Origin of the sequence: Sorangium sp. So ce124, assembly GCF_051525235.1 — a bacterium.
GTDB lineage: Bacteria > Myxococcota_A > Polyangia > Polyangiales > Polyangiaceae > Sorangium > Sorangium atrum.
The window spans coordinates 8,793,866-9,255,238 of sequence record NZ_CP150312.1 but is presented as its reverse complement, the minus strand read 5'-3'; the positions used below and the strand labels follow the sequence as shown (position 1 = coordinate 9,255,238).

General features: G+C 71.3%; 371 protein-coding genes, 2 tRNA genes, 1 other RNA gene, 1 pseudogene and 1 riboswitch (2 of these 376 only partly in view). Of the genes and pseudogenes, 174 read left to right on the top strand and 201 right to left on the bottom strand.

Features of this window, described 5'->3' with window-relative positions; all coding sequences use genetic code 11:
- The 3 genes from WMF19_RS34720 to WMF19_RS34710 all read right to left on the bottom strand — a co-directional run.
- Positions 1–854, bottom strand: the 5' portion of a protein-coding gene (locus tag WMF19_RS34720) for a cystathionine gamma-synthase (RefSeq protein WP_437894284.1). The gene continues 337 nt to the left of window position 1, outside the view; the window shows 854 of its 1,191 coding nt (coding positions 1–854); the start codon lies at positions 852–854; the stop codon falls past the left edge of the window.
- A 61-nt stretch (positions 855–915) separates the two neighbouring features.
- On the bottom strand, positions 916–1,791 hold the full coding sequence (locus WMF19_RS34715) for a protein kinase domain-containing protein (RefSeq protein ID WP_437894283.1): 876 nt from the start codon (positions 1,789–1,791) through the stop codon (positions 916–918).
- 19 nt (positions 1,792–1,810) lie between these two features.
- Positions 1,811–2,722 carry a hypothetical protein gene (locus WMF19_RS34710; RefSeq protein ID WP_437894282.1) on the bottom strand — a complete coding sequence of 304 codons (912 nt, stop codon included), beginning with the start codon at positions 2,720–2,722 and terminating at the stop codon, positions 1,811–1,813.
- A 166-nt stretch (positions 2,723–2,888) separates the two neighbouring features.
- Here WMF19_RS34710 and WMF19_RS34705 point away from each other — a divergent pair, with 166 nt between their 5' ends.
- Positions 2,889–3,551 carry a hypothetical protein gene (locus WMF19_RS34705; protein ID WP_437894281.1) on the top strand — a complete coding sequence of 221 codons (663 nt, stop codon included), beginning with the start codon at positions 2,889–2,891 and terminating at the stop codon, positions 3,549–3,551.
- Positions 3,552–3,568: 17 nt separating this feature from the next.
- On the opposite strand, the gene WMF19_RS34700 is transcribed toward WMF19_RS34705, so the two are convergent.
- The gene (locus WMF19_RS34700) at positions 3,569–4,003 is read right to left on the bottom strand and encodes a YqaA family protein (RefSeq protein ID WP_272095105.1); all 435 of its coding nucleotides are present in this window, start codon (positions 4,001–4,003) and stop codon (positions 3,569–3,571) included.
- A 155-nt stretch (positions 4,004–4,158) separates the two neighbouring features.
- On the bottom strand, positions 4,159–4,638 hold the full coding sequence (locus WMF19_RS34695; RefSeq protein ID WP_437894280.1) for a response regulator: 480 nt from the start codon (positions 4,636–4,638) through the stop codon (positions 4,159–4,161).
- Positions 4,639–5,025: 387 nt separating this feature from the next.
- On the opposite strand from WMF19_RS34695, the gene WMF19_RS34690 reads away from it, so the two are divergent.
- The gene (locus tag WMF19_RS34690) at positions 5,026–5,307 is read left to right on the top strand and encodes a hypothetical protein (RefSeq protein ID WP_272095103.1); all 282 of its coding nucleotides are present in this window, start codon (positions 5,026–5,028) and stop codon (positions 5,305–5,307) included.
- Positions 5,308–5,385: 78 nt separating this feature from the next.
- Here WMF19_RS34690 and WMF19_RS34685 read toward each other — a convergent pair whose 3' ends face one another.
- From WMF19_RS34685 to WMF19_RS34670, 4 genes are all read right to left on the bottom strand, one after another.
- Entirely contained in the window at positions 5,386–6,579 is a 1,194-nt protein-coding gene (locus WMF19_RS34685; RefSeq protein ID WP_437894279.1) for a hypothetical protein, read from the bottom strand.
- A complete protein-coding gene (locus tag WMF19_RS34680) occupies positions 6,512–8,809 on the bottom strand; it encodes a tyrosine-type recombinase/integrase (RefSeq protein ID WP_437894278.1) in 2,298 nt (765 codons plus the stop codon). Before WMF19_RS34680 ends, WMF19_RS34685 begins: the two co-directional genes overlap by 68 nt.
- A gap of 72 nt (positions 8,810–8,881) precedes the next feature.
- Positions 8,882–9,277, bottom strand: coding sequence for a hypothetical protein (locus WMF19_RS34675; RefSeq protein ID WP_437894277.1), 396 nt, complete (start codon positions 9,275–9,277; stop codon positions 8,882–8,884).
- A gap of 325 nt (positions 9,278–9,602) precedes the next feature.
- Positions 9,603–9,830, bottom strand: coding sequence for a hypothetical protein (locus WMF19_RS34670; protein ID WP_437894276.1), 228 nt, complete (start codon positions 9,828–9,830; stop codon positions 9,603–9,605).
- A gap of 200 nt (positions 9,831–10,030) precedes the next feature.
- On the opposite strand from WMF19_RS34670, the gene WMF19_RS34665 reads away from it, so the two are divergent.
- Positions 10,031–10,867, top strand: coding sequence for an OB-fold protein (locus WMF19_RS34665; RefSeq protein WP_437894275.1), 837 nt, complete (start codon positions 10,031–10,033; stop codon positions 10,865–10,867).
- A 498-nt stretch (positions 10,868–11,365) separates the two neighbouring features.
- Here the strand turns inward: WMF19_RS34665 and WMF19_RS34660 are convergent, their stop codons facing one another.
- The 5 genes from WMF19_RS34660 to WMF19_RS34640 all read right to left on the bottom strand — a co-directional run bounded on the left by WMF19_RS34660 (position 11,366) and on the right by WMF19_RS34640 (position 17,564).
- On the bottom strand, positions 11,366–12,181 hold the full coding sequence (locus WMF19_RS34660; RefSeq protein WP_437894233.1) for an ExeA family protein: 816 nt from the start codon (positions 12,179–12,181) through the stop codon (positions 11,366–11,368).
- Positions 12,178–13,533, bottom strand: coding sequence for a DDE-type integrase/transposase/recombinase (locus WMF19_RS34655; RefSeq protein WP_437894231.1), 1,356 nt, complete (start codon positions 13,531–13,533; stop codon positions 12,178–12,180). The genes WMF19_RS34660 and WMF19_RS34655 overlap by 4 nt, the downstream gene beginning before the upstream one ends.
- Positions 13,534–13,652: 119 nt before the next feature.
- A complete protein-coding gene (locus tag WMF19_RS34650) occupies positions 13,653–14,276 on the bottom strand; it encodes a hypothetical protein (RefSeq protein ID WP_437894230.1) in 624 nt (207 codons plus the stop codon).
- 392 nt (positions 14,277–14,668) lie between these two features.
- Positions 14,669–16,171, bottom strand: coding sequence for a transposase (locus WMF19_RS34645; protein ID WP_437894274.1), 1,503 nt, complete (start codon positions 16,169–16,171; stop codon positions 14,669–14,671).
- A 331-nt stretch (positions 16,172–16,502) separates the two neighbouring features.
- Positions 16,503–17,564 (bottom strand): phospholipase D-like domain-containing protein, encoded by a 1,062-nt coding sequence (locus WMF19_RS34640; protein ID WP_437894273.1) that lies wholly within the window; start codon positions 17,562–17,564, stop codon positions 16,503–16,505.
- 958 nt (positions 17,565–18,522) lie between these two features.
- Here WMF19_RS34640 and WMF19_RS34635 point away from each other — a divergent pair.
- The 3 genes from WMF19_RS34635 (at position 18,523) to WMF19_RS34625 (ending at position 20,207) form a co-directional block, all read left to right on the top strand.
- Complete coding sequence (locus tag WMF19_RS34635; RefSeq protein WP_437894272.1) at positions 18,523–18,783, top strand: hypothetical protein; 261 nt, start codon at positions 18,523–18,525, stop codon at positions 18,781–18,783.
- Between the two features lie 77 nt (positions 18,784–18,860).
- Positions 18,861–19,451, top strand: a complete 591-nt coding sequence (locus WMF19_RS34630) for a Uma2 family endonuclease (protein WP_437894271.1) — start codon at positions 18,861–18,863, stop codon at positions 19,449–19,451.
- A gap of 168 nt (positions 19,452–19,619) precedes the next feature.
- Entirely contained in the window at positions 19,620–20,207 is a 588-nt protein-coding gene (locus tag WMF19_RS34625) for a DUF4145 domain-containing protein (RefSeq protein ID WP_437894270.1), read from the top strand.
- 203 nt (positions 20,208–20,410) lie between these two features.
- Here the strand turns inward: WMF19_RS34625 and WMF19_RS34620 are convergent, their stop codons facing one another.
- On the bottom strand, positions 20,411–20,863 hold the full coding sequence (locus tag WMF19_RS34620; protein WP_437894269.1) for a hypothetical protein: 453 nt from the start codon (positions 20,861–20,863) through the stop codon (positions 20,411–20,413).
- A gap of 726 nt (positions 20,864–21,589) precedes the next feature.
- A complete protein-coding gene (locus WMF19_RS34615; protein ID WP_437894268.1) occupies positions 21,590–22,051 on the bottom strand; it encodes a hypothetical protein in 462 nt (153 codons plus the stop codon).
- 720 nt (positions 22,052–22,771) lie between these two features.
- Here WMF19_RS34615 and WMF19_RS34610 point away from each other — a divergent pair.
- Complete coding sequence (locus WMF19_RS34610) at positions 22,772–23,017, top strand: helix-turn-helix domain-containing protein (RefSeq protein ID WP_437894266.1); 246 nt, start codon at positions 22,772–22,774, stop codon at positions 23,015–23,017.
- A gap of 48 nt (positions 23,018–23,065) precedes the next feature.
- Here WMF19_RS34610 and WMF19_RS34605 read toward each other — a convergent pair whose 3' ends face one another.
- The 11 genes from WMF19_RS34605 to WMF19_RS34555 all read right to left on the bottom strand — a co-directional run bounded on the left by WMF19_RS34605 (position 23,066) and on the right by WMF19_RS34555 (position 31,196).
- On the bottom strand, positions 23,066–23,227 hold the full coding sequence (locus WMF19_RS34605) for a hypothetical protein (RefSeq protein ID WP_437894265.1): 162 nt from the start codon (positions 23,225–23,227) through the stop codon (positions 23,066–23,068).
- A 95-nt stretch (positions 23,228–23,322) separates the two neighbouring features.
- Positions 23,323–23,574 (bottom strand): hypothetical protein, encoded by a 252-nt coding sequence (locus tag WMF19_RS34600; protein WP_437894264.1) that lies wholly within the window; start codon positions 23,572–23,574, stop codon positions 23,323–23,325.
- The gene (locus WMF19_RS34595; RefSeq protein ID WP_437894262.1) at positions 23,571–24,236 is read right to left on the bottom strand and encodes a hypothetical protein; all 666 of its coding nucleotides are present in this window, start codon (positions 24,234–24,236) and stop codon (positions 23,571–23,573) included. The genes WMF19_RS34600 and WMF19_RS34595 overlap by 4 nt, the downstream gene beginning before the upstream one ends.
- Positions 24,237–24,734: 498 nt before the next feature.
- A complete protein-coding gene (locus WMF19_RS34590) occupies positions 24,735–27,131 on the bottom strand; it encodes a bifunctional DNA primase/polymerase (RefSeq protein ID WP_437894260.1) in 2,397 nt (798 codons plus the stop codon).
- On the bottom strand, positions 27,128–27,484 hold the full coding sequence (locus tag WMF19_RS34585) for a hypothetical protein (protein WP_437894259.1): 357 nt from the start codon (positions 27,482–27,484) through the stop codon (positions 27,128–27,130). Before WMF19_RS34585 ends, WMF19_RS34590 begins: the two co-directional genes overlap by 4 nt.
- Positions 27,481–27,840, bottom strand: coding sequence for a hypothetical protein (locus WMF19_RS34580; protein WP_437894258.1), 360 nt, complete (start codon positions 27,838–27,840; stop codon positions 27,481–27,483). Before WMF19_RS34580 ends, WMF19_RS34585 begins: the two co-directional genes overlap by 4 nt.
- A 100-nt stretch (positions 27,841–27,940) precedes the next feature.
- Positions 27,941–28,132 carry a hypothetical protein gene (locus WMF19_RS34575; protein ID WP_437894257.1) on the bottom strand — a complete coding sequence of 64 codons (192 nt, stop codon included), beginning with the start codon at positions 28,130–28,132 and terminating at the stop codon, positions 27,941–27,943.
- A gap of 153 nt (positions 28,133–28,285) precedes the next feature.
- Positions 28,286–29,284: a hypothetical protein gene (locus WMF19_RS34570; protein WP_437894256.1), complete on the bottom strand. Its 999-nt coding sequence runs from the start codon at positions 29,282–29,284 to the stop codon at positions 28,286–28,288.
- Positions 29,281–29,679, bottom strand: a complete 399-nt coding sequence (locus WMF19_RS34565; protein WP_437894255.1) for a hypothetical protein — start codon at positions 29,677–29,679, stop codon at positions 29,281–29,283. The genes WMF19_RS34570 and WMF19_RS34565 overlap by 4 nt, the downstream gene beginning before the upstream one ends.
- 52 nt (positions 29,680–29,731) lie before the next feature.
- Positions 29,732–29,807: transfer RNA gene (locus WMF19_RS34560), tRNA-His, on the bottom strand.
- Between the two features lie 285 nt (positions 29,808–30,092).
- Entirely contained in the window at positions 30,093–31,196 is a 1,104-nt protein-coding gene (locus tag WMF19_RS34555; RefSeq protein WP_437894254.1) for a histone deacetylase family protein, read from the bottom strand.
- A gap of 81 nt (positions 31,197–31,277) precedes the next feature.
- Here WMF19_RS34555 and WMF19_RS34550 point away from each other — a divergent pair, with 81 nt between their 5' ends.
- Complete coding sequence (locus WMF19_RS34550; RefSeq protein WP_437324105.1) at positions 31,278–32,726, top strand: MXAN_5187 C-terminal domain-containing protein; 1,449 nt, start codon at positions 31,278–31,280, stop codon at positions 32,724–32,726.
- 82 nt (positions 32,727–32,808) lie between these two features.
- Here the strand turns inward: WMF19_RS34550 and WMF19_RS34545 are convergent, their stop codons facing one another.
- A complete protein-coding gene (locus tag WMF19_RS34545) occupies positions 32,809–33,897 on the bottom strand; it encodes a hypothetical protein (protein WP_437894253.1) in 1,089 nt (362 codons plus the stop codon).
- 187 nt (positions 33,898–34,084) lie between these two features.
- On the opposite strand from WMF19_RS34545, the gene WMF19_RS34540 reads away from it, so the two are divergent.
- The 4 genes from WMF19_RS34540 to WMF19_RS34525 all read left to right on the top strand — a co-directional run bounded on the left by WMF19_RS34540 (position 34,085) and on the right by WMF19_RS34525 (position 39,838).
- A complete protein-coding gene (locus WMF19_RS34540) occupies positions 34,085–35,071 on the top strand; it encodes a hypothetical protein (RefSeq protein WP_437894252.1) in 987 nt (328 codons plus the stop codon).
- 121 nt (positions 35,072–35,192) lie between these two features.
- Positions 35,193–37,523 carry a transglycosylase SLT domain-containing protein gene (locus tag WMF19_RS34535; protein ID WP_437894251.1) on the top strand — a complete coding sequence of 777 codons (2,331 nt, stop codon included), beginning with the start codon at positions 35,193–35,195 and terminating at the stop codon, positions 37,521–37,523.
- Between the two features lie 121 nt (positions 37,524–37,644).
- Complete coding sequence (locus WMF19_RS34530) at positions 37,645–38,961, top strand: hypothetical protein (protein WP_437894250.1); 1,317 nt, start codon at positions 37,645–37,647, stop codon at positions 38,959–38,961.
- A 178-nt stretch (positions 38,962–39,139) separates the two neighbouring features.
- Positions 39,140–39,838, top strand: coding sequence for a DUF4230 domain-containing protein (locus WMF19_RS34525; protein WP_437324100.1), 699 nt, complete (start codon positions 39,140–39,142; stop codon positions 39,836–39,838).
- Positions 39,839–39,865: 27 nt separating this feature from the next.
- Here the strand turns inward: WMF19_RS34525 and WMF19_RS34520 are convergent, their stop codons facing one another.
- From WMF19_RS34520 to WMF19_RS34510, 3 genes are all read right to left on the bottom strand, one after another.
- On the bottom strand, positions 39,866–41,026 hold the full coding sequence (locus WMF19_RS34520) for a sensor histidine kinase (protein ID WP_437894249.1): 1,161 nt from the start codon (positions 41,024–41,026) through the stop codon (positions 39,866–39,868).
- A 63-nt stretch (positions 41,027–41,089) separates the two neighbouring features.
- Entirely contained in the window at positions 41,090–41,467 is a 378-nt protein-coding gene (locus WMF19_RS34515) for a response regulator (protein ID WP_437894248.1), read from the bottom strand.
- A 350-nt stretch (positions 41,468–41,817) separates the two neighbouring features.
- Entirely contained in the window at positions 41,818–42,564 is a 747-nt protein-coding gene (locus WMF19_RS34510; RefSeq protein ID WP_437894247.1) for an outer membrane lipoprotein-sorting protein, read from the bottom strand.
- Between the two features lie 300 nt (positions 42,565–42,864).
- Between WMF19_RS34510 and WMF19_RS34505 the strand changes: the two genes are divergently transcribed.
- The gene (locus tag WMF19_RS34505) at positions 42,865–43,863 is read left to right on the top strand and encodes a MopE-related protein (protein WP_437894246.1); all 999 of its coding nucleotides are present in this window, start codon (positions 42,865–42,867) and stop codon (positions 43,861–43,863) included.
- A 114-nt stretch (positions 43,864–43,977) separates the two neighbouring features.
- Here WMF19_RS34505 and WMF19_RS34500 read toward each other — a convergent pair whose 3' ends face one another.
- From WMF19_RS34500 to WMF19_RS34475, 6 genes are all read right to left on the bottom strand, one after another.
- The gene (locus tag WMF19_RS34500) at positions 43,978–44,367 is read right to left on the bottom strand and encodes a DUF4150 domain-containing protein (protein WP_437277217.1); all 390 of its coding nucleotides are present in this window, start codon (positions 44,365–44,367) and stop codon (positions 43,978–43,980) included.
- Positions 44,368–44,376: 9 nt separating this feature from the next.
- On the bottom strand, positions 44,377–45,030 hold the full coding sequence (locus tag WMF19_RS34495; RefSeq protein ID WP_437894245.1) for a DUF3540 domain-containing protein: 654 nt from the start codon (positions 45,028–45,030) through the stop codon (positions 44,377–44,379).
- Positions 45,031–45,040: 10 nt separating this feature from the next.
- Positions 45,041–46,150: a pentapeptide repeat-containing protein gene (locus WMF19_RS34490; protein WP_437894244.1), complete on the bottom strand. Its 1,110-nt coding sequence runs from the start codon at positions 46,148–46,150 to the stop codon at positions 45,041–45,043.
- Positions 46,137–48,800, bottom strand: coding sequence for a DUF2169 family type VI secretion system accessory protein (locus WMF19_RS34485; protein WP_437894243.1), 2,664 nt, complete (start codon positions 48,798–48,800; stop codon positions 46,137–46,139). Before WMF19_RS34485 ends, WMF19_RS34490 begins: the two co-directional genes overlap by 14 nt.
- 44 nt (positions 48,801–48,844) lie before the next feature.
- Positions 48,845–51,244 (bottom strand): type VI secretion system Vgr family protein, encoded by a 2,400-nt coding sequence (locus WMF19_RS34480; RefSeq protein ID WP_437894242.1) that lies wholly within the window; start codon positions 51,242–51,244, stop codon positions 48,845–48,847.
- A 149-nt stretch (positions 51,245–51,393) separates the two neighbouring features.
- Positions 51,394–53,532 carry a DUF2169 domain-containing protein gene (locus WMF19_RS34475; protein WP_437894241.1) on the bottom strand — a complete coding sequence of 713 codons (2,139 nt, stop codon included), beginning with the start codon at positions 53,530–53,532 and terminating at the stop codon, positions 51,394–51,396.
- 560 nt (positions 53,533–54,092) lie between these two features.
- Between WMF19_RS34475 and WMF19_RS34470 the strand changes: the two genes are divergently transcribed.
- Complete coding sequence (locus WMF19_RS34470; protein WP_437894240.1) at positions 54,093–54,293, top strand: hypothetical protein; 201 nt, start codon at positions 54,093–54,095, stop codon at positions 54,291–54,293.
- 54 nt (positions 54,294–54,347) lie between these two features.
- Here WMF19_RS34470 and WMF19_RS34465 read toward each other — a convergent pair whose 3' ends face one another.
- The 10 genes from WMF19_RS34465 to WMF19_RS34420 form a co-directional block, all read right to left on the bottom strand.
- Positions 54,348–54,503 (bottom strand): hypothetical protein, encoded by a 156-nt coding sequence (locus WMF19_RS34465; RefSeq protein ID WP_437894239.1) that lies wholly within the window; start codon positions 54,501–54,503, stop codon positions 54,348–54,350.
- Between the two features lie 870 nt (positions 54,504–55,373).
- Positions 55,374–56,150, bottom strand: coding sequence for a hypothetical protein (locus WMF19_RS34460; protein ID WP_437894237.1), 777 nt, complete (start codon positions 56,148–56,150; stop codon positions 55,374–55,376).
- A gap of 149 nt (positions 56,151–56,299) precedes the next feature.
- Complete coding sequence (locus WMF19_RS34455) at positions 56,300–56,527, bottom strand: hypothetical protein (protein ID WP_437894236.1); 228 nt, start codon at positions 56,525–56,527, stop codon at positions 56,300–56,302.
- Between the two features lie 179 nt (positions 56,528–56,706).
- Positions 56,707–57,543, bottom strand: a complete 837-nt coding sequence (locus tag WMF19_RS34450; RefSeq protein WP_437894235.1) for a DUF6602 domain-containing protein — start codon at positions 57,541–57,543, stop codon at positions 56,707–56,709.
- A gap of 167 nt (positions 57,544–57,710) precedes the next feature.
- On the bottom strand, positions 57,711–58,685 hold the full coding sequence (locus WMF19_RS34445) for a hypothetical protein (protein WP_437894234.1): 975 nt from the start codon (positions 58,683–58,685) through the stop codon (positions 57,711–57,713).
- Positions 58,686–59,631: 946 nt separating this feature from the next.
- The gene (locus tag WMF19_RS34440; RefSeq protein ID WP_437894233.1) at positions 59,632–60,447 is read right to left on the bottom strand and encodes an ExeA family protein; all 816 of its coding nucleotides are present in this window, start codon (positions 60,445–60,447) and stop codon (positions 59,632–59,634) included.
- Positions 60,444–61,799, bottom strand: coding sequence for a DDE-type integrase/transposase/recombinase (locus tag WMF19_RS34435; RefSeq protein ID WP_437894231.1), 1,356 nt, complete (start codon positions 61,797–61,799; stop codon positions 60,444–60,446). The genes WMF19_RS34440 and WMF19_RS34435 overlap by 4 nt, the downstream gene beginning before the upstream one ends.
- Before the next feature lie 119 nt (positions 61,800–61,918).
- A complete protein-coding gene (locus WMF19_RS34430) occupies positions 61,919–62,542 on the bottom strand; it encodes a hypothetical protein (protein WP_437894230.1) in 624 nt (207 codons plus the stop codon).
- Positions 62,543–63,208: 666 nt separating this feature from the next.
- Positions 63,209–63,424 carry a hypothetical protein gene (locus WMF19_RS34425; RefSeq protein WP_437294012.1) on the bottom strand — a complete coding sequence of 72 codons (216 nt, stop codon included), beginning with the start codon at positions 63,422–63,424 and terminating at the stop codon, positions 63,209–63,211.
- Positions 63,425–63,427: 3 nt separating this feature from the next.
- The gene (locus WMF19_RS34420) at positions 63,428–63,961 is read right to left on the bottom strand and encodes a hypothetical protein (protein ID WP_437894229.1); all 534 of its coding nucleotides are present in this window, start codon (positions 63,959–63,961) and stop codon (positions 63,428–63,430) included.
- 1,067 nt (positions 63,962–65,028) lie between these two features.
- Between WMF19_RS34420 and WMF19_RS34415 the strand changes: the two genes are divergently transcribed.
- On the top strand, positions 65,029–65,988 hold the full coding sequence (locus WMF19_RS34415) for an ATPase (protein WP_272095068.1): 960 nt from the start codon (positions 65,029–65,031) through the stop codon (positions 65,986–65,988).
- Positions 65,989–66,015: 27 nt separating this feature from the next.
- On the opposite strand, the gene WMF19_RS34410 is transcribed toward WMF19_RS34415, so the two are convergent.
- Both WMF19_RS34410 and WMF19_RS34405 read right to left on the bottom strand, forming a co-directional pair.
- A complete protein-coding gene (locus WMF19_RS34410) occupies positions 66,016–66,387 on the bottom strand; it encodes an RNA polymerase sigma factor (RefSeq protein WP_437894228.1) in 372 nt (123 codons plus the stop codon).
- Between the two features lie 102 nt (positions 66,388–66,489).
- Positions 66,490–67,557 carry an RNA polymerase sigma factor gene (locus WMF19_RS34405; RefSeq protein WP_437894227.1) on the bottom strand — a complete coding sequence of 356 codons (1,068 nt, stop codon included), beginning with the start codon at positions 67,555–67,557 and terminating at the stop codon, positions 66,490–66,492.
- Between the two features lie 222 nt (positions 67,558–67,779).
- Between WMF19_RS34405 and WMF19_RS34400 the strand changes: the two genes are divergently transcribed.
- Genes WMF19_RS34400 through WMF19_RS34390 form a run of 3 tightly spaced genes read left to right on the top strand, consistent with a single transcriptional unit; the run spans position 67,780 to position 72,138 of the window.
- Entirely contained in the window at positions 67,780–68,883 is a 1,104-nt protein-coding gene (locus WMF19_RS34400) for a hypothetical protein (protein ID WP_437894226.1), read from the top strand.
- Positions 68,884–68,903: 20 nt separating this feature from the next.
- Positions 68,904–70,544: a hypothetical protein gene (locus WMF19_RS34395; protein WP_437901707.1), complete on the top strand. Its 1,641-nt coding sequence runs from the start codon at positions 68,904–68,906 to the stop codon at positions 70,542–70,544.
- A gap of 37 nt (positions 70,545–70,581) precedes the next feature.
- On the top strand, positions 70,582–72,138 hold the full coding sequence (locus tag WMF19_RS34390; RefSeq protein WP_437894225.1) for a hypothetical protein: 1,557 nt from the start codon (positions 70,582–70,584) through the stop codon (positions 72,136–72,138).
- A 536-nt stretch (positions 72,139–72,674) separates the two neighbouring features.
- Here the strand turns inward: WMF19_RS34390 and WMF19_RS34385 are convergent.
- The 4 genes from WMF19_RS34385 to WMF19_RS34370 all read right to left on the bottom strand — a co-directional run bounded on the left by WMF19_RS34385 (position 72,675) and on the right by WMF19_RS34370 (position 75,097).
- On the bottom strand, positions 72,675–72,821 hold the full coding sequence (locus tag WMF19_RS34385; RefSeq protein WP_272098690.1) for a hypothetical protein: 147 nt from the start codon (positions 72,819–72,821) through the stop codon (positions 72,675–72,677).
- Positions 72,822–73,257: 436 nt separating this feature from the next.
- The gene (locus WMF19_RS34380) at positions 73,258–73,800 is read right to left on the bottom strand and encodes a hypothetical protein (protein ID WP_437894224.1); all 543 of its coding nucleotides are present in this window, start codon (positions 73,798–73,800) and stop codon (positions 73,258–73,260) included.
- Positions 73,797–74,561 carry a hypothetical protein gene (locus tag WMF19_RS34375; RefSeq protein ID WP_437894223.1) on the bottom strand — a complete coding sequence of 255 codons (765 nt, stop codon included), beginning with the start codon at positions 74,559–74,561 and terminating at the stop codon, positions 73,797–73,799. Before WMF19_RS34375 ends, WMF19_RS34380 begins: the two co-directional genes overlap by 4 nt.
- On the bottom strand, positions 74,558–75,097 hold the full coding sequence (locus WMF19_RS34370; protein ID WP_437894222.1) for a hypothetical protein: 540 nt from the start codon (positions 75,095–75,097) through the stop codon (positions 74,558–74,560). Before WMF19_RS34370 ends, WMF19_RS34375 begins: the two co-directional genes overlap by 4 nt.
- 172 nt (positions 75,098–75,269) lie before the next feature.
- On the opposite strand from WMF19_RS34370, the pseudogene WMF19_RS34365 reads away from it, so the two are divergent.
- Positions 75,270–75,893, top strand: a pseudogene (locus WMF19_RS34365) (hypothetical protein); the annotation flags it as partial.
- A gap of 447 nt (positions 75,894–76,340) precedes the next feature.
- On the opposite strand, the gene WMF19_RS34360 reads toward WMF19_RS34365, so the two are convergent.
- A complete protein-coding gene (locus WMF19_RS34360) occupies positions 76,341–76,874 on the bottom strand; it encodes a hypothetical protein (protein WP_437894220.1) in 534 nt (177 codons plus the stop codon).
- Positions 76,875–77,876: 1,002 nt separating this feature from the next.
- Here WMF19_RS34360 and WMF19_RS34355 point away from each other — a divergent pair.
- Complete coding sequence (locus tag WMF19_RS34355) at positions 77,877–78,902, top strand: hypothetical protein (RefSeq protein ID WP_437894218.1); 1,026 nt, start codon at positions 77,877–77,879, stop codon at positions 78,900–78,902.
- A gap of 332 nt (positions 78,903–79,234) precedes the next feature.
- On the opposite strand, the gene WMF19_RS34350 is transcribed toward WMF19_RS34355, so the two are convergent.
- Positions 79,235–80,326, bottom strand: coding sequence for a peroxiredoxin-like family protein (locus tag WMF19_RS34350; RefSeq protein ID WP_437894217.1), 1,092 nt, complete (start codon positions 80,324–80,326; stop codon positions 79,235–79,237).
- Positions 80,327–80,414: 88 nt separating this feature from the next.
- Here WMF19_RS34350 and WMF19_RS34345 point away from each other — a divergent pair, with 88 nt between their 5' ends.
- Genes WMF19_RS34345 through WMF19_RS34335 form a run of 3 tightly spaced genes read left to right on the top strand, consistent with a single transcriptional unit; the run spans position 80,415 to position 82,454 of the window.
- Positions 80,415–81,329 (top strand): LysR substrate-binding domain-containing protein, encoded by a 915-nt coding sequence (locus WMF19_RS34345; RefSeq protein WP_437894216.1) that lies wholly within the window; start codon positions 80,415–80,417, stop codon positions 81,327–81,329.
- On the top strand, positions 81,326–81,463 hold the full coding sequence (locus WMF19_RS34340; protein ID WP_437894215.1) for a hypothetical protein: 138 nt from the start codon (positions 81,326–81,328) through the stop codon (positions 81,461–81,463). The genes WMF19_RS34345 and WMF19_RS34340 overlap by 4 nt, the downstream gene beginning before the upstream one ends.
- 46 nt (positions 81,464–81,509) lie before the next feature.
- Positions 81,510–82,454, top strand: coding sequence for an aldo/keto reductase (locus WMF19_RS34335; RefSeq protein ID WP_437894214.1), 945 nt, complete (start codon positions 81,510–81,512; stop codon positions 82,452–82,454).
- A 160-nt stretch (positions 82,455–82,614) separates the two neighbouring features.
- Here the strand turns inward: WMF19_RS34335 and WMF19_RS34330 are convergent, their stop codons facing one another.
- Positions 82,615–83,952, bottom strand: a complete 1,338-nt coding sequence (locus WMF19_RS34330) for a hypothetical protein (RefSeq protein ID WP_437894213.1) — start codon at positions 83,950–83,952, stop codon at positions 82,615–82,617.
- A 365-nt stretch (positions 83,953–84,317) separates the two neighbouring features.
- Positions 84,318–84,557 carry a hypothetical protein gene (locus tag WMF19_RS34325; protein WP_437894212.1) on the bottom strand — a complete coding sequence of 80 codons (240 nt, stop codon included), beginning with the start codon at positions 84,555–84,557 and terminating at the stop codon, positions 84,318–84,320.
- Positions 84,558–84,673: 116 nt separating this feature from the next.
- Between WMF19_RS34325 and WMF19_RS34320 the strand changes: the two genes are divergently transcribed.
- The 4 genes from WMF19_RS34320 to WMF19_RS34305 all read left to right on the top strand — a co-directional run bounded on the left by WMF19_RS34320 (position 84,674) and on the right by WMF19_RS34305 (position 86,234).
- The gene (locus tag WMF19_RS34320) at positions 84,674–84,865 is read left to right on the top strand and encodes a hypothetical protein (RefSeq protein WP_437894211.1); all 192 of its coding nucleotides are present in this window, start codon (positions 84,674–84,676) and stop codon (positions 84,863–84,865) included.
- Between the two features lie 16 nt (positions 84,866–84,881).
- Complete coding sequence (locus tag WMF19_RS34315) at positions 84,882–85,352, top strand: hypothetical protein (protein WP_437894210.1); 471 nt, start codon at positions 84,882–84,884, stop codon at positions 85,350–85,352.
- A 161-nt stretch (positions 85,353–85,513) separates the two neighbouring features.
- A tRNA-Leu gene (locus WMF19_RS34310) sits at positions 85,514–85,596 on the top strand.
- 437 nt (positions 85,597–86,033) lie between these two features.
- Complete coding sequence (locus WMF19_RS34305; protein ID WP_272095040.1) at positions 86,034–86,234, top strand: hypothetical protein; 201 nt, start codon at positions 86,034–86,036, stop codon at positions 86,232–86,234.
- A 239-nt stretch (positions 86,235–86,473) separates the two neighbouring features.
- Here WMF19_RS34305 and WMF19_RS34300 read toward each other — a convergent pair whose 3' ends face one another.
- Together WMF19_RS34300 and hutH are read right to left on the bottom strand one after the other, a co-directional pair.
- Complete coding sequence (locus WMF19_RS34300; protein ID WP_272095039.1) at positions 86,474–86,821, bottom strand: hypothetical protein; 348 nt, start codon at positions 86,819–86,821, stop codon at positions 86,474–86,476.
- Positions 86,822–86,928: 107 nt separating this feature from the next.
- Positions 86,929–88,473, bottom strand: coding sequence for a histidine ammonia-lyase (gene hutH, locus WMF19_RS34295; protein ID WP_437324062.1), 1,545 nt, complete (start codon positions 88,471–88,473; stop codon positions 86,929–86,931).
- A 237-nt stretch (positions 88,474–88,710) separates the two neighbouring features.
- On the opposite strand from hutH, the gene WMF19_RS34290 reads away from it, so the two are divergent.
- Both WMF19_RS34290 and WMF19_RS34285 read left to right on the top strand, forming a co-directional pair.
- Positions 88,711–90,456, top strand: a complete 1,746-nt coding sequence (locus tag WMF19_RS34290; protein WP_437894209.1) for a hypothetical protein — start codon at positions 88,711–88,713, stop codon at positions 90,454–90,456.
- A gap of 139 nt (positions 90,457–90,595) precedes the next feature.
- On the top strand, positions 90,596–91,585 hold the full coding sequence (locus tag WMF19_RS34285) for a D-cysteine desulfhydrase family protein (RefSeq protein WP_437324060.1): 990 nt from the start codon (positions 90,596–90,598) through the stop codon (positions 91,583–91,585).
- 15 nt (positions 91,586–91,600) lie between these two features.
- Here WMF19_RS34285 and WMF19_RS34280 read toward each other — a convergent pair whose 3' ends face one another.
- Complete coding sequence (locus tag WMF19_RS34280; protein WP_437894208.1) at positions 91,601–92,377, bottom strand: NTP transferase domain-containing protein; 777 nt, start codon at positions 92,375–92,377, stop codon at positions 91,601–91,603.
- 170 nt (positions 92,378–92,547) lie between these two features.
- On the opposite strand from WMF19_RS34280, the gene WMF19_RS34275 reads away from it, so the two are divergent.
- Entirely contained in the window at positions 92,548–93,321 is a 774-nt protein-coding gene (locus WMF19_RS34275) for an acyl-CoA desaturase (protein WP_437894207.1), read from the top strand.
- Between the two features lie 121 nt (positions 93,322–93,442).
- On the opposite strand, the gene WMF19_RS34270 is transcribed toward WMF19_RS34275, so the two are convergent.
- A complete protein-coding gene (locus WMF19_RS34270; RefSeq protein WP_437894206.1) occupies positions 93,443–94,537 on the bottom strand; it encodes a hypothetical protein in 1,095 nt (364 codons plus the stop codon).
- A gap of 128 nt (positions 94,538–94,665) precedes the next feature.
- Between WMF19_RS34270 and WMF19_RS34265 the strand changes: the two genes are divergently transcribed.
- Positions 94,666–95,583 (top strand): TIGR01777 family oxidoreductase, encoded by a 918-nt coding sequence (locus WMF19_RS34265; protein WP_437894205.1) that lies wholly within the window; start codon positions 94,666–94,668, stop codon positions 95,581–95,583.
- Between the two features lie 625 nt (positions 95,584–96,208).
- On the opposite strand, the gene WMF19_RS34260 is transcribed toward WMF19_RS34265, so the two are convergent.
- Positions 96,209–98,065, bottom strand: coding sequence for a HEAT repeat domain-containing protein (locus WMF19_RS34260; RefSeq protein ID WP_437894204.1), 1,857 nt, complete (start codon positions 98,063–98,065; stop codon positions 96,209–96,211).
- A 370-nt stretch (positions 98,066–98,435) separates the two neighbouring features.
- On the opposite strand from WMF19_RS34260, the gene WMF19_RS34255 reads away from it, so the two are divergent.
- The 4 genes from WMF19_RS34255 (at position 98,436) to WMF19_RS34240 (ending at position 102,500) form a co-directional block, all read left to right on the top strand.
- A complete protein-coding gene (locus tag WMF19_RS34255) occupies positions 98,436–99,671 on the top strand; it encodes a glycosyl hydrolase family 18 protein (protein ID WP_437894203.1) in 1,236 nt (411 codons plus the stop codon).
- Positions 99,672–99,876: 205 nt separating this feature from the next.
- The gene (locus WMF19_RS34250; protein ID WP_437324053.1) at positions 99,877–100,464 is read left to right on the top strand and encodes a thioredoxin family protein; all 588 of its coding nucleotides are present in this window, start codon (positions 99,877–99,879) and stop codon (positions 100,462–100,464) included.
- A 372-nt stretch (positions 100,465–100,836) separates the two neighbouring features.
- Positions 100,837–101,709 carry an STAS domain-containing protein gene (locus WMF19_RS34245; protein ID WP_437894202.1) on the top strand — a complete coding sequence of 291 codons (873 nt, stop codon included), beginning with the start codon at positions 100,837–100,839 and terminating at the stop codon, positions 101,707–101,709.
- A 35-nt stretch (positions 101,710–101,744) separates the two neighbouring features.
- A complete protein-coding gene (locus WMF19_RS34240; protein ID WP_437894201.1) occupies positions 101,745–102,500 on the top strand; it encodes an SAM-dependent methyltransferase in 756 nt (251 codons plus the stop codon).
- Positions 102,501–102,775: 275 nt separating this feature from the next.
- On the opposite strand, the gene WMF19_RS34235 is transcribed toward WMF19_RS34240, so the two are convergent.
- Both WMF19_RS34235 and WMF19_RS34230 read right to left on the bottom strand, forming a co-directional pair.
- A complete protein-coding gene (locus WMF19_RS34235; RefSeq protein WP_437894200.1) occupies positions 102,776–104,284 on the bottom strand; it encodes a hypothetical protein in 1,509 nt (502 codons plus the stop codon).
- 2 nt (positions 104,285–104,286) lie between these two features.
- A complete protein-coding gene (locus WMF19_RS34230; RefSeq protein WP_437894199.1) occupies positions 104,287–106,497 on the bottom strand; it encodes an SUMF1/EgtB/PvdO family nonheme iron enzyme in 2,211 nt (736 codons plus the stop codon).
- A 488-nt stretch (positions 106,498–106,985) separates the two neighbouring features.
- On the opposite strand from WMF19_RS34230, the gene WMF19_RS34225 reads away from it, so the two are divergent.
- On the top strand, positions 106,986–108,374 hold the full coding sequence (locus tag WMF19_RS34225; protein WP_437894197.1) for a porin: 1,389 nt from the start codon (positions 106,986–106,988) through the stop codon (positions 108,372–108,374).
- Positions 108,375–108,498: 124 nt separating this feature from the next.
- Here the strand turns inward: WMF19_RS34225 and WMF19_RS34220 are convergent, their stop codons facing one another.
- Positions 108,499–110,706, bottom strand: a complete 2,208-nt coding sequence (locus tag WMF19_RS34220) for a metallophosphoesterase (RefSeq protein ID WP_437894196.1) — start codon at positions 110,704–110,706, stop codon at positions 108,499–108,501.
- A gap of 255 nt (positions 110,707–110,961) precedes the next feature.
- Between WMF19_RS34220 and WMF19_RS34215 the strand changes: the two genes are divergently transcribed.
- Together WMF19_RS34215 and WMF19_RS34210 are read left to right on the top strand one after the other, a co-directional pair.
- Positions 110,962–111,861 (top strand): peptidyl-prolyl cis-trans isomerase, encoded by a 900-nt coding sequence (locus WMF19_RS34215; RefSeq protein WP_437894195.1) that lies wholly within the window; start codon positions 110,962–110,964, stop codon positions 111,859–111,861.
- Positions 111,858–112,862 carry a HupE/UreJ family protein gene (locus tag WMF19_RS34210; protein ID WP_437894194.1) on the top strand — a complete coding sequence of 335 codons (1,005 nt, stop codon included), beginning with the start codon at positions 111,858–111,860 and terminating at the stop codon, positions 112,860–112,862. The genes WMF19_RS34215 and WMF19_RS34210 overlap by 4 nt, the downstream gene beginning before the upstream one ends.
- A gap of 177 nt (positions 112,863–113,039) precedes the next feature.
- Here WMF19_RS34210 and WMF19_RS34205 read toward each other — a convergent pair whose 3' ends face one another.
- Positions 113,040–113,558: an HD domain-containing protein gene (locus WMF19_RS34205; protein ID WP_437894193.1), complete on the bottom strand. Its 519-nt coding sequence runs from the start codon at positions 113,556–113,558 to the stop codon at positions 113,040–113,042.
- Positions 113,559–113,714: 156 nt separating this feature from the next.
- On the opposite strand from WMF19_RS34205, the gene WMF19_RS34200 reads away from it, so the two are divergent.
- Entirely contained in the window at positions 113,715–114,740 is a 1,026-nt protein-coding gene (locus WMF19_RS34200) for an SMP-30/gluconolactonase/LRE family protein (RefSeq protein ID WP_437894191.1), read from the top strand.
- A 17-nt stretch (positions 114,741–114,757) separates the two neighbouring features.
- Here the strand turns inward: WMF19_RS34200 and WMF19_RS34195 are convergent, their stop codons facing one another.
- Both WMF19_RS34195 and WMF19_RS34190 read right to left on the bottom strand, forming a co-directional pair.
- On the bottom strand, positions 114,758–115,261 hold the full coding sequence (locus WMF19_RS34195; RefSeq protein ID WP_437894190.1) for an SRPBCC family protein: 504 nt from the start codon (positions 115,259–115,261) through the stop codon (positions 114,758–114,760).
- Complete coding sequence (locus WMF19_RS34190; protein WP_437894189.1) at positions 115,258–115,635, bottom strand: ArsR/SmtB family transcription factor; 378 nt, start codon at positions 115,633–115,635, stop codon at positions 115,258–115,260. Before WMF19_RS34190 ends, WMF19_RS34195 begins: the two co-directional genes overlap by 4 nt.
- 141 nt (positions 115,636–115,776) lie before the next feature.
- Here WMF19_RS34190 and WMF19_RS34185 point away from each other — a divergent pair, with 141 nt between their 5' ends.
- The 4 genes from WMF19_RS34185 (at position 115,777) to WMF19_RS34170 (ending at position 118,858) form a co-directional block, all read left to right on the top strand.
- Complete coding sequence (locus WMF19_RS34185) at positions 115,777–116,235, top strand: VOC family protein (protein ID WP_437894188.1); 459 nt, start codon at positions 115,777–115,779, stop codon at positions 116,233–116,235.
- Positions 116,236–116,274: 39 nt separating this feature from the next.
- Complete coding sequence (locus WMF19_RS34180) at positions 116,275–116,433, top strand: hypothetical protein (protein WP_437894187.1); 159 nt, start codon at positions 116,275–116,277, stop codon at positions 116,431–116,433.
- A 15-nt stretch (positions 116,434–116,448) separates the two neighbouring features.
- Positions 116,449–117,168 (top strand): 16S rRNA (guanine(527)-N(7))-methyltransferase RsmG, encoded by a 720-nt coding sequence (rsmG, locus tag WMF19_RS34175; RefSeq protein ID WP_272095015.1) that lies wholly within the window; start codon positions 116,449–116,451, stop codon positions 117,166–117,168.
- 220 nt (positions 117,169–117,388) lie between these two features.
- On the top strand, positions 117,389–118,858 hold the full coding sequence (locus WMF19_RS34170; protein WP_437894186.1) for a hypothetical protein: 1,470 nt from the start codon (positions 117,389–117,391) through the stop codon (positions 118,856–118,858).
- Positions 118,859–118,927: 69 nt separating this feature from the next.
- Here the strand turns inward: WMF19_RS34170 and WMF19_RS34165 are convergent, their stop codons facing one another.
- From WMF19_RS34165 to WMF19_RS34135, 7 genes are all read right to left on the bottom strand, one after another.
- On the bottom strand, positions 118,928–120,208 hold the full coding sequence (locus WMF19_RS34165; RefSeq protein WP_437894185.1) for a lactonase family protein: 1,281 nt from the start codon (positions 120,206–120,208) through the stop codon (positions 118,928–118,930).
- Positions 120,209–120,364: 156 nt separating this feature from the next.
- A complete protein-coding gene (locus WMF19_RS34160; RefSeq protein ID WP_437894184.1) occupies positions 120,365–121,045 on the bottom strand; it encodes an NrsF family protein in 681 nt (226 codons plus the stop codon).
- Positions 121,035–121,676: an RNA polymerase sigma factor gene (locus WMF19_RS34155; protein WP_437324035.1), complete on the bottom strand. Its 642-nt coding sequence runs from the start codon at positions 121,674–121,676 to the stop codon at positions 121,035–121,037. The genes WMF19_RS34160 and WMF19_RS34155 overlap by 11 nt, the downstream gene beginning before the upstream one ends.
- A 38-nt stretch (positions 121,677–121,714) precedes the next feature.
- On the bottom strand, positions 121,715–122,689 hold the full coding sequence (locus WMF19_RS34150; RefSeq protein WP_437894183.1) for an HvfC/BufC N-terminal domain-containing protein: 975 nt from the start codon (positions 122,687–122,689) through the stop codon (positions 121,715–121,717).
- The gene (locus WMF19_RS34145) at positions 122,686–123,567 is read right to left on the bottom strand and encodes a DUF692 domain-containing protein (RefSeq protein WP_437894182.1); all 882 of its coding nucleotides are present in this window, start codon (positions 123,565–123,567) and stop codon (positions 122,686–122,688) included. Before WMF19_RS34145 ends, WMF19_RS34150 begins: the two co-directional genes overlap by 4 nt.
- Positions 123,568–123,598: 31 nt before the next feature.
- Positions 123,599–124,012, bottom strand: coding sequence for a hypothetical protein (locus tag WMF19_RS34140; RefSeq protein ID WP_437894181.1), 414 nt, complete (start codon positions 124,010–124,012; stop codon positions 123,599–123,601).
- 170 nt (positions 124,013–124,182) lie between these two features.
- A complete protein-coding gene (locus WMF19_RS34135; RefSeq protein ID WP_437894180.1) occupies positions 124,183–125,019 on the bottom strand; it encodes a hypothetical protein in 837 nt (278 codons plus the stop codon).
- 312 nt (positions 125,020–125,331) lie between these two features.
- Here WMF19_RS34135 and WMF19_RS34130 point away from each other — a divergent pair, with 312 nt between their 5' ends.
- On the top strand, positions 125,332–125,967 hold the full coding sequence (locus tag WMF19_RS34130; RefSeq protein ID WP_437894178.1) for a hypothetical protein: 636 nt from the start codon (positions 125,332–125,334) through the stop codon (positions 125,965–125,967).
- Positions 125,968–126,126: 159 nt separating this feature from the next.
- Positions 126,127–126,513 (top strand): hypothetical protein, encoded by a 387-nt coding sequence (locus tag WMF19_RS34125; RefSeq protein WP_437894177.1) that lies wholly within the window; start codon positions 126,127–126,129, stop codon positions 126,511–126,513.
- A 14-nt stretch (positions 126,514–126,527) separates the two neighbouring features.
- Here the strand turns inward: WMF19_RS34125 and WMF19_RS34120 are convergent, their stop codons facing one another.
- From WMF19_RS34120 to WMF19_RS34035, 18 genes are all read right to left on the bottom strand, one after another.
- Positions 126,528–126,881 (bottom strand): hypothetical protein, encoded by a 354-nt coding sequence (locus WMF19_RS34120; protein ID WP_437894176.1) that lies wholly within the window; start codon positions 126,879–126,881, stop codon positions 126,528–126,530.
- Positions 126,882–127,025: 144 nt separating this feature from the next.
- The gene (locus WMF19_RS34115; protein ID WP_437894175.1) at positions 127,026–128,036 is read right to left on the bottom strand and encodes a PEGA domain-containing protein; all 1,011 of its coding nucleotides are present in this window, start codon (positions 128,034–128,036) and stop codon (positions 127,026–127,028) included.
- 28 nt (positions 128,037–128,064) lie between these two features.
- Positions 128,065–128,841 carry a PP2C family protein-serine/threonine phosphatase gene (locus WMF19_RS34110; protein WP_437894174.1) on the bottom strand — a complete coding sequence of 259 codons (777 nt, stop codon included), beginning with the start codon at positions 128,839–128,841 and terminating at the stop codon, positions 128,065–128,067.
- Between the two features lie 118 nt (positions 128,842–128,959).
- Positions 128,960–129,322, bottom strand: a complete 363-nt coding sequence (locus tag WMF19_RS34105; RefSeq protein ID WP_437894173.1) for a hypothetical protein — start codon at positions 129,320–129,322, stop codon at positions 128,960–128,962.
- A 17-nt stretch (positions 129,323–129,339) separates the two neighbouring features.
- Entirely contained in the window at positions 129,340–130,704 is a 1,365-nt protein-coding gene (locus WMF19_RS34100; RefSeq protein WP_437894172.1) for a hypothetical protein, read from the bottom strand.
- Positions 130,705–130,939: 235 nt separating this feature from the next.
- Positions 130,940–132,031, bottom strand: coding sequence for a PEGA domain-containing protein (locus tag WMF19_RS34095; RefSeq protein ID WP_437901706.1), 1,092 nt, complete (start codon positions 132,029–132,031; stop codon positions 130,940–130,942).
- A 117-nt stretch (positions 132,032–132,148) separates the two neighbouring features.
- Positions 132,149–133,003, bottom strand: coding sequence for a helix-turn-helix transcriptional regulator (locus WMF19_RS34090; RefSeq protein ID WP_437894171.1), 855 nt, complete (start codon positions 133,001–133,003; stop codon positions 132,149–132,151).
- 318 nt (positions 133,004–133,321) lie between these two features.
- On the bottom strand, positions 133,322–134,098 hold the full coding sequence (locus WMF19_RS34085; RefSeq protein WP_437894170.1) for a PP2C family protein-serine/threonine phosphatase: 777 nt from the start codon (positions 134,096–134,098) through the stop codon (positions 133,322–133,324).
- A 460-nt stretch (positions 134,099–134,558) separates the two neighbouring features.
- Complete coding sequence (locus WMF19_RS34080; protein WP_437894169.1) at positions 134,559–136,166, bottom strand: hypothetical protein; 1,608 nt, start codon at positions 136,164–136,166, stop codon at positions 134,559–134,561.
- 20 nt (positions 136,167–136,186) lie between these two features.
- On the bottom strand, positions 136,187–137,248 hold the full coding sequence (locus WMF19_RS34075) for a PEGA domain-containing protein (RefSeq protein WP_437894168.1): 1,062 nt from the start codon (positions 137,246–137,248) through the stop codon (positions 136,187–136,189).
- Positions 137,249–137,294: 46 nt separating this feature from the next.
- Complete coding sequence (locus WMF19_RS34070) at positions 137,295–138,104, bottom strand: hypothetical protein (RefSeq protein ID WP_437894167.1); 810 nt, start codon at positions 138,102–138,104, stop codon at positions 137,295–137,297.
- Positions 138,101–138,898, bottom strand: a complete 798-nt coding sequence (locus WMF19_RS34065; protein ID WP_437894166.1) for a sigma-70 family RNA polymerase sigma factor — start codon at positions 138,896–138,898, stop codon at positions 138,101–138,103. Before WMF19_RS34065 ends, WMF19_RS34070 begins: the two co-directional genes overlap by 4 nt.
- Positions 138,895–139,179, bottom strand: coding sequence for a hypothetical protein (locus tag WMF19_RS34060; RefSeq protein ID WP_437894165.1), 285 nt, complete (start codon positions 139,177–139,179; stop codon positions 138,895–138,897). Before WMF19_RS34060 ends, WMF19_RS34065 begins: the two co-directional genes overlap by 4 nt.
- Positions 139,180–139,254: 75 nt before the next feature.
- On the bottom strand, positions 139,255–141,252 hold the full coding sequence (locus WMF19_RS34055; protein ID WP_437894164.1) for a serine/threonine protein kinase: 1,998 nt from the start codon (positions 141,250–141,252) through the stop codon (positions 139,255–139,257).
- A gap of 211 nt (positions 141,253–141,463) precedes the next feature.
- On the bottom strand, positions 141,464–142,210 hold the full coding sequence (locus WMF19_RS34050; protein WP_437894163.1) for a hypothetical protein: 747 nt from the start codon (positions 142,208–142,210) through the stop codon (positions 141,464–141,466).
- A gap of 555 nt (positions 142,211–142,765) precedes the next feature.
- Positions 142,766–143,023, bottom strand: a complete 258-nt coding sequence (locus WMF19_RS34045) for a hypothetical protein (RefSeq protein WP_437894162.1) — start codon at positions 143,021–143,023, stop codon at positions 142,766–142,768.
- Positions 143,024–143,115: 92 nt separating this feature from the next.
- Entirely contained in the window at positions 143,116–145,686 is a 2,571-nt protein-coding gene (locus tag WMF19_RS34040) for an ATP-binding protein (protein WP_437894161.1), read from the bottom strand.
- A gap of 146 nt (positions 145,687–145,832) precedes the next feature.
- Complete coding sequence (locus WMF19_RS34035) at positions 145,833–147,455, bottom strand: ABC-F family ATP-binding cassette domain-containing protein (protein WP_437894160.1); 1,623 nt, start codon at positions 147,453–147,455, stop codon at positions 145,833–145,835.
- A 280-nt stretch (positions 147,456–147,735) separates the two neighbouring features.
- Here WMF19_RS34035 and WMF19_RS34030 point away from each other — a divergent pair, with 280 nt between their 5' ends.
- Positions 147,736–148,092, top strand: coding sequence for a Spx/MgsR family RNA polymerase-binding regulatory protein (locus tag WMF19_RS34030; protein WP_272095000.1), 357 nt, complete (start codon positions 147,736–147,738; stop codon positions 148,090–148,092).
- A gap of 31 nt (positions 148,093–148,123) precedes the next feature.
- On the opposite strand, the gene WMF19_RS34025 is transcribed toward WMF19_RS34030, so the two are convergent.
- The 4 genes from WMF19_RS34025 to WMF19_RS34010 form a co-directional block, all read right to left on the bottom strand.
- On the bottom strand, positions 148,124–148,843 hold the full coding sequence (locus WMF19_RS34025; protein ID WP_437894159.1) for a hypothetical protein: 720 nt from the start codon (positions 148,841–148,843) through the stop codon (positions 148,124–148,126).
- Positions 148,844–149,228: 385 nt separating this feature from the next.
- Positions 149,229–150,299 (bottom strand): hypothetical protein, encoded by a 1,071-nt coding sequence (locus WMF19_RS34020; RefSeq protein ID WP_437894158.1) that lies wholly within the window; start codon positions 150,297–150,299, stop codon positions 149,229–149,231.
- 113 nt (positions 150,300–150,412) lie between these two features.
- Complete coding sequence (locus WMF19_RS34015) at positions 150,413–151,888, bottom strand: serine/threonine protein kinase (RefSeq protein ID WP_437894157.1); 1,476 nt, start codon at positions 151,886–151,888, stop codon at positions 150,413–150,415.
- A gap of 357 nt (positions 151,889–152,245) precedes the next feature.
- Positions 152,246–154,303, bottom strand: a complete 2,058-nt coding sequence (locus WMF19_RS34010; RefSeq protein WP_437894156.1) for a hypothetical protein — start codon at positions 154,301–154,303, stop codon at positions 152,246–152,248.
- 217 nt (positions 154,304–154,520) lie between these two features.
- On the opposite strand from WMF19_RS34010, the gene gndA reads away from it, so the two are divergent.
- The gene (gndA, locus tag WMF19_RS34005) at positions 154,521–156,053 is read left to right on the top strand and encodes an NADP-dependent phosphogluconate dehydrogenase (RefSeq protein WP_272094992.1); all 1,533 of its coding nucleotides are present in this window, start codon (positions 154,521–154,523) and stop codon (positions 156,051–156,053) included.
- Positions 156,054–156,341: 288 nt separating this feature from the next.
- Here gndA and WMF19_RS34000 read toward each other — a convergent pair whose 3' ends face one another.
- From WMF19_RS34000 to WMF19_RS33990, 3 genes are all read right to left on the bottom strand, one after another.
- Positions 156,342–156,809: a hypothetical protein gene (locus tag WMF19_RS34000; RefSeq protein WP_437324019.1), complete on the bottom strand. Its 468-nt coding sequence runs from the start codon at positions 156,807–156,809 to the stop codon at positions 156,342–156,344.
- 397 nt (positions 156,810–157,206) lie between these two features.
- On the bottom strand, positions 157,207–158,349 hold the full coding sequence (locus WMF19_RS33995; protein ID WP_437894155.1) for a hypothetical protein: 1,143 nt from the start codon (positions 158,347–158,349) through the stop codon (positions 157,207–157,209).
- Positions 158,350–158,485: 136 nt separating this feature from the next.
- Positions 158,486–159,646 (bottom strand): hypothetical protein, encoded by a 1,161-nt coding sequence (locus WMF19_RS33990; RefSeq protein WP_437894154.1) that lies wholly within the window; start codon positions 159,644–159,646, stop codon positions 158,486–158,488.
- Between the two features lie 129 nt (positions 159,647–159,775).
- Between WMF19_RS33990 and WMF19_RS33985 the strand changes: the two genes are divergently transcribed.
- Positions 159,776–160,438, top strand: coding sequence for a hypothetical protein (locus WMF19_RS33985; RefSeq protein WP_437894153.1), 663 nt, complete (start codon positions 159,776–159,778; stop codon positions 160,436–160,438).
- A 100-nt stretch (positions 160,439–160,538) separates the two neighbouring features.
- Here the strand turns inward: WMF19_RS33985 and WMF19_RS33980 are convergent, their stop codons facing one another.
- The 3 genes from WMF19_RS33980 to WMF19_RS33970 all read right to left on the bottom strand — a co-directional run bounded on the left by WMF19_RS33980 (position 160,539) and on the right by WMF19_RS33970 (position 163,966).
- Entirely contained in the window at positions 160,539–160,673 is a 135-nt protein-coding gene (locus tag WMF19_RS33980) for a hypothetical protein (protein ID WP_437894152.1), read from the bottom strand.
- A gap of 76 nt (positions 160,674–160,749) precedes the next feature.
- Entirely contained in the window at positions 160,750–161,364 is a 615-nt protein-coding gene (locus WMF19_RS33975; protein ID WP_437894151.1) for a hypothetical protein, read from the bottom strand.
- Between the two features lie 100 nt (positions 161,365–161,464).
- Positions 161,465–163,966, bottom strand: coding sequence for a M1 family metallopeptidase (locus tag WMF19_RS33970; protein ID WP_437894150.1), 2,502 nt, complete (start codon positions 163,964–163,966; stop codon positions 161,465–161,467).
- A gap of 509 nt (positions 163,967–164,475) precedes the next feature.
- Here WMF19_RS33970 and WMF19_RS33965 point away from each other — a divergent pair.
- Positions 164,476–165,744, top strand: coding sequence for a hypothetical protein (locus tag WMF19_RS33965; protein ID WP_437894149.1), 1,269 nt, complete (start codon positions 164,476–164,478; stop codon positions 165,742–165,744).
- A 20-nt stretch (positions 165,745–165,764) separates the two neighbouring features.
- Positions 165,765–167,231, top strand: a complete 1,467-nt coding sequence (locus tag WMF19_RS33960) for an OmpA family protein (protein ID WP_272094971.1) — start codon at positions 165,765–165,767, stop codon at positions 167,229–167,231.
- A 124-nt stretch (positions 167,232–167,355) separates the two neighbouring features.
- Here the strand turns inward: WMF19_RS33960 and WMF19_RS33955 are convergent, their stop codons facing one another.
- The 5 genes from WMF19_RS33955 to WMF19_RS33935 form a co-directional block, all read right to left on the bottom strand.
- Positions 167,356–168,396 carry a hypothetical protein gene (locus WMF19_RS33955; protein ID WP_437894148.1) on the bottom strand — a complete coding sequence of 347 codons (1,041 nt, stop codon included), beginning with the start codon at positions 168,394–168,396 and terminating at the stop codon, positions 167,356–167,358.
- Positions 168,374–170,026, bottom strand: a complete 1,653-nt coding sequence (locus WMF19_RS33950; RefSeq protein WP_437894147.1) for a protein kinase domain-containing protein — start codon at positions 170,024–170,026, stop codon at positions 168,374–168,376. Before WMF19_RS33950 ends, WMF19_RS33955 begins: the two co-directional genes overlap by 23 nt.
- Positions 170,027–170,209: 183 nt before the next feature.
- Positions 170,210–171,247 carry a TOMM precursor leader peptide-binding protein gene (locus WMF19_RS33945; protein WP_437894146.1) on the bottom strand — a complete coding sequence of 346 codons (1,038 nt, stop codon included), beginning with the start codon at positions 171,245–171,247 and terminating at the stop codon, positions 170,210–170,212.
- Positions 171,248–171,278: 31 nt separating this feature from the next.
- Positions 171,279–172,052 carry a SagB/ThcOx family dehydrogenase gene (locus WMF19_RS33940; RefSeq protein WP_437324008.1) on the bottom strand — a complete coding sequence of 258 codons (774 nt, stop codon included), beginning with the start codon at positions 172,050–172,052 and terminating at the stop codon, positions 171,279–171,281.
- Between the two features lie 11 nt (positions 172,053–172,063).
- On the bottom strand, positions 172,064–174,211 hold the full coding sequence (locus WMF19_RS33935; protein WP_437894145.1) for a TOMM precursor leader peptide-binding protein: 2,148 nt from the start codon (positions 174,209–174,211) through the stop codon (positions 172,064–172,066).
- Between the two features lie 1,083 nt (positions 174,212–175,294).
- Here WMF19_RS33935 and WMF19_RS33930 point away from each other — a divergent pair.
- Positions 175,295–177,160, top strand: coding sequence for an amidohydrolase family protein (locus WMF19_RS33930; RefSeq protein WP_437894144.1), 1,866 nt, complete (start codon positions 175,295–175,297; stop codon positions 177,158–177,160).
- A 112-nt stretch (positions 177,161–177,272) separates the two neighbouring features.
- On the opposite strand, the gene WMF19_RS33925 is transcribed toward WMF19_RS33930, so the two are convergent.
- Positions 177,273–178,361, bottom strand: coding sequence for a serine/threonine-protein kinase (locus WMF19_RS33925; protein ID WP_437894143.1), 1,089 nt, complete (start codon positions 178,359–178,361; stop codon positions 177,273–177,275).
- Positions 178,362–179,189: 828 nt separating this feature from the next.
- On the opposite strand from WMF19_RS33925, the gene WMF19_RS33920 reads away from it, so the two are divergent.
- The 3 genes from WMF19_RS33920 (at position 179,190) to WMF19_RS33910 (ending at position 182,581) form a co-directional block, all read left to right on the top strand.
- Positions 179,190–180,479, top strand: a complete 1,290-nt coding sequence (locus tag WMF19_RS33920) for a hypothetical protein (RefSeq protein WP_437894142.1) — start codon at positions 179,190–179,192, stop codon at positions 180,477–180,479.
- A 164-nt stretch (positions 180,480–180,643) separates the two neighbouring features.
- Positions 180,644–181,297 (top strand): MBL fold metallo-hydrolase, encoded by a 654-nt coding sequence (locus WMF19_RS33915; RefSeq protein WP_437894141.1) that lies wholly within the window; start codon positions 180,644–180,646, stop codon positions 181,295–181,297.
- Positions 181,298–181,462: 165 nt separating this feature from the next.
- Positions 181,463–182,581, top strand: coding sequence for a branched-chain amino acid aminotransferase (locus WMF19_RS33910; protein WP_437324002.1), 1,119 nt, complete (start codon positions 181,463–181,465; stop codon positions 182,579–182,581).
- Positions 182,582–182,728: 147 nt separating this feature from the next.
- On the opposite strand, the gene WMF19_RS33905 is transcribed toward WMF19_RS33910, so the two are convergent.
- From WMF19_RS33905 to WMF19_RS33865, 9 genes are all read right to left on the bottom strand, one after another.
- On the bottom strand, positions 182,729–184,123 hold the full coding sequence (locus tag WMF19_RS33905; RefSeq protein WP_272094956.1) for a sigma-54-dependent transcriptional regulator: 1,395 nt from the start codon (positions 184,121–184,123) through the stop codon (positions 182,729–182,731).
- 203 nt (positions 184,124–184,326) lie between these two features.
- Positions 184,327–184,758: a response regulator gene (locus WMF19_RS33900; RefSeq protein WP_437324001.1), complete on the bottom strand. Its 432-nt coding sequence runs from the start codon at positions 184,756–184,758 to the stop codon at positions 184,327–184,329.
- Between the two features lie 74 nt (positions 184,759–184,832).
- A complete protein-coding gene (locus tag WMF19_RS33895; RefSeq protein ID WP_437894140.1) occupies positions 184,833–186,452 on the bottom strand; it encodes a protoglobin domain-containing protein in 1,620 nt (539 codons plus the stop codon).
- Entirely contained in the window at positions 186,449–186,979 is a 531-nt protein-coding gene (locus WMF19_RS33890) for an adenylyl-sulfate kinase (RefSeq protein ID WP_437323999.1), read from the bottom strand. The genes WMF19_RS33895 and WMF19_RS33890 overlap by 4 nt, the downstream gene beginning before the upstream one ends.
- Complete coding sequence (locus WMF19_RS33885; RefSeq protein WP_437894139.1) at positions 186,976–188,091, bottom strand: phosphotransferase family protein; 1,116 nt, start codon at positions 188,089–188,091, stop codon at positions 186,976–186,978. The genes WMF19_RS33890 and WMF19_RS33885 overlap by 4 nt, the downstream gene beginning before the upstream one ends.
- Positions 188,092–188,326: 235 nt before the next feature.
- Positions 188,327–190,318 carry a multicopper oxidase family protein gene (locus WMF19_RS33880; RefSeq protein WP_437894138.1) on the bottom strand — a complete coding sequence of 664 codons (1,992 nt, stop codon included), beginning with the start codon at positions 190,316–190,318 and terminating at the stop codon, positions 188,327–188,329.
- Between the two features lie 261 nt (positions 190,319–190,579).
- The gene (locus tag WMF19_RS33875) at positions 190,580–192,547 is read right to left on the bottom strand and encodes a multicopper oxidase family protein (RefSeq protein ID WP_437894137.1); all 1,968 of its coding nucleotides are present in this window, start codon (positions 192,545–192,547) and stop codon (positions 190,580–190,582) included.
- Positions 192,548–192,921: 374 nt separating this feature from the next.
- Positions 192,922–194,016 (bottom strand): D-xylose ABC transporter substrate-binding protein, encoded by a 1,095-nt coding sequence (gene xylF, locus WMF19_RS33870; protein ID WP_437901705.1) that lies wholly within the window; start codon positions 194,014–194,016, stop codon positions 192,922–192,924.
- A 77-nt stretch (positions 194,017–194,093) separates the two neighbouring features.
- A complete protein-coding gene (locus tag WMF19_RS33865; protein ID WP_437894136.1) occupies positions 194,094–195,443 on the bottom strand; it encodes a glycoside hydrolase 5 family protein in 1,350 nt (449 codons plus the stop codon).
- Between the two features lie 679 nt (positions 195,444–196,122).
- Here WMF19_RS33865 and WMF19_RS33860 point away from each other — a divergent pair.
- Positions 196,123–197,250 (top strand): sterol desaturase family protein, encoded by a 1,128-nt coding sequence (locus WMF19_RS33860; RefSeq protein ID WP_437894135.1) that lies wholly within the window; start codon positions 196,123–196,125, stop codon positions 197,248–197,250.
- Here WMF19_RS33860 and WMF19_RS33855 read toward each other — a convergent pair.
- Positions 197,197–201,147 (bottom strand): serine/threonine-protein kinase, encoded by a 3,951-nt coding sequence (locus WMF19_RS33855; protein WP_437894133.1) that lies wholly within the window; start codon positions 201,145–201,147, stop codon positions 197,197–197,199. The two genes, WMF19_RS33860 and WMF19_RS33855, sit on opposite strands and share 54 nt — an antisense overlap.
- 1,540 nt (positions 201,148–202,687) lie before the next feature.
- Here WMF19_RS33855 and WMF19_RS33850 point away from each other — a divergent pair.
- The 6 genes from WMF19_RS33850 (at position 202,688) to WMF19_RS33825 (ending at position 210,993) form a co-directional block, all read left to right on the top strand.
- Positions 202,688–204,184, top strand: a complete 1,497-nt coding sequence (locus WMF19_RS33850) for an amidase (RefSeq protein ID WP_437894132.1) — start codon at positions 202,688–202,690, stop codon at positions 204,182–204,184.
- 410 nt (positions 204,185–204,594) lie between these two features.
- Entirely contained in the window at positions 204,595–205,275 is a 681-nt protein-coding gene (locus tag WMF19_RS33845) for a hypothetical protein (RefSeq protein ID WP_437894131.1), read from the top strand.
- 844 nt (positions 205,276–206,119) lie between these two features.
- Complete coding sequence (locus WMF19_RS33840) at positions 206,120–207,373, top strand: MYXO-CTERM sorting domain-containing protein (protein WP_437894130.1); 1,254 nt, start codon at positions 206,120–206,122, stop codon at positions 207,371–207,373.
- A gap of 197 nt (positions 207,374–207,570) precedes the next feature.
- Complete coding sequence (locus WMF19_RS33835) at positions 207,571–208,692, top strand: ADP-ribosylglycohydrolase family protein (RefSeq protein WP_437894129.1); 1,122 nt, start codon at positions 207,571–207,573, stop codon at positions 208,690–208,692.
- A gap of 134 nt (positions 208,693–208,826) precedes the next feature.
- The gene (locus WMF19_RS33830) at positions 208,827–210,242 is read left to right on the top strand and encodes an AAA family ATPase (RefSeq protein WP_437894128.1); all 1,416 of its coding nucleotides are present in this window, start codon (positions 208,827–208,829) and stop codon (positions 210,240–210,242) included.
- Positions 210,202–210,993 carry a hypothetical protein gene (locus WMF19_RS33825; RefSeq protein WP_437894127.1) on the top strand — a complete coding sequence of 264 codons (792 nt, stop codon included), beginning with the start codon at positions 210,202–210,204 and terminating at the stop codon, positions 210,991–210,993. Before WMF19_RS33830 ends, WMF19_RS33825 begins: the two co-directional genes overlap by 41 nt.
- Here WMF19_RS33825 and WMF19_RS33820 read toward each other — a convergent pair.
- Positions 210,911–213,331: an NACHT domain-containing protein gene (locus WMF19_RS33820; protein ID WP_437894126.1), complete on the bottom strand. Its 2,421-nt coding sequence runs from the start codon at positions 213,329–213,331 to the stop codon at positions 210,911–210,913. The genes WMF19_RS33825 and WMF19_RS33820 overlap by 83 nt on opposite strands.
- Positions 213,332–213,478: 147 nt before the next feature.
- Between WMF19_RS33820 and WMF19_RS33815 the strand changes: the two genes are divergently transcribed.
- Positions 213,479–214,315 (top strand): helix-turn-helix domain-containing protein, encoded by an 837-nt coding sequence (locus tag WMF19_RS33815; RefSeq protein ID WP_437323985.1) that lies wholly within the window; start codon positions 213,479–213,481, stop codon positions 214,313–214,315.
- Positions 214,316–214,414: 99 nt separating this feature from the next.
- Entirely contained in the window at positions 214,415–214,909 is a 495-nt protein-coding gene (locus WMF19_RS33810; protein ID WP_437894125.1) for a VOC family protein, read from the top strand.
- 87 nt (positions 214,910–214,996) lie between these two features.
- On the opposite strand, the gene WMF19_RS33805 is transcribed toward WMF19_RS33810, so the two are convergent.
- Positions 214,997–215,605 (bottom strand): response regulator, encoded by a 609-nt coding sequence (locus tag WMF19_RS33805; protein ID WP_437901704.1) that lies wholly within the window; start codon positions 215,603–215,605, stop codon positions 214,997–214,999.
- 1,124 nt (positions 215,606–216,729) lie between these two features.
- Here WMF19_RS33805 and WMF19_RS33800 point away from each other — a divergent pair.
- Positions 216,730–217,653, top strand: coding sequence for an undecaprenyl-diphosphate phosphatase (locus tag WMF19_RS33800; RefSeq protein WP_437894124.1), 924 nt, complete (start codon positions 216,730–216,732; stop codon positions 217,651–217,653).
- On the opposite strand, the gene WMF19_RS33795 is transcribed toward WMF19_RS33800, so the two are convergent.
- Positions 217,635–217,919, bottom strand: a complete 285-nt coding sequence (locus tag WMF19_RS33795) for a cupin domain-containing protein (RefSeq protein WP_437894123.1) — start codon at positions 217,917–217,919, stop codon at positions 217,635–217,637. The genes WMF19_RS33800 and WMF19_RS33795 overlap by 19 nt on opposite strands.
- 405 nt (positions 217,920–218,324) lie before the next feature.
- Between WMF19_RS33795 and WMF19_RS33790 the strand changes: the two genes are divergently transcribed.
- On the top strand, positions 218,325–218,747 hold the full coding sequence (locus tag WMF19_RS33790; protein ID WP_272094931.1) for an RNA recognition motif domain-containing protein: 423 nt from the start codon (positions 218,325–218,327) through the stop codon (positions 218,745–218,747).
- Positions 218,748–218,854: 107 nt separating this feature from the next.
- On the top strand, positions 218,855–219,040 hold the full coding sequence (locus WMF19_RS33785) for a hypothetical protein (protein WP_012238616.1): 186 nt from the start codon (positions 218,855–218,857) through the stop codon (positions 219,038–219,040).
- A gap of 82 nt (positions 219,041–219,122) precedes the next feature.
- Here WMF19_RS33785 and WMF19_RS33780 read toward each other — a convergent pair whose 3' ends face one another.
- Together WMF19_RS33780 and WMF19_RS33775 are read right to left on the bottom strand one after the other, a co-directional pair.
- The gene (locus tag WMF19_RS33780; protein WP_437894122.1) at positions 219,123–219,479 is read right to left on the bottom strand and encodes a hypothetical protein; all 357 of its coding nucleotides are present in this window, start codon (positions 219,477–219,479) and stop codon (positions 219,123–219,125) included.
- 673 nt (positions 219,480–220,152) lie between these two features.
- A complete protein-coding gene (locus WMF19_RS33775) occupies positions 220,153–220,971 on the bottom strand; it encodes a hypothetical protein (protein WP_437894121.1) in 819 nt (272 codons plus the stop codon).
- Positions 220,972–221,609: 638 nt separating this feature from the next.
- Between WMF19_RS33775 and WMF19_RS33770 the strand changes: the two genes are divergently transcribed.
- From WMF19_RS33770 to WMF19_RS33740, 7 genes are all read left to right on the top strand, one after another.
- Positions 221,610–222,596: a hypothetical protein gene (locus WMF19_RS33770; RefSeq protein WP_437894120.1), complete on the top strand. Its 987-nt coding sequence runs from the start codon at positions 221,610–221,612 to the stop codon at positions 222,594–222,596.
- Positions 222,597–224,062: 1,466 nt separating this feature from the next.
- Positions 224,063–225,514 (top strand): RNA polymerase sigma factor, encoded by a 1,452-nt coding sequence (locus WMF19_RS33765; protein ID WP_437894118.1) that lies wholly within the window; start codon positions 224,063–224,065, stop codon positions 225,512–225,514.
- A 427-nt stretch (positions 225,515–225,941) separates the two neighbouring features.
- Positions 225,942–226,514, top strand: a complete 573-nt coding sequence (locus WMF19_RS33760) for an RNA polymerase sigma factor (protein ID WP_437894117.1) — start codon at positions 225,942–225,944, stop codon at positions 226,512–226,514.
- 153 nt (positions 226,515–226,667) lie between these two features.
- Entirely contained in the window at positions 226,668–227,747 is a 1,080-nt protein-coding gene (locus WMF19_RS33755) for a DUF72 domain-containing protein (protein ID WP_437894116.1), read from the top strand.
- A 48-nt stretch (positions 227,748–227,795) separates the two neighbouring features.
- A complete protein-coding gene (locus WMF19_RS33750) occupies positions 227,796–230,969 on the top strand; it encodes a hypothetical protein (RefSeq protein ID WP_437894115.1) in 3,174 nt (1,057 codons plus the stop codon).
- Between the two features lie 68 nt (positions 230,970–231,037).
- A complete protein-coding gene (locus WMF19_RS33745; RefSeq protein ID WP_272094920.1) occupies positions 231,038–232,141 on the top strand; it encodes a deoxyhypusine synthase family protein in 1,104 nt (367 codons plus the stop codon).
- A gap of 25 nt (positions 232,142–232,166) precedes the next feature.
- Positions 232,167–232,748, top strand: coding sequence for a hypothetical protein (locus WMF19_RS33740; protein WP_437894114.1), 582 nt, complete (start codon positions 232,167–232,169; stop codon positions 232,746–232,748).
- Between the two features lie 25 nt (positions 232,749–232,773).
- Here the strand turns inward: WMF19_RS33740 and WMF19_RS33735 are convergent, their stop codons facing one another.
- The 4 genes from WMF19_RS33735 to WMF19_RS33720 are packed head-to-tail and all read right to left on the bottom strand — an operon-like array spanning position 232,774 to position 236,762.
- Positions 232,774–233,934 (bottom strand): homogentisate 1,2-dioxygenase, encoded by a 1,161-nt coding sequence (locus WMF19_RS33735; RefSeq protein ID WP_437894113.1) that lies wholly within the window; start codon positions 233,932–233,934, stop codon positions 232,774–232,776.
- The gene (locus WMF19_RS33730) at positions 233,934–235,085 is read right to left on the bottom strand and encodes a 4-hydroxyphenylpyruvate dioxygenase family protein (protein WP_437894112.1); all 1,152 of its coding nucleotides are present in this window, start codon (positions 235,083–235,085) and stop codon (positions 233,934–233,936) included. The genes WMF19_RS33735 and WMF19_RS33730 overlap by 1 nt, the downstream gene beginning before the upstream one ends.
- 37 nt (positions 235,086–235,122) lie before the next feature.
- Entirely contained in the window at positions 235,123–235,788 is a 666-nt protein-coding gene (gene maiA / locus WMF19_RS33725) for a maleylacetoacetate isomerase (RefSeq protein ID WP_437894111.1), read from the bottom strand.
- Complete coding sequence (locus WMF19_RS33720; RefSeq protein ID WP_437894110.1) at positions 235,785–236,762, bottom strand: fumarylacetoacetate hydrolase family protein; 978 nt, start codon at positions 236,760–236,762, stop codon at positions 235,785–235,787. Before WMF19_RS33720 ends, maiA begins: the two co-directional genes overlap by 4 nt.
- 141 nt (positions 236,763–236,903) lie before the next feature.
- Between WMF19_RS33720 and WMF19_RS33715 the strand changes: the two genes are divergently transcribed.
- Positions 236,904–239,369, top strand: coding sequence for a substrate-binding domain-containing protein (locus WMF19_RS33715; RefSeq protein ID WP_437894109.1), 2,466 nt, complete (start codon positions 236,904–236,906; stop codon positions 239,367–239,369).
- A 45-nt stretch (positions 239,370–239,414) separates the two neighbouring features.
- Here the strand turns inward: WMF19_RS33715 and WMF19_RS33710 are convergent, their stop codons facing one another.
- From WMF19_RS33710 to WMF19_RS33700, 3 genes are all read right to left on the bottom strand, one after another.
- On the bottom strand, positions 239,415–239,768 hold the full coding sequence (locus WMF19_RS33710; RefSeq protein WP_437894108.1) for a DUF1801 domain-containing protein: 354 nt from the start codon (positions 239,766–239,768) through the stop codon (positions 239,415–239,417).
- Between the two features lie 139 nt (positions 239,769–239,907).
- Positions 239,908–240,690 carry a dienelactone hydrolase family protein gene (locus WMF19_RS33705; RefSeq protein WP_437323957.1) on the bottom strand — a complete coding sequence of 261 codons (783 nt, stop codon included), beginning with the start codon at positions 240,688–240,690 and terminating at the stop codon, positions 239,908–239,910.
- A gap of 139 nt (positions 240,691–240,829) precedes the next feature.
- Positions 240,830–242,236 (bottom strand): NAD-dependent succinate-semialdehyde dehydrogenase, encoded by a 1,407-nt coding sequence (locus WMF19_RS33700; protein ID WP_437323956.1) that lies wholly within the window; start codon positions 242,234–242,236, stop codon positions 240,830–240,832.
- 263 nt (positions 242,237–242,499) lie between these two features.
- Here WMF19_RS33700 and WMF19_RS33695 point away from each other — a divergent pair, with 263 nt between their 5' ends.
- Complete coding sequence (locus tag WMF19_RS33695) at positions 242,500–243,549, top strand: hypothetical protein (RefSeq protein ID WP_437894107.1); 1,050 nt, start codon at positions 242,500–242,502, stop codon at positions 243,547–243,549.
- On the top strand, positions 243,546–244,295 hold the full coding sequence (locus tag WMF19_RS33690) for a metallophosphoesterase family protein (protein ID WP_437894106.1): 750 nt from the start codon (positions 243,546–243,548) through the stop codon (positions 244,293–244,295). Before WMF19_RS33695 ends, WMF19_RS33690 begins: the two co-directional genes overlap by 4 nt.
- 167 nt (positions 244,296–244,462) lie before the next feature.
- Here WMF19_RS33690 and WMF19_RS33685 read toward each other — a convergent pair whose 3' ends face one another.
- A complete protein-coding gene (locus WMF19_RS33685; RefSeq protein ID WP_437894105.1) occupies positions 244,463–246,040 on the bottom strand; it encodes a DUF6119 family protein in 1,578 nt (525 codons plus the stop codon).
- A 346-nt stretch (positions 246,041–246,386) separates the two neighbouring features.
- On the opposite strand from WMF19_RS33685, the gene WMF19_RS33680 reads away from it, so the two are divergent.
- A complete protein-coding gene (locus WMF19_RS33680) occupies positions 246,387–246,557 on the top strand; it encodes a hypothetical protein (protein ID WP_437894104.1) in 171 nt (56 codons plus the stop codon).
- A gap of 90 nt (positions 246,558–246,647) precedes the next feature.
- Here WMF19_RS33680 and WMF19_RS33675 read toward each other — a convergent pair whose 3' ends face one another.
- Both WMF19_RS33675 and WMF19_RS33670 read right to left on the bottom strand, forming a co-directional pair.
- The gene (locus tag WMF19_RS33675; RefSeq protein WP_437894103.1) at positions 246,648–248,150 is read right to left on the bottom strand and encodes a sigma 54-interacting transcriptional regulator; all 1,503 of its coding nucleotides are present in this window, start codon (positions 248,148–248,150) and stop codon (positions 246,648–246,650) included.
- A gap of 93 nt (positions 248,151–248,243) precedes the next feature.
- Positions 248,244–248,558, bottom strand: coding sequence for a response regulator transcription factor (locus tag WMF19_RS33670; protein WP_437894102.1), 315 nt, complete (start codon positions 248,556–248,558; stop codon positions 248,244–248,246).
- 312 nt (positions 248,559–248,870) lie between these two features.
- Here WMF19_RS33670 and WMF19_RS33665 point away from each other — a divergent pair, with 312 nt between their 5' ends.
- The 8 genes from WMF19_RS33665 (at position 248,871) to WMF19_RS33630 (ending at position 264,945) form a co-directional block, all read left to right on the top strand.
- Positions 248,871–249,521 (top strand): iron-containing redox enzyme family protein, encoded by a 651-nt coding sequence (locus WMF19_RS33665; RefSeq protein ID WP_437894101.1) that lies wholly within the window; start codon positions 248,871–248,873, stop codon positions 249,519–249,521.
- Positions 249,522–249,629: 108 nt separating this feature from the next.
- Entirely contained in the window at positions 249,630–250,418 is a 789-nt protein-coding gene (locus WMF19_RS33660) for a GNAT family N-acetyltransferase (RefSeq protein WP_437894100.1), read from the top strand.
- Between the two features lie 38 nt (positions 250,419–250,456).
- Positions 250,457–251,551, top strand: a complete 1,095-nt coding sequence (locus WMF19_RS33655; protein ID WP_437894099.1) for a LuxR C-terminal-related transcriptional regulator — start codon at positions 250,457–250,459, stop codon at positions 251,549–251,551.
- 168 nt (positions 251,552–251,719) lie between these two features.
- Positions 251,720–252,850: a metallophosphoesterase family protein gene (locus WMF19_RS33650; RefSeq protein ID WP_437894098.1), complete on the top strand. Its 1,131-nt coding sequence runs from the start codon at positions 251,720–251,722 to the stop codon at positions 252,848–252,850.
- On the top strand, positions 252,847–256,590 hold the full coding sequence (locus tag WMF19_RS33645; RefSeq protein WP_437894097.1) for an AAA family ATPase: 3,744 nt from the start codon (positions 252,847–252,849) through the stop codon (positions 256,588–256,590). The genes WMF19_RS33650 and WMF19_RS33645 overlap by 4 nt, the downstream gene beginning before the upstream one ends.
- Before the next feature lie 237 nt (positions 256,591–256,827).
- Complete coding sequence (locus tag WMF19_RS33640) at positions 256,828–257,616, top strand: hypothetical protein (protein ID WP_437894096.1); 789 nt, start codon at positions 256,828–256,830, stop codon at positions 257,614–257,616.
- A gap of 4 nt (positions 257,617–257,620) precedes the next feature.
- Complete coding sequence (locus WMF19_RS33635; protein WP_437894095.1) at positions 257,621–260,971, top strand: helicase HerA domain-containing protein; 3,351 nt, start codon at positions 257,621–257,623, stop codon at positions 260,969–260,971.
- Positions 260,972–261,054: 83 nt separating this feature from the next.
- Complete coding sequence (locus WMF19_RS33630; protein WP_437894094.1) at positions 261,055–264,945, top strand: effector-associated domain EAD1-containing protein; 3,891 nt, start codon at positions 261,055–261,057, stop codon at positions 264,943–264,945.
- A gap of 124 nt (positions 264,946–265,069) precedes the next feature.
- On the opposite strand, the gene WMF19_RS33625 is transcribed toward WMF19_RS33630, so the two are convergent.
- The 3 genes from WMF19_RS33625 to WMF19_RS33615 form a co-directional block, all read right to left on the bottom strand.
- Positions 265,070–265,906, bottom strand: coding sequence for a CHAT domain-containing protein (locus tag WMF19_RS33625; protein WP_437894093.1), 837 nt, complete (start codon positions 265,904–265,906; stop codon positions 265,070–265,072).
- 16 nt (positions 265,907–265,922) lie between these two features.
- Complete coding sequence (locus WMF19_RS33620; RefSeq protein ID WP_437894092.1) at positions 265,923–266,747, bottom strand: alpha/beta hydrolase; 825 nt, start codon at positions 266,745–266,747, stop codon at positions 265,923–265,925.
- A gap of 136 nt (positions 266,748–266,883) precedes the next feature.
- Positions 266,884–267,699, bottom strand: coding sequence for a metallophosphoesterase family protein (locus WMF19_RS33615; RefSeq protein ID WP_437894091.1), 816 nt, complete (start codon positions 267,697–267,699; stop codon positions 266,884–266,886).
- A 318-nt stretch (positions 267,700–268,017) separates the two neighbouring features.
- On the opposite strand from WMF19_RS33615, the gene WMF19_RS33610 reads away from it, so the two are divergent.
- On the top strand, positions 268,018–268,947 hold the full coding sequence (locus tag WMF19_RS33610) for a hypothetical protein (RefSeq protein ID WP_437894090.1): 930 nt from the start codon (positions 268,018–268,020) through the stop codon (positions 268,945–268,947).
- Between the two features lie 179 nt (positions 268,948–269,126).
- On the opposite strand, the gene WMF19_RS33605 is transcribed toward WMF19_RS33610, so the two are convergent.
- From WMF19_RS33605 to WMF19_RS33585, 5 genes are all read right to left on the bottom strand, one after another.
- Entirely contained in the window at positions 269,127–269,498 is a 372-nt protein-coding gene (locus WMF19_RS33605; RefSeq protein ID WP_437894089.1) for a hypothetical protein, read from the bottom strand.
- A 73-nt stretch (positions 269,499–269,571) separates the two neighbouring features.
- Positions 269,572–269,952 (bottom strand): hypothetical protein, encoded by a 381-nt coding sequence (locus tag WMF19_RS33600; protein ID WP_272094902.1) that lies wholly within the window; start codon positions 269,950–269,952, stop codon positions 269,572–269,574.
- A gap of 275 nt (positions 269,953–270,227) precedes the next feature.
- Entirely contained in the window at positions 270,228–270,695 is a 468-nt protein-coding gene (locus tag WMF19_RS33595; protein ID WP_437894088.1) for a peroxiredoxin, read from the bottom strand.
- A 115-nt stretch (positions 270,696–270,810) separates the two neighbouring features.
- Positions 270,811–272,019, bottom strand: coding sequence for a serine/threonine-protein kinase (locus tag WMF19_RS33590; RefSeq protein ID WP_272094900.1), 1,209 nt, complete (start codon positions 272,017–272,019; stop codon positions 270,811–270,813).
- A gap of 101 nt (positions 272,020–272,120) precedes the next feature.
- A complete protein-coding gene (locus tag WMF19_RS33585) occupies positions 272,121–273,542 on the bottom strand; it encodes a hypothetical protein (protein WP_437894087.1) in 1,422 nt (473 codons plus the stop codon).
- A 140-nt stretch (positions 273,543–273,682) separates the two neighbouring features.
- Between WMF19_RS33585 and WMF19_RS33580 the strand changes: the two genes are divergently transcribed.
- Positions 273,683–274,417: a hypothetical protein gene (locus WMF19_RS33580; RefSeq protein ID WP_437894086.1), complete on the top strand. Its 735-nt coding sequence runs from the start codon at positions 273,683–273,685 to the stop codon at positions 274,415–274,417.
- A 60-nt stretch (positions 274,418–274,477) separates the two neighbouring features.
- On the opposite strand, the gene WMF19_RS33575 is transcribed toward WMF19_RS33580, so the two are convergent.
- The 4 genes from WMF19_RS33575 to recA all read right to left on the bottom strand — a co-directional run bounded on the left by WMF19_RS33575 (position 274,478) and on the right by recA (position 278,501).
- Entirely contained in the window at positions 274,478–275,449 is a 972-nt protein-coding gene (locus tag WMF19_RS33575) for an HDIG domain-containing metalloprotein (RefSeq protein ID WP_437894085.1), read from the bottom strand.
- A gap of 185 nt (positions 275,450–275,634) precedes the next feature.
- Positions 275,635–276,495, bottom strand: a complete 861-nt coding sequence (locus tag WMF19_RS33570) for a hypothetical protein (RefSeq protein ID WP_437894084.1) — start codon at positions 276,493–276,495, stop codon at positions 275,635–275,637.
- Between the two features lie 297 nt (positions 276,496–276,792).
- On the bottom strand, positions 276,793–277,302 hold the full coding sequence (locus tag WMF19_RS33565; protein ID WP_437894083.1) for a SixA phosphatase family protein: 510 nt from the start codon (positions 277,300–277,302) through the stop codon (positions 276,793–276,795).
- Between the two features lie 20 nt (positions 277,303–277,322).
- Positions 277,323–278,501, bottom strand: coding sequence for a recombinase RecA (gene recA, locus WMF19_RS33560; protein WP_437894082.1), 1,179 nt, complete (start codon positions 278,499–278,501; stop codon positions 277,323–277,325).
- 293 nt (positions 278,502–278,794) lie between these two features.
- Here recA and WMF19_RS33555 point away from each other — a divergent pair, with 293 nt between their 5' ends.
- Positions 278,795–280,177: a serine/threonine-protein kinase gene (locus WMF19_RS33555; RefSeq protein ID WP_437894081.1), complete on the top strand. Its 1,383-nt coding sequence runs from the start codon at positions 278,795–278,797 to the stop codon at positions 280,175–280,177.
- Here the strand turns inward: WMF19_RS33555 and WMF19_RS33550 are convergent.
- The 3 genes from WMF19_RS33550 to WMF19_RS33540 form a co-directional block, all read right to left on the bottom strand.
- On the bottom strand, positions 280,125–282,245 hold the full coding sequence (locus WMF19_RS33550) for an ATP-binding domain-containing protein (protein ID WP_437894080.1): 2,121 nt from the start codon (positions 282,243–282,245) through the stop codon (positions 280,125–280,127). The genes WMF19_RS33555 and WMF19_RS33550 overlap by 53 nt on opposite strands.
- 90 nt (positions 282,246–282,335) lie before the next feature.
- Positions 282,336–282,950 (bottom strand): TetR/AcrR family transcriptional regulator, encoded by a 615-nt coding sequence (locus WMF19_RS33545; protein ID WP_437894079.1) that lies wholly within the window; start codon positions 282,948–282,950, stop codon positions 282,336–282,338.
- A 73-nt stretch (positions 282,951–283,023) separates the two neighbouring features.
- A complete protein-coding gene (locus WMF19_RS33540; protein WP_437894078.1) occupies positions 283,024–283,758 on the bottom strand; it encodes a tyrosine-protein phosphatase in 735 nt (244 codons plus the stop codon).
- Positions 283,759–283,829: 71 nt separating this feature from the next.
- Here WMF19_RS33540 and WMF19_RS33535 point away from each other — a divergent pair, with 71 nt between their 5' ends.
- The gene (locus WMF19_RS33535; RefSeq protein ID WP_437894077.1) at positions 283,830–284,372 is read left to right on the top strand and encodes a hypothetical protein; all 543 of its coding nucleotides are present in this window, start codon (positions 283,830–283,832) and stop codon (positions 284,370–284,372) included.
- Between the two features lie 217 nt (positions 284,373–284,589).
- Entirely contained in the window at positions 284,590–285,816 is a 1,227-nt protein-coding gene (locus tag WMF19_RS33530) for an ArsA family ATPase (RefSeq protein ID WP_437894076.1), read from the top strand.
- 81 nt (positions 285,817–285,897) lie between these two features.
- Here the strand turns inward: WMF19_RS33530 and der are convergent, their stop codons facing one another.
- Both der and era read right to left on the bottom strand, forming a co-directional pair.
- A complete protein-coding gene (gene der, locus WMF19_RS33525) occupies positions 285,898–287,640 on the bottom strand; it encodes a ribosome biogenesis GTPase Der (protein WP_437894075.1) in 1,743 nt (580 codons plus the stop codon).
- 68 nt (positions 287,641–287,708) lie between these two features.
- Positions 287,709–288,932: a GTPase Era gene (gene era, locus WMF19_RS33520; RefSeq protein WP_437894074.1), complete on the bottom strand. Its 1,224-nt coding sequence runs from the start codon at positions 288,930–288,932 to the stop codon at positions 287,709–287,711.
- A 576-nt stretch (positions 288,933–289,508) separates the two neighbouring features.
- On the opposite strand from era, the gene WMF19_RS33515 reads away from it, so the two are divergent.
- Both WMF19_RS33515 and WMF19_RS33510 read left to right on the top strand, forming a co-directional pair.
- Complete coding sequence (locus WMF19_RS33515) at positions 289,509–292,067, top strand: glycosyltransferase family 39 protein (RefSeq protein ID WP_437894073.1); 2,559 nt, start codon at positions 289,509–289,511, stop codon at positions 292,065–292,067.
- Positions 292,068–292,196: 129 nt separating this feature from the next.
- Positions 292,197–292,697: a TIGR02266 family protein gene (locus tag WMF19_RS33510; protein WP_437323932.1), complete on the top strand. Its 501-nt coding sequence runs from the start codon at positions 292,197–292,199 to the stop codon at positions 292,695–292,697.
- A 162-nt stretch (positions 292,698–292,859) separates the two neighbouring features.
- Here the strand turns inward: WMF19_RS33510 and WMF19_RS33505 are convergent, their stop codons facing one another.
- Both WMF19_RS33505 and WMF19_RS33500 read right to left on the bottom strand, forming a co-directional pair.
- Positions 292,860–293,855 (bottom strand): zf-HC2 domain-containing protein, encoded by a 996-nt coding sequence (locus tag WMF19_RS33505; protein ID WP_437894072.1) that lies wholly within the window; start codon positions 293,853–293,855, stop codon positions 292,860–292,862.
- A 19-nt stretch (positions 293,856–293,874) separates the two neighbouring features.
- Positions 293,875–294,495, bottom strand: a complete 621-nt coding sequence (locus tag WMF19_RS33500; RefSeq protein ID WP_012238576.1) for an RNA polymerase sigma factor — start codon at positions 294,493–294,495, stop codon at positions 293,875–293,877.
- Positions 294,496–295,365: 870 nt separating this feature from the next.
- On the opposite strand from WMF19_RS33500, the gene WMF19_RS33495 reads away from it, so the two are divergent.
- The 10 genes from WMF19_RS33495 to WMF19_RS33450 all read left to right on the top strand — a co-directional run bounded on the left by WMF19_RS33495 (position 295,366) and on the right by WMF19_RS33450 (position 309,434).
- Complete coding sequence (locus WMF19_RS33495) at positions 295,366–295,932, top strand: hypothetical protein (RefSeq protein WP_272094878.1); 567 nt, start codon at positions 295,366–295,368, stop codon at positions 295,930–295,932.
- A 26-nt stretch (positions 295,933–295,958) separates the two neighbouring features.
- Positions 295,959–298,367: a tetratricopeptide repeat protein gene (locus tag WMF19_RS33490; RefSeq protein WP_437894071.1), complete on the top strand. Its 2,409-nt coding sequence runs from the start codon at positions 295,959–295,961 to the stop codon at positions 298,365–298,367.
- A complete protein-coding gene (locus tag WMF19_RS33485; RefSeq protein ID WP_437894070.1) occupies positions 298,364–302,755 on the top strand; it encodes a tetratricopeptide repeat protein in 4,392 nt (1,463 codons plus the stop codon). Before WMF19_RS33490 ends, WMF19_RS33485 begins: the two co-directional genes overlap by 4 nt.
- Positions 302,752–304,104, top strand: coding sequence for a tetratricopeptide repeat protein (locus WMF19_RS33480; RefSeq protein WP_437894069.1), 1,353 nt, complete (start codon positions 302,752–302,754; stop codon positions 304,102–304,104). Before WMF19_RS33485 ends, WMF19_RS33480 begins: the two co-directional genes overlap by 4 nt.
- 14 nt (positions 304,105–304,118) lie before the next feature.
- On the top strand, positions 304,119–304,367 hold the full coding sequence (locus WMF19_RS33475) for a hypothetical protein (protein WP_012238571.1): 249 nt from the start codon (positions 304,119–304,121) through the stop codon (positions 304,365–304,367).
- 8 nt (positions 304,368–304,375) lie between these two features.
- Positions 304,376–304,987: a hypothetical protein gene (locus WMF19_RS33470; protein WP_437894068.1), complete on the top strand. Its 612-nt coding sequence runs from the start codon at positions 304,376–304,378 to the stop codon at positions 304,985–304,987.
- Between the two features lie 190 nt (positions 304,988–305,177).
- The gene (locus WMF19_RS33465) at positions 305,178–306,626 is read left to right on the top strand and encodes an AgmX/PglI C-terminal domain-containing protein (RefSeq protein ID WP_437894067.1); all 1,449 of its coding nucleotides are present in this window, start codon (positions 305,178–305,180) and stop codon (positions 306,624–306,626) included.
- Positions 306,627–306,835: 209 nt separating this feature from the next.
- The gene (locus WMF19_RS33460; RefSeq protein WP_272094871.1) at positions 306,836–307,411 is read left to right on the top strand and encodes a hypothetical protein; all 576 of its coding nucleotides are present in this window, start codon (positions 306,836–306,838) and stop codon (positions 307,409–307,411) included.
- Between the two features lie 38 nt (positions 307,412–307,449).
- Positions 307,450–308,841, top strand: a complete 1,392-nt coding sequence (locus WMF19_RS33455; protein ID WP_437894066.1) for a hypothetical protein — start codon at positions 307,450–307,452, stop codon at positions 308,839–308,841.
- Between the two features lie 77 nt (positions 308,842–308,918).
- Entirely contained in the window at positions 308,919–309,434 is a 516-nt protein-coding gene (locus WMF19_RS33450) for a polysaccharide biosynthesis/export family protein (RefSeq protein ID WP_437894065.1), read from the top strand.
- Positions 309,435–309,554: 120 nt separating this feature from the next.
- On the opposite strand, the gene WMF19_RS33445 is transcribed toward WMF19_RS33450, so the two are convergent.
- Both WMF19_RS33445 and WMF19_RS33440 read right to left on the bottom strand, forming a co-directional pair.
- The gene (locus tag WMF19_RS33445; RefSeq protein ID WP_437894064.1) at positions 309,555–310,493 is read right to left on the bottom strand and encodes a PPC domain-containing DNA-binding protein; all 939 of its coding nucleotides are present in this window, start codon (positions 310,491–310,493) and stop codon (positions 309,555–309,557) included.
- Positions 310,490–312,511: an OmpA family protein gene (locus WMF19_RS33440; protein WP_437894063.1), complete on the bottom strand. Its 2,022-nt coding sequence runs from the start codon at positions 312,509–312,511 to the stop codon at positions 310,490–310,492. Before WMF19_RS33440 ends, WMF19_RS33445 begins: the two co-directional genes overlap by 4 nt.
- A 175-nt stretch (positions 312,512–312,686) precedes the next feature.
- Between WMF19_RS33440 and WMF19_RS33435 the strand changes: the two genes are divergently transcribed.
- The 3 genes from WMF19_RS33435 (at position 312,687) to WMF19_RS33425 (ending at position 315,232) form a co-directional block, all read left to right on the top strand.
- On the top strand, positions 312,687–313,346 hold the full coding sequence (locus WMF19_RS33435; RefSeq protein ID WP_437894061.1) for a Maf family protein: 660 nt from the start codon (positions 312,687–312,689) through the stop codon (positions 313,344–313,346).
- Positions 313,343–314,884, top strand: coding sequence for a hypothetical protein (locus WMF19_RS33430; protein ID WP_437894059.1), 1,542 nt, complete (start codon positions 313,343–313,345; stop codon positions 314,882–314,884). The genes WMF19_RS33435 and WMF19_RS33430 overlap by 4 nt, the downstream gene beginning before the upstream one ends.
- 84 nt (positions 314,885–314,968) lie before the next feature.
- Positions 314,969–315,232, top strand: a complete 264-nt coding sequence (locus WMF19_RS33425) for a hypothetical protein (protein WP_012238561.1) — start codon at positions 314,969–314,971, stop codon at positions 315,230–315,232.
- Here WMF19_RS33425 and WMF19_RS33420 read toward each other — a convergent pair.
- Both WMF19_RS33420 and WMF19_RS33415 read right to left on the bottom strand, forming a co-directional pair.
- Positions 315,213–316,283 (bottom strand): RluA family pseudouridine synthase, encoded by a 1,071-nt coding sequence (locus WMF19_RS33420; RefSeq protein ID WP_437894058.1) that lies wholly within the window; start codon positions 316,281–316,283, stop codon positions 315,213–315,215. The two genes, WMF19_RS33425 and WMF19_RS33420, sit on opposite strands and share 20 nt — an antisense overlap.
- A 53-nt stretch (positions 316,284–316,336) precedes the next feature.
- Positions 316,337–316,897 carry an SMI1/KNR4 family protein gene (locus tag WMF19_RS33415; protein ID WP_272094861.1) on the bottom strand — a complete coding sequence of 187 codons (561 nt, stop codon included), beginning with the start codon at positions 316,895–316,897 and terminating at the stop codon, positions 316,337–316,339.
- Between the two features lie 782 nt (positions 316,898–317,679).
- On the opposite strand from WMF19_RS33415, the gene WMF19_RS33410 reads away from it, so the two are divergent.
- Together WMF19_RS33410 and sixA are read left to right on the top strand one after the other, a co-directional pair.
- Positions 317,680–319,575 (top strand): MopE-related protein, encoded by a 1,896-nt coding sequence (locus tag WMF19_RS33410; protein WP_437894057.1) that lies wholly within the window; start codon positions 317,680–317,682, stop codon positions 319,573–319,575.
- Positions 319,576–319,655: 80 nt separating this feature from the next.
- Entirely contained in the window at positions 319,656–320,183 is a 528-nt protein-coding gene (gene sixA / locus WMF19_RS33405) for a phosphohistidine phosphatase SixA (protein ID WP_437323916.1), read from the top strand.
- A gap of 24 nt (positions 320,184–320,207) precedes the next feature.
- Here the strand turns inward: sixA and WMF19_RS33400 are convergent, their stop codons facing one another.
- Positions 320,208–321,242, bottom strand: a complete 1,035-nt coding sequence (locus WMF19_RS33400) for an AAA family ATPase (protein WP_437323915.1) — start codon at positions 321,240–321,242, stop codon at positions 320,208–320,210.
- Between the two features lie 130 nt (positions 321,243–321,372).
- Here WMF19_RS33400 and WMF19_RS33395 point away from each other — a divergent pair, with 130 nt between their 5' ends.
- Positions 321,373–322,917, top strand: a complete 1,545-nt coding sequence (locus tag WMF19_RS33395) for a flavohemoglobin expression-modulating QEGLA motif protein (protein WP_437894056.1) — start codon at positions 321,373–321,375, stop codon at positions 322,915–322,917.
- Positions 322,918–322,978: 61 nt separating this feature from the next.
- Here WMF19_RS33395 and WMF19_RS33390 read toward each other — a convergent pair whose 3' ends face one another.
- Positions 322,979–323,827 (bottom strand): RNA polymerase sigma factor, encoded by an 849-nt coding sequence (locus WMF19_RS33390; protein WP_437894055.1) that lies wholly within the window; start codon positions 323,825–323,827, stop codon positions 322,979–322,981.
- A 171-nt stretch (positions 323,828–323,998) separates the two neighbouring features.
- Positions 323,999–324,790 carry an enoyl-CoA hydratase/isomerase family protein gene (locus tag WMF19_RS33385; protein ID WP_437323912.1) on the bottom strand — a complete coding sequence of 264 codons (792 nt, stop codon included), beginning with the start codon at positions 324,788–324,790 and terminating at the stop codon, positions 323,999–324,001.
- Positions 324,791–324,874: 84 nt separating this feature from the next.
- On the opposite strand from WMF19_RS33385, the gene WMF19_RS33380 reads away from it, so the two are divergent.
- From WMF19_RS33380 to WMF19_RS33360, 5 genes are all read left to right on the top strand, one after another.
- Positions 324,875–325,141: a phosphopantetheine-binding protein gene (locus tag WMF19_RS33380; protein WP_044969499.1), complete on the top strand. Its 267-nt coding sequence runs from the start codon at positions 324,875–324,877 to the stop codon at positions 325,139–325,141.
- A 25-nt stretch (positions 325,142–325,166) separates the two neighbouring features.
- Entirely contained in the window at positions 325,167–327,479 is a 2,313-nt protein-coding gene (locus WMF19_RS33375; protein ID WP_437894054.1) for a beta-ketoacyl synthase N-terminal-like domain-containing protein, read from the top strand.
- Complete coding sequence (locus tag WMF19_RS33370; protein WP_437894053.1) at positions 327,476–328,387, top strand: hypothetical protein; 912 nt, start codon at positions 327,476–327,478, stop codon at positions 328,385–328,387. Before WMF19_RS33375 ends, WMF19_RS33370 begins: the two co-directional genes overlap by 4 nt.
- On the top strand, positions 328,384–330,291 hold the full coding sequence (locus tag WMF19_RS33365; protein WP_437894052.1) for a beta-ketoacyl synthase N-terminal-like domain-containing protein: 1,908 nt from the start codon (positions 328,384–328,386) through the stop codon (positions 330,289–330,291). The genes WMF19_RS33370 and WMF19_RS33365 overlap by 4 nt, the downstream gene beginning before the upstream one ends.
- Before the next feature lie 122 nt (positions 330,292–330,413).
- Positions 330,414–330,899: a hypothetical protein gene (locus WMF19_RS33360; RefSeq protein ID WP_437894051.1), complete on the top strand. Its 486-nt coding sequence runs from the start codon at positions 330,414–330,416 to the stop codon at positions 330,897–330,899.
- A 360-nt stretch (positions 330,900–331,259) separates the two neighbouring features.
- On the opposite strand, the gene WMF19_RS33355 is transcribed toward WMF19_RS33360, so the two are convergent.
- The 4 genes from WMF19_RS33355 to asnS all read right to left on the bottom strand — a co-directional run bounded on the left by WMF19_RS33355 (position 331,260) and on the right by asnS (position 335,601).
- Positions 331,260–332,174 carry a patatin-like phospholipase family protein gene (locus tag WMF19_RS33355; protein ID WP_272094847.1) on the bottom strand — a complete coding sequence of 305 codons (915 nt, stop codon included), beginning with the start codon at positions 332,172–332,174 and terminating at the stop codon, positions 331,260–331,262.
- Between the two features lie 41 nt (positions 332,175–332,215).
- Entirely contained in the window at positions 332,216–332,914 is a 699-nt protein-coding gene (locus WMF19_RS33350) for a hypothetical protein (protein WP_437894050.1), read from the bottom strand.
- A gap of 28 nt (positions 332,915–332,942) precedes the next feature.
- Complete coding sequence (locus tag WMF19_RS33345; RefSeq protein WP_272094844.1) at positions 332,943–333,680, bottom strand: class II glutamine amidotransferase; 738 nt, start codon at positions 333,678–333,680, stop codon at positions 332,943–332,945.
- Positions 333,681–334,260: 580 nt separating this feature from the next.
- Positions 334,261–335,601 (bottom strand): asparagine--tRNA ligase, encoded by a 1,341-nt coding sequence (asnS, locus tag WMF19_RS33340; protein WP_437894049.1) that lies wholly within the window; start codon positions 335,599–335,601, stop codon positions 334,261–334,263.
- Positions 335,602–335,665: 64 nt separating this feature from the next.
- On the opposite strand from asnS, the gene WMF19_RS33335 reads away from it, so the two are divergent.
- Together WMF19_RS33335 and WMF19_RS33330 are read left to right on the top strand one after the other, a co-directional pair.
- Positions 335,666–336,505 (top strand): PDZ domain-containing protein, encoded by an 840-nt coding sequence (locus WMF19_RS33335; RefSeq protein ID WP_437323905.1) that lies wholly within the window; start codon positions 335,666–335,668, stop codon positions 336,503–336,505.
- Between the two features lie 15 nt (positions 336,506–336,520).
- The gene (locus tag WMF19_RS33330) at positions 336,521–337,048 is read left to right on the top strand and encodes a TrmH family RNA methyltransferase (protein ID WP_437709093.1); all 528 of its coding nucleotides are present in this window, start codon (positions 336,521–336,523) and stop codon (positions 337,046–337,048) included.
- A 40-nt stretch (positions 337,049–337,088) separates the two neighbouring features.
- On the opposite strand, the gene WMF19_RS33325 is transcribed toward WMF19_RS33330, so the two are convergent.
- From WMF19_RS33325 to groES, 3 genes are all read right to left on the bottom strand, one after another.
- Positions 337,089–337,622, bottom strand: a complete 534-nt coding sequence (locus tag WMF19_RS33325; protein WP_437323903.1) for a GNAT family N-acetyltransferase — start codon at positions 337,620–337,622, stop codon at positions 337,089–337,091.
- Between the two features lie 128 nt (positions 337,623–337,750).
- Entirely contained in the window at positions 337,751–339,379 is a 1,629-nt protein-coding gene (gene groL, locus WMF19_RS33320) for a chaperonin GroEL (RefSeq protein WP_012238540.1), read from the bottom strand.
- A gap of 33 nt (positions 339,380–339,412) precedes the next feature.
- Positions 339,413–339,703 carry a co-chaperone GroES gene (gene groES / locus WMF19_RS33315; protein ID WP_012238539.1) on the bottom strand — a complete coding sequence of 97 codons (291 nt, stop codon included), beginning with the start codon at positions 339,701–339,703 and terminating at the stop codon, positions 339,413–339,415.
- A 453-nt stretch (positions 339,704–340,156) separates the two neighbouring features.
- Here groES and WMF19_RS33310 point away from each other — a divergent pair, with 453 nt between their 5' ends.
- The 11 genes from WMF19_RS33310 to WMF19_RS33260 all read left to right on the top strand — a co-directional run bounded on the left by WMF19_RS33310 (position 340,157) and on the right by WMF19_RS33260 (position 355,385).
- Positions 340,157–340,762 carry a hypothetical protein gene (locus WMF19_RS33310; RefSeq protein WP_437323902.1) on the top strand — a complete coding sequence of 202 codons (606 nt, stop codon included), beginning with the start codon at positions 340,157–340,159 and terminating at the stop codon, positions 340,760–340,762.
- A complete protein-coding gene (locus WMF19_RS33305) occupies positions 340,762–341,436 on the top strand; it encodes a hypothetical protein (protein ID WP_437894048.1) in 675 nt (224 codons plus the stop codon). The genes WMF19_RS33310 and WMF19_RS33305 overlap by 1 nt, the downstream gene beginning before the upstream one ends.
- A gap of 125 nt (positions 341,437–341,561) precedes the next feature.
- A complete protein-coding gene (locus WMF19_RS33300; protein ID WP_437894047.1) occupies positions 341,562–342,365 on the top strand; it encodes a response regulator transcription factor in 804 nt (267 codons plus the stop codon).
- 364 nt (positions 342,366–342,729) lie between these two features.
- Positions 342,730–344,670: a hypothetical protein gene (locus WMF19_RS33295; RefSeq protein WP_437894046.1), complete on the top strand. Its 1,941-nt coding sequence runs from the start codon at positions 342,730–342,732 to the stop codon at positions 344,668–344,670.
- A gap of 72 nt (positions 344,671–344,742) precedes the next feature.
- The gene (locus tag WMF19_RS33290) at positions 344,743–345,747 is read left to right on the top strand and encodes an AAA family ATPase (protein ID WP_437323898.1); all 1,005 of its coding nucleotides are present in this window, start codon (positions 344,743–344,745) and stop codon (positions 345,745–345,747) included.
- A gap of 18 nt (positions 345,748–345,765) precedes the next feature.
- Positions 345,766–346,719, top strand: coding sequence for a DUF58 domain-containing protein (locus WMF19_RS33285; RefSeq protein ID WP_272094834.1), 954 nt, complete (start codon positions 345,766–345,768; stop codon positions 346,717–346,719).
- 2 nt (positions 346,720–346,721) lie between these two features.
- Positions 346,722–348,629 carry a vWA domain-containing protein gene (locus WMF19_RS33280; protein WP_437894045.1) on the top strand — a complete coding sequence of 636 codons (1,908 nt, stop codon included), beginning with the start codon at positions 346,722–346,724 and terminating at the stop codon, positions 348,627–348,629.
- On the top strand, positions 348,626–351,448 hold the full coding sequence (locus tag WMF19_RS33275) for a VWA domain-containing protein (protein ID WP_437894044.1): 2,823 nt from the start codon (positions 348,626–348,628) through the stop codon (positions 351,446–351,448). Before WMF19_RS33280 ends, WMF19_RS33275 begins: the two co-directional genes overlap by 4 nt.
- A 105-nt stretch (positions 351,449–351,553) precedes the next feature.
- Positions 351,554–352,603 carry a homocysteine S-methyltransferase family protein gene (locus WMF19_RS33270; RefSeq protein WP_437894043.1) on the top strand — a complete coding sequence of 350 codons (1,050 nt, stop codon included), beginning with the start codon at positions 351,554–351,556 and terminating at the stop codon, positions 352,601–352,603.
- A 73-nt stretch (positions 352,604–352,676) separates the two neighbouring features.
- On the top strand, positions 352,677–354,008 hold the full coding sequence (locus tag WMF19_RS33265; protein WP_272094829.1) for a glutamate--cysteine ligase: 1,332 nt from the start codon (positions 352,677–352,679) through the stop codon (positions 354,006–354,008).
- 63 nt (positions 354,009–354,071) lie between these two features.
- Positions 354,072–355,385, top strand: coding sequence for a hemolysin family protein (locus tag WMF19_RS33260; RefSeq protein ID WP_437894042.1), 1,314 nt, complete (start codon positions 354,072–354,074; stop codon positions 355,383–355,385).
- Between the two features lie 1,727 nt (positions 355,386–357,112).
- Here the strand turns inward: WMF19_RS33260 and WMF19_RS33255 are convergent.
- The gene (locus WMF19_RS33255; protein ID WP_437894041.1) at positions 357,113–359,029 is read right to left on the bottom strand and encodes a HEAT repeat domain-containing protein; all 1,917 of its coding nucleotides are present in this window, start codon (positions 359,027–359,029) and stop codon (positions 357,113–357,115) included.
- Positions 359,030–359,216: 187 nt separating this feature from the next.
- Here WMF19_RS33255 and WMF19_RS33250 point away from each other — a divergent pair, with 187 nt between their 5' ends.
- From WMF19_RS33250 to WMF19_RS33230, 5 genes are all read left to right on the top strand, one after another.
- Positions 359,217–360,164, top strand: a complete 948-nt coding sequence (locus tag WMF19_RS33250; protein ID WP_437894040.1) for an XdhC family protein — start codon at positions 359,217–359,219, stop codon at positions 360,162–360,164.
- Positions 360,161–360,799: a nucleotidyltransferase family protein gene (locus tag WMF19_RS33245; RefSeq protein WP_437894039.1), complete on the top strand. Its 639-nt coding sequence runs from the start codon at positions 360,161–360,163 to the stop codon at positions 360,797–360,799. The genes WMF19_RS33250 and WMF19_RS33245 overlap by 4 nt, the downstream gene beginning before the upstream one ends.
- Positions 360,800–360,948: 149 nt before the next feature.
- A complete protein-coding gene (locus WMF19_RS33240) occupies positions 360,949–363,234 on the top strand; it encodes a xanthine dehydrogenase family protein molybdopterin-binding subunit (protein ID WP_437894038.1) in 2,286 nt (761 codons plus the stop codon).
- A complete protein-coding gene (locus WMF19_RS33235; protein ID WP_437894037.1) occupies positions 363,231–363,713 on the top strand; it encodes a (2Fe-2S)-binding protein in 483 nt (160 codons plus the stop codon). The genes WMF19_RS33240 and WMF19_RS33235 overlap by 4 nt, the downstream gene beginning before the upstream one ends.
- On the top strand, positions 363,710–364,618 hold the full coding sequence (locus tag WMF19_RS33230; RefSeq protein ID WP_437894036.1) for an FAD binding domain-containing protein: 909 nt from the start codon (positions 363,710–363,712) through the stop codon (positions 364,616–364,618). The genes WMF19_RS33235 and WMF19_RS33230 overlap by 4 nt, the downstream gene beginning before the upstream one ends.
- On the opposite strand, the gene WMF19_RS33225 is transcribed toward WMF19_RS33230, so the two are convergent.
- From WMF19_RS33225 to hisF, 4 genes are all read right to left on the bottom strand, one after another.
- Positions 364,619–364,822 carry a hypothetical protein gene (locus tag WMF19_RS33225; RefSeq protein WP_272094819.1) on the bottom strand — a complete coding sequence of 68 codons (204 nt, stop codon included), beginning with the start codon at positions 364,820–364,822 and terminating at the stop codon, positions 364,619–364,621.
- A 233-nt stretch (positions 364,823–365,055) separates the two neighbouring features.
- The gene (locus WMF19_RS33220) at positions 365,056–365,439 is read right to left on the bottom strand and encodes a DUF533 domain-containing protein (RefSeq protein WP_437894035.1); all 384 of its coding nucleotides are present in this window, start codon (positions 365,437–365,439) and stop codon (positions 365,056–365,058) included.
- Between the two features lie 170 nt (positions 365,440–365,609).
- Positions 365,610–368,288, bottom strand: coding sequence for a hypothetical protein (locus tag WMF19_RS33215; protein ID WP_437894034.1), 2,679 nt, complete (start codon positions 368,286–368,288; stop codon positions 365,610–365,612).
- The gene (gene hisF, locus WMF19_RS33210; RefSeq protein WP_272094815.1) at positions 368,285–369,097 is read right to left on the bottom strand and encodes an imidazole glycerol phosphate synthase subunit HisF; all 813 of its coding nucleotides are present in this window, start codon (positions 369,095–369,097) and stop codon (positions 368,285–368,287) included. Before hisF ends, WMF19_RS33215 begins: the two co-directional genes overlap by 4 nt.
- 181 nt (positions 369,098–369,278) lie before the next feature.
- Between hisF and WMF19_RS33205 the strand changes: the two genes are divergently transcribed.
- Both WMF19_RS33205 and WMF19_RS33200 read left to right on the top strand, forming a co-directional pair.
- Positions 369,279–371,261, top strand: a complete 1,983-nt coding sequence (locus WMF19_RS33205) for a zinc-ribbon domain-containing protein (protein WP_437894033.1) — start codon at positions 369,279–369,281, stop codon at positions 371,259–371,261.
- Positions 371,258–372,523 carry a hypothetical protein gene (locus WMF19_RS33200; protein WP_437894032.1) on the top strand — a complete coding sequence of 422 codons (1,266 nt, stop codon included), beginning with the start codon at positions 371,258–371,260 and terminating at the stop codon, positions 372,521–372,523. Before WMF19_RS33205 ends, WMF19_RS33200 begins: the two co-directional genes overlap by 4 nt.
- Before the next feature lie 91 nt (positions 372,524–372,614).
- Here WMF19_RS33200 and WMF19_RS33195 read toward each other — a convergent pair whose 3' ends face one another.
- On the bottom strand, positions 372,615–374,858 hold the full coding sequence (locus WMF19_RS33195; protein WP_437894031.1) for an alkaline phosphatase D family protein: 2,244 nt from the start codon (positions 374,856–374,858) through the stop codon (positions 372,615–372,617).
- A 230-nt stretch (positions 374,859–375,088) separates the two neighbouring features.
- Between WMF19_RS33195 and WMF19_RS33190 the strand changes: the two genes are divergently transcribed.
- The 4 genes from WMF19_RS33190 to WMF19_RS33175 all read left to right on the top strand — a co-directional run bounded on the left by WMF19_RS33190 (position 375,089) and on the right by WMF19_RS33175 (position 379,406).
- On the top strand, positions 375,089–376,522 hold the full coding sequence (locus tag WMF19_RS33190; protein ID WP_437894030.1) for a DUF6986 family protein: 1,434 nt from the start codon (positions 375,089–375,091) through the stop codon (positions 376,520–376,522).
- 56 nt (positions 376,523–376,578) lie between these two features.
- Positions 376,579–376,920 carry a hydroxyisourate hydrolase gene (gene uraH / locus WMF19_RS33185; protein WP_437894029.1) on the top strand — a complete coding sequence of 114 codons (342 nt, stop codon included), beginning with the start codon at positions 376,579–376,581 and terminating at the stop codon, positions 376,918–376,920.
- A gap of 240 nt (positions 376,921–377,160) precedes the next feature.
- Positions 377,161–378,372: a formylglycine-generating enzyme family protein gene (locus WMF19_RS33180; RefSeq protein WP_437901703.1), complete on the top strand. Its 1,212-nt coding sequence runs from the start codon at positions 377,161–377,163 to the stop codon at positions 378,370–378,372.
- Positions 378,373–378,968: 596 nt separating this feature from the next.
- Positions 378,969–379,406: a CHRD domain-containing protein gene (locus WMF19_RS33175; RefSeq protein ID WP_437323878.1), complete on the top strand. Its 438-nt coding sequence runs from the start codon at positions 378,969–378,971 to the stop codon at positions 379,404–379,406.
- Between the two features lie 96 nt (positions 379,407–379,502).
- Here the strand turns inward: WMF19_RS33175 and WMF19_RS33170 are convergent, their stop codons facing one another.
- The 3 genes from WMF19_RS33170 to WMF19_RS33160 form a co-directional block, all read right to left on the bottom strand.
- Positions 379,503–381,056, bottom strand: a complete 1,554-nt coding sequence (locus tag WMF19_RS33170) for an allantoicase (protein ID WP_437894028.1) — start codon at positions 381,054–381,056, stop codon at positions 379,503–379,505.
- A complete protein-coding gene (allB, locus tag WMF19_RS33165) occupies positions 381,035–382,390 on the bottom strand; it encodes an allantoinase AllB (protein ID WP_437894027.1) in 1,356 nt (451 codons plus the stop codon). Before allB ends, WMF19_RS33170 begins: the two co-directional genes overlap by 22 nt.
- A gap of 74 nt (positions 382,391–382,464) precedes the next feature.
- Positions 382,465–383,346, bottom strand: a complete 882-nt coding sequence (locus WMF19_RS33160) for an MBL fold metallo-hydrolase (RefSeq protein WP_437894026.1) — start codon at positions 383,344–383,346, stop codon at positions 382,465–382,467.
- A gap of 342 nt (positions 383,347–383,688) precedes the next feature.
- Here WMF19_RS33160 and WMF19_RS33155 point away from each other — a divergent pair, with 342 nt between their 5' ends.
- Positions 383,689–384,510 (top strand): DUF3025 domain-containing protein, encoded by an 822-nt coding sequence (locus WMF19_RS33155; RefSeq protein WP_437894025.1) that lies wholly within the window; start codon positions 383,689–383,691, stop codon positions 384,508–384,510.
- A gap of 94 nt (positions 384,511–384,604) precedes the next feature.
- Complete coding sequence (locus WMF19_RS33150; RefSeq protein ID WP_437894024.1) at positions 384,605–385,309, top strand: glutathione S-transferase family protein; 705 nt, start codon at positions 384,605–384,607, stop codon at positions 385,307–385,309.
- Between the two features lie 38 nt (positions 385,310–385,347).
- On the opposite strand, the gene WMF19_RS33145 is transcribed toward WMF19_RS33150, so the two are convergent.
- Positions 385,348–386,154, bottom strand: coding sequence for a class I SAM-dependent methyltransferase (locus WMF19_RS33145; RefSeq protein WP_437894023.1), 807 nt, complete (start codon positions 386,152–386,154; stop codon positions 385,348–385,350).
- Between the two features lie 117 nt (positions 386,155–386,271).
- Positions 386,272–390,039: a methionine synthase gene (gene metH / locus WMF19_RS33140; RefSeq protein WP_437894022.1), complete on the bottom strand. Its 3,768-nt coding sequence runs from the start codon at positions 390,037–390,039 to the stop codon at positions 386,272–386,274.
- 594 nt (positions 390,040–390,633) lie between these two features.
- Here metH and erpA point away from each other — a divergent pair.
- Together erpA and WMF19_RS33130 are read left to right on the top strand one after the other, a co-directional pair.
- Positions 390,634–390,957, top strand: coding sequence for an iron-sulfur cluster insertion protein ErpA (gene erpA, locus WMF19_RS33135; RefSeq protein ID WP_272094801.1), 324 nt, complete (start codon positions 390,634–390,636; stop codon positions 390,955–390,957).
- 446 nt (positions 390,958–391,403) lie between these two features.
- A complete protein-coding gene (locus WMF19_RS33130) occupies positions 391,404–392,255 on the top strand; it encodes a sigma-70 family RNA polymerase sigma factor (RefSeq protein WP_012238497.1) in 852 nt (283 codons plus the stop codon).
- A 66-nt stretch (positions 392,256–392,321) separates the two neighbouring features.
- On the opposite strand, the gene rnpB is transcribed toward WMF19_RS33130, so the two are convergent.
- Positions 392,322–392,786, bottom strand: an RNA gene (gene rnpB, locus WMF19_RS33125) — RNase P RNA component class A.
- A gap of 586 nt (positions 392,787–393,372) precedes the next feature.
- The gene (gene proC / locus WMF19_RS33120; RefSeq protein ID WP_437894021.1) at positions 393,373–394,230 is read right to left on the bottom strand and encodes a pyrroline-5-carboxylate reductase; all 858 of its coding nucleotides are present in this window, start codon (positions 394,228–394,230) and stop codon (positions 393,373–393,375) included.
- 252 nt (positions 394,231–394,482) lie between these two features.
- Between proC and WMF19_RS33115 the strand changes: the two genes are divergently transcribed.
- Entirely contained in the window at positions 394,483–395,967 is a 1,485-nt protein-coding gene (locus tag WMF19_RS33115; protein WP_437894020.1) for a Do family serine endopeptidase, read from the top strand.
- Positions 395,968–396,039: 72 nt separating this feature from the next.
- Here WMF19_RS33115 and WMF19_RS33110 read toward each other — a convergent pair whose 3' ends face one another.
- Positions 396,040–397,269: a lysylphosphatidylglycerol synthase transmembrane domain-containing protein gene (locus WMF19_RS33110; protein WP_437323868.1), complete on the bottom strand. Its 1,230-nt coding sequence runs from the start codon at positions 397,267–397,269 to the stop codon at positions 396,040–396,042.
- Between the two features lie 329 nt (positions 397,270–397,598).
- On the opposite strand from WMF19_RS33110, the gene WMF19_RS33105 reads away from it, so the two are divergent.
- Positions 397,599–398,723: a 6-phosphofructokinase gene (locus tag WMF19_RS33105; protein ID WP_437894019.1), complete on the top strand. Its 1,125-nt coding sequence runs from the start codon at positions 397,599–397,601 to the stop codon at positions 398,721–398,723.
- 230 nt (positions 398,724–398,953) lie between these two features.
- Positions 398,954–402,187 (top strand): response regulator, encoded by a 3,234-nt coding sequence (locus WMF19_RS33100; RefSeq protein ID WP_437894018.1) that lies wholly within the window; start codon positions 398,954–398,956, stop codon positions 402,185–402,187.
- Positions 402,188–402,221: 34 nt separating this feature from the next.
- Here the strand turns inward: WMF19_RS33100 and WMF19_RS33095 are convergent, their stop codons facing one another.
- Both WMF19_RS33095 and WMF19_RS33090 read right to left on the bottom strand, forming a co-directional pair.
- The gene (locus tag WMF19_RS33095; protein WP_437894017.1) at positions 402,222–402,698 is read right to left on the bottom strand and encodes a cytidine deaminase; all 477 of its coding nucleotides are present in this window, start codon (positions 402,696–402,698) and stop codon (positions 402,222–402,224) included.
- Positions 402,695–403,546, bottom strand: coding sequence for a purine-nucleoside phosphorylase (locus WMF19_RS33090; protein WP_437323864.1), 852 nt, complete (start codon positions 403,544–403,546; stop codon positions 402,695–402,697). Before WMF19_RS33090 ends, WMF19_RS33095 begins: the two co-directional genes overlap by 4 nt.
- Positions 403,547–403,647: 101 nt before the next feature.
- Here WMF19_RS33090 and WMF19_RS33085 point away from each other — a divergent pair, with 101 nt between their 5' ends.
- The 3 genes from WMF19_RS33085 to WMF19_RS33075 all read left to right on the top strand — a co-directional run bounded on the left by WMF19_RS33085 (position 403,648) and on the right by WMF19_RS33075 (position 406,570).
- A complete protein-coding gene (locus WMF19_RS33085; RefSeq protein ID WP_437894016.1) occupies positions 403,648–404,028 on the top strand; it encodes a hypothetical protein in 381 nt (126 codons plus the stop codon).
- A gap of 335 nt (positions 404,029–404,363) precedes the next feature.
- Positions 404,364–405,299: an RNA polymerase sigma factor gene (locus WMF19_RS33080; RefSeq protein WP_437894015.1), complete on the top strand. Its 936-nt coding sequence runs from the start codon at positions 404,364–404,366 to the stop codon at positions 405,297–405,299.
- Positions 405,296–406,570, top strand: coding sequence for a FecR domain-containing protein (locus WMF19_RS33075; protein WP_437894014.1), 1,275 nt, complete (start codon positions 405,296–405,298; stop codon positions 406,568–406,570). Before WMF19_RS33080 ends, WMF19_RS33075 begins: the two co-directional genes overlap by 4 nt.
- A 152-nt stretch (positions 406,571–406,722) precedes the next feature.
- Here WMF19_RS33075 and WMF19_RS33070 read toward each other — a convergent pair whose 3' ends face one another.
- On the bottom strand, positions 406,723–407,028 hold the full coding sequence (locus tag WMF19_RS33070; protein WP_272094789.1) for a PilZ domain-containing protein: 306 nt from the start codon (positions 407,026–407,028) through the stop codon (positions 406,723–406,725).
- A gap of 271 nt (positions 407,029–407,299) precedes the next feature.
- Between WMF19_RS33070 and WMF19_RS33065 the strand changes: the two genes are divergently transcribed.
- A complete protein-coding gene (locus tag WMF19_RS33065; protein WP_437894013.1) occupies positions 407,300–408,280 on the top strand; it encodes a hypothetical protein in 981 nt (326 codons plus the stop codon).
- A 62-nt stretch (positions 408,281–408,342) separates the two neighbouring features.
- Here WMF19_RS33065 and WMF19_RS33060 read toward each other — a convergent pair whose 3' ends face one another.
- The 3 genes from WMF19_RS33060 to WMF19_RS33050 all read right to left on the bottom strand — a co-directional run bounded on the left by WMF19_RS33060 (position 408,343) and on the right by WMF19_RS33050 (position 411,794).
- Positions 408,343–408,906, bottom strand: coding sequence for a hemerythrin domain-containing protein (locus WMF19_RS33060; RefSeq protein WP_437894012.1), 564 nt, complete (start codon positions 408,904–408,906; stop codon positions 408,343–408,345).
- Between the two features lie 175 nt (positions 408,907–409,081).
- Positions 409,082–411,325 (bottom strand): hypothetical protein, encoded by a 2,244-nt coding sequence (locus WMF19_RS33055; protein ID WP_437323858.1) that lies wholly within the window; start codon positions 411,323–411,325, stop codon positions 409,082–409,084.
- Positions 411,326–411,389: 64 nt separating this feature from the next.
- On the bottom strand, positions 411,390–411,794 hold the full coding sequence (locus WMF19_RS33050; RefSeq protein WP_437894010.1) for a PilZ domain-containing protein: 405 nt from the start codon (positions 411,792–411,794) through the stop codon (positions 411,390–411,392).
- A gap of 49 nt (positions 411,795–411,843) precedes the next feature.
- Between WMF19_RS33050 and WMF19_RS33045 the strand changes: the two genes are divergently transcribed.
- The 3 genes from WMF19_RS33045 (at position 411,844) to WMF19_RS33035 (ending at position 415,701) form a co-directional block, all read left to right on the top strand.
- Positions 411,844–413,601, top strand: coding sequence for a class I adenylate-forming enzyme family protein (locus tag WMF19_RS33045; RefSeq protein ID WP_437894008.1), 1,758 nt, complete (start codon positions 411,844–411,846; stop codon positions 413,599–413,601).
- Between the two features lie 52 nt (positions 413,602–413,653).
- Complete coding sequence (gene dnaJ, locus WMF19_RS33040) at positions 413,654–414,754, top strand: molecular chaperone DnaJ (protein ID WP_272094783.1); 1,101 nt, start codon at positions 413,654–413,656, stop codon at positions 414,752–414,754.
- Between the two features lie 101 nt (positions 414,755–414,855).
- Positions 414,856–415,701: a pyruvate, water dikinase regulatory protein gene (locus WMF19_RS33035; RefSeq protein ID WP_437894007.1), complete on the top strand. Its 846-nt coding sequence runs from the start codon at positions 414,856–414,858 to the stop codon at positions 415,699–415,701.
- A 21-nt stretch (positions 415,702–415,722) separates the two neighbouring features.
- On the opposite strand, the gene larE is transcribed toward WMF19_RS33035, so the two are convergent.
- Entirely contained in the window at positions 415,723–416,583 is an 861-nt protein-coding gene (gene larE, locus WMF19_RS33030; protein ID WP_437894006.1) for an ATP-dependent sacrificial sulfur transferase LarE, read from the bottom strand.
- Between larE and WMF19_RS33025 the strand changes: the two genes are divergently transcribed.
- Positions 416,546–417,511, top strand: coding sequence for an OmpA family protein (locus WMF19_RS33025; protein WP_437894005.1), 966 nt, complete (start codon positions 416,546–416,548; stop codon positions 417,509–417,511). The two genes, larE and WMF19_RS33025, sit on opposite strands and share 38 nt — an antisense overlap.
- A gap of 74 nt (positions 417,512–417,585) precedes the next feature.
- On the opposite strand, the gene WMF19_RS33020 is transcribed toward WMF19_RS33025, so the two are convergent.
- Complete coding sequence (locus WMF19_RS33020; RefSeq protein ID WP_437894004.1) at positions 417,586–420,027, bottom strand: fused MFS/spermidine synthase; 2,442 nt, start codon at positions 420,025–420,027, stop codon at positions 417,586–417,588.
- A 247-nt stretch (positions 420,028–420,274) separates the two neighbouring features.
- On the opposite strand from WMF19_RS33020, the gene WMF19_RS33015 reads away from it, so the two are divergent.
- Genes WMF19_RS33015 through WMF19_RS33005 form a run of 3 tightly spaced genes read left to right on the top strand, consistent with a single transcriptional unit; the run spans position 420,275 to position 423,833 of the window.
- On the top strand, positions 420,275–421,876 hold the full coding sequence (locus tag WMF19_RS33015) for an ABC transporter ATP-binding protein (protein ID WP_437894003.1): 1,602 nt from the start codon (positions 420,275–420,277) through the stop codon (positions 421,874–421,876).
- Positions 421,873–422,955: an ABC transporter permease gene (locus WMF19_RS33010; RefSeq protein ID WP_437894002.1), complete on the top strand. Its 1,083-nt coding sequence runs from the start codon at positions 421,873–421,875 to the stop codon at positions 422,953–422,955. The genes WMF19_RS33015 and WMF19_RS33010 overlap by 4 nt, the downstream gene beginning before the upstream one ends.
- Complete coding sequence (locus WMF19_RS33005; RefSeq protein WP_437894001.1) at positions 422,952–423,833, top strand: ABC transporter permease; 882 nt, start codon at positions 422,952–422,954, stop codon at positions 423,831–423,833. The genes WMF19_RS33010 and WMF19_RS33005 overlap by 4 nt, the downstream gene beginning before the upstream one ends.
- Before the next feature lie 80 nt (positions 423,834–423,913).
- Here the strand turns inward: WMF19_RS33005 and WMF19_RS33000 are convergent, their stop codons facing one another.
- Positions 423,914–424,474 carry a hypothetical protein gene (locus WMF19_RS33000; protein WP_437894000.1) on the bottom strand — a complete coding sequence of 187 codons (561 nt, stop codon included), beginning with the start codon at positions 424,472–424,474 and terminating at the stop codon, positions 423,914–423,916.
- A gap of 108 nt (positions 424,475–424,582) precedes the next feature.
- On the opposite strand from WMF19_RS33000, the gene WMF19_RS32995 reads away from it, so the two are divergent.
- Positions 424,583–425,833: a M14 family metallopeptidase gene (locus WMF19_RS32995; protein WP_437893999.1), complete on the top strand. Its 1,251-nt coding sequence runs from the start codon at positions 424,583–424,585 to the stop codon at positions 425,831–425,833.
- Positions 425,834–425,843: 10 nt separating this feature from the next.
- On the opposite strand, the gene WMF19_RS32990 is transcribed toward WMF19_RS32995, so the two are convergent.
- The 3 genes from WMF19_RS32990 to WMF19_RS32980 form a co-directional block, all read right to left on the bottom strand.
- A complete protein-coding gene (locus tag WMF19_RS32990) occupies positions 425,844–427,043 on the bottom strand; it encodes an MFS transporter (RefSeq protein WP_437893998.1) in 1,200 nt (399 codons plus the stop codon).
- Between the two features lie 202 nt (positions 427,044–427,245).
- Positions 427,246–427,836, bottom strand: coding sequence for an N-acetyltransferase family protein (locus WMF19_RS32985; RefSeq protein ID WP_437893997.1), 591 nt, complete (start codon positions 427,834–427,836; stop codon positions 427,246–427,248).
- A 420-nt stretch (positions 427,837–428,256) separates the two neighbouring features.
- Positions 428,257–433,287, bottom strand: coding sequence for a zinc-dependent metalloprotease (locus WMF19_RS32980; protein WP_437893996.1), 5,031 nt, complete (start codon positions 433,285–433,287; stop codon positions 428,257–428,259).
- 540 nt (positions 433,288–433,827) lie between these two features.
- Between WMF19_RS32980 and WMF19_RS32975 the strand changes: the two genes are divergently transcribed.
- On the top strand, positions 433,828–435,900 hold the full coding sequence (locus WMF19_RS32975) for a protein kinase domain-containing protein (protein ID WP_437893995.1): 2,073 nt from the start codon (positions 433,828–433,830) through the stop codon (positions 435,898–435,900).
- Between the two features lie 87 nt (positions 435,901–435,987).
- On the opposite strand, the gene WMF19_RS32970 is transcribed toward WMF19_RS32975, so the two are convergent.
- Positions 435,988–437,097: a THUMP domain-containing class I SAM-dependent RNA methyltransferase gene (locus WMF19_RS32970; RefSeq protein WP_437893994.1), complete on the bottom strand. Its 1,110-nt coding sequence runs from the start codon at positions 437,095–437,097 to the stop codon at positions 435,988–435,990.
- 322 nt (positions 437,098–437,419) lie between these two features.
- Here WMF19_RS32970 and WMF19_RS32965 point away from each other — a divergent pair, with 322 nt between their 5' ends.
- From WMF19_RS32965 to WMF19_RS32925, 9 genes are all read left to right on the top strand, one after another.
- Positions 437,420–437,749 carry an SPW repeat domain-containing protein gene (locus tag WMF19_RS32965; protein WP_437893993.1) on the top strand — a complete coding sequence of 110 codons (330 nt, stop codon included), beginning with the start codon at positions 437,420–437,422 and terminating at the stop codon, positions 437,747–437,749.
- 199 nt (positions 437,750–437,948) lie between these two features.
- On the top strand, positions 437,949–438,686 hold the full coding sequence (locus WMF19_RS32960; RefSeq protein WP_272094764.1) for a pyridoxine 5'-phosphate synthase: 738 nt from the start codon (positions 437,949–437,951) through the stop codon (positions 438,684–438,686).
- Between the two features lie 109 nt (positions 438,687–438,795).
- Positions 438,796–438,930: a hypothetical protein gene (locus WMF19_RS32955; RefSeq protein ID WP_437893992.1), complete on the top strand. Its 135-nt coding sequence runs from the start codon at positions 438,796–438,798 to the stop codon at positions 438,928–438,930.
- A 636-nt stretch (positions 438,931–439,566) separates the two neighbouring features.
- Positions 439,567–440,910, top strand: a complete 1,344-nt coding sequence (locus WMF19_RS32950; protein ID WP_437893991.1) for a pectate lyase family protein — start codon at positions 439,567–439,569, stop codon at positions 440,908–440,910.
- A gap of 157 nt (positions 440,911–441,067) precedes the next feature.
- Positions 441,068–441,133: riboswitch (guanidine-III (ykkC-III) riboswitch) on the top strand.
- A 21-nt stretch (positions 441,134–441,154) separates the two neighbouring features.
- Positions 441,155–441,472, top strand: a complete 318-nt coding sequence (sugE, locus tag WMF19_RS32945; RefSeq protein ID WP_272094762.1) for a quaternary ammonium compound efflux SMR transporter SugE — start codon at positions 441,155–441,157, stop codon at positions 441,470–441,472.
- Positions 441,473–441,526: 54 nt separating this feature from the next.
- Positions 441,527–442,552 carry a dipeptidase gene (locus WMF19_RS32940; RefSeq protein WP_437893990.1) on the top strand — a complete coding sequence of 342 codons (1,026 nt, stop codon included), beginning with the start codon at positions 441,527–441,529 and terminating at the stop codon, positions 442,550–442,552.
- Between the two features lie 80 nt (positions 442,553–442,632).
- The gene (locus tag WMF19_RS32935) at positions 442,633–443,397 is read left to right on the top strand and encodes a class I SAM-dependent methyltransferase (protein WP_437323836.1); all 765 of its coding nucleotides are present in this window, start codon (positions 442,633–442,635) and stop codon (positions 443,395–443,397) included.
- A 48-nt stretch (positions 443,398–443,445) separates the two neighbouring features.
- Positions 443,446–444,696 (top strand): NAD(P)/FAD-dependent oxidoreductase, encoded by a 1,251-nt coding sequence (locus WMF19_RS32930; RefSeq protein ID WP_437893989.1) that lies wholly within the window; start codon positions 443,446–443,448, stop codon positions 444,694–444,696.
- Between the two features lie 97 nt (positions 444,697–444,793).
- A complete protein-coding gene (locus WMF19_RS32925) occupies positions 444,794–446,554 on the top strand; it encodes a protein kinase domain-containing protein (protein ID WP_437893988.1) in 1,761 nt (586 codons plus the stop codon).
- 30 nt (positions 446,555–446,584) lie between these two features.
- On the opposite strand, the gene WMF19_RS32920 is transcribed toward WMF19_RS32925, so the two are convergent.
- The 3 genes from WMF19_RS32920 to WMF19_RS32910 are packed head-to-tail and all read right to left on the bottom strand — an operon-like array spanning position 446,585 to position 450,566.
- Entirely contained in the window at positions 446,585–447,448 is an 864-nt protein-coding gene (locus WMF19_RS32920) for a hypothetical protein (RefSeq protein ID WP_437893987.1), read from the bottom strand.
- Between the two features lie 2 nt (positions 447,449–447,450).
- Positions 447,451–448,335, bottom strand: coding sequence for a hypothetical protein (locus WMF19_RS32915; protein WP_437893986.1), 885 nt, complete (start codon positions 448,333–448,335; stop codon positions 447,451–447,453).
- 8 nt (positions 448,336–448,343) lie between these two features.
- Positions 448,344–450,566, bottom strand: a complete 2,223-nt coding sequence (locus WMF19_RS32910; protein ID WP_437893985.1) for a TonB-dependent receptor — start codon at positions 450,564–450,566, stop codon at positions 448,344–448,346.
- 304 nt (positions 450,567–450,870) lie between these two features.
- Between WMF19_RS32910 and WMF19_RS32905 the strand changes: the two genes are divergently transcribed.
- The 3 genes from WMF19_RS32905 to WMF19_RS32895 are packed head-to-tail and all read left to right on the top strand — an operon-like array spanning position 450,871 to position 453,826.
- Positions 450,871–451,857: an MbnP family copper-binding protein gene (locus WMF19_RS32905; RefSeq protein WP_437893984.1), complete on the top strand. Its 987-nt coding sequence runs from the start codon at positions 450,871–450,873 to the stop codon at positions 451,855–451,857.
- Positions 451,858–451,862: 5 nt separating this feature from the next.
- The gene (locus WMF19_RS32900; protein ID WP_437893983.1) at positions 451,863–453,134 is read left to right on the top strand and encodes an MbnH family di-heme enzyme; all 1,272 of its coding nucleotides are present in this window, start codon (positions 451,863–451,865) and stop codon (positions 453,132–453,134) included.
- Positions 453,131–453,826, top strand: coding sequence for a hypothetical protein (locus WMF19_RS32895; RefSeq protein WP_437893982.1), 696 nt, complete (start codon positions 453,131–453,133; stop codon positions 453,824–453,826). Before WMF19_RS32900 ends, WMF19_RS32895 begins: the two co-directional genes overlap by 4 nt.
- Positions 453,827–453,861: 35 nt before the next feature.
- Here WMF19_RS32895 and WMF19_RS32890 read toward each other — a convergent pair whose 3' ends face one another.
- Positions 453,862–454,848, bottom strand: a complete 987-nt coding sequence (locus WMF19_RS32890; RefSeq protein ID WP_437893981.1) for a hypothetical protein — start codon at positions 454,846–454,848, stop codon at positions 453,862–453,864.
- A gap of 312 nt (positions 454,849–455,160) precedes the next feature.
- Here WMF19_RS32890 and WMF19_RS32885 point away from each other — a divergent pair, with 312 nt between their 5' ends.
- The 5 genes from WMF19_RS32885 to WMF19_RS32865 are packed head-to-tail and all read left to right on the top strand — an operon-like array spanning position 455,161 to position 460,005.
- Positions 455,161–455,742: an OmpH family outer membrane protein gene (locus WMF19_RS32885; protein ID WP_437893980.1), complete on the top strand. Its 582-nt coding sequence runs from the start codon at positions 455,161–455,163 to the stop codon at positions 455,740–455,742.
- A gap of 54 nt (positions 455,743–455,796) precedes the next feature.
- Entirely contained in the window at positions 455,797–457,575 is a 1,779-nt protein-coding gene (locus WMF19_RS32880) for an OmpA family protein (protein ID WP_437893979.1), read from the top strand.
- A 3-nt stretch (positions 457,576–457,578) separates the two neighbouring features.
- Positions 457,579–458,100, top strand: a complete 522-nt coding sequence (locus WMF19_RS32875; RefSeq protein ID WP_272094747.1) for a Rab family GTPase — start codon at positions 457,579–457,581, stop codon at positions 458,098–458,100.
- Positions 458,100–459,242: an ATP-binding protein gene (locus WMF19_RS32870; RefSeq protein WP_437893978.1), complete on the top strand. Its 1,143-nt coding sequence runs from the start codon at positions 458,100–458,102 to the stop codon at positions 459,240–459,242. Before WMF19_RS32875 ends, WMF19_RS32870 begins: the two co-directional genes overlap by 1 nt.
- Before the next feature lie 4 nt (positions 459,243–459,246).
- On the top strand, positions 459,247–460,005 hold the full coding sequence (locus tag WMF19_RS32865; RefSeq protein WP_437893977.1) for a response regulator: 759 nt from the start codon (positions 459,247–459,249) through the stop codon (positions 460,003–460,005).
- A 46-nt stretch (positions 460,006–460,051) separates the two neighbouring features.
- Here the strand turns inward: WMF19_RS32865 and WMF19_RS32860 are convergent, their stop codons facing one another.
- From WMF19_RS32860 to WMF19_RS32850, 3 genes are all read right to left on the bottom strand, one after another.
- A complete protein-coding gene (locus WMF19_RS32860; RefSeq protein ID WP_272094744.1) occupies positions 460,052–460,804 on the bottom strand; it encodes a high-affinity nickel-transport family protein in 753 nt (250 codons plus the stop codon).
- A gap of 158 nt (positions 460,805–460,962) precedes the next feature.
- Positions 460,963–461,205, bottom strand: coding sequence for a hypothetical protein (locus tag WMF19_RS32855; RefSeq protein WP_231864310.1), 243 nt, complete (start codon positions 461,203–461,205; stop codon positions 460,963–460,965).
- A 154-nt stretch (positions 461,206–461,359) separates the two neighbouring features.
- On the bottom strand, positions 461,360–461,373 hold the 3' portion of the coding sequence (locus WMF19_RS32850; RefSeq protein ID WP_437893976.1) for a vWA domain-containing protein. The gene runs 2,713 nt beyond the window's last position; the window shows 14 of its 2,727 coding nt (coding positions 2,714–2,727); its start codon lies off the right edge, out of view; its stop codon occupies positions 461,360–461,362.

Sequence of the window (461,373 nt, the reverse complement as noted above, 5' to 3'; positions counted from 1 at the left end):
CCGGGATAGTGCACCGCCTGGACGGCCGGGTGCTCAGCGAGCCGCTCGGCGATGAGCGCGGCCGTCGCGCACTGCTGGCGCACGCGCACGCCGAGCGTCTTGATCCCGCGGAGCACGAGGTAGCAGTCGAAGGGGCTCGGGACGGCGCCGATCGCGTTCTGCAGGAACCCGACCCGCTCCGCGAGCGCGTCCTCGGACGTGACCAGCGCGCCGCTCACGACGTCCGAGTGCCCGTTCAGGTACTTCGTGCTCGAGTGCGCCACGACGTGAGCGCCGAGGTCGAGCGGCCGCTGGAGCACCGGCGTGGCGAAGGTGTTGTCGACGACGAGCAGCGCCCCGTGCGCGCGCGCGATCTCGGCGAGCCCTGCGATGTCGAAGATCTTGAGCATGGGGTTCGTCGGGGTCTCGATCCAGATCATCCGTGTGGCCGGGGTGAGGGCCTTGCGGACGACGTCGAGGTCGCTCATGTCGACCGAGGTCGAGGCGAGGCCCATCGGCCGCATGACCTTGTCGAAGAGCCGGAAGGTGCCGCCGTAGACGTCATCGCCCGAGAGCACGTGATCTCCGGGGCGGAGCGTGTGGAGCAGGGTGGCGGTCGCCGCGGAGCCGCTGCCGAACGCGAAGCCATGGCGCCCCCCCTCGAGCGCGGCGACGCACGCCTCGAGCGCCTTGCGGGTGGGGTTGCCGCTGCGGGAGTACTCGAACCCCTTGTGGTGGCCCGGCCGCTCCTGGGCGAAGGTGCTCGAGAGGACGATCGGCGTCATGACCGCGCCGCTCGTCGGATCCGGCGGCTGTCCGGCGTGGATCGCGAGCGTGTCGAGGCCGAGCTTGTCGTGACCTAGGTGGGGCTTCATGCGGGCGAGACTTATCTCATGGGCCGCGTGCGTCCACGGTTTTGGCGCGCAGGAGGCCGCGTCAGCGCGCCGCCTCGGGGCCATCCGGAGCGGCCGCGTCGAACGCGTCGAGCAGCGCCCGCGCCGTCCCGACGCGGCGCTCCGGATCGCGATCGAGCGCGCGAGCGAGCGCCCGGCGCTGGCCCGGCGAGAGCGCGTCCGTGGCGGAGAGCGCATCGAGGCAGAGGCCGGATTCGCTGATCTCGACGAGCGCCGCGGCCTGCTCGCGCGCGCGCGTGAGGGGCGCGCCGGTGGCGAAGGAGACGAGGGTCGCCGCCATGGAGTAGACGTCGCCGCGCTGGGTCGGCGGGGATTCGCCGCGGGCGATCTCGGGGGCAACGAAGGGAACCGTGCCCCGGTCGGCTGTCTCGAGGTCCGGATCCATGCCGCGGAACCGCGCGGCGCCGAGGTCGACGAGGCCGACGTCGCCGAGCGGACCCAGCAGCACGTGATCGGGGCCGAGATCGCCGTGAACGAAGCGGATCGGGCCTCCGGCGTCCTCGAGCTCCTGGATCTCGGCGAGCGCCTCGATCGCGGTCCTGGCGACGTGGGTGATGAGCGACGCGGGCGGCGGCCGGCCGCGGCCGCGCCATCCGTCGAGCACGTCGCGGAGGGAGGTGCCCTCGCGCCGGCTCTCGAGGAGGAACGGGCCATGGCGATCGGCGCCGACGCGCGCGAGCGCGGGCAGGGCAGGGTGGCGGACGATGGAGAGGGCCTTCGCCTCGCGGACCATGGCGGCCCGCCCCGCGTGCTCGTGGAGGACGCCGGGGACGAGGCGCTTGCACACGAGCGTGGGGCCGGGCGGCGAGCCTCCGAGCCGGACCAGCGCGACGTCGAACGTGGCGCCGGCGCCGAGGTGCTCGATCAGCTGGGTGCCGTCGGGAGCGGGGTAGGGCATGCCGGCCGCCTGTGGCCCCTCACGCGCCCGCTTGCCGGGCAGCGACAAGCTCGTCGCACTCGCGAAGCCACGCCTGCGCCTCCTTTGCGCCGTCGCCGCCGCGGAGGGCGAGCGGCCACCGCGCGTCGCGCCAGCGCGCCGCGAACTCGGCCCAGCGCGCCGGCGCCTCGCGGCGCCCGGCCAGGGCGGCGACCCTGTCATCGATGCTCTGGAACGGAAACACCGGCTTGCCGAGCCCGAACCGCGCCTGCACCCAGTGGACCACGCCGATGCGGAGCCCGTACCGGCAGCGGCGGCTCTCCTCGTCGACGCCCACCACCGGCGACCTCCAGTCGAGGTGGATGTCGTCGAGCTCCGGCGGCCGCGGTTCGTGTTTGCCGACGCAGAGGTGGACCGCCTCATGATCCGGCCGGTGCACCTCGCGCCAGCTGTCCGCGTCGCGCGGCTCGCCGCCCCGGAAGAGCTCCGCAACGCTCGCCGCGAGCGAGCCGAGCAGCGCGCCCCGCTGGTGCTCGATCCCCCCGAGGATCGTGTCGCGCGCCACGCGGCGGCCGCCCGCTCCCGCGAAGTGGTGGTCGAGGCGCTCGCGCATGGCCGCCGGCTCCACGTAGACCACTTTGAAACCGGCGCTCCCCCCGCACCAGACGTTGCGCAGATACCTGATCTGCATCCACAGGTCGAGCGTTGCATCGATGTCGCGGAGTCGCTCGAAGATGCGCACAACGACGTTGACGCACGTCGGCCCGAACCGGGTGAGCGCCTCGCCGAGGTCGCGTGGCTCGGGGGCGCCCCAGAACGCATTGTCCAGGTTGAGCTCCGCCCCGGGGCGGCGCGCGAGCCGGTCGGCGAGGCTCCTCTCCAGCGCCTCGCGCAGCGGGCCCGCGAGCACAGCCACGTGCGGGCCGGCCCCGGCGTCGAGTGAACCGGTCATGCGACCATCGTATCACGCCTGCCCGCGCGGCTCCGAGCCGGGGCCCCGGCCGCCTGTGGGATGACGGCGCACCTGCACGGGAGGAGGGCGGCGGCCAACTTTTCTCCGCATCATGCGGCATATCACTGCGTTCAGCGCGAACGTGATAGAAGTCGTGGGCACCGGCATGGATCCCAAGATCTTGGAGATGCTCTTCATCGCCGTCAGCAACGGCGTCGCCCTCTTCATCGGCGCTTACCTGGCGCGGAGATCGGCAGATCTCAGCGCGGAGCGGCGGGCCGAGCACGAGGAGAGAGCGGAGCTCCAGAGACAGCGGCGAGAGGCGCTCTTGGAGCGACTGGCGCTCCAGCGGCGCGCGCTCGACGACTACGCGCGGATGATCGTCCGGTGGTCGTCGGTGCCTTCGTCCGGAGCGCCGCGCACGAAGGAGGAGGACCTCGCGGCGGACCAGGAGTCCATCGCGATGTACGCGCAGATGGCCAACGCGTACGGGAGTCGCCAGTTCGCCGAGCAGGCCGCGGCGACGCTGCACGCCGTGCGCGCCGGCCGGGGCAACGTCCAGGTGTTCCCGTTCGCCGTGCAGATCGCCTCCGCCTGCTACCAGGAGATGATCCGGGCGATCTCCGAGCTCGAGAAGGAGATCGGCCTTCCGGCGCCGCGGTCGCCCGCGCGGCCGTTCCTCCCGGACGAGGAGCTCGCGAAGGAGGCGACTCGGCTGTTCTCAAGGAACGTCGTGGAGCGCTCCGGGATCGATCTCGGCATGGTCGACCAGATCCTGGAGCGCGTCAGGGTGAATCCGTCGTCCGAGGAGACGGACAGCCCCAGGTAACGCTCACGCCGCCGGCTTCACTGGCTCCATCCCGCCCGGATGAGCGCGTAGAAGAGGAGGAGCCGAGGCACCCGGAACAGCACCATGGTCAAGAAGTAGCGCAGCGGGATCCGGTACAGCCCGGACAGGTAGCAGAGCATCGAGAAGGGGATCGGCGAGATGCTCCCGATCGCGATCGCCCAGTACCCGTAACGTTCGAAGAGCCGGTCTATCCTGGGTCGCGTCCGCTCGATGCGCGCCGCGAAGAGGCGGAGCCGCGCGATGCGGCCGGCGAGGCGGTAACCCGTGCAGCCGCCGGCGAGCGATGCGGCCGAGATGGCGATCAGGGGCGCGACCTGCGAGCCCCCCGACGTGATCGCGGTCAGCATGTAGAATTGCGGCGGGATCGGGAACGAGAACGCATCGGCGAGGAAAGTGCCGACGAACATCCCGGCGAGGCCGAAGCGGTCCACGAACCCGCGGCCGAGCGCGTCGAGCTGTTCGCGCGCGAGGTGCGCCGCGAGCGCGATCCCCGCGAAGAGCGCGGACAGGCTCAGCGCCAGCTGGATCAGCGTGCGCCACAGATCTCGCCGATCGCCGCGCGGGCGCGGCTCGCCCTGCCGAGGCGTCAGATCGCCTCCAGCCGGCGGCGCTGCAGCCGCTCGATGATCCGCCTGCTGCGGAGGGTGCTTTGAAATATCCGCGTCGCCTTCTCGAGGGCGTCGAGGAGCTTCTCCTCGGCGCCGTCTTTATCGACATAGGCGAAGGGCCGGTGCGCGTTGATGACCTCGAACGAGTCCTTCTCGTCGTGATGAGCCGAATAGAAGATGACGGGCACTTCGGGCTGCACCTTGCGGATCTGGTCGCAGACCCAGAACCCCTCCTGCCCTGACATCCGCACATCGACGATCACCGCGCACGTGTCCTCGGTGAAGGCGGCGACCCCGTCCACGGCCGAGGAGCATACGACGAGGCGATATCGCTTCGAGAGGAGGGCGCCGAGCGGCTGCCAGATGCTCCTGTCCCCGTCGACCAGGAGCACGAGAGGAAGCCGCGTGGAGTCGGGCGTCTCGCGATCCGGCCGCTCGGCTGGATCAGCTTCGAGCAAGGTGTCGGATTCCTTGGAGGGCATTCGTCGTCGATCGGGGAGGGCGCGTCAGGAGCCGCGATGACGCAATGTACCACGCCCGGAGCATCGAGCCAGCGCCGGGGCGCGCGGGTGCGGCAGCGGGAACCGAGATGATGTCGGTGCGGGGTCGAGGTGTTCGCGTTTCGGCGTTTCGCGTGCCGTCGCGCGGTGGGCGGCGGCCAGGGATTCGTCTATGCTCGGCGCGGAGGCGTGGCCTCATGGTGAGGCGCGCTGGCCTCCTGCAAAGCGCTGCTACCGTGCCGGGTCGCGCGCTCGCTTTCTTCTCGTGCGCTGGCGCGGGCTGCCGGTCGGCAGCGGGTCGCCCACCGGGGAGAGTCGCCGTTCCACAACCGAGGTGAGCTGCCCATGAAGAACGCAGAACTCCGATCGATCTTGCCCGTCATCGCCGCCGTCCTCGGCCTCTTTGCCGCAGGGGCCGCAGGGTGCAAAGACGAAGAGATCCTGAACGCATGCAGCGAGCTCTGCAAGCACCGCATCCTCTGCGCGGAGGAAAACGATACTCCGCCGCCGAGCAAGACGAGCTGCGAGACCGCGTGCCTTGGCCTCGAGGGGAATGACCTCGTGGAGCGAACCGAGGAGTGCGTGAACGAGGCGTCCTGTGATTACGTCGCGTGCGCGGACCCTTGAACGCGGCGTCCTAGCCCGCGCGCGGGAGGCGGGGGCGCCTCGCCTCCCGGACGGATGGCGCGATGAGCGGCGGCGCGATCAGAGCTCCGCGTCGCACTCGGGCGCGTCGCGGAGCGGGCCCGAGGCGCGCGGTCCGTCGAAGTGCAGGAGCTCGAGATCGACGAGCTCGAGGCGCTTGAGCGTCAGATCCAGCGGGCCGACCGACACGCCTGCCACCGCCTCGGCGTAGGCCCGCACGCCGCCGTCGACCCGCGTGTCGTACGAGCAGTAGGGCGGCGCGGTCTCCGCCGTGACGCGCGCGTACGCCTGGACTCCGACGTTCGGGCCGACGATGCCGTACAGGCGCGCCCGGAGCTCCGCGCCGGCGCTCACCTTGCCGGACGCCGTGATCAGGCCGGGCGCTCCGATCGAGGCCGAGCCCGAGGCCGAGCCGGACGGCTCCCAGATCGTGCTCCAGTTGCCGTTCCGGTAGTCGACCCCGGCCTCGATCTCGGCGGTGGCCTGCGCCTCGGCGTCCACCTCGGCGGCCGTGAAAGACAGCCCCAGATCCGCCTTCGCTCTCGGCACGACGTCCGTCGTGACGATGACGGGGACCGGGCCCACCCAGAAGGTCAGCGTCGGCAGCGGTATGCTCAGGGCGCCCCCGGCGAGCTCCAGGAGGTCGACCGAGCAGGTCCCCGTGACCGTGCCGGTGCCCTGGAGCCTGGCGCTCACGTCGAGCTGGCCCGACGCGACGAGGCGGAGCTGCTTCAGCTCCGGCACCGGGTTGAGCTTGCCCTTCGGGCCGACATGGACCTCGAGGTCGAGCGCCGGCGAGAGCTCGGCCGTGACGTCGAGCGCCGCCGCCCCGTGCGCGGTGACCCCGCACGACGCCGGGAGCGAGGCCGAGGAGAGCTCGAGGAGCTTCATGGAGGCGCCGGACGAGATCTTCAGGGCTTCCGCCGCGCTCGCGATCTGTTCGTCGTCCTCCACGCCGAGCTCGCGGGTGCGCGCGACGTGATCGTCGATGGCGCGCGCGTACTCGCGCGCGTCGTAGTGGACGTGGAAATGGCCCTCGGTGATGAACTCCGTCAGAGGAGCGGGCGTCGTCGCGAGCGCCACATGCGTCGCGTCGATCGTGCGCACGCTCACGACGCGGGCGAGGTAGCCGCCTCCCTGCGTGCCGCCGAGCACGTCGCCCGCGGCGAAGGGCGCCATGCTGCCGTCATGGGTGATGAAGAGATCGTGGTCCTCGAGCACTGCAGCGACGAACCCCGGCTCCTTCTCGGGCACGCGAGCGCGCTCCGAGAGCGTGAGCGGGCTGACGACATCGACGGTGCCGGGCGCCGGCAACTCGGTAGGATCCGCAGCATCGCTCGAATCCACGGCGCACGCCGCGAGCTGAGGAGCGCTGACCGCGATGAACACGGCGGAGAGGAGGCGCGCCGTCGAGGCGCGGCTCCCAGGGAGGGTGGTTTTCATGCGCGCCGACGCTACGCGGGTATTGTGGCGAGCTGGTTACAAAAATGAGACTTGCTGTCTCCTGGAGAATGAATATCGGCCCACCACGGTGGGTGGATATCCATGAATCGGTGTCTCCGGGGCGCGAAGAGTGCTTATCGAAACGAGCGATTCTCGACGCCGTGCGAGCTCGTCCATGATGTGGTGAGCGAGCGTGCTCGTGATGGCGTGCGAGCGTGCTCGCGGTGTGGCGCGCGGGCGCGCTCATGGATGGTCTCGGGCGGTGCCGGGCCTCGGACCGGGATCGGGTCGCGCTCGCGCGGCGTCGGCCAAGGGGAACGCCCTTCGGTTCGTGGATGGATGGAGGAAGGAAGGGCGCGGAGAGGGCGCGTCGCTTTCCGCGGGCGGGCGCGGCGGCTCGGCAGGGTCGAGCCGGGGCTCGGGGCCCGAGGCCACGGCGCGCGTCAGGCGATCGATCGTCGTCGCCGCGCTCTCTCGCGATGCGCCGGTCGTCGCTCGCTCCCATCGAGGCGTCGCGGTCGAACTCGTGGAGCTCCGGCACGGTGCACAGCGGGCACGAATCAGCGTGCCTGCCGCTCGGTCTTCGTGCTCTCGCGCAGCCGAGGCCCCAAGGGTGCCGCTGCTGGGAGGCCTCGGCCTGTTCTATCTGGGGTGAGTAACGGGAATCGAACCCGCGACAACTGGAGCCACAAGGCACGCCGATGCGTCGCGAACTGCGGCTTTTGCCGGGGTTTTGTGGGGGGCGACCCCCGCGGTTCGCGGCGTCTAAGTGCGCGTGGGTCCGTTCCGTGGGTCCGCCTTCGGGGCCCGGCGTGGCCCCTCCGGAGGGCGTCGCGCCGCCGTGGGGAGGCTCCTCCTCGCCGCTCAGGCGGGCGAGCTCGGGGATCGTGCCGGTGAGGTCGGGGAAGGGCTCGATCCGGAGATCCTCGAGTGTGCGTGCGGCGCGCGTGTAGCGGTCCAGCATTTCCGGAGTCAAATGGCCGGTGCGATCTGCGATCCAGCCGTCGCCCCTGCCCGCACGCTTCGCCCATGTGACACCGGTCGCGCGCAAGTCGTGGAAGCGGAGGGGCTCGACGTTGCCGCCCGCCACGAAGAGCGCCGCCCGCTTGATGCCCGCGATGCGGAGGTCCTCGCGCAAGGTTTCCGCCTCGCCGTTGCGGGAGACGCGCAGCCCGAGCTCCTCTCGCGGGATGACCGGCGAGGAGGGGGAGGGGTTCTGCAGGTGCGCCCGCCACCGGCGGAGCACCCACGCGAGCCCGGCGGGGATCTCGAAGAGCTGCGCGAGCCCGTTCTTGCTGACCTTCGAGAGCAGCGTGCGGCTGGCGATGTCGACGCCGCTCCACGTGAGCGCGTACAGGCTCGACTTGCGCAGCATCGTGTAGACGGCGAGCGCGTACAGCACCCTTCGCCCGAGGGGAATCGCGGCGCACTTCAGGAGGGCGAGGAGCTCCGCGGGGAAGAGGTAGGCGAAGAGCTTCGGCGCGCCGTTCGCCGGCCGGTGGTAGCGCGTGACGGGGTTGTCCTTCCGGAGCCGCGCGGGCATCACGGCGAGGTCGAACCCGCGACTCAGCAGCGCGTAGACCTTCATCCGCGTGCCCGGGCGGCGCCCCTCCGGGATGCGCGCCATCACGCGATCGATGTCCTGCTCGGTCACCTCGGGGACGAGCTTGTCGCCGATCGCGGGGTAGATGTACCGGCGAGCGCGCCAGCCGTCGACGTCCGCGGACGCCTTGATCCGCAGGCCGTTGACGGCGCCGTGCGTGCGGTAGAGCTCCCCCGAGACCCACGCGTCGAAGTGCTCACGCACGGTGGTGCCGGCCGGCTTCGCAGGCTCCGCAGGGGCGCCCGTGTAGCCCTCGCGCGCCATGCGCTCGAGCCACGCGTCTGCCTTCTCGCGCGCCTTGGCCTCGCTCATCCCCGAGCCCAGCGGGATGCGCTTGCGCTCGCCGCCGAGCCGGACGCGCAGCGACCACGAGCCGTTGCGCCCCTCCACGTTGCCGCGGGGGAGCTTGACCGGATGGTCCTTCGCCTTCGTCGCCATCGTCAGGCGCTCCACCCCGCGGCGCGCGCGCGAGCCGGCGCTCCGCTGTCGTGAGGCCCGGTCTCGCCCCGATCATGCATGGCCGGGCCCCCGCGCGCGGTAGTCGTCGAGGCGCAGCACGCGCCCGAGGCGCTTGCCGAGCCGGAGTGCCGGCAAGCTGTCGCTGCCGGACGGGGCGGCGATCCGGGTCAGTTCGAGCGGCCTGTCCTCGGCCCGAGCGCGTTCGACGAGATCGAGCGCGCGGTGCATGTCCTGGACCAGGTACCGGAGTGCGACGGCCTCGGGCGCGTCGAGGCGAGCTTGGCGGAGCCGCCGGCCGTCGCCCTCGAGCGCTTCGGCGATCTCGAGCAAGCGCCGCACATCGTCCAGCCAGGCCTGCTGGGCGGGCGTCGGTTCGGTCGGGCACACCGGGGCCTTGGCGCCGCGACGGCTCCGCAACGAACGCGTGGTGTGCTGGTCGCGGCTCATGAGCGCCCGCCTTCGCTGCCCGGCGCGGAGCTCTGCTCGCGGTGCAGCGCCTTGCTGATGGTGGCGCGCGCGCTCGACGGATCGATGGAGGAGGCGCGGGTCGCGCGAGAGGCAGAACGCGCAGCGCCTGCGGGCGCAACATGTCGAGGACGGCCGGCGGTGCGCTTCGAGGCTGCCCGCCGGGTTTCGCTGATCTTCGTCTTCTTGGCGCCGTGGGGGCGGTTTGCTACGTGGTCCATCGGATCATCTCCTGGTCAGACAGGGGGTCGATCAAGGGCCGTTCGGGAGGGTCCAAGCTCCCGCGCGGCCCGCTCTACTTCGGGGGCTACTTCTTCGGCTTGCGGGCCGCTGCGGGCTTCTCCTTCGACGGCGGCGGCGATGCCTCCGGCGCGTCGGGTTGATCGTCGGGATCGGGGTGCTCCTCGGAGCCGCGCACGGCGATCCCATGCTCACGGCACTTCGCCGCTACGGCGATCCGCATGGCTGCGGCGTCCGAGCGCGCGCCGAGCTTCGGGCGCAGCTTCCGCACGGCGTCTCGGAGTTCGTCGGTCATCGGGACCTGCATACCGCTCCAATGTTGTCCAACATTGTCCAAGTCGTCAACGGCCGATGTACCTCGGGCGTGTCGATTCAGGAGAATCCCGGCGCCGAGACGTGCGACGCAGCGCGGCGTGTCCGGCCCTTGCCCCTGTCCGACCCGCGTGCGTACCCTCCCGCTGGTCCGGCGCGCGGCGCCGGGGCTGGGAGGAGCACATGCGGGGCAGGATCAGGGTGGTGCTGGCGGTGTCCGCGCTCGTGATCGGGTGCAAGGGGAGCGAGCAGCGAAGCGAGCCCGGGCAGACGTCCAGCCCAGCGTCGAGCAACCCACAGGTGACAGCGGCGAGCGCAACGCCGGCGGCGCCACCGGCAGCAAATCCGGATGAGCCGGCGCGGGAGGCCGCCCGGCAGGTCGACATCAAGACGTTGCTGAAAGAGTACGGCGACAACGAGGTGCGCGCGGATGGCGCTTTTAAGGGCAAGCTCGTGCAGGTCACGGGTCTCGTCGGCGACGTCAAGAGGGACATCACCGGCGGCATCTACGTGACGGTGGGCACGGGCGGGATGCTCGAGATCCCTGTCGTGCAGTGCGCGATCGCCGAGGGCGAGGCCGGCGCCGCATCGGCCCTGTCGAAAGGGCAGCAGGTGACGGTTCGCGGGCGCGTGTCGGGGCTCATGATGAACGTCCAGATCAGCGACTGCGAGATCAATCCGCTGGCGAAGCTCTGCAAGAAGATGCAGGCGGCGCTCGGCGGCAAGGAGTGCAGGACCAACGAGAAGACTGGTGATGCACCAACATTAGTGGTCCGGAAGGACGGCAAATCGGGTGTCGCCGTGTTGATAGAATGCGTAGGCCCTAGTGGCGACATGATCACGTCTGAAGTGTACGACTTCATGACAAAGAATCAGAAGCTGGACGAGCACGAAATCCTCGTTGAGTCTCGCGCCGCCGGCTGCTTCGCGAACGTCTGGGCGAAGGACGCCGAGGGCAAGGCCACACCGGTCCCCGACGACATCAAGGCCAGGGCGCAGGCGTTCTTCGACACGCTCTAGCGCGAGTGCCGCTCGGCGCCGAGCGCCCCTCCCACGCCTCTTACGGATGCCCCCGATCTGAGGGGCCTGCCTGCCTCGGGCGCTTGGGCCGCAGGATGGCCGCTCAGGAGCCCTATCTTGCTCCACGGTCGCCGCTAGAGCGGCGAACACATTGAAAACGATTAAATTACGGCAGGTTACGCTGCCTGCTGCATCAGGCGTTGGGCCGCCTCGAGATTCTGGATCGCTGCTGCGCGCCGGAGGTCGAACAGATTTCTCCTGGCGCCGATGTAGCGTGCAGTGTGGCCCTTTGTTGACGCTCAGGCTGGCTGATGGTCCGCCGAGCAAGCCGCTTGATGGCCATCGCGGGCGTGCACGGTTGCGGTGAAGGAGGGCGATGGCCATCGCTCGGACGCGCGCCTCAGGGCGGCTCGCAATGGCCATCATGGTTCGTGGCCGTCGGCGCCGGCGAGGTGTTCGTTCGCCAGCGCCGAGGGGGGCCCGTCGTGTCGGTCAGCGTCAGCTGCCGTCCGTTGCCAGGTCGCCGACAATGCGCGCCATCACGTCACGCTCGACGAGTTTCTTTTTCCGTCGCGCCGCCTCGCGCAGCGCGGCGGTGGCCATGCGGTCGATCTCGCGCAGGCTCGATCCAGCCGCCTCGTGGAGCAGCATCAGAGCGTCCGCGGTGAAGACGTCGCGGTCGGCGCCGGCGCGGCTCATCCGGAGCCGCACGTACTCTCCAGTATCGTCGGGGACCATCGCACCGATCGACAGACGCCGCTCGATGCGCGAATACAGCGAGCGATTTTTGCGCAGCTCAAGCCGGTCTTGGAGGTCGGAGAGCCCTACCAGAATCAGCGACAACAGGGCGCGGCTATCCCATTCGTAGTTCAACAAGATGTGGAGATGATCAAGCGTGTCTTGGTGGAGCAGGTGCGCTTCGTCCAGCAGGAAAACCGGGTGAATCCGCTCGCGGCCGAGGGTCTCGATATGCGCGCTGACAGCGTAGAAGACGGCCGCCGCGGTCGCAGCGGGGTTGAGGCCGAGTGCATGGCAGAGCTGGCGATAGAAGTCGCGGCGGCCCAGCGTGGCGTTGTGGCAGTAGGTCAGCCGGAAGCCTGCCTGCGGCAACCGATGACGCACTGCCCGCAGCACACACGTCTTGCCGGCGCCGGGCTCGCCGACCAGCAGCACTTGGGCGTGCTCGTGCACGGCCTCGCACACCTCCTCGACGAGCTGCTCTTTGGAGGGCGGCAGCCACAGGTCGCCGTCCTGGATCTCCTTGGAGAAGGGGGCGGCGGACAGGGTGAAGAAGCGGACGTAGGACTCGCTCACGTCTCACCTCCGCGCTCGCTCGTGTCGGCGCCAGTGCCCAGCGAGCGGCCGAGCGTTCGCGCGGGGTTGAAGTCCACGGGTCGTGTCGGCTTGTCCACCACAGGCCCGCCGCACGGCAGCCGCTTGCGCCGCGCGTTGCGCTGCGGGTCGACCGGATGCAGCACCAGGCGCTTGCCCTCGTGCTCGACCCACGGCGGCTCGTCGGGCGCGACGAAGCACCGGGCGACGGAGACGATCTGGCCGGCGAGGTAGCCCTGATCGAGCTGCCAGGCGACACCGTCGACAGAGACGATGTTGTCGCCCGAGACGCGGCGTCGGGTGCGCTCGGTGAGCGCGACGCGCAGCGCTTTTTCGTCGACGACGCCTTCGGCGGCGGGGCGGGCCGCATAGACCTTCGCCGGGGTCTGGCCGAGCAGGCCCGCGTGCGGCGCCGTGTGGTAACGCCTGTCGAGGAAGGCGCGGAGCGTCGTGTTGATGTCGGCGAGCGACGCCACAGCGCCAAGGTAGGTAAGGCACCCTTCGCGCAGCGTGCGCCAGAAACGCTCCATCTTCCCGCGCGCCTCTGGGTCGTACGGCTTGGCGTGCAGGAGCGTGATGCCGAGCCGCGCGCACGCGGTTTTGAGGACGTCGCCGCGGTAGGTGGAGCCGTTGTCGAGATAGAGCGCGTCGGGTTTGCCGTGGCGGCGCAGAGCGTCGACGGTCATGGCGAGCATGTCGACCTCCTTCTCGGTCGTGTGCGCCTCGAGCGCCACGACGTAGCGAGAGGCGTCGTCAAGCAGCCCGTGGATGCGGAGCGGCATCGCTTTGCCGCCGACGGTGCAACCGGTCACGTGGCAGACGTCGCCGTGCCAGAGCGCGCCGGGGCGCTCGGCTTGCCAGCGCAGCCGCGTCTTCGGCTCTTGCTCGGCACGCGCGGCGCGGCGGCGAAGGCCGTGCGCCGCGTACAGTCGCCGTACGGTGGGCTCGGAGACCTGGGTCGCCTCGAGTCGCCCCTCGTCGACAAGCGTCTTGAGGATGAGCGGCACCGAGGCGTCGGGATGCTCGCGCCGAATGTCGAGCAGCAGCGTGCGCAGCTCCTCCGACAGGCCCTGCGCGAAGCCGCGATCGCTGCGTGGCTGTGGGCGCAGGCCGTCGAGGCCAGCGGAGCGATACGCATATAGCCAGCGCTCGAGCGTGGGCACCGAGTAGGTGCGCGTGCTGTGTGCGCCCGGCGGTCGAAACCGCTGCTCGCTCAGCACACGCAGCGCGGCGGCGAGCTGGCCGTGGGTGAGCACGCGGTGCATGAGAGGGCCGATGACCGTGGCGCGATAGATCGCGACGGTCTCGGCGTGGTCGGCGGGGCCGAGGGCCATTCGGACAGGTCCTTTCTGCGCCTTGCTGGCGCGCGGTCCTTGTCCGGGATCGGCGGCGTTTTCGGCAGGGATCCTCTCAGGTGGGCTGGTTGATCGGGGCTCCTCGGGGGCAGGGGCCCTCATGCCGCATGCGCGGCGCCGAAGAAGGCGCGCTGCTCGATCGGCAGCGCTCGGGTCGTCGGATCCGCGCTTGCCGCGAGCGATGTCGCGACGGCGGCTGCCCTCTTTCGGAGCGAGGCGGACGGGCCTGGGTCGGGGGCGTCCGAAAACAGACGTCGCTGCGCGACGTCGCGCGCCCACCGGCGCAGCGTGGCCCAGCCGGCGGCGGCGCTGTCGCCGAGGATCTTCGCCGGGCCCACGCGCCGACGGACCTCGGCCGCCGTCGCGAGCGCCAGACCCCAGAGCGCGAGGGCGAAGCCGATCGCGGCGGCGCTGTACACGCGGAGGCCGAGCACGCCGCGAGGAACGACGAGCAGCACAGCGCGGCAACCGAGGCAGCGGTAGCGGCGGGCCGTCACCGAGAGCACCTCGGGGGGATGGTCTGGGGTAGCGGGGCCCCAGACCTGCCGCTCGCGCCTGCCGTGGCCTTGGAGCCGGATGGCGCCGCCCAGCGGACAGCTCGCAGCGCCGCAGACGGGGCAGCGCGCAGGCCGCGCTTCGACGACCGTGGGCGGCTGCTGCTGCCAGCGCTTGATGTCGATGGCGCTCTGGATAACACTGCGACCGCTTCGATTCCTGGGCACAAGAACCGGAGCACGACGAGGAGACTGTCCGCCAAGATCAGGTCTCCTCGTCACCTATTTTGTGGCCGGCACCGCGCCGCTGCTCCGCTCCTGCGGTGGACCTACCCCGTCGTGAGGCAGGCGTGGGAGCGACGAGGGGTGGTAATTTTCGACCGATGGACGGAAGTGGAGCGCCCGCGCGGGAAGGGCTTCTCCGAGCCGACGCAACCGTGCTCAGAGGGGGGCTGCGATGAGAATCTTGAGGGGCCGGATGTAATGCGTCGTGCGCCGCGGCGCTCTGGAGTCGTCCTCTCGGGTCGCGTACGCGGAGCGAGCATTCTCCTTGATGGCCAGCCTCGTTGGGCGGAACCCCTCACCATCAAGCATCGTGCTCGGTGCGGTGGGCTGCCGCATCAGTGAGAGCGCGCGGTAATACCCTTCCGTGCCGCGATGTGGGCGAGCGCATGCTCCACAGCCACCCGCTGGCGGAGCACGGCGCGACCTGCCCCCGTCTGCTGCAGCTTCCGGAATTTGCGCTGCAGAGCCTCGTCCTCCGCGATGGACACGGTCCGCCCCCGTCCCGAGGCGGCTTGGGTGCACCTAGCTCGGAGGGGGCACGCGCCGCACTCCTCAGGATCAAACTCGACCGTGTCGCCCGGCTCGAATACCTCGACCTGTCCCGCCGGACAGGTGATCGTCTTGGTGCGCAGGTCGATCTTGAAGTCGCGCTTGCTGAACAGGTTGGGTCTGCGAGCACGCTGTCCCCAAGGCTTCGAGAACACCTGGCCACCGTCGCGGATCACGTCGTCAACGACGGGACTGTTCACATAGGCGCGATCGATATGGAGCTCGCCGAGGCGCAGCCGCTGACGTTGGATGTCCTTGGCGATCGGTGCGGCCCCCTCTTCTTCGGGGCGATTCGCTGGCGTGACCGCACAGGCGACGATGACGGGAAGGTCCAGGTCGCGTGCGATATGTTCCTTGTAGCCATCGAACCTCTTCGAGCGGCTCTTTCTTCCGTGGCGCATCTCGGCGTCCTCAATGGAGACACGGCGGTCAGCTGCAACACCTTGACGGATGCGAACGGTCCCATCCTCAGCCGTTTCCAGGTCTTGGTCCCGAACCTGTGTGACCGCATCCAGATAGAAGCGGAGCGGCTGCTCGACAACGTCGTCCAGATGGCGGTCCACCCACTGCTGCAGGGACGAGACCTGCCGCTCCAGGATCTGAATCGCCGCCGCCTTCTGTCTCGGGTCGCTCCAATCGAGATCGAGCCCGGCCTTGATGCTGGGAGCCAGAAGCAGCGGGATGCCCGCCTTGCGACAGATCTCCTCGGGCGGGCGCTCCGTGATCTTCGACACGACGCGGACGATGCTGCGTGCTGCATGGCCGAGCAGGTTGATCGTGTCCTCAACCCGCCCGGCTCCCGCTAAAGGGCGGCTATCGATGGCCACGCGCAGCGCTTTGGACACCGCCCGCTTCTCGCTCGCCGTCATCGCGCCCGACCGAACGAGCGCCACGGTCCGCTCCAGCAGCACCCGGTCCATCTCATGCTCGACCATCCGCTCTCGGAACGCCTGCAGCGCGCCCTGCGCGAACGCGGGCGTGGCCGCCCCCAGGCAGCCGAGCACCATCTGCCAGCGAAGGTCGACGATCGACAGCTCCACCGCCTCGGCATCCGATGCGCCGACGTAGCCTTGGAGCAGCGTGACCATGCACATCAGCGCCGGCGGATGCGGCGGCTCACCTGCTCCCGTGGTCCGGTACATGCTCTCCAACTGCTCCTGGAACGTCTCGTCGAATAGCTCGTGCCGGTGCAGCCTGAGAAAGCCGAACAGGGCTCGCACCCGGGTCAACCGTTTCATGAGCGCCTGTTCCTGCCGCGACAGCTCCACCGGCGGCAACCATCGTTCCATCCGTGCACCTCCAGGCGCGGACGAGATCATGGCCCGCCGAAACCGTCGAGCCTTCCATCGAAGCGCTCGGGATTACCACAAAATCAAACTGATCGGTCCTCTAGGGCGACGAAGTGCGACCAGAATCGCATGCCCCGGCCGGCGAGTAGACGGCTAGGCGCGTGCCAGGGCCTGCCCTCGCATCGCAAGCCGTATCCGTGCGGCTTGCGATCGTGGAGATGGGAAGGAGAGATAGCTGTGGCCCGGCCCTACCGTATGGGCATCCTCCCAAGAGCAGGCGTGGGGGCCATGTGACGCAGCTTTCGATGCGCATGCATGACATTAGTGTCTGTCAGTATGCTTTTCTAAAATGCTCTCGGTATGCTTGGTAGATCGTTTGGCTCTCAACCCGTACCAAGATTTCATCGTTTGCATTGTTCGCCTTGCGCGTCCAGTTGTGTGAGCCAGTGAAGACGAGGTGTCGGGGGGTAGGCGAATCATCAAATCTGGCCTTGATCAAGATGATCTTGTCGTGAACCTTCTTCTCGTGGACGGGGATATGCTTCTCCTGAAGCCTCTCTTTCGACCGCTTGTCGATGTTCTTTACCACGACCCGTACCTTGCAACCCTGCGCCTTAAGCGAGATCAGTTTTGTAATAAGATCCGATCGCGAATCATGGATCATGTTCTGTTCCACGTGTACCCGGCAATCCGAGTTGGGCAGAATTTTCTTCAACTGCCGGAGGACCAGATCGCTGTCCTGTTCGGGTGAGGCATCAACGTGCACCATATCGCCTAGCCACACGCCACGTCCACTTCGGGTCTCATGGTAGTCATTGGTCCTGGGTTTCTCATCGAACAGATGTCTGAAATATTTCTCGAATCCGTCGAATAGGTCGGTGTCGCCGTAGATCGTGATCGCGTTGTTGAAGCTCTCTGCACCCGTCTCGTATGTCATGTTTGCCGAGCCAAACCAAACTACCTTGGGGAGTAATTGTCCGTTAGGATTTTGCGTTGTTGCGGGCGTTGTCGTCTCACTGAAGGTAAAGAACTTCGTGTGCATGATTCCATTGCTGTCTGCAGTGATGCATCCGTTGTTGCCTCCACGCTTGCCGTCGCCGCAGAACTTGAGCATGTCAGTAATTCTCTCGTCGACCTCGAACTTTTTCCCTTTAGGTGAGTGGCCATTGATCGCGATGGCCAGATCCATCACCTCTGAAGTATCTTTACGCCATCCGCTCTTCTTGAATGGCGCAGAGCCATCCATTGCGATTTTTACCGTTACGCCACGACTTTTAGCCTTCTTTAGTTCCTCAGCAATTATGGGAACGTTGAGGCTATAAATAGCCGCGTGAATCGTGCCTCCGGTAGGCGTGCCCTCGATGAGTCGCTTTACCTCGTCGAGAATGGTCATGTCTCTTTTCTTTTTTTTTTACTGGTGCCCGGTCTCGCGAAGTGCACCCAGGCCGGGTGCTGATCGATCGTGTGCGGTGATGCCACTCCAAATGTATCAGAACCGATGTCGTCCTCGTCGTCGAACTCCTGAGGGGGCTCGCATGCGCCCAACGAAAGCGCCAAGAGCGCAGCAGTTAGCACCTGCAACCATGTTCTATGCAGCATCGCCTCGCCTCCCGTGACCCATGGCCACTGCGTCCTTAGCGTACCTCATGGGAAACTGCTGGAAGGCGAAATGTATGGAGTGTATTCGTAAGGCGGTTGTAGTGGGCTGTGAACAATATGCGCTTCGACGCGCAGATAGCATCACATACGTATGTCCTAGGTGTCCTGCGGACGTCTGAGCGTTGAAGTTAAGAGGCCCTGCGGTGTAGCTCTTAGCGCACACTTTGCAGGCTACACCTACACTGTCGCCCTCGCGAGGCATCGATCAAGGTCACAGCGCAGGCGCTACTCGACGTCTACCGCGACAACGCGGTGCGGGCGGACATGCTCTACAATGGCAAGCTGCTCTATGTCTGGAACCATTCAGTACATCGGCAAGACCGATGACGGTTCTCTCACTGTGGCGATCGGAGAGGGCGACTGGCGCTGGCCAGGTCGAGGGCCAAGGCGAGCGCGGGGATGGTGAGGGCGCGCGGCGCACGCCACCTGCAGGCCGGCTCAAGGTGGGCCCGCGCGCATCGGGTGACCGTCCCCCGCGAGCACGAGGACCGGGACGAGGGCGGACCGCGGCGTGCTTCTGCGCGTCTCGCTCCGCCGGCGACTTGGTCAGATACCGCGCGTGCAGGATGTGCACTTGCAGGGCCAGTCCATCGATCGGCTTCGCCTCGACACCAAGCTTCGAGGCCTCGACAGCGGCCGAGCGCTGCACGGCGAGGGTGAGGAGCGGCGCTGCGTCGTGGTAGCCTCGCCGCATGATCCTCCCGCCCCAGGACGCTGAGATCGTCGATCCACCGTACCCCGGCGTGACCGCGAGCATCGAACCGCCGGATCCCGGCGTCGCCTTTATCCTCGGTCCAGCCAACCCCAACGTCACCGCGAGCCCCATCCCCCCGCGCCTCGACGTCGAAATGATCATCTCCGACCCGAGCCCCGACGTCGCCAGCATCGAGCCGCCGGACGCGCACGCGCTCGGGCTCGTCTTGGCGATCGCGGTCACGGCCCTGCGCCGGTGAGCGCCTGACCGGCGCGTCGACCTGGCTCTGCTCCTCGCTGCCTTGCCCCGCCGCCCGCCCCCAGGCAGGCTTCGTCCATGGGCCAGCCCGCCGAGAAGCAGCGCCGCGCCACGTACGCCGACCTCGAAGCCGTCCCTTCGAACAAGGTGGCGGAGCTCGTCCGCGGCACCCTGCACGTGTTCCCGCGGCCGGCGCCGCGACATGCGAACGCCGAGGGGGCCCTACAGGGCGAGCTGTTCGGCCCATTCCACCGCGGGCGTGGCGGTCCGGGCGGCTGGTGGATCCTCCCGGAGCCCGAACTGCACTTCCCCGACCCGGACGCGCCGGGCGAGATCGACGCGCTCGTGCCCGACCTCGCCGGCTGGCGCCGCGAGCGCATGCCCGAGTTGCCCGAGACGGCCTTCTTCCCGCTCGCTCCGGACTGGATCTGCGAAGTCCTGAGCCCGTCGACCGAGGACGTCGACCGGGACGAGAAGATGCCCATCTACGCGCGCGAGGGCGTGCGGCACGCGTGGCTCGTCGACCCGATCGCGCGGACGTTAGAGGTGTACGTGCTCGGCGCGGATCGTCGCTGGGGGCCCGCGGTCGTCCACCGCGATGCCGCCCGCGTCCGCGCCGAGCCTTTCGAGGCCATCGAGCTCGATCTCTCGGTCCTCTGGGCGAAGTAGCGAAGGGGCCCGCCGGCTGTGACGACGAGCAGCGCCTCGAGGCCTACGGGTAGCGCGCCCGCGGGATCGCGGCGCTGACACGGGCGCTCCGCCCGCGGCGAGGAGGACGACGGGTGGTGTAGATCAGGCCGCGCTTGCCGGCGCTCGCTCGCGGCGATAGGAGGACGCATGGCGATCACGATGTGGTGCCCACACTGCGAGTCCCTGACGCAAGTAGAGATCATCGGACGAACCGACTTCGATGCCTATCACTATGCGTTCGGTAAATGTGTAGGGTGCTCTTGTCCTGGACTCGTCGAGCTCGACTGCAACGACCCATCAGCCCACACGCGACGCCAGGTATTCCCATCGACGGGAAGCCTCGACTGCGACCTTCCGGCAAAGGTCAACGAGTCATATCAAGAGGCCATTAGGTGCCAGTCGGCAGGCGCATGGATTGCTACGGCCGTCATGGTAAGAAGGACTCTTGAGGCGATCGGCAGAGAGTTCGATCCGAAGTCGAAAAGGCTCGTCGATGGCTTGAAGAGCATGAGGGAACAGGGCGCTATCAGCGACGAGCTGCTGCAGTGGGGTGAGGAGCTGCGATTCCTCGGTAACATAGGCGCCCACCCAACGGATGATATTGTAACAAGTCAAGATGCTGAAGATGCCGTTGAGTTCGTAAGCGCAATAATCGAGACCATATATCATCTTCGTCCGAAGTTTCAGGCTATGCGTGAGCGGCGAAAGAAGGCGAAGGGCGGCGGGGACACATAGTGCGCCGCGCTGCCGTCAGGTGGGCACCGAACTTCGTGCCTGTCTGCTGCGCGTCGCAGCGGAACGCGAATGCGGGGGCTACGGCTCCGATCGCCGTGGCGAGGAGTGGCGGCAGGCGTGGCACGGGCGGCCGTCACCGCCGAGGCTGAGAAGCATCATCCGCCGTCGAGCAAGACCACGACGACACTCGGCACGCTCGGAGATCAGGCGGAGGCCCGCGACCCGAAGCCGTTGAGCCCCCACGAGGGATCCGCGGTGACGCGCTCTTGGAGCGCAGCGAGATCGGACGACTTCAGCGCTTCCTTGAGCGCCCGCTCTCCCGCTCGTGCAGCGTCCGCGTTTGGGTAGCTCACCCACCGATCGATCTGCTCGCGCGTGACGTGGTGGGCACTGAGGCGGTCGTTCGCGGGCACCGGCGGGTACTTCAGGGTGAAGCGGTACGAGGCGAACGCCTCGGGCCGGTTGAGCGCATCGGGCAGCATGGCGCCGGCGAGGAGCGCGATCGCGGTCCCGTGGGCCTTGATGTTCTTGTACTCGTCCGGGGTCGCGCCGAACTGCGCCTCGAGGAGGGCCATGATGCCGTGGTGCTCGTTGACGGGCTCGACGGCCGCCCCGAGCTCGCGCGCCCGGGCAGCGTCGGCGCGGGCACGAGCCACGGTCGCCTCGACACGCGCGACGTGCTCCCTGATGACTTGCTCGGCGGCGATGATGGCCTCGATGCTCGGCGCGATCTCCTGCCGGACGGCGTCGAGGCTGGCGCCGGCGACGAGCTCCTCGCGCGCGCGCCGCGCGGGCCTCCCGCCGGCCGGCGACCTCGCCCTCCCGCTCTGGAGCGATCTCCAGAAGCTTCGCCTCGAGCTGCTCCAGAGTCGCGACGCTCGCCTCCCGCGCGCTCCGCGCCTTCTCGTGCACCGCGCACGCCTCGCGCTCGCGCGTGAAGAGCTGCCGCAGCGCCGGCCCGGGGTGCGCCTGCACCACGTCGACGCGCGCCTCGCTCTCGGCCTTGCAGGCGCGCTCGTGGGCGCGCCCCGCTTCCGCGATCTCGCGCTCGAGGCCCTCCACGGCGGCCGCGCGCTCCGCGGCGGCGGCTGCCGCGGTCGCCTCCTCCGCCCGGCCTCTGGCTCGCTTCGCGCGGAGCGCGGCGAGGTCCCGGGCTTCCCGGGCGCGGAGGACCTTGGCGCCGTTCTCGTCCGTCGCGTCGATGTCGTACGCCTGCTCTGCGGCGGCGAGGGTCGCTTCGGCCTCCCCGAGGAGCTTTGCGGTGTCGCTCGCCTCCTGCTCCGCAGCGGCCCGCGCAGAGCGCGCGAGATCCAGCTTCGAGGGCGCGCCGCTCGATTCGTTCTTGCCGATCATCTTCTTGGGCTTTTCCAGGATGTTCACGATCACTGCCTCCCTCGCCGGCCCGGAGCGGCCAGCGCCTTGCGCGCGTCCTCGGGCGTCATCGTCTCGAACACGACGGTGTTGCCCTCGCGCCGGATCTCGCCCCTCGGCTTGGAGAGGCCCATGCGGGCGTCCAGCTCCCTCTTGCTCGCGGCGCGCTTCTCGAGGCTGTCGACGCGCTTCTCGAGCGTGTCGATGCGCTCGAGAAGCTCGTCGTCGCTGTGGATCTTCTCGGGCTCCATCGGGTCGAGGCCTTCGAGGCTGTCGACGCGCTTCTCGAGCTTGTAGAGGCGATACGCCGAGCCGCCCGTCCGCGGGCCCATCGTGTGGCCGTTCTCGAGGAGGTCCACGCGCTCTTCGAGCTTGTCCAGGCGCGGCTTGATCTCATCATCCTGCAGGCGGGCAGAGATCTTCTCGAGCTTCTCGACCTTCGCGGCGAGGGTGGCCAGGCGCGTCTTCTTCACGGCATCGCTCGGCCTGCTGCTCGGCACCGCGACCGCACGGTTCCCTGCCTGGGCGGCGGGCTTCGTGGGCGTGGCGATCCGGCGCGCGGCGACGGGACGCGGCGAGTGCGCGGAGGACGTGCGAGGGGCGAAAACGCCCGTCCGGGAGAGGTATTGGCTATAAGACACGGCCTCACCTCCCCTTCCGGTGCGGGCAATGGCGCCGCGTCGTTGCGGAGCTCGGGATCATCGGCGCCGCGTTGCGGGTGCGCGACGCCTCCCGCGCGATGCGCTGCCGCTCGAGAGTTCTTTTCGACACCTTGACCTGTTTGGTTCTCTTGGACATGGGTCCTCACGCGCACTTCGGTGCGCCGGATGTTGCGTTGAAAGCCGGATGCGTCGAGATCGCCGCGGCTCGCGGCGGCCCCTCTCGGTCCAGCGCGTCGAGCCCCTTGAGCAAGACCTCTCGCGCAACGATGCTGAAGGATCGGATCCGACCACCCGGTGTGATGCGCCGCGCGTTGATGCGCCGCTCGAGCTCGTCGTCGAGCCAGACGGAAGCACTACGATTGCTCATATCTTGAGTCTGCGAAGCGCTTAGTCTGCGGTCAAGCGATGTGTCTCATGTGGTGCGAAAAGACGCCATCATGCCGCCGCATGACAGCTCATGAGCACTCATGGCGACGAGTGCGCGCGGGACGCCGCTCCCCGTGGCATGGTTGGCCTGCGGAGGTTCCCACCATGGGCAGGACTCGGGGATCGGTGATGCTCGCGGCGCTCGGCCTCGACCAGGTCGAGATCGCCCGTCGGTGCGGCGTCGTGCGGTCAGCGGTGGGGCACTGGGCCACCGGCCGCTCGCGGCCGAACGGCGACATGCGGTGCCTGCTGGCCAGGGTCTACAAGATCCCGGTGGAGGCCTGGATCGAGCCCGCGAACAGCACCGCGGCTCCGGCGGCGCCCTCCGCGATCGGGCGCTTCATCGCGTAGGACATGCGCGCGCCGGCGGCGAGCGGCGCGGCTGCGGCGTCGGGGCGTTCACCTCGGCGGCGACGGCCGGCCTTGGCAGCGGCGCGCGGCGGACTCTTCCGCGATGAGCTCGTCGGCGGCGCGCACGCCATCGATGAAGAACCGCGCCTGCCCGGGGTCGTCGAGGTCCAAATCGAACCGGCGCAGCACCGCGCGGTCTCGGGGAGGCACGGCGCGGAGGATCTTAGCGGCAGATCGGAGACGGGGCACGGCGTGAGCCTACCCGATCCAGCGGGCGCGGTGCCGAGGGCGGCGGCGGCGAGCGCCTACGCGTGCGCCTCGAGAGCGCGCAGCAGCTCGTCGGCCAGCCGGGGTCGCGCTGGGTACGTGGCGAGGGCGCGGGCGATGGCGTCCCCCTCGGCGTCCAGCAGGCGCCCTTGAACGTCCGCGAGCTCTGGGTCGATCTCCCCGCGGGCGAGGGCCCTCCCGAGCGCGCGGAGCCTACCGGGCAGCGTGCAGAGCCGTGCGCGGAGCTCCTCCACCGTCGGCGCCACCTCGCAGCCCCGGGACGCCTTCATGCCGCACTCCCGCGCAGCGCGGCGACTAAGCGGGCGCGGCATCCCTCGCACCCCCGCACGACGTCCTGCAACGTCGCCTGGAGCTGCTCCACTTCGGCGACTGTGGCCAATCCATCAGACTCGACCGCGGCGATCGCGGCGGCGCGCTCGTCCGTGAGGAGGCGGCGAAGGGTCTCCGCGGCGCTCACCGCGACCTCGCCGCGCTCTACACGGCCGCGCAGGCGCCGGATCTCACCGGGGATGGCGCGCGCCCTGCGCTTGAGATCCTCGAGGGATGCCGGCGCCTCGGGAGGCTCGGGCGGCTCGGGCGGCGACGCCGTCGCCGTTGGCGCTCCGGAGGGCGGTGAAGGGGGCGCTACGGGCGCGGCACGGGCCCTCGCTTCCCGCTTCGGAGGCGTCGGCGGCAAGGGGGCCGCGCGCCCCTTCCTGGCCTTCACGGGCGGCGAGGGTTGGGCGGCGAGCAGATCCCACCCGACAGCAACCACGCCCGTGCGAGCCTCGATCCACGCTGGCCCGAGGTCTCCATCACCCCGCGGCACCTGTTTCCCCCCGATCCAGCGGGACAACGTCGCCGGCGCCACCCCGAGAGCACGGGCGGCTGCCCGGATGCCGCCGCGCTCCGCCGCCCACGCTTCGAGCTGCACCGACCCCTGTGAACGCACGAGGCAAGCCTAGCACCTGTTCCCGTTACTAGCACCTCGACGGTAACAGTTTCCGTTCCCCTCGCGTTTCTGGCCCTGTTCCCACATCCCCAGCCCGAAGTGCTCGAATTTAAAGAGGAAGCCCCTAGGGTCTCAAAAACCCCAATCGCTGTAGGAGGATGTCCCACCGCGTAGGTTCGTTCGGGTTCTTGGGCTTCCTTCGCCCCTCGGCGTTCTTGTCCCCCTCCATCGATCGGCTCAGCTTCGCCAGCCGTCGAGCAGCTCGGGAGCGTCGAGCTGCTCGGGAGCGTCGGGCTGTCTCGTCTGGGTGGCCTGCCGAGGTTGCCGAGGGTTGCCGAGGTTCTTCCAGCCGTTGGCGCCCACGCGTGCGGGGGGCTTTCCCCTTTTCCGGCCTCAATAGCGGATAAATAATTAAATAAATAATCCTGATTGAGCTTGGCTAAAGCCTGAAAAAACCTCGGCAATCATCGGCAACCTCGGCACCACCGCGCCGGGTCTCTACCCTACGCGCTCGATGGCCCAGAGCTTGAATCCCTTGCGATCGGCTCCTCTCTCGACGATCCGCAGCTCCCCGACGATCCGCCCCTTCATCCGACGCAGGAGGCCCGACAGCTGGATCGGCGCCACGGAGAGCGCCTGGAACTTCCCCAGCCCGAGAAGCCCCTCGACGGCATCACGGAACGTCGGCGCCGTCTGCATGAGCTCGAGGGCGCGCCGAGTCGTCAGCCCGGCCGGGGCACCCTCCCGCCCGACGAGCTCCGCCCACCCCTCGACGAAGGCGCGGCGGTGGTCCGCGTCCGCGTCCGCGTTCTCGGCCAGGGCATCGCGAGCGGGGCCCGGATCAGGAAGGCCTGCAAAGACGAGCGCCCCGAGGACGTGCCTCGTCCAGCTCTCGAAGCTGCCCCACGGCCGGAGCGCGACAGCCGGACACCCCGCGGCGGTGTACCGGCGGAGGATCGTCAGCGCCGCGACGGCGAGCGCCGCGCGCTGCGCGCGCACGTGGAGCAGGAGAGGGCTGTACCGGAAGCCCTGCCTCTGCTCGGGGCGCTCTGCATTTGCCGTGATTCTGACGTGACACACCCTGCGGTCCATGTCCGCGCCGAGGTCCGCGTTGTTGCCGGTCGCGTAGAACGTCGCCCCGATCGGCCCGCTCCAATCCTTCGAGCTCCCGAGGACGCGATCCGACCATTGCGACTCGGTGAGCGCGGTGCACAGCGGCGCGCCCCCGAGCTTCCCCACGACGTTGTCGAGGAGCACGATCCTGTCCCCGGCCATGAAGTAACACGTCAGCCGCTTGCGCATCTCGGCCTCGTCCTCGGTGAACTGGCCGGCGGCGGGCTCGCGCCCCGTCGAGACAAGCCCAGCGAGCTTCGCGAGCAGGCCCTTGCCCGTGCCCGGCGTCGAAGCGTCGAACAGGAACAGCGGCGCGGGGCCCCGGAACATGTTGCGCGACATCGGCGTGAGCAACGCGGCAAAGAACCCGGTCCGGTGTTCGGGTGTCTCGAAGGTGAAGTCGCAGATCACGTCGTCGATCGCCGCGATGGCGCGCGCGACGTCCTCCTCCGTCGGGTGCTCGGGGACGGTCGGATAGTCTGCGTTCGGCTCATAGAGGATTCCCGTGCGCTCGTCGTATCCCGGCTCTCCTAGGACCTTGCCGTCGGGCAAGAGGAGCGGCGTCTCGGCGACTTGCTCGAGCGGCGCGAGGACGGGCCAGTGCGCGCGCGCAAGGATGCCCTGCACCACCCATTCGGGGGGCACGGTTCGGCTCCGCTTCTCCGCCCCCGCTTGCGTCGTCGTCAGCCTGATCCACGTCGCTCCGGAGGCCATGGCCTCGCGCACGGCCGGCGCGGGTACGGCCTGGATCGTGGGCGTGTTCGGCTCTCGCGTGAGGAGCGGCGGGGGTTCCGCGTCCCGGACGACGCGCACCAGCGTGCCCCCGCGGCGCCAAATGCGCCGATCGGGATCGTCGAGCCCGACGCGCTCGATCGCCTCGATCGCCTGGTCGGTGACGTGCTCCATGTTCGCCGAGACGACGATTTCCGGCGGCTTGTCCCCGCCGAGCCAACGCCGGACGTCACGGAAGACGATCGGGTCGAAGCCCTTCGCGAGCGTCCCCCAACCGGTCACGCGCTCGCCGTCCTCGATCTTGGTCATCGTCCCGCGGATGGTCGTCTCGCGCTTCGCCCGGTCTTCATCCCCCGCGAGATCGCAGACGATGCAGAGGAACTCGAGCGCCAGGTCGGGATCCCATCCGCTCCGGAGCAGCGCGCCGGCGAGCGCGAGCTGCATCTCGTGGCGACCGCCGCCGGGCCAGTGTCGCGCGAGCAACACCCCCGCCGCGATGCGCCCGACCCGCACCCGCAGATCGCCCGCGTCGATGGCCTGCGGGAGCTCCGCGGCCTCGAGGCCGATCGGCTCGCCCGAGACGTGCGTCGAGCCCGGGAAGACGGTCTGTGTACCGTCGCTCCGGATCTCGACAATCATCGCCTTGTCCTGCGCCTTGTCGCGTACGCGTAGCGGGTCTCGGAACTGGGCCGTCGCGACCTCACACCGAAAGAGGCGATGCGAGCCTTGACGGCTCGCGCGGCCGAAAACGGTCGTGGGTGGGAGGAGCAGATCGGCAAAGTCGATGGCCTCGCTGCAATCGAGGTCCACGTCGACGAGCCCACCGCTCGGCGTGCCGAGGAGGACGCCAACGTTCATCTGCACGCCGGGCGGGAAGTCACGATCGAAGGATGCCCGCGCCTCGTCCAGCGTCCGCGTTTGCCAGGCCTGGCCGCTCGGCGCCTTCTCCCGGAAGGGTACCGGCACGGGAACCCACCCCCAGCCGAGGTATGCCGCGGCGTACTCCCTCGCCGCCATGCCCGTGTCGCCGTTCAGGTGCGGGGCGCTCATGCCGCACCCCCCGCGCTGTTGATCATCGTCGCCGGGTTGCGCTTCCAGCGGATCGCCAGGTACGAGCCTCGGTCGGCGCCGGCGAGGATCGCCCGCACCCACCCGTCCGGGGGCGGCGGGCGCCCTTCGAGCATCGCAGGGACCCGCGGGTCGTTCGTGATGTCGAGCACGCGCACGCACGGGATCCCCGCCTCGTAGAAGGCGATCAGGACGATCGCGTCGAGGCGATCCGCCGGTGGGGGGCCGCTCGCGCCGCAAAAGGACACGAGCGCGCGCTCGAGCTCTCGGAGCTCCATCGAGGCGGTCTTGCGCCGGCGCGCTGCTGCCCGCCGGGCGGTTCGTGCGCGGCTCATCGGCTGGCCCCCTTCCGGAGCCCGGCGCGCGACATCGCCCGCTCGAAGTCGTCGCCCTCCGGCGCGGGCTTCTCCTTCGCCTGCGCGGCGTAGTACCGCTCGAGCTCCGCCGGCTCGACGTAGTAGTACTTCCCGACCTTCTGCGCCGCGAGCTTGCCGGCGCGGATGTCGGCCAGGACAGCGCGCTTGGGGCGCGAGATCCTGTCGTGCCGGATCCTGCGATCCGCACCCTGACTCTTCAGCGCGGCGGATACCTCCGTCCTGATGAACGCGCGCAGGTCGTCTCCCAGGAGACCAACCAGAAGCCGCGCGGCATCGCCCTTGCGCAGGGCGGGCTCTTCTTGCACCTTTCCCATGCTCGTCCTCTCGCGGCGCGGTGTCGGCTCGTCCCCGATCCGCGCCGTTCTCTTCTGAGCCGCGCGCCAGGACCCGCCCGGCGCCGTCAGCTGCTCGGTTTCAGCCCTTCACCACCGGCGTCGGAGAGCTCTGCAGCTGCGCCAGCTGGCGCTGTGCGAGCTCGATCCGCTCCTTCACCACCGACCCGCGGACGTCCTCACCCCGGAGAAACTTCCGCACCGTGCGGGGGTCCGCGCCGGACAGCCCCGCGATCACCAGAACCTGCTGTGTCGTCGTCAATTCGTGCTGCATGACGACTCCACATCAGCACCGCGGAGCCTGGCGCGGTATCGCTGCTTCCCCAGCCCCGGGTGGGGGTCTGCCTGGCCGGTCTACCCGGGGATACCCACTCGCCGGACCGGTCTACCCTGGGCTGGGGAAACGTCGCTTGACATTCACGCCGTTCTAGTGGGTGTCGAGGAACGCGAACGCTTTCCGCAGCTCCTCGTCACCCTTCCCCGAAACCTTGAACTCGAGCTCAAGCAGGGCACGCGCGATCTCCTGCGCTGCACTCTCCGGATCCTCGACCGCGCGCCACCTCTCTCCAAGCGATCTCAACTGCCTCTCGATGCGTCCCTCGATGCTCTTGCAGCGCTTCTGCATGTCTGGCTCTTCGGAGAGGCTCTGCAGCGCAGGGAAGTTGTGAGCCATGCTCGCGGCAACGACATCCGTGAACGCATCCAGGTAGCTGTCATGCTCGCGGCATGCCTTGACGGCGAACGTCAGGATCTCCGTGAGGTGTCGAAAGCCGCCGCTGATGTTCTCAGCCATAGGCTTTCGCAGTCGTCCTAGCTCGTCGTCGATCGGTAGGTACCCACCCGCGATGAAGCCTTCGTCCGGCCTGATGTACTTTCGAGCCCACGTGTGAGGGCCGCCCTCCGCATTCAGCGCCGACAGGTCGCTTCGTTCGATCGCCTGGTGCACCGCCGTCAGGATGTGCCCGATCGCCGCAGACTCATCGTTCGCATGCTGGCGCGCGTGGTCTATGAACCGCCCCGCGAGCTCTTCGAGCTGTTGCACCATCGAATGCCGGAACCGGAACTGGATGACGGACGACTGACCCTCTCCGAGGTCGACCACGTGCTTCGGAAGGTCTGCGACCAGATATCCAGCATCCCGGGCCTGCTGCCGCAGCTGCACCGTGAGCGCGGCGGCTTCGTCCTTGTCTCTCGGCTCGAGTTCGGGGCCCAGCCGCGCGCGCGGCTTGGGGCCGCTGCGCTTGCTTCTGTCGGTGCTCTTGCTCGGCTTGCCCTGCTTCGGTACCTTCTCGCTCACGTTGACCTCGACCGTCGACGTCGCCGGCCGGGAGGGTTGCCGCCCTCGCCGGCCGTTCTCTTGCCAGCCTACCGCGGCGGCGAGCAGCACGGCGAGCGCTGCGAGGAGGGCCTGACAACGAGCCTTCATCGTCTCCTCCGCGCGCGCTCCGCCGAAAGGCGCACGACATCGGCCGTGTCCACGGAAGGCTGCTCGGGCGCGGCCAGGAGCTTGCCGAGCGCCTCGTTCGCCACGCGCGCGGCCTCGACGTCGTCGGCGGCGAGCGCCACCCGGACCAGCTCGGTCAGCTGCGCCAGCAGGCCCGCTCGCGGCGAGCTCGTCCCCGACGCGCCCGACGGCGCCGTTGCCGGTCCCGGCGAGGGTGGGGGGCGGCTGGCTTGGACGACGAGCACCGCCGGCGCGGCGCCTCCCCGCGCGCCCTCGACGTCGACCGGCGATCGCGGCGAGGCCTGGGTGAGCGGCGACGGCTCGCCGGGCGCGGGGTTGGACCCATCGCTGGACCCAAGCCCCCCGGCTTCGTCCACCTGTCCAGCCCTCGGGTCGCCGCTTTCGCTAACGATTTCGGGCTTGTCTACCTGGGGTGAGTAACGGGAATCGAACCCGCGACAACTGGAGCCACAATCCAGTGCTCTACCAACTGAGCTATACCCACCGTTCTTCGCGGCCCGTGGGGCTGCGAAGGCCTGGCAGAATACTCAGCTCCGCGCAGAGTGCAATCACGGAAACGCACCGCGTGTCGCTCTTCGAGCCCCCACCCCTGGATCCGGCCACCTTTCGAGCCCCTCGCCCCGGCTTCCCGCCCCGACCCCCAAGGAGGCGCCGGCCTCCTCCACTCCTCCAGCAGAGGGCCCCCGCGGGACGACGGCCCGCCGGGCGCCCCCCCTCGGCCCCGCTCACGCCTCGGCCCCGGTTCCCCGGCGCGCGCCGGTCGGCTCGCTCAGAGCGTCGTCCACCGGCGCAGCGCGGCCCGGCGGGCCCGGTCCAGGTCCGCGCGGTGGCGGGTCGAGATCGGCGCGCGCTGCGTGGGATGCGCCGGCGGCGGCACCGACGCTCCAGCCGGGTCGTCTGCCGCCTCGCGGCCGGACGCCGCGAGCAGCGCCGCCGCGAGCGAGCTCTCGAGCGCGGTCAGGTCGTAGCCGCCCTCCAGGAAGATGGCGAGCCGCCCCCCCGCCTTCGCGGTCGCCATCGCCGCGAGCCGGCGGCCCATCGCCGCGTACGCGGCGCGCGACAGCTTCATCGCCGCCATCGGATCGCGCTCGTGCGCGTCGAACCCCGCCGAGACCAGGATCAGCTCGGGCGCATACTCGTCGAGCACCGGAAGGAGAAGCTCGTCGAACGCAGCCTCGTAGACAGCGTCCGTCGCGCCGTCGGACAGCGGCACGTTCACCGTGTAACCGGTGCCGTCGCCTCCGCCGAGCTCGTTGGCGGCGCCGGTGCCGGGATAGAACGGCCACTGGTGCAGCGAGCAGAACAGCACCCGCGGATCGTCCCAGAAGATGTCCTGCGTGCCGTTGCCGTGGTGCACGTCGAAGTCGACGACCGCCACCCGCGAGAGCCCGCTGCTCAGCGCCGCCTGCGCCGCCACGGCGACGTTGTTCAGGAGACAGAAGCCCATCCCGGCGTCGCGCGTAGCGTGGTGGCCAGGCGGACGGAGCAGCGCGACCCCGAGCCGGCCGGGGCCGGCGAGCACCGCGTCGACAAGCGCCACCGCGGCGCCCGCGCCGCGCCTCGCCGCCTCGACCGAGCGCGGGACCACGTACGTGTCGGGGTCGAGCGCCGCATAGTGGCCGCTGAGCCGGCCGAGCGACTCCAGGTACCGCGGGGCGTGCACCCGGGCGAGCTCTTCCTCGGTGGCGTCGCGCGACGCCACGTGCTCCAGCGAGAGGCCGGCCGCGGCGCATCGCTCGATGGCGCGGCGGGCGGCCTCGAGGCGCTCCGGGCGCTCCGGGTGCGCGCCTCGCGAGCGATGTTGCTCGAACAGCGCGTCGTCGACGACGTAGAGGCGCGGGGCTTCGGAGTGCGGCTGATTCAAGTGCACCATGAGCTGGGTGGAGAGTTGTAGCAGCGCCGCAGCGGATGGTAGCTTGCCCTGAGCCCCGGAAAGAAGGAGTGGAGACGCAGGATGCGCGGAAAGATCATCGCAGTCTTCGCCGTGATTGTCCTCATGGTCGGAGGGCTTTTTTACGCCCTCACGCGCGCCTCCCTCGCGGAGATCGGGCGCCCCGGCGAGGCGCCGCGCGCGCTCGCGGCCGCCATGGCGCAGCTCCAGGTGGACGGCCTCGTGCTGGAGCGGTGGCTCGACTCCCACGCGAGCGACCCGAAGCTGCGCGAGCCGTTCAACGCCGGCACCGCCCCGGCCCGCGCGGAGGCGGCCACCAGCGCCGCCAACGCCATCCGGGAGGCGGTCGCCGCCTCGCCCGAGCTCGCCAGGACCCCGCCCTCCCTCGTGGTCCTGGTGGACACGAAGGGCGTGGTGCTCGGACGGAACGCCTCCGCGCTCATGCGCGGAGATAACCTCGGCGCCGTCTACCCGTCGCTGAAGCTCGCCATCGAGCAGGGGGTGACCGGCTCGGACGTGTGGGTGAGCCGGGCGCGCAACGAGCAGCTGCTCGCGTCCTACGCGCCCATCCGCAGCGACGCCGGGCAGATCATCGGCGCCGTCGCGGTGGGCACCGCGCTGAACGACGAGCGGCTGACCAACGCGAGCGAGCGCACGAGCGGGCGCGTCCTCGTCGTCGCGACGCAGTCGGGCGACGGCCTCGACGTGGTGGCGAAATCGCGCGACGCCTCCCCGCAGCTGGTCGCGGCGCTCACGGCGTCGCCGGCGAAGGACGGCGCCCTGAAGGCGCTGAGCTCCGGGCAGACGGTCGACATCGGCGGGCTGGCCGGCGAGTACAGCGCCGTCGGGCACGCGCTCGACGGCTACGGCGACGGGCGGCGCGCGGTGCTCCTCAGCATCGCGCAGCTCAGGACGCCGGGGCTCGCGAGCGCGCTGCTCTGGCCGCTGCTCGGCGTCGCCGCGCTCGGGCTCGTGCTCGTCGTGATCGCCGGGTATTTCCTGGACGCGTACATCTCGCAGCCGGTCTCCGAGATCGAGGACGGCCTGCTCGCGATCATGAACGGCCGGACCGACCTCCGGTTCCAGATCGAGCACGCCGAGCTCGGCGGGCTCGTGTTCCGCCTGAACTCGCTCCTGAACCAGCTGCTCGGGGTGCAGGAGGACGAGACCGACGCCGAGGGGCGCCCGTCGCGCGCGCCGACGTCGGCGTCCTTCCGGGACGCCCTCGAGGTCGACGAGCGGATGGCCGCGCTGTCCGTGGAGGAGATCCCGGCCGACGCCAAGGCGCTCCTGGAGGAGCCGGAGGACGCCTACTACGCGCGCATCTTCGGCGAGTACATCGCCGCGAAGAAGTCGCTCGGCGATCCGGTGGATCACATCACCCGCGACGCGTTCGTCGCCCGCCTCAAGGCGAGCGAGCAGGAGCTCGGGCGGAAGCACGGAAAGCCCATGCGCTACAAGGTCGAGGTGCGCGGCAAGGAGATCGTGCTCCTCGCCGTGCCGCTCGCCTGACGCGCGCGGCGCAGCAGCCTGGGAGCGCGCGCAGCGAGGCGCGGCGCCGCCCGCGGCCCGGAGGCGCGCCGCGCCGCGCGGCTCAGTGCAGCACGGCGTCCGGGCCCTCGTGCAGCTCGACGCGCCCCGACGAGGGCTCGCGGCGGAGCGCGATCACGTCGGCGAGCTCGCAGCCCAGGGCGATCGCCGGCGATGAGGTCGTGACGATCCACTGCACGTTGGGCAGCGCGGCGCGCAGGCGCGCGGCGAGCGATCGCTGGCGGTGCACCGGCTGCTGCGCCTCGATGTCGTCGATCAGCACGACGCCCTCGGCGAGGCGCGGATCGCCGCTCGGGTGCGCGGACGCGAGCGCGCGGAGCGCGAGCGCGCCGAACGCGACGGTGTGCCGCGCGCTCCGCCCGAGATCGTCGAAGTCGACGCGCTGGCCGTCCGCGCGCTCGAAGATCGGCTCGAGACGGAGCGGATCGACGCCGGCGTACGTCACGCCGTGGCCCTCGAGCAGCGCCTCGAGCACCTCCTTGAGCGCGCGATCGAGCGCGCCGAGCCGCGCTGCCTGGGCGCCCGGCCAGGCGTCCGAGAGCGCCTCCGGCCGGCTCTTCCGGCCGTCGCGCGCGATCGCCGCCGCGATCGGGATGAACGAGAGCACCTGCTTCGTCTCACGGGCGAGGTCGGTGCGCGTCGCGTCGTCGAAGCTCGCGGCCGCGCGCACGTCGTAGCGGAGGATGGTGCGCTCGGGCGTCGTCAGCACGATCGCGCTGCGGGAGAACCAGCGCGCTCCCGAGAGCGCGACGAGGACGAAGCCCCCCTCGGCCGCGCGCCGCTCGAACAGCGACTGCTCCCTCCGCCGCAAGATCGCCGCGTCCTCGGGCTCGTCGAGGCGCGCGTTCGGGCTCGTGACCCGCAGCGGGTGCGCGCGCGCCGGGTCGTCCGTGCCGAGCATCCAGTCGGCGACCACGAGCGGCTGCGCGCCGTCGTCTCCGCGCGGCCTCGGCTGCGCGACCGCGTACCCGGGCCGGGTCGACGCGATCGCCGACAGGATCGAGGTCTTGCCCACGCCGTCGCCGCCGAAGAGGACCACGAGCCGGCGCGGCGCGCCGGCGGCGTCCTCGAGCGAGAGCGAGAGATCCTCGAACGGGCCGACATGGACGAGGCGGACGCGGGAGAGCAGCACCGCCCGCGAAGCTACCACCGCGCAGCGCGCGTGGAACGCCGCCGTCGGCGTGGCGCGCGCGGACGTCGACGGCGCGGCGAGCGCCTCCGACGCGCCGTGGCATGCCGCGGGTGCGCGCGGGCGCCCCCGCGCACCCGGTGGCGCGCGGGGGCGCCGCAGCCTAGATTCGTCGTCCGGGGTCGTCACCGTGCTGCGCAAGCTGCCTCCGCCGGATTTCCGCTACGTGTGGCTCCACCCGGAGCCCGGCTCGACCGGCGCGCTCGCCGCGGCCGGGACCGCGGGGCTCGCGGGCGCCTCCGCGGCCGTCTGGAGCGCCGGGGGCCACGCGCTCTCGCTGGGGCTCATCGCGATGGGGAGCGCGCTCGGGCTGCTCGCGCTGGTCCGCGCCGATCACCGCCCCCCGATCCAGCGCGGCGCGCGCGAGGTGACGATGGCCGTCGTGCCCTGGGGGATCGTCGTCGACCCGGACACGGAGCCGCGGGTGCTGCGGTGGCCCGCCGTCCAGCGGGTGAGCGTGGACGTGTCGCACACGATGCGCGGCGGGACGCCGGCCATCGTGTCGAGCCTCGTGACGGTGCACACCGAGCGCGACGTGCTGGCGGGCCGCGCCGCGGGCGCGGTGGACCTGGAGCGGCTCCTCGCCAACCTCGAGGGGTATGCGCAAGAGGCGTCGCGGCCCGTCGCCGCCGATCTCGAGGGGCTGACGGTGCTGGGCGACGGCGTGACCGAGCCGATCGCCGCGGCGCTGCTCCAGGCGGCGGACGGCATCTGCGCGACGAGCCGCGGCGACGCGCAGCTCGCGCTGCCGGGGGGCGGCTACCGCACGGCGGCGGCGGCGCGCGCCGCGGCGCCCGAGACGATCGCGGCGCTGCGCTCCGCGCTGTCGTGGAGCCACGATTGCCCCGCGGATCCTCGGCCGCTGGCGGCGGTCGTCGCCGGCGCGTTCGGGGCGGCGGAGCTCGTGCCCGAGCTCCTGCGGCTCGCGAGCTCGCCGCACCCGGTGGTCGCCGCGTTCGGCAAGGCCGCCGCGCTCCGTCTGGGGGCGCCGCCGAACCGCGCCGGCTCGCTCGACGAGGTGGCGGCCTTCCTGTTCGAGGAGGATGTGGAGATCGGGAAGCGGTGGATCGCGTCGGCCCCGACACTTTGTTTGCGACCCCGGGCCCAAGCTTGCTAGCTAGAGGGGTCGGCAGCGCGTGCGCTGCGGTTCGAGCGGCCTGCGCGCGGAGGCCGTCGTCCCGCGGGGCTCCGTCCTCGCGGCGCGCTGCCGGCGGGTCGTCCACCGCGCCGGGTCGGCTATGAAACGGGCTCCGTCGCCACCGAAGCCGTCTTCAGGGGGAGCGCGCCGCCGCCTGGCCGTCGCGTGGGTCCTCGGCCTCTCGCTCGCCGCGTGCGCGGAGCACCACGCGGCAGGGCCGCCCCCGTCGCAGAGCACCGCGCGCGCCGCGCCGTCCGCCGCGCCGCCCGTGGGTCTCGCCCTCGCGCCGCCCGCGGGCCTCGCCCTCGCGTCGCCCGCGCCGCCCATGGTGGACGGCGCCTGGGTCGAGTCGGTGCGGCTCGAGCGCTGGGCCGAGGCGGCGGAGCGGCTCGACGCCCTGCCCATGGAGCAGCGCGCGCTGCCCTCGATGAAGTACGCGCGGGCGCGCGTCGCGTTCGAGCTCGGGGATCACGGCAAGGCGGTGGAGCTGCTCCACCGCCTGGAGCAGGAGCTGCCGCTCCTCGCCCGCGAGGTGGCCCGCTACCGGGCGGAGGCGGCGTTCGTCGCGGGGCCGTTCCTCGTGGCGGCGGCGTACTTCGAGCGCTCGGGCAGCGCGCCCGGCCTCGCGCGCGCCGCGCTCGCCACCATGAAGGGCGGCGATCTCAAGCAGGCTCGCGCGCTCGCCGATCGGGCCGTGGCCGCGGCGCAGCGCGCGCGCAGGTCGCGCGACGAGGCCGCGGCGCGGATGGCGCGGGCGCGCGTCCTGCTCGGCGTGCGCGACGCCGCCGAGCGCCCGGCGGAGAAGTCCGCCGCGGCGGCCCTCGCGCACGCCGACCTCCGGTGGATCGTGAAGAGCGCGCCGTCGTCGCCCGACGGGCGCGACGCCGCGGCGCTCCTCGCCGCCTTGCCGGGGCAGCTCTCGCAGGAGGAGCGGCTCCAGAAGGTCGACGCCATGGTCGCCGGGGGCAGCGCGGCGGAGGCGATCGCCGAGCTCGACAAGATGTCGGGCGTGCCGGCGTCGGAGCTCCACCACCGCAGGGCCACGGCGCTCTACCAGGCGCGCGACTACGAGGCCGCGGCCGCGGCGTTCCTCAAGGTCGCCGCCTCGCCGTCGGCGCGCCAGGCGGAGCAGCTGCACCTCGCGGCGCGCTCGCTCTCGCGGCTCCGGCGCGAGGCGGAGGCGATCGAGCGGCACCTCGCCGTCGCGCGCAGGTTCCGGAAGACCCGCTGGGGGGAGCTCTCGAGCCTGCTCGCAGCGCGGCTCCTCATGCAGGTCGGGCGCTACGCGGAGGCCGCCGCGCAGTACGGCCGGTTCCTCGAGGCCTATCCGCGGAGCGATCGGCGCGACGACGCGGCCTACGAGCGGGCGCTCGCGACGCTGTCGACGGGCGGCGCCGCGCGCGCGCGGCGGCCGCTGGAGCAGCTCGCGCGGGACGCGAGGCCGGCCGACGCGGCGCGGCTGCGCGAGCTCGCCGGGCTCGCGGCGCTGCGCGGAGGCGACCGTGACGGCGCGGTGCGGCTCTGGACGCAGGTGATGCGGGAGCAGCCGCTCTCGTGGGGCGCGCTGCTCTCGCGCTCGCGCCTCGCGGCGGTGGGCGCGCCCATGCCGCCGCTGCTCGTCCCGGCGTCCCTCGGGGACGCCCGGGCGGTGGAGGTGAAGCTGCCGCCGGCCGCGGCGCTGCTCGCGTCGATGGGGCTCGACGGCGACGCGGAGAGCTACCTCGCCGAGAACGAGCGAGAGGCGACGGCGGCCTATGCGGGGCAGGAGAGCGAGGCGCTCTGCCGGATGTACGGCATGCTCTCGCCCGCGAAGCGCCGCTACCGCGTGGGCACGCAGGCGGTCTCCGCCGCGGCGCTCCAGCGCGCGCCCTCTCAGGCCGAGCGCTGGGCGTGGGAGTGCGTCTATCCGGAGCCGTACGCCGGCGAGGTGCGCGCGCTCGAGGCGCAGCACGGGCTGCCGAGGGGCCTCGTTCACGCGCTGATGCGCCAGGAGAGCGCGTTCGATCCCGTCGTGGTGAGCCCCGCGAGCGCGGTCGGGCTGATGCAGCTCATGCCGTCGACGGCCGAGAAGGCGGCGGGCGAGCTCTCGCTCGGCTTCGACCTCGGGCAGCTCAAGAGCGCGCCGCTCAACCTGCGCCTCGGCGGCTTCTACATCGGCAAGCTGCTCCGGACGTTCGAGGGCAGCCTGCCGCTCGCGGCGGCGGCGTACAACGCCGGTCCGAAGGCCGTGTCGCACTGGCTCGATGGGGGCATCGACCGGGACACCGACGTGTGGGTGGCGCGCATTCCCTACGACGAGACGCGCACCTACGTGGGTCGCGTCCTCTCGAACCTGGCGCGGTATCAGTGGCTCGCCGGCGGGGACGCGGCCGTGGAGATGCTCCCGCTCACGCTCCCCGCGGACGCGCGCGCCCCGGCGGACGCGTACTGAGCGCGGTCGCCGGGACGGCAGCGCAGGGATTCCTCCTGCGTTGAAATTGCGCTGTGCGCTTGAACTCGCAGGCGGGTGCCTTCACCGTGGTGGGGTGGCTGGGACCGCTGGCAGTGACGGCGTGTTCAAGCGGTGTGGGGTCCTCATCCAGCCCTACGCCGATGCTCGATCCATCGGCCGGCTGCTCTCGTCGGCGCTGGCGTGGCTCCTCGTCGTCTTCTCCGTCGCGTCGCTCGTGGAGCCGCTCGCGGGCCCGATCGTGGCGGCCGTCATGGTGCCCTTCGCGCTGCTCGGGTCGTTGCTCGCGCTGCTCTGCCTCGCGTGCCTGCTCTACACGCCGATCGCCTGGCTCTGGGCGGCGGTGGGCTCGTCCGGCGCGGCGGTCGTCCGGGTGAGCAACGCGCTGTGGATCGAGCGCCCCGGCGATCGGCGGTCGTTCCCGCTGCTCTCGCTCACGCGCGCGCGGCTCTCGAGCTCCGGCGGCGAGGTCGCCTTGAAGACCGACGACGGCGACGTCATCCGGGTGCGCGTCGACGATCCGGTCGACGCGGAGCGGCTGCTCGGCGTGATCGCCGCCGGGCGAGCGCGGGGCACGTGGAGCGCGCGGCTCTATGAAGACGCGCCGTCGCTGCCGCGGCGCGGCCTGTTCGTCGGGGTCGCGGCGCTCATGTCGCTGATCTGCTGGTCGGTGCTCGACTTCGACGTGGCGCTCTCGCTCGGCGTCGTCACGGGCGCCTCGGCGTGGGTGCTCGCGGCGCTGCTCAGGGAGGGCTCCGCGCGCCGCGTGCTGGTGGCGGGCAGCGACGGGCTCTCGCTGCGGGACGACGCCGGCGAGCGCTTCATCTCCTTCGGCAGCATCGAGCGGGTCGAGGAGACGGCGCTCGGCGTGCAGCTCGCGCTCGCGGGGGGCGAGGAGCTCTCGCTCACCCTCGTGCCGCCGCAGCTGCTGCGCGATCCCAGCGAGACGGGGCTCAGCATGGTGCTCGCGGAGCGGCGCCGCGAGCACCTGCTCGCGCTGCTGCGGGAGCGGAGCGGGCGCGGCGCCCACGAGGCGGGGCGCGCGGTGGCGCTCCTCGGGCGCCGCGGCCTGCCTGCGTCCGCCTGGCGGGCGGCGCTGCGCCGCCTCGTGGGCGAGGCCGGCGCCGACTACCGGACGGCGAAGCTCACGCGGGAGCAGGCGTTCACGGTGCTCGAGGACGGCGGCGCGCCGGCCGAGCTCCGCATCGGGGCCGCGCTCGCGCTCGCGGGCTCGCGCGACGGCCAGACCGAGGAGCGGCTCCGGATCGCGGCCGAGGGCTGCGCGAACCGAGACGTGAGGCTCGCCCTGGAGCATGCGGCCGAGGGCGACGTCGACGACTGGATGCTCGAGCAGGCGCTCTCGTCCTCGGGGGCAGAGCAGGCGGCGGCGCCGCCGCGGTCCCCGGCGCGGGCCGCGTGAGGCTGCTCGCAGCGTCCTGGCGGTCGCCGCGCGGGCGGGCTGATCGATTCTTCTCGCCCTCCGGCCTTCGAGTTCTCGGTACTCTCTCCAGAGGACGCGCGGCTCCTCGGGTCGGTGTGTCCAGCCGAGCTGCCGCGGGCGCCTGCTGCGCGCCCGTGGTCCTCCAAGGTAGACCCCGATGGAAGGCCCGCTCCAGGACCCCTACGCTTCGGTCGCAGTTCACCCCCCGCGCCCCCGCGCGCAGGCGGGCCGCGCCGCGCGGATCGCGCTGCTCGTCGTGGCGCTCTTCGCGTCGGTCGGGTTCGGTGCGCTCGTGGTGGCGCCGCGCCTCGGCGCTCCCGCGCCCTCGAGCGGCGTGGTCGCGCGGCCGTCCCCTGCGCTCGTCATCGCGATCCGCGATCTGTCGCGGCTCGAGACCACGGAGGTGCACGTCGAGAAGGTCGTGGATCTGGCCGACCGGCAGAGCCGCCTGTTCGGCCTGGTGCAGGCCACCGATGCCCTCCTGCTCGTCGCGGTCGGCCACGTCACGATCGGCGTCGATCTCGCGCGGATCGGCGAGGGCGACGTCGCGATGGATCCGGAGACCGGGGTCGCGCGGCTCACGCTGCCGGCGCCCGAGGTCTTCTCGACCCGGCTCGACGAGGACGAGACGTACGTCTACACGCGGTCGACCAGCCTGCTCGCGCGGCGCAACGAGCAGCTCGAGGCGCGGGCCCGGAAGGAGGCGACGGCGGCGATCGAGAAGGCCGCGCTCGAGGGGAACGTGATGGCGCGCGCGAAGGCGCAGGCCGAGCGGCAGATCACGGCGCTCGCGACGCAGCTCGGCGCGAAGCGGGTGGAGATCCGCTGGCGCGAGGTCGGCGGCGGCGGGGGCTGACGCGGGGCGGGCGCACGTCTCGCGCCGTCACGCCGCGGGAGAGCGGTTCGCGCTCGTGGTGATCGAGCCTGCGCCGAGGCCTTGATCCGTGGCGCAGGCCTGGTGGACGAGGGGCACCGTGAACGCGAAGGAGGATCCCTCTCCGACGCTGCTCTCGACCTCGATGGCGCCGTGGTGCGACTCCACGATCGCCTTCGCGATGAAGAGGCCGAGGCCGAGCCCGCCGTTCTGCTTGCGTCGCTCGCTGAAGTAGCGCTCGAAGATCCGGGGCAGCGTGTCGGCGTCGATCCCGGGCCCCGTGTCGGTCACGCTGAACCGCACGAAGCGGCCTGACACGCTGGCGCGCAGGGTGATCGTCCCGCCGGGCGGCGTGAACTTCAACGCGTTGACGGTGAGGTTGGTGAGCACCTGGAGGATCCGATCGCGGTCACAGAGCGCGGGGGGGAGCCCCGCCGGAGCCTCGGAGCGCATCTGGATCTGCTTCGCCTCTGCTTCATCGGCGTGGGTCTCGACCACCTCGGCGAGCAACGCCGCCGGGGACTCGGGCGCGAGGTCGAGCGCGAGCCGTCCGGAGTCGATCAAGGCCGTGTCGAGCAGGCTGCGGAGGAGGCGGTTCATCCGCTGCGCGGTCCGGTGCACGACGGCCGCGCGCTGCGAGACCTCGACGCCCGCTCCCGCGGTCGAGGCCCTCGCGATCAGCCCGGCGTTCAGATCGATGACGGACAGCGGATCCCGAAGATCGTGGGCGACCATCGCGAGCGTGTGCTCCCTGACCTGCGCGGCCGAGCGCTCCGCTGCCGCGGCGTTCTCGGCCACCTCGCGCGAGGCGCGCTCGAGGCGTACCGCCCGCGCCACGCCCTCGCCGAACGCGCTGAGCGTCGCGCCGATCAAGAGGAACAGGACCAGGCCGACGACGTCAGCGGGATGGCTGACCCGCAACGCTCCATGGGGCTCGATCCAGTAGACGGCCCCCACGACGCAGAGCACCGTGGAGAGGAGCCCCGGCCAGAGCCCGCCGATCCAGGCGCTGGTGATGATCAGCACCCCGTAGAACAAGACCAGCGGGAGCTTCAAGGCCCACACCGGGGGCACCTGGGTGGCAAGGAGAAGCGCGAGCGCGCCGGAGATCAGGGCCGTGCCGTAGCGTACGGCAAGCGAGCTCGAGGTGCACTTTGGCAAAGAGCTCATGATTGGCGCTGAACTTGACCACACCGGTCGGGCGTCGCAAGCAGCCATACGCGCGCGGCGATGTCACTTCGGTGGGCGCGGTGCGATCCGCTCCTCGAGAGCGCGAGCGAGCACCAAGAGGAGCTTGTCTGGATCGCAGGGCTTGCCGAGCATGTAAGGAGTGCCGATGCGCCTCGCGATCTTGTGGAGACCCTCGACCCCGGAGACGAAGACAATCGGAATCTTCTCTCGACCGCTGTTCTCGATGAGCATCCGACACGCCATCCCCGGACCGTCGAGCTCCGGCATCTCCACGTCGAGGAAGATCAGATCCGGAAATCGCTCCTCCAGCGCGCGCAGCCCCGCCCTCCCGTCCGTGGCAATGCGCACCCGATGCCCTTCGGCGGTCAACAGCATTTCCATGGCTTCGTTGATGTCGTGGCTATCGTCGACGAGCAACAAATCGGCCATATCCTGACCTCGTCCGAGACAAAGACCCATCGATCGGAAGCGGTGGCGCCGGGGCGCCGGGTGAGGAGTGAGGTGATCGAACGCCGCTTGGTGTGTTGGACCGTAGGTAGCACCAAATGTTCTCAGAAGCTCTCTCGCTGCGCCGGACCGGCTGGGCGCCGATGAGCCGAGCCGATTGCTCCTATCGGCGTTCCATTGCCCTGTGGGGGAACCGGCCGACCTCCTGTGCGGCCTCGGCGCCCTCCTGCGCACCGACTTTCAGGGGCTTCAAAGCCCGGGAATGAGTCTTTTGAAGCGGAGAGGCGGGCGGGGGAGATGGTGGCTTTCGACAGCCGTGTCGCTCACTTCTCCAGGTTGCGCTTGGAGAATGTGTCGTCGTTGATGGACTCGTTCACCTTCACCTTCTTGCGCGTGAGCGTGGTGGTGAGGTTCTTTGTGTGGTCCACCATCTTGAGGGTCCCGGGGGTGCAGACGTCGCTGTCGCAGGAGTAGCCGGTGCGGGTCTCGGTCTTCACCAGCTTGCCCGCGGTGTCGTAATACTTGAGCTCGCTGGGGACGTTCTTGTCCTTCGTGATCGTCATCTCGATCTTGGCGTAGGAGGTCGTCTGGCCGCTCCTGGGGGTGAGCGTGAGCTTGACCTCCTTGCCGCTGGAGGAGCTGACGGCCGGCGTGTAGCTGCCGTACTTCTGAGTGGCCAGGTCTTCCTGGCTGAAGGCCATGCCGAAGGCGCCCTGATCGCTCGTGTGGCTGGCGATGCGGCGGACTTTGCCGAAGGACGGCAGATAGACGTACATCTCGGAAGGGGAGAGGATGAGGACCTTGGTGCCTTTGAGGTCCGCGGGAGCGGTGAACTCGGCGAGGCGCTTCTCGCCCTTCATCCACACGTTGAGGCCGACGGTCTTGTCAGGTCTGCCGCTCTCCGTCGTCTTGGCCTCGTATTCGAAGTAGAGCGTCTTGGCCTTGTTCATGGCCGCTTCGGCCGCTGCCAGGGCCTTGTCGGCGGCGTCGTCGGCCAGCGCCGCGGGGGCGTGCGAGAGGCCGAGCGCGACCGTGGTGACAAGGATGGAAACGAAATGCGAAAACCTCATCGGGACCTCGGAGAGCTGGGGGGCCGCCGCTTGTCGGGGCGGAGCCGCCGTCGTTGATCAGGGCGCTGAACTTGGCGGGGGACGCCCCCGTGAGAGACGAGCGCGATCGGCGAACGGGAGGGGGCCGTCTTGACACTGCGTTTCATAAAAGGAAATCCAAACGCGGTCCGAAAGTCAATCTCCTCCTAGCGGGGGTGTCGATCCGGACGCTCTCGCGTAGTTGACCAAGCAAAGCGCAATACTCTTTTTCTTTGCACGGGAGCGCGCGTCGTGCCTACGATGCAACGGAGCATCAGCACCATGCGCGCGCCCTTCCTTCAGACGCTCGCCCTCGTCCCCACCTTTGCGCTTGTCGCCTGCGGCGCGCGCACAAGCCTGCTGGAGTTCGATGCCCTGGGCGAGGGGGGCGCCTCGTCAGCGTCGTCGTCGTCCTCTGCCTCATCCAGCGGCGCCGGCGCGGGCGTGCCCTGCTCCGAGGAGCTCTGCAACGGCCTCGACGACGACTGCGACGGTCAGATCGACGAAGAGAGCCCCACCTCCGGCGACGCTTGCCTCACGGGGCAGACGGGCCCTTGCGCGAGCGGCAGGGTTGTTTGTGTGGACGGCGCGCTTGCTTGTATCCCCGAGATACAGCCGGTGCCCGAGCTGTGCGGCGATGAGGTCGACAACAACTGTGACGGCAAGATCGACGAGGGCTGCGTGCCAGCGACGAACGGCTGCAGTGACGGCACGCGCGAGGCATTTGTCGAGGAGGACATTTATCCGCTGATCGCCGGGTGCGCAGGCGGCTTCACCGTACCGGGTATCTTGATCGATCCATTACCCCAATGTGGGCTCGGCGGCGGCAACACCAGCCAAAACCCCGAGGGCCTCGGCTGCAGCGCCAGCGACCTGTGCGCGAAGGGGTTTCATATCTGCAACGGCGCGGATGACGTCGCTCTCCATTCGCCCACCGGCTGCGACGGCGCGGCGGCCGAGCCCGGCCTGTTCTTCGCAACGCGCCAGGGGAGCACCGGCTGTGCATATTGCACGCTGGGGGACAACGAGGATCGGGATGTGTGCACCGGAGGGAGCTGCGCCCGCGATTGCGCCACCTCAAGAATCACGGCGAACGACCTCTTCGGGTGCGGCTCCGTCGGCAGAAGGCCAGCCAGCTGCGGCGTGCTCGACCGCACCTCGGGCGATCTCTGCGAAGCCCTCAAAGGGCCCTGGGACTGCGGGGGCGACGGCTACAACGAGTCCAATCAAGTCATCAAGCCTGGAGCGGTGGGCGGCGGCGTGCTCTGCTGCGCGGATTGAGATCGAGCGCTCCGAGTCCGCTCGCGGTGAGAGCACATCGTCATCGCGGTGTCGCAGCCGTGGATCGCATGATCGTCATCCGGCGCTTCGTCGCCCGCAGGCCGTGGAGATCCCTCAGGGGGACAGGATGAGCACCTTGACCTGACTCGGCACGATCCGCATTCCGGGGCAGTTCGTGGAGTTCTGTAGGCTCATGCTGGTCAGCCGGGTAGCCGGCATGCCGCCGACGAGGCAGGTGAACGCGGCGGTGATGTGGCGTGAAGGCCCCATGACCGAGCCGGACGCGACCCCCAGGGCCACGCCGGGCTGATCGCCGACGGAGATGAGCTGCGTCGTTAGCAGGTTGTGCGCGGGCGCGCACATGAACAGCACGTTGTACGCCGCTGGCGCGCTCACCGGGCCAAAGGACATGTTCGGATAAGGGATCGGCACAGGCACCGGCGGGGTGAGGCACACGTCCGGAAACCCCAGGTTCATCCCGCCCATCTGCGTGTTCGCGAACATGATGCCTCCTCAACCCAGGTGGATCTGCTCGCCGTCGATCTTGACGAGCTCCTGCGCGGTCACCAGCGTGTTCTCGCCGCGCAGGCTCATCGTCTTCTTCGCGACGTAATCGACCCGCTCGGCCCGGAGCTGCTCGCTCTCCTCGACGGTGCGGTAGGAGCGCTTCACCCGCTGCGAGAGCCGCTCCAGCACGGAGTCGAGGCTCCCGGCAAAGACCTTGGCCTTGCTGATCTCCGCGCGGAGGAGCGTCCCGACGAACGAGAGGCTCTGCAGCGCGACGTTCCCGTCGACGGCGTTCACCGAGAGGCCCGCCGAGACCACCGCCACCTCCTTGGCCGAGACCAGGCCGATGCCGTCCTGCGCGGCGACGCCGAGGCGACCGGCAGGCAGCTTGATGTTCAGGTCGCCGTCTGCGACGATGCTCCCGGGCGCGCCGTCCTCCCGCTCCAGCACGGAGAGCACGTAGCATCGCCCGTCGGTCGCCACGGCAAGGAGCACGAGGTCGCCCGCCTCGGGCTCGAGGAGGCACCCCTTGGCGCGCTTCGCCCTGAATTCGCCCGCGTCGGTCTCGACGACGAGCGCCGCGCCGTCGGCGCGCACCACGGTGCCGAACTCCTGAGTGACCAGAGCCCTCGGCTCCTGCTTTCTCGCCAGATTGCGCATGATTCCCTCGTCAACGCGTAGACGTCTCGACACCCACGGCCGGAGGCTCCGAGCTCCCCCGGCTGCTGCTCAACACCCGTGATTGCCACTGCTCGGCCTCGGCGAGATCCGCGTCGTCGCCGAGGGCGGCCGCCCGGTTGGACCACACGGCCCCTTCATCCTTGATCCGATGGAGGCGCGCTCGAAACAGGGTCGCCCTCGAGAAGTCGCCGGCCGAGACGTCGGCGTGGGAGAGGTCGGCGTACGTCAGGTTGGCGCCGCTCCAGCGCGCGCCCGCGCAAGCGGCCCGGGTCAGGATGCACATCTCCAGGTTGGCGCCGGCGAGGTTGGCCTCGATGAGGCGAGCGCCCACGAAGACAGACTCCTTGAGCACGGCCCCGGCGAGGCTCGCGCGGGTGAGGTTGGCATTCACGAAGAGCGCCCGGCCCGCGAGCGCGCCGTCGAGCTTGGCGCCGGAGAGGTTCGCGTCCTTGAAACCGCACTGCGTGAGCGTCGCGCCGGAGAAGTCGCAGCCGCTGAGATCGGCGCCCGTGAACTGCGTCATCGTGAACGTCATCCCGCGCAGGTCCTGGCCCGCGAGCTTCCCCTCCACGAGCACGACGAGCTCCAGGACGGCGCCGCCAAGGGTCGCGGTCGAGAGATCGGCGCGCACGAGCGCCGTCTGCTTCAGCACGGCGCCCGAGAGGTCGAGCCGCTCGGTCCGCACGTCCAGGATGGCGGCGCGGTCCAGGTTGGCGCGCGCGAGCCGGGCGCCCGAGAGGCTCGTGTCGATCACGCTCGCGAGGGTCAGGTCTGCTCCGCTCAGGTCGATGCAGGAGAGATCGCCGCCGGTGAGCTGCGCTGCGATAAGGGAGGCGCCGTCCAGCTTCGCCCCCGTGAGGTCACAGTCCACAATCGCCGCAAGGTGCAGGTTGGCGCCGGACAGGCGCGCGCCGCTGAAGCTGCAGCCGGTGGCGGTGGACTCCTTCAGCCGAGCGCCCGAGAGGTCCGCGCCTGCGAAGCTCACCTTGTCGAATATCGCGCCGGAGAGGTCGGCGCCCGAGAGGTCGACGCCCGAGAGGTCGACGTCGGAGATGATCTCGCCGCCCTGGACCAGCTCGACCAGATCATTTCTGTCCATGGTTCTCCGGCGGCGCGATGAAGCGCACGTACTTCACATTGGCCCCCTTCAGGCTCGTCGCGGCGTTTCCGCGCATCTTCGCGGCGTCGACGCGGAACAGGTTGGCCCCCTCGAAGCTCGCGTCGTCGACCTTCGCCTTCTGCAGCACGGCCTCCATCAGATCGATTCCGGACAGCGAGGCGCCCGAGAGGTCTGTCCGCATGAGCATGGCGCCCACCGCGACGGCGCGATCCAGGCGAGCGCCCGTGAGGTCGCACTCGCTGAGATCGGAGCTCCGCAGGTTGGCCTCCGTGAAGTCGCTCCCTCGGAGGCAGGTGCCCCGAAGATTGGCCTGCTCGAGCGAAGCGCCGCGGAAGTCGGCGCCGGTGAACGACGAGCCTGCGATGAGGCGGATGTTGTCGAGCCTGGCGCCGCGAAAGACGGCGCCGTCGCCCTTGCCGGTGATGAACACCGACGCGAGGAGGTTCGCGCCGCGAAAGTCGACGCCCTCCACATTGACCTCGATGAAGGTGCACTTCTCGAGGTCTGCGCCGGAGAGCTGGGCGCCGGAGAGGTCGGCGTTGATGAGGACGAGGTTGCGCGCGGTCACGCGGCTGAAGTCAGCCCCGTCGAAGGTCGCCTCGGACAGGTCCGCGTCCGACAGGCGCGCGCCGGTCAGGTCGGCGCCCGACAGGTTGGCCTTGGCCAGCACGGAGCCGGTGAGGTCGAGCCCGCCGCGCAACTTCACGTCGCAAAGGTTCGCTCCGCCGAAGTTCGCGCCGGCGAGGTTCGCCCCGGTGAGATCCGCGCCGAGGAGATTGGCCTTTGCCAGGACCGCGTTGGCGAGGTTCGCGCCGCAAAGCCGGGTGCCCGTGAGGACCGCGGCCTCGAGCAGCGCGCCCTCGAGATCGATGCCCGACAGGTCGAGGTGCGAGAGATCGGCGCCCGTGAGATCGCGCCCCGCAAAGCTCTCCCCGGTCCGGTGCCCGGCAATCACCGCTTCCCGCACGCGAGCGGCCTCCTCGCCGCCCAGCCGGGAGGCCGCCGGGTAGTGGTGTGCGAGCTTCCGGTAGGCAGAGCGCATCTGCTCCTCGACCTCGAAGAGGCGCGCCGCGAGCTCCGGATCACCGAGCTGCGCCTCGAGCTCCGGCCACTCGACTCCGCCGTTCCGCGCCATCTGGGCGACGTCTTCGAGCCGCCCGAGCTCTTTCTTGGCCGAGAACCGAGGCGGGCCGCCGGCTTCCTTCTGCCGCTCGCCCATGATCGCGTCGTAATCGAATCCGTGCTTCGCGCACTCGGCGCGCGCCCTCTGCTCCTCGGCCGCGCGGCGCGCCTCCGCGTCCGCCTTGACCTTCTCGGCCTCGGTCATCGCCCGCTCGACGTACGCCGGCAGCTCGTCCAGGCTGGGCTCCACCACGTCGTCGTCCGGCGGCAGCGGGGCGACGAGCGGCTCCGGATCGAGGCCCTGCGCCCGGATCTTCGCCTTGATCTCCTCGATCTGCCGCTCCGCCTTCGCGCGGGCGCGCTTCTGCAAGAGCCCTTCCGATCGGAGCAGCCTCGTCATCTCGGCCTGAGGGTCGTCCGGCAGCGGCCCCGCGTCCGGCTGCGGAGGCGGCATCAGATCCGCGTCACGCAGGAGGAAGAGGTGCCCTTTCTCCTTGTCCAGCCGCTGGGCCATGACGGTCCGGTAATGCTCGACCGGCCTGGGCTCGCTCATCGCCTCGCAGCCCGCGACGATGTGGAGCACGTCGGCCGCGTCGTCTTCACGGATCTTGAGCACCCCGCGATAGACGAGGATCCCGCGCTCGTGGTGGGGAAAGAGCCGGACCGTGTCGAGGCGGGTCGCGATCTCCCGGAAGGACTCCCCCTCGCCGGTCTTCTGGTTGATGAAGCACCGCGTCGCCACCCCCGGCAGCGCCCCTTCGATCCGGGGCTTCGCGGGGTGCATGTTCTCGATGACGAACGCCTCGTCGCCCCGGAAATACCCCTCGATCTGCTGGTCCGGCGGTGTGGTGTTGAAGAAGCTCCAGTCGAGGTCCCTGGCGAGCTCGGGGAAGCGCTCCTTGAGCCACGCTTCATCATACGTCCCGACCTTGGAGAAGCGCTGTGGCCAGGTCGGATCGTAACCTCCGAAGCCGGCGGGCGGGGGCCGGTCGCCGGGCGACCGGACGAGGCGTCGCGGATCCTCGATGTTGGGCAACGGATGCACCGAGCCGTTCTCGCCGCGCACCGGCGCGAAGCCTTTGCCGATCGGGTTCGGCGCGTAGCCCTCGCCGCCGAAGGCGTTCTGCCACGTGATCGGCATCTCGATGAACGGCTCCGGATCGGTCATCCCCAGGAGCCCGAAGCGGCGGTCTCCGACGACGTAAAGTGTCTTGTCGATCGCCCCGAGCTGGACCCGCACCGAGCACGCGGTGCGCGGCACGGCGCCCGCGGTGAAGCAGTGGCCGTTCACGAGCAGCTCTCCCCGGAGCTTCGGCATGCACTCGTCGAGGATGGCGTCGCTCCCGAGCTCCGTGCCGGCGAACCTCCAGAGGCTCTGCTCGTGGAGCAGGTGCCTCGGCGCCTCGAACGGGAAGAAGACGAGGAGCGTGACGACGAGGTACGGCTCGCCGTCGTTCTCGAACACCTTGGTGAGCAGCCCCAGCCGGTTCGGCTTGATGGTCTTCATGAGGTTCGCTGCAGGCTCCCGCGGTCTTCTGCTGGGCGCCGCGGCTAGTGGAACATGTGAATGAAGGATTGCCAGACGTGAGCCCCCGTCGAGGTCACCTTGGCCGCAGCAGTCCTGCTGAGCGTTATCCCTGAGGTGCCGATCTTGACGGCCGAGTTCTTCATGTCGAGCAAGGTAACGTCGGTCTTGCCTTTTGAATTCTTGTAGTTCCAGCCCAGGATGACCTCCGCCTTGAGCCCGGCGATGACATCGACCTTCAATCCCACGACCAGCTCCGTCCTTTGCGGGGCGACGACGTTCAGGGTGCCGAAGCCGTAGGTGAGGTTGATCAGGCCGCCGAAGGTGTTTTGAATCCTGACGCCCTGAATCTCGCGGTAGTCGGATTTGCCCTTCGCTCTGAAGTGCTCTGCCTGGATGACGTAGTCACCCGTCGCGATGTGCTCGACGTTGCCGCCCGGGATCTCGACCTTCCAGCCGTCGTTGAACTTCTGGTGCTGAGGGCCGGTGATCTCCTCGTACCGGCCGCCCGTCGTCACCTTCGTCTCGTGATGGCCCTCGTACCTCTCCGTGACCTTCCCGTGGACGGTCGTCTCCTCGGTGCCGTGCTCGGACTTGCGCAGGTTGGTGACCGTGGTGGTCTGCGTGTCCAGATATTTTTCCGTGACGGGCTTGGTGACCGTCTCGCTCTTCGTGTCCTTGAAAATCTCCGTGACGGCCTTCGTGACGGTCTCGGTCTTTATGTCCTTGTACTCGAGGGTGACGGCGCCGGTGACGGTCTCTTTCAGGTAACCGCCGACCTCGGTCTCCATCTGATCGTCGACGTTGTCTTTCCTCCAGGTGCCCGTCTGGATTTCGAGCGACTTGCCCGTCTTGATCAGGGCGGTGCCGTCCGTCCTGGAGATGAAATTGTGGTTATCGTTGGGCGCGCCCATGCGCAGCATCGTGTTCTCGGTCGGCGTGCTGACGGTGATGCGCTGCGAGCCCGCCTGGTCTTCGAGCTCGATGCGGTTCCTGCCCCCGGTCTGGATGACGTTCCTCGTCCTGTTGGCCGAGGTGACGGGGCTCGGCGTGAGCGCGTTGGGGGCGACGCCGGCGATGACGGGGCGGTCCGGATCCCCGCCGAGGAAGGTGCACATCACCTCGGTGCCCTTGCGCAGGGGGAAATGGAACCCCTCGGTGCCGCCGCCGTGCGGCTGGAGCATGCGCACCCAGGTCGAGGCCTTGCCGCCCCGGAGGTCGCTCTCATCGAAGCTCAGCTTGACCGCGTAGCGACCGTGCTGGTCGATCTGGGCGTACTCGCTGTCCGCCGGGCCGTCGACGAGGGCGTGCTCGGTCCCGTAGATACGAGGCCACGGCGTCCGCTGCGGCGCCCGGTACTGGACGGTCGAGGAGACGGCCTTGACCTCCATCCGGTACACATCGTCCCAGGTGAGCCCGATGATCTGCATCAGCTCGGGCGCCCAGCCCGTCTGGTTGCCCCAGTGCTCGACCTCGGTGGCCAGATAAACCGCATTGAGCGCCGGCCTCGGATGCTCTTCGAGCTCGAACGTGTACCCGGGGCGCATGTAGAGGGCCGCCCCGGTGCCGTGGTAGACGACCTGGCCCGCGAGCAGCTCCTGCGCCTTCACGGCCGCGAGGCGGCTGCCCTCGGCCGGCGTGAAGAAACGCGCGCCGTGGACGCTGATCTCGCCGAGCCCGTTCGCCGCGACGGGCGCCCTGCCGGAGATCTCGATCGCGGGATTGTTGTAATCATAGTCGCTCATCCGGACCCTGGACGGCATCGACGTGTGCCGGCACGTGAAGGTCCAGAGCACCTCTCCCTTGGCCCTGTGCTCGCTGAACTGCGGGACATACCGGACCGCCTTCTGGCCGAGCGGGCCGTGGACGCCCTTGTCGTCGGTGATGATGAGCGTCTCCCCGCCGTCCCCTTGCTCGAAGTAATAATAGAGCCCCTCGCGCTCCATCCACCGCGAGATGAAGTCGAAGTCGCTCTCGCGGTACTGGCACACGTGCTCCTGCGGCTTGTAGCTGCCGATCAGCCTGAGCTCGTACTCCGAGACTCCGGCGCCCGAGAGCACCGTCTTGATGATGTCGGGCACCGTCTGATCGGTGAAGATCCGGCTATGCAGGGAGATGGTGAGCTTCCAGAGCTGCGGCACGAGCACGGCGCGGAACACGGAGCGCTCGCCGAACGCGTGGATGAGCTCCACCGTCGCGAAGATGCCGTTCACGAGGAAGGGAGCCCCGCCGTCCGACGGGGAGAGGCGGAGTGTCGCCTTCGTGCCCACAGCGTCGGCGAGGTCGAGATCCTGGCCCACGTAGTTCGTCATCACGAGATAGATCTCGAAGACGTACGGTTTCGACAGCCCCTCTGTCCCTCGAAAGCCAATGACCCGCGTGGCGGCGGGGAGCGCGCTGGCGCTGACGGTGAACGCATCTTGCATGGTTGTAACTCCCCGTTATCGGTGCGCGTTGGCTCCTGGCGACGGAAGAACGTCGACTATAGAGGCCATTGCTGGAAAACAAAGCGATGATTGCATGTCACGACGGCGCGTCGTCATCGTGCGATCGGCGCAGCTGACATCGCATCGCATCAGCTGGCCTGCGCCACGGAGGCGTTGCTTTCCGCGGGCTGTCGCGGCGCTCCGCGCAGCGTCGCGATCTCGGCCTCGACGTGCGCTCTCAGGCGCGGATCGCCGGCGAGCCGCCTGGCCCAGAGCCGCTTCATTTGCGCCCACACGGTGCGTCGAATGGCGAGCGAGTCGAGCGCCGCGGCCGCACCGTCGCGCTCGGTCGCGACGACCAGCCGCGCGTAATCGGTCGGATGCAAGACGCCGCGGATGGCCTCCCAGGCGGTGAGATAGGCTGCATCGAACCGATCGCGGAGCGGTCGCTCACGGCGTCGGGCCTCCTCCGCCATCGCCTCTTGCCATCGCGTCTCGGCCTGCTCCCAGCGCTCATCGGAGAGGCCGTGCGCGTAAAGCACGTCGGCCCGGGGGACCGGCCGCTCTGCGAGCTCCGCCGCGACGATCGCGCACCGCTCGAGGCTGACCTCGTCGCCCTCGCCGAGCGGCGGGAGCGGCCCCGGGACCGCGTCGCCGTCGCGTCGGAGCTCGTGAAAAAAGCGAGATGCGGCCGGCGGCTCGGACGCTTCCGAGACGAGCCTCGGGACTGAGGTGGTGGTGGTGTCGAGGGGAGCCTCGAAACACACGGGCGCCGCCGCCGTCAGCGCGGAGGTCGCCGCCGGCAGCGCGGAGGTCGCGGGCTCCACGGACCCGGAAGGCGCCCGCGCAGCGGGCTCACCGGACCAGGGCGCGCCGGGGATCGGCAGCTCGGGCGCGACGCGCGGCGGGAGCGGCGGCGTGGCAGGAAACGGCGTGGCGGGCTGATCGGTGGCCCGGGCCTCGTCCTCGCGCGACAGGAGCGTCGTGCTGGTGAAGAGGGCAGGGATCTGGTCTGCGACCGGCCCAAGCTCGCCCTGCGACGCCGGCGCAGGGGCCGCGGGCCCGAAGGGGAGCGCCGGCGCGCGCATCGACGGCTCGTCCGGCTCCTGGGGGAGCGCGAGCGTTTGAAAGAGGGACGCGGCGGACAACGGAGGCGGAGGATCGACGAGCTCGACGTCCTCGGCGGAGAGGCTGATCGGGAGCTCCGGGGCGAGCCGCGCCTCGCCCGCGCCGTCGGGCGCGACCTTAATCCGGGCGGTCGCCTGAGAGCCCAGGCGGAGGGAAGGCGGATGCGCCGGCTGCATGCGCTCCTGCTCGTCGAGGCGCACGTCGGGCCATGCGATCTCCTCGCCTTCGATCTCGACGCCGGCCACGATCCGCACGGCCGCGAGGGCGTCCTCGCCGGAGACGGGGAAGACCCGGCGCCACACGACCGTGCAGCGCTGCTCGACGCCGTCGATGCGAAGCGTGTCGGCGTTGAGCTCGAGCAGCTCGCCGTCTGCCGCGGCGGAGGCCGAGGCGTCGAGTCCCTGGATCCGCGCCACCCCGCGCGCCCCGGGCAAGCGCATCTGAAGCCGTGGAGCCGCCGGATTCACGTGCTCGAGCACGATCCACTCATCGCCTTGCAGGAATGGGATCCGCTGGTCCGCGGGCGCCGCCTGGAAGTACGACCAGTCGAAGCCCGCGGGGATGTCGGCGTTCGGCCCATCGAGCGCCTTGCGAGGCGTGCTGCCGAGCAGCCGACGGCGCACCGGCGAGGTGCGCGCGAGCGGCGCGAAGCCAGCGGGGCGTGTTGGATCCTGTAGGTCGAGGATGCTGGCCGGGCCGTCCATCGGCTCCCCATCGAACGGATTCTCCCATCCGTTCGCGCCGCCAACCGCCCTCTCGTACACGAGGGGTATCTGCCGGAAAGGGCCCTTGTCGCGGACGAGGAGGCGCTTGTCGAGCACCCAGCCGCCCGCGCTGTAGACCGCGAGCCGCACCGGCAAGGACTGGACCTCGGTGCCGCGCGGCGCGTGCGCGTCTCCGGTGAAGACCACATCGGCGCGACCGAGGTAGGGCGCGAGGTCCCCGCTCCAGCGGACGCTCCGCGCCGGGTTTTTGCCATGGTGGACCTCGGCGGGGAGGATCTCCTGCGGATCGGTCCGCCACATCACCGCATCGGTCGCAAAGGCGAAGCTCGCCTTGGCGATGACGGTGATGTAGTGCCGGCCCTGCGTGCGCCAGGCGATCGCGGCGGCCGCGGAGCCTTTCAGCGGCGTCACGGCGCCGCGCGGGAGCGCGCTCATGATGGAGCTCTCCGACAACCGCTCCCGGCCATGGCTCGCCTCGGCACCATGAATCGCCTCGCATTTGAGTACCCTTTCTTGTGTGAAGAGCGCGCGGCAATTTCGCGATCTGTGTGTGACTGCGGCGCCGGCGTGCGGCGCACGGTGCATTTCATCGTCGGCGGGTCGAGCAGCAGCAGCATTCCTGCACGCCTGCGCTCGGGCGTTCGAGCGTCGCGCGGGCCGGACTGCTCGACGGGCCCGCCGTCGGCCGCGCGCTGCCGGAGCGTCGCGAGGTGTCGCAGCACGGTCAGCGAGGTCATCACGTCGTGCGTCGTGTTCGCGAGGAAGTGGCGCAGCGCCTCCTCTTGGCCCCGTGCAAAATGGCAAACGCGGTGGATTTAAAAGGCGCTCTGGGGCGGGGGAATGGGGGCGAACCGGCGAAATTGCTGGGGAAATCGGAGGGGGGTGACGACGGATCGACGCGGTTGGAGCGGGAGTGTGACGATTCGGAGGGGGCGCGTGCCGATTCGATTGGGGGGAGCGGGGCGGGGGGAGAGCGCTGCGGGGAGGGGGAGGGGGTGAGGACGGCGTCGGTGAGGGCGACGCTGCTTGTGCAGCTCGGGGAGGGGCTGGCGGCCGCTGTTGCGGCAGGCGATGTAGAGACGGCGCGCGTCGCGCATGAGGCGATCGGGCGGCTGCTCGGAGGGCCGGCGTTTCAGGGAGAGGTCGCGGTCGACGTAGTTAACCTTGCCCGCGAGCGTGAGCGAAGGGGGCGATGAGGTTCACCGCTCTGCCGCCGCACTTCTTGCGATCCGACCTGCCGAGCTCGACGTCTAATCGAGCAGGTACACGGCGTGCGCACGGGGGAGCGGCGCGACGAGCTCGCAGAAGGGAACGCAGCGCTCCGGGAACTTGGCCTCGAGCCCGACGCGAGCCGCGACGACGTGCAGCGCGCGTTTCGGCGCCAGAAGGCGGCCGAGCGCGCGCATCCGGATTAAGGCGTCGATCGCCCGCGATTCGAACGGCTGACCGCTGCGCGCTCCCAGCGCTTCTGTGCCGCAATCGCGTTGTCGGCGGCGCGGACGCCCTCAACGAAGAGCTCCGCGTCCCGTGGATCGTCCAGATCGAGTCCCAGTAGGAGCAGCACCGCGCAGTCGCGCGTTGACACCATGCGGATAATCTCGGCGGCTGGACGGCGCACGGAGAGCATGGAGGGGAGGGTAGCAGCCCGGGGCAGCGGGAGGGTATACCCGCGAAACGACGGCGTTGCAGTCGGAACGTGTGGAGCGGAAACGGGGACGAGAGCTGCGAGCCCGGGAACGAGAGAGCGTCGGCGCGCTTGGGCGCGGCGTTGACCGTCGGGTTGAGCGCAGGCACGCTGCCGGAGACAATTACAGCGTTCCCGAAGGACGAATTTGCGGTGGCGAACCGTGGCGATCCGTAGGGTCCGTTGGGATTTCGAGGGGGTGTGACGACGGATCGCAGCCCATCGGAGGGAATGGAACCAACGTGGGCCCAACGAATAGGCGTTTGCGGGACTGCGCCGGCACCTCGCCGCCGCTGCTGCTCAGGCGCAGTCCCGCAAACGCCTATTCGTTTGCTCTTCGTCTGGTTGGTGCGTCGTGCCGCCGTCGATGCGCCCTCCGCGTGCGCGCTCGACCTCGGCGGCCTGCTCTCAACGCCCAGGCCGACGCCTCCCGTCTGGTCCTTGTTCGCGCAACGCGCCCCGCTCGACGTCGTTTTCTGCTGGGGACGGTTCTGCTGGGACGAGCCAGCGTAGCGAGCACGTCCCTCAGTAAGCCAGGCAGCGCAACCGCATGGCCTCATGTGCGCCTTGACCTGTTTGAGCATGCTCATCCTCATTCTATGAGGTGAAACTGCGCTTCGATCATGAGCGCTCCTCCGCATACAAAGTGCGGTGCCTTTCCAACCGTCGTTGTCGTGTCCGCCGGCATGTAAGTCGTCACAGCGAGTTCCTCGCCCAGAGCAGCTTTTTTTGAGATTGCTGTGAGCAGTATGCCTCGACCTACTGTCTCGTCACGATCTGCGACTCGGCGAATGACGTGCGCAATTTGCCAAAGCGCCTGCTCAACCGTAAGTAGTCGTTTGGATAGGCCTGACATAATACCCTCCACTTCGTCGTCCTCCCAGTCTAGGAGTTCGGCACCGACATAGTGGAACAGGGTGTCTTTGTCGTCTTTGAGTCCACAGGTAAGCACATCGAACTCTGGCCTGACCTCAGCAACCGACTTGCCGGTTTTTGTGTCGTGAAAGTTCGAGACCAGAACAAGGAAGGGACTCAGCTCATCATTCCGCGCGCCCCAGGCGGTGGCGGCGAACGCGAGCGGCTCCCGTCGAGCTGCAAAAGTTTCGTCTGCTCGCCTCTTTAGGATCGGAAGCTGTTCATAGAGATTGGGGGAACCGGCGAGTGCCTCACAGAGCCAGTGGTCGGTGCGGCACTTCTGTGCATCATCTACATAAGCCCAACCCGTAAAGCCGAAGATCGCGGTGTTGCAGAAGATCACCGCCTTCGTCTCGTCGTCGCGGATGTCCTTGACCGGGTGCCCACGTGTCAGACGACGGTCCGCCGCCTGAAGGAGATATTCGGTTGTCGCAGCCGATACAATCAGGGTCATATAGCGATCGTACCCCCTCTATCAGGACCTCGGTGCCTCTGACTGTCGAACGCGCAGGGCTTCTGCCGTGACGGGTGCGTCGCGCGCACCCAGCCGTCGGTAAGAAAGCCCTTGTTGGCCAGACCCTACCCAGCGCCTCGCGATGACACCTACTCACGTGCTTGCCCAATACAAATAGCCGCTGATGCCGTGAGCATATCCAGGCCCTTCGCCAAGAGGTCGATCTCCATCCCAGTGACGCGCAGGCGGCGCTCGACGGCGAAGCGCATTGGCCGGAGGAGATCAGCGACGAACGACTCGAAGAAGTCACCCTTGCGATCGTTGGTCCAGTCCTCAGGGATGGCGAGGAGCAAGTGTTTGGGGTGGGGTCGCTTCATGTTCCTCTGACGATATCGCTGTTCCGCCGCCGCGGTCTCCGTCCAACGTTGTACTCAGCCGTGGTGGGATTCACCCCGCCGTCGGGTGCAATACATGGTTGGGCAACTCGTTGGCCCGGCTGGTGACATCCATTCGCCTACTTATCTCGTTTCTCGATCCATGCGCGTTCGCCATTTAGCTAGTCTAGATTCGTTCCCAATCCCGTGCCCGGGCGTTCCTCTGGGCACACAAACGTGCGAGAGGCCACCGGCCTAAAGTGACTGCGAATTTCATTGTGCAGGCCCTTGAATGGCGACTCGCCACCGATTTCCATGAGCATCTCGATCAACTCGAATAGGGTTAGATCAAGCTCTGCGGAGGGCTGAAAGGCTGTCAGAACAAAACTCGGTCTTGGCTTTCTGCTGTTGAACTCGGAAACTGTGATTACAAATTTTCCGAGAACAATTATTGGATAGATGCGATTGTCAAAGAACTCGACCGTGTTCTCTATTGAATCAAGAATATCTTGCGCCGCCAATGGGGTCTCGTAGGCAAATAATGCATAGCGGGAACCAAGACCAGGGCCGACAATCTTGGTCGTGACCATAGATCTTATCGCCGAGTGGAGCTCCTTGCGAGTAAGCTTAGACTTCACCTCGATGCATGCCACCACTGAATCTCTGAAGTAGATACCGAAGTCCCCGATCTCTTCGATAGGCGGCCACTTCCGAGTGTCCACGATGAGAATATCCTGCTCCGAACTCGCGCCGGCCCCCGGAACGTAGAAGGCACCGTGGCGAACGGCGAGATGAGCTGGAAGGGCGCGCTTGAGCGTCTCTGCAAGGTAGAGCTCCCGCGACCGGCCGATTGAGGGGGCATGCCTAAAGAGGTCCGAGACGCGCTCATACCGAGTCTTTAGCTCATGCGCCCATGAGGCATAAACTCTGAGCAATCCTGGATCCGAGTCGCTGTCGCCGGGGTGCCGCGGCGAGTTTCGTGTTAACGATGGCTTTGACTTGGCTAGTATCCTTTTCATGTGGTGTTTCACTGGCCTGCGTAGCTACTATTGATTCTTTGCAGAGGCATTGTGTCATGCTCTCGGCGTCCCCCGGCTGTCCAACACCAAATTCAGATGCGGCGGCGGAGGGCGCTGAAGGCGCCTCGGAGCCGCCGTCAGCTGTAACTCGATGTTAGGCCACCCGCTCATTTCGCCTCAGAGCGCTTGCCCAGTGGACCACGCATTCGTTCGATCAAGGAAAGATTGATAGCTGTGAGGAGCTGCTCACAGAAGAAATCGACCCCCTGAAGATGGTAGAGGCGGATGGTGAGCGGTTCATCCTTCTGGAAGTTAAACATGATCGCATGCGCTCTCTTGCAGGCGTCAGCGAGTTCTTCGGAAACGGTTGTTGCGCCGTGAACGAGAGCGTTTCGAACGAGCGCGATCGTTTCGATGCTCTCGGCCCAAGTGTCGACTGTACTGACACGGTAAGTGCTGGGGGCTGTAAGGTTCGCGGTAGCGCAGAACGCCCGAAAGATCTTTCCGAGGCCGTCATAGAGCCGCTTGCGCTGCCAGGCATCAAGTCGGTGACGCCATGCGGTGTCCCATTCGGCTCGCTTCGACGGGTCCGCCTCGGCTTCACGCTTCAGCTTACGCAAGCACTTGTGGTCATCTCCCCGCAAGAGATCAGCGGGATTATGCGTGAGAAAAAGACGGTACATCTCGAATATGACCTCTTCGATGTTTCCGTAGAGGTCGATTATGCCGAACGCGCTCACCATAGGTATTGTGTCGCGATGAGCGTCAGATGCTTTTTTGCCGTCCCATTTGGCGATAATGGCCTTGTCGTCGACAGAAATCGCGCCATCGGTACGGGTGCCCTTCCCGTTGGGCCGAATCGACCTCACCACGAAGCTATGTGTCGATGCCCACGTTGCATCGGCATACTTCTGCGCAGCCACCTCAAGGCCGTTGATGCAAAGCGCCCAGCGAAGGTAGGTGCTCCGAAGTTTTGCGCGCCACAGGCCGATTTGGCGCATGATGGCCTCGATCCAGGCATCGTCCGGCTTCTTGGCCTCGATGACAATGTTTGTCATCCACGCGTGCGGATCAAACGTCGGATCAAATGGGAACGCGAATCTGTGTCCGACGAGGTCGAAATCGCCGCGGGCTGTACTCATGGGTTCATGTCCGAGTGCGGTTAGGTGCGGGATCCATAGGTGTTCTTGGCTGGCCTAACCATCAGTCGATTGGTCAATCGAAGCCGCCGGACCAAGTCTGTCTGAATCGTCGCGTTCTGTAACCTCCCCCCACGGAAAGTCTCACGGATCGGGTCTGTGCCGCAACGTCCAAATGCTGTCCAGCGCCATAGGATAGATCTGTCTAGCACCGGCGGGGTCGCCGCCTTTCCGGGGGCCGGGGGCGCGGCGGATGCGCAGCCGGAGGCGTCGCGCCGCGTCGCGCATGAGTGACACGGCGTGGGTCCGCCTCATCGGGAGGTTGCCGGACACAAACCGGTCCGTTCACAACCTTGGGCTGAGGGGGCCGTCGAGGGGGCGGCGGACGGCCAAGCCGCCGCGGCTCAGCACGTACTTCATGGTCGAGAATTGACGCGCCTCTGGTCGCGAAAACTGGTCCGCCCCCCGGGCTGACGGTGGTCGCGTCGAGCGCGCCGCCGGCGCGTTCGGGATCGAGCCGGTGGTGAGCGCGCGGGCCGCGACGGGGGGCGAGGTGCGACGCTCGGGGGATACATCGCGCGCGGCCGTGCCGGGTCTGCCGTCGGTGGTTCCAGCCTGACCCTCGCGTTGGCGATCGGCAGCACGTGTGCTCAAGCGGCCCCACCGCGAAGCCCTGCGCCTCGACGAGCCGCGCCGACCAGCCCATCGCCACGGGCCGCCGTCGTCGTATCGCTTGCCAGTTGTTGACGCTCAGGCTGGCTGATGGTCCGCCGAGCAAGCCGCTTGATGGCCATCGCGGGCGTGCACGGTTGCGGTGAAGGAGGGCGATGGCCATCGCTCGGACGCGCGCCTCAGGGCGGCTCGCAATGGCCATCATGGTTCGTGGCCGTCGGCGCCGGCGAGGTGTTCGTTCGCCAGCGCCGAGGGGGGCCCGTCGTGTCGGTCAGCGTCAGCTGCCGTCCGTTGCCAGGTCGCCGACAATGCGCGCCATCACGTCACGCTCGACGAGTTTCTTTTTCCGTCGCGCCGCCTCGCGCAGCGCGGCGGTGGCCATGCGGTCGATCTCGCGCAGGCTCGATCCAGCCGCCTCGTGGAGCAGCATCAGAGCGTCCGCGGTGAAGACGTCGCGGTCGGCGCCGGCGCGGCTCATCCGGAGCCGCACGTACTCTCCAGTATCGTCGGGGACCATCGCACCGATCGACAGACGCCGCTCGATGCGCGAATACAGCGAGCGATTTTTGCGCAGCTCAAGCCGGTCTTGGAGGTCGGAGAGCCCTACCAGAATCAGCGACAACAGGGCGCGGCTATCCCATTCGTAGTTCAACAAGATGTGGAGATGATCAAGCGTGTCTTGGTGGAGCAGGTGCGCTTCGTCCAGCAGGAAAACCGGGTGAATCCGCTCGCGGCCGAGGGTCTCGATATGCGCGCTGACAGCGTAGAAGACGGCCGCCGCGGTCGCAGCGGGGTTGAGGCCGAGTGCATGGCAGAGCTGGCGATAGAAGTCGCGGCGGCCCAGCGTGGCGTTGTGGCAGTAGGTCAGCCGGAAGCCTGCCTGCGGCAACCGATGACGCACTGCCCGCAGCACACACGTCTTGCCGGCGCCGGGCTCGCCGACCAGCAGCACTTGGGCGTGCTCGTGCACGGCCTCGCACACCTCCTCGACGAGCTGCTCTTTGGAGGGCGGCAGCCACAGGTCGCCGTCCTGGATCTCCTTGGAGAAGGGGGCGGCGGACAGGGTGAAGAAGCGGACGTAGGACTCGCTCACGTCTCACCTCCGCGCTCGCTCGTGTCGGCGCCAGTGCCCAGCGAGCGGCCGAGCGTTCGCGCGGGGTTGAAGTCCACGGGTCGTGTCGGCTTGTCCACCACAGGCCCGCCGCACGGCAGCCGCTTGCGCCGCGCGTTGCGCTGCGGGTCGACCGGATGCAGCACCAGGCGCTTGCCCTCGTGCTCGACCCACGGCGGCTCGTCGGGCGCGACGAAGCACCGGGCGACGGAGACGATCTGGCCGGCGAGGTAGCCCTGATCGAGCTGCCAGGCGACACCGTCGACAGAGACGATGTTGTCGCCCGAGACGCGGCGTCGGGTGCGCTCGGTGAGCGCGACGCGCAGCGCTTTTTCGTCGACGACGCCTTCGGCGGCGGGGCGGGCCGCATAGACCTTCGCCGGGGTCTGGCCGAGCAGGCCCGCGTGCGGCGCCGTGTGGTAACGCCTGTCGAGGAAGGCGCGGAGCGTCGTGTTGATGTCGGCGAGCGACGCCACAGCGCCAAGGTAGGTAAGGCACCCTTCGCGCAGCGTGCGCCAGAAACGCTCCATCTTCCCGCGCGCCTCTGGGTCGTACGGCTTGGCGTGCAGGAGCGTGATGCCGAGCCGCGCGCACGCGGTTTTGAGGACGTCGCCGCGGTAGGTGGAGCCGTTGTCGAGATAGAGCGCGTCGGGTTTGCCGTGGCGGCGCAGAGCGTCGACGGTCATGGCGAGCATGTCGACCTCCTTCTCGGTCGTGTGCGCCTCGAGCGCCACGACGTAGCGAGAGGCGTCGTCAAGCAGCCCGTGGATGCGGAGCGGCATCGCTTTGCCGCCGACGGTGCAACCGGTCACGTGGCAGACGTCGCCGTGCCAGAGCGCGCCGGGGCGCTCGGCTTGCCAGCGCAGCCGCGTCTTCGGCTCTTGCTCGGCACGCGCGGCGCGGCGGCGAAGGCCGTGCGCCGCGTACAGTCGCCGTACGGTGGGCTCGGAGACCTGGGTCGCCTCGAGTCGCCCCTCGTCGACAAGCGTCTTGAGGATGAGCGGCACCGAGGCGTCGGGATGCTCGCGCCGAATGTCGAGCAGCAGCGTGCGCAGCTCCTCCGACAGGCCCTGCGCGAAGCCGCGATCGCTGCGTGGCTGTGGGCGCAGGCCGTCGAGGCCAGCGGAGCGATACGCATATAGCCAGCGCTCGAGCGTGGGCACCGAGTAGGTGCGCGTGCTGTGTGCGCCCGGCGGTCGAAACCGCTGCTCGCTCAGCACACGCAGCGCGGCGGCGAGCTGGCCGTGGGTGAGCACGCGGTGCATGAGAGGGCCGATGACCGTGGCGCGATAGATCGCGACGGTCTCGGCGTGGTCGGCGGGGCCGAGGGCCATTCGGACAGGTCCTTTCTGCGCCTTGCTGGCGCGCGGTCCTTGTCCGGGATCGGCGGCGTTTTCGGCAGGGATCCTCTCAGGTGGGCTGGTTGATCGGGGCTCCTCGGGGGCAGGGGCCCTCATGCCGCATGCGCGGCGCCGAAGAAGGCGCGCTGCTCGATCGGCAGCGCTCGGGTCGTCGGATCCGCGCTTGCCGCGAGCGATGTCGCGACGGCGGCTGCCCTCTTTCGGAGCGAGGCGGACGGGCCTGGGTCGGGGGCGTCCGAAAACAGACGTCGCTGCGCGACGTCGCGCGCCCACCGGCGCAGCGTGGCCCAGCCGGCGGCGGCGCTGTCGCCGAGGATCTTCGCCGGGCCCACGCGCCGACGGACCTCGGCCGCCGTCGCGAGCGCCAGACCCCAGAGCGCGAGGGCGAAGCCGATCGCGGCGGCGCTGTACACGCGGAGGCCGAGCACGCCGCGAGGAACGACGAGCAGCACAGCGCGGCAACCGAGGCAGCGGTAGCGGCGGGCCGTCACCGAGAGCACCTCGGGGGGATGGTCTGGGGTAGCGGGGCCCCAGACCTGCCGCTCGCGCCTGCCGTGGCCTTGGAGCCGGATGGCGCCGCCCAGCGGACAGCTCGCAGCGCCGCAGACGGGGCAGCGCGCAGGCCGCGCTTCGACGACCGTGGGCGGCTGCTGCTGCCAGCGCTTGATGTCGATGGCGCTCTGGATAACACTGCGACCGCTTCGATTCCTGGGCACAAGAACCGGAGCACGACGAGGAGACTGTCCGCCAAGATCAGGTCTCCTCGTCACCTATTTTGTGGCCGGCACCGCGCCGCTGCTCCGCTCCTGCGGTGGACCTACCCCGTCGTGAGGCAGGCGTGGGAGCGACGAGGGGTGGTAATTTTCGACCGATGGACGGAAGTGGAGCGCCCGCGCGGGAAGGGCTTCTCCGAGCCGACGCAACCGTGCTCAGAGGGGGGCTGCGATGAGAATCTTGAGGGGCCGGATGTAATGCGTCGTGCGCCGCGGCGCTCTGGAGTCGTCCTCTCGGGTCGCGTACGCGGAGCGAGCATTCTCCTTGATGGCCAGCCTCGTTGGGCGGAACCCCTCACCATCAAGCATCGTGCTCGGTGCGGTGGGCTGCCGCATCAGTGAGAGCGCGCGGTAATACCAGTACCCTGAGCCGCGCCCTCGCCCTCGGGGATGAGGTCGCGGAGCTCTTCCGCGGCCCTCGGCAGAGGATCGGCTGGGGTCGCCGCCGGTTGCGTCGGAAGCGAGCGCGTGAAGCGGGCGGGGCAGGAGGGGTCGAGGCGAGCGCTACGGCGTCCACGTCCAGTTCGGCCTCGACGACCTCCTCGATGGCGAGCACGTCGCGCGCGAGCTCGACGGGTCGTGCCCCGGAGGGATCCGAGGCCTGCGCAGCTACTTCTCGTCCCTGAGCCCGCGTGCGCGCCGCTCGCGGGCACGACCTTCGGCCAGCCAGCACTGCCCGAAGACGTACAGGTAGACGGGTAGACCGGCGCGGAGCCAGCCGAGGGGCGGGAAGGTCCCCTCAGGAACAGGCGCGTCGAGCCACGCCGCGGCGACAATCGCCACGCCGGAGGCCAGGATGCCGATGGTCCTCAGCTCTTTGCTCATGGCTCAGATGAAGCTGCGGAGGACTCCCAGGGTGTCGAGCGCGGCACCTGAGTAGTTGGAGCAGCGCTGCGCATCCCGCGGATCCCTTGCCCTGGGGCACACCGCGGAAGTTGCGACCATGCCGGCCCCGAACATGAAGATGCTGCACCCCAAGCCGATGGGGCTCCACGGCTGCTGAGCCGCTCCGATAGGCTCGCCGCTCTCATCCTGGGTCGGCGCGCCGCCGCTCTCGCCGTCGCAGACCATCGAGGCGCAGGGCACGTCAGCGAAGGCGCCGGGGTCGAACGGGTTGAAGATGCGGAGCGCCGCGTCCGGGCGATCGGCGCAGGCCGCGGCGAACTCGTGCCGACCGGCTTGGACGATCTGCGGGATCGCGCTCTCTGCCGTCGTGTCCTGACTCAGCTCCACGTGGAAGCTCCGCGGCGGCACCTCGACGCTACCGTCGGGGTCCGTCAGTGCCTCGGTCGCCTCGTCCGCTGTGCCGCAGGCCGACGCTCCGACGAGCGCCGCCATGGTCAGGCCGATCCTGGTGTGCATGTGCGACCTCCACGCGACGCGATCCGTCGCTCGCGGAAGTGCGCTGCGAGGGGCATGCCAGCGCGCGTCACATCGACGGGCCGCAGCCGCGGCCGTCTACCGGCCTGCCGCGCCGCTCGATCGCCGCCCGCTGGCGCGTCTCGACCCGATCGATCCGGTGCCGGGCGGAGCAGGCGTAATCACCGCAGGTCAAGGTGCCTTGCCACCTCCGCCGCCATCAACGCGCGCCATGGCGCGGTGACCTGCGCGAACTCACGCCGGATCGTGAGAAGAGAGGCTCGTGTGTACCGCGACCACGGGGAGCGGTTCGTGGTTAGATCCAGGCGGTCCGAGAAAGCGCGGCGAGCGCGTCGCGTCGACGAGGATCCGGTCCCTGTGTCCAGTCCTCCCGGAGCAGGGGCCCGTAGCTCAAGGAAGTGTCACCGCAGCTCCCGGTCAGAAGTGTTACCAGGGCTCCGCTCGTACAGGGCCGCGGCTTCGGCGCCCTCCTGCGCAACCCCGGCAGTCCTGCTGCGCGGCCTCGGCGCCCTCCTGCGCAGCCCCGGCGCTCCTGCTGCGCGGTCCCGGCCGCCCTCCTGTGCGGCCTCGGCGTCCTCCTGCGCAGCCCCCGCGACCCTCCTGCGCACCCATTTATGTGTCCTATCGTACGATCGCATGCCTCCTGCGCAGCCCCCGCGATCCTCCTGCGCACCCATTTGAGTGTCTTATCGTACGATCGCGTGCCTCCTACGCGGCCCCGGCAACCCTCCTGCGCACCCATTTGTGTGTCCTATCGTACGATCAGGTGGCTCCTGCGTAGCCCCGGCGCCCTCCTGCGCGCCCAGTTGGTGCCCTGCGTTACCATGGCTCGACGCCTGCGCGTGGTTGTCGCCGCTGCTGCGCAGCCTCGGCGTCCGCTTGCGCGGCGCCTCTGTCTCCTTGCGATCTTGCGCTTGCGAGCTTTCGACGAAAGCGTCGGTATCGTGCTCTCCGGTGACCCGAAGCCTCGGCGGCGCCGATTTCCTCATTGAGCGACCGCCCCTCTGCTCGGAGGGGCGCTGACCTCGACAAGGAGACATCTCATCGCCATGGCACCGAAGGCAACCACCGCAGCTTCATCCAGGACCAAGAACGCCCAGAACACGCGCGCTTCGAGCGACGCCGGAGGCGCGCACCGCTCGTCGGGCGGTGCGCCCGAGTTCACGCTGAGCGCCGAGCGAGAGGCCGAGCTGCTCCGAGAAGCCGAGTCGCTCGGCGATAACGCCTCACTCTTTCCAGGCAAGCTCGCTCGACGCGTCATCTGGGCGAGCCGCATTCAGCTCGCCGCCGAGCGCGACGCGGCGGATCTCGTGCGCACTCCGTTCGCCGAGGACGAGCCCCAGCTTACGCGAGAGGAGATCCGCGGGCTTCGTGAAAAGATCGAGCTCCTGCGCGTCGTGCAATCGCGCTGGCAAGCGGCGCAGCAGCGCCAGGAGCGGGCCGTCACGGCCTTTCAGAAGCCGGCCGCCGAGGCCGCCCAGATCAAGCAATCGCTCCTCCGCTTCTTCGATCTCCGCTTCAAGAAGAGCCCCGAAGGTCAAAAGCGGCTCATGGCAATCCGGGCGGGCAGCGGCGACGCGGACCTGGTCCAGGACGCCTCCGATCTCCTCTTGCTCTGCTCCGAGCACGCGGAGGCCGTTCAAAAGGCGCCTCGCGGCGAGGCTGCCGCGGCGGATCGCCTCCGCGAGCTCTCGCCGGTGCTCGCGCGCATGCTCGCCGACAAGACGCTCTCTCTCGAGGCGGTGCGCTCGCGCAAGCTCCGCGACGCCGCGTACACCCTCGTCGTGAACGCCGAGCGGAGGCTGCGCGCCGCCGCGGAGTACTGGTACGCGGGCACCGACAAGATGAAGGACTATGCGCCGTTCCCCGTCTCCCGCGGCGCCTACGGCGGAGGAGAAGAGGAGGGAGAGGACGGCGGCGAGCCGGAGGAGGCCGAGCCGGAAGACGGCGAGTCGGAGGCGGGCGAGTCGGGAGACGACGAGCCGGGCGATGATGGGCAATCGCCCTGAGCTCGCGCATCACGATCGCCAGCGCCCTCAGCCGCGCCGTCGTCCTCGGGGATCACGTTGCGGCTCATGTCGTGCACGAGGCGATCGGCAGTCGCGCAGCGCACCGAGGGCCTTTGTTCGTCGCTTGTAGAGCGTAGAGAGAGGTAGCCCCGCGTCTTCTGCCACCTGGGCCATCGGGATCCCATCCAGATCGTGTGCCCTGAGAACAAAGCGCAGCTGCGGGTCAAGCTCGTTCACCGCGTCGATGGCTCCCGTTCTGATGCTGTCCGCTTCCATCGAAGCAAAGGCATCCGGCGCTGGATCGGGCAGACTGTGTTGCACGATGGCATCGAATAAAACGCGCACCTCGTGTCGCACACCCACGTCCTCCAAATGCGAGGCACGGCTTCGCTCACCCATGGCTTCCTACTCCCGGGAGTGTCGTGTTCAGCGGAGAGCGCTCTGCCTCCTCCCAATCCACCTGCATCACTGCCCGCTGGCTGTCGGAGGGACGCCGACGACTCAGCGAACTTGCGTTAGGAGCGCTTCACGCTCTGCGGCGAGCTGCCCTTGCGGGAAGTCCCGTGCATGTGTCTCAAGCAAGCGGCGCGCCTCTGCCTCTGCGACCGCGTTATGCTCCTCGACGGCCCTTCGGGCCTCGTCGATGAGGCTCTGCTCGCGCTCGGTGACGGCTGGGACCACCGCGCGGACGCGGAGCGAGATACGACGAACCGGCGCACCTGACGGAGCGGGCCCCCGTGCATCTCGGTCCTGCACCGGCTGCGTGATCTCCTGGACGGTCGGCGCGGTCGGCGCGCCGGCCGCGCGCGTGGGAAGTTGGAGGGGCGGCTGCGCGATCTCCTCCACCGCCGGTGCGGGCGCAGGAGTGCGCACCACCGTTGCCCGCAGCCACGACTCCGGGCTGAGCGAGTCCGGCAACGTCGCGATGACGGCGCCGGTCAGCACGACGACCGTTCCCTGCACCAGGATCTTGATGCTCAGGCGGCCTAGCTTGCTCAGCCACCCCTCGCGGTCCCGCAGATCGAAGGCGAACGGGACGCATGCAGCGTCGTCCCATCCGCGCGAGCGTTGCCGCGCCCTCCGGCGTTTCACCGCCGCCTCGAGATCCTCGAGCGCTCGGATGTAGTGTGTACTCACCGTCTTCGGGTTGAGCCCAAGCTCGGAGGCGATCTCGATGAGCGGCACCTCCTCGAGCGCGTGTTTGATCAAGACGTCGCGGTACTTGGGGTCGACCTGGTTGATCAGGTCGTGGAGGAGCGCCTCCCGCTGCTGCCTGCGGAGCATCTCTTCCGGGGTCGGGCACTCCGCCTGAGGCTCGTGATCGTCGAACGAGGTCAGGACCTCCCCCCGACGGCGTGCGTTCCGGACGTGGTTCCGCGCCTGGTTCCGGACGATGGCGGCACCGTAGGCCGCCCGAGCCTCCCCGAGCTCGATCCGCTGATTCGCTTCCAGCTCCCGCAGCAAGGCGTCCTGCGCGAGGTCCTCCGCGTCTCGCGCAGGGACCCCGAAGCGCCGCGCGAGGCGCCGGAAGAACTCGAAGCCGGTGGGGGTGCTGGTTGGCTCGCCCATCACCGGTAGAACACCTGAGCCGCCTGGAGGGCTTCAAAAAAATGCAGGGCGGCCCCAGCGTCCGTCGGATCACATGCGACATGTAGGGACGCGGCGTCCGCGACTGCACGAACGGCGGTCGCCGCATTCCCCGATCTGGCGGGATTTTCTCATCGGAACGTTCAGGTCATGCCACTTTCAGCGCCGTTGACGCGCCACGGCTGGCGTAAGTACCGTCCGTGCATGCGTTTTGTCGCGCAATCGCTCTGGATATCCTTGATGCTTGGCGTCGTGGTCGGCACTACGCATCCGGTCCATGCGGAGGGCCGGAATTCGGCCCCCGCACGAAGCGACGATTCGATCGTAAAGGACCATCTTCGCCGCGCCCGGCGAGCTCGGGCATCGGGAAAGTGGACCGAGGCACACAGCGCGTACAAGGCGGCCTTCGAGGCGATCGACTCGACATCTGTTACAGCGCGAGAATCCGCTGAGGTCGCTGGAGAGCTGGGCCTTTGCGAGCTCAAGTTACGCAAGTTTCGTGACGCAGCGGAGCACCTGGCTTGGAGCCTTGAGCGGCGCAAGGCGCTTTCTCCTGAGCAGCAAAAAGGATTCGCGGACGGACTGGCCAAGGCCGTTCCGTTTCTCGCCACCCTCTATCTGTCAGTGGACCCGCCGGATGCCGAGGTGCTCATCGACGGCAAGCCCATCGGCCTACCCAGGCGGACCTACAGACTGTTCTTCGAGCCTGGCAAGCACATGGTGCGGGCCCGAGCACCGGGCCGCGAGGAAGGCTCCCAGACGCTGGACGCGCAGCCAGCGACCGAGCCGATCATGACGATCCAGCTACCACGTGCGGCCGAGAGCAGCGCCAAGGACAACGCGCCCGCGGTGCCCAAGCCCCTGAGCGCATCGCCCCCTGCGCGCCCGCAGGCTCCCGGGCAGCCAGCGTCGTGGCCGACGACACTGCGCATCGCGGGGATCGCCGTCACGACGGCCACCCTGTCCGCGGGCAGCCTGCTCATGATCCGGGCCACGAATCTTGACGGCGATCTGAGCGAACGGCGCGACGGGCTCAACGGCGGTGCGACGGCGAGCGGGTCCAGGTGCTGGCAAGCGGCGGACCGCCCGGCGTGCGCTGACCTGCTCCGCCTCCGAGACGAGCGCAACCTGTCTGCGGGCGTGGGCACGGCCATGCTCATCGCCGGCGGTGTGATCGGGGCGGCGACCGCCGCGTCCTTCTTCACGGACTTCTCCTTCCTGGGGCTCACGCCGGCTCAGGATCGGATCCACGCCTCGCCCGTGGCGACCGGGCGAGAGATCGGCGTGATGATCGAGGGGCTGTGGTGAGGACATCGGGGGCCGAGCAGATGCGCTCGAAGGAAGGCCGGCGCGTGGCGACGTCGGTCGTCGCTGTCGCGATCTTCATGTGTGGCGCGAGCATGCTGACTGGGTGCCCGTACTCCGACCCTTGCTGGGAGGTGGAGGCGTGCGAACCCGATCCGGTGCCTCCGCCCGGTCCGTGCGAGGGGCAGCCTGGCACGGCTCCGGCGCTGGATGAATGCGGGGTGTTCGTCAGCGAGCAGGGCGACGACAACAGCCCCGGCACGAAGGGTGCGCCGGTGAAGACGTTGCAACACGCGATCGGGCTTGCCGCGCACGGGCGAGGCCACGGCGAGGAAGCGACCCGGCGCGTGTACGCGTGCGGCGGGGAGTTCGCGGAGACGATCACGCTGCCCTCGGGGGTCGACCTCTGGGGCGGGCGCCTGTGTGACGGCGGGGGTTGGTCGTACGAGGGGTCATTCGGCGGGCCCGATCACCCGACGATCATCGCTCCGCCGGGGGGGATCCCGCTGAGGGTCCTCGGGGTGGAGGATGCGGAGCCCGCGGGAGACGACACGACGTCGGTGATCGCCGGCGTGCGCGTCGTGGCGGCGGACGCGTCGGCGCCGGATGGAAAGTCGTCGATCGCGGTGATTTTGAGCACGGGGGCCACGGCGATCGTGCAGGACAGCGTGATCGTCGCGGGCGACGGCAAGGATGGGGAGCCGGGAGAGGACGCGGACACCGAGCGGGCGGCGGACGGCGTCGTAGGTAACAACGGCGCGAACGCATGTACCGTGGACGCCGCCGTTGGCGCCCTTCCGGTGGTCACCGCGTGCGACGACGGCATCGAGTCGACGGGCGGCTACGGCGGCGACGGCGGACTCGACGTCGGCGGCGATGGCGCACCGGGACAGCCGGCGCTCGCGGAGGATCCCGAGCGCGACAGCCACGCGGGGCTCGGTGCGGATCAAACGCGATGCAGCGACGGGGGCTATGGCGCAGACGGCGCCGACGGTGGTCGTGCGGATGGCGCCTTCGGTCCAGGCTTCCTCAGCGACGATGGATGGATCGGTGTCCGTGGTAAGGATGGGACGAAGGGCGGCGTCGGCTATGGCGGCGGCGGCGGTGGCGGCAGCAAGTCGCGCGGGGACATGTTTGCGTGTCCGACAAGCCGCCCCCAAAGTGGCGCGGCCGGCGGCTCGGGAGGAAGCGGTGGCTGTGGCGGTCGGGGAGGCTATGGCGGCGGCTATGGCGGCGCGAGCATCGGTATCGTCGCGCTGGAGGGCACGGACCTGACTGTCACGAACACCGACGTGTTCGTTGGCAAAGGCGGCAACGGCGGCGTCGGCGGAACGGGCCAACCGGGCGGCATTGGTCGCCAGGGCGCTCACGGCGGCGTCGGTTATGCTGGAGACGGCGTGCTGTGGGGCGCGTGCCGCGGAGGTTATGGAGGCAACGGCGGTCGCGGAGGTGATGCCGGCGGCGGGCTCGGCGGCGCATCCGTCGGCATCGCCTACGTGGTGCCCAACTTCGCCATTCGCCCCGGCACCACGGTGATTGTCGGAGGCGCCGGTGACGGCGGTTTCGCGGGGAACGCCGGCAGGGAGGACGAGGTGGGCAAAGGAGAACGCGGCCCACAAGGTCCTCTGGTTGCCTTCCCCGCGGCAAGCGAGCCGCTCCATTGAATCGTGCCGCGCGACACGCTGCCATCGAGAGATGCCCATGAACCTGAATCCCGCGATCCTCCTCGTCGTTGCGCTGCCGCTCGCCTCGGCCGGCTGCGGGACCGCACCGGGGGTGGACGACCCGAATGGTGCGCCGCCGTGCGACGGACCCTCGACGTGTGGAGGCGATCCGGTCCCCGAGTCCGTCTGCCTGGAGCAGCTTGCGAAGGGTCAGTTGGTCGACGGATGCGGCGTGTTCGTCAACCATCCGTTTTTCGGCGGTGACGACGCGAACCCCGGCACGAAGGACAGGCCGGTTCGTTCCCTCCAGCGCGGCATCGAGCTTGCGCGCACCGGGCGCGGTCGCGTGTTTGCCGCGAACGATGGCTTCGAGGAGTCCATCACGCTGCCCTCCGGGGTGGATATCTACGGAGGCTTCAATGTCGTCGATTGGGAACGCCTGAAGGAGACTCCACTCCCGGCGCAGGGCATGAGCAAGGTCGATCCCCCCTCGGCCGGGCAGATTGCGCTGATCGTCGAGCCGGCCCGAGCCGGCGACACGGGGGCAGCGGACGGAGTCTCGATCATCGATCACATGTCCCTCCGCAGCCAAATGCATGTCGGGATCATCGTTCGGTCGGGCACCGCGGTGGAGATCGTCGGAAGCTGGATCGAAGCCGATCCCGGAAGGGGGGGCCGCGATGGCGACAAATGGCCGGGCCGAGCAGCGTCGGGGCCGGACGGGCAGTATGGAGGAGACGCGTGCTCCGCAGCGACGGTCCCGGGTGGGGCTAGGGCGGTGAACTCCTGCGAGGGAGGGATCCCGAGCGCCGGTGGCAAGGGGGGCGACGGGCTCGCCGACGGCGCCGGAGATGGGGAGGACGGCGAGCCCGTACCCGAGCCGAACCCACTCCTCGAGGGGGATGGAGGACGTGGCAACCGGGCAGACGGTGGTTGCAACAGCGGCGCCACCGGGAAAAGCGGCATGTGGGGCGCCGCCGGCGCTGCGGGCAAGGGCCGCGGGCGGATCGATGAGACCGGATGGCACGGCGACGGGGCCGGCGACGGCGCCCGGGGGATGCCGGGCCAAGGCGGCGGCGGGGGCGGCGGGCGTCGCGGCGGGCTCGCGGTGTGCGGCGTGGCCACCAAGGGCGGCGCCGGCGGCGGCTCCGGAGGCGCGGGCGGTTGCGGGGGGCGGGGCGGCCGAGGGGGCGGGAACGCCCAGCCGAGCATCGCGATCCTGGCGCTCCACGCGAAGGTGACGGTGCGCGATAGCATCATCACGAGCGACGACGGGGGCCAAGGCGGCGACGGCGGGGAGCCGGAGGAAGGCGGCAAAGCCGGCCGAGGCGCTCCAGGAGGCGCCTTGGGGGACGGCATGTGGTCCTGCCACGGTGGCAGCGGCGGCCCCGGAGGCGACGGCGGCTACGGCGGCCCCGGGCGCGGCGGCGACTCGATCGGCATCGCCTACGTCGACGAGGACCAGCTCACCCTGGAGGGGGTCACCTTCGAGATCGGGCTGCCGGGCCCGGGCGGAACGAGCTGGGAATGGACTGGCGACGTGATCACGGGGGAGGACGGCATGGCCGTCAAGACGCTGCGCTTCCCTGAATAGGATCACGACACATCAGGCGAACTCTGTAAACGGTGTGAACGGCATACGCCTCGGGCGATCCGGCATATCGTGTTCGCGGTAACTTCCGCCGCTGGCGACCGAGGCAGCGACGCCTGTCGTCGCCGCGCTCCAGCCGATTGTGGCGATGGCACTGCCGACCGGAAGGAGTGAGCGTCGCCTTCGCGGATGCACACCCCGAGTCGCACGACGGCGCCCGCGAGCGCAGCCCATCGCGCGGCGACGCGAGCAGGCAGGCGCGAGAGGGCGCCGACGGTGGCGCGCTTGGGAGCTCCACGACGGCGCCCGCGGGCCTGATGGTGGCAAGGTGGACAGCCGCGCGGAGCTCCAGGAGCACGGCTCCAGGTCGCGGCGCCGAGACCTCGCTCGCGCAGCCCGCCGGCGAGGGCCCGGGCTCGACCAGGTGGACCCGAGGCTCCCGACCTCGGCCGGCGTCCAGCTCGCCCCCGGGGCCACGCCCCACCTGGCGCCGTCCCAAGCGAGCGGCGCCCCCTGCTGGGTACAGCCAGCCTTCCGCGTCAGCGACGGCGCCGGAAGCCGAGGACGAGCGCGGCGCCCATGCCGACGAGCACGAGCAGGGCCACGGCGACCCACACCCAATCCCGGGGATCCGAGCTAAAGGAGACAGCCACCACGCCGCACCCGGGAGAACACGCTCTTTTCATCAGGTACCCATCCTTTTCATAAACCACCGCCGCCGGTCCGCCGGAAGGTGCGGATCACGCCGCGGTATTCCTTGGCGCCGCGGCCCCGCTATCTGCTCCGGCGCCATGTACGACGCCAGCGTCATCGCGCGCTCGCGGGCGTCGACCTCGACGCCCGCGGCTGCTCCGCCGACCGTGGCGCCGGGACCGCGCTCGACACCTCGCCGGCACGGCCCCGAGCTCGATCAGGTGGACGGTGGCGGCGACGGCCTCGATCTCGCGCCGCGTTTCTACGTGAAGGAGATCATCCCTGCCGAGGTGCGAGCCGACCGAGTTCACCCCGGCTTGCAACCGCCACCGGCGCGCGGCCGCAGGGGGGCGCGCCGAGCTCGCCTCGATCTCCTCGCCGCCCACGCGACCGAACGCGGCTACGTGGACGACGGACGCCAGGGAAGGGCTATACGGGATCGACCCAAGTCCACACCTCCGAGAAGAGGCACATGTAGATCGTCGCCTCGCCCATCAACACCACGTTCATCGCCACATCCGGCACCACCTCGTTCCCGATCTCCGGCGGGATCGGCCGGTAGCCCGGGTACGTGGCCTCGATCTCCCGGGCGACCTCGCGCGCCACCGGCTCCTCCTCGGGGATACCGGGGAGGTGGAGCCCGTAGTATGGCCCGAGCAGGGACACGTGGAAGCTGAGCGCAGTTTCGTCGATGAGCCAGATGCGAGCCGAGTACGCCGGGTCGGCCCCCCCGGACAACAGGTGGAGCGACTCGTTTTGAAGGCCGTATCGATCCCCCAGCCTGTCGATCATGGCGTTCCACCTTGGGTACTCCGCTCGCCCGCGGTTCGCGGCTTCCACCAGGCGGCGGTGCTCCTCCGTGTCCTTGTAGACGGGCTCGTTGGGAGGCACGTAGATGCGATCGATGTTATGCACACCTCGCGGGTAAAAGCGGTAAACGACGTCGAGCAGCTCGGAGCGAGTTATCATCATGGATTCGTCACCCTAGCGCCGAGCCCCTTGTACTTGGATATGAACGTCGCCCGCGTCTGGTCGATGAATCTACTGCAGAATATCCCCGGGGGGAGATCGTAGTCCATGCGGTTTGCGACCTCCTCCGTGATCTCTTCGCTGAGGCTGGCTGCGCGGTCTGCATCGATTTGTCCATAAATCTCAGTCCGGAGCGGCATGCCGATGGAGAAACTACAGATCCAGCTCTTGATCGGGTGCGGGATAGTGAGTCTCCTGAACTCGAGGTTTACCTTGGCCTCTTGCCATCCTCCGCCTTTGCCCGTGCCTGGGTCATTGATGATGACAACAAAATTGAAATCCGACGGATCGAAGCCTCCGTATACCCAGGGGGCCATTCCAGGTGGACACTTCGAGCTGCATGCATCGCTACAGCTCAAGAAGGTCGCTCCGCTTCCGGCTATGTCGCCGATTCCGGGGCACGGGTCTTGCGGGCTCGTCGGGCTACCTGTCGGCCGCTCTGAGTTGTCGCTCGGGCTCTCTTCTTCTTCGCTATCCGTTTTGTTGCACTGAATCTTGCGCTCGCCGCCCCCCTGCGGGTCGGCCCCGAAGTCCCCCGACGCGACGGAGGTGATGACGGGGACGGGCGGCCCGACTGGTCCGCCTGCACCTGCACCCCCCTCCCACTCCTCGCGGGGATAGCATTCTCCTACCGTCCAGTTGCACGCGGTTAGGGTGCACAGGGCGATGGTCATGATCAGAAGCAGGAATCTTTTGATGTTCATTTTATGCTCCATCGACGCACGGGGCCGACGACAACAAGCACCGACACGTAGCCTGGAAGCACGAGGCTGCTCCCGCCGACCCAATCGACGTTGGCGGTCACCGATACGCCGAGCGCTCCGGCAACGTACACGTTGGTTTGCGCATGCGCGCCTGCGGCCATCCCGGCAACATGCCCACATAAGGCGCTCCCGCAGGCCGGCATGAAGTAAAACGCGACCGACGGGCCAGCACTGAAATCGCCACTCTTCCAACCATACCCGAGGGCGACGGCAGTGCTATTGTACACACCGGCTCCACCTATCTGGATTGGGGGCATGACGCTGAACAGGTCGTGAACCTTGAGTGTGATATTGCTCTTGATGTGCCACGAGATTCCTGCATGCGGGCCCACCGCGAGACGCGTCGTGGTACCAGCTCGGATCCCCCCGAGGCTTATTCCGGCGCTCAGCTCGGATGCGTCTGCCTGCGTCGGGACGATACTGAGAACGAGAGCGATCCCTGTCGCCGAGTAGATCTGCCGGCCTGTCGTCCTCATCGTCTCCTTCCGTGTTTTCCGAAACATGCGAGCAAAGTGGCGATGCGGGCCATTTTTCTGATCGCAGGATCGGCGTCAAACGGAATCGAGACGAGAACACTACACGGACCAAAGGTCGCACTGAAAACCTGTCCACGCCGCGTCAGAGCGCACGGACGGCCTTGCGCCCCGGGGTTGCACGACTGCACCGGGCAAGGGCCGCGGGCGGATCGATGAGACCGGATGGCACCCCGACAGGGCCGGCGACGGCGCCCGGGGGATGCCGGGCCAAGGCGGTGGCGGGGGCGGCGGCCGCAGGGGCGGGCTCGCGGTGTGCGACGTGGCCTCCAAGGGGGGCGCCGGTGGCGGCTCCGGAGGCGCGGGCGGCTGCGGGGGGCGGGGCGGCCGAGGGGGCGAGAACGGCTACCCGAGCATCGGCATCCTGGCGCTCCAGGCCAAGGTGACGGTGCGCGATAGCATCATCACCGCCCGCGACGGGGGCCAAGGCGGCGATGGCGGGGAGCCGGAGGAAGGCGGCAAGGGCGGCTGGGGCATGCCAGGCGGCGCCGTGGGGGACGGCACGTGGTCCTGCAAGGGTGGCAGCGGCGGCCTCGGAGGCGACGGCGGCTACGGCGGCCCTGGGCGCGGTGGCGACTCGATCGGCATCGCGTACCTCGACGAGGACCAGCTCACGCTGGAGGGGGTCACCTTTGAGATCGGGCTGCCGGGCCCGGGTGGCACGAGCTGGGAATGGACCGGCGATGTGATCACGGGGGAGGACGGTATCGCCGTCAAGACGCAGCGCTTCCCTGAATAGGGTCGACGCAAACGCTCTGTGGACAGGTACCGGTAGCGCGTTGGCGGCGACGCGCCCAGGCCTGCGGGACACCGCACATGAGGCTGATACCAGCAAGGCGGACGGTCACGCCGAGTTTCAGGAATCTTACTCCAGGCCGCGGTGCCGAGCGCGCGCGTGAGGAGTTCGCCGTCAGCGTGGCCGAGCTCGACCAAGTGGACGGCGACGGCCACGAGCTCGCGCGGCGCTTCTCCCTGGAGGAGATGATCCACTGCCGAGGTGTGAGCCGCCCGAGCTCCCCCCGCTCGTACCGCCACGGCGGCGCCGCCATGGAGGGGGCGCCGTGTCCCTCGCCCTTCGCGGCGGCTCCAGGTAGACACCGGCGAGGCCGCTGCGTCCGCGAGCTCAGACGTCAAGGCGGAAGGAGGAGCGGAGTGGTGTACAATCAACAATCAACAGCCAGCCTGTTCATTTCGACTTTACCTCAAATCTCCAAATTGGTCCGGTGGTGAACATCACGACCAGACTTCCAGGAAGAACGCGACTACTGCCGCTAGCCCAGTCCACATGGACGCTGGTGGACACGCCCAAGGGCCCGGCGAAGTACCAGTCGGACTGGGCGCGGCCGCCTGGAGCAACCCCCACCACGCGGTCACAGATCACGGCACCACACACCGGCATCGAGTAGATCGCCAGGGACGGACCGAGACTGACGGTGGTTGTCTTCGTGGCATACCCAAGAGTGACTGCCGTTCGATCGTAGACCCCGATACCTGCCCCTGGAACGATGCTGAACATGTTGTGGACTTCGAGCCGGAAGTCCCCTTCGTTGCGCCAGAGCCAGCCGGCGAATGGGCTCACGGCAAGCCTGGGTTCGGTCCCGATCTGGATCCCGCCCACGCTCACGCCGCCGTGGAACTCGAGTGCCTGGGCCGGCGCCGGAACCACGACGAGCGCACCGACGCAAAGCAAGCCGATCTTGCCGAGTAAGCGCATGGACATGGTGGAAGCCCTGGCCGAGCCGCGACAGGCGTTATGAGAGCGCGCACGATCTTTCTGGGCATGACGTGGGCGTCAAAGAGAAATTCGGCGAGCAGAGCCCGAGTCTCTGGGGTCGACGCGTCCCGGACGGCCGCACCGCCGCGGCGAAGGGCTATGTAGCGCTCGCTCCCGCGCTCCTCGTCGCCAGCCGTCGTCGGCGTCCGCTTCGACCGCCGGGCCCCGCCGGGGGGCTGCACCGAACTCGCGCTCGAGCTGCTCGCCGGTGGCGCCGCGCCCGAACTCGACCAGGTGGACGGAGATCGCGTCGCGCTCGCCGATGTCCGTCCGCCTCGACCTCCGCACCCGGCCGTGGAGGCTGCGCCGCGCTCACGCTCGGGACCTCCCGCCCCGGGCGTCACAACGCACCGAGCAGGCTCAAGGCCGCGCCGACGTGCGCCTCGACCTCCGATGGTCCGCGCCGAGCTCGGCCGCGACGATGTGCAACCCGCTGCGCTCAGCTCGAGCTCGGCTTCGGACCGGGGCGAAGTTGACAAGCCGTAGCCGCAGGGACGCAATCCATGCCCTGAATCACAGTTGACGCCGCCCCTCCGCACACGCATCTGGAAAAACTTGGAGGGGGAGCATGCGCCACAGGCTGAAATTGAAGGCGATCCCTGTTCTTATTCCTCTCGGTCTCACGGTGTGGGCATGCAACTACGACGTGGGCGAGTGCTATCTTAGGGGGACGAAAGGCACAGGGGCCGGAGAACCATACCCACCGGGGTCAGCAGCTACGGGGGACTGGTTCGGGAACGGTGGCGACGTGGGGAGCGGCGCCACTGAAGAGATGGCTGGTTGCACTCCGGATAGGTCATGCACAGACATGTACGTCGACTGTCAGGACAAAGGCTATCCGTGTAACCGAATTGTCGATGGCGGCAAATCTCTTTGCGCAGTCTGTCGGCGCGACTGTCAGCTCAAAAAAAGATACACGTACGACGAGTGCTATCGGTGTGGGTTTGAATGAACACGACGATCCGGAAGTCCATTCGGGACGCAACGCATGTTGCCTTCGACACGCCGACAACAGAGCGCCTGGTACGACTCGGCGCGGGTAATGCGGTGCGTGCGTCCGACTGCCTTATTATCGGGCCGAGTCGAATGGATGCCATGGAGCATGCCCGGGCGCGTGAGGCATGGTGGTCTTCGTCCGAAGAGTGGGACCGGCTCTATTCATCGGATATCCGCTGGGATCTACCCGTTGTCCTGTGGGTGTCACCGAGTCTCCACGAGCGAGTTAACCTCTGGAGGGCCTGTAGCTGGTTGCGTCACCTAGGGATCGCGCGTCACAATGTCTTTATCGTCGATTTTGATCCAGTGCACCGCTCAAGGATCCCCGAGGAACCGCTGCCTCCGTTCGACTGCTCCGCATCGGTGTCTGATCATCCTGACGAGGTTCTTCTGGAGCGCCTCGACAAGGCGCGCCCCTGGCCACGGGAACGCTACGATCGTGCCGTCCGCCTCTGGGAGAGGTACGTCGATACGAATCCATTGCCTTTCGTCGAAAGGTGCACACGTGGCGTCAAAGGGTTCCCAGAGCTCGCTCCCTTGTGGGCGCTTCTCTCTTCCTTCTTTCCAAGAAGGACCACGAGAGGAGCCATACGCCTCAGTCGATTCGACGAGCTCATCTTGGCTCTTCTGTCGACGGAGTGGCAGACTCCGTTGGCCGTGTGCGGCCAAAAATCGCAATTGGGCGCCGAGTTGTGGGAGTTCCTCGACTGCACGGGCGATCTGTTCCTACCACGCCGACTGGAGCAATGGGCAGATCACGATTCGAGTGCGGTTGTGGAGCGGGCGACGGGACCAAAGCCGGCTGATGGCTACCCGATGCTATCGCTGGTCTATCGGCTCACCGATCGTGGCATGAAGCTCCGAGAAGGACTCGATCGGCTCGCGGATGCACCAAGCCTGCCGATTGCAGGGACCGAGGCGTATTCGACGTCATCTCCATGGGTGGTGCTCGATGATGGACGGCTAGTTCCGTTGTGATGGCCAGTCTGCGCCGTCCGCTGACAACGGAACGCTCCTCAGGTTGAGTGTTCGTCAACCAAGTGGTCAGCTAGGGGGCCGAGCGGGGAGGCCCACGAGACGCTTCGCCGAAGCCGAATAGCCGCGGTCACGTCCGGGGGGACGGCGCCGGCGAGGCCAGGTTCGAGGCGAAGCGGAGGGGACCGCTCGTGGCGGAGTTCGACGGGTTCAATGTGCAAGCTGCGGTACGGATCGAGAGATGGGACGATGAGGGGTGGGAGCGGCTCGTCTTCCTGGCTGTGACTTCGAGCAGACCGCCGAGGTTGTCGTTGGCCGAGCCCTGGGGGGCTCCATCACGGCGCGCACACCTCGGCGGCCGCGCGCACGCTCGACGCCGCAGGCGCACGCGTCAGCGCGAGGACCTCGTCGACCGACCACTGATCGCCTGCGTGCTCGCCGTACTTGCTCGCGAGCACGCTGCCGTCGGGCGCGACGAGGAAGTCGGCCGGGAGCCCGAATCGACCGCCGGTCGGGATCAGCGCGGGCGGCCGCTCGCGCCCGCGCAGGATCGCGATCGCGCTCCGCGCCACCGAGCGGACGATGGTGGGCCACACGCGCGGATCGAACACCGAGAGGAGCGACGGCTCGGCGCCGAGCTCCGCGTACAGCCGCTTCTTAGGATCGGGCACCACAGCGAAGGGGAGCCCGTCGGCGTGGAGCCGGAGCTCGTCGGCGCTCGAGTGGAACACGACCACCTCGCGGATCCCGGCCGCTGCGATCTCGCCGTGACGGACGGTGATCGAGCGGAGGTGGAGGTTGCACACCGGACAGCCCGCGAAGCGACGGAGCTGGAGGTGCACGATCCGCGTGGGATCGGGGATGCGGATCCGCTCGCCGTGGACGCCCACGAGCTCGCGCGCGCCGAGCACGGCCCCGGGCGCGAGCCTCGTGACACGGCGGCGCAGGTCGCCGATCAAGCCGAGGGCCACGATCGCGGTGATCGCCGCGGGGACGATCTGCCCGACGCCGGTGATCTCGAAGAAGGCATCGCTGGGGAGCTCGTAGGTGGGCGGCGGGAACATCCGGAGGAGCAGGTCGCGAGGCGCGCCCGCGAAGAAGAGGACGTTCTTCGCGAGGTGGTTGTATGCGCCCTCGAAGAGCCCGATCGACGTCACCGGGAACGCGAGGGCGAGCGCCGCGAGCGAGCCCCCGGAGATGCGGCCGGCGCGCGTGCCCGGGCTCCGCCGGTACCCCGCGTACGCCAGCGCGATGGGGACGCAGAGCGCGAGCGCGACGGCGGCGCCGTGGAGGCGCCACGGCGTCGCGTACCGAACGCCGCCGTAGACGTGGTGGATCGCGGTCGCGACGAGCGTCGTTACCGCTCCGATGGTGACCGCCCGGGCGCGCGGGCTGGGAGAGGTGGCGCCGACGTTCACGGTGCTCATGCAGGGCACCGTGGCTCGTGCGCGCGGCGCAAACCATCGCCGAATGCGAACAACTTTCGTGCATGATACGCATCAATCGAGGTGCGACATGGACCGGCTCGCAGCGATCGAAGCGTTCGTCGAGGCCGCGGAGCTCGGGAGCTTCACGCTCGCCGCGCGCCGGCTGCGCGTCACGCCGTCCGCGGTCAGCCGCCGCGTCACGCAGCTCGAGGGCGAGGTCGGCGTGCGGCTCTTCCACCGCACCACGCGCGCGGTGACGCTCTCCGACGAAGGGCGCGCGTTCTTCGAGCGCGCCCGCGCCGCGCTGCGCGAGCTCGACGACGCGCAGCGCGCCACCTCGGGTCTGCGCGATCGACCGGCCGGGCTCCTCCGCGTGGAGGCGCCGACGGTGATCGGTCGTCACGTGATCGTGCCGGTGCTCGCGCGCTTCGCCGAGCGCTACCCCGACGTCGACGTCGAGCTCGTGCTGCGCGACGACCCGGCCGATCTCGCGTCGGAGCGGATCGACGTCGCGGTCCGGCTGGGCACGCTGCCGGACTCGGGCCTGATCGCACGCCCGGTCGGCCGCTCTCGGATGCTCGTCTGCGGCGCGCCCGGCTACCTGCGCGAGCACGGCCGGCCCCGCACGGTCGACGACCTCGAGCGCCACGTGCGCCTCGGGTACGCGCTGCACGGCCGGCTCATCCCCTGGCGCCTCCGCGACGGCGTGAAGGTGCGCGAGATCGCGCCCACGCGGCGCATCGTCGTCGACGACGGCGAGGCGCTGATCGAGCTCGCGATCGAGGGCGCCGGCCTCGCGTGGCTCTGCGACTTCATGCTGGCGCGCGCGGGCAAGGCGCGGAAGCTCGTCGAAGTGCTCCCGGACACCGCGTGCGATGCGGCCGCGATCTCGGTCGTATCGCTCCCGACCCGCCACGTCCTGCCGAAGGTGCGCGCCTTCACCGATCACCTCCGCCGCGCCCTCGCGCCCGACGGCGCGGCGAAGCGGCGCTCTACGCGATGATCGAGCAGAGCGAGCCGCTCGTCATCTACCGCGACACCGACCATTCCGGCCGGCTCATCGAGGTGGCCCCAGGCATCCCGTCGTTACTGAACGATATCAGACGGTTGCTTCGGTTCCTCGATGTCGGATATTGAATCGATTCAACAACCCGGCTAGTCTCTTGTCGAGAAAGGACCGACCATGAACAGCCGTCCCCTCGGCGATACGGGCATATCGGTAAGTGAAATCGGCCTCGGCGCTTGGCAGCTCGCCAACCCGGACTGGGGCATCCATGATCGCGCGGCTGCCTTACGCATCATCGACCGATCGCTCGATGCCGGGTGCACCTTCTTCGACACCGCTCCCGCGTACGCCGCCCACGGCCGTGGGCTCAGCGAGGAGCTGCTGGGGCAGGCGCTGAAGCACGTCCGCCAGAAGGTGGTCATCTGCACCAAGTTCGGTCGCAGCCCCGAAGGGAGCACCAACTTCGATACCAGCGCCATCCGGCCTTCGCTCGAAGGGAGCCTGCGCCGCCTGCAGACCGACTACGTCGACATCCTGTTGCTCCACAGCCCACCCCGGGAGCTCATGGATGGCCGGTGCTCGTCCCAGTACGCGGAGCTGGAGAAGCTCAAGACGGAAGGAAAGCTCAGGGTCTATGGCGTATCCCTGGACTGGCGAGTCGACGCGGAGACGGTCGTCGAGACCACCCGAAGCAAGGCGCTCGAAGTCCTGTACAACGTTTTTCACCAAGAGCCCGGCGGCGCGTTCCCGGCGGCGAAAGAGAGGGGAGTCGGGCTGATCGCGAAGGTGCCGCTCGACTCGGGCTGGCTGTCCGGAAGGTATCGCCGCGACGCCGAGTTCACCGACGTGCGCCGCCGCTGGTCACCCGAGGTCCTCGCCCGCCGCACCGCGCTCGTCGAGCGGCTCGCGGACCTGTTGCCCCCGGGCACCTCGATGACGCACGCCGCGCTCCAGTACATCCTGGCCCAGCCGCAGGTATCCACCGTCATCCCCGGCGCGAAGTCCGTCGAGCAGGCCCTCGACAACTTCGCCGCTGCAAACGCGCGGCTTGCCGCCGAGACCGTCGATGCCATTCGCGCGCTCTGGCAGCGCGAGCTGAAGGACGATCCGCTGCCCTGGTGAACGCCTTCGTCACCAACCTCGGTCTCTCTCCGCCGTGGCGACCGTCTCGACGCTGCCGGAGGGCGTGAGCAGCCGGGAGAACGCCTGCGCCGAGATCCAGGTCTCCCCGTCGGGGAGGTACATCGCGGAGAGGCGCCTCTGCTTCGAAAGCCAGCGGCGCTCAGGTTGCGGTTACGACGGTGATCTCGCCGGTCGTGTACAGCGCGGAAGTGTCCCAGGCGAGCCCTGGGGCGAGCGGCAAGGCGATGTTCACGGAGGCGAACGTCCCTGTGAGGTCACCGCTCCAGCCGAGCAGAACGATGGTGTCCCCGGCCTGGAACGACACGGACCCGGCGGCCGGCAGGACCTCCAGCGCCCCGTCGAGGTTGACGTCCCCATTCACCTGGAGGAGCGGCGAGGAGCTCGAGCCTGCGACCGTGATGCGGAGGGCGGCGCCCGGCCCCTGGCTGTAGGTGCCGGCGATGCCGGTCGAAGGGTAGACCTCTCCGACGGAGAGCTCGCCGGCCTGCGTGTTGGCGAGATCGCCCAGGAAGCTGCCGGTCTCGAGGCGCCCGCCGGCGAAGTCGAAATCGCCCGCATCGACGTCGATCGCGCCTGCGACGAGGTCGCCCTTCGCGAGCCGCACGGAGGGCCCCAGATAGGGATAGCCGCCGAACAACAGCGCTGTCCGGAGGAGGCCGCCGATCCTCACGGAGGCGCCCTTGTCGATCAGGAGCGACGGAGACTGCGACAGAGAGGCGAAGATCGAAACATCGCCGCTGTTCAGCCATGACGCATAGACGTCGTTCACCATGACGAAGCCACCTCCGAGCTCCGAGCGGATCTCGGTATCTTCTGTGGTCAGGGTCCCATAAGCGCCGACGGTGAGCGTGCCATATCCGTACTTCGATCCCACCTGGAGGAGCCCCTGGTTGGTCCAGGTGCCGCCCCAGCCTCTGACGCTCGCGCTGCTGTTCATGAAGCCATCGCCGCCGATGCGCGCGTCCACGGTGGAGAGCTGGCCGCTCCGAATGTCCAGCAAGCCGCGGCTCCTCATGCCCAGGACGAACGCTCCCGTGCTCACCCACCTCGTCGCGGTGCCCGTAATGATGGCTTTGCCGGTGCAGGTCCCGCAGCTGCGGCCGATGATGCCGCCGAAGTAGACGTCGTGTGAGAAGAGGCTCGCTCCTTGCCTGAGCTCCAGGGTTCCATGCCCCTGCGTGCCGATGTAGGTCGTCGTCCTGCTCGTCAGGGTGGCGTCGTACCCCTCGACGAGCGCGCGGCCAGATTTCGTGTCGCCTCCGATGCCCACCACGAGATCATCGGTGATCGCCTCGGCGCCGTGACGGATGACGATCCGACTCTCGAAATCGTCGCCGACCTCGATGGAGCCGTTGTTGATCCAGGTCGAGCCATACCCGTCGACCAGGATGATGCCGGGATCGTAGCTCGCCCGCACGGTTGCGCCGGGGCTGATCAACGTCCCGCCATCGGTCACCTCGACCGCGCCTGTTCCCACGCGGAGCCGGTTCGGTCCGAGGTCCCATGGGTCCGTTGGGTTCTGAGGCGATACGTTTCCCCAGATGGTCACGTCGGCAGAGGCTGGGCCTCCGACGCTCATCGATGCAGCCGCGATCAGCGCCGAGAGGGTATATCGAGCTCGGTGGTTCATGATTCTTGTCCCTTCCCAAAAAGACTTGGTCCCTTGAGAGCCCACGGTCGCCTGGATACCGCCCGCGATGGCCCGATACCTCCGCAGCACCAGAGCGCTAGGCACGCATGGTCTCCCATAGTGCACCGATATGCGAATCCGTTTGCAGTTGCAATACCTTCGTCGCATCACCGCGACCTGGGCTCAGATCCGACCGTCCAGGCGGCAAAAAGTCAGGCTACACAACCCCCGCTCCGCGAGCTGCCGCCGATCTCCCCGGCGTACCGCAGGACGATTGCCTCCTCGAGGCGCGGCTTCTCAAGCGAGGACACCACCTGGCCGAGCAGGCGGCGGGCATGTTGCGACATGGGCCGGTGCCTGCTGCGCAGCACCCCGAACACATTGCCTGGCTCAAGACGAAGCTCGACGCCGTCCCTGCGCTTGCGGCGCGCGTGGCGAACGATGCCGAGCACGGTCTCGCCGGCATAGCGGCGGCGCTCCCTGAGGTCGGCCTCGCGCGGGCCCCCTGCGCAGGCGGGCCGCTCCAGGCGTGAGCGCGGCCGCGAATCGCGGTAGAACAGGGGGCGCCATGCCCCGCAAGCCCACGGGATCGCTCTTCCGCAACGACGCTGGGCGGCTCTACGTCCGCGTCCTCGTCGGCGACAAGGACCGGGAAAGCTTCCCCCTCGACCCCAAGCTGACCGAGGGGCAGGCCGAGCAGCGCAAGGAACTCGTTCTACCCGATCGCCGGCCACGTCCCCGTCGCGGCCTTCACGCTTGACGACGCCGAGCGCGTCATGCGTGCGCTCCCGCCGATGTCCCCCGCGTCGCGCCGCCACATCGCGCAGCTTCTCCACCGGCTCATGGCGACGGCCGCCTTCCCGTGCCGCCTCGTCGCGACGAACCCGCTCCCCCGCGGCTTCCTCCCGATGCTCGGCCCCGCGAAGGCGAAAGCCTGTCTCTACCCCGACGAGGACGCGCGCCTGCTGGCCAGCACAGCGATCCCGCTGTGCTGGCGCGTCCTCTGGGGCTCCCTGAACCGCGAGGGCCCGCGCATCAGCGAGGCGGCGCGCCTGCAGGTGCAGGACGTCGACCTCGATCTCGATCGCGGCGCGCTGCGCCTCGAGAAGAACAAGACGAACGACCCGCGCGCGAGCGCCAGCAGGTGCGCGCCCACGACACGCGCTCAACGTCCATCACAGTCGCCCTGGCGAACGGCCGCAGCGAGACCTGGGTGGCCGACAGAACCGGCCATCGATCGAGCGTGATGATCCAGAGATACCGCCGAGCCACCAGGACGTTTGCAGAGCCGGGCCTTGGCGAGCTAGCTTCCCTCGCTCAGGCGATCCACGAGCTCGCCGGAAACGGCACAGAAGAGGGAGAGCGCAGGTACCCGAAAGTAAAAAAAGCAGAGTATTTCCAAGATCTTGGCCCCGTGGCGAAATGGCAGACGCGGTGGATTTAAAATCCGCGGCCCTCGCGGGCGTCCCGGTTCGAGTCCGGGCGGGGCTACCTCGTAAGTGCGGCGCACCGTGCTGGCGGGCGGTGACGCGGTCTGGAGCCGCGGTACCCCCATCGCCCAGGAGCCGCCAGCTCGATTGATCCTCACCCTGCCCACAACACCCCGGCTCCCCGGAACCTCACACTCCCCGAGGTTGCCCGAGGTTGCGCAGAGCGCTTCGTGGTGTGGGGGACCGGGCGGAAGCGCCGGGTCGACCTCGCACCCAGCGGCTCACCTGAGCTGCTCACCGCCTTGAACGGGACCAGGTCGCGCAGGGCGCGCACCGCGCCTCGTGGCGCCGACGTGCCCGGGACGCCGCATGCCCGTCACGGTCTGATGGGAGCCTGCCATGGTCCGGCGGGAACCCGATGGGAAACGGCGCGCAGCCACGCTCGTGTCCTCTGGGCTCGACAAGCCGAGTGGATTCGAGTAATGGGAGCGCCACTCCATGGATCTGGACATCGACTGTCTGCGCGAGGCGAAGGTAGAGAACGTAGAACGTCTCGCACACGCTCTGGGCGTCAAGCTGCCCGAGCACAAGCGCCACGACAGGCGCGCCTACAACCGTGAGCTCATCCGCGTGGTGATGCAGGGCATCCGGCGCGACGCCGAGCGGTCGCGTGGCCGCAGGTTCTTCGGTCGCAGCTGACAATTCCAGCCCTACAGTAGGTTACCGAAGGACGCTGGCCGACACCGTCCCTCTCCCTCTCCCGCTCCTGGCAAGACGGCAGTTCTCCGCATCGCTCGGAGAATCGCGCTTCGGGGGCTGATTCATCCAGGAAAGCCGCCCCGGCGGCCTCCCGTCCGAGCGCTCTCCCGCGCCCGCCCAGGCGGCCTTCCGCCCCCCGCGGCCTGCCGCCCCCAGCAGCCTCCCCACTCCCCAGCCGCCTACCGCCCCTGCGGCTTGCTCCGCAGCGTCAGCCGGCTCCCGGTCACCCGGCTCCGGGCCGCCATCAGCAGCGGCGCCGCCGGTGTGAGCGGATCCACCAGGTCGTTCACCTGGAGCATCGCCCTGTCCGCCACCTTCCACGCCGCCGACAGCCCCGACGCCCCCTGCTGGGGCGACCCGGCCAGATCCAGCGCCCGGCTCAGCTCCTTGCCCACCTGCGCGATGCGAGCGAGCTCCTCCCGCGACGACCCCCCCTCCTTCGCCGCCGCGTAGATCGTCCGCACCACCCCGAGCAGATCCCGCACGGCATCGAAGGGAAACGGCGGGGCGCTGACCGGAATGGGCACTGAGCCAATGTACAGCAACTCGCCCCGCAATGGACCGATCGCATTCCCTTATCTCGCGTAAGATTTCCTCTAAATCGTCTCAGATGTAACTTTCGTAACAGAAATAATCAGTTGAGAGGTCCCACCGCCTCCTCCACCGCGGCGATGAGCGCCCCGCTCTGGATGAGCTCCGCGGCCGCCGCGATGTCGCGGTAGAGGGGGCGGTCCTCGGTGAGCCCGGGCACCACGCGGCGGATGGCGGCGTGGGCGGCCGCGACGCCCGCGCTGGGGCGGAGCGGGAGCCGCTGGTCCACGCCCTGGGCCGCCGTGATGAGCTCGATCGCCAGCGAGCTCCGGACGTTCTCGATCACCTGCGCGAGCTTTCGGGCGCTGATGCTGCCCATGCTCACGTGGTCCTCGCGGCCGGCGCTCGAGGGGATCGAGTCGACGCTCGCCGGGTGGCAGAGCACCTTGTTCTCGCTCACCAGCGAGGCGCTCGCCACCTGGGCGATCATGAACCCCGAGTGCAGCCCGCTGTGCGGCGCCAGGAACGGCGTGAGCCCGGTCGAGAGCGCGGGGTTGACCAGCTGCTCGACCCGCCGCTCGCTGATGTTCGCGAGCTCCGCCGCCGCCATCGCGGCGAGATCCAGGGCGAGCGCGACCGGCTGCCCGTGGAAGTTGCCGCCCGAGATCAGCTCGGCGCCGCCGTCCGGCCCATCCCCGAGGAACACCGTGGGGTTGTCCGTGACGCTGTTGACCTCGCGGGTCAGCACCTCGGCGGCCCAGGCGACAGCGTCGCGCGTCGCGCCGTGGACCTGGGGCATGCAGCGGAGCGAGTAGGCGTCCTGCACCCTGGGGCAGTCCGCGTGGCTCTGCATGATCTCGCTGCCCCCGAGCAGCGCGCGCAGGTTGCCGGCCGTGCAGGCCTGACCCGGGTGCGGGCGGACGCGCATCAGCCGCTCGTCGAACGGGCGCTTCGAGCCCATCAGCGCCTCGAGGCTCACCGCGCCGGCGATGTCCGCGACCGTGCAGAGCGCGGCCGCGTCCCGCAGCGCCAGCGCGCCGAGCGCGGTCATGTACTGGGTCCCGTTGATCAGCGCGAGCCCCTCCTTCGCCGCGAGCTCGATCGGCGCGAGGCCGGCCTTCGCGAGCGCCACCGCGCTCGGCATGAGCTGCCCCTCGAAGCGCGCCTCCCCCTCGCCGATGAGCACAAGCGCGAGGTGCGCGAGCGGGGCCAGATCGCCCGACGCGCCGACCGACCCCTGCGCAGGGATGCGCGGGCTCACGCGGCGCTCGAGCAGGGCGGCGAGCAGATCGAGCACCTCCGTGCGCACCCCCGAGTGCCCCAGCGCGATCACCTGCGCGCGCAGGACGATCATGGCGCGCACCTCGGCCTCGCCGAGCTCCGGCCCGACCCCGCAGGCGTGGCTCCGCACGAGGTTGCGCTGGAGCGCCCGGATGTCGTGATCCGCGATGCGCGTCTCCGCGAGCGCGCCGAAGCCGGTGTTGATCCCGTACACCGCCGGCGCAGCGTCGCCCGCCGCCGCGATCGCGTCGATAGCGCGGCGCGAAGCCGCCGCCCGCTCGCGCGCCTCGGCGCAGATCGCCGCCGGACGACCGCGCCGCGCGACCTCCTCGAGATCCGCGAGCGAGAGCGGGCGGCCGAGGAGCAACGGACGTGACGGATCCGACGGAGGTGACGAAGGCGGCGGAGGCGGCGAAGAAGGAGAACCAGCGGCGGCGCTCGGCGTGGAAAGGGTCACGAAGGCGCACGCTAGAGCGGCGGATGCCCCGCGAAAAGCCAGCTGCGCGCCGTTGGCGGAAGAATCCAGTGCCCGGCGGGGATCGATCCGCCTATCCTTCGGTCGCGCGTTCCCGGCCGGGCGCTGGTGAGCGGCTGCTTGCTTCCGATGCGCTTCGCCTTCGTCACCCTCGCCCCCCTTGCGTTTGCTGTCGCGCTCGCCTCGCCGAGCGCGGCTCAGCCCGTCGAGGAAGCGAGCGCCGGGCGAGGCTCTCCGAGCGCCGCTCAGCCCGCCGCGCCGGCCGCGCCGGCCGCGCCGGCCGGCGACGACTTCGAGGAGCGGCTCGTGCTCGACACCGGCCGCAAGCCGCCGCCCCCGCCGGATCCCGCCCGGGCGACGTTCTCGCTGCAGGGCGAGTACCAGCTCCGCTACCGCGCCATGAGCGATCTGCCCCTCCGGGCGCCGCCCCTGTCGGCTCCGGGCGCGACGACGCTCGGGCAGAGCCAGTACATCGCCCACTGGCTGCGCCTCTCGCCCCGCTTCCACTTCAAGGACAAGGTCTCGATCGTGGCGCAGATCGACGTCGCCCGGGGCCTTATCGCCGGGGACACCACGCGTGACGTCGAGCAGGTGCGCGACGCGCGCGCCGCCCTGGCGTGGTACGAGGTGCACCCGCGCGCCCTCTACCTGGAGGTGCCGTGGGCGCTCGGCGTCGTCCGGGTGGGCCAGCAGAGCGCGCACTGGGGGATGGGGCTCGTCGTCAACGACGGCGAGCACGCGAGCGTCTTCGGCGACTACGAGCGCGGTTCGCTCATGGAACGCGTCCTCTTCGCGGCCACGCCGATGGGGAAGGGCGGGCCGCTCCACGTGACCGTGGCGGGCGACCTCGTGTTCGAGGACAACGCGGCCGACCTGCTCGGCAACGACGTCGAAGGGCAGGACGAAGGCGAGGGCGATCGCGCCTTCCAGGCGGTCGTGTCCGCGCTCTGGCGAGAGCGGCGCGGCGAGATCGGGATCTACGGCGCCATGCGGCGGCAGGCGCGCGAGCGCCGCGCGAAGACGAGCCCGGCCCGGTTCAGCGAGGTGCTCACGTCCGGCATCCTCGACGTGGCAGGCAGATTCAACGCGCCGGTGCCGGGGGGCCGCGCCCACGTCTACGGCGAGCTCGAGGCCGCGGTGATCCTCGGGGCGGCGTCGTTCGCCTCGAGCGGGCCCCCGCCGCCCTCCGGCCACGCGTTCGGGCGCTCGCCCGTGATGGTGCGCTCGGTCGGCGGCGCGGCGACGCTCGGCGCGGTGCACGTCGCGGGCCGCGGGGCGCGGCCAGCCGCGCGGTGGGGGCGCGTCGTCACGGAGATCGAGGCCGGCTACGCCTCGGGCGACGACGACCCCACGGACGGCGTGTCGCGGCGCTTCACCTTCGACCCGAGCCACAACGTCGGGCTCCTCCTGTTCGACGAGGTGCTCGCCTGGAAGACGGCGCGCGCGGCCACGATCGCCGAGCGGGAGCTCTTCGCCGCGTCCCCCGAGCCAGGCATCAGGTCGCTGCCGTCCAAGGGAGGCGTGCCCGGCGCCGCCTACGTGAACCCGCGCATCATCGTGCGGCCGGCGCGCTGGCTCGACCTCAAGGCGGGCGCGGTCATCGCCGAGGCGACCTCGGATCTGGTCGATCCCTACGGCGCCCCGCGGGCGGGCGGCAGCCTGGCCAACTACGACGGCGGCGACAGCCGCCGCCGCGATCTCGGCGTCGAGCTGGACCTCGGCGTCGACGCGCGCATCGCGATGGGCAGGCTCGTCACCCTCCAGTTCGGCACCGAGGCCGGGGTCCTGTTCCCGGGCGGCGCCTTCGACGACGCCGCGGGCGCCGAGCTCCCCGATCAGTACCTGCTCACGCTCAAGCTGGGCGTGATCCACTGAGCCCGCCAGGGCTCGCCGGGCCCTCGGTCGAGCTCGCGCGCGACACAGCAGACGAGGGCCGCCCAGGATGCTAGAGGGCGGTTGCGAGGGCCGCCCGCGCGCAGCGGCGGGCGCCCCTGGCAGACAGCGGAGAGAAACGATGCGCAAACGACTCGCGCTGAGCCACCTTCCGACACCGATCCAGCGCCCGCAGCGGCTCGCCGAGGCGCTCGGCGTCGACCTCTACGTGAAGCGCGACGACATGACGGCGGGCGCGGAGGCCGGCAACAAGATCCGCAAGCTCGAGTACCTGCTCGCCGCCGCGCGGGAGGAGGGCGCCGACCGCGTCATCACCTGCGGCGGCCTCCAGTCGAACCACGCGCGCGCGACCGCGCTGGTGAGCGCCTCGCTCGGCCTGCGCTCGGTGCTGTTCCTGCGCACGAGCGACCCGTCGGCCCACGCGCCGCTCGAGGGCAACGTGCTGCTCGACCGGCTCGCCGGCGCGGAGATCCGGCTGATCTCGCCCGAGGCGTACAGGGACCGCGGCGCCCTGATGGCCGAGGCGGCCGCCGAGATCCGCGCGGCGGGCGGCCGGCCGTACGTGATCCCCGAGGGCGGCTCGAACGGCCTCGGCGCGCTCGGCTACGTGCGCGCGATGGAGGAGATCCGGAAGCAGCTCGATCTCGGCCTCGCGGGGGGCAAGCCGTTCGACGTCATCGTGCACGCGTGCGGCTCGGGCGGGACGGCGGCGGGCACGGCGCTCGGCGCGGCCCGCTACGAGGTCGCCGGCGAGGTGCGCTCGATGGCGGTCTGCGACGACAGGGCGACGTTCGCGCGGATCGTTGTCGGGATCATGGACGACGCGCGCGCGCTCGAGCCGCGCCTCGGCTCGCCCGCCCACCTCGTCATCGACGACTCGGCGAAGGGCCCTGCCTACGGGGTGTCCACGCCGGAGCAGCGAGCGCGGATCCTCCAGGTGGCGCGGCTGTCGGGCCTCGTCCTCGACCCCGTGTACACGGGCAAGGCGTTCTCCGGGCTCTGGGACCTGGCCGAGCGAGGCGAGCTCTCGGGCAAGCGGGTGCTGTTCCTGCACACCGGCGGCCTCCCCGGCCTCCTCGCCCAAGGGGCGACTTTCGCTGACGCCTTGTAGAACAGATCAGAGCCCTCAGGGCGCGCCGCGCCACCACGCGTCGGCCATCGACGCGTCTTCCAGGGTGTCGATCTCCATGTAGCCGCCGTGGGTGTCGAGCTTGCGGAGGTCGGCGCCGGACTCGATCATGTGCTGGAGCAGATCGATGAGGTAGGCCCGCTGGAACGTGCGGCCCTCGCGGAACTCCGGCCGATTCGAGAAGGCGTCGCGCGCGGCGTCGAAGGCGGCCAGGAACTGCCCGGCGCCCCGCGCGGAGAGCTTCATCACCCCGATGAACTCGCCGGTCGCGGACTCCGAAGGGATGCGGCGGGAGAGCTGGAGGACGCGATCCCCCTCGGCGCCGCCGGCGCGGAGCTTCTCGGCGTCGGTCTCGGGGTGCTGCGAGCGGCCCACGTAGCGGCGCCGCCAGTCCGTGTCGCAGGCGAGCGCGATGTCGTGCGGAGAGCGGACCAGCCCCGCCACGATCTCGGGCCGGTAGACGATGTCGGCGTACGTCGAGACGAAGCCGCCCTGGAGGTGCTCGCGCGCGCAGAGGAGCGAGAGAAGGATGTTGTTCTGCTCCCAGTCGCGGTTCTCGACGTACGTCAGATCCGGGTAGGCGGCCCGGATGACGTCGGCCTTGTAGCCGCAGACGAACACGATATCCGAACGCCGGAAGCCGCCCGCAGCGAGCGCCTCGAGGATGCCGTCGAGCATCGGGCGGCCAAGGATCGGGACCAGCGTCTTCGGCAGCTCTTCGGTCAGGTGACGCAGCCGGCTGCCCCGGCCCGCACCGATGATCACGGCCTTCACGACACCGCTGTTACCATGAACGGACTCGGTTTATCACGGACAATCACGGGGATTCCCGCGGAATCCCGCGGACATAGAGGCGACCCGAGGCCGCGCGGACCCGGGGCCCGTTACGGAATCGTGACCGTGAGCTGACCCCCTGCCGCGCGTCACCGGGTTAGGAAGCGAACATGGAGATCGCGATCGTCCTCATCGCCCACTCTACGCTCTCGGTCTTTTTCCAGACCTTCTTCCTGCACCGGTACGCCTCGCATCGGATGTTCACGATGTCGAAGCCATGGGAGCGGATTTTCCACTTCCTCACGTACCTCACGCAGGGCTCGTCGTACCTCGTGCCCTGGGTTTACGCGATCTTGCATCGCATGCACCACGCGTACAGCGACACGCCGAAGGATCCGCACTCGCCGCGGTACTACTCGAATGTTGTCCGGATGATGCTGGACACCGCGCACCGCTACGACGCGATCTACGACGGCACGGCCGACGTGGAGCCGCGCTTCCTCGGCGGCTACCCCCAGTGGCCCACGCTCGATCGCATCGGCAACGCGTGGATCGGCCGGCTCGCGTGGGGCACCGGCTACGTGCTCTTCTACGTGGCCTTCGCCTCGCACTGGTGGCAGTTCCTGTTCCTCCCGCTCCACTGGACCATGGGCCCGCTGCACGGGGCGATCGTCAACTGGTGCGGCCACCGCTACGGCTACCGCAACTTCAACAGCGACGACGACTCCCGCAACACGCTGGCCCTCGACATCGTGACGCTCGGCGAGCTCTTCCAGAACAACCACCACAAGTACTCGATGAGCCCGAACTTCGCGGTGCGGTGGTTCGAGATCGACCCGGCGTATCAGGTCATCCGCGTGCTTGCCTGGGTGGGGATCATCCGGATGTCCGACAAGCGCCAGGTCGCCCGGCTCGAGCCCGAGGTCGCGCAGGCCGAAGGGTAGAGCGGGGCGTATCTTCCTCTGCACCCCGCTCCATGGGACCGGCCGCCGGCCGCGCGAGCAGCGCGGCCGGTACGGCTGGCCGTGAAGCTGCGCGCGGAGCCGAGGCCCCACGCGCAAGGGCTCACTCGAACAGCTGCCGGAACGCGCCGGGGACGTCCTTCGGACCGATCTGCTCCTTGCGCTTGTTGAACTCCGGCAGACACGCCTGGTAGGCCGCGTCCACCCGCAGATCGCTCCCATCCCAGCTCGGACGCCAGATCTCCATCGTCTCGCGCGCGAGATCGATGACGTCCTTGAACTGCCCGCGCTCCTTCAAGATCTGCGTGCTGAGCCCGTACATCAGCAGCCCGCCGGGGATCGCCCCGAGCGCCGTCGTGGCCAGGGCCGGATAGCAGATGCGCGCCGTCTTCGCCCCGAACCGCTCCTGGATCTCCGCCATCGTCTTGCGCTGCAGGATCTTCGCGCCGGCGAGCGGGCCCATCGCGTAGACCGGATCGTCGCTCGGGTAGTCGTAGTCGCAGAAGGACACAACGCTCTCGCCCTTCGCGATGAGCCCCGCCGCGGCGAGCGGCTCGGCCCACAAGAGCGACGACGTGCCCATGAACTTGTTGGTCCGCTCGATGTCCGCCTCGTTCGCGACGTCCACCTCGACGAGCCCGAGCTTGCGGATGTTCTCCGGGCGCGAGAAATCAGGGACCTGGAGCACCGGATCGAACGCGACGTCGAGGTCCTTCACCTTGGTCGGCCCGTGCTCCGCGTACCGCTTCATCGCGCCGGCCGCGATGCCGTTCACGAGGTGCACCGCCCGATACCGCTCCTTCAGCGCGGCGACGACCTCGTCGATCACCTGCGGCCTCGTGGCGTCGTTGTTCCAGAAGCGCGCGGTGAGCCCCTCGGCCTCCGCCGCGTCCGTGATCGCCTTCACGTGGTGCGGGCCGATCTGCATCTTCTCGCTGTCGAAGTGCACGGCGAAGACCGCGGCCCGCTCCCCGAAGAGCAGCTGCAGGGCGAGCGCCCGGGTCATGCCGTTCGAGCCGCCCAGGATCAGCACCGCTGTGTCCGGGGCGATGCGCGCGCCCGCCGGGCTGATACGGGCGCGGTGCGCCGCGAGCTGCTCGGTCGCCACGCGCGCGCCGTGCTCGGCCAGCGAGCCCACGAGCGAGCGGCGATCGAGGCCGCCGAGAGGAAGCTTCTTGAAGGTCTCTAGGTCATCCATCACGTCCGGCGTCTTACCGTCTCCAGCGCTCGGCGTCACGACTGGACAGCTGCCGGCCGTCCGAGCGCTCCCTGGGCGGCGCTCGAAGGGAAGCCCCGCCTCCGTCCGAGCCGTGATAGATAGATCGCGTGAAGACGGTTCTTGTCACTGGCGGCAGCGGGTTTATCGGGCGCGGTCTCGTGAAGGAGCTGCTTGCGCGGGGTGATCGGGTGACGGTGCTGACGCGCGACGTGGGGCGGACGCAGGCGGCGCTGCCCGGGGCGCGCGTCGTGTCGTGGAGCTCGGACGCCCCGGGGGCGTGGTTCGAGGAGGTCGACGGGGTGGACGCGGTCGTCCACCTCGCGGGCGAGACCATCGTCAAGCGGTGGACCGAGGAGGCGCGGCGCGAGATCGTGAGGAGCCGCATCGACACGACCCGCCTCATGGGCGAGGCGATCGGCAAGGCCAAGCGCAAGCCGAGCACGTTCCTCTGCGCGTCCGCCGTGGGCTACTACGGCCCGCAGCCGGGCGAGAAGGTGCTCGACGAGGACGCGGCGCCCGGCGAGGGCTTCCTCGCCGACGTCGTCGTCCGCTGGGAAGAGGCGGCCCGCGCCGTCGAGGAGCAGCACGGCGTCCGCTCGGTGCAGCTGCGCATCGGCGTCGTGATCGGCGAGGGCGGCGGCGCGCTCGACAAGATGATCGCCCCCTTCCGGTTCTTCCTGGGCGGGCCCGTCGGCGACGGCAAGCAGGTCATCTCGTGGATCCACCGCGACGACGTCGTGGGGATGACCCTGCTCGCCCTGGACAACGAGGCGGTGCGCGGCCCCTTCAACATGACCGCGCCGTACGCGCAGACCGGCGACGAGGTCGCGCAGGCGATCGGCGCGGTGCTCCACCGGCCGTCGTGGCTCCGCGTGCCCGAGGCCGTGGTGAAGCTGGGGATGGGCGATGCGGCGGAGATCATCACCACCGGGCAGCGCGTCTATCCCAGGCGGGCGGAAGAGCTCGGATACAAGTTCCGCTACGCCCGCATCGTGCCCGCGCTCGAGTCGATCCTCCGCAGCTGAGCGCCCGCGCCCGGGTCGAGCTCCGGCCGCCCTGCGCGGCCGCCCTGCGCCAGGGCACCTGCCGCGCTCCGGCCGCCGTTGGATCGGCATCGGCGCGCGCTGGCGGCGCGCGCTGGCGGCGGGCAGCTGGGCGCCGCGGTACGGCGCCCAGCTGCTGCCCACACGAGACAAGAGCCGCCGGTGGCGCGCTGAGAAGTCGACCTGTGTCGAGCAGCGCACCATCGGGAGCCCGGACGGCGGTTTCCCAGCGCTCCCCCAAGCGCTCCGTCCGCTTCCATGCTTACGCCATCGCGCTCCGAGACGCTCTCGGGATGAGTTGGATTGGCGCGTGCAGGGTATCCCGACTGGATGTCGACGTGCACCCTCCAGAAGCGCTGCGAGAACCAAACTCGTTAGGGGAATCCCCTTGCCGCAGCGCACAATCGCGGGGTTGCTCGTCCTCCTCGTCGGAGGCTCGCCCGAGGCGCGGTCTCTGGTGCGTGAGAGAGGGGAGGAGCCAGGCGCAGTCTGCGCTCGCTGCCCGGACAGCGGATCACCCCCGCGCGGCTCCGTCGTGGTTCGTTGTGGAGCCCCGGCGCGGCCGGCGGGCGCGCGGTCGTGCTGGCGCGTGGTCGTGCAGGCGCGCTCAGGGGCTGAGGCCACGACTCTGGAGGATCTCTCGCACCACCGCCTGCGCGGAGCCTGTCAGCTCGGCGAGCGAGCCGCGGGCGAGCTCCACGAACTTCATGCCGCGCACGCGCTTGAGCGCCTCGACGGCCACGGCGCGCTCCTCGGCGCCCTCGTGCTGGAGGATGCCGAGGAGCATCTCGCCCGCCTCGAGGGTGTCGATCTTCGCGATCGCCCGCACGGCGCTGGCGCGCACGGCGGCGGCCTGCGACTCGCGGTAGATGCGGGCGAGCGGATCGAAGGCGTGGGCGAAGCGCAGCTCTTCCAGCGCGCGGGCGGCCTCGTGGACCACGGTGGGATCGGGATCCACGAGCGCGTCGCGGATCGTGATGAACGTGCGCTTGTAGAGGAAGTGGGAGAGCGCGCGGACGACGGCCACCCGGATCTTCGGCTCGGCGCGGCGGAACAGGCGCTCGAGCGGCGAGAGGATCGTGTAGAGCTCGACCGTCGCGAGCTGCTCCGCGAGGCTGATGAGCTGCTGCGCGGGGGCGGCCTCGGGCGTCGCGCCCTCGACGGCGAGCGCGGTGAGCCGGGCGAGCATGGCGCGGCGGCGGGTGACCTCGGACCACTGCGCCGGGTCGAGCACGATGTCGCCGCACGCCTGGGCGGCGCTGCCGGCTTGCTCCCACTCGACGAGGTCGATGTGCCAGACGTCGGGGAAGCCGAGCTCGTGGCGGAGGTGCGCGGGCAGCGGCGAGGCGTCGATCGGCAGGTCCTGCGCGTTCACGTAGCGGCGGCCGGCGCGGGCGTAGTGCTTCTTCCGGGTCTCCTCGAGCGGCAGCTGCGTGAGGGCGCGGTAGACGCCGCCCACCTTGCTGTACTGCCCCGCCTCGCCGAGCGCGATCACGGCGGCGAGCAGCGCGTTCTCGGCGATCTCTGGGGGGGCGGCGCGCTTCTGCGAGACGGCGGACACCTCTTGCCAGAGGCGGGCCTGCGCGAGCACGGCGAAGTTGGCGACGGCGGTGAGCCCCTCTTTCCGGGCGTACGCGGCCATCTCGCGGGCGAGCGTCGCGGCGGCGGAGATCTCGCCCTGCTTCTCGGCCGCGGCGACGGCCTCCTCGTAGGACTGGAGCGCGTAGTAGCGCAGGTGGTCCTCGCGCAGGATGCGGATGACGTTCACGTAGCCCTCGAGCACGTGCTCGAAGGCGCGGCTCTCGCGCCCGACGGCGATGAGGACCTGGTAGCAGTCGAAGGCGCGCTCGCGCTGGCCGATGGTCTCGTACCTGTCGGCGGCCTCCTCGAGCAGGTGGACGGAGGCGAAGACGGCCTCGCGCGCCGCCGCGGCGTCGCCCGTGCGGAGCGAGGTGCGGGCGAGGTTGAAGCGGGCGAGGCCGGCGGCGTAGAGGTCGCTGCCCGACGAGGAGAGCAGCTGGGCGAGGCGCGACCAGAGGGCGCGGGCGCGGGCGAAGTCCTGGCCGCGCTCGCGGGCGATGGCGGCCTGCGCGACGAGGCCGGCGGCCTCGTACTCGTCGGCGGCGCGGCCGTAGAGCCGCCTCTGCCGCTCGGGGTCCTGCTCGCGCTCGGCCCAGGCGAGCACGGTGCGCGCGCGGTCGATGGGCGGGACCTTGGCGATGAGCGGGCGCTGGCTCTGCTCGTTGCCGCCGTACCAGGAGACGGTGAGCGCGCTCCGCGCGTCGCCCAGCCGGACCAGCACGTCGCGGAGCTCGTCCGTCATGGCGACGTACTCCTCCTCGCGGGCGATGGTGTGCTGGAGGGCGCTGAAGAGCGCGTCGCGCGCGCGCGTGAGATCGCTCCTGGCCAGCGCGGAGCGGGCCTCGTCGCGGAGCTCGTGCAGGGGGCGGACGCCTTGGGTCATGCCGGGAGCGAGCGTAGTACACCGGCCCTGGCCGAGGGAGCGGCGGCCGCGTGCGCGCGGGGGACGTCGGCCGGGCCGCCGGCGGAGCGAGGCGCGAGGGCCCGGCGTGTGGGGCGAGGGCCGGAGGCATCTCCTCAAATTCTTCGGAAAATTCACAGGGAGACGGGGAGGCGGGGAGGGAAATCTTCAAAATACTCCCTGTCTCCTGTTCAATCTTCCTCTGAAAAGGGCTGCAAATAAGGGGATTCCTTGAGGGCGCGGGGATGGAGTAGCCGTCAAACGGCGCATCGCGGGCTCGGCGTGAGGCGGCCCGCGGAAGCGTGAGAACCGGGCTGTCGATGCGGCGGCGGGCTGCTAGAGCGCGGCCGATATGAAGCTGTTTCACCAGACTCTGATGCTCGCCTGCTCCGCCGCGTTCTCCGTCTCTTGCGGTGGCGCGGCCGAGCGCGCGCCGTCGCTCGACGAGGTGGGGAGCGCCGAGCTCTCGGCGTCGGCCGCGCCCCGTGCGCAGCGCGCGGACCAGGCGGCGCGCGCGCCGGGCGATCACCGCTTCTGCGGGTGGCTGCACGAGTTCCTCGGAGATCCCGAGTCGACCGAGCTCGGATACGACACCTTCGCGGCCCACGCCGGGGCGTTCGACTCCGTGCACCCGAAGTGGTGGCGCGTCGCCTCGCCGACCAGCTTCGAGAACCACCCGCGCGGCCGGGAGGCGCCGTTCGCCGGCTTTCACGACCGGCGCGTCCTCGACGGCACGACGGCCGGCGGCGCGCTGACCCGGCTCATCCCCCTCATCGCCGCCATCGACCGGCCCGACGTCGCCGCCGTGCACGCCATGCTCCACGATCCCGCGCTCCGGGCGCGGCACGTGGCGGGCGTCGTCGCGCTCGTGATGGAGAACGGCTACGACGGGATCGACATCGATTACGAGCACCTCTCGTCCGTCCTCGGGCCGGGCGAGACCGTCCGGGCCGAGCGGGCCGCGTTCTCGGCGTTCATCGACGAGCTCGCGCGCGCCCTCCACGCGCAAGGAAAGGAGCTCTCGCTCGCGGTGCCGGCGGTCGGGTCCGCGAAGGGCGTATTCGATTACGAGGCGCTGAGCGCCTCGGCGGATCACGTGCACGTGATGAGCTACGACTACCACTGGCACGGCGGACCGCACGTGGGCCCGGTCGCGCCGCTCGGGTGGCTCGAGGAGACCGTCTCGTACATCGGGTCGCTCGACGGCGGGGCGCGCCGCGAGAAGTTCATCTTCGGGCTGCCGAACTATGGTCTCCTCGGGCCGGAGGCGCCGGGGAGCGGGGGCGCCGTGGTCGGGTGCGAGCCGCTCAGCAAGTGCCTGGAGCTCGCGGGCGACGGCTACGAGACGAGCACCGACCACATGAGCCGGTGCCCGGACGACGAGGGCGGGCGGCTCGCCGCGGGGAGGTCGCCGAACCGGCTCCTCGCGAGCGGCGAGCGCCTCTTCTTCGAGGACCTCGCGTCGCTCGAGGAGAAGGTCGTCGTCGCCGAGCAGGGTGGGCTCGGCGGGGTGACGTACTGGAGCATCGGCGGCGAGCCGGGCGGGGCGGCGTTCTTCTCGATGATCGAGCGCCACTTCCCGAGGTGATCGCGGCGCCCCGCGGGCGCCCCATGGCCCTGCCGGGACAGGCGCTCAGACCTCGAGCGCGCCCCGGCGGTGGAGAGGGCAGGGGAGCGCGAGCCGCGCGAGCCAGAGGACGGCCGCCGCGGGCGCGGAGGCAAGGGAGGTGTTCAGCGGCGAGGGCCGCGGCGTGGTAGGGTGCGCGCCGTCACAGCGAGAGGAGAATCCTGTCATGGCACGCACCCCGTCCACGATGCTTGAGCTGGGCACCCCGGCGCCCGACTTCAGGCTGCCCGACTTCACCGGAAAGCAGGTCGCGCTGTCGGATTTCACCCGGCAGCGGGCGCTCCTCGTGATGTTCATCTGCAATCATTGTCCGTTCGTCAAACACATCCGCCACGAGCTCGCCCGGCTGAGGCGAGATTATGGTGCTGACGACGTGGCCATCGTGGCGATCAACTCGAACGATATCGTCGCGTATCCAGCCGACAACGCCGAGGCGATGGCCAGAGAGGCGCGCGAGGTCGGCTACACGTTCCCTTACCTCCTCGACGAGGCCCAGCAGGTCGCCAGGGCGTACCGCGCCGCCTGCACGCCGGACTTCTACCTCTTCGGCCCGGATCGCCGGCTGGTCTACCGCGGTCAGCTCGACGACAGCCGCCCTGGCAACGAGGTCCCCGTGACGGGCCGCGATCTCCGCGCCGCCATCGACGCGGTGCTCTCCTCGGCGCCTGTCCCCTCGGAGCAGCGCCCGAGCATCGGCTGCAACATCAAGTGGAAGCCCGGCAACGAGCCGGCGTATCACGGCAGAACGCCGTAACGATCCCGAGGCGTACGAGGCGAGGTCGCCCCCCGTCGGGCGCCGCTCTGGGCAGAACTGGCTCTGAAGGGGCGCGGGCCACACCTTGTGAGGTGGTCTCGCCGCTGCAGGCCGCTTTTGTCATGGAACATGGACAGTCAGGACACCGATACGATAGATTCACAGCATGGGGGGCGTGAGACAGCATCTCGGGGGCGCGTTCCTCGCGAAGCCATACATTCGCCTTCATGGTGAGTAGATCGCGGCATGGGGCCGAGGTTCATTCGAGTCTGGCTCTCAGATCAACAAACCCGATCCGAAGGCGGTCTACTCTCCTACTTCATGAGCACCTCTACGACCTAACACGGCCAAGACCGAGGAAGCGGACCTCCTATGCAGAGCTGGATCGGCCCGGAGCGCCAGGCGCTGGCGAAGAGCACGGCGAAGGTGCTCAAGGACAACGCCCTACACAACCGCAGCGGTCTCCCACCATTTCGATTGCCGCAGGTCGCGCAGCAGATCCTCGACGAGCTGTTCCATTTCTCCTCTGCCGGCGACACGGCGCCCGTCGTGTCGCTCGGGCAAGAGCTCGGGCAGCGGGGGCTCGGGCTGCGGGCTCTCCTCGGGCTGAGCCGTGTCCTCTTGCGCGAGGTGCTGGCGCGTCTGCCTGGAAGTACGCCCGGAGCGCTGGAGGCGGTGGCGCGCGTGAACGACTACCTGACGCTGCTCGTGGACGCGGTGGCAGAGCAGGAGAAGCGAGAGGTCGGCGTCCAGCGCGACGAGATGCAGCTCGCGCTCGAGCGCGCCATCCATAACCGCGAGCGCGAGCTGCGCCGTGTGATCATCGAGCTCTCGACGCCGATCATGCCCGTGTATGATCATATCTTGGTGCTGCCGCTCATTGGAAAGCTCGATACCGAGCGAGCGGGGAGGATCACCGAGTGCCTCTTGCGAGAGGTGGTGGACCGGCAAGCGCGCACCGCGATCATCGACGTGACCGGCGTGCCGGCGATGGACGCGGAGGCCGTCGACGCGCTCGTGCGCACCGCGCGCGCGCTCGACCTCCTCGGCACCCACCCGGTGCTGGTCGGCATCCGCCCCGAGGCAGCCCGCGCGCTGAGCGATCAGGACGCCCACCTCGCGGGCATCGTGGTCCTGGCCAATCTTCAGAGCGGCATCCTCTATGCGCTGCGGCGGGAAGGGCTCGAGGTCTGTGGCAGTCCGCCCCCGCAGCGAGGGGCTGCTCGCTCGTATCGCGGCCGTTGACGGGCGCGCCGTGAGTTCACCCCAGGGAGGAAACCATGGAGATTGACACCACCAAGCCGCACGTCGGTCGGGTTTACGACTACGTTCTCGGAGGGCACCACAACTACGAGGTGGATCGCGTCGCTGCCACGGCGATCATGAAGCTCGTACCCACCTATCCGAAATATGCGAAGCTCAACCGCTGGTTCATCCAGCTCGTGGGGCAGCAATGGTCCGAGGCGGGTATCACGAGCGTGCTCGATCTCGCCTCGGGGTTACCGACGCAGGGCCATCTCAACGACTACCTGCCTGATGCGCGCATCCTGTTTTCGGACGTCGACCCGGTGAGCGTGATCTACGGCGAGCAGATCTTGGCTGACAAGCCGAACATGCGCTACATCCAGGCCGATCTGCGAGACCCGTCGCCGTTGCTCGCGGCGGCGGCGCGCTTCTTCGGCGCGGAGCGCCGCATCGCGGTCGGAGGCATCGGCATCCTCTACATGATGGACGATGAGAGCTCGCGCGACCTCCTGCGGAAGCTGCACGCGTTCTGCGCCCCTGGCAGCGTGCTGGCGCTCAGCTTCGTCATGTCGCGCGGCGCCGCGGCGGCGGGCCAGCTGAGCAGCGCCGGATCCCTCGCCGGGGTCAAGGTCTACCCGCGCACGCCCGAGGAGATCGCCGCGCTCATTGCCCCATGGAAGGTGGATGAATGCCGGCCTCTGGCGGAGTGGCTCGGCATCGACGACTTCATTACCGAGGAGGAGTACGAGGTGAACCCGTTCGAGATGCGGGGCCTGATCGCGCATCACTGAAGGAAAGTCCGCTCCCCATCTCCCCATCAATTTCGGTAGGCCCGAGGAGGGAAGTCCTGCTGCACGGCGCCTGGGGGATGGTCCGTTCCCCATCTCCCCATCTATTCCCGTACGCCCGAGGAGGGAAGTCCTGCTGCACGGCGCCTGGGGGATGGTCCGTTCCCCATCTCCCCATCAATATCCGTAGGCCCGAGGAGGGAGGTGGTGCCGCACGGCGCCTGGGGGATGGGCCGATGTCTGAGCACGTGGCCTGAGCCTTGCCCAGCGGGCAAGGCTCAGGCCACGTGCGAGTTCGGCGGGGCCCCCAGGCGCCGTGCGGCACCACCTCCCTCCTCGGGCCGGTCCTGCCGGTCCTGCCGGTCTTTCTCCCCGAGGATCGCCTTGGCCGCACTAGCCCGAGCCGCCCCGCTAGCCACCGTCGCGTGGTCCACCACCCAGTGCGCATCCAGCAGATCCAGGTAGTCGAGGTCCAGCTGCCCCCCCGACGGCAGCATGAACACCGCCGAGATGTGCGCGTGGCTCTGCACCGCCTGCACCATCTCCCGCGGGATGTAGAGCGCCGCGTGCGTGAAGAGGTGCACCACCGGCGTCCGCGGATCGTGGTGCCGCGTCAGGTCGAGATCCGTCGCGAGCTCCGCGAACACCCTCGCCGGGTTCCTCCCGCGCTCTCCCTTGAACGACAGCAGGTGCGCCGTCGGCAGCTGCCCGTTCTTCGCCCGGTAGAGCTCGTAGAGCCGCGCGTCGAAGAAGCGGAACGCCACGTCCTCGCCCTCCAGCAGCAGCCGCTTGCCCGTCGCGATCGCCATCCCCCGGGCGAACGTCTGGCGATCGCCGCGCATCGACGCCGACGCGTCGATGAGCAGGTAGTGGATGCGCCGCTGCTCGTCCCGGCTCTGCTCGCGCGCGAAATATAGCACCTCGTTGTCCGCGATGCGGCGCGCCAGCTCCATGTCGTCCCACGCGAGCTCCGTCAGCACCATGCTGTCGATCGAGCCGCGCGTGCCCAGCCCCGAATAGCCGTGCGCCGCCGTCGTCCCCGCGGCCGGGCGCGTCTTCGTCTCGAGCACGCTCGGCAGGATCTCCAGCGAGAAATTCACGATGTCGTTCGCCTCGGGCGACGAGAGCGCCGCGAGCAGATCGACCTGGGCGAGCGCCCCCGCCGACGCCTCCGAGCCCAGCATGCCGAACAGGCGCAGCGTCTCGATGTCGAGCGCGTCCGACATCGTGAGCACGTACAGCCGCGAGACGTCGAGCGCCTCCAGCGCCCTCTGCTCGAACTCGCGCCGCGCCGACAGGAACAGCCCGCGGAGCTGCGGCTCGATCCCCTCGAAGAGCGCCGCGTCCGCGGGGAGCATCGCGCGGTAGGCCGGCGGCGCGTGGGTCCGCGCCGCGACCGCGCCGAAGAGGCGCGACAGCACCACCGTCACCAGGTCGTCGCTCATCCGGAGCTGCGCCGCGCATCGCGCCGCCTCGCTCTCGGCGAGCTCCCGGAGCACCGCCCGGTACCCCTCCACGATGCGCTCCGCGTCCCGGAGCCGGCCCGCGAGCTCCTTCGGGTCGCAGCGCGGACCGAGCTCCAGCTGCTCGCGCGGCGTCGAGAAGAGCAGGCCCGCGTCGTGCACCAGCGCGAACGGCAGGACCACCCCGAGCCGCTCCAGGCTCTGGTGCCACCGGATCGCGCGCAGCGCGAGCGACGAGCTCAGCGGGCGCACCTGCGAGAACGCCAGCGTGCCGAGCGGGCCGGCGATGGAGGGGTTCGCGAGCTGCGACGTGGGGACCGGCACGGCTACAGGCGCGCGGCGCAGCGGAAGCCGATGCCCGGCGCGCTCGCCGTCGCGAGCTGGTGGTAGCGGAACGCCGGGTTGAGCCAGAGCGCGAAGCCGCCGTTGTAAGCGCCGCCCCGGATCGCCTTGCGATCGCCGGCCGGCGCCCCCTTCGGGTTCACCTGCTCCTCGTCCTTGTAGGTCTCGAACCAGTCCGCGGTCCACTCCCACACGTTGCCGACAACGTCGTCGGCCCCGAACTTCGTCCTGCCGTTCGGGAACGAGCCGACAGGCGCCGTGCCGGCGAAGCCGTCGTCGGCCTCGTACATGCGCTCGCTCGGCTTGAGCCCGTGCGCCTTCTCCCACGCCGTGCACTCGGTGCCGCACGCGTTCATGAAGGTTTGATCGCCCGGCTTGTCACCCCAGGGGAACTTGCGCCCGTCGGAGCCGCGCGCCGCGTACTCCCACTCCGCCTCGGTCGGCAGGCGCTTGCCGTGGACCTGGCAGTAGGCGTTCGCGAGGCTCCACGGCAAGCAGTTGATCGGGTGCTTCGCGAGCTCGGGCTTGCCGAAGGTGCACTGCTCGGCGAGGACCGTCAGCGTCTTCTGGTGCGCGGCGGCGGGCGAACCGTCCGTGTTCGGGAAGTCGGGCGCGGCCGGGGGCCGCTTGCACTCTCCCTTGTCCGAGCACGCCATGTAGTCGCCCGCGGTCACCTCGTGGACGTCGATGCAGAACGTGTCGATCGTCACCTTGTGCGCGGGCTGCCACAGCTTGAACTCCGGCTCGTCGGAGCCCATGAAGAACTTGCCGCCCGGGACGAGCACCATGCCTGCAGGGCACTCGGCCGGCCGCTCGGAGAGCGCTGCCGCCGCGGTCGCGGCGCTCGCCGTAGGCGCCGCCGCGGTGGCGGACGCGGTCGCGACCGGCGCGCTCCGTGACGCTTCCTCCGCAGGCGGCGCGCCGCGCAGCAGGTTCCAGGTGATCGCGCCGCCCGCCGCGAGCGCGAGCGCGACGCCGCCGAGCAGCAGCGGGCCCTTCGACCTCGGCGCCGCGTCGCTCGCGGCGCCCCCCGCGGTGCTCGACCCGGCCACGGCGACCGGCTGCGACGTCGGCGTGGGCAGCGGCCCCGGGGCCGTGGAGGGCGCCGCCATCGTCGGCGCGGTCTGCGCCTGCAGCGAGATCCTCGGCGAGGACGGGAGCCGCGGCGCGGAAGCGCGGGGCGACGGCGCGCCGGACGGGGGCGCGAGCGAGCTGCCGCCCGTGGCGAGCGCCCAGGCCGGGTCCTCGGGGAAGACCGCCCGGTGCAGCGCCGACCAGAAGCGGCCCATGGTGGGGAAGCGGTCCGCCGGCGCGACGGCGAGCGCCTTCGCGAAGACAGCCTCGACCTCGTCGCTGACCGCGAGGCCGAGCGTCCGCGGGGTCGGCCGGCGCGACGGATCGCGGCTCGCGACCGCGAGCTGGAGGTAGTCGTCGCCTTGCAGCGCCGGCGCTCCGCCGAGCATCACCTCGATCATGATGAGCGCCATCGCGAAGACGTCGGTCCAGGGCCCTGTCGCGCCGTGGGTGCGGCTGAACTGCTCGGGGGCGCCGTAGCTCGGCGTGAACGCGGTGATGTCCTTGCCCGTGTGGGCGAGCGCCGTCGCCGCGGCCGCGTGGTCGGCCATCACCTTGGCGATGCCGAAATCGAGCACCTTCACGAACGTGGACGCGTCGCGCGGCTGGCCGACGACGAACAGGTTCGCCGGCTTGATGTCGCGGTGCGCGATGCTCCGCGAGTGCACGAGATCGAGCGCGATCGCGGCCGACTCGAGCAGCGCCATCGTCGCGCGCAGGTCGCGCGGCGGCGCGCCGTCGCTCGTCTCGTCGAAGAGGACCTGATCGAGCGGCCTGCCGTCGAGCCACTCGAGGACCATGTAGGGCAGCCACTGCCCGTCCGGCGCGTTGAACGTGCCGATGTCGCGGGCCTGGACGATCGCGGCCGAGCGGCTGGAGAGCTCGGTCATGAGCTTGCCCTCCTGGATGAACGCCTGGAGCAGCTGCTCTCGCTGCTCGGTCGGCGCGCCCGCGAGGAGGGTGAAGCACTTGAGGGCGACGGGCTGCTTCCAGATGACGTGCTCGGCCCTGTAGACGACGCTGAAGCCGCCTTCGCCCACGGCGTGATCGATCCTGTACTTGTCGGCGATCAGGCTGCCGGCGATGTTGAGCGGATCGCTGCGGTCCGGGTTCTGGCTCATGAGATCCCTACGCACCGCGGCGGGGCGCCGATCGGAGCGCCTCGTGCGTGCGTCGGGGCCATCTTAGTTGCCTCGCGGTCGGTTGGAACCCTTTCGCGCGATCCGGCGCCCTCTCCGAGCCGGAGGCGGCGCCCGCTCCGGTTGTCCGATATGGCGGATGTTCCAAGGCCCGTTGGATGGTGAGGGAACTCGCATCTGGGGATTTTTGTGATCGCGATCCATGTCTTGACAGAGATCTTCGTCCGTTATATTGGATGACGCACTCGGTGGTTCCCTGCTGGCGTCGCTGCTGCCCAGCCGGGTGCTCCTGACCGCGGCCTCTCGTCTGCGCGTCGTGCGTGGGACGCGGAGCGCAGGCCGGGGAGCGATGGTCCGCCGCCTGCGAGGGCATGGTGCGCGTTCGCGCCGGCGGCTGGTGCCGGCCGTGCGCGCCGCGCGTCGTGCGCCCTGCGCCGTCAGCAGCTGGTTTGATCCGAGGAACAACGCGCTTGAAATCGATCAACGGAAAGAAGTCGCACACCGTCCGCGCGGCAGCTGCGCTCTCGCTCGTCGCCGCCGCGCTCCCCTTCGAGGCGTCCGCTCAGCAGCCCGCGGCGCCGCCCCAGGCCCCGGCGCCGCAGGAGACAGGGGCGGCGGCCGGCGTCGAGCCGCTGAGTCGCCGCGTTGAAGAGCTCGAGCAGCAGCAGCGCGCGCTGCTCGAGCGCCTCGAGGCCGAGCGCAAGGCGGCCGCCGAGGAGCGGGCCAGCGCGGAGAAGGACAAGGGCAGCGGCGTCAAGGTGACGGCGGCCGCTGGAAAGGGCTTCACCGTCAAGACGGCGGACGACAAGTTCTCGTCCACGATCCGGGCCCGCCTGCAGGTCCGCGAGACCATCACGCACACGGGAGAGGACGATACGCACGAGATCAACGTGAGGACGGTGCGCCTCACGACGAGCGGGCATGTCCTCACGCCCGATCTCAAGTACAACGTGCAGCTCGCCTTCGGCGGCAACGATTTCGAGAAGGACAGCCCTTCTCCCATCCTGGACGCCTTCATCGAGTACACAGGGATCCGCGATCTCAACGTGCGTGTTGGCCAGTTCCTCACCCCGTTCAACCGGGCGCGGACCCTGCGCGAGCCCTCCCTCCAGCAGACCGATCGCCCGATCGCCGTCCGCGAGTTCAACCTCGATCGCGACGTCGGCCTGATGTTCTCGTCGCCCGATCTCTTCGGCTTCGGAGGCAAGCTGTCGTACAACCTCTTCGTCGGCGGCGGCGAGGGGCGCAATCGCTTCGGCGGCCAGAAGCACGGCCCGCTCGCGGTGGCGCGGCTCGCCGTCCGCCCGTTCGGCGCGTTCGACGACGACCAGGACGCCGATCTCGCGCGCGAGGCGAAGCCCCGGCTCGCGGTGGGCGTCACGGGCGCCTACAACCACCAGACCAACCGCCAGAACAGCACCTTTGGCACGACGCTCACGCTCGGCGCGGCCGACTACCTGCACGGCGCGGCCGATCTCGTCTTCAAATACGCCGGCTTCTCGCTCTCGGCCGAGGCCGTCGTGCGCCACGCCAAGAAGGACTTCTTCGAGGGCGAGGTCGACGGCGCGGTCGTGCGGGAGTGGACCCGGTCGGGTTACGGCTACTTCGCCCAGGCGGGCTACCTGCTGACCGACCGGGTCGAGGTCGCCGCGCGCTGGGACCAGATCTTCGCGGAGCGCGGCACCGATCCGAAGCTCGTCGATCTCGTCGACGCGCAGGGCAAGCAGGTCGGCGGCGGGCTCAACGTGTACCTGAACGGCTATGCGCTGAAGCTCCAGGGCGATTATTTCTACATCTTCGGCAAGGAAGGCGCCGATGCCCGCCACGTCGGTCGCCTCCAGCTCGATGCCTCGTTCTGAAGGGGGACAGCCGCGCCCTGGGAGCGCGCACCGTGCGACGGCTCGCGCTCGCGGACCGGTGATGCGCGCTGCAAGGCGGTGAGGCCATCGGGCGCCCCGCGTTGCGAGGCCGCTGCGTCAACGTTCAATAATTGAAATTGCGAACGAGGATGAGCGCCTTCTCATTCCCATCCATGTCGTCTTCCCAGGCCACCACGAAGCGGCCCTGATCATCCATGGCAGTCACAGGGAGCCGCTGCTGGCCGCTCGAGTCGCTGTTGACGGTGAAATCGGCCCGATGCTGCGCGCCGGCGGCCGTGAAATCGCGCCCCAGGATCTGATACGCGCCGTTGTCGTCCTGGTCATCCTGCCAGACCACCGCGAAAGCACCGTCGCCGCGCATCCCCACGCTGGGCGCGACCTGTTGACCATCCGCCACGCTGTTCATGGCCGTCACCCCGAAGCGCTCCGTGCCGGTGATCGTGAACCCGCGCGCATAGATCTGGTAGTAGCCGTTGTCGTCCTGGTCGTCCTCCCAGGCCACCACGAAGTTCCCGTTGTTCGCCATGCCGATCGACGGCATGGTGTGCTGCCCCGCGGTGTTCGTATTGACCGCCCTCTGCGCGAAGCGGTTGCCGCCCGTGGCGGTGAAACCTCGGTGGTAGATCTGGAAGTTGGCGTCGTCGTCCTGGTCGTCTTCCCAGGCGACGACGAAGTCACCATCCGAATCCATGGCGATGGCTGGATTGAACTGCTCGCCCGCAGCGACGCTGTTGACGGTGAACGTCGCGATGCGCTGAGCGCCGGCCGCGGTGAAGCCGCGCGCCAGGATCTGGTAGTACCCGTTCCCATCCTGGTCGTCTTCCCAGGCGACGACGAAATTGCCGCTGGCGTCGCAGGCCACCGCGGGCCTCGACTGCTGGCCGTCCGACACGGTGTTCACCGTACGATCATGGAAGCGCTCGCTGCCATTGGCATTGAAGCCGCGCGCCATGATCTCATAGACGCCGTTGTCGTCCTGATCGTCCTCCCACACCACCACGAATCTCCCCGAGTCGTCGATGGCGACGCTCGGGTGCCTCTGCTGACCTGAATCCACGCTGTTCACGGCGATCTGCGAGAACCGCGCGTTGCCGTCCGGGTCGAAGCCGCGCGCGTAGATCTGACCGACGCCGTTGTCATCGTGGTCATCCTCCCAGACCACGACGAAGTTGCCGTTCGGCGCCGTCGCGATCTCGGGATCGAAGTGCTTGCCCGTCAGCTGCACGTTGGCCATACGATCCTTGAACAAGATATCGTTGGCTGTGTAAGCGTACGCGGGCAACGCAGCCTGCATATCGTAGCTGATGGCGTAGTTCTGCTGGTTGTGCTTGGTCGCCGTCGGGCTCTGCGCCTGGTTGTAGTTCAGGTACAGCGTCGCCTGGCAGTTCGCGAAGATCGCGCAGTTGCCGTCCTCGACGCTCAGCGTCTCCACCGAGATCTGATTCTGCGTCGGCTCGAACGTGAGGACGCGCAGCCAGCCGTTGCCCAGCGCATGGCCGTTGCCCAGGACCGGCTCATTCTGAAAGTCGTTCAGGATCTCGTGTACGATGTTGCCGTTGTTGCCGGTGCGGCGGCGATACGACACCCCCTGGATGTGTCCGCTCACCGACATGAACACGTTGCTGTGGCGCTGGATCAGCTCTTCCCAGAGGTCCACGCCGTCGCGGCCCTCGAGGTTGTAGCTGTCGGCGCAGCCGCTCGCGTGCTCGGCGTTGTTGTTCATGTGGCAGTGCGTGGCCACGATGACGCGGCGGTCCGGGTGGCTCGCGATGACCTGGTTCGCCCACGTCACGACGTCCTTGCGCGGCGCGAACTCGAGGCTCACCACCATGAACTTGAGCCCGCCGGCCTCGAAGTACGTGTAGTTGTTGATGTTCGACGCGTCGTAAGCGCCGCCGTAGAACGGCTCGCCCTCGTAGCGTGGCCGACCGAAGTAATCGGCGTACAGCGAGCTGCGCTTGTAGGCCTCGTTGCTCGGGTAGATGTCATGGTTGCCGATCGTCATGCTGTACGGCACGCCGGCGTTGTCCAGCAGCGCGTGCGCGGCGCTCGCCACGTCGTACTCGACCGCGGTGTCGTGATTGGTGATGTCGCCGAGGTGCACGGCGAACTTGATGTTGCGCGCGGCGCGGTTGTCGACGAGCCACTGCATCTGGTGCTCGTAGACCTCGTACGAGGAGAACTCGCTGTAGTTCTGGGTGTCGGGGATGAGCACGACCGAAAACGCGGCCTGCGCGCTCGCGGAGCGCGTCGCTACACACCACAACGCGAAGGCGGCTACGGCGAGCATCAAACGATAGGTTTTTGTCATGTGCGGGCGCTCCCCTGGCCAGAACGGACGAGCCTGACTCGATTCGCGGCCGCACTTGTACGCGGCGCAGGTTGCAACTCCGTGCGGCTCCGGTTACCTCTCGTTGCCGCTCGTCATGCGCTTCACGGCGATGTCTCGTCGTCCACCGTCAGGTCGCGGCTCCGTCGCGCCGCTGAAACAGAGGTGCCACGGAGCGCGGGTAGCCTGCGCCGGGCTCACCGGTACGTGGGCTGGAACCGCTGACCCTCGAGAGCCATGACTCGAACCGCCGCCCCCAGAGCCGCTGACTCGACCGTGTTCGAGGGCGCACCGGGCCACACGGCCAAAGACGCCAGGACCTTCGCCGGCTGGCTGCGGCGCATCGCCTCCGAGCCCTTCGTTCACTTCACGGTGCTCGGGGCGCTCGTGTTCGCCGGGCATCTCCTTTTGACCCGCACGCCCGATGTGCCCACGCTCGATGTCTCGGCGTCCAGGCAGCGAGAGCTCGTCAAGCTGTTCGAGCAACGTCAGGGCAGGGCCCCGAACGACAAGGAGCGCGAGCAGCTGATCCGGCGCTACGTCGAGGATGAAGCGCTGTTTCGCGAGGGCTTGCGCCTGTCCCTGGTGGACACCGACCCTATGCTGCGCGCGCAGGTCATCGCCCGCGTGCGCGGCATGCTGCAAGCCGAGCTCGACCAGAAGCCGCCCACGGACATCGAGCTGCAACGCTTCCATGAAGCGCATCTCACGGACTACGCGCTCCCTGAGACCATCAGCTATCGCGAGTACCTGATTCGCAGCGGCCCGGACGCCGACGGCGAGGCGCGGCGCCTCCTGTCGCTATTGGAACGACAAGAGACCGCCGACGGGCCGGGGCTGCCCATTCCGATCGACCATTCGCAGCGCTCCGAAGCACAGCTGGCCTCATTGTACGGCCCCGAGCTCGCGCACGAGCTCTGGACCTTGCCGAGCGGCAGCTGGCGAGAGCTGCGGTCCAGTGACGGAGTTCACATCGTGCGCGTCGCCGAGCGCACCGCTGGGTCGGAGCCCTCGTTCGCGACGATTCGCGAGCGGGTGAGCGCGGACTATCGCAAGGAGCGGACGGCGCGCGCGTTTCAAGCGGAGATCAGCCGCCTCACATCGCAGTGGCGCGTCCAGATCGCGGAGCGTCCATGACGAGCGGAAAGAGGCTGCGAGCGGCAGCGATGCTGTGGGTCATCCTGTGCTCGCTGTGCGCTGCGGCTGCGAGCGCGCACGCCCACACGCCCTCGCTGAGCGTGCTGGCGCTCGACGAGCGCTCGCCGGGCGAGTTCATCGCCAGCTGGGAGCGCACGCAGGGTATCCAGGACGTCCGCGCGGCGTACGACTTGCTGAAGCCCGTGTTCCCCGAGCACTGCCGGTTCGAGGCGCCGCGCCTCGATTGCGGCGCGCGCGGACTGGCAGGTCGCGTCGGGTTCGACGGCCTGGCCGATCTCTCCACCTCCGGGATGATCAAGATCCGGTGGGTGGACGGCAGTGACCAGATCCTGAGCCTGACGGCGGCGCAGCCGCACGTTCGAGTGACAGAGGTCCGGACCGATACCAGCGCGCTGCGCGGGGTCTCCAATTTTATCTGGATCGGGATCACGCACATCTGGCTGGGGCTGGATCACTTGCTGTTCGTGGTGGGGCTGCTCTGGCTGCTGGACTCGTGGCGCGTGCTGATCAAGACCGTCACGGCGTTCACGGTCGCGCATAGCTTGACGCTGGGAGCGGCGACCTTCGGGCTGAGGGGCCTGCCTGCCGCCCCCGTCGAGGCCGTCATCGCGCTCAGCATCGCGTTCGTTGCCGTGGAGATAGCCGGCGAGGCACGCACGAAGCGGCCGAGCTTGACTCGCCGATGGCCCTGGTTCGTGGCGTTCTCGTTCGGTCTGTTGCACGGCTTCGGCTTCGCCAACGCGCTCGCGGAGCTGGAGCTCTCCAGCGCGGATCGCCCGATCGCGCTGCTCTGCTTCAACGTCGGCGTGGAGATCGGGCAGCTGGTGTTCATCGCGGGCTTGCTGGCGCTCCGCGCGGCCGTGCGTAGGCTCGGGCGCGCGTCGGGCGCCCGCCTCGCGACCGCCGGCTACTACGCGATGGGCACGCTGGCGATGTACTGGTTTTTTGAGCGGATCGCCGCTTTCGTCCCCGGCGTCTGACTGTCTGGCTGCCTTCGGCGAGCTGCGCTTCGTGCGAGCCCCTCGCGGCGGAGGAGCTCCCCGAGCTCTCGCGTGGAGAGCGCGGCCGCCTCCGTCCCCGACGACGGTAATCTGCTCCCTTGTTAGCGGATGAGATCGGGCGCCAACGTCTCCGACACGAGGGGATGATGAGAGGGGTCAAGCCTGGCCATCGAAGGCTCCCTCTTCGAGCAATCGGTCAAGCTCTGACCACAGCGGATCGCATTGTCCGCCGCGGAAGGCCGCCTTCTTGAACGCCTGCTGTTCGCTCTGATAGAGCCGCCACAGGCTCGCCTTGCGGTCAGCGATGCATGCGCGCACGTTGGCGAGGCGGTCCGCTGCTTTCACGACGAGCGCGAGCTCGGTTTCGCCCTTGGCCTGCGCCAGCTTGGCGTAGGTTCTTGCTTTCCGCTCCTTGCGATTCGCACCTGGTTCGTCGGTGAGCAGGCTCACGCATGTGGCTACTCGCGATCCGAACTCCGCTTCAATGCTCGCGAGCGTAACGTCGGTGTCCTCCGCGACGTCATGCAGATAGGCGACCACCACCGCCTCGTCTCCGTACGGCTCGGCCAGCGCCGCGACCGCATCCAGGTGAAAGGAGTACGGTCGGTCGCCGTACCGCTGGTCCCCGTGCGCAGCGACCGCATACGACCGTGCCTTTTCTCTCGTGGTACTCATACGGCCTAACCATCAGCCGATGGGTCAACCGAAGCCGGCGGACCAGGTCTGTCCAGATCGTTGCCTTTTATGACTTCCCCACGGAGCGTCTCATGGATCGCCTCTGCGCGGCAAGCGATCGGCGCTGTGGTAGATTCGCCGCCCGGAGGTCTTCTCGTGGCACGATCCCGTGGCATTTTCACCTCCATCGCCGCTGCGGCCGCGATGGTTTCCTGCGGCGGTGAGACCCCGCCGCCCGCGCTGGCACCGGCGGCCTCCGCTTCCGCCGCGCCCATCGCGATGAACAGCGTCGAGCCCCCGCCTGCGGCTCCGGCTTCCCCCACGGCGTCGACGGCGGCGCCCGAGCCGCCCAGGCCCACCGCGCCGAGCCCTGTCGCCAGGTACACCGGCTTCGCCAAGCCGGAGAGCGTGCTCTACGACGCGGACAACGACCGATACCTCGTGTCGAACATCAACGGCAATCCGGACGACAGGGACAACAACGGCTTCATCTCCGTCCTCTCGCCCGACGGTCAGGTGACGAACCTGAAGTGGATCGAGGGCGGCAAGGCCAAGGTCAAGCTCGACGCGCCGACGGGCTCGGCGATCGCGAAGGGCGTGCTCTACGTGGCCGATCTCACGACCGTCCGGAGGTTCGACCTCAAGACCGGGGCGCCGAGGGGTGACATCGCCATCCCCGGTACGACGTTGCTGAACGACATCGCGGCGGCTCCGGACGGCAAGGTCTACGTGTCCGACTCCGGCTTCAAGATCGGCGCGACCGGAAACCTCGAGGCGACGTCGAGCGACGCCATGTACGTCATCGAGAAGGGCAAGGCCAGGGCGCTGGTGAAGACCACCGACCTGCACATGCCGAACGGCCTCGCATGGTCCGACAAGGGGCTCGTGGTCTGCTCGAGCGGCGCTCCCGAGGTCTTCCGCCTCGACGAGAAGGGCGCCAGGCAGGACGTGACCACCACGGCGCCCGGCGGCCGCCTCGACGGCCTGATCTCCCTCGGAGACTCGCTCCTCGTGACCAGCCACGACGCGTCGGCCGTGCTTCGCGGGAAGCTCGGCGGGACCTTCGAGGTCGCGATTCCCGAGCAGAAGACGCCCGCGGATATCGGTTACGACACGAAGCGTGGGCGCGTCCTCGTGCCCCATGTGATGGTGGACACGGTCGACGTCTATGAGCTGAGGTGATCGCGAGCGCCGGCGCGCTACACCTGCGTGCGCGCGTCGCCGAGGTAGTAGTCGCGCTGCGCAGGATAGTAGTCGGCGAAGCTGGGCAGCGGCTCGCCGAGCCTGGAGGCGACGAGCATGTCGAGGTAATACTCCCAGCCCGGCCCGACATCGCCGGCGAGCGCTGGATCGGCGAGGCGCTGGATGAAGGTGAGCTCGGTGATCTCGCCCTTCGCCGCGAGCGACAGCTCGAACCGCCACCCGCCGTGCTCGTCCTTGGCCGAGAGCGCGAGGCGACGCGGCGGCTCGCACGTGTCGATCGAGAGGTCACACCACGGCGCCCCCTGCTCGAACGTCATCTGAAGGCGCACCGTCTTGCCGGGCCCCGCCTCGCCCTCCCACGGGCCGATCCAGCGCGCCGTGCTCTCGGAGGCGGTGACGCTCTGCCAGACATCCTCGATGGGGGCGCGAAAGCTGCGCGTGATGACGAGATCGGCGCCTGTCGCCGTGCTTCGGACGCGGCCTGTGGGTCGGGGGTTCATGCGGTCTCCTTCGTTCGTTTCGCTTCGTCGCGGGACGGGGGGGCGGTCGCCATGCGCCGCTGCCGGCCGACGCGGCGCACCTCGGTCTCGAGCGCGTCGAACCGGCGGTGCCACGGGCTCGCCGCGTGCAGATCTCGCAGGAACGCCTCGATCTCGGCGAGCGCACCGAGCTCGAGACGGTACTCGCGCTCGCGACCGCACTGGGCATCGCGCACCAGGCCCGCCTCGCGCAGCACGCGCAGGTGCCGGCTGACCGCCGGGCGGCTGACCGGAAACGCGCCGGCGATGGCGCCCGCCGTGGCGGTGCGATCGCGCAGCATCCGCAGGATCTCCCGCCGGATCGGATCCGCCAGCGCCTGGGCAACGGCGTCCATGGGCGTGATGTGTAACTGATGTGTTACGCATGATCAAGCCCGCGCGGCCGGGCCCGCAGGTAAATTTCGTCCAATACGCGGTCGGCGCGATGCTCCAGGATGAGCGCCAACCATCCGACACGAGCACGAAGGAGCGCGACGATGACGAAGAGCAAGGTCCACCCCGTCCCGGAAGGTCAGACGTGCTTCCCCTACCTGAGCGCGCGGAGCGCCGCGGAAGCCATCGAGTTCTACAAGCGCGCGTTCGGCGCGCGCGAGGACTCGCGCATCCCGATGCCCGACGGGCGGATCGGGCACGCCGAGCTGTCCATCGGTCGAGCCCGGTTCTTCCTGTCGGACGAGTATCCCGAGCTCGGCGCCGTCAGCCCCGAGACGCTGGGAGGCAGCAGCCCGGCCGTCGTCGTCTACGTGGAGGACGTCGACGCGCTCGTCGCGCAGGCCGCGGCGGCAGGCGCGACCATCGATCGCCCGCCGCAGGACAAGCCGTTCGGAGACCGGACGGCCTGGCTCCGCGATCCGTACGGCCATCGCTGGTCCTTCGCGAGCCGGATCGAGGACGTCTCTCCCGAAGAGCTGCAGAGGCGCCTCTCGGCGATGTAGCGATCCGCCACCGGGGCGCGGGAGAATGGCGATGCCGTCGTGGCCGGCTACCCGGCGGGGGCGATCACCGAGGAGGATCGCGAGGGCATCGGCCTGGCGCTCTGCGCGGTGATCCTGGAGAAAAATCAGGACGGCCTCGGAGCGGGCGGGGAGGGCGAGCGCGAGGATTGCGGCGCTTCACGGGCGGGAGCTTGCTAGGGTGTGCGGACCTCCATGCCCCCTGACGAACGCGCTCCTCTCCCGCTGCCGGCTCCCGCTCCGCTCACGCCTCCGGAGGGCTTCGCGGAGCGCCTCGCGGCGATCGGCGTCACCCTCGACGCCGCGGTGATCGCCAAGCTCGGCGATTACCTCGCGCGCTTGCTCGCGATGAACGAGCTGATGAACCTCACCTCGATCACGGATCCGGTCGAGGTCTGGGAGAAACACATCCTCGATTCGCTCACGCTCGTGCCCCTCCTGGAGGAGCTGAGCGCGGGGGCGCGCCTCGCCGACATCGGATCGGGCGGGGGCCTCCCCGGCCTTCCGCTCGCCATCGCTCGGCCCGATCTGAAGGTGACTCTGGTGGAGGCGACGCAGAAGAAGGCTTCGTTCCTCGCCGCGGTGGCCGCGGGCCTCGGGCTCACCAACGTATCGGTGCGCGCCGAGCGCGCCGAGCAGCTCGGCAAGGGCGATCTCCGCGGCGCGTTCGACGCGGTGACGGCGCGCGCGGTGGGGCGCCTTGTCATGCTGATCCCCCTGACGGTGCCCTTCGTGCGGCCCAACGGGATCGTGCTGCTGGTGAAGGGCCAGCGCGCCGAGGAGGAGCTCGCCGAGGCGAGCTGGGTCCTCGAGCGACAGCGGGCCGCCTTCGTGAAGACCGTGGGGACGCCGACGGGGAAGATCGTGGTGCTGCGGAAGGCGGGTGAGGAGCCGAAGCGCCATTTCGGGCGGTGATCCACGGCAGCGCGTCGCTCGCCGCGCACCCTCGTGCACACAGGCTCAGACCCTCGAAACAGACCGAGATCGAGCGCCGGCGCGCGTCTGTCCCTGTTGGTTCTATCCGCGTTGATAAACTTCAGCGGTATCCGGCGTGGCGAACGTGCTCTGTCCAGCGCCGGAGCGTGAATGACGCGCGAGGGCGGGTCCGCTCGTCTACGGTGCGTGGATGAGAATCTTGACCTGGTTGACTCTGGGGCTCCTGTGCGCGGCGTGTGGTGACGACGTCGAGCCGTCCGGCCCGGAAGGGGGCGGAGCCGGGGGGGCCGCCGCGGCGACCGCGGGCAGCGGCGGCGGCGCGGGCGGCGGCGGCGATGCCGGCAGCACCGGCGGTGGCGGCGCGGGGGCCGGGGGCGACGCGACCGGTGGAGGATCGGGCGGCGGCGTCGATCTCGCCGCGCCTGAGGCCATCTTCCTCCACCCGGCCGGGGCGGCGAGCAACATGGTGTTTCACATCGCGATCGCCGGAGCCGACGACGGCGGCGCGTACGTGAGCGGCGAGGGGTTCGGCGAGATCACGCTGGGCGACCGGACGATCACCAAGCTGGGAGCGTTCCTCATCCGCCTCGATCCCGAGGGCGATCTCCTCTGGTCGGCGCCGATCGTCACGGCGCAGCAATCCTCGGCGACGGCCGTGACCGTCGACCGAGCGGGCAATGTGCTCATCGCGGGCGAGCTCTATGGCGAGGTCACGATCGGGGGCATGAAGCTGTCCGGCGCGACGGAAGACCCCGACGCGATGGTGGCCAAGCTCGACGCCGACGGCAACGTGCTCTGGGCGAAGCGCTTCGCCTCGACGGCCGCGGATCGCTGCTTTGCGATCGCGACCGACGCCACGGGCAATGTGTACGTGGGTGGCTATGTCGACGACGATATCGACTTTGGCGACGGCCTCCTGGCGGTGGATGGCGAGTCCCCGTTCCTCCTGAAGCTCACGCCGGGCGGCGACGTCGCCTGGGCCAAGGTGTTCAACAACCCCGGCGGCGCCGGCAGCGCCGTCGCCGGCATCGCCGTCCACGAGGGCGGCGACGTGTCGATCACGGGCTACGCCGACGGGGCGCTGACCATCGAAGGCACAGCGCTGTCGCTGCCTGCCGGCTCGACGATGATGGGCTTCATCGCCCGCTTCTCGAGCGCGGGGGAGGGCCGGTTCGCGCGGCGCTTCGGCGGGCCGGTGTTCGACATGGGCAACGAGATCGCCGTCGGTGAGGGCACCTTCCTCGCAGGCACGGTGAGCGGCGAGAGTGATGTGCTCGGGACGACGGTGGACGCGGACATCGAGGGCGCGCCGTTCGTCGCGAAGCTCACGGAGAGCGGGACCGCCGAGTGGGTGATCACGCCGGAGCCGAGCGGCACGATGTACGGCCTCGCGCCCGACATGGCGGGCGGCGTCTACGCGGCGGGTCGCTACGATGATCTCGTCACCTTCGACTACACCCCGTTCGCGCTGCGCGCGAGCGCGTCCTCGGAGGTCACGGCGCTCCACCGATACCCGTCGAGCGCCGGCTCCTCCGAAGGCATGGCGCTCACCTCCGGCGGCACGCTCTGGATCGCCGGCACCTTCTACGGTTCCATCGACGTCGGCTCGGGTCCCGTCGCGTCGCCGAGCACGAGCGGATTCGTCTTCCGCATCCCGGCGCGTGAGTAGAAGAAGCAGAGGCGCCTCTCGGCGATATAGCGATACGTCACCAGGGCGCGGGCGAGGGCGCCCCGGCGGTCACCTGTCCGGCAAGGCCACGATCCCGACATACGTGGGCTCGGGGACCTCGGTGACACGGCCTGTCGGCTCGAGGGCGCCCGTCGCCTCGTCCACGTGAAACGCGACGATGTTCCCCGACTCCTCGTTCGCGACGAGCATCAGCTTGCCTGTCGGCGAGATCTGGAAATGGCGCGGCGTCATGCCCTGCGTCGAGGCATGGCCGGCGGGCGTGAGCGTGCCCCGCTCGGGATCGACCGCGAAGATGGCGATGCTGTCGTGGCCGCGGTTCGACCCGTACACGAACTTGCCCGACGGGGACACCTGGACCTCGGCGGAGGCGTTTCCCTCGGCGCTCGCGCCGTCGGGCAGGGTCGAGACGGTGGCCCGGGCGGTGAACGTCCCGCGCGACGGATCGTAGCTCAGGGTGGTGATCGAGCCGGCAGACTCGTTGATCACGTAGGCGAACCGGCCGTTCGGGTGGAACTCGAGGTGCCGAGGCGTCGTGTCCGCGGGGAGCGAGAGGGCTGGCGGGTCGTTCGGCTCCATCTGGCCCGTGTCCGCGTCGAAGGTGAGCTGCGCTATCTCGTCGCGCCCGAGGTTGGTGACGAACGCAAACCGGTTCGCCGGATCGGTCATGGCGTGGTGCGACCTCGCCCGGCGGCCGAAGGACACGTCGAAGGCCGCCTGGCCGAGCGCGCCGTCCTGGCCCACGGGGAGCACCGCCGCCGTCCCGCCGGCGTAGTTGGCGACGAGGACGAAGCGCCCGGAGCGATCCGTGGACAGGTGGGCGGGGCCCGCGCCCTTCGAGGACGCCCTGTTGACGAGCTCGAGCGTCCCGCCCTGGGGATCGATCCGGAACGCGCTCACCGCGCCCGACAGCTCCCCTTCCACCTCGTTCAGCTCGTTCGCCGCGAAGAGATGCTTGTGCGCAGGATCGACGGCGAGGAAGGTCGGGTTCATCTCGGCGTCGAGCGGGCCCTGCACGGCCGAGAGCGCGCCGTCGACGTCGTCCAGGCGGAAGACGAAGAGCCCCTCGTGACCGCCGACATAGACAACGAACGAGCGTTCGGCCTGCGAGCCGCCGCCCCCCGCGCCGCTGCCGCCCGCTCCACCGCTGCCGCCCGCGCCGCCGCCGCTCGCGCTGCTGACGCTCGTGCTGCTGACGCTCGCGCCGTCGCTCTGGCTCGCGCCGCCGCCGGCGCTGACGCCCGTCGTGGCGCCGTCGTTCGCGGCTCCGGCGCCGGAGCTGCTGCATCCGAGCCACAGCCCTGCCGTCAGAAAGAGGAGCGCGCGCTGCATCGACCTGGTTTCTCCTGCCTCCTGCGTTAGACCTGGCCAGCGCCGCGGCGCAAGCGCCACGGCGCGGTCCTCTTCGCGGCGCGCGGCGGCAGGTCCGCGGCGGTCGCGCCGCCTCGCAGCGATGGCCGGAGAGGATGCGCGACGCAGCGCGGCGCCTCAGGCGCGCCCGCGCAGCGCCCCGGCGGCGGCGCCGAGGAGCGCGCCGGCCGCGATGGGCACGCCGTGGGCGAAGGCGACGTGGACGACCTCGTCGAGCGAGCAGTGGGAGTGGATGCCGATCGCCGCCCCGATCCCGCACAGGGCCCCGATCGCGGCGCCCCGCCACGCGGGGGCCGAGAGGAACGAGCGGCGCAGCACGAGCGCCGCCAGCGCGAACGGCACGATCGCCATGCTGAGCGCGACCGCGCTGCACTCGAGGTGCACCATCAGGGGCGCCAGCACGTCGTGCACGCGCGACGTGACGACCGCCGCGGCCAGGAACCCGACCGCCACCGCGGCGACGAGCGCCTGGAGCACCCGGACGCCGGCCGGCAGGCCCCGGGCGCGCGGCACGAGCGCGAGCAGCAGGCCGAGGCCGGAGAGCGCCGCCCAGAGGACGAGCGGGAGGGCGACCCGAGGCGAGCCGATGTCGTCGCGGAAGCCCTCCCACCACGTCAGGAGCAGGATCCACGCGAGCCCCGCCAGGATCGCGCCGGCGACGCGGCGCTCGCGCGCCGGGCGCGTCGGCGACCGCTCGGCCGGCGCCTCGACCGGGGCCGGCGGCGGGCGGGCGGCGACGCGGGCCGCGGGATCGGGGATGTCCTTCAGCTCGCTCAGCAAGTCGCGATCAATCGACATTGGCACCTCCCCGGACGCCCCCTTGCCCCTTGCCCCGGCGGCGCTCTTCCGCGCCTCCTGGCTCCGCCTCGGGCCGCCGCTTGAGATCGTCGAGCGCCGCCCGCAGCGCCTCGTAGGCGCGGAACGCGCGGAGCTTCACCGCGCTCGCCGTCGTCCCCAGGACCGCCGCGGCGTCCTGCACGCTGAGCCCCTCGTACCGGATCAGGATGAACGCCTCGCGCTGCGACGCCGGGAGGCCCGCCAGCGCGCGCTCCACCGCCCGCGCCGTCTCGGAGGCGATCGCGACCGCCTCGGCGTCCGCGCCGCGCGCGTCCGGCGGCTCCGCGCCCGGATCGCTCGGGAGGCGCTCGGTGCCGCGGTGCTTCTGGGCGCGCGCGTGATCCAGGTAGACGTTGCGCGCGATGGCGTAGGCCCACGGCGCGACGGCGCCGCCGCGGGCGAAGCTCGATCGGGCGCGGTGCATCCGCAGGAACGTCTCCTGCGTCAGGTCGCCCGCGAGCGTCTCCGAGCCGCTCATGCGGGTGAGGTACGCGAGGAGGCGCGCCGCGAGCGCGCGGTGCAGCTCCGGAAACGCGCGCGCGTCGCCGCACGCGTACCGGTCCATCGCTTCGTTCAGGGCGAGCTCATCCATGGCGGTCCTGACGGCATACACCGTCTGCGCGCCGGCGATCATCGGGACGGCCCGAGGAGCGCCCCGCGCTCGGCGAGGTCGCTCAGCAGGGCCGCGGTGCTCTCCAGCACCGGCCCGTCGACCGGGTGTCCCAGCGCGGCGCAGCCCGCGACCACCGCCTCCCCGAGCGCGGCGCCCGCGAGCAGGCGGCCCAGGATCTCGGCCGCGAGCGGCGTGAGCTCGAGGAAGCGCACGTCGTGCGCGGCGTCGCGGTACACGAGCAGGCGCGTGGGCTCGCGCGCCGGCACGTCGCGCGCCGATTCGTCGCCCTGCAGCCTGTGGACCGCGTGCTCGTAGCGCACGAGCGCCGCGGCCCGCTGGAAGCGCGCGCCCCGGTCGAGCGACAGCGCTTCGCCGAGGGGCCCCGGCGCCTCGTCACCCGGCGTCTCATCGCCCGGTGTCGCAGGCGCCTCGTCGCCGGGCGGCCCTGACGCCCCGCCCGCGGCGACCTCCTCGTCCTGCTCGGCGCACGCCGCCGCGAAGGCAGCCAGCTCGTGGCGCGCGAGATCCGCGAGGTACGCGGGGACCTCCGGATCCCCGGCCCAGCGCGGCGCCGCGAAGCCCACGAACTCGAACGCGACGTCGCGGAGGTAGCGCGACCGGGGCGGCTCCGCCTCGATGAAGCGCGCCACGTCCGCCTCGAACCGCGCGCCGAGCCGCGCCGCGGTCCGCGGGATCCCGGCGCGGATCGCGCCCGTCAGCCCGCGGCGGATGAGGCTCCGGTAGAGCAGCAGCCGCTTCGGCGGGAGCGCCGCCATCGCCTCGAGGTCCGGCCCCTCGAGCCCGGCGCGGGCGAGCCACGCGCGGGGATCGGCCGCGAGCGCCTCGCCGTCCGGCGCGGTCACGCTTTGCTGGAGCGCCCGCTCCAGCGCCGCGAGCTCCGGCGGCGGCGCGTTCGACGTCCCGCACGTCCCGCACGTCTCGCACGTCCCGCCCGCCTCGCGCGTCTCGCGCGCCTCGCGCGCGGCGCTCACGCCCGCGCCTCCCGCGCGGCGAGCCCGCGCCGGTACGCGGCCTCGACCTCGGCGAGCTCGGCGAGCAGCGCGCCGAGCGGCGGCACGTCGTTGTCCCGCTCGAGCACGACCGGCACCGGCCCGGTCCGCGCGACAGCGCGGGCGAGCAGGTCGAGCACCGGGGCGACGGCGGGCGCGCCGTGCGTGTCGACGAGGACCTCCGCGTCGTCGCGCCACTCGTGCCCCGCCACGTGCATCGAGGCCACGCGCTCGGGAGGGATCTTCTCCAGGAACGCGATCGGGTCGAAGCCGTGGTTCCGCGCGTTGACGTAGACGTTGTTCACGTCGAGCAGGAGCCGGCAGCCGGCGCGCTCGAGCACCTCGACGAGGAAGTCGGCCTCGTCGAGCGAGGCGCGGCCCGGGACCAGGTAGTACGTAATGTTCTCGATCGCCATCGGGCGCTCGAGCCGCTCCTCCGCCTCGCGGATGCGGGCCGCGGCGTGGGCGGCGGCCGCGGACGTGTGCGGGAGCGGCAGGAGGTCGTGGAGGAACGCGCCGTCGACCCCGGAGAAGCAGAGGTGGTCGCTGTGGAAGGGGGGATCGAGCCGCTCAAGGAACCCCCCGAGCGCGCGCAGGTAGCCGGCGTCGAGCGGATCGAGCCCGCCGACGGACAGCGTGAGCCCGTGCGTCAGGATCGGGCGGTGCTCCCGGACGCGCTCGATCGCGGCGGGGAAGTAGCCGCCGCGCCGCATGTAGTTCTCGGGGGAGAGCTCGAAGAAGGGGACGGGCAGCGCCGCGTCGCGCGCGCCGCGATCGGGCGCGTCGAGCGCCGCGAGCACCTCGTCGAGGAACTCCCATCGGAGCCCGAGGCCGACGCCGGTGAGCGCGCTGCCGGTCATGGGGGTACGGGGAGGGCGCGGGAGGCCGCGATCAGCCGCAGGTGCCCTGGCCGCAGCCCGCGTGGCCAGGCTTCTTCCCGGCGGCGCCCGTCTTCTTGGCGCCGGGCTTGGCCTGGGCGGCGGTGGGCGGCGTGGGCGGCGCGGCCGTGGCCGCCGGGGTGGCCGTGGGGGCGACCTTCGGCGAGGTCGCGGCGGACTGCGCGTCGCTCGGCGGCGCGGGCTCGGCCGGGGCGGCAGGGACGTTCGCGCCCGCGGCGGCGTCGCCGGAGGCCGCCTCGGTCGGCGCGGGCGCCGGCGCGGGCTCGGCCGGGGCGGCGGGGGCGGTCTGCTCTGCGGGGACCTCGCTCGCGTTGACCGGCGCCTGCGCGCCGGCGCAGCCGCTCATCACCATGGCGCCGGCGCTCAACGCGGCGAGGGTCTCGTAAATGCTCTTCTTCGACAGCATCGTGTGGCTCCTCTGGTTCTCGTCTCGACGGGCCTGCGCCCACCGTTGTCGTCTCGACGGGCCTGCGCCCTCCGGCGGGCACAGGCGTGATCCGGCTCCCGGCGGCTTCCGGACCGCCGTGTCATCTCAGAGCCGCTGCGTCGCCGCAACGGCTCACTCGCGCGCCGCGCTCACCGCGCGCCGCCGTCCGCTGCCGCCGGCGCCGTGGGGGCCGCGCCGGCGGTCGCGGTCAGCTCGAGCGTCACCAACGCCTCCTTGGCGACCTTGGGTGAGAGCACCTCGAGCGTCTTCTGGGCGAGCTTGCCGAACGCCTCGCGCGGGCGGACGTCGTGCTCGGCGAGCCCCACCGGGAACGGCTTCGCCGTCTTCACGGTGACGCTGGCGGGCTTGTCGCCCTCGTACCTGAACGTGGCGATGAGCTCCACGGTCCTCGGGGACTGCCGCTGGTGCAGCAGCAGGTCGCCCGACGCCGTGAGGGTCACCGTCCGCTCCGCGCCGGACAGCTTCGAGAGGTCCTTCTCGCCGGAGGTCGAGATCGACCGGATCGCGAACTGGGCCTTCTCGTTCTTCGCGCGGACGTCATCGGGCGTGTCCTTCGAGATCTCGAGCCATGTGCGCGCGTGCTGGTTCTGCAGGTCGCTCTTCTTCTCCTCGCCGGGCTTGCCGTCGTCGCCCACGGCGGTCTGGAAGAGCTCGATCGTGGAGAGGTCGACCGTGATGAGGCCCGTCGTCCTCGTGATGTCGGCGGGGTCGACCTGGAGCGTCCCCGCGGCGGCGCCCGCGATCCGCCCGCGGATCTTCTCCTGCGGCGCATCCATCACGAGCTCGACCTTGCTGCCCGCGCGGTCGATCGCGAAGGCCGCCGCGGCGGGCGCCTTCGGCTCCGGCGCCTTGAGCTCTGTCGCGGCGGGCGCGAGGCTCGGCTGCTCCTCCTGGCACGCGGCCGCGCCTAGGCCGGCGGCCGCGAGCGCGAGGAGGAGCAAGGTCCTTGTCCGGATCGTCTTCACGCTTCTCTCCTGGATCTCTCGGGTTGTTGCGCGCCCGCGCACGAGGGCGCGCGGCGGTCTCCACTTGAACAGGAAGGCCGGCGCCCGGGAAGGGAGATCAGGGTCATCGCCCTCGCTCGCCTGCCCGCTCGGCGCCTCGGTTCCATGGGTTCCATGTCCGAGCTACGTGCGAGCGGCTCCGTGGTTTCGGTCGCGGCCGCCGGTGCGGCGCAGGGCGCAGCCCGCCGGACCTGCGCTGCACAGCCGCGTGTGGCCTGGGGTGTGCACGAGGCGGTCGTCGAAGACGGAACGAGCCAACCGGAGACAACTGCAATGAGCACGCGACGACTCGCGGCGGCTGCCATGACCGCCGCCGGAATGATGGCGCTCGCCGGCGCGGCGGAGGCGCAGGGCGCGGCGGGCCGGGATCAGCACGTCCGGCCGACAGGCAACATCCCTCCGGCGGATCAACCGCTCATCCGGCGCATCCCCGAGCCGACCCTCGCGGTCGAGGGCGGCTTTGGCGTGCTGGGCTACGTGGGCGGCGCCGCGGGCGTCGGGCCGAGCTGGAACGTGCGGGTGACCGGGACCATGTCGCCGCGCGTGGCCGTCGAGGCCAACTACACCGGCTCGGTGAACCAGCGAACGATCGCGGGGAAATCGCTGGTGATGACCGCGCTCGACGCGGGCCTGCGTTACAACATCCTGCGCGCTGACGAGGCGATCGTGCAGCCGTTCGTGGTCGCGGGCGTTGGCTACGTGGGCTGGGCGGGCCGCGGCGGCGACCCGTTCGCTGTGTCGGTGCCGCTCACCGCGGGCGTGGAGCGGCTCGTCACGCGCAACGTCAAGGTGGGCGCCCGGTTCAACTTCCGCCCTGCGTTCTTCGACGATCTGACCATCGGCGGCGTGACGAACCGGACGGGCGGCGACAGCTGGTCGCTGCTCGCGCACGGCGGCGGCGCGTTTTGACCAGGGACATCGGGTCTTGACCTGGGCCGCACCTGCAGGACGAGGCGGGCGCGCGCGGGGCTCCTGTCGTCCTGTGGAGTGGAGTAGGCTGCCGGCCGCTCGGGCGGCGACCCGCCTTCGGGGCTCCGCGGCCGGGCTTCATCCACGGAGAACGACGGTATGAACACGCGCAGCCACTCGCCCCGTCGGGGCCTGAGCCTCTTCTTCACGGGGCTCTTCTTCACGTTCACGGGGCTCGCGCTCGTCTCGAGCGCGGCTTGCTCCAGCCAGCAGCCGGCGGCCCAGGGGACGTCGACGGCGGCGGGCGAGCGGCGGGAGAACGACTGTTCGACTGGGCCGCTCCTCGAGTGCCCCGAGGGCCAGCTCGACGGCTGCGCCAACGGGACCACCACGGAGCACCGGTGTGTGGCGGCGGGGCGGGGGAGGTGCCTCGACATCCGGGCGGCGCTCGTGAAGTGCCTGGACGGCGAGATCCTGACGCACGACGGCTGCCCGGAGCCGGCCTACATGCAGCGGTGCGCGCCCAGGTCCGCGCAGCTGCCTTGAGCGGCAGCTCTCGATCAGGGGTCCGTTCGCTCCGGTTGAGGCGATAGGACGTTCTCCGGGGGCCTCGGCGTACCGCCGCGCTCGCTGCGTGCCCGTGAAGCACCGACGGACGGCGCGGTGTGCTCGCCGTCGTCCTGCGGCAGAAATCTGGGCTGCGTCCCGGAGGGGGGCACGATGTCCTCCACGGCGTCTCCTCGATCGGCTCGCTCCGCTCTGCAGTGCTCGCAATAGCGCGCCGGGTTCCAGTCGATGTCCTCGAGACCCAACTTCCGCACCCACGAGAGCTCCCACATCTGCCTCGTGCTCACATAAATGACGTTCCCCGAGCGGGGCATATCGCTCGTGTCGATCCTGCGACGCTTCGGCATGGGCGCTCCTTACTCGTCCGAGGCCGCCCATTCTGCCGATGACGAAGCGGCCTGCCAAGGGCCCTGTCGCCGAGATCGCCGCCGATACGATCGCCTTACGTGCGAACGTCAGAAATTCTCACTGGAGGACATGATTTTTTTTTCTCACTTCCCGGCATCGCTCACCCGTCGGGAGGTTCCAGCAGACCCGCTCATCCCCGGCGCGCTGGCCCTTTCCCGCGGGTCGCCTGGTGTAGCGCTCGCGGCCAGCGGCCCTTCCGTGCCCGGCCCGCTCATCGAAACCGGCATCTCCACGCGAACCGGCTCCAGCGGCAGCGTGACGCCAAGCGTCTGCCCTGCGGTCGCCATGATCGTCTCCCGCGCCGCCCTGTACCCGTTCAGCTCTGCGCCTATCACGTGCTGGCCCGGCTCCAGGAACACGGGTAGCGCGAGCGGCGTCCAGCCCAGCACGGCTCCGTCGACCGTCACCTCCGCGCCTTCCGGCTCCGTCTCCACCCACACCGCCGCCAACTTCGCCAGCGCCTCCTGCAGCAACACCCCGGCGCGCTGCTGCGGTACCGTCCTCGTGCCGGACACTGCGGGCGGGTACCAGGACAGGTGCGTTGGATCGACCGTGACATCTGCTGGTCTGAGGGAGCATCCAGCAAGAGAAACGCCAGCGGCCGTCACGGCGACGCCGTAGAGAGGAGAGGCGCGATGAGCGATGCCCACCCCCCGTCGGTGCTCAGCGGTTCGCACCTGCGTGCCGCCGGCCCTTCCCACGCTCCGCGCTCTGCGCGGGCCGGGAGGGGGCGCCTTGCTCGTCCCCGTGCTGCACATCGTTCCCATCGCTGACCTCGTTCCACGCCTTGCCCTCGACACGCCGTCTCGTCGGTCACTGGCGGCAGACCACTTGCTCGCGGCCACTACCGCCAACACCGTTCCGGCGCCGGCTGCAACGCCGGTCGCTGTGACGCCGCGCGTGATCACCGCCGCCCTCGGCCCACGCTCGAAGAGGGCGCGCTGCCTCGCGGAGACGTCGGCGGGCGTGTCGGCCCCCAGCGCGTTTGGGCTCCACCCGAGCGGCGCCGCGAGCGCCGAGCAAAACACCAGGACACTGGATCTCCTCATGACGCTACTCTTCACCTCCGCCTCCGCTCCCGCCTCGTCATCCATGTCCACCTCCTCACCAGCGTTCATGGCGTCACCCGCCGCCGAGGCGCGCCAGCACGCACGTCACGTTGTCCGGGCCGCCGTGCTCGTTGGCGATGTCGACGAGCAGGTTGGCGGCGAGGCTGAGGTCTCGGTGCCTTCCGAGGACGCCCTCGATGCGTGCCTCTGGGACGGGGCCCCAGAGGCCGTCGGAGCACACGAGGAAGATGTCTCCCGGCGCCGTCGCCTCGACGCGTGACTCGATGTCGATGCTCTTGTCGCATCCGAGGGCCCTGGTCACGGCGTCGGCGAGTCCATTCAGGGCCTGGAGGGCGGCCAGGGCGCCGTCGCCGGGGCCGAGCAGCTCTTCCAGCAGCGTTTGATCCCGCGTCAGCCGCTCCAGCTTGCCACCGCGCATCCGGTAGACGCGGGTGTCGCCCACGTGGGCGATATACGCCATGCCGGGCCCGAGCAGCACGCCCGCGAAGGTTGTTGCCATCCCGCGCACCTCGTCCCGCCGCTGGCTCGCCTCGTAGATCGCCCGGTTCGCCCTCCGCACGCTCAGCACCAGCCGCACCTCGTCCCGGTCGTGCGCGCTGCCCGTGCCGTACGGCCACGTCTCCTCGAGATCCTCGTCCACGTCGAAGCAGCTCTTGACCACCTCGATGGCCATGCGGGACGCGACCTCTCCGGCGGCGTTGCCGCCGAGGCCATCGGCCACCATGAAGAGCCCGATGCAGGGGAGCGCGGCGAAGCTGTCCTCATTGTGGCTACGGCGCCGGCCCACGTCCGACAGCGCAGCTGCCTCGATGGCGAGCTGTGGATACACGATCGTCCTCCTCGCGCGCTCGTCTTCGAGACGAACCGAGCCATGGCGTGCCGCAGACGGCGGCGCGCGTTCGTTTAGATCCGAGAAGGCCGCGCCACACGCGGCCTTCTCTACGTCGCTACCTCAGGGCTGCCAGCGCCACGCCGCACACGACTGCCAGCACGAAGAGCACCGCGCCGAGCCGTGCCAGGAGCGAGCTGCGCTGCTCGACCTCGCGCTTCACCGGCAACGTGCTCGCCCTCGGCGGAGCCTCGTGCTCGGCCACACGCGCGGCGGCGGACAGCTTCTCCACCCAGACCGCCATTTGCACGAGCGCCGCCTCCTCCCTGGGGTCATCGAGCCCGTATGTCGCCATCACACGTCGGGCCCCCGCCTTGGCGAGCCGCGTCTTCTCCGCCTGCGGGGTCGTCGCGCACCAGCCCGGCTCGGTCCACGGCGTGAGAAACGTTTGCAGGTCGTCCACCGAGATGTCCAACCCCATTGGGCCTTTCATCGCGCTCATCCTCCGCATGGCGCTTGCGCCGCGAAATCCCAGCAGAAGCCAGCGCTGCCCGGTGCACCGGCGCTCTCCGGCGGGCCGCCCGGCGCGGTCTTGCCGCCGTCGCCGGGCGTGCCGGGGGTGAACTGCACCGCCGCCACGTCGCTCGGAGCCGCCGCATAGGCGATGCCGACGGCGTGGCCGCCTCGGCCGCCAGCGCCGAGGCCTCCCGCACCGCCTTGGCCTCCTCGGCCCCCGTCACAGCCCCGAGTTGAGGGGGAGATTCCCGAGGCTGCGCCGCCGGCAGCGCCGACGCCGCCGTCCGCACCGCTCTGTCCGGCCACGCCGTCGCCGCCCTTGCCCGCCTTGCCCACTGTCACGGTCACGTCGGTCAGCACGAGCTTGGTTCCGAGGCTGAGGATGCCGACGCTCGACCCGCCGGCCTTGCCACCGCCGCCGCCTTTGCCGCCGCAGCCACCAGCGCCGCCGCCGCCGCCGCTGGCGCCGGGGCCCTCCACGGTGTCCGCGCCTGGCCTGCAGAACAGGCCGGCCTTGGCGCCGCCGCCGCCACCTCCGCCTTGGCCTCGCTTTCCCGAGGTGCCGGTGCCGCCGTCGCCGCCCGCGATGCCGTTCAGCGTCAGCTGCGTCTCGTTGCCGGCGGCGCCGACCGTGCCGGGATCGCCGCTCTTGCCGCTCGTGCCGGGTTCGCACTCGTCGGCGGCATCCGTTTGACCGATGCCGCCGAGCCCGCGGTTGCTGGGATTCGGGTCTGGCAGCGGCGCGCCGTCCTCCCCGCGCTGTCCGTTGCCGTCATCGGTCCCGGGGGTGCCACCGCGCCCGCCTCGTCCGCCGGTCGTGTCGCCGTCCTCGCACGTGGTCACGCCGGGGTCTCCGCCGAGGACGAGCCCGCACGCGTTCGATACCGCCCCCGCGCTCGCGCCTGCAAGCGGCGCGTCCGCGGGCGTCTCGCCGTTGGGGCCGTCCATCCCGTCGCCTGCGGTCACATCGATCTGCGCAAGCTCCGCCTCGATGTCCGCCACCGCGACGCCGATCGACGAGCCGCCCGGCGCGGTCCCGCTCGCGGCGCGGACGGCGAAGCTGCGCACCTTGGCGCCGTTCGCGGCGTTCGTCAGGGTGAGCGCGATGAGCCCTGCGGGCCCGTCGATCGTGCTGCGTGCCTCGGCGCTCCAGGTCCATCCGGCGTCGCAGTCGAAGCCGCCGATCACCTCCACCTCTGCTTCGATGGTCACGTTTTCGGCGAACGCTCCGCTCGCGCACGCGAGCACGCGCTTTCCGTGGGCGTTGGCGATCGCGTCCGCGAGCGAGGCGTACGGCATCGCCTTGGAGCCGTCGCCGCCAGGCGGAGCGCTCGCGCTTGCGAACACCGCACACTCCTCCGTCACCGTGCTCGCATCCTCCCTCGGATCCGCTTCGCACACCGCATCAGCCCCGCCTCCGCCCTCAGGAGGGCACGTCAAATTCAGCGCGCAGTCGTCGGCACGGTTGGCGCAGCTCCATTCCAGCAGAGCGCATGCGACGGCCACCAGCCCCAGCCTCCACAGCGCGGGCGTATGCTGTCCTCTCATTGTTTCTCTCCAACGGGTATCGCTGTTGGGCTTCTCAGAACCGCCCGCTCACTGTCACTCCACGGGCGGTCGACCCGATGGCCGGCATTGCGCCCACTGCCGTGCTGCGTCGCGGCCACAGGGCGTAAATCAACGTCGTAGCGCCGGCGACACCCGCGCCGACGAAGCCCGCGACGGCTAGATTGTGGAAAGTGTCGCTTTGCCCGTTCAGGTCATGTAGGGCATCGCAGCTTGGGTTGCTGCGGGACCTGCACGCCGAACTGCCGCCGTTGCGTGCGAGCGCCGCAGCCAGTGCATTGGCGTCGGTCGCCTTGGTGTTTGACTGCACAGTGAACACCACGCCTGCGACGGCGGCCGCCCCTGCGGTCGCTGCGCCGCCGATCAGCAGCGCTGTTCTCGGGCCGGCGTCCTGCGTCGGCGCCCGGCGTGTAGGCGGCGCCGTGGGCGCCTCTGGGCGCGGCCCCGGCTTCCTTTCGCTCACGGTGGGCAGCTCCGCCAGGGCGAGTGTGACCTCCTGCGAGCCGCCCGGCGCCACCGTCACGACCCTGTCCGCGTCGGCGTAGCCAGGGCGCCGCGCGGTCAGCGTGTGGGACCCTGGATCGACGTAGAGCTCGTCGGCGGCCTCCTCCTCCTGCAGCGGCTGTCCGTCGACGCGCAGCTCTGCCTCTGGCGGCGTGACCGTGACCCGCAGGATGCCGACGCGCCGCCGGGCCTCTTCCAATCGTTTCGTGAGGAGCGTCCGCAGCGCCGGCGCCTCGTCGGCGGGGAGCTCGCGCAGCGCATAGGCAAGGTGCACTGCGGCGTTGCGAAGGTCGCCCACGATCAGCTCGATGTCACCGAGGTTGGCGGCCACGGCATAGCCTTTCTTCAGCGTCCACGCCTCGAGGAACACGGCGCGGGCCTCTGCCCACCTGCTCTGGTCGTAGAGGCGGACGCCCTTGTCGAAGAGGGCACGCTGCCTCGCGGAGGCGTCGGCGGGCGTGTCGGCTGCCAGCGCGTTTGGGCTCCACGCGAGCGGCGCCGCGAGCGCCGAGCACAACACCAGGACACTGGATCTCCTCATGACGCCACCCTTCACCTCCGCCTCGGCCTCGTCGTCGACGCTACCCTTCGCGCCATCGCTCATCACGTCACCCGTCTCCCAGCCGCGCCAGCACACGCGTCACCGTACCGCCGTGCTCGGCTCCTCCTCGTGGTCCACCCGCCAGAAGTCCGGCCAGGGATCCCGGAGGGAGAGATGTTCTCACCCATGGCGCCCTACTCCCGGGAGCGTCGTGTTCAGGGGAGAGCGCTCTGCTTCCTCCCAATCGGACGCACTGGCAGCGCTCGTCCCCCCTTCGTCGGGCTGTAGCGGGAAGCTCGTCAGGGTGGCAGCGCGACGGGCGAGCTGTTCCCCCGCGACGGGGTGGACAGGGCGCGGTGGCCGGAGCTGCGGCAGGGGAGGCGGCGGGAGCTTCGCCCGCGGGCTACTGGCCGCGAGCTCGGGAGACGGCACCACGGGAGGTGGAATGTCGAGCGCGCGGGGAGGTATCGGCGGCGACGCCGAGCTCTCACGCTTGGTGACGGGCTCGCCGGCCTGGATCGCCACGGTATCCTCCGCGTCCGTTCGGCGGTCGTCGTGCAGCCGCCAGAGGCGCTCCCAGTACCGCGCCGGCGTGCCGGTGAAGGTCTCCAGCTGCCGCGCGAGGCCGGGCGTCATGGGCAGGTCGCTCCTCAGCAGCCGCTCCACCTCCCTCGGTTCCAACCCCGTGCACTCGGCCAGCTTTCTCCTCCACGAAGGCGTCGTCGCACAGAACGACTCGAGGACCCTTCCTGGCCAGGGGACGGGGCGCCCTCGGGCGTCTCGCAGCTCGGCGAGCGCCGCATCGACGTGACAGTCCAGGAGGCGCCGGTAACGGTCCCGCTCCCCCGCTGCCTGCTCCTTTGCATCGGTGAGGGCTGCCTCCTCTGCATCATGCGCCTGCTCGCGCGCCTCACGAAACCCCCGCTCGCGTCCCAGGGCTTCGCGCGCGGTGACCGCGAAGCCGAGCGCGACGCATGCGATCATCGCGAGCCCGAGCGGCGAGACGAGCCACATTGCACCCAGCATGTCCTCCATGTTCCCTCCTGAACCGTGAGCCTTCTTGTCCGATGCACCGCGGAGCCCGGCCTCGTGCTGCCCGACCCAAGGCATCCCATCGAGTCCGCCGTTCGTCGCGCCTGCCACAGCGCGCCGTCTTGCCCCGCCTCCCGGCCGCGCCAGCACACACGTCACGTTGTCTGGTCCGCCATACTCCCAGCCACCAGGCGTCCGGCCAGGGAGCCCGGAGGGAGAGAGTTCAACGCAAAGGCGCAAAGGCGCAAAGGCGCAAAAAAGCTAGAAGTTTATTCTGTTTTGCGCCTTTGCGTTGAACTCTCTCTTCACTCTTGTCATGGGTCACCCGCTTCCCAGGCGTGCCAGCACGCACGTCACGTTGTCCGGTCCGCCGTGCTCGTTCGCGAGGTCGATGAGCAGCTCGGCCGCAAAGCCCAGGTCTCGATGCGCACCGAGGATCCCGGCGATGCGCGCCTCGGGCACAGGGCCCCACAGCCCGTCTGAGCACACGAGGAAGATGTCTCCCGGCGCCGTCGCCTCCACGCGCGACTCAATCTCGACGTTCTCGCCGGCCCCCAGCGCGCGCGTGATCGCGTTGGCCCGGTCGCTCAGCGCCTCGACCGCCTCCCGCGCGCCGTCGCCGGCAGCGAGCAGCTCTTCGAGCAGCGTGTGGTCCCGCGTCAGCCGCTCCAGCTTGCCACCGCGCATGCGGTAGACGCGGGTGTCGCCGACGTGGGCGATATACGCCATCCCCGCCCCGAGCAGCACCCCCGCGAAGGTTGTTGCCATCCCGCGCACCTCGTCCCGCCGCTGGCTCGCCTCGTAGATCGCCCGGTTGGCGCGCCGCACGCTCAGCACCAGCCGCACCTCGTCCCGGTCGTGCGCGCTGCCCGTGCCGTACGGCCACGTCTCCTCGAGATCCTCGTCCACGTCGAAGCAGCCCTTGACGACCTCGATGGCCATCCGGGACGCGACCTCTCCGGCCGCGTTGCCGCCGAGGCCGTCGGCCACCATGAACAGCCCGAGGCACGGCAGCGCCGCGAAGCTGTCCTCGTTGTGGCTCCGGCGCCGGCCCACGTCGGAGTGCGCTGCCGCCTCGATGGCGAGCTGTGGATACACGATCGTCCTCCTCGCGTGCTCGTCGCTGAGACGAGCCGAGCCAAGGCGCGCCGCGCATCGCGGAGCGCTCAATCCTCCTCACGACCACCTCAGCGCACGACGCGCTGGTTTCTGCTCACCGCACGTGGGTCACGTCGGCGCACGCGCGCGCGGCGCGCGCGGCGCGCGCCCGTCAGCCGACTGGCCCCAAAAGGGTCCGCCTCTCCCGGGCTCCTGCCAATGGCCATTGGATAGATATCCAGACTATAGGCCTGACGAAGCAGTGGAGGATTTCAGCAGACCATCGGCCCACCCGCCCGACACTCACGCTTTCCCAGCAGTGTTGTTAGCCCCGAGCAGCCCACCGACCCGCGTTTCCGCAGCACGGTGGAAGGTACTGCCTGGGCGCTCTCTACGTCCAGCCTCCTGAAGCGATGTCGCCCTTGACTTCTCCGGAGAAGCTCATTCCCTCCAGAGCGCTTCAATTCTCACACGATCGACCTGAACCGAAATTCCAGCAGAGCCCGGCGCTCCCCGGCGCGCCGGCGCTCTCGGGCGGGCCGCCCGGCGCGGCGCTGCCGCCGTCGCCGGCCGTGCCCGGCGTGAACGTCTTTAGCTCGGGCGCTGCAGCCGGGGGCGACGCAAAGGCAATGCCGACGGCGTGACCGCCGCGGCCGCCAGCGCCTGGGCCGCCTGCTCCGCCACGGCCACCGTCGCCACCCTTGCAGCCGGGGATTGATGGCGGCTTTTCCGATGCGGTTCCGCCGACGGCGCCATTGCCTCCAGCGGCTCCATTTTGCCCTTCTACCCCATCGCCGCCCTTGCCCGCCTTGCCCACAGCGACGGTCGCGTTCTTCAGCACCAGCTTCGTCCCGAGGCTGAGGATCCCGACGCTCGACCCGCCGGCCTTGCCGCCACCGCCGCCTTTCCCGCCGCACCCGCCGGCACCGCCGCCGCCGCCGCTGGCGCCGGGGCCCTCCACGGTGTCGGCCCCCGCAGCGCAGAACCGCCCGGCTTTCGCACCGCCGCCGCCGCCGCCCCCTTGACCTTTCTTCCCCGATGTGCCCGTGCCGCCATCGCCCCCCGCGATGCCGTCCAGCGACAGCGTTGTGTCGCTTACCGCGGTTCCGGGAATTCCGGAAGTTCCGGGCGCGCCGGGTTCGCCCTGGCGGCAGGTGCCACCAGTCTGCCCTGTGCCGCCAAGCCCGTACTCGTCGGGGTTCTCCTCCGGCAACGGCGCGCCGTTCTCCCCGGCTTGCCCGTTGCCCTCGTCTATCCCCGGGGTTCCGCCGCGCCCGCCTCGGCCGCCAGTCGTCTCGCCGTCCTCGCACGTCGTCACGCCGGGCTCGCCGCCCCGCACCGCTGCGATGAGCTCGCACGCCTTTGACGCGCGCGTCTGCTCCGTGTCTGGCGCGCTCGCGCCCGCGAGCGGCGCGAGCGCGGGCGTCTCGCCCTTCGCGCCGTCCATCCCGTCGCCCGCGGTCACGTCCACCTGCGCCAGCTCCGCCTCCACATCCGCCACCGCCACGCCGATCGACGACCCGCCCGGCAGCGTCGCGCTCGCCGCGCGCACCGCGAAGCTCCGCACTTTCGCCCCGCTCGCTCCCTCCGTCAGCGTGAGCGCTATCTCATCCGCGGGCCCTTCGATCGCACTCCGTGCCTCGGCGCTCCACGTCCACTGCGCCGCGCAATCGAAGCCGCCGATCACCTCGACCTCGGCTCCGATCGTCACGCTCTCCGCGAACGCTCCGCTCGCGCACGCGAGCACCCGCTTGCCGTTCGCGTTGGCGATCGCTTCCCCGAGCGACGCGTACGGCATCGCCTTCGTGCCGTCGCCGCCTGGCATCGCGCTCGCGTTCGCGAACACCGCGCACTCGTCCGTCACCGTGCTCGCATCCTCCGTCGGGTTCGCTTCGCACATGGAGTTGCTGCCGCCGCCACCGGTTGCGCTGCTCGTCGGGCGGAAGTGCTCGCACGTGAGCATCAGCTCGCAGTCCTCGTCGATGTGGTACCAGAGCCCATGGCAGCCACCGGCGGCGATGGCGAACGCCATGGTTGCCGTGAGCGCCCGCATTCCTCGAAGTCTCATGACGTGACCACTCCGCCTCATCACCACGTCCCCACTGCGACGATGCCACCGCCGTTCAGACGGACGTCGGGTCGTACCGACACCGCCGTCGAGCTGGTGCCTGCTCGGCTGGGCCACAGCACATACGTCGCCGCAGCGAGAGCGAACACGCCTGATGCGATGTAGCTGCCAAACGCAACGTCGCCGAGATCGTGGGCCTGTGATCCCCGCCGGTTCAGCTCGGCGCACCGTGCCGCGAACGCGGTCGACGGCCCGACGCATTGCCCTCCAGCGCCCCGGATCGATCGGCTCTGCGCGCGCGCCTCGTCGTTCGCGTCGTTCGACGCCACCGTCATGCCCACCCCCACGCCGAGCCCGACGACGCTCGCCGCTCCGAGCGCGAGCACCGGCACCCAGCTCCGCTTCGCCTCCGGCGAAAGGTCCACGCGCGCCGCGGGCGCCTCGCCGCTCGGCGTTGGCGACGCCGCCGGGGGCGCCGTGGTCTGCGGCACAGCCGGCCGCTCCACCAGCGCCAGCGTCAAGCTCTGCGCCGTCCCCGCCGCCACCGTCACGATCTTCTCTGCATCGGCATACCCATCCCGTCGCGCGGTCACCCGATGCGTCCCAGGATCCACGAAGATCTCCTCCGGGGTCTCTTCGATCAGCAGCGGCTTGCCGTCGATCAGCACCGTCGCCTCCGCGACGTTGACGCGCACCCGCAGCACGCCGAGCTGCTTCGCCGCCCGCTCGATCAGCTGCGTCGTCCGCTCCAGGTTCGGCGCCTTCGTCGATGGCGGCGCCGCGCGCAGGCTGAACGCCAGGTGGATCGCGGCCAGGCGCGGCTTGCCGAGCTTCAGCTCGACGACGCCGAGGTTGGCGGCGATGTCGTACGTCTTCGCGATCGCCCACGCTTTCAGGTAGGCGACCTCGGCATCGGCCCAGCGCCCCTCGTCGGCTGCCGTCAGACCTTGCTGAAAGAACGGCGCGGCTCGTTGTCCCTCGGTCGTCGCGATCTGTTCTCGTGTCGGTTCGCTCTGCGCATGCGCGAGCGGCGGCACCGACAGGGCGGTGAGCGTGCACCATGTCAATCCTGCGAGACGCATTCCCGTCTTCATCGTCGCTCCTGCTGCGCTCTCCGAGCACCGCGGCTCATCGGTAGATCGCCCCGTCCAGCGGATCGGCTGGCGGTACCTTGACGGCCGGCGGTGCGACCTCCCTTGCGGGCTCGTCCTCCGCTCCGTCCTTCATCGCTTGCGGGGCCTTGCGTGGCGCCGGCGGCCGTCTCGTCGACGGCGCCGTCGCGGACGACACGGCGCCGCGCCCCACCGCACCTGCGCTCGCGCTGGCGTCCTCCGGTGCCGCTGCGACCGTGCCGGTGTCCATGGATGCGCCCGCCGCCGCATTCGCCATGGCGCGCGCATCCGCCTCCGCCCTCTCCGCTGCCGCAGTCCCGGCGCCCGAGCTCCTCTCCGCTCCGCGCGCGCTCACCCCCGCCACCGTCTCCGTCACGCGCGCGCTCACCCCGTCGCGCGCCCACGCTGCGATCTTCCCGTCGCCGCACCGCCCCACCATCGTCATCGCCCCGGCCACGCCGAGGCCCACCACGCCGAGCCCCACCGCCAACCGCAGCCGCCTCCGCTTCCTCGCCTCCGCGGCGGTCGCCTCGGCCCCGGGCAGGACCATCGGCGCCACGTACACCCGCACGTTGCCGATCCCCCGCTCGCTCGCTCCGTCCGGCTCCGCTTCGAGCCGCTTCGCCTCGATCTCGTAGAACAGCGGATCCCGCGCCTCCACCCGCCCGCCGAGCTCCCGCAGCTGCGTCACCGCCCTGTCCAGCGAGGCGTCGTCGCCCGGCCGCTTCACCGGGTTCTCGATCTTGCGCGCGAACGGCCGCAGCTCCCGCGGCACCCCCTTCAGGGCCGGGTCGGTGTTCGCGCGCCTGCGCCCGTCCTCGCTCATCTGCCGCCCGCGCGCTCCGCGCTCGCCTCTCGGCTCGTCTCCTCGAACAGCTCGCCGTGCTCGCCGCGGAACCACTCCGGCATCGCCGTGACCCCCTCCGCGGCGAGGCGCGACCGGAGCAGCTCCACGAGCTCCTTCATCCGCCGCCGCATCGTCCGCGAGCTCGTGCCGACCCGCGCCGCGATGACGTCGAGCTCCGCGTCCTCCTGGAACCGCAGCGCCAGCATCGTCCGCTGCGTCTCGCTCAGCCCGGCCATCGCCTCCTGCAGCACCCGCACCGCCGTCGCCGCCTGCTCGCGCCGCGCCACCGCGCCCTCACCGGCTCCCTGCCACGTCGCCCTCAGCGCCTCGTCCACGAGGTCGTTGCAGAAGCTGGCGACCTTCTTGTGGATCGGATCCTCACCCATGCTGAAGACCTCGAGCAGGTGCTCCTCGTCCAGCGCGCCGTGCCCGCGCGCGCGCCCCTCCGTGAGCCGGCCGAGCATCGCCGCCCGCGCCTTCCTCCGCAGCGCCTCGTGCTTGCCGCCGACCTTCGCCGCGTCGAGGATCGCGTGGCACGCCTTGTAGAACGCCCACCGCCCGAACGGCCCCAGCGCCGGGTCGTACGACTGCGCCGCCAGCACCACCGCCAGCGCCGCCTCCTGCAGCATCTCGTCCGGCGACATGACCATCCCGTACCGCTTGACGATCGCGCCCACCGCGCGCCGCCCGAGCTCCGGGTCGCTCTCGACCAGCCGCCGCTGCTCCGCGCTCAGCGGGCGCTCGCGCGGCAGCGCCACCACCGTTGCGGTCACCGCCGCCTCCGCGGCTCGCCGCCCTTCTTGACCGCGGCCGGGCCGGGCTCCGGGCGCTCGCCGCGGAGCGCCCGGACGTCCACCTTGTCGCTCTCCTTCACCGCGGGCCTCGCGACGCTCGCCTGCAGCAGCCGCTGCATCTCCGGGTCCGTGTCCAGCGCCACCCGCAGCAGCCGCCGGATCTCCTCCTCCACCTCCGGCGGGCACAGCCCCGAGACACGCTTCATCGCCTGCCTCACGTGGGCCTCGATCACGTCGTCCAGCGTCGGCGTCTCTGCCATCGTTGCCACCCTCTCAGGAGATATCGGCGGAAGGGCCGCCGAGCGGCCAAAGAAAGCGCATCCCCCGGCCGCTCACTAGTAGATCTCCTCCGGCAGCTGGCGCACCGGCGCGCGCCTCCGCGGCGGCAGCGACGAGGCGCCACCGGCCGCAGCGCGCGGGGTGGCCCCGGCGCGCGCGGTGGCCGCCGGGCTCTCCGCTGTGGCCACCGCGGTTGTCGGCGTGGCGATCGCGTCTTCCGTGGCCGCGGCGCGCGCGGTGGCCGCCGGGCTCTCCGCTGCGGCCGTTGCGCTCGCCGGAGCCGCGATCGTGTCCTCCGTGGCCGGCGTCGTGGGGCCTGGCGCCGGCGTCGAGTTGACCCCGCCGGGGGTCGTCGAACCCCGTGTCTCGCCGGCGGGCTCGTCGCTGGCCGCGGCGTCGGGCCTGCCGCGAAGATAGACGTACGCCGAGCTGCCCAGCCAGCCGAGGATCCAGACCGCAAGGAGCACGCCGAACCACCGCGGCGGGGCCTCCAGGAACTGGCGGAGCCTCCCTGCGGAGCGCGGCTGCTCGGAGGTGGAGCCTACGGTCTCCGCGCCGGCCGCGTCGCCGGCCGCGAGCACCAGCCGCTGGATGGGCGCCGTCTCGGCGTGGCGCGCCTGGAGCTCGGCCGCGAGATCCTCCGTGTCGAGCCGTGGCGCCTTCGATACGTGGCGTACGGCGGGCGGCGGCGGGCGCCACGCCCGGTCCCCGGCGCGCCTGCCGCCGGTGCCCTGCCCACCGGCCGGCGCCTTCGCCGCCTGGTCTTCCCCCACCCCCTGGTCGGCCGCGATGGAAGCCAGCGACGGCATCGGCTCGGTGTACCCGCGCCCGCGCGGCGGCGCGCTCTCCGTCCTCGCGGGCGGCAGCGACGGCATCGGCTCCGTGTGCCCGCGCCCGCGCGCCGCCGGGAGGGGTTCGGTCTCGCCCCGGCCGCGCGTCGCTGCCTCGCCGCCCGCCCCCTCCTGCGGCCGGCACGCCGCCGGCAACGGCACCCGCATGCCGATCGTCCGGAGCGGCGGCAGCTCCCCCATCTCGTGCTCCATGCGCCGCAGCGCGGCGTCGAGCGCGATCGCGAGCTGCTCCGCGTTGTCCTGGCGGTCGGCCGGGTCCTTCTCGAGCGCCTGCGCCACGATCTCCCCCACGGCGGCGGGCACCCACGGCGCGACGCTGAGCAGCGGGCGCGGCGTGTCGTGCGCGATCGCGAGCCCGATCTTGTTCTTGTGGACCACGTCGCCGTCCGCGGCGAACGGGTGCTGGCCGCTGAGCAGTTCGTAGAGCACGATCCCCGTCGAGAAGAGGTCGCTCCGCGCGTCGACCGCGTCGGGCATCATGATCTGCTCGGGCGACATGTAGGCGACCGTCCCGATGGAGAACCCCCCGGTCGTGATCACGCCGAGCCGCTTGAACTTCCCAGCGCCCAGGTCGAGCACGCGCACGTGGCCCTGCTCATCGATGTGGATGTTGTCCGGCTTGATGTCGCGGTGGACCGCGAACGGGTGGACGGCCTGGAGCCCCAGGCACACGTCGCGCGCGATCGTGAGCGCCCATGGCACCGGCAGCTTCCCCAGGCCGTCGAGGAGCTGCCCCGCCGTCCAGCCGACGAGCAGCTCCATGAGCATCCAGACGAGCCCGTCGCTCCGCAGGCCCATCGCGTAGACGGGGACCAGGTGCGCGTGCCGCAGGCTCCGGAGCACGATGGCCTCCTGCTGGGTCCTCCGCACGATCTTCGGATCGTCCGCCCGGCCCATGCGCATGCACTTCAGCGCGAAGCGCTCGCCTGTGCCCGCGCGCTCCGCTTCGTACACCTCGCCCATGCCGCCGCGGCCGATCAGGCGCACGATCCGGTACTTTCCGCCGCCGTCCTCCTCGTCGGCGAGCGTCTCGCCCACCGCGAGCGCGCACTGTCCCCAGGGCCATGCGCTGACCCGCTCGGTCGGCATCCACGCCGCGAGCGCGTCGGCCCCCGGCGCGTCGGCTCCGTTCCTCAACGAGCTGGTCGCGCTCCAGGCGCCGGATGGCGGCGGATCGTCGCTGGTAGGGTCACGGTGGGTCATGGCGTCCACGGACGGCCGGCAGGAGCGGCTGCGGCGGCCGCCAAGATATTCCGAAAACGGCCTCGCCAGCGGCCAGAAAATCGGCCGCCGCCGCTCCGGCACCGCGGAGCGGAACGGTCGGGGATCGTGGCGCGCTGGGGCGGTCGTCGGGGCGCGGGGGGCGGCGCCGGCCGGGGCCCGCGAGCGGGGCTGCGCGCTCGCGGCTCCCCGGTCAGCGGGCTTCGGGAGCGGCAGTTCGGTCGGCGATCGGCGCCGCCGGCTTGGGCGCTTGCTGCGCCTTCGCGCGCCGGGCCGCCGCGCGGCGCCGGCGTTCGTAGGTGCTCGTCACCTCGCGGAGGATCTCCGGATGGCGCTGGAACACCCGCGCGGCCGCCTTTCGCACGAGGCCCATCTTGCTCATCAGGAGCACGAGCATCCCGTTGCGGATCCTCGTCGCCTCTTTCACCTCGGAATCGGCGGGCGGCGGCGCCGCCGGCGCGGCCGCCAGCGCCCTGGCGAGCTCTCTGGCCTCTTTGATGAGCGCCACGTCGAACGCCTCGTCGATCTCCACGAGCCGGTCCTTGAGCGACTCCGCCAGGCCGGCATAATCGCTGAGCGCCTGGTGGAGCGCGCTGGAGCGCTGCGCGCTGTCGGCGTGGAACGCCTGGATCGTCGCGAGCTGCGTATCGGCGGGCTCGTCGACGCCGTCGTCCAGGAGGAACTCGATGGCCGACTCGAGCTCTTCAATCAGGAAGCGCGCGCGCTCGCCATGGTCGATGACGACCGGATCCACGAGGAGGAGGAGCGTGGTTTGGGCGGTCTGCGCGGCATGAACGAGCGAGAGGATGTCGTCCGCGGTGCTCGCCGGCAGCCGCGCCTTGACACGCTGGAGGCCGGGGAGCGACGTCGTCGGCTCCCAGCGCGCCGCCACGAAGCCCGCGACCTGGCCGGCCTCCTTGAGGAAGACGTCATAAGGCATCCGGAGCGGATTCTCTGCCTGCGCGACCTCTTTTGCCTGATCGAGCCAGCGCTCGTACGGTGATTGGGACGGTTTTTTCGCCATGATGCGACCTTATCGACACAAGCGCTCGCGGGCGAGCCGCTAGCAAGAATGCGTCGTGCTGGTTGCATACGATGACGCCTATTCGGTACGTTGCGCCCCTCTCCCGGACAGCCGGCGGCGAAACACGGTCCGGCCGCACTTCGGTTCGGAGGCCGGCGAAGCTCCCGACGCGGCCGTGCGAGCGGCCGCCGTGTCCGTGTCGCTTGGCGGCGTGTCCGTGCAGGCCTCGGCATGTCCGTGTCGCTTGGCGGCGTGTCCGTGCAGGCCTCGGCATGTCCGTGTCGCCGGGCGGCGTGTCCGTGCAGGCCTCGGCATGTCCGTGTCGCCGGGCGGCGTGTCCGTGCAGGCCTCGGCGTGTCCGTGTCGCCGAGCGGCTCGGCAATGCCTCATGCGCAACCAGGAACGACCTTGGGCGACGAGGTCGTAGCGCTCGCTTGGCCGGACCACGCCAGGGACATGCGCGCTGCGCCGCTATGTCGATTTGCCCCTCGACCTCCCCGCGGGGAGTGTCGTGTCCGAAATGATCGGCCCCCCCGCGTAGGAGCCGGCGCCGCCTTCGCTGCCCCAGCTGTCGACCTCATCGGGGGGAGTGTCCTCGAGCTCGCCAGACGGCGTGATCGGCCCGCGGACGCCCGGGACATCCGCCTGCGGCGGAGGCCGCTTCTCCTGGCTGACCTCGTTCCCGGAGCGCGGCGTGCTCGGCGGATCGTGCGTCTTGTCGACTCCCATGCTTCCTCCTTCCCGAGGACTCCTGGGACCGGCGCGCTCGATCGTCCACTCCTCCTCTGCGGGCGCTGCCCTGTCTGCCCGCCGCCCCCGGCTCACCCCTCGTCCATGACGGGGATCGTGAACCTGAAGGTCGTCCCCACCCCCACGCGGCTCTCCACGTGGATCGTCCCCCCGTGCGCCGCCACGAGCTCCCGCGCGATGGCCAGCCCGAGCCCGGTGCCCTTGTAGCCGTTCCGCTGGCCGCGCCAGAACCGCTCGAAGAGGTGGGGCAGCTCGTCCTCCGGGATCCCCGGCCCCGTGTCGGCCACCGAGAAGACGACGTGCTCCTCCCCGCGCTCGCACCGCAGCGTGATCGCCCCCTGGGCGCCCGTCACCTGGAGCGCGTTGCTCAGCAGGTTGGTGAGCACCTGGAGCACCCGATCGCGATCACACGTGACGAGCGGGACGTCGTCGGCCGCCACCACCCCCAGCTGGATCCCCTTCTCCTGGGCCTGCGACTCGAACGTCTCGACCGCCTCCCTGCCGATCTCCCGCGGATCCTGCGGCTGCCGGCGCAGCGCCAGCCGGCCGGCGCGCAGGCTGGCGAAATCGAGCAGGTCGTGGAGCAGCCGATCCATCCGGTGCGCCGAGCGCTGGATCGCCTGGATCGCCTTCGTGTCGCCCTTCTCCCCCCGCGCCGCCGCGCGCTTCATCATCACGGCGGCCGCCGTGAGGATCGCGCTCAGGGGGTTCCTGAGGTCGTGGGACACCGTGGCGAGCACGTTGTCCCGGAGCTCGATCGCGCGCTGCGCTGCCTCGTACAGGCGGGCGTTGTCCGCGGCGAGCGCCGCCCGCTGCGCCAGATCGTGCGCCACCGCGAGGTCCGCCTCGTCGTAGATCCGGCCGGACCCCGCCGTCGCCAGCGTGATGCAGCCGAAGGTGCGGCCCCGCGCGACCATCGGGACCACCATGGCCGACGTGATCCCGAGCGCCCGGGCGAACCGGCGGAAGGCGCCGTTCTCGTCGAGCGAGGCGACCAGCGGGTGCGACAGATCCCCGATGAGCTCCGGGCGCTCGCTGCAAAGGGCCCGCTCCAGCAGCGCGGCCAGCGGCGGCGGGGGATCCTGCTCGCGGAAGAGCGCCCGCGCCCTCTGGAGCTCCTCCGGGCCCGCGTGCGTCACCGTGATCCCGCGCGACTGCTCGAGATCCGGCAGCGTCTGGATGACGCACCAGTCTGCCAGCTCGGGGACCGTCAGGTGCCCCACCCGGTCGAGCGTGCCCTGGAAGTCGAGGGTGTCGCTGAGGGCCGCGCTCGCGGCGGCCAGGAAGCGCTCCCCCTGCTCGGCGCGCGTCCGCTCCGTGATGTCGAAGAAGGTCACGACGGCCGCCATCACGCGCCCGCCCGGATCCCGGACAGGCGCCGAGCGCACGAGGATGCGCCCCCGCGCGCCGTCGTCGCGGACGATGTCGATCTCCTCGTCGATCACGACCTCGCCTGTCGTGATCGTCCGCGCGAGAGGCCAATCCCGAGCCTCGTACTGCCTGCTCGAGCGAGGGTCGAAGCCCTGGCAGACGGCGTATCCATCGATATTCGGGATCTGCAGGAGCGGCAGCCCGAAGATCGCCCCGGCCTGGGGGTTCGAGAGGAGGACGCGCCCCGTCGGCGGCTCGGCGATGACGAGCCCCGCCGGCATCTGCTCGACGACGGTCGCAAGCAGGGCGCGGGCGTCGTCCGCCTGGCGCCGCGACGCGCGCTCCTTCGCGACGAGCTGGGCCTGCACGATGATGCCGGTCGCCCGGCTTGTCATCGTGCGCAGCATCAGCGCGTCGTCCTCGGAGAACTCCTCGGCGTTGCGGGAGCCGAGGATCGCGACGCCGATGGAGTGCCCCTCGTGGATCAGCGGCACGCCGTAGACGGCGCGCAGCCCCCTCGCCCGGATCTCCCGCGCGGTCACGGGCATGCCGCCGGCCGCGGCGTCGAGCGACGTGGGGCCGCGCAGCGCGAGGACCGCGCGGGCGAACTCCCGCGCCGCATCGAGCGGGGGCCCGGGCAGCGGCCCGTCGTCGAGGCCCGCTGTCGCGTGGACCTCGAGGGCGTCCCCGTCCCCGAGCAGGACGATCGCCACGTCCACGGCGGCCGCCGCCTCCCGGGTGGCGCGGAGGAGCGCCTTCAGGAAGGCGTCCAGATCGCTGCTGCCGAGCGCGGCCGTCGAGATGGCGTCGAGCGCCTGGAGCAGGCGCACGCGCGCCGCCTGGTAACGGGACACCGCGTCGGCGATCGCCTCGTCGATCGTCCCGTTCAGCTGGATGAGCTCACGCCCCCCGGCCCCGTCGCCGTCCCGCTCCCAGAGCTCCAGGATGACAGCGCGGAGCGCCGCGTACTCCATCACGACGTCGGCGAGGTCGTATCCGTGGGCGAGCCGGCTCAACGCGTGGAGCCCGGGGACCCCTCGGAGCTTCCGCTCGACAGCGGCCGCCGTGCCCGCGCTGCGCGTGCCCTCGGCGATGTAGGCGAGGAGGTCCGGGAGGTGGTCCGTCCGCCTCGGCGCTGGCAGCCGCCGCGCCGGGCTGAGCGCCTGGACTCGACGCTTCCAGGCATCCAGGAGCGCGTCGTGGTGGCGCTGGATGAAGTCGGAGAGCCGCTTTGGGTTCGGTCTACCGAGCAGATCCATCGGGGACCTCACGATAGCGCGAATCGTTGAGCACGTGTTCACCTCGCGCCGAATCGAACCGACGAATCGATGAGAGAGCGCCGCGCACGGGCGGAGCTTGCTCGCGGCGCGCGCCACGCTCCACGTGCCACGCGCCGCGAGCGCCAGTCCGGCGCGGGTCAGCTCCGGATGCCTGGCGCCTCGTGTCCGCTCTGGGCGACATACTCCAGGTATCCCCCGCCATACACGCGCGGGCCGTCGGGCAGGAGCTCCAGGACGCGGTTGGACAGCGCGGCGAGGAAGCGGCGATCGTGCGAGACGAACAGCATGGTGCCCTCGAACGAGGAGAGCGCCTCGACGAGCATCTCCTTGGTCGCCATGTCGAGGTGGTTCGTCGGCTCGTCGAGCACGAGGAAATTCGGCGGATCATAGAGCATGATCGCGAGCACGAGGCGCGCCTTCTCGCCGCCGGACAGGATGCGACAGGGCTTGTCGATGTCGTCGCCGGAGAAGCCGAACGCGCCGGCGAGCGTGCGGAGCGAGCCGATCGAGGCCTGGGGGAAGCTCGCCACGATGGACTCCCAGACGGACCGGGTCGGGTCGAGGAGCTCCATCGCGTGCTGCGCGAAATACCCCAGCTTCACGCTCGCGCCCACGCTCACTCCGCCTGCGTCCGGGGCGGAGGCCCCCGCGACGAGCTTGAGGAGGGTGGATTTGCCGGCGCCGTTCACGCCCATCACACACCAGCGCTCGCGGCGGCGGATCAGGAGGTCGAATCCGTCGTAGATGGACCGCCCGCCGAACGACTTCTTCACCCCGCTGAGCCGCGCCACGTCGTCGCCCGAGCGCGGCGCGGGCTTGAACTCGAAGCGGATCGTCCTCCTGCGCTTCGGGGGCTCGACCTTGTCGATCTTCTCCAGCTTCTTCACGCGCGACTGGACCTGCGCCGCCTTGGCGGCCTGGGCCTTGAAGCGCTCGATGAAGCGCATCTCCTTCGCGAGCATCGCCTGCTGGCGCTCGTACTGCGCCTCGGCCTGCTGCTCGTTGACGGCGCGCTGCTGCTCGTAGAACTCGTAGTCGCCGGAGTAGCTGGTGAGCTCGCCGCCGTCGATCTCGATGATCTTGGTGACGATGCGGTTCATGAACTCTCGGTCGTGCGAGGTCATGACGAGCGCCCCGGCATACTGCTTCAGGTACCCTTCGAGCCAGATGATCGACTCGATGTCGAGGTGGTTGGTCGGCTCGTCGAGCAGGAGCGCGTCGGGCCTCATGAGGAGGATGCGGGCGAGCGCGACGCGCATCTTCCACCCGCCCGAGAGGGCGCCCACGTCGCCGTCCATCGTGGCCTGGCTGAAGCCGAGCCCCGCGAGGATCTCGCGGGCCTTGGCGTCGAGCGCGTAGCCGCCGAGCTCTTCGTAGCGGGCCTGGGCCTGCCCGAAGCGCTCGATCAAGCTCTCCATTTCATCCATGCGCTCGGGGTCGGCGAGCGCGGCCTCGAGCTCGCGGAGCTCCGCGGCGACGTCGGAGACCGGCCCGGCGCCGTCCATGGTCTCGGCGACGGCGCTCCTGCCCTTCATCTCGCCGACGTCCTGGCTGAAGTAGCCGATGGTGACGCCGCGGTCGATGGCGACCTGGCCGCCGTCGGGCGCCTCCTCCTTGGTGATCATCCGGAAGATGGTCGTCTTGCCCGAGCCGTTGGGCCCCACAAGGCCGACCTTCTCGCCGCGGTTCACCGCCGCGGAGGCCTCGAGGAAGAGGATCTGCTTGCCGTGCTGCTTGCTGATGGAATCGAGACGGATCACGAGGCGCGCTGCCGCTGGGGGCGGCTCCTTTCCGCGCCCCCTATACCAGACGGCCCGTCGCGCGATGGGGCATTTCGCCCGCCGCCGTCGGCGCCGGCGCGCGCGCGCCATGAACCGCAACCGACCGCTGTGAATCGATGCCTTGCTCGTCTTCGGGCGCATTCCGGGCGCATTGCGCAGGAGCCCGTTTTTTTCTCTCCTGCTATGGGCGCGCTTTCTATCTATTTTTCGGGCTCCTGCGCGCTTGATGTCGCGCGGCCGAGAGGGCAGAAGGCCCGGCATGAGCAAGGTCCAGATCCTCTCTTATGCCGGCTGCAGCACCTGCAAGCGAGCGCTGAAGTGGCTCGGCGAGCGCGGCATCGACGTCGCCGTGCGCCCCATCGTCGATGAGCCGCCGACGGCCGCCGAGCTCGCCCGGTGGGTCCCTGCGAGCGGGCTCTCGGTGCGCCGATGGCTCAACACGAGCGGGCAGAGCTACCGCGCGCTCGGCAAGGCGCGGGTGGACGCCGCGAGCGACGACGACGTCGTGCGGTGGCTCACCGAGGATGGGAAGCTCGTGAAGCGGCCTGTGCTGGTGAAGGGAAACCGGGTGCTCGTGGGCTTCCGCGAGGACGACTACGCCGCGCTGTTCGGCTGAGCTCGGTTGAGGTGCTTGGCTGAGCCCGCTGTCAGGGGGCCGAGGTGAAGCGGCCTCCCCGGACCTGGCTCAGCTCGAACGAGCTCTCCGGATCCAGGTTGTTGTCCGTCGTGCCGTTGCGCGAGCGGCGGATCACGACGTCCACGTCGCAGCTCTCGGGCTCCCGCGAGCTGGTCGCCTCCAGCTCGCCCGCGTCGATGGTGTACGTCCCCGGGTCGCCGCCTACATCGAACGTCTTGGAGAAGATGCAGTCGCCCTTCACGTCGATCACCATGTCGTCCCCAGACGCGCTCGGCGACCAGGCGATCGTGAGGTCCTCGCCGCGCGGGACTGGCTCTCTGGGCAGCGCCTCGAGGTCGAACGGATCGGGGAGCGTCCCCACGTTGTTCGTCGCGTCGTCGTCGTCCTCATCGTCGCGGTCCAGCAGCACCTTGATCTCGGTGCCTCCTGCGCCGACGTCGACGCCGGCCTCGTAGACACCGGAGCTCTCGGCGGACATCGCGACCGCCTCGCCGTCCACGGTCGCCGAGATCCGATCTCCCGCGCTCAGGATGACGTACGTGTTGCTCTCGTCGCCGCCGGCCTTGAGGGTGGCCCGCACGGTCGTCGACGACGCGCTCTCGGCGATCGCCTCCAGGGTCGCCGAGATCCCTCCGGTCTTGATCTGCTGCGAATCGAGCGTCTCCGTGCAGCCCGCGAGCAGACCGGAGGCTGCGATCCCGAACATGGCCATCGTGGTCTTCGTGATCATGAGTTGCCCTTTCCTCACCGCCTCACCCGCCCGGGCGCGTCGGCCTGTAGTTTTCCATGGGATACTACGTTCGGCCGCGCCCCACGGCGAGGCGCAAGGTTCCGACGGTGAGCGATGAGGCCGTCATGGCTTTCCCCCGGACGTCGCATCACAGCGCGGCTTCGAGGCGGCGTGAGCGCGCGCCGCGCTGCCGTGCGTGCGCGTGGGCCGCGCTACCGTGCGCGCGCCGCGCTGCCGTGCGTGCGCGTGGGCCGCGCTACCGTGCGCGCGCCGCGCTGCCGTGCGTGCGCGTGGGCCGCGCTACCGTGCGCGCGCCGCGCTGCCGTGCGTGCGCGTGGGCCGCGCTACCGTGCGCGCGCGAAGGCGGCGATCGGCGCGGGCCGGCTCACCACTGGCTGCGCACCACGACGCCGCCGCCGGTCGGTCCCGCGAGCAGCGACCAGCTCACTGCGCCTGCTTGCGGGCGGGGCGCGGCGCCGGCGTGCACGCCGGTGGTTGCGCTGGCCTGCGAGCTGGACGAGGAGGGCTCCGTCAGGAAGAGCACGAGCGCCGTGCCGGCCAGCGCCGCCCCGGCGCCGAAGCCGATCGTGCTCACCAGCCCCAGGTCCTTCGCGCGTTGTCCAGCGGCCTTCCCTTCGGCGGTCTTGCATACCGCCCTGCCGGAGCCGACGTCGTCGCAGTCCTCATCCGCGCGGCGGCTCTCGTCGAGCGCCAGCCACCCCGTCACCCCTCCGGCGATCAGCCCGCCCAGGGCGAGCCCGCCCGTCACGTAGGCCAGCACGCGCCGGCCGCTGGTCCCGGACGGCGCCGGCGGCGTCCGGGACGCGCCCTCGTCATGCTGCGACGGCGGCGAGGCGGACTGCTGAGGCGGCTGATCCGTCGGCGTCGCGGGCGGCGGCGTCTCGGGGAGCTTCACCTCGAGCTCGATCGTCTTCTGCTCCGACTTCTCGATCGTGAACCGCACCTCGTGCGTGGGCCCGCCCGGCGCCCTCGTCGTCACGACGTGCTCGCCCGGGTTGACGGGGAGCGCGATCCCGAGCGAAGGCCCCTCCAGCGTGATGCCGTCGCGCTGCACCTGCGTCCCCGCGGGCGCGTCGGCCGGCAGCGACAGCGTGAGCTGCGGCACGAGCGGCACGAGCGCGTCGCGCTGCTCGAGCACGATCTTGTAGCGATCGTACTGCTTGACCTGCTCGGACTCCGACATGCGGGAGTAGAGCGCGAGGAAGTCGTTGTAGCGCGAGACCGCTGTCGCGGTGCGGCCCCACTTGGCCTCGCACTCGGCGAGCGTGAACAGCCGCCCTGGGCGAGGATCGAGCCGATAGCTCTCGGTGAGGGCAGGGCAGCCCGTCTGGAACTTGCCGGCCAGCATGTCCGCGAGGCCCCGGTTGAAGAGCGACTCGGCCACGGCCACGGCGTCGGGCTGCGCGCTCGCCGGCGCGGCGATAGCAATGCTCATTAATCCGCTCAAGACGGCGCCGGGCCAGAAGGTTCGCATCGGAGGTAAAATGAGATACCTCCTTTGGGACCGCCCCAGGCAAAAAATCAGCGCGTTGTGGGTCGGCGCGGCGCTCAGTCTGCCCCGTAGAGCGACTCCCGCTCCCGGGGCTTCGCCGCGGGGGCGGGGGAGGCGGTCGGCGCGATCTTGCGCCAGGCGCCGGGCGGCGGCGCCGGGGTGCGCGGCGCCGGCGATGCCTTCGCGCTCGCCAACACCTCGGGAGCGATCCCCAGGCTGCTGTTCGCGGGCGGCGCGGCGGCGGGGCTCGCAGACGCCGCGAGGTCGGTCGAACTGGGCGTGCCGGCCACTTCGGGGTGAGCGGCGCCCGGCGCGGCCTCGGGCGGCGTGGAGGGGGGCGCGACGACCGCCGCCTGCGCCGCTTGTGTGTGCTCGGCGTTGCCGGGGGCCGGGGACCCGCCGTTGCTGAACGCGGCGAGCGCGATGGCGCTGCCGCCGACCAGGGCGATGGCCGCGACGGCGATCGCGGATCGGCTCCGCGGCGCTGCGGCCGCGCCGGTTCCGGTGCCGGTGCCGACCCTTGTCTCCACGCCCGTGGACGACTGGGCGGCCACCGGCATCGACGACGCGGGCCCCTGGTGCAGCTGGCTCATCCGCGGGATCGGCGTCTCCAGCCCGACCAGGCGCGACGACCTGACCGTCATGGGGGCGATGTCGAAGACCTCGGCGAGCGCCTCCACCGTGGACAAAGCGGTCGGGAAGCGCGCCCCGGGCTCGCGCGCCGTCGCCTTCGCGAACCACGCGTCGAAGCCCGGGGGCAGCTTCACCCCCTCCTTCTCCGCGCGCACGGACGGGGGCTCCTGCGGGCCGTGCATCGCGATCACCGCGAACGCCAGCGAGTTGCTGTACTCGCGCATGTCGTTCAGCCAGTAGGCCTTGCCGACGAGGGCCGTGTACGCGATCATGCCGAGCGCGAAGAGGTCCACGGCCCGCGTGATCGTCTCGCCGCTGAACTGCTCGGGCGCCATGTAGAGCGGCGTCCCGAGGGCGGCGGTGTTCGCCCCTTCGACCGCGGTCTCGGCGACCAGCTTCGCGATGCCGAAGTCAAGCACCTTGATCCGGATCTCGTCGTCGTCGTCGCTCGCCGCGAGGAAGAGGTTCGCGGGCTTCAGATCGCGGTGGACCACGCCGGCCGCGTGCGTCTTGTCCAGGGCGTGCGCGGTCTGGCGCAGGTAGGCGATGGCGTTCTCAGGTGGCAGACGCCCGCCGCGGCGGATGCGCTTGCTGAGCTCCTCGCCGCGGAGCAGCTCCATCACGAGGAACGGCATGCCGGTGTCCAGGTCGATGCCGGCGTCGAACACCTCGACGATGTGCTCGGTCGCTATGCGCGCGGCGATGCGCGCCTCGAGCTTGAACCGCGCGTGGAACTCGGGGTTCTCGGCGAGGTGCGGGTGCATGACCTTGAGCGCCCGCCGGCGATCCGTCTCGATGTGGACGACCTCGTAGACCGCCCCCATCGCACCCGTCGCGATGCTGCGCACGACGCGGTACCTACCAGCGAACAGCATCCCCTCGTTGAAGTTCAGCGACATAGTCTCACCCGCGTCGAACGAGGTTACACCACTTGGTCGGACGACCGCACTCGTTAACTTGCAGACCTTACAAACTTGCGAAGCGTGAGACTCCCCACATGGGCATTCCCAATGTAGGGCGCGTTCGTTGGATCTGCGCGCACCAGGCAACAGGTAAGCGCCCTGCGCTGACCGGCGCCGCTCGCGCCGCCCGCGCGGAGCCTCGACGGTCGTCGCTCGTCTCGTCGGCGCGAGAAGATCCAGTGATTCCGTGGGTTAGGCGTCTCTGCAGCGGTGATGTCGCGCCCGTCCGTTCCGACCGTTTTTCACGACAGACACATCGACATCGTCAGACATCGTCAGAGGCGCTGTCAGCGGTCAGAGCACGAGGACCGCGAGCAGCCGGGGCCCGTGGAACACGTCGAACCCGCCGATATCGAGCTTGCGACCGATCGTGTAGATCGTCTCGTCTCCGCGCCTGGTCGCGCGGATACTCGATATGATACCCTGGCCGATCGCCTCCACGTTGTAGGACAGCTCGGTGAGCAGGCGGAGCCGGCTGAGGTACGAAGTCAAGCGGAGCCGGAGCCCCACCGACACGTTGCCGGAGAACGCGATCATCGTCGCCTCGTCGACCTCGCTCCCGACGCCGGGGACCGCGGGATCCGCGGAGAAGGCGTAGCGCACCGGGCCGGCGCCGCCGTAGAGGCCGAGATCGCCGAACGGCGCGAGCCGCGGCCACTCGCCGTTGCCCATCCGCACGCTGAAGCCGCCCTGGTAGAACCGCGACGTCGCGCTCTGGGCGGGGCTTTGCCGCTCGAAGACGTAGACGTCGCCCTCGCCCGGGTCCCGCTCGCGGAGCGCGTAGAAGATGCGGGGGAGCTTGTAGTCCATGTACCTGAAGCCCGCGAGCAGCTCCTCGAGGTAGAGGTCGTCCGCGGCCTCCGGGAAGAGCTTCGTCACGTCGAAGCCGACGTCGATCTGGCGGAGCAGGAGCTGGAAGGGCGCGCTGGCGACGGCGCCGACGTCGCGGTCGGTCGCCGGATCGACGGCGAGCTCGGTCACGTTCCCGGCGGTGAACCGCGCGATCTTGAGGCTCGTGTTGACGCCGGCGAGGTCGGCGCCGATGTCGAAGACGTCGCTCGCGAGGCCGTTCAGCCCGAGCAGCCTGCCGAGCGAGCCGTCGTACCGGATGTCGCCGCCCGACGAGAACAGCCGGTCGGTCTTGAAGCCGGCGTTGAGGCGCGCGGCGTCGCGCACGTGATCGAAGTCGTACGTGAGCAGCGCCCGGCCGCCCACCATGAACACCGGATCGACGTCGTAGGCGAGCCGCCGCGTCCTGCCCCGGTAATCGTTGACGCCGCCGGAGGAGCCCGCGCTCGCGAGCTGATGGAAGAACAGGAGCTCGACGTCGCCCTTCAGCTTCAGGTGGACGGCGTCGAGGCTGATCGCCCGGCCCTGCTCGAGCAAGCCCTCCTGCGCCTCGAAGCCCGCCGTGTCCTCGAGCGGCGTCCGCGCCGGCGCGGAGAGCGCCTCGGCGCAGGCGGAGAGCGCCGCGCGCTGCTCCTCGAGCACCCTGGAGATCGCCTCCGCGCGCGCCACGGCGGCGCTGTAACCGGGCTCGTCCCGCGCCACCCGCCGGGCCTGCTTCACGACGTACGGCGCCACAGCGAGCGCCTCGATGTGCATGCGCAGGAGGAACGACAGCACATGGAGCGCGTCGCGCGCGATCGTCCGGGCGGGCTCCTGCCCTGCGCTCGCCGCGCGGAGCGCGATCGCGGCGCCGGCGACGTCCCGGTGCGCTCCGGCGAGCGCCCGCCGCCGCGCGGCGGCCCTCGCCTTCGCGGCGGCGATCTCGGGCGTGTCGGGGGCGCCGAGGGGCCTCCCGGCCGAGAGCCGCTCGACGTCCCGCTCCTCGGCGGCGAGCGCCCGCGCGTGCTCCGCGAGCGCCTGCCATGCGGCCGGCAGGCGGCTCGCGGCGCTGGCGGCCCCTGCCTCGCGCGCCGGCGCCGCGAGCGCCGCGAGCGCGTCGAAGAGGCGCGCGAACGCGGGCGGCGCGCCGCGCTCACCGCGCGCCGCCGCGCGGGCGAGCGCCTCGTCGAGCTTCGCGCGGTAGAGCTTGGCGAGGGGGACCTCGTGCTCTCCGTCGTAGGGGGGCGTCTTCTCGAGGCGCGCGCGGAGCCGCTCGCCCTCCTCGTCGTCGAGCCGGAGCGCCGCGATCCACGCGTCTCCCGGGGAGTACGGGGTGCTCGAGAGGACCTCGTCGGCAAGCCAGGCCGCTCGCTCCAGATCGGCGGCGCGATCGTCGATGATGGCGCGGCGGGCGTCCTCGTTCGCGAAGGCGCGGGCGGCGCGGACGTTGTACGCGGCGGGCCCGCAGGCCGAGGCTGCTGAGGCGAGGAGCAGCAGGCCTGCGAGCGCCGGGCCCGGTCGCATCGGTGAGAGCGTACCATGCGTGCGAGCGCACTGGACGCCGCGCCGCCGGCCTGCTCAGAATGCGCGCCCGTGGCTCCCAGCCGACCCAGCGAGATCGACGGCGCGCGGGCCTGCGGCCTGCGATTCGCGGCTCGCGGCTTGCTGACCCGTCGTCCTGGCCGCGCAGCACGGCGGTCGCTGGCGGCGAAAGAGCCACGTGTGAAGGAGAAGAACCGGGATGAATGATGCCACATCCAGCTGCGACATCGGCATGATCGGGCTGGCCGTCATGGGCGAGAACGTCGCGCTCAACATGGCCGACCACGGGTTCAAGGTGGCCGTGTACAACCGCACGGTGCAGGTCGCGAAGGACTTCGTCGCGAGGAACCCGAGCACGCCCGGCGGCCTGGTCTACTGCGAGACGCTGAAGGACTTCGTCCGCGCGCTGAAGAAGCCGCGCAAGGCGGTGATCCTGGTCAAGGCCGGTCCGCCGGTGGACATGGTGGTCAAGCAGCTCATCGAGGCGGGCGTCGAGCCGGACGATATCGTCGTCGATCTGGGCAACTCGCTCTGGACCGACACCATCCGCCGGGAGCAGGAGTACGCGAAGCAGTGCAAGTTCTTCGGCTCGGGCGTCTCCGGCGGCGAGGTGGGGGCGCGCTTCGGCCCCTCGCTGATGCCCGGCGGCGATCCCGCGTCCTGGCAGCACCTGGAGCCGATCTGGCGCGCGATCGCCGCCAAGGTCGATCCGGCGACCGGCAAGCCGATCGAGGGCGCGTCCCCCGGCAAGCCGGTGGAGGGCGGGGTCCCCTGCACGGCGTACATCGGGCCGAACGGCGCGGGCCATTACGTGAAGATGGTCCACAACGGCATCGAGTACATCGACATGCAGCTCATCTGCGAGGCGTACACGCTCCTCGACGGGCTGCTCGGTTTGTCGAAGGACGAGATGTCTCGAGTCTTCTCCGAGTGGAACAGCGGAGATCTCGACTCGTACCTCATCCAGATCACCGCCGACATCCTTCAGCAGAAGGACCCTGTCCAGAAGGACAAGCCGTTCGTCGATTTCGTCCTCGACACGGCGGGGCAGAAGGGCACGGGCAAGTGGACGAGCAGCAACGCGCTCGACATGGGCATCCCTGCGAACGCCATTGCGGAGGCGGTGTTCGCCCGTTGCCTCTCTGCGCTGAAGGACGAGCGCGTCGAGGCCTCGAAGCACCTCGCTGGCCCGACCCCGACTCCGGTAGCGGACCGCCAGGGGACGATCACGGCGATCCGCGACGCGCTGTATTGCTCGAAGATCTGCGCCTACGCGCAGGGCTTCCAGCTCATGGCGGCGGCGCAAGCGGAGTACAAGTGGAAGCTTGATTTCGGCACGATCGCGAGCATCTGGCGCGGCGGCTGCATCATCCGCGCCCGGTTCCTCCAGAAGATCACGGAGGCGTACACGCGCAACCCTGGCCTGACGAACCTGCTGCTCGATCCGTACTTCAACGATCAGATCAAGCAGGGGCAGGCGAACTGGCGCAAGGTGGTGTCGATCGCCGCGCAGAACGGCGTCTGGGCGCCTGCGTTCATGTCGGCCCTGTCGTATTACGACGGGTATCGCGCGGCCCACCTGCCTGCAAATCTCCTGCAGGCTCAGCGAGACTACTTCGGCGCGCACACCTACGAGCGCACGGATCAGCCGCGCGGCAAGTTCTTCCACCTCGACTGGCCGCACCCCTCCCGTCCTCAGCTGGACATCAAGGGCACCGGCGGCGGGCACTGACGCCCCGCGCGATTCCCGTCCTCGACCCCTTCCGGCGATTGGCCTGGACCTCCCAGCCTCTTGAATTCCGTGATCGGCCAGCTCCCCCCCAGCTCCGACCGTAGGCCCGAGGAGGGGGTGTTCGCTGCGCGGTGGGGCGTGGGGACGGGCCGTGTCTGAGCCTGGGCGTCCCGTGTCCGGCGTGCGCAGCACGCCGGGCATGGGACGTCCAGGCGAGTTCGGCGGGGCCCCGCGCCCCACCGCGCAGCGAACACCCCCTCCTCGGGCCGGGCTTCCGGCGACGCCCCCTCAGGTAAGGCTGATCCGCGGCCGCAGGTTCTGCTCGCGCAGGAACGGCTCCAGGTCGTCGACGATGTCGAGCTGCACCCCCGCCAGGCTCATCGCCGCCGCGATCGTCTGGATCCCCATGCGCCCGAGCTTGTTCATCTCCGGGGGCGGGCGGACGACGATGTGCTCGATCTTGTCGCGCACGTTGAGCCCCCACTGGGTCAGTATCACGCGCGCCTCGCTCTCGTACCGCACCATGAGCGCCATGTCGTAGATGAAGAACGCCCGCTCCCCCGGGCGCATGACGCCCACGAGCTTCTGGTACGCGTCGACCGAGATGAACCGCGCCGCCTCACCGGTCGCCACCGTCTCCCGCAGGAGCTGCACGACCATGCCCGCCGGCTGCGTGATCCACACGCCGACGCTCCCGGTGTCATCGAGCAGGTGCGGCTGCCTGCGGAACGCGAGTCTGCGGTTCGACGGGAGCATCTCTCTAAAGACAATAGCCATTCCGGCTACCGGGGCCCGCCCGCGACGACCGGAAGCGCCCCACCCGCCCGACCGGTCCGGTCGAGCCGAAGCGCGCTGTTGTTTCACACATCACCGGCCGAAATCCTCCCAGGGGGTCAACGCTGCGTCATGGTGGTCGCAAAAAACGGATTCGGCCAGAAATGTGTGATCCTGCCGCCCTGAACCGCCCACGGGGACGTCGCGCAGCCAGGCGGGCGCGGGCGTTGCCGCGCTGGACCGGTCCCTCGAAGGCCGGATCGGGCGAAGATCCCCGGGCATCCCTGTGCTCCCGCCTGGCCGGGCAGCCTGCGCGCCGAGAGAGCCGGCGCCTCCCGCGCCGCGCAGCGAGCGGCGAGGGGAAGCGGCGCGCGGCCGATCAGGCGAACAGCGCGGCGCAGGCCGACCCGATGAGGTTGACGTGCTCGAGCTGGGCGATCCGGGGCTCGACCCGCGAGCCGACGAGGGCGCGCAGCGTCTCTTGCACCCGCGGCGCATAGCGGGGATCGCCCCAGAAGAGGCTGCCCTCCGCGAGGATGCCGACCCCAGGAGGGCTATCGAGCACGTCGGTGACGGCCGCGAGCCCCGCCGCCACGAGGTCGGCCGAGCGCTGGAGCAGGTCGCCGGCCACCTGCCGCGTCTCCTCGGCGCCCTCGTCGCGGAGCCGCACGAGATCCGCGGCGCTCGTCAGCGGGGCATGTTCGGGGAACAGCCGCCCGAAGAGCCGGGGCAGGTAGGCCCCGGACACCGCCTTCTCGAACCGCTGCGCTCCGGGGTTCTCCGAGGTCGCGTCGAGCTCCGCGTCGAACGGCTGGAGGTGCGGAGGGTTGAAGTTTCCGTTCTCGAGGTTGACCGCCATCGGCGCGACGAAGTGACCCGTCTTGAGCTTCGGGATCCGGCCGGCCGGGAGGAACGTGGCCATGTTGGTCCCCGTCCCCACGATGAGCCCGATGAACGCCGCGGGCTGCGACCCGCCGTGCGCGAAGGCACCCCCGAGCAGGCTCGCCACCGTGTCGTTCAGCACCCGGACCGGACCGGGCCGGAGCCTCCGCGCGCTGAGCGCCCGGCCGAGCCGCTCGCCCACGCTGGTGCCCTCGACCCCGGCGATCTGGACGCCCTTGGTCCAGCGGAGCAGCCGCGCGTCGAGCGACGGCAGCGTCTCCGACGGATACGAGAAGCAGTACCCCACCGGCAAGCCATGCACGGCGCCCAGGCGCTCGACCAGCTCCGCCTGCACATCGAAGAAGGCGTCGCCCGCGATCTCCGGCCCGCCCGGGAACTTCGCAGGCACGGGCCCGGCGACGATGCGCGACTCGCCGCCCGGCAAGAGCTCCACGATGGCGGCGCGCAGGTTCGTGCCCCCAGCGTCGACCACCACGGCGCGGCCCATCATCCCTCCCGGCGGCGGCGCGAGGTAGGCAGGGAGGGCGGCGATCTCGGTGCCGGGCGTGGAGAGGCCGAAGACGATGCGCGCCGCGAGCGTGCGGCGGATGTCCTGGAGCTCGGTGAGCGAGAGCTTCATCGGCGGAATGCTTACCCCTAGGCCCCTGAGAAGGAAATAACTTTGCAAGTGGTGCAAGTGAGGCTGAGCGTGCTTGGCGTCGGCCTCGCTCGGACGGCAAGGGGCCAGCGCCCCGCTGCCGCGATTGCGCTGTGCGTCACCTGGAGGAGGTCGCTGGAGAGCGGTTGTCGTCCACACCGAAGACGACGGGATAGACCACCGTCGCAACGCTCTTGCGGTCTGCGGCGGAGGGGAATCGGAGGCTGCGGAAGACGTCGAGCACGCAGCCGACGACCTTGGCATCGCGGAGCGGGGGAGCGGGAGACGACGGCGGCGTCGCGCCGGGCGAGGGCAGCGCGATGAGGAGCGGCGCGTCCTCAGGCGGGCGGTCGGCGTCACCCGCGTAGGTGACCTTCCCTTCGCCGTCGACGACGAGGTGCACGGGCAGGCGCCCTTGGAGCTTGGGGTTCTGGCGAAGGCCCTTTTCAAAGCAAGCGCGCATCTCGCCGAAGCGCTCCTGGACGACGCTCCGCACGATGTGAGGCGGGATGTGGGCTTTGCCCTTGCTCGGCTCATAGGGGTTGCTCTTGCAACGGGCGGCGATGCCCCTCACGACCTTGGCATCCTGGTCGAGCTCCCTCTCCAGGCCGGCGCGGGCGACACCCGCCTTCTTGCGGTCGTGTGTGCCGAGCGACGCCTGGAGCTTGCGGGTCGCGGCGCCGGTCCGGGCGTAGCTCTCCCGGATGTCCCTGGCGCCCTGGTCGAGCTCAGGATCGGAGGTGTGGACCGCGGCCGCGCGGGCCCAGAGGTCGAGCCGATCCGCGATCCTCCCGAGCACGTCGGGCGGCGTGTTCAGGTCGGATTGCCGGAGCACCTCGATCATCCTCGAGGCTTTCTGGACCTCCGGGCCGAGCGCCTTGCAATCGGCCTCGATCGAGCGCGCGGCGCTGCCTTTCCCGGGGAGCGGGATCGGGGCGCGCTCTTTCACGGGCGAGCGGGCGGGCGGAGGGGCGTTCCCGGCGGAGCGGGCAGGCGTGCTCGCCTTGTTGGACAGCGGGATCGGGGCGCGCGGCTTGGGGGCCTCGGGCGCGGCGTCGCGGGCGCGCGTGCTCCTGGACGGGCGCAGGGCGGCGCGCTCCTTCTCCTCGGGCGAGCGCAGGGCGGCGCGCGCTTCACGGGTCGAGCCCTCCGGGACGGCGCGCGGGGCGGCGACCCCGACGTGCGTGGGGTCGGCATCGGCGGCGGGCTCTCTCTGCGGCGCCGCCCCGCAGGCCAGCAGGGCATGAACTCCGACGAGGACGAGCCACGCGCTTCGCATCCGTTCCTCCGAGGTGCGTTCGACGTACGAGCCGCCGTTTTGATACAGTATACCGGTCCGGACATCGCCTGCGGGCGAAACGGCGGGGCCTCCCGGGAGGTGGGACAGGCAGCGCAGGGAGAGTGCGATGTGAACAAGCGCGAGAAGAACGGCCGCGGGGGTGGGAAGGACGATCACGGCAAGGGCGGGGGCGAGCTCGCAGAAGCGGCGTGCGCGCTCGAGCGCGAGCTCGTCCGCTTCGAGGAGCTCGCGGAGTCGGCGCGGCGGCTTTCCCTCGATACACGCAAGGGGATCGAGCGCGCGGCGAAGTCGACGACCGAGGCCGCCGAGGCGCAGCAGCGCGTGAGCACGGCGCTCGGGTCGCTCATCGCGGCGATCGCAGCGGCGCGGGATCGCCATGAGGCGACCGCCACGGCGCTCGCGGCGCGCGGCGAGGAGATCAAGCGGCGGGCGGAGCAGCTCGGGGAGCTGTTCCAGCGCTTCGCGGCGCTCGGGGAGGAAGGGCGGAGCATCAACCAGCTGGTGCAGGAGACCGCGGCGCGCCAGCGGGAGGCGACGACGCCGGAGCAGATCCACGAGGTGGTGGCAGCGATGGACGAGGTGGAAGGGCGAATGGGGCGCCTCGCCGACGAGGCGCGCGCGCTGGCCCAGGCGGCGACGGCCGCGGGGATCGTCGACCTCGCCGAGCAGGCGGACGGGATGCGGCAACAGGTGACCGCGATGAGGAACAAGGTGGGGCTCCTGCGAAAGGGGATGCTGTCGCGGCTGGCTGGGGGGACGCCGCCAAACTAGGGGGCATAGGCGTTAACCACGCTTCGCGCCGCGTTCTCCTACATCCGAACGTTTACGTGGTCGTGGTCGTAGTCGTTTACGTGGTCGTGGTCATGGTCGTTCACGACCTATCGTTGACGACCACGACCACGTAAACGTTCACGTTCACGTTCACGACCACGTTCACGACAACGTAAACGTTGGTGACCGGTGGAGGGGGGCCGGCTTCGAGCCGTGAGCGTGACCGAACGAGCATGGTTAACGCCCATGAGGGGGCGGGGCCTATCGCCGTGTCGATGGGGGACGGGGGAATACGATCTAACAGAGATCGGCTAGGCGGACGGCAAGCGGCAGAGCGTGAAGTAATGGTCGAGCGGACGCTCACCCTTGAACGCGGCGCCGATGGACACGTCTTTCGAGACCCGACGCATGAAATCACGGGTTCCGTTGTAGACGAAGAACTGGAGTCCTTTGCTGTTGGGGACGACCCGGGGCCAACCGTCAGGTACGGGGCCGTCAGGGACCTGGAAGTAGTCGATCACGATGGCGCCACGCTCCTGCCACGCAGGATTGCCGGCCGTCGGGACCGCGACGAAGAAGCCCGGGCCAATCCAGGGACGCGTGAGTCCCTCGTTGTAACCGAAGAGCCGAGCGCTGCCGTCCTCGGGCAAGGCAAAACGCTTCTCGAAGGAGCGGAATGTGGACGGGAGAGGAAGGCTGTTCCTGCCTTCATGATGAACCGCCACGCGGCGCGGTGTGCCGTCCGGGACGAAGAAGTCGAGCGTGAGCGGGGGGGCTTGGCTCGCGGCGGCATAGAGCGCCCGCTGCTCCGCGCGCGTCGTGGTCGACAGGGCGCTGCGGCGCTCCTCGTGCGTGAGGCCGTCGAGGTGCTCGGCGATGCGAGCTATCGGGGCGTTCTGGCGAAGAAGTTGGACGAGCTCCGACATGGGCAGCGGAGCATAGCAGCGTTCGGTCGCCGCGCAGAGGGCCGGCCTCGCCCTGGAGCGAGGCCGGCGGGGGGAGATGCGATGTCGCGGCGAGCGAGCGTCAGCGGCAATCGACGGGAGAGCGCAGCAGCTCGGCGGCGGTGTCCGTCAAGTGGGCGCCCTCGAGCCCCGCGGCGAAGCGGCGGAAAGCCTGCTCGTCACCGCCCGTCAACGCGAACGCCGCGCAGACGGCGGCGGGGTGGGCCGAGCGGGCCGCGGGCGAGCGGAGCACCCGAGCGAGGCCTTCCAGCGCGCCCTGGTTGCCAGCCGCCGCGGGCGCGGCGGAGGCCACCACGGCGCGGAGATCCGCGGCGAGGACATCGGACACATCGGTCGCGCCGAGCACGCCGGCGAAGAAGGCACGAAAGACCGAGAGGGCAGCCGGGTCGAGCCCGTCCAGGTACGTCGCGAGGTGCCGGATCGCGAGCACGCGCGCGCGCACCGAGCTCGCCATCTGCGCGACCCTGCCCCACGTGCGGAGCGCCGCCTCGGGCGGCAGCTTGAACTTGGACAGGTACTGGAGCCGCGCGTCGGAGACGCCGCCCGAGGCGAGCCCGGTCTCGAGCGCGGACCAGTCCTCGGCGAACAGCTCTTCGGGGGACACGACGGCGCTGCACGACGCGTAGCTTGCGACGTAGTCGAGGCCGTAGCTGTAAGGCGCTCCAGCGAAAATGCCGGTGAGCACGCTCGACCACGCGCCGCGGACGTCGGCGTCGAGGCCCGCCGCGCACGCGGCGTCGCACGCTGCGGCGAGCGAGACCGCCCGGGCCGCCTCGCCGTCGAGGCCCTCGAGGAACGCCTCGAACGCCTCGGGCGCGAGCCCCTTCGGCAAGCCGTCCTGGAGCGCGGCGAGCTGGTGCGCGCCGCCCACGTCGAGGAAGCACGAGACGCCCTCGGGGTCCGCGGGGACGCGGCGCGGGGCGAGCGTCGCGGCGTAGGCCTCGAGATCGTGCTCGGTGCTCAGGAAGGCCCACTCGGGGTGGCGGTCCTGCGGATCGACGACGAGGAGCTCGCCCGGGCGCGCGGGCGCGACCTCGACGCGCTCGCCGGGCGTGAGCGTCTGCACGCGGGTCGGGCCGTCGCCGGCCACCCACGCGAGCTCCAGGGGGGCGACGAGCGCGCCCTCCGGATCGTGCACCGTCACGAACGCCCCGCCGGAGGGCGCGGGGTCGACCGTGAGCCACGGGAGCGCCTTGGCGACGACCGCGCGCCGCGCGCGCGCAGCCGCCTCCGGGCCGAGCGCCGGCGCGAAGGCGTCGAGGAAATCGTCCGTGCCGATGGTCCCGAACCGGCGCTCCTCGAGCACCCCGCGGAGCGCCGACCAGAACGCCTCCTCGCCGGCGAGGCTGCGGATCTGGGTGAGCAGCCAGGCGGCGCGGCCGTAGGGGCCGCTCGTGTACTTCTCGCCCGGCGCGAGCGACGGATCGCGGACGGCGTCGCCGTCCCGGGGGCCGAGCTCGTCGCCGTTCAGCGTCCCCGCGCCGCTCTCGTCCGTGTAGACGCGGACGGGCTCCTGCTCGAGCAGCGTCGCCATGCCCTCCTTGATCCAGAGATCGTCCCAGGTCTCCACCGTGACGAGGTCGCCGAACCACTGGTGCGCGAGCTCGTGCGTCGTGAGCAGGAGATCCGAGGAGAGCGCGGGCTGCGTGCTCCGCTCCTCGCGCTGGAAGGTGATGCTCGCGTGCTCGACCCCACCCACGGAGAAGTCCGGCAGGAGCACGAGCGCGTACTTCTCGAAGGGGTACGGCACGAGCAGCTCCTCGTAGCGGCCGATGGCGCGCGCGAGCTCGTCCACCATACCGCCGTGATCGCCCGGCAGCCCGCGGCGGTGCCAGACCGCGATGGGGAGATCGCCCTTCGTCCCGCGCTCCACCTCGAAGTCGCTGATCGCGAACGCCATGAGGTAAGTCGGCAGCGGGTAGGCGGTCTCGTACCGGACGAGGTGGCCCGACGCCCCGAGCTCTTCGTCGCCGACGAGATCGCCGTTGGCGATCATCGCCTCGCTGCCGTCGACGCGCATGGCGATCGAGAAGATGGCCCGGTCCGAGGGCGCGTTGTGGCACGGCATCCACCGCGACGCGCCGAGCGGCTCCGACACCGTGTAGACGGCGCGCACGGCGACCGGATCGCCCATCCGCGCCGGCACCGCGCGGAGGGCGTCGCCGGAGAGCGCCTCGTAGTCGATCTCGAGCGCGATGGGCGCGCCGCTCATCGCCTCGGGCTCGCTCGAGAGATCGATCGCGAGCGCCTGGCGCTGCGGATCGAGCGCGTGCGGCAGCGCCCCGCCGCCCTTGCGCCGGACCTCCTTCACCTCGGTGACGGCGCTGTCGAGGACGACCGTCCTCGGGCCGTCTCCGGTGAGCGACAGCGTGAGGCCAAGCGTCGCCACGAGGCGGCTCCGCTCCCAGTCGAACTCGCCCCGGAGGTCGTAACGCTCGACGTCGAACGCGCTCCCCTCGAGCGGCGCCGGACCCTCGTCCGAGCACGCGGCGGCGAGCGACCCAAGCAGCAGGCAAGCCACCCGGAACGCTCCGGGGCGGTGTTTCTGGAGTGTGCAATGCATCGCGGTTCCTTCGATCGGAAGAGGGATTCACCTCGCGAGGCCAGGCGCCAGCGCTCGGACCCCCCGAGCCCACGGCGGCGCAGCGACGCGTAACTGACCGCGGGACAGTTACAGAACACAGGCGCGTGGCCAAGCCTGCTGCGCACGCCTGAGGCCGCGGCGAACCGCTCGGTGATGAAAAGAAGGGGCGCTCGGTCGCCCGCGTCACGGTCGCTCGGCGCTCCGGGCCGCCGCGCGCGGAGACCGCGCCTCCGGCGCGCGCGATCGCCCTCCACCGTGCTCTCCGCGCTTCGTTTGTGTACGCGGGGAGGAGCGATGATCAGCGGCTCAATCGACAAGGAGGGTGAGCGCATCGACAGCGCATCGACGGTGAGGGCTTATCCCGTGCGCGTGGGTAGGACGATTGTGTGGATGCATGGTATTGCAGGCGCGCACCCTTGCGCACTCTGGGCGCGAATCGCCTTTCATTTGTAAGGGGTGCAGCGACCTGTGCGAGGATGCTCCCCGCCATGGCACAACACAGAGATGGGTGCGCGCGGGGGCGCTCGTGGGTCGCGCCGCTGGCCGTAGGCGCGGCGCTCGGCGTCGCGCTCGTTCCGAGGAGCTCGTCCGCTCAGACGTGGACGGGCGGGCGGACGACGCCGGTGCTCGACGAGATCGTCGCGATCGACAGGACCGGGGAGCCCCGGTGGCCTTACGGCAAGGAGGACGTCGCGGGCGACGGCGAGGCGACCTTCGACACGCCGGAGCGATCGATCGACTTCCGCTCCGCGTACGCGGTCGCCGCCGCTGGGCGGTTCTGGGTGCGCGGGTATGTGTCGGAGACGGCCTCGATCGGCAGGGAGGCGACGCTCTTCGTGTTCATCGACACCGACAGGAACCGACAGACCGGCGGTACGGCCGCGACGGCGGGGATCGATGAACGGTTCACGAGCGACGAGTCGCCGGGCGGCTACGAGATCGTGCTGGGCGTGAAGGGCGACGGCACGCGCGCGGGGGTCTGGTCCTTCTCGGGGGCGTCGGGGCAGTACGAGCCCGTCGACGTGACGGACGCGCAGATCGCGACCGAGGCAGGGACGGACGTCGACCCCCTGCTGATCAACGACGCGACGCGGGGGTACGCGCAGGCATCCATCGCGCTCGATCTCCTCCTGGGCGTCGGCGTGTCGTGCGAGGCGAACCTGTACTTCCGGTCGGTGAACGACGCGGCGGCGCTCGGGCCGGGCGATCTCGACATCGGCATCTCCGCCCCGTGCGTGGCCGGCGACGCGGACGGCGACCGCGTGCCCGACGTGATCGTCCCGCCCTCCGGCTGCACCCGTGACGCGGACTGCGCCGGCGGGGGCATCTGCGTGGACGGCGACTGCATCCTGCCGGTGTCGTGCGTCGACGATGTCGACTGCGACGCGGACGAGGACTGCTCCCCGGACCACCGGTGCGTCCCCACGCCCGGGGACACCTGCACGTCGAACGCCGCGTGCGGCGATCTCGTGTGCGTCGGCGGGCAGTGCGGCCCGTGCTCGCCGGCCTCGTCCGAGTGCGGCGCGGATCTGCGCTGCGCGCCGACCGGGCGCTGCGTCGACGGCGCGGCGTCGAGCGGCGCGGGCGGTCCGGGCGAACCGGATCTCCTGCCGGGTGATGCGGTCCAGGGCGGCGCCTGCGCCTGCGCGGCGGGGCCCGCGCCGTACGGAGGGGGAGCCCTGTCGCTGCTCGCCGCCGGCGGGCTCGCGCTCCGGTTGCGGAGGCGCCCGCGCCGCGGGCCCGGAGCCGGCCGATGAAGCCGATGAAGAGGAGATCCATGCGCGCACCGATCCTCGCCGCCACCGCCTGCGCTGCCTGCGCGGTCCTCGCCGCCGCGACGCCCGCGTCGGCGCAGAGCACGGACATCGACGTCGAGCGCTTCAAGCCGGCCGTCACCCACGACGCCTTCGTCGTCACGGAGGGCTCCGGCGTCCGCGAGCCCGGCGATCCATGGGAGTTCGGGCTGTTCCTGAACTACGCGCGCAACCCGCTGATCGTCGCGACGGGCGACGGCGAGGTGCGGAGCCAGATCGTGAGCGGCCGTCTGGGCGCCGATCTCATGGCGTCGGTCACGATCGCCGAGCCGTTCGCGCTCGGCCTCGACGTCCCGTTCTTCCTCGCGCAGTCGGGCGAGGGCTCTCCGTCGTTCGCGGGCCTCGGCGACATCCGGCTCGTGCCGAAGCTGCGCCTGCTCGACGACCGCGACTCCATCGGCCTCGGCCTCGTGGCCGAGCTGCGCGTCCCGACGCATACCGGCGATTTCGCGGGCGGAGCGCGCAACGTCGTGTTCTGGCCGCGCATCGTGCTCGACCACCGGTTCGCGCCCGGCCTCCGGTTCGGCGTCAACGCGGGCGTCGCGATCCGCGAGGGGACGACGTACGCGAACGTCGAGGCGGCGAGCGAGCTGACGTACGCCGCGGCGCTCGGCTACCGCTTCGGCGGCATCGACGGGAAGGTCGAGATCGGCGCCGAGGCGAACGGCGGCATCGGCATCGCCGCGGACGACCTGAACGAGGAGGAGACGCCGCTCGAGGCGCTCGGCTACGTGAAGATCAACCCGAGCGAGGAGTGGGAGATCACCGCGGGCCCGGGGATCGGCGCGCTGGCCGGCTACGGCGTGCCGATCTTCCGCGTGTTCGCGGGCGTGAAGTACACGCCGACCTCGCACGACAGGGACCACGACGGCGTCGACGACGAGCGCGACCAGTGCCCCGACGTCGCGGAGGATCGCGACGGCGATTACGACAGCGACGGCTGCCCCGAGGAGGACGCCGACGACGATCACGACGGCGTGCCGAACGCGGACGACGAGTGCCCGGACGAGAAGGAGACGATCAACGGCGTCGAGGACGACGACGGCTGCCCCGACAAGGGCGAGCCGCGGGTCGCGTACGAGCAGGGTGAGTTCGTGATACGGGACACCATCCGCTTCCGGACCGGTTCGGCCGAGCTCGAGCCGGAGTCGTACAGGACGCTCGATCAGGTGGCGCTCGTCATGAAGGCGAACCCCGAGATCGAGCGGCTGCGGGTGGAGGGGCACACCGACGAGACCGGCACGCCCGAGCTGAACCAGGAGCTGAGCGAGCAGCGGGCCGAGACGGTCCGGAAGTACCTGATCCGGAAGGGCGTCAGCCCGGGTCGGCTCACGGCCGAGGGCTTCGGGTCGGACAGGCCGGTGGCCGAGGGCACCGATCCGGCGAGCCTGGCGAAGAACCGCCGCGTGGAGTTCGTAATCGACGAGTGAGGCGCGCTCGCCCGGGAGCGGCGCGTCGCGCTCTCCCGGGCACGGTGGCGGGCACGGCGGCTGGCCTGCAGCGGGGCCAGCCGCCGCCGCGGCAGCCGCAGCAGGCGTCAGAAGCGGCGGGGCGTCAGAAGCGGCCGTGGATCGCCAGCCCGCCGCCGGTCGTGCCGACGGCAGGCGCGACCACGATCCGCGCCGCCGCGGGCTCCGTGTCGCCGAGCGACGTCACGAACAGCGCGACGCCGGCCGCGAGCCCGACCCCGCCGACGATGAAGCCGGCGGTGGACAGCTTCGCGGCGCTCTTGGCGTCTTCGACCAGCGCCACGCCGCGGGCGTCGCAGAGCGTCTCGGTCCGGCAGTGCTCGTCCTGGGCCCGGTTCCACCGCGAGCTGGCGAGGAGCCCGAAGATCGAGCCGGTCACGACGCCGGCGACGCCGACGCCGCCTGCCACGAAGGAGAAGGTGCGGCGGGTGCCCGCGCCGCCATCTCCGTCGCCGCCCGCGCCCGGCCGGAGCGGCGCAGCGGGCGGCCCGGGCGCTTCGCCGGGCGGCGGCGGGGCCGCTGCGGTCGCCGCGGGATCGTCCTCGAGGGGCGGGACCTCCACGGTGACGACCTGACCGGGGCCGGCGGTCTGCGCCTCGACCGAGAACGGCTTCTTGCCGGGCGCGGTCGCCTCGACGCGGTGCTTGCCCGGATCGACAGGGAGCGGCGCGCCCCACGCGCCGGCGTCGAGGACCGCGCCGTTGCGCCTCACGACGAGCCCGTCCGCCGGCGTGGTCACCGTGATGGCGAGGCGCTCGAGCTTCTTCTCCAGATCGGCCGCGCGGCGGGTCGCCTTCGCCTCGCGGTCCGCCTGGCCCGCCCGGCTCGCCATGTCAGCCGCCTCGCGGAACGCCGCCCAGGCGCTCGCGGAGCGGCCGAGCCGCTCGAGGCAGTCCGCCAGGTTCCACTGGGTGCCGTAGCCCGGGTCCAGCCGCTGGCTCGCCGCGAACTTGGGGCACGCCTCGGCGAGCTTGCCCTGCGCGACGAGATCGCGACCCTCGCGGAAGAGCGCCTCCGCCGCGGCCGCCTGGTCCGCCGACGGCTCCGCGCGCGCGACGCCCGCGGAGAGCGACAGAAGCGCGGCGACACACCACGCGACGCGGCTATTTCCTCGATGTCTCGTCATCGTCATTCCTCGGGGGCCTGGTGGGCGGCGGCCTGGCCGCGGACGGCCTCGGCGCGGGCGGGCGAGCGACGACGCTCGCCGACGCGGCGGCGCGCGCGGTCGCCGCAGCAGAGGGCAGCGCCGCGGGCGTCGACGAGGCCGCTGCCGGCGGATCCACGGGCGTGTCGGCGGGCGGCGGCTCGGCGCTGGCGGACGGCGTCGGCGTCGGCGTCGGCCTGGCCTCGACGCCGGCGGACGGGGGCGGTGGCTCGGCCTCGGTGTGCGCAGGCGGCGCCGGTTCGGCCGAGGGCGCGGGCGTGGCCGGCGGCACGCTGCGCACCGCGAGGTAGACGCCCGCCCCGCCCGCGAGCGCAGCGGCCAGCACGCCGCCGGCGATCAGGGCGACGGGCGGGCGCGACGCCGGACGCTCGGGGCGGTTCGACAGCCGCACGCTCGTGGCGGGCGCCGTGGCCGACAGCGCATACGGTCCGGATTGCCCGCCCGGCGGGCGCCCCGCCGCGTCGAACGGCGCGGCCGACGCGCGCGGCGGGGTCAAGGCGGCGTCGAATGGCGCGGCCGACGCGCGCGGCGGCGTCAAGGCGGCGCCGAACGGCGGGTTCGACGCGTGCGGCGGGGTCAAGGCGGCGCCGAACGACGGGCTCGACGTGCGCGGTGGGGTCAGCGCAGCGCCGAACGGCGCGCTCGACGCGTGCGGGGGGGCCGAGATGGCGCCGAACGACGCGCGCGAGGCGCGCGTGGCGGCGTCGAGCGGCACGAGCATCGCCTCGACGATCGCCTCGCCGCCCGGCAGGAACGCGCGCAGCGCCGCCGCGAGCTCGCCCGCGCTCCCGGTGCGGCCCGCCGGATCGATGACCAGCGCCCGGTGCACCACGTGGGCGACCTCCGGCGGCACCCAGGGCGCGATCTCCTGGATCCAGCGCACCGGGGTCGTGCAGATGGCCAGGACGAGCTCTCCGAGGCCGGTCAGGTGCTCGTTGGGCCGATGCCCCGAGAGGGCGTGGTACAGGCTGATGCCGAGCGACCAGACGTCCGAGCGCGCGTCGATGGCGCCGCTGCCGCGCGCCTGCTCGGGCGACATGTAGAGGGGAGAGCCGAGGAGCGCGCCGCTCTTCGTCATCCCGCCGTTGCCGAGGCTGTTGTCCGTCACCTTGGCGACGCCGAAGTCGAGCACCTTGATCACGCGCTGGCCGCCCTGCTTCCTCGCGAGGAACAGGTTCGCCGGCTTGATGTCGCGGTGGACGATGCCGGCCTCGTGCGCGCGCTCGAGGCCGAGGGACGCCTGCAGCCCGATGCGGAGCGCGAGATCGACCGGGAGCGGGCCGAGCCGCTCGATGAGGGCCTGCACGTCCTCGCCCTCGAGGAACTCCATCGCGATGTACGGCGCGCCGGTCTCGCGGTCGCGCCCGGTGTCGAACACCTGCGCGATGTGCTCCGACTCGACCGCGCCGACCGCGCGCGCCTCGCGCTGGAAGCGGCGGACGAGCTCGTCGTCCGCGGCCTGGCCGAGGATGACCTTCACCGCGACGCGGCGGCCGGTGCCCGCGTGCCGGGCCTCGTAGACGGCCCCCATCCCGCCCTGGCCGAGCAGCCGGATCATCGTGTAGCGGTCGTCGAGGGTTCGACCGATCATGGCGAGAGGCCCGGGCCATGGGCGCGCGGCGAAGACCGCGCGCGCGAGACGTCCGTCCGGTCGAGGGCCGCCCGGCGGTCCGGCTGCCGGGGCACGCCGGCGGCGAGCGCGTCGTCCCTGCGGGAGGCGGCTGGAAGGGGAGGCCTCTTCACGGCTGCAGGCTAGAGCACCTCCGGCCCGGCGTCATCCATCGCCGCAAACCTTGCACCAGGGCAGCCTCACGAGCGTGTGGTGCGATGTCTCGAGCGTCGCGAGGTCCTGGATCAGGAACCTGCCCCCGAGCCTGGAGGGCGTGTACGCCGAGAGCACCTTGAGGGCCTCCATCGCCACGAGGTGGCCGAGCAGCTGACCCATCGTGCCGGCGTGCGGCGCGGGCTCGGCCAGGGAGCGCGCCGCGGGCGAGGGGTTGAGCGCCTCGGTCGCCGCGCAGACCCGGCACGCCGTCTTCCCCGGGAAGACGAGGGGCCCCAGGACGGCCGTCGTCCCCGCGAGGTGCGAGAAGAGCGAGGCGATCCCTGCGCGATGGCCGAACCGCGCGACGCGCTCCAGGAGCTCCGCGTCGTCGCTGCGCACCGCCGCGACGAGGAGGTGAGGGAGCCCCTCCGGCGAGAGGAGATCGTCCCCCTCCAGCGCGCCGGAGGCGCTCTCGTCCACCCGGCAGAGCGGCGCGTGCTCGCGGATCAGCGCGGCCACGGCGCCGCGGCGGGGCGCGCCGAGCGCCGCCGCCCCCCGCGCGCGGACCACCGCGACGTCGCGCGGGCCGACGGCGCCGCCGTCGATCAGGCGGAGCGCGGAGACGCCCGCCCCCGCGAGCGCCAGGGCGGCCGAGGTCCCCCAGGGCTCGAGGCCCACCACGAGCACGCGCGCGTTCGCGATCCGCTGTGCAGCCTGCTCCGGGGCCGACGACCACTTGCGGAGGAACTCGCGCTGCCCGCGGAGGCGCTCCCCGTCGCCGGACGGCGCCTCTGCGGCCACCGGCTCGACCAGCCCGCGCGCCTCGAGCAGGTCGAGGAACGCCGTCACGCTCTGCCGCGAGTAGTCCGCGAGCGCCTCGACGAGCGCCTCCCGGTCGCGCGACCCGTCGAGCAGCGGCACCATCCGCTCGACGAACGCGCTCACGTCCAGGCCGGTGAGCTGGAAGGTGCCGAGATCGGAGCTGAGGATGACGCCCACGTCGGTGGGCGTGATGCTGGCCGAGCGGCTGAGTCGAATGCTGGGCATGGTGCTCTCCGACGCTTCTGGTTCAGGCACGCTAAGGCCCCTTCCGGCCCCCGGCCGGCGCGGGCTGACCGATGCAGACGATGTACATCGTGTCTTCCTCGGCCGGGAGCGCCAGGAAGGCCTTGAGCTCCTCGTCGTAAAATCCGCCGATCGCCACCGGGCCGAGGCCCATGGCCGTCGCGACGAGATAGAGGTTCTGGCCCAGGTGCCCGGCGTCCAGCCACAGGAAGCGATATCCGCGCTGGCCGTATTTCCACATCGTGCGGAACGGCACTGCCGTGATGATGACCACGACATTGGTGTTCAGGATCATGTCCTGACCCGCCGTGAGATCCACGAGCGTGGCGTGCGCGAGGCCTTCCCGGCGGAGCTCGAGCTCGTGCGCACGGGGGTCGTAGTGGTGCAGGCCGTCCGGGACCCCCTCGACGGCCTGCGTCGCGACGTAGATCTCGAGCGGATACCGGCCGCCGGCCGAGGGCGCGGGGCGATCGCAGGTCCACGCCCCTTCGACATTTCGCGTGCCACGGACGCCGTAGCTCGCGTGGAGGAGCCGCCCGAGCGCCTCGATGGGCATCGGCCTGAGGGCGAACTCGCGCTGCGACCGCCGCTGCTCCAGCACCGCGCCGAGCGGGGCGTCGATCGCGAAATCGCGCCCGGGCAGCGGCGTGCGCGCCGAGCCGACGTAAGTGCGGAAGTTGAGCGGCCGGAGATCCCCGTCGAACGGCGGCTCCAGCGGCCGCGACCTCACGTGGGAGGACTGGAGATGATAGAGCCGCGCAATGTCCGCCTCTTTGCTCCTTGCCATGGTGTCCTCTCTCAGGCCATCGGGTGAGGGTCAGGGTTGATGCCGTGGGGGGTCATCGAACGGAGACGCGGATTACCGAGCTGAGCGAGCTGGTGGCCGAAATGGATCTGCTGGAAAGCGGGCCCGAGCGCCCGGGCGACACGGAACGGGGTCACCGCGAGGTCGGGCGACGTCACGTCCACGATCGCGATGCGCAGTCCCGCGGCGTGCACGCGCCGGGTGAGCTCGGGCAGCGAAACCTCCTCGGGCTCCTCGAGCTCGGCGGCGGTGACCGTGCCCCCCTTGCGGAGGAAGGCGAAGGCCGCGGCGCGGCTCGCGGGGAGGTAGTAGATCGCGTGATCCTCGAGCGTGAGCACGTCCTCAGGACGCTCGGGGATGACGAGCGACTCGCCCGTCATCAGGCGAAAGACGTAATTGCCTATCTGGCCTTGCTCCAGGATCGCTTTCCTGATCGCGTTGAGGGGGCTCAGGTGGGCGGAGATCGAGACCACCGCGCCGGGCCAGCGTTTGCCGTCGCCGTAACCCACGCACATCACCACGGGGACCGAGACGCCCGCGTCGAGGAGATACAGCTCGATCCGGGCGCCGCGCTCCTCGAGCTGCCGGGCGATCTCGTGCAGCTCGGGGTCGAGCGAGTCATCAGGCAAGATCCGCCGCCCGGGCCGGCGAGCGAGCCACGAGATCATGAAGGCGTCGCGCTCGATGAGCTCGAGCGCGGCCCCCATCGCCGCGCCCTCGAGCGTCGCGCCGGCCGCGAGCCCGTTCGAGGTCACCTGGCAGAAGTGCGCGTCGTGTCCTGCGCAGTAGCCGTAGTAGGTCGGGAGCGCCGGCACATACACGGGCGCGCCCGTGTCCATCCAGCGCCCGAGGGCCCAGTCGATCGGCGCGGCCGGATCGACCCGCGCGTAGCGGAATCCGGGCTTCGCATACTGCGCCTCGCTGTAGAGACAGAGCTGCTCCGGAGCGATGAAGTCGCCCTTCATCTCGGCGACCGAGGCGCGAAGGAGCTGCTTTCGGTCGACGAACTCGGCGGAGTAGCGCTCGACCGCCTCGCCGGTCGCTCTGATCAAGGCCTCGACGGCCGTGACGCCCTTTCCGGTGCCGACCTGCGGCTCGCGCGAGCCGTGGGCGTGCGGCGAGCCGTCGGTGTAGTCGCTGAGGAACGCCGTGGCCGTGAGGCACGCTTCGGGGGCGAGCGCCGGGCTCGTCGCGTCGAGCGTGAGGCGCTGGACGATGCCCGCCCGCGCGTCGACGACGCCGGCGAGCATCCGCCGGAGCGCCGCGGCGTCGGGCGCGTCGCGCAGGTGCGCGCCCCCGCCCCGACGCGCGCCCCCGGTGCGGAGGGCCTCGGCGGCGCCGCCGCAGACCGCGCACCAGGGCATCTGCAGGAAGGAGTGGAGCGACGCCTCCGGGTCGACCAGGCCCTGGACCATGAAGCGGCCCGCGAGCCGCGACGCGGCGCGGTTCACCAGCAGATCGAGGGCCGCGAGCGCGACGGCGTGGCCCAGGAACGCCGGCATCGGCGCGAGGTAGGTGCGCGCGCGGCGCTCCGGGCGCGCGGCGAGGAGCGACGCGTGGAGCGCGTGATCCGCTTCTCGCTGGTTGCTCACCGCGAGCCTCCGCAGGCGGCAGCACTCCCAGCACGCGGTCTCGCCCGGCACGACGGCCGGCCCGATCACCGCGTCGAGCCCCTCGAGGTGCGCGCTGAGCGACGGGACGGACGCCGCGTGAGCGAAGCGGGCGACGCCCTGAAGGACGAGGAGATCGTCGCCAGAGACGCAGGCGAGGATCAGGTCCCAGCCGGTGTCCTCCTGGACGATCGGGCGACCCGCGGCGGCGAGCAGCGTCCCGGGCGTGACCGCGCAGCCGGGGGCGAGCCGCGACAGCGCCGTGGAGAGCGAGCGCGCGCGATCCTTTCCGAGATCCGCCTCGGCGAAGGGGCCGAGATCGTCGGCCGTGACCTCCCTGTCGTCGAGGACGTGGAGCGCGCCGACGCCCAGACACGCGAGCTCGGTGGCCGCGATGGCGCCCCACGGTTCGAGCCCGACCACGAGGACGCGCGATCGCGCGAGCTTCTCGCGCACCTCGGCCGGCGCAGGCGGGGCGGTCCCATCGAGCGAGGGAGCGGTGGTCGCTGAGGTGGGCAGTTGAGTAGCCACGCGAGATCTCCAGGAAAGCGCAGCGCGGCGGCCCCTCGACGAGCGGCCGCCCTGCACCTTCGGTAAAGAGGTTCAACTCTGTTGCTCGGGGAGTCGCGCCCCGACAAGCGAAGGAGAGGAGAAACTCGCAAGCTCACCACGACCGCGCGATGTCGTGCGGTCGTGGCGAGCCGGGGAAGACGGGAAGGTGCCTTTCTCGAACTTCGCGCTCCTCGTCCTCCTCCAGAGCTCTATCGCTGGGCCCGGGCGGCCTGAGGGCTAGCTACAGCCGCACCTGCACCCGCCGCACCTGCACCCGCCGCACCTGCACCCGCACCCGCCGCAGCCGCACCCGCCGCAGTGGCCGCAGCCGCCGCAGCCGCAGTTGTAGCTGGCCGGAGTCGCTATTGCCATGTCGTCCAGCCTGGCCGACAAATCGTTGATGGCGTTGCGCAGCTCCTTCACCGTCACGTCCAGATCTTTCGGAGAATTGTTTTCGCTTTTCGGATCACTCATCGCAGAGCCTCCCACGAGTAGGTGAGGCACGCAAAGGGTCTTCGTCAATACGGTGGCTCGTCGCCGAGCGACGGAAGTTCGGTTGGACTCCCTATCATTCCAGGGGCGCCCCGAACCGTGGACAGCACGAGAGATGCCGCCGCCAAAGGGGGTTGTCCGCCGGCTCCTTTCTCTCGCTCGCCCCGCACCGGCGGCTCTCCCGATTGGCCCTGATCGCCGCCGGAGCAGCAGAGAAGGCCGGGACAACATCGAGAGTTCAACCCTGCGCTCCCTCCGTGGGATCGAGCGGCGGCGCTTCCGGGATAGGCCTATTTGTCAAGCTGGCCTGCGATGCGGAGCGATCCTCCGCTCGGGCCGGAGAGCCGAGAGGGGCGTCGGGGACGGAGCGCCTCGCCCGCGCAGGCCTCCTCGGCGCGAACGATCCTGGATAACGCGGCACGCTGCGGGCGCGCGCGCACTGCTCCGTGCACGCCGCCTCATTCGATTGCTTTTCGTCGCTGCCTCCGGTACCCGGTCCGCCTCTCCTCGGGTGCCAGAGGCGCCCATCAACAACGGAGTGTCATGCGTCGTACTTCGCTCGGATCGGCGATGGGTCGCCTCGCTTTGTCTGTCGTCGCCGCGTCACACTGGCTCGCAGGCTGCGGCGTCGCGGAGCGCCCCTCGACGCCCAGCGCGACCGACGTGGGGTGTGCGGGCTGCACCGTGCTGAAGGGAGGCATGGTGTTCGACGGCACGCGCGCGGCCAGGGCAACGGTGGTGATCGAGGGCGACAGGGTGAAGCAGGTCGTCTTCGGCGACGCCGAGCCCGGGGGCGGCGAGGTCGTCGACGTCGCCGGCAAGACGGTCCTCCCCGGGCTCATCGATCTCCACGTCCACTCGCTGAGCGTCGCCGGGCCCTATGCGTACTACGACGCCGAGCTCCACCTCGAGGACCACACGAAGGCGATGCTCCGCGCGGGCGTGACCTCGTACCTCGACCTCGGCTCATCCCAGCACGTCATCTTCGAGCAGCGAGCGCGCATCAACGCCGGCGACATCCTCGCGCCGCAGCTCTTCGCCGCCGGGCCGCTGCTCACGCCGACCGGAGGGCATCCCTGCTATCAGGGCAGCCCGCCCGGCGACTCCTGCGTCTTCATCGACTCGCCCGCCGACGTCGATGGGGCCTTCGAGGCGCTCCTCCCGAGGGCGCCCGATTTCATCAAGATCGTGCTCGAGGCGGGCGGATCGATGCAGCTCCCGCGCCTGACGCGCCCGTCCGTGGCGGCGATCCAGGAGGCCGCCGCGGCCGCGGACGTCCGGGTGATCGCCCACGCGACGGCGGCCGCGGACGTCGAGGCCGCGCTCGACGGCGGCGTGACGCTCTTCGCGCACATCCCGGACGAGGACCGAATCTCACCAGAGCTCGCGCGGAGGATGGCCGCTGCCGGGGCCGTCGTCGTCCCCACGCTCGCGGTGGCGGATGGCCTGTACCGCACCGCCCACGGAACGCTGACCGAGCTCGACGACCCCGCCCTCGTCGACGACGTGCCGATCGGCGTGATCGCGGCCCTGCGCGATCCCTCCTTGCTCGCGGAGCTCAGGACGGCGCATTTCCTGGAGCTCGTGGAGCGGCGGCGCGACCACGCGATCGCGAACCTCGTCACCTGCTACAAGGCCGGGGTCACCATCGCCGCCGGCACCGACGCCGGCAACCCGGGCGTCTTTCACGGGCTGAGCCTGCGCCGCGAGGTCGCGCTCCTCGTCGAGGTCGGGATGCCGCCGCTCGAGGCGCTCGCCGCCGCCACGCGCCGCGCCGCGGACGTGCTCGGGCGGCCCGATCTCGGGCGCATCGAGCGAGGGGCGCTCGCGGACGTGCTCGTGGTCGACGGCGATCCGCTCGCCGACGTCCGCGCGCTCGAGCGCGTGTCGCGCGTCTACAAGTCGGGCGTCCTCCTCGATCGCGAGGCGCTCGCGTTGCCGCGCAAGACGAGCCTCGCGCGGGAGCCCAGGACGGGCGCCGGCCCCGGCGAGGCGTGCCTCGCCGCGTCGGAGTGCGCGCCGGCGCAGTCGTGCAACCCGGCCCAGGTCTGCGCCGCGACCTGCCGCGCCGCCTCGGACTGCGCGCCCGGGAGCGCGTGCTTCCTCGACAGCGGCTCGTTCACGGGGGGGGCCTGCATCGACGGCGATGGCTGCGATCTCTTCGCGCAGGATTGCGCCAACGGCGCTGCCTGCGTGTTCTGGGGCAACGGCTCGACGTCGTGCTGGAACGCGGGCGCGGGCTCGGACGGACAGCCGTGCGACGCGTCGTTTGCGTGCGCGCCCGGCAGCGTCTGCGACCCCTCGAACACCTGCAGAGCGCTCTGCGATCCGCGCGGCGAGCGCGGCGCGCCGTGCCCGGGCGGCGAGCGGTGCGTCGATCACTCCGCGCTCGCAGGGCTCTCCGTGGGAACCTGCGAGCAGGCCGAGCGCCGCTGAGCGCGCGATGACGCCGAGCGCGCGATGACGCCGAGCGCGCGCGACGATGCCGGGCGCGCGATGACGCCGAGCGCGCGCGACGATGCCGGGCGCGCGACGACGCCGCGCGCGCTCAGCGCGACGCGAGCAGCCAGGCGATCACGCTCCCGATCGCGAAGAACAGGATGCCCGCGCCGACGATCACGGCCCGCGAGGTCCGCCGCTCGATGAAGCTGGCCGCGGCCCGGAGGCTGGCCGGGGCGGAGATGGCGATGCCGCTGTCCGGCGCGCTCATCTTCTGGAGGGCCGCGTCGAGCGCCACGAGCACGGCGCGCGCGTGGGGGAAGCGGTCGTCCGGGTCCTTGGCGAGCAGGCGCATCACGACCGCCTCCAGCGCGGGCGGGACGACGACGCCGGGGGAGCGCTCGGCGATCGGCGGCGGCACGGCCGACCGGTGCTGCGCGAACAGCGCCGACGGCTCGACCGCCGTGAAGGGGTGCTTGCCCGCGAGCATCTCGTAGAGGATGACCCCGAGCGCGTAGAGATCGGCCCGCCGGTCGACGGAGCGCATGCCGAGCGCCGCCTCGGGCGCCATGTACGCCACCGTGCCGAGCAGCACCCCGGCGTTCGTGAGCGAGCGGCGCGAGCCGTCGTCGGTGATGGAGAACTGCTCGATCGGCACCTTGGCGAGGCCAAAGTCGATGAGCAGGACGCGCTCCTCCGGCCCGTCGAGGACCATGACGTTGAGCGGCTTCACGTCCCTGTGCACGATCCCGAAGTCGTGCGCCGCGTTGAGCGCGCTCGCGAGCTGGCGCGCGATGTTGGCCGCGCGCCGCGGCGGGACGGGGCCCTGGTCGATGAGCTTCCGCAGCGTGGTGCCGCGGATGAACTCCATCACCATGAACCACGCGCCGTCTTCGAGCTGGTTGATCTCGTAGACCGCCGCGACGTTCGGGTGGAAGATGTGGCGACCGGCGAGCGCCTCGCGCTCGAAGCGCTCGATGAGCTCCGGAAGCTCCTCGGCGTCCGGGTGGAGCACCTTGACGGCCACGTCCTCGCCGGTCGCGAGCTTCTTTGCCCTGAAGACGGCGGCGATGCCGCCCATCGCCACGAGCTCCTCGAGGCGATAGCGGTGGACGAGCGTGCGCCCGACGAGCGTCATCGCGCGCTCTCGCGCCGCGGAGCTCGCCTGGCCTCCCGCGATGAACACGGACTCGCTCATGCGGCCGCGCCTCCAGGCCGAGCCCCGCGCGCGGCGTCGAAGAGGCCGCAGCGCAGGGCACGCACAGCCGCGCCGCGCGCTCCCCCGTGACCTCGCGCCACGCGGCGGAACAGCGGATCCACCCTGGATGACATCGTATGCTCACACACGCGGCGTCCGGAGGGTAGCGCCCCTCCGCGCCCAGCGCCATCTTCCCGATTGGGCGCGGGGACGATGCGCGCTCGGGAGCGGGCGGGCGGCGCTGAAGCTGGAGCTCACGGAGCACGCGTGAGCCAGGCCTCCCGAGAGGCCCTCGGGAGATCGCGCCCGCCGCCGCGGTCGCGCGCGCTCTCGAGATTCCACCGCTCCGCCGTGATCGTGAGTCGCCTGGCTGCGCCGTCTCCTGCTCTGATGGCGCGGCCTCATCGTGTCTCCGGCCGGGGCGCGCGGAGACGGCTCATCACCTGTGCCTCACGGCCGCGCGGTCGCGCGATGGGCGAGCGCCGGCCGCACGAGATGCGGAGTCGCGCGCGCCCCGGACGTGGCGAAAGCCCGTTGCGCGCCGGGCGGCGCTCGCCCGTCGATGGCGGAGCGCGACCACTTGTCGGTAGATCCAGCGACATCGCCGGAGCTCCAGCCGCGCGCGCCCGCGGGGCGGCCGAACGAGCGCCGGGGTCGAGCCTGCTGTCCTGCCACGAGCGCCTTCGCCCGCCGCATCGCCGTCATCCTCCTCCGGATCCGCACGAGGCGTGCCCGGTCGTGCGCGGACGAATTAGGTTTGAAAACACATCAAGTTCACAGATGCGTTTTTTCGACAGGCTCGTGTAGCCTATATGGGTGGAGGTTTCCATGCACAGCACAATGCGTCGCACCGTTCTCCTCGGGCTCGTTTCCGGACTCGCCGTAGCAGCTTGCTCCACGCCTGAGGCGTCGAACCTCTTCACTACCGGTGGGTCCGGTCCGGGGAGCACGGCTTCCGCGGGAGGAGGCGAGGGCGGCGCGCCGGGCGATGGGGGCGCGGCGGGCGTGGGCGGCCAGGGCACCGGGGGCGAGCCGGGCGTGGGAGGAGCGACCGCGGGGAGCGGCGGTAGCGGGGGCGTGGGGCCCATCGTCGACGAGCCGCCGGTCTGCGGGGACGTTTACGTCGATTGCGACGCGGATGCCGAGAACAGCTGTGAGGTCAACGTGACCAACGACGCCCTCCATTGCGGCACCTGCCCCGTCGAGTGCGATGGCACCTGCCGCGACGGCACGTGCATCCGCACCTCGATCCACATCTCGGGCCAGCAGGATCCCCTGTACCTCGCTGTCGCCAACGGCGTCGTGTTCTGGACCAACGGGGAGCAGGGCGTGGTCAGGCAGTGGACGCAGGGCGAAACTGTCGCGATCAACATCGCTACCGGGCAGGTCCAGCCGGCCGATATCAAGGCCGACGCCACCCACGTCTTCTGGGCCAACCAGGGCGTGGCCGGCGAGAACGACGGCCGGGTGATGAGGGCGCGGGTCGGCGGCCAGGAGGCGCCGGTGGCGATCGCCGCAGGGCAGGCCGCGCCGTTCGGCGTGGCGATCGACGAGGAGTTCGTTTACTGGACGAACCGCGAGGGCGGCGGCTCCGTTGTCCGCGCGCGGAAGGACTCGAACGGCAACGGGCCGTTCACCGTCATCTCGGACGGGGGCGGGACGACCCACGCCCTCGCGGTCGACGAGACGCGCGTCTACTGGACCGTGCGCAACGAGCGCGGCATGGTGATGTCCGCTCCCAAGGACTCCAGGGGCGAAGGCCCGTTCACCACGCTGGCGGCCGATCAAGGCCAGGTGCGCGAGATCGCCGTCGACGCGACGTACGTCTACTGGACGACCAGCAGGACCGGCAACGTGATGCGCGTGGCCAAGACAGGCGGAGAGCTCACGGTGATCGCGCGCGGGCAGGGGAACCCGAGGGGCATCGCCGCCGACGCGACGGGCGTTTACTGGGCGGACCCCACGTCGCCGAACGTCATGAGGATGCTGCCGAACGGCATCATCGGGGCCGTGGCGGCCGGGGAGCCGTCGCCCTATGGCATCGCCCTCGACGCGACCCGCGTCTACTGGACCAACGGGCTCGGCATGGACGGCACCATCGTGAGCGCCCCGAAGTAGCGGCCGCGGGCGCCAGCGCGCGGGATCGAGCGTCCGAGGCCCCGAGGACGCGAGCTCTCCGCGCGCCCATCAGCGCCGCAGCGCCGCGCGCTCCGGGCGGCCGTCGATCGGGGCTCGCGGCGCCGCCTCGCCGACGATGTCGCGCGTGGAGGTCGGGGCGCAGCGTGCTACAAGCTCGCCCCGTGCTGCTCGAGACGTTCTCCGTAGGTCCGCTGGGGTGCAACTGCTCGATCCTCGTCGACCCTGTGAGCAAGGGCGCCGTGGTCATCGACCCCGGGGGCGATTTCGACAAGATCCGCGCGCGCGTCGAGCAGGCCGGCGCGAACGTCGCGGCCATCGTGCACACGCACACCCATATCGATCACGTGGGCGCCACGGCGCCACTCCAGCGCTGGTCCGGCGCCGCGGCCCGCATCCACGAGGCCGATCGCTTCCTCTACGACATGCTCCCCGTCCAGGCGGCGATGCTCGGCATTGCGCTGCCGGAGCGGTGCGAGGTCGACGGCGACCTGAACGACGGCGCGGTCGTGAAGGCGGGCGGGCTCGATCTGCACGTGCTCCACACGCCGGGGCACACGCCGGGCAGCGTCTCGTTCCTCGTGATCGCGGAGACGGGCGCCGTCGCGTTCACGGGGGACACCCTGTTCCGGCGCAGCATCGGCCGGACCGATCTGTGGGGAGGCGACTCGCGGGCGATCGTCTCATCCATCCGGGGCAAGCTGCTCACGCTCGATCCGTCGACCCGGGTCGTCACCGGACACGGCCCCTCCACGACGATCGGCGAGGAGCGCGACAGAAATCCCTTTTTGCGGTCGTGACGCGCCGCCCGTTCGCGCGCCCGCTTATGCGCGTCGCCGTGGTGCTTTCTCGCGAGAAAGTGCTTGCATCCCGCCAGAATTCTTTCGAAAAATGCCGCGCGACGATGACGCGCATCGGCCCACCCGAGCCGGGTCGACCGCTGTCCGCCGCGGAAGTCGAGCACGATGAGCACTGAAAGCGCGCCTGCCACGAAGGTCGATCTCGAGATCCTAGCCACGCCGCATCCCCTCGGCGACGCGGAGCGCGCGCAGCGCATGCAGAACCCTGGCTTCGGGCGCGTGTTCACGGAGCACATGGTCGTGATCCCGTACGCGGCGGACAGGGGCTGGCTCCGCGGGCAGCTCAGGCCGTACGCCCCGATCACGCTCGATCCCGCGGCGATGGTGCTGCATTACGGTCAGGCGATCTTCGAGGGCTTCAAGGCCTATCGGCAGCCGGACGGGCGCATCAAGACGTTCCGGCCGGAGGCGAACGCGCGCCGCTTCAATAGCTCTGCCCGCCGGCTGGCGATGCCGGAGATGCCGGTCGACCTGTTCGTCGGCGCGGTCGACGCCCTGATCCGCCAGGATCGCGCATGGGTCCCCTCGCCGGTTGGCGAGAGCCTGTATATCCGACCGCTGATGTTCGCCACCGAGGTGGCGCTCGGGGTGAGGGCGTCGCGCGACTACGATTTCCTGGTGATCGCGTCGCCTGCAGGCGCGTATTTCCCTCAGGGCGTGAAGCCGGTGACGGTCTGGATCTCGGAGGATTTCGTCCGGGCGGCGCCGGGCGGCACGGGCGCAGCCAAGTTTGCGGGCAACTACGCCGCGAGCCTGCTCGCGCAGATGAACGCCGCGGCCGAGGGCTGCGCGCAGGTGGTCTGGCTCGATGCCGTCCAGCGCAGCGTCGTCGAGGAGATGGGGGGAATGAACATCTTCTTCGTCTACGAGGAGCGGGGGCGCCCCGTGATCGTGACCCCCGAGCTGACAGGCACGCTCCTGCCGGGCATCACCCGCGACAGCATCATCCAGCTCGCCCGGGATTTCGGTTATGCCGCGGAGGAGCGCAGGGTCACCTTCGACGAGTGGCGCGCGGCGGTGCGCGAGGGCCGCATGACCGAGGCGTTCGCGTGCGGCACCGCCGCGGTCATCACGCCCATCGGCGCCGTGAAGTCCCGCGAGGGGACCTTCTCCATCCACGACAACGAGACGGGCCCCGTGGCGGCGCGCTTCCGCGACGCGCTTCTCGACATCCAGCACGGCCTCGCCCCCGATCGCCACGGCTGGATGCACGACGTGGTCTAGCCGCTTCGGATACGGGCCCACCTCGGCGTTTTCGGTGCTCAGCGCACCGGAGTGCGCTTGCGCGCCGAAAACGCCGATCTGGGCCCGTCTCCTGTGCGGGAGACCGCCGCTCTGCTCGGCATGGTGCAGAGGTGGGCGGAAGCCGCTCTACTCCGCCGCGGGCGGGCGCTTGGACTTCGCCGTCAGGCCGTATTCGTGCAGGCGGTACTGGATGGTGCGTATGCTGATGTCCAGGAGCTCGGCCGCGCGCGTCGTCGAGCCGTTCGTCGCCTCGAGCGTCGACAGGATGGCGTAACGCTCTATCTCCGCCATGGTGGCGCCCGGGATCCGCAGGGCCCCCTTGGCGACGGGCGCCGCGTCGATGGGGAGGTGCTCCGCGTCGATGCGCGCGTCGTCGCACAGGACGACCGCCCGCTCGATCGCGTTCTCGAGCTCCCGCACGTTCCCCGGCCACCGGTGCGCGATGAGCTTCGCCCGGGCCTCGTCGGTGAACCCCTCGATCTTGCGGTGGTTCTCCGACGCGAACCGGCGCAGGAAGTGATTCGCCAGGAGCAGCACGTCGGTGTCGCGGATGCGCAGCGGTGGCATGTCGATGTGGACGACGTTGAGCCGGTAGTAGAGGTCCTCCCGGAAGCGGCCCTCCTGCACCGCCGCCGCGAGATCGCGGTTCGTGGCCGCGATGAGCCGCACGTCGACCGTGACGGAGTCGTTCCCGCCGACGCGCTCGAACGTCCTCTCCTGGAGGACGCGGAGCAGCTTCACCTGCGTCGAGGGGGCGATCTCGCCGACCTCGTCGAGGAAGAGCGTCCCGCCGTGCGCCTGCTCGAAGCGCCCGATGCGCCGCTTGTCGGCGCCGGTGAACGCGCCGCGCTCGTGGCCGAACAGCTCGCTCTCGAGCAGGGACTCCGCGAGCGCCGCGCAGTGCAGGGTCACGAAGGGCCCCTTGGCGCGCGGGCCCTTCGCGTGGATCGCGCGCGCGAGCTCGCCCTTGCCCGTGCCGCTCTCGCCGGTGATGAGCACCGTCGCCCGCGCGCCCGCCACCTGCCGGGCCATCCGGTAGACCTTCTGCATCGCCGGGCTCGTCCCGATGAGCCCCTCCACGCCCTCGCCCTGGCGCTCTCGCAGCTGCCGCCGGAGGTTCTCCGCCTCGACCCGGAGCGCGCTCCGCTCGAGGGCGCGCTCCAGCGTGAGGAGGAGCGCGTCGAAGTCGACCGGCTTCGTCAGGTAATCCTCGGCTCCCGCCCGCATCGCCAGCACCGCCGAGGTCACGTCCCCGAACGCGGTGACGACGATCACCGGCAGCGCCGGATCCTGCTCGCGCAGCTTCCCGAGCAGCGCGACCCCATCCATCCTCGGCATCTTCAGATCCGTGATGACGACGTCCGGCGGCCGCTCCGCCGCGACCTCGACCGCTTCGACGCCGTCCGCCGCCGCGTCGACGGTATATCCCTCCTGGCGCAAGAGCTTCTCCAGCCCCGAGCGCGCGCTCGCCTCGTCGTCCACGACGAGCACCCTCGAGCTCTGCTTCTTCTCAGCGTTCATATCGTTCCTTCCGAAGATACCGTGTCCGCGAGGCGCCGCGACCCTCGTTCGGCCGCGGCGCGGCCGCGCGCGTCCCGAGGACGCCGGCGGGAGGGGCCGCGCCGCGGGCGGGCGACGCGCGCCGCGAGCACTGTACACGGGCACGGGCCGCAGCCGTTGCACGCGGACGCAAGCCGTTCGCAGCGTCAGGCGCGCCCCCCTGTTCAGGCCGGGGAAGGGGAGCGGGAGCTCGGCTGCGCGGAGCCGCTCAGCGCCGCGTCGACGCTGGCGCGGAGCTCGGCGCTCAGGGCCATGTAGTCGACCGGCTTGGTGTGCACCACCGCCGCGGGCTCGAGCCCCCGCCCGAGCCGCGCCACGAGCTCAGGATACCCGGTGAGCAAGAACAGCGGGAGCGCCGGCCGGAGCGACCTCGCGTAGCGCGCGACCGCGATGCCGTCGGCGTGGGGCATCCGGAAATCGGTCACCAGGATGTCCGGGATCGGATGGCGGGCCAGCCGCGCGATGGCGAGCGCGCCGTCGGTGGCCAGCTCCACCCGGAAGCCGTCCTCTTCGAGCAGACGCTCGAGGAGGCGAGCGCTCCGAGCGTCGTCGTCCACGAGCAGGATCAGCGGCTGTTCGGTGCTGCGCGGTTCCACGCCCAGCTCTCTACCAAGTTGCGTGCCAGCCCGTGAGGGCGGCGGGCCGCGCGCGCCGAGCAGAGCGGCGCAGGTCAGCCGGAGCGGCGCAGCGGCAGCGTCACGCGGAACAGCGTCTTCCCCGGGCGGCTCTGGAACTCGATGGTCCCCTCGTGATCGGTGACGATGCGGTGGGCGATCGCCAGCCCGAGCCCGGTGCCGTTCGGCTTCGTCGAGAAGAACGGATCGAAGATCGGCGCGTCCGGGCTCGCGATCCCGGGGCCGTCGTCCTCCACCTCGAGGACGGCGTGGCGCGGCTGCCGCCGCGCGCGGAGGGTGACCGTGCCGCCTCCGGCCGCGTCCGCCGCCTCGATCGCGTTGCGGAGCAGGTTCAGCAGGACCTGCTCGATCTTCGCGGGATCGAGGTCGAGCACGACGTCGGTCGAGGGCAGATCCACCTTCACGACGGCCTGCGCGCCGGCGCCGTCCGACGACGCCGCGACGCGCGCCGCCCGCTCGCAGAGCGGGACGACGGGCGTCGGCCGGAGGTACAGCGGCTGCGGCCGGGCGAAGTCCAGGAACTCGCTGACGAGGGCGGACAGGCGGCGGATCTCGTCGCGGACGACATGGATCGCCTCCTGCGTGTCCGGATCTTTCAGGCCGGCGCGCGCGAGCCCCCGCTCGAGGAAGGTCACGTGGAGCTGCGCGCCGTTCAGCGGGTTCCTGATCTCGTGCGCGAGGCCGGCCGCGAGGGTCCCCACGGCGGCGAGCTTCTCGCTCTGGCGCACGCGCGCGGCGAGCGCGTTCTCGTCGGTCGTGTCCTGCCCGATCGCGAACAGCACCACCTCGTCGTCGGCCGCGGAAGGGGCGTACGCGAGCTGCCAGCGCACCTCGCGGATCTTGCCGGCGCGCGTGCGGACGATGCTCTCCAGCAGATCGACGCTGGCGCGGCGGCCCGCGGCGACGTCCTCCACGAGCGCGCCGTGATCCGCGCGGATCTCCTCGGGGAGGAGCGCCTCGGCGAACGGCATCCCGAGGATGTCCTCGCGCCCGAGCCCCGTGATCCGCTCGGCTTCCCGGTTGAAGAGCCGCACGATCGCCTGCGCGTCGAGGCCCACCACGAGGACGCGGGCCAGCTCGACCGCGCTCTTGTACCGGTGCTCCGTGCGCGCGAGCGTGCGGCCGACCTCCTCGCGGTCCAGGCGCTCGGCGCGCTGCGCGCGCGCGAGGAAGTCGTCGCGGTACGTCTCGAGCATGATGGCGAGCTCGAGATCGAGCACCTTGCTCACCGCCGCCCTGACCGGGATCACCTCCGCGCCGAGCGCGCTCTCGGCGATCTCGTCGAACGCGAGCCGGATGAGCGTCATCGCCGTGAACATGTACCGCTGGGGGAGGCCCACCCGGACGTGGATCCGCCCGATCTTCGCGCTCTCGTCGAAGTACGCGCCGTCGTAGGGCCCCGTGCAGATGCGCGTCATCCAGCGGACGAGCGATCGCTTGAGCCGCTCCACCTGCTCCTCGCCGGTGAAGACGTCGTGCGCGCCCTCGTGCTCGCGGATGCGATCGTAGAACTCGTCGGCGATGCGGGGGAAGTGCGGCTCCGCGTGCGCGCGGAGCGCGGCGAGCCAGCGCTCGTCCTGCTCGCTGAAGCGGACGTACCGCTTGATCTCGTCGAAGAGCGTCTCCTGCGCGGGCACGGCGACCGTGTCTATCACGGCCCCGCTCCCGCCGAGGCGGACCAGGATCTCGCGCGCTCGATCAGCGCCGCGAGCGCCGCCTCGTCCTCGCCGCCGCGCGCGACGAGCTCCGGCGCGAGCGGCGCCTCGTAGTCGACGCCCGCGCCCGGGAGCGCGCCGAGCTCCCCGGCGCCGGCCGCGTGGTAGAGCCCCTTCGGGTCGCGCTCCCTGCAGGTCGCCGCCGCGACGTCCACGTAGACCTCGATGAGCCGCGGCGCGAGCGCGCGGGCGCGCTCCCGGTAGGCGCGGCGGTGCGCCGTCGCCGCCACGATCACGATCGGCCCCTGGCGCGCGAGCAGCGCCGCGAGGCGCGCGAGCGTCTCGTAGAAATCGTCGCGAGCGCGCGGGTCGTAGCCGGGCCGCGGGACCAGGGCGTCGCGCACCTCGTCCCCGTCGAGGACGCAGCTCGCGCGCCCCTCGCCGAGCAGCGCCCGATGCGCCCGCGCGGCCAGCGTGGATTTGCCCGACGACGGGAGCCCCGTGATCCAGACGACCCCGCCGCTCACGCGAAGAGCCTCTCGGCGTCGTCCGGATCGAAGCGCGGGGCGTCGAGGGCGCGCTCCACGAAGGAGAGCAGCGTATCCCTCGCCCGCGCCGTGACCGCGGGGTACCACCCGGGGTTGGCCAGCACGAGCGCGCGCCACGCGAGGAACGGCGCCGCCACGTCGAGCAGCCCCGCGGCGCCGCTCCAGCCGAGGTAGACCTCCCAGAGCCGCCGCCACAGCGCGCGGAAGCCGCCCTCCCACGCGCCGGGCGCGTCCAGCGCGAAGAAGACGTAGTTGATGGCGAGGCATGTGACGTCGTCCGCGGGATCGCCCTGGGACCCGCGGCTCGTGTCGAGCAGCGTGAGCCGCGACGCCTCGTCGAACACGATGTTGAATGGGTGGAAATCGCCGTGCGTGCGGGCCAGCCGCTGATCCCGGCCGCGGAGCTTCCATCGCCACGCCACGCAGCGCCGCTCGATCGCCTGGAGCCGCTCGGGCGGCGCGCCGGGCACGTCGTCCGGATAGCCGTCGATGATGCCGAAGATGCCTTCGCCGTGGCCCACGAGATCGCGCACCGCGCGGCGGTAGCTGCCCGGCTGCGCGCCCTTCGCGCCGTGGAGGGCGATGAGGTACCTGGCGAGCGCCTCGCAGCGCGCGAGATCCTCCGGGCCCGCGCGCTGCTCCTTCGCGATCCGGCGCAGATCCGCGGCGTAGACGTCTCCCTCCGCGTACGTGGTCAGGAGATAGAACTCGCCCGCATCCCGCAGGGACAGGAAGCGACCGTCGCGCGTCAGCGAGCCGACGTCCACGACCTCGACATGCGCCGGGATCGATCCGAAGGTGTCGAAGGCGAGCAGCGCCTCCGCCGCGCGATCCGCGCGCCTGTCGTGGCCGAACGCGTCCGCGGTCGACGTGTGCAGGACCAGCTTCTGCCTGGAGCCATCCGGCCTCACCACCGTGATCCTGCGGGGTACGCCGTAGCCGGCGGCCTTCTCGGTCTGGTCGTGGCCCGAGCGGTCGTCGGGTCCGAGGGGGGTGATCTCCTCGACGCGCGCCTCAGGAAACGCTGCATCGATGAGCTGGCGGACCGGGCGTGCGGGATCGGATTCAGGCAGGACCGACGGGGCGCTCATGGTCTCCTCGGATGTGGCGACGTGCTCGCGTGCCCCTGCGCGCAGCAAGAAGCAGACCGCACAGCTGACGAGCCTGCTCCAGCAGCACCTCGGGGAGCGGTCGGATCCTGGATCTCGCGGGGCCTGCGGCGGGCTGATGAGCGCGGGCACGGCACCGGGACCGGCCGGGCGCTCGCAGGACCTGCGCCGCCGCGCGAGGCGTGCGCGGGGCCGCGCGGCGTGAGGCGGGGCGGGATCAGCGGGTCGGGATCCCGGGCGGCGGGTGGCCGATCTGGTAAGGCCGCATCATCTCGTTGTCTTCATGCTCGAGGATGTGGCAGTGCCACACGAACCGGCCAGGCTTCTCGAACTTCGCTTTGATGCGCGTGATCTCGAGCGGCAGCGCGACGACGGTGTCCTTGAAGCCCTCCTCGCCCGCCTCGGGCGGACGCGGCGGGGGCTGCGGGAGCGGCGGGGTGGCGAACGGCTGGCGTTCGACGACCTGGAACAGGACCTCGTGGATGTGGATCGGGTGCGCGTCCATGGTGAAGTTGTAGATCTCCCAGATCTCGGTCGATCCAGGGGCCGGGTTCTCCGTGATGGGATCGTCCCAGAAGAGCGGCTTCGGTGTGTTGGAGCCCGGCGGCGAGAACGTGCCCAGCACGACCGCGAGCGGGCCGGCCTCGGGGGCGCTCGCGAGGCTCAGCTCGTTGAGCGACACCCGCCGCACCGCGTCCTCGTCTCCGAGCGGCTCGAACCGCGGCAGCCTGAGCCAACAAGGGGGCGTGCTCGTGTCCCTGCTCGTCGCCGGCACGACGCGGAACTGCATCACCTGTCCTGTCGTCGCCGGATCGGCCGGGGGCTGCACGCCGCCGTTGAAGGGTTCGTCCGGACCGATGTTGAGGAGGATGATCTCGGTGCCCGCGCGGGCATCGCTGAAATCCACGATCACATCCGCGCGCTCGGCCGGGGCGAGCAACAGGGTAGCTCGCTCCACCGGGCGGGGGAGGAACCCGCTGTCCGAGCCTATCTGCCAGAACGAGCGACCATCATCCATCTTCAGGATCAAGAACCGCGAGTCGCTGCCGTTCAGGATGCGGAAGCGGTAACGCCGCTGCTCGACCTCGAGGTAAGGCCACGGCCGGCCGTTGACGACGATGACATCGCCGAAGAACTCCGGGACCCAGATCGGCGGGAAGGGGCCATTCGGGATGTACAGGTGAGCGAGCTCGGGGGGGAGCCCGCGTGTCTTCGGGTAGAAGAGCGACCCATCGTCGTTGAAGGAGCGGTCCTGGATCACGATCGGGATCTCGTACGGCCCGCATTCATGGTTGTGGCCCGGCGGCGGCGCGGAGCCGGGGAGCACGCCCGGCGGGAGATCGCCTGGGCCGCCGCGGAGCAGGTAGAAGCCGGCCGGCCCCGCATAGACGTTGAGCCGGGTGATGCCGAGCGTGTGGTCGTGGTACCAGAGCGTCGCGGCCCGCTGGTCGTTCGGGTACTCGAACACGGCCGCGCCCCGCTCCCACAGGTCCCCGAGCGGCGACGTGCCCTGGTAATAGTCGTAGAAGGTGCCGGTCTCCGCATATCCCTCGGGGATGTTGCTCGCCGCGGGGAGGAACCAGGCTTCCGGGTAGCCGTCGCTCTCCTGCGCCACCCCGGCCATCCCATGGAGGTGCGTGACGATCGGCACCGGGCCCCGGTAGGGTCCCGGCGGGCAATCGCCAGGGAACGTGGGCCGGCTGTCGCGGCCTTCCACGCCGCCAGGCGGGTTGGCCCAGTGGAGGGTGGGGTCGACCGGGAGCAGGTGAGGGAGGAAGCAGCCGGTCGCTGGGTCCTTGAGCTCGTTGATCCACTTCACGCGCACCGGCCTTCGGTACCTCGCTTCGATGGTGAACGCGGGGTAGCTGAATGTCTCCGGGTGGTGAATCGAGCCGTAGCCCCACACCTTCGTCGGCGACAGGCCCAGCTCGGGCGGCAGGACCTGTTGCTCGAACTGCCGGACGGCGATCTCGTAGTAGTCGAATCGGGCGCAGGCGTCGTGGCGCCTGTTCGCCTTGGGCATGACGGGCGGCACGAGCAGCGGCCGGCGGTACTGGTACTGGGCGATGACGGTGCCGGCGAGGGTCGGTTCCTCGGGCGGGAGGACCGTGCACGTGTCGAGGGACGCCCTCGCCGGAACGCCGCGCCGGAACACCAGGAGCCCGCCTGTCGCGGCCAAACCATGTTTCAGGAGCTCTCGTCGTTTCATGGAGGACACCCCATCTCCCTGGATCACGGCCCGCGCCGTGAGCGCGGGGCATCATGACGGGCGAAGGGATTCGAGCAATCCAGGAAGCTCCGGATTTGTCGTCGCGCACGATCATGACAGATGCTCCGGAATCACCAGCCCTCCCGCGAGGCGCGCGTATCGGCATGGATCTGGGCCCGTCCTGGGCGACGCGCCGTGCGCGCGGCTTGCGTCCTCGCTTGTTCTTGAGAGGGAGTGTGGATCGGGGGGCGCGCGGCGTGGCTACCGTCCCGGGATGTCGTCCGGCGTCGAGCCGATCTGGTAAGGCCGCATCATCTCGTTGTCTTCATGCTCGAGGATGTGGCAGTGCCACACGAACCGGCCAGGGCTCTCGAACACCATCTTGATGCGCGTGATCTCGAACGGCAGCGCGACGACGGTGTCCTTGCGGCCCTCCTCCCCGGCCTCCGGCGGGCGCGGGGCGCCGTCGAACGGCTGGCGATCGACGATCGCGAAGTGGACCTCGTGGACGTGGATCGGGTGCGCGTCCACGGTGAAGTTGTAGATCTCCCACACCTCGGTCGATCCCAGGGCCGGGTTCTCGGTGATGGGATCGTGCCAGAAGAGCGGCCTCGCCGCGCGGGAGCGCGGAGGAGGCTCCAGCGTGCCCAGCGCGGCCACGCTCAGGCCGGCGTCGGGCCGGAGCGCGGAGCTCAGGTCGTTCAGCGACACCTGGCGCACGAGCGCCGCATCTCCGAGGGGGGCGAGCCGCGGCAGATCGAGCCGGTGCGGTGGCGTGCTCGCGTCCGCGCCGGTCGCCGGCACGACGCGGAACTGCATCACCTGCCCTGTCGTCGCCGGATCGGCGGCGGTCTGCGGGCCGCCGGTGAACGGCGCGTCCGGACCGAGGTTGAGGAGGACGAGCTCGGCGCCGGCGCGGACGCCGCTGAAATCCACGATCACGTCCGCGCGCTCGGCCGGAGCGAGCAGGAGGGTTCCGCGCTCCACAGGGGAAGGGAGGAATCCGCCGTCCGAGCCGATCTGCCAGAACGGGAGGCCGTTATCCATCTTCAGGATCAAGAACCGCGAGGCGCTGCCGTTCAGGATGCGGAAGCGGTACCGCCGCTGCTCGACCTCGAGGTAAGGCCACGGTCGGCCGTTGACGACGATGACGTCGCCGAAGAACTCCGGGACCCAGATCGGCGGGATATCGCCCTTCGGGATGTACACGTCCGCGAGCTCGGGGGCGAGCCCGCGCGACGCTGGATAGAAGAGCGACCCGTCGTCGTTGAAGGAGCGGTCCTGGATCAAGAGCGGTATCTCGTACACCCTCGCTCCTGGGCGGTCTCCCGGTCGCGGGGCTGGTCCGGGCAGGACGCCCTGCGGCAGATCGTCCGGCCCGCCGCGGAGCAGGTAGAAGCCGACCGGCCCCGCGTAGAGGTTGAGCCGGGTGATGCCGAGCGTGTGGTCGTGGTACCAGAGCGTCGCGGCCCGCTGGTCGTTCGGGTACTGGAACACCGCCGCGCCCGGCTCCCACAGGTCCCCGAGCGGGGATGTGCGCTGGTAGTAGTCGTAGAAGGTGCCGGTCGCCGCGTACCCCTCGGGGATGTCGGTCGCCGCGGGGAGATACCAGGCCTCGGGATAACCGTCGCTCTCTTGCCCCATCCTGGCCATCCCGTGGAGGTGCGTGACGATCGGCACCGGGCCCCGGTACGGTCCTGGCGGGCAGTCGCCAGGGAACGCGGGCCGGCTGTCGCGGCCCTGCGCCCCGCCGGGCGGGTTGGCCCAGTGCAGGGTGGGGTCGACGGGGAGCAAATGAGGGAGGAAGCGGCCGGTCGCTGGGTCCCTGAGATCGTTGATCCACTTCACGCGCACCGGCCTGCGGTACGTCGCCTCGATGGTGAACGCCGGATAGGCGAACGTCTCCGGGTGATGGACGGAGCCGTAGCTCCAGACGGTCGTCGGGGGCAAACCCAGCTCGGGTGGCAGGAGGTGCTGCTCGATCTGCCGGACGGCGATCTCGTAGGCATCGCGGCCCGCGCTGCCCGCGCCGAGCCCCGTGGCCAGGGGCATGACCTGCGGGATGAGCAACCGGCGCGTGTACCTGGGGATCGCGGCGCCGGAGAGGGTCGGGGCCGAGCCCGGGACGGCCGGACACACCCCCACGGCCGCATTCACCACGCCACCTCGCCGGAGCGCCGTGAGCCCCGTCTCGGCCGGACCGTGCTTCCGTGGCCGTCGTCGCTTCATGGAGGACATCGCGTCTCCTTGCCTCGCGCGGCGCTGCGAGGGCGCAGCATCATGACCAGCGCACGGCTCCGGTCCACGCAGGAAGCTCCGGATTCGAGGAGCCCCTGGATCACGGAGGATCGCCGTGATCGCAAGGCCCCGGCGACGCGCGGCGTTCAGCCGTGCGGAGCGGGGTTGCCTCGGACGATGCGCCGCCCACGGGCCGTGATCGAGAGGGGATGTGGTGTGCCGGTGGCTCTCCGGGCGAAGAGCCTCATTGAAGATCGCGGCCGTCGAGACGGACGCAGGCGGGGAGGGGCGGACCCGACCCGGCTCCCCTGGCCGCCTCGCGGCGGCCGGGGCGCTCGCCGGGCCTGGGATGTCCAGCTAGGGGCCTACTTGGCCGGCCACTGGTCCTTGGGGAGGTCCTTGTAGACGTCCTCGACCTTGTGGAAGCCGTCCGCGATCACCGTCGAGGCGAGGTTTTCCTTGTCCACGGCGACCGGCGCGATGAGCACGCTCGGGATGTCCTTCTTGCCGTTGTTGACCGTCTGCGTCTTCTCGCCGACGGGCTCCTTCTTCCCCAGCTTGACGGCGAGCTCGGCGGCCTTCTCGGCGAGCAGCTTGAGCGGCTTGTAGACGGTCATGCTCTGGGTGCCGGCCGCGATCCGCTGGCAGCCGGCGAGCTCGGCGTCCTGGCCCGAGACGCCGACCTTGCCGGCGAGCTTCTGCTCGCCGAGGGCCTGGACCGCCGCGCCCGCGAGCCCGTCGTTCGAGGCCACGACCGCCGTGACGTTGTTGCTGTTCTTGGTGAGGGCGTTCTCGGTGATCTTGAGCGCCTCGACCGGCTGCCAGTCCTTGGCCCACTGGTCCGCCACCGTCTTGATGTCGCCCTTGTCGATGAGCGGCTTCAGGATGTTCATCTGCCCTTCGCGGAAGAGCTTCGCGTTGTTATCGGTCGGGGAGCCGCCGATGAGGATGTAGTTCCCCTTCGGGAACTTCTTCACGAGGGCCTCGGCCTGGAGCTCGCCGACCTTGACGTTGTCGAAGGACACGTAGAGGTCCACGTCGGAGTCGAGGATCAGCCGGTCGTACGCGATGACGGGCACGTTCTGCTTGTGCGCCGACTCGACGATGGTCGCCGTCGTCTTGGCGTTGTGGGGCACGACCACGAGCACGTCGACGCCCTGCGTGAGCAGGTTCTCCGCCTGCGAGTTCTGGAGGGCGTCGTCGCCGTTCGCGGACTGCACGAGGACCTGGGCGCCGAGCGTCTCGGCCTTCGCCTTGAACAGGTCGCGGTCGCGCTGCCACCGCTCCTCCTTGAGGGTATCCATGGAGAAGCCGATGGTGAGCTTCTCCTTCTTCTTCTCCGGACCCTTGGCATCCGCCCCCTTGGCGGCTGCTGTTGCCTCGGGCTTGCTCGCGCTCGCGCCGCCTTCAGACTCCGGCTTCGAGCAGCCGGCCGAGAACGCGAGCGAGAACAACGCCATGAGAAAGGTGGAGCGACGAATCAAGGTGACCTCCGCGTGAGATGAATGGGAAAGGGTCTGTGTGTTGGCCGCCGGCGCTACTGCATCGAGTTGAGCTGGTCGGCGTAGCTCATGATAAGATTCAGGGTTTCCGTGTCGTCATCGTACACCGAGTACCACCCCTGGAGCTCATGGGGCGGATCGCCGATGTAGTCGTTGCCGAGGAGCCAGTAGTCGTTGCCGTCGTCCGACGGCCTCCCGGTCCCGGCCCAGGCCCAGAAGTTGACGCCTGCGAGCTCCGGGTTCTCGACGACGGCGTCGAACATGGAGGCGTAATACTCGTTCCGCTTGGCGACCGTCGACGAGACCGGCTCGGACTTGTCGTCCCGGGCGAGCCCGAACTCCTCCACGACGATCGGCTTGTTCAGCGCCCTGGCGTGCGCGAGCTGCGCGTCGATGTACCCGTTGCTCTTGGTGATGGCGGCCAGGAGCCCCTTGTCGGCGGCGCTGTCCATCGGCAGCGACGGGTCGTACCACTCCCAGTTCTCGGGCCACACGTGGAAGGTGAGGTAATCGATGCCGGGCACGTCGTGGAACGCCTTGTAATCGCTGTTGGCGTAGTCGCCCCAGTTATAGGACAGGTCGCCCTCCGAGCCGATGGAGACGAGGTGGTTCGGGTCGATGTCCTTGATGAACTTCGCGTTCCTCTCGACCCAGAGCTTGAAGAGCGGGCCCCAGCCCTTGAACGATCGCGGCTCGTTCCCGAGCTGCCACGCCATGATCCCCGGATGGTCCTTGAGCTTCTCGATCAGGACCTTGGCCCGGCTGAAGTAGAACTCCTGGGCCTTCTTGTTGCAGAAGAACAGCGACGAGAGATCCATCTGGTCGGGCCAGGGGTTCGTGTTCGGATCGAGCGTGCCCGAGTGAGGGATGGCCCACTCGCCGATCGCCACGGCCTGGCAGTCCTGGCCTGTGCCCTGCTGGAACCGGATCGAGCCGGCGAACGGCACGTGGTGGTCCGCCGCGAGCAGGGCAGCGCCCGTCGTGGGGTGGGTCAGGCCGACCTGGTACGCGCTGAAGTCCTCTCCGCAGGAGAGGGTCGGCTGCTCGTGAGCCCACTTCATGTACTGGGGCATACCGCCGGACCAGTGCCAGAAGTCGTTCAGCGTCATCACCGCCTTCATCCCGCGGCTGTGCATCTCGTCGAGCACCGTCACCAGGTTGTCGGCGAACGCCTCGAGCTGTGCATCGGCGCACGGTTTGTCGGATGATGCCGGAAAGATCCGTTGTGGGCCGTACTGCTGATCGTTCTGCTGCGCCGCAGGGATGTCGCCCTCGCTGAGCGCCATGATCCTGAGGTTCAGGGCGCCGTGGGCCTCGAGGATGTCGAGCTCGGTGCGCAGGCGCTCGCGGCTGATGTAGGGAGCCGACCAGAAGTTCGTGCCCATATACCTGTACGGTTTCCCGTCGAGGCGCAGCTTACTACCTTCGGCGCGGACGTAGCACTTTTCCGGTTGCTGAGCGCAGTCGAGCTCCTGGCCGCCGCCGGTTCCGTCCCCGCCGCCGCCGGTGGCATCGTTTCCGCCGCTGGCGCCGCTTCCGCCGCCGCCTGTGGCGTCGCTCCCGCCGGTGGCGCCGCTTCCGCCGCCGCCGGTGCTGCCGGACCCGCCCGTGCCGCCGGAGGGCGTGGGGTCCGCCGGGTCGGAGGAGGAGCATGCGGCGAGGGAGAGCAAACCCAAAGCGAGCAAGAAGGTCTTCTTCATGGTCGGTTCCTCATGTGGTTCGAGTGTCGTTCCTCACGGATCGCTGAGCCCTGCAGCCCGGAGCGCGCGTCCGGTTCGCAGGGATCTGCCGAGCTGCTGCGCCACCGTCGCGGGGTGGCATCGCCGGCGGCACCGGTGAGCTCCCGCGGATTCCGCGACGATACAAATCTCCGCTCCCGGTGGTCGCTCGCGCGCCGGCGTGGCTCGTGGCAGACCACTTAAACGGTTCAGCGTCAACAGGGAACAGGTCGGCCGGTGTGGCGCCTTTCGCAGGGTGCGTCTCCGGGCGCGCCGGGGGGATTCCAGGCTAGACTGGGCGGGCGTGAGCCGATCCGCCGGGCGGCGGCTCCGTGGAGGACGGGGGATGTCGCCGAGCTTGATCCTGTTCGCGGTGCCGGCCTTCTTCGCGCTCATCGGCGTCGAGCTCTGGCTCTGCCGCCGCCGCGGGCGCCCCGACTACCGCTTCTCCGACGCGCTCGCCAACCTCTCGTGCGGGGTCGGGCAGCAGGTCATCGTCTCCGTCGTGAGCGGCGGCGTGCTCGTCTATCTGTTCCTGTTCGAGCGCGCCGCGCTCGCGCGGCTGCCGGAGGGCGCGTCGTGGAGCTGGGCGGCCTGCTTCGTCGCGGTCGACTTCTGCTACTACTGGGCGCACCGCGCGAGCCATCGGGTGAACTTCATGTGGGCCGCGCACGCGGTCCATCACCAGAGCGAGGACTACAACCTCTCGGTCGCGCTGCGCCAGAGCTGGCTTCAGCGGGCCCTCTACTGGCCATTCTTCTGGCCGCTCGCCGTGCTCGGCTTCCCGCCGGCGATGGTCGTCACGACGTATACGCTGAACATCCTCTATCAGTTCTGGATTCACACGCAGCTCGTCGGCCGCCTCGGTCCGCTGGAGTGGGTGCTGAACACGCCATCTCATCACCGCGTGCACCACGGCGTCGACTCCGCGTATCTCGACAGGAACCACGGCGGCGTGCTCATCGTCTGGGATCGGCTGTTCGGCACCTTCTGCGCCGAGGGGGCGCCCCCTCGGTACGGCGTGGTCCAGCCGCTCGCCAGCTTCAGCGCGCTGCGCGCCAACGTCGACCCGTGGCGGAGGCTCGCGCGCATGGCGGCGGCGGAGCCGCGCCTCTCCGGCAAGCTGCTCGTCTGGTTCCGGCCGCCGGAGTGGCGGTCCACGGCGACTTCGCCCGACGAGGGTCCGCTGCGCACCGACCCGGATTACGTCCTTCACGACGTGGCGCGCCCCGGCCGGGCGCGCGCGCTCGCCGCGGCGCTCTTCCTCGCGGCGCTGCTCGGCGCGATCGCGTACCTCTACGCGTCGCCGCACATGGCCGCGGGCCCGCTGTGGGCAGGGGCGGCCGTCCTCCTCGCGGCGCTCGCGGCGGTCGGCGCGCTGCTCGACGGGCCGAGCCTGCCGGCGCAGCGCGGGGCGGCGCTAGAGCCCTCGTCGTCCTGCGGCGTCCCCCTCGTCGACCCACGCGCGCGCTAGCTCGAGCGTGCGTGCGTTCTCCTCGACGCGCTGGAGGAACTGCTCGCGCAGCGCGGCATCGTCGAGCTGGGCGGCGACGTCGAGGAGCCTCGTCCGGGCGTGCGCGATGGCGGTCCGGGCCGCCGGGAGGTCGCCCGCCGCGAACAGCGCCTCGGCGTGGACGAGGCGGGTGAACGCCGCGCCCTCCTCGACCATGCCCAGCCGATCGAGCAACGCGACCGCCGCGCGCGCCTCGGCGAGCGCCTCGGGGGTCTCGCCGCGCGCGAGCAGGACGGCCGCCAGCGTCGCCCGCGCCAGCACGACGAGCGGACCTATCCTCTCCAGCTGCGCCACGGCGCGCCGGGCCTCGGCCTCGGCGCCGGCGAGATCGCCCGCGCGCATCAGGCACCCGGCGAGGTAGGTGCGCGACGCGCCCGCGAGCCGGCGATCCCCCTGCGCCTCCAGGAACGCGATGGCCTTCCTCAGGGCCTCGCGCGCCTCGTCGAGCGCGCCCAGACGGCAGAGGGGCGCGCCGAGGGTGCTCCACGCGACCGCCATGCAGCCGTCGAGGCCCATGCGCTCGGCGTCCGCGAGCGCGGCGCGGAGGATGGCCTCCGCCTCGGCGTACGCGCCGAGCTGGTGCTCCTGGAAGCCGAGATCGAGCCGGCAGAAGCAGGCCAGGCGCAGGTTCCCCGCGCGCTCGTGGAAGGCGACCGAGCGCGCGAACAGGGCCCGGCCCGAGCCGTACCGGCCCGCGTACAGCTCGCGCCAGCCGCGCTCGCGGAGGACGACCCCGCTCACGGCCGGATCGTCGCAGAAGCGCTCGGCCGCGGCGTCGATGAGCGCCTGGAGCGGCGTGGCGTGCGCGTAGAGGCCGCTGATCGTCAGGTAGAGCGCCGTCCCCGCGGACGCCGCCAGGAGCGGGCCCGTCGCGCCCTCTCCGGTCCAGGCGTCCGCGAGATCGCCGCTGAGGCTGGCGAGACGATCGTGCTGCCCCAGCCGGGCCAGCACGATCGCGGCCTCGCGCACGGCGGCGTACCAGGGCGCGCTGCGCCGGGGCAGCTCCTCCACCGCCATGGTCGCCCAGCGCGCGGCCTCGACGAGCTCGCCGCGCCAGTGGTGCGCCTCGGCCCGGTGCAGGAGGACCTCGCCCCGCGCCTCGCCGCTGATCCCGAGCTCGATGGCGCGCCCGGTCCACGAGAGCACCACGACGAGGTCGTTCGCGGCGAGCGCCTGCGCCGCGGCCTGATGGTAGAACGCGGCGGCGCGCAGCGGCTCGCCGCCCCGATCGAAGTGCTCGGCGATCACCGCGGCCGAGGGCTCGGCCGCGCGCTGGAGCCACTCGCCGGCGAGCCGGTGGCCGAGCGCGCGATCCTGGTCGGTGAGCATCCCGTAAGCCGCCTCGCGCACGAGCGCGTGGCGGAAGACGAGCTCCCGCTCCCCCTCGAACCTCGCCTCGTCGCGCGCGCCGATCCATTCCAGCCGCTCGAGGCGATCGAGGTGCTCCGCGAGCCCGGAGACGCCGCCGGGGCCTCCGAGCAGCGCCTCCACCGCGCCGCGCCAGAACACCCGCCCGAAGATGCTCGCCGCGCGCAGCACCTGCCGCGCCGCGCTGTCGAGGCGCTCCAGCCGGGATTGCACCATCGCCAGCACGGTCTCCGGAAGCGCGCCCTGGCTCCCCTCGGAGGTCGCCCGGATGAGCTCCTCCAGGTAAAACGCGTTGCCGTCGGCCTGCGCCACGAGCTGCGTCACGGTCTCGGCGCTCACCCCGTCGCCGAGGACCTGCCGCACGAGCCGCGCGCCCGCCCGGGGGCTCAGCTCCTTGAGCCGCAGCTCCTGGAGATCCCTGTTGGCCCAGAGCCCGGGGAACAGCGTGTACACCTCGGGGCGCGCCAGGGCGAGCACCAGGAGGGGCTGGTCCACGAGCCGGCGCAGCGCGTCGTTGATGAACTGGACCGTGGGCAGGTCGCCCCAGTGCAGGTCCTCCAGCACGAGGAGGAGCGGCTGCGCGGCGCACGCGGCCGAGGCGAAATCGAGCCAGGCCCTGCGCATCTGATCGCCCATCAGCGGGGCGTCCTTGCGGGCGGCGCGGAGCGGCGCGCTGTCCTCGTCGGGGAACGGCGTGCCCAGGAGCTCGCCGAGGAACTCCGCCACGCGCTGCGCGTCGGCCGCGCGGACGCGCTCGGTCACCCGCGCGAGCAGCTTCTCCCGGCGCGCCTCGATCGGCTCTCGATCGCGGATCCCGCACGCGCCCTGGAGGGCCTGCCGCAGCATCCCGAACGGGGCGCCCTTGCGGAGCGGGTCGCCGCGGCCGATCCAGACCGCGACGGGCTCGTCGCGCTGCCGGACGCGGCGGATGATCTCGTAGGCGAGGCGCGACTTGCCTATCCCCGCCGGCGCGGTGACGAGCACGGCGCGCGCCCGCGACTCCTCGATGCTCCCGGCGAGGAGGGCCTCGAGGGTGGCCATCTCCCAGTCGCGCCCGACGCAGGCCGTGGGCCTGCCGAGCAGCATGCGCGCGCCGCGGGCGAGCGGCTCCTCGCCTCGGAGCCACAGGCCCGCCTCCGTCTCGACGACCTCGAAGCGGGCGTCGAGCAGCGCGGCGGTCACCTCGTCGATGGCGATGGGCGCGATGGGCGCCCCGCGGCCAGCCGCCGGCGCGCCCGGGAGCGCCGCCGCGGGCTGCGCCAGCATCCGGACGGCGCGGTCGATCACGTCGCCGACGGGCCGGCCGCCCGTGACCTCCACGCGGCCGGTCGTGAGCACCACCGGACGGTCGCCGCTGGCGGCGCGGAGCAGGAGCGCGCAGCGAGCTGCCTGCGTGGCCTGATCCGTGGCCACGCCTGCTCCCAGGAGGATCACCAGGATCGACCCGTCCGCCAGGAGCTCCAGGCACGCGCCGAGCGCCTCGATCTCCCGGCGCAGCTCCGGCGACACGACAGCGACCAGCGTCTCCGAGTCGGCCCTCGCCGGGCAGGCGGCGACCCGCGACGCCGGCCCCATCATCACCACCGAGAGCACCCGCCGCTCCTTGCGGGTCAGCGAGGACTGGCGGTTCGGGTTCGCGCGCGGCGTCGACGGCGCGCCCGACAGCGGCGAGACGCCCATGGCCTCGAGCGCCGCGGCGATCTCCGCGCCGTCGCGGGGGCGGTCCTCCGGGTCCTTGGCGAGCATCCTGGCGCAGAGCGCGTCGAGGGCGGGGGGGACGTCGGGGCAGAGGGAGCTCACCCGCGGCACCTCGTCGAGGAGGATCTTCGCGAGGACGGCCATCAGGTGAGCGCCGCAGAAGGCCGGCTGGCCCGTGAGGCACTCGAACAGCACGCAGCCGAGCGCGAAGACGTCGGCGCGCGTGTCGACGTCCTGCCCGCTCCGGGCCTGCTCTGGCGCCATGTACGCGGGGGTCCCGACGAAGGCGCCTGTCCGCGTGAGCCGCGTGGCCTCGGGGAGCCCGGCGATGCCGAAGTCGAGCAGCTTCACGCGCGCGGCGTCGCCGTTCACAAGGAACAGGTTGCTCGGCTTGAGATCGCGGTGGACGATGCCGCGCGCGTGGACCGCCGCGAGCGCGGCGGCGGCGCCCGCCGCGAGCGCGATCGCCTCGTCCACGGTGAGCACCTGGCGCTGGAGCCGCTGCTCGAGATCCTCGCCATCGAGCCACTCCATGGCGAGCCACGGCGCGCCCGAGGCGCCGAGCCCGTGCGCGACGTAGCGCACGATACCTGGGCACGACAGCTCTGCGAGCACCCTGGACTCGCGAGAGAGGCGCGATTCGTCGCCGGTCCTCTGTTCGTCGAGGCACACTTTGATGGCCACGAGCTCGCCCGAGCGCCGATCGATCGCCTGGAAGACCGCCCCCATGCCGCCGGCGCACGCCTGGCTCACGATCTCGAAGCGGTCTCCGAGCACTTCCCCTGGTTGCATCACCTCGAGTATCGGCGTCCTCGGCGGTGAAAGTCCACGACGAGCGCCAGGGCTCGCCGCCGAGGCCGACGGGCGCGGAGGTGCGGAGCGTCGCCCCCATCTCCACGGGCAGCGCCGCCGCCGTCCGTCCAGCAGGGGCGAGGAGACAGTGGACGATTTCCTGTGAAGGATTCTGAGTCGTCTGTCCCCTCAAAGCCTGTCGCTGTTCCCCGAGACCGGTGTTCTGATCCTCCGTGAGCAGCTCAGATCGGGGGACAACCTCTCTGACGTGGCCGGGGCGGTGTGCGCCGGCGCCGCGCCGCACTTGGCTCTGCAGCATCGCCCCGCCGGGGGCGAAGCCGGGCCGACGTGGACGAGCGCCCGCAGGCTGTGGAGTATGTATAAGGAGGCCCCGTCGATGGGTGGGTAAGCCGTTGATCGAGGGTCGCTTTCCAGGGAGAGCGGATTGCGTGATCCAAAGAATGTTCTGCGACCCGGGGGCAGGCCGCTGCTGACTGTCGGATGATGGCTGATGCGCCGTGAACGACACGGGCCCGCCCGGGGCAGCGGCTGCCTCGGCGAGCGTGCCCCTCCGCGCATCGCTGGGCCGCCGGGCACAACGGGCAACGCCCCTTGCCAGATGGACAGGACCGACGCCGCCCCGCCCCCGGCTCCGGCTCCGGCTCCGGCTCGCACCGCGAGCGATTTGCGCCATGGCGATGACAACCGGTCACAAGGCTGCTCCGTCGCTGCCGGCGAGGCCCCGCCCCGTCGGAGCGCGGTGCACGGTGCGTGCCAGCAAGCCGCGCTGCGGCGCCTAGAGGGACCAGAGGGACCAGAGGGACCAGAGGGACCAGAGGGACCAGAGGGACCAGAGGGGCTAGAGCCGCCAGAGCGGCTAGACCTGAAGCACCAGGGCGGCAGCGACAATCCCAAACAATTCAAAAAATTCGAACATCAACTTGCCACCGAACCCCGACTTGCTATATCTTACATGAAGTATGATGCGCCTAGCTCTCGGATATTCTTCATCTTTGTAGGAGAGCAACCGCATTCGAGGCGCGCTTCTTCTGTCTCTGTGTCACCTGCTTGGCTGGTAAAAAGCCGCGAAGAATTTCCTGCTCAAGGCCGCTGCACATCCTAGCTGAATTGGCTCTCGACGAACCGTCGAGATGGCGCGAATCATTGGGTTCGCTGGACTGGTTGGTTTTGTCATTGTCACGAGTCGGCGATTCGTCCTGAGCGACGAGCGCCGTCCCATGGCCTTGATCGGGCGGAGCCTGACGATTCCATGCCTCGTCGAGCTCTGGTCCGCTGTGCTCGTGTGATTCGAGCTCGAGTTTCCGAATCGGCGCCCGACGGCGGAGATTCATTCGGCATAGGGTCGATATCCTGAAGTGAGAGGGAGCAGTCCATCGTGAACAAGAACATTCTATCTGGCGCTGCCTTGGTAGCAGCCATTTCCGTTGGTATTGCCGCAGGGGCTCCCAGCACCGCCTACGGTGCGACGACCTCCGTTGGCGTTCCCGCTATCGACGTATCTGAGCTCACGATCGCGAAGGTGCAGTGGGCGTACCTGATGCGCCGTTACACGGCGGAGGCTCTGACGAACGCCTATCTCTCGAGGATCTCGCAGTACGAGTCCTCCTACAACGCGTTCACCTCGTTCAACCCGAACGCCGTCGCGCAGGCGCGCGAGATCGACAGGAAGCGGAGGAACGGCGTGGCCCTCGGCCCCCTGGCCGGGATCCCCGTCGTCATCAAGGAGTCGATGGATCACGTCGGCTTGCCGTCGACGGCAGGCTGGGCTCCGCTCAGCTCGCAGGTCGCCGGCGGTGTCGATCTGTTGCCCATCAAGAACTCCGTCGTCGTCGATCGGTTGATCGCCGCCGGGGCCATCATCCTCGGGAAGACGAACATCCCGGCCTTCAGCGACGACGGCACCCGAGCGAACAGCAGCTGGGCGGGGCCCACCTACAACGCCGTGGTTCCGACCCTGGTGCCCGGGGCGAGCAGCAGCGGTACGGCCACGGCGGTGGCCGGCAACTTCGCCGTGCTTGGCCTCGCGGAGGAGACGGGGGGATCCATCCAGAACCCTGCGGCCGCGCAGAGCCTCGTCGGCATCAAGCCGACGTTCGCCCTCGTCCCCACGGCCGGCGTCGTGCCCCTGGCCGGCAGCACGAGGGACGTGGTGGGCCCGATCGCGCGGACTGTCCGCGACGCCGCCGTGGTGATGGATGTCCTCGCGGGCTACTCCCCGGAAGACCCCAAGACGAGCCTGTCCAATGGACACCTGCCCGTGGGCGGCTACACGAGCCGGCTGAGCCAGAGCGCCCTCTGCGGAAAGCGGATCGGCCTGTATGGCCCAGGGTGGCGTCACGGCGGCCTGTCTCCTGAGACGCAAGCGCTGTACGAGCAAGCGATCGAGGAGCTGGAGGACCAAGGCGCGATCGTCGTCGAGGATCCCTTCGCCGGGAGCGGCTTCGCCGATCTGGCCTTGCCCGATGAGCCCTATGACATGCGAGGGACGGAGTCTGTGGCCTACGACTTCCAGCGCTACCTCAAGGGGGTGAAGGTCGGCGGCACCATCGTCGGCTCGATCGACGGACTGGCGTTTTTCACGGGGATATCTCCGTTCGATCCGGTCGACGGTCCGCTGTCCTGGTATGTCGACAAGCTCCCCGTGCTGGCCTCCTCGCTGCTCTTCCCGGAGGACGCGCCCGATCTGTCGGGCTTCTGGGCCCTGCGCGACCAGTACGTGAACGTCTTCGACTCCGTGATGACGGTGCACGATCTGGACGGCCTCGCGTTTCCGCAGACCTATGACACGCTGCCGGAGCTGTCTGGCTCGGACACCTATCCCGCGACGACGGAGTCCGCGATCAACATCGCGGGCTTGCCCGGGGTGGTCGTGCCCGCTGGTCAATACAGCGACGGGGCTCCCTTCAGCCTGATCTTCGTCGGCCCCCGCTGGAGCGAGGCTGAGCTGCTGGGGTTCGCCTACGATTACGAGCAGGCGACTGAACACAGGATCGAAGCTCAGCTGACGTCGTGGTGAGCTCGCGCCTCGCACCTCCGGCGCTGCCGGGGGTGCGAGGGACGAGCGTGGGCGGCACGGCCCCCACGGGCCGCAGCCGGCCGGCTCATGCCCGAGAGCGACAGCGTCGTACCCGCGGGCCCTGGAGTGAACGCGGCCCGGCGGGCGGTCGGCTCGAGGTCGACCGGGCTTCGACCCCGCGACGATCGAGGCGCGTGGGGTGGCTCAGCCCCCATCGTTGACGATGTGACGTGGGACGCCAGGAAGCCGGCGGCACACCCGGGGGGGATGGTGCCAGGGCGCCAAGGCGCATGCTGGCACATCCGCGGCACACATTGCGTGTCACACCATCATTTGCCGTGGTTTTTGTTGGCCGTCACGTTGGCGCTGGTCATGCAGTGGTGGACGTCATGAAGACAAGGAACGCTTCCATGCTGGTTGTCCTGGCGCCCCTCCTGCTGGCCGCCTGTAACGTGAGCTTCATCGAAGGCGCGACGGACGACGGCGGCGCGAACGACCCCGCCGCGCTGCCGGTCGAGAGCGGTTCGAACGACCCCGCCGCTCCGCCGGTCGAGAGCGGCTCGATCGACACTGCGGGCAGCGGCAGCTCCGGGGGCGACGCGGAGCCAGGTGACGCGTTGCCGGCCGCCGCCTTGACGCGCGCTCAGATGGATGTGCTCTGGGACCGGTACTGGGAGAGCCAGGGTGACGTCGGAGGCAGCAGCGGGTCGGGCGGCGGCGACGGCCCGGCGCTCGATCCCAACGATCTCTTCCTTCGTGCCTCGGATCTGGGTGTCTCGTGCGGCTCCCCGACCACGCAACTCCGCTGCGGCGGGCACTGGCAGTTGAGCCTCGTGCTACCCAGCGCCTACCAGCAGGTCGGCGTCTACGATCTCGAGGATCCCGCGCTCATCAGCTATAGCTACATGAGCCAGACGGGTGAGCCCTACTCTCCGCGGCCGGACGACTGCCCGTGGGGAGGCGGGTCGTTCGGGCCGGGCACGCTCGAGATCCTCTCCATCGACAACGCCGAAGTGCGCTTCCGTCTCACCCTGGGCTCGCTCTGGGACACCGATCCCAGCGGCGAGTACACAGCTCCGCGCTGCCCCTGAGGCGCAGGCGTCCTCGGTCGGTCCAGCGGTGGGTCTCTTCCGGTTTCCCGCCGAACGTGGCGAGGGGACCGTCCATGTGCGGGATGGCCAGTCGGACCGAGACAGGGCCATTCCGGTGAACCATCGAGCCGAGTGCGTCAGGCGCGTCACGTTGTCCTCGAGGCCATGTGCGCTCGCGGCTGAGCCGGTGGGGGACGGGCTCGGCGATGGCCGCTTCGCTGAGCTCGCCGTCGGTGCTCGGAGCACATCGGAGCTGGCAGGCTCGAGCGCTCGGGTGACCGGGATGACCCGATGATAGCGTGCGAGCGGGGGGGCGAGGCCGCTTCCGTTCGCGCCCGCGTTGCTCCAAGGAGCCGCGCGCGCTGCCCCTGGCGAGGATGCCGTGAACACGGCTGCAGGGGATAGCATCCAAGTGTTCATCAACTGGAGGTCCCATGCGCGATTCTCGTACGCTGATCAGCATCGCCGCCGCATCGCTCCTGTCGCTCACGGCCGCGGCTGCGCTGGCCCAGGAGGCGCCGCTTCTTTACCTCTCGAGCCCGCGCCCGCACACCGTCATTTCCGGGAACGTGCCGCTCGACGTGAGGTGTTTCGCGACATCGACCCAGGAGTGCCAGCGCCTTTGCGTGGATGTCCGAGGCCGGACGCAGACGGCGACCGCTTGCGTCGACCGCACCCCGAGCACGCCGCCGGGGACGTTGATGCTCCTCACACGCCCCTTCCCGGCGTTCGAATCGGGGGAAGAGCTCACGCTCACGATCTCTGGCAGTGTGAGCGCAGGCACCGAGTCCTCGGCGACCTACGGACCGCTCTACATATCGAGCGCAGCCCGAAGCTCGTCGCGGTGCATCGCGTCCAGGGCTCGATCCTCGATTTCGACGCTGACCGTGTCCTGTTCCTGAGTCAGTTCCAGTCGCTCGGCATCCTCGACCGCGCCTCGCAGCAGGTGAGCTGGCTCGCGACGCTGCCGCAGGATCCGCCCGGGAGCACCCCCACCTACGGCGCGCTCACGCCGTCGGGCGCCGCGATCCAGTCGGGGTACGGTCGCATCTTCACGTCGGTCAACGGCGTGTGGACCAGGATCACTTCGGGCCGGCTGGACGCGGTGAACGGCGACTCGCTGGTGTGGGTCACCGAGGACGGGGGCAGGGCGTACGCGCACACGCCGTCGACGGGGTGGAGTCGGGGCATCTGGAGCCGGACGGGCAGCGACTCGCCGTTCCAGGCCGACATCGCGGCGTCCGGTGACATCTATTACGCAACGTACGAAGAGCCGTTCATCCGCCACCTGCTCGTGGGCACCCTCGGAGATCACCCGGGCAACCTGGAGCGGCCCATCACCGACGGGACGAACGTCGCCGGCCGGTGGTCGGACGGGAGCACGAGCTCGAGCTTCCTGTACACGGCGGATGGCGAAGAGGTGGCTCTCGGCGACTCGATCGCTGGCGACCCCGCGGGGCTGCTCCTGCACGCGGGGCACGCCGGATTCCTGAGGAGCGACGGGGACGTGAACCAGGTGTGGCTGCGGACCCCGGACGGCGAGCTGCACCAGCTCAGCTCCTTCGAGACCTCGAGCCAGCTCGATCAGCAGAAGCTCCGGGTCGGCCACGACGGCATCAGCGATTCTGGCGAGGTGGTGTTCCTCAACGAGGGCAAGCGTTACATCGGCCGCCCGGGCGCCGCGCCCGAGGAGATCAGCAGCGCGCTCGGCCACGCGCGCTGGTTCGACGGGAGCTGGTATGTGACGCTCGGCAACACGCTGTTCCGGGTCGAGGCGACCGGCGCCGCAGCGCCGCCGGTCGCTGCGCTGCGAGCCGGCTCGAAGGGCCTGGAGGGCTACTACAAGGAGGTCGTCGTCCGGCCGATCGGCGATGACGCGCTGGAGGAGGAGCCGGCGCTGCTGAGGCGCCACGAGTCCGACGCTTTGCCGGCTCTGTCGGATCTCGAAGAGGCGACCGGTCTCGCCGGCGACGCGCCCGACGGTGCGCAGGCGGCGGCCGGGTGCAGCGCCGGCGGTTCGGCGGGCCCGGGCAGCGGCGCCGCTGCGTTCGCCGCGCTCGCGGGCCTCGCGCTCGCGCGGCGGCGCCGGCGGGCGTAGCCAGCCACGCGCGCGGAGCGCCGAAGGCGCCGAGGAGGGCCTGGTTCCGGAGCGGGTTACCGCCGCTCTCGCGACACGGTGTCGATCCTCGTGCTGAGGGACTGCCATCCTGGCAGGCCAGGCGTCCTGGCCAGGGCGCCTGGAGGCGCGGATCTCCGCTGCGCTCTCCGGGCACGGAACGTGAAGCGCGCGCTCGCATGCCCATCGAGACGATACCCATCGATCGCGAGGATCGCCTCGCCGGCGTTCTCCTTGGGACGGCGGTCGGCGACGCGCTCGGCCTGCCCAGAGAGGGCCTGTCGCGCCGGCGCGCCGCCCGCCTTTTCGGCGCGTCGCCGATCGAGCACCGCTTCGTGCTCGGCCGCGGGATGATCAGCGACGACGCCGAGCACGCGTGCATGACGGCCCAGGCCCTCCTGGCCGCGCCGGGGGACGCGGCGCGGTTCGCGCGCGCGCTCGCGTGGCAGCTCCGCGGCTGGCTCGCCTCGCTGCCGGCGGGCGTCGGTTACGCCACCTTGCGGGCGATCCTCAAGCTGTGGCTCGGGTTCTCTCCGGAGCGGAGCGGCGTCTTCTCCGCGGGCAACGGCGCCGCGATGCGCGCGCCGATCCTGGGCGCGGCCCTCGCGCTCACGCCGTCGCGCATCGAGCCCATGGTGCGCGCGTCCACGCGCCTCACGCACACCGATCCGCGCGCCGAGGAGGGGGCGCAGATCATCGCCCTCGCGGCCGCGTATGCCGCGGTGCGCACGCCGGAGCATGTGAATCCGGCCGAGCTGCTCCCGATGCTCCGCGAGCGCGTCGCGGACGAGGAGCTCCGCCGCCGGCTCGACCGCGCGGCGGAGCTGCTCGGCCGGCGCGCCTCGCCGGAGGACTTCGCTGCAGCGATAGGCCTCCATCAGGGCGTGAGCGGCTTCATCGTGGACACCGTCCCAGCGGCCCTGTTCTGCTGGCTCGCGCACCCGGGCGACTTCCGCCGCGCGGTGGAGGACGTGATCCTGCTCGGCGGCGACGCCGACAGCACGGGCGCGATCGTCGGCGGCCTCGCGGGCGCGACGCTGGGGGCGCGCGGGATCCCTGGCGCGTGGCTCGACGGGATCGCCGATTTCCCTCGGTCGGTCGCGTGGATGCGGCGGCTCGGCGCGCGGCTCGCGCGGTGTTTCCGGGGCGAACGCGACGAGGTCGCCGGGGCGGGGGAGGAGCGAAGCGCCCGAGCGGAAGGGCCTCTCGGCCTCTTCTGGCCCGTGTTGCCGCTGCGCAACCTGGTCTTCCTGGCGCTGGCGCTGGGGCACGGATTCCGGAGGATGCTGCCGCCTTACTGAGGTGGGGCGACGGTCGTGGCGGCATTTGCGCTCCACGTGCCTTCGAGCACATGCGCCGCTGAGCGGGCGCCCTGGCTTATTGAAGCTACGCCGGGAAGCGCGCTCTTTGCAGTGCTTGTGGCTATAGTCAGCGGGTGACGAAGCGTCGCAAGCAGAGCAAGTCGTCGTCCGTGCCCCCGATGGGGGCGGGCACCGTTGATGGATCACGGCTCGTCCTCGAGAACGTCCGCTGCTTCGTGCACAGCGAGGTGCCGCTCGGGGCGCAGGTCACGGTCATCATTGGGCAGAACGGCTCCGGCAAGACGAGCATCGTCGAGGCGCTCGCCTCGCTCGCGCCCGGCGACGGCGAGGGGCTCGACCGGTTTCCGCTGCGCCACGGCGGGTCGGCCGGGTCGATCGCGCTCTACGGCGCTGGCCCCGAGCCGATCGCGCGCTGGACCGATGGGGCAGGGCGCTTCGAGCGCGCGCGGCTCCCGCGTGGGCACCACGTCTTCGGTTATGGGCAGTATCGCGCCCTGCGCCCGCCGGTCAGGCCGCGCCAGGCGACCGGGCCCGCGCTCCTCGGTCCGGAGTGGGAGCCGGCGCTCGTCCGGCCGCTTCCAACGCACCTCGAAGACGCACTGCGCCGGCAGGCCACGCGCACGCTCGTCGATTTCGACGAGTACCTCTTCCGGGACCTCGCCGCCTACGTCGCGCTCCTGGAGGAGCGGGGCGAGTACGATCCCGCTGCACGAGTGGTCTGGAAGCGGCTCCACGGGTGGCTCGTGGGGCTCGACAGGCGCATCGAAGACGTGGAGATCGTCGAGCAGGAAGGGCGCCGCGTGGCGGCATTCCGTCGCTCGGGCGTCTCACTCTCGATCCTCGAGCTCTCCGACGGGTACCGCGCCATGCTTTCCGTCGTGCTGGATCTCGCGATCCGCTATGCGCAGACGTTCTCTACGCTCGACGATCCGCTCGCTGGCGAGGCCTTGGTGGCCATCGACGAGGTCGACCTCAACCTCCACCCTCGCTGGCAGCGGCGGATCATCGACCGGCTCACGAGCTTGTTTCCGGGCACGCGCTTTGTGCTGACCACGCACTCGCCCGCGGTGGTGCAGGCCGCCATCGACGACAAGGAGCGCGCGATCGCGGTCCTCGTGCTGGATGAGAAGCCGGGCCAGGGTACGACGGTGCGGCAGTTGACCGAGGGCGACCTGGAGAGGCTCGACGGCGCCGAGGTCGACTCGGTGATGGTTGACGGCGCCGTCTTCGATGTGCCCTCGCGCCTCTCACCGACGTACGAGGCGCTGGAAGTGGAGGCTGCCGAGCTCCGGCAGAAGATCGAGGGCGGCACGGCGACGGCGCGCCACCGGCAGAGATTGCTGAAGGTGCTGGACGAGCTTCAAGGCGTGCTCGCGCGGGAGGAGGAGCGGGAGGGCAAGGGCCCGCTGCTGTCCGAGATCGCGCGGACGCAGATCGCGCTGCTCAGGGTGCTGGATTCACAGCTTACCGGGAAGGGAGGGGGACGGCGTGATCCGGCTCCGGCGAAAGGGCGTCGCAGCGCCCGCTGACTGGCAAAAGACGGTGGACGCGGCGTTCCCGGATGCGGCGGCGTTCTGGAGGAAGGCGAGGGCCTTCGAGAAGCTCGCCGAGCACGGGACGAGGCGGAAGAAGGGGTTCGCGAGCTATGCGCCGGAGGTGCTGCCGGCCGACAAGGACGGGAAGCCGGATTTCCCGCCGGTCTGGCGCACCGATGCGCGGGTCCGACAGGCGATCGCCCGGATGTCGCACGGCTTCTGCGCGTACTGCCAGTCTCCCGTCAGTTCGACGCACCCTGGGAAGGGTGGAGAGGACAGGCCGCCGGGGCAGGTCGAGCACTTCCGGCCCAAGGCGCGTTTTCCTGCACAGGTTTACGCGTGGGACAACTACTTCCTGGGGTGCATGGGGTGCAACGGCACAAAGCACGACAAGTGGCCGGCCGAAGGGTATGTTCGGCCTGATGAGGGCAAGCCGGGCAGCCGTTTCGTCTTCGCGGAGAACGGCGAGATCAAGGCTCGTGAAGGCGATGAGCAGGCGAGGTGCACGGTCGAGGACTTCGGTCTGGACCGCCATTGGCTCACGAAGCACCGGGGGCAGGCGATCCAGAGCCATCTCGACTTCGTGCAGAGGCTGATGGGACGTCCCGGCATTCAGCTTCAGGACATGTTGATAACGCGTCCTGTGGCGTTCTCCGAGGCGATCAACCAGAACGTGTGGCGCGTTTGGGCGAACGGGCGACGGAAGAAGAAGCCCTCGCGTGCGCAGCCTCGGCGCGCGCGATGAGCGCGTCGAGCTTGTCTCGCTCATGAGGGTTCTCTTCCATGATCCTGAATCCCCGCAAAAGTCGAATGGCGCTCGGATCGGCGGATGGGATCGCATCAAAAAAGATAAAAAATGCTCTCTCTGAGTGCTCGATTAGGCACTTTATGTAAACTGCGGCACACATGGCAAGAGTGTAGGGCTGATCCTCCATCTTGGTGAAGACGGCGAACGGGCGATTGGTTTGAGTTGGATCTTTTAAGAGCTTTAAGATTGCCCTCGTTGCCGGCTCATGTCGAATGTAGGCAAGAGCAAATACTATCGAAGCCTTGTCTTCCGTGCTCCCCTTGTCGAGCCAGCGAAGGAGCACCGGTCCAGCTACTTCGCCGAGATGGTAAAGCATATCGAACTCGGTGGGGCTCGCCGGCGGAACCAGCCGTGTCACGCGTTTCTCGATCTCCTTCCGGAGCGCTTGCCTGACCTCGATGGCGGTTTCTGCACATTGGGCCGCGAGCATCGTCCCTTCAGCCACGCCCTCGCCGTCTTTGTCGAGCAGCCCGCGGATGATCCGGTCCGCGTGCGCCCCCGGGAACCCGGCGGAAAGGATGATGACCTCGTGCCACCACTTGTCCTTGTGTTTGCGCAGCAGCTCGTCGTATGCGTGCGCGTTCACGAGCTCCATCGCGGCGAGGTACTCCTGGAACGTCAGGTGCGAGAATGCGAACGACCCCGGCGCCCGCTCCACGAGCACGCCGTTTCGGTCGCGGATCTCGGCGACGATCGCCTCCGCCTCCTCCTCCGGGCGGCCGAGATCCGGCAGGTGCGCCGCGAGCCTCTTGACGACCTCCTCCGCGGGCAACTCCGCCACGCGCGCCTTGTGCATCGAGAGCGCGAGCCGGGCGAGCAGGGCGCGCTTCGCGTGGGCGTCGAGCTTGCCGATGGCGGCGCCGTCCGCGAACTTGGCCCGGTCCCACTCATAGAGCAGCACGTTTGTGATCGCCTCGTACAGGGCGACCCGTCGCTCCGGGATCCGCTGACCCAGGAAGCGGTGGACGACGCAGATGACCGAGCAGAGGAGGGGAGTCTGCGCGAGCTTCTCGATCGCCCGGCTCGTCCTCACCCGCTCTTTCAGGTCGTCTGCGGCGGCGCGCGCGTCGATCTCGGCCTGTCCGCGTGGCTTGTTGAGGCTCAGCTCGGCGGCCAGACACCAGCGATCGATGAAGACGGCGACCTCGTCGCGCGTCATCGGCACGAGCCGCGCGCGCGCAAAGCCCCTGGGCGCGGCCTCGTCCTTACCGGGCATGGCGGCCGGCCTCGTCGTGACGACGACCGGGATCCCCGGATACGCATCGAGCATCGCCGTGAGGGCCGGGAGCACCTTCCCTGCCACGTGCGTCCGGGCTTCATCCAGGCCATCGACGAGGAGCAGCGCACGGCCGCGCTGCAGCGCTGCTTCCACGAACCAGGCCTCGACACCGGCGGCGCGAGCGATCTCCTCCGGGGTCGCCGCGGCCTCTTGAAGTGCCCGCACCGGCACGACGAACGGAATCGATGCCCGATCGCCTCCTTGGGTCGAGGTGGTCAGCTCGCCCCGAGCGGCGCGCGTCGCCAGGTAGGCGAGGAGCGTCGACTTGCCGCTCCCCGGCTCACCGATGATCAGGAGCCGCGGGTGGCTCACGAGCGCGTCCGTGGCGAGCACCCGCGGCCGCTCGAGGGCGTGCAGCATGGCGCTCGCTGCCTCCGCTTCGGCCGCCGTCGCTCCGCCCTTGGGTCTCTTGCCCGCTCCTTTCCTGGGTTTCGCCGCGCGCGGCTCCTCGGACGGCTCCTCGACGTGCAGCGGCACATAGGCGATCTCGAGATCCTGCCGGACGCGCGCGCTGAGCTGGAGTCCGCGGATCTCGATCTGCCCGTGCCTCGCCTCGATCTCCCGCCGGTAGGCCCGCTCCGCGGCAGCGAAGCGCGCCTCTTCGTCGCCCCTGGCTGCCGCCTCGAGCACCGCGCGCTCTTCAGCGCACCGAATCTCGAACACGTCTGCATCCGGAAAGGCATCCTCGAAGCCCTTTTGCCCCCACCGCTCCACCAGCGCGCGTAGCTCCCCGCGCAGCCCCTCCGGAACGGGATAAGGCCCCCGCGCCTCGAGCGCATCGAGCAGCCGCCGCCTTGCCCGCTCACGCCGGTTCTTGCGGACCATCTCGGGCAGGTCGCCGCTCGCCCGAGGGGCCTCCGGCGCGTCGGCGAAGACCGTGTCGAGCACCGCTTCCTTGGACTCCGTCGCCGTGTGTTCCATCTTGGAGCGGCGCTTCGCCCCGACGGTCTTGCCTCGCCCCGCCCGGGTCTTCGCCTCTCGTACGGCCGTCGTCACGAGCCGGCATCCTAGAGATCGGCCTCCTCACCGTCCAGCCGCCGAGCGCCGCGCTCTTTCCGGGCCGCGCCTCGCAGGCTACGCCACGCGTCTGGAACGGCTTCCTCACGCCTCTGCCCATGGCATGCTGCCCCTCCCGGGCCGCCCATGCGCTTCGTCACGTACACCCCGCCTCCTCCACTCGGCCGCTTCGTCCGCCTGCTCTGGTACTACGCCGCCCCCGAGCTCCCCGACCTGCTGGAGCGCGTGCTCCCCAGCGGCGCCATGAGCCTCCTCATCAACCTCGCCGAGGACGAGCTGCGCTGGTACGACAACGCTGCCGAGGACGGCGCCGCTCGCTGCCACCGCCTCTCCGGCATCGCCGTCTGCGGCGCCCACGCCGAGCACTTCGCCATCGACTCGGCGGAGCAGCGCGCGATCGTGGGCGCGGAGCTCTCCCCGGGCGGCGCGGCCCCGTTCTTCGGCCCGGACGCCGGGGAGCTCGGCGGCGCCCACGTCTCGCTCGACGCGCTGTGGGGGCGCGAGGCCGCCCTCGTCCGCGAGCGCGTGCTCGAGGCGAAGACCCCCGAGGAAAGGCTCCGCGCGCTCGAGTCCGCCCTCGCAGCGCGCCTTCTCCGGCCGCGCGCGTCGATCGAGCGCGATCCCTCGGTCGACTTCGCGCTCGCCGCGTTCGCGGACCCGTCCCGCGCGTGGACCGTGGCCGACGTGACAGGGCAGCTCGGGATGAGCTCGAAGCGGTTCATCCGGAGCTTCACCGAGCGCGTCGGCCTCACCCCGAAGCGTTATTGCCGTGTGCAGCGCTTCCAGCAGGCGGTCTCTGCGATCGAGCGCGGCGAGCGCGTCTCCTGGGCGGGCGTCGCGGCCGCGTGCGGCTATTACGACCAGGCGCACTTCATCCACGACTTCCGCGCGTTCGCCGGCCTCACGCCCACCGAGTACGTGACGAGGCGCCGCGAGCGGAACCATGTCCCGCTCGGCGGCTGACCACCGGCGCTGGCCGAGCCGGCGCTCCCAGCTCGGCCGGCTCAGCCGGCCGGCATGTTTTTACAATACCCGCTCCGGCCGCGTGGGCATCCTTCGCCCATGACCCAGCGACAACACCCCATCGCCCCGCCCCCGTACCACGCCGTCGTGCCGCACCTCGTCGTCGCCGGCGCGCCCGACGCCATCGCGTTCTACAAGAAGGTGTTCGGCGCGACAGAGAAGCTGCGCCTCGCCGACCCGAAGCTCGGCGGCGCCATCGTCTGCGCCGAGCTCGTGATCGGCGACTCCATCGTCAGCGTCGCCGACGAGGCCCCCCAGTGGAACGCGCGCGGCCCGAAGGCGCTCGGCGGCTCGCCGATCGTCCTCACGCTGAACGTCGAGGACCCCGACGCGGTCGCCGCGCGCGCCGTCGAGGCGGGGGCCAAGATCATCTATCCGATCGCGGACCAGTTCTACGGCCGGCGGGAGGGCAGGATCGAGGACCCGTTCGGGCACCAGTGGATCCTGTCGGCCTTCATCGAGGACGTCTCGGTCGAGGAGATGCAGGTGCGCATGGCGAGGTGGTGGGAGGAGCAGGGCCCGAGCGGCGCCTGATCCGCGCCGCGTCGGCCGCGTCGGCCTCGCGCCACTACGCCGCCGCGCCGCAGCCCGCGCCGGTCGCGGGGCGGCGCGGCCGCAGGCTCACCGGGCCCATCGCTTCCGGGCCCGGAGCGTGGACGCGGCGGCCCTCGCCGGCTCCGGCTCGTGCGGCAGATCGTGCGGCGTGGCGCCGCACGTCACGCAGGCCTCCAGCTTCGTGGATCTCGGCGCGTGCGACGACTCCGGCGCCATGCCGGCGTCGGGCCAGCCGCACGACATGAGCTCGCTCCCGGCGTCCGTCGGCGTGAGCGAGTCCGCCATCGAGTGGACCGAGCGCTTCATCTCGGTGAGGCGCGCCAGCTGAAGGACGAGCGCCGTGAGCCGGGCCGGATTGAACGGCTTGAGCAGGACGTGGTGATACACGGCCTCCTTCGAGCGCGTGTACTCCTCGGCGCCGGTGATGAGGAGACAGCTCGTGTACACGGGCATGTTCGCCACCCTCCGGAGCAGCTCGTCCCCTTTCATCCCAGGCATCACCACGTCGGAGCAGACCAGGTGAAACTCCCTGGCTTCGAGCAATACGAGCGCCTGCTCCGCCGACGTACATTCCACGACGTCGACGTCCCCGGAGAGGACTGCGGAGATGGACCTCAGCGCCCTTTCGTCGTCGTCGACGACGAGGACGCAATACTTTCGTCGGGAAGACGAGATCGTGGCGTCCCTGTGCTGACCCTGCGAAGAGGTGCGATGGACTCTTACGGTCGATGACACGGTGGCTGCCTCCCTGCGACGATGGCGGGCCCGCATCTCCTGCCGCTGTGCCGCGGAGTTGCGCGAGCGCGCTTGCGTGGTGTCGAGGGCCTGCACGGCACCCCCCGGCGCCGACGGCCTCTTCTATCGAGGTGTACACGACGATGTTTGTTCGAGTCAACCGCGCAACATGCTCTCTCGACAGGCCAGCGCGAAGATCTCGAGTTCCGTTCGACCTGCTTGGACGGTGTCGTGGAGGCACTCGGGACGTCGAAGATGCAACGCGAACGGCCCAGTTCAGTGCGGCTGCGGGCGCGCGCCTCGGGTCACGATCGCGATGCACGGCGGAAACAAATGCAACTTGTTCGAATCTTCACATGGGTATCGTGTGAGCTACTGCACTCGCGATGCCCTTCTTCTCTTCTTCGCACGCTTTCACACGGTTTCGCACGGCTGGCACTTACGTGCTGATCGGGACTTCCCTGTTTCTGTCGGGGCTTCCCCTGTCTCAGCTGCCATGTTCGTGTGGAGCTGGCGGTTTCGTGCTCTGCGGCTTGCGTCAGCCCGTGCGATCGCCCGCGTCGAGCCGTGGGGCGAACTGCGGCAGCGACCGGCAGGTGGCTCGAATACTCCTGTTGAGTCCGCCAAGCGATGGCTCGTGAAACGGCTCCTGTCGATGCGGGCGGTGTTTGCGGCGATTACCGCTGTGCTGGCGCCCTCTCCGCTCGTTGGCCCAGGTGAGCGCCGACTACGACGCTCTCTTCCGCGTCCTCCACGCGCGGCCGCGAACACGGCGGCGCGCGGCTCTCCGCGCTTTGCGCGGCCGTCGACGGCGAGATCGTCCCCGCGAGGACGACGCGCGCCTCGCGGTCGAGCGTGCCCCCGCTGGCGCGCCCTGCCGCCGGCGCCGCTCGCCCGCGTGGCTGGCGGCGCGGCGCTCGGGGGGCCCTGCCCCCACGGGATCTCGCGCCGACGGCCGGCGCTCTCCATCGCGCCGCCGCCGCCGCGCCGCGATCCCGCCACGCGGCGCGATCCCGTGCGCGCTCTCGCGCACCTCTGGCCCGCGTGAGGGTAGACTCGGCGCAATGTTCTGGTTCGATGCCGTCCTGCTCGGGGTCCTCGAGGGCCTGACCGAGTTCCTTCCCGTCTCGTCCACCGGTCATCTCATCCTGCTCGGCGCGTGGCTCGGTCACCAGAGCGAGGCGGCGAAGACGCTCGATATCGTGATCCAGCTCGGCGCGGTCCTCGCGGTCGTCGTCTATTTCCGCGAGCGCCTCTCGACCACCGTGCGCGGCATGGTCCGGCGGGATCCGGACAGCCTCCGCCTCGCGCTCGCCCTCGCGTTCGCGTTTCTCCCCGCCGCCGTGGTCGGCCTGCTCTTCCACAAGGCCATCAAGGCGTACCTGTTCGGCCCGGGGCCCGTCGCGGCCGCGCTCATCGCCGGCGGCCTCCTGATGATCGGCGTCGAGTCGGTCCGCCGCCGCCGGCCGGATCAGGGCGCTCCGCGCGTCGAGGACGTCACGCTCCAGCGCGCGCTCGCGATCGGCTTCGCGCAGTGCTTCTCGCTCTGGCCCGGCGCGTCCCGCTCGATGACCACCATCGTCGGCGGGCAGCTCTCGGGCCTCAGCACCGCCGCGGCCGCCGAGTTCTCGTTCCTCCTCGCCATCCCGACGCTCGGCGCCGCGACCGTCTTCGATCTCGTCAAGAACGGCCGCGCCTTGCTCGACGCCCCCGGCGGGATCGTGGCGCTCGTGGTCGGGCTCGCCGTCTCGTTCGCCGTCGCCCTGCTCGTGATCGCGGTCTTCCTGCGTTACCTGAAGCGTTATGGCCTCGCGCCGTTCGGCTGGTACCGCGTCGCGCTCGGCGCGCTGGTCCTCTGGCTCTGGCTCGCGAGCCGCTCCGCCCCCGCCGAGGCCGGCGCCGCCGCGGCCTCACCCGCGCCGCGGGGGGACGTCGCGGCCGCAGCGGACGGCCTCGCCCGTACCGGCGGTCACCCGAGCCGCCCGTAGGCGTAGAGCCAGCGGGCCGTCGTCTCGCCCCGGTTGCGGACGGTGTGCACCACGCCGGCGCGGATCTCGATCTCCTCGCCGACGCGGGGCACGATCGTCGTGCCCGCGAGCGTGAGCTCGAGCTCGCCTTCGAGGACCATCAAGAACTCGTCCTCGTCGTGAACGTAGTCCCTCCACACGCGGCCGGGCGGATCGGTCCAGAGCCCGCCGTGGAAGCCGCGCGCGCGCCAGCGCTTCAGCACCTCGTCGCGAGTCGCCGTATCCATCCGCGCCATCTTGCCCGAGGCGCAGGACATCTTCCACGTCAGCGCCGGAGCGGCATGGCCCGAACGCCCGAGCCAAGGCGCGCCCGCCCTCGTCGAAGCCGGCGCCGCGCGTCCGCGCTCGCGCGGGGGCCTGCACCCCTGCACCACGGACGGCCTGCTTGCGAACGACGGCGCATCGGGCTAGGATGCTTCTTCTCACGAACGTCCCTGGCCCTCGATACGACGCTTTCCCGCTTCCCTCGCTTGAGGGAGCCTGCAGCTCGCTCGGACGACTGGACGACGCACCGTGTGACCGCGCGGGAGTTCCGCGCGGCACGTCTCCGTTCGATCCGTTACGGCTTCGTCGGATGGCAGGCCGAGAGCGCCGCAGTGGCGCACCAGAAAGCCGTAAAAAAGCAGGATGGCATGGGAAATCGTCTCTACGTAGGAAACCTTTCGTTCAGCACCACCCGCGAGACCCTCGAGTCCGCGTTCGCCGCAGCCGGCGAGGTCCGTGAGATCGCGATGCCGACCGACCGTGAGACGGGGCAGCCGCGTGGCTTCGCGTTCGTGACCATGGGCTCGGCCCAGGCCGCGAACAGCGCGATCTCGCAGCTGAACGGCGCCGTCCTGGATGGCCGCGCGCTCAAGGTCAACGAGGCGCAGGAGCGCCCGGCCCGCGGCTTCGGCGGCGGTGGTGGTGGCTTCGGCGGCGGCGGCGGTGGTGGTGGCTTCGGCGGCGGCGGTGGTGGCTTCGGCGGCGGCGGCGGCGGCTTCGGCGGCGGTGGTGGTGGCCGCGGCGGTCGCGGCGGCTCCGGCGGCCGCGGCGGTCGCGGCGACCGGTACTGATCTCGCGGGCGCGGCGCGGCGCCGCTCGTGCGCCGCGCCTGCGCCTTCAGGACGCACCGCGAGGTGCTGAAGAACGCGCCCGGAGGCGCTGAAAGGCCTGGCTCCCTATGCAGCAGAAACAGGCAGCAATGAAGCGGCAAAAAGAACGCGCTCGGCAGGAAAAGCAGCGCGAGAAAGACGCGAACCGCCTCGCGCGCCGCAAGGAAAAGGGCCCTGGTGATGGCGGAACACCGGGGGAGGACCCGGACATCGCAGGGATCGTCCCGGGGCCACAGCCTCCCATTACCGAGTGAAACGCCCAGCGCGGGCCGAGGCGCGGACAGCGCCCCGGCCGCCGCTCGAGACGTACGCCGTCCCGGGCGATAAGCTCTCGCCCTACGCTTCCGGGCTACGGTACGTGGCCGTGGCGACGTAGCGGAGGACCCGGGAGCAGCACTCGCCGCCACAGCTCCCTCGACAGGCGCATTCACCCTCGAACCGCGCCGTGCGCGAAGCGAGGCTGCTCAGGATCTCCTGCGTCACGTCGTAGCCGCCGTTGTCACAGGAAGAGTACGAGCACGGCATTTCGAACAGCGCATGCGCATGCTCGACGACGACGCGGCGGATGTACTGCGTCTCATTCATGGCCGAATTGGGCCGGGTCTCACGAATTTCCAGGTTCAGGCTCGTGAGCTGCGGCACCTTCTGAAGGAGCTTGCCGGCCGCCTGCTCCCGCTTCTCGCGGAGCAGCATGCGCTCCTCCCGCTCGATATTCCGGCGACGATTCGCTGAATACATCGATCACCTCTGTCCTGCCGGGCAGGAATATATCAATCCCCCTAGCCCCTGTTCAGTATAGCGCAGGCGACCGGTCGGCGCATGCACAATCTGGGCTCTCCACGCTGTCGGCGCTCTGCATTCGCAGCCTCATCCAGAGCGAAAGAGCGTGACGGAAGACCGCCTGGATCAGGAACGACATGCGTTACACCGGTCACATCGGTCACGTCGGTCACATCGGTCACGTCGGTCACATCGGTCACATCGGTCACATCGGTCATGACGGTTGCTCGTGACGACCAGGGCGCTCGCAGGACGCGTGAACATCGCCCGATGTCGAGCGGACTGTGGCGATCGCGATGAGCGAGCATGGGCTGGTGCGCACGACAGGAGTGCGGTGCTCCAGAGAGACGTCGCTCGGGTGCCGTTGAATGGCCAGAAAGCGCTTCCGCTGCCGCAGGACGGCGTTGTGGTGTACCTGAAGAGTTGCAGAGAGCAGCTCTGCGTGACCCGGCCGCGGCAGCCGCGGCCTTGGGCCGACCATCACGGACCGCGCGTGGGACCGCTCCTCCTCGTGAGGGCCAGCGACCGGCCTGCACGACCGAGCAGCAGCCATCGTGAGCGTCAACAGGGTGACGCCGGGACCGTGTCAGACCGGCGCGGTCAGCTCGCCGGCTCCGTCGGGTCCCGCGCCGGTCGCCGGGGAGGCGGCCGGGGCGCCGCTCGTCGCCTCGCCCTTGGCGCCGCCCTGGGCCCTCCGCGCGCTGGCCTCGCGGTGCACGTCGAGCGGGCGGAGGGCCTTCCGGACGGACTCGACGGTCTCGGGCTCGTCCTCGTCGACCATGCCGGCGACCTTGGTCGCGTAGTTGACGATGGCGAACTGGATGGCGCGCACGTACGTCGCGAGGTTCGATGTCGCGGCGGCCTCTTTCTGTAGCTTGTCTCGCACCATCGCGTCGTAGCGCGGCAGGACATTGCCGATCTGCTCGAGGAACTCGGGCCCGGCGACCGCGTCGATCTCGGGCTTCAGGCCCGCTTCCTCGATGTGCGCGGCGATGGAGGCCATCACCGTGTTCTGCACGGGGTACTCGGCGGTGAGGAACGAGAGGCCGTCGTCGCCGAAGAGCTCTTTGACCAGCTCTCCGGCGCGCCGCGCCTGCGGGAAGCGCCCCTCGGGCAGCATCGAGGTCGCGATGAGGCGCATGCGCAGCGCCCCGAAGCTCGCATCGGCCTCCCTGTCGAGCACCCGTACGTCGTCCTCGGACAGGGCCCCGTTGACACGGCGGCGCGCGGTGAGCGCCTTCTGGCCTGCCTCCGCAGCGGCCTTCAGCTTCGTACACGCCTTGGCGACGTTCTCCGGCGCCGTCTCCGGACAGGCTGCGACCAGCGCGTTGGCGAGGGTCACGCCATTGGCAATGTTGATGATGGGAGCGCGAACGTAGATCGAAGCATCGAACGTTTGGTCCATCGTGGCACGCTAAGCAGGGCTCTGTCCTTCGTCGAGCGCTCCTGTCGTCGTTAACGTGCTATGAATCGTGCTGGTGCGCAGCTCAGCGAATGTCTACAGAGGTGCTGGAGCGCGGGGATAGGGCGGTTGCATCCCGGAGCGGGGCAGGGCGGTAGCCGAGGCGGGCGACGCGCCCGCGGGGTTCGTCGACGGGTCGCCGGCGTGCTCGGAGATACCGATGGGGTCCGCCGACGGGTCGCCGGCGTGTTCCGAGATACCGATGGGGTCCGCCGACGGGTCGCCGGCATGCTCGGGGATACCGCGGGGCTTCCCGGAACGGGTCGCCGCCGTGCTTGCGCAGACCGATCGGGCTCTTTCCAGAGGTCGTCGACCTGTTGGACAGGCCCGGAGGCCTCCCCGAACGGGTGAGCGACCCGTTCGGCAGACCTCGAGGCCTCCGGCGCCCGCCCGCGCGGGCATGGCGGGCCGCAGCCGCCCGGAAAAATCCGTTGCGAGGGGTCGGTCGTGGTCCGTAATTCCACTCTGTGCATGTCGCGACCGGTCGTGGCCTATCGGCGCTGCGCTGCACCCCTTGCCTGACGATCGAGCGGAGTCCCTTGCGCCATCCACGTCTGAACGCCATCGGGTGGAATCTTGCTGTGTCCCTGATGCTGGCCGTTCTGCCGGCCTTCGGTCAGGTCCCGCCGGGCGGCGCGCGGCTGTCCTATTCGCGCGGCCCGGGCGCGGACGGGTGTCCCGAGGAGCAGGCGCTCCGGGACGTCGTCGCCGCGCAGCTCGGCGGGATCGACCCGTTCGTGGGCGGCGGCAGCGGCGGCCGGCGGGTCGAGGTGGTCGTTGCGCGCAAGGGGCGGCATTTCCTGGGGGAGATCGCGCTGTACGACAGCGACGGCCGGCGGCTCGGCGGCCAGGAGGTCACGAGCGCGACCTGCGGGGCGCTGGTGGAGGACGTCGGCACCGCCCTTGCGATCATGCTGCGCCCGGTGCGATCGGCGCAGGAGCCGGCGCCGTTGCCGCCGGGGCCGTCAGCTCCGGCGCCGGGGGAGGCAGCCACCGCGCCTTCGCCACCGGAGACGGCCTCCCCGGGAGGAGCGCCGGCGGGGTCCCCGCGCGCGCCGGCCCTGGCGCCGCTGCCGCCGTGCGAGCCCGCCGCGCCGGCGCGACCCCGGGAGCGCCGTGGCCTCGCGCTGGCGTGGCCGCGGCTTCAGGTCGGGGCGGGGGCGCTGATCTCCGGGGGACTCGCGCCGGCGCCCGCGGTCGGATTCTCGGGGTTCGCGGGGGCGCGATGGGAGGCGTTCTCGCTCTCGCTGGAGGGGCGTGTGAACATGCCGGTCGCTGCCGAGCGGTATCGGGGCACGTTTTACGGCGTGTCCTCGCTCGGCGGCTCGGTCGTCCCCTGTGGGCACGTGGCCTGGTTCTTCGGCTGCGGTCTCGTGACGTCCCTGCGCCGAGCAACGCGACGCTGCTGGTCGGCTCGCCGCCCGTCGGCTCGCAGGTGCCCGGATCGAAGCTCACAACGCTCGCGGACTTGCTCCCGAGCGCCGTCCCGGGAACGATGCCGGTGCAGAGCGGAGCCGCGGAGCTCACCACCACGCCGACGGCGAACTGCGAGCACGCACCATCGCTGAACGCCGACGCCAGGACGCTGCAGCTGCCGCCGATAGGTTCGCCGCAGCCGCAGGGGGCGCAGCCGCGCGTGTCCTCGGCGCCCGCGAAGAAGACGTGCCGGTGCGGATAGGTCGCCGGGCAGTCCCGCTCGCCCTCGTGATAGACGCACGTCAGGAACCCGTCCATGGGGGCGGCATCGCCGGTCGGCGGCGCCGGGGTGCAGATCATCCCCGGATCGGCGCACGGCGCGAACGTGGTGCCTGTACACGCCCGGGCGAGGATCGCGAAGCTCCCGGCGCCTTCAGGTTCCTCCGTCTCCTCGGGGCTCTCCGCGATCCTGGGTGCGCAGCTTCCCGGGAGCACGCGGGGGGCCGGGATCTCGAGCGACTGCGCGCACAGGGCGCCATCGCACATCTGTCCGGCGGAGATCGCGTTGGCCGATGTGCAGGTACCGTCCCAACCTTCGGGAGCGGTGAACGGCGTCTCGGCGGCGCCGGGGACGTCGCATGGAAAGCTGGCGTAGGCGTTCCAAGCCGCCGGTAGCTCGCACGAGGCGTCCGGCGGATCGCACTGGCATGCCGGGCATGAGGGCGGCGCCGCCGCCGCGAAGTCCCCATGGCCCTCGTAGCCGATGCTCGGCGCAGCGGCGGGACAGTCGGGCGCGCGATCCGGAGGGCCGATCCAGACCAGCGCCGGCTCGGACCAGCCGAGCGGTTCCCGCGGCACGCACTGCCCGGTGCAGGTCTCCCGCAGGGTGGGATCGAACCCGGGGACCGTCGCGCTGTCGAAACCGGCGCCAGCTCCCCCCTCCCCGCAGGCGTCGCCTGCATCAGGACCGGCATCGCCGCACGCATCGGCGCCGCCGTCGGCATCCGTGGGCTCCTCCATCACAAGACAAGGACTGTCCTTGTACCCAGGCTCGGGATCCCAGGGGCAAAGCCAGTGCGGGGTCGGTTCGCAGCCACCAACCCAGGCCCCCAGCACGACGGCCGTGGCGCACGAGGCCACCACCATCCCCCGCTTCTCCTGTCGAGTCCCTCTCCTCATCGTCTCACCTGTTCATTCACGGCGCAGCTGCCGAGCGCGGTGCTCCCGCGAACACCTCCGGAGGGAAGCACGGGAAGAATGGCGCGAGAAGCCCCCTCCTCATGGACGCTCGCGGGTCCGCATTGCGTCCGCCATCGGGTTCTTCTCGGAATGATCTGCGCAAAAGGTTCGCATCCATCGCGAGCACGCCGGGCGAATCTCGTTGTACGGCGCTCAGATCGTGCCGAGAGATGCTGACAGACCCGTCGATGGCCGCTCGCCGATGCGCCTGGTTGATTTCGCAACGGAACGCGGAGCCATCATGTAATGCCACAGAACCGCGGTGGTCATCGAGGCGGCCACGGGCGCCCCCGCACGTGGGGCCACCGGGGCCCGATCTTTTTTCGGACCCGCGTACGATTTCGCCACAATCCGGCCCATCTCGCCGGAACACGTAGAGATGACGGCGTCTCAACCCCCCCGGCCTCCGCCGGCCCCCGCCCATGACACCAACCCTGGACCGGCATCTGGCGCCGACCCCGGGCTGACGGCCGACGCCCCCCCCGCGACGGCGGCCGAGCCGCCCCCGCGGCCCACCTTCGAGGAGGTGTACACGGGCCTGCTCCGGTACGTCCTCCGGGTGCTCTGGCGGATGGGGGTGCCGGCGCGGCACCTGCGCGACGTGGCCCAGGAGGTGTTCCTGGTCGTCCACCGCCGCTTCGGAGAGTACGACCCCCGCTTCTCCGTGAAGGCGTGGGTGGCGGGCATTGCGTCGAACCTCGCCCTGCGGCACCTGCGGCTCTCCAGGAACCGGCGGGAGCTGCTCGCGCGCTCCGACGGCGAGCGCGTCGACGTCGCGGACCCGGGGTACGACGCGGAGCAGCGGTTCGCGCAGGCCGAGACGCAGAGGATCGTCCGCGGGCTCGTCCAGCGCATCGAGGGCGACCGGCGCGTCGTGTTCCTCCTCTACGAGCTCGAGGGCATCGAGATGCGCGAGATCGCCGCGGCGCTCCAGATCTCGGAGAACACCGCGTGGGACCGGCTGCGGCGGGCCCGCAAGGAGTTCGCGGCCGCGGTCAGGCGGCTGGGCGCGCGGGAGCGCGACGCGCTCGGCGTGTACGGCGCGCGCTCGGCGCTGGCGCCGCTCGCCTTGGTCCACGGGCCGCTGCTGCTCGAGCTCGGGGACGCCCCGCTCGACCTGCCGGAAGACCTCGGCGAGGTGCTCTGGTCGCGGCTTCAGGCGCGGCTCGACCCCGGGGAGGGCGACGGGGGCGCGCCAGCCGACCAGGCTGCGCGAGCCCTCCCGCCCGGCGAAGGCGCAGCAGAGGCTGTCCCCGCGTGGAACGCGCGCCGCGCCCAGGCGAACCTCGCGAGGGGTGGCATCGAGGTCACGCGGGCGAAGCTCGTCGCGGCAGGCGCTGCCCTGTTCCTGGGCGGGGCCGGCGCCGGCGCCGGCACGCTCTACGCGGCGCTGCCACGCACAGCGCCGCCGGAGATCGCCCTCGCTCGCGGTGACACGCTCGCGGCGGTTCTGGTTGGCTCCCGCGCACCAGGCGCGTTCGCCGACGCCCCGGCGGCGCTGTCCTCGGCAGCGCCCGCGCCGGCTCCGCCCGCCGCGGCCGGCGCGGGGGCGGCCGTCCCACCGATGGATGCCGACTTGACCCTGATCCAGCGCGCGATCGCCGCGCTTGGATCGGGAAGAGCGAGCGAGGCGCTCGGCGCGCTCGACCGCCACGCGCGGAGCTACCCGCGCAGCCCGAGAGCCCAGCAACGCGAGACCCTGGCGATCCAGGCCCTCGAGCAGACCGGTCGGCGCGTCGAGGCCGCAGCGCGAGCCGCCCGGTTCCGCGAGGCGTTCCCCGGCAGCGCATACCTGCCCGCCATCGAGGACGCGTTGAACGGCTCTCCGTGAATCCGTGAAGCCCAGCCCCAGCCCGCTCCCCTCGGCCGGAACAGAGTGCCGTCGAGGTGACATGAGCACCAGGAGCTCTGCTCCTCCGGTCGGCGTCCTCCGGTCGGCGTCCATCGCGCCCTGAGCCCATCGAGCGCTCTCCGGCCCCTTCAGCCGGAGAGCGCTCGATCCATCACCACGCCGGCGCGGGCGCGGCGTCGGTATTTCGGGCGTGCAAACGAGCGTGCTCGCTCGATTTCGCAGCGAAGCGCGGGTGCGCTGGAGAACTCGCGCGCATGGACGCGTCATTCGACGAGCGACGGCTCACCATAGAACGCAACACCGGCGTGCTGCGGTGTGCCGTCGGAACACCCACCCACCGTCGCGAGCACTCTCCCTGCTGCCCGGCGCCGGTCTGCCGAGGCGCGGTGCGCCGGAGGAGATCCCGATGAGCCGTCGCAAGCGCGGCGCGCCGCCTGCTCCGGGGCTCTCGATGTCGCTGCGCCCCGAGGTATCGCCGCCCCTCGACGCTCTCGTCGCGGAGCGGCGCCTGATCCTGTCCAGGCTCGTCGCGTGCGGCGTCCACGCGCGCGATTGCGAGGACGTGCTCCAGGACGTGCTCATCGCCGCCTGGAAGGCCATTCAGGCTGGCAGGTACCGCCCTGATCCTCGGATCGCGCCGCGCCGCGCGCTCCAGGGCTGGCTCCATGGCATCACATGGCGGCAGGCAGGCCATCACCTGGGGCGCGCCCACGTCCGCCGCGAGGTCCCGATCGACGATCCGCGCGCGCTCGTCGACGAAGACAGCGTCGATCTGGACGGCAGGTTGCTTGCCCGCGCAGCGCTCCGCAGGCTCGTCGAGCTGCCTGCGCACCATCGCGATCTTCTCCTCGCCGCGGCAGGTCCCCATCCCTTGACGTCCTACGCCAGGGCGCACGGGCTGAACCCGGCCACGGCCGCCGGCAGGCTTCAGGTCGCCCGAAAGGCGCTCGCCGAGCGGATCGCGCGGCCGGTCTGGTAATCCGGGGATTCGTCGAGCGGAGCGCGGCGAGCGAGCTGGAGCGTATGCGCACGACGGGAGAACGGACCTTCGTGAGAAGCAATGAGCAACTGTCGCCGTATCTCTCGGGCGAGCGCTTCCATCGCCGCAAAGAGATCTTAGGTTGCTCCCGATATGCACGAAGAAGCCCTGCGCGACCCGCCGCGGTCGCCTTCAGAGGAGACTCCACACCAGGACCAGGAGGAGCAGCGTCTCGCGCGCGCCGCGGCCCTCGCGGCGTGTGCGCCTGTGCCCGCCCGCATCGGCAACGCCCTCGCCGGGACCGCCGGGTGGACGGACCCGACCCTGGTGAAGAGCCATAGATTCTACCCGAAGGGCGTGTCGAGCCCGGCAGAACGGCTGAAGTTCTATGCGTCCCAGTTCCCCGTGGTCGAGGTCAACTCGAGCTACTACGCCCTCCCGCGTCCGGGGATGGTTGCGCAGTGGATCGAGCGGACTCCGCCTGACTTCGTGTTCAACGTGAAGGCGTTCGCGCCGCTCACCCAGCACCCCGTGGAGCCCGCCCGCCTCCCCCCGGACGTCCAGGGCGCGCTGCCGGCCTCGCTCTTCGACCGGCGGCGCCTCTACCCGGCAGACCTGCCGGCCGAGACCCGAGACGCGCTCTGGGAGCGCTTCCGGACGGCGGTCGATCCGCTGCGCCAGGCGGGCAAGCTAGGGTACGTGCTCTTCCAGTTCCCTCCGTGGTTCACGGCGACGCGCGGCAACGTGCGTGTCATCGAGGAGTGCCGGAGGCGCATGGAAGGGCTCCCGTTCGCCGTCGAGCTCAGGCACGGATCCTGGGGTATGCCCGGCCGCATCGAGCGCGTCGTGGACCTCCTCCGGGACCTCGACGCATTCTACGTCATCGTCGATGAGCCGCAGGGCAAGCAGAACAGCATGCCTCCCACCGCACTCGTCGCCGATCCTCGCCTCGCCGTTGTGCGCTTCCACGGCCGGCGCGAAGAGACCTGGGATGCGCCCGTCGGCGTGAACGAGAAGTTCAGGTACGTTTACGATCCCGCGGAGCTCGCTCCCTGGGCGGAGACCGTCGCGCGGCTCTCCCAGGAGGCGGAGCAGGTCCACGCGATCTTCAACAACTGCGTGTCCGACCACGCCGTGGTCGGCGCCAGAGGGCTCATGGCTCTCCTCGCCCGCAGGTCGGCCGCGCTGGCGGACGAGGCCGCCCCGGTCCCGGTGAGCTCGGCCGTCCACTGAGCCTCACGGCGCCGCGGCGGCCTGCGAATCACGGTAGTCTCAGCCGCGATGATGCAGTCCAGAGCGGCGGGCGCTCCCCGCCTCGCAGCGCCACCGCGCCGGTCGCGGCGCGCGGCCGCGCTCCTCGCTGCGCTCGCGCTCGCCCGCTGCGGCGGCGCGCCGCCCCGACCCGCGCCGCAAGAGCGCGGCGCGCCCGCGGCGGCGCTCCCCCCGCCTCCAGCGCCCGTGCCCGCCCGCTGGGTCGACGTGAGCGGCGCGACAGCGATCGGGCCCCGGGTCGCCGGCGGCACGATCGCGCTGGTCGGCGGCCAGCGCGTCCTCGTCGGGGCCGACGGCGTGGCACGGCAGGAGACCGCGGCGTGCCCCGAGCCCCTGATCGAGCTCGTGCTGGTTCCGTCCGGAACTGGCCCGCGGCTCGTCGGGCGCGGAGTCCGCGGTGTCTACCGGTTCGATGACCCGCTCGGCGCGCCGGCGGTCCTCGCCCGCTCCGAGACGGACCTCCAGCGCATCGGCGGCGGTCCCGCCGTCGTCGCCGTCTGGGACGCCATCTCCGACGTTCCGATCTTCCTCGACATCGAGACCGGACAGCCGCGCACGCTGCCGGGCTTGCCCGCCCTGCCGCTGCGCGCCCTCGCGTTCCGCGACGCTCGGCACGGCGCCGGGCTCTTCGAGGCGGCAGGGCTCGCGGTCACGGCCGACGGCGGCGCGTCGTGGCGCCCCGTGGCGCCGTCGCCGGGCGGCGACGGGGAGGACGCCGACCCCGCCGCCCTCCTCCGCCTCGCCGACGTCCGTGTGCGCGACGGCGAGCTGATCGCCGTGACGCAGGGCAGGGCCTCGTCGTCCGAGCAGCGCGAGGCGCGGATCCTGGTCGCCGAGGCGCGGCTCGGGCCCGCCCCCGCCGACGACGCGCCAGAGCTCGGCTCGGGCGCGCCGCTGCTCCGCTGGATCCGCGCGACGGGGCGCCACCCGCTCGAGGCGGCGATCTCGAGCGGCGCGGCGTGGTCGTCCACCGCGATCACGGCGAGCCACGGCGTCCTCGCCCGCGTGGATCTCGCCACCGGCGCGCTCCAGGAGGTCGCCCCCTTCGGCCACGGAGACTGGCTGAACGCCTGCGGCGTCGGCCGGGCGGGGCGAGCGGCGTGGGTGGCCTGCGCGCTCGGCGAGGGCGGGCCGGACGGCCGCCACGATCCGTTCGGCGTGCTCCAGGTCAAGCCCGGCCGCCCGCTCGGCAGCGAACCCCCCGTCCTCGTGCGGAGCGGCGAGGCCGAGCTCCGCGTGTCCCCGAGCGGCGGCGCCCTGCTGCTCGCGCCGTGCGACGCGGACGACGAGGGCAGCGTGTGCGTGCGGCAGCCGAGCGGCCGGTGGAGCACGGTCCGCCCGGGCACGGACGTCCGCTGGCGCGGCGCCGGCGCGCTCGCCGACGGACGGATCGCGATCCTGCGCGGGCTCTGGGACAGCGACGTCGCGCCCCGCGACGAGCCCGCGCCGCGCGGCGGCGACGGCCGCGAGGGCGCCGCGCCCGGCGCCCAGGTCGCGGTGATCGACGCCGGCGGCAGGGAGGCTCCGCTGCTCCAGCTCGGCTGGCTGCGCGGCGGGGGCGACGACGTCAACGTGGTCAGCCCCATCGAGGAGGGGCAGGACGGCGCGCTGTCGTTCGTTGTGGCCGACGAGGCCGGAGACCTCACCGCCGTGGTCCTTTCCCCCGGCGGCCAGGCCTCGCGGGCTCGCCTCGCCGGCGCCGCGCACGCCGTGGTCCACGCCGGCCGCGGGATCGCCGTCGGGGAAGGGAAGGTGCTCGCTTCGGATGACGCCGGCCGCACGTGGTCGCCCATCGAGGTCCCACCCCAGGCCGCCGCGGAGATCGCCCAGAGCGGCGATCTGCTCGCCGAGCCCGGGATGCTGGCCGTGAACGAGGTCGGCCTGAGGATCGCGACCCACCTCCGCGTGGGCTGGGGGCCGCCGCTGCCCGCGCAGGGAGCGCCGTTCGGCGGTGCTGCGCTCGGGGCCGCGCCACTCCTGCAGCTCCGCCCGCCGCCGGCCCCGGCGCTGCCGGAGCGCGCGCTCGCCTGCACGACACAGCCGGGGCCGCCGCCCTCGCCGGCGGGCGTGCCGCCGCCGCGCAGTACGCAGGAGGCGCTCGCGCTGCTCGCCCGCGACGCGAAGCCCGGACCGGACGACCAGCGGCGCGTCTCGTCGGTGAGCGCCAGGCGCTGGGGCCAGCTCTCCACCGTCGCCGCGCTCGAGGTGCGCTCGCCCGCCGGCGCTGCTGCCAAGGGCGCCGGCGCCGGTCTCCAGGCGCGCGGCGCCTCCGCTGCGCCGCGGGCGACCTGGACGCTGCGCTGGCTCGATCCGACCGAGCTCCAGGCCAGGGTCCGCTCGTGGACGGGCCCGGCACCCGAGGGCGTCGGCCGGGACGCGATCCTCGCCCGGTTCGCGGCGTCCGGCGGCCGGATCCTGTTCGGGGTGCGCGCCTCCGGGCGCGACGTGCTGATCCAGGTGAGGCCGGGCCGCGGCGCCGAGGTCGCCGAGGTGCCGCAAGAGCTGATGCCCGAGGCGGAGGTCGCCTTCAGCGAGGCGCCGGATGGGCCCGTCGCGTGGCTCCGCGGCGCGTCGCTCGTCGCGTGGTCGTCCGGCGAGGCCCCGCGGCCGATCGCCTCGCTCGCGAACCTCGGCGAGCCCGCGCTGGGGGAGCCGACGAGCGCCGGCGTGCCGCTCTTGCTCAGCTTCCACGGCCTGACGCTCGGCCGGACGGTGCCGATCCCGCCTGCGGCGACGACGGGGCAAGGAGCGATCGCGAAGGCCCCGCCGCTCCTGCCGCTCGACGGCTGGGAGATCGTCCCGAATGTCCGCACAGAGCTCACCCGCATGCCGGCGTGCGCCGCGCGCCCGCCCGGCGCGCGCTTCCTGCTCGATCGCGCGAGCGCGTTCGCGACGGTCGATGGCCACCGCGCGCCCGCGAGCACGGCTGTCTATGACGTCCGTGTGTCAGGTCGTGACGTTTGCGTGGCGAAGATCGCCGCGCTGATGGATCTGGAGCGGCGGACCGACGGCCAGCCCGGCGCGAGCCCGCTCGCGTTCGTTCGCGCCGATCTCGCGGCCCGCCGCGCGGAAGGCGGCGATCGCGGGATCGGCCAAGGCGCCGGGAAGCCCGGGGCAACGGAGGGTAAAGCAGCGGGCAGACCGACGCGCCGCCTCGCGTGCTCGCTGGCCGTCCGGCCCTGAGTTTGCCGCTCTCGCGGCGAGCTTCGCGCTCGACGGCCCACCCCCCGCGCGGGTATATGTCGCGCCCTATGTCCTCTCCGAAGCATCCTCGTCCCTCGCACCGCCAGCTCGGCGACGGCGTCGAAGACCAGCTCGTGCCGCTCGCCGCGCTCGACCCGCTGAAGATTGACTCTTTCGACGATCTGCTCCGCGCGATGAGCAGGACCGCGTTCAGCGGCCGCGCGCTCGGCGAGGCGTGCGACGTGCTCGAGGCGATGGTGCGCGACGAGGACTGCCTCGTCGTGGCGACGTTCTCCGGCGCGATGACGGTCGCCAAGATGGGCGTCGTCATCGTGCGGATGATCGAGGCCGGCATGATCGACTGCATCATCAGCACGGGGGCGCTCATGGCGCACGGGCTGAGCGAGGCGGTCGGCCTGACCCATTACAAGGCGAACCCGGGCATCTCCGACGAGACGTACTTCGAGAAGGGGTACAACCGCGTCTACGACACGCTCGAGATGGAGAAGAACCTCAACGCGATCGAGGTCTTCGTCCGGAAGGAGCTCGACAAGCTGGACCCCGGCTCTCCCTGGTCGAGCGAGATCATCTGCCGCCAGCTCGGCAAGGCGCTGGCGGACATGGGCGACTCGCCGGGCGTGCTCCGGAGCGCGTACCTCCGCGACGTGCCCGTCTACGTGCCGGCGTTCACCGACAGCGAGATGGGCCTCGACGTGGCGACGTGGATGCTGCGCAAGGTGAAGGCGCAGCACGGCGACAAGCCGGGCTTCGACGTGTGGCGCGAGGCCGTGCCGCCGCCGTACAACCCGTTCCTCGATCTGCTGAGCTACGCCCGCCTCGTCCGCAAGAAGAAGCGCCTCGGCATCTTCACCATCGGCGGCGGCGTGCCGCGCAACTGGGCCCAGCAGGTCGCGCCGTTCTACGACATCGTCGGCGATCGCCTGGACATCGAGGTCGATCACCCGCGGTTCCAGTACGGCGTCCGCATCTGCCCCGAGCCCGTCCACTGGGGCGGCCTGTCCGGCTGCACGTACTCCGAGGGCGTGAGCTGGGGGAAGTTCACCCCGCCGCAGGAGGGCGGGCGCTTCGCCGAGGTGTACGCGGACGCCACGGTCGCGTGGCCGCTCCTCGTGCGCGCGCTGCTCGAGCGGCTCGGCAAGATGCCGAAATAAAATAGAGTAGGGGGAGGAGGTCACCGTGCTCGCCCCCAAGCGCCGTCCCCCGCTCACCCATCGGCTGCTCCTCTCCCTGGCCGCCGCCGGCGGCGCGCTCGTGTCCGCTGGCTGCCCCTCGCCCGAGGAGCGCGCCTGCGACCGCATCTGCGACTGCTCCGGCTGCAGCGAGGCGAGGTACCTCGAGTGCGTCGACAAGGCGGAGACCGCGCGGGCGGCCGCGGTGGAGGCGAGCTGCACCGCCTCCTTCGACGAGTACGTGACCTGCGTCGAGGAGGAGCTCGAATGCAAGGACGAGAATTACCTGTTCGACGCCTGCGACGGCCAGCGAGACAGCCTCCGTGGCTGCGGCATCTCGATCTTCCGCACCGTCTGCGAGGACGCCAACGACGTCTTCATGGCGTGCGGGCTGGGATTCCCGTTCTCGACCAACCCCGACGACTGCATCGGGTCGATCGTGTGCAACGCCCGCTGCATCATCGGCATGTCCTGCAATGGGCTGAACGGGATCGATTTCGAGGAGTCGCAGCGCTTCAACGAGTGCACGAGCGACTGCTTCAACAAGCCCCAGCCCGCGGGCTCCGAGCCGCAGCCCGGAGCGCCCTGAGGGAAGCCCCCCTCGTTCGACCCCGCTAAGGGCCCGCGATGAAGCTGTCCTGGTAGCCCGGGTCCTCCACCGCGAGCGCGGCCGCGGTGGCCGAGAGCGGGCGGATCGTGTCGAGCATGACCGCCAGTTCGCTCGTCTCGCGGGCCCCGAGGCTCGCCTCGTACGCGCCGGGGTGCGGCCCGTGCGGGACGCCGGCGGGGTGGTGCGAGATGCTGCCGGGGCCGACGCCGCGGCGTGAGGTGAAGTTGCCGCGGCAGTAGAACAGGAACTCGTCGCAATCGACCGACGAGTGCGGGTACGGGCACGGGATCGCCTCCGGGTGGAAGTCGACAGGGCGCGGCACGAAGCTGCAGACGAGGGCGCCCCGCGCGGCGAATGTCCCGTGCCAGTCCGGAGGCAGGTGCACGAGCCCGACGCGCGCCTGGAAGCGCTGGATCGGGAACGCGAACGGGTACACCGTCCCGTCCCAGCCGACGACGTCGAGCGGCGAGCGCTCGAGGGCGAAGCCGTGGAAGGCGCCGCCGCGCTTCACGACGAGCGCGCGGATGCCCTCGTCGAGGGGGCCGACGAACGTGGGCCGCCGGAAATCGCGGTGCGAGTACGGCGCGTCCATCCGCAGCTGGCCGACCTCGTTGCGCCACTTGCGCGGGAGGTGGATGTCCGCGGCCTCGATCGAGAGCCAGCGCTGGGGCGCGGCGTCCGGGAGGAAGCGGTAGAAGAGCCCCTTCGGGATGACGACGTAGTCGTCCTGCTCGAAGCGCAGATCGCCGAGCATCGTGCGCAGGACGCCGCCCCCGTGGAAGATGAAGAACAGCTCGTCGGCGTCGGCGTTCGCGAAGTACACAGGATCGGCCGCGTCCGGCTGGACGAGCCCGAGCACCACGTCGTCGTTGAAGAGCAGCGGCACGCGGCAGTCGACAGCGGGCCCGCCCCGCCGCGGCAGATCCTGCGACCGGTAGTGCCGCTTGGCGAGCGGGCGCGCCGCCGCGGCGACCGGCAGCGTGAAGCCGTGCGCGGCCTCCGCGACCCGGTGCTCGTGCGGCCGGCGCTCGTGGTAGGCGATCGTGTAGGGGCCGTCGAAGCCCGCCCGCGTCAGGCACTCCTCGTAGCGGAGATCCCCCGCCTCGCTCCGGAGAGCGATGTGGTGCTTCGGCGGGACGATCCCGGCGACGACGCGATCGAGCATCAGCCGTGCCCCCCCGCCTTCTGCTGCCGCTCGATGCTCTCGAACAGCGCCCGGAAATTGCCGGCGCCGAAGCCGCGGTCCCCCTTGCGCTGGATGAGCTCGAAGAAGAACGGCCCGGCCTCCGGATCGCGGTGCGTGCCCGACGACTCTTTCAGAAAGATCTGGAGGAGGTACGACCGCGCGCCGTCGCCGTCGACGAGCACCTCGAGATCGCGCAGCTCCGCCGCGTCCTCGTCGATCTGCCCGATGCCGAGCCGCTGCAGGCGCTCGGGCAGCATGTCGTAATAGGCGGCCGGGGTCGGCATGAACTCCACGCCCCGGCCGCGCATCGCGCGCACCGCGGTGAGGATGTCCTCCACGGCGAGCGCCACGTGCTGCACCCCGTCGCCGCGGTGCTCCTCGTTGAAGACGTTGATCTGCGAGCTCTTGAAGTGCGGCCGGTAGGGCTCGTTGTTCGCGAACTTCACGCCCGAGGCCGGGTCCCACATCACGGCCGAGCGCAGGCCCGAGCCGTGGTCCGCGTCCTTCGCGACGTCGTTCGTGTGGAACGCGATCTGCCAGAACGGCTCGAGCCCGAGCACGTGCTCCATCCAGAGCAGCGCGGGCGCCATCGTCTGGAAGTTCGAGGTGATGTGATCGAACCGGGCGATCCCGAAGCGGTTCTCGCCGCCGCGCGGCGCGTCGTAGGCCGCGCAGCCGGGGAACAGCGCGGGGTAGCCGCGCCGCTCCACGAAGCGGAAGGTGGTGTCGCCGAACGGGGTCGTGATCGAGAACGAGGCGAAGGTGCCGCCGGCCTCGCTCACCCGATGGATCTCGTCGATCGGCGTGCCCCCGCGGCCGTCGAGCAGCCGGAAGGCGCGGTCGATGTCCTCCACCTCGAAGATGACCGTGCCCACGCCGTCCGGGTGCTTGCGCAGGTAGCGCCACGCCCGCCCGCCCTCGCCGGCGGGCTGCGAGCAGACGACGACGCACTCGCCGGCCTGGAAGACGACCGAGCGCTGCGCCGCTGCCGCCGTGAGCTCCGGCGAGCTCGCGGCGATCTCCGCGAAGTCGAGCCGCTCCGTGTAGAACCTGCGGCTCCGCTCGAGGTCGTGCACGTAGTAGTGCAGCGCCTCCACCCGCTTGATGCCGATCGACTCCACCTTGGCCATACGGGTCCTCCGTCGCGAGGGGTAACGCAGGGGCGAGCTAGGCGACCGCGTCGACCTGGCGGTCGGCGTGGGCCGCCTGGAACGCAGGCAGCTCCATGCACGCGGCCTCGATCCGCGTGAGGGTCGAGAGCGGCGCGAGGTCGACCTCGTAGCGCCGCGCGTTGTAGAGCTGGGGCACGAGGAACACGTCCGCCACCGTGACGTGATCACCGACGCAGAACCGCCCGGAGAGCTCGCCCGCCGCCGCCTGGAACGCGGCGAGGCCCGCGGCGATGAAGCGCCGCCCGAAGGCCTTCTCGTCGCCGCCGAGCTCGTCCCTCACGTACTTCAGCGTGGCGGTGTTCTGCATCGGCTGCGTGCCGGAGTTGATCATCTCCACGAGCTGCCGCGCCCTGGCGCGGAGGTACGGATCCGCGGGCAGGAGCGGCGGCGCGGGGAAGAGGTCCTCGAGCAGCTCGATGATGGCCACCGACTGGGACACACGCCGGACGGCGCCGCCCTGCTCGAACTCGAGCAGGGGCACCTGCGCCATCGGGTTCTTGGCTCGGTAGTCGTCGCGGAGCTGCTCGCCGCCGTCCCGGACGAGGTTCACCGGCCGGTACGCGTGCTCGATGCCCTTGTGGGCCAGGGCGATGCGCACGCGCCAGCTGCACGAGCTTCGCCAGTAACCGTAGAGCGTGAGCCCCTGGACTGCGGCGCTCATCCGGCCACCACCCGCTGCGCGATGCGCCCAAAGAGGCTCTCTCCCGCGCGATTCAGCATCTCGATCATGATCGTGTCTCCTGGCTTCATGAACGGCGTCCTGGCCGCCCCGTCCGAGAGGATCTCGAGCATGCGCCGCTCGGCGAGGCAAGACACGCCGCGCGCCGGGTCCTCGTTGGAGACGGTGCCGCTGCCGAGGAGGGTCCCCGCCGTGAGGCTGCGGGTCCTGGTGACGTGCGCGATCAGATCGAAGAACGAGAAGTGCATCTCCGGGCCGGCCTCGGGATCGCCGATGAGCGCGCCGTTGTAAATCGAGCGGAGCCGCAGGTGGACGCGCCCGTCGCGGAGCGCGTCCCCGAGCTCGTCGGGCGTGATCGCGAACGGCGAGAACGCGGTGGCGGGCTTGGAGCAGAAGAACCCGAACCCCTTTGCGAGCTCGGCGGGCACGAGGTTGCGCAGCGTCACGTCGTTGGCCAGCAGGAACAGGCGGATGTGCCGGTGGGCCTCTTCGCGGCGCGTGCCCTGCGGCGTGTCGCCGAGGACGACGCAGACCTCGGCCTCGAAATCGAGGCCCCAGGCCTCGTCGCGCAGGACGATGTCGTCGGTCGGGCCGAGGAGGACGCCGGAGCCGCCCTGGTACACGAGCGGATCGGTCGTCAGCGTCTCGGGGGGCTCGGCGCCGCGCGCCTTGCGCACGAGCACGATGTGGTGGATGTACGCCGAGCCGTCGATCCACTCGTAGGCGCGCGGAAGCGGCGCAGCGAGCTCTTCCGTGACCAGCGGCGCCACGGCCGCCTCGCCGAGCTCGACGTCGGCCGCGATGCGGCGGAGCGCGGGCTCGGCGCGCTCCCAGTCGTCCAGCGCGGCCTGGAGCGTGGGGAAGGCAGCGCCGGCGTGGGCGTAGGCGAGGCCGTCGCGGCGGACGACGACGAGCGTGCCGTCACGGCCGGGGCCGCGGAGAGAGGCGAGCTTCATGCGGGTGCGAGCTCCTCGTGGTCCTACGGTGGTCTCATCGTCTCTGCTTGACAAGCACGAGCCCGCTCCCGCCTGCTACCAGCATGTGCTCGCGTGCGCCCTTGGCAGCGAGCGAGCGAGCGAGCGGCTGAACGGATCTGCATGACCACCGGACTGGACGTTTTCTCGACCCTCCACGACCTCGTGCGACGAGCCATGGAGGGCCTCCCCGGCACGCGGCGCGGGAGCCTGCTGATTCGCACAGGCCGACGGCTCTCCTACAGAGCGATCGTCGGGCTCGACGGCCTCCTGCCGGGCCAGGTGAACATGCCGTCCGACGGCGGGGTGCTCAGCGAATCGGCTCCGTTCGGCCCCGCCGCGGCGCCCGAGGCGGCGCACGGCCCGTGCCTCGTCCCCGCGGTCGCGTGGTACCGGGCGCACCTTCCCGAGCTTGCGGAAGTGCCTGGCTGGCCGCTCGACGGCGTCCACGTCCACGTCGTACCGGTGCCCATGTTCGGCGCGCCTGGCGCCTACCTCGCCCTGGAGAAGCCGGACGCGGCGCCGCTCTCGGGCCCGTGGCGCGCGCTCGTGGAGTCGATCGCGGTGAGCGTGGGCGTCGTGCTCGAGCGGCGCGGCCTCTTCAAGGAGAAGGCGCAGAGCGCCCAGGAGCTGCGCCTGCTCGAGGAGGTGCTGAGCTCCGTCGCCGAGTCGGTCGAGCTCCTCGAGCTCATCGAGACGCTCGCGGACGGGATCCGGAGCGTGCAGACCGGCCCGCGCTGGAACACGATCGATCTCGCCATCCTGGAGGATGCCGGGGGCGAGGGGCGCGTCGCCGATGGATGGCGCGGATCCTACGACGCGAGCGGCGCGCGAGGCCAGCCGATGATCCGCGTCTACAAGGCTCCCCGCCGGCCGATGACGGCGTACTGGAACAACCTGCGGGACGGCGCGCTGGCGGCGGGGCGCGATCTCCGGGTCGGGGTCGAGTTCAGGAGCGTCATGTCCGCCGCCGCCGCGGCTCAGGAGGCGCTCCTCGAGGAAGGGATCCGGCGGCGGGTGGACGGGATCGCGATCGCGCCCATCGACCCCGTGGCGCTCGAGCCGGCCATCGGCCGCGCGATGGCGGCGGGTATCCCGGTCATCACGATCGACACGCCGGCCGCCCCGGGCAGCCGGTCGTTGCTCTACGTCGGGACCGACAACCGGGCCGCCGGGAGGATCGCGGGCGAGGCGATGCTGCGGCTCATGCCGCAGGGAGGCGAGATCACCGTCCAGGCGGAGTCCTTCGCCGTGCCGAACGCCCAGGGGCGCATCGAGGGGTTCCGCGAGGCGATCGCCGGCTCGTCGGTCCGCGTGGCCTCGCTCTCGGAGAACCTGTTCGATGTGGAGAGCGCGATCGCGCTCGCCGTCGACGTGGTGCGGTCGAACGCCGGCCTCGCCGGCGCCCTGGGGGTGTGCAGCGAGAACGGCCCCAGCCTGGGGCTTGCCTCGATGAGGCTCGGGCGATCCGGCGATCTCAAGGTGGTCGCCTTCGATCTCGTCACCTCGACGGTCGCGATGCTCCAGGACGGCGTGATCCACGCGGCGATCGTGCAGCGCGAGTACGACATGGGGTACCGCGGCGTGCAGGCGCTCTACGAGATGGCCACGCGCGGCGTCCCGGAGGCCCTCGCGGATCTGCCGGCGTCGCGCTGCATCGACACGGGGGTCGACCTCGTGACCCTCGAGCGCACGCCCTTCTCGAGCGCCCTCTCGGATCACCTCGCCTCGAGCTCCGCCCGCAGGATCGCGAACCGCAGGCTGGGCGCGGGGGGGCGCGAGCGCGCGCTCGATTTCCTGGTGATCGGCATGGCCCAGCGCGAGAGCCTCGTCGACGACGAGCGCGCGCCGGTCACGGACGACTCGCTGGTGGGCCGGGTGATGCGCTCGTGCAGCTCGCTCGTCATCGACGCCGCGTCGAGCGAGCACCAGCGCTTCCGCGACGTCGCCGAGGCGCGCCGGAGCGGCGCGCGCACGCTGGTCGGCGTGCCGCTGCTCTCCCGCGACGCGGTCCTCGGGGTCCTCGTCCTGGCCAGCCCGCAGCCCGACGCGTGCTCGGCGACCGACCTGGCGCTCATCGAGCGCGTGGCCGCGGTGGCCGCCGTCGCCATCGAGAACGCGCGGCTCCTGTCGCGGATCAAGGAGCGGACGAGGGCGCTCGAGTCGCTGAGCAGCCGCCAGGAGGCGCTCCTCGAGACGATCGCCGCGATGTCGAGCCCGGTGGTGCCGATCGCGCGCGGCGTCCTCGTCATGCCGATCGTTGGCGCGCTGGACACGCACCGCTCCGGCCGCTTCATCGAGGCGATGCTGAAGGAGATCTCCGAGCACCAGGCGCGCGTCGTGATCATCGACGTCACCGGCATGGCGGTGGTCGACGCGAGCGCGGCGAACCACCTCGCTCAGGCGGCGCGCGCCGCCGGGCTGCTCGGGGCCGAGGTGGTGCTCGTCGGGATCGCGCCCGAGGCGGCGCGGCTCATGGTGGAGCAGAGGCTCGATCTCGGGGCGATCGTCACCCGCTCCACGCTGGAGCTCGGGTTCTCGTACGCGCTCGGCAAGACGGGCGGGCGGGTCGTCCAGGGGCGCCGCTGAGCGGCGGCGCCCGCGGCCCTCGCGCCGGGGCGCTCCGCGCGAGCCTTATCGGTCCCGGTGGAGCGCGACGGCGGCCGCGACCAGCGCGGCGATCGCGGGGACGTCCACGTCCTTGGCGGAGCGGACATGGACGTTCCTGGCCTGCTTGGCCTCGCCGGTGAGCAGGCCGTTGGGATCCGGCAGCTCGGCCCCGCGCTCGAAGCCGAGGGTCACGCCGAGGCGCTGCGGGGCGAGCCAGCAGATCTTGTGTTGGTCGCCGCTGCCCATTCGGAAGCTGATGAGCCGCCAGCCTGGATAGACGTGCTCGTGGACGTCGGGAATGATGCGGAGGAGCAGCTTGCGCACGCGCAAGGTCAGCTGTTGCGCTGAAGGAGGATACTCGCTCAGCAGTGCGGCCACGGCCGGATCGTCCGACACAATCAATGACGGTAAGTCGACGTTCACGGAGACGCAACCGGCCGTGCATCGTCCCGCGACGTTCCGGTGTGGGCGCTCTCGCGCTCTCGCGTTCTCGCGTTCTCGCGTTCGCGCCGGGCGGTCAGGGGTGGAGTCGCTCGCGGAAGAAGGCGAGGACGCGCGTGAGCGCCTCGCGCGTCGGGTGGCCCTCGCGGTCGACCAGATCGCGCGTCAGGACCGAATGGGCGGTGCGCCGGATCCCGTGGGGGTTGCCTGCGGACGAGTCGATCTCGATCCCCTCGAAGCCGTCGCCGAGCTCGGCTCGGAGCCGGTCGAACCGCTCCTTCGGGCACAGCGGATCGCGGGTGAAGCGGAGCCCGAGCACCGGGGTGCCGGCGGCGACGCGCTCCTTGACGGTGCGGAGGCCGTCGTCGGAGAGGTGGAGCCCGGCCCGGCGCTCGCGCGAGAGCGGGAAGGGCAGCGACGGCTGGCTCAGCACGGGCGCCGCGATGGCAGGGTCGACCATCAGCGCCAGCGCGAAGTTGCCGGTCAGGCACATGCCGATCGCGCCGACGCCCTTGCCCCCGAGCTCCGCGTGGACGTCGCGGCAGAGCGCGCGCAGCCAGTCGGTGATCGGGCTCGCCTGCCTGGACGCGAGCACGTGGAACTCGCGGCTGATGCAGGCGCGGGCCAGCTGCTCGACGATGTAGGGGGGCGTGTCCGGCTTGCCGGGCGTCCCGAAGAGGTGCGGCATGAAGACGGTGAAGCCGGCGTCCGCCACGCGCTCGGCGAACGCCGCGACCGACGGGGTGATGCCCGGGATCTCGTGCATGACGACGACACCCGGGCCCGCGCCGCGGCGGTAGACCACCCGCGCCACGCCGTCGTGCGAGAACTGCGTTTCGGTGAAGCCGGGGAGCGACATGGCCACCATCATCACCCGTCGCTGGACGCCGGGGAAGCGGCGGCCGGACGGCGGCCGCGCGGCTCACCCGGCGATCGCTCGGTCGCTCGATCGCTCGATCGCTCGAGCTCGCCGTCCTTCGGTCGCTCCGTTCCTCGGATCACTCGGACGCAGGCAGGCCCCTCGGCCGCTCGTCCTTGGCGATCCAGACGGTCTTGACGTTCACGAACTCGCGCAGGCCGTACGAGGAGAGCTCGCGGCCGTAGCCGGACATCTTGACGCCGCCGAACGGCAGCCGGGGATCGGACACGACCATCCCGTTGACGAACACCTGGCCGGCGTCGAGCTCGTTGATGAGGCGCTCGCGCTCGTCGGCGTCGCGCGTCCAGGCGCTCGCCCCGAGGCCGAACCGGGTGGAGTTCGCCATGTGGATGGCCTCGTCGAGGTCGGTGACGCGGAAGACCGCCGCGACCGGGCCGAAGAGCTCGTCGTCGGCGGCGGGGGAGGGGCGCTGGACGTCGGTGAGCACGGTCGGCGGGAAGTAGTTGCCCGGCCCCTTCAGCCGCTTGCCTCCGGTGAGGAGGAGCGCGCCCGCGGCCACCGACGCCCGCACCTGCTCCTCGAGCTCCGCGGCGATCTGCGGGGTGGCGAGCGGCCCGACGTCGACCGACGGATCCATCGGGTCGCCGACCCGCAGGCGCCGCATGGTCGCGACGAAGCGCTGCTCGAACTCGGGCGCGATCGACTCGTGCACGATGAAGCGCTTCGCCGCGATGCAGGACTGGCCGTTGTTGATGATGCGCGCACGGATGGCGGTCCCCACGGCGGCGTTGAGGTCGGCGCTCGGCATGACGATGAACGGATCGCTGCCGCCGAGCTCGAGCACCACCTTCTTGAGGTGCTTTCCGGCGTGGGCGCCGACGCTGCGCCCCGCGTTCTCGCTGCCGGTGAGCGTCGCGGCCGCGATGCGCGGGTCGGCGAGGAGGCGCGGCACGACGTCGGTCCCCGCGAGCAGCGCCTGGAAGACCCCCTCCGGGAAGCCGGCCCGGCGGAGGATGTCCTCGATGGCGAGCGCGCAGCGGGGGACGTTCGAGGCGTGCTTGAGGAGGCCGACGTTGCCTGCGACGAGCGCCGGCGCGGCGAAGCGGAAGACCTGCCAGAACGGGAAGTTCCACGGCATGATCGCGAGCACCACGCCGAGCGGATGGAAGGCCACGTAGCTCCTGCCCGCGTCGGTGGCGACCTCTTCGGGGGCGAGCAGGCGCTCGGCGTTGTCGGCGTAGTAGCGGCACGCGGTCGCGCACTTCTGGGCCTCGGCGATGGCGGAGCCGATGGTCTTCCCCATCTCGAGCGTCATGAGCTGCCCGAGCTGCTCCTTCTCGCCGTCGAGGATGTCGGCTGCCCGGCGCAGCTTCTGGGCCCGCTCGGCGATCGGGGTCTGCCGGAAGCTGCGGAACGCGGCGTGCGCGCGCGCCACCTTCTGCTCCAGCGCCGCTGACGAGAGGGGTTCGAACGTCTCGATCGTCTCTCCGGTCGCTGGATTGATCGTCGCGATGGCGGTGTTCACGGATGTGCCTCCTCTTCGAGCGTCGGGGGCCGCGGCTCGTCGCCTGCCAGCTCGGGGCGCGCCGAGCGGCCCCGGCAGGCGAGCTTGAGCCAGACCCGCCTCGTCGTGCAATGGTCAGCGAGGACGAGCCCGCTTCTCTTCCCTTGTTCGCGTCGTTCCGGCGTGGACCACGTGTCCACGTATCCACGTGTCCACGCATGTTCCGGGCGCGTGAGGGGGGAGGGGGGTCGCCATCGCACGTCCTGTTCATTACGCAGAGGGGGATGGTCCGCAGCGGATCCCCTGTCGCAGGCGACGCGGAGCACGCGCTTTCAGCCCGGGCGACGCGCGCAGGCGAGCGCGCGGCGCTCGCTCCTCCAGCCTTCGACGACCCCGCCGGCCAGCTCTCCCGCGCGGGCGAGCTGGAGGTGAGGGTGAGGGCGATGGAAGCCCTCCTCTGCGCCGGCGTGCCGTTCATGGTGGCGGGGGCGTATGCCTTCTTCGCGTACACGGGCATTTTCCGGGACACGAAGGATCTCGACGTGATGCTGGACGAGCGCGAGGTGCCGGCGGCGTTCAGGGCGCTGGAGCGGGCCGGCTTCGCGACGGAGCTCATCGATCCGCTGTGGATCGGGAAGGCCTACGCGGGCGATCGTTTCATCGATCTCATCTTCTCGTCGAGCAACGGCCTGGCCGTGGTGGATGGCGGCTGGTTCGAGCACGCGCGTCCGGCCACGATCCTGGGGCACTCTTGCCTGATCGCGCCGGTGGAGGAGATCATCTTCACGAAGGCGTTCGTGGACGAGCGGGAGCGGTACGACGGCGCCGACGTGAACCACCTCATCTACGCGTGCGGGGACGAGATGGACTGGGAGAGGCTCCTCGCCCGGTTCGGTCCCTACTGGGAGGTCCTGTTCGCGCACCTGACGCTGTACCGCTTCGTCTATCCGGGCGCGCGGAGCCGGGTGCCCGGGTGGCTCATCGACGAGCTCTGCCGGCGCACGCTGGAGCAGATGCGGGCCGGCGACGCGCCGCTCCGGGTCTGCCGGGGGAACCTGATCAGCAGGCGGCAGTACGCGCACGATTATGAGAAGCTCGGGCTCGTGGTGGCGCCCCCTGGGGCCGCGCCCGAGGCGGCGCGGGGGGCGCTGGGCCGGAAGCGCCGGCGGTCTGCGGCGGGGCGGCCTCGCCTCGGCAATCTCGGCAATCTCGGCAATCTCGGCAATCTCGGCAATCTCGGCAAGGAGAGGCCGGGCCGCGACGGGGCTCAGGGCGACGCGGAGGAGCCGGGCGTGGAGGTCGAGGCGGCGCGGGTCCGCAAGCCGGGACCATGAGCGCCGCCGTCGCCGGAGGGAACGGGGAGCCGGGCAAGCGCCGCATCGCGGCGTCCTCGGATCTGCACTGCCGGCCGGAGCACGGCGCCAGGATGCGCGAGCTCGTGAAGGCGGTGAACGCGGAGGCGGAGCTGCTCGTGCTGTGCGGCGATCTCACCGATCGCGGCCATCCCGAGGAGGCGAAGGTGCTGGCCGACGCGCTCGCCGGGCTCTCCGTGCCGTGCGCCGCCGTGCTGGGCAACCACGATCTCGACCGGGGGGCGGGCGCCGAGATAGCGAAGCTCCTGGGCGACGCGGGCGTCGAGGTGCTCGACGGGGATCACCTGATCTTGCGCGACGACATCGGGGTCGCCGGGGTGAAGGGCTTCATGGGCGGCTTCGGGAGCGCGACGCTCCAGGCGTTCGGCGAGGGCCCGCTCAAGGCTTTTGTCCAGGAGGCGGTGACCGAGGCGCTGAAGCTCGAGGCGGCGCTGTCCCAGCTCGACAGCGAGAAGAAGATCGTGATCATGCATTACACGCCGATCCTCGAGACGACCGTCGGCGAGAACGTGGAGATAAGGCCCTTCCTTGGGACGAGCCGCCTGGCCGCGCCGATCGATCTGTACGGCGCCGACGTGGTCTTCCACGGCCACGCGCACCACGGGGCGCTCGAGGGGCGCATGTCGAACGGGACTCCGGTTTACAACGTGGCGATGCCGCTGCTCAGGAAGCTGACGGGGAAGTCGTTCCTGCTGTTCGAGGTGTGAGCGCCGGCCCTCAGCTCCGCGTGCCGCAAGCCCAGTCGCGTGGCCTTGAGCCCTTCACGTCGCGAGGACTCCGCCCTCCTGTGTCGCGACGGGAGCGGGTCGCCGGCGAGGGCCCGACGGTGATGATGGCGCTGAGCGGGCGCTCGCTCGCCGCAGGAGCGCGAGGGTCACGGCACGTCGACCCTCAGCAAGGAGACCTTGTAGCCCATTCGCCGCAAGACCCTCGCCGCGTTAGCGAGGTTGAGCTGGCTCAGGAACGGGAGCGATGAGGGCCAGGTGGCCGTGCGCTTGGTGATGACGGCGTAGACGATCTCGAACGACGTGGCGTCGAACGTGGGAGCGGTGAACAGGGTGGCGTGGTTGGGGTGGCGCTTCAGCAGCGAGGCGACCTTATTGCGGTACCCATTGTCCGAGACAAGCGCTTCGGCCGAGGCGACGCCTTGCGAGAATAGGTGGCTGAGCGTCGAGGACCGCGTCTTCCTCTTCACGTGCACGAGCTGTCCACCGAGCGTGAGAAGGTCGCAGCATTCAATCGGAGCGTTGGCGCCAGTCACGCTCCTGTTCCCACGATCGAGGAGCGCGATGTTTTTCATCGTGGCGGCGACGCGCTCATTGTAGTCCTTCTCCACCTCGTCCGGGTTCGCGGCGGGCAGCTTCAGCCCGGAAGCGGGGATTTGCTTGATGTCGTTCTCGATGCGTCGCGCGTAGCTTGGCTCGATGACGTACCACTCTCCGGCCGACAGCGCGTAGAGATTGCCCTTGTGTGTCGCCTCGTACACAAGCGCGTCGTAGATAGACCATTTCTCTCGGGTGACGTCGGCGTCGGCGTACTTTACCCCTATGCGATCACGCCTTAGTTTGCTGATGGAGAGCGCGCCTGTGTCCAACGTGCCGAGGTAGTGCGCGAGATCCAGGTCGAGGTGATCGTCTGCGTGGGCTTCGGTGGAGTAATTGAAGGCCGAGAACCGATCCCACTCGATGGGCTTCGGGGCGGCGAGGTAACCGCTCGTCGAGGTGCCAGCGCGTAGACCTTGGACAAGCAGCTGGTCGAGCTCGTCTTTTAGGTTGGGATCGCGAATCTTTCGAACGTGGTCGACGAACGCGAACTCTTTGAGGTAATCCTTCTTTCCGTATTCATGAAGCAGCCGGTCGCACTTCGCGCCGAGGCCGGTGAACTCGATCTGCACGTTGAGGGCGAGGGCGTCGCTGCCTGTGACCTGCTTGCCGATGCTCGGGTCTCTCAGCTGACCGGTGACGGAGCGCATGAGATCCCGCGTGACGTCCAGCCCGAACGTCAGCAAACGGGAGCCCGCGCTCGCTTGACGTCTCGTGTGCAACGTCAGGTCTTCCCTGGTGTCCATGTCGACGCTGCGAAGCGCATCGGGGTCGACTGTGTTGAGGGCCACCTTGAGACCGAAGTCTCGCTCGATGAGCTCCTGGCGCAGCAGGTTGCTCCCGTACCCGAAGCTTATCGCGAAGAACCGGTCGCTGGTCTCCACGATCAGCACCGCCGACGAGGACGCGTTGACCAGGGAGAGGGGCGACCTGACACCTTCGTTGAGCAGCTCGACCCAGGCGGGCGGCTTGCGTGAAGGGGCGGTGGGGACGAACAGGGAGCCTTTGAAGCCGATGTTCTTCTTGAGGGGGTGTGGGGTCAGCGACGCCGGGTCTCGAAATGCATCTCTGGCAGCGGCCACGGTCGGCTTGAGAAGCCTGATGTTCAAGGGGCGAACTTTCACTTTCATGGCGCTGATCCTCGTCATCCGGCGTCGGGGGCCGCGTGCGTCGTCTGCTGCGCTGGCGGTGTTGGGCGGCGCGGGCTACAGAGTCTTCTGTTCATCGTGGTGCTTCACGTGGGCGTTGATGAGGCCGTTCAGGCCGCGCGCTCGATTCCACGGCTGGCGCACGGCGCCGGCACGTCCCGGGATCCGCCGCGCCCCGCGCGCCCTGAACAGTATGTCCTCCGCTTCGTCCGCTCCCACCCGCAGATCTTCGTATGGCCTCGATCGCGTGGCCTGGCTACGATCCCTGGAGTCAACCCGCACGACGCGCGATACCGTCACTCGCGCGCGCTCCGCTCAGGAGGATTTTATGGCCAAGGTGAGAGAGTTTCACACGATCACTCCCGAGTATCCGCCCGATCACCGGGAGGTGTATCATGATCAGAGCGACTGCAAGTTCGGAAAGGCGATCAAGCCCGATCACCGGTTGCAGGGGCGGGGAGGCAAGAAGCGCTGTTCGGAGTGCGAGCGGCTCGGTTAGCTTCACCGCCGGGAGTCCGGGCGAGGTGTGCCGGACTCCCGGCGGGATCTCGGAGATGCCACGCCAGCGCGCCGCCCCCCGCGGCGCCGCTCACCCGCCGTGCATATGGAACACGAGGTGCTCGGCCAACCACCCGTGGCCCCAACGAGCGAGCGCCAGGCGGCGACCCTCCTCCAGCGCGGCAGAGTCGGGCATGATCGCCTCGTCGAGCGTTGGCTCGACGAGGTGGCCGCTGCGGTGCGCGGATGGACCCACGTGCAGCAAGACCTGCTCGATCCCGCCCGCGCCGTGGAGCTCGATCTCCAGCACCGTCGGCTTCGAAGCGATCAGCGCCTTGCCTTCGACGAGGACGCTGGGCGCCGGTGAGTCTCCTCGCCGGTGGGTGACCAGCACGACGCTGAGCCTGCCGGCGCACCTCGAGGTGACCTCAATCCGGACCCGATCGCCGCTGGCGAGGGAGAGGATCTCGCCGGATCCGGCCGGGATCCATGTGCCCTGACGGTAGCCCAGGACCGCTGACGTCGCCGGCGGCCATACCGCCACGATGCCCCGCGCGACGGTCCGGATCAACCCGTGTCGCTCCAGGAGGTCGACGTTGTTGTCGAGCGTGCGCCGGTCGCGCGCCCCGAGCACCGCCTGGACGTCGTCGAGCGAGAGCGGCTCGGGGAAGACGTCGAGGAGGCGGCCCGCGAGATCCTGCGACCCTTGCCGAGACACGGCGGCTTTCGGACGGGGCCCGCGCGCCGCGAGGTCGTGGATCATCCCCGCATATCGCCTCCGGTCGTCCAGGGACGGGCTGACGCTCGGCGCGAACGCGGTGAGGCGATCCGCGCTCTCAGGCGTCCTCCGGCGCGCCCACTCGGCCCGGATCCAGCGCTCCACGTCCTCGACTTTGTCGAGCTGGCAGCGCTTCACGAACGTGCCGAGCTCACGGATGTTGCCAGGCCACGCCGCCGGGTGGTCTGCCAGGCGCCCTACCGCGGCCAGCACGTCGGCCGCGCGCTCCGGAGACAGAGTCGATGTCTTCAATATCTCCGCCGCGATCCGCGAGGCCCGCTCCGGATCGTCGCGCAACGGGTCGAGGGCGATCGGGAGGACGTTGATGCGGTGATAGAGATCTTCGCGGAAATGCCCCTGATTGCACATCTCCAGAAGGTCACTGTTCGTCGCCGCGATGAGCCGGAAGCTCGCGTGGAGGTCGTCGACGCCGCCCACCCGGCGATAGGTGCGCTCTTGAAGCAGCGTGAGCAGCTTGACCTGAACGGCGAGCGGAAGCTCGCCGATCTCGTCGAGGAAGAGCGTCCCGCCCTCCGCCCGCTTCACGATGCCGTCCGTGGCCTGGAGCGCGTGCGTGAACGCTCCGCGCTCGTGGCCGAAGAGAGTGCTCTCCTCCAGCCCCTTGGGGATCGCGCCGCAGTTCTGGGGGAAGAACGGCTTGCCCCGGCGGGCGCTCCGCTCGTGAATCCACCGCGCGAGTGCGCTCTTGCCCGAGCCGCTCGGACCGGTGATGAGCACGTCGTCATCCATCATCGCCAGTTTCAGCGTCCGCCGTGTGAGCTCGGGATCCAGGTCGAGCTCGGCCTTGTGTTTCATGAGGGATCTCCTGGGCATCGAGAGAGACGCCGCCAGTGTCGGCGAGGAGCGTAACAGCCCCGGCGATCCGACGCGCGGCGACGTCGGCGGAGGTCAAGCGGCACCGGAGCGCGCGTCCTGCAGCGACCGATAAGCGACGATGAGCTCGAGGCGCGAGTGGACGCCGAACGCGCGGTAGATCCTCTCCGTGTGCGTCCGGACGGTCCCCTCGCTCCGGGCGAGCTGGGCGGCTATCTGCTTGTAGGACAGCCCCGTTCCGACGAGCAGCGCGACCACGTCCCGCTGGCGAGGCGTGAGCGCCGGGCTCGCCGAGGGATCGGCGGGCGCGCGCGGGGGCGCGCGCCGGTTCTCGCTGCGCGCTCGGAGGTTGCGGCGAGGGCTGGCAGGGAAGGTTCCGTTCGGTCTCATCGACGGCATGGCTGTTCGCTCCCGGGCGCCGCGCGGCCGACCCGCCGGCGCCGCTCTCTCCCCTGATCGTGAGTTGCACCGCCGACGGAGACCATCCCCCCGTCGGGGTAAGGGGGCGTGGCCTGCGAGCGCGCCGCGAGCTGCTGCAACCTGCAGCAAATCGGGCCCCGAGCGCCGCCTCTGTGAGTCTGTAACCAATCGATTTTAATCGTTTTTGTCGATGGCTCGCCGGCTGCTCCAGCGCCCCCTGCGACGGCGGACGGGGCGGGCCCACGGAGGGCTCCCGCTCCGCCGTCCTGGAGGCATCACGCCATGAAAGATCTCGTTTTCCGTCTCGATCGAGAGACCGACAAGCTGATCGAGAGTCTCGATGAGCACCCGGTCGCGCGGACGCTCTTCGCCGGCACCATCACCGCCCGGCGCTACGCGGCTTACCTCGATCAAACCCAGCATTACGTCGGGGTGGCGCGCGAGCTGCTCCGCTCCTCGGCGGAGCGCCTGCTGGTCACGGGCCGGCACCCGTCGCTCGCGCGCCTGTTGATCGAGAAATCCGATGAGGAGGCCGGACACGAGGTGTGGGCGCGGAACGATCGCGCCGCGCTCGGGTTCGGGGCGAACGACGCAGGTCCGAACGTCGCCGTCCAGGCGTACATCTCGACGCACCGGTTCGAGGCGCAGCAGGGGTGCGGCGCGGCCTTCCTCGGCACCGCGTACGTGCTCGAGGCGCTGTCGGCGCGGCGGGCGCCCGTCGCCGTCCAGAACCTCCTCCGGAGGAGCCGTATCCGCGGCGTCGAGGGGGCCGTGACGTTCCTGCGCGGGCACGCCGAGGCGGACGGCGGCCACATCGACCGGCTCGCCGGCGTCCTGCGCGGCTTCACCGCGAAATCGGACGCCGAGGCGATCGTGCGTTCGGCGCGCCGAACGCGGCAGTTCTTCCCCGGATTCTTCTCGTCGCCTGGCTGAGCCGGCGGCGCTCGACGACATCGAGCGGTCACTCACGCGGGGTCGCCGGCGGCGCGCGCCGCCGGCGACCCCGCCTGTCCGCTCCAACAGACCTGTTGCGGAGGAGCCATGAAGAAGCAGATTGGTGCCGGAATCGCCGATACTCAGGGGAAGATCGCGGATGCCCAGCGCGTCCGGTATCATGTGTTCGTGACCGAGAAAGGCCTCGTGGATCGTCACGCCGCCATGCTCGGACGGGAGATGGATGGGTTTGATGATCTCGAGACGACGCTCCACTTCATCGCCTACGTCGACGGCTTCCCGGCGGCGACGGCGCGCCTCATCCGCCCGAACCCGGATGTGGCCCAGAGGATCGGGCAGCCGCTCGGGGTCGATCTCGCCGCGCGCTACGACCTCGGCCCGTTCGTGGGCGGCGGCGTCTCGGTCGCGGAGGTGTCGCGGATGTGCGTCGTCCCGGAGCACCGGGGCGCGGCGGTGCTGCGCGCGCTGTACCTCGCCATGGTATGCGAGAGCCTGCGCGTCGGGCTCACGCACTGGGTCGGCGCGGGCAACGCGGAGACCGACGCGCTGGAGGACGCGGAGATCGCCTACCGGATCGCCGAGCGCGACGGCCTCGTGAGCCCCCGGTGGCGCGTCGTTTCGAGGCCGGGGGCGAGCGCGTCGGGACCTTCGGTGCGGCCGTTCTACACGCCGGCGGAGCGCGCCTGGGCGCGCTCCGGCGACCTCCAGGGGCTGCGGCTGCCGCGCACCCTGTCGACGTTCGGGCGCCTCGCGGCGCGCTACATGGGGCGGCCTATCCGGGAGCGGGGCTATACCGTGTGCTCGCTGCCGCTCGTCGTCGACCTCGCCGACGCCGTGCGCACCGAGGCGTTTCAGCGCGCCCTCGATCGCCGCTGAGCTGCCGCCGCGCCGCGGGCCCGTGGTACCCTGGGCCCATGGCGGACGGGATCTCGCTCAGGAGCCATGATCTGCGGAAGATGCTGGAGATCAGCGCCTCGCTCGTCGCGGCGCGCGATGTGCACGACCTGCTGGAGGATACGTTCTCGCTGCTCTTGCCGCTCGTCGGAGCCGACTTCGCTGCGCTGGCCACGACGTCGCTGGAGCGCGGGGCCAAGCTCGATTGGGTCGAGAAGGGCCTGCCAAAGGCGTTCTTCGGCGCCTACGAGAAGATGGAGACCTCCGACTTCGTGCTCAACGCGGTGCAGTCGAACCCGGGCGTCGTGCTGCGCGACGACCAGATGATCGACCGGAGGGCTTTCCAACGGAACGAGCTGTATCAGTGGGCGCGCGAGTTGGGCACGCCGATCGAGCAGGTGATGGCCGTCATGCTGCCCGTCGGCGCCGGCTTTCAAAGCGGCCTCTCGCTCTACCGGGCTCGACCGCGCCCGTTCTCCCTGCGCGATCAGGCGGTGCTGCAGGAGCTCACGCGATCGATCGCCCACGCGGTCCGCAACTGCTGGTCGTCCGCAATGGCGGTGTGCTGGGACGCGGCCCTGGAGGCGCTCCTCGTGGGAGAGGGCCGCGCGATGATCCTCGTGCGCTCCACCGGGCGGGAGCTCGACCGAACGGCGGGAGCTGCCGGCTTGCTCGACAGGTGGTTCGAGCCCGGCGAGCGCGTCGCTGGCAGCTTGCCGCGGCCGCTGCTCGAGGAGCTGGCCAGAGCGCGGTACGCGCGGAGGGCGGGCGAGGAGGGGGCACGGCGGTGGAAGAGGAAGAGAAATGGAGCGAGCCTTAGGGTGCGGTTCCTGGCCTTGTCCGAGCCGAACGGCGAGCCGTCTTGGGCGCTGGTGCTCCGCGAGGTGCAGGACATCCCTCCCGTGCCCAAGGCGCTCGCAGAGAAGCTCACGGAGCGCGAGCGTGCTGTGGCCTCCAGGGCCGGCCGCGGCTGGGAGGACAAGCGGATCGCCAAGGACGTGAAGAACGCACCGGAGACGGTGAAGAAGCAGCTGAAGAGCATCTACGACAAGCTTGATGTTGGGGACCGCAGGAGCCTCATGCTGCTCCTATACGAGGCGTGGTTCGACGTGTGACAAGACCGTCGCGGGGGGCGCCCGCGCCTCGGTGCCACAGGCCCCGTACGCAACTCTGCCGATGGCGCTGATCGCGGGATCGCGGTCAAACCACGGGGTCCGTTCGAGGCGTGAGGCGCCGGCTCCACGGTGGGGCGGCGCGCTCCGCGTCGAGCGCGTCGGTGCGTCATGCGTCCATCCACCCGCTTCATCCACACCGCTGACTGGCAGCTCGGTTTTCGCGCGGGCTTCATCCCCGGCGATGCCGGCGCGCTCGTGCGCAACCAGCGCTTCGAGACGCTCCGGGAGATCGGCAACGTCGCCCGCGAGGCCCAGGCCGAGTTCATCGTCGTCGCCGGCGACGTCTTCGAGGACCACGGCCTGCGCCCGGCGACGCTGCACAGCGCCTTCGAGGCCATGGCCGAGATCCCGGCGCCGATCTACCTCCTTCCAGGCAACCACGATCCGCTTAGCTCGGACGCCCTCTACCGCAGCGAGCTCTGGCGCCGGGAGTGCCCGCGCCATGTCCACCTCCTCGGCTCGCGAGAGCCGGTGATCGTCCGCGAGGGCGTCGCGCTCCTCGGCTGTCCGCTCTTCGAACGGCACACCCTCGGCGACGTCACCGAGCACCTCACGCCGGAGCTCGGCCCGCGCGATCACGTGCGCATCGGCGTCGCCCACGGCGGTATTAAGGAGTTCCTCGATCGGGTAGTTGGCGACGGAGAGCGCGTCCACAACGCCATCCCTGCAGATCGCGCGTCCCGCGCGCGCCTCGATTACCTCGCGCTCGGCGACTGGCACGGGCGCCTCCGCATCGACGAGCGCACCTGGTACTCGGGTACGCCGGAGGCCACGCACTTCACCGAGAAGGACCCGGGCAGCGTCCTCGTGGTGGAGATCGAGGCCCCCGGCGCGGCGCCGCGCGTGACGCCGTGCCCCGTCGCGGGCCTCGTCTGGGAGAGCGCCGAGCGCCACCTCGACGGCGCCGCCGATCTCGTCGACCTCGAGCGCCACCTCGACGGGTTCGCCCGCAAGGGGACCACGCTGCTCGAGCTCACGCTGACAGGGGCGATCGACGCGTCGACGCGGGCCCGCCTCGACGAGCTCGTCGAGGCCGCGCGCCACCGCTTTCGCTTTCTTCGGGTGCGCGATGAGCGGCTTCAGATCGTCGCCCGCGAGGCCGACGTGGCGGACCTCCCCGCCGAGGGGTGGCTCGGGCAGGCGGTCGCGCGGCTCCGCGCGCCGATCGACGGGACCTCGGAGGTGGAGCGCGCCGAGGCGTTGCGCCTCCTTCTCCGCCTCTACAGGGCCGCGTCATGAACAAGGGGATCAAGCTCCTCCGCCTCGGCGTGCAGGACGTCGGCAACCTGGTCGGACGGTTCGATCTCGGGCCGTTCTCCCCAGGGATCAACGTGATCGGCGGCCGGAACGAGGCGGGCAAATCCACGCTCGTCAGGGCGCTGCGCGCGGCGCTCTTCGAGCGGCACGACTCCGAAAACCAGCACGTTCAGTCGCTCAGGACGCGCGGGACGCGGAACGCGCCGGAGATCTGGGTCGAGCTGGAGCTCGGCGGCGAGCGGGTCAGCGTGCACAAGCGATTCCTGGAGAGGCCGGTCGTCGACGTTCACCTCCACCGCGACGGCACGGAGGTCCACGGCGCGAACGCCGAGGAGCTGCTGCTCTCGCAGCTCGAAGGACGGCGCCCCGGCAAGCGCGACCGCTCGCGGAACCACATGGGGCTCTGGGGGCTCCTGTGGGTCGCGCAGGACGAGAGTGCGTCGGCGGATCCGGGCGGTTCGCTCGATGAGCACGTGCGCGGGGCGCTCTCGGACGTCATCGGCAGGCAGGTCGGCCAGGTGCTCGGCGGCAGGCACGGCGAGCGACTCCGCACTCGCGTGATCGAGCACGCCGCGCTGTTCATGAACGCGAGGGGCCCGACGGGCGAGTATCGAGCGGCGCAGGAGAGGCTCAGGGCGGCCGACGAGCGCGTGAAGGGGATCGTGGAGGCGAAGGCCGCGGTCGAGGAGCTCGCGCGGACACACGCGGAGCTCAGCGAGCAGCTGCGCGACGCCGAGCGGAAGCTCCCGGAGCTCGAACGAGAGCTCGAGGTCGCCGTCGCGGCGGAGCGCCGCGTGCGCGCGCTCGAGGAGAGCGCGCGCGACGCCGGCGACCTCGTCGTGACGGCGGAGGCGAGGTGCCAGGCGGCTCGGCGCGAGGTGGAGACCCGCGCGGCGCTGGTGGGCGAAGCGGCGGAGCTGGACACGGCGATGGCCGCCTGCGACGAGGACGCAAGCGCGCTCGCGCGGACGATCGCGGGCGCGGGGCGCGAGGCCGCCTGCGCGCGCGAGGCCGCCCGCGCCGCGCGCGAGGCGGTCCTCGATGCGCGAGCGGCGCTGGACGGCGCCGTGGCGAGCCTCGACCGGTCGCGCCGGCGTGACGAGGCGGCGCGCGTCGCCGGCGACCTTCGCGCGGCCGAGGAGGTGGCCGCCGAGCTCGCGGCAGCGTCCCGTCGCCTGGAGGAGGAGGCGCTCGACGAGCGGCTGCTCGAGGAGATCGAGGTCCTCACGGAGAGGACGAGGGCCGTCCGCGCTCGGCTCGAGGCCGAGGGGACGCGCATCGTCGTGCTGACGGCGGACGGGCGTCGGAGCGTCCACGCGGTCGGCGCGGCGTCGACGATCGACGTGCCCGGGCTCGGGCGGCTGGAGATCGAGCCGGCCCACCCCGGGCTCGCGCAGGCGCTTGCGGAGGTCGAGAAGCAGCGGGCGGCGCTCGAGGAGGCGCTTCGCGCGCTCGGGGTCGCGGACGTGGCGGCGGCGCGGGCGACCAGCTCGGCGCGCGCCGAGCTCGCGCGGGAAGACGAGACCCTCGTCGCGCTGAAGAAGAAGCTCGCGCCGAAGGGGCTCGACGCGCTCGAGCTCCGGGTGAACGCGGATCGCGCCCAGCGCGCGCGGGTCGAGGCCGCGCTCGACGAGGCGCTACGCGCGGAGCGCGATCGCGAGGAATGCCTGCGCGCCCTCGCCGAGCACCGCGTCGACGTGGGGGCGCTGGACACGCTCAGGGCGCGGGAGCGGGACGTCGCGGTCCAGCGCGCGTCGTGCGACGCCATCGCGACGCGCGTGGAGGTCCGCGCGCTCGCCGACCTGCGGATCCGGCTCCCGGGCGCGCAGGAAGCCAGACCCGTGAGCGCCGGCTCCTCCGAGGCGTTCACGTCGGCGGTTCGCACCACCGTGATCCTCGACGACATCGCCGAGATCACGCTCGAGCCGCGCGGCAAGGACCTCGCGAAATCGCGGGCGATCCTCGAGCGGAGCGAGCGCGAGCTCTCCGCCATGCTCCAGGCGCTCGGGGTCGCCGACCTCGAGGGCGCGGCGCAGGCGGCCCGGGCGTGGACGCAGCTCGACGCCGCCCGCGAGCAGGCGGAAGAGCGCCTCGCCAAGGCGGCGCCGGACGGCATCGAGGCGCTCCGCGCGGAGGGCGACAAGGCGCGCAGGCGAAGCGCCTCGTCGGAGAAGGCGTTCACCGAGGCGAGGGAGGCCTTCGCGAATCACGCGCGGATCGAGGTCGCGCTGGCGCAGAACCCCATCACCGGGGAGGCGCTCGCGCGGCTCGTGACCCTCGAGCGCGCGCTCGCCACGGCGGAAGCCGCCGTCGTGCGTCGCCAGGCGCGTGTGCGCGCGGTCGCCGGTCCGGTCGCCTCGGGGCCCCAGCGCGCATGGGCCGTACCGCGCGCGATGCGTGCCGAGGTGGTGGGTGGGGTGGAGTGGGAGATCGTCCCGGGTGAGGTCGGTCGAGAGCTCGACGCCGATGGGGGCGAGCGGCGGCTTCGCGAGGCGCTGGAGCGGGCCGCCGTGGCCGACGTCGGGGCCGCGCGCGCGCGCTTGCAGGCGAGGAGCATCGTGAGCGCGCGGATCGCCGACCTGCGCTGGCGGCTCGCGGGCGTGGCGCCCGACGGGCTGGACGCGCTGCGAGCGCGCGCCGCGGCGCTCGTGGGCGTAGACGCCGCTCCGGCGGCGTCCGCCGGAGGGGATGCGGCGAGAGAGCCCGGCGCGCTCGAGCAGGACGTGGACGTGGCCCGCGAGGCGCTGCCCCCGCTGCAGGCACGCGCGGAGCGCGCCGCGGAGGCGCTGGAGCGCGCGGAGAGCGCGGTTCGCGCGCGGGAGCAACGCCTCCGCGAGGTCGTGGCGACCCGGAACGAGAGGGCCGCGCGGCGCCGCGTCGTGGCCGAGCGGCTCGCCGGCCTGCGGGAGGCCGTTGCCGACGTGGCCCTCTACGAGCGGGCGGAGGTCACGCGCTGGGAGCTCGTCCAGGCGCGCGAGCGCGCGGAGCGCGCCGCGACCGAGCTCGCGGAGGCGATCCCTCAGATCGCGCGGGACGAGGTGCCCCGCGCGAAGGGCGCCATCGACGCGCACAAGCGGCGCTTCGCCGCCCTGTACGATGAGGAGCTGCGACGCCGGACGCTGCTCGAGAAGGCGTCCGGCGACGGGCGGTTCGAGGCGCTCCGGGACGCGGAGGCCGAGCAGCGGGACGCCGCGCAGGATCTCGTGCGGATCACGCGGGAGGCGAACGCGGCCCGCCTTCTTCGCGCGGTCGTAGAGGACGCCTACCAAGCGTCGCAACGCCTCTTCCTAGCGCCCGTCGTGGAGGAGGCGAAGCCGTACCTCGCTCGGCTGAGGCCCGGGACCGAGATCGAGATGACGGGGGATCTCAAGCTCGGCAAGATCAAGCGCCGCGGCGAAGCGGAGGAGTTCGACGAGCTGTCCGGCGGCACGCGAGAGCAGCTGTCGGTGATCGTGCGGTTGAGCCTTGCCCGCGTGATGGCGAGGGACCAGCGATCGCTCCCGCTGATCCTGGATGACACGATGGGGTGGACCGACGACGCGCGCTTCCTGTCGATGGTGCAGATCCTCCGGGATGCCGCGAACGAGCTGCAGATCATCCTGCTCACGTGCCATGGATCGCGCTTCGATCGGTTTCAGGCGTCGTATGCCGTCGATCTCGACCAGCTGCGCGAGGCGCGCCAGCTGGCGGCCGAGGCGCCGGCGGCGCGCCGCGCTCCTTAAAGCTGGTGAGCGCGCGGGGCTCCGCATCGATGGACGAGCGTGTCTCGGCCGCGAGACGCAGGTTGCGTTACAGCGCGGACGGAGATAGCGCGGACTCGCATCGCCCAGGCTCGTTGCGCTTTGGCCGCGAGGTGTCGTGATGGGTGTTGAGCTTTTCGGCGAGCTGGGCGATGGCAGTTCCCGGCCGTGAGCCGTAGGAGCGCTCGCGGCGCTGCAGACCGTGAACCCCGAGGGGCCATGACGACGAAAGCAAACGCGCCCAAGAGACGCGCGACCAAGAAGCGAACGCGACCCGCGCCGAAGAAGCGGACGCCGAGCGACGTCGAGCGAGCGAACGGCGGACTGACGGGGAAGCAGGTGTTTGCCCTCTGGGCGCTGCTGCTCACCGGCGATGGGAAGCCCCTGTCGCAGCAGAAGGTGACGCTCGACAGGGCCGCGTTGAAAGGGCTCGAGGGCGCGAGGATGATCTCGATTGAGCCTGGCATCCGGAAGAATGACCCGGCGTACGGCGCGAAATTCCACGTGACGGATGAAGGCTGGGTGTGGGCGAACCGCCAGGGGCTGGCGGCGACGTTCGCGCGGACCTCGTCCGCGGCGGCGGTGCTGGAGGCGCTCCTCGCCAGGCTCGCCAAATACATGGAGGTTCACGGCCTCGCGCTCGATCATCTGCTGAGGCCGCGGCCCGCCGCGCCGGAGGCGACGGCGAGCGCAGCGACACGGCCCGAGGCACCCGGCGCGCCGGCGCCGCGCGCGGCCGAGCCCGCGGCGCTCGAAGATCGGATTCTCGCGGCATACCTGCGGGTGACGGGTGGGGTGTTGAACGAGTTCGTCCGGCTCGCGCAGCTCCGCGCGCAGCTCGGCGAGGCGCCGGCCGGCGCCGTCGACGAAGCGCTCCGCCAGATGCAGCGGCAGGGCGGCGCGGTCCTCTATCCCATCGACGACCCGCAGCGGATTCGCCCCGAGGACGACGCGGCGGCGCTCCAGGTCTCTGGCGAACGGCGGGATCTGTTCTGCATCACGAGGTGATCCGATGGATGGATTGAAGGCGTTCGAAGCGGTCGATTTCCAGTCCACGCAGAACCTCGACAGCGTCTGGCAGGATCCCCGGTACGACGTCCCTTCGCTGCACCAGAAGGGGCGGCGCGAGGTGCTCGCCAAGGTCCGTTCGATGGCCGAGAGCCAGGAGACGGGCTCGCCGCTCGGCTGGGTATTCGTCGGTCCCGCGGGGATCGGCAAGACGCACATGCTCTCCGCGATCCGGCGGGAGATCTTCAAGGTTCCAGCGAGCTTCGTCCTGGTCCACATGACGGACGTCCACGACTTCTGGGAGACGGTCCTCCTCGGCTTCATCGACTCGCTCCAGCGACCCGCGGGCGCGACGGACCGCACGCAAGGCCAGCTCGTCGTCCAGCACATCGCCGCGCAGGTGCGGGGCGGCGACGGGGCGGCCATGACGCGAGAGCTGGCCACGCTCCGCCCCCCGAAGCTCGTCAATGAAATGGACGCGCTGGTGCAGGGGCTCGGGCGCGCGCACCGGGCGCAGACGCTCAAGCACGCCGACACGCTCCGCGCCCTCGTGCTCCTCAACTCGGACGACATGGAGCTGTCGAACCTCGGATACGCCTGGCTTCAAGGTCACGGCGTCGACGAGAGCGACATGAAGAAGTTCGACTTCAACATCCGCGAGAAGCGGTCGAGCGCGGTGGTGGAGGGCCTGTCCTGGCTCACCAGCCTGCGATGCCCGACGGTCGTCGCCATCGATCACCTGGACGCGATCGTCACCGAGCACCACCTGCTGGCCGACGCGGGCAGCGTCCCTGACGAGCTCTCGGCCCGCCAGATCATCTCGCGCAACATCATCGAGAGCGTGGGGCGCGGGCTGATGGAGCTCCGAGACGTGACGCGCCGGACGCTGACGGTCGTCGCGTGCCTCTTCGAGACATGGGACAAGATGAAGCGCACAGCGCTGAAGTCGACGGCGCATCGCTATGAAGACCCGCGAATCCTCGTGAACCTGTCCGACGTGGCGATGGCCGAGGATCTCGTGAGCGCGCGCCTGGACGACGGCTACGCGCGGGTCGGCTTCAGGCCGCCTTATCCTCGATGGCCGTTCGCGCCCTCCGCGTTCACCTCCATCGCCGACGGGGGGAAGTCGCCGCGTGATCTGCTCCGCCGCTGCGAGCAGCACCGGCGCAAGTGCCTCGATGAAGAGCGGATCACCGAGCTCACCTCGTTCGTGACCGAGGAGGCGCCGCCGCGGAGCACGAAGGTCGCGCCCGTGCTGAGCGAGGCCACCCTGCGCGAGCACGCTCGGCTCGACGCGGAGCTCGAGCGCCTCCGCACCTCCGTCAAGGGCGTGAAGGGGTTCACCGAGCCGGACGGCGAGGACGCGCTGGGAGACCTGCTGCGCGCTGGATGCGAGCTCGTGGTCGCCGAGCAGGCGCCCGACCCTGCCGTAGAGATCGTGATCGACGCTCAGAGCGGCGAGCAGCGCAACTATCCAGCGCTCCACGCCCGCGTGCGCCAGATCTTCACCGCCCATCATGATCGCGAGCGACACTTCTGCCTCCGCGCGCTCACGCGGGACAACGCGATCGCCTTCCAGGCGCGGCTCACGGCGGCCATGACCGCCTCCGGCATCGACCGGCAGATCGAGTTTCGCAAGCTCGTCCTGGTGCGCAACGCGCCTGTCCCGAGCGGCGCCAAGACGACCGTGTTGATGGCGAAGGCTCGCGCGGCAGGGGCGGAGTTGACCGCCGCCAGCGAGGACGATCTTCGCGTGCTGGCCGCGCTGGTCGCGTTGCGCGGGGACAAGCACGTGAAGCTCGACACATTCGAGCCGTGGCTGCGGGAGCGCCGCCCTGCCTCTCGGCTCGCGCTCATGAAGCCGGTCGCCGACTGGCTCGGGCGCACGCCGCAGGCCACCGCGCCTGCGGCGGGAGCGGCGGTGGGCGCGGCTGCGGCGGGAGCGGCGGTGGGCGCGGCTGCGGCGGGAGGGCCCCCTGCGCCTGGATTCCAGCCGCCCGCCGCGTCGTCCACGACCAGCGCGACCACGGTCGTCGCGACGGCTGCCGTGACCGTGTCCGTGACCTCGCCGGCGACGCACCCGGGGCCCGCGGCGCCGGCGGTGCGGCCGGTCGTCGCGGTCGGGCATCACGTCATCGGCGATCGGCTGGGCGCGCTGCAAGTGATCCCGGCGGAGGACCTCAAACAGCACGTGGTCGTGCTCGCCGGCGCGGGATCTGGCAAGACGGTGCTGCTCCGGCGCCTCATCGAGGAGACGGCGCTGCTGGGGATCCCGTCGATCGTCGTCGACGGCGCCAACGACCTGACCCGGCTCGGCGAGCCATGGCCCGAGCGCCCCGGCCCGTTCACGGGCGAGGACGTGGAGAAGGCGGCTCGCTACCACGCGCAGACGGACGTGATCGTGTGGACGCCCGGGCGGTCGAGCGGCAATCCGCTGCACCTCGGCCTGATCCCGGACTTCGCCGCCGTCGCGCACGACCCCGACGACCTCACCCAGACGATCGCGATGACCGCCTCCACCCTGGCCGCGATGGCTGGAAAGAAGGCCGATGAGAAGGCTCGCGCGATCCTCGACGCCGCGCTCCGCTTCTTCGTCCAGGGAGGCGGCGGCGATCTCTCTACCTTCCTCGACGTGCTGGGCGACTTGCCTGACGCGGCGAGCCTCAAGATCTCGACCGCCCGCAAGGTCGCGACCGCCCTCACCGACTCGCTCCGCGCCGCCGTGCAGACGAACCCGCTCCTCCACCAGGAGGGCGAGCCGCTGGACCCCGGCGTCCTCTTTGGCATCGGCTCCGAGCGTCCTCGCGTCTCCGTGCTCAGCCTCGTCGGGCTGCCGGGGCTCGACGCGCCGCTCCAGTTCGTCAACCAGCTCGCCATGACGCTGTTCACCTGGGTGAAAAAGAACCCTTGTCCGCCCGATCGGCCGCTGCGCGGGCTGCTCGTGATCGACGAGGCGAAGGACTTCGTGCCGTCGCACGGCTCGACCCCGTGCAAGGAGAGCCTGATCCGGCTGGCGGCGCAGGGGCGCAAATATGGCCTCGGCGTGGTGTTCGCCACGCAGGCGCCGAAGAGCATCGATCATAACGTGATCGCCAACGCGAGCACACAGTTCTATGGAAAGGCGAGCTCCCCGGCGGCGATCGACACCGTGGAAGAGCAGCTCCGCGTCCGCGGCGGCACCAAATTCGACGTGGCCACCTTGCCCAAGGGGCGCTTTTACCTGGCGGGCAACGGTATGGCGGCGCCGGTCAAGGTCGCGGTGCCGATGTGCCTCTCGCATCACCCTGCCTCTCCTCCGGACGAGGACGGTGTCCTCCGGCGCGCGCGGGCGTCGCGTGCGCGCCTCCAGCCGTAGGCGAGGGCGCGGGCCAGGGGTGGTGGCCGACGTCCTCGTGGACGTGGCGAGTCGCGGCGAAACGAGCGAGCGAAGGTGCTGGCATGGGCACGAAGAGGAAGTGGGACCACGCGCGGATCGAGCATTTTCAGACGGCGCTCCTCGACGCGTTTCCGAGCCGTCCCGCACTCGAACAGCTGGTCTGGTACGGCCTCGGCGAGCCGCTCGAGACGCTCACCTCCGAGAGGAGCCCGCAGACCGCCGTCTTCGAGCTCCTCAAGTGGGCCAAGGCGCAGGGGAGGCTCGATGTGCTGCTTGAGCAGGCCCGCCGAAAGAACCCCGACAACCCGGAGCTCCGCGCCTTCGCCGAGGAGAAGGTCCCGTTCTTGGTGCCCTTCCGTCAGGAAGGGTCGCTCCTGGGTCGCGACGAGGACCTCGGGCGGCTTCACCACGTCCTGACGAGCGGCGCGGCTGGCACCCAGCGCGCGGCGATCGTCGGAATGGGCGGCGTCGGCAAGACGCAGCTCGCCCTCGAATACGCCCACCGTCACCGGAACGATTATCCGGGAGGCGTCTACTGGGTGAACGCGGCGGCGCCCCTCGTCTCCGAGCTCGCGCGCCTCGCCGAGCGGCTCGACCTCAGCGATGACGCCGCCTCCGAGGCGGAGCGGCCCGGGCGCTGGGTGCGCGCCTTCGAGCAGCACCTCTCCGACAACCCCGGCGCGCTGGTGATCTTCGACAACATCGTGGATCCGCTGGCGCTCCGCAAGGCCGCGGCCGGCATCGTCCCGTGGGAGCTGCCGTGCCGGTTGCTCGTTACGACGCAGCGGAACGACCCCGGCGCGGGCTTCGAGCCGGTGATGCTGAAGGAGCTGCGCGAGGACGACGCCGTTCGCCTGCTCCTCTCGAGTCATGCGCGGCGGAGCCTGATCGAGGGCGAGCGCGGGGAGGAGCGCGGCGTGGCCCGGGCGATCTGCCGCGCGTTGGGCCACCTGCCGCTGGCGATCGCCCTGGCGGCGGCGTACCTCGGCAGGGCGCCCGGACTCCCGCTCTCCGACTACTTCACGCGATTGAGATCCGAGGGAGCGCTGGTCACGGCAGACGCCTCGACGGGGGCCGCGTTCCGTACCCCCCTCCAGCGCGAGGCGATGGTGACGGTCACGCTGCGAACCCAGTGGAACGCGATCGAGCGCGCCGAGGCGCACGAGGTGCTCAAGGCGGCCGCGCTGATCCAGCGCGCGGCGCACGTGTCGCGGGCGACGCTCGCGCACCTCACGGGGCTGTCGAAAAAGGCGAAGGCCGGCTACATCGCGCCGCTCGAGGAGGCGCTGAGCGAGCTCTTCTCGTGGTCGCTCGCCGAAGAGGCGTCCCACGGGGCGGCGTCGAGCGACAGGGCGATTCGGCTGCACCCGCTCGTACGGGACTTCGCCTTGAGGCAGATCGATGACCAGGAGCGGTTCGCCGCGACCTGCGCGCGACGGCTCGGCAGGGCGCTCGGGGATATCGGCCGGATCGAGGAGGAGGTTCGAGAGCGGGGGCTCGACGCCGTCCTCGCCGATCTGCGCCTGGGTGAGGCGCTCGCCGCCCCCGACGAGCGGGAGCGTTTCCGGCGGCTGCTGCGCCCGCTGGATCGGGTGGCGCACTGCCTGCGCCGGTCGACGCCCGACCATGGAGCTGGGTTTTTCCTTCAACAGGTCCGCAACGTCAGCTTCGAGCTGGGCATCGAGGAGGTGCAGGCGCAGGCCGAGGCGGCCCTGCGGGAGCGCGGGGTGATGTGGCTGTGCGAGCGGCTCCGCACCAGCCGTGAGTCCGACGCGCTGGTGCGAACGCTGGCCGGCCACACCGGGTCGGTGTGGGCGGTCGCCCTGCTGCCCGACGGTCTATCGGCCATTTCTGCGTCGCACGACGGGACGCTCAAGCAATGGGACATCTCGAGCGGGTGTGAGCTCCGCACGCTGGCTGGCCACCCTCACCACGTCAATGGCGTGGCGGTGACGCCGGACGGGCGCCTCGCCGTCTCGGCGTCGGAGGACGCCACGCTCAAGGTGTGGGATCTCGTCATCGGGCATGAGCTCCGCACCTTGCGCGGCCACACGGCGGCGGTGAAGGGTGTGGCGATCACGCCGGACGGGCGCTTCGCCGTCTCGGCGTCGGAGGACACCACGCTCAAGGTGTGGGAGCTCGCGACCGGAAGGCTCGTCCGCACGCTCTCCGGGCATTCCCAGATCGTCAATGGCGTGGCGGTGACGCGGGACGGACGGCTCGTCGTGTCAGCGTCCGAGGACCGCACGCTCAAGGTGTGGGATCTCGCGACCGGCCGCCTCGTCTTCACGCTCCAGGGTCATGTCGATGGTGTCCTGGGTGTGGCGGTGGCGCTGGACGGCTGCCAGGCGGTCTCTGCGTCGGCGGACAGCACGCTCAAGCTGTGGGATCTGCGGCGCGGCCGGGAGATTCGCGCTCTCGAGGGGCACAGGGGCTGGGTGAACGGTGTGGCGGTGACGCCGGACGGCCGCTACGCCGTCTCCACGTCGTCCGACAACACGCTGAAGCTCTGGGACCTGACGAGCGGCAGAGCGATCCACACGCTCGAGGGGCACGCCGAGCCCGTGATCGCGGCGGTGGTGACACCGGACGGTCGTCTTGCGCTGTCCGCATCCCATGACAACGTCCTCAAGGTGTGGGAGCTGTCGCGGGGCCGCGAGGGCCGTGTGCACGAGGGGCACGCCGCCGAGGTGTCCGGGATCGCCGTGACGTCCGACGGGCGCTGGGCGGTCACCGCGTCGTGGGACCACACGTTGAAGCTCTGGGCGCTATCGACCTTCGGCCACATGCGCACCCTGGAGGGCCACGCTGCGCCCGTGATGCGGGTCGCCGTCACGCCTGACGGGCGCTTTGCGATCTCGGCGTCGGAGGACAAGTCGCTCGGCGTCTGGGAGATCTCCACCGGCCGGCGTCGCGCGCTCGCCGGCCACACGTGGGGCGTGGCCGGGGTGGCGGTGACGCCTGACGGGCGCTTCGTGGTCTCGGCATCGCGCGATGGGTCGCTCAAGATCTGGGACCTCTCGACCGGTCGTGTGCTGAAGACGCTCACGGGCCACGCCGCCGGCGTGAACGCGGCGGCGGTGACGCCGGACGGGCGTGTCGTCATCTCGGCGTCGGAGGACAACGCGCTCATCGTGTGGAGCCTGTCGAGCGGAGGCAAGCTGTTCGAGCTACTCGGGCACATGGCGAGCGTGACCGCGGTGGCGGTGACGCCGGACGGTCGATTCGTCGTCTCGGCGTCGGAGGACATGACGCTCAAGGTGTGGGACATCGAGACGCGGCAGGAGGTGTGCACCCTCCGAGGTCACACGGCGATCGTGACCGGCGTGGCTGTCACCCGTGATGGTCGGCGGGTGATCTCGACGTCGGAGGACACCACGCTCCGCGTCTGGGATCTCCGCGAAGAGCGCTGCGTCGCCCTGGTCGAAGCGCACACGCCCCTCCTCGGCTGCGCGGTCACCCCGGACGGCTGCACGTTCCTCGCCGGTGATGGCGCGGGCGGGCTGCACGTCCTCGGCTGGATCGAGCCTGGCGCCGAGCCGTCGGATGGCGTCGACATGCCGCCCGACCTGCCCGATCCTGCGTGTCTCGACGGGGCGGAGCGCCGGCCGCGCCCCTCCGCCGCTCCGGCGGCGCTGCAGGAGCGACGTCCCAGGGCAGCTCCCTTGCGCGAGGCGTCGCTCAAAGGCGGCGCCGGTGACAAGCCGGCCAAGAGCGGGAAGCGAGCCGCCGCGTCCGGGCGTGAGCTCCCTGCCGACGAGCTCCGAGCCCGCATCATGGACGCGCTTCGCAGCGACAGCGATCTCGATGCCTTTTGTTCCGACCACTTCCCCGGTGTCTACGCGCGGTTCACGAACGGCATGGATCGCGTCGCGAAGGTCACGTGCCTGCTGGTTCATGCGGAGCCAAGGCGCATCATGGAGGCCTTGCAGAGGCGCCGCACGAAGAAGTGAACGAGGGCGGCGAGGGGTGACGGTGCCGTGCGCCCGAGGGCCGCCGCCCGGCGACGGGAGGCCTCGCGAGGTGCGCGCGGCGATCACGCGACGAGCGGCATACCACCCGTCGCGCCAATGGACGCTATTTCTCGAGCTTTCGCCGGTCGACGTCGACGCCTCGCTTGAACCGTAGCACGGGCGTTCGTTCTTCACGGAGGGGCGACATCCCGAGCGCGATGCGAGCGAGCTGGAACGCCGCGCCGATCGGCTCTCCGAACGAGAGGGCCTCGTAGAACGTCTCGGCGAACGTCGCCGCTGCTTCATCGCCGATCGCCTGGCGCATGCCGACCGCGCAGGCGACGTGCTTGACCAGCGCCCCTGCGAGCGGCTCGGTGTCGCACGCGTTGAGCACGACGAGCTGCAAGCGGCGCTTGAGGCGGCCTATCAGGCTCACGAGCGCCCTCGCCTCCAGAGGAGCGATGTTTCCGCCGTCGTCCTCGAAGAGGAGCCGCGCCCGGCCGGAGCCGTGGCCGGAGAAGTGCAGCACATGCGGCTCTTCCTCGAGGAGCAGCCGCTGAAGCTCGCTGCGCCGGACCGCCCAGCGAGGCACGATCTCGATCGCGTTGACGCGCCGAGGCTTGCCCGCGCGGAGCCTGTCTTCGATCCGCCGCGCCTCGCGGCTGAGGGCGAGCTGGTCCGTCGACGTCGGATTGGAGGCGAGATAGAGCAGCTTGATGGGGCCGTCCTCGGCGGGTTGCGCCGCCTTCTTCGGCGACCGTTCGAGGAGTCGCAGCTGCTTGGCGAGTGCCCCTGGGGCCGCGTAATCGAGGAGGATGTTCGTCTTGCGTACCCGGTCCATCCCATCCGTGAAGCGGCCGCTCGCCTCGGGGAATCGGTCGCCGGCGAAGCTGTCGAGATCGGCGTCGCTCCGAAGAAGCCGTGCGATGCGTTCGCGTAGATCGAGACGGCGCAGCGGCATCGTGGTCGCGAGGAGCTTACCAGCGCCTGGACAGGAAATCGCGGATGGCTCCGAAATAGGCGGACGCGAAGAGGAGGATATCGTTGTGCCCGGCGCGGTCGATGAGGTGCAGGGCCTTCCTCTCGTGGGGGACGGCCGCGTGGTTCTCGCGGGCGTGGTCCGGCGGGAGCAGCGTGTCGCGCACGCCGTGCAGGACGAGGACCGGGATCTCGACGTTCCGCAGGAGCTCCGGGTTCGAGAAGCTGCGGTGCGCCTCGTCGCGCAGATCGCCGAGGTCGATCTCGAAGAGGGCGAGCAGGTGCCGAACGTCGCTGAACCCGCTCTCGAGGACGAGCGAGCGGTACGCGTCGACGCGGTGCGCGGCGATGCGCGACGCCGGGGAGCTGCCGAGCGAGCGGCCGAAGAGCAGCGGCTTCGGCGGCCGGTCGAGGCCTGCGGCGCGGCTCTTCTCGGCGAGCTCGCGCTGGAAGAAGTCCGAGACCTTCAAGGGATCTTCGTGGAGCGAGCGCATCGTCGGCTGCCCGCGGCTCCAGCCATAGCCGCGGTAATCGACAATGAAGAGGTTGAGCCCGATGTCGTGCCAGCCCTCGGCGATGTCGTCGTAGTCGGGGACGGTCTCGCCATTGCCGTGGAACGCGAGCACGGTCGGATTGCCCGGGTCGGACAGGTGCCAGCGCGCGCCGAGCGTCACCCCGGGGGCGACAGGGATATCGTAGTCGGTCGCGCCGGCGGGCGGGGGCGTCTTCGTCTGCCTGGGATAGAAGACGTCCGTGGCGCGAGGGTTTGCGTCGAGCGCGCGAAGGAGCTCGTCGAGCTGGCTGTCGGGGTCGTTCGTCGGCATGGCTCACCGTTCTGCCGAGGTCGGCGGAGGTCGTGGCGCGCAGGATACATCGTGTCGGGGCCGGATGGTCCGTGGGATGGACGCCCGCGAGCGCGGTGGGGCCGCGGGTCGCCGGGGCGCGTGGCCCGAGGGTGGCTTACGCGGTCGTGATGACGCCTTGCACCGCGGGCTCGCCGTACTCGGCGCCGCCGGTCTGCACGACGAGGTTCGGGAGGATCTCCGCCACGCCGGCGCCGTGGGTGTGGCCGCAGAGCACCTCGATCCGCCGCTCCGGGTGCCGCACGGCGGCCTCGCGGATCGCCTCGCCTGTGGCCTTGCAGGTGAAATGGGGAAGCCAATCGTCGTTGGAGATCTGGCCTTCGTGCCAGCAGGCCTCCTTGAACGGGGGGACGTGCGTGGCGACGATGACGCGCCGGTACCGCTCGAGGGCCTGTGGCAGGACGCGGCGCAGGTATTCCGCGGCCTCGTCGCCGAGGCGGTGCAAGGCCTCTCTCCGGCCGCGCTGGTCGAGGGAGGCGAGCTCCTGGATGAGCACGTAATCGTTGAGCATGACGGGCGATCTCTCGTAGTCGCCGAAGCGGGCGTCGGCCCAGCCGTCGTGGCCGACGAGGGCGGTGTCCGGGCCGAGCTCGACGTGGGGGATCGACGGGAGCCACCTGAGCCAGGGGGAGGTGGCCGAGAGCTCGGCGGCCATCGCGCGCACGGCGGCGATGCTCCCGCGGTAGAAATCGTGGTTGCCGAGGACGAAGTAGAGCGGGCGCTCGATGGCCTCGGCGACGGTCTCGAGGAGGGGGCGGAGGCTCTCGGCTTCGGCGATGTCGCCGGTGAAGAGGACCGCATCGGAGGCGGTTGCGGCGAGGGTGGAGCAGAAGGCGGCGAGTTCTTCGCGGGAGAGGAAGTTGAGGTGGACGTCGGTCGCCCAGGCGAGGCGGAGCGGGGTCGGCGCGGCCATGAAGGCAGGATAGGCGGCGAGGGGAGGGAGAGCCAGTGAGGTGGCGCGAGAGCGGGAGGCGCGCGCCACGCGGCGAAGTGAGGGCGCTCCTTGTCGTCGGCGGCGAGGGCGGTGGGGGCGACGGGGCCGCCGCGGTTCAGGGGCGGTGAGCCCTGGGAGGATCGTCGACAAGGCGCGCACTCCCGAGCTGCAATGGACCGCTGCCTTTCCGTGGCGGAGAGCTTCTTCGCAGCGCAGGTTCGCCATGGCGCCGCCACCCCGGATTCGTCTCTCTCCTCGCCTTTTCCCGTCGTTTCATGTCGGCACGGCGCGTGCTCGATGCCCCTCGTCATGCCGACGCTCGAGCACAACGCCCTCGTCGAGATCTTCCGTGAGCACCCGGAGCTCGCGCCCCGCTTGCTCGCGACGCTTTTCCACGTCGAGGTGCCGCCGCACGCCTCGGTTGCGGTGGTCGAGTCGTCGCTCGACCAGCTGGTCCCAGTCGAGTTTCGCGCCGACCTGGTGCTCGAGCTTCGAGACGCGAGCGGCGCGCTCGCGCTGGCGATCGTCCTCGAGGTCCAGCGTGACGAGGATCCCGACAAAAAGTTCTCGTGGCCGACGTACGTCACGGTCGTGCGCGCCAGGAAGCGCTGCGGCACGGTCGTCCTTGTCGTAGCGCCGGACGCGGGCGTGGCCACCTGGGCGGCGGAGAACATCGACCTCGGTCTGGGGCTGGGCCACATCGAGCCGCTGGTGCTCGGTCCAGCGGTCGTCCCCGAGATCACCGACCCTGACCAAGCTGAGAAAGAGCTCGAGCTCGCGGTGCTCTCGGCCGTGGTGCACGGCAACGGGCCGAACGGGCTCACCGTGGTCCAGGCCGCGCTCGCCGCCCTCGGTCGGCTCGACCAGGAGCACGCGGCGGTCTATTTTCAGGTCATCTGGAACGGGTTGCGTGAGCCCATGCGGCGGGCTCTGGAGGCGTTGGTCATGGAACGGCAGATCAAAGGCGAGGCAGCTTTCCCCCCGTTCGCGCAGAAGCTCATCGATCGCGGCAAGCTCGAGGGCTTGCGTGAGGGCAAGCTCGAGGGCTTGCGTGAGGGCGAGCTGAAGGCCAAGAGGGGCACGCTGCTCCGGCTGCTCGCGCGCGCAGGGATCGTGCTCGCCGAGTGCGAGAGCGCGCGCATCCAGGCATGCACGGACATCACGACCCTCGACCGCTGGATCGATAACGTTCTCGGGGCGAAGGATGCCACGGAAGTGCTCTCCTGACGGAGAGGTACAAATCCAGAACTTCGTCACCCACGTCAACCTGGCTTCAAAGGGGCCGCCCTCTCGTCCTCTCTCTTCGGCTCCTCTTTTCCGCTTCGGCCATCTCCCCCCACGTTCCGGCCAGCTGCGCCCGGCCGCCGATGGCTGTGCGTCGCTGCCGATCCTGTGCATTCACAGCGTCATGGCGATAGCCCGCCTGTCCCGTCCGCCTCCAGCGAGTCCGCGAGCGCGCAGCGCGCGATCCCTGCCTTCCTGGCCTCGTCGCGCAGCATCGCGCCCTGCTCCGCGGCCCCTTTCACGCTGAGCATCGTGCGGAGCTCGATTCCATCGGGGCTCTCCACGTGCTCTGTGATCCACGCCGACCGCATCTGCCCGACGCTGATCGGATCGGCCTCCGGGTCGAGCCCGGCTCGACTGTCGACGTCGCACATCATCGCGACCGCCTCGGGGAACGTCTGCCCGCCGGGGGCCGGGGCCTTCGCCTCGGGAGCTTTGCTGCAGGCGGAGAGGAAGGCTGGAACGAACAGGGCCAAGAGGGGAAGGGGGCGCATGCTGCCTTCGACAGGAGAGGGCGCCCGGGCTTGGCAGCGATCACCTCGCCCAGGTGCGCCCTCCGGCTACCGGTTACTCGCCTGTGCCCGCGTCGACCGCCGGGACGAGCTCGATATCGACGTTCTGAGGCAGGAAGGTCTCGCACTCGTCGTTCATGACGGGCGCGAGCGTCTGTTCGAAGTCGTCGTAGCCTGTCCCCGAGATCTTCACCCACGTCACCCCGGCCGTCCACAGCTCGCAGACGAGCGCCTCCAGCGCTTCGGGAGGAGGCTGAGCGCGATCGACGGCGCACACAAGGTTGGCCTCGTCGAGCGTCTTCCAGGTGGTCGGATCGCTCAGGACGAAGATCGGCTCGTCCGCGGCGCTCCACGCGATGTGAACGGTGGTGTCCGGCGGGACGGTGGCGCCTCTCGCGCGCACGGTGATGGTGAACAGCGCCTGTCTCGGCCCCATCGGACAGCCGCTGGCGTCACCCGTACTCGAGCCGACGGATCCGCCGCCCCCCGAGCCTTTACAGGCGCCCACCGCGGCAGCGGTCGCGAGCGCCGCCGCGGTGATCGCCGCGAAGGCCGTGAGCGATACGATTCGACCGGGAGCAAAAGGAAGGCGTGGTGCCACAAGGGCGACAGGGTAGGGGCGACATGCCAGCAAATCCAGCGTGAGCAAGTTTTTGCGCAGGTGGAGTGTCCTCTTCCCTGCGCTCTGCCCGCCGCAGGCGGTCGCGGCTTTCAGGCCTGGGCCTTGAGCTCCGCGATGTCGTTGAGGAGGGCCTGCTCGTGCCCGTCCGGCTTCACCTTCAGGTAGGTCCTTCGCAGCACGCCCGACGGATCGATGACGAATGTCGTCCGGTCCCAGTACAGGGTGCCTTTCCACTCGCTCTGCCCGACGCCCGCGGCCTTGAGCAGCTCGTGGCCCGTGTCGGCGAGCAGGTCGATGGTGAACGAGAACTTGTCGCAGAAGCTCTTGTGCGACGCGACGTCGTCCGCGCTGACGCCGACCACGGCGATGTTGGCCTCGTCGAAATCTGCCTTGGAGGCCGTGAACGACTTGCCCTGGATCGTGCAACCCGGCGTGTCGTCCTTCGGATAGACGTAGAGCACGAGCCATTTGCCCGCGAAATCCTCGAGCTTCACGGTCCTGCCGTCCTGGTTCGGCAGCGCGAAGCGCGGAAACGGCTTTCCAATCTCGACGCTCATCTTCTCTTTGCCTTTGCTGTGGGCCGGAGGAAGGCTCCCCCTGGCCGGTGACGGGTCATGGGATGGGACGGCGCAGCGGCGCGGACGTCACGTTGCTGGCCTCCCCGTGCGGGATCTAGCGCGGGATGAGCCCTCGGAACCAGGCCGTCACCGAGGAAGAGGACTCGTCCTGGTGGAGCGAGTCGGGGCCTTCCAGCTCGTCGGCGAGCCCCCCGAGCGGCCCCTCGCTGCGCGGGGGCGGCGAGCTCGGGTGCTCCTCCCCGTGCATCAGGATCGGGGCGCCCTCCAGGGTGGGCAGCAGGCTCAGGCCGCTGCCGCCGGCGGTCGGCTCCTTCGTGAGCGACTTGAACTCGAGGAGCATCATGTCGATGAGCTCGGCGATCTTCTGCGTCCCGTCGACCGCCCGCGCCGGCCCGCCCTTGGCGCGCTCCACGAGCGAGGCGACGTCGTCCTCGCTCACCGGGCGGCCGTAGCGGTAGAGGAAGCGGGTCAGGTCGCGGCCGAGCTCGCGCGCCGACAGGTAGCGAGCCGCCGGGTCGCGGGCGAGCGCGCGGCGGATGATCTGCTCCAGCTCGCGCGGCACATCGCTGTTGATCTGCTGGAGCGACGGGATCACCGCGTCGCGCACCAGCCGCACCGTGATGTAGTCGGAGTCGCCGAGGAACAGCCGGCGCCCGGCGAGCATCTCCCAGAGGATGATCCCGAGCGCGAAGATGTCGACGCGCTGGTCGACGCCCTGCTCGAGCACCGTCTCGGGCGCGAGGTAGCCGAACTTCCCCTTGATGATGCCCGCGTCGCTCTCGGCGAGCTGGCTCGACGCCTTCGCGAGCCCGAAGTCCACGATCTTCACCTCGCCGTAGCGGGTGATGAGCACGTTGGCCGGGGTGATGTCCCGGTGCACGATCTGGAGCGGCTTTCCGTCCGCGGTCGCGAGATCGTGCGCGTAGGCGAGGCCCTGGCACATCTTCGCGGCCATGAAGGCGGCGACCTCGACGGTCATCGGCCGGCCCACCTTCTTCTGGTGATCGAGGAGCGCCCTCAGGTCGGCGCCGTCCACGTACTCCATGACGATGAAGTAGGTGCCGTCGCCGACGCCGATGTCGAACACCGACACGACGTTCGAGTGCGAGAGGTGCGCCGAGAGGCGCGCCTCGTCGAGGAACATCGCGATGAACTGCTCCTTCTTGCTGAGCTGCGGCAGGACGCGCTTGATCGCGACCTGCTTCTTGAACCCTTCGATCCCCGCGCTCTCGGCGACGAAGACCTCCGCCATGCCTCCGGAGGCGAGGCGCTTGATGACCCGGTACCGCTGCTGCTCGGACATGCCCTGTCTGTCGTCCTCCCGCCCCGTGCCGCCTGGCCGTCCAGTCTAGCGGCTCGGGGCCCGCCGCGGATCAAATCCACGAGGCGGCGCGCCCCCGCGGGTCATCGGAAGGTGGCGAGCGCCGCGACCGCCGCGAAGGAGAGCCCGACGAGCGCGGCGAGGGCGAGCACCGACAGCAGCGGCTCCGCCCGCACGGCGGCGAGCAGCCGGTCGCGATCTTCCCTGGACAGCGGCGCGCCATGCGTTCCGTCCTTGCCCTCGCCGCCCGAGGCGTCGGCGACGTGCGCCTCCAGGCGGCGCCGCGCGGTCCGGGATCGCAGCGCGAGCAGCAGCACCTGGACCACCGCGGACGCGGCGAGGACCAGGAGGCCAGCGCGCCGCGCATGCGAGGCGCGCGCCCGCTCGCGCGCCTCGGCCGCCGGCATCCCGTCCGCGAGCAGCTCCACGCGCCGCGGCGAGGCGGACGCCGCCGCTGACGCGATCGGCCAGGCCACCGTGCCCGCGCCCTGCTCGTAGGGGTCGCTCGCGACCACCGCCCAGTCCGCCTCCCCGGGCGCGGGTCTGTCCGGGAGCGTCACCTTCCCCGAGAAGAAGCCCGCCCCATCGGCTGCGAGCGGGACGATCGCCCCGAGCGCACGGCCGCGCGCACCTCCGATCGAGACGTAGGCGCGCGGCCTCGGCGCCGGGGAGATCAACCGGAGCTCGGGCCGTTCGCCATCGAGTCCGCCCGGATCGAGCCAGACGGCTCCTGGGATCACGGGCAGCTTCCCTTCCCAGGTGCCGCTCGCGCTCCGTGTCCCCGGCGGTGCGCTCCCCGGGTGGGTCGCGCGGAGCGTGAGCTCGACCGTGTGCGCCAGCGGCTTGAGCGTGAGCTCCGCGGCGCCGCGCGCATCGGCCGTGATCTGCGCCGGACCGCTGCCGTGCTCCACGAGCTCCGCCCCGACGGTGCTCACCTCGAGGCGCGCCCCTGCCGCGGGCGTTCCGTCCTGCGCCTCGATCGCGACCCGCACCCGCTCCGGGAACGGCGCTGCCAGGGCTCCCCGCGCCGCCGTGACCTGCAGGCGGAGCTCCCCGTGCGCCGCGCCTGGCAGCGCGGTCGCGTTCGCCGCGCCTGGCAGGGCGGTCGTCTCCGCTGCTGGGAGCGGAGGCAACAGCGGGAGTTGCCGCTCCAGGAGCGTGACGCTGCCCAGCGCGATCCGCGCGGTCACCGGCTCCTGCAGCCCTGCTGGCGCGCGCAGCAGCGCCTCGCCGATGCCGTCCTTGTCGAGCGAGCCGGTCCATCGCTCGAGCGGCGCCCCTGCGGAGGTGGCGCTCACCTCGATCTGCGGGATCGCCGCCGGATCGTCGGCGCCGTGGAGGCGGCGCACCCCTTCGATGCGGAGCGCCAGCGCCTCGCTTCCGGCGACGGGCGTCCCCCACACCCGCACGCCGGTGGCCAGGCGTGGCGAGCCTGGCCCCAGGATCGCGAGGGCTGCGAGCCCGATGCCCAGCGCTGGCAGGACGTACGTCGCTGCGTTGGGCATCGAGGGCATCGCGCTCCCAGCATACCTCTCCGTCCTTGCGGCGCGGGCGGGGTGCGGCTCCCGTCTGGCTGCTCGTGCGGAGCGCCGGTCTGGGCTGAGCCCCTTTGCGTCCGGGCGTCTCCTCCGATAGGAAGCCGCCGATGGCAGCCGACAGACCGGGGAAGCGCAGGCGCAAGGGTTCAGGGACCACGGGGCAGGGCGGTGAGGTCGTGTTGCGACAGCGGACCGATCCGCGGAGCGAGCGACGTTTCGAGCCGAAGGCGTCGCTCGAGCTCGGCCTCACGATGCTCGGCATGTCCGTCGCGGCGCTGCTGGCCGGGGCGGGTGTCTATGGCCAGTGGTTCCGGGGCGAGGACGCGGGCGCGCACCCGGCGGCCACGTACCTGCTCCTCGGCGCCTTGCTCCTCGGGGCGGCGGTGGGGCTCTTCGGTCAGTGGTCGATGAAGTCGCTTCGTGTCGGTGATGCCGGGGTGGGGATCGAGAGCGGACCTGGTGAGATCGAGCGCATCGGCTGGCACGATGTCACGGGCCTGTTGCTCACGGAGGCTGCGCTCACGGTCCAGGGCAGCGGCACGGCGATCGCCATACCGCTGCGATCGCACCTCCCGGCGGCCGCGCGCGTGCTGGCCGAGGCGAGGGGGCGTATCCCCGCCCGCGCGGCCGACATCAAGGAAGGCGCGCTGCCTCCGCCCGACGATGCCGACGGCGAGGTGCGCTCGCTGGAGCCGCCGCAGGTCGCCGGCCTTCGCTGCAAGGCGACCGACAAGCTGATCGCCTTCGAGGCCGACGCCCGCCTCTGCGGCCGTTGCGGCGAGCACTACCACAAGGAAGGCGTCCCCCCCCGCTGCCTCACCTGCGAAGCCCCATTGCGCTGAGCGCTCCCCCGGGGGGCCGGGCAGTCGGCACCCCCCGCGCCCCTGCTCTGCGTTACGCCCTCAGATCCCGAATCGCGCCGCGTTCTCCCGGAGGAACGCGATGTAGACGTCCGCCTCCTGGTGCGACGCCACCTCGCCCGCCTCGACCGCCTCCTCCAGCGCGCGCTTGATCTCGCCGATCCGCCGCGACGGCGGCAGCCCGAACGCATGCATGATGGCGTCGCCGATCCCGCTCGGCAGCGGCGGCACCACCGCGTCCTCCGCCTGGACCTGGAGCACCCGCTCGGCGAGCTCGCTGATCTGCTTCAGCCCCTTTCGCTTCTTCTCGGGCCGCTTCGTGGTGATGTCCGCCCGCGACAGGTCGAGCACGTCCTTCAGGCAGCCGCCCATCTCCTTGGCGAACCGGCGCACCGCGCTGTCGGTCCACGACGCGTCGTACTGGCTCGCCCGGAGGTGGTGCAGGATCAGGAAGCGGATGCTGTTCTTCAGCGCATCTTCCTTCGTGAAGAGCGGCAGCCGCCGATCGATCTTGTCGAACATGCGCGCGCCGACCTCGGCGTGACCGAAGAAGTGGACCTCGCCCGTCGGCGAGATGGAGCGCGTCCTCGTCTTGCCGATGTCGTGGAGCAGGGCCGCCCAGCGGACCTCGAGCCTCGGGACGGCCTGACGCACCACCTGCTTCGTGTGCTTCCACACGTCCTTGTGGCGCCATTCCCCGTCGCCGAAGCCCACCATCGCCTCGACCTCGGGCAGCATCGCGGCGAGGGCGCCCGACTCGAGCAGGGCGTCGAGCCCGGCCTCGGCGTCGTCGCTCATCATGACCCGGTCGAGCAGCTTGCGGACATCGGGCAGGTAGGCGGCGGCCGCGGCCTTGAAGTCGGCGGGCCGCCCGGAGATCACCCTGGACGAGGCGCGTGGCTCGGCGCCCGCCTCGGGCTGCTCGGCCTCCGCCTTTTCTGCTCGCTGGACGGCCCACTCGAGGGCCTCCATCGCCCGCTTCGGGCTCGCTTCCTGGGTGAGAATCTCCTGCACGCTGGCCTTCCACACTTTCGAGGTTACGGGGTCGCCCACGGGGCGCCAGCTGGCGCGGCCCGCACGGGGGTTCGCCGGTTTAGAGCCAGCCGCACCTTCGCGCAATGGTTCCTCGCGTTCGTCGCGTTCGTCGCGCTCGTCGCTCGGCGCCGCCGGATGCCGTGCGTCCGCAGGCGATGGATGCGTCAGGTGCGGAGGAGCCGCCCCACGTGGTCCTTCTCCCAGGCGAGGGCGCGCTCGTAGTCGCGGAAGAGCCGCTCGCGGGCGAGGAACTGGGGCGGATGGAGCATCCGGCGCCCGTTGCCGTGGCTCGCTGGCATCACGTGGTGGATCATCTCGTGGTAGATGACGTAACAGATGAAGTAGCGGGGGACCCAGGGCCGGTCGAGCACCGGGTGGATGCGGATCAGCCGCTCGACCGCCGAGTAGCTCCCGAGCTTGATGGTGCGCCGCGGCTTCCGCGCCTTGGTCCGCTTGCCCCAGGTGATCAGCGCGTCGACCCCGCCGCCGAAGTACCCGTGGTTCAGCTTCTGGAACAGGAGCAGCAGGTCGTGCGTCCGCCCCTGCGTCGAGAGCGGCGTGCTCACCGGCCGGCTCGCCCGGATGCGATGGCCGTTCTCGTCGATGTACTGGCCGACCACGAGCGAGGCGGCCCGGTCCTGCGTCACGACGTACCGGACGAGCGCCTCCTGAACGAGCGCCGGCGCATCCAGGAACATGTGGTGGACGCGCGCCTGCAGGATGCCCTCCCGGAGGGAGGAGGAGATCATCTGCCGGTAGTTGTCGGTCACCGAGAGGAGGACCGGCCGCTTCTGGGCCAGCTCCAGCCGCCGGATGAGCGCCTGGCGCGCCCCCTCGTGCACGTAGATGTGCGGCTGCCCCGGCGGCAGATCGATGTCGATCGGATGATGGCGGGGGTCCGGCACCCGGACGACCGCCCGGGAGACACGTGGCAACAGGGAAGTACGCGCCGCGCCCTTCCCACCGCTGCGCGACAGACGGCCTGGAGGGGGTTGAGCGAAGGGGAAGGCCATCTGTCCCGCCATCTCAATCCTCCTTATTTGGGCGTATTCTCGGGTGGGATCCTTGTCAAGCGAGCGGCCGAGAACATCGAAATCATTCGGATTTGTGACTATGTAAGCGGGTGGCCGGTCCCCCCGGAGGGAGAGGGAGGGCGCCCCGGCCGCCGCTCGCCGGTGATCTGGATTTCCTCTGCAAATTCATGTGTTTGTAGTGAAGGTCACGAGCGCATGCTCCAGTCGGGCCCGCCTTCCGCCTCGGACGCGCGTCTTCTGCTCCTGCTCTCTCTCCCGCCATGAGACGGCGCGTGCGCAGCGCCTCCCTCATCGCGAGGCGAGCGCCCGGGGATCGAGGATCTGCGCCATGCGCCAGCGGCCCTGCGCGCGCTGGGAAGGCTCCGGCTCGAGGGCGACGACCAGGGCAGTACAGAAGCCGGCGGGGAGCAGCGCTGTCGCGCCCCGGCCGGGCGTGTCGACGAGCGTACGGACGAGGTGCTCCACGTTCGGCTGGTGCCCGACGAGCAGCGCATCGGCGCCGCCTCGGGCGAGCGCGGCGACCAGCGATGTCGGGAGCCCGGCGTCGAGCGCGAGCTCGTCCCGGAGCTCGACCTCCGGCGCGCCGCAGATCGGCGCGGCGATCTCGGCGGTCTCCCTCGCGCGCGCGAGGGGGCTCGCGAGCACCAGCGGCAGCGGGGCGCCGCCCCGGAGGCGGTGGAGCTCGAGCGAGACCCGCGCCACGCGCTCGCGGCCCTCGGGGGTGAGCCTCCGGTCCGCGTCGCGCCCGCTGGTCGCCCGCTCCTCCGCCGGGCCGTGCCGCATCACGTAGAGGTGCATGGCGTCGGTGGCGGCCGGCGTCAGTTCGTCTTGCCCGGGGGACGGCGGGCGTCCTGGCCGGACGAGGCTGCCTCGCCGCGACCCTTTGCCTGCGCGGGGGCCTCGGCCGCTGCCGCTCCGCCCTTCGGGCCGGGGCTCGCGGCGCCGTTCGTCGGCGCGGCCCCACCGGCGCGCGAGATGCCCTGCTTCGCGAGGACCATCGACTCGATCTTGTCGAGGATCGCCGGGTGCTGCTCGAGGTAGGTGCGGGCGTTCTCCCGGCCCTGACCGATGCGCTCGCCCTGGAACGAGAACCAGGAGCCGCTCTTCTCGATGATGCTCGCCTCGGTCGCGAGGTCGATGACGTCGCCGCTGTGGCTGATGCCCTGGCCGTACAGGATGTCGAACTCCACCTCGCGGAACGGGGGAGCCATCTTGTTCTTCACGACCTTGACGCGGGTCCGGTTGCCGACGACCGCCGGCTCCTTGCCGCCCGCGGCGGCCTCCTTGATGGCGCCGATGCGGCGGATGTCGAGCCGGACCGAGGCGTAGAACTTGAGGGCGTTGCCGCCGCTCGTCGTCTCGGGGCTGCCGAACATGACGCCGATCTTCATCCGGATCTGGTTGATGAACATCAGCAGGCACTGCGAGCGCGAGACCGTGCCGGTCAGCTTGCGGAGCGCCTGGCTCATCAGCCGGGCCTGGAGGCCGACGTGGCTGTCGCCCATGTCGCCCTCGATCTCGGCCTTGGGGACGAGCGCGGCGACGGAGTCGACGACGATGATGTCGACGGCGTTCGAGCGGACCAGCATGTCGGCGATCTCGAGCGCCTGCTCGCCGTAGTCGGGCTGGGAGATGAGCAGCTCGTCGGTCTTCACGCCGAGCTTCTTGGCGTAGTTCACGTCGAGGGCGTGCTCGGCGTCGATGAACGCCGCCGTCCCGCCCGCCCGCTGGATGGCCGCGATGGCGTGGAGTGTGAGGGTCGTCTTGCCGCTCGACTCTGGCCCGTAGATCTCGACGATGCGGCCGCGCGGGTAGCCGCCGATGCCGAGGGCGATGTCCAGGCCGAGCGAGCCGCTCGGCACGGCCGCGACCTCGTCGTGCAGCGTCTGCCCGTCCTTGAGGCGCATGATCGCCCCCTTGCCGTACTCCTTCTCGACGCTGGCGATCGCGAGCTCGAGGGCGGCAGACTTCTGCTTGGTGTTCTTCTCGTCACTCATGCGTACCTCGGGAGGGAGCGATGGGAGGGGGGCGACGACGGGGGGACCGCGGAGGTGGACCCACGCCGCGCGGGGCAACAGTTTCCGGCAGCTTTACTGTCCGGCTGTTCAGGAATCAAGACCCCCGCATCCCGGATAGGACCGAAAATGTCCGCGCGACGAGTCTGCCCGGCAGGCGCTCCGGAGCGCGGTGATGTCGCGGTCGGAAGTAGTTCCTGGTTGAGGTCGAGTCTCACAACCAGGGCAACAATCGTGATCGTCGCACACCGGGAGCACTGGCGGGCTCTTCAACCGTGGGCCACATCTTCCGCGTGGGGGGCGGGGGGCGCTATTTCCCGGGGTTTTCCCTGGGCCGGTACGAGCTCGTCCTGCGGGTGGCCGCAGGCGACGTGGGCGAGGTCTGGGCTGCGCGGCTCAGGCGGGAGCACGGGTTTCAGCGGCTCTTCGCGATCAAGGTGCTCCGCCCAGAGCTCTCGCCCGATCCCGACGCCGTTCGGACATTCCTCGACGAAGCCGCGCTGGCCGCGCGCATCAGGCACCCGAACGTGGTGCCCGTCGTGGATCTGGGCGAGACGGACGGCACGTTCTTCTACGCCATGGAGTGGGTGAGCGGGGAGCCGCTCTCGTCGGTGCTGCGCGCCGCGCGCGGGCGCCCGGCGCCGGTGCTCGTCGCGGCGAGGCTCGCCTACCAGATCTGCGCGGCCCTCGACGCCGCGCACGAGCTGCGGGACGAGGGCGGAAACCCCCGGGAGCTCCTGCACTACGACGTCTCGCCGGACAACGTCCTCATCACGTCCGAGGGGCTCGTCCGCATGGTCGATTTCGGCATCGCGAGGCTCGAGGAAGGGCGGATGTCCGAGCGACGGCCTTCGGCGCTGCGCGGCGACGGCGGCCGCGCTTTGACGGTGGGCGCGGCGGGCGCGGCGGGCGGCGAGGGGGGCGCGTTCCTGTTCCGGAGCAGCGCGCCGTACATGGCGCCGGAGCACATCCGGGGGCAGCCGTGCGATCGGCGGTCCGATCTCTTTGGGGTCGGGGTGCTCCTCTACGAGCTGCTGTCGGGCGCTCATCCTTTCCAGGCCGACGACAGCGAGAGCACGATGACCCACATCGCGAGCGAGCGGCCTGCCGCGCCGCTGTCGTCGCGGGCGGTCCCGTCCCGGCGCGGGTTCGCGGAGCGCCTGAGCGCGCCGCCGCCGCCCGAGCCGATCCCGCCTGCGCTCGATCGCCTCGTCTCCGAGGCGCTCGCCAAGTCGCCCACCGCGCGCACGGCGACGGCCGCGCAGCTCATGCGCGCGCTCGAGGAGGCGATCCCGGGCGCCGCGAACCCGGGCAACGACGCCCTCGTCGCCAGCTGGCTCGGACAGATCCTGGGCGACGCGTCCCACCTCCGGACGCAGCAGCTGCGCGCCGCGCTCGAGTCGCTCGATCCCGGGGACCGCTCGGCCGACGACGAGGTGGAGCCTCCGCGCGCCCCACGGCGCTGGCTGCAGGCGCTGCTGGTGTTCGGGGCCGCCGTCCTCGGGGTCGCGCTCGCCGGGACCGCGGCGGTGAGGGACAGCCCGCTCCCTCCCGCCGCCGTCTCCGCGCCGGCCGGGCCGCGCCCGCAGGGCGCCGCTGCGAGCGTCAGCTCGCCGCCGCGTCGCCGAGGAGCGGTGACCACGCCGCTCCGGAGATGAGCCAGAGCTGGTGCGACGTCCGCGTCACCGCGACGTGGAGCCGCCGGCGGGCCTCGTGGTTCATCGGGTACGCCGCCGCGGTCGCGTCGGGCACGACGACGTAGTCGAACTCGAGCCCCTTCGCGCTGTCCACGTCGGTGACGTCGATGCCCGGCTCGAACGAGAACGCCCCCTCCAGCACGAGCCTCGCCTCCGGGAGCTCCGCGATCAGGGCGTGGAGCTCCCGCGCGGCGCCTGCGTCCCGCGCGATGACGGCCACCGAGGCGCGGGGCTCCCGCCCGACGAGGTCGCGGAGCGCGCCGGCGAGGAACAGGTGGGCCTGCGCCTCGCTCGGGAAGCGGAAGAGCCCGACCGGCGCGCCGTCCCGGGCCGCGCGCGCGGGCGCCTCGGGCGCGAGCTCGCCGAGGAGCCGCCGCGCGAGCTCCGCCACCGGCCGCGGGCAACGGTACGACACCGCGAGGCGGCAGGTCGCCGCGTCGCCCACGCCGAGCGCCGCTCGCGCCGCGTCCCACCCGGCGAAGCTCGAGGAGGTCTGCTGCGCCTCGTCGCCGGCGAGCGTGACGCTGCGCGTCTCGCCAAGGAGCTTCCCCAGGACGAACAGCTCGAACAGCGAGAAGTCCTCGGCCTCGTCGAGGACGAGGTGCGACCACCCCGCCCCGTCCAGGCCGCGGCGAGCGGCGCGAAGGAAGAGCAGGATCGGCAGATCGTCGATGTCGAGCGTCCCCGCGAGCTCGTCCGGCGTCCCTTCCGCGATGGCGCGGCCGTCGAGCGCCCGCTTCATCAAGGCCACGGTGATCGAGGCGAGCTGCCGGTCGAGCGGCTCGGCGATCTGCAGCAGGGTGTGCCGGACGGTCTCTTCGATCGCGCTGCGGGGGAGGTCCCCGCCCGAGGCGACGACGACGCCCTCGAGGAACCCTCGATCGGTGAAGACGTCGGCGAGGCGGCGGCGCAGCCGCGGGAGCGTCGTGCTCGCCGGGGCGAGCCTGGCGAACCGCTCGCGCAGCGCGCGGTAGAGCGCCGGGTGGCGCTTGAGGCTGGAGACGAGCGCCGGGGGATCGTCGCACAGGGCGATCGGCTTGCCGAAGACCTCGCGCGCGGTCGCCGACGACCAGGCGTCGAGCGTCTTCACCTGGGCCTCCCCCGCGCCGAGCGGCGAGAACAGGCGGCGCGACAGCCGCGCGAGGCCCTCCTCGGGCACGACGACGTTCATGGCCGAGAGCGGGCAGCGCGCTGGATCCAGCGCGGCGATCCTGGCGAGGCGGTGCAGCGCGACGGTCGTCTTGCCGCTCCCGGCGCTGCCGAGCACGAGGAGCGGCTGCTCGGGGGGCGCGCACACGGCGGCGTACTGGTCGGCGTCGAGCAGGGCGGTGACCTCCGCGGCCCTCGCCTGGTCCGTGGCGCCGGCGCCGACGCCGAGGCTCCCGGGGCGGGCGGCCGTGCCCGCGCCGCCCGGCTGCATGGCGAGCGCCGCGCGCTCGGCGAGGGTCCATCGCCCGTCGCCCCGCCGCGTCAGGACGAGGCCGTCGCCGACGATCCGGGTGAGGGCGCCGCGCTCCACGACGACGATGCGGCGCGCCTTCACCACGCCCTCGGCCACGCGCCCCGGGAAGGTCTCCTCGTACTCGTCGCCCTCGCGGTACCGGTAGAAGATCTGCGCCACCGGCGCGACGCGCCAGTCGAGGATGCGCACGTCGGCCGACGGATCCAGGAACGTCGCGTGGCCGAGCAGGTAGTCCTTCGCCCCTTTGCCCTCGTCGACCCGGAGGTGGGCGAGGTACGGGCAGAGCGGGTCGGGCAGCGCCTCCCTGGGCTCCTGCTCGATGAGGCGCTGCCGCACGCTCATCTCGAGGAGCACCGCCGGCAGATCGTCGACGGAGGCCGCGGCGGCCTCGTCGCGGAGCTCCCGGAGCGCCGCGACGGACCTGAGCTCGCGCGGCGCGCGCCCGAAGGCGCGCGCCGCGCGCTCCTGCGCCCGGTCCAGCGCGGCGCGCACGCGCTCGAGGAGCGCGGCCTCTTCTTCGAGGACGGCGCGCGCCTCGACGGGCAGATCAAGCGTGCTCTCCAGCATGATGGGCCTCCTTGCGCCCCCCGCCTCCGCGAGGGGTCGAGCTCGATGGGTGAATGGTTCGTTCACTTTTGAGGCGAGGCGAAGCGAAGCTTACACGAAGAAGCTCCTGAGTCCGGCAAGGTGGTATTTCGAGTAACCGTGGACCGCTTCTCGGATGCTGGCCTCGTCCTCGAAGCGGGCGAGCGCGTTCACCATCGTCCTGACGAAGCCCTGGTAGATCTGGTCCAGGTTGAACCGCATCGCGCCGGTCACCGAGAGGCATGGGTCGAGGGCGCGGAAGTGCTCGATCGCCAGCGCGATGAGGCGTTCGGCGGTCTCCTCGGAGAACCGCTCGTACCTGGAGCCGCCGGCCCGGCCCAGGAGGATCACGACGCGCAGCCTGTTCTCGATGCAGAAGCGGAGGAGCTCCTCGGAGATCACGTGGTAGGCGGCCGTCGGCGGGAGCGCCCGGACGTCCTCCACGCCGTCGAGCGCCTTCACGCGGCGGCGGAGCAGGATCGTGAAGGCGCGGGCGAAGCCGTCGTCGACGATCCCGTAGAAGAGCGCGTCCTTGTTCGCGAAGTACCGGTAGATGTTGCCCGTCGAGACGCCGGCCGCCCGGGCGATCTCGGCCATGGTCGCGCTCTCGTACCCCTTCCGCGCGAAGATCGTCAGCGCGGCGGAGGTGATGCTCTCCTGGACGTCGTCTTTGAGGTACTGCGCCATGGCGAATAGTGAACGTGTCGTTCGCTTATAGCGATGGGCGCCGGCCCGTCAAGCGAGCGGGCGGATCACGGCCTCAGGGGTCGACGGTGCCTTCGAGGATCGCGCGCGGGCCGTCGAGGAGCATGAAGGTCGCCTCCTCCTCGCCGACCCTGGCGAAGAGGGCCTTGATGCCGTCGCGCACGTCGGGGACGTCCTTTGCGGCGTGGGCGTCGCTGCACGCGGCGTAGTAGTAGCCGGCCTCGAGCAGCTGCTCGGCGGCCCGGCGGGGGGTGCGCCCGTACTTGCCGGTGAGCGCCGCGACGTCGAGGAGGAGCACCGCGCCCGCGTCGAGCAGCGGATCGAGCGAGGAGATGTCGTCGAAGACGGGCTCGTAGCGCTCCGGGTGGGCGATGACGGGGCGGAGCTTGCGGCGGCTGAGGTCGAAGATCCGCTCCGCGGCCCGGGCGGGGAAGCTCCGGGTCGGGAACTCGACGAGCGCGGCGCGGCCGCCCGGGAAGGGGAGGGCGCTGCCGTCGAGGAGGCGCTGGAAGACGATGTCGTCGAAGAAGTGCTCCGACGAGAGCTGGAGCGCGGGCAGGTCACGCGCGCCGGCGGCGGCCCGCAGCGCGGCGCAGGTCGCGTCGTAGGCGGCCTGGAGGCCCTGCCGGGTGTTGTCGAACATCCCAGGGCGCATGTGCGGCGTCGCCACGACGGTGTCGAACCCGGCGCCGCGGAGCGCGGTGAGGAGGGCGAGGCTCTCCTCGACGGTGCGGGCGCCGTCGTCGACGCCCGCGACCCAGTGGGAGTGCAGATCGATGAAGCCGCGCATCGTCGATCCGAACTTAGCAAAGTTGGCCGCCCTCGTGCGCTGCGACCATCCTTCGCGTCGAGGAGGTGTTCGTGTCGCTCTCGTTATCGAACCAGCAGCTTGTGCCTCAGCCCGCGTCGGACGGCTGCGCTGGCGCCCAGCGCGGCGGCAGGCCGGGAGGCCGCGCAGAGCGCCCGGTCGATCCCGGCGCGCCCTCGAACGAGCAGGGCACGTCGGCCCTGGATGAGGGGATCCCCACCTCCGAGCGCCGGCGCCGCCGCAGCGACGATCCGGTCACCGCGCTGCACTATCAGCTCTCGACGACCCGCGCCGAGGCGAACCTGGACGTCGTGGTCCTCGTGGACAACAGCGGCTGCCTCGTCGCCGGGGCGGGCGCGTGGCCGGCGTGCGAGGAGCTCGCCGCCTACGCCCCGCTCCTCGCCAACCCGGACGCCGTGCAGAGCGCGGCGGTCGGTTCGCGCATCGCCACGCTCACCGCCGAGGTCGAGGTCCAGAGCCTCTCGGTGGAAGGCGGCGAGGTGCTGCTCTGCGGCCGTGGCGGCACGTCGGAGCGTGGCGTCTCCATTGCCCGGGCCGCTGCCGGGTGCTTGCGCATTCTTCGCGCCGCCGCCTGAGCGATCGCGACGCCGCAGGCTGAGCGGTCGCTGCGCCGCAGGCTGAGCGGTCGCTGCGCCGCAGGCTGAGCGGTCGCTGCGCCGCAGGCCGGACGGTCGCTGCGCCGCAGGCTGAGCGGTCGCTGCGCCGCAGGCCGGACGGTCGTGACGCCGCAGGCTGGGCGCTCGCGCCCCCCCGGTTCGTGCTACAAGGGGCCGCGGCCTCAGGTCGCGCGCAATGCCCGGCTCGCTCGCACCCCCTCGGAACAGCCCGCCCGCCGCCGACGCGTCCCTCCAGGCAGACCACGCCGGTCTGGCCCCGCTGCTCGCCTCTCGCAGGGTGATCCTCTGCGTCGGCTGCGGCGGCGTCGGCAAGACGACCACGACTGCAGCGCTCGGTCTCGCCGCTGCCCGCCGCGGCAAGCGCGTCCTTTGCCTGACGATCGATCCGGCGCGCCGGCTGTCCCAGAGCCTCGGGCTCGAGGAGATGACGACCGAGGCGCAGACGATCGAGCCCGCCCGCTTCGCCAGGGCGGGGGTCGACGTGCCCGGCTCGATGACGGTCATGATGCTCGACACGAAGTCGACCTTCGACGGCCTCGTCGCGTCGCTCGCCCCCACGCCCGAGCAGCGCGACCGGATCCTCGGCAACGTCCTCTACAAGTACATCTCCACGTCGCTCGCGGGCACGCAGGAGTACATGGCGATGGAGAAGCTCTACGCCGTCAGGAGCGACCCGAGCTACGACCTCGTCCTGCTCGACACGCCGCCCACGGCGAACGCGCTCGATTTCCTCGACGCGCCGGAGCGCCTCGTCGGCGCCATCGACGGCGCGGCGACGCGGTGGTTCGTGCAGGCCTTCCAGAGCTCCGGCAAGCTCTCGCTCAACCTGCTGGCGCGCTCGACGGCGGCGGTGCTGCGGGGCATCGGCAAGCTGACCGGCAGCGGCTTCCTCGAGCAGATCGCGGCGTTCATCAGCGAGATGAACGCGGTCTTCGGCGGCTGGAAGCAGCGGGCGGACGCGGTGGCGTCGGCGCTCCGCGGCCCCGACGTGGCCTACGTGCTCGTCACGACGCCCGATCCGCTCTGCGTGCGCGAGGTGCTGTACTTCGCCGAGCGCCTGCGCGAGCAGCAGATGCGTCGCGACGCGTTCGTCGTGAACCGCGTCCACCCTGTGTACGGCGCGCTCCCTGGCGTCGGCGAGATCGCCGCCGCGCTCGACGGGAGCAGCCTTGCGCTCGCCTCCGGCGCCGCGGCGCGCCTGCTCCAGGCCGCCAAGGACGAGAGCCGCATGGGCAAGCTCGATCAGCTGAACCTGATCGCCCTCGAGGCGGCGCTCGAGGACGAGCAGAGCGGCGGCAGCGTCCGCGTCGACGTCCCGGCGTTCCCGTACGACATCCACGACGTGGCCGGCCTCGCGAGGATCGCCGACGTGCTGGCGCCGCTGCCCGGGGCGGCGGGGTAGCCACGGGCAGCTCGGCCGTTCTTCTGGCTGTCCTGCGATACTCGGAGACGGTCTGAAGGAGGCAGCTGGGCTGCCCCCGGCCTACCCTCGCCGCCTGCGCTCCTTGTACTTCACGCGGACCGGCACGCCCTCCAGCCCGAACGCCTGCCGGAGCTGGTTCGCCACGTAGCGCCGGTAGCTGAAGTGGAGCTTGTCGGGATCGCTCGCGACGACGACGAACAGCGGCGGCGACGTCTCGGCTTGCGTGACGAAGAACAGGCGGGGCGCGCGCCCGCCGTGCGTGGGCGGCGGGTGCGTGAGCAGGATCTGCTCGAAGAAGCGGTTGAGCTCCCCGGTGGGCACGCGCTTGCGGTAGGCGTCGGCCACCTGGGCCGCGGTCTCGATGAGCTTCGCCACGCCGCGCCCGCTGCGCGCGCTCACGTGCGCGATCGGCGCCCACGGCACGAACGAGAGCTTGTCGCGGGCGTCCTGCTCCGCCTTGGCGAGCGTCTTGCGGTCGAGGAGATCGATCTTGTTGAGGCCGATCACGACGCCGCACCCGCGATCGACCGCGAGGCCGAGGATCTTCGCGTCCTGCTCGGCCACGCCCTCGGCCGCGTCGCAGAGCAGGAGCACGACCTCCGCCCGCTCCATGGCGCGGATCGCGTGGATCACGCTGACCGCCTCGACGGCGCTGTCCTCCTTCGCCACCTTCGACTTGCGCCGGATGCCGGCCGTGTCGATGAGCAAGAACCGCTTCCCGTCGCGCTCGGCCAGCGTGTCGATCGGATCGCGCGTCGTGCCGGGCGTCGCGTCGACCAGCATGCGCTCCTCGCCGGCGATGCGGTTGACGAGCGACGACTTCCCCGCGTTGGGCCGCCCGATGATGGCGATGCGGAGCGCCCCCTCGGCCGACTCCTCGGGCGCCGCGGGCTTCGCGGGGAGCGCCGCCTCGATGGCCATCTCCAGATCCGAGATGCCGCGGCCATGGAGGGCGCTGATCGGGATGAGCCGCTCCATACCGAGGCGGTACAGCTCCGCCGCCTCCACCTCGGCCTTCGGCGAGTCCGCCTTGTTGGCGACGTAGATCACGGGCTTGCCCGCGCGGCGCAGCAGGCCGAGCTCGGCGTGCTCGGACGGCGTGACCGGCGTCACGGCGTCGAGCACGCACACGATGACGTCGGCCTCGGCGATGGCGAGGTCGATCTGCCGCTTGATCCCCTGCCGCATGGGATCATCGCTCTCGGGGTCGAACCCGCCCGTGTCGACGAGCGTGAAGCGCCGTCCCCGCGAGGTGACGTCGCCGTAGTGGCGATCGCGGGTCACCCCGGGCTCGTCGTGCACGATCGCGATGCGCTTGCCGATCAGCCGGTTGAACAGCGTGCTCTTGCCGGTGTTGGGCCGCCCGACCAGCGCCACGATCCCGGCCGACGGGGGCAGCGCAGGCGCATCGGCCGCGGCGTCCTCGGCGGCCGCGATGACCTCCTCGGCGAGCTCCGCCGCGAGCTCCTCCCTCTCCTCCGCCGCCTCGTGGCTGATCGGCTCGGAGAGAGCACGGCCCTTGCCCGGCGCGGATCTGCTGCCCTTCTTCGATCCGTCGGCGCCCTTGCCGGGCGCCGCTGCGCTCTTTCGGGGAGCGGCCGCGCCCTTGCCGGGCGCCGCTGCGCTCTTTCGGGGAGCGGCCGCGCTCTTGCCGGGCGCCGCTCCGCTCTTTCCGCGAGCGGCGGCGCTCTTGCCGGGCGCCGCTTCGCTCTTTCCGCGAGCGGCAGCACCCTTGCCGGAGGCGGCCGCGCCCTTCCTGGGAGCGACGCCGCCCCTCTTCTCGGGGGTGTCGCCCTTCTTCACTGTCCGCCCGCGTCCGGCAGCTCCCTGGCTGCGCTTGTTCGATCTGGAAAGGGCTGGCTTTGCCGCGCTCACGAGGTCTCTCCCTTGTTGTAACCGAGCTCGTCCAGCCGCTCCCGCGACTCACGCCACTCCGGCGTCACCCGGACCCAGAGCTTGAGGTTCACCTGCCGGCCGACGAGCTCCTCTATCCGGAGCCGAGCCTCCGTGCCGATGCGCTTCAGCTGCTCCGCGCCCGCGCCGATCAAGATCTTCTTCTGCCCGGGCCGCTCCACGTGGATGGTCGCGTCGATGTGCAGCGCGCCCTCGCCTGTCGGCTCGACGTAGCGCTCGATCTGCACGGCGCTCGCGTGGGGCACCTCGGCCTTCGTCGCGCGCAGGATCTGCTCGCGCACGTACTCGGCGGCGAAGAAGCGCGTCGGCCTGTCGGTGAGCTCATCGGGCGCGAAGCCCCAGTCCCGCTCGGGGCAGAGCTTCGCCACCTCGTCGAGCACGCGCTGGACGCCGTCCTCGCGCAGCGCCGAGACGGGGACGATCGCCGCGAAATCCCGGAGCTTGGCGAACGCGTCGAGGAGCGGCAAGAGCAGCGCCTTGTCCCGCATCCTGTCGACCTTGTTGAGCACGAACACCACCGGCGCCTCGCTCCCCAGGTCCGCGAGCAACGTCAGATCGCCCGGGTGCGGCGCGAGCGGCGGGCCGTCCTCGTCCTCCTTCACGCGCCTCGGCAGGCGCGCGGGATCCGGCGCTTCGGTCACGAACACGATCACGTCGGCGCCCCGCGCCGCCTCGCGCGCCGCCTGGTTCATCACGCGCCCGAGCTCCGTGCGCGGCCGGTGAAGGCCGGGCGTGTCGAGCAGCGCGATCTCCGCCGGGCCGTGGTGCACGACCCCGAGGATCGCGTCGCGCGTCGTCTGAGGCGTCGGCGAGACGATCGCGAGCGGATGGCCGAGCGCCGCGTTCAGCAGCGTCGATTTGCCGACGTTGGGGCGCCCGACCAGGGCCACGCGCCCGGATCGTTTCGGCAGCGCGGCGTCGGCCTCCTCCGTCCGCCTCGGCTCGGCGGCCTTCTTGCGCCGCTGCTGCGTGGCGCCTCGGCCGGCGGCCCTCCCGTCCGGGAGCGGTCGACCCTCCGCGCCACCGCCCGCGCGGGGCCCACGCCCTGCCCGGCTGCGGGCCGCGCCGGAGGAGCGCGCCGCAGAGCCCCTCTGCTTGGCCGTCTTCTCCCCCTCGCCCCGCTCGGCAGCGCGTGTCGCGCCGGCCCGCCGCTCCTTGCCCGGCTCGGCAGCGCGCTCCATGCCGGCCCGCCGCTCCTTGCCCGGCTCGGCAGCGCGCGTTGCGCCGGCCCGCCGCTCCTTGCCCGGCTCGGCAGCGCGCGTCGCACCGCCCTGCTCGCTCGCACGTCGCGACCTGTCGTCGGCGTGAGCCTGATTTTCGCGCCGGGGGGGGCGACCTCGCGGGATCGCCGCGTCGCTCGCCCGGGGGGCTTCGCTGGATTGCGCTCCTCGACGGCTGCCTCGGCTGTCTTTCTCGGCAGGACGGGGGCCGCGGGAAGCCGAGGCGGGCTTCGGCGCCTGCGGGCGCGCTTTCGCGCCCTGGGGCGCGCTCTGGGGACGGGCTTTCACCACGCCGCGCGCGATAGCAGACGCCCAAGGGGGCTACAAACGCTTCCCCACGATCCGTGGTCACGCGCGCGCGAAGGCGGTAAGGGGATGCCCTGCATGTCGAGCGTCCACCGAGGGGACCCACAGAGCGGAGCCCCGCCCGCCGCCCCCGTCCCGCACGCGAGCGGAGCCCCGCCCCGCGCCGAGGTACCCCCTCTCGAGGCGCGCTCGGCTGAGATCGGTGACGCGCCGGCCCTGGATCGCGACCGCATGGCCGCCGGGAGCGGGCGCGCCGGCCTCGCGAGGCTCGCGGCCCTCGCGCTCGCGGCCCTCGCGCTGCTGCCCCTCGTCGGCAAGAGCGGCATCTGGGACCCCTACGAGCTCGACCGGGCCGACCTGGCCCGCCGCATCGCCATCCACGTCTTCGGCGCGCGCGGCCTGGATCTCGCGGACGGTCCCGGGCAGCTGCCGACCCTGACCGATCTCGGCATGGGCGAGCTCGGGTTCACCTCGATGGCGCTCGGCTTCCGCGTGTTCGGTCTGCACGACTGGGCCGGGCGCCTCCCGCTCGCGCTGTGGGGGCTCGCCGGCGCGCTCGTGCTCTACGAGTTCCTCGCCCGCCTCGTCGATCGAAGGGCCGGCCTGTACGGCGTCGCGGTGCTCGTGACGATCCCGCTCTACGTGATGCAGGCGCGCACCCTGCTCGGCGACATCGTCACGATGGCCGCGCTCACGATGGCGTTCTGCGGGCTGACCGGCGCGCTGCTCGAGGGCGGGCGAGGGGCGCAGCGCGGCGCCCTGCTCGCGTCGGCCGCGTGGCTCGCCGTGGGGATCCTCGGCGTCGTTGCCGGATACCTCAGCCGCGGCCTGCTGATCGGGATCGCCGTCCCCGCGCTCGGCGCCGGCCTGACCTGGCTCCTGCTCCGGACGTCCGGCGCCTGGCCCGAGCCGGAAGGCCGGGGGCCCACGCTGGGCGACCTCGTGGGCGCCGCCGCGCTGGTGCTCGGCGTCGCGGCGGCGGCGCAGGGCGCCCTCGTGCTCGCGAGCTCGAGCGCCGGCGAGCCGCTCCCCCGCGCCCTCGGCGTGGCGCTCCTCAAGAAGCCGCCGGTCGAGTCCACGTTCGATCTCACGCTGCGCCAGCTCGGCCATGCCCTCTTCCCGTGGAGCGCCTTCCTGCCGTTCGCCGTCGGCCGGCTCTTCCGGGCCCCCGCCGCGGACCGGGCGGGCGAGCGCGTCGCCCCCCGCCTCGATCGCGAGGCCGGCGTCCGGATCGCGCTGATCGTCACGTCTGCGCTCGCCTACAGCGCGTTTGCGCTCCTCGCGCCGCACGCCGGGGCGCTCCCGTTCAGCGGCCCCGCGCTCCTCGCCGCCATCGCCGCGCTCGCCATCCGCGATCTCGAGCGCGGCGCTCCCTCCTCGCGAGCGCTCGCCGTCGGCTGCGCCGTGCTCGCATTCGTCCTCTACCGCGATCTCGTCACCTCACCGGACAGGGCGCTCAGCGTCTTCTCTGTCGACAAGCCCGTCTTCCCGAAGAGCTTCGAGGTCGAAGCGGCCTCGGCGATGCGCTTCGTCCTGCTCGCGTTCGCCGGCCTCGTCTCGCTCACCTGGTTCGAAGAGCAGCCCCGCGAGCTCGATCGCAGCTTCGGTGCGTGGGCGCGGCGCCTGCTCGACGAGGTGCACGGCGGCGCCGCGGAGCTCGCCCGCATCTGGAACGGCAACCTGCTCTTCCTGCTGATCGTCATCGAAGCCGCGCTCGTCGGTGTCGGCGCGATGCTCTTCGTCGGCAAGCGCATTGGGTGGGGCACCGTGACGAGGATGCCGAACCACCTCGCCGCGTACGGGATGAACGCCTGGTGGGCGCTGCCCATGCTGCTCGCGGCGAGCCCCGTGCTGCTGCTCGTGGCGCGCGACGCGTTCCGCCACGCCGTCGCGCGCGCTTCCGTCCCACGCGCCATCGGCACGCCGCTCGCCGGCCTCGTCGCCGGCTTCGCGCTGAGCTTCTGGTACTATCCGGCGCTCGCGGCCCAGCTCTCGCCGAAGGAGGTCTTCGCGTCCTACGAGTCGCTTCGCAAGCCCGGCGAGCCGCTCGCGACGCTCGGCGTCCGGAGCCGCACGGCGGCTTATTACCAGGGCGGCGAGGTCACCTCGTTCACGGACGTCCTGCAGGCGTTCGACTGGCTCACCGCCGCGGGGAGCTCCGTGGACGGCGCCGCCGTTCCGGACGCTCGCCGCTGGCTCGTCGTGAAGTCCGACGATCTGCCCCGGTTGAACAGCCTCTTTCGCAAGCGCTACCAGCGCAACCTGCCCGTCCTCGACGGCCGCTCCAGCCAGATCCTCCTTGCGTCGAACGAGCTCGGAGGCAGGCCGAACGAGAGCTGGCTCGGCCGTGTCGTCCTCGATGAGCCCGCCGCTCCCGAGAACCCGCTCGACGCGATGTTCGAGGATCAGCTGGAGGTGCTCGGCTGGGAGTTGACCGACGACGACGGCCAGAAGGTATCGAGCGTCGTCCCTCAGAAGAGCTACCACCTGCGGACTTACTTCCGGGTCCACCGGCCGGTCACCGGCAACTGGAAGATGTTCGTTCACATCGACGGGTTCCAGCGCCGATACAACGGCGACCATCCCGTGATCGAGGGGCGTTACCCGCTCAGCCTGTGGCAGCCGGGCGACGTCGTCGTGGACGACCACGAGCTCCAGCTCGAGCCCAACTTCACCCCGGGCGACTACACGCTCTACTTTGGCCTCTTCGCCGGTGAGACGCGCTTTCAGGTGACGCGTGGGCCGGAACACGAGGACCGCGTCCGCGCCGGTGTCATCCGCGTGCGGTGAGCCGCCATCGTGGGGCTCCCGACGCATGCCGCGCCGCGCGGCTCCTGTTGCGCGGCCTGGCGACGCACGCGTGCTTCTCCTCGTCGAGCGCCCTCGACGCGCGTGCGGAAAGCGGCTAGTCGCAGACTCATGACCGGGGGCCGTGGTGACTCGAATCATCCGCCCGACACGCCTGGCGGTACGTCGCCCTCGTGCGCGCAGGCCGGCGCCTACGGCGACACGCAAGGCTCCGGCGAGGACGCCGAGCACGAGATCCCCGCCCCGGATTCGCTCGACCGACGCTCGTCCGAGCGCCTCGACGTCACCTGGCTCGTGGACTGCGAGACCGATGACACGTTCCTCTACGCGTCCATCACCAACATCTCGGAGATGGGCATCTTCGTCCGCACGACGCAGCCCCTCTCGATCGGCACGCGGCTGACGCTCCGCTTCTCGCCGCCGGGGGCCGACGGCTCGTACGTGCTCGAGGGGACGGTGCAGTGGATCAACGAGGTGCGCCCCCTCCACGACAACCCGAACCCGGGCATGGGGATCCGCTTCGTCGATCTCACGCCGGACGATCGCGAGCGCATCGTCGGCACGATCAGGACGATCGCCTACATCCGCGACGCGCCGGTGAGATCGAACTGAGGCTGGCGCCACCGCGGCGCGGCGCGCGCGGTGAGGTCGAGGCGCGGCGCGCGCGGTGAGGTCGAGGCGCGGCGCGCGCGGTGAGGTCGAGGCACGGCGCGCGCGGTGAGGTCGAGGCGCAGCGCCGGGGACGGCGGAGGCGCGGGCCGTGTCGGCGGCCCGTCAGCGCGACATCGTGGCATCGGCGGGCGCCGCCCGCGAGGAGCCCGCAGCCCCTGGTTCCTCGGCGTCGCGCGGCGGCGCCGCGGGCATCGCCGCCTTGGGCACAGCGCGCCGCGCCGCTGCGGCGGGGGCCGCGGCCGCCGGCGCCGAGTTCTGCGCCTGCGCGCCGGCGGCGTTCGCCTCGAGGCCCGCGAGCTGCTGCTCGGCGCGGTCGCCGTAACCCTTCGCGGAGCGCAGCGCGAGCAGCAGCTCGCGCGCCTTCTCGGTGTCCCCGGAGGCCTGGTAGCACCGGGCCGCCTCCCACATCGCGGCGTGCGCGGACGGAGTGCCCGGGTACTGCGCGCCGACCTGATCGAGCTTGCCGACGGCGGCCGCGCAGCCCGACTTGCGTTGCAGCGCTTGCGCGTCGTGCAACGCGGCGCTCGCGCCGTCGTCCGGGGACGCAGACGCGGATGCACGCGCGCTCTTCTCCTTCGCCGCCTCCGCCTTGGGCGCGTCGTTCGCCTTGGCCTCGGCCGAGCGCCGGCCGTCGCCTTCCTCCATCGCGGTGGCCGCGGGGGCAGGCGCGGCGCTGCGGGGCGCCTCGTGCTGATCCGACGCGGGCTGGCCCCACTCGGTGACCCGCACCGGCGCCACGCCCGTCTTCGGCCGCAGCAGGAGCAGGCTCGATCCGATGACGAGCACGAACAGCGCCGCCATCGCCAGCTGCGGCCGCATCGCATGGCTGCCGGCCCAGGCCAGCGCGCGGAGCGCCTTGCGCCGGAACGGCGTCTTCTTCTGCGCGACCTCGACGGCGTCGAGGATCCGCGCCTCGAGCTCCTCGCTCGGCTCCTCGAACGGCAAGGCGCCGACGTCGCGGGCCGCGCGCAGCCCGGCGAACGCCGACGCGCACCGGGCGCAGCCGTCCATGTGCCGTTTCATGGCCGCATACGTCAGCTCGTCGAGCTCGTCGTAGAGCGCGTCCATCACGTGCTGGTCGAACTTCTCGCAGTCCATAGACAGCTCTTCCGGAGCGCTAGCGCAGCGCCCTCGCGTAATCCTCGTACTCCGAGAGGGCCTCCTGGAGCCGCTCCAGGGCGTAGCGCATCCGGCTCTTCACCGTGTTCTCGGGCACCCCCACGATGTGGGCGATGTCCTTGAAGGGCACGTGCCCGATCTCCCGGAGCAGGAAGACCTCCCGCTGCTCGTGCGGAAGGCCCTCGACCGCGCGGACGATGCGCTGCCCCATCTCGGTCCCGATCGCGACGCGGTCCACCGCGGCCTGGGGCGCCGGGTCCGCGGTCCGCTCGCCGAGCGTCGGGCCGTCGCCGCCCTCCCCGGAGCCCTGGTCGAGCGACGGGTGGCGCCGGAGCGACATCTTTCGCAGGTGATCGATGCAGACGTTGCGCGCGATGGCGAACGCCCAGGTGGTGAACCTGGCCTCGTGCTTGAAGTCGGAGGCGCTCTGCACGATCTTCACGAACACATCCTGCACCAGATCCTCGGCGATCGCAGGCCCGCGGACCTGTCGCAGGATGAAGTTGTAGATGGACGTTTTGTGCCGCCGGACGAGCCCGGCGAACGCCGCGCGGTCGCCGCCCTGGAAGCGCATCATCAGCGCTTCGTCCGTGACCTCCTCTCGAGAAATCGGGACCATCCTAGCTCCCGGAGCGGCCGAGCCTCTGCGGCGCTCCTTCGGCGGCCCGGGCGGCGGAGTGTTCGCGGCGGTGACCGCGGCGTCGGATCGGACGCGCAGCGCGGCTCGAAGATCTGAGGAGCACTCCTTCCCCTGACACAAGCGCACCTTAGCGGATCCGCCCCCGAGCGAGCGAGCCCCCTTCGCCCGCAGCGCCCGAGGCCGGGGAAGGGCAGGGGGACGGGCGTGCGCAGATCTCTGCGCGCGCCGCGCGCCGCCGGCGGGGAGAGCGGGTCGCGGTCGCGTGACGTTCTCGGGGCAGCGCCCTGCGGACCGGCTGAGGACGCCGCGGCGCCGGCTGCGGGAGGAGCCTCACACGATTTCGGCCGCGCCGCGCTGTCATTGCGCCGTGAGCGACGGGAGCCTGCGCCGGGGAGGAGGCAGGTGTCCAGGTCGTTGCGCTCGGAAGCCCGCCGCCACTAGACTCCCCGGCACCGGGCGAGAGGTCGCCCCCCTCTGCTGACGAGGGTTCAACCACGAGGTTACCTTTCGATGCGACTTATCAGGATGCTGGCTGTGGGGGTGGGAGCCTCGTTCTTGATGTCGATGCCCGCCTTCGCGCAGGCCCCGGGCGGCGCGACGGGCAAGGCCGCTGCTCCCGCCGCCTCTGTGGCGCCGGGGGCCTCCGCAGCACCGGCTGTCCCCGCAGCGCCCGCGCCTGTCAACGGAGCGCAAGCGGCTCCTGCGCCTGCTTCCGCGACGGTCGCGCCGGCTGCGGGAGCGGCGGCGCCTGCCGCGCCGGTCGCCCCCGCTGCGGGCGCGACGGCCGCCCCGGCGGCGCCTCCTGCCTCGACGAGCGCACCGGCTGCAGGCGCGGCCGCCGCTCCGGCGATGGACGGTCCGACCTATGCGGTGCGGCTGCGCGATCTGGAGCAGCGCATCGACGAGCTCAAGGAGCAGATCCGGCGCAGCCACACGCGGCTCTCGCTCCTCAGCGACACGATCCTCTCCGGCGGCGGCGCCGGCTCGCGCGCCTCGATCCGATTCAACAACGAGCTGTCGTCCGCGTTCCGCGTCACGCGCGTGCTGATCGTCCTGGATGGCGCGGTCCAGTACAACAAGACCGATCAGTCGGGCGCCCTCGCCGAGCAGACCGAGATCCCGATCTTCAACGGCTCCGTTCCGCCGGGAGATCACACGCTCCAGGTGCTCGTGAACCTGCAGGGCAACGGCTACGGGGTGTTCTCCTACCTCCGGGGCTACCGCTTCGAGGTGCGCTCCAGCCATTCCTTCACGGCGGTCGAGGGCAAGACCATCAACCTCCAGGCGGTCGCGTTCGAGAAGGGCGGCGTCACGACCCCGCTCGAAGAACGGCCAGCCGTCCGCTTCGTCGAGAAGATCGTGAGCGGCCTCTCGGATGCTCCCGGGCAGCCGTCCGCTGCCGCGGGTGGGAAGTAGGTTCGAGCTCGTTAGGACAAGCCACCATGACCTGGGACACCGGATCGCGGGGACTCCCTGCCTTGCTTGGCCTGCTCGTGCTCGGCGCGGCCACGACCGCGGCCCCCGCCGGAGCGTGGGCCCTGGACTCCGAGCGCGCCTACACGAGCGCCTCTCAGCAGATCGGCAGCGTCACGTCCGGGCTGGGCGCCATCCAGGCGGCGATCCACAAGTCCCGCGGCGAGCAGCGCACGCCGGCCCAGCGCATCGCTGACGCCCAGCTCCTGATGGGCTCCAGGGATTACGAGCGGGCGGCGAACGTGCTGAACCAGGTGGTCGAGAAGTACCCCGACCATCCGACGGCGTTCCCGGACGCGCTCACGCTGCTCGGGGAGACGTACTTCCGCTCGAAGCAGTACCTCTCGGCCCGCCGGGTCTTTCTGCGGATCGTCGCGAGCAGCGCCGAGCCGCGCTTCGCCGCCTACCAGGCGAAGGCGCTCGGCCGGCTCGTGGACATCTGCCTCCGGATCAAGGACTACGACGCGCTCGACGCCGTCTTCGCGTCGATGAACAGCGTCCCGGCCTCCACGGCGGGGAGCGCCCTCGCCTACGCGCGCGGCAAGGGCCTCTACGTGAAGAAGGACTTCGGCGGCGCGAAGGCCTCGCTCGGCGCGGTCGACCCGCAGAGCGAGTACTTCCACCAGGCGAGGTACCTGCTCGGCCTGATCGCGGTGAAGGAGGCGACGCCCCCGCCCGAGCCGCTCAAGGAGGGGGATGCGCCCCCGGCGGTGCCCAAGACCCGCTACGTCGCCGCGATCGATCTGTTCCAGAAGGTGACGCAGCTCCCGGCCGACACCGCGGAGCACCGGCGCGTCATCGACCTCGCGTGGCTCGCGATCGGGCGGCTCTTCTACGAGGCCGACCAGTGGTCCCAGGCCGTGCAGGCCTACGGCCACATCGACCGCGTCTCGCCCGAGTTCGGGACGATGCTCTACGAGCTCGCGTGGGTGTATGTCCGCCTGGGCGACGTGGATCGCGCCCAGCGATCGCTCGAGATCCTCGCGATCGCCGAGCCGGACAGCCAGAACATCGCGGACGGCTCGCTGCTCCGCGGCGACCTGATGCTGCGCGCGGGCCGCTTCGAGAAGGCGCTGAAGGTGTACGAGGGGGTCCGCGCCACGTACGACCCGATGCGCGCGCGCGTGGACGCCTTCCTCGGCTCGACGAGCGATCCCGCGGTCTACTACGACAAGCTGAGCCAGGAGCAGCTCGAGGCGCTCGACACGACCACCTCGCTCCCGCCGCTGGCGGTGCAGTGGGCGCGCGAGGCCGAGGACGGCCCGGCCGCGTTCGCGGTGATCGACGACATCAACCACTGCCGCGAGCTGATCAAGCAGTCGAACGAGCTCATCGAGAAGCTGAACGCCGTGCTCAGCTCGCCCAACCGGGTGCGCGCCTTCCCGGAGCTCAAGGCCGGCGAGGAGAAGGCGCTCGCGCTGCTCAACCGGGTCGCGCTGGCGCGCCTCGCGCTCGGCCAGGGCATGGACGACGTGGAGGACGACTCGCTCTCGGGCGAGATCGGCAGCGCGCGCGCGAGGCGTAGGGCGCTGGAGAAGCGCCTCGCGCGGGTGCCCGTCACGGACGCCGACTTCCAGGATCGCGAGGCGCAGGCGCTCAAGCAGTGGAACACCCAGTCGCAGCGCCTGCAGCAGCTCACGCTGCAGACGGACTCGCTGCAGGCGACGATCAACGGGCTCAGGCGGCTGCTCCGCGAGGGGCCGCACGCCGGGGTCGTCCGGGATCCCGCGAGCATCGCCCGGTTCGAGATCGAGCTCGCGCAGAACGAGCGCGACCTCGCGCTCTACCGCCAGCAGACCGACGTGCTCCGCAAGCAGGTCAGCGCGGGCCGGGTCCAGGTCGGCTTCGGCGACCAGCGCTTCATCGAGGACGCGCAGACGCGCAAGGCCCACCGCGACGCCTTGACCCGCGAGGCGGAGCTGGCCGCGGCGGGCGCCGGCGGCGCGGATCTCGCGGCGTACGCGCAGCGGATCATGCCGGTGCTCCGCGCCGGCGACGCGGCGGACGCGAAGGTCGAGGCGGCGCTCCGCGACATCGAGGGAGAGGTCGCCCAGAAGTCCTCGGGGCTCCGGCAGATCGTCGGCCGGGAGACGGCGAACGTCGTCCACTACTCGGTGCAGCTCGACGCGCTCGACAGGGAGGCGCGCCTCGTCGTCGGCGAGGTCGCGATGCGAAACTTCGGCCTCGTCCGCGACCGGCTGAAGAACATCATCCTGCGCGCCGACGTCGGCATCACCGAGGAGGCGTGGGAGGTCCGCGAGGAGCAGATGACGCGCGTTCGCAGCCTGCAGGTCGAGCGCGCCCGTGAGGATCGGGTCCTCAAGGAGGAGCTCAACGAGGTCCTCGACGACAGCGGCGATCCGGAGGACGAGAAGTGAGCAAGGAGCGTGGCGGCGCGAGCGCGCCGCAGATCTCTGGCGCGCCGCGAAGAGGAGCAGGGGCGCAGATCCTCGGACCGGCGGGCGCGCGCGGGCCGCTCGGCGGCGTCGTGCGACCGGGGCGCCGTCGCCCGCGCGGCGCGCTCGGGTTTGCCAGCCTTGCGCTGGTGCTGGCGGTCGCACCGCTCGCGCTCTCCCAGCCGGGCGGCCAGCCAGCGCCGGCGGCGTCTGCCGTTCCCGCGGCCGCGCCGACAACGTCTGCGCCCGGCGCCACGGCTGCGCCGACGACGGCTGCGCCCGGCGCCACGGCTGCGCCGACGACGGCTGAACCTGGCGTCACGGCGCCGGCTGCGCCAGCGGTGCAACCCTTCGCGCCGCCGATGTCGGTCGGGCGCAAGCAGGCGCCGCCGCCTCCTCCTCCGACGCCGGCCCAGCTGGCGGCGCTCGCCGCGCTCGAGAAGGAGGCGTCCGCCTACGAGAAGGCGGCGCGCGACTACCGGAGCGCCATTACGCGCATCGTGCAGCACCACTACGAGGACAGGCGCCGCCGCATCCTCTCGTCGCTCGACCGCGAGATCGAGATCGAGAGGAAGGGGCTCCGCGACGCCCGGGAAGAGGCGATCCGCCGGCTCGAGGTGTTCGTCGAGCGCTACAGCGGCCCCAACGCCCACCCCGAGAACACGCCCGACGCGATGTTCCGCCTGGCTGCGCTCTACGAGGAGCGCGCGCGCACCGACAACGACGCGAGCGAGGATCTCAGCGTCGCGCTGCTCCCGGCCATCGCGCTCTACAAGCGCGTCATCCGCGAGTTCCCCCAGTACCGTGAGCTCGCCGGGATCTATTACTACCTCGGCCATGCGCTGAACGATTCGGTCCGGTTCCCCGAGGCGCAGCAGGTGTGGCGCTCGCTCGTGTGCCACAACAAGTATCCCTATCCCGTCGAGACCGACCCGAAGGATCCGACGCGCGACATCGTCGGCAAGCTCCCGCAGGACCACGACAACGATTACTGGACCGGCTGGGAGGCGCGCCACCCGACGCCCATCGGGTCCACGCCGGGCGGCCGGGCGCTCCAGGCGCGCAAGGGCGCGCGGGGGCGGGCGCCCGTCACCGAGGACGAGACGGCGTACGTCGATCCGTATACGGACGATTGCCAGCCGATCCCGCAGAAGACGGCGCTCGGCGCGGAGCCCCGCTACGTCGCCGAGGTCTGGTGGCAGATCGGCGACTACCATTTCAACGAGATCGACCGCGCCGGCGGCCCGTTCAACTACAACAGGGCGGAGTCGGCGTACCGGCAGTCCATCAAGTACAAGAAGCCCCCTGTCCACGGCGTCGCGATGTACAAGCTCGCCTGGACGTACTTCAAGCAGCAGCGTTACGAGACCTCGGTACGCCAGTTCATCGAGCTGCTCCGCTACACCGACGAACAGGAGAAGCTGACGGGCGATCCCGGCGCGGATTTCCGCGCCGAGGCGTACACCTACATCGCCGGCTCGCTCACGTACCTCGACTTCGTCGGCCCCGGACCGGACGAGCCCTACGTCCCGCGGAACGACGTCCTCGACGTCGAGACCGACCCGCGCATGGCCGAGCAGAAGATGCGGATCGCCATCGATCGCGTCCAGGATCCCAAGCTGATCCCGCAGGATCAGAAGTGGACGGTCGAGATCTACAAGGCGCTCGCGCTGGAGTTCAAGGAGCTCAATCAGTATCGGAACACGATCGAGGTGAGCGAGATCCTCCTCAAGAAGTGGCCGATGCACCGCGACGCGCCCGTCGTCCAGAACCAGATCGCGGACATCTACGACACGCTCACCTCGCAGTCGCGCGAGGGCACGGCCGAGCGGGCGATGAACTCGGCGAAGGCGCTCGAGGCGCGCACGAAGCTCGCCCAGTACGTCGGGACGACCCCTTGGGTCGAGGCGAACAAGGACGATCCCGAGGCGATCCAGACCGCCGAGCGGCTGGTGCGCGGCGGGCTGCGCCGGGCCGCCGCCGATCACACCAACGCCGGCAGCGCGCTCGTGCAGCAGGCGCTGACGGTCGGCGACAAGGAGACGCGCGACCCGATCTTCGAGCGGGCGCTCGGCGAGTACCGCCTCGCCGCGCAGGGCTGGGCCGGCTACCTGGCCCAGGACGAGAACGCCCCGGACGCGTACGAGAGCCGGTACTGGCTCGCCGACGCGCACCACATGGTCGTGGTCATCACGGTGGCGATGGATCGCTCGCCCGCGACGCACGAGATCGAGCAGGCGAGGAGCTCGGCGGTCGGCGTGCGGGACTCCAACGAGGACGACAAGTACCTGCAGCCCGCTGCGTACATGGTCGTCGACACCGCCCACCAGGCGCTCCTGGATCGACACAAGCTCTTCCAGCGGACGAGCGGCGCCGAGGGGATCGAGCCGCGCGAGAAGGTCAAGATCGTCGGCGAGGGCGATCAGCAGCGCGTGGTCGCCGAGCCGCTGCCCCCCCAGGTCCAGGCGGCCGTCACCGCGCGGGACGAGTACATCCAGCGGGTCCCTCCCGCGCTCGACGCCCCGAAGAACCTCGACCTCTACGCGTTCCAGGCGGCCGACTACTACTTCCTCTACGGCCAGTTCGCCGAGGCGCGCAAGCGGATGGAGCCCATCTACGAAGCGCAGTGCGGCAAGACGGAGTTCGGCTACAAGGCGTGGGAGCGACTCACGACGATGTCGAACCTCGAGAACAACGTCGAGCAGAGCCGCAAGCTCGCCGAGGCGGCGCTCACGCGGAGCTGCGCCGTCAGCGAGGAGCAGAAGCTGAAGGAGGGCGACATCGCCCGGCCGACGATCTCTCGCGGCTATTACATCGACGCCGCCCGGGCCTTCGAGAAGGCCGAGAAGATGCCGGACGGCCCCGCGCGCGTCGCCGCCTGGCGCGAGGCCGCGGCGCTCTACAAGGTCGCGCTCGAGAAGGCACCGGCCCGCGACGAGGCGCCGGAGGCCGCCATGAACGGCGCTTACTGCTACAAGCAGGTGGGCGACTACGACCAGGCCATCGCGATGTACTCCCTGTTCATCAAGGAGTACGGCAGCGAGGAGAACCTCTCGAAGCTCGAGAAGGGCGATCCGGGCGCGAACCCTCCGAAGAACCCCGATCCGAAGCGCTACGCCGAGCGGGTGAAGTACCTGAAGCAGGCCTACGACGCGCTCTCCGCCGCGTACGTCCTCTTCTTCAACTACCGCAGCGCGGCCGAGACCTACGACACCATCGCTCGCAACGGTCGGTTCGAGCAGGCGGCGCGCCGGGACGCCGCCAGGAACTCGGTGCTGCTCTACGCGAACATCGGGGAGCGCGACAAGATGACCGCCTCGCGCGCCACGTTCATGAGCCTGAACCCGCCCCCCGAGCAGAAGGCCGACATCGACTTCCTCGTCGCCTCGGCGGACCTGAAGGCCTGGGACGAGCGGGGGGCCGACGAGGGGCCGAACCGCGCCGCGCGGACCAAGGCCACGCAGTCGATGGAGGCGTATTACGCGGCCAACAAGAACAACCCGGCCGCGAGCGGGTATGTCGTCCAGGCCGCGTACCACGCGTCCAAGATGCGCGCCGCCGGCGGCGATCCGAAGGCCCGGGACTGGTGCAAGAACACCATGACGGCGTTCACGTCCTTCCGGAACTCGGCGACCGGCGACAAGGTGAAGGCCCTCGGCTCGGTGCAGGCCGATATGGCGGCGGAGTGCGCCTACAAGGCCATCGACGATCGCATCAAGGCCGAGTTCGACTACGACACCGGCCACCACCGCTACGAGGGCGTCATCGACCAGGTGAAGCGGGCCTTCGAGGCGGACATCACGAAGGCCAACGACAGGTACTGGAAGGAGCTCCAGGAGGTCATCACTGCCTATGAGTCCCGGCCGTGGTCGGTGGCCGCGCGGGCGCGTCAGGGCTCGCTCTACGACTCCTGCCGCACCGGCCTCTACAACGCCCGCCCGCCGGGGCTGAGGCTCTACACGGACAAGGAAGAGAAGCTGCTCAAGCTCGCCGAGACGAGCGATCGCGAGGATCTCCAGGAGACGGCCGACGCGCTCCGGCAGAACCGGCGCGAGCAGTGGCGCGCGGCGCGCGAGCGGCTCCTCAACGACGCCGACAAGGCCATGGTCAAGTTCTACGTCGAGTCCGTCGTCTGGGCGAAGGCGTGGAAGGTCCGGAATCCGGCGGTCGACCTCGCGATCCAGCGGCTCGCGTTCTTCACGGACATCCTCGGCGACGCCAAGCTCCGCGAGTGGAGCCAGGGGGTCATCGATCCCGAGACGAAGCGCCCGTTCGAGTACAAGGATGGCCTCTTCCTCCGGACGCGGCCCGGCATGACTCCGCCGCTCGCGCCCGACGGCCTCCCCCTGCCCCTGCCGGTCGTCCCATGATGCGCCGCCTCCCTGTCACCCTCTTCGCCAGCCTGCTCGCGGTCACCTCGCCGTTCGCCCTCGCGTCCTGCGGCGAGGAGGCGACGCCGCCGCCGAAGGCGCCCACGGTTCCAGCGGGGCCCGCCGCGACCGCGCCCGTCCAGGCGCCGTACGGCATGAACGACACGCCGAGCTCGGCGCGCCCCTACGATCTGCCCGCCCAGACGGCTGCGCCGGCCATGAACGCCCGGGCGGCGGCGTTCTATCAAAGCGGCCTGCAGGCGTTCGCGACCGGCGATCTCGTCAACGCGAGGGCCCAGTTCGGGCAGGCGACGCAGGCCGATCCGCGCGCTCACCAGGCATTTTATTCGCTCGGCGTGGTGCAGGAGCGGCTCCGCGACGCGGGCGCCGGCGCGAGCTACCGCCAGGCCTTCACGCTCGTGCCGGACTACGAGCCCGCCATCGTCGCGTACGCGATGCTCCTCGCCAGGAAGAGCCAGCTCGGCGAGGCCGAGCGGCTCCTGAACGAGAAGCGCGGCCAGATGCCGAAGTCGGCGGCCGTCGCGGCGACGCTCGCGGAGATCAAGTCGCTCCAGCGGGATACCGGCTCTGCCCAGCGGATCGCGCAGGAGGCGCTGAAGATCAACCCCGACTACCGGCCGGCGATGGTGATCATCGCCCGCGATCACTACAGGAACCGGCGCCTCGATCTCGCGCTGTACGCGCTCCAGGCGATCCTGGACGGGTTCGAGCCGGTCAGCGAGAACCCGCCGCGCGACAGGGACAACGCCGAGGCTCTGCTGCTCCGCGGCCTGATTTACCGGGAGCAGGGGCAGCGCGCCGCGGCGCTGGAGGAGTTCCGCAAGGCGGTGACGCGCCGCCCCGATCTCGTCGAGGCGCGGGTGCAGCTCGCGACCTACCTGCTCGAGGCGGGCAACGCCCAGGAGGCGCTGCCGCTCCTCGAGGGCGCCGTGCGCTTCGATTCCGAGCACGTCGCCGCGCACCTCAACCTCGGGGACGCTTACCGCCTGCTCGAGCGCTACGCCGACGCGAAGCGCGAGTTCGACTGGGTGCTCGCCCGCGACCCGAACCTGGCTCAGGTCCACTACGACCTCGGCCTGCTCTACCTGTTCGCCCCCGCCGTCCCCGGCATGACGCCGAAGCAGCAGGTGGCGGAGGCGATCAAATCGCTGACGAGGTTCCAGGAGCTGCGCAACAAGGGCCAGCGCGACGACTCGGAGGAGCTCCTGAACCGCGCCAAGCTCAAGGAAGGGGAGCTCAACGCGGCTGCCGCCGCGGCTCAGCCCGCGGCTCCTCCTCCTGCCGCCGCGCCGGATGGAGGCGTCGCCGACGCAGCGACCGACACGTGAGGGAGACCATGAGCATGTACAAGGCACTTGCGCTGGGTTCGGTCCTGCTCGCGATCCTCGGCCACGGCGCGCCGGCGAGCGCGCAGGAGAAGGGCAAGCAGCGCGGGGTCATCACGCTCGCGGAGGTGACGATCACGGGCCGCATCCAGAAGCCGATCGCGGCCGTCGACGTCAGCCGGATCCAGCCGAAGCTCACGCTCGCCGAGCTGCGTCAGCCGTTCCTGGACCGCATCGAGCAGGCGATCTTCAAGGAGCCGTTCTAGGCGGGGGCGTGTCCGCCGTCGCCGTGCTCTTGAGCGCGATGTCGATCGCGTCGAGCGCCGCCTGCGCCGCGATCTCCTGGACGCACCCTGCGCAGGTCGCGCGCGTGACCGGCGGCGACCTGATGTCGCTCGCGCGCTCGCTCCGCGCGCTGCCCGTCGAGGCGCGGCTGGCGGAGCTCGCGAGGCGGTCGCCGCCGGAGAGCTGGGAGCGCCGCCTCGCGCTCGAGGTCATGGCCGCCGCCGACCCGCGCGCGAAGATCGCGGCGGCGAACGAGCTCCTCGCCGAGGTCGAGCAGCGGCTCGACGCCGGCGCGGGGTGGCCGCGCGCGGCGGCGCGCCTGTCCGCGCTCGCCGCGCTGCTCCTGGCCACGCTCTCGTACCTCGCGGAGGCCGGGCCCTCGGTCATCGCGCTCGTCCTGGGCGCGGGGAGCGCCGGCGCGATCGCGTCCGCGGCCGCTGGGCGGGCCGGCCGCGCCGCCGCCGCGCGAGGGCGTGAGGCGATCGACGCGCTCGTACGGGTCGCCCTGGAACCACTCGATGGCGCCGATAACGTCGATGGCGTCGGGGGCCCAGGGGCCCCTTCCGGAACGCCTCGACGCTCTCGACGGGCGCCCAGGTGAGCGTGGCGCGCGCTCCTGGACCGCCCCGAGATGTCCGTGTACCCTCGCAAATTATGGTGCCCTCCGCTGCGCGGCGCGTCGCTCGCGGATCCGGGCCCGGGGCCTACCGGGCGCCGGGGCGCGGCTCCGCCAGCGGCGCGCGATCGCGATCGGCGCCCGCTTCGTCCCCCCTCTCCCGGAGCCCTTTGGAATGACCCAGCAGCACCCGCAACCCACCCCGTCGCGCCCCGGGCAGCCCGGGCAGATGACCGCGGTCATGCGGGCGGTCGCACCGGTGACCGGCCCGAAGGTCCTCAGGATCGGCCTGGTTCAGGGGGGGAAGGTGATCGAGGAGCGCGTCATCAAGCAGCGCACCCACGTCACCATCGGCCCCAGCGAAAAGAGCATGTTCGTCATCCCGAGCAAGAACATCCCGCCGAATTTCCGGGTGTTCGAGCTCGTGGGGGGCGAGTACTTCCTCAACTTCCTGGACGGGATGACCGGTCGGGTCGCCTTCAAGGCCGGCGTCTCCGAGCTCTCCGTGCTCAAGTCATCCGCCAAGCGTGTGGCGGTCGGCAATGTCCAGGCCTACCAGGTCCAGCTCACCGAGGAGGCGCGCGGCAAGCTCGTCGTGGGGGAGACGACGTTCCTCTTCCAGTTCGTCGCGCCGCCGCCGGTGCAGCCCAAGCCGCAGCTGCCCGTCTCGGTGAGGTCGGGGATCGCGAACGACATCGACTGGACGACCACGATCATCGCCGCGTTCTCGTTCCTGTTCCACTTCGGCGCCGTGGGGTCGATCTACTCCGACTGGATGGACCCGGTGGTCGACGATGAGCTCGACGTCGCGCAGCTGCTCGAGTCCGTGAAGCAGCTGCCCCCGCCGCCGGTGGAGCTGCCGCCGAAGGAGGACGCCGAGACGCCGGCCGCGACGGCGGCGCCTGCTGCCGAAGCGCCGAAGGCCGCCGGCGGAGGGAACAAGGGCGCGGCGGCTGCCAGCCCGGGGAAGGGCTCTGGCGGGATGAACGACGCCCGCGCGTCGGCGCTCACCAACGAGCTCGCGCAGCTCGACATGCAGATGCTGGGCGCGCTCAACTCGAGCGGGAACGCGACCGCCAGCGTCCTGAGCTCGGGCGACGTGCCCACCGGCTTGCTCGAGAATGCGGCCGCCTCAGGGGCCGGCGTCGGCAAGGGCGGTGTGGCGGGATTGAACATGGGCGGCGCCGGGGGTGGCACTGTGCGACCTGGCGCGGCCGGCGGTGGTGGCCTCGCCACGATTGGCAACACCGGGACCAGCGGCCCAGCGACGGCCGGCTCGGCACAGACGGTCAAGGGGCCGGTCGGCAACGCCCAGGTGGGCGGCGCCGCGGTCTCCGGCGGGAGCGTCTCGAACGCGCCCTCCGTCGTGGCCGGGATGACCGCCGGCTTCCGTCGTTGCTACAACAAAGGTCTTCAAGAGGACCCGAGCATGAAGGGCTCGGTCCGGATCACCGCGAAGATCGGCCCCAACGGCGAGGTGCTCTCGGCGACCCCCTCCGGCGGCGGCGGGCTGTCCGGTACGGTGGTCTCGTGCGTCGTCGCGCGCGTCCAGAGCGCGCAGTTCGCGCCGCCCGAGGGCGGCGGCGCGACGGTTGTGATTCCTGTCACTTTCGTGAGCCAATAGCCCCCGATGCTTCCCGGATCCGTGGACAAGACGCAATCCTCTCTCCTCGCTTGAACGTGAATGGCGTGGTGATGTCGCGCATCGAAACGGGGAGAGCGCCGTACGGGTGCTCCCGACGGACGCGCGCTGCTGCTCGGCATGTTCATTGCGTTTTGACAATTACGTCTGCCCGCACCTATACTGCGCGGGTCTGACTTCCGGAGGCTTCGATGAAGCGTGAACAGATCCCTGGCTTCGCCGCAGTGGCGCTGATCTCGGTCGTGATCGGCCACGGGATCGCCGCTGCGCAGGCGCAGACGGCGCCTCCGCCGGACGCCTCCGCCGGCCTCGCGCGGCAGGTGACGCTCTCGCCCGCGGAGCAGCTCGCGCAGAGCGAGACCTACCTCGCCCGGATGGACGGCGCCCGCACGTCGGTTCGTCGCCAGCTGGAGACGGCCCGGTCGCAGCGCGACGTCGTGAAGACGCTCTGTCTTGACGACAAGCTGAATCAGATCGACGTCGCCATCCGCTCCGCCCGCGAGCGGCGGCAGGGCCTGGAGCTCGCCGTGAATCGGCGTGACGTCGATCTCTCCAACCATGAGTTCACGATCCTGACGGTGCTGCGACAGCGGACCGAGCAACTGACGGCTGAGGCCAACCAGTGCATCGGACAGGAAGCAGGCTTTATCGGCGATAGCGCCGTGACGGCCACGATCGATCCGAACCTCCCCAAGGACGATCCTTCCGAGTATCCCGTCAGCCAGATCATCATCGAGCCGCCTGCGTGCAGTAGCTGTTTTCGGTAGGCGACCGCCTCTCTCGGATTGCCACTGCCCAATAGGCGATGAAACTTCGTGAAACCATAGCCGCCGCTGCAGTCACACTCACTCTGTCCCCGGCGTTGGCCCTGGCGCAGGATCAGCCGTGGCTCAAGGATCGGCGCTACACAGAGGGCATCGGGATACGCACCGGCGATCTCGAGCTGCATCCCGGGGTGGCCGCGGAGTTCGGCTATGACTCCAACTTCTTCCGCCGGGACGAGAAAGACGACGCCAGCCTGGGTGATATCGAGGATATCGGGCCTGTCGGTTCGTTGCGGCTCCGGATCACACCGTCGTTTTCGCTCTCGACGCTGAGCCAGCAGCGCCAGGAGGTGACGCCCGACGCGCCGCCGCCAGACGTCGAGTTTCGCGCCGGCATCGCCGCGACCTATGAAGAGTTCTTCCCGGTATCCGGCAGCGAGTTAGGGCAGGAGCGGCTGAGGGATCAGCGGAACATCGGCGGCCTGCTCGACGCCAACGTGAAGATCCTGCCTCGACGCCCGTGGTCCGGGATCCTCGACGCGTCGCTCGGCCGGACGATTGCCCCTTCTGATCTCGGGATTACCAACGAGAGCTTTCGGCGCATCCACGCGGACGCCGGCGCAGAGCTGGTATGGACGCCGGGCGGGGGGCTGCTCGATTGGCGGCTGGGCTACCGCTTCCTCGGCACGTTCTTCGAGCTCGATGAGTTCGACAGCCTCACGAATATGCAGCATAGGCTCGGGACGCGGGGCCGCTGGCGCTTCTTGCCGCGCACCGCGCTCATTTACGACGCTTCGCTCGGGTTCGTGAACTATCCGAATCCGGGCTCCCTGCCCTCCTCTCATCCCCTGCGCGCGCAGCTCGGCATCAACGGCCTCGTGACGTCGTCATTTGGCCTCCTCGCGATGGCGGGCTGGGGCGCGAGCTTCTACACGTCAGACAGCCAGGCCGAGGTGCACGACTTCGACAGCGTCATCGGTCAGCTCGAGCTGAAGTGGTACCTGACGCCCAACCCGTCGACCGATCCTGCCGCGGCCACGCTCGCGCTCTCGTCGCTGTCGGCCGGCTTCACGCGTGATTTTCAGGACAGCCTTCTCGCGAGCTATTACGCGCGCAATCGCGGGTACCTCAAGCTCACCTACTTCTTCGGTGGGCGCTTTCTGCTGATCGCAGACGGTGGCGTGGCAGCGAACGTGTATCCCGAGATCCCGCCTGGCGGCGCCACCCTGCAGCACGACCCCTGGACTGATGTCCGCATCGATGCCTCTCTGTTTGGCGAGTACCGGATAGGAGACTCGCTGGGCATCAACTCGACGCTACGTTACGGCAACAACATCAGCGGCACACGGCTGACGCCTGAGGACGGAGGCACGTCGAACTCTCTCGCATGGCAGCAGTTCGAAGCCTACCTGGGCGTGCGCTGGTTCATGTGATGCGGCGCCCTGGTCGGTGGACCGCCGCCGTGCTCGCGCTGGCCCTCGCTGCGTGCTCAGCGCGAAAGCCCCAGCCAGTGAACCTGCCTTCGCCGGTGGAGGCGACGACCATCGGGGTCGGCGACGTGTTCGACCTCCGCATCGTCGGAGAAGACAAGCTGCCCTCGACGTTCACCGTCGCGCCGGATGGCACCGTCGACGTCCCGTACGTGAAGCGGCTCAAGGTGTCGGGCCTCGAGCCTCAGGAGGTCGCGGAGCTCGTGCGCGCGAAGCTCATGGAAGGGCAGGTCCTCACCGATCCCAGCGTGAGCGTGAGCATCAAAGAGTACAACTCGAAGCGGGTCGAGGTGCTCGGCGAGGTGCAGAAGCCTGGGTCCCTGCCGCTCCAGCCCGGCATGACGCTGCTCCGCGCCATCTCGATGGCGGGAGGGTTCAACAGCATCGCGGACAAGGATCGGGTCACGATCCGCAGGAAGTCTCAGGGCAAGACGGTGTTTGCCACCGTCTCGGTCGAGGACATCATCGACAACAAGATCCCCGATGTGCCGCTCCAGGCAGGGGACTCGATCCACATCGCCCAGCGCGTCTTCTGAGCGCCGAGGCGCCGTCTGCCACCTCTCGAACGAGGTGGCTCCACATCGCCCAGCGCGTCTTCTGAGCGCCGAGGCGCCGTCTGCCACCTCTCGAACGAGGTGGCGCGGGCGCGGTCGCTCTCAGTTCTTCCGTGCGAGGCGGAACTGCTTCCTGCCTGTCGCCGCGTCGACGGTGGGAGGCTCGATGCGGAGCATCGTCAGCGAGACCTCGCGCACGCGGCCGTCGCGCTCCTGGCGGAGGCGGATCCGCTCGCCATCCGAGCTGATCACGGTGCACTCGCCGAAGTGAAAGTGGGTCACGCTGTCGCCCACTTCCGGATAGGGCTCGTCCTCCTGGCGAGGACGGATCGGGCGCTGCGGTAGCGGGGCGGCGGCGAGCTCCGCGGAGCCCGATGAGGTCGCGCGCGGCGGCTCCACGGCGGGCGCCGGAGGCGTCGCGCGCGGCGGCTCCGCGGCGGGCGCCGGAGGCGTCGCGCGCGGCAGCTCCGCGGCGTGCACCGGAGGCGTCGCGCGCGGCGGCTCCGCGGCGGGCGCCGGAGGCGTCGCGCGCGGCAGCTCCGCGGCGTGCACCGGAGGCGCCAGGCGGGGCGGCTCGCCCGCGAGCGCGGGGAGGGCCGACGACTGGGTTGCTAGCTGCATCGTGCCCGTTCGATCGTCGAACACCCGCACCAGGGGCAGATCGTCGAACGCCGTGACGCGGAGCTCGAGCCCGTAGACGCGCGCCCACACGAGCTCGCCGGCGGCGAGCTGGAGGCCGACGCCCGACTCGCGGGCGAGCGTGGCCGACAGCCGAAGCGAGGTCTCTCCCTGCTGGAGCGCGATGTTCCCAGAGAGCGCCACCACGTCGCACGGGCCGTCGAGGACGCGCGTCTTCGCGTAGGTGCGGGAAGCTTGATCGAACAGCGCCACTTCGGCCTTCTCGAGCGAGCCTACCCCCTCGATCCAGCCGGCGCGCGCCTCAGCCTCATCGAGGGCGCGCACCAGCGCTGCGGGGAGCTCCTCGCCCCGGTCGAGGCGGATGATCAAATGGCGGGCACGGCGTGCCTCGAGGACATTCATCGCTGTTTCTTTTCTCCGGTCGTCGAGGGGGCGGCGCCTGGAGCACCCGGGGCTCCTTCAGAGCGCCGAGCGCGGGTCGCCGTCACCTCGATCTGGGGCGCGCCTGGCGCGCGCTTGGCTGATGGGTCGCCAGCGGCGGCCGTGATCCGGTCCGCCGGCAAGCCCGCGTTTGCAAGGAGATCCTTGACGGCGCTCGCGCGCGCGCCCGCGAGCTCGATGGCGCGCGCGGACTGATCGCCCTGACGATCGGCGTAGGCCTCCACGATGACGATGTCGAGGGGCATGCGCCCGCGCATGAGCTGCGCGATCATGCCGAGCTGCGCCGCGAGGGCTGGCGGCACGCGGGCGCTCGCCGCCGGGAAGCGGACCAGGCCGTCGAGGACGACCTGATCGCCGGACCACCGCGGCAAGGACCTGCCGCCCGGCTCAGGGCAGCCGTCGGCGTCGTTCGTGCCGTCGATCGTCTCGGCGGTCATGGGGCATGCGTCGGCCGCGTCGGCCACGCCGTCCTCGTCGTTGTCGGGATCGGGGCAGCCGTCGTCGTCCTGGAAGCCGTCGCGATCCTCGGCGCTGTTCGGGCACTGGTCGCTGGCGTCAGGGACCTGGTCGATGTCGTTGTCGGGATCGGGGCAGCCGTCGTCGTCCTTGAAGCCGTCGACGTCTTCCGCGCCCATGGGGCACGTGTCGCTCGCATCCAGGATCCCGTCGCCATCGTTGTCGGGATCGGGGCAGCCGTCGCTGTCCTGGAAGCCGTCGCGGTCCTCGGCGGCGTTCCGGCAGGCGTCCGCGTCGTCCGGGACGCCGTCGCTGTCGTCGTCCGCATCAGGGCAGCCGTCGCCGTCCTGGAAGCCGTCGATCGTCTCGGGCTCGTCCCGGCACCTGTCGCGACCGTCGGGGATCCGATCGCCGTCGTTGTCTGGATCGGGGCAGCCGTCGCCGTCCCGAAAGCCGTCGCGATCCTCCGCGACGAGCGGGCACTCGTCGTCGCGATCCAGGACGCCGTCGGCGTCTGCATCGCGCCCCGTCGGCGCATAGCGGAGCCCCAGGTTGAACCGGAAGCGCGGCGCGGTGAGCGCGCCGTCGGAGGCGAACGGGATGGCGCTGCCGCCGCCCACGGACAGCGAGACGTCGCCTGCGAGCAGCGGGGCGCTCGTGGCCGAGAGGATCCACTCCGCCGGCACCAGCGCCGGTGCTCCGGCGGGCTGCTCGGCGAGCGTGTAGAGGGCGAACGCCTCCGCGGACGCCGTGAGCCAGCGGTCCGGGAGCACATCGACCGAGGCGCCGAGGGCGCCGAGGAGCTGCGGGCCGACCTCGGTATCGATCAGCGTGCTCGATCCACGGAGCCGGGCCCCGACCTCGGTCGCGAGCAGGAGCTTGCCGAGCCGGTACGCCGCGGTGACGCTCGGCGCGAGCGTGACGGTCCCGGCGCTGGCGAACACCGACCTGTCGCCGGTGGGCAGACCCAGATCGAGGCGCGCCGCCAGCGAGAAGCCGTCGAGCGGACCACGCTGGGCCGGCGGCAAGATCGCGAACGCGGCGCCCAGGCGCGCGTCGCGCATCACGCTGCGCTGGAGCTCCGTGTCGGTGCCGAGGACGTCGGAGAAGCCTGCACCGTCCTGGTACAGGGTGACGGGGGCGGCGACCGTCACCTCCAGGCGATCGGTGAGCCCGAACGACGCCAGGAAGGTCGCGTCGACCATGTTGTCCAGCGCATGGATGACCGTCCCCTCGGGGTCGGGCGAGGCGGTGCGCAGGCCCACTGGCCGCGACAGGTAGCTCGCCACGAGGCCGAACGAAGCCTTCGCGTCCGGAGCCGTCCCTGTGCTCCCCACGGCGAAGAAAGGACCGCCGCCTGCGTGAGGCCAGAGGTTGTCGGCGTCGATACAGCCCGACAGCCCGCTGGCCGGCGTGCACTCGTCCGCGCGCGCCGGCGCCGGAAGGAGGGCTGCCGTGAAGACCCCGGACGCCACCAGCAGCGGGAGGCTCGATCGTGCAGGCACCCTCCGGTTGGCGCGCATCGCGCCTGACCCTCTACTACTGCCGGGGGGAGAGTCAAAAGAGCAATCGACGTGTCGCGATCCGCTGGCGTCCGGGGCTCGGTTTGCGTCGGATTGCGTCGTGCTCCGCGGTCGCGCTCGCGCCGTGCTAGGACCACGCCCGGCCGGGGCCGGCGCCGCCGGCGTCCGCACGATCATGATCGACGACTCGCACCCGCTCCTGCTCGGCTCCGGCTCGCCGCGCCGGCGAGAGATCCTGACCACGCTCGGCCTGCCTCTCCGCGTCGCGGCAGCCGAGGTCGACGAGGCGGGGCGCGCCGGCGAGGACGCCGCTGCCTACCTGGAGCGCGTCACCCTGGCGAAGCTCGCGGCCGCGCGGCGCCTGCGCCAGGCGGCCGGGGCCGGCGCGATCCTCGTCGCCGACACGTCGGTCATCCTCGGCGATGCCATCCTCGGCAAGCCGCGAGACGAGGGCGACGCGCGCGCCATGCTCCGCGCCCTCTCGGGCCGCGAGCACCAGGTCTGGACGCGGTTCGCGATCGCCCACGGCGATCGGCCCGACGTCGCGACGGCATCCGTCGCGGGCCCCGCCGAGGCGCTCCACGCCGAGACGGTCGTCACGCGGGTGCGCTTCCGCGAGCTCGACGACGACGAGGTGGCGTCGTACGCGGCGACCGGCGAGGGGCTCGACAAGGCCGGCGCCTACGCGATTCAGGGCATCGGCGCGTTCGCCGTCGCGCGCATCGACGGCTCCTATTCGAACGTCGTCGGTCTGCCCGCGTGCGAGGTCGTCGCTGCGCTGCAGGCCACCGGCTTGCTTGCGCGCTTCCCGCTGCCGCTCGCGCGCTCGTCATGAGCGGCGGCGCCTCGGTCGTCGCGCGTCGGCGCGACGCGGGCACGATCTTCGCGCTCGCCCTCGCCGCGCGGCTCGCCGTCGTCCTCTGGGCGGCCGAGCGCTTCCCGCCCACCGCCGACGGGACGTACTACCAGCGCATCGCCGAGCGGATCGCGGCGGGGCTCGGCTACACGTGGCTATGGCCGGACGGCGTCGTCACATACGCCGCGCACTACCCGGTGGGCTATCCGGGCGCGGTCGGCGCGCTGTACGCGCTGCTCGGCACACACACCGCGGTCGCGATGCTGCTGAACGCCGTGCTCGGCGCGCTCGCGGCGCTCGCCGTCCATCGCCTGGCGGCCCGCGCTGCGCCGCGCTCGCGCGCCGTGCCGGCGCTCTCCGGTGGGCTCGTCGCCCTCCACCCCGGGCTCGTCGCGTATACCCCGGCGCTCATGACCGAGGGCGTCACCGGTTCGCTGGTCGCCTGCGCGGCGTGGGCGTCCGCGAGGGCGCGGGAGCGCCGCCCCGCGCTGGCCCCTTTCGCCGTCATCGGGCTGCTCCTTGGCGCCGCCACCCTCGTCCGCCCGCAGGCGCTCCTGCTCGCGCCCCTGTTCGCCGGCCTCGCCCTCTCGGGCTCTCCGCCTGCGGGCGGTCCCCGGCTCCTCTCGCCGTTTGCCGCGCGCGCGGCGCCCGTCCTGCTGACCGTCATCGCGGCGCTCCTCGTGTGCGCGCCGTGGACCGCGCGCAACTGCCTGCGGATGAACCAGTGCGCTCTGGTCAGCGTGAACGGCGGATGGAATCTCCTCATCGGAGCGGACCCGGCGTCCACCGGCGCCTGGGCGCCGGTCCAGGTACCCGAGGCGTGCCGCGAGGTCTTCGATGAAGCCGGCAAGGACGCCTGCTTCGGCCGCGAGGCGCGCCGGTACATCGCGGAGCACCCGGGCGAATGGCTCGGGCTCGTGCCCAGGAAGCTCGCGGCGACGTTCGACTACTGCGGCGCGGCCGGGTGGTACCTCCACGCCTCGAACCCGTCGGCGTTCGGCGAGGCCCACAAGGTCGCGCTCGGCGCCGTCGAGACCGTCTTCGAGCGCGTCGTCCTCCTCGCCGCGCTCGTGTGGGCAGCGCGCAGGCCCGCGCAGGCGCCCGGCGCGGCTCGCCGCCCCTCGCTCGCGCAGCGCGCGCTCGACGTCGCTCGGCTCGCGCTGTTCGCGCTGGGGGTCGTCGCCGCGCTGCACATCCATGCATGGGTGGGCTACATCGCGCTCCTCGGCCTCGCGCTGCTCAAGGGCCGCGCGCTCCTCCGGGCACCGGTTCTCGTGGGCGCGGCGCTCGCCGTCCTCGCTGCGACCGCGGCGACGCACGCCGTGTTCTTCGGTGCCGGGCGTTACGCGCTGGTCGCGTTCCCGCTCCTCTCGGGGCTCGCGGCCCTCGCCGCGGCGCGCCAGGAAGCGGATCGGCCTGCCGCCGGCGCGCCCGGAGCGACCACCCACATGCCCGCCGCGCCCCTCGCGCAGCCGCGCGGGTGCGGGCGCGAGTCGTCGGACGACGAGCTACTTTGACAGCGCCGCCTGGGCTGCTGCATCCTAGGCCCCCGTCGGCTCGGGAGCGCGTGCCCCCGGCTGGCGAACCTGGAGGAGAGACGGATGCCCTTGATTGAAACGGAAGAGGCGGCGCGCCGCCTCGCGCGCGCCATCGCGAGCGATCTCTCGCTCTACAACGAGGAGAAGATCGTGCAGGGCATCCAGCAGGATGACCTCTTCACGGTCTTGTCCGAAGAGATCGAGGAAGGGCGCGCCCTCTACAAGAGCCGCGTCTCGCCGGACCTCTACCAGAAGAACTTCTACGACCGCGCCCTCGTCGACATCCTGATCAAGTCCAAGGGCCACATCAAATCGAAGATCTGGTAGCGAGCGCCCGCAGCTGGTCGAGCGCCTTGCGCATGTCCGCTGGCAGCGCGCTCTCCCAGCGCACGGGCTTCTGCGTGGCGGGGTGGATGAACCCGAGCACGCGCGCGTGGAGGGCTTGCCGCCCCAGCTCCTCCGCGATCGCCCGTATCGCCGGCTTCTTCGGCGGCTTGCCGTAGAGGGGGTCTCCTAGGACCGGCGTCCTGCCGCGCTCGGCGAGGTGCACCCGGATCTGGTGGGTGCGACCCGTCTCGAGCGAGCACGCGACGACGGTCGCCGCGTCGCCGAGCCTCTCGAGCACGCGGACGTGCGTCACGGCGCGGCGCGGCGCGGGGACGCGTGAGCCGGGCGCGCCGGCTCCGGAGCCGGGCGCGCCTGCGCCGCCGCGGATCCACGACGTGAACCGGAGCCTGTCGGTCGGGTGCCGGCCGTGGAGCGTGTCGTAGGTGGCGTCTCGCGCCTCGCCGGCGACGATCGCGGCGTACTCGCGCTCGATCGCGTGCCTGGCGAACCGATCTTTCAGCGCCTCGCGGGTGGGCTCGTCCTTCGCCACGACGAGCAGGCCGCTCGTCCCTCGGTCGAGCCTGTGCACGATCCCCGGGCGGACGTGGCCCATGGGATCGCGCGGATCGGCAGGCGCCAGGGCAAACCCGGGCAGGGCGAGCAGCCCGTTGACCAGCGTGCCGGACTCGTGGCCGCGGGCCGGGTGCACGACGAGCCCTGCAGGTTTGTCGATGACGAGCAGGTGCTCGTCCTCGTACACCACCGGGATGGCCACGTCGGGCTCGGCCGCCGTGGGCGAGGGCGACGGCTCTTCGGGGCGGACCTCGACGAGCGCGCCTGCGCGCACCGCCACCGACGCGCGCGCCGGCACCCCGTCGACGAGGACCCGACCGGCGGCGATCCACCGCTGCACCGCCGCGCGAGAGGCCGCATGGCCGGCGCGGTCGAGCAGGTGGACGACGAGCTTGTCGAGCCGGTCACGAGGGTCGCCGTCGTCCACCTGGAACCGGAAGTGGAGCGCTCCTGCACCGGCAGCCATCGCGTTCGTCACGGATGTCGTTCACGGCCGAGCGGCGCCAGGGCGAGGGCGTCGCGGCCGCGCGATCAATACTCCGTGTCGCCCTCGTCGTCCTCTTCGGCGGTCCCGAGCTCGGGGTTGAGCGCCACGTGCGACTCGAGGTCCTCGAGCCGCTGCGATTCGCGCAGCTTGATGAGGCCGCACTGCTCGGCGAGGTACAGGTCGAACGCCGTGTAGCGCGGGAAGACCCGGACGTTCGTGTCCTCGTTGTCGAGGCCGAGGATGACGAGCTCGCCGTCCCGCCTGGCCTCTCCGAGGTAGAGCGCGTTCCATGGCTGACCTGGGAGGTTGGGCAGCCTCACGACCTTGGCCCGGAGCCGCGATTCGGTCCAGCCGAGGTCGGTCTTCGCCTCGGCCAGCTTGCGGACCGAGGTGAGCTTCGGTCGAGGCGCCGACGGGTCCTGGCCGAAGCGATGCCGCCCCTTGAACCGCGGGCCCAGGCTATCGAGCGCGAAATCGAACTCGAGGAACGCCCGCAGCGTGGGCGGCAGCTCGACCATCAGCCTCGACTCGAGCGCATCGAGAGCCGCCTGGCTCGCTCCCACGGCGGTATGGCTGGAAGGGCGCTTCTTCAGTTGAGCGATCACGCGATGCACGAGCTCAACGCCACGTTCGGTCGGTGCCATGTATCCACGGGCCGCGGTTGCGCGGTGTTCTTCAGGACCCAAAGGGCCTCACTGGGGCCGCGTCTCTGGGCCCCGACTGTTGCAGGCTCGTCGCGCGCTCGGCCAGCGGTCTACATCGGCCGACCGGGTGCGCGTCCCTCTATGGTGCCTACCGGTCCGGTCCGCTCGGTGTCAACCAGCGATCGCACTGCGGTCGATCATTCCTCCTCCCCCTGAAGTGCTCGCCTGGTTTTCCTTCACCCTCGCCTCGAGGAGCGCGGTCCGCCTCTCCCACGCGCGTTGAAGGCGCGCCGCGCTCGCCAGATCAGGACGGCGGCTGCGATGAGCACCACCGCGGCGCCGATCCCCAGGATGACCCATTGTGGCGCAGGGTAACGCCCGCGCTGAAGGCCAGGAGGCGGCCGCTCGTACTCGATCTGGAGCTGCGCACCCACCGGCCCTCGTTACACGCGGATGCTCCGACCCGCAACTGATCCGCGGCGCGATCCGGCCGGCTCGGCGTGCAGGCCAGCTCGTGAGCCGTCCTGGCAGCTGCTCGGCCAGGCCGCGCAGAGCGAGAAGTGCGCTCCGGATCGACGCCCCCGCCGACCGGCCAGCGCCAACGGATCAAAACTTGCTTTCCTGGAAACTCGGGCTTGTAAAGTGGACCGAAGCGCGGGCACCGTGCGGCCGGTGCGAGAGGGTGAGAGATGAAGCCGGGCTCTTCAGCGTGGTTCGAGGGGGCGCCTCCGCGGCCTTCCCGGATGCGACGATACCTCCTCGCGCTCGGCGTATGGGCGGCGCTCGGCGTCCTGGCGGGAGCGTGCGGCCGGACGAGCCTCCCCGACCTCTCGGGCGCCAGCGCTGGTGGGGGCGGCTTTGGCGGCGCGACGAGCGGCAGCATGTCGACCTCATCGAGCGGAGGCGGGGGCGTCGGAGGCTCCGACGCATGCGGCAGCCCCACGGACTGTGACGATGGCGACGACTGCACGAGCGACGACTGCACAGACGGGCGCTGCGACCATCGTCCCCGCGACGACGATCGGGACGGCGTCGGCCCGACGTTCTGCGGGGGGAGCGACTGCAACGACCTCAACCCGTCCGTCTTCCCGGGCGCGCCGGAGATCTGCACGGACGCGGCGGACAACGACTGCAACGGCGTGAGCGACTGCTTCGATCCCGCGTGCGCAACGGGGGAGATCTGCGGCTGCACCCCGAGCCCTGCCGGCGAGCGCTGTCAGAACGGCGTCGACGACGACTGCGACACGATCGTCGACTGCTTCGACGCGGACTGCTCGGGAACGCCGGCCTGCGGCTGCTCCACCTCGGAGGCCGGGAAGTGCGGCAACGGCGTCGATGACGACTGCGATCTCGCCTTCGACTGCGACGACGCCGACTGCGCCTCCGAGCCGCTTTGCGCCTGCACCTCCCAGCGCGAGCGCTGCGACAACCGCGAGGACGACGACTGCGATCTCCTGGTCGACTGCGGCGATCCGGACTGCCGCGGCATCTTCCCCTGCGCGTGCGAGCCGCCCGGCTCGCCGGAGCGGTGCGAGGACGGCGTCGACAACGACTGCGACGGGCGCGTCGACTGCGCGGACCCGCAGTGCGTCTCCGCGCCGGCCTGCAAGCGCTGCGTGCCGGAGGTCTGCGACGACGGCGTCGACAACAACTGCGACGAGCGCGTGGACTGCGCGGACAGCGCCTGCGCCTTCGCGCCGAACTGCGAGCCGACGCCGGAGCGGTGCAACAACCGCGTCGACGACGACGGCGACGCCCTGGTCGACTGCCAGGACCCGGACTGCGCCAGCAGCCCGGTGTGCGTGCTCGAGCAGGCCAACTGCCTGTCGCCGAAGCGCATCCCCGGGACTGGCACCTACACGGGGGACACCGCCGGGCACGTGAGCGAGACCCGGGGTGAGTGCGGCGGCGACGCCGGCGAGGCGGTCTTCTTCTTCGTGCTCACCGCGCCGTCGCGCGTGCACCTCGACTCGCGCGGGTCGGGCTTCGACACGGCGCTCTACGTCCGCACAGGCGCCTGCAACTCCGGCCGGGAGATCGGCTGCGACGACGACAGCGGCGGGGCGCAGGCCTCCCTGCTCGATTTCAGCATCCTGTACCCGGGCACGTACTTCGTCTTCCTCGACGGCTTCACGATCGATCCCGCGAGCGGACCGAACGAGGGCCCGTTCGTGCTCAACGTCGAGATCGCCCCGAACCCGCGCGAGATCTGTGACGACGACCTCGACAACGACGGCGATCACTACGTCGACTGCGCTGATCCCGGCTGCGCCACCTTCGGCCCATGCCGGAGCTGCGCGAAGGGCGCCGCGCCTGGCCCCGAGTTCGGGACCGCCGCGTGCACCGACGGGATCGACAACGACTGCGACGGCGCGCTCGACTGCGCTGACGAGGACTGCAGCGCAAGCGACGTTTACGTGACGGAGTGCTGCAACGGCCTTGATGAAAACGGGAACGGGTTTCCTGACGATTTCAACTGCCGATGCGCCTCCGACGCCGATTGCGACGGGGGGCAGCTCTGTTACACGCACACGACGTTCACGTGCGGTTTCCCGTGCGAGAGCTTCCGCGGGAGCATCTGTCCCTTCGTGGCGCCGGGCTCGCACTGCAACGATGCGACCCATCAGTGCGAGTTCTGACAGGCGTCGAGGCGGCGCCGCTGCCTCTTTCGCGCGCACGGCGCTCCCCGGCTGGCGCTCGTCCGGGCTAAGGTCAGGTCATGGAGATCCTGATCATTCGCCATGGCCATGCCGTGGATGACGCGCCGGACCTCGGCGACGCAGGTCGCTGGTTGACGGGCAAGGGGCGCAAGCTGACCCGGCGTGTCGCCAAATGGCTCGCGAAGCAGAAGGACCGTTGTCCTGGGGCGATCTGGACGAGCCCCCTCGTGCGCGCGGTGCAGACCGCGGAGATCATCGCCGATGCCGCCGGGCTGACCGACGAGGTGTCGGTGGTCGCCGAGCTCTCTCCCTCACGCGACACGGCCGAGATCCTTCGCCTGCTCTCGCAGCACCAGGGGGCTCAGCCGCTGGCGCTGGTGGGGCACGAGCCTTCGTTGTCGGCGCTGGTGACGTCGCTGCTCGGCGATGGCGGCTGGGCCGGCCTGAGCCTGAAGAAGAGCGGCGTCGTCGCGGTGAGCTGGGACGGGCGCGGGCCGGGGACGCTGCGCTTCGCGTTGGATCTGAAGGCCATGAAGGCGGTCACGCCGGTGAAGGAAGCGCAGCAACAGGCGCCTCGCGCCCGGTGACGGGCGTCCGCGCCGCGGCGCCGCTCAGCGCACCGATCTCTCCACGGCGCTCAGCACGTCGACGTCGCGGACGCCGTCCGCCTCGGCGCGGTACGACAGCACGATCCGGTGCCGCAGCGCCGGGATCAGCAGCGCCCTCACGTCGTCCACGTCTGCGGCTGCTTCGCCGCGGAGCGCTGCGCGCGCCTTGGCCGCGATCACCAGCGCCTGGCTCCCCCGCGGCCCCGCGCCGTAGCGCACGTAGTCCCGGACCTCCTGCGCTGCGCGCTCCGCCCCCGGCCGCGTCGCCCTGGCGAGGCGCACCGCGAGGTCCACGGCCTCGTCGGTGACTGGGATCCTCGGGACGAGGCGCCCGATCGCCAGCACCTCTCTCGCCTTGAGCACCGCCGCGATCGCCGGCGGCTTCCCCGAGGTCGTCCGTCGCGCCACCTCGCGCTCCTCGGCCTCGCTCGGGTAGGTGACGTGAATCTCCAGCAAGAAGCGGTCGAGCTGCGCCTCTGGCAGAGGGTAGGTTCCTTCCTGCTCGATCGGGTTTCGCGTCGCGAACACCTGGAACGGGTCGGGGAGGGCGTGCGTGGTGGTCCCGACGGTCACCTTGCGCTCCTGCATCGCCTCGAGCAGGGCGGCCTGCGTCTTCGGCGGGGTCCGGTTCACCTCGTCCGCGAGGACGAGGTTGTGGAAGATGGGGCCGGGCTGGAAGCGCAGGCTCCTCGACCCGTGCTGCTCGTGCAGCACGTCGGTCCCCGTGATGTCGGCGGGCAGCAGATCGGGCGTGAACTGGACGCGCCCGAAGCTCAGGTCGAGCGCCCTCGCGAGCGACGACACGAGCAGGGTCTTGGCGAGCCCCGGGACGCCGACGAGCAGCGCATGCCCGCGCGCGGCGAGCGTGATCAGCATGGCCTCGACGACGTCGTCCTGCCCGACCACCGCCGCCGCGATCGCCGAGCGGAGCCGCCTGGCCCCCTCTGCCGTGCGCTCGAGGAGCGCGGCATCCGAGAGGGCGGTCGATTCCTCGTCGGCGGTCGTCTCGGCGTCATTCCTGTGCTCGGGATCGCTCATACGGGCAGGGCTCGTACCCCGAGGCCGCGATGCCGACAAGGACCCGGCGAAGCCGGCTCTCCCTGCGGCGCGGGTCCTGGCCCGTGGAGGTTTGCTCCGGCAGGTGAGCCGGTGTTAGCAATCGATCGCAATGGCGCAGAGCTCTGAGGCCGGGGAGAGGAGAGGGGCGCACGCGGCGGACGTGGAGGCGCAGCGCGAGCTCACGGTGAGCGAGCCAGCGGACGAGCCGCGCAGCAGCAGCGCTGGCGCGGCGGAGGACGGCGCGGGAGCGGCCGCGACCGGCGGTCCGGGCGGCCCTGGGGACGGCGGCGGGGAGAGCGGTGAAGCGCCGTCGGCGCCGCTCGAGTCCCTGAGCTTGCACGACGGGCCGATCCCGCACGCGCCGCTCCCGCCGGTCGCGGGGCCGTGGCGCTCCTACAAGGAGATCCTCGCGACGCTGGCCCAGCGCGTGCTCGACGCGCAGCGACCGATCCGCATCCTCCAGGCGCTCCGCTGGGAGGCGGACGTCGAAGAGCAATTTCTCCGCTCGAAGCAGCGCGAGCTGCCGGTGGTCACCTACTCGGACGACCTGGGGTTCGACCCGGAGGCCAAGCAGCGCGAGCTCGAGGAGATCCTCCGCGACGCCGAGCGGGAGCTCGGCAAGCGCGACCGGCTCGGGCAGATCCTCCGCGCGACGGCGGACGAGTACCGGAAGGTCGTGAGCATGCTCATCGGACGGGGAACGAAGGCGTTCTACGCGCTGTCCCGCGAGCTCTACGGGTCCCCGAAGGACAAGCTGCCGGACGGAAAGACGAGCGTGCGGGACATGGGCTTCGTGCTCTACGACCTCCTGACGGCCATCGGCGGAGAGCGGCTCGGCCCGTCGCAGCAGCGCGAAATCACGGCGGAGATGGCGGCGCTCGAGCTGAACGCCCGCTTCGACCGGTTCTTCGGCGGCGCGTCGATCCGCGTCCAGGTGGACGACTCGCTCCTCGCGGACGCCGCCGCGGGCAGCGACTACGTGAAGATCCGGAGCGGCGCGATGTTCTCCAAGAGCGATGTCGACATCCTCGAGGCGCACGAGGGGTGGGTGCACGTGGCGACCAGCTTGAACGGGCAAGCTCAGCCGGTGGCGCGCTGGCTCGCGAAGGGGCCTCCGCGCACCACGGCGGTTCAGGAAGGGCTCGCCGTCCTGGTGGAGATCCTCACCTTCAGGAGCACCCCGCGTCGGGCGAAGAAGCTGAACGACCGCATCCTCGCGGTGGACAAGGCGGAGGACGGGGCCTCGTTCCTCGACGTGTTCGAGTGGTACCGCACCGAAGGTTACGAAGAAGACGAGTGCTTCCAGAATGCCAGGCGCGTCTTCCGCGGCGGTGTGCTCGCGGGAGGGGCGCCGTTCACCAAGGACGCCTGCTACTGCAAGGGGATCGTCCTCAACTACGCCTTCATGCGCGCGGCGATTCAGCACGATCGGGCGATGCTGATTCCGTTCTTGTTCGTTGGGAAGGTCGCGCACGAGGACGTCCCTGTCCTCCACGCGCACGTGACGGACGGGATCATCCGCCCTCCCCCGTATCTCCCGCCGATCTTCGACGACATGAACGGGCTGGCGATCTGGATATGCTACTCCTCCTTCTTCTCCCGCCTGGGAGGGACGGCGCTTGCCGAGCACTACGCCAGGATGCTGGAGCGCTGAGAGCGGCCGCTTCCGGGAGCTCCGGTTGCGGCGGCCTCCTCTCTGTGCGTGCGGTGGTCGCCTACGGGGCCGGCGCGGCGCAGGCCTGGGCGCCCGGGCCCGCGGCGTGCGCCTCGGCGATCGCGCGCATGACCGCGAGCCAGATCCTGCGCCGGAGTGCGTCCGGCACCTCGGGGATGAGCCTGGCCGCGCTCATGAGCGACTCTTCGTCGGCCGCGCGGGCGCGCTCGGCGACCGGGAGGCTCAACGGGTGGTGGAGCGCGCGTCGGTCCTCGGCGTTCATGCGCTTCACCGCCACGCGGAAGTCTTCGCGAGCCAGCCGGAGGCGGTTGCGCACCGTGTTCTCGTTCACGTCCAGGTCGCGCGCGATGTCGGCGGTCGTCACATCGAGCAGATCGTGCATGATCAAGACCACACGTCGCTCGGTGTCGATCGCGCCGAGCAGCCTGCCGACGAGCTGGCCGCTTTGCTCGCGCGCGAGCAGCTGTTCCGAGGTCAAGCCGGGGTCGGCGAGCTCGAACGGCCAGCTCGCCCCGGCGCCGACCGCGATCTCTCGGCGGCGGTAGGCGCGCTCGCGATAGTGGCTGACCTGTCGCCAGGCGATGCCGAACAGCCAGCGCCTGAGGGGCTCGCCGAGCGGGCTCGCGGTTTGTGGCGCCCCTCGCTCCACGCTTGGGGCGTGCCCGCAGGGGTGATGTCCCGCGCGCGCCTCGTCGGGGCAGCGCCTCGGATCGAAGCGATCCAGCGCGTGATACGCAGCGAGCATGACATCTTGCAGGACGTCGTCGATGTCGCGCTCTGCCACCCCGAGCCAGCGGAGCGCTTGTCGGAGGAACGACAGCCCGACAGTGTACACGGTCTCGAAGCTGGGCCGCTCCAGCAGGGGCCCATGCTCAACAAGCTGTTGCATGCCTGAACTTACGTGCAGCGGCCTCCGCCGATTTGAAAATCGTCCAACCCTCCGATGTCGTCCTTTGGAATGTAATTATTGTTACATTCATGGGGTCTCAACCGCGGTGCCGGCTACTACCCCATGGAGAAGAACGGCGAGGCAGCGCATTGCTCGACGTGCGGCGTGCGCTCACTTGCCTTGGAACACCGGCTTCCGCTTCTCCATGTAGGCGGCGAGCCCCTCACGGGCGTCCTCCGACGTGAACAGTTCGGCCTGGAGCTCTCGTTCGAGGGCGAGCCCCTGTTCGAGCCCTACCTCGAAGCCTGTCTGAACGGCGCGCTTGATGCGCCCGACCGCGAGCGCCGCGCGATCCGGGAGCGTGAACGTGTGGCTGTACGCGAGGATCCGATCCATGAACTCGTCATGGGAGGCCGTCTCCCAGACGTCATTGACCAGGCCAACCGCGAGCGCTGTCTCGAAATCGAACGTCTGCCCCTCGCACATCAGCTGGATCGCCCGCGATTTACCGATGAGCCTGGCGAGGCGCTGGGTGCCTCCCGTGCCTGGCAGGACGCCCAGCGCGACCTCGGGGAGCCCGACCTTGCCGGCGCCTTTGCGGGCGATGCGGAGATCACAGGCCATCGCGATCTCGAGACCACCGCCCACGGTGTGGCCGTTCAGCGCGGCGATGCAGAGCTTCGGCGTGTGCTCGAGGCGGCTCAACGTCTCGTTCGCGTGGAGACAGAAGTAGTATTTGAACGTCGGGTCCGACTCGCGGAGCATGTTGATGTTCGCTCCTGCGCAGAAGAACTTTTCGCCGTGCCCGGTGATGACGATGACATGGACATCGTTGTCGAAGCGGGCCTCGAGGATGGCCGCGTCGAGGTCCTTCATCATCTCGTGGGTGTAGCCGTTGACCGGCGGATCATTGAGGGTAAGCAGCGCGACGCCTGCAGAGGTGGCGTAGTCGACGAGGGCCATGGGCGCTCTTTACCAAACCGTCAGAAAAAGCGCTGCCCCCTGGTGGAAAGGCGCGGAATTGTGCTACCCCGCAGGGACGTGCTCATGAACGCGCAGGACGTGCGGCAGAAGTTAAAAGAACTCATGGTCGAGGAGCTGAACCTCGAGGGGAAGACGCCGGCCGACATCGACGACGCCGCGCCGCTGTTCGGCGCGGGGCTGGGCCTCGATTCGCTGGACGCGCTCCAGCTCGCCATGAGCGTGGAGGAGCGCTTCGGCGTCCGCATCCCGGAGGGCGACGAAGCGAGGCCGATCTTCGCATCGGTGGACGCGCTCGTGGCCCACATCGTCAAGTCGACCGCGGCGGCGTGAACGCGCCGCAGAGAGCCGTTCGGGCGTGCGCATCTGGGTGACGGGCATCGGGGTCGTCTCGCCCCTGGCGCGCGGGGCGAGCGAGACGATGGACCGGCTCATCACAGGAGAGCGGGCCTTCGCGCCGCTCTCCTTGTTCGAGATCCCCGGGACGCGCGGGCGCATCGCCGCGGAGGTCCGCGACCTCTCCCCCGAGGAGGTCGCTCCGCCCGGCGAGGCGGAAGGGTGGTCTCGGACCGACGCGATGGCCGTGCTCTCGGCCCGCGAGGCGCTCGCGCACGCGGGCATCGATCCGAGGGCCGTTCCGGTCGACCTGGTGGTCGGCGGGACGACCGCCGGGATGTTCGAGACGGAGGATTTGCTCGCCTGGCTATCGCACGACCCCAGCGCGATCGCCCCCCTGAAGCGGATGCTCTCGCATCCGCTCTCCTCGACGGCCGACCATGTCCGCGCCGCCGTCGGTCCGTTCCGGCGGGTGAGGAGCGTCTGCAGCGCCTGCTCGAGCGGCGCGAACGCCATCTTGCTGGGCGCGGCCTGGCTCCGCGCCGGCCTCTCCACCCGCGTGCTCGCGGGGGGCGCCGATGGCCTGTGCCGGCTGACCTACACCGGCTTCGGCGCGCTCGCGGCCGTCGATCCGGAGCCGTGCCGCCCGTTCGATCGGCGGCGCGCCGGCCTGAACCTCGGCGAAGCCGCGGCGTTCCTGCTCCTCGAGTCCGAGGACGCCGCGCGCGCACGCGGCGCGGAGCCGATCGTCGAGCTCCGCGGATGGGCGACCGGCGCCGAGGCTCATCACATCACCAACCCCGAGCGCGAGGGGCGCACCGCCGCGCGCGTCATGCGCGACGCTCTCCGGTGCGCGGCGCTCACGCCCTCGGATCTGGATTACGTCAACGCGCACGGCACCGCGACGCCGTTGAACGACGTCATGGAGAGCGCCGCCCTGCGCGCCTGCCTCGGCCCCGAGGTGAGCCGCATCGCCGTCTCTTCCTCGAAGGGGCAGATCGGGCACACGCTCGGCGCAGCGGGCGCGATCGAGGCGGCGATCACCGCCCTCGCCGTCGCGCGCGGCGTGATGCCCCCGACCGGCGGTCTCGAAGAGGTCGATCCGGAGTGCCAGCTCGTGCACCTCAAGGAGGCGCGCGAGGCGCCGATCCGGTCGGCGATGTCGAACTCGTTCGGCTTCGGCGGCACGGACAGCGTGCTCGTGCTCGCGCAGCCCGGCCGTTTCCCACCGCCGCTCGACGCCGGCGGCGCGCCCCGGCGGCGCTCGGTCGTCGTGACAGCGGCCGCGACGATCGGCCCGCTGGGCGTCCTCGCGTCCCGCGGCGGCGCCGCGTATCTCGAGCCTGGCCCTCCGCCAGCGGAAGGAGCCATCCCCTTCAACACGGCCGCGCACCTCGATCTCGCGCGGGCGAGGCGGCTCGACCGAGCTGGCCGGCTGACGACGGCCGCGATCCTCACGGCCCTCTCGGATGCCGGGCTCGGTGGCGCGGTTCAGGCCGAGGCCGGCGCGGGCGATCCGGCGGCCGACGTCGCGCCGAGCCGCACCCTTCCCGGCGCCATCGTCGGCGCGTCCTTTGGCAGCGTCGACGCCTCGACCGCCTACATGCGACGCATCTACGACAAGGGCGCGAAGTACGCGAGCCCCGCCGATTTTCCGAACCTGGTCCCCTCGTCGCCGGTCGGGCATGCCTCCATCTACCTGGGCCTACGTGGCCCGGTGTTCGCGATGGCCGATCTCGGAGCGACCGCGGAAGCGGCCATGGTCACGGCCATCGAGCTCATCACGGCCGGGGAGGGGGAGGTGCTCGCCGCCGGTAGCGTCGAGGAGACGAGCCCGATGATCGAGCGGTGCCTCGGTCCGATCTGCTCGCAGGTCGTCAGCAGCGGTGTCCGCAGCGAGGGCGCTGCCGTGCTGCTCTTCGAGAGCGCCGCGCGGGCGCGTGAGCGAGGGGCGCGCCCGGTGGCGACGGTGTCCTGGTGGAACTCCTGGCGGGGTGACGGCGTGGGGATGCTCGTGGGAGCGCCAGCGCCGGCGCGCCTCGTCGCTCCGGGAGAGAGCGCTCTGCGAGCGCAGGCCACCGTCCCGTCGCCGGCCGCCGTGTTCGTCGGACGGGAGGAGGAGCGCCTCGCCGCCTGCCTGCATGGCTCACCGTGGGCCGAGGTGCCGCGTACCCTGCTCGCGCCGCGCTCAGGCGATCACGAGGGCGCCGGCGGGTTCGCCGCCGCTGCGGCGGTCGCGGCGCTCGCCAGCCGCGACCTCGCGAGCGTGCTCGTCCTGGGCGGCGCACCCGACCGGGGATACGCCATCCTGCTTGTCGCTCCCGGCGACGCGTGACGACATCGCTGCCCGCTCCCCGCCGTCGTGCGCGGCGCCTCGTCAGCGCTGGGCGCCTCCTGCTCTTGCTCGCGTGCTTCCCCGCCTGCGCCGCGAGCGCTCCGCGGCGCGGCGCGCTCGACGCCGAGCTAGCGCGCCTCCTGCCCGGCCCATCGGCGGGCACGGCCGCCGCGCGGCTCGACCCCTCCGCGTGGCGCGAGGGGCGCGAGCGCCTCGCAGGTCTCCGGCGCGAGGTCGATGGGGCCGGCCCGCGCACGCTCCGCGTTCGCATGGCGCTGCGGGAGCCGCGCACGGGTCACGTGCTCGAGGCGCGCGGCGCGATCGCGGTCGCCCCGCCGGCGATCGAAGGGCGCGCACGCGCGGCGGAGAGCGACACTCCCGAGCCGGAGGGCGCGCTGCGGATGATCCTCCTCGGCCCGGGCGGCACCACCGCGCTCGACCTGTGGGCGCGCGGCGATCGCTTCCGATTCGCCGTGCCCGCGCTCGATCTGCTGAGGCGCGGCGACGCCTCGACGCCTCGGGCTTCACTCCGCGGTCTGCCGGTAGATTTCCTGCGCTGGTGGATGCTCCATCCGGCGGCGGGGACGCTGCTCTGGTACTCGCGCGCTGCGAGCACGGATTCCTTCGTCCTGCGCGACGGCGACGCCGTGATCGATCTGCGGGTCAACGATCGGGGCGTGATCGGCGCGCGCCGCACCACGTGGTCGACGGCGGAGGGCGCCCGCCGGCGCCGGCTCGACGAGGAGGTCGTGATCGCCGAGGGCATGGGCTGCGGCAACGTCCGTTACGCGCAGGCCTCGACCGGGCTGCTCATCACGGTGATCTGCGAGGCCGAGGAGCGGGAGCGCGCGCCGGATCCACGCGCGTTCGTCGATCCCGACGCGCTCCGGCCGGGGGGCGGCTCATGAGCGACGCCTGCGTCATCGCCTCGGGCGCTGTCTCGGCGCTCGGCCTCGGCCCTCTCGCGTACCGCGTCCCTCGGGCTGGCGAGCCTGCGCCTGTCGCGATCACGCGCGACGAGGAGCTGGCGCGCGCCGGCCTGCTGCGGCCCTTCGCCGCGCGCGCGCCCGCGGACCTCGGCGTCGCTCCGGGCGCCGATCGCGCCACGGACCTGCTGAAGGCGGCGCTCTCGCAGACCCTCGCGGCGCTGGAGGGCGCGCGCCCGGGCTTTCGCGGCGAGCGCATCGGCATCGCCCTCGGCACCTCCAGCGGCGGCATGCTCACCGCGGAGCGGTTCTTCGCCGCGCGCGCCGAGGGGGCCGACGCCGGCTCGCTCGCCGCGCTGGCCTCGGGCGCGACCTATTTCGCGCCGTTCAACGATGCGCTCGCCGCGTTCGGGCTCGAGCGGACCCCGCTGCGCACGCACCTGCTCGCGGCGTGCGCGGCGAGCACCCTGGCGATCGGCCTCGGCCTCCGCTGGCTCGATCGCGACGCCTGCGATCTCGTGCTCGCCGGCGGCTACGACGCCCTCAGCATCTTCGTCGCCGCCGGCTTCGAGGCGCTCCGCGCGACCACGGCGTCCCGGTCGCGCCCGTTCCGGATCGGCCGTGACGGCATGGCGCTCGGCGAGGGCGCCGCCGTCGTCGCCCTCGTCCGCGAGGACCGCCTCCGCGGCGCCCCGGTGATCGCCCGCGTCGCCGGCTTCGGCGCGTCCACGGACGCGGTGCACATCACCGCCCCGGATCGAACCGGCTCGGGGCTCGCGCGCGCCGGCGCCGCGGCGCTCGCTGACGCCGGGTGGCCTGCATCGCGCGTCGGTCTCATCAGCGCCCACGCCACGGCGACGCCTTACAACGATGCGATGGAGTCGCGCGCGATCGCCGCGCTGCTCTCGCGTGGCGCCGTGGAGGGCTCGGGCACGCTGCCGGGCGCGCATGCGCTTCCGCCGGTGGTCCACCCGTTCAAGGCTCAGATCGGGCACACCCTCGGGGCCGCGGGCGCGCTCGAGGCGCTCGCCGCCGCGGCCGCCCTCGAGGCGTCCATCGCTCCGCCGGCGGCCTCCGAAGGCGAGCTCGACCCCGACGCTCCGGCTCACCTGCTCGAGCGCGCCGAGCCCCGCCCGCTCTCCTCGGCGCTCAAGCTCTCGGCGGCGTTCGGCGGCGCCAACGCCGCCCTCCTGCTCACGTCCTCCGCGAGCGGGCGCCGGCCGCGGCGCCCCCGCGCCGTGGTTCTCCGCGCGCACGCGCGCGTGACGGGCTCCGATCTCGGGCGCCTCGCCGAGGCGACCGGCATCGCGCGCGACCGCCTCGCGCGCCTCGACGCGCTCTGCCGGCTCGGGCTGACGGCGGTGGCAGCGCTCGCCGCCATCGTCGGCGCCGATCGCCTGCGGGGCGCCGGCATCGTCGCGGGCCACGCGCTCGCCACGATCGACACCAACGATACCTACGACGCCCGCCGGCGCGCGCGCGGAGCCCGCTTCGTCGAGCCGCGCCTCTTCCCTGCGACGTCGCCGAACGCGATCGCGGGCGAGTGCGCCATCGCGTACCAGCTCACCGGGCCGAGCTTCGCGGTAGGCGCCGGGCTCGGCGGCGCGCTGGAGGCGCTCCGCGCCGCGGCCGATCTCGTCGCGTCCTCGGACGCCGACCGCATGGTCGTCCTCGCGGCCGACGACGCCGGGCCGGTCGCACGAGAGCTGCTCAGCCTCACCGGCGCCCGGCACCGCGCGCTCGCCAGCGGCGCCGTCGCGCTCCTCCTGCAGGCGGATCCCGGCGACGACGAGCGCCTGCGCAAGGTCGATCCCGACCTTCCTGTCGACCACGACGGGCCGGTCGGCCACCTCGCCCTCCTCCGCTGGCTCGAGGAGCACGCGTAGCGGCGCGCCCGTCCGCGTCATCCTTGGTGATCGTGATCGCTTCGCTTGCCGATCCGCGCCTCGATCTGGCAAGGTTCCCGGCTGGAATCAGCTGCTTCCCCCGAGCGTTGTCCTGCCCGCGTATGTTCTGCCGCCAAACAAAAGCTGTCGCTTCGCTCCTCGTCGTTGCTTCGGCCGTCCTCGCCGGGTGCGCGACCCACTACATCCCGAACACGGACGTGGAGGACAACGACGACAACCGCAAGATCATCTCGTTCTGCGAGAAGTATCGCAACGCGGTGGAGAGCAAGAACGTGAGCGAGCTGCTCAAGCTCGCGTCGCCCAAGTACTACGAGGACGGCGGCAACATCGATGCGGCGGACGACCTCGATTACGCCGGCCTGCGCACGTACCTCACCGGCAAGTTCCAGGACGCGCGCGCCATCCGCTACGAGATCCGCTACCGGCGCGTCCTCAAGGGCGATGACGTCATCTACGTCGACTACACCTTCAGCGCGAGCTATCGCATCCCGGGCGGCAAGGGCGAAGAGTGGCGCCGCAAGGTCGACGACAACCGCCTGGAGCTGGTGGAGTACCAGGACGAGTACCGCATCGTCGCGGGAATGTAGCGGCCGGTCGCTGCGCGACGGCGCCGTCGACGGACGCGGGGGCGAGCGGCGAGTGGGGTGCAGGTTCGTGCGCGACGGGCTCAGCCGCTAGGCAGGCGAGTGAGGCGCACGAAAGTACGTCGCAGCGAGCCGAACGACGCGGATGGGCCCGTAGCGCACGAACTTGCTCCCCGCTCTAGTACTACAGTTGCAGTTTGCTGCCTGGCGAACTGGCGCAACCATCTAAGCCTCGGGATGCTCGACGTCGGGCTCGGCGGGACGGTGGGCACCCGGGCTCTGCAGCTCGCACCAGGTTTGCGCGGAACCGCATTGGAACCGCATTGACGAGTCGTCCGGCCCGGAGCATGTGCAACTGTAGTACTAGTTCAGTGCGCTCTTCGAGGAGGGGGCATCGAACACGCCCTTCTCCTTCGCGGCGGCGAGTATGCGGAGCGCAGTGCGGTAGCCGCGCAGGACGAGCGGCTTGGCGGCGAACCTGTTCATGTAGCTGTACCGGCCGATCGCGGGCGCCACGTCCAGGAAGGTGACGTTCGGGTAGAGCTTGGAGAGGAGCTCGACGCCGCGGCGCTCCTTCTCGGCGAGAAGAATGCTGAGCGACTGCCGGACGACGCTGGGCGCGCCGCTCCTCGCGATCGAGCGCTGCGACTCGTCGCGCTCCTCGGGACGGTAGATGTTCGAGATGATCACGATGTTCGCGCCGGCATTCACGGCCACGTCGGCGGAGAGCGTCCGGATCACCTCGCCGCTCAGGTGATAGCGGCCGTTGATGCGGTAGGGCCGGAACAGCCCCGGCACGCAGCAGCTGGCGGCCACCGCCTGGCTGATCGGCGTGGCCTCGTCGTAGCCCGGGCCGAACACGACCCGCTTGGCGCTGTCCACGTCGACCGCCGTCACGAAGACCGCGTGCGGCAGCTGCCGGAAGTCGTTGATCGGCAGCGTCCGGCGCACGTAGCGCTCGAGCCTGTCGATCGAGAACACCCCGGAGCAGAGGTATCCCGGATCGAGCAGATCGCGCAGCGCGGGAGCTCCGAAGAAGCTCGACACGTGGAGGCGAGGCCCGCGGTGACGCCGTCTCCAGGGGAGCCGGTAGGCGTCGAGCAGCACATCGAGCGGGATGTCTTGCCCGTACGTCGCGCTGACCAGCGCGCCCGCTCCCGCGCCCACGTAGATCTCCGGATGGATGCCCAGCTCCTCGCAAGCCTTCAGCACGCCGAGGTGCGCAAGGCCTCGCGCCGCTCCCCCGGAGCCCACGAACGCGATCTTGAGGCGGCTCATCGAGCCCCGATCTTGTCGGAGATATGGCACAAGCGCAAAGCTTACTGTAACTGGAAGTCCTCGAGCAGGCGGTAGATCCTGAATCGCGGGCCGTCGCGGCGCAGCCAGACGACGATCTCGTCGCCGAGCAGGCGATCCGTCGCGACCCGCGCTGTCGCGATCGGCACGCGGATCACGACGTCCTGGTCATCGAGCGTCTCCGGCTGGATCGCGGGGTGTTGCGGCGTCGCGAGCACGTCCTCGGCCCGGAAGATCTGGAGCTCCGACTCCCGATAGACCGGCTCTCCGGCGAGCTTTCCGTACTCGAGTCGCCGGAACCGTTGCTCCCACCAGAGCCCGGCGCTCGGCGGCTGCCCCGATCCGCCCGAGCCGGTGTGGATCGCGAGGGCATCGCGCGTCAGCAGCTCGCTCAGGGCTTCGCTGTCCTCGGCGACCACCCGCCGGAAGAACTCGTCCACGACATCCAGCGCGGCGCCGATGCCGAGAGGCGTCCGGAGGGTAACGACGCTGTCCTCGGCGTCCGCCTGGTTCGTCGGTGGCGGCGGGGTGCTCGCCGGATCGAGCGCCACGCCGTCAGGGCGGCGGCGCTCGTCAGAGAGCTCGGCGGCGGTGGGAAAGGAAGCCGGTTCTCCTCGGCCGCACCCCAGGAGCGACCAGCCCGCGATCACGGCGACGAGCAGCGAAGGACACGCTGGCGACGGCCGAGAGGTGTCCGGAGAGCCGCCCGGCGGTGCATGCACCCTGGCCTCCTGCGGGACCTTCGGGCGTTCAGATCGGCTCGATCGCGGGAGCATCGGCGCGGGTGAACGTCACGATCGCACGCTCGCCAACGTGGGTCCACCCTGCGGGGGCCTGGTCGTCATCGAAGTCCGACGCGACGAGCGTCAGGCGGCTCGCGGCATAGTCGGGCATGCGCATTCGGCCCAACCCGCCGTCGCTGAGGAGCCTCTCCATGTCCTCGCTGCCCTGGTAAATGCGGTACGCCATCGACGTGCCGCCGTGGGCGGCGAGCAGGTACTCGGGGTTGGTGACCACGATGTTCATCGCGCTCGGCCCCGCCCCTTCCTCCGCGCAGAGCCGGTCGACGAGCGCGATGGAGGACCGCAGGGCCGTCCGCGCGCTCGCCGCGTCCACGTTGGGCCGATCGAGCTGGCCGCTGTCGTGGAGGAAGGACAGGAACAGGTGGAAGAGGATCTCGCTGTCCGTCTCGCCGCGAACGTCGCGCTGGAGAAACTGCGGTAGCGAGTCGCTCAGCTGGTTCCGCAGGCGGGCGAACCCTTCGACCGTGCCCGTGTGGGCGAACAGCCACTGCCGATAGCGGAACGGGTGCGTGTTCTCGGTGCGCAAGCTGCCGACGGTCGCAGCCCGGACATGCGCCACGAGGATGTCGGCGCGCACGTCCTTGGTCATGTCGACCAGGCTGATCTCGGGTCGATCGTCGATCGGCCGGCGCTTGAGGAGAATCTCTCCTCCCTGGTAGAAGCCGACCCCCCAGCCAGGGATCACGCCCTCCCTTCGGCGAACCGTGAGGGCACGTTCTTCGAGCTCGATCGCACGCGCGCCGAGATCCGGACGGTTACCGATAAAGCCGACGAGACGAGCCATAGCTTTGTCCTCGCGAGTTGGGTCGGGGAGGCGGGGGCAGGGTCCGGCTCGCCGGTAGAGCGCTCCCTCATCTGCAAGCAGGGGTGGCTCCGTCGGTCGGCCGAGTGAGCGTGGGTCGCGGGTTGCGCCCTATGCTTTCTTGATACGACAGAGTCGCCCTGCAAGCGGAGCAAAAACGGATCCCCAGCGGCGAGCTGCGCCGCGGGCACGGCCTGACCACACTGGCCGCCGTTGTCGCGCGTCGCGTGGGCTTGCCGATCGCGTTACCTCTTACTCACGCTCCTCGCACAGCGTTGCGATTCCGACGCGTGGGCGCGCGCGGGGAGCGGCTAGCCTCGTCTGCTTCCACGCTTCCACGCTTCCACGCTTCCACGCTCGCACGCGTTCGGCCCGTCGCGTCGGCGCCGTGGCGCATCGCGCCGTGAACGAGGCGCTGCCAAGCGGTGCCCAGATTTCCCGGCAGGATCTCTGACGCGCGGCACTACGGCGAGAGCCGATTCAGCATGCGCGGGAACGGGATCGTCTCGCGCACGTGGGGCAGACCGCAGATCCAGGCGACGCTCCGCTCGATGCCCAGCCCGAAGCCCGCATGCGGGAAGGTGCCATACCGGCGCAGATCCAGGTACCAGCCGAACGCCTCGGGGGGCAGCCGATGCGCCTCGATTGCCCGCTCGAGGGTGGCGAGATCATCCTCGCGCTGCCCGCCGCCGATCACCTCTCCATAACCTTCCGGCGCCAGGACATCGACGCAGAGCGCGAGCCGGTCGTCCGTCGGATCGCGCTTCATGTAGAAGGCTTTCACCTGAGCCGGATAGCGGTGGATCATGACGGGACGATCGTACCGGCCGGAGATGATCGTCTCGTCCTCGCCGCCGAAATCCTCGCCCCAGGGAAAGTCTGGAATTCCAGCCTCTCCAGCCATTTTGCGTTTCTCCGCGCGCGCCTCGTTCAGGATGGCGACAGCCTCGTCGTAGCGGATGCGCGGGAACGGCTTCTTGACGGCCTCGAGCTTCCCGACGTCGCGCTCGAGCACCGCGAGCTCGGGGCGGCGGCGCTCGAGGACCCGCTCGACGATGAAGCAGAGGAAGTCTTCCGCGAGGTCCATGTCGCCCGCGAGGTCCATGAACGCCACCTCGGGCTCGACCATCCAGAACTCGGCCAGGTGGCGGCGGGTCTTCGACTTTTCCGCGCGGAACGTGGGGCCGAAGCAGTACGCCTTCCCGAACGCGGCCGCTGCCGCCTCCATGTACAGCTGCCCCGACTGGGTGAGGTACGCCTTCTCGCCGTGGTAGTCGGTCTGGAACAGCGTGCTCGTCCCCTCGCACGCGTTCGGCGTGAAGACCGGCGCATCGACGAGCGTGAACCCGCGCCCGTCGAAGAAGTCGCGGACGGCCTGGATGATGGTGTGACGAACACGCAAGATCGCGTGCTGCCGCCTCGATCGCAGCCAGAGGTGGCGGTGATCCATGAGGAAGTCGGTCCCGTGCTCCTTCGGGGAGATGGGGTACTCGCCGGTGGTGGGGGCGAGCACGCGGAAGGCGGACGCGGCGATCTCGTAGACCCCGGCGCGCTTCGGGTGCGCCTTCACCTCGCCGACGACATCGATCACGCTCTCCTGGGTGACCTTGTCGGCGGCCGCGAAGACCTCGTCGCCGACGTCGCTCTTCGCCATCACGCACTGGACGGTGCCGAAGCCGTCGCGCAGCTCGAGGAAGTGGAGCTTGCCGCTCGAGCGCTTGTTGTAGAGCCATCCGCGGAGCACGACAGTGCTGCCGACGTGCGCGCTGAGGTCGCTGGTAGCAATGACGGGCTGATCCTGCATGGGCGCCCGAAATAGCACGGTTTAGTTGCGGCTGACGCCGGCTCCGGCCAAAAATGGCGCCATCTTGGTCCTCCGACGGCATCGCGCGCTCTCGCTCTGCTTGCCCGCGTTCATCGTGCTGCTCGCTGCAGGTGGCACGCCGCTCGCCGCGGGCGGCTGCTCGGCGCTCTATCCCGAGCTCTCGACCCGCCTGCGCGAGCCTCCTTCAGACCAGGAGCTGCATCCTCCGCCGCCCGAGGACGTCCGATGGCTTCGGGTCGTCCGTGCGAGAATCCCGGAGCGCACTCGGGACGGCCGAGCCTGGGATTCCGGCGCCGGCGACCTCCCGGACCCCTATGTCCGCGTCTTCGTCAACGGCGCGGAGATCTTTCGGACGGCGGAGCAAACGAACACGCTGGAGCCGACCTGGCCCGAAGGACCCAGCGGGAACTTCCAGATCTTGCCCGAGGACCGGCTCCGGGTGGAGGTCTGGGAAGCGGACCCGCTCGTCGACAAGCCGATCGGGGTGCGCGATATCGGCCGCCCGAGCGACACGCAGCGAGCCGCAGGCGAGATCGAGGTCGAGCTCGATGCGGGCGGCTCGCTCACGCTCGCGTTCCAGCCGGCGCACGCCAGGTTCGGCCTCGGCCTCTGGTACCAGCTGCATTCCGGCTCCGCATTCATCTCGCGCACCATGGAGGGCGGGCCTGCAGAGCGCGCCGGGCTCCGCAAGGACGACGAGGTGCTGGAGATCGCCGGGCAGCCGCTGCGGCGCATGTCCGTCGCGGCGATCCGGGGCGCGCTCGACGCCGTGCCGCGCGCCGGGCTCGTTCTCCTGGTCAAGCACGCCACGGGCACGACCGAGCGGATCAGGGTCCACGAGGGGCCCATCTATCCGCTGTTCGATCGCTTCGCCGCCGAGTAGGGGAGCCAGCGCGCCGTGAAGATCCCGCCCTTCGGGCTCACCACCCGGGAGATCCGCGAAGAGCTCGCCCCCTTGCGGAGCGACTTCTCCATCGCCGTCTGCCGCGCGAAGAACCCGTTCAACATCGGCGCCATCATCCGCGTCGCCCACTCGTTCCTGGTCCGGGAGATCTTCCTGATCGGGACCGAGCCCTATTACGAGCGCGCTTCGATGGGCATGCAGAAGTACGAGACCATCGTCGAGTGCCCCGACGAGGCGAGCTTCCTCGAAGCGGCGCGCGGCCGCCCGCTCATCGGCGTGGAGCGCGATCACGCGCGGCGGACCCTCTGGGAGGCGCCGTTCCCCAGCGGGCTCGTGTTCCTCTTCGGCAGCGAGGATGACGGGCTGCCGCAGGCGCTGCTCGATGCGTGCGAGGACGTGATCGCGATCCCCATGTACGGGATCAACCACTCGTACCCCGTGGCCATCGCGGCGGGCATGACCCTGTGCGAGTGGGCTCGGCGGCGCGACCCGCGCGGCGGCGTGAGCCGCGCAGGCGGGTGAGCGGCGCCGCGGCGGGCCCCCGCCTGTGGACGGCGGGGCGCTACTCGGGGTAGCGCTCGAAGACGAGGAGCTCGCCCAGGAGGTCGTGCTCGAGCGTTCCAGCAGGGCGCATCCCGAGCTTCTCGATCACCCGGAGCGACGCGCGATGCCAGGCCGGCGTGGTCGCGATCACGCGCTTCACGCCCGGCTGCTGCAGCGTCCAGTGCAGGACGGCGCGCGACCCCTCCGTGGCGTAGCCCTGGCCCTGGGACTTGCCCTCGACGCCGTAGCCGATCTCCACCGTGCCGGTCGCGTCGGGCCGGCCGTTCAGCACCACGCTGCCGACGACGACGCGCTCCTCCTGCCCGCACGTCACCATCAGCCGCGTGCCCCACAGGAACGCCTCTGGATCGTCCCGCAGCCGGTCGAGCGGCGAGCTGAAGGCGCGCTCGACGAGCGCGCGCCCAGGCCAGGCGTCGGGGAAGCGCGCGCCGGACAGGGCCTCGGCCTCGGCGCGATCTCCGCGGATGACCGCCTCGAGCAGGGGCAGCGAGACCGGGGTGAGCGCCAGGCGCTCGGTAGTCAGGGTGCTCATCGCGAACCTGCGCCGGATCAGATCATGCGCCGCGGCCCGCCGGAAGTCGAAATGGCGAAGGGCCGACTTCCCGAGAAGGAAGTCGGCCCTCGCCCGCCGGGCTTAACGGTCAGCGCGGCGCGTCGCGATCAGAAGTCGTGGCCGTGGCCCGCGTGGGCGCCGCCGGCCGCCGGCTTCTCCTCCTTCGGCCGCTCGGCGATGAGCGCCTCGGTGGTGAGCATCAGGCTGGCGACGCTGGCCGCGTTCTGGAGCGCCGACCGGACGACCTTGACCGGATCGATGACGCCCATCTCGAGCAGGTTGCCGTAGTCGCCCGACGCCGCGTTGTAGCCGTACGAGTCCTTGCCGTCGCGCACCTTCTGCACGACGATCGAGCCCTCTTCCCCGGCGTTGGCCGAGATCTGGCGGAGGGGCTCCTCGATGGCGCGGCGGATGATGTTCACGCCGAACCGCTGCTCGTCGTTGACCTTGAGCTTCTCGAGCGAGCTCTGCGCGCGGATGAGCGCCACGCCGCCGCCCGGGACGATGCCCTCCTCGACGGCCGCGCGGGTCGCGTGGAGCGCGTCCTCGACGCGGGCCTTCTTCTCCTTCATCTCGGTCTCGGTCGCGGCGCCGACCTTGACGACCGCGACGCCGCCCACGAGCTTCGCGAGGCGCTCCTGGAGCTTCTCGCGGTCGTAGTCGCTCGTCGTGTTCTCGATCTGGGCGCGGATCTCCTGCTGCCGGGCCTTGATCTTGTCCTTCTTGCCCTGGCCGCCGACGATCGTGGTGTTGTCCTTGTCGATGATGACGGTCTTGGCGCGGCCGAGATCGCTGATCGTGACGTTCTCGAGCTTGAGGCCGAGCTCCTCCGCGATCACCTGGCCGTCCGTCAGGGTGGCGATGTCCTTCAGCATCTCCTTGCGGCGATCACCGAAGCCCGGCGCCTTGACGGCCGCGCAGTGCAGCGTGCCGCGGAGCTTGTTCACGACGAGGGTCGCGAGCGCCTCGCCCTCGACGTCCTCGGCGATGATGAGGAGCTGCTTCTGGCTCTTGGCGATCGCCTCGAGCACCGGGAGCAGGTCCTTCATGTTGGAGATCTTCTTCTCCGAGATGAGGATGTAGCAGTCCTCGAGGTTCGCCTTCATGGCCTCGGGATCGGTCACGAAGTACGGCGAGAGGTAGCCGCGGTCGAACTGCATGCCCTCGACCACGTCGAGGGTCGTGTCGGCGCTCTTGGCCTCCTCGACCGTGATCACGCCCTCCTTGCCGACCTTCTCCATCGCGTCGGCGAGGAGCTTGCCGATCGTCTCGTCGCCGTTCGCGCTGATCGTGCCGACCTGCGCGATCTCCTTCGCGTCCTTCGTCTGCTTGGCGGAGCCGCGGAGGTGCTCGACGATCGCCTCGACCGCCTTGTCGATGCCGCGCTTGATCTCCATCGGGTTGTGCCCGGCCGCGACGAGCTTGGAGCCCTCGCGGTAGATCGCCTGGGCGAGCACCGTCGCGGTGGTCGTCCCGTCGCCGGCGATGTCGCTCGTCTTCGAGGCGACCTCGCGGACCATCTGGGCGCCCATGTTCTCGAAGCGGTTCTCGAGCTCGATCTCCTTGGCGACCGTCACGCCGTCCTTGGTGACCGTCGGCGAGCCGAAGCTCTTCTCGATGACGACGTTGCGCCCCTTCGGGCCGAGCGTGACCTTGACCGCGTCGGCGAGGGCGTTGACCCCCGCGAGGATCATGCTGCGGGCGGACTCGTTGTAGATGATTTCCTTGGCTGCCATGGTGTCTCTCCTAAGTTCCTTCTGTCGCCCGCGTCACTTCTCGATCACGCCGAGGATGTCGTCCTCGCGGAGGATGAGGTGCTCTTCGCCGTCGATCTTGACCTCGGTGCCCGAGTACTTGCCGAAGAGGACGCGATCGCCCTCCTTGACGTCGAGCTTCCGCACGGTACCGTCCTCGGCGACCTTGCCGTTGCCGACGGCGACGACGGTCCCCTCGATCGGCTTCTCTTTCGCGGTGTCCGGAATGTAGAGACCTCCCTTGGTCTTCTCTTCTTCCTTCACGCGCTGAACGATCACGCGGTCCTGGAGCGGTCGAATCTTCATCTTTGCAAATCCTCCGGGGACGAGCGCCGCGTCCCACGAACGGCAAGACCCCAGCCGGCCCGTCTGAGCAGCGGCAAGGTCCCATACGATTGCAGTCTGGGCACTTTGCTAGCACTCACCTATGGCGAGTGCTAGCGAGCGCGCCGAAGATAGCCACCCCCTGGAGGGTGTCAAGAGTGGCCCCAGGCCGGCACTTTGCGCGTTGGCAGCCAGGCGCAGAGGTGGCTGTAAGTCCTGGAGATCGCAGGGGAAGGTGCGTGGCGCAAGGCTGGGCTCGGCGGAGCCCCTCGGCTAAAATGCACTTATGAGGGCAAAGCTGCGGCAGCACAGTGACGCGATGCCCTCACGGTCTCCAACCCGAGGGAGGCCGCCAGGACGTGTCTGGTTGACCTGAGCGCGCGGTGGCCCGGGTTACGTCGGTATCCAGGGCACCCGCATAAGTGAGGTGCCGCTGTGAGCCAAGCGATCTCTCTCTCCCCGAGCATGACCCGCTATTTCCAGGAGGTTGTGGACGAGGCGCTCCGAGTTCGGAACGTCGCTGCTACCGAGGCGGCGTCGAGTTACCTCGTCGGTCTGCTCTGTGCTTTTGCTCACCCGGACGAGCATGCCGAGTCTGCCTTCAACCAGCCCCTGACCTTTCTTCTGCGCGATGCGCTGGAAGCCTCCGGAGCGGAGCGTTTCCAGCGGCTGCGCAACCTGGGAGACAGCGTCCTCTACGTGGTCGGCTTCTTCGGCGGCCACATCGAGGTCAAGGGGGTCGATCGCGGCTACGTGGTCGGGGTCGGGTCGACCGCCTACCACCATGCGGCCGCTATGCTGCGCCTCAATGCGCGCGTCGGCCAGGGGCCCGATGTTCTTTCGGAGATGGCCGAGAAATTCGAGCGGTTCGTGAGCGTCCTGAACGATGTGGCCGACGGTACGCTCGCGTCGGGAGCTCGGGACGAGCGCTCGGTGCTTCGGCTGTACGAGCGCTGGGTTCGTACGGGCTCGAGCCGCCTCGCGGATGAGCTCGGGGCACGAGGGCTCGTGCCGAGCCGTGGCACGGGCGGGCTCAACTGATGCGGGGGGCGACCTTCCCGGCCCGGATCCAGCAGCACCTGGCGCGCACCTATGCGCTCGATGACGCGCCCGTGGTCGACGATTTCATCCAGCTGACGGACGGCAGCGCCCGCGAAGCGCTGCTGATCCGGCACGCCGGCGGAGATGGCGGGGATATCGAGGTCGCGCTGCACCTGCCCCGCCGGGCGATCACGCGAGGGCGAGAGGGGACGCTGGACGAGATCTGCCAGATCGTCGAGGGCGTGAGCCACTTCCTCTATGTGGCCGAGCGAGCCCGCAGGGAGCTGCCGGCGACCCAGCTCGAGCTCGAGCTCCAGGCCGAGGTCGACAAATACGTGCTGCTTGTTCATGGCGATCTGGCGGACGAGGTCGAGCCGCCAGGTCCGCCGCTCCGGCGCCGCCACGAGGCGGCCCCATCGGGGACGGGGCGCTTCGAGCCCGAGCGCGCCGCGCGGATCCGCGCCCATCTCTTCGAGCGGGTCACCTTCATGGATCCACCGGGCACGGAGACCGGCGATCGCTACCGGATCGCGAACGATCTGGCCGCGCGGTTCGCGGGCCGACTCGAGGCCGAGTTTGCCCGCCATGGGCGTCATGCCGAGCTGCTCGCCGCGCTGCGACGCTTCTATGCGGCGGGGCAGACGGAAAAGATCGCGCTCGCGCGCGCCGCGTGAGCGCATCCTCCCTGGCGCTCGGGTCGCCCGGGAGGACGGCGAACGGCGAAGAGCGCTGGCTGCGGCAGCGCGGTCTCGTTCTCTCTTGACCGGTTCGCGCGCACGTACTCTCATCCGCATCCACGATGCCTTCCGCGAGCACGATGCCGCCCCGTGTGCTGGTGGCCGAAGATGAACCGGCGATGTTGAGCCTCGTTGCGCGTCACCTGAGGAACCTGGGTTTCTCTGTGATCGAGGCCTCCGAGGGGGATGCTGCCTGGGAGCTCGCGCGTGAGCACCGGCCGGATCTGGTGATCCTGGACGTGATGATGCCCGGCATGAGCGGCTGGGAGATCTGCAAGCGGCTGAAGAGCGACACGTCCGACGGACGGCCGTTCGCGAGCACCGGCGTCATCATGCTCACCGGGATCGGCGAGAACCTGAACGAGATGACCTCGCCGCTCTTCGCCGCGGACGCCTGGTTGAACAAACCGTTCGATTTCGCGGATCTGGACGCGCGGGTGCGCGAGACGCTCGCCCGTTATGCGAAGCAGGTGCCTGAAGCGAACGGCGCCAAGGCCCAGGCGAGCACGGTCGGCGAGGAGCGTGAGGCCGCTGCGCAGCCGTCCTCCAGGGAACGGGCGACGGGGGCGAAGAAGTCGGCGGCAAACGGTGCCGTGGCGAGCAGGGCTGCTGCGAAGCGGCCGGCCGCGACGAAGAAGCCGGCAGCCAAGGCGGCGAAGAAGCCGGCCGCGACGAAGAAGCCGGCAGCCAAGGCGGCGAAGAAGCCGGCCGCGGCGAAGAAGCCGGCAGCCAAGGCGGCGAAGAAGCCGGCCGCGGCGAAGAAGCCGGCAGCCAAGGCGGCGAAGAAGCCGGCCGCGACGAAGAAGCCGGCCGCGGCGAAGAAGCCTGCCGCCAAGGCAGCGCCCAAGAAGAAGTCGATGAAGTGATCCAATCCGAGGCGGGCGCCGTGCGCAGTGGCCCGACCCCTCGTTCCCACGCAACGTACGCATGCCGCCGCCGAGCCGGGTGCAGAGGAACCGTCCGATCAGCGCTCGGAGGGAGGACCCGCACCCACCGCCGGCAGCACGCATCCATGCCGGCAGCACGCTGAGCGCAGAGGCTGCCCTGCACGGGAATCATCAGGGCTCGCCGTGCGTCATTGCCTCATACGTCGCGCGCAGCCTTTACGCACGTCGCACGTCGCGGGGAGCCTCCCAGGAACTTTCGGGCGCCTGACCCGTCAGCAGGTACAATGCTGCGACGTTTCCCCTTCGAGGGCCCCCGCGGGGGGCGCCCGGAGCGCTGAGCACCGTGAGCGACTCTCGCACGAAGCAACTGGACCGCATTCGCAGCGCCGCGCTCGTGGTTGAGCTGAGGCTCCGGTTCGGGCGCGCGCTGCGTGCGCTGCCGAGCGCGCTGACCCTCGCGCTCGCGCTCGCTGCCGGGACGCTCGCGGTGCACAAGGCGCTCCCGGCGTACCTCGGCGAGCCGCGCGCCCGCCAGCTCCTCCTCGGCGCAGGCCTGCTCGTGCTGGCCACCCTCGTCGTGGCGATGCTGCGACGCTTGCCTCCCCGCGCCGGCACCATCGCCCTCGATCGGCACCACGGCCTCCACGACCGGCTGACGATCGCCCTCGCCTTCGAGGCGCTGCCCGCAGCGCAGCGCACCCCCCTGATGGAGGCGGCGATCGACGACGCCTGCGAGCACGCCTCAGGGCTGCGCGCCGCTGGCGCCGCGCCCCTCGCGGTCCCTCGCGAGCTCTGGACCTCCGCCGCGGTGGGGCTCGGCGTGCTCGCGGTGGCGCTGCTGGAGGTGCGCACCCCGCGGAAGCAGGCGCCCGTCGCGGCGACCATCGACGCGCTCACCATGTCGCCCGACGACCTCGAGCTCTTCAAGGACGCGGCGAAGGCGCTCGATCGGCAGGACCAGAGCCCGGAGATGAAGTCCGCGGTCGAGCGGTTCAACCAGCTCATCGAGGACATCGCGAACAAGCGCCTCGATCGCACCGAGGCGTTCCGCCGCATGGAGGCGCTCGAGCGCGAGCTCCTCAAGGGCGCCGAGGCCGACCTGAAGGCGCTCGATGAGGCGCTGAAGGAGACGGGGGTCGACCTCAAGAAGAGCGACCTGGCGAAGGGCGTGGGGGAGTCCCTCGAGAAGAAGGACCTCGAGAACGCGAAGAAGGACCTGAAGGAGCTCGCCGAGAAGCTCCGCGACAAGAAGCAGAAGTTCGACAAGGCCGAGATCGAGCGGCTGCGCAAGGCGCTCTCCGAGGCGGCGTCGCGCCGCAAGGAGGCCCTCGCCGCGATCAACGAGAAGCGCGCAGAGGCGCGCGAGCAGCTCCTCAAGCAGAAGCAGAAGGCCCCCGCGAACGAGCAGGAGCGATCCGAGCAGGAGAGGCTGCTCAAGAAGAAGGAGCGCGAGCTGGAGCGGCTCGACCGCGAGGCCGAGCAGAAGGAGCGGACCGGGCGCCAGCTCGATCGGCTCGACCGCGAGCTCGCCAAGGCCGCGGAAGATCTGATGCGCGACCTCGGGATGTCAGCGGACGATCTCGAGCAGGCGGCCGAGGACATCAACCGGATGCAGCAGGAGGAGATGTCCGAGCAGGAGAAGGAAGAGCTGCGCCAGCGGCTCGAGGAGCTCCGGGAGCTCGTGCGCCAGCAAGGGCAGGGGGGCAAGCAGCGGATGGCCAGGATGCTCCGCTTCGGAAAGCGCGCGCGCGGCAGCCAGGGCAGCGGCGACGAGCAGCAGGGGCAGGGCCAACAGGGGCAGGGCGACGGCGAGCAGGAAGGGCAGCAGGGCCAGCAAGGCCAGGGCGGTCAGGGCAAGGGCGGGCAAGGCCAGGGGCAGGAGCTGGTGATCGGGCCCGGCGGCAAGAAGATCCTGATGCCCGGCGGCGGACAGGGGCAGGGGCAGGAGGGGGCCGGGAGCGGCCAGGGCAACAGCAACGGCGGCAACCAGCCCGGGGGCGACGGCGTCGGCTCCGGCCGCGGCGGCGAGATCGCGGGCAAGCGCACCGACCCGAAGATGGGGACCCAGGACGTCCAGGCGCAGGGGCTCGACACGCAGCAAGGGCCCTCGAACAGCGAGGTGATCCTCAGCGCGGCCGAGCGGGGCTTCAAGGGGACCGGCTACAAGAAGGTCTTCACCGACTATCACACGGTCGCAGAGCAGCAGATCAACAAGGATCAGATCCCTGATGGATACCGGTTCTACGTGAACCGGTATTTCCAGCTCATCAGGCCGCGCGAGTGAGTCGAGCCGGCGGCTCGAACGCGACCGCGCCTCACCAGGCGCCCCGCGACAGCGGGCGCGAAGCAGGAAGTCATGGCCGAGAAGACGAAGGAAGCAGCGCGGGCCGAGGTGGACGAGTTCCGCGCGAGCATCGGAGAGCTGCGCGAGGAGGTGGGGAAGGTCATCGTCGGCAACCGCGAGGTGGTCGACGGCGTGCTCACGTGCATGCTCGCGGGCTCGCACGCGCTGCTCGAGGGCGTGCCGGGGCTCGGCAAGACGATGCTCGTCCGCACCATGGCCGAGGCGCTCGACCTCCAGTTCTCGCGCATCCAGTTCACGCCGGACATGATGCCCGCGGACATCATCGGCACCACGGTCATCGATGAGAACGCGGGCGGGCAGCGGTCGTTCTCGTTCCGCAAGGGGCCGATCTTCGCGAACATCGTGCTCGCCGACGAGATCAACCGGGCCACGCCGAAGACGCAGAGCGCGCTCCTCGAGGCCATGCAGGAGCACCGCGTCACGGTCTCGCGGCAGAGCTACACGCTGGAAGAGCCGTTCTTCGTCCTGGCGACGCAGAACCCCCTCGAGAGCGAGGGGACGTACCCGCTGCCCGAGGCGCAGCTCGATCGGTTCTTCTTCAAGCTGCACGTGCCGTTCCCCAGCCGCGACGAGCTGAACTCGATCCTCGAGCGGACGACCGGCACCGACGCGATCGAGGTGCGGCCGGTCCTGAACAAGGAGCGGATCATCGCCATGCAGCGGCTCGTCCGGGAGGTGCCGGTGGCGAAGCACGTCCAGGACTATGCGGTGCGGCTGCTCCAGGCCACCCACCCCGCCGAGGGAGGCAGCCTCGACGAGGTGAAGCGGTTCGTGAAGTTCGGCGGATCGCCGCGCGGGGCGCAGGCGCTGCTGCTCGCCGCGAAGATCCGCGCGCTCTTCGAGGGGCGGTTCGCGGCGTCGGTCGACGACGTGCGCGCGTGCGCGCTCCCCGCCCTCCGGCACCGCGTGCTGCTCAACTTCGAGGGCGAGGCCGAGGGCGTGAAGACCGACGAGGTGCTGCAGGCGATCCTCAAGCACCTTCCGGAGAGCAAATGAGGCGCCGTCGAAGGTAGCATGGGGCTCTTCGACGCGTTCAAGAGGGCCGCCGCGCCGCTGCGCCGCTTCTCCGCGCTCTCCGCGGGCGCCCCCGACGAGGAGCTCTTCGACGACGAGTTCCAGCGCAAGCTCGACTACCTCGCGATGGTGAGCCGCCGCGTCTTCTCGGGGGCGATGCGCGCGGAGCGGCGAACCAAGAAGACCGGCTCAGGGGTCGAATTCGCCGACCACCGCGACTACGCGCCCGGCGACGATTTCCGGTACCTCGACTGGGCCGCGTACCAGCGCTTCGACCGGCTCCTCATCCGGCTCTACGAGGAGGAGGAAGATCTCTCGATCTACTTCATCGTCGACACCTCGGCGTCGATGGCGTTCGGCGACGGCGAGAAGCTGCGGCACGCAAAGCGCCTCGCCGCGGCGCTGGCGTACGTGGGGCTCGCCAACCTCGACCGCATCGCGATCGTCACCGCGACCGACGAGATTAGCGGGCGCATGCAGTCGACCCGGGGCAAGGCGCGCATCTTCAGGATCTTCCGCTTCCTCGGGCAGGCGCGCGCCGAGGGCCCGACCGACCTCGGCGAGGCGATGAAGACCTTCGTGGCGCAGCACAAGCGGCGCGGCCTCGCCGTGATCCTCAGCGATCTCTATGATCCGGCGGGCTTCGAGCGCGGCATCAACGTCCTCCGGTACAACCGGTTCGAGCCGTTCGTGCTCCACGTCGTCGACGCGCGCGAGGCCCGGCCTGCGCTGCGCGGGGACGTGCGCGTCTACGACTGCGAGACCGGCGACGAGCGCGAGGTCACGGTGACCCCCAAGGTGCTCGAGCGCTACGCCGAGGCCTACGAGCAGTACCTCGACGAGATCCGCCGCTTCTGCACGTCGCGGCAGGTGAGCTACTTCCGCGCGGACGTGTCCGTCCCCTTCGATGAGCTGATCCTTCGCGTGTTTCGCCGAGGCGGCTTCCTCCGGTAGCGATGCTGCACTTCACCGGCGTTCCGCTGCAGACACTGCTCCAGATCGGCGCCCTCGCCGGGGCCGTGGTCGTCGTCTTCTACATCCTCAAGCTGCGCCGGCGGCCCGTCGCGGTCCCCTTCTCGAGGATCTGGGAGCGCATCCTCCGGGACAAGGAGGCGACGAGCCTGTTCTCGCAGCTGAAGCGGCTCCTGTCGCTGCTGCTGCAGCTCGCGCTCCTCGCGCTGCTCCTGCTCGCGCTGGGGGATCCGCGCCCGCAGGCGAACCTCGTCGAGGGGCGCAACATCGTCGTCCTCATCGACGCGAGCGCGAGCATGCAGGCCATCGACGTCGCTCCCTCGCGCCTCGAGCTCGCGAAGGAAGAGGTCAGGAAGATGGTCCGCGGCCTCTCCGGCAGCGACCGCATGCTGCTGGCCCAGATGGACGCGGCCATCACGCCCCTGTCGACGCTCACCGGAGAGATCTCGGAGCTCGAGGCGGCCGTCGCGGCGGTGAGGCCGACCGACGCCACCGCCGACTTCGCGCGCGCGCTCCGCTTCGCGAGCGACACCCTGAGCGGGCTCCCGTCGCCGGAGGTCATCGTCGTGAGCGACGGCGCGCTCGGCGAGCCGACCGACGCCGGCGGACAGGTGCGCCTCGGCGACATCAAGCTCTCGTACCTGCCGATCGGCAAGGGATCGAGGAACGCCGCCATCACCGAGTTCTCGGTGCGGCGTTACCCGCTCGACAAGAGCCGCTACGAGGTGATGCTCGAGGTCACCAACACGAGCGACGAGCCCCTCGATCTCGAGCTGTCGCTGCTCGGCGACGGCCAGCTCACGGATCTGACGCGCATCCGGCTCAAGCCCAGGGAGAAGCTGCCCCGCTTCTACCCGAACCTCTCCGGCGCATCGAAGACGCTCGAGGCGAAGCTTTCGCTGGCCGACGGCAGCTCGGACGACCTCCCCGCGGACAACCGCGCCTACGCGCTCCTCCCCGAGCGGCGCCGCGCGCGCGTCCAGGTCGTCTCCGCGGGGAACATGTTCCTCGAGGCGGCGCTGCTCCTCGACGAGTACCTCGACGTGACCTTCGTCGATCCGCAGCGGTACCCGGCGGCCGCCTCGTTCGACGTGACCATCTTCGACGGCGTGGCGCCGAGCGTCGCGCCCGGGAGCGGGAGCCTGCTCTACCTCAACCCGACCGGGACCAGCGTCCCGTTCGAGGTGGGCAAGGAGGTCCTCGACGACGACCCGAACTACCGCCTGGGCTTCGACGAGCTCGACGCGAAGCACCCGCTCCTGCGCTACACGGCGCTCAGCGACGTGAACGTCGCGCGCGCCCACGTGCTCAAGGGCAACAAGGAAGACAGGGTCGTCGGCCGGAGCTACAAGGGCCCGCTGCTGATCGAGGGGCGTCGCAGCGGCGTGAAATTCGTGGCGCTCGGCTTCGACGTTCGCGAGAGCGATTTCCCCCTCCGCATCGCCTGGCCGCTCTTCCTGCTCAACGCGATCAACAACTTCGTCGAGGAGGACACGAGCTACATCTCCTCGTTCCGCACGGGCTCCGTCTGGCACATCCCGGCGTCCTCGTCGGCGGAGGTGGCCAGCCTGGAGCAGCCCGACGGGACGACGCGCACGGTCCCCATCCAGGAAGGGCGCGCCGTGTTCCTCGGGCAGCACGCCGGCTTCTACACGCTGCGCGTCGGCGCCGCGGGCGCGCAGGAGGAGAGCATGTTCGCCGCGAACCTCTCGGCGCCGGAGGAGAGCGCGATCGCCCCGGCCGCCGAGCTCAAGGTCGACGGCCGCGGCGCGGGCGCGGTGAGCGAGTTCAAGATCGGCGTTCGCCGTGAGCTCTGGGTCTACCTGCTCGCGGCGGTGCTCGTCGTGACCGCGATCGAGTGGTTCACGTACCACAGGAGGGTGACGGTGTGAGCGCGTTCCGTGGTCGCAGGCTGCGCATCGTCGCGTGGGCCATCACATGCGTCGCGCTCGGCGGGATCCTGTTCTGGGCGTACCGGAGGTATGTCCTCCTGCACCCGGATCCGACGCTGACGTGGGTGCGCGAGGGGGTGAAGTACGAGCTCCTCAACCCGAAGATGCTCGGCGCGATCCTGCTCGCGCCCTGGTTCGTCGGTGTCCTCGCGGGATCCCTCGCCGACCTCCCTCTGCCGCAGCGCGTGCTCTCCGTGCTGCTGCGGGTCGCGTTCGTCGCGCTGATCGCGCTCGGGCTGTCGCGGCTCGCGAGGTCCGCGACCACGGAGAAGGTCGCCACCATCTACCTCATCGACGTCTCCGAGTCGGTGACGGACGAGGCGCTCGACGACGCGCGCGCGACGCTCGACAAGGCGTTCGCCGAGAAGCCCGAGGACGGCGTCATCAAGGTGATCACCTTCGCGCGGCGGCCGCGGCTCCTCGAGCGCGCGGCCGGCGAGGCGGCCGGTCGCGAGGCGGAGCGGCGCGCGCCGCCCATCGGCCGCCACCTCGACGCGAACGGACAGCGCGGCGATCTCGGCGCAGGCTCGAACCTCCAGGCCGCGCTGCAGCTCGCCTACGGGCTGTATCCGCCCGGCTACCTCAAGCGCGCCGTGCTGATGTCGGACGGCGTGCAGACGGACGGCGACGTGCTCGCCGAGGCCAACCGGGCGCGCGACGTCGGGGTGCGGCTGTTCTCCATCCCGTACCGGCGGCCCGCGCCGCCCGAGGTCGCGGTGCGAGAGCTGAGGATGCCCGACCGGGTCAAGGTCGGGGAGACGTTCGAGATCCACGCCGACATCTATGCGAGCCGCGCCACCAAGGCGCGCGCGCGGCTCTTCCAGGGGGAGGCGCTGAACGGCCTCGAGGGCATCCGGGATCTCGAGCTCAAGGCGGGGCCGAACGACGTCGTGTTCAAGAGCGTCGTGCGCATCGCGGGGCAGGTGACCTACGCGCTCGAGCTCGACCAGATCGCGGACGACAAGTTCAAGGAGAACAACCGGTACGCGACCACCATCGACGTGCCCGGGCGCCCGTCGGTGCTCTACGTCGAGGGGACGCCGCAGCACGCCGGCCCGCTCTCGAGCGCGCTCACCGCGCAGCAGCTCGACGTCGACGTCAGGCCGCCGGCTGGCTTCCCCGGCTCCCTCAAGGAGATGGAGCGCTACGACTTCCTGATCGTGTCCGATACCCCGAAGGAAGCGCTCAGCCTGCAGGGGCAGGAGATCATCGAGAGCTACGTGCGGGATCTCGGCGGGGGGTTCCTCTTCGCCGGCGGCGAGTCGGGGTACGGCCTCGGCGGCTGGTACCGCACCACCATCGAGCGGATCCTGCCGGTCCGGATGGACAACGAGCGAAAGAAGGACATGCCGAGCGTCGCGATGGCGCTCGTCATGGATCGCTCGGGATCGATGACCGGGCTGCCCCTCGAGATGGCCAAGGCCGCGGCGAAGGCGACCGCGGGGGTGCTGTCGTCGGACGATCTGATCGAGGTGATCGCGTTCGACTCGGCGCCGACCCGCTACGTGAAGATGCAGCCCGCGCGCAACCGCTCGCGGATCGCGGGCGAGATCGCGCGCATCCAGCCGGGCGGCGGGACCGAGATCTTCTCCGCGCTCGACGCCGCCTACCAGGACATGACCGTCACGCAGGCGCGCAAGAAGCACGTCATCCTCCTCACGGACGGCAAGGCGTCGACGGGCGGCATCCGGGACCTCGTGTCCGCCATGATCGCCGAGTCGATCACCGTGACCACCGTGGGGCTCGGGAACGACCTCGACGAGCAGCTGCTCAAGATGATCGCCGACGTGGGCGGGGGGCGCTTCCACGCGGTCCCGGATCCGAACAACCTGCCGCGGATCTTCACCAAGGAGACCGAGATGGTCGCGCGCGCCGCCGCCGTCGAGGAGTGGTTCCCGGTGACCCAGGTCGGCGACGCGGCGTTCCTCCGGGGCGTCGACGTCCGCACGGCGCCCAACCTGCACGGCTACGTCTCGACCAAGCTGAAGCCGCCGCCGGCCCAGGAGCTGCTCACGAGCGACAGCGAGGAGCCGATCCTCGCGCGCTGGCGCGTCGGCCTCGGGTGGACGCTGGCCTGGACGAGCGACGTCAAGGCGCGCTGGGCCGTCGAGTGGCTGAGGTGGCCAGGCTTCGAGAAATTCTGGGGACAGCTCGTCCACGAGCACATGCGCCAGAAGCACCGGCGCGAGCTCGACATGAAGGCCGAGATCGTCGACGGAGAGCTGCGCGCGTCCGTCGACGCGTTCGGGGCCGACGACCGGTTCGAGAACAACCTGACGTCCCGGCTCACCCTCATCGGGCCCGAGCCAGGCGGCGCGACGCGGGTCGTCGACATGCGTCAGACCGCGCCGGGGCGCTACGAGACGGCGCTTGCGCTGGATCGGTACGGCTCGTTCCTCTTGCGGGCGGAGCACCTGCGCGAGGCCGAGGACGGCTCGCTCCGGCCCGTCGCCGTCAGCTACGGCCACGTCTCGAACCCGTACCCCCGCGAGTACGCGAGCTTCGAGCCCGAGCTCGCCATCCTCGAGAAGGCCGCGACGTCGACCGGCGGGGCGGTCGATCCGAACGGCGTGGCGGCCATCTTCGACCCGGCAGGGGAGAAGGTGACGTTCCACGAGGAGCTCTGGCAGCAGTTCATCTACGCCGCGATGGTCGTCTTCCTGCTCGATCTGTTCGTCCGCCGGGTGCGGCTCTTCGACCGGAAGTTCGTCGCGCGCCGGGGCCGAGGGGTAGGGGGCCGGCGCCTCCCGGCCACATGAGGACCCATGGCAAAGCGGAGCCCCTCATGACGGCCGATCCCCCGTTCCTCCCCGGCGCCGGTGCGCGTCCGTCAGGTTGCCCCCGACTGCGCTGCGTGGAACGCTGTGCTCCAGCCCGCTGGCCTGCACCATTTCGCGACGCGGAAGGGCCGTCTTGGGCTAGTTTCCCCTTATAGACCGGTGGTAGAGGAGCCCTGGAAAGCAGCGAAGGACGTGAATGCGCTCGAGGCCTCCACCTCTCGGCCTCCCGTGGGTCGTCCGCTCATCATCGGCGGCGATCCGCTCGCGTCGCTCCGTGGACGAGGAACCGCGGTCTCCTCCACCACCGCCCTCGGCCGGCTGCTCCGCGAGTCGCCTCGAGCGATCGCTGAGCTGCACGAGCAGGAGATCGCGCTGGGGATCGACGTCGTCCGGGCGCTCACGTCCGCCACGACGACGCGCGCTCTGGCGCCCATCGGCATGGCGTTCCGCGCCGCCGCGCTGACCGGAACCGCGGTCGAGCTCGCGACGGAGGCGGCGGGCGCGGCCGCGCGCCGCGTGGCGGTGGCCGGTATCCTGGGCCACACTGCCGCCGCACCCATGGCCGACCGGATCGCGGAGGATTACGCCGTCCATGCGGCCAGGCTGGCGGCGGCAGGCTGCGAGATCCTCGTCGCGTGCGGCTTCGATCCAGCCCAGGCAGCGTGCGTGGGCCCCACGGTCGCGCGGCTCGCGCGCCGCGCGGCGGTGGTCAGCGCCAGCACGACGCAGCTGGCGACGTGGGCGCTCGTGGAGCTCGACGGCGCGGGGCGCACCGCCGATGGCGAGGGGTTCGAAGAGGTCGCCCGATCGGCCCTCGACAGCGGCGCGGACGCGCTGCTCTTCGAGGTGGCGTCGGTCGAGCTCGGGCTTAACGTGCTCAGGCGCCTCGAGGGCGTCGCGCACGAGGTTCAGGTCGGCGTGCTGCTCGGCGCCGAACCTGCGCAGGCGGACGGGGCCGATCGCATCGCGCCCGCCGAGATCTGCGATGCGTGGGCGGCGTCAGCGGCGCGGCTCATCGAGGCGGGCGCGCGAATGCTCGGGGGAGGGACGGGGACAACGCTGGCGCACCTCGGCGCGCTCGCGAAGATGCTCCGTACGGCGCAGCGCGCGCCCCTGCTCAGGCGCGCGCTCTAAGCGAGAACGAAACCCAACCGGAAACGTGATGATGGCCGATGCAAGCCACGGGAGTGAGTCGAAGTCTCAACCGTTGGAGACGTTTGACGATCTGCTGTTTCCCTTCCACGAAGCTACGAAGCCCGAAGCCCTTCACCGGATCGGCGCCGAGGCGGAGAAGTTCGGAGTCGACGCCAGGACGGGCGCTGCCCTCCCGTACGAGGGTGAGCGGAGCATCCTCACCGTGCTCCAGGCGCTCGTCGAGCGGCACGGCTGGGCGCCCGAGAACGAGGTCCCCGGCGGTCCGCTGATCGCGCTCGCCCGGGCTGGCGCCTCGGTGACCCTCGAGCCAGGCGGGCAGCTCGAGCTGTCCGGAGCGCCCCTCGAGAACATCCACCAGATCTGCATGGAGATGAGCGGGCACCTCGCGGAGCTGCGGGACATCTCCGCCGAGCTCAAGCTGGCCTGGCTCGGCATCGGGTTCCACCCGTTCGCGTCGCAAGCCGAGCTCTCCTGGGTGCCCAAGGCGCGCTACGCGATCATGCGGCGCTACCTGCCGACGCGCGGCGCGCACGGCCTCGACATGATGCGCCGCACCGCCACCGTGCAGGCGAACTTCGACTATGCCAGCGAGGAGGCGGCGATGCGCGCGCTCCGCGTGTCGCTCCGGCTCTCCCCGCTCGTGACGGCGATCTTCGCGAACTCCCCGTTCTACGAGGGGGCGCTGTTCGGCGGGCGGAGCTACCGCGCCAAGGTCTGGCTCGACGTCGACGCCGCGCGGCAGGGGCTGATCCGCAACGTGCTCGAGCGCGGGCGCCGCTTCTCGGACTACGTCGCGTGGGCGGTCGATGCGCCGATGTTCCTCATCAAGCGCGACAGCGCGGTGATCGAGAACACCGGGCAGACCTTCCGCGACTTCCTGGAGCACGGCTTCGAGGGGCACCGGGCCACCCGCGGCGACTGGGAGATGCACCTCAACACGCTCTTCCCGGAGGTCAGGCTGAAGCGGACCATCGAGGTCCGCGGCGCAGACTCGCTGCCGGCCAACCTCGTCTGTGCGCTCCCGGCGCTCTGGGCAGGCATCCTCTACGACGCGCGCGCGCTCGACGAGGCCGACGCCCTGTCCGAGAGCTTCAGGTTCGACGAGCTCGAGGCCGTGCGCCCGCAGATCGCCGAGCGCGCGCTCCGCGCCACGTTCCGCGGCAAGCCGCTCGCGGCGCTGGCCGAGCGGCTCGTCTCGATCGCCTCCGGCGGCCTCGAGCGGCGCGCGCGCCTGAACAAGAACGGCAAGGACGAGCGCGTCCACCTCGATCGGCTCAGCGCGCTCATCGCCAAGGGGAACTCCCCGGCCGATGCTCTCGTCGATGGACTCAGGAACGACGACCCGGACCTGCGAAGCAAGATCCTCGAACGTGCGAGGATCTAGCCGCGGCTCGTCGCCGAGGAGGCGCGGGGCGGCGGGCGCGCCCGGGGGAGGACGTCGATCGGCATGACGTTCGTCTATCTCCTGGGCACCGCGCTCCTGGTGCTCCTCAACGCGTTCTTCGTCGCGTCCGAGTTCGCCATCGTCAAGATGCGGCCGACGCGGCTGGAGCAGCTCGTGCGCGAGGGGGACGCGCGGGCCCGGCTCGCGCTCCAGATGTCGCAGCGGCTCGACGCGTACCTGTCCGCCAACCAGCTGGGCATCACGCTCGCGTCCCTCGGGCTCGGCTGGATCGGCGAGCCGGCCATCGCCCAGCTCATCGAGCCGTTGCTCGCGCCGCTCGACGCCTGGTCGGGGGTCGGCGCGCACGCCATCTCCGTCGGCATCGCGTTCATCCTGATCACGTCGCTCCACACCGTGATCGGGGAGCTCGCGCCGAAGTCGCTCGCGATCCAGCGGACGGAGAAGGTTACGCTCTGGGCGGCGCGGCCGCTGCACGGGTTCTTCGTCCTGATGTGGCCGGTCATCTGGGTGCTCAACTCGATGGCGAACGGGTTCGTCCGGCTCTTCGGGCTCCGGCCGGTGGGCGAGGAGGAGATCGCGCACACGTCGGAGGAGCTCCGGCTGCTCTTGACCAAGAGCCCTGCGGGGCTCGATCCCGCGCTGCGCAGCATGCTCGTGCGCATCTTCGACCTGCGCCGGCGCACGGCGAGGCACGTGATGTCGCTCCGCTCCGACGCGGCGACCCTGCGCGCGAACATGACGATCGACGAGGCGGTGCGGATCGTGGCCGACGCCGGGTACTCCCGGTACCCGGTGCTCGACGAGCAGGGCAAGAACGTGCTCGGCTACCTGCACCTGCGCGACCTGTTCGACGTCCTGAGCCACCGCCGCCGCGCGGCGCGCGTCGCCGAGCTGCTCCGCAAGCCGATCTTCGCGCGCGAGAACACCTCGGTCGAGCGCCTCCGCCTCGAGATGCAGGCGCGCCAGGTGCCGGTGGCGATCATCACGTCGGCCTCGGGCGAGTTCATGGGGCTCGTGACGATGGAGGACCTCATCGAGGAGATCGTCGGCGAGATCCGCGACGAGAACGACGAGGAGGTGCCGCCCATCCACCGCCGCGGCGGCGGCATCGTCGACGTCGACGGCCGCGTCCTGCTGGCGGACCTGGAGCGCGACGCGCACATCGTGCTGCTGCCCGAGGTGAAGACCGTCGAGACGGTCGGCGGCTACATGCTCGGCCGGCTCGAGCACCCACCCGAGGCGGGCGAGCGCGTCGAGTGCGAGGGCTACACGCTCGTCGCGATGGATGTCGCCGGTCGGCGGGTGCGGCGCGTCCGCATCGTCCCGACCGACGCGGCCGGGGGCGAGCGGTCATGACCAGCGCGGCTCCCCGCAACGGGGATCCGCGCGCCAGCGCCGTCCGTCAGGGGCGCCGCCCCCGAACGTACGCGGCGAGGCGCGCACCCTGGAATCGGTCGCCCCGGGGACGAGCGGCGCGCGGATCCAGGTACAAACTTCGGCGGACCGGTACTACCCTGGCTTCGTAAGTGGAAACGCTTGCAACTCGGATCTTGCGCGATGGCCCGCTGAACGAGCTCGATGCCGTCGGCTGGGCCATTCGTCTTGCGAAGCGGATCGAGGCGCTTCACGCCCTCGGCGTCGCGCACGGCGCCATCTCCCCGGAGTGCGTGCTCACGACCGCGGTCGATCGCACCTCGAAGGCGATCCTGGCCGACCTGCGCCAGACGCCGAGCCGCATCGCCTACCAGTCGCCCGAGCGCGTCGGAGGCGGGACGCTCTCGGCCGGCGACGACGTGTGGGCCATCGCGGCGACGCTCTACGAGGTGCTGACGGGGGCGAGCGCCTTCGGCGGCGGGAGCGACGCCGAGACGCGGCAACGGATCGCGAGCTCCTCGCCGGCGCCGCTCGCCGTCTTCGACGTGGGCGACGACGATCTCCAGCGGGTCCTCGACGATGCGTTCCAGCGCGATCGCTCCGCGCGGACGACGAACGCCGCCGCGTTCCGGCGCGCTCTCGAGGAGTGGCACCCCGATCCCGCGGTGCGCGCGCTGCTCCCGCTCGACGACGAGGACGCGACGAACGACGAGGACGACGACGAGGTGCGCACGCTGATGCGCGTCTCGCCGTTCAGCTCCAGCCAGCTCGACGAGGTCATCGCGCAGCGCGCGGCGGCGGCGGCCGCGGGTCAACCGGCGCCCCCCCTCCCGGCCGAGCGCGCGCGGCCCCCGGCGGCGCAGCCCGGCGCGCCGGCTCCCAGGCCGGGCGCCGCCGCGATCCCCAGGGCGCCCGCCCCGGCTCCGGCCACGCAAGGGCGCGCCCCGGTCGCGCGAGCGCGCGTCCCGGGCGTGGGGGCGGTCCCGGTGACCCAGACGTCCGGCGACGCCCGTGAGGGCTCGGAGCCGAGGATGGCCGCGCGGGAGGCGACGCCCCTGAACCTCCGCGGGCCTGCTGGGCCAGCGGCCGCAGCGCCCGCGCGCTCCGGAGGAGCGGCGCCTGCCGCATACCGCGCGCCCGACGCGGGGCGGCCCGCTCCGGGCGCGGCGCCGCCGGCTGGAGGGCCTCGAGAGCCGCCCGCGGTCGGGGCGCCAGCGCCGGCGTTCCCGGGGCGCGAGCGCCCGGAAGCAGAGCCCGACGCTGTCGCGAGACGTCAGCCACGGAGCGGCGAGCTGCCTTTCCTCGGCGATCTCGACGGGGACATGCTCGACGAGCCCACGCTCGATGCGCCCACGGTCGTCGACGATCGCGACGATGACGAGGACGACGACGACGTCCCCACGCGGACGCGGGAGGCACCGACGCCGGTCGCGCCGCACCCGGTCGACGCGACGCCGACGCTCGGCGCTCCCCTGGCGCTCGCCGATGCGGCGGCGACAGGTCGCTCCGGCGCGGCGCCGCTCGAACGAGCAGCGGGGGCGCCCGCGGCCGCGTCGTTCACGAGGGCCGACGCGGGGAGCGGCGCGCTCCTCGGGCCGAGCTCCGCCGCAGCCGGCGCGCTCAGCCCATCGCAGCAGGCCTCGCCGGCCCCGCGCAGCGCCGTCGCCGCGCAGCAGAGCGCGGCGCCCGCTCAGAGCGCGGCGCAGGGCTCAGCCGCGCCGGCCCCGTCGCCCCTCGGCGCGGCCGACGGCTTCGGCCTGATCACCGACGTGCCGCCTGACCGCTCGGGGCGGCTCGGGATCATCATCGCGGTGGTGGTGGCGCTGCTCCTGGCGGTGGGGGCGATGCTGTTCGCCGCGCAGCTCGGCCTGCTGGGGGCCGCGCCCCCCGCGCCCGGCCGGGGGGTGGTCGAGCCGGTCCCCGCGCCGGCCGTCGCGTCGATCGTTGCCCGCTTGCGGCCGGAGCGCCTCCTTGTGGAAGCTCTGGATCTGCGCGTCGAAGCCGCCCATGTCCACGCGCAGGAGCGCCTCGGGCCGGAGGCCTGAGCGGCGCGCGATCGCCTCGGTCCGCTCGGGGAACGGCGAGATCCACACCATCCTGCCGCCCGGCGCGAGCGCGTGCGCGGCGCCCTCGACGAAGCGGTCGAGCATCGCGTCGAGATCTCCCGTGCGCTCGACGCGCCGGCCGAGGGGCGGGTTCGTCAGGATCAGCGTGGGCGCCTCGCCCGGGGGCGGCGCGCCGAGCGCGTCGCGCTGGAGGAGCTCCGCGCCCCGCGCGCCCGCGGCGTCGAGGTTCTCGCGCGCGATCTGCAGGGCTCGCGGATCGCGATCCGAGCCCACGAGGCGCCGGTACGGTCCGAGCAGGGCGCGCTCGCAGAGCTCCAGGCCGGAGCCGACGAACGGATCCCAGACGACGTCGTCGCCGCGCGCCCCCGCGATGCGCGCGAGCGCGGCCGCGATCGTCGGGTGCGACGCCGCGGGCACGTCGCCCCGGCGGTACGCGAACCGCGGGTCGGGCAGGCGCGGCGCGAGCTCGACCCGCGCCCGGCCCGCGCCCTCGTAGACGACCACGTCCCACGTGCTCTGGGTCGGATCGTTCACGAGCTCCGGGGCCTCCGCCTCCACGGCCGCCGCGGCGCGGAACACCGCTGCCCGGCGCTTGCCGCCGCCGGCCCAGTCGATGCGGTAGCGGATCGCCCCCTGGGTGAAGCGGCGCAGGATCTCGCGCGCCTCCCGCGACAGCAGCCGCTCCGCGACCGCCGCGGCGAGGTCGGCGCCCTCGTCGAGCTTCCGCAGCGGCAGCGGGAGCGCGAACGACAGCATCGTGCGCGCCCCGAACAGGACGTCGAGGCGGCCGCTCAGCACCACCTCGACCCGCGTGCCGCCGCACGGATCGCTCCGGAGCTCGGGGACGAGCGCCCCGCCGGGAGAGCCCGCGTCGAGCGCCGCGAGCTCCTCGGCGAGGATCGCCTCGAGCCCGCGCCGGCAGCGCACCGCCACCCGGAGGGGGCGCTCGGGCGCGCGATCGCCGGCGATCTCGGACGGCTCGCCGCGCGTCAGGGTCCTCCTGGCCAGGAGCTCGGCGCGCGCGCGCACGCCGGCGATGTCGTCGCCGTCGAGCTCGGCCAGCGCGTCGAGCGCGGCGCCGCCGCCAACCTTGCCGAGCGCTTCGATCAGCGCGCGGCGGACGTCGGGCGAGCGCTCGCTGCGCGCCGCCTCGGCGAGCGCCTGCTCGACGAGCGATCGCCCGGCGTCCGCCGCGTACGGCTTGCCGAGCGCCACCGCCGCCATGCGGCGCGTGCGGCGATCCTCGTCGCCGAGGCAGGCGAGCAGGTAGTCGCGCGCCCGCTCCGAGACCTCGGGATCGATCGGCCCCGCGGCCATCAGCTTGCCGACGAGCCGGGTGAGCGGCGCGCGCAGCGCCGGCGCCGCGCCGGCGGCGCGCTCGAGCGCGGCGGGCAACGCCGCAGCGCCGGCGCGCCGCAGCGCCCGCTCCGCCAGCTCGGCGGGCTCACCGGCTGTCTCGAGCAGACCCATCAGGGCGGCGAAGTGGCGGCGGCCCGGCGTGAAGCCCGGATCGGAGAGGGCGCGCTGGAGGTCGGGGTCGAGCGTGGCGAGGGGGGTCATCGTGGCTTGTAACTCCGCGTTTTTATCTGGATCCTGGCGGTCACGGCAGGCCGGGATCTCGGGGGACACCTGCGCCGCTCTCCGAGCGCGCCCGACTTTCGCGACAAGCGCGGCGTTCCAGCAAGCTCTTTCGGCGCGGGGGCTCCGGCCCTCTCGTTTTCGGTCGCCGGGTCGCTAGAGTTTCATCATGCCGGATCTGAGCCAGGTCATCCCGAGGACGGCATTGCCGCACGACGTGCTGCGGGCGGCCCTTGGCGCGCTCGAGGCGGGGCGGCGGGTCGTGCTCGCCTCGGTGGTGGCGCGGCACGGGTCGGCGCCGTCGACGCCGGGGCAGAAGCTCTGCCTGTTCGAGGATCTCACCGCGATCGGCACGATCGGCGGCGGCGCGATCGAGCGGGCGGCGCTCGGGATCATGGCGCGCGCGCTCGACGAGCTCGCCAGCACCCCGAAGCTCGAGACCTTCCGCCTGGGCCCGAGCCTCGGCATGTGCTGCGGCGGCTCGGTCGAGGTCCTCATCGAGCCGATGCTGCCCGCGATGCACGTCCTCGTGGTCGGCGCCGGGCACGTGGGCGCGTTCGCCGCGCCGCTCCTCGCGTCGCTGGGCTTCCGGGTCACCCTCTGCGACGCGCGCGTCGCCGCCGTCGACCCTGCCCGCGTGCTGCCGGCCGCCCCGCTCGCCGGCGTGCCGCTCTTGGACGACGGCGCGCGGCAGGGGCCTCTGCCCGCCGCGCTCGCGGAGCAGGTGCGGCTCGTCCTCGCCGAGCACGACGACCCGGAGGTGCTGACGGGCCTGCCGAGGGAGCTCGGCGAAGCGGCGGCGCTCGTGATGACGCACGACCACGCCCTCGATCAGGAGGCGCTCGCGTGGGCGCTCGCGCGCGGCTTCGGGTACGTGGGCGGCGTCGGGAGCCGCGCGAAGGCCGCGCGCACGCGCGCGCGGCTCGATGCAAAGGGGGTGCCGGAGGGCGACGTCGCGCGGGTCAGGATGCCGGTCGGCCTCGATATCGGGGCGCGCACGCCGGCCGAGATCGGCGTCGCCCTGGCCGCGGAGCTCGTCGCGTGGCGCGCGGGGCGGCAGCGCGCTCGATGGTCACCGGGCGGACCCACGCCCGCCGGAGAGGAGCAGGCTCGATGAACCGTGTGACCACGATCGTGCTCGCCGCTGGCGCGGGCAAGCGGCTCGGGGGGCCGAAGGCGCTCCTGGCCTGGCCGTCATCGACGAAGGGGGGGGCCGAGCGGCCGCTGGCGATCGCGCACGCGGAGGCTCGCCTCTCGGCCGAGAGCGCGCAGGTGCTCGTGGTGGTGCGCAGCTCCGTCTTTCACGCGCTGCTGGCCCATGTGCAGCCGGGCATCGACCTCGTCTCGTGGTCCGCGCCGGACGACCTCGGGCCGGCGGGCTCGCTGGCCGTCGCCGCGCCGCGCATCGGCGACGCCGACGCCGTCATCGTGACGCCGGTCGACGTGCCCCCCGCGCGCGCCGCGACGGTGGCGCGGCTGCTCGCCCGTCTCGAGGCGGGCGCGTCCTTGCCGACGCCGCCGCTCGCGGTGCGGCCGCGGCACCTCGGCCGCGGCGGGCACCCGGTCGTGCTGCGCACCGAGGCGCTCCAGCGTTACCTGGAGGCCGATCCTCCGCCGCTCCGGGATCACCTGAGGGCGCTCGGCGACAGGTGCGTCGACGAGGAGGTGGACGATCCAGGGGTGCTGCACGACCTGAACGTGCCGGTCGACGTCATTCGCGTGCTCGGGGGCCCGCCGCGTTTTCTCGCCTGAAGGCGGCCGGCGATCGTCCACCTGCGCGGGTCGCACGCGCGCGGCGCGCTCGGGTCGACGCCTCCCGGGGGACCGGGCTATCGTCGGTGAGGAGGAGCATACGAATGGCGACGAGCCCTCCAGCGTCAACGAGCACCGTGGGGAGCAGCGTGCCCCGAACAGACGGCCCTCCCAAGGTCACGGGGGCGTCGCGCTACGTCGACGACATCCCGGCGATGCCGGGGGAGATCTTCGGGCGCACCGTGCGGAGCCCCGTGCCCCGCGGGATCCTCCGCGGGGTGCGGCTCGACCCCGCGTTCGACTGGAGCGACGTGACCGTCGTGCTGGCCGAGGATGTCCCGGTCAACGTGGTCGCGCTGATCCTGGACGATCAGCCGATCCTCGCGACCGGAAAGGTGAACCACGCCTACGAGCCGATCGTCCTGCTCGGCTGCGCGGACCGGCTGAAGCTCGCGCGGGCGGTCCAGGCCGTCGCGCTCGACATCGATCCGCTGCCGCCGGTGCTCGACGCGCGCGCCGCGCTCGACGGCGGGGAGATCATCTGGGGCGCCGACAACGTCATCAAGCGGTACCTCATCACGCACGGGGGCGCCGACGCCGCGCGGGAGCGCGGCGAGGCGAGCGAGGCCGCGATCGACGCGGCGCTCGCGCGCTGCGAGGTGGTCGTCACCGGCACGTACGCCTCGCACCACCAGGAGCAGCTCTACATCGAGCCGCAGGGGGTCATCGCCTGGTGGGACGAGGCAGGCGCGCACGCGACGGGCTCGATCCAGTGCCCGTTCTACGTCCACAAGGCGTTCCTGAAGGCGTTCGGGCTCCCTCCCGATCGGATCCACATCACCCAGTCGGTGACGGGGGGCGGCTTCGGGGGCAAGGAGGAGTACCCGTCGATCATCGCGCTCCACGCGGCGCTGCTCGCGAGGAAGAGCGGCCGCCCGGTGCGCATGATCTACGACCGGACGGAGGACATCGAGGCGACGACGAAGCGCCACCCGGCGTCGTGCGAGATCACGAGCGGCTGCGATCGCGACGGCGCGCTGCGCGCGCTGAAGATCCGGATCCTCATGGATGGCGGGGCATACGCGACGCTGACGCAGGTGGTCCTGTCGCGCGGCGCCCTCCACGCCGCAGGCGCCTACCGCTGGGACGACGTGTGGATCGAGGCGACCGCCGTGGCCACGAACACGCCCCCGAACGGCGCCTTCCGCGGCTTCGGCGCGCCGCAGACGATCTGGGCGATCGAGCGGCACCTCGACCGCGTCGCGCGGGAGCTCGGCTGCGATCCGCTCGATCTGAAGGCGAAGAACGTGCTGCGCCCCGGCGACTCGACCGCGACCGGGCAGGTGCTGCGCGTCAGCGTCGCGGGCGAGGAGTGCATCACGCGGGCGATCGCGGCGAGCGGTTACCGGCAGAAGCGCGCGGCCGGGCCGGTCGTCCGCGGGCGCGTTGCGCGCGGGATCGGGCTCTCGGTGTTCATGCACGGCGCGGGCTTCACCGGGTCGGGTGAGCGCTACTACAAGGGAAAGGTCGCGCTCGATCTCGCGCCCGGCGGGCGGCTCCGCATCCGCACGGCGTCGACGGACATCGGCCAGGGGACGGAGACGGTGTTCCGGCAGATCGCCGCGGACGCGGCGGGGCTGCCGCTCGATCGGGTCGAGTTCGCGGTGCCGTGCACGACGACGGTGCCCGACTCGGGCCCCACCGTGGCGTCGCGCACGGTGATGGTCGTCGGCTCGATCGTCGAGGCCGCAGCGCGGGAGCTGGCGAGCCGCGTGCGCGCGGAGCAGGCAGCGCAGGAGCCGGGCGCTGGAGAGGGCGACGCGGGCGCCGCGGCGGGGCCGCCGGCGCTGAGCTTCGAGGAGGCGGCCGACCGGCTGCTGGCCCGCGAGGGCCAGGTGACGTCGCTCAAGCAGTACGAGCCGCCGGATTACGTGCGCTGGGACGACGAGGCGTACAAGGGAGACGCGTACCCGTGCTTCGGCTGGGCGTGCGACGTGGTCGAGGTCGAGGTGGACCTCGACACCTTCGAGGTGACGGTGGTCGACTTCTGGTCGGCTACCGACGTGGGCAAGGCGATCCACCCGGTGATGTGCAAGGGGCAGATCGAGGGAGGCAGCCTCCAGGCGATCGGCTGGGCGCTCTCCGAGGAGATCGTCTGGCAGGGCGGCAGGATCAAGAACCCACGGATGACCAACTACATCATCCCGACGTCGCTCGACGCGCCGCCGTTCCATGTCGTGCTGGTCGAGGAGCCGTTCCCGTTCGGTCCGGGCGGCGGGGCTAAGGGCATCGGCGAGATGCCGATGGATGGCGGCGCGCCCGCGGTGGCCGCGGCGATCGAGCACGCGACGGGGATCGCCGCGCGCGCGTTGCCGCTCACGCCGGAGCGGTTGCTCGAGGCGGCGTGGTCGGCGGGGAGAGGGGAGCGTCTATGAAGGTATCGCTCGTCGTCAACGGCTCGCCGCGCGAGGTCGATCTGCCGCCGCTCTCGCGGCTGCTCGACGCGCTCAGGGGGCCGCTCGGGCTCACGGGCACGAAGGAGGGGTGCGCGGAGGGCGAGTGCGGCGCGTGCACGGTGCTGCTCGACGGCGACCCCGTGAACGCGTGCCTCGTCGCGATCGGGCAGTGCGAGGGGCGGCGCGTGACGACGGTCGAGGGCCTCGCCTGCGCCGGACACCTGTCGCCGCTGCAGCGCTGCTTCGTCGAGGAGGGGGGCGCGCAGTGCGGGATCTGCACGCCAGGCATGCTCCTCTCGGCGGAGGCGCTGCTCGCGCGGAGCCCGGATCCGTCGGAGATCGAGGTGCGCGAGGCGCTCGCCGGCAACCTGTGCCGCTGCACCGGGTACCAGCGGATCGTCGAGAGCGTCCGCGCCGCCGCCGCGCTGCGCCGCGGCGGGGGAGGGGCGGCGCCGTGAGCCTCGCGGATCTACGCCTGTTCGAGATGCGGCACGTCGCCGGGCTCGGTCCGCTGTGCGAGATCGTGGCGGAGCGGGCCGCGCTCGGCGCGCCGGTCACGCTCCTGGCAGGCGGCACCGACTGGGTCGTCGAGCAGGAGCTCAGGCCCCCGCTCGAGGTCGCGGCAGGGGGCCCGTCGGCGCCGCCGCTCGTCGTCGACGTGTCCCGGCTCTCGGATCTGCGAGGCATCTCGCTCTCGGGCGACACGCTCCGGGTGGGGGCCGCGACGACCTACCTGGAGATGCTCCGGAGCGACGCGATCGCCGCGCGGGCGCCGCTCCTCGCGCGGATGAGCCGCGACGTGGGCGCGGTGCAGATCCAGGCGCGCGGCACGCTCGGCGGCAACCTGGCCACGGCCTCGCCGGCCGCCGATGGCGTCGCCGCGCTCGCCGCCTACGACGCGACCGTCGTGGTGCAGAGCGTCCGCGGGGAGCGGCGCATCCCGATGAGCGCCCTGCAGACGGGCTACAAGCGCACGTCGCGCGCGCCGGACGAGGTGATCGTCGCCGTGGAGATCGCGCTGCCGGCGCCAGGGTCGCCCTGGTACTGGCGGAAGATCGGCGCGCGACGGGCGCAGGCGATCTCGAAGGTCGCGCTCGCGGGCGTGGCCGAGGTGCGGTCCGGGCGCGCCGCGCGGCTCGGGCTGGGGATGGCGTCGGTCGCGCCGACGACGGCGCTCCTGCCGAGCGTGCGCGCGCTCTGCACGTCCCGTCCGCTCGCCCAGCTCACCGCGGCGGAGGTCGACGCGGCGGTGGCCCAGGACGTCTCGCCGATCGACGACGTGCGCTCGACGAGGGCTTACCGGGAGCACTGCGCCCGCGGGGTGGTGCGGGAGCTCCTTCGGCAGCTCGGCGCGCCGGTCTGATCATTCCATCCAGTCGAGCTGCGCGACGTCGGGCCTTCGGCTGCGCCCGGCGGGGTGTGTCGGGCGTTCGTACGACGGCGGCGGGAGCGGCGTCTCCACGTCCATGTCATGGCAGCGCGCGCATCGCCGCGGGGTGGTGGTGCCGGCCTGGAAGATGGTGACGCAGCCGCAGGCTGGGCAGATCATGCCGATGTCGTAATTCATGAGCACTCCTCGACGACGAACGCTCCGGGGCGGTCCGAGCGGCGGGAAGATGCGCTGATGGGGCGACGTGTGGGCGACGGCGCGGCAACATTGCGTGGAAGGGGGAGTGTCGATGCCAGGCTCCGGGGCTTTCCAGAACGAGCGGAGAAGCGCCCTCGGCCTGGCGGCCGGCCTGTTCCGGGAACGGCGGATCGGTAACGGCGAGGCCCGCAGCGCGCGCCGCTCGGGCTGCGTCAGAGCAAGGTCAGGAGGCGTCGGGCGCGGGCCTCGGCCGCCTCGATGATCTGCGCGGACTCCGGCTCGGGGAGCTCGAGCTTCCTGGTCAGCGCGGCGATGTACTGCTTCTCCGCGTCGTGCTGCTCGCCGTCGACGAACGTGAGAAGCACGGCGTGCTGCAGCAGCGCGCGGCGGTCGTCGCCGCCGAGCTCGCCGACCGGGACGTCGTCCAGGGTCCTTCGCTGGGAGGCATAGGCGCGGATCTCCTTCGCCTGGTCCTCGTTCGCCTCGAACGCCGCGATCAGCCCCTCCACCATCTCGCGCTCGGCCTCGTGGAACTCGCCGTCCGCCCACGCAACGCTCACGAGCGACTTCACGATCGCCATGCTCTGCTCTTGCATGGCGACGAGTGTCGTCGCTCCCCCGGGGCAACGTCAATCGCGAGGGGAGCGACGGTCACCCGCTTCGGATACGGGCCCACCTCGGCGTTTTCGGTGCTCAGCGCACCGGAGTGCGCTTGCGCGCCGAAAACGCCGATCTGGGCCCGTCTCCTGTGCGGGTGACCGCCGCTCTAGAGCGCTCCGCGTGCGAGCGGCTCCGTCAGCGAGGCGAAGACGTCCGGCCGCAGCGTTCCTGCGAGCCCGGCGCAGAGCAGGGCGAGCGCGAGGAGCGCAAGCCACAAGGAGAGACCTCTTCGGCGCGGGGCCACCAGCGGGACAGGCGGCCTGCTGCCGGCGCCCGTTGGGACGACATGAGCAGATTCGGGGGGGGCGAGCTCGGGTGCGACGGGGCGCTGCACCCCGACGAGCGGCGGGCGCGCGCCGGCGACCGCGAGCGCCGACATCGCGGAGACAGCAGCGACCGGGGGCGGCGTCCGGGTGAGATCGAGGCCGGCGAGCGCCTTCATGCTGCGCGCCGCGCGGCGCTGCGTGCTGTGCTCGGACTGCGCGACGAAGCGCGCGACGAGCTCGTCGACCCGCGAGGCGCCTGCGTCGACGCCCTCCGCGGGAGAGCGCGCGCTCCGGGATCGCCGGGAGGCGTTCCACACGATCGCATCGATGGGGCCGAGCTCCGCCGGGCACGGCGTTTCTTCTGGCTCTACGTCGGCGGTAGACTGCGCTGAAGCTGCATCCGTGGGCACGAGGTCCGCGGGCGGCTGCTCGGGAGCCAGATCGGCGGGCGGCTGCTCAGCAGGCGGCTGCTGGGGAGCCAGATCAGCAGGCGGCTGCTGGGCAGCCAGATCAGCAGGCGGCTGCTCGGGAGCCAGATCGGCGGGCGACTGATCGAGAGCTGCGTCCGCGGGCAGTTCCTCGGGAGCCAGAACAGCAAGCGGTTCCTCGGATGCTGCTGCATCCGCGGGCAGTTCCTCGGAAGCCAGAACGGCGGGTGGTTCCTCGGATGCTGCTGCATCCGCGGGCAGTTCCTCGGAAGCCAGAACGGCGGGCGGTTGCTCGAGTGCCGCGTCAGCGGGCGATTGCTCGGGCGCTTCGTCCTCGGCTGGCGTACCGGCGTGCGCGGTTTCCGGACCGTCGGCGTCCGCCGTCAGCAAGGCTTCGACCGGCGCGGCCGGAGTGTCCTCGGCTGGCGTGCCGGCGTGCGCGGTTTCCGGACCGTCGGCGTCCGCCGTCAGCAAGGCTTCGACCGGCGCGGCCAGAGCCGTCGGGATCGGCGCAGCCGGAGCGTCGTCGTCGCAACGCGTCGGAACGGGCCAGGGCAGCGTGTGCCGCGCTGCGGGCGTCTCCTCGAACGGCGCGACGGCCGCTCGAGGACCCGCTGGCACGGCGAGGTCCGCCCGACGGACGAGCGGCCAGGCGCCATAGGCCGGCGTGACCTGGAGCGCCGCGTCCGGCGCCATGAACTGGATCGCGGGCGCGCGCGACGTCTCGATGGGCTCCGGGACGTCGGTCGCGCCGGCGGGCGCCTCCGCCACGCGGGAGAGCACGGGCTCGCCGGCCGCCTCCCTCTCCTCCCAGACGGCCGTGGCCACGGTCGGAGTCGGCTCCTGCGAAAGCGGGACGACGTCGGCAGGCTCGGGGGAGAACTCGACGAGGATCGACGCGGTCGGCGTCGGTTCCCGGGACGACAGCGCGACGGCAGCAGGGCCAGGGGAGAAGTCGACGAGGAGCACCTCGAGCCCCTCGGGGCTCGTGAGCGCTTCGCTGCAAGCGGAGGCACCGTAGGCAACGAGCGATGGCGCTGGCACGGGCCGCGCTCCTTCAGGCGCGATCTCCACGGCCGCGCGCGCGATCGGCGCCACGGGCGCGATCGACCGAGCTGGCTCGACGAGCTCCGGGATGATCGGGATCTCGGCCGGCGCTGGAGCGACATCGAGCTCCACCACCGCCTGCACGATGGTCGGGGTCGGCTCCGGCAGCGCCTCGACGTGCTCGCTGGCGTGCGATGCGCGCTCGGGCGCCTCGGCCTGCTGGCTGGCGTGCGCAGGCGCCGTCGCGACGTCGGGACACGGCTCGACTGCCACCGCCACGGCACCATCGCCTGCGGTCGCAGGCGCCGGGAGCGCTGCCCCGGAGGTCGCGCACGCGACCAGCCCGGGGCTGAGCGTGAGCTCCACGATGACGGGCGCGATCGGTCCGGGGCTGAGGGTGAGCTCCACGATGGGATGCTGCAGCGGCGCAGCGGGGGCGTCGCTGCGCGGGGCAGCGGGGGCGTCGCTGCGCGGGGCAGCGGGGGCGTCGCTGCGCGGGGCAGCGACGGTCGCATCGCGCCGCGCGTGCTCCGCTTGCGGCGGCGGCTGCATCTCCTCCGCTTCCGGCGCGGCAGGCTTCGCCTGGACCTCCGGGCGCGGGCGCCTCAGCCGGCCGGCCTCCTTGGCGCGCAGCGTCTCACGGGCGAGCCGCGCCAGCGCCCGCCGGGCGGCGTTGCGGTTCACCGGGATCAGCGCGGCCTCGAGCTCCCGCGCGACCGCTTCCGGGTCCTGCTCGTGCGCGGGGCGCGGGCGCGCCGTCGCCGTGAGGTTGGGCATGCTGCCGGCGGACGCGGCGAGCAGCCTGGCGAGCAGGTCGCGCAGCAGCCTCGCCGCCTCGGCCGGCGCCACCGCCTCGCCGCGCGTGCGCACCGTGACGGTGCCCTCGGTCGTGAGCAGCACCGCGCGATCGTCGAGCCTGAGGGGCAGGCGCGAGGTCGCGTCGCTCACGGCGAGCGCGAGGTAACCCGAGGTCTCCGGCACCAGCGAGGCGCTCCGCGCGTGCGCCGCCGCGACGACCTCCTCCAGCGTGACGCAAGCGCTCACGACCGCCCCCGGCCCGCCGCGTCGCCCGGCCCGCCCGCGCGCGCCGGCCTGACCGGCACCCCCGCCGCCTCGAGGTACGCCTTCGCTTCGCCGATCGTGTACTCGGCGTCGTGGAAGATCGACGCGGCGAGCGCGGCGTCGGCGCCGCCCTCGACGAGGCCGGCGCGCAGGTGATCCAGCGTCCCGACGCCGCCCGACGCGATCACCGGGACCGGCACGGCCCGCGCGATGGCGGCGGTGAGCAGGAGGTCGTAGCCGTCGCGCGTCCCGTCGCGGTCCATGCTCGTGACGAGCAGCTCGCCCGCGCCCGCCCGCGCGATCTCCTCGGCCCACGCGACCGCGTCGCGCCCCGTGTCCCGCCGGCCGCCGTGGGTCACCACCGTCCAGGCCACGCGCGAGGGATCCGCGATCCGGCGCGCGTCGATCGCCACGACGATCGCCTGCGCACCCCAGCGGTCCGCGGCGCGCCGCACGAGGTCGGGATCGTTGACGGCGGCCGTGTTGATCGCGACCTTGTCCGCCCCCGCGTCGAGGAGCGCCTCGATGTCCTGCTCGGACTTGACGCCGCCTCCGACCGTCAGCGGCGTGAACAGCACCTCCGCAGTGCGCGCCACGACGTCGAGGATGATGCCGCGCTTCTCGTGCGACGCGGTGATGTCGAGGAACGTGATCTCGTCCGCTCCCTCCGCGTCGTAACGGCGGGCGGCCTCGACGGGATCGCCGGCGTCCCGCAGCCCGACAAAGCGGACGCCCTTCACGACGCGGCCGTCCTTGACGTCGAGGCACGGGATGATGCGCTTCGCGAGCATACGTCCGCGTTAGCCTACCTGCCGCGTCAGGGCCAACTGTTGCGCTGTGCGCCCGCTCCGGCGCCGCGCGGGGCGTGCTTGCGCGCTTTTTGACGGTATTTCTGGCTGCCGGCGAGGCGCCGCACGCCGGCCGCTGCGCCCGGAGCCTGACCGCGCCGCGGTTCCTCGCTACCATGGCGCCATGCACTGCCCGCACTGCGGGAGACCCGTACCCGAGGGCTCGATCGCGTGCCCGCACTGCGGCGCCGCGCTCGCGCCGCTGGGCGGAGCGGCCGGCTATTACGGCATGAAGCCCGCGGCCCGCACCATGGTCGGCGTCACGCTCCCCGACCTGCTCCGGCAGACGCCGTCCGCCCCGGCCGATCCGGGCGGCGCAGGCCCCGGCCAGGCCGCGTTGCCCCCCATGGCTGGCGCGCCGGGCGCCGCCTCGCGCACGATCGTCGGCATGCCCGCCGCGATCTTCGGCGCGGCGCCCGCGCCGGCGCCGGCCGATCCGCGCCTGTCCGGGGGCACGCTCGTCGTCGGGACCCCGGCGGCAGTGGCCCCGGGAGCGCGCCTCGACGTGCCCGCAGCGGCGGCCGCGCCGCTCCATGCAGCGCCGGGCGAGCTGCGCCTCGACCACACCGTGCCGATCGCCCCGGGCCTCGCGGCGGCGCGCGGTCCGGTGCCGCTGCCCGCCGTGTCCCGGACGCTGGTCGGCGTCGCCCGGCCGGGCATCGCGCCGCTCACGCCCGGCGCCCCGGCCGATCCCGAGCCCGATCCCGAGCTCGACTCCCGCTACCAGCCGGCCGGAGAGCTCGGCGCCACGATCGCGCCGGCGCGCTTCCGCGCCCCTCCGCTGCAGAACCCGGCGCTCATGCGCCCTCATCGCCTGAAGCATCGGCTCCCGCCGCCGAAGGGCGAGCGGCGCCCGCGCACGTCGCGCCGGGCCGTCGCCGTCGTCGTCGCGGGCGGCGTGCTCGCGCTCGGCGCGGTCCTGTTCGCGCTCCTCTGGCCGAGCGCGCCCCCGGTGACCGCGCGCGCCCGCGCCGACGCCGGCGGCCGCGAGGTCATCGAGCTCCGGTGCGAGAGCTGTCCTGACGGCACGGCGGTCTCCATCGGCGAGGGGCGCGCGACCACGGCCGGCCGCGTCGCGCAGATCCCGCTCGCGAGCCCGCTCTCGGTCGGCGAGAACCGGATGAAGGTCGCCATCGACCGCCCCGGCAGCGGGCGCGACGAGACGGTCGGCGTCTCCATCCACGTCGCCTACCGGATCCGGCCCGACCTCGGCACGCTGCAAGGGGAGCGGCCCTCGATCCAGGTCGTGGTCGAGGCGAGCAAGGGCACGCAGGTGATCCTCGACGGCAAGGAGGTCGCGCTCACGAGCGGCCGGGCCATCGAGTCGATCGACGTCACCGACGCGGTCGAGGGGCCCTCGGACGAGACGAAGACGCTGAGCCGGCAGGTGCCGTACACGGTCACGCCGCCCGACGGCCCGCGCGAGCAGGGCATGGTCAGCGTCGCGGTCGGCATCGTCCCGCTCACCATCGAGGCGCCCGGCCCGAGCGTGGTCATCGACAAGGAGAGCTTCGTGCTCGCCGGGCGCACGGCCCGCGGCGCGCAGATCTTCGCCGGCGCGCACCCGATCGCGGTTCGCCCCGACGGCACCTTCGCGCACGTGATGAACGTCTCGTCCGTGGGCGCGACCCAGTTCGAGGTGCGCGCGAAGATGCAGGGGATGGCGCCGCGCATCGCGAAGCTCGCCGTGCGCCGCGTCGACCGGCTCGACACCGCCGCGAAGGAGTTCGCCGGCCGCGGCCCGATCGGGTACGCCGAGCTCGCCGCCGGCGGGAAGGACCATATCGGCAAGCCGATCGCGCTGACCGGCGAGGTCGTCGAGGTGCGCCGGCAGGGATACGCGACGCTGATCCTGCTCTCGATCCCGCCCGCGTCCGGCTGCGCGGGCGGGAAGGAGGGCGGCGCGGCCGCCGCGAGCGCGAGCCCGGGCGCCGCGCCGCGCGCTCCGGAGGCGTGCAAGGTCCGCCTCGTCCACGGCGCCGACAACCCCGCCCAGCGCGGGGACATCCTCACCGCCTACGGCAGCGTCGCGCCGCCGTTCGTCGCGCCGGGCGGCGCCGAGATCCCCGAGGTGCAGGTCGAGTTCACCGTGAAGGGCGGCCGATGAGCGCCACGCGCACCACGGCGCCCGGCCCGCGAAGGCCGCGTCGCGCCCGGACCGCGGGCCTCGCCGCAGCCGGGCTCCTGCTCTCCGCTGCGGCGCCGCTCGCCTTCGCCGACGCCGTCGACACGAGCCGGCCGCACACGATCGTGGTCGGCGCGCCCCGCGGCTTCGCGCCCAGCGAGCGGCTCGACGCGCGCCGCACGGGCCGCTCCGCCGCGCGGCTGCCCTTCCCGGCGCGCGAGGCGTGGCGAAGGCAGCTCCGCGGCGGGATCGACGCTGCGCCGCTCGTGGACGCCGCGGGCGATCTCCTCCTCACGCTGACGGTCCCGGAGGTCGTCAAGCTCGGCGCGGACGGCCGGGAGCGCTGGCGCGTGCGCATCGGCGACAGCGCGCCGCTCGCGCCTGCCGTGCTCACGAGCGACGGCACCCTCGCGCTGATCACCTCGTCCGGCGTCGCCGTCGGGCTCACGCCTGCGGGGAGCGTGCGCTTCGCCGTCCCCCTCGGTCTCCGCGGGCGCGACGCCGACGTGACGCCGCTCGCGCTCGACGACGGCGGGCTCGTGGCGGCCCTGGGGCGCTCCCTCGTCGAGCTCGCCGCGGACGGGACCGTGCGCGCCCGCGCCGAGATCGCGGATCGCGCGACGGGCGCCTTGCTCGCGGGCCCTGAAGGCACGCTCGTGACCACCGAGTCGGGCGCGGTGCTGACCTGGCGTCCACCCGGGGCGCCGCGGCGGCTCGGCTCTCTCGGCGGCGTGCCTCGCCGCGGCGCGGCCCTCGCCGACGCCCGCACGCTGCTCGCGGTCGTCGACGCCCGCCGCCTGGTCGCGCTGGATCTGCCGACCGGGACCGCTGGGGTCCGCGCCGGCGCGGCCTTCAGCGCGCTCGACGGGCCGCCCGCCATCGGCGCCGGGGGCGTGGCCGTGGTCCTGTCGACGACCGGCCTGCTCCTCGGGGTCAACGCGTCGGGCGACCTGGCGTTCCGGGTCGCGATCGACAGGCCTCCGGGCGCCCAGCCCGCCGACGGCGGGCTCTCCGGCCTCTTCGGCGCGGGGGACGCGAAGCCGAGCCCGCCGATCGTCCTCGATCGCACCGGCCGCGTCGGCTTCGTGCGTGCGGGCGGGCGCGCCGGCGTCGTCGAGGCGGACGGCAACGTCTCCATCGCGGCCGAGCGCGTCTGCTCCGCGCCGGTCGCCGTCGTCCCTGCCGGCGAGGAGCGGATGGCGATCGCCTGCCGTGACGGCACCGTGGTGATGCTGGCGCGCTAGCGCCAGCCGTCGCACATGGCCAGGGCTGAGCGCCGCCGGCCGAGATGGCCGGCAGCATCTGCCGACGATCCTGGCCGGTGGCTCCTGCGTCCTAGCTCTCGGTGGCCGGGATCCACTGCTTCCAGGTGCCCTTGTCGTCCCAGTACAGCTCGGACTCGGCCGCCACCGTCTTGTACCGCGTGATCGTGATCTGCTCGTCGAGCGCTGCCGCTTGAGCCTCCTCGTACAGGGGCGCGCCGAGCGCGTCTTCGGGGATCATGTGCATGCTCACGACGAACTCGTCGGCGTTCGCCTCGACGATACAGAACCCGTTGCTCGTGGAGTTGCTGAAGGCGAGGTGCGGATTGGCCGTCTTCATGCTGCCGTCGATGTCCTCCGCCTCCGCCTTCAGGACGTCTTTCAGCGTCGGATGGCTCGCCAGCTGCTTCGTCAGCACCGAGCGGTACGTGGCCGACGAGATCGCGGAGCCGCCGAATTCCACGATCTTGGCCGCGGACGTGGCGCCCTCCACAGCCGGCGTTCCGGCGAGGAAGGCGCCGAGATCGCCGGTGATCGACACCACGTTGCCCTCGACCCCGGCGAGCATCTCGATGAGCTCGTTCCGCTCCTCGCGGAAGCCGTCCCAGCCATCGCAGTTCAGGTAGAAGTGCCGGGTGAGCGACTCCTGGTCGGGCCCCGCGGGCTCCGTGGTGTGGGCGACGGTGAGCTGTGAAAGGCGGTATTCGTTCCCCCATACCTTCCAGGTGCTCTTCGATTCCTCCATCGTTTTCTGGAACCAGGCTCTCTGCGCTTCGCCCATGACCTCGGCCTTGGCGGCGAGCGTCGAGTAGGGATCGAAGGCGTCCTTGATCACGAAGTAGCGCGACCCGAACGCGCTGTGATAGTCCGTCTTTCCGAGATCGGCGTAGGCGAACCCGCTCTGCATGAAGGCGAGCTCACTCGGCGGGATGGGGGGAATCGGCTCCTCCCCTTGCTCGGCCTTGTGCTCGTTCAGCTTCACCACGATCTCGTCGACGACCTTGGCGCTGACGGGGCGGGGCTCGCCCTGGGCGAAACCGAGGTTCGGGTCGAATCCGAACAGGACCGCGGCCTCGTCCAGCGCCCTCTTGTAGGTCATCACCCAGTTGTCCTCGTTGATGTCCAGGATGTAGCGGCTCGTATAGGGCAGCAAGCTGGTCAAGCTGTCCACGATTTGCTCCTCCTGAACGACGACCTTTCCTGGAAAGGCGTCCTCCGGGATCAGGTGATCCGCCCGGTAGGAGCGGAGATCCGTCATCACGAGGTGGACGTGCTTCCCGAACGAGAAGTCCCGGTAGATGGTGATATCGTCCGGGTACTCGACCGCCCTGTCGTAGCGGAAGTCGTCGCCCTTCGGATCATTCGGGTATTCGGCCGGCATGTACTCGAACCAGGCCTGGTTCGCCGCCTTGCGCCGGTCCTCGTCCGTCTCCGGCTCTCGGCCGTCCAGATAGGCCGCCGTCGCGCCGTGGCAATCGTCGGAGAACTCGTGATCGCCCCAGACAGCGATCATGGGAAAGAGCTCGTGCACCCTCTGCAGCGCCCGGTCGGACCGGTACGTCTTGTAGAGCTCCCGGTAATTGCTCAGCGACTTGGCGGCGTGGTACGCCGCGCCCTCCGCCGGCTGGAAGGCGATGGCGCCGTCCACGTCGGAGAACGAGATGCTGCGCTGTCCCGGGGCGGCCTGGAGGCTCGGGTTCCCGGTCGTCTCGTAGATGTAGCCCCCGAGGTGGACGACGAAGTCGAGCTCCTCTTTCGCCAGGGCCACATAAGCGTTGTAATAGCGACCGATGTAGTCCTGGCCGGAAACGAACGCGAAGCGCACCGGCACGTCCGCGTCGAGGGCGGGCGCCGTCCGCGTCCGGCCGACGCGCGAGCTGACGCAGCCGTCTCCTGTCATGTAGTAGAAGCGGTAATAGTACGTGGTGCCGGGGCTCAGGCCGTTCACCTTGAGCTTGACGCAGTGATCGAACTCCACCCGGGCGGTCACGCGGAGCTGCGTGCTGCCCGACCCCACCGTGGCCACGTTGTCGGAGCTCGGGTTGAGCACCACGAGCTGCGTGAACTCCTCGTCGAGCGCGACCACGAGCGCCAGGGTGAGATCCGACTGCGGCTGCTTGCGATCGACGAGCCGGGTCCACAGCACGACGCTATCGTGCCTCGGATCGCCGGAGGCCACCGACTGCGGGAAGAACCGGTCATCCTCGTGCACGTCGCAGATGCCGATGGGGTCCCCATCATCGGAGCAGGCCGTCGGCACGACCACCGAACCAGCGGTCACCAGGGTCGCGCGAAGAAAGTCTCGGCGTCTCATCATCGATTCAAGTCCTCCAACGACGGATACACCCCGAGCGCTGCGCGCGCAACGGCGGCCGCCGCCCTCGCCAGCGCCGCCGCCCTCGCCAGCGCCGCCGCGCGCGGCGCTCCTCGCGCTCGCTCGAGCGGCGCGGGTCGCAGCATGGCGCCTCGTCGCGAGGAGCGCGAGCGCCGCTTGACGTGCCGAGTCAGGCGGCATCTCGTGTGCACCCACCCTGCTGAAAGCACACCATGTTCCAGACGAGCCTCTCCTCCGAAGCGCTGCGCGGCGCGCTCTCGCGCCTCCCCAGCGGGCGCTCTGTCTTCGACCACACCGGCGCGCGCCAGCCGGTCCACACCGTCTACGGCGGCGCCCACCTGTTCAAGGCCGACACGGCCCGGAAGCTCGGGGCGGTGGCGCTCCGCGCCGTCGAGGAGCACGCGCCCGACTTCGCGGCCTTCGCGCGGGCGATCGGCCTTCCGGGGGCCGAGGGGCTCCCGGAGGGGCGCGCCGACGCGCTCGCGCTCGCGGCCGCGATCGAGGCGGGCGGAGGCGCGGCCGAGAGCGCCTCCGGGGCTGCGCGGCTCGCGCACGCGGTGCACGCGCGCGTGCTCGACAAGCTCCGCCGTGAGCCCGTGGAGGACCTGCGCATCGATTTCGAGGACGGTTACGGCGTGCGCCCCGGGCACGAGGAGGACGCGCACGCCGCGGCCGCGGCGCGCGAGGTCGCCCTCGGCATGGCCGCGCGCAGCCTGCCTCCGTTCCTCGGGATCAGGATCAAGCCGCTCGGCGACGGGTGCGCCGAGCGGAGCCTGAGGACGCTCGACGTCTTCCTCTCCGCGCTCGTCGCCGCCTCGGGCGGCGCGCTCCCGCCCGCCTTCGCGGTGACGCTGCCGAAGGTGGTCGCGCCCGAGCAGGTCTCCGCCCTGGCCGACGCCCTCGACGCGCTCGAGGGCGCGCTGCAGCTGCCGGCCGGCTCGATCCGGATCGAGCTGATGATCGAGACGCCGGCGTCGATCCTCGGCCCGCGCGGGGAGGTCGCGCTGCCCGGGCTGGTCGAGGCGGCCCGCGGGCGGTGCGTGGCGGCGCACTTCGGCGCCTATGACTACACGGCGAGCTGCGAGATCACGGCCGCCCATCAGCACCTCGCCCACCCGGCGTGCGATTTCGCGCGGCACGTGATGCAGGTCGCGCTGGCCGGCTCGGGGCTCTGGCTCTCCGACGGCGCGAGCAACCTCCTGCCCGTCGGCCCGCACCGCGCGCGCCCCGGCGGCGCGCCGCTCACGCCGCAGCAGAGCGAGGAGAACCGCCGTGCGATCGTGGGCGCGTGGCGGCTGAAATACGGGCAGGTCCGCCGCGCGCTCGAGAGCGGCTACTACCAGGGCTGGGACCTCCACCCCGCGGAGCTGCCGGTCCGTTACGCCGCCACGTACGCGTTCTTCCTCGAGGGCGTCGATACGGCCGCCGCGCGGCTGCGGAGCTTCGTCGAGCGGGCCGCCCAGGCGACCGTCGCCGGGACGGTGTTCGACGACGCCGCGACGGGGCAGGGGCTCCTGGGCTTCTTCCTGCGCGCGATCGGCGCGGGGGCGATGACGGAGGGCGAGGCGGCGGAGAGGACCGGCCTCACGCCGGACGAGCTCAGGGGCCGATCCTTTCAAGCCATCGTGGCGCGCCGGAGCGCGTGATACGAGAGCACCGGAATGGACAGCACCGCGGAGGGCCCGAGCGGCGAGGAGGACCGATGAGCGCGATCACGACGCACGTACTGGACACGTCACGGGGCTGCCCGGCGAGCGGCGTGCTGGTGGTGCTGGAGGTCGGCGACGGCGGCGGCTACCGGGAGGTCGGACGGGGCACGACCGACGGCGACGGCCGGCAGAAGGGGCTGCTGCCGCCCGGCGAAAGGCCCCTCCAGGGCTGCTACCGTCTCACCTTCCACACAGGCGCCTATTACGCGGCGCTCGGAGGCGAGAGCTTCTATCCCACGGTGTCGATCCTCTTCGAGATCCGGGACCCGGCGCAGCACCATCACGTCCCGCTGCTGCTCAGCCCTCACGGCTACACAACGTACCGCGGCAGCTGAGCGCGCGTGCGTGCGAGAGCGCCGTCCCGCGCGGCGAGCGCGACGCGTGCGCCTGCCGTCCGTGGTGCGCCCGGGGGCGCCGCGAGGGCGACGGTCCGGCGGAGCGAAGGCGGTGTCCCACATGATACGGTGGGGGTGCCCGGCGGTGGGCGACTGTGAGGGTGAACGGTGGGCGCTCTACGAACTCGTTCGGGTGAAGCTCGGGATCGCCGGCGCGGTGCCGGCTGGCTGGCCGTCGTGATGGCCGCGCTCGGGCCGGGGTGCGAGCAGAAGGTGCGGAGCTTCGTCGATGGCGACGGAGGCGCTGGCGCCGCCGGCGGTGGAGCAGGTGGGTCGGGCACGGCGGTCGGCGGTGGCGAGGCTGGCAGCAGCGCGACGGGTGGCGGTGCGACCGGCGGCGCGACGGGTGGCGGCGCGGCGGGTGGCGGCGAGGCCGGCGGCGCAGCGGCTGGCGGCGGCGAGGCCGGCGGCGGCGGTGATGCAGGCGGGGGCGGGGGGACCCCTCTCGAGTGTTCTCCGGACGAGGCGCGGTGCGCCGGCGATCTCATCGAGGTGTGCGGCAGCGACGGGCGGTGGGCTCTCGCCGGTTGCGCCGGCTGGTGCGGCGCGGGCCGGTGCATCCTGCCGCCGAGCTGCCGCCTGGGCGAGACCGGGGCGGGCGAGACCTGCGGGCCGGATCGGAGCCAGCCCTGCTGCGCGAGCCTGCGCGTTCTGGGCGGCCGGTACGACCGGAGCAACGACGCGGCGTATCCGGCGGAGGTGAGCGAGCTGCGCCTGGATCGCTACGAGGTCACGGTCGGACGGTTCCGCAAGTTCGTCGAGGCGTATCCCGCGAGCCGACCCGCAGCCGGCGCTGGAGCTCACCCGGCCATCGTGCGGAGCGGCTGGGACGCGGCATGGGACTCCCGTCTGCCCGCGAGCCAGGCCGCGCTGAAGGAAGACTTGAAGTGCAACCCGGGATTGCACTCGTGGACTGACGACGTGGGCGGGAACGAGCTCAAGCCGATCAGCTGCGTGAGCTGGTTCGTCGCGTTCGCCTTCTGCGCCTGGGACGGCGGGCGGCTCCCGACAGAGGCGGAGTGGAACTACGTGTCGGCTGGCGGGAGCGAGCAGCGGGCGTATCCGTGGGGCAACGCGTTTCCGAACTCGACCTACGCCGTGTTCGACGTCGCGGGCAGCGCCGTCGTCGGATCGAGATCGCCGAGGGGTGATGGCCGGTGGGGGCAGGCCGACCTCGCGGGGAACGTGTGGGAGTGGACCCTGGACTTCGAGGGGACGTACCCCCAGCCGTGCCGTGATTGCGCGAACGTCGAGCGCGGCTCCGCGCGGGTGATCCGCGGCGGCAGCTGGTGGCAGCCTGAAGCGGAGGACCTCTCCTCTCGCTTGCGGACCGGCTGGGACCCGACCGATGTGACGGACGCGCTCGGCGTGCGCTGCGCCAGGAAGCTGTAGCGCAGGCCGCCCTTCGTGGGGTTGGCGCGCGCCGGGGAACGGGCGAACGGCCGCCGTTCAGGGAGAGATGAGGTAGATGACCGAGAAGGCCACGACGAGCGTCGTGAACGCGAGCGCGATGAGCTTGGGCATGGTCCAGTCGTCGTTGTCGGTCTTCGAGATCTCTGTGCTCATCGTGCTCCTCCGCCGTGCTCTCCGCGCGCCTCGCGCGCGTCCGTCTCCTGGCAGAAGGCGGACTCGTCGTCAACCCTGACCCCCCCGCCCGCGACGGACCGGGCGTGCTCATGCGGATGCCTCCGCCGCTGCTCTTGGCCGCGCCCGTGGCCTGTCCGCCCGCGTGGAGCAGCGGCCGTCTTGCCACCTCCGGCAGGCGACGCCGGCTCCCCGCGTCGTGTGCTGATCCGGGTCCGCTGTCCGCCGCAATCTCTCTCCAGCGCGCTTCGGCGATCGGCGCGAGTCGCCGTGTCCGTCGCGGCCTCCTCGCCGCTGCCGCGATCGGCCGACGTGCGGGGCGGCCTGCGGCGCGTGGGCGGCGTCTTCTTTGCTCTTCGTGGCGCCCTCGAATCGCACATCCCCGCGATGTGCAGGGGGGAGACATGCAGCACCTCAAGATGCTCGCGCTGGGCGCCGTCCTGCTCGCGACGGCGCTGGCGCGCGCGGCGTTGCCTGAGCGCCCGGTCCCCTCGCTCACGGCGGCGCTCACGGGGCAAGACGAAGTGCCCGGCCCCGGCGATCCGAAGGGGAGCGGTACGGCCCGCGTCACGCTCGATCTCGACCGCGGCGAGATCTGCTTCGACCTCGCGGTGGCCGGCATCGCGCCGGCGACCGCGGCGCGCATCCACGAGGGCCCTATCGGCCGCGCGGGCCGCGGGATCATCACGCTGATGCCGCCGACCGGCGGCAGCTCCAACGGCTGCGTGAGCGCGACGCGCGACGAGCTGAGCGCGTTGCTCGATGATCCGGAGAGGTATTACGTCGCCGTGCGCACCGCCGATTTCCCCGACGGCGCGCTGCGAGGCCAGCTCTCGCGCTGAGCGCCCCACGCTCGGACGCCGATCGCCCGGACACCCGATGCGCCGGCGCTCCCATCGCCCGACGCGCTCCCGCCTCGGGGGCCGCGCCCCGGGGCTCTATCCGCCCCACAAGAGCTTCTTCAGCCGGATCGCCGTGATCTTCCGCTGCTCGTCCGCGGCGATGGGCAGCTCCTGCTCCGGCGTGTGCTCGAGCCGGGCGCGCAGCGCCTCCAGCATCTCGTCCGCGCTCTTCCCGGTGGCGCAGACGATGTAGATGAACCCGAACTTCTCGTCATAGACGCGGTTCAAGCGCGCGAGCGCCTCCCGCGTCTCCTGCGCCGCGGCGCTCATCCCCGCCTGTTCCTGGCTGGAGAAGCGCCTCGTCGTCGCGCTCGCCTCCGCGGCCTCCGCCTGCGGCCTGGTCTCTCCGATGCGGGGGTGCGCGCGGAACGCCTCGAGCCAGTCCTCCGGCGCGAGCCGCGCAAAGGCCTGCCCCGCCGCCGCGGAGAGCTGCTCCTCGTCGCGGAACGGCCGCGCCGCCGCCATCTGCGATGCCCACGCCGGCGAGCCGCACGCCACCCGGAGCTCCGCCTCGGCCTCCGGCTCCGTGAGCGCGTTGAGCCAGCGGAGCCGCTGCTCGGCCGCCCCGCTCCGGGTCGCCTTGCCGAAGATGCGGAGCCGGCTCACGCCGCCGTCAGGATAGATGTTCAGGCGCACGTGCGTGAACGGCCCCGCCGCGCGGAGCTCTTCCTCGAAGAGATGACGCGTGTGCGCCTGGAGCTTCGTCCGCGGCACGATCTCCCGCCACTCGCCCGCGCCGGCGAGCTCCGCCGCGGAGCGCCCCGCCGCGTCGATCCCCTCGATCATGCAGCTGTCGGGGTAATTGCCCTTGAAGTGGTTCGTGTCGACCTCGATCCGCGCGATCTCGCCCTGAGCCGCGAGCGCCAGGAGCGCCCAGTCGTACCCGGGCCCCCTCCGGCGCCGCGTCTCCCAGCCCTCTCCCATGTTCGCCGCCCGGCCGGGCATGATGAGGTTGTGGCGCACCCCGAAGAACATGTCGCTGCACGAGAGCACGCGCCCGCCGTTCTCCGCGGCCGCGAGGTCGATCTCCGCGCCCGGGCGATCGAGCCGGCGAACGTCGGAGAGGGCGTCGCCATGCACCCGGAGCCGCGCCACCCCGCCATCCGGGTAGATGTTCAGGCGGAGGTGCGTGAACCGCGAAGCGCAGCTCAGCTCGAACGCGTTCTGCGAGTCGCCGGCCAGCGGCGAGCGCGGAAGGATCTCGACCCAGTGCGTCCGTGGATCGAGCAAGTCCTCGACCCGCGCGTCGGGCCGCGCCGCGCACGCCTCGATGGAGCAGTGCTCGGGGTAATTGCCCCGGAAGAACGCCGTATCGACGATGACCCCGCGGATGATCCCTGGCAGCCCCAGCCGGACGAGGCACCAGTCGAACCCGGGAGTCCTGCGCCTGCGCGTCTCCCAGCCATCCATCCACTTCCCGCGATCTGTGTACTCGTGCTCGAGGAACACCGCTTTCCCTGCCTTGAGCAGGTTCTCCTTCGGCGCGAAGAACTCGTCGTTCGCCGCGAGCACCGCCCCGCCCAGGCGCTCCGAGGCCAGATCGAGCGCCTCGGTGAACGCCGGCCCCGTCACCCCTCTCGCTTCAGCCATCGCCCTCTCGCCTCCGCGGGGAAGCTCCCGCGCTCATAGACCTTCTCGCCGCGAAGGTAGGTGGTCTGGACGACGCCGTGGAGCTCCTCGCCGGCGTAGGGCGTCACCTTGTGCCGGTGCTGGAGGACCGGCGGCTCCACCCGGAAGCTCGCGTCGGGATCCCAGATCACCAGATCGGCGTCGAAGCCTCGCGCGATCTCTCCCTTGCGGCGCAATCCGGCGAGCCTCGCGGGCCCGCGACACAGCCAGTCCGCGAGCCGCTCGAGCGGGATGCCCCGGCGGCGGGCGTCGGTCCAGACGATCGACAGGCCGAGCTGCAGGCTCGAGATCCCGCCCCACGCGGCGTCGAAGTCGCCGGCTTCGAGCCGCTTGAGCTCGGGGGTGCACGGGGAGTGATCCGAGACGACGAAATCGATGAGGCCGCCCGCGAGCGCGGCCCAGAGCTCCTCGCGGTTCTGCCGCTCCCGGATCGGCGGAGCGCACTTGAAGGGCGTCGCGCCGTCCGGGATCTCCTCGGCGGCGAAGTGCAGGTAGTGCGGCGTCGTCTCGGCGGACAGCGCGGCGCCGCCGTCGCGCGCCCTCCGCAGGATGTCGAGCGCCGTGGCCGACGAGAGGTGGACCACGTGCGCCGCCGCGCCCGTCGCCTGGCAGAGCGACGCGAGCAGGGCGATCGCCTGGTCCTCCGCCTCGCGCGGGCGCGAGCGCAGGTAGGCGGCGTACGTGCGCGGATCCAGGCCGGCGATCGCCGCGCGCGCCGCGTCGATGGGGCCGGGGAGCTCGGCGTGGACGAGCAGCGGCGCCCCCGTGCCCGCGAGCACCTCGAGCGCCGCCCTGAGGTCCGCCTCGGCGACGTGGCCGAACTCCGCCACGCCCGAGTCGACCATGAAGCACTTGAAGCCGAGCGCGCCGGCCTCGAGCAGCGGGACCAGCTCTCCCGCGTTGCCCGGGACGGCGCCGCCCCAGAAGCCCACGTCGACGACGCACCGGCCCTCCGCCGCGCGCGCCTTCTTCTCCAGGTGCGCGACCGTTGTCGTCGGCGGGACGCTGTTGAGGGGCATGTCGACGAGCGACGTGACGCCGCCCGCGGCCGCCGCGCGCGTCGCCGTCTCGAAGCCCTCCCACTCGGTCCGCCCGGGCTCGTTGATGTGAACGTGCGCATCGACCAGCCCGGGCATCACCGCCGCGCCCTGAGCGTCGACGACGGGGCAGCCCTCCGGCAGCTCGTCGTAGCCGGCGACGGAGACGATGGTGCCGCCCTGGATGTGCACCGAGGCCGGCCGCACGGCGCCCCCGGTGACCACCCGCAACCCGCGAACGATGAGGTCCGGCGTCATCAGGGACGCGATCGTACCACGGCGCCCGGCGGACCGAGGCGGGCCGCTCGCCGAAGCGCGCGCCTATCCGCGCGTCACGCCATCTTCATGCGATCGATGAGCTCGGCGAGCTCGGCGCGCATGGCATCCTCGGAGGGAGCGCGGTACCGGCGGAGGTGGCCGGGCAGGACCCACGTGAACCGGTGCTGGAGGAGGCGCTCCATCGAGCGGATCTGCTCGGCCCAGGAATACCAGCAGACATCGCGCGACGCGATGAGTCGCCCGAGCTCGCCGGAGAAGAAGAGATGATCCCCGGTGAAGAGGTATCGGTCCCGGAGGAGGAGCGCGACGCTGCCCCGCGTGTGGCCCGGGACGGGGATCAAGGTGAGATCGGGCGCGAGGGCCACGGGGTCGAGCCCCCTGATCTTCACCTCGGCGAGCGTCGTTCCGTCGTCGACGTCGCTCTCGTGGATCACGCGATCGCACCCGAATGCGTCGTGGAAGATCCGGTGATCGGCGACGTCGTCGCGGTGGGTGAGCACCAGGGTCCGGATGCCGCCGAGCTCGCGGATGCGCTTCATGAGGGGCCTGGCGGCGCGGGGCGAGTCGACGAGCACGTTGCCCTCGGGTCGCCGGATGAGGTAGCTCGCCGCGCCAAAGGAGGACGACGAGGTATAGCCGCAATAATAGACATCCTCGTCGATCGGCTCGGGGAAGGCGAAGGTGGCGGCCGCCATTCCAGCCGCCGGTGCGGCGGTGCCGATGGAGGCGGTCGGACACGACACCAGCGTCATGGCCGCGCGGAGGTGCTCGTCCGGCGTCGTGGGCTGGCGAGCGACGATGCTCTGCTCGAAGGCGGGCGCGCGCGTGAACACCGAGGGGGCGAGCTGGCGGCATACGTCGCAGTCGATGCACGACCGGTCGACGAAGTAATCGCCGGGTGCGTTCTCTGGCAGTCGGTCCTTGAGGCGAGCCATCTCGTTATCTCAGGATGACACGCGGACGGCGGGCGTGGGGGCAGATCCGTCGCAACCACGTCTACAGCGAACAGCCATCACTTCAGGCGTGGCGCGAGGCCTCGTTGCGTGATGGCTGCGTGATGGCGAGCATGGATATCCCGGGAAACCGGGTGAGTTGAAACAGGGAGTCTCGGGATACCGGCGCCTTGCTGTCCAGCTCCGTGCGCTCGGTCCACCGCGGGCCTGCCGGGCGGCCCGGGTCCCGGCGCGTGGCCGCCGCCTCGCGCTCAGCGCGTCCCGGCGCCGCCTTGCCTTGCGCGCAGCTTGAGCTCTCGCCGCGCTGCTCCTACCCTGCGTCGCGTGAGCGCCGCCGACCGAGCTGCGCCGCACTCGAGCGGCGCGCCAGGGAGCACCCCCGCTCCCTGGGAGCCGCTCTTCTACGAGAAGAGCCGGCTCTACTGGCCCATCCGCCCCCTGGCCGAGGCGTTCGCGGGGTGCGCCGGCTGGCCGCCTGTCGAGGACTACAACCGGGCGCTCGGCGAGGGGTTCCCCGTGCGCTTTGCGGAGCAAAAGCCGCGGCCTCGTCGGCGCGGGCGGCGCGGGCCTGTCGACCCCTCGGCGCTCTACGACGCGCGCATCCACGTCGAGGGCTGCGTGCCCACGCGTCCGAGGAACTGGCACGACTTCCTCAACATGCTGGTGTGGGCCGCCTTCCCGCGCGCGAAGGCCGAGCTCCACGCGCGCCAGCACCGGGCGATCGCCGCGCGCCTCCATCCAGGCGCGGAGGCGCTCCCTCCGGCGCGCACGCGCGAGCTGGATGGCCTCGCGCTCCTCGACGAAGGCGGGCTCCTGCTGCTCGCCGACACGCGCGCGGCGCCCCTCCTCGGCGACGGTTCCGATCTGCAGCGCTGCGCCGACGAGGTGCGGGACGCCGTGCAGCGGGGCGAGGCCGCGGCGCTCGTCTTCGGCCATGCGTTGTACGAGAGCCTCCTCCAGCGCGGTCCGATGGTCCACGCGATGGTGCAGCCCATCCAGTGCGACGGACCGCTGCCCGCCGCGCCGGCCGCGCTCGTGGCGCTGGCCGACGCGCGCCTCGGCGACGTGCTGCGGTCGCCCGACAGCTTCGCGCGCCCGGAGCGCAGCCCGCGCCTCCCCCTGGACGAGCGCGTCCTGTGCCGGTGATGGTAAGTGACGGCCGCGGCCGGCGGACGACGGCGCCCTGAGCGTGCGAGGGGCTTGCAGCGGCGCGCAGCTCGACCGGAAGATGGCCGCCGCCATGACAGCGATCCGACTCTACGATCTCCAGGTGCGGGACGACCGCCGGCCGAGCCCCTTTTGCTGGCGGATCAAGTACGCGCTGGCCCACAAGGGCCTCCCGTTCGACACCGTGCCGATCGGGCTCACGGACATCCCAGCGATCGAGGGCGGCGCGCACAAGACCGTGCCGATCATCGACGATGGCGGAAAGACCGTCTCCGACTCCTGGGCGATCGCGGACCACCTCGACAAGGCTTATCCCGACCGGCCGCGCCTCTTCGCCTCGCCGGCCGAGCGCGAGCTCTGTCGCTTCGTGGAGGCCAGCCTGTTCGTGAGCGCCGGCAGGTCGCTTCTGATGAGCTATGTGAAGGACATCCACGACCACGCCCACGAGCGAGATCGCGCCTACTTCCGGCAGACCCGGGAGAAGCTGCTCGGCTCCACGCTGGAGGAGCTCGCCAGCGGGCGCGCGGCGCGGCTCGACGCGGCGCGGGCCGGCTTCGATTCGGTCCGGCTCACGCTCAAGGGGGGCGCGCCGTTCCTCGCGGGGGCGAACCCTGGCTATGCGGACTACATCGTCGCGGGCCTCCTGCTCTGGGTGGGGTCCATCGCCACCGCCCCCTTCCTCAAAGCCGACGATCCCCTCCTCGTGTGGCTCGGCCGCGTCCAGGACCTCTACGGCGGCCTCGGCCGGACGAGCCCGCTGAACGCGATTGCCGCCTGAAGGCGGCCCTCTTCGGCCGGCGTGGCGGCGCCCCGCTCTCAGGGGCGCCGTCGCGCCGCGAGCGCATAGACGAGCGGCAGTCGGCGCTCGAACTTCTTCATGCGGAACTCCCCTGGCGGTCCTTCCACCATGTCCGGAAAGATGTCGTAGGGCGACCAGTCGAGCTCGCGCAGGCGTTCCAGCGTGAGGCCCGCGTCGAGGAGCGCTGACACCACCGTCCCGATCCCGTGGTTGAACCCGACCTCCTTCAGCGTCACGGGCGCGCTCCTGTCGGCGTACGTGCCTGTCTCCTCGGTGACGATCGGCTCCCCGTGGCCGTCATATGCATAGGCGATCTGCTCGAACGCATTGTCGAAGGTCCACACGAGAGGGTGGAACTCGATGAGGTGCAGGACGCCCCCCGGCTTCAGGCACGCCGCGGCCGCGCGCGCCCAGCGCTTCATGTCCGGGAGCCACCCGAGGACGCCGTACGAGGTGAAGACGATATCGAACGTCTCGCCGCCGAGGGCCTCGGGAGCGTCGTAGACGTTGGCCTCGACGAAGCGCGCGTCCACCGAGAGCTCCTTCGCCAGCGCGCGCGCCGCCGTGATGGCCTCGTCGGAGAGGTCCAGCCCGGTGACACGGGCGCCCAGCCGCGCCCAGGAGAGCGTGTCCTGCCCGAAATGGCACTGCAGGTGGAGCAGCGTCTTTCCGCGCACATCGCCGACCTGCTCGAGCTCGATCGGCTTGAGAGAGCTCGCTCCGGCCCGGAACGAGGCCAGATCGTAGAATTGGGACGCCAGGTGCACGCGGGTGCGCGCGTTCCAGGCGGCGCGGTTCAGCGCAAACCAGTCGGCTTCGGACATGGGGATGTTGTTATCACAAGGCTCGTCGCGCGGTCTGCGTCGGATTGCTGCCGCGCTCGGACGCCGCGCGTGCGCTGGAACGCGCGCCCCTGGGCTCATCGCCGCTTACGTCGGTCGTTACGCCGCCACGACGGCGCTCACCTCATCGACAGCCGCCTTCGGGTCATACCCCAGGTTCGGCGACAGCCACCGTTCCACCTCCTCGACCGTCATCCCCTTGCGCTTCGCGTAGTCCGCGACCTGATCCCTGCCGAGGCGCCCCACCATGAAATACCGCGCCTTCGGGTGCGCGAGGTAGATGCCGCTGACGCTCGCCGCCGGCGTCATCGCGCAGCTCTCCGTCAGCTCGATGCCGACCGACGGCGCGTCGAGCAGCGCGAACAGCTTGCGCTTCTCGGTGTGATCCGGGCACGCCGGGTACCCGAACGCCGGCCGGATCCCCCGGTACTTCTCCTCGATGAGCTCCTCGCTGGTCAGCGTCTCTCCTGCGCCGTACCCCCAGTCCTTGCGCGCGCGCTCGTGGAGCAGCTCGGCGAACGCCTCCGCGAGCCGGTCCGCCAGCGCCTTCGCGATGATCGCGCTGTAGTCGTCCTTGTCCTTCTCGTACGCGCGCACGATCTCGTCGAGCCCGAGCCCGGCCGTCACCGCGAACGCGCCGACGTGATCGGCGAGCCCGCTCTCCCGCGGCGCCACGAAGTCGGCGAGCGACAGGTGCGGCCTCACCCCGTCCGCGGCCTTGTCGCCGCCGTCTCCGTCCTCCTCGGCGCCGCCCTGCCCCTTCACCTGCTGCTGGCGCAGCATGTTGAACCGGAGCAGCTCCCGCTCCCTCGCCTCGTCCGCGTAGAGCACGATGTCCCGCTGCTCGCCGCTTGCCGGCCAGAAGCCGTAGACGCCCCGCGCCGTGAGCAACCGGCCATCGATGATCCGCTGCAGCACCCTCTGCGCGTGATCGAACAGCTCGCGCGCCGCCTCGCCGTACTGCGGGTGCTCCAGGATCTGCGGGAACGGCCCCCTGAGCTCCCACGCGGTGAAGAAGAACGTCCAGTCGATGTACCTCGCGACCTCCGTGAGCGGCACCTCCACGACGCGGCGCCCCGTGAACGACGGCCTCGCGATGTCCTCCGGCCGCCACGCGAGCTCGAGCCGCCCCCTGTCCGCCGCCGCGAGCGTCACGAGCGGCTTCGCCCGCTTCCTCGCGAAGAGCTCGCGCAGCCGGGCCTGCTCCTCCCGGTTCTGCGCGTCGAAGGCAGGCCGGTTCTCCCGATCGAGCAGGCTCGACACCACGCCCACGGCCCGCGACGCGTCGAGCACGTGCACCACCGTCCCGCTGAACTCCGGCGCGATCTTCACCGCCGTGTGCTGCCGGCTCGTCGTCGCCCCGCCGATGAGCAGTGGCAGCCGGATTCCCCGGCGCTCCATCTCGCGCGCCACGCTGACCATCTCGTCGAGCGACGGCGTGATGAGGCCGCTCAGCCCGATCATGTCGGCCTTCTCGCGCAGCGCCGCCTCCAGGATCCTGTCCTGGTGCACCATCACGCCGAGGTCGATCACCTCGTAGTTGTTGCACCCGAGCACCACGCCCACGATGTTCTTGCCGATGTCGTGCACGTCGCCCTTCACGGTCGCCATCACGACCTTCCCCTGCGACGACGAGCCCCCGGCGGCCTTCTCGGCCTCCATGAACGGCAGGAGGTGCGCGACGGCGCGCTTCATCACGCGGGCGCTCTTCACCACCTGCGGCAGGAACATCTTCCCGGCGCCGAACAGCTCGCCGACGATCTTCATCCCGTCCATCAGCGGCCCCTCGATGATGGAGAGCGGCTTGTCGTACTTCCTCCGCGCCTCCTCCACGTCCGCCTCGATGAAGTCGACGAGCCCCTTCACGAGCGCGTGCGACAGCCGCTCCTCGACCGGGCCGTCGCGCCAGGCGAGGTCGAGCTCTTTCTTTTTGCCCTTGCCCTTCACCTGCTCGGCGAACTCGACGAGCCGCTCGGTCGCGTCCGGGCGCCGGTTGAAGAGGACGTCCTCCACCCGCTCGAGCAGGTCCCTCGGGATGTCCTCGTAGACCGCGAGCTGCCCCGCGTTCACGATGCCCATGTCCATTCCGGCGCGGATCGCGTGGAACAGGAAGGCCGAGTGCATCGCCTCGCGGACGACGTTGTTCCCGCGGAACGAGAACGACAGGTTCGACACGCCGCCGCTCACGCGGGCCCCCGGGCAGGTCGCCTTGATGATCCGCGTCGCCTCGATGAAGCTCTTCGCGAAGTCGCTGTGCTCCTCGATGCCGGTCGCGACGGCGAGGATGTTCGGGTCGAAGACGATGTCCTGCGGATCGAAGCCCGCTTCCTCGGTGAGCAGCCTGTACGCGCGCTGGCAGATCGCGACCTTGCGCTCCACCGTCTCGGCCTGGCCGATCTCGTCGAAGGCCATCACCACGACCCCCGCCCCGTAGCGCCGCACGGCGCGCGCCTTCTCGAGGAAGTCCTCGGGCCCCTCCTTGAGGCTTATCGAGTTGACGATCCCCTTGCCCTGGATGCACTTGAGCCCCGCCTCGATGACCGACCACTTCGAGCTGTCGACCATGACCGGGATGCGCGCGATCTCGGGCTCGGTGGCGACGAGGTTCAGGAAGGTCGTCATCGCCTGCTCGGAGTCGAGCATGCCCTCGTCCATGTTCACGTCGAGGATGTTCGCCCCGCCGCGCACCTGATCGAGCGCCACCTCCAGCGCGGTCGTGAAGTCGCCCTTCTTGATGAGCTCCATGAACCGCGCCGAGCCGGTCACGTTGGTCCGCTCGCCGATCATCAGGAAGTTCGTGTCGGGCCGGATGACGAGCGTCTCCAGGCCGGCGAAGCGCCCGAAGCCGTCGCGCTCCGCGGGCACGGGCCGCGGCCGGAGCTCCGCCGTCGCCCGGGCGATCGCGCGGATGTGATCCGGCGTCGTCCCGCAGCAGCCGCCCACGATGTTCACGAGCCCGCTCTCCGCGAACTCCGCGAGCAGCCGCGACGTCGTCTCCGGGAGCTCGTCGTACTCGCCGAACGCGTTGGGGAGGCCCGCGTTCGGGTAGCAGCTCACCCGCGCCCGGGCGAGCTTCGCGAGATCCACGAGGTACGGCCGCATGTCGCTCGCGCCGAGGGCGCAGTTGAGGCCGACGCTGAGCGGGCTCGCGTGCTCCACGCTCGTCCAGAAGGCGTCGATCGTCTGGCCGGAGAGCGTCCTGCCGCTCCTGTCGGTGATCGTCACGCTGAGCAGGATCGGCAGGCGCCGCCCCTTCTCCGCGAAGACCTCCTCCATCGCGACGAGGCACGCCTTCATGTTCAGCGTGTCGAGGAACGTCTCCGCGAGGATCACGTCGACCCCCCCGTCGACGAGCCCGCGCACCTGCTCCGCGAACGCCCGCCGCAGCTCGTCGAAGCTGACGGCGCGGAACGACGGGTCGCTCACGCTCGGCGAGATCGACAGCGTCTTCGGCGTCGGCCCCATCGAGCCCGCGACGAAGCGCGGCTTGCCGGGCGTGCGCGCAGTCCACGCGTCGGCCGCCTGCCGGGCGATCTGGGCCGCTGTCAGGTTGATCTCGTAGGCGAGCGACTCGAGCCGGTAGTCGGCCTGGGCGATCGAGGTGCCCGTGAAGGTGTTCGTCTCGATGATGTCGGCGCCGGCGTCGAGGTACGCGCCGTGGATCTCGGAGATGACGTCCGGCCGCGTCAGCACGAGCAGATCGCTGTTGCCCTTGAGGTCGATCGCGTGATCGCGGAAGCGCTCGCCGCGGTAGTCGGCCTCGTCCAGGCGGTAGCGCTGGATCATCGTGCCCATCGCGCCGTCGAGGCACAGGATCCTGTGTTCGAGGATCTCTTCGATGCGCGCGGGGTGTTCGCTTCCGTTCATGACTCTGCTCATCTCCTGCGCTTCTTTCCCGTGGGTGCTGCGGCCGCAGGGCAGCCGTTCTGCTGCGAGGGCAGGGCGGCTCGGGGCCCGCCGTCGTCCGGCTTGCGGTCCGAGGGGCGGTCGAGGCCGGTCCCACGTGGCGGGTGTGGACCGAGATGTTTAATCTCTCAATCCGGATTAGCAGATTGATCAATGCCGGGCCTGCCGGCCGGTGTCAAGCGTCGGCTGCGAGCGGGTGGCGGCGGCGGCGCTTCTGGCAGCGGGCTCATCTGTCGACACTGCGCCGCTGCGACGCCGCGACGCTGCTGGACGAGCGGCCGCGTGGTCGCGTCTGGGCGCATGAGCGGGGCGCACGGGCGGGGCGAACGGCGGGCTGGTGGCTCTCCCTGGACGAACGGGCGGCCAGGGCGCCGCCCGACGCCGCTCCGGCTGAGGCACTGGCGGACATCGCTGAAGGTGCGTATCCTTGGGGAGCCCTGAGCACCCCACCCAGGGCACGGCCGGCCGGGTTCACCGCACGGTTCGCCTTCCGGCGGGGCGAGCGCCCCGTCAGAGGCAGGACCCGCCGACAAAGCACGCAGAGGAGATTCCAGGATGATCACGATCACGCAGAAGGCAGCCGAGAAGGTGATGGAGATCGCGACAGCGGAGGAGCTGCTGGGGCAGGGGTTGCGCCTGCGCGTCGTGGGCGGTGGGTGCGCCGGCTTCTCGTACGACCTGTACTTCGAGGACAAGCCCACGGAGTTCGACGAGGAGTTCGAGGACAGAGGAGTCAAGCTCTACATCGACCCGTTGAGCTTCCAGTACCTGGACGGCACGGAGATCGACTACGTGGAAGGCCTCCACGGCTCGGGCTTCAAGTTCAGCAACCCGTCGGTGAAGAGCACCTGCGGCTGCGGCTCCTCGTTCTCCGTCTGATTCCGTCAGATTCCGTCTGATCAGGCGCCCGCCCTCTTCGCGGGCGTCGCTTCCGTCTTGGCTCGCGCCGCTCGTCTCTGGAGCGGCCGACGCGAGATGCACACGGGCCGCGTGAGCGCGTCTGCCCGGAGCATCGCGGACTTCCTGGCTCTCTAGCGCCTCCGGTTAGGCTCGTCCCTCGCGCGGGCGAGCCTGAGGCGCATGCGCCAGCGCTTCGCAGCCATGGTGTACAAGCTGCCCGCCCGGGGCGGCATGCCAGCTGCATCGCAGCCTGGGTGGGCTGCTCTCTTCGGAATCTCGAACCAACCACTTCGGCGGCAAGTGCCGGCGAGGCGATCAACGCGATCGAGGTCCGGCCCCGGCCGACCTCGACAGCAGGAGCCGGGGTCCGGCATCGGCCGGCCTCATCAACCGAACCGGGGTCTTCGGACCTCGAAGGAAACCCTGTGCAAACGTCCCGAGATCAGGCCAGCGCGGTTTCGCGCTACATCACGCATGTTCGGCAGATCCCGGAGCTGTCGCGCGAGGAAGAAGTCGAGCTCGCTCGACGGTGGCGGGACCACGGCGACGAGCAGGCCGCAGCCGCGCTCGCGCTCGCAAACCTGAGGCATGTTGTCTCGATAGCCATCAGCTACCGGCGTTACGGGATCCCGCTCGCCGATCTCATCGCCGAGGGGAACTTCGGGATCGTCCACGCGATCCGCAAGTACGACCCGGACCGCGGAAACCGCTTCGTGACCTACGCGGCCTACTGGATCCGGGCGTACATCCTGAACCACGTCATCCACTCCTGGAGCCTGGTCGGCGTGGGCTCGGGCCCGCTCCGCTCGAAGATGTTCTTCCGGTTGCGGCGGGAGCGGGCGCGCATCGCGGGCCTCGTGGGCGAAGGGGAGGAGGGGGATCGGCTGCTGGCCGAGAAGTTCGGGGCGCCGGCGGAGAAGGTGCTGGAGATGGCTCACCGGCTGGAGGCCCGGGACGTCTCGCTCGACACGAAGGTGTTCGAGGACGGCGCCCGGTCGCTTGTCGACACGCTGCCCGCGGACGATCAGGACCAGGAGGAGCGCTTCTCGCGCGCGGAGGAGGGGGCCCTGCTCCGGGAGCGGCTGACGCAGGCGGTCGAGAACCTGGACCCGCGCGAGCGGTACATCGTCGAGACCCGGATGATGGCGGATCCCGAGGAGGAGCTGTCGCTCGCCGAGATCGGGCGTCGCCTGGGCGTGTCGCGCGAGCGGGCTCGGCAGCTCGAGGCGCGCGCCAAGAAAAAGCTGCGCGACCGCCTCCAGCCGCTGGCAGCGTAGCGATTTGCCACAGGTGAGCGGCGGGCGAGCACAAAAGCACGAAGCCCCGCCGGGGCGGAGCTTCGTGGTCGCAGGAGACGTAAGCCGAGTTCTGTTGCGCGGGGAGTCGCCCCCCTCGCGCTGGCGATCATTCCTCTAGGACGCGCGTCGCCGCGCGCCTCAAGCAGCCAACCCGGAGGCCTGGGGCGGGCAACCCTTGCCGCGCCGGCTGTCGCCGTCGCGGACGCCTCCCTACGCGGCCTTGCTCCAGGTGGGGTTTGCCGTGCCGCCCTTGTTGCCAAGGGCGCGGTGGGCTCTTACCCCGCCGTTTCACCCTTGCCGCGCGGCGAGCCAGCGGAGGCTCGGAGCCCAGCCCATCCGGGCAGGAGGCTCCTTGCCCTCGCGAAGCGCGCGGCGCGGCGGTCTGTTCTCTGTTGCACTTTCCTCGAGATCGCTCTCACCGGGCGTTACCCGGCACCCTGCCCTGCGGAGCTCGGACTTTCCTCCCGCGGCCGGGTTTCCCCGTCCACCGGCGATCGCCTGTCCCGCTGCGACGCGGCGAACATAGTCAAGAGCCGGCCGAACGCCAACACCTGAGGTCGGAGAACGGGCTGCGCGAGCCAGGGGGTGGCGCGCGCAGCGCGTGCGCGCGTCGTGGACCTCGGGGCACGTCACGGGCGCGACCTCGCAGAGCGCCTCGATCGCGGTACGCGGTACGACAGACATCGCCGCCGCTGGACCCGTCAACCCACCTCTGCAAGGAGAAGTCGTGTTATCTGCATGCCATGGAGTGTCTCGTCTCGTAGTTTCGAGGCCAAGCTCCGGCGGTGACACCGCGCGTGGTGCGGTCGACGGGGAGCGGAAGTACGGCTGAACGAGAGAGCGATATCTCGACGCGAGTCCACATCGATCGATCATGAGGATGCCCGGCGAATGCCGGCTCCGCGTGGTCGAACTCTCAGGAGGGGCGCGGGCGGGAGCGCTGTCGAGATCCTGGGTGAAACGCTCTTTGTGTGGCGTGTTTGCTCAGCGTGCCTCGTGGACACACGGCACTTCGACAGAGGTGGCAAACGCTTCGCCTGGGGTTGCCCCCATGCTCGTATCCAGCGATCAGGGACAGGCGCGCTCCCTGTCAGGTTCAGGTGCGGCGGAGCTTCTGCGCCATCTGGGCGCCCAGCTCGGCCGAGCGGTTGGACGCCGCCTCGACCGCGTCGATCAAGGTGCGGCGGAGGCCGCCTGCCTCCAGCGTGTGAAGCCCCGCGATGGCCGTGCCGCCGGGGCTCGTCACCATGTCCTTCAGGCGGCCCGGGTGCTCGCCGGTCTCGAGCTGGAGCTTGGCGGCGCCGTACACCGTCTGCGCCGCGAGCAGCAGCGCCGCGTCCCGGCCGAGGCCGACCTTCACGCCGCCGTCCGCGAGCGCCTCGATCATCACCATGACGTAGGCGGGGCCGCTGCCCGACAGGCCGGTCACCGCGTCGAGCAGCGACTCGTCGAGCACGACGACGCGGCCGACCGCCTGGAACAGGGTCCGGGCGATCTCGACGTCCTCGTTCGTGGCGTGGCTCCCGGCGGCGATCGCCGTGGCGCCGGCGAGCGCGATCGCCGCTGTGTTCGGCATGCTGCGGATGACGCGCGCCCCCTCGGGCAGGCGCGCCTCGATGGCGTCGATCGGCACGCCGGCCGCCACCGAGATCACGACGTCCGAGCGGCCGAGCCCCGACGAGATGGGGGCGAGGATGCGATCGACGATCTGCGGCTTGACGGCGATGACGAGGACGTCGGCCCACTGGCAGAGCGCCTCGTTGTCCTCGGTGGTCTCGATGCCGTAGCGCCCGCGGAGAAACGAGAGCCGCTCGCCCTTGAGATCGCTCGCGCGGATCTGCTCCGCGCCCACGGCGCCGCCCTGGACGAGGCCGCGGATGAGCGCCTCCGCCATGTTTCCGCCGCCAAGAAACCCGATCTTGCGCCCTCGCAGCAGACCCTCATCGCTCGCCATCGCTCGCCTCTCCTCCAGGAGGGCGCACCCTAGCAGCCTTGCCGAGCTCGCGGCTCAAATCTCGACGGACACCGCCGTCCGGCTGCGTGCCGCCATGGACGGGCAGTCAGGCGCGGGGCCCGCTCGCCAGCACCGAGGCGAGCGCCCTTGTCAGCCGAGGCTGCGGCGTTATTGGTGCGGCGGAATGAACGCAGTCGCTCCCATGTTCGTCGATGGCAGGACGGGACCTTTCGACTGCCTGACGGAGATTTCATGATTCAAGCGGTTTCCTATCGTTCGCGCGCTTCGGCCTTCGCCTTGCTCATGGCAGCGGGGCTGGCCCTGGGCGGCTGCGGTCAACAGGCCCACGCCGCGCCGCCTTCCACCCAGGCCGCTGCCTCGCCGCAGGCCGCGGCGCCGCCGGTGGCGACCGTGACGCTCCCGCCGGCGACGGCGCCGGTGCCGGCCACCTTCGATGTCGCCGCCCTGTCAGAGCGGGTCAAGCCGATGGTCGTCAACATCACGACGACGCATGAGGTCCAGGGACCCGAAGGGCTCGACCCCTTCCAGTTCTTCTTCGGTCCGCAAGGCGGCGGCCGGCTCAACCCGCGGGGCCAGCAGCCGACCCAGACGGCGCTCGGTACCGGCTTCATCATCGATCCGAGCGGCTACGTCGTGACGAACGAGCACGTCATCCACGACGCGTCCGGCGTCCGCGTGCGGCTCGCCGACGAGCGGGAGTTCGATGCCGAGGTCGTCGGCCGCGATCCCAAGCTCGATCTCGCGCTCCTCCGCCTGAAGGGCGCGAGCGGCCTGCCTGTGGCGCCGCTCGGGGCGAGCGAGCAGCTGCGGGTCGGCGAGCACGTGCTCGCGGTCGGCAACCCCTTCGGGCTCGGCCACACGGTCACGCTCGGCATCGTCAGCGCGAAGGCGCGCGCGATCGGCGCGGGGCCGTACGACGACTTCATCCAGACCGACGCGTCGATCAACCCGGGCAACAGCGGCGGCCCGCTGTTCAACTGGCGGGGCGAGGTCGTGGGCATCAACACCGCGATCCGGGCGGGCGCGAACGGGATCGGCTTCGCGATCCCGATCGACGCGCTGAAGGACGTGCTCCCGCAGCTCCGTGAGAAGGGCTTCGTCGAGCGCGGCAAGCTCGGCCTCCTGTTCCAGCCCGTCACGCGCGATCTCGCCAGCGCGCTCCACCTGGACGGGCCTCGGGGCGCGCTCGTCGCCGAGGTCGAGCCGGGCGGCGCGGCCGCGCGCGCCGGCATCAAGCCGGGCGACGTGATCGTGAACGTGAACGGCGTCCCCATCAACCACGCCGAGGAGCTGCGGCGCAACGTGGCGCGCAACGCGCCCGGCGCCGAGATCGCGGTGACGCTGGTGCGCGCCCAGAAGCAGCAACAGGTCACGGCCAAGCTGGACGCGCTGCAAGACGAGGAGGGCGACGCGGCGGGCCGTGAGCGGCCGAGCCAGGGCGCCCGGCCCGAGCGCCAGCTGAGCGCCGAGAAGCTCGGCATCCAGGTCTCCGAGGCCCCGGGCGGCGGGGTGCGGGTCGACGGGTTCGCCTCGGGCAGCAAGGTCCAGGAGATCGAGGTGGGCGACGTGATCCTCGAGGTGAACGGCGCCCCCGTGAAGGATGTCGCCGGCCTCCGCGCGGCCATCGGCAAGCTCAAGGACGGGTCGGTCGCCCTCCTCAAGGTGCGGCGCGGGAAGCTCGTCCAGTTCGCGGCCGTGCCGATCCCCGCGCGCTGATCCTGCGCCGGGCGTGGCTGCCGCGGCTGGCGTGAGCCGGCCTGCGCCAGCCGCGTCAACCCCGTTCCCGCGTCACCCCACGCCTCGCTGCCGGTCGGCGGCGTCCTCCCCATCCAGCGGCGCCCTCCCGGCGCGCGCCGCCTCCGCGAGCGCGCGCTTCTCTGCCTCCGTCTGCTTCACGCGCTCCTCGAGCACGTCGGTGCCGAGGTAGCGGAAGACGTAGACCCCCCCGACGAACATGCAGAGGAACAGGGTGAGCACCCGCCAGAGGACGACGTACGGCACCACGAACGCGCCGTGGACCCAGGGCGACATGAGCGCGTTCGAGCCGAGCTCGGCGACGCCGCTCGCGCCGGGCGTGGGGGTCATGTAGAGCGCGAAGTTGAGCAGCGTCTGGATCAGGACGACCTGCACGATCGGCGGGCCTACCGCGACGAACGTCGAGGGCGAGGTCGGAATGCCGAGCCCGAGCAGGATGAAGTAGGCGACGGCGAACCGCGAGCAGAAGAAGCCGAACGTGAGCAGCAGCGCGGCGGCGTAGGCGCGCTTGCCGCGGCGCATGTAGATGCGGAAGCCCTGGTGGAACTCGTCCACGCTCAGCAGCAGGCGCGCGGTCGTGGCGCCGGGGGCGGCGAGCGCGGCCTCGGCGCGGGCCCGCAGCCGGGGCACGCGCCGGGCGCCCAGCAGGACGGCGCGCAGGAGCTTCCCGAGCGGCACCGACAGCGCGCGGACGATCCCCTTGAGGAGGGGCGGGTACGCGGCCGCGGCGATCAGCGCGACGAGGGCCGAGCCGAACATCGCGACGGTGAAGATGAGCAGCCACTCGATCTGCGGGCCCGCCTGCACGACCAGCATCCCGCCCTGCTGCAGCGCGAAGATGACGAGGGCGGACAGGAGGAAGAAGGTGATCGTGCACGAGGCGGTGAGGAGCTCGGCCGTGGCCACATCGACGAGCCGCATGCCGCCGTGCACGAGCACGGCGGCCTGCGACGGCGCCGCGCCGGCCTGCCCGGGGGTCACCCCGGCGCAGAACATCAGCACGAACTCCGAGGTCACCGCGGTGCGGAGGCGGAGCTCGGGCCAGAGGACGCGCCCGAGGCTCCAGATCCTGAGGCCTCCGAACACGCCCTCTTGCAGCGCCAGCACGGCGCCGACGAGCAGCCAGCCCGGGCGCACGTGCGCGAACGCGGCGGTGAGGCTCGCCTGCTTGTCGTGGATCTCGTTGTAGAGGACGTAAGCGAACGACGCGAGCGTCAGCGTGACGATGAGCTGGATGCCTCGGATCAGGGTGGCGCGGTTCATACAGGGGCACGCAGCCGGGGTGATCGCATGCGCACGCCCCCTATACCCTGTCGCCGGCGCTCGCGACCGTCATGCCTGCGCTCCTCCAGGTCGACATCCCTCCCGCGGCGGACCCGACCACACGACGCACGCGCGCGCCGGGTGCGAAGGCCGCTTCGCGCAGGCACTCCCTCCCTCGCCGCGCTCCCCGGGCTCCTCCAGCGCGCCGCGTTCGCCGCCGTCCTCCGTCGTCGCGCCGTCGCATCGTTGCGCGCATCCGTGCCTTTCGAGGCCAGGCCGAGGAGATGTCTATTGCGTATCCGGGGGCGGCTCGCGATGCTGCGAGCGTCATGGCGGGACGAAAGATCGCTATCAGTACCGGCGGAGGCGACGCGCCTGGGCTCAACGCTGTGATCCGCGCGGCCACGCTCGGCGCGCTCGAGCGTGGCTGGGAGGTCTGGGGGATCCGGCAGGGGTACCGCGGGCTGCTCGACGACGCTCCGGACGGGCTCATCCGCCTGGATCGCGAGCGGGTCCGGGGCATCGCGCACCTCGGGGGCACCATCCTGGGCACCGCGAACCGCGGCGATCCGTTCCACTACCCGACGCCAGGCGAGCACGGGCTCGTGCCCCGGGATCGGTCCGAGGATCTCGTGCGGCGGTTCCGGGCGGAGGGGTTCGACGCGCTCATCTCGGTGGGCGGCGACGGCTCCATGCGGATCGCGCACGAGCTGCTCCAGCGCGGGCTGCCCCTCGTCATCGGCGTACCGAAGACGATCGACAACGACGTCTGCTGCACGGACCTCACGTTCGGCTTCGACACGGCGGTCTCCATCGCGACCGAGGCGCTCGACCGGCTCCACACCACGACCGAGGCGCACGAGCGGATCATGGTCGTGGAGGTGATGGGGCGGCACGCGGGCTGGATCGCGCTCAACGCCGGGATCGCCGGCGGAGCCGACGCCATCCTGATGCCGGAGATCCCGTTCCGGTTCGAGGCCATCGCCGAGAAGATCCGCCTGCGGGAGTCGCGCGGGCGGCGCTTCTCCATCGTCGTGGCGGCCGAGGGGGCGCACGCGCAAGGGGGCGAGCTGATCATCAAGGACGCGGGCGACGCCTTCCGCCGCACCGCCGTGCTCGGGGGCGTGGCCGAGCGCGTGGCGAAGGAGCTCGCGGCCCGCACCGGCAAGGAAGCGCGCTCGATGGTGCTCGGCCACCTCCAGCGAGGCGGCGGACCCACGACGGCGGATCGCTTGCTCGCCCTCCGCTTCGGCGCGGCCGCGGCGCGCTGCCTCGTCGAGGACTGCGGCAGCGGGATGGTGGCGCTGCGAGCGAACCGGATCGAGCTCGTCCCCCTCGAGGAGGTCGCCGGCAAGACGAAGACGGTGCCGCTCGACTCGGACACGGTCGTCACGGCCCGTGAGATGGGCCTGTGCTTCGGAGACGAGGCGCCCGGCCACTTCGTCGCGCCCTGATCGGCGAGCGGGCGATTCTTCCGCGGTCTTCCCCCCTTCCCGGCAAGGGCCATGTAGGATTGTGCGGTATCGCGCCCGGCCGGGCGATTTCCGCTCGGCGCGCCGTCGACAGGATTGGCAGGCGGACGGCGACCGCGCGACCTGAGCTGCGCCGCCAGCCTCGTGTTTGACACTCGTCGAAGGGGACCGATATCTTGGTTTCCCCTCCGAACCCGCGCACACCCCGGAACATGACGAAAGTCCTCGTATTTGAGAGCGATCCGGCGTTTGCCGGGGAGCTCCGCACGGAATTGGGCCGCCTCGGCTGCACCGTTCAGGTGGTCGACGACGGCAACGTCGGCCTGCAGGCGGCTGCGGCCGAGCGCCCCGACCTCATCCTGCTGTCGATCGAGCTGCCGCGCATGAACGGCTTCTCGGTCTGCAACAAGCTCAAGAAGGACGTGCAGCTCAAGGACGTCCCGCTCGTCATCATGTCGAGCGAGTCGAGCGAAGAGACGTTCGAGCAGCACCGGAAGCTCAGGACGCGCGCGGAGGACTACATTCACAAGCCGATCGCGTTCGGCGAGCTCCTCGAGCACATCCGCAACTATGTCCCGATCGACGGGGACGATGCGGAGGCCGATCCGATCATGATCGACGAGGCCGAGGTGCTCGAGGCCGACATCGACGAGGACTCGGGCGATCCCACGATCATCACGGCCGCCGTGGCCTCGAACGGTACGCCCGCGAGCGTCGCGCCTCCGCCCGCTGCTGCGCCGTCGGTCCCGCCGCCGGTGCCGAGGCCGCCGTCCGCGGCGCCCCCGCCGCCCGCCGCCGCCCCGTCCGTTGTGCCGCCGCCCCCCGCGCCGAGGCCGCCGTCCGCGGCGCCGAGGCCGCCGTCCGCGGCGCCGCCGCCTGCCGCCATACCGTCGGCACCCCCTGTCGCTGCTGCGCAGGAGCGCGCCCGGGCGTCAGCTCCGCCGAGGCCCCCGCAGGGCGCCGCGCCGCGGTCCGACGTCCGCAAGTCGGACGAGGACATCGACGAGTTCATCGGCGGCGCGTTCACCCGGCTGATCCGCGACGAGGAGGAGGAGCGGACCGACGTCAGGCCCTCGGTCGCGCCGTCGACGCGGACGCTGGCGCCCACGAAGACGCCCGTACCAGCCTCGGCGCCGCCGCCCGTGAGCTCGTCGCCGGTGGCCGCGTACCGGGCGCCGGTCTCCGAGCGCGGGGCCGCGTACCGGGCGCCGGTCTCCGAGCGCGGGGCCGCGTACCGGGCGCCGATCTCCGAGCGCGGGCGGCTGACCCCTGCGCCGCCCGCGCCGCCTCGCTCCGACGCCGACCCGGCCGAGATCGAGCGCCTGCGTGGCGAGCTGGACAGATCCAAGGGCGAGATCGTCCGCCTCACCAAGGAAGTCGCGGCCGCGCGCGCGACCTCGCTCCGCCTCGAGGGCGAGCTCTCCTCGGCGAACGACGGCAGCCAGGAGGCGGCCCGCCTGCGGCGCGAGCTCGACGAGCTCAAGGTGAAGCTCGCGGCCGGCGGCGGCGCCGGCTCCAGGCCCGGCGGCGTGTCGAGCCGCGAGTTCCTGGATCTGCGCGAGGCGCTCAACAAGAAGGACAAGGAGATCCTCGCGCTTCGCGACCAGATGTCGCGCAAGGACAAGGAGCTGCTGGAGCTCCGGGATCAATCGCTGTCGCTCGAGCGGGAGAAGGCCGATCAGGTCGACAGGATCCTGGAGCTCGAGCGCGCGAGCGAGGACCTCGACGGGCAGGTCGCGTCGCTCCGCGCGGACAAGGAGCTCGCCGCGAAGCGCGCCGACGACTTCAAGGCGCGCGCGGAGAAGCTGCAGGGGCAGATCGCCGCCCGCGACGCGGATCTCTCGGCGGCCCGGCAGGCGCTGATGGACGCGGAGGCGGCGCACACGGAGGCGCTGCGCGCGGCGGCGGACGAGAAGGCGCAAGCGATCGCCGCCGTCGAGGCCTCGGCGCAGCGCGAGCTCGAGGAGAGCGCGCAGGCGGAGCGCGAGCGCTTCGAGCAGGCGGCCGCGGGGCACCGGGCGGAGATCGAGCGGCTCAACGCCGAGCACGCCGCCCGGCGCGAGCAGCAGGCTGCCGAGCATCGCGCCGCCACCGAGAAGCTGACCGGCGAGCACGCCGCCGCCACCGAGAAGCTGGCCGGCGAGCACGCCGCGGCGCTGGACCGCCTCCGGGCCGAGCATGCGGCGGCGGCGGAGGGGGCGAAGACCGAGCACGCCGCTGCCATGGAGGGGCTGCGGTCCGAGCACGCCGGGGCGCTCGACGCGTCGAGGCGCGAGCACGAGGCTGCCGTCGAGGCGCTGCGGCGCGAGCACGAAGCCGCGACGGAGCGGCGCGACCGGGAGCACGCCGCCGCGCTGGACACGGCGCGCAGCGAGCACGCCGCCGCTCTGGAGCGCGCGCAGGCGGAGCACGCCGCCGCGCTCCAGGGGGCTCGCGCCGAGCACGCCGCCGCGCTCGAGAAGCAGCAGGCTGGGCACGCGTCCGAGCTGGAGTCGCTGCGGGGCGAACACGCGTCCGCGCTGGAGTCGCTGCGGGGCGAGCACGCGTCCGAGCTGGAGTCGCTGCGGGGCGAGCACGCGAGCGCCGTCGAGGCGCTCCGGAGCGAGCACGCGGACGAGATCGGACGGCGGGATCGCGAGCACGCGAGCGCGCTGCAACGCCTCCAGACCGAGCACGCGCGCGCCCTCGAGGGGCAGGCCGAGGAGCACGCGCGGGCGGTCGCTCAGCAAACGGAGGAGCACGCGCGGGCGCTCGCGGCCGCGCGAGAGAGCTTCGCAGCGCAGCTCGCGGCGCGGGAGCGCGAGCTCATCGAGGAGCGCGAGCAGGCCGTCCGCGACGCCGAGCAGGCCCACGCGAAGCGGGTGGCCGAGCTCGAGGAGCGCGCCGCCGAGCGGCAGGCGCAGCTCGAGGCCGCGCATGCGCAGGCGCTCGCCGACACGCGCGCGGCGCACCAGGCCGAGACCGCCGAGCGGGAGGCCGCCTGGGCGGCGCAGCGGAGCGAGCTGGACGAGGTCGCCCGCGGCCTCTCCACCGAGCTCGGGCAAGCGCGCAGCCAGATCGCGAACCTCGAGGCCCGGAAGCAGGAGCTCGATCAGCAGCTGGAGCAGCGCGCGGGCGAGCTCTCCGCGGCCGCCGCGGAGCGCGAGCGCTTGCAGGGCGAGCTCGCCGAGCGGGCGCAATCCATCGAGGCGCTCCAGGGCCGGCTCGCCGAGGCCGAGCGGCGCGGGAGCGAGCTCGGCGCTCAGCTCTCGCAGCGGACCGAGGAGCGCGACACCCTGCGGGCGCACGGCGAGCAGCTCACCGAGCAGCTGGCCGTCGAGCGCGCCCGCCTGCAGAAGGCACGCTCGAAGTGGGGCGAGGACCGCGTCTCGCTCGAGCGCGCGCGGGAGGCGCTCGCCTCGGCGCTGTCGCAGATCGATCAAGCCGAGGCGCTCTCGATCGAGTGAGCCCTCGGCGCTCCCTGGAGGGCGCTCGGGGCGCTCAGCGCGAGAGCGCGGCCGCCCCGAACGCCTCGGGGAGCAGCGCCGACAGCGAGGTGGTCCGCGCCGGCACGCCGTCGGCCTCGGCGGCGATGAGGCGGATCGGGAGATCCACCGCGAACTCCGCGAGGGTTTGCCGGCACATGCCGCACGGGCTGCCGAGCACGGGCCCGCTGGTGGCGACGGTGAGCGCGATCGGATCGCGCTCGCCGGCCGCGACCATCTGCACGATGGCGGAGCGCTCTGCGCAGATGGTGAGCCCGTACGAGGCGTTCTCGACGTTGCAGCCGGTGAACACGCGGCCGGATCGCACGACGATCGCCGCGCCCACCCGGTAACTGGAGTACGGCGCGTGCGCCCGCGTCCGGACGGCGAGGGCGGCCCGGTCGAGCGCGTCCCAGTCGATCGCCTGCGCCGCCTCGGTGGAGGCGGGCGCGTGTCCGGCGTCGTGGCGGGCGTCGTGCGGAGCGCGGCTCACGACGCCGAGCTCCCGGCCGCGACGTCGGCGCCTACGCGGCGGACCCACGCCGAGAGCAGCGCCGTGAACCGGGCGCGCGCCTCCCGGGCCGTCTCCTCGACCTCCTTGTGGTCGAGCTCGCGCTTGGTCAGCCCCGCGGCGAGGTTCGTGACGCACGAGATGGCCGCGGCCGGCACGCCCATGTGCCTGAGCGCGATGATCTCCGGGACCGTGCTCATCCCGACCGCATCGGCCCCGAGCGTGCGAAGCATCCGGATCTCGGCGGGCGTCTCGTACGTCGGCCCGAGCAGCGCGGCGTAGACCCCCTCGCGCAGGGCGACGCCCGCGTCGTCCGCCGCCGCCCTGGCGAGCTCGATCAGCCGCGGATCGTGCGCGTAGGTCATGTCGGGGAAGCGCTTGCCGAGCGCCTCGTCGTTCGGCCCGACCAGCGGGTTCGCTCCCATCAGGTTCAGGTGATCGGTGAGCAGCATCAGGTCGCCGGCGGCGAACCCCAGGTTGATGCCGCCGGCCGCGTTGGTCAGCAGCACGGCGCGACAGCCGAGCCGGGCGAGCACCCGCACGCCGAACACCACCTTCGCCAGCGGGTGCCCCTCGTAGAGGTGCGCGCGCCCCTGCAGGCAGGCGACCGGCACGTCCCCGACGCGGCCGGCGCAGAGGAAGCCGGGGTGCCCGGCGACGGCCGGCCGGGGCATGCCGGGGATGTCCGCGTAGGGCACCTTCACGAGCTCGGCGAGCTCGTCGCCCCAGCCGCCGAGCCCTGATCCCAGCACCACACCGACGCGCGGAGGCACTGGAATTCGTTCACGAATGACGCGCGCGGCTTCGTCGAGCTCGGGCAGGAGGGTCACCCCGACAAGCTACCCCAGGGCCGCGCAAAGCGTAAACGTCGCAGATGCACGGCGGCGCCGCGCGTGATAGGGTCGCCGCCCTTTCGGGGCAAGTGACGACGATGGGTACCAAGATCGAAGATTTCTTGAAGGAAAAGAAGATCGACCCCCGCCGCATCATCGCGGCGTCGGCGAAGATCGAGCGGCTGCAGCCGGAGGATCGGGCGATTCGCCTGACCAAGCGGCTGGCGCGTGGCAGCGAGGACGCCGCCAAGAAGAAGGAGGCGGCCGGGACCAAGAAGCCGCGCAGCGGTCGTCCCGTGACCGACCGCACGCTGAGCGCCGCGCTGCAGGGCAAGCCGATCAGCGGCCCCGCGAAGACGCGCGTGCTTCGCGCGGTCAACCGGCTCCTCGAGCAGAAGAAGCAGGAGAAGGTCGAGCTGTCGGCGCTCTTCGACCTGCCGAAGAAGGGCGGCGCGGCGGGGGCCGAGGCCGCGGGCTGAAGCCGACGGGGACGACCCGGACGGCGCCGTGATCTCTCGACTCACCCGGCTGGAGCGCTCGTTGGCCTGAGGCCGGCGCGGGCTCCAGCCGGGCTTTTTTGTCAGGGGCTGAAGGCGCTCGCTACACGCGATCGCGGCGGCGGGAGCCGAGATCGAGCAGGTCGGCGGCGACGAGGGCCACGGTCAGCGATACGGCGATGAAGATCATGCGCCGGAAGGTCGCGCCAATGTGGCTCAAGGAACAACTTTTCTGCGTTCGGCGTAACCGCCGCCCGTGGGGGAGCGACCGTGCGGCGCCATGAATGATCCGGCGGCTCGGCGCATCAGAGCCCTCCGTGCATACCGTGGCGGTCGAGACGGGGGCGCTGTGGGTGCACCTCTCGCGGTCGTTCTTCCCTGCTGACACGGCTGCGCCGGACGGTCGTGGCGACGACCTGCCCGAGTGCGCTGCCAGAGACGCCCACGCGGCGCTCGACGTCGCGTTTGCGGGCGGTGACCGCGCTCCGGCGCTCGTCGTCTCTCCGTCGAGCTCCATGAGCGCCGAGGGGGCGGGTAGGCTTCCGCAGGTGACCGAGCCCGACGACGGGGGCGAGTGGATCCGCCGCTTCCAGAGCGGTGACCCGACGGCGTTCGCGGAGATCTTCCGCCGCTACCGCCGCGACGTCGCGCGGCTCGTCTTCAGGATGCTCGGGCCGACCGCCGACGTCGAGGACGTCATCCAGGAGGTGTTCATCCAGGTGCACCGGAGCCTGGGCGACTTCCGGGGGCAATCGAAGTTCACGACGTGGCTCCACCGGGTGACGGTCAATGCCGTGCTGATGGCGCGGCGCGCTGCCCGCTGCCGGCCTGTGTTCGTGGGCGAGCTCGGCGTCGATATCGAGGTGGACCGCGGCATGCTCCCGGACGAGGACGCCGCTCGCGCTCGCAGGATCGACGCCTTTCGGCGGGTGCTGGAGCGCCTGCCCGAGAAGAAGCGGGTCGTCTACGTCCTGCACGAGCTCGAGGGGATCCCGCCGACCGAGATCGCCGAGATCGTCGGCGCGCCAGTCCTGACGGTGCGGACGCGCCTGTTCTATGCGCGCCGCGAGATCGAGGCGATGATGCGCGCCGAGCCCGCGCTCGCCCAGCTCGCCGCCGAGCTGGCCGAGGGCGGCGCGGACAAGCCGGACGGCGCCGGTCCGGCAGCGGCGCGCGCGCGCGTTTCCGTGGGGGGCGCCGCCGTGGGATATCCCGCGGCGGATCCATCGGCTGTCGACGCGGAGGACGCATGAGCGGCGCAAAGCACTACGATCGGGCACGCGAGCACATGGAGCGGTTGCTCCGCGCCGAGGAGCCGCCCGAGCCGCGCTGGGAGACCATCGAGCGCGAGCTGTTCGCGCGGATCGAGCGGGCCGCTCCTGTCCACCGCGCCGCGCCGCCGCGGCGCTCGCCGCTCGGGCGCGCGTTCGGGTTCGCGGCGGCGGCAGCGGCCATCGCGTTCGCGGTCCTCGCGGCCGGGCGCTCCGCCCCGCCCGTCACGGCGACGTCGACGCCGCCGCGCGCCCGCGATCTCGCCGAGGTCCCCGCGGCAGCCGGCGGCGACCTGGCGTCCGGCGACCTGGACTTCCGCGCCCTCCGGCCTGGCGACTCCATCGAGACCGCTGACCACGCGGTCTCCTTCGTCGACGTCGGCTCGGTGCGCTGGACGCTCCTGCCGGACAGCCGCGCCGTCGTGCGCGCCGTGGGCGCGGCGGGGGTCGGCCACGTGATCTCGCTCGAGCGGGGCTCGGTGCGCGCCGACGTCGTCACGCGCGCGCCCGAGGAGGGGCTCGTCGAGGCGTTCGCCGTCGAGGTGGACGGCACCCGCGTCGCGGTGCACGGCACGCTCTTCACCGTGACCCGGCTGGAGGGCCGCGTGGAGGTCGACGTGGAGCACGGCACCGTCGCGGTCGGCCCCGCGGCGTACCGCGGCGCGACCACCGCGCACCTCCTCGTCGGCCCGTCGCGCGGCACCTTCTCGCTCGACGGCGGCCGCGAGGCGCGCCTCCTCGATCGCCCCGCGCCGCAGGACGGCGCCGCCGAGGTCGCGCCGCCGGAGCCGGCGCCTGCACCTGCTCCGCCCCAGCCGGCCATCGGCGCGCGTCCGCCGGGCGGAGCCGCTCTGGCCCCGGCGGTCGTGGCTTGCGCGGAGGAGCCCGCCGCCCCGTCGGTCGCCGAGCCGAATGCGCCGCTGTCGCCGCTGACGACCGAGCCCGCGCCTGCCCTCGCGCCGCCGGTCCCGGAGGCGCAGGAAGCACCTAGCCCGCCGGCGCTCACGCCGGCCTCCGTGCAGTCGCTGCTCTCGAGCTGCTTTGCGCGAGAGAGCGCGGGCAGCAGGTCCTCGGTCCGCCGCTCGATCGTCTCGACGCTGCACGTCTCCGTGCGCCCCGACGGCAGCGTCGCCGCCCTGCGCTTCAACCCGCCGCTCCGCCCGGCGCTGCAGTCCTGCGCCGAGGGCCTCTACCGAGGTCGCTTCGCGGGAGGATCGAGGCAGCTCGACATCCCCCTGACCATCGACGACTGAGCGGCGGCCACCCGCTTCGGATACGGGCCCAGATCGACGTTTTCGGTGCTCGGCGCACTCGAGTGCGCCTGCGCGCCGAAAACGCCGATCTGGGCCCGTCTCCTGTGCGGGTGACCGCCGCTCTAGAGCGAGCCTAGCTCTAGACTGCCGCTCTAGAGCGAGCCTAGGAGCTGCGTGAGCGCGTAGGTTTCTCGCGCGCCCATCACGCCGAACTGCACTCCCATCCCCTCGGGGGTGGTCCACCGCACAACCGACGGGATCACGGCGGCCTGCTTCAGTCCTTGCAGGGACAGCAGCACCTCGACGGTCGCGCCGAAGGGAGCCGGCGAGCTCGTCTCGATGAACATCCCGCCCAGGCTTAGGTCGCGGCATATCGCGTCGACGCGCGGGCCGTCGCCGATCCGGAACGCGATCGAGAGCTCGATTTGCTTGCGCGGGTGCTTCCGGTGATCTCGCACGTTCCTCGCTGGCTAGCTGCGCGGCGCTGAGGCGCGCCGCGTGGGGTATTCTGGAGCGCAGAGGAGACGATCAATGTCGCGAGCCGAGAGCGTCGCTGTCAAGCGCCGGGAGCCGCGCTCGAGTTCTTCTTCGAGTCGCTCGAGTCGCTCGAGTCGCCCGAGTCGCCCGAGCAACAGCGGCAGCACCCCCGCGGTCGCGTCGTCCACGAGGGCCGACGCGGGGGCGCGCCGCGGCTGGAAGCGGCACCTCGAGGGCTGGGAGCCAGGGCTCGTGGCCGTGTTCATCGCGGGCTCCGCGGCGGTCCTCGCCGTGCCGCGGTCGGTCGAGCCGGCCGAGCTGCCGCTGCCGCTCGCGGACGCGCGAGCCCTCGCGCGCGTGCGAAACGCGGATATCACCCGCGCTCGCGAGGCCGAGGAGCTCGGGCTCGACACCGAGGTGCGCGAGCTCGGCTCCGCCGTCCGCGCGTTCGGGCTCGTGGACGCCGACGCGGATCATACCGAGGCCGAGCTCCTGGCCGCGCGCGCGCGGGTGAGCGGCGCCGTCGGTCCCGCCCTCGCTCAGGGAGACGAGGCGGTGCTCCGGCTGCGCGCCTACCAGCTGAGAGCGTTCGTGCGCGAGGTGCGCCGCTTCGAGGCGACAGGCGAGGCGTCCGACGAGCTGCGCGAGCTCGGCGGCGACTTCGTTGGGCTGCTCCGCCGAAACGCCTGGCTGGGGCAGGGGGAGGCGCAGCGCGGCGGCGGGGAGGGGGCCCGCCGCGTCGCCATGGATGGCGTCGTGCTCGGCGTGCTCTTCAAGAAGCGCTGGAGCGCCATCGTCGGCGTCCAGCGAGATCCGTTCGCCCCGGCGCTCGACGAGGAGCGCGCGCTGTTCAAGTTCTTGCTCGCGCACCCGACCGTCGCCGCGAGGAGCGCGCAGGCCCTTCCGGCTCCTCCCGACGAGGAGACGGCGGCGCGCCTTGAGCAGGCGGGCGGTTCGGGGCCGCGCGCGCCCGCGGCGGCGCTCCGCGCAGCGGAGGCGCGGCGCGCCGAGGAGCAGTACCGCCTGAAGAAGATCGACGAGATCGCCGCGCTCGACCCCTCCTATCCCAGGCACCTCGCCCGCGGCGTCACCCTCTATCGGCTGGGGAGCTTCATGCAATCGGCGGAGGCGTTCCGCAGCCACCTGGACCAGCACCCCGACGGGGCGTACACGCTTCGAGCGCAGAACTACCTGCGCGCCGCGCTCGAGCGCGCGCGCGAGGAGCAGTTCTAGGAACGGGCTCCTGTCGACCGCGCCGAGCGATCGCGGCCGCGACGCATCCCCCGGGGCCGGTGCTACGGGCCCCTGCGCATCCCGCCCGGGCGGTAAGGTCGCCCGCTGATGCCCTTGGCCGGGTTGCCTTGCCCGCCGCGCCCTCGGCGCGTCTCCATCTCGTTCCAGATCCCCTGCCTGGCCGAGGCCTGCAGGAACCGGCGAGCGGCCGGAAATACCTCCTGCTCCTCGCACTCGACGTGGCGATGGTGCGCGGCGCGCAGGTCCTCGATGAGCTGGGGGATCGTCTCCACGGCCTCGGGGCCGCCGTCTCTGTCGATCGCGGCGCGCAGCGCGTCGATCGCGCGCTGTTGCGCCTTGTGCTCCTGCCGGAGGCGCTCGAGGGTCGGCGCGATCGCCTCGAGCACCGCGAGCCGCGGGTACAGCGAGCGCTCCTCGTCCTCGCGATGCCGGCTCATCGACCGCTCGAAGTAGGACACCACGCTGGAGAGACCCTCGAGCGCGGCGGCGCGCCCGCGCGGCTCGCTGAGCGCCCGCGCGGCGCGCGCGAGATCGTTCAGGTTCTCTTCCAGGCTCCGGTGAGCGGCGGTGAGCTTCTCGAGCGGATCGTTCCGGTCATCGGACATTCATCGATGATCGAACGACAAGGCGCACGCGTGGAAGCCCTTTATTTTTCCGCGCGCTGTTGGCGCGCAGCGTCGCGCGCTCCGCGCTGGTCATCCGACCAACTCGCCACCTGACCAGCGGAGACCCCATCGCACATCCGGCGCCGGTCATCCCGCGCGGGATCGCTGGCGCGTTCTACGGAAGGCCCGCGTTGCGGGGCAGATCGAGGTGCAGCACGGGCGCAAGCATCTCGCGCGCGAGGTGCACCTCGAGCAGGTCGATCACGGGGCTCTTCGACACCGCGCGGAGACGCTCGTCCGCGCCGGCATCCCCCGCCGCCTTCCTGGCCATCGCCGTGTAAAATTGCGCTTCCACCCGCTGCGCCGCGCTCCGGGCGAGCCTGCCGAGATCCGCGTCGTTGAGCCCACCGTTCGCCCAGGCCGCGAGCTTTCCCGTCCAGGACGCGCGGCTCGTCGCGCTGTCCAGCGCGCGGCCCGCTGTGCCGTCGGTCGCGACGCCGAGGGCGCGCTCCAGCAGCAGGACCCAGAGCCCGCCGTAGACGAGATCCTCCTCGTCCACGTTCGCCTCGAGGCCGCGCTTCAGCGCGCGCCGCGCGGCGGGGAGATCGCGCTCCACGAGCGCGCGCCCCACGGCGTCGAGCATCGTGGCGCCGAGCTGCGGCGGCTCGGCCGCCACCAGGGCGAACGCCCGGTCGTACGCCCGGGTCGCGCCCTTCTCGTCGCCATAGCCGTCGAGGATGCGCCCGAGCAGCCGCTCCGTCCGCGCCTTCGCGCCGGGATCCCGGGCGCGCTGCCGGGTGTCGAGCGCGGCGGCGAGCGCCGCGTCGAGCGACTCCTTCGCCCGGTCCTGCGTGCCAGCGTCGCGGTGGAGCTCGAACGCGAGCAGGTGCGCCTGGATGATCTCGAGCGGCGCGCTGCGCGCGTCCGGCGCGCCCAGCGCCCGCCGCACGTCCTCGAGCGCGGCCTGGGGCTCGCCGGACTGCCGCTCGGCCATCGCGAGCAGCGTGAGCCCGTTGACCGTCGGCTCGGCCGCCGTCGCCGCGCGGAGAAGCGGCAGCGCGGCCACGAGGTTGCCGGCCCGCAGCTCGACCGACGCCATGAGGGAGCGGACGCGCGCGCCCGACGGATCGAGCGCGCCGCCGCCGCGCGCCGCCCGATCGGCGAGCACGAGCAGCGGCCCCGCCGCGTTGTAGGTGCGCCGGGCGGCCTCGAAATCGTCGTTCGACGCCTCCTCCGAGAGCGCGCTCAGCACGAGCCCGAGCGCGGCCCCGAGCGCGCCGGGGCTCGGCCGGTCGCCGAGCGCGCCGGCGATCACGAGCGGCGTCGCCTCGGACATGCCGAGGCGGATCATCACCTGGGAGAGGAGCGTGGCGCTGTCGTAGTTCAGCGGGTCGCGCCGGTAGGCCTCGAGGGCCGCGCCCCAGATCGCCCCGTCGAGCAGATCCTGCCGCATCCCGGTCTCCGCGTCGCGCTCCTGCGCCTCGTGCTGCGCGAAGGCGGCGGCGAGCGCCTGCCACGAGACCGCGTCGTCGTCGGTGGCGGCGGCCTTGAGCCGCTGGTAGAGGCCCGGCGGGATCACCCGGCGGACGCTCGTGCGGTCGATCTGGTCGATCGCGCCCTTCGCGTCCCCGAAGCGGAGGAACAGCGCCGCCAGGCTCGCGCCGCCCGACTCCAGCGCGCGCGCCGCCTCGACCGCCTCCTCGCGCTCCGGCCTCGCGCCGCCTTGCCGGTACTCGATGTTGAACTCGATCGCCCGATCGATCCACGCCACGGTGGCGGCGGCCGCGCGCTGGATGGACTCCGCGCGGCCGTCGACGAGGGCGCGCGAGACGGCCGCGCGCTGATCCGCGCCGAGCTGCTCGAGCGGCCCGCCGGTGCGGGTCTCCTTCATCCATTGCTCGAGCGCGGCGAGGTGCTCGTCGCTCTCGGCGCGGGCCCGGCTCCCGCTCGGCAGCGCGGCGGAGCGGAGCTCCATGAGGGCCCGCACCCGCCCCTCGTCGCCGCGCGGGCTCAGCCGCTCGATCGCGCCGGCGATGGCGCGCTCGCCCACGGCGTCGATCATCTCGGCGCGCCCCTCGCCTGGACGGACGAGGGAGAGCGCGCCGAGGACGCTGTCGACGGCCCTGTCGGGCTGCCCCGCGTTGAAGCGCCCCGCGGCGTGCGCGAGCTGCCTGCGGACCACGCCGATGAGCAGGCCGGTGCGCTGCGGGCTCTGCTTGCCGTCGCGCACGATCGTGTACAGGCTGGCGGAGAAATCGGCGTCGCGGACCTCGACGGCAGCGACGCGGCCCTCGGCGCCTGGCGGCCCCTTCGCCCCCGGCGAGCCAGAGGCCGCGCAGGCGACGGGAGAGAGCGCGAGGGCGAGCGCGGCGAGACCCCGAGCGAGACGGCGCCGAGGGAACAGGGGCGGCAGCGACATTGCGAGCCAGTGTACACGGGGGAAGCGTGCGCGCATCCCCTCGGGGGCCGCTCCGTCTCCGGCGCTACCGCGAGCCGTCGCCGAGCTTGCGGCCGAGCAGCTTGGAGGCGAGCGTCTCGCCGAGCTCGCTCATCATCAGCTGCTCGACCACCGCCTCGGTGCCGGCGCGCTCCGCGTCGCTCGCGTACTGGAACTCGATCCCCATCCCCGCCGGAGCCGACTCCGTCGCCTCGGCGGGCGTGACGATCCACTTCACCCGCCCGCGGAGGCGGAGCGGCTCGGTCAGGTTCCGGATCGAGAGGGCGAACACGAACTCGGTGCCGATCGCGAGCGGGCGATCCGTCCGGATGAACGTCCCGCCTTTCGAGATGTTGCGCGTGTAGTCGGCGAAGAACGTATTGAGCCGTTTGTACTCTACGCTCAGCTCGATCGCGGCGCGCTGGGCTGAGCGGCGGTCAGCATCCGTCACGGGACCCACCCTACCACGGCGCATGCGGGCCAGAGTAAAGTCGCCGGCCATGGGACTCGGTGGGGTCAGGGCCGCGCTGGCGGCCGGGCGAAACACGATCGACGCGACGCTCGCCGCCGGCCGGGCGGTGACGCAGGCAGGGCTCCTCGCCGCGCTGCGTTGGCCGGGGCTCAGGGTGCTCGCGCGCGAGCTCGCGAGGGGCAAGGCGAACCCGTCGCTCCTGTTCCGCTTCCACGCCGAGAACAGCCCGCACCGGATCGCCGTGATCGAGCCGCGAAGCCTCGCAAGCCTGGCGTCCCGCGCGGAGGAGCGAGGCGCGGGGCCGCCGGCCGAGGATCGGGTCTACTCCTTCTTCGCCCTGAACGAGGCCATCGATCGGCTGGGCTACGCGCTCGACCGGCGCGGCGTCGGCCCGGGCGTCACCGCGCTGCTCGCGCTCAAGAACCGCCCCGAGTTCCTGATGTGCCAGGTCGCGCTGGCCCGCGTCGGCGCGTCCGTGGTGACGGCCTCGTGGCGATCGACCCCCGCGGAGCTCGCCTACCTCGCCGGCCACTCCGGGGCGCGCCTGCTCCTGTTCGACTCGGACATCGCCGGCGTGATCCGCGAGGCCGGGCCGCGGCTCGAGGGGATCTCGCCCGAGGAGATGATCGCGATCGGCGAGCGCGTCCCGGGCTTCTCGCACCTCGACGACGTCCTCGCCGCGTTCGACGATCTCGCCGCCGAGCGGGGCGCCTCGCCGGATCGGAGCGAGCGCGCCGCGGTGGTGATGTACACGTCCGGCACCACCGGCAAGCCGAAGGGCGCGGTGCGCGGCTTCGGCGGCGGCATCGTCCTGCCGGCGCTCGGGGCCATCGGCGCGACCCCGATGCGCGCGGGGGACGTGCACCTCGCCGTGTGCCCGCTCTACCACCTCACGGCGCTCGGCTTCGTCAACCTGTCGCTCATCGTCGGCGCCACGATCGTGATCCTCCCGGAGTTCCAGCCCGAGCTCTTCCTCGAGGCGATCCAGCGGTACCGCGTGACCACCACCGCGGTCGTCCCGACGATGCTCCACCGCGTCCTCGAGCTCGGCGAGGCGCGGCTCCGCGCCTACGACACGTCGTCGCTCACCGCGATCTTCGTGGGGGGCGCGCCGCTCTCGCCGACGCTCGCGGCGGAGGTGATGGCGGCGTTCGGCGACCGGCTCTTCAACTTCTACGGCGCGACCGAGACGGGCATCGTGACGATCGCGGGCCCCGAGGATCTGCGCGCCTCGCCGGGCACCATCGGTCGCCCCGTCGCCGGCAGCGAGCTGCTGCTCCTGCGCGAGGACGGGACGCCGTGCCGGGACGGCGAGGTGGGCGAGCTTTACGTGAGGAGCTCGTTGCTGGTCTCCGGCTACCACAGGGATCCCGGCGCCACGCGCGAGTCGACGCGCGACGGCTACTTCTCTGTCGGCGACCTCGCCCGCCGCGACGCGCGCGGCTGCTACCACCTCGAGGGCCGCAAGCGGGACCTCATCATCTCGGGAGGCGAGAACGTGTACCCGGCCGAGGTGGAGTCGGTCCTCCACGAGCACCCGGCGGTCGCCGAGGCGGCCGTGGTGGGCGTCCCGGATCGCGACTTCGGGGAGCGCGTGCGCGCGATCGTCGCCCTGCGCCCCGGCGCGGCCGCGAGCGAGGGCGACATCAGGGCGCACTGCCGCGCGCGGCTCGCGGGCCCGAAGGTCCCGCGCGAGGTCGTCTTCGTCGGCGCGCTGCCGCGCAACCCGACGGGCAAGGTGATGAAGCGCGAACTCGCCGGGCCTGAAGGGAAATCAGCGGATTAGGCGGCCCGGTAGCCGCTGTCCCGGGAGGGCGATCGATGCTATTTCGCACGTCGTGCGGGATCCGTACGAAGTATTGGGCGTCGAGCGTTCCTCGACGCAGGATGAAATCAAGAGCGCCTTCCGGCGGCTCGCCGGCCAGCACCATCCCGACAAGAACCCGGGGGATCAGGGCGCGCACGTCCGCTTCAAGGAGCTGAACGCGGCCTACCAGATCCTGAGCGATCCGCAGAAGCGCGCGGCGTTCGATCGGTTCGGCCCCGCCGCCGTCGGCGCCTCCGCCGGCTCGGGGGTCCCGGGCGTGCCCTTCGACATGCAGGACCTCAACCTCGACGCCATCTTCGGCGATCTCCTCGGCGCCCTGGGCATCCGGGTCGGCGACCGCGGGACGCTGCAAAAGGAGGTGCGGATCACCTTCGAGGAGGCGGCGTTCGGCTGCGCGAAGGAGATCACCTACGATCGCGTCGAGCCGTGCGGCGACTGCGCCGGCTCGGGCTCCGCGCCGGGCGCGTCGACCGAGCGCTGCTCGGCGTGCTCGGGCCGCGGCCGCGTCCGGATGCAGCAGGGGATGTTCCCCATCGCGATCGAGCGCCCCTGCGGGCGGTGCCGCGGCACGGGGCGGATCGTGACCGACCCGTGCAGGACGTGCCGGGGCGCCGGCCTCGCTGCGAAGCAGAAGACCATCGAGGTGACGATCCCTCCGGGCGTGGAGAACGGCGCGACGCGGCTCGTGGAGCGCGGCGGCAACGCCGTCCGCTCCGACCGGGGGCCGGGCGATCTGGAGCTCACCATCCGCGTCTCGCCGCACGAGCTCTTCCGCCGCGTCGGCGACGACGTTGTGTGCTCCGTGCCGATCTCGTTCGCGCGCGCGGCGCTCGGCGGCGAGCTGGAGATCCCGACGCTGGAGGGGAAGGGCCGGCTCCGCATCCCCCCGGGCACGCAGCCCGGCGCGGTGCTCCGGATCAAGGGCAAGGGCATACCGCGCCGCGTCGTGGGCGGGCGCGGCGACCAGCTCGTCGAGGTGAGCGTCGAGGTGCCGACGCAGCTCACCGCGCCGCAGCGGGAGCTCATCGCGCAGCTGGCGAAGGAGCTCGGCGAAAACGTGCAGCCTCAGCAGGCCACCTTCATGGAGAAGCTGAAGGGGCTGTTTGGTTGACCTGGCGCGCGGCCGCGCGCGATCCTCCGCGCTGTGCTGAACGCCGAGGCACGAGCCCTGCCTCGAGCGCCTGAGCCGACATGGCGACGGAGGGATGGGACATGGACAAGGCGAAGTTCATCGACGTCCTGAGCGACTCCACCGGAGAGACGGCGGAGAAGGCCGTGCGCGCCGCGCTCCTCCAGTACCCGGACGCGGGGGTGCAGATCCGCCTCCACACCCGGGTGCGCACGCCGGAGGTCGCGCGGCCGGTGCTCGAGCGCGCGGCCCGGGAGGGCGCGCTCGTCGTGTTCACCGTGGTCAGCCCCGAGCTGCGCGAGTTCGTGCACGCGTCCACCGCCGAGCTGAACATCGAGGCGATCGATCTGATCGGCTCGCTCATCGTCCGGCTCGGCACCTTCCTCGACCGGGAGCCGATCAACCTGCCGAGCGCGATGCTCCCGCTGAGCGAGGAGTACTTCCGGCGCATCGAGGCGGTGGAGTTCGCGGTGAAGAGCGACGACGGCAAGGAGCCGCGGAACTTCAGGAGGGCCGACATCGTCCTCGTCGGCGTCTCGCGCACATCGAAGACGCCGCTGTCGACGCTGCTCGCGCAGCGCGGCCTCAAGGTCGCGAACCTGCCCCTGGTGCTCGGTGTCCCGCCGCCGCTCGAGCTGATGGAGGCTCCGCAGGATCGGGTCATCGGCCTGACCATCGGGATCGATCAGCTCTGCGAGATCCGGCAGGCGCGGCTGCGCCAGCTCGGGATGCCCTCCGAGACCAACTACGCGATGCGCGAGCACGTCCGGCAGGAGCTGGACTTCGCGAACCGTCTCTTCGCCGCGCACCCGGAGTGGCCGGTGGTCGACGTCACCCGGCGGGCCATCGAGGAGACGGCGGTGATCATCCTGGAGCACCTGAAGGAGCGCGACGAGCGCGCCAAGGTCGCGCGCTCGTCGCTCGTGTGAGGCCGCGCGGCTCCAGCGGGGTCAGCTCACGATCTTGAGGGCGCGGCCGACGAGGACCTCGTTGTGGCTTCCGGTCCTGTACCCGCCGAGATCGAGCGTCACGTACCGGAAGCCGTGCCGCTTGCCGGCGGCCACGATCTCGGCGCGCACGGGCGGCTCGGCGGCGCGCGCGAGCTCGCCCGCGTCGAGCTCGATGCGCGCGAGGTCGTCGTGGTAGCGGACGCGGACCTGGCGGAAGCCGAGGCCGCGCAGCGCCGCCTCGAAGCCGCCGATCTGCGCGAGCCGCTCGCGCGTGACGCTGGTCCCGTAAGGGATCCGGCTGGAGAGGCAGGCCGCGGCCGGCTTGTCCCAGATGGGCAGGCCGACGCGCGCCGCACCGGCGCGCACGTCGGCCTTGCTGAAGCCGAGCTCGACGAGGGGGCTCAGCACGCCCGCCTCCCGCGCCGCCTCCAGCCCGGGGCGGTAGTCGCCGAGGTCGTCGGTGTTGGTGCCGTTCACGATCGCCGCGATCGCCCACTCGGACCGCTTTCGCGCGGCGATCCGGTAGAGCTCGCTCTTGCAGTGGAAGCAGCGATCCGGGTTGTTCGCGACGTAGCGCGGATCGTCGATCTCGGACGACTCGACGAGCCGGTGGTCGGCGCCGATCAGCCGGGCGATCGAGGTGGCCTCTTCCTTCTCGGCCGGCGCGAGGCTCGGGGAGACCGCGGTCATCCCGACGGCCCTCGGGCCGAGCTCCTGGTGCGCGACCGCGAGGACGAAGGCGCTATCGACCCCGCCGGAGTAGCAGACGAGGACCGAGCCGAGCTCCCGGAGCCGGGCGCGCAGCCCGGCGAGCTTGGGATCGATGAGCGAGCCCTCGGGCGTGGACGACAGCGCGGACATGGCGATCCTCCCTTTACCACAAGCCGCGTTCCGCGCCGGCCGGCCCGGCGTCCGCCAGGTTACTTGCGGTCCGAGCGCCGGTTCTGACACGCTGCAGGGCGAGATGGACCCGAAGAGGAAGCAGGCCGCCCGCACCTCCCTGCCGTTCGCGCTCGCGGCGGCGCTCGCGGCCGCCGCGTTCGCTGGCCAGGGGTGCAGCGACAACCGGCTGCCGCCGCGGGAGCTGCCGCGCGCCGAGGAGCAGCGCGCGCTCCCGCGATGGTACCCGGAGAAGCCCTGGTCGGAGCAGGGCGGGGAGAGCCAGGTCTACATCGAGGGCAAGATCGTCTTCGACACGAACAAGGCGACCATCCGGCCGGGCAGCGAGAAGACGCTGGAGACGCTGCTCCAGTTCATCAAGGAGCACCCCGAGGTGACGCGGCTGCGGATCGAGGGGCACACGGACGCGCAGTCGAGCGAGGAGCTCAACCAGTCGCTCAGCGCGCGGCGCGCCCTCGCGGTCGCCGACTGGCTGGTCGATCACGAGGTCGAGAGCGACCGGCTGATCGCGGTGGGCTTCGGCGAGTCGCGCCCGCTCGGGCCGAACGAGATCGCGGCAGGCCGCAGCGAGAACCGGCGGGTCGAGTTCCACGTGGCCGAGGTGAACGGGCGCCCCTTCCTGGGGCAGGACCCGTACAGGGGCGGCCTGGCGCTGGAGGTGCTGAGCCTCGAGCAGCGCAAGCAGCGCGCGGAGCAGGCAGCGCAGCTCAAGGCGCCCCCGCCCCGCAAGGGCTTCGTGGCGACGGGCGACGAGATCAAGCCGGTGCCGGTCAAGCCGCGGGCCACGTCGGAAGCGCAGGAGGGCGAGCCCCCCGCGCCGAGCGCGCCGGCCAAGGAGAGCGCGCCGCCGCGCGACGGCGGCGGCGCGGCGCCCGCGGGCGGGGGCTGAGCGACGTCAGGGCGAGGCGCCCGCGGGGGGCTGAGCGACCTCAGGGCGAGGCGCCCGCGGGGGGCTGAGCGACCTCAGGGCGCGAGGTGCCGCGCGCGCGGCGACCGCGTCCGGTAACGCTCGAGGAGCGCGAGCGTCGCGTCGAGCGACGCGCCGTACGGGAGCACGTTTCCCTTCGGCGTGGCGTACTCGAGGTAGAGGTTGTCGTCCGTGGACACGATCGGCCCGCCGTCCTCGGCCGCATCGGCGACGAGGCGGTCGAGATCGTCGTCCGATGCCACGAGGGCGTCGAGGAGGTCCTCGAGCCGCGCGCCGGCGAGCGTCGCCTGGAGCGACGGGCGCGCGTCGAGCCCGGCGAGGCGCGCCCCCGAGGCGACGAGCGGCGCGCCGCTCGCGACGAGGATGCCCTGCGCGCCGCCCACGAACAGCGCGACGTGCGGGAACGCGCTGCGCATCGTCCGCACGACGACGGCGAGCTCGCGCCGCCGGATGTGGTGGAGCTGCACCCATTGCTGCAGGACGCCGCCCTCGGTGAGCCGGGACCGGGCGAGCTCGTAGAACTCGTGGCTGTAGAGGCTCGCGGCGCCCGCGAACCAGACGCTGGTGAGCTCGATGGCGATGAGATCGTAGCGGCCCGGGGCGGCGACGAGCAGCTCGTTCCTGCCGTCGTTGAGCGAGAGGCGGACGCGGGGATCGTCGAGCGCGCGGAGGCTCGGGCCGGCGAAGAAGCGCCGCGACGCCTCGACGATCGCGGGCGAGATCTCGGCGACGTCGATGCGCTCGAAAGGGTAGGCCGCGATGGTGCCGGTCGTCGTGCCGGTGCCCAGGCCGATGACGAGCGCGGCGCGCGTGTCGCGGAGGAAGAGCGACGGGAAGTGCGCGAACCGCCGCTGCGCCGTCATCTCCGGGCCGTCGTCGCCCTGGAACTTGCCGTTCGTGTACATCGTCGTGACGCCGGCGAGGTGCGCGACCGTGGTGACGCCGCCGTGCACGTCCTCGCGCACGAAGTCGATGCGCTCGGGGCGCGGCCCCATGGCGAAATAGACGTTCGCGCCGCTCGTGAGGCGGGCCATGTCCCAGCGGGGCGCGAGCACGGCGAGCGCCCCCGCCGCCGCGGCCAGCGCGAGGGCGCGGGGGAGCTCCGCGCCGGCGCGCGCGGCGGCGAGGACGGCCGTGAGGGCGAAGGCGAGCGCGATCGCCAGGAGCGCGCGCTCGGAGCCGAGCGCGGGCAGGATGAGGTAGCCGGTGACGATGGAGCCGGCGATCGTGCCCAGGGTGTTCGCGGAGGTCAGCCTGCCGACGCGCGCGGCGACGTCGGCGTGCGCGGCGGCGCGCGCGAGGAGCAGGGGGAAGGTGGTGCCCATGCAGAGCGTGGGCAGCGCGAGGATCGCGAGGGCGGCGAGCGCGCGGCACGCCTCGCGGCCGGCCCACCCGTCGACGTGCTTGCCGGCGAAGGCGAAGAGCCGCGGGAGCTGGTCCCAGAGCGGGACGGTGGCGGCGAGCGAGAGCGCGGCGGCGGCGAGCCCCCGGGAGAGCGCGCCCTCGCCGTGGCGGCGCGCGAGGGCAGGCGAGCGCGCGGCGCCGGCCGCGAGGCAGACGAGAAAGACAGCGAGCATCAGCCCGAAGGCGTAGGCGCTGTTGCCGATGAGCAGCGCGAGCAGGTGCGTCTGGACCACCTCGGCGGCGAAGACCAGGAAGCCCGACGCGAACGCGAGCAGGAGCAGGAACGGCGGTTCGGCCCGGCCGGCGGCGGCGAGGAGCGGGGCGTCCGCGGAGCGGGCCTCGGAGATCTCGGGGGAACGCGGCTCGGGAGCCTCGGGGGAACGCGGCTCGGGGAAGCGCGCCTCGGGGGCGGCAGCGGGCGCCGGGCCGCGCAGCCCGGCGGAGATCGCGACGACGCCGAGGGCGACGTTGGCGATCGCCGCGGACCAGAGCGCGCCCCGGATGCCGAGGTGCGGGAGGACCACGTAGGCGCCGGAGAGCGCGCCGGCCGCGCCGCCCGCCGTGTTGATGGCGTAGAGCGAAGCCAGGCGGCGCGCGGCGTCGTGCTCGGCGGGGGGCGCGCCGCCGTCCGCCGCGGCGCCGGCGCGGAGGATGCGCGAGAGCACCGGGAGCGTGGCGCCCATCGCGACCGTGGGGACGACGACCACGAGCGCGGTCAGCGCGGCGCGCGCCGCGGTGAGCAGCGCGAGCGAGTCGGGCGCGGCGCGGGCGACGGCGACGTAGGCCGAGGTCAGCGCCTCGAACAGGAACGGCGAGACGGCGCAGATCGCGCCGACGATCGCCTCGAGCGCGCCGTAGACGACGAGCGGGCGGCGCGCGGACGCGGCGTGGCGGCCGCCGAGGTGCGCGCCGAGGGCGAGGCCGCCCATGAAGGCGGCGAGGACCGTGCTCACGGCATACGCGGTGGCGCCGAAGACGTAGGCGAGCAGCTTGGAGAAGGCGACCTCGTAGAGGAGGCCGGTCGCGCCGGAGACGAAGAACAGGGCGGCCACGAGCGGGAAGCGGGAGCGCACGGGCGCGCACGCTAGTACAGGCGCCCGACGAGCAGGCACCTCAGAGCGCCGCGCGAGATCTCCCTGGCCAGGCGGCCGAGGGCGGGCGCGCCGCGCCGTCCTCGGCGGCGCCCCTCCGGCGAGCCCGGACGCCCAAGGAGCGCCGGCGCGACTGGCGCCACGACAGGTCGGGCCGCTTGATCCCCGGCGTGGTCGCCCAGCGCCGCCCCGCCCTCGCTCGACCGCCCTCGCCGCGGAGCTCCGCTTCATGACGGCGCCGCCGGCCTTCGGGATGCCCTCGCCACCCGCCCACGGCGGCGCGGCGATCGAGCTCGACCGCGTGAGCCGCAGCTTCGGCGCGCAGATCGCCGTGCGCGCCGCCTCGCTCCGCCTCGCGCCCGGCGCGCTCCACGCGATCATCGGCGAGAACGGCGCCGGCAAGTCCACGCTCCTCAAGCTCGCGGCCGGCGTGCTCGCGCCCGACGCCGGCGTCGTCCGCGTCGCCGGCGCCGCGCTCCGGCCGGCGACGCCCGCCGAGGCCGCCCGCCGCGGCGTGGGCATGGTCCACCAGCACTTCATGCTCGTCGGGAGCTTCCTTGCCCTCGAGAACGTCGTGCTCGGCTGCGAGCCCGTGCTCCGAGGCGGGCGGCTCGACCTCGCCGGCGCCCGCGCCCGCGCCGGCGCGCTCATGCAGGCCGCGGGGCTCGAGATCCCGCTCGACGCCATCACCTCGTCGCTCACCGTGGGCGAACGGCAGAAGCTCGAGATCCTGCGGGTGCTCTACCGCGGCGCCCGGGCGATCCTGCTCGACGAGCCGACGGCCGTGCTCTCCCCGCTGGAGGCCGACGCGCTGTATGCGACCCTCCGGCGCCTCGCGCGCGAGGGCCGCGCGGTCGCGGTCGTGACCCACCGGCTCGACGAGGTGATCCGGTTCGCGGACCACGTCACCGTGATGCGCCGCGGGCAGGTGGTGCTCTCGCGGCCCGCGATCGGCTGGTCCACGGACGCCGAGGGAGAGCTCACCCGCGCGATCATGGGCGGCGAGCCGCCGCCTCGGGTCGAGCGGCCGCCGCTGCCAGAAGGCGCGCCCGCGGCGCTCGAGATCGCGGGGCTGACCGTGGCCGGCGCCGGTGGCCAGCGCCTGCTCGACGGCGTGACCCTCACGGTGCGCGCAGGGGAGATCGCCGGCGTGGCGGGCGTCGAGGGCAACGGCCAGCGCGAGCTCGTGCGCGCCCTCGCCGGGATGGAGCCACGCGCGGCCGGCCGCGTCGCCGTCGGCGGGGTCGAGCTCTCCTCGTGGGGCATCCCCGCGCGACGGGCCTGCCTCGGCGTGGTCCACGAGGATCGCCACGCCGAGGGGCTGCTCCTCGACGCGTCGGTCGGCGACAACCTCGTCCTCGGCGACCTCGCCGCGCTGCCGCGCGGCGCCCGCGGCCGCGACGCCGAGGCGGCCCTCATCGCGCGCCGCATCGCCCGCTTCGGCGTCGTGCCGCCCGATCCGTCCCGCCTCGCGGGCGAGCTCTCCGGCGGCAACCAGCAGAAGATCGTTGTCGCGCGGGCGCTCGATCGCGTCGCGCCGGCGGCGCCCGGCCCGGGCGAGGCCACCCGGGCGCCGCGCCGCGCGGCCGCGATCCTCGCCCAGCCGACCCGGGGCGTCGACGTCGGCGCCGCCGCCGTGATCCACGGGGCCATCGCCGAGGCCGCCAGGGCGGGGCTCGCGGTCCTCGTGATCAGCGCGGATCTCGGCGAGCTCCGGCGGCTCTGCCACCGGATCTTCGTGATGCGCAAGGGCAGGATCGTCGCGACGCTCCCGCCCGCGTGCTCCGACGAGCAGATCGGGCGCGCGATGCTCGGCGTGGAGGCGGCGTGAGCCCGGCCGGCGAGCGGCCCGGCCCCGCGCGCTGGCGGCGCCGCCTGCGCGGCCTCCAGGGGTCGGCCCTCCCCGCGGCGCTCGTGCTCGGGGGCATCCTCCTCGCCCTGAACCTCATCTCGTTCGGCTTCGGCGAGGCCCCCGTGTCGACGCTGCGCCGCGCCTTCGAGGGCACGTGGGGCACCCCGTACGGCGTCGGCCAGGTGCTCTTCAAGGCGACCCCGCTCCTCTTCACCGGGCTCTCCTTCTCGATCGCGCTCCGCGCGGGCCTCTTCAACATCGGCGCCGAGGGGCAGGTGACGATGGCGAGCCTCGCGGGCGCCGTGGTCGCGGCCGAGCTCCCTGCGCGCACGCCGTGGCTCGTCGCCGTCCCGGCGTCGATCGCGTGCGCCGTGGCCACGGGCGCCGCCGTCGCGCTCGTCCCGGCGGTCCTGCGCGCGCGCCTCGGGGCCCACGAGATCATCAGCGGGATCATGATGAACCGCGTCGCCGACGTGCTCGCGCCGTGGCTGCTCGCGTCGGTCTTCAGCAGGGCCGCGATGCGCACCGCGGACGCGATCCCCGCGGCGAGGCTGCCTCGGCTCGAGCGCCTCGTCCCCGCGCTGCACGGCAGCGCCGCGAGCGTCGCCTTCCTCCTCGCGGTGGCGCTCGTGTTCGCGGCGCACCGCGCGCTGTCGCGGAGCCGCGCGGGCCGCGAGGCGCGCTTCGTGGGGCAGGGCGCCGAGGTCGCGCGCGCGGAGGGCATCGACGTGCCGCGCCGGCGCCTCGAGGCGATGCTCGCCGCCGGCGCCGTGGCGGGCGCCGCCATGACCGCGACGACGCTCGGCTACAAGGGGTACTACGAGGTCGGCCTCGGCGCGGGCGCGGGCTACGCCGGCATCCCGGTCGCGCTGCTCGGCCGCGGGACGCCGCTCGGGCTCCTCCTCGCCGCCGTGCTCTTCGGCACCCTCGAGCAGGCCGGCCTCGCCATCAACGCGCGCGTGCCGAAGGAGGCGATGGACGTGCTGGAGGCGCTGGCCATCGTCCTCGTCGCCTCCGCCACGGCGCGCGGGGGCCGCTCCGGGGAGGCGCCCGCGTGAGCGCCTCCGCCCTGGTGATGTTCGCCGAGACGCTGCGGATCGCCGCGCCGTACGCCTGCGCGGCGATCGGCGGCATCTGGGCGGAGCGCGCGGGCATCGTCCAGATCGGCCTGGAGGGGGTGCTGCTCGCCGCCGCGTTCACCTCGGTGGCGGTCGCCCACGCGACCGGAAGCGCGGCCACGGGCCTCGCTGCCGCGATCGCCGCGGGCGCAGCCCTGTCGCTCGGCCACGCCCTGCTCGTCGAGCGCGCCCGCGTGGACCCCGTCGTCAGCGGCATCGCGATGAACCTGCTCGCCTACGCCGGGACGCGCCTCCTCCTGCGCGGTCTGTACGACAGCGCCTCGAGCTCCCCCTCGATCGAGGGCTTCCGCGCCGGCCCGACCGGGAGGAGCGGCGTGGCGCTGCTCGCGCGCGTGCTCCTCGATCCGGTCTCGATCGCGGCGGCGCTCGCGATCGCGGCGACGCCGCTCTGGATCGCCCGCACCCGCTTCGGGCTCCGGGTGCGCGCCGCGGGCGAGAACCCGGCCGCGGCCGCCGCGGCGGGCGTCCCCGTGACCCGCGTCCGCTGCGCCGCGCTCGCGCTGTCCGGCGCGATCTGCGCGATCGGCGGCGCGCACCTCGCGTACGACCAGCGCCGCTTCGACTCCGGCATGTCGAACGGCCGCGGCTTCATCGCGCTCGCGGCCGTCGTCGTGAGCGGCCTCCGCGCCGGCCGCGCGGCGCTCGCGTGCCTCCTGTTCGGCGCGCTGGAGGCGCTGCAGATCGCGCTCCAGTCCGCGGCGCGGGGGGCGTCGCGCGCGGGCGATCTTGTGCAGCTCCTGCCGTACGTCGCGACGCTCGTCGCGCTCGGGCTCGCGGCCCGCCGCGCCGCGCGGTGAGCGCGCGGAGCCGAGATCGCCTCGCATGCGCCCGCCCGGCCCTCGGGCGCGCCGGGTCGAACGAGCGCCGCGCCGCCCCGTCACCAGCCGAGCCGCTGCAGCCGCTCCCTGGCCCCCTTCACCCCGAAGATCGTCTCTTCGCCGGGCGGCACGACGGGCGCGAGCAGCACCGCCGCGAGCACCGCGGTGACGACCAGCGGCGCTCGCGCGTCGTCGCCGGCGATCGGCGGCTCTCGCACCTGCCAGACCCGCCGCGCCCGCGCGAGCAGCGCGTCGAACCCGCGCCCGCCGATCGCCCGTACCCCCGCCGCGGCCGCCGCTCGCACGAGCGGCGCACGATCCAGCGGCACCGTCATGACGAGCACGCGGCTCGCCGCGCGCAGCGTGGACAGCGTGGAAGACGATGAAGAGGAGGTGCGCGCGATGTCCACCTCGACGGCGTCGGCCATCGGCGTGGTCCCCGACGGGTACGCCTTCTTCTGCACGAGCGTGAGCTCCGCTCCGAAGAAGACGCGCGCCTGATGCGCCCAGCGGTGCTCGTCGATCCTCGCCTCGGGCTCCGGCGACAGGAGCGACCAGCCCTCGCTCGGAGGGAGCAGCTCGATACGTCCTTCCGCCCACCCGCTGCCGTCGAATTCCATACGCGCGCCCGCTGCCACGGTAATCCCTGGTTTGACCTGGTCCGGATCGCACGAATGCGCGGCCGGTGGTCTATAGTTCGTGCCATCTAGGGTAAAGGTGAGCCCTGCATGCCGAAGTCCGATCAGGCGTCGGAAGAGCAAGGCCTGGCTGCCCTGAGGGCGGCCCTCTTTGTACACCGACGCGCGCCGCTCTCCCGTCTGCTCGCTCGCCGAGGGCTCGGTCCCTACCGCGGGTACGGCGAGCTCCTGGAAGCGATCGACCGGCTCGCCGACCGCGGAGCGCAAGTCACGCTGATCGGGCGCTCGATCCGGGGCGAGCCGCTGCTCGCCGTTCACCTCGGCGCAGCCAGCCTGCCCGCTGCGCGCGCCGAGAAGCAAGCCGCGGGCCGCATGGCGCCGAGCGGCCACGGAGGACGGAGCGTCGCGAACGGCATCTCGCTCCGCCCGCTCGATCCCGATCTCAATCTCAGTGGCACGCCGGATGCCAATGCGGATGCCGATGGCAGCCGCGCGCCGGGCGGCGCGGACGATCCGGCGGCGAGCGACGCCGCCATCGCTTCGCTGGCCGAGCGCGCCGAGCGCGCCAGCCTGCGCCCCTCGACGGGAGCCGGGTCGCGCGAGCGCGTGCGGACGACGGTGATCCTGTCCGGGATCCACCCCCTCGAGTGGATCGGCATCGAGGCCCACCTCGCGCTGCTCGATCGCCTCGCGACCCAGGACCTCGGCGGCCGGTCGATCCTCGCCGTCCCGATCGTGAACCCGGACGGGCTCCTCCGCGTCGAGATGAACCTCCGCGCCGGGCGACACCGGTACGTGCGGGGCAATGCCCGGGGCGTCGACCTGAACCGGAACTTCGATGCCGGATGGTACGAGCGCGGCCTCATCCAGCGCTTCATCGGGCTCCTCTTCTCGCCCGGCAGCCGCCCCGCCAGCGAGCCGGAGGTGGAGGCCATCGCGCACGCGCTGTCCTCGCGCCGGATCGACCGCGCCCTGTCGCTGCACAGCGCCGGCGGCGCCGTGCTGTACCCACCGGCGCACAGCCTCTGGCCCGTGGCCGACGCCGCCGAGCACCGCGCCTTCGCGCTGCGCGTCGCGCGCGCCGCGGACCGCAGGCCGTACCGCGCCATGTCTCACGTCCGCTTCGCCTGGGGCGTCCGCAAGGCGGGCCTGGAGATCGACTGGCTCCACGATCGCCACGGGGCGCTGTCGCTCCTCGTGGAGTGCTCGCGCGGCAAGCTCGGCCTCCGGCCGTCGCGCCTCGTCGAGCCGTTCGCCTGGCACAACCCCCGCCGGCTCGACGACGCCACGCCGCCGCTCGTCGACGCACTCTTGCCCTTCGTAAAGGGCGCGCGCGCCTAGAGCGGCCCGCTCAGAGCTCGATGGGCTCGCTGACGGGGATCTTCTGGAGGCCTAGGAGGACGCCTAGGGCGGCGAAGCTCGCCGCCATCAGGCCGTACGCCGCGAGCGCGCGGTGCTCGATCAGCCAGCCGGCGCCGATGGGGCCGATGATCTGCGAGATGCTTGCGAGCGACTGGCTCACGCCGAGCGCCGCGCCCTGCTCGTCGCGGCCGACGCTCTTCGTGAGGAGCGTTGTGACGGCCGGACGGACGACCGCCGCGCCGAACGCGGCGATCCCCACGAGCGTCAGCAGCACGGGCAGGGTGTACGCGACGCCGAGCAGGCCGTAGCCGACGACCATCGTGCCGAAGCCGAGCAGCGCGAGCCGCTCCTCGCCGTACCGCTTCGCCAGCCGGCCGATGAGGCCGCCCTGGATGCTGCCGCCGATGAGCCCGGAGAAGGCGTAGAGGTAGCCCGTCTCCTTGACGCCGAACGCGAAGCGCCGCTCGAGGAAGAGCGCGAGGCCGCCGATGAGCGTCGAGAAGGAGAGGGAGAAGGCGAAGAACTCGAGCAGCCGGCGGCGCGGGAGCGGTCGGTCGAAGTACCGGCGGAAGGCGTCCCCGCGGCGCATCGACGCCGGCCGGGCGGCCCCGGTGGCCGCCCCTTCCTGGGCCGCAGGCAAGGGCGGCTTCGCCGGGAGCAGCGTGGCCGTGAGGAGGACCGACAGGAGCGACAGCACGGCCGCGCCGTACGCCGGCGCGCCGTAGCCGAAGCGGCTCGCGAGCTCCCCCGTGATGGCCGGGCCGAGAAGGAACCCGGAGCCGAAGGCGATGCCGATCAGGCCGAACGCCTTGGTGCGCTCCTCGGGCCGGGTCACGTCGCTGATGTACGCCTGCGCGATCGTCAGGTTCCCGGCCGTGAGCCCGTCGATGATCCTCCCGAGGAAGAGCATCCAGAGCGAGCTCGCCGAGCCGATCACCAGGAACCCGATGAACGTGCCGGTCTGGCTCGCGAGCAGCGTCGGCTTGCGGCCCACCCGGTCGGAGATCCGGCCGAGGATCGGCCCGGAGACGAGCTGGCAGACCGCGTAGCTCGCCGCGAGCACGCCGACCACGAGCTCGCTGGCGCCGAAGTGCTCGGCGTAGAACGGGAGGAGAGGGAGGACGAGCGTGAGGCCGAGGACGTCGACGAAGACGGTCAGGAAGATCGGCAAGAGCGGCGAGCGGCGCATGGTGGCTTTCGGTGGCGATGGACTGCGGTGGCGGCCGCCGGCGATCCGGGCCGGCGATGGCCTGGCCTCTGGACGGGCGCCTGGACGGCGTTGTCCTCATGACGCATCTGCGCCGCGGCGGGTACCCTCCAGCGCGCGTCCAGCGCTCGTGCGGGGCACGGGCCGGCCGCGGGCGGGTCCCGGGGGCCGCCCGGGCCGCGGCTCAGCGCTCCGGCGGGGCGACCGCGCGCGGGTCGGGAGAGCGGAGCGCGAGGGTCATCTGGATGTCATCGAGGATGGCGCCGTCGACCCGGAACGCGTCTTCCCGGGTGCCGATCGGGACGAACCCCATCCCCGCGTAGAGCCGCCTGGCGCGCTGGTTGTTGGCGAAGACGCCGAGGTCGAGGTACTCGAGGCCCGCCTCGTCGCGGGCCCAGGCGATCGCGGTCTCGAGCAGGCGCCGGCCGTGGCCCTGCCCTGTGTGGGGGCCGAGGATGCCCATCGCGACGACGGCGCGGTGGCCCTCGGACCAGACGCGGCCGCCGCGCAGCTCGATGTGCCCGATGACGCGCGCCCGCGGCTCGCTCGACCGGAGCAGCCAGGCCCGCCCCCAGAGCGGCTCGTCGAGCGCCTTGCCCCAGCGGTCGCGCGCGCTGTGCTCGACCTCGTCGCGGCTGAGCGACGTCGCGACGGCGAAATGGGGCACTCCGCGCCGGCCGGACTCGGCCACATGCTCGATGAGGTAGATGGCGAAGGCCCGCGCGTCCGAGCGCTGGGCCGGGGCGATGGCGTGGAGGGAGGCGGAAGGGATCATGCCGCGGCGCGCGCGGCGCCATGGAGAGCGTAGTGCCGCCCTGGCGCCCGCGCGACCTCCAACGGCAGCAGGGCGGGCTCGGCAAGGCGAGCTCGGGCCGGAGGGTCGCGGCCGTCCGGCGCCGCCGCAGGGCGTCACCAACGTGAACGTTTACGTAATCGTGGTCGTGGTCGTGGTCGTGGTCGTGGTCGTCAACGTTAGGCCGTGAACGACCACGGCCACGACCACGTAAACGTTCACGACTACGACCACGTAAACGTTCACGACCACGACCACGTAAACGTTCACGACCACGACCACGTAAACGTTCGGATGGTAGGAGAACGCGGCGCGAAGCTTGGTTAACGCCTAGGAGGGGAGAGGCGAAGAAGAGAGGAGCGCGGGGCCCCGGTACGGGGCCCCGGCGTGGGGAGGCGCGGATCAGTCGGGGAAGATGCCCAGCTGCTCCGGGTCGGCGAGGCCGAACTGGGCCATCATCTTGAGCAGGTAGTCAGGCACCGACTTGTAGCCCTTCAGCTCGTACGCGTAGTGGTTCTTGTAGATGGTGAGCTGGGTGCAGTTCGCGTTGACGTTCTGATCGCACGGCGGCACCTCCTTGAGGTCGCCGACCGCGGGAACGTCCTTGATCGCCGGATCCGGGATGATGATCGCGGTGCCGTCCGGGTGGTACGTGATCATCGCGCGACCGTACTTGTTGAAGCCGGGGCCGTAGTCGCCGACGTACGCGGGATCCGCGGGGATGCTGTCCGCCGGGTTGCCCGGCTGCGCCTCGTGCCTCGGGTCGAGCTGGTAGCCCTTCGCGGTGAGGGCGTTGGCGTACTCGAGCACGCGGGCCGCGATGCCCTTCTGCACCCACCTGCCGCCGGAGCCCTCGCAGGCCGCCCTGTTCTTGCCGGCCCCGAAGAGGCACTCCATTCCGTACGTGCGGGCGTAGTAGATCTGCCCGGACGTCGGGTCCTGCCACTCGATGCGCTGCTCGATGCCCGGGTCCGCGTCGTTGCCGAGCCGGTAGATACGCATCATGTCGAGCCAGTTCGTCTTGCCGTTCGCGGGGATGTTCGCGAGCGTCCACGCGATCAGGAACTTCTGCACCTCCCAGCCGATCTGCGGATCGACCGCGATGGTCCGGTCCACGACGGCCGGGTCGAAGTCGCCGCCGGTGTAGTTCGTGCAAAGGTTCTTCCCGTCGGTCGGGAAGCAGACCTTCGGCCCCTCGTTCGGCCACCAGCTGACCCAGCCCATCGCACGCGCCGGGAACTCCTTCGCCAGCGGGTCGGGATCCTTGCTCTCCTTGTCGAGCAACGGGAGGCCGTCCTCGCCGGCCTCGAGGCGAGGCGCCAGGAGCGAGCGGTCGCCGGTGAGGGCGTTGGCGAGCACGCGGCGGTAGCCCTCGGGAAGCACGTCGGCCATGCCGACCGCGCGGAAGCGGGCGTCGTAGAAGTCGCGGCGGGACTGGCTCACGAACCGGTCCTCCGACTCGGAGAGCAGGATCGCCGTGTGGATCTTGTCGTAGTAGCTGCCCGCGTTGAACGAGTAGTCGGTGTCGAAGTCGCCGTGGTCCTCCGAGTTCCTGTTCTCGAGCGGATGACCGCCGAACCCGACGTCCTTCAGGTAGCCGGTCGAGCCGTTCGGGATCTGCACAAGCACCGGGGTGTTGATCGTGCCGCCGAAGCCGCTGAAGTCCTCGCCGGCGCCGTAGTCGTCGCCGTCGTTGTTCGAGCGCAGGACGTTCCACTCGGACCACGGGCTGGACCGATCTTCGGCCTCCCAGTTGCGCAGGTAGTGCGGTCCCTCCTCCGGGCGGGCGAGCTGCCTCGCGAAGTGATCGAAGGCCACCGTCGCGGCCACGACGTTCTCCTGCAAGCTGCCCTCGATGAGGACCGGCCACAGCGTGTCGAACGACAGGCCCTGGTTCGTCGCGAGATCCTGGTAGATCGTCCCGTAGAACCCGATGCCGCCGGCGATGCCGAGCATCTTCTCGTTGTAGCGGCTGTAGGAGCGATCCGCCGCGGCGCGGACGCTGAACGTCGTGCGGTTGCGCCGGAAGTTGTCGAGGATGTGCCTGTTCTCCTGGGTGGTGATCAGGAACATCAGCTGCTCGTACGGGTCGGCGCCGTTGTCGTGACGGAAGACCGAGACGTTGCCGGTGTCGGCCCAGTTGTCGGTCGCGAACCCGTACGGCACGCGGACGCGGCTCTTGGCGTCGACCGCCGGGCCGCCGCGGAAGGAGCCGATCGCGGTCTCGCTGTCCTGCGGCTTGCGCAGCTGCGTCCAGCCGACGTAGTCGACAGGCTGCTGGCGGCAGCGCTTCGTCTCCCCGCCGACCGTGACGATGCCGCCGTCGAGGAGCGGGTGCCACTTGCCGTCGAGCTGCTCGTTCCACGTCGCGGGCGGGGTCGACTCCACGTCGTAGCAGTCGCGGATGACCTGGTACTGCGACTGCAGCTGGGAGTAGTGGAAGTCGTTGACGCTGGGCGCGTTCGTGGCGTTGCCCTTCGCGAACGTGCCGTACTTGATGCCGGCCAGCCCGCCGAAGTTGTCCGTCGCGGCGAGGAGCCCGCCGCCGACCCTGCCGCCGGCGAGGTATTTGCTGTCGCCGTTGTCGTAGACGCTCACGTTGTCGCCGTAGAAGAAGCGCGCGGCGGCGAAGTCGTAGACGCCCAGGCCCACCAGGTCCTGCGAGACGTCGCCCGGGTAGTCCATGACCGTGGAGTGCTGGAACATCCAGATCATGTTCTTCTGCTCTTCGTCCGTGATCGCGTCGAAGTAGCGAGGGCCGACGCACGCCTCCGGGCTCTCGTCCGCCTCACCCTTGCACTCCGCCTTGACCTTTCCGTTCTTCGTCCTGAGCTGCCAGTACTGGGGCCGGAAGAAGAGCGAGGCGTAGCTGCTCACGAAGTTGTGCCGGAGGCCGATGGAGTGCCCCATCTCGTGCGCGATGACCGCGTACTGGTAGCGGCGCTGGATGTACTTGAACATCTTCTCGTAGCGCCCCCGCCTCTCGTCGGCCGTCTCGCCGTCGCCGACGGGGAACTTCTCGCGGAGCGCCTCCGCGAGGCCCGTCATCGCCGAGGCCTCGGGGGCCTCGTGCAGGATGCAGGCGCCGCGCTCCGCGAGCGCGTTGTCGTGCATGCGGCGGAGCTGCGAGTGCATCTTCGGGTTGTTCATCGCGAACGGCGACGCCGCGTCCGCGAGCGGGCCGTCGATGGGCAGGCCGGCGGGGACGCCCGCGCGCTTCAGCATCGCCGGGTTCATGAGCTCCGACTCGGCGAGGCTGCCCCGGGCGGCCTTCATGCGGGCGCCCACGACCGCCTGTTGCGGGGAGGGGATGTCGCCCCGCACCGCGATGTCGGCGACCTTCGCCTTCATCGGCTCGATGAGCGCCTTGAGCTGGGGGGAGACGCCCTGCGCGACGAGGCCCGCGTACGCCTCGGCGTCGAGCTTCGTGGCGCTCGCGAGCCGCGACGTGACCTCCTGCTTCGTCATCGTGGGCCCCTGGCCGCCGCCGGACATGCGGCTCGCCTGCGCCCAGTCGCGGACGTACTTGCCGTCGGTGATATCGGCGGTCGGGATCTCGCCGTTGATGTAGCGGACGATGTCGACGAGCTGCTGCGCCGCGGAGTCGGTGACGTGGCTCCAGATGTTGATGCTGGCGGCCACCTTCTCGCCCGTGAGCGGGTCGTCGGCGTCGACCATGATGCCCCAGGGCGACGGGGTCTGCGGCTTCTCGACGATGAGCACGCTGTTGTAGCGGAGGTCGCCGAGCCGCGGGGCGACGCGCTCCTCGAGGGGAACGCTCGTGTCGCCGCAGGCGGGGTGATCGCCCTCCACGATGGGGTTGTGGCAGAGCACGATCACCGAAGGCTGCGTGACGACGCTCCCGATCGCGAGCGTCGCCGGGTCGCCGCCGCGCCGCTGAGCGAGCTGCTCCACGGCCTGCTTGACCTGGGCGTCGCACGCCGGCGCGTCCCAGCCCTGCTCGCGGCGGCACGCGTTCAGCGCGCGAGAGAGCGCGACGGCCTCGTCGATGTCGTCCTGCTGGCCCTTCCACATCGGGAACTTCGCCTCGCAGTCCTGGCCGCCCGTCTTCCGGCACTCGACGAGGCGCGAGGTCTGGATCGCGGTCTTCATCGCGAGATCCCACTCCTCGGTGGCCCACTCGGTCGCCTCGAAGATGTCCTCCGACGTGTTGCCGCCGACGTACCAGGGGATGACGACGGCCTTGCGCTCCGTGTAGGGCAGCGTGCACTTCTGCTTGTACACATCGCACTGCGAGCCCGCGCCGGCCGCGGCGCACGCGTCCGCGGTGCCGTCGCTGACGAGATTGCCGTCCTTGTCCCGCTCGTCCAGGTTGGGGTCCAAGGTTCCGTCTTTCGCGACGGGAGTCGTCTCCTCGGTCGCGCAGGCGATCGCGCCCTCCATCTCCTCGGGGTTCTCGTAAAAGTGGCTGCGCTCCCAGAGGTTGTAGCGGGCCGCGAAGCGCCGCCACTGGTTGTCCACGATCCCGTAGTTGCGCTCGTAGCCGTAGCGGGAATCGGCGGTGAAGATGCCGAACGCCTGGAACCTCACGCCGTCGACGTCGACCGGCTCGTAGTCGCTGTCGACCACCTTCTTGAACGACTGCCGGATCGTGATCTCGACCGGGTTGCAGTTGCCGTACGGGTCGGTGCCGCCCGCGAAGTCGCCCGGGAGCATGCAGGCCGGGAACTTGTCGATGCCCCAGCCGAGGCTCGAGAGGTCGAGCAGGACAGGCGTGGCGAACGCCTTCGTCGTGACGTCGAAGTAGCCGTTCTCGCCGTCGAACCGCGGAGCGTCGGCGGACGCGGGGTCGCTGACGTAATAGGCGAGCGGCTCGTACTCGACACCTCCGTAGAGGCCGACCTGCGACAGGGTGTCGAAGTTGTAGGCGTCGGTGGCCAGGTTGCGCGACCAGTCGACGCGGAAGTACTCGCGCTCGTACCAGAGCCGGTCGCTCGTGTTCTCGGAGATGACGTTGGACTCCTCGCCGGTCGACGGGTTGTACTCGCGGACGATGTCGAAATGCGACTCGATCGCGTAGCTCGCGACGATCTGGCCGTCGTTCGTCGTCTTCTTGGCGAGCCCGTTGTAGCTGTTGCCCTTGCCGTCGGTCCCCTCGATGCGCTCGTAAGCGAGCCGAGCGTTGAGCTGGTGCTCGGTGATCTCCCACTTGATCCGGGAGACGGGCTGAGCATAGGTCGACGTGAAGAGGCCATCTTGGGCTGCGCCGTACCCGACGTCGACGACCGTACCCCGCATGTAGAACTCGGGGTCATCGACGATGTCTTTCAGGTTCCCTCCAACGAAAAAGGACTTGGCGAGCGCATCGCTCTGCACCCTTCTGATGGACGGCCGCTCCTCGGCGCAGCCCGCCCCCACGACGGTCAGCGCGACGGTGCCGAGGAGCACCGCGCGCCTAAAAATTCGATTCATCAACGATCCTCCGGAAGCTGCCTGTCGAGATCGACGCACAAGCTGACCCTTCACGGCGCACAGGGCGCAGCGCGAGGCAGTCCCCTTCAGGCAAGAACGTTGCCAACCCTCGAAGGCGAGCTCTTTCGATAAGTTAAGCACCTGTCGCACATGCGCACCGGGGGTGGCGTTAAAGAGTTAACTGTTGCCGGACGAGCCTGCGGCCGGCGCCCGTCTCGGGGGTGACGGCGGCCGGGAGCGGTGCTCGGGACGGTCCGTGGCGCGCGTTCGTGGGCGCTCGGCGCGCGCGGCGCGCGCGGCGCGCGCGGCGCGCCCTCAACCGCACGCCGCCGGGGGCCGACAAGTCGTCGGCTGTCGAGTTCTTTGGTATGGTCGCCGCGTGCACTCTCCCTCGCATCGGACGCGCGGGTCGCGCGGGCGCGCGGACGGCCATGGGCGCAGCGCTCTCCTGCGCGAGGGGCAGGGCCGCCCTGGGGCGGGCACGCGGCGCGGTCGCCCGGAAGCGGGCGAGCGGGGCAGACGCCGGCAGGTGCCGGGCGCATGAGGCATGAGGCGCTCCTCGGCCGCAAGGTGGCCGGGCGGTTCACGATCACCCGCTTCCTCGGGGAGGGCGGCATGGCCAGCGTCTTCATCGCCGAGCGCGACGCCGAGCCCCGCCGGGTGGCGATCAAGATCATGAACCCGGAGTTCACCGCGGACCGCGCGTTCATCCGGCGCTTCCAGCGCGAGGCGAAGGCCGCGGCGCGGGTGAAGCACCCGAACTCCGTCAAGATCTTCGAGTACGGGGTCGAGGGCGCCCTCAGCTACATCGTGATGGAGCTGCTCTCGGGGGACGACCTCTACGTCCTCCTCGAGCGCCATGGCGCGATCGGTCAGGCGCGGGCGGTCCGCATCCTCTCGGAGGTGTGCGAGGCGCTCGCGGTCGCCCACGAGATGGGCGTCGTGCACCGCGATCTGAAGCCCGAGAACATCATGGTGGTCCCCGACCCCACGCACCCTCACGGCGAGCGGGTGAAGGTGCTCGATTTCGGGATCGCCAAGGTCCTCGACACGGGCTCGTCCGGCGAAGAGCCCGAGCTCCTCGCCGACCCGCTGTCCGTCGTGACGCGCGCGGGCACGTTCGTCGGCACGCCGGCCTACATGGCTCCGGAGCAGTGCGGGCTGCTTCCGGTGGATCAGCGGGCCGATCTGTACACGTGCGGGGTCCTCTTGTTCCAGCTCGTCACGGGGCGGCTGCCGTTCGAGGGCGAGACGCCGCTCCACACGGCGACGCTCCACATCCATGCGCCGGTGCCGGCGCCGAGCAGCTGCGCGCCGGGGATCCACCCGCGCCTCGAGGCGCTGATCGTGAAGGCGCTCGCCAAGCAGCCTGCGGACAGGTATCAGACGGCGCGTGAGCTCGGGTACACGCTGCACTGCCTGCTGGCCGAGCTGCCTGACACGGCCGTGGGGCTCGGGCCGATCTCGCGCAGGCAGCCGAGCTCGCTGTTCTCGCGGGACGCGTCGCTGCAGCGGGGGCCGATGTCGCTCCCGCCGTTGACCTCGCTGCCGAGCTCGACGTCGGGGCCCCTCTCGGGCCCGGCGCCGAGGTCGGAGCTCTCGATCGAATCGGCCCGGACGCTCGTCTCCGGGGGGGGCGGGACCGAGGTCGCGCCCCCGCCGCCGGTGCTGCTCCACCACGTGCCGCCCCCCTCGGAGCTCCCACAGACGCTCGATCCGCAGGCGGTTCCGCCGGGGGCGGGCGCCGATCCGCAGCGCTGGGCAGGGGAGTCGGTGCCGGAGATCTCGCTGCAGCTTCCGTCCTGGTCCCACGGCCCCAGCGAGGCGCTGCTCTCGGGGAACGGCCTGGCCGAGCCGGGCGCGTACGACGACGTGAGCGGGGACGACGACAGCACGCTCACCATGGTCCGTCGCGACGAGCTCCTCGCTCCGGCGAAGGTGCGAGTCCACACGGCGGCCTATGACGAGGGCGACGAGCTCGACATCACGCCTCCTGGCCGCGATGTGAAGGCGACGCTCCGCTCCGCCGAGGACTTCGGGCTGGGCACACCCGAGAGGCGGGCCGAGGTCGGCCTTGTGCGCGTCGATTCGGTGCCTGTCCCGGCGACGCCGCAGAGCCCGCTCGACGGGGGCGCGGCGGGGGCGTGGGACAGGAGATCGCCGCGCGTCGCCAACACGCTCCGGCTGGTCTCGTCCCACCCACCGGCCGAGAGCCAGATGCCCACGGTGACCCCCGGCGAGCTCCAGGCGGCGAGCCCGCACGGGTTCGGGGCGATGGGGTTCGGCCCGGCGAGCGCAGAGACCGCCGGGGACTCCCCGGCGGCGGTCGTACAGAGAGCGCCGGCCGCGGCCGACGGCGCCTCGCCGGCGACCCCGGCGGCGTCGGTGCCGTTCGAGCTCGCCGCGACCATCGCAGAGCAGCGCACGGCGCTGGAGCGCCGCGCGACGATGCCCGATCACGTCGTCGCGCCCCAGGCGCCGCCTGCGCCAGCGCCTCCGCCGGCGCGGGAGCCGAGCTGGCTCGCGGGCAAGCGGGGGCTCATCATCGGCTTCGTCGCAGGGATGCTCCTTACGGCGCTGGCCATGTTCCTCGTGATGCGCCTGCTCTCTTGAGGTCTCGCACGTCTCGCACGTCTCGCCCGTCTCGCACGCGCCCTCTCGCGCGGCGCGCGTCTCCGACGCCGCGCGCCGCGAGCCGCTTCAGGGGATGTCGTACGTCAGCAGCCGGCACTCGATAGGGCCGTTGAACACGACGAGCGACCGCTCCGGCCTCCGGCGCATGGCGTGCTCGATGTCCTCGGTGCCGGCCAGGATGGCGACGCGGTGGCCCGCGAGCCGGGACAGCGCCGTCGCCATGTCGCGGTAGAGGGCCATCGTGCCCGGGAGGCGCTCGCCGTATGGCGGGTTGGTCAGAACGTGGCCCGGCGGCGCGGTCGGGGCGAGCGCGGTGATGGACTGACAGCGGACCTCGATCTGCACGCCGGCCATCCGGGCGTTGCCGCGGGTGATCTCGGCGGCGCGGGGGTCGATGTCGGCGGCGACGATCGCGGGGCCCTCGGGCCGGATCCGCGCGCGGGCGGCGTCGCGCAGCTCGGTCGTGCGCCGCGCGGCGGCCTGATCGTGGCAGGCCCACCGCTCGAAGCCGAAGCGCTGCGCGCGCAGGCCCGGGGCGATGTCCCGCGCCCAGAGCGCCGCCTCGAGGGCGATGGTGCCGGCGCCGCACATCGGGTCGACGAGCGGGCGGGCGCGGTCCCAGCCGGAGAGTCGGAGCAGCGCGGCGGCGAGCGTCTCCTTGAGCGGCGCGCCGCCGATGTGCGTGCGGTAGCCGCGGCGGTGGAGCGCGGCGCCGCCGAGGTCGGCGTAGAGCGTCGCGCTGTCGCGGACGAGGTGGAGGAAGAGGGCCAGATCCGGGTCCTCGAGGTCGACCGACGGCCGGGCGCCGACGCGGCGCCGGATCTGGTCGACGATGGCGTCCTTGGTCCGCTGGGCGATGAACTGGGTGTGGGTCAGGGCGCTCGAGCGGCAGGAGGCGCGCACGGCCAGCGTGTGGACCGGGCTCAGGTAAGGGGCCCAGTCGACGCGCGAGACGCCCTCGTAGAGCGCGTCCCCGCTGGGCGCGTCGAAGGAGGCGAGCTCGACGAGCACGCGCACCGCGGTGCGGAGCTCGATGCACGCGCGGAAGCCCTCGTCCGGCGGGCCGGAGAAGTGGACGCCGCCGCGATCCGCGCGGACGCCGCGGAACCGGTGCTCGCGGAGCTCGTCGCGGAGGGCGGGCTCGGTTCCTTTGGCGGCGGTCGCGAAGAAGTCCATGGCGACGGGGCTTCTAGCCGAACCGCCGCGCGGCGGCCCTCACGAACGCGGCCTCTGGCCGCGCGGCCGCTCCCAGGGCGAGGCGCGTGGCACTGGATTCGCACGGCGTTCGCCGAGCTCTCGGGTGTGTGGACCGGGCGCAGGGACGTCGGCGCTCGGCAGGTGGGGTGAGCGGGCTCCGCGCTCGACGGGCCGAGGCCGCTCGGGGCAGGGCGCCTGGCCCGAGGCCGCGGCGAGCGGGCAGAGCGAGGGAGCCAGGGCGTCGCGCGGCGGAGGCGCCGGCACGGCGATCCGCGAGGGAGGAAGGCCAATGGAGAATCGGATGGCGGCTTTGCGTGGCATCAACATCGCGCTCGGGATCTGGTTGTTCATCTCCGCGTTCGCCTGGCGCCACGGCCGGACCGAGTTCACCAACACCTGGGTGGTGGGCGCGCTGTGCGTCCTCTTCGCCCTGATCGCGCTCTGGGTGCCCAGGGTGCGTTACGTCACCGCGATCCTCGCGGTCTGGCTCTTCGTCAGCGCCTGGACGATACCGACGCTGCTGATGGCGACGGTGTGGAACAACGCGCTCGTCGCCGTCGCCATCCTCGTCGTGTCGCTCCTCGCGACCGAGGCCGCGGTGCGGGGCTCGCGGGCCGCGCCGCGCGTGTAGGCGTCGAAGGGCCGCGCAGCGCGGGGAGCGCCGCGCGCGGCCCGAGGGCCGGCGCCGGCAGCGCCAACGGCGCTCTCCCAGCAGCGGGCCGGCGGCGCTCCCCCGGCTGCGCGCCGGCGCGCGGCGTGTTCGCCTCGCGGCGTCGATCGTGTATAGCGGCGTCGCGAGCGCCGCGCACGAGCCGGCGAGAGGATGTCCCATGAAGCTCAGCGTCAACGTGAACAAGATCGCGCTCCTGCGGAACTCGCGGGGACACGATGCCCCGAATGTCCTCTCCTTCGCCCGGAAGATCGTGGACTACGGAGCCCATGGCATCACCATCCATCCGAGGGCGGACCGGCGGCACATCACGCCCGACGACGCGCGGGCGGTGACTCGCCACATCACGACGGTGGAGACGAACTTCGAGGGCGATCTCCGCGAGGAGTTCCTGGACCTCACGCTGGAGCTCAGGCCGACGCAGTGCACGCTGGTCCCGGTCACGCCGGGCGAGCTCACCTCGCACCGCGGCTGGGACGTCGCGAAGTGGCGCTTCGTCCTCCAGCCGGTGGTGAAGCGGCTCAAGGAGGAGGGGATCCGGACAAGCCTCTTCGTCGAGGCGGATCCGGCGGTGGTGCCGGCGGTCGCGGAGATGGGGGCTGATCGCATCGAGATCTACACTGGGCCTTACGCCCAGGCGTTCGATCGCGGCGATCACCGCGCGGAGCTCGACAAGATCGTCGCGACCGTGAGGGCCGCCGTGGCGGCCGGGGTCGGGATCAACGCGGGGCACGACCTCACCGTGGAGAACCTCGCGCCGCTCGTCCGCGAGGCGCCGCAGATTCAAGAGGTGTCGATCGGTCACCACCTCGTGGCGCATGCGCTTGAGGTCGGGATGAAGCAGTCCGTGCGCGACTACCTCGCGGCCGTCGAGGGGCGCCCCGCGCCGGCGCAGTAGCGGGGCGAGGCGCCTCGCCCATCGTCCGAGGCGAAGCGCCGGCAGGGCGCGTCATCGGTCGTCGCCGGCGAGCGGCAGCTCGAGCGAGACTCAGGTCTTCGAGCGCCTCGTGGACGGCCAGCCTATCATCGACACGGCGTCGCTCGCGGTCGACCACGCCGTCGATGTGACCGGCCTCGTCGTGCACTACGAGGCGGCCTACGCGGTCGCGCCGCGCCAGGCAGGAGACCTCGTGGCGCGCTGAGCGAGCGCCGTTCAATCGACCGAGTCCGGTTTGGCGGGAAATTGAACAGGGAGACAAGGAGACGGGGAGTTCAATTCCACCCATCTCCCCATCTCCCCATCTCCCCATCTCCCCATCTCCCTGTGAATTGTTTCGACCAATTCGAGGGGGTAATTCATGTCGCGGGGGGGGCGCTTCGGCGTTTCATGAGCCCGCTCGTGCGCTGCTCGTGCAGGATAACCAACCTCGCTTCATCTGGCGACATGGAATTTTCATGTCGATTTTGATGTGCCCTGTCGTACAGATTGGTAATTGGCGATTGCCATCGATGAATCGAGTCCTGTAGGGTCATCACAGTACGGCTTGCGGTTGAGAGCGCCGGTCGAGACCTCCTGCGCCAGGCAGCCGAGGGCGGGCCCATCGCGTCGCTGCTCCGCGTCGCCCTGCTTCATCAGGGCACATCGTCGCGCCCAGCGCCGCGCCCACCCTGGGCTTCCTTGTTCGATCCGGTCTTGTTCGGCGCCTGATACGTACGAAAGGGGAACGAGACACATGGCATACCTTCCCACTTGTTCTTTCATTGGCGCACAGGGGATTCGCCGCTTCGGCTGCGCGATCGCCGCGGTTTCTGCGTTTTCTGCGTTCACTGCGAGTTCGATGCCAGCCAGCGCGCTCCCGTCGTTTCCGGGGGCAGAGGGCTTTGGCGCCGTCGCGACCGGCGGGCGCGGCGGGCGCGTCATCAAGGTCACCAACCTGCGCACGAGCGGGTCGGGGAGCCTCCAGGCGGCCCTCGACGCGAGCGGGCCTCGCATCATCGTCTTCGACGTGAGCGGCGTGATCGAAGGGGATGTCCTCATCCGGAACGGCGATGTGACGATCGCGGGCCAGACGGCCCCGGGCGCGGGCATCACCATCCACGGTCGTTTGACCGCGAAGTACTCCACCGCGGTCAACAACATCGTCGCACGGTTCTTGCGTGTCCGGCCCGTGTACGACGGCTCGGCCGGAGAGCAGTTCGACGCAACGCAGATCTCGCGGAACTCGAAGGTGATGCTCGATCACATGTCGATCTCCTGGGGAGTCGACGAGACCCTGGACCTCTATGAGGCAGATGACGTCACGGTCCAGTGGTCCACCATCGAGTCGTCGTCGACCACGGGGCATCCAGAGGGGATGCATAATTATGGTCTCATCAACGGCCCTGATGGCCACCGGATCACGCTCCACCACAACCTGTTCGCCCACCACAAGGCGCGTTGCCCCGCGGTCGCGAACGGCCCGGCCGACATCCTCAACAACGTGGCCTACAACGTGAGGCACGGGTTCGTGCACCACAACCCGGCGACCGGCCACTTCAACATCGTGGGCAACACGTACATCAAGGGGCCGAGCGATCAGCTGATCCCGTTCTACTTCGACGACAGCGCCGGCGCGGGGCTCAAGTACTTCCTCGGCGACAACTACATCGATGATCCCGGGAAGTTCACGGGCACCGTCGAGAACCCCTGGAAGCAGCCGTACCTCCACCCGAGCTTCAGCAAGCTCAACAAGCCCGAGTCGTACCGCTCGGCGACGCAGTTCAATTTCACGCGGGAGGTCCCGGGGTACATCCCGGTGACGACGCAGCGCGCGCAGGACGCGTATCGGCTCGTCGTCGCGCAGGCGGGCGCGCTGCCGCGCGACGTGGTGACGAAGGGCGTCTTCAAGAACATGGAGCGCCGCGACGGCTCGTGGGGCGCCCGCTACGTGAACAACCTGATGGACGGGCTCAGCCCGGGGACGGCCCCCGCGGACGCCGATCGCGACGGGATGGCGGACGCGTGGGAGCGGGCGCACGGCCTCAGCTCGTCGAACGCGAACGACCACACCAAGGTGATGCCGTCCGGGTACACAGCGATCGAGGAGTACATCAACGAGCTCGCCGCCGCGCTGATCAACAAGGCAGCGGGCAGCTCCGCGATGCTCGCGGACGAGGGGGAAATCGAAGAGCAGATCGAGTAGCGAGCCCCAGCAGAGCGCGATCGCGAGGCCGCGGCCTGGTCCAGCGTACCGCGCCGCTCCGCCCAGCGAAGCGGGGCGGCGGCGGTGCGGCCTCGCGACGCGGCGCGGCGCCGGCCTGCCTGTTGCGTAGGCCGTCGCCCCTGCTAGGTTCCCCGCGGCGCTCGTTCAGACAGAGCGTCCCGGACGAGACGCGCCGTACCCGGTCAGGCTAAGACGACGCAGCCGCATCACGAGGAGAGTCGTCATGTCCTGGCTGGCGTTGCTCCTGGCAGGCCTGCTCGAGGTCTGCTGGGCTATCGGTCTCAAGTACACACACGGCTTCACGCGCCCGCTGCCCACGGCGCTCACGGTCGGCGCGATCATCACGAGCATCGCGCTCCTCGAGACCGCCTCGCGGACCTTGCCCATCGGCACGGCGTACGCCGTCTGGGTCGGCATCGGCGCGTTCGGGGCGGCGATCGCGGGCATCCTCCTGTTCGGTGAGCCCGCCACGGCCGCGAGGCTCGGTTTCCTCGCGCTGCTCGTCGTGTCCATCCTCGGCCTCAAGCTGGCGAGCCCCTGAGCGCTCGTCACCCGGCGCGCGACCGGACGCCTCGGGTCGACTAGCCTTCCCTCCATGCACGGAACCCCGGAAGCCCGCGCCCTGCACGCGCAGTACCCCGCCATCGATCTCCACGCCGACAGCCTCATGTGGGCGCGCTGGGTCGGTTACGATCTGCAGGAGCGGCACGAGCCGCCGCTGCCGCTCGCCGCCCTCGGCGGGCACGTCGACGTCCCGCGGCTCCGCGAGGGCGGCGTCGGCGCGCAGTTCTTCGGGCTGGTCTCGCTGCCCATCGGACATCGGCGCGGGCTCGCCGCCGTCGTCGAGGAGCAGATCGATCTCCTGGAGCAGGCCGTCCGCGCGCGGCCCGGCCGCCTCGTGAAGGCGCTCACGGCCGAGGACATCGAGGCGGCGAGGGCCGGCGGCGCCGTCGCGGCGCTGCTCGGCGTCGAGGGGGCGCACGCGCTCGAAGGCGACCTCGACACCCTCGCTCGCTTCGCGCGGCGCGGCGTGCGCTACCTCGGGCTCTGCCACTTCAGCGCCAACGAAGCGTGTTATCCCGCCTACGGCAGCGGCCGGAGGGATGGTGAAGGCCTCACCGCCTTCGGCCGTGATGTCGTGCGCCTCGCCGAGGACCTCGGCGTCATCGTCGATCTCGCGCACATCAACCGGGCTGGCTTCCTCGACGCATGCGCGCTCGCCCGCCGGCCACCCATGGTCAGCCACACGGGTATCGCCGGCGCGTTCGAGCACTGGCGCAACATCGATGACGACCAGCTCCGCGCCCTGGCCGACCGCGGCGGGTGCGCCGGGATCATCTTTTGTCCGCTCTATCTCGGCGGAAACGGGCTCGCGCCCGTCGTCAAGCACCTCGTGCACATCATCAACGTTGCCGGCGAGGACACACCCGCGCTCGGATCCGATTGGGACGGTTTCATCATTCCCACACGCGAGCTGCGTGATGCGGCCCATCTTCCGCTCTTGACGGATGCGCTGCTGCGAGCTGGCTTGAGCGAGCGTGTGATCGCCAAGGTGCTTCGAGAGAACGTGATGCGCATTTTGAGCGACAACCCGCTTCCAACACGGCTCCCGGTTGCGTAGCCTCTCTCGACGGGCCGTCGGGGTGGGTGGTCCCTCCGGCGCTGCGTGAGATCCTCCTTAACGCGGAGCGGATGCAGGCCATGACTCTCCATCGCCTCGCTGCACAGGGCTACGCGACTGCAGCGGATGCTTACGAGAAGGGGCGCCCGGACTACCCGCGCGGCGCGATCGAGCTCCTGCGCGACACGCTCCGCATCGACGCGACGAGCACGGTGCTCGATCTCGGCGCCGGCACCGGCAAGCTCACGCGCCTCCTGGTGCCCACGGGCGCGCGGCTGCTCGCGCTCGAGCCGGTCGAGGGGATGCGCCGCAAGCTGGGTCAGATGGTCCCGTCCGCCATCGCGCTCGATGGGGTCGCCGAGGCCATCCCCTTGCCCGAGACATCGGTCGACGCCGCGGTCGCCGCGCAGTCGTTCCACTGGTTTCACGGCGATCTCGCGCTCGCCGAGATCCACCGCGTGCTCCGGCCGAGAGGGCGCCTCTCCCTGCTCTTCAACCTGCGCGACGAGCGCGTCGACTGGGTCGCCCGCATCTCCCACGTCCTCGACCGCCACGGCCGGGATGCCCCGATACACAGGTTCGGCGCCTGGCGCCGGACGTTCTCCGACTCTCGCCTCTTCGCGCCGCTCGGAGAGCACGAGTTCACCCATACGCAGGAGCTCGACCTCGACGGGCTGCTCGAGCGCGTCGCGTCGATCAGCTACATCTCGGCGCTCCCCCTGCAGGAGCGGTATGCGGTCCTGAACGAGATCCGGGAGCTGGCCGCGACCCACCCGGACCTCGCGGGGAAGAGCGTGTATCTCTTCCCCTACCGGACGCTGGTGCCCCTGTACGAGCGGCGCTGAGCGTCCGCGAGCCCGCCGACGGGGGCGCCGTGCTAGAGCGGCCCCCGCATGGCGGCGCATGAAGTCGTGATCGTCGGGGGCGGGCCGGCGGGCGTGAGCACGGCGCTCTTCCTCGCCCACCATCGTCCGGCCCTCGCCGACAGGATCGTGGTGCTCGAAAAGGAGCGCTACCCGCGGGACAAGTCCTGCGCGGGCGGCCTCGGCGAGCGAGCGGACAGGGCGCTGTCGGCGATCGGGGTGACGATCGACGTGCCCTCGGTCGTGGTGCACGGCATCAGCGCGGCCTTCCAGGCCGGCGAGGTCGCGCTCCGCGAGGGGAACATCGGCCGCGTCGTCCGGCGCGTCGAGTTCGATCGCGCGCTCGCGCTCGCCGCGCGGGCGCGGGGCGTGCGGATCGTCGAGGGGGCGCGGGTGACCGGCGCCACGCTGAGCGAGCGCGGCGCCCGCGTCGAGAGCTCGGCCGGGGTCTTCGACGGCCGCGTCGTCGTCGGCGCGGACGGCGTCGGCAGCGTCGTCCGCCGCGCGATGGGGCTGCCGTTCGGCAGGCTGCGCGCGCAGGCCGTCGAGGTCGACACCGAGCCCGTCGCGGGGGACCGGGCGCGCGACCTCCTGCACTTCGAGATGCGGGATCGCTCGTTCGCCGGCTACCTGTGGGACTTCCCCACGATCGTCGACGGGCGCGAGCTCGTCTGCCGGGGGGCCTACGTGCTGCACGAGGGCGCGCTCGGCATGGCGCGCCCCGCGCCCGACGCCGAGCGCGTGCTCCGGAGCAGGCTCGAGGCGCTCGGCCTCGACCCGGACCGCTACCGGCGAAAGCGGTTCGCCGAGCGAGGCCTCGACCGGCGGGCCGTGATCGCGCGGCCCGCCGCCCTGCTCGTCGGCGAGGCCGCGGGCATCGATCCGATGCTGGGAGAGGGGATCGCCCAGGCGATCGCGTACGGGGCCCTCGCGGGCGAGTACCTCGCCGAGAAGCTCGAGGCCCGCGATCTCGGGTTCCACGACTGGGGCCGGCGCGTCGAGCGATCGCTGCTGGGCCTCGATCTGCGCTTCCGGCGCCGGGTGATGCGCGCCTTCTACGGCGCGCCGCGGGAGCGCGTCGAGCGTTACCTCCTCGGCGAGCCGTCGTTCCTGCGCTTCGGCGTCCGGCACTTCGCTGGCAGAGCCCAGCCGGCGCGCGACGCGCTCCGCGCCGCGGCGACGGGCGCGCTGGTCGCGGGCCGGATCGGGATCGATCGCCTCGTCGCGTCGCTCCCGCCGCGCGCGCGCAGCGCCGGCAGCGGCGACGGCGCGCACGCCTGACGAGGCAGCGAGACAGCGAGGCGGGCCGTGCGCGCCGCGCGCCGCGCCCGTGAGCCCCGACACCCCCGCGACGGCCACCATGCTAGCATCGCCCTCCATGGTCGCGCCGTTCCAGCCGGCGGTCGGGATGCTCTTCGGAGAGTTCCGGATCGTTCGGCCCCTCAGCGCCGGGGGCATGGGGGCCGTGTACATCGCCGAGCAGGCGAGCACTGGCAAGCTGCGGGCCCTCAAGCTCATGCACCCGCAGCTCTGCGCGGACGCCCGGCTGCGCGAGCGCTTCGAGCAGGAGGCGCGCGTCGGCGCGCTGGTGGAGAGCGATCACGTCGTGCAGGTGATCGGCGCCGGCGTGGACGCGGCCAGCGGCGTGCCCTGGCTCGCGATGGAGCTGCTCGAGGGGGAGGACCTCTCGCAGCGCATGAAACGCAGCGGGCTGCTCCCGGCGCAGGACGTGCACGAGATCTTCCGGCAGCTCTGCCACGCGCTCGGCGCCGCCCACCGGGCGGGCGTGGTCCACCGGGACATGAAGCCGCAGAACGTGTTCCTCGCGAAGACGCAGAGCGCGACGGCGCGCTGGTCGGTCAAGGTCCTCGACTTCGGCATCGCGAAGATCGCCGCGGAGGCGAGCACGATGGCGACCGCGTCGCTCGGCACGCCCCTCTGGATGGCGCCCGAGCAGACCGACGCGCGCGGGCAGATCTCGCCGGCGACCGACGTGTGGGCGCTCGGGCTGATCGCGTTCGCCCTGCTCACCGGGCGCATGTACTGGCGCGCCGCGAACGACCCGATGGGCACCGCGATGCCGGTGCTGCTCCGCGAGATCCTCTTCGAGCCGATCGACCCGGCGTCGGTGCGCGCGACCGCGCTCGGGCGCGCCGGCTGTATCGTGCACCCGTTCGACGCGTGGTTCGCGCGCTGCGTCGCCCGGGAGCCGTCGCAGCGCTTCCAGACGGCGCAGGAGGCCTTCGACGCGCTCGGCCCGGCGCTCTTCGTCGACCCGCGCAGCGTGCGCGCCGCCGGCGCCGCGATCTCGGTGGTGCCGCTCGGCGCCGCGGCGGCGATCACCTCGGCGGGGTCTGCCTCGCGCCTGTCGATGACGGGACCGACCGAGGTGGCCTCGGACGCGCGGCGCGCGCCGTCGTCGCCCGCCCGCGCGGGCGCATCGTCGTCGCCCGCCGGTGCGGGCGCATCGTCGTCGCCCGCCGGCGCGCGCCCCCCGTCGACGCCCGCGCCCGTCCTGGCGAGCAGCGGGCCGGTGGAGGCCCCTCCCAGGTCTGCGCGGCGCGGGCCGATGCTCCTCGCGTGCGGCCTGGCCGGCGCCTTCGCGATGGCGGCGATCGCCTTTTACGCCGGCCGCGCGCAGAGCGACGTCCGGATGGTGCAGCGCCTGCCGGTGCCGGCGCACCCGACGGTGGTCAACCCGGGCCGCGGCGACGCGCGCTCACCGGCGCTGGCGGGCGACGCGAGCGGCGCGGGCGAGCGGCAGCCGTCGCCGGGCCCTCGCGACGCTCCGGTGCCGGCGCCCGCGCCGAGGTCTCCGCGCCCCATGCGCGAAGGCGGCACCACGCCGGCGGCGACGGCGATCGCGGCGAGGCCGTTCGATCGCGGCGCGGCCCACGCGGCGCTGCAAGCGAAGGCCGACACCGCGCGGATCCACTGCAGGGGCAAGGCGGGGCCGAAGGCGGTGACGGCGCGGGTGTTCTTCAACCCCGCGGGCGCAGTGCAGCGCATCTCGATCGAGCCGCAGGTCGCGATGACCCCGGCCGGGGGCTGCGTGCAGATGCTGCTCGGCTCCGCGCGGGTGCCGGCGTTCGACGGGAGCGAGCTCCAGGACGTCACGACGACGGTCGGGATCGAGTGATCGCCGCGGGCGAGCGCGCGGCCGGACCCGTCAGGGGTCGACGGAGACGCACTCGCCCTCGCCGCGGTAGTGCCCGATCGTGCGCGAGAGCGCCGCGACGAACGCGCCGAGATCATTGATGTCTCCGGCGCTGCCCGTCCCGTAGGTGCCCTCCTCGATCGCGACGAGGCGCACCGCGGCGAGCTCCTCCAGGGTGACGGCCCCGTCGTCGTCGGCGTCCGCGGCGGCGATGGGCGCGAACCGGCGCGCGGCGGTCGCGGCCTGCAGGTCGTCGTAGAAGAAGTGGTCGCCGTGGATGGTGAGCTCCACGTCGTCGATGCCGCCGTTCGTGACGAGGACGCCCTCGGTCTCCTTGCCGGCCTTGTCGCCCTTGCAGTCGGCGTAGCGCGTCGCGAGCGAGAAGGTCCAGTCGAGGCGCTTCTCGACCTCGCCGCCGTCACCGCTCTTCCGCGCGATCGCCTCGATGTGCACGGACGCTCCCGCCGCGAGCATGAGCGCCTTGTCCTCCGCCGTCGCGCCCTCGAGCGCGGTGTCCGCGTCCACCGGCCCGATCTCGTAGGAGACGGCCTCCCAGGGCTTCGCCTCGAGGTCGTCGAAGGTCACCACGGGCTTCGCGCCGGCCTTCGTGTGGTCGAACAGGATCGAGCCCTGCATGCGCGCTCCGACGTTCCCCTCGCGATCGGCGACGGTGACGTTCCGGACGACGAACAGGAACTTCTCGTACTGGATGCTCCAGCCGTCCGCGAGATCCGCGGCCGGGATCTCCTGCTCGATGTAGTCCTCTCCCCACGTCGAGAACGTCACGCTCCCGGCCCCAGGCTCGCCTTCGCCGCAGCCGGCGAGCGCCGCCGCGGCGAGCGCCGCCGCCGCCCCCATTCGTCTCGTGGTCCTCATCCTCATTCTTTCTCCTCCGCGGAGCCGGGCGCGAACGAGAGCGCGTAGGCCGTCCCCTTCTTGAGGCCGCGCGTGAAGCCGCGCTGGGCCTCGCTCTCGGGCTCCAGGTCGACCGGCGCGCCGTCATCGCTCGCGGCGACGGCCTCGAAGTCGATCTGATCGAGCCAGACCGTCGGCTTCACGACGAGCGTGACGACGCCGGGCCCGTCGAGGAAGACCTCCTCGAAGACGCACCCCTCCACCGACGGCTCGCCGGTCGCGTCGTCGAGGACGTCGGCGGCCAGCGCGCGCGCGCGGAACACCCGCGCGAGCTCGCCCTTCTCGGCGCGGCCCTCCACGGCGACGACGTGCCCGTCGAGCGCCGCGGCGAGCGGGCCCGAGGGCGGCGCGCCGAACGTGAAGCGCGCGGATCGCACGACGCCGCTCACGGCGTCCGCGTCCTCGAGCGCCGTCGTCCCCTGCAGCAGGTCGACCGACGTCGGCTGCGTCATCTGGCCCCTCGCCTCGCCGGCCTGGTAGTGGCCCGGGTGCGCGTGCGCCTCGGGCACGGCCCACCGGGCGAGCCGCTCGAGCAGCGAGGGGCCGCCGCGCGGCGAAGGCCGCCGCGCCGTGAACGGGGCGCCCTCGAAGTAGTGGAGCGACCCGATCGCCAGGTGCGCCTTCGACAGCGTGATGGTCCAGCCGAGCGCGTTCGTGAACGGCGCGACCGACGCCGCGTCGGGCGCGATCCGCGTCGCGAGGGTCAGGCGCTTGCCGGAGGTCGCGCCGTCGCCTCCGGCGCCGCAGCCGGCGGCGAGCGCGCCCGCCGCGAGCGCCGCGGCGAGGCGCCCCGCCGCGGCGAGGGCGGCGCGCCGGCGGGATCGGGTCTGTGCGGTGGTGGATGTCATCGAGGACCTCAGCCGATGTAGAGGGAGAGCGAAGCGAGGAAGCTGCGCGGGGCGCCGACCGTCACGTGCCGCGCGGGGAGGAGGTCGGGCGCCGCGCCGCGGGTGAAGCTCGAGGGGTAGACGAACTCGCCGTCGAACCACGACGCGTCGAGGAGGTTGTAGACGTCGAGCCCGAGCTCGACGCGGTGGTAGCGGACGTGCGCCGTCACATCGGTGACGAGCGCGTCGTGGCCGACCTCTCCGAACGGCAGGGGGCGGCCGTGGAGCAGCGTCACGCCGGCGCCGGCGCGGGCCTCGAGGCGCCGGCCGAAGAGCGCGCCGAGGCGCGGCGTCACCGCGAGATCGGCGCGGGCGACGACCTGGGGCACGAAGGGGAGGAGATCCCCCGCCGCGTAGCGCCCGCCGGACGCGGTGAAGGCCGCCCGGGTGTACGTCAGGCCGACGCTCGACACGAGCCACGGCGCCGGGTGCGCCACCGCGTCGATGGCCACCCCGGTGCGGGCCGTGGCGGGCACGGGCTCGTTGCGGGCGGTCGCCTCGTCGAAGACGAGATCGTCGCTGAGGCGCGTGTGGAACAGCGCCGCCGACGCCCGCACCCGCTCGTCGGCGTAGCGGAGCCCGGCCTCGGCGGAGAGCACGCGCGTGAAGGGGGTGCGCTCGCCGTCGCCGAGGCTGCGCGCCTGGGGCGAGCGGAACCCCTGGCCCACGCTGGCGAGCGCGCGGAGCCCGGGGAGCAGCACCACGTCGACCGTGCCCTTGCCACCCACGTGGACGCCCAGCGCGCTGCGCGCCTGCGCGCCCTGACCGATGTCGTCGACGACCTGGTACGCCAGGCCGTCGGCGCGCAGCCCGCCGCGCAGCGTGATCCGCCGCGCCGGCCGGATCGACGCGTCGAGGTAGCCGGCGATGTCGGTCGCGCGGACCTTCGCGTCGACGAGCGTGGCGGTCGGCCTGTCGTCGACGGCCGCGAGGCGCCGCTGCGACTGCTCGATCCAGTCGGTGCGCGCGACGACGCCCGCCTCGAACGTGTCGCGGTCGGAGAGCAGCGGGAAGGTGAGCCGGTACGACGCGGTGGCGCCCGCCGTGATCGCCTCGTTGAGCTGCTGGGTGGCGTCGCCGTTCGTGGGATCCGCGAGGTACCCGGTGAAGTTCGAGCGCAGCCGGAGCGAGCGCAGCACGACGAACGGCGTGAGCGAGAGGCCCTCCCCGCGGGCGGCGCCGTCGCCCGAGCCGCGCAGATCGACGACGAGCTGCGCGCGCGACGAGTCGCCGCCCTGATCGGGATCGTACGAGGCGAAGCGGTCGACCTTGCCCGACTCGATGTCGCAGAGGCGCAGGACGCCGGCGGAGCCGCAGCGGGAGGCGAACGCCGACGCCATCACCCGCGCGGAGACGCCGGCGAGCGGCCGGTAGACGGCCTGCGCGACGAGCGACGCCCGGCCGGCGGCGCGGGCAGGCCCGAAGCCGTCGGTCCCGTACGCCTCGAAGGCCGCGAACGTGGCGTCGTCCGCGTCCTCGGGGTGGTAGGCGAGGAAGAGCCGGCGCGCGCCGAAGGAGCCCGCGGAGGCGGTGGCGGTGATCCCGGGCTCGCCGTAGGCGAGATCGAAGCGCATCGTCCCGGCGACCGCGAAGTCGCCCTGGCGCGGGTCGTACGACCCCGGCTGCGCGCGGAGCTCGCCGATCACCTCCGGCATCACGAAATGGAGATCGGTGTAGCCCTGGCCGTGGACGTTCGAGACCTCGTTGACCGGCGCGCCCGCGACCCAGACCTCGAGGTCCTGCCCGTGGACCGCGTCGAAGCCGCGGAAGAAGATCTGGTGCGCCTTGCACTCGCCGCTGTGCTGGGAGGTGAACACGCCCGGCACGAGCTGCAGCACGTCGCTCGCCGTCCGGTGGGGCGCGGCCCGGATCTCCGCCTGTCCGCGCACCGACTCCGAGGCGCTGCGCGGCGGCGCGGCGCCCTGCACCACGACCGTGATGGGCGCGGCGTCGGGCACGGGCGCCGCTCCGCCCGCTGCGCCGGAGACGGGCGCCGCTGCGCCGGCGCTGCCGGAGGCATCGCCGCCCACCGAGGTTGCCGCTTCGGCCGCGGGCGGAGCCGCGGCGCCGGCGCGTGCAGGCGCGGCGCCGTCGCCGGCGCGTGCAGGCGCGGCGCCGTCGCCGGCGCGTGCAGGCGCGGCGGACGCGATGAGAAGAAGCAGCGGGAACGGCGTGCTCAGGGAACGGACCACAGGTGGGCCGGTCAGTAGCACGATTTTCTCAGTTCGTGTTATCGTGCAGATGCGTACGCTCGCCTGGTGGGCGCGCCGGTGGTTTGTTTGGTCGACGTCCCTGGCGGCGAACGCGGTCGTGCGGTCGTCGTCGGCGTCGCTGTCCGCTGGCTGCCGAAGGTTGCTCCGGGGCCGTCCGCGAGCCCTCTTCCGACGCTGGATCGACTCGCGCTCTCGGGCGGATCGCGATAGCGACAACATGTCGCATTCAGGCGAGGGGCGACGCGGCCTATCGTAGCGCGCATCGTTCCTCGGGAGGACGCTCATGGAATCCGGTCTTCGTGCATCACGGCTCTGGTTCCCGCTGGTCGGGGCGGTGCTCGCGCTCATGGCGTGCGGCGACGATGATGTGGTGAACCCTGTCGGCGGGGCGTCGACCTCGACGGGCATCGGTGGCGGCGCGGGAAGCGGCGGTGACGGCGGGGCTGGCGGTGGCGGCGGAGGGAGCGGCGGAGCTGACGGCGGCGGGGGGAGCGGCGGCGCCGAGACGATCGCTGTCGAGCTGCAGTTCGAAGGCCGCGTCCGCGACGAGGTGTTCTCCTGCAGCGAGACGTACGCTGTCGGCAGCGCCGCGACGGAGGTGGGGCTGAACGATTTCCGCCTCTACATCCACGACGTGCGCCTGCGCCGCGCGGACGGCGAGGAGGTGCCGCTCTCGCTCGATCAGGACGGGCTGTGGCAGTACCAGGACGTCGCGCTCCTCGATTTCGAGGATCGATCGGGCACCTGCGCCAACGGGACGGAGGAGACGAACGGCGTGGTGCGCGGGACGGTCCCGGTCGGGGACTACGACGGGCTGTCGTTCAAGCTGGGCGTCCCGTTCGACCTGAACCACGGCGACGCGTCGGTCGCGCCGTCGCCGCTCAACCTGACGGGGCTGTTCTGGAGCTGGAACGACGGGTACAAGTTCCTGCGCCTCGACAGCGTCTCCACGGCAGACGACAAACCGTTCCTCGTGCACATCGGGAGCACTGGCTGCGTCGCCGACGCGGGCGGCAAGGTGACCGCGTGCGATCACCCCAACATCGCCGAGATCGCCTTCCAGGACATCGACCCGCTCACGACGAAGGTGCTCGTCGACTATGCGGCGCTCGTCTTGGACAGCGACCTGTCGGCGAGCGCCGACGACATCCCCGGCTGCATGTCGGATCCGTCGGATTCGGAGTGTCTGCCGCTCTTCACCCATCTCGGCATCGACAGCACCGACGGCTCGCCGCGGCCCGACCAGCAGTCGTTCTTCAGGATAGAATAGGCGCCATGGCGATGTTGGCTCCGATGACCGCTCTCCGCCGCTCTGCGATCTCCTCTGCCCTCGCCGCGCTCGCGGCCCTCTGCTGTGCCTGCGGCGACGGCGATCGGCTGCAAGGCGTCAGTGGGTCGACGGGGGAGGGCGCCGGTGGGTCGACGGGGGAGGGCGCCGGCGGCCAGGGCGGCGGCGGCGATGGGGGAGGCGGCGCGAGCGCCTACCCGTGGGGGCTGCCGACGGGCTTTCCGGTGCCCAAGGTCCCCGAGGACAACCCGATGTCGTCGGTGAAGGTCGAGCTCGGCAGGCGGCTGTTCTATGACGTGCGCCTGTCCGGCAACCTCACGTACTCGTGCGCCTCGTGCCATCGCCAGGAGCTCGCGTTCACCGACCACCGCGCGAACGCCGAGGGCTCGACGGGCCAGCTGCACTCGCGAAGCTCGATGAGCCTGGCCAACGTCGCTTACCTCACGACGCTGACCTGGGCGAATCCGCTCGTCGACGCGCTCGAGGAGCAGGCGCTCCTCCCGATGTTCGGCGAGACGCCTGTCGAGCTCGGGCTCGCCGGCATGGAGGACGAGCTGCTGGAGCGGCTACAGGGCGAGCCGGTCTACCAGGATCTCTTCCCCGAGGCCTTCCCCGGCGACGACGAGCCCCTCCGCCTCGCGAACATCACGAAGGCGATCGCGGCGTTCGAGCGATCGCTGCTCTCCTACCGCGCGCCTTACGACCGTTACCGGTACGGCGGCGACCCCTCCGGGATGTCCGACGCGGCGCTGCGCGGGATGGATCTCTTCTTCTCCGAGAAGCTGGAGTGCTTCCATTGCCACGGCGGCTTCAACCTGTCGGACTCGGTGGAGCACGACGGCACCACCTTCACGGAGGTGATGTTCCACAACACGGGGCTCTACAACATCGACGGCAACGGCGCTTACCCGGAGGGCAACGGGGGAGTCTACGAGATCTCCCACAAGGAGGCGGACATGGGCCGGTTCCGCGCGCCCACGCTGCGGAACATCGCCCTCACGGCGCCGTACATGCACGACGGCAGCATCGAGACGCTCGAGGGGGTGCTCGACCATTACGCCGCCGGAGGGCGCACGATCGAGGCTGGCTTCCCCAACGCCGGTGTGGGCAGCGAGAACAAGTTCAAGAGCGAGCTCATCAGCGGGTTCGATCTCACAGAAGAGGAGAGAGCGGACGTGATCGCCTTCTTGCAAACCCTGACGGACGACGAGTTTCTGAAGGACCCGCGCTTCGCGGATCCCTGGACGGAGGCGCCGTGAGCCGAAGGCCCTTCCTGAGCCGGGCGCTCCTCGTGCCCGCGCTGGCGGCGCTCGTATCGGCCGCGATGTACACAGGGGCGTGCGGCCACAGCCACGACCACACGTCGAGCGGGACGTCGTCCGACTCGAGCCTGGATGACGTCATCTTCGAGGGCGGCGCGACCGACGAGGCCCTGGAGGAGCTGCTCGCGGTGGAGCCGAAGGACGAGCCCTCGCAGGGCACGGTGTTCGACACGCCCGAGGACGGCGCGATGCTCCCCGGCGACGCCGCGCCGGAGCTGACCTTCCATGTGGCGGGCGCGGCGCAGCGGACGACGCCCCGGGCCGCGCCGGATCTGCAGCTCGCGGCGGCCGCTGCGCCGGGAGCACGGGAGCTCGCTGCGCCGAGGGCGTCGATCGCCGCGGAGCTCGGGGCGCTCCTTGGGCCGGCGCGCGCCGCCTGGGCTCACGGGACGCCCATCAACGGGCGCGCTTACTTCCTGGTCTTCACGACGGCGGAGCGCGAGCTGCTACTCCGGGTGTTCACGACCAAGCTGAGCTACACGCCGGACGCGGCGGCCTGGGACAAGCTCCGCGCTGCCGGCGTACCGATCACGGTCAGCGTGATCAGCGCGCTGTTCGAGAACAACCGCATCGTGCAGGGGGGCGGTCCCTTCATGGGCGAGCCGGTCACCTTCACCATCCTGCCCTGAGGCCGTCGCGCGGCGCGCGGCGCGGCGGTGCCGGCTCAGGACGAGCGGGGGAAGATGAGCGTGTACGAGCCCGGCGCGGGGTTGAAGAGCACCGCCTTGTCCGGGTGCTTCTCCCTGTCGAAATGGGGATACCACGGCAGCGCTCGCCAGGACTCCGACTCCTTGATGAACTCGCGGACGATGAGATCGAGCTCCACGTACTTGCCGCCGGTGATCGCGGAGAGCTCCGGTCCGAAGCTCCAGCGCTCGCGCCCAGGGCGCGGGGCGACGTCGTTGTGCAGCGCCCCGCCGTAGGCGATCACCATCTTTCCCGCGGCGTCCTCGCGGCCGAGCAGCGCCTTCGCCTCGGCGGCTGTCTGGCGCGCGATCATCTCGAGCATGGCCGTCACCGCGTCCGGCCCCGCGCGCACGATGGCGTCGACCTCCTGGCAGGAGGGCTTGAGCTGGTGGGGCCGGATGCCGAGCCGCTTCGCAGCGTGGCCGAGCGCGAGGAACTCGTCCTGGTTCTGCGCCGCCTGGCCCTGCGTGACCGTCCGCTGCTCCGCCTCGACCCGCGCCACCTGCTCCTTCTTGCAGCGCGGATCCACGGCCCAGAGCTCGACGATCAGGTCGGATGCGCGGCCGGCGAGCGCCGGCAGGAAGAGCTCCGTGAAGCGCCGGGTCGTCGAGGGGATGCCCTCCGAGCCTCGCTGTGCGTGCGCCTCGCCCACCGCGAGCACGCGCGGGCCGCTCTCGAGGACGTGGGCGAAGGCCTGGGCCGGCGTATCGAAGGCGAGGCAGCCCAGCGCGCCGCAGGGCGCCGGCGCAGGGGAGGCCGCGGCCGCGGGGGCGGCGGCCTGCGCGGCGGGCGGCGGCGGGGCGGCCGGGGGCGAGCTGGAACCCGAGGCGGCGGCGCTCGCAGAAGGAGCGCCGCCGGCTGACGCGCTCGCGGAAGGAGCGCCGCCGGCCGGAGCGCTCGCGGGAGGAGCGCCGCAGGCGGCGAGGAAGGCCGCGGCCACCAGCGAGGTTCGCGGAGTTCGCATGGAAGCATCTTACCGGGCTCCGAGAGCTCCTGTTCGGCGCGGCGCCTCGGAGCAGCCGAGCGGCTCCCCGGCCGAGCCGCGGCCGCCCGGAGGCTGTCCCAAGGGCTACCCGCAGCCGGGGTGCTGACCCATGTTGCGCAGCGCGTGACGTGATGAGCGAGGGGCATCGTGTCCAGACGGAAGAGAAAACCTGGGGGAGCGCGCTCAGTGAGGCGTCGCGAGCGCGACGAAGCGATGCGAGAGCGCGATGAGGAGCGAGCTCGGCTTGCAGAACGCGACACGCGCGGAACGCAGGGAGAGGGGGGCTTCATCATGACCATGAGGACGAGCGGGCGGGCGGAGCACGAAGCCGCCGCAGGACACGCAGAGTCCGCGATCACCAACAGCCTGGAGCAGGTGCGCGACATCCTGTGCGGCGCCCAGTTCCGCGAGTTCGCTCGCCGGCTCGCGCACACCGACGCTCAGGTCGCCGCCCAGGCGGAGGAGCTGCGGAGCGAAGCGCGGCGGCGTCTGGACGCGCTGGAGGCGCACATGCGCAGCGAGATCGATTCGCTCAGCGCGTCGATCGAGGCCCAGCGCGCGGCCGCCGACGGCGCGCTCGGCAGCGCCGCGCGCGAGTCGCGGGAGGCGCTCGAGCTGATCGCGCAGCGGGTCCAGCGGCTGGAGGAGCTCGTGGCGCGCACGCAGCGTGAGCTCCGGCAACAGCTGCTGGATCAGTCCAAGTCGTTCCTCGACGAGACGCGGCGTACGCGGAGCGAGCTGAGCGCGATGCTCGAGCGCGAGCTGGCCGCCGTGTGGGCCGACGGCACCGACGCGGCCGGGCCGGCGCGCGAGGCGGCCGCGGAATCGGAGCGGTACCAGAGGACGGAGCGCCGCTCGGACGAGGCCGCGTGAGGCGACCGCGCCGCTCCGGCCGGCGGAGCGAGCGCGGCGGTCTGGAGAAGAACGATGCGAGAGCCGAGAGCGCGCCGCGGGGCGCCTCCGCCGAAACAGACGCTCGAAGACCTCCGCCCCCTGCTCGTGGGCCCCGAGCAGCAACGGATCCAGCGGATCGAGGAGCGGCTCGACCAGTCGATGGTCGAGATGGTCGCGGGGGCGCTGCCCGAGGCGGTGATCGAGAGCCGCAAGAAGGGCGAGGCGCTCTCGTGGGCGCTGGAGCCGCTCCTCACCGGCGCGATCGAGGAGCGCGTGCGCCGGGACCCGGGATCGTTCGCGGACGCGATCTCCCCCGCCATGGGGCCGGCCATCCGCAAGGCCGTGCGCTGCGCTCTCCGGGCGATGATCCAGCGCCTCAACGAGGCGGCCGCCCTCGGCCTGTCCTGGCGGAGCGTGCGCTGGCGCGTCGAGGCGCGCCGCACGGGGCGTCCCTTCGCGGAGGTGGTGCTTCTCCGCTCGATGGTCTACCGGACCGAGCAGCTCTTCCTCGTCCACCGCGGGACGGGGCTCGTCCTCGAGCACCTCAGCGCCGACGAGATCCCCTACAGGGATCCCGATCAGGTCACGGCGATGCTCACCGCCATCGACGCGTTCGCCCACGACGCGTTCCGGACCGACGCGCAGCTGGAGCGCTTCCGCGTCGGCGATCTGACAGGGTGGGTCGAGCACGGCCCGTCGGCGCTCCTCGTGTCCATCGTGCGCGGCGTGGCGCCGCCCGCGTACGGGCTCGTCCTGTGCGAGACGCTGGAGCGCGTCCACCTCGCGTACGGCGGTGAGCTCGCCGGCTTCCGCGGCGATCGGACGCCGTTCTCGGGCGCCCGCGAGCTGCTCTCGCGCTGCCTCCAGCAGCAACGCCAGCCGGTCCCGCGCCGAGCTCGGGCCTTGCTCGCGGCGGCCGCGGTGCTGGCCGGGGTCGTCGCGACCGCGCTCGTCTTCCGGGTGCGCGCCTCGCAGGAGGATCAGCGCCGCTTCGAGGGCTGGGACGAGGCGCTGCAGCGCGAGCCCGGCCTGCTGGTCACCGCGGCGGAGCGGCGCGCCGGCCAGGTCGCGTTCACGGGACTCCGCGATCCGCTCGCCGCGGACCCGAGGGCCGTGCTCGAGCGCGGCGGCCCCGTGCCCCCGGCGGTCGCCCTGCGCTTCGAGCCCTTCTACTCGCTCCACCCGCAGATCGTCGAGCGCAGGGTGGCGCGCATGCTGGAGCCGCCGCCCGGGGTCGCCCTGGCGCTGCGCGGCGGCGTCGTCGTGGCCAGCGGGGTCGCGCCCGAGCGCTGGATCGAGCGCGCGCGCTGGTCGGCGGCGGTGCTCCCGGGCGTCTCGGGGTTCGACGGCGAGCGCCTGACGGTCCAGGAGTCGATCGACCGCGCGCGCGCGGCGGCGCGATCCCTCGAGGCGATGGAGCTCCTCTTCCGCCGCGGCGCCGCGCGGCTCTCCGGCGAGCAGGCCGCGCGCCTCGACGCCGTCGCGGCCGCGGCGCTGCGGCTGATCGCGCGCGCGCGCGAGGCCCGCATGACCGCCGACATCCGCGAGATCGGCTACGCGGACTCCGCCGGATCGGAGGCGTCGAATCGAGCGCTCAGCCAGGCACGCGCGGAGCACGTCGCGGCCGAGCTCGTTGCGCGGGGGATCCCGGCGGATCGCCTGCGAGCGAGCGGCGGGGGACTGCGGCGTGAGGTCCTGCCCCCGTCCTGCTCCGGCGGCGCGGCCGGGGCCAGGTGCCTCGCCGGCGCGGACGAGCGCCGCGCGCGCAGCGTGATCTTCCTTGTGGACCTGCGCGCCGAGAGCAAGGACTGAGTCATGGCGGAGAGACGCAAGGTCTGCGTGCTGGGCGCGACGGGGGTCGGCAAGACAAGCCTCGTCGCCCGCTTCGTGCGCAGCATCTTCTCCGACTCTTACCGGACGACCATCGGCGTGACGATCGAGGCACGGCGCGTGAAATGCGATGAAGGCGAGCTCGACCTCATCCTCTGGGACCTGAGCGGAGAGGACGAGTTCCAGGCCGTCCAGACGTCGTACCTGCGCGGCTCCGCGGGCTGGCTCCTCGTCATCGACGGCACGCGGCGCCTCACGGCGGAGACCGGGCTCCGCCTCTACACCGCTGCGCGGACGATCGTCGGAGAGGTCCCGGCCGTCGTCGTCCTGAACAAGGCCGATCTCACCGCGGCGTGGGAGATCGACGACGCCATCGAGGCCAGGCTGAGGAGGGCGGGCCTCTGGATCACGAGGGCGAGCGCCAAGACCGGCGCCGGGGTCGAGGGCGCGTTCAACGCGCTGACGCGCGCCATGCTGGCGAGCGAAGCGCCTTCGTTGCGGGGTTGATGGACGTGGACACGTGGCTCCTCGCGGCGCTCGACAAGCTCGTCCTCGAGCGGTTGCACGACGGCACCTTCGTCATCCGCGGCGAGCCGCCGCCGTGGTTCCGCCGGCTCGGGTTCGCGCCCCCGTGGCGCGACTCGCCGCTCCCGATCGATCGCGCGCTGCCCTTTCTGGAGGTGTTCCTCGCCGAGGCGGAGCGGGCCTGGTCCGTGGAAGGAGCGCCGAGCGTGCAATCCGACTTCTGGACGCAGATGATCGGCGACGACGAGGCGCTCCACCTCGAGGCGACGGCGCTCCGCGTGGGCTCGTCGCGGCTGCTCGTGATCACCCGGAACGACGCGCTGTTCCAGGAGCGACGCCGCGTCCTCCAGCGGGCGCGCGAGCTCCGCCTCGTCCACGAGGCGCTGTCGCGCGAGGTCGAGCGCAAGGACGTCCTCGTCCACTGCATCGTTCACGACCTCTCCGGCCCGCTGAACAGCCTCCTCGGCGCCCTGTCCCTGCTGGGGGAGCAGCCGCTCCCGGAGAAGAGCGGCGCGCTCGCCGCGGTCGCGTTGAAGGCCGCCCTGCGGCAGCGCGAGCTGATCCGGGAGATCCTCGACGTGTTCACCGCCGAGGGCATGGCGTCCGACGCTTCCAGCGGCCACCTCGCCGCGGTGGTCGACGTGCGCGGCACCGTGGCTCGGGTCGTCGAGGCGCTCCTGCCCATGGCGCGCAGCCGGGGGGTGCGCCTGGAGGCGCCGCCGGAGATCGGCCGCGCGCAGCCGTGCACCGTGGTCGGTGAGGAGCGCAGGCTCGCGCGCGTGGTCTCCAACCTCGTCGAGAACGCGCTCCGCTTCACGCCCGCGCGCGCGTCGGTGCGGGTCGCCGTGCACGACGATGCCAGCTGGGCTCGCGTGACGGTGGAGGACGACGGGCCTGGCGTCTCGCCTGCCATCGCGCCGCGCCTGTTCCAGAAGTTCGCGCACGGCGGCGACCCCGGCGCGGGCAGCGGCCTCGGGCTCTACGGCGCCCGGATCGCGGTGGAGCGGTGGGGCGGGGCGATCGGGTACGAGGCGCGGCCGGAAGGAGGGGCGAGGTTCTGGCTCCGGTTGCGGCGCGTCGGCGCCGCGGGCGAGGCGGGCGGCGGCGGGGCGCAAGGGGAGTGATGCCATGGCCAAGCTCATGCTGGTCGACGATGATTCGGGGACGCTCGCGTGGATGGCCGAGGCGCTGCAAGGCGCGGCGTACGACGTCCGGACCGTGCGCGGCGGGAGCGCGGCGCTGGAGCTGCTCCGGACGTGGACGCCGGACCTCATCCTGGCCGACTTCCTGATGCCCGAGATGGATGGCTTCGCCTTCAACCGGCTCGTGCAGTCGCGCGAGCGGGTGCCCGTGATGCTCGTCTCCGTCGTGAACAAGCCGGCAGAGGCGATCCTGCGAGGGGTCGCCGGCTACGTGCGCAAGCCCGTCACCGCGGGGGAGCTCCGCGCCGCCGTCGAGCGCGTGCTCGGCGCCGTCGAGGGGGTCGCCATCCTCGTCGTGGACGACGACGCGGACATCCGGGAGTGTTACCGGCTGATCCTCGAGCCGCGCTTCAGCGTGCTCGAGGCCGAGAACGGGCGCGACGCCCTCGAGCTGCTCGCGCGCGAGCCCGTGGCGCTGGCCATCGTGGACGTCCACATGCCCGTCATGAACGGGGTGGAGTTCATCCGCGCGATGCGCGACGACGCGAGGTTCTGCACGATCCCGGTCGTGGTGCAGACGAGCGACCGAGCGGCCGCGCGCGCGCCCGTCTGGACCGATCTGCACGTGGCGCAAACGATCCTGAAGGACGAGTTCCTCGACTGGCTCATGACCCAGATCGACGCGCACCTCGCGCCGGCGTCGTCGCGCGAGGCCGAGCGCGCCTGGTCGACCGCGAGCCGGTGAGCGCCGGGCGTCGCTCCGGCGGAGAGCGCGGCCCGCCCGGGCGCCGTCAGCCCGGCGTCCACTGCGGGTGGGCAGTGAACAGCCCGGACCCGAAGCTGATGTCGTAGGCCAGGAACAGGCCGAAGCCCACGCTGAGGAGGCTGGCGGCGGCGCCGAAGGCGTTGTGGATCCCGCTGGTGCGAGCGCGCGCATAGGCGAACGGCAGCGCGAGCACCCCGGTGATGAGCGTCATTCCGGCGATGGTGCCCACGCCGAACAGCGCGATGTAGCCGATGCCCCACCGCGGGTCGCGCACCGTGGTGAGCACGAGGAGCGCCACCGCGGCCGAGCCCGCGAGGCCGTGCACCACGCCGATGAGCAGCGGCCGCAGGCTCGCATAGACGCGCGAGCCGCCGAACACGCGATCCGCCCAGCCGAGGTCGTGCCGGTGGCCGTCGTGGTGAGCGACATGCTTCACCGGAGCAACGTCGTGGGCCGGCGGCTCGCCCCGGCGGACCGCCCGGTAGAGCCGCGCCAGGTGGAACACCCCGAGGCCGATCAGCATCAGCGCGACGGTGAGCTCCATGGCCAGGCCGACGTGCGGCGGCACCACGAGCCCGAAGAGCAGGATGGCGCCGCCGATCACCATCAGCGTGAGCGTGTGGCCGACGCCCCACATCGCGCCGATCATCAGCGCCGTCCCGAGGCTCCGCACCCGACTCACGACGGTCGCCACCGCGATCACATGGTCCGCGTCGGTCGCGTGGCGCATTCCCAGAGAGAAGCCGAGGAGCAGCAACGGAAACGCCGAGGCGAACATGCCCCGTCTCGTAGCACGGACGGCGCGCGTCGTGCCACGCCGTGCACGGCCCCCTGCTCCGTCTCCCGGCCGGCTCGCTAGCGTGGCTCGTGCTCTCCTGGCCGCCAGGAGACGCCCACCGGTCCACGGGGCGACGAGCGCTGTTTCAGTCCAGCATGTCAGTTCGCGCGGTCTCGACTGAGCGCGTCGATGGCCTGCTGCATCCAGACCGCGTCTTCTTCCGCTTGCTTCAGGCCGTGCATCATCTGCTGGCGCAGCACACCCGTGGTCTGACGGATGCCCCGTCGAAAGACATCGGCCGCGCGCTCGTGGACGACCTTGAGCCATGGGGCAAGGTCGCGCTTGTCGAGCGGCCCTGGTGCGTCCAGGACGGTGATGCAGGCATCGATGGCCTCGCGCATGGATCGGGACTCGAGCGCGTCGGCGAAAGCGGAGAACTGGAGCAGCGACTCTCGCAGCGCAGCGCGTCCGGTCGATGAGACTCTGTCTGTCATGGCCGCGCTCAGCCTACCACCTGGGCGACACCTCCGCCCGTGAGCGCGCTGCGATTGCGCGTCAGCGCAGGCGGG

Coding starts and splice junctions, on each gene's coding strand:
- WMF19_RS33515 (WP_437894073.1), top strand. CDS start 289,509: ATGGCCGCCGGGAGCGGGCGCGCCGGCCTCGCGAGGCTCGCGGCCCTC.
- WMF19_RS32995 (WP_437893999.1), top strand. CDS start 424,583: ATGCCGAAGTCCGATCAGGCGTCGGAAGAGCAAGGCCTGGCTGCCCTG.
- WMF19_RS33385 (WP_437323912.1), bottom strand. CDS start 324,790: ATGGCCCTCGTCGACTACGCCACCTCTGCAGGCGTCGCGCTGCTTACC.
- metH (WP_437894022.1), bottom strand. CDS start 390,039: ATGAACGGAAGCGAACACCCCGCGCGCATCGAAGAGATCCTCGAACAC.
- WMF19_RS34670 (WP_437894276.1), bottom strand. CDS start 9,830: ATGACCGACGAACTCCGAGACGCCGTGCGGAAGCTGCGCCCGAAGCTC.
- WMF19_RS33195 (WP_437894031.1), bottom strand. CDS start 374,858: ATGATGAGACGCCGAGACTTTCTTCGCGCGACCCTGGTGACCGCTGGT.
- WMF19_RS33675 (WP_437894103.1), bottom strand. CDS start 248,150: ATGAAACACAAGGCCGAGCTCGACCTGGATCCCGAGCTCACACGGCGG.
- WMF19_RS33640 (WP_437894096.1), top strand. CDS start 256,828: ATGACGACGAAAGCAAACGCGCCCAAGAGACGCGCGACCAAGAAGCGA.
- WMF19_RS33245 (WP_437894039.1), top strand. CDS start 360,161: ATGAACCGTGTGACCACGATCGTGCTCGCCGCTGGCGCGGGCAAGCGG.
- WMF19_RS34045 (WP_437894162.1), bottom strand. CDS start 143,023: ATGGGAGTCGACAAGACGCACGATCCGCCGAGCACGCCGCGCTCCGGG.
- WMF19_RS34095 (WP_437901706.1), bottom strand. CDS start 132,031: ATGAGCGATGGCGCGAAGGGTAGCGTCGACGACGAGGCCGAGGCGGAG.
- WMF19_RS34715 (WP_437894283.1), bottom strand. CDS start 1,791: ATGCCCTACCCCGCTCCCGACGGCACCCAGCTGATCGAGCACCTCGGC.
- WMF19_RS33460 (WP_272094871.1), top strand. CDS start 306,836: ATGAAGCGTGAACAGATCCCTGGCTTCGCCGCAGTGGCGCTGATCTCG.
- WMF19_RS34125 (WP_437894177.1), top strand. CDS start 126,127: ATGAACACGCGCAGCCACTCGCCCCGTCGGGGCCTGAGCCTCTTCTTC.
- WMF19_RS33940 (WP_437324008.1), bottom strand. CDS start 172,052: ATGGCAAGGAGCAAAGAGGCGGACATTGCGCGGCTCTATCATCTCCAG.
- WMF19_RS34520 (WP_437894249.1), bottom strand. CDS start 41,026: ATGAGCTCTTTGCCAAAGTGCACCTCGAGCTCGCTTGCCGTACGCTAC.
- WMF19_RS34205 (WP_437894193.1), bottom strand. CDS start 113,558: ATGAGTACCACGAGAGAAAAGGCACGGTCGTATGCGGTCGCTGCGCAC.
- WMF19_RS34425 (WP_437294012.1), bottom strand. CDS start 63,424: ATGAGCAAAGAGCTGAGGACCATCGGCATCCTGGCCTCCGGCGTGGCG.
- WMF19_RS32855 (WP_231864310.1), bottom strand. CDS start 461,205: ATGCGCGAGGCCATCGATGCCTGCATCACCGTCCTGGACGCACCAGGG.
- WMF19_RS33445 (WP_437894064.1), bottom strand. CDS start 310,493: ATGAATGTCCTCGAGGCACGCCGTGCCCGCCATTTGATCATCCGCCTC.
- WMF19_RS34160 (WP_437894184.1), bottom strand. CDS start 121,045: ATGTCGATTGATCGCGACTTGCTGAGCGAGCTGAAGGACATCCCCGAT.
- WMF19_RS34355 (WP_437894218.1), top strand. CDS start 77,877: ATGAACACGACGATCCGGAAGTCCATTCGGGACGCAACGCATGTTGCC.
- WMF19_RS33190 (WP_437894030.1), top strand. CDS start 375,089: ATGTTCCAGACGAGCCTCTCCTCCGAAGCGCTGCGCGGCGCGCTCTCG.
- WMF19_RS33735 (WP_437894113.1), bottom strand. CDS start 233,934: ATGCTCGATCGCGTCGTCGCCGGGATCGTCCCGCCGAAGCACCACATC.
- WMF19_RS34575 (WP_437894257.1), bottom strand. CDS start 28,132: ATGCAGCACGAATTGACGACGACACAGCAGGTTCTGGTGATCGCGGGG.
- WMF19_RS34285 (WP_437324060.1), top strand. CDS start 90,596: ATGCGCAAACGACTCGCGCTGAGCCACCTTCCGACACCGATCCAGCGC.
- WMF19_RS32890 (WP_437893981.1), bottom strand. CDS start 454,848: ATGCGAACTCCGCGAACCTCGCTGGTGGCCGCGGCCTTCCTCGCCGCC.
- WMF19_RS33035 (WP_437894007.1), top strand. CDS start 414,856: ATGGACAAGGCGAAGTTCATCGACGTCCTGAGCGACTCCACCGGAGAG.
- sixA (WP_437323916.1), top strand. CDS start 319,656: ATGGAGATCCTGATCATTCGCCATGGCCATGCCGTGGATGACGCGCCG.
- WMF19_RS34585 (WP_437894259.1), bottom strand. CDS start 27,484: ATGAGCCGCGCACGAACCGCCCGGCGGGCAGCAGCGCGCCGGCGCAAG.
- WMF19_RS32915 (WP_437893986.1), bottom strand. CDS start 448,335: ATGACATCCACCACCGCACAGACCCGATCCCGCCGGCGCGCCGCCCTC.
- WMF19_RS34420 (WP_437894229.1), bottom strand. CDS start 63,961: ATGCACACCAGGATCGGCCTGACCATGGCGGCGCTCGTCGGAGCGTCG.
- WMF19_RS33580 (WP_437894086.1), top strand. CDS start 273,683: ATGGCAGCCGACAGACCGGGGAAGCGCAGGCGCAAGGGTTCAGGGACC.
- WMF19_RS34375 (WP_437894223.1), bottom strand. CDS start 74,561: ATGAACATCAAAAGATTCCTGCTTCTGATCATGACCATCGCCCTGTGC.
- WMF19_RS32970 (WP_437893994.1), bottom strand. CDS start 437,097: ATGGACTTCTTCGCGACCGCCGCCAAAGGAACCGAGCCCGCCCTCCGC.
- WMF19_RS34630 (WP_437894271.1), top strand. CDS start 18,861: ATGGGCCAGCCCGCCGAGAAGCAGCGCCGCGCCACGTACGCCGACCTC.
- WMF19_RS33775 (WP_437894121.1), bottom strand. CDS start 220,971: ATGGACCAAACGTTCGATGCTTCGATCTACGTTCGCGCTCCCATCATC.
- WMF19_RS34525 (WP_437324100.1), top strand. CDS start 39,140: ATGGAAGGCCCGCTCCAGGACCCCTACGCTTCGGTCGCAGTTCACCCC.
- WMF19_RS33455 (WP_437894066.1), top strand. CDS start 307,450: ATGAAACTTCGTGAAACCATAGCCGCCGCTGCAGTCACACTCACTCTG.
- WMF19_RS34255 (WP_437894203.1), top strand. CDS start 98,436: ATGAAGCTGTTTCACCAGACTCTGATGCTCGCCTGCTCCGCCGCGTTC.
- WMF19_RS32940 (WP_437893990.1), top strand. CDS start 441,527: ATGCACGGAACCCCGGAAGCCCGCGCCCTGCACGCGCAGTACCCCGCC.
- WMF19_RS34165 (WP_437894185.1), bottom strand. CDS start 120,208: ATGCAGCGCGCGCTCCTCTTTCTGACGGCAGGGCTGTGGCTCGGATGC.
- hisF (WP_272094815.1), bottom strand. CDS start 369,097: ATGCTCGCGAAGCGCATCATCCCGTGCCTCGACGTCAAGGACGGCCGC.
- WMF19_RS34335 (WP_437894214.1), top strand. CDS start 81,510: ATGAACAGCCGTCCCCTCGGCGATACGGGCATATCGGTAAGTGAAATC.
- WMF19_RS33745 (WP_272094920.1), top strand. CDS start 231,038: ATGTCCTCTCCGAAGCATCCTCGTCCCTCGCACCGCCAGCTCGGCGAC.
- WMF19_RS33865 (WP_437894136.1), bottom strand. CDS start 195,443: ATGGGCACGAACTTCTGGTCGGCTCCCTACATCAGCCGCGAGCGCCTG.
- WMF19_RS34260 (WP_437894204.1), bottom strand. CDS start 98,065: ATGACCCAAGGCGTCCGCCCCCTGCACGAGCTCCGCGACGAGGCCCGC.
- WMF19_RS34435 (WP_437894231.1), bottom strand. CDS start 61,799: ATGGCCCTCGGCCCCGCCGACCACGCCGAGACCGTCGCGATCTATCGC.
- WMF19_RS33950 (WP_437894147.1), bottom strand. CDS start 170,026: ATGATCGGTCGAACCCTCGACGACCGCTACACGATGATCCGGCTGCTC.
- WMF19_RS33800 (WP_437894124.1), top strand. CDS start 216,730: ATGTTCTGGTTCGATGCCGTCCTGCTCGGGGTCCTCGAGGGCCTGACC.
- WMF19_RS33625 (WP_437894093.1), bottom strand. CDS start 265,906: ATGCCGCTGCGCCGTCTCGATCTACGCGAACGCATCGCACGGCTTCTT.
- WMF19_RS33170 (WP_437894028.1), bottom strand. CDS start 381,056: ATGGCTGAAGCGAGAGGGGTGACGGGGCCGGCGTTCACCGAGGCGCTC.
- WMF19_RS33490 (WP_437894071.1), top strand. CDS start 295,959: ATGACCTGGGACACCGGATCGCGGGGACTCCCTGCCTTGCTTGGCCTG.
- WMF19_RS33835 (WP_437894129.1), top strand. CDS start 207,571: ATGCCCATCGAGACGATACCCATCGATCGCGAGGATCGCCTCGCCGGC.
- WMF19_RS33505 (WP_437894072.1), bottom strand. CDS start 293,855: ATGGACTGCGAGAAGTTCGACCAGCACGTGATGGACGCGCTCTACGAC.
- WMF19_RS33205 (WP_437894033.1), top strand. CDS start 369,279: ATGCACTGCCCGCACTGCGGGAGACCCGTACCCGAGGGCTCGATCGCG.
- WMF19_RS34400 (WP_437894226.1), top strand. CDS start 67,780: ATGCGTTTTGTCGCGCAATCGCTCTGGATATCCTTGATGCTTGGCGTC.
- WMF19_RS34075 (WP_437894168.1), bottom strand. CDS start 137,248: ATGCGTCTCGCAGGATTGACATGGTGCACGCTCACCGCCCTGTCGGTG.
- WMF19_RS34230 (WP_437894199.1), bottom strand. CDS start 106,497: ATGAGCCAGAACCCGGACCGCAGCGATCCGCTCAACATCGCCGGCAGC.
- WMF19_RS34185 (WP_437894188.1), top strand. CDS start 115,777: ATGACGAAGAGCAAGGTCCACCCCGTCCCGGAAGGTCAGACGTGCTTC.
- WMF19_RS33430 (WP_437894059.1), top strand. CDS start 313,343: ATGAGCGGCGGCGCCTCGGTCGTCGCGCGTCGGCGCGACGCGGGCACG.
- gndA (WP_272094992.1), top strand. CDS start 154,521: ATGAATGATGCCACATCCAGCTGCGACATCGGCATGATCGGGCTGGCC.
- WMF19_RS33225 (WP_272094819.1), bottom strand. CDS start 364,822: ATGAATTACGACATCGGCATGATCTGCCCAGCCTGCGGCTGCGTCACC.
- WMF19_RS34015 (WP_437894157.1), bottom strand. CDS start 151,888: ATGTCGCTGAACTTCAACGAGGGGATGCTGTTCGCTGGTAGGTACCGC.
- WMF19_RS33695 (WP_437894107.1), top strand. CDS start 242,500: ATGGTCCGCAGCGGATCCCCTGTCGCAGGCGACGCGGAGCACGCGCTT.
- WMF19_RS33150 (WP_437894024.1), top strand. CDS start 384,605: ATGACAGCGATCCGACTCTACGATCTCCAGGTGCGGGACGACCGCCGG.
- WMF19_RS34290 (WP_437894209.1), top strand. CDS start 88,711: ATGCGCTTCGCCTTCGTCACCCTCGCCCCCCTTGCGTTTGCTGTCGCG.
- WMF19_RS34240 (WP_437894201.1), top strand. CDS start 101,745: ATGGAGATTGACACCACCAAGCCGCACGTCGGTCGGGTTTACGACTAC.
- WMF19_RS33910 (WP_437324002.1), top strand. CDS start 181,463: ATGAGCACTGAAAGCGCGCCTGCCACGAAGGTCGATCTCGAGATCCTA.
- WMF19_RS33540 (WP_437894078.1), bottom strand. CDS start 283,758: ATGCGCGGCTTCATCGATCTGCACTCCCACTGGGTCGCGGGCGTCGAC.
- WMF19_RS33425 (WP_012238561.1), top strand. CDS start 314,969: ATGCCCTTGATTGAAACGGAAGAGGCGGCGCGCCGCCTCGCGCGCGCC.
- WMF19_RS34070 (WP_437894167.1), bottom strand. CDS start 138,104: ATGAGCGAGGACGGGCGCAGGCGCGCGAACACCGACCCGGCCCTGAAG.
- WMF19_RS32875 (WP_272094747.1), top strand. CDS start 457,579: ATGGCGGAGAGACGCAAGGTCTGCGTGCTGGGCGCGACGGGGGTCGGC.
- WMF19_RS33925 (WP_437894143.1), bottom strand. CDS start 178,361: ATGAGCGAGTCCGTGTTCATCGCGGGAGGCCAGGCGAGCTCCGCGGCG.
- WMF19_RS34640 (WP_437894273.1), bottom strand. CDS start 17,564: ATGACCATTCTCGACGAGGTAAAGCGACTCATCGAGGGCACGCCTACC.
- WMF19_RS32985 (WP_437893997.1), bottom strand. CDS start 427,836: ATGATCCCTTCCGCCTCCCTCCACGCCATCGCCCCGGCCCAGCGCTCG.
- WMF19_RS32885 (WP_437893980.1), top strand. CDS start 455,161: ATGACCATGAGGACGAGCGGGCGGGCGGAGCACGAAGCCGCCGCAGGA.
- WMF19_RS34195 (WP_437894190.1), bottom strand. CDS start 115,261: ATGAACCCCCGACCCACAGGCCGCGTCCGAAGCACGGCGACAGGCGCC.
- WMF19_RS34495 (WP_437894245.1), bottom strand. CDS start 45,030: ATGCGCAATCTGGCGAGAAAGCAGGAGCCGAGGGCTCTGGTCACTCAG.
- WMF19_RS34270 (WP_437894206.1), bottom strand. CDS start 94,537: ATGGATGACCTAGAGACCTTCAAGAAGCTTCCTCTCGGCGGCCTCGAT.
- WMF19_RS33300 (WP_437894047.1), top strand. CDS start 341,562: ATGCCTTCCGCGAGCACGATGCCGCCCCGTGTGCTGGTGGCCGAAGAT.
- WMF19_RS33115 (WP_437894020.1), top strand. CDS start 394,483: ATGATTCAAGCGGTTTCCTATCGTTCGCGCGCTTCGGCCTTCGCCTTG.
- WMF19_RS33715 (WP_437894109.1), top strand. CDS start 236,904: ATGACCACCGGACTGGACGTTTTCTCGACCCTCCACGACCTCGTGCGA.
- WMF19_RS34480 (WP_437894242.1), bottom strand. CDS start 51,244: ATGCAAGATGCGTTCACCGTCAGCGCCAGCGCGCTCCCCGCCGCCACG.
- WMF19_RS33360 (WP_437894051.1), top strand. CDS start 330,414: ATGTTCTGCCGCCAAACAAAAGCTGTCGCTTCGCTCCTCGTCGTTGCT.
- WMF19_RS33760 (WP_437894117.1), top strand. CDS start 225,942: ATGAGCCGTCGCAAGCGCGGCGCGCCGCCTGCTCCGGGGCTCTCGATG.
- WMF19_RS33795 (WP_437894123.1), bottom strand. CDS start 217,919: ATGGATACGGCGACTCGCGACGAGGTGCTGAAGCGCTGGCGCGCGCGC.
- WMF19_RS34350 (WP_437894217.1), bottom strand. CDS start 80,326: ATGAGCACCGTGAACGTCGGCGCCACCTCTCCCAGCCCGCGCGCCCGG.
- WMF19_RS33665 (WP_437894101.1), top strand. CDS start 248,871: ATGAAAGATCTCGTTTTCCGTCTCGATCGAGAGACCGACAAGCTGATC.
- WMF19_RS33720 (WP_437894110.1), bottom strand. CDS start 236,762: ATGAAGCTCGCCTCTCTCCGCGGCCCCGGCCGTGACGGCACGCTCGTC.
- WMF19_RS34340 (WP_437894215.1), top strand. CDS start 81,326: ATGATCGAGCAGAGCGAGCCGCTCGTCATCTACCGCGACACCGACCAT.
- WMF19_RS34090 (WP_437894171.1), bottom strand. CDS start 133,003: ATGGAGGACATGCTGGGTGCAATGTGGCTCGTCTCGCCGCTCGGGCTC.
- WMF19_RS33685 (WP_437894105.1), bottom strand. CDS start 246,040: ATGAAAGTGAAAGTTCGCCCCTTGAACATCAGGCTTCTCAAGCCGACC.
- WMF19_RS34410 (WP_437894228.1), bottom strand. CDS start 66,387: ATGGGTGAGCGAAGCCGTGCCTCGCATTTGGAGGACGTGGGTGTGCGA.
- WMF19_RS34220 (WP_437894196.1), bottom strand. CDS start 110,706: ATGACAAAAACCTATCGTTTGATGCTCGCCGTAGCCGCCTTCGCGTTG.
- WMF19_RS34020 (WP_437894158.1), bottom strand. CDS start 150,299: ATGAGCATTGCTATCGCCGCGCCGGCGAGCGCGCAGCCCGACGCCGTG.
- WMF19_RS34360 (WP_437894220.1), bottom strand. CDS start 76,874: ATGTCCATGCGCTTACTCGGCAAGATCGGCTTGCTTTGCGTCGGTGCG.
- WMF19_RS32925 (WP_437893988.1), top strand. CDS start 444,794: ATGGTCGCGCCGTTCCAGCCGGCGGTCGGGATGCTCTTCGGAGAGTTC.
- WMF19_RS34490 (WP_437894244.1), bottom strand. CDS start 46,150: ATGGACAGAAATGATCTGGTCGAGCTGGTCCAGGGCGGCGAGATCATC.
- WMF19_RS34710 (WP_437894282.1), bottom strand. CDS start 2,722: ATGACCGGTTCACTCGACGCCGGGGCCGGCCCGCACGTGGCTGTGCTC.
- WMF19_RS33060 (WP_437894012.1), bottom strand. CDS start 408,906: ATGTCCGATGACCGGAACGATCCGCTCGAGAAGCTCACCGCCGCTCAC.
- WMF19_RS34680 (WP_437894278.1), bottom strand. CDS start 8,809: ATGGCGACGAAGGCGAAGGACCATCCGGTCAAGCTCCCCCGCGGCAAC.
- WMF19_RS33410 (WP_437894057.1), top strand. CDS start 317,680: ATGCGACGATACCTCCTCGCGCTCGGCGTATGGGCGGCGCTCGGCGTC.
- WMF19_RS34385 (WP_272098690.1), bottom strand. CDS start 72,821: ATGAAAAGAGCGTGTTCTCCCGGGTGCGGCGTGGTGGCTGTCTCCTTT.
- WMF19_RS33595 (WP_437894088.1), bottom strand. CDS start 270,695: ATGAGCGTCGAGATTGGAAAGCCGTTTCCGCGCTTCGCGCTGCCGAAC.
- WMF19_RS33995 (WP_437894155.1), bottom strand. CDS start 158,349: ATGAAGCTCTCGCTCACCGAGCTCCAGGACATCCGCCGCACGCTCGCG.
- WMF19_RS34405 (WP_437894227.1), bottom strand. CDS start 67,557: ATGGGCGAGCCAACCAGCACCCCCACCGGCTTCGAGTTCTTCCGGCGC.
- WMF19_RS33075 (WP_437894014.1), top strand. CDS start 405,296: ATGAGCGGCGCAAAGCACTACGATCGGGCACGCGAGCACATGGAGCGG.
- WMF19_RS33730 (WP_437894112.1), bottom strand. CDS start 235,085: ATGGCCAAGGTGGAGTCGATCGGCATCAAGCGGGTGGAGGCGCTGCAC.
- WMF19_RS33655 (WP_437894099.1), top strand. CDS start 250,457: ATGGCGGACGGGATCTCGCTCAGGAGCCATGATCTGCGGAAGATGCTG.
- WMF19_RS33160 (WP_437894026.1), bottom strand. CDS start 383,346: ATGGCTCGCCTCAAGGACCGACTGCCAGAGAACGCACCCGGCGATTAC.
- WMF19_RS32860 (WP_272094744.1), bottom strand. CDS start 460,804: ATGTTCGCCTCGGCGTTTCCGTTGCTGCTCCTCGGCTTCTCTCTGGGA.
- WMF19_RS34500 (WP_437277217.1), bottom strand. CDS start 44,367: ATGTTCGCGAACACGCAGATGGGCGGGATGAACCTGGGGTTTCCGGAC.
- WMF19_RS33570 (WP_437894084.1), bottom strand. CDS start 276,495: ATGGCGGGACAGATGGCCTTCCCCTTCGCTCAACCCCCTCCAGGCCGT.
- WMF19_RS33260 (WP_437894042.1), top strand. CDS start 354,072: ATGACGTTCGTCTATCTCCTGGGCACCGCGCTCCTGGTGCTCCTCAAC.
- WMF19_RS33480 (WP_437894069.1), top strand. CDS start 302,752: ATGATGCGCCGCCTCCCTGTCACCCTCTTCGCCAGCCTGCTCGCGGTC.
- WMF19_RS34415 (WP_272095068.1), top strand. CDS start 65,029: ATGGCACCGAAGGCAACCACCGCAGCTTCATCCAGGACCAAGAACGCC.
- WMF19_RS34580 (WP_437894258.1), bottom strand. CDS start 27,840: ATGGGAAAGGTGCAAGAAGAGCCCGCCCTGCGCAAGGGCGATGCCGCG.
- WMF19_RS34475 (WP_437894241.1), bottom strand. CDS start 53,532: ATGAGCGCGCTCCCGCGCGGCGCCGTGACGCCGCTGAAAGGCTCCGCG.
- WMF19_RS33290 (WP_437323898.1), top strand. CDS start 344,743: ATGGCCGAGAAGACGAAGGAAGCAGCGCGGGCCGAGGTGGACGAGTTC.
- groES (WP_012238539.1), bottom strand. CDS start 339,703: ATGAAGATTCGACCGCTCCAGGACCGCGTGATCGTTCAGCGCGTGAAG.
- WMF19_RS33785 (WP_012238616.1), top strand. CDS start 218,855: ATGCAGCAGAAACAGGCAGCAATGAAGCGGCAAAAAGAACGCGCTCGG.
- WMF19_RS33110 (WP_437323868.1), bottom strand. CDS start 397,269: ATGAACCGCGCCACCCTGATCCGAGGCATCCAGCTCATCGTCACGCTG.
- WMF19_RS33765 (WP_437894118.1), top strand. CDS start 224,063: ATGACGGCGTCTCAACCCCCCCGGCCTCCGCCGGCCCCCGCCCATGAC.
- WMF19_RS33015 (WP_437894003.1), top strand. CDS start 420,275: ATGACGGCGCCGCCGGCCTTCGGGATGCCCTCGCCACCCGCCCACGGC.
- WMF19_RS33325 (WP_437323903.1), bottom strand. CDS start 337,622: ATGAGCACCCTGACTACCGAGCGCCTGGCGCTCACCCCGGTCTCGCTG.
- WMF19_RS33855 (WP_437894133.1), bottom strand. CDS start 201,147: ATGCAACCAGGGGAAGTGCTCGGAGACCGCTTCGAGATCGTGAGCCAG.
- WMF19_RS33630 (WP_437894094.1), top strand. CDS start 261,055: ATGGGCACGAAGAGGAAGTGGGACCACGCGCGGATCGAGCATTTTCAG.
- WMF19_RS34590 (WP_437894260.1), bottom strand. CDS start 27,131: ATGAGCGCCCCGCACCTGAACGGCGACACGGGCATGGCGGCGAGGGAG.
- WMF19_RS34610 (WP_437894266.1), top strand. CDS start 22,772: ATGGGCAGGACTCGGGGATCGGTGATGCTCGCGGCGCTCGGCCTCGAC.
- WMF19_RS33180 (WP_437901703.1), top strand. CDS start 377,161: ATGGCCGCGCTCGGGCCGGGGTGCGAGCAGAAGGTGCGGAGCTTCGTC.
- WMF19_RS34675 (WP_437894277.1), bottom strand. CDS start 9,277: ATGAGCCGCGACCAGCACACCACGCGTTCGTTGCGGAGCCGTCGCGGC.
- WMF19_RS34705 (WP_437894281.1), top strand. CDS start 2,889: ATGGATCCCAAGATCTTGGAGATGCTCTTCATCGCCGTCAGCAACGGC.
- recA (WP_437894082.1), bottom strand. CDS start 278,501: ATGAGTGACGAGAAGAACACCAAGCAGAAGTCTGCCGCCCTCGAGCTC.
- WMF19_RS33365 (WP_437894052.1), top strand. CDS start 328,384: ATGAGCGACGCCTGCGTCATCGCCTCGGGCGCTGTCTCGGCGCTCGGC.
- WMF19_RS33975 (WP_437894151.1), bottom strand. CDS start 161,364: ATGTCGGAGCTCGTCCAACTTCTTCGCCAGAACGCCCCGATAGCTCGC.
- WMF19_RS33905 (WP_272094956.1), bottom strand. CDS start 184,123: ATGAACGCTGAGAAGAAGCAGAGCTCGAGGGTGCTCGTCGTGGACGAC.
- sugE (WP_272094762.1), top strand. CDS start 441,155: ATGTCCTGGCTGGCGTTGCTCCTGGCAGGCCTGCTCGAGGTCTGCTGG.
- WMF19_RS34120 (WP_437894176.1), bottom strand. CDS start 126,881: ATGCCGAAGCGTCGCAGGATCGACACGAGCGATATGCCCCGCTCGGGG.
- WMF19_RS33635 (WP_437894095.1), top strand. CDS start 257,621: ATGGATGGATTGAAGGCGTTCGAAGCGGTCGATTTCCAGTCCACGCAG.
- WMF19_RS34370 (WP_437894222.1), bottom strand. CDS start 75,097: ATGAGGACGACAGGCCGGCAGATCTACTCGGCGACAGGGATCGCTCTC.
- WMF19_RS34140 (WP_437894181.1), bottom strand. CDS start 124,012: ATGCTGTCGAAGAAGAGCATTTACGAGACCCTCGCCGCGTTGAGCGCC.
- WMF19_RS34275 (WP_437894207.1), top strand. CDS start 92,548: ATGGAGATCGCGATCGTCCTCATCGCCCACTCTACGCTCTCGGTCTTT.
- WMF19_RS33645 (WP_437894097.1), top strand. CDS start 252,847: ATGAACAAGGGGATCAAGCTCCTCCGCCTCGGCGTGCAGGACGTCGGC.
- WMF19_RS32865 (WP_437893977.1), top strand. CDS start 459,247: ATGGCCAAGCTCATGCTGGTCGACGATGATTCGGGGACGCTCGCGTGG.
- WMF19_RS33945 (WP_437894146.1), bottom strand. CDS start 171,247: ATGCCCAGCATTCGACTCAGCCGCTCGGCCAGCATCACGCCCACCGAC.
- WMF19_RS34080 (WP_437894169.1), bottom strand. CDS start 136,166: ATGAGACTTCGAGGAATGCGGGCGCTCACGGCAACCATGGCGTTCGCC.
- WMF19_RS34635 (WP_437894272.1), top strand. CDS start 18,523: ATGATCCTCCCGCCCCAGGACGCTGAGATCGTCGATCCACCGTACCCC.
- WMF19_RS33980 (WP_437894152.1), bottom strand. CDS start 160,673: ATGCTCGTTCGGTCACGCTCACGGCTCGAAGCCGGCCCCCCTCCACCG.
- WMF19_RS33380 (WP_044969499.1), top strand. CDS start 324,875: ATGAACGCGCAGGACGTGCGGCAGAAGTTAAAAGAACTCATGGTCGAG.
- WMF19_RS33930 (WP_437894144.1), top strand. CDS start 175,295: ATGGGTCGCCTCGCTTTGTCTGTCGTCGCCGCGTCACACTGGCTCGCA.
- WMF19_RS33100 (WP_437894018.1), top strand. CDS start 398,954: ATGACGAAAGTCCTCGTATTTGAGAGCGATCCGGCGTTTGCCGGGGAG.
- WMF19_RS33510 (WP_437323932.1), top strand. CDS start 292,197: ATGACCGGGGGCCGTGGTGACTCGAATCATCCGCCCGACACGCCTGGC.
- WMF19_RS32980 (WP_437893996.1), bottom strand. CDS start 433,287: ATGAATCGAATTTTTAGGCGCGCGGTGCTCCTCGGCACCGTCGCGCTG.
- WMF19_RS34320 (WP_437894211.1), top strand. CDS start 84,674: ATGCCCCGCAAGCCCACGGGATCGCTCTTCCGCAACGACGCTGGGCGG.
- WMF19_RS34000 (WP_437324019.1), bottom strand. CDS start 156,809: ATGCTCCCGTCGAACCGCAGACTCGCGTTCCGCAGGCAGCCGCACCTG.
- era (WP_437894074.1), bottom strand. CDS start 288,932: ATGGAGCGCGCTGCCGAGCCGGGCAAGGAGCGGCGGGCCGGCGCGACA.
- WMF19_RS33965 (WP_437894149.1), top strand. CDS start 164,476: ATGGCACAACACAGAGATGGGTGCGCGCGGGGGCGCTCGTGGGTCGCG.
- WMF19_RS33440 (WP_437894063.1), bottom strand. CDS start 312,511: ATGCGCGCCAACCGGAGGGTGCCTGCACGATCGAGCCTCCCGCTGCTG.
- WMF19_RS33200 (WP_437894032.1), top strand. CDS start 371,258: ATGAGCGCCACGCGCACCACGGCGCCCGGCCCGCGAAGGCCGCGTCGC.
- WMF19_RS34145 (WP_437894182.1), bottom strand. CDS start 123,567: ATGACCGGCAGCGCGCTCACCGGCGTCGGCCTCGGGCTCCGATGGGAG.
- WMF19_RS33690 (WP_437894106.1), top strand. CDS start 243,546: ATGAGCGCCGCCGTCGCCGGAGGGAACGGGGAGCCGGGCAAGCGCCGC.
- WMF19_RS34445 (WP_437894234.1), bottom strand. CDS start 58,685: ATGAGTACAGCCCGCGGCGATTTCGACCTCGTCGGACACAGATTCGCG.
- WMF19_RS33285 (WP_272094834.1), top strand. CDS start 345,766: ATGGGGCTCTTCGACGCGTTCAAGAGGGCCGCCGCGCCGCTGCGCCGC.
- WMF19_RS33585 (WP_437894087.1), bottom strand. CDS start 273,542: ATGCCCAACGCAGCGACGTACGTCCTGCCAGCGCTGGGCATCGGGCTC.
- WMF19_RS33880 (WP_437894138.1), bottom strand. CDS start 190,318: ATGAAACGACGAGAGCTCCTGAAACATGGTTTGGCCGCGACAGGCGGG.
- WMF19_RS33650 (WP_437894098.1), top strand. CDS start 251,720: ATGCGTCCATCCACCCGCTTCATCCACACCGCTGACTGGCAGCTCGGT.
- WMF19_RS33990 (WP_437894154.1), bottom strand. CDS start 159,646: ATGCGAAGCGCGTGGCTCGTCCTCGTCGGAGTTCATGCCCTGCTGGCC.
- WMF19_RS33465 (WP_437894067.1), top strand. CDS start 305,178: ATGACCCAGCAGCACCCGCAACCCACCCCGTCGCGCCCCGGGCAGCCC.
- uraH (WP_437894029.1), top strand. CDS start 376,579: ATGAGCGCGATCACGACGCACGTACTGGACACGTCACGGGGCTGCCCG.
- WMF19_RS33055 (WP_437323858.1), bottom strand. CDS start 411,325: ATGTCGCTGCCGCCCCTGTTCCCTCGGCGCCGTCTCGCTCGGGGTCTC.
- WMF19_RS32990 (WP_437893998.1), bottom strand. CDS start 427,043: ATGCGCCGCTCGCCGCTCTTGCCGATCTTCCTGACCGTCTTCGTCGAC.
- WMF19_RS33970 (WP_437894150.1), bottom strand. CDS start 163,966: ATGCATTGCACACTCCAGAAACACCGCCCCGGAGCGTTCCGGGTGGCT.
- WMF19_RS33620 (WP_437894092.1), bottom strand. CDS start 266,747: ATGCCGACGAACGACCCCGACAGCCAGCTCGACGAGCTCCTTCGCGCG.
- WMF19_RS33305 (WP_437894048.1), top strand. CDS start 340,762: ATGCGGGGGGCGACCTTCCCGGCCCGGATCCAGCAGCACCTGGCGCGC.
- WMF19_RS33610 (WP_437894090.1), top strand. CDS start 268,018: ATGCCCCTCGTCATGCCGACGCTCGAGCACAACGCCCTCGTCGAGATC.
- WMF19_RS33255 (WP_437894041.1), bottom strand. CDS start 359,029: ATGACCCCCCTCGCCACGCTCGACCCCGACCTCCAGCGCGCCCTCTCC.
- WMF19_RS33780 (WP_437894122.1), bottom strand. CDS start 219,479: ATGCTGCTCCGCGAGAAGCGGGAGCAGGCGGCCGGCAAGCTCCTTCAG.
- WMF19_RS33615 (WP_437894091.1), bottom strand. CDS start 267,699: ATGGCCGCGCCGACCCCGCTCCGCCTCGCCTGGGCGACCGACGTCCAC.
- WMF19_RS33815 (WP_437323985.1), top strand. CDS start 213,479: ATGCGCTTCGTCACGTACACCCCGCCTCCTCCACTCGGCCGCTTCGTC.
- WMF19_RS32950 (WP_437893991.1), top strand. CDS start 439,567: ATGCCAGCCAGCGCGCTCCCGTCGTTTCCGGGGGCAGAGGGCTTTGGC.
- WMF19_RS33545 (WP_437894079.1), bottom strand. CDS start 282,950: ATGGCGCAGTACCTCAAAGACGACGTCCAGGAGAGCATCACCTCCGCC.
- WMF19_RS33085 (WP_437894016.1), top strand. CDS start 403,648: ATGGGTACCAAGATCGAAGATTTCTTGAAGGAAAAGAAGATCGACCCC.
- WMF19_RS33810 (WP_437894125.1), top strand. CDS start 214,415: ATGACCCAGCGACAACACCCCATCGCCCCGCCCCCGTACCACGCCGTC.
- WMF19_RS34345 (WP_437894216.1), top strand. CDS start 80,415: ATGGACCGGCTCGCAGCGATCGAAGCGTTCGTCGAGGCCGCGGAGCTC.
- WMF19_RS33875 (WP_437894137.1), bottom strand. CDS start 192,547: ATGAAGCGACGACGGCCACGGAAGCACGGTCCGGCCGAGACGGGGCTC.
- WMF19_RS33395 (WP_437894056.1), top strand. CDS start 321,373: ATGGCGCAGAGCTCTGAGGCCGGGGAGAGGAGAGGGGCGCACGCGGCG.
- WMF19_RS33955 (WP_437894148.1), bottom strand. CDS start 168,396: ATGACGAGACATCGAGGAAATAGCCGCGTCGCGTGGTGTGTCGCCGCG.
- WMF19_RS32905 (WP_437893984.1), top strand. CDS start 450,871: ATGGAATCCGGTCTTCGTGCATCACGGCTCTGGTTCCCGCTGGTCGGG.
- WMF19_RS34690 (WP_272095103.1), top strand. CDS start 5,026: ATGAAGAACGCAGAACTCCGATCGATCTTGCCCGTCATCGCCGCCGTC.
- WMF19_RS34655 (WP_437894231.1), bottom strand. CDS start 13,533: ATGGCCCTCGGCCCCGCCGACCACGCCGAGACCGTCGCGATCTATCGC.
- WMF19_RS34130 (WP_437894178.1), top strand. CDS start 125,332: ATGAGCACGCGACGACTCGCGGCGGCTGCCATGACCGCCGCCGGAATG.
- WMF19_RS34665 (WP_437894275.1), top strand. CDS start 10,031: ATGCGGGGCAGGATCAGGGTGGTGCTGGCGGTGTCCGCGCTCGTGATC.
- WMF19_RS34115 (WP_437894175.1), bottom strand. CDS start 128,036: ATGGATGACGAGGCGGGAGCGGAGGCGGAGGTGAAGAGTAGCGTCATG.
- WMF19_RS33220 (WP_437894035.1), bottom strand. CDS start 365,439: ATGCAAGAGCAGAGCATGGCGATCGTGAAGTCGCTCGTGAGCGTTGCG.
- WMF19_RS33475 (WP_012238571.1), top strand. CDS start 304,119: ATGTACAAGGCACTTGCGCTGGGTTCGGTCCTGCTCGCGATCCTCGGC.
- WMF19_RS33235 (WP_437894037.1), top strand. CDS start 363,231: ATGAAGGTATCGCTCGTCGTCAACGGCTCGCCGCGCGAGGTCGATCTG.
- WMF19_RS34305 (WP_272095040.1), top strand. CDS start 86,034: ATGGATCTGGACATCGACTGTCTGCGCGAGGCGAAGGTAGAGAACGTA.
- WMF19_RS33390 (WP_437894055.1), bottom strand. CDS start 323,827: ATGCAACAGCTTGTTGAGCATGGGCCCCTGCTGGAGCGGCCCAGCTTC.
- WMF19_RS33565 (WP_437894083.1), bottom strand. CDS start 277,302: ATGCACCTCTACGTGATGCGGCACGGCCCGGCGGAGGAGCGGGCGACC.
- WMF19_RS34460 (WP_437894237.1), bottom strand. CDS start 56,150: ATGACCCTGATTGTATCGGCTGCGACAACCGAATATCTCCTTCAGGCG.
- WMF19_RS32870 (WP_437893978.1), top strand. CDS start 458,100: ATGGACGTGGACACGTGGCTCCTCGCGGCGCTCGACAAGCTCGTCCTC.
- WMF19_RS34060 (WP_437894165.1), bottom strand. CDS start 139,179: ATGGCAGAGACGCCGACGCTGGACGACGTGATCGAGGCCCACGTGAGG.
- WMF19_RS33400 (WP_437323915.1), bottom strand. CDS start 321,242: ATGAGCGATCCCGAGCACAGGAATGACGCCGAGACGACCGCCGACGAG.
- WMF19_RS33500 (WP_012238576.1), bottom strand. CDS start 294,495: ATGGTCCCGATTTCTCGAGAGGAGGTCACGGACGAAGCGCTGATGATG.
- WMF19_RS34570 (WP_437894256.1), bottom strand. CDS start 29,284: ATGAAGGCTCGTTGTCAGGCCCTCCTCGCAGCGCTCGCCGTGCTGCTC.
- WMF19_RS33000 (WP_437894000.1), bottom strand. CDS start 424,474: ATGGAATTCGACGGCAGCGGGTGGGCGGAAGGACGTATCGAGCTGCTC.
- WMF19_RS32930 (WP_437893989.1), top strand. CDS start 443,446: ATGGCGGCGCATGAAGTCGTGATCGTCGGGGGCGGGCCGGCGGGCGTG.
- WMF19_RS32965 (WP_437893993.1), top strand. CDS start 437,420: ATGGCGGCTTTGCGTGGCATCAACATCGCGCTCGGGATCTGGTTGTTC.
- xylF (WP_437901705.1), bottom strand. CDS start 194,016: ATGGCGTTGTTCTCGCTCGCGTTCTCGGCCGGCTGCTCGAAGCCGGAG.
- WMF19_RS34485 (WP_437894243.1), bottom strand. CDS start 48,800: ATGAAGACCATCAAGCCGAACCGGCTGGGGCTGCTCACCAAGGTGTTC.
- WMF19_RS33790 (WP_272094931.1), top strand. CDS start 218,325: ATGGGAAATCGTCTCTACGTAGGAAACCTTTCGTTCAGCACCACCCGC.
- WMF19_RS33705 (WP_437323957.1), bottom strand. CDS start 240,690: ATGTCGCTCCCCGGCTTCACCGAAACGCAGTTCTCGCACGACGGCGTG.
- WMF19_RS34510 (WP_437894247.1), bottom strand. CDS start 42,564: ATGAGGTTTTCGCATTTCGTTTCCATCCTTGTCACCACGGTCGCGCTC.
- WMF19_RS33530 (WP_437894076.1), top strand. CDS start 284,590: ATGCCCGGCTCGCTCGCACCCCCTCGGAACAGCCCGCCCGCCGCCGAC.
- WMF19_RS34395 (WP_437901707.1), top strand. CDS start 68,904: ATGCGCTCGAAGGAAGGCCGGCGCGTGGCGACGTCGGTCGTCGCTGTC.
- WMF19_RS34505 (WP_437894246.1), top strand. CDS start 42,865: ATGCGCGCGCCCTTCCTTCAGACGCTCGCCCTCGTCCCCACCTTTGCG.
- rsmG (WP_272095015.1), top strand. CDS start 116,449: ATGCCCCCTGACGAACGCGCTCCTCTCCCGCTGCCGGCTCCCGCTCCG.
- WMF19_RS33045 (WP_437894008.1), top strand. CDS start 411,844: ATGGGACTCGGTGGGGTCAGGGCCGCGCTGGCGGCCGGGCGAAACACG.
- WMF19_RS34050 (WP_437894163.1), bottom strand. CDS start 142,210: ATGCCTTATGACGTCTTCCTCAAGGAGGCCGGCCAGGTCGCGGGCTTC.
- WMF19_RS34555 (WP_437894254.1), bottom strand. CDS start 31,196: ATGGTGCACTTGAATCAGCCGCACTCCGAAGCCCCGCGCCTCTACGTC.
- WMF19_RS33750 (WP_437894115.1), top strand. CDS start 227,796: ATGATGCAGTCCAGAGCGGCGGGCGCTCCCCGCCTCGCAGCGCCACCG.
- WMF19_RS33755 (WP_437894116.1), top strand. CDS start 226,668: ATGCACGAAGAAGCCCTGCGCGACCCGCCGCGGTCGCCTTCAGAGGAG.
- groL (WP_012238540.1), bottom strand. CDS start 339,379: ATGGCAGCCAAGGAAATCATCTACAACGAGTCCGCCCGCAGCATGATC.
- WMF19_RS34190 (WP_437894189.1), bottom strand. CDS start 115,635: ATGGACGCCGTTGCCCAGGCGCTGGCGGATCCGATCCGGCGGGAGATC.
- proC (WP_437894021.1), bottom strand. CDS start 394,230: ATGGCGAGCGATGAGGGTCTGCTGCGAGGGCGCAAGATCGGGTTTCTT.
- WMF19_RS33025 (WP_437894005.1), top strand. CDS start 416,546: ATGAGCGAGCCCTCGGGCGTGGACGACAGCGCGGACATGGCGATCCTC.
- WMF19_RS33670 (WP_437894102.1), bottom strand. CDS start 248,558: ATGAGACCGAACGGAACCTTCCCTGCCAGCCCTCGCCGCAACCTCCGA.
- WMF19_RS33660 (WP_437894100.1), top strand. CDS start 249,630: ATGAAGAAGCAGATTGGTGCCGGAATCGCCGATACTCAGGGGAAGATC.
- WMF19_RS33860 (WP_437894135.1), top strand. CDS start 196,123: ATGTCGCCGAGCTTGATCCTGTTCGCGGTGCCGGCCTTCTTCGCGCTC.
- WMF19_RS33845 (WP_437894131.1), top strand. CDS start 204,595: ATGCTGGTTGTCCTGGCGCCCCTCCTGCTGGCCGCCTGTAACGTGAGC.
- WMF19_RS34455 (WP_437894236.1), bottom strand. CDS start 56,527: ATGAAGCGACCCCACCCCAAACACTTGCTCCTCGCCATCCCTGAGGAC.
- WMF19_RS34465 (WP_437894239.1), bottom strand. CDS start 54,503: ATGCGCGCGCTCGGCCGCCTTCTGGCGCCGAAACGCGCGCTGCACGTC.
- WMF19_RS34535 (WP_437894251.1), top strand. CDS start 35,193: ATGAAACGGGCTCCGTCGCCACCGAAGCCGTCTTCAGGGGGAGCGCGC.
- WMF19_RS33435 (WP_437894061.1), top strand. CDS start 312,687: ATGATCGACGACTCGCACCCGCTCCTGCTCGGCTCCGGCTCGCCGCGC.
- WMF19_RS32975 (WP_437893995.1), top strand. CDS start 433,828: ATGAGGCATGAGGCGCTCCTCGGCCGCAAGGTGGCCGGGCGGTTCACG.
- WMF19_RS34215 (WP_437894195.1), top strand. CDS start 110,962: ATGACTCGAACCGCCGCCCCCAGAGCCGCTGACTCGACCGTGTTCGAG.
- WMF19_RS34155 (WP_437324035.1), bottom strand. CDS start 121,676: ATGGATGAGCTCGCCCTGAACGAAGCGATGGACCGGTACGCGTGCGGC.
- WMF19_RS34450 (WP_437894235.1), bottom strand. CDS start 57,543: ATGAAAAGGATACTAGCCAAGTCAAAGCCATCGTTAACACGAAACTCG.
- WMF19_RS34315 (WP_437894210.1), top strand. CDS start 84,882: ATGCGTGCGCTCCCGCCGATGTCCCCCGCGTCGCGCCGCCACATCGCG.
- WMF19_RS33600 (WP_272094902.1), bottom strand. CDS start 269,952: ATGGGGCCGAGACAGGCGCTGTTCACCATCACCGTGCGCGCGAGAGGC.
- WMF19_RS34550 (WP_437324105.1), top strand. CDS start 31,278: ATGCGCGGAAAGATCATCGCAGTCTTCGCCGTGATTGTCCTCATGGTC.
- WMF19_RS33175 (WP_437323878.1), top strand. CDS start 378,969: ATGCAGCACCTCAAGATGCTCGCGCTGGGCGCCGTCCTGCTCGCGACG.
- larE (WP_437894006.1), bottom strand. CDS start 416,583: ATGTCCGCGCTGTCGTCCACGCCCGAGGGCTCGCTCATCGATCCCAAG.
- erpA (WP_272094801.1), top strand. CDS start 390,634: ATGATCACGATCACGCAGAAGGCAGCCGAGAAGGTGATGGAGATCGCG.
- WMF19_RS34645 (WP_437894274.1), bottom strand. CDS start 16,171: ATGGAACGATGGTTGCCGCCGGTGGAGCTGTCGCGGCAGGAACAGGCG.
- WMF19_RS34600 (WP_437894264.1), bottom strand. CDS start 23,574: ATGAAGGCGTCCCGGGGCTGCGAGGTGGCGCCGACGGTGGAGGAGCTC.
- WMF19_RS33605 (WP_437894089.1), bottom strand. CDS start 269,498: ATGCGCCCCCTTCCCCTCTTGGCCCTGTTCGTTCCAGCCTTCCTCTCC.
- WMF19_RS33145 (WP_437894023.1), bottom strand. CDS start 386,154: ATGTCCGAAGCCGACTGGTTTGCGCTGAACCGCGCCGCCTGGAACGCG.
- WMF19_RS34250 (WP_437324053.1), top strand. CDS start 99,877: ATGGCACGCACCCCGTCCACGATGCTTGAGCTGGGCACCCCGGCGCCC.
- WMF19_RS34030 (WP_272095000.1), top strand. CDS start 147,736: ATGAGCAAGGTCCAGATCCTCTCTTATGCCGGCTGCAGCACCTGCAAG.
- WMF19_RS33960 (WP_272094971.1), top strand. CDS start 165,765: ATGCGCGCACCGATCCTCGCCGCCACCGCCTGCGCTGCCTGCGCGGTC.
- WMF19_RS33590 (WP_272094900.1), bottom strand. CDS start 272,019: ATGTCCGAGCAGCAGCGGTACCGGGTCATCAAGCGCCTCGCCTCCGGA.
- maiA (WP_437894111.1), bottom strand. CDS start 235,788: ATGAGCGCCGCAGTCCAGGGGCTCACGCTCTACGGTTACTGGCGAAGC.
- WMF19_RS34245 (WP_437894202.1), top strand. CDS start 100,837: ATGCAGAGCTGGATCGGCCCGGAGCGCCAGGCGCTGGCGAAGAGCACG.
- WMF19_RS34025 (WP_437894159.1), bottom strand. CDS start 148,843: ATGATCACGAAGACCACGATGGCCATGTTCGGGATCGCAGCCTCCGGT.
- WMF19_RS34210 (WP_437894194.1), top strand. CDS start 111,858: ATGACGAGCGGAAAGAGGCTGCGAGCGGCAGCGATGCTGTGGGTCATC.
- asnS (WP_437894049.1), bottom strand. CDS start 335,601: ATGCAGGATCAGCCCGTCATTGCTACCAGCGACCTCAGCGCGCACGTC.
- WMF19_RS33250 (WP_437894040.1), top strand. CDS start 359,217: ATGCCGGATCTGAGCCAGGTCATCCCGAGGACGGCATTGCCGCACGAC.
- WMF19_RS34055 (WP_437894164.1), bottom strand. CDS start 141,252: ATGACCCACCGTGACCCTACCAGCGACGATCCGCCGCCATCCGGCGCC.
- WMF19_RS32935 (WP_437323836.1), top strand. CDS start 442,633: ATGACTCTCCATCGCCTCGCTGCACAGGGCTACGCGACTGCAGCGGAT.
- WMF19_RS32960 (WP_272094764.1), top strand. CDS start 437,949: ATGAAGCTCAGCGTCAACGTGAACAAGATCGCGCTCCTGCGGAACTCG.
- WMF19_RS33355 (WP_272094847.1), bottom strand. CDS start 332,174: ATGAGCCGCCTCAAGATCGCGTTCGTGGGCTCCGGGGGAGCGGCGCGA.
- WMF19_RS34380 (WP_437894224.1), bottom strand. CDS start 73,800: ATGATGATAACTCGCTCCGAGCTGCTCGACGTCGTTTACCGCTTTTAC.
- WMF19_RS33105 (WP_437894019.1), top strand. CDS start 397,599: ATGGCGGGACGAAAGATCGCTATCAGTACCGGCGGAGGCGACGCGCCT.
- WMF19_RS33885 (WP_437894139.1), bottom strand. CDS start 188,091: ATGAGCGCCCCGTCGGTCCTGCCTGAATCCGATCCCGCACGCCCGGTC.
- WMF19_RS32880 (WP_437893979.1), top strand. CDS start 455,797: ATGCGAGAGCCGAGAGCGCGCCGCGGGGCGCCTCCGCCGAAACAGACG.
- WMF19_RS33680 (WP_437894104.1), top strand. CDS start 246,387: ATGGCCAAGGTGAGAGAGTTTCACACGATCACTCCCGAGTATCCGCCC.
- WMF19_RS34625 (WP_437894270.1), top strand. CDS start 19,620: ATGGCGATCACGATGTGGTGCCCACACTGCGAGTCCCTGACGCAAGTA.
- WMF19_RS32920 (WP_437893987.1), bottom strand. CDS start 447,448: ATGAGGACCACGAGACGAATGGGGGCGGCGGCGGCGCTCGCCGCGGCG.
- WMF19_RS32900 (WP_437893983.1), top strand. CDS start 451,863: ATGGCGATGTTGGCTCCGATGACCGCTCTCCGCCGCTCTGCGATCTCC.
- WMF19_RS33280 (WP_437894045.1), top strand. CDS start 346,722: ATGCTGCACTTCACCGGCGTTCCGCTGCAGACACTGCTCCAGATCGGC.
- WMF19_RS33920 (WP_437894142.1), top strand. CDS start 179,190: ATGCACAGCACAATGCGTCGCACCGTTCTCCTCGGGCTCGTTTCCGGA.
- WMF19_RS34010 (WP_437894156.1), bottom strand. CDS start 154,303: ATGCGACCGGGCCCGGCGCTCGCAGGCCTGCTGCTCCTCGCCTCAGCA.
- WMF19_RS34390 (WP_437894225.1), top strand. CDS start 70,582: ATGAACCTGAATCCCGCGATCCTCCTCGTCGTTGCGCTGCCGCTCGCC.
- WMF19_RS34105 (WP_437894173.1), bottom strand. CDS start 129,322: ATGGGGTTGGACATCTCGGTGGACGACCTGCAAACGTTTCTCACGCCG.
- WMF19_RS33495 (WP_272094878.1), top strand. CDS start 295,366: ATGGACGGTCCGACCTATGCGGTGCGGCTGCGCGATCTGGAGCAGCGC.
- WMF19_RS33550 (WP_437894080.1), bottom strand. CDS start 282,245: ATGCTGGAGAGCACGCTTGATCTGCCCGTCGAGGCGCGCGCCGTCCTC.
- allB (WP_437894027.1), bottom strand. CDS start 382,390: ATGACGCCGGACCTCATCGTTCGCGGGTTGCGGGTGGTCACCGGGGGC.